Annotated in this window: 384 protein-coding genes, 3 tRNA genes, 1 other RNA gene and 11 pseudogenes (2 of these 399 only partly in view); 165 read left to right on the forward strand and 234 right to left on the reverse strand. The window is 74.0% G+C overall.

Annotated elements, in window-relative coordinates:
- Window positions 1-574: the 5' portion of a hypothetical protein gene (locus IPL61_00725; protein MBK9029863.1), read on the reverse strand. Its footprint begins 263 nt before the window's first position; only the first 574 of its 837 coding nucleotides appear in the window; the start codon lies at window positions 572-574; its stop codon lies beyond the left edge, outside the window.
- A gap of 31 nt (window positions 575-605) precedes the next feature.
- On the opposite strand from IPL61_00725, the gene rffA reads away from it, so the two are divergent.
- Window positions 606-1,730 carry a dTDP-4-amino-4,6-dideoxygalactose transaminase gene (rffA, locus tag IPL61_00730; GenBank protein ID MBK9029864.1) on the forward strand — a complete coding sequence of 375 codons (1,125 nt, stop codon included), beginning with the start codon at window positions 606-608 and terminating at the stop codon, window positions 1,728-1,730.
- On the opposite strand, the gene rfbA is transcribed toward rffA, so the two are convergent.
- On the reverse strand, window positions 1,720-2,592 hold the full coding sequence (gene rfbA, locus IPL61_00735; GenBank protein MBK9029865.1) for a glucose-1-phosphate thymidylyltransferase RfbA: 873 nt from the start codon (window positions 2,590-2,592) through the stop codon (window positions 1,720-1,722). The genes rffA and rfbA overlap by 11 nt on opposite strands.
- Complete coding sequence (gene rfbB, locus IPL61_00740) at window positions 2,589-3,674, reverse strand: dTDP-glucose 4,6-dehydratase (GenBank protein ID MBK9029866.1); 1,086 nt, start codon at window positions 3,672-3,674, stop codon at window positions 2,589-2,591. Before rfbB ends, rfbA begins: the two co-directional genes overlap by 4 nt.
- 110 nt (window positions 3,675-3,784) lie before the next feature.
- Here rfbB and IPL61_00745 point away from each other — a divergent pair, with 110 nt between their 5' ends.
- Genes IPL61_00745 through IPL61_00755 form a run of 3 tightly spaced genes read left to right on the forward strand, consistent with a single transcriptional unit; the run spans window position 3,785 to window position 7,808 of the window.
- Entirely contained in the window at window positions 3,785-5,218 is a 1,434-nt protein-coding gene (locus IPL61_00745) for a glycosyltransferase family 39 protein (GenBank protein MBK9029867.1), read from the forward strand.
- Between the two features lie 12 nt (window positions 5,219-5,230).
- Window positions 5,231-7,123 (forward strand): acyltransferase, encoded by a 1,893-nt coding sequence (locus IPL61_00750; GenBank protein MBK9029868.1) that lies wholly within the window; start codon window positions 5,231-5,233, stop codon window positions 7,121-7,123.
- A 31-nt stretch (window positions 7,124-7,154) separates the two neighbouring features.
- Window positions 7,155-7,808, forward strand: coding sequence for a class I SAM-dependent methyltransferase (locus tag IPL61_00755; GenBank protein MBK9029869.1), 654 nt, complete (start codon window positions 7,155-7,157; stop codon window positions 7,806-7,808).
- Here the strand turns inward: IPL61_00755 and IPL61_00760 are convergent.
- Both IPL61_00760 and IPL61_00765 read right to left on the reverse strand, forming a co-directional pair.
- Window positions 7,784-9,042, reverse strand: a pseudogene (locus IPL61_00760) (anion transporter). The gene IPL61_00755 and the pseudogene IPL61_00760 overlap by 25 nt on opposite strands.
- The gene (locus tag IPL61_00765; GenBank protein ID MBK9029870.1) at window positions 9,039-10,043 is read right to left on the reverse strand and encodes a metallophosphoesterase; all 1,005 of its coding nucleotides are present in this window, start codon (window positions 10,041-10,043) and stop codon (window positions 9,039-9,041) included. The pseudogene IPL61_00760 and the gene IPL61_00765 overlap by 4 nt, the downstream one beginning before the upstream one ends.
- Window positions 10,044-10,136: 93 nt before the next feature.
- Here IPL61_00765 and IPL61_00770 point away from each other — a divergent pair, with 93 nt between their 5' ends.
- The 9 genes from IPL61_00770 to IPL61_00810 all read left to right on the forward strand — a co-directional run bounded on the left by IPL61_00770 (window position 10,137) and on the right by IPL61_00810 (window position 24,567).
- On the forward strand, window positions 10,137-11,648 hold the full coding sequence (locus tag IPL61_00770; GenBank protein ID MBK9029871.1) for a protein kinase: 1,512 nt from the start codon (window positions 10,137-10,139) through the stop codon (window positions 11,646-11,648).
- A 159-nt stretch (window positions 11,649-11,807) separates the two neighbouring features.
- Window positions 11,808-15,152 (forward strand): transglutaminase family protein, encoded by a 3,345-nt coding sequence (locus IPL61_00775; protein MBK9029872.1) that lies wholly within the window; start codon window positions 11,808-11,810, stop codon window positions 15,150-15,152.
- Window positions 15,149-16,858, forward strand: a complete 1,710-nt coding sequence (locus tag IPL61_00780) for a transglutaminase family protein (protein MBK9029873.1) — start codon at window positions 15,149-15,151, stop codon at window positions 16,856-16,858. The genes IPL61_00775 and IPL61_00780 overlap by 4 nt, the downstream gene beginning before the upstream one ends.
- Window positions 16,855-18,321, forward strand: a complete 1,467-nt coding sequence (locus IPL61_00785) for a circularly permuted type 2 ATP-grasp protein (GenBank protein ID MBK9029874.1) — start codon at window positions 16,855-16,857, stop codon at window positions 18,319-18,321. The genes IPL61_00780 and IPL61_00785 overlap by 4 nt, the downstream gene beginning before the upstream one ends.
- A 37-nt stretch (window positions 18,322-18,358) precedes the next feature.
- Window positions 18,359-19,318, forward strand: a complete 960-nt coding sequence (locus IPL61_00790; protein ID MBK9029875.1) for an alpha-E domain-containing protein — start codon at window positions 18,359-18,361, stop codon at window positions 19,316-19,318.
- A complete protein-coding gene (locus IPL61_00795) occupies window positions 19,311-21,299 on the forward strand; it encodes a CocE/NonD family hydrolase (GenBank protein ID MBK9029876.1) in 1,989 nt (662 codons plus the stop codon). The genes IPL61_00790 and IPL61_00795 overlap by 8 nt, the downstream gene beginning before the upstream one ends.
- Before the next feature lie 55 nt (window positions 21,300-21,354).
- The gene (locus IPL61_00800) at window positions 21,355-23,145 is read left to right on the forward strand and encodes a class II glutamine amidotransferase (protein ID MBK9029877.1); all 1,791 of its coding nucleotides are present in this window, start codon (window positions 21,355-21,357) and stop codon (window positions 23,143-23,145) included.
- Window position 23,146: 1 nt separating this feature from the next.
- Window positions 23,147-23,806: an SAM-dependent methyltransferase gene (locus IPL61_00805; protein MBK9029878.1), complete on the forward strand. Its 660-nt coding sequence runs from the start codon at window positions 23,147-23,149 to the stop codon at window positions 23,804-23,806.
- A gap of 14 nt (window positions 23,807-23,820) precedes the next feature.
- A complete protein-coding gene (locus IPL61_00810) occupies window positions 23,821-24,567 on the forward strand; it encodes a hypothetical protein (GenBank protein MBK9029879.1) in 747 nt (248 codons plus the stop codon).
- Window positions 24,568-24,692: 125 nt separating this feature from the next.
- Here the strand turns inward: IPL61_00810 and IPL61_00815 are convergent, their stop codons facing one another.
- Complete coding sequence (locus tag IPL61_00815; GenBank protein MBK9029880.1) at window positions 24,693-25,568, reverse strand: hypothetical protein; 876 nt, start codon at window positions 25,566-25,568, stop codon at window positions 24,693-24,695.
- A gap of 184 nt (window positions 25,569-25,752) precedes the next feature.
- Between IPL61_00815 and IPL61_00820 the strand changes: the two genes are divergently transcribed.
- From IPL61_00820 to IPL61_00845, 6 genes are all read left to right on the forward strand, one after another.
- Window positions 25,753-27,489: a protein kinase gene (locus IPL61_00820; protein ID MBK9029881.1), complete on the forward strand. Its 1,737-nt coding sequence runs from the start codon at window positions 25,753-25,755 to the stop codon at window positions 27,487-27,489.
- Window positions 27,486-27,872 (forward strand): hypothetical protein, encoded by a 387-nt coding sequence (locus IPL61_00825; GenBank protein MBK9029882.1) that lies wholly within the window; start codon window positions 27,486-27,488, stop codon window positions 27,870-27,872. The genes IPL61_00820 and IPL61_00825 overlap by 4 nt, the downstream gene beginning before the upstream one ends.
- 14 nt (window positions 27,873-27,886) lie before the next feature.
- Entirely contained in the window at window positions 27,887-28,882 is a 996-nt protein-coding gene (locus IPL61_00830; GenBank protein ID MBK9029883.1) for a hypothetical protein, read from the forward strand.
- Window positions 28,846-29,280 carry a hypothetical protein gene (locus tag IPL61_00835; GenBank protein ID MBK9029884.1) on the forward strand — a complete coding sequence of 145 codons (435 nt, stop codon included), beginning with the start codon at window positions 28,846-28,848 and terminating at the stop codon, window positions 29,278-29,280. Before IPL61_00830 ends, IPL61_00835 begins: the two co-directional genes overlap by 37 nt.
- Window positions 29,258-29,331 (forward strand) — tRNA-Met (locus IPL61_00840). The genes IPL61_00835 and IPL61_00840 overlap by 23 nt, the downstream gene beginning before the upstream one ends.
- 453 nt (window positions 29,332-29,784) lie before the next feature.
- Complete coding sequence (locus IPL61_00845; GenBank protein ID MBK9029885.1) at window positions 29,785-30,492, forward strand: hypothetical protein; 708 nt, start codon at window positions 29,785-29,787, stop codon at window positions 30,490-30,492.
- 7 nt (window positions 30,493-30,499) lie between these two features.
- Here IPL61_00845 and IPL61_00850 read toward each other — a convergent pair.
- Together IPL61_00850 and IPL61_00855 are read right to left on the reverse strand one after the other, a co-directional pair.
- A pseudogene (locus tag IPL61_00850) lies at window positions 30,500-31,056 on the reverse strand (dihydrofolate reductase family protein).
- 153 nt (window positions 31,057-31,209) lie between these two features.
- On the reverse strand, window positions 31,210-32,169 hold the full coding sequence (locus IPL61_00855; protein MBK9029886.1) for a phosphotransferase: 960 nt from the start codon (window positions 32,167-32,169) through the stop codon (window positions 31,210-31,212).
- 264 nt (window positions 32,170-32,433) lie between these two features.
- On the opposite strand from IPL61_00855, the gene IPL61_00860 reads away from it, so the two are divergent.
- Window positions 32,434-33,732: an NAD-dependent epimerase/dehydratase family protein gene (locus tag IPL61_00860; GenBank protein MBK9029887.1), complete on the forward strand. Its 1,299-nt coding sequence runs from the start codon at window positions 32,434-32,436 to the stop codon at window positions 33,730-33,732.
- Window positions 33,733-33,836: 104 nt separating this feature from the next.
- On the opposite strand, the gene IPL61_00865 is transcribed toward IPL61_00860, so the two are convergent.
- Window positions 33,837-34,091 carry an addiction module protein gene (locus IPL61_00865; GenBank protein MBK9029888.1) on the reverse strand — a complete coding sequence of 85 codons (255 nt, stop codon included), beginning with the start codon at window positions 34,089-34,091 and terminating at the stop codon, window positions 33,837-33,839.
- 150 nt (window positions 34,092-34,241) lie between these two features.
- Here IPL61_00865 and IPL61_00870 point away from each other — a divergent pair, with 150 nt between their 5' ends.
- The gene (locus IPL61_00870; GenBank protein ID MBK9029889.1) at window positions 34,242-34,829 is read left to right on the forward strand and encodes a transposase; all 588 of its coding nucleotides are present in this window, start codon (window positions 34,242-34,244) and stop codon (window positions 34,827-34,829) included.
- A gap of 28 nt (window positions 34,830-34,857) precedes the next feature.
- Here the strand turns inward: IPL61_00870 and IPL61_00875 are convergent, their stop codons facing one another.
- Both IPL61_00875 and IPL61_00880 read right to left on the reverse strand, forming a co-directional pair.
- On the reverse strand, window positions 34,858-36,129 hold the full coding sequence (locus tag IPL61_00875) for a hypothetical protein (protein MBK9029890.1): 1,272 nt from the start codon (window positions 36,127-36,129) through the stop codon (window positions 34,858-34,860).
- Window positions 36,130-36,491: 362 nt separating this feature from the next.
- The gene (locus tag IPL61_00880; protein MBK9029891.1) at window positions 36,492-37,010 is read right to left on the reverse strand and encodes a hypothetical protein; all 519 of its coding nucleotides are present in this window, start codon (window positions 37,008-37,010) and stop codon (window positions 36,492-36,494) included.
- A gap of 244 nt (window positions 37,011-37,254) precedes the next feature.
- Between IPL61_00880 and IPL61_00885 the strand changes: the two genes are divergently transcribed.
- Window positions 37,255-38,013, forward strand: a complete 759-nt coding sequence (locus tag IPL61_00885; protein MBK9029892.1) for a hypothetical protein — start codon at window positions 37,255-37,257, stop codon at window positions 38,011-38,013.
- 139 nt (window positions 38,014-38,152) lie between these two features.
- Window positions 38,153-38,515, forward strand: coding sequence for a hypothetical protein (locus IPL61_00890; GenBank protein ID MBK9029893.1), 363 nt, complete (start codon window positions 38,153-38,155; stop codon window positions 38,513-38,515).
- 36 nt (window positions 38,516-38,551) lie between these two features.
- Here the strand turns inward: IPL61_00890 and IPL61_00895 are convergent, their stop codons facing one another.
- The 3 genes from IPL61_00895 to IPL61_00905 are packed head-to-tail and all read right to left on the reverse strand — an operon-like array spanning window position 38,552 to window position 42,224.
- On the reverse strand, window positions 38,552-39,841 hold the full coding sequence (locus IPL61_00895) for a thiol oxidoreductase (protein MBK9029894.1): 1,290 nt from the start codon (window positions 39,839-39,841) through the stop codon (window positions 38,552-38,554).
- Entirely contained in the window at window positions 39,838-40,902 is a 1,065-nt protein-coding gene (locus IPL61_00900) for a peptidase M75 (protein MBK9029895.1), read from the reverse strand. The genes IPL61_00895 and IPL61_00900 overlap by 4 nt, the downstream gene beginning before the upstream one ends.
- 20 nt (window positions 40,903-40,922) lie before the next feature.
- Complete coding sequence (locus tag IPL61_00905) at window positions 40,923-42,224, reverse strand: hypothetical protein (GenBank protein ID MBK9029896.1); 1,302 nt, start codon at window positions 42,222-42,224, stop codon at window positions 40,923-40,925.
- 239 nt (window positions 42,225-42,463) lie between these two features.
- On the opposite strand from IPL61_00905, the gene IPL61_00910 reads away from it, so the two are divergent.
- Window positions 42,464-42,943: a hypothetical protein gene (locus IPL61_00910; protein MBK9029897.1), complete on the forward strand. Its 480-nt coding sequence runs from the start codon at window positions 42,464-42,466 to the stop codon at window positions 42,941-42,943.
- Between the two features lie 283 nt (window positions 42,944-43,226).
- Here the strand turns inward: IPL61_00910 and IPL61_00915 are convergent, their stop codons facing one another.
- Window positions 43,227-43,913 carry an SDR family NAD(P)-dependent oxidoreductase gene (locus IPL61_00915; protein MBK9029898.1) on the reverse strand — a complete coding sequence of 229 codons (687 nt, stop codon included), beginning with the start codon at window positions 43,911-43,913 and terminating at the stop codon, window positions 43,227-43,229.
- Window positions 43,914-43,956: 43 nt separating this feature from the next.
- On the opposite strand from IPL61_00915, the gene IPL61_00920 reads away from it, so the two are divergent.
- The gene (locus IPL61_00920) at window positions 43,957-44,742 is read left to right on the forward strand and encodes a hypothetical protein (GenBank protein ID MBK9029899.1); all 786 of its coding nucleotides are present in this window, start codon (window positions 43,957-43,959) and stop codon (window positions 44,740-44,742) included.
- A gap of 60 nt (window positions 44,743-44,802) precedes the next feature.
- On the opposite strand, the gene IPL61_00925 is transcribed toward IPL61_00920, so the two are convergent.
- Complete coding sequence (locus IPL61_00925; GenBank protein MBK9029900.1) at window positions 44,803-45,609, reverse strand: OmpA family protein; 807 nt, start codon at window positions 45,607-45,609, stop codon at window positions 44,803-44,805.
- 287 nt (window positions 45,610-45,896) lie between these two features.
- Here IPL61_00925 and IPL61_00930 point away from each other — a divergent pair, with 287 nt between their 5' ends.
- From IPL61_00930 to IPL61_00950, 5 genes are all read left to right on the forward strand, one after another.
- Window positions 45,897-46,496 carry a hypothetical protein gene (locus IPL61_00930; GenBank protein ID MBK9029901.1) on the forward strand — a complete coding sequence of 200 codons (600 nt, stop codon included), beginning with the start codon at window positions 45,897-45,899 and terminating at the stop codon, window positions 46,494-46,496.
- Window positions 46,497-46,549: 53 nt separating this feature from the next.
- Window positions 46,550-47,797 (forward strand): imidazolonepropionase, encoded by a 1,248-nt coding sequence (gene hutI / locus IPL61_00935; protein MBK9029902.1) that lies wholly within the window; start codon window positions 46,550-46,552, stop codon window positions 47,795-47,797.
- The gene (locus IPL61_00940; GenBank protein MBK9029903.1) at window positions 47,797-48,585 is read left to right on the forward strand and encodes a GNAT family N-acetyltransferase; all 789 of its coding nucleotides are present in this window, start codon (window positions 47,797-47,799) and stop codon (window positions 48,583-48,585) included. The genes hutI and IPL61_00940 overlap by 1 nt, the downstream gene beginning before the upstream one ends.
- On the forward strand, window positions 48,579-49,019 hold the full coding sequence (locus tag IPL61_00945) for a hypothetical protein (protein ID MBK9029904.1): 441 nt from the start codon (window positions 48,579-48,581) through the stop codon (window positions 49,017-49,019). The genes IPL61_00940 and IPL61_00945 overlap by 7 nt, the downstream gene beginning before the upstream one ends.
- A gap of 117 nt (window positions 49,020-49,136) precedes the next feature.
- Window positions 49,137-50,723, forward strand: a complete 1,587-nt coding sequence (locus IPL61_00950) for a carboxypeptidase regulatory-like domain-containing protein (GenBank protein ID MBK9029905.1) — start codon at window positions 49,137-49,139, stop codon at window positions 50,721-50,723.
- 17 nt (window positions 50,724-50,740) lie between these two features.
- Here the strand turns inward: IPL61_00950 and IPL61_00955 are convergent, their stop codons facing one another.
- The 6 genes from IPL61_00955 to IPL61_00980 form a co-directional block, all read right to left on the reverse strand.
- Window positions 50,741-50,926: a hypothetical protein gene (locus tag IPL61_00955; protein ID MBK9029906.1), complete on the reverse strand. Its 186-nt coding sequence runs from the start codon at window positions 50,924-50,926 to the stop codon at window positions 50,741-50,743.
- Window positions 50,927-50,956: 30 nt separating this feature from the next.
- Window positions 50,957-51,583, reverse strand: a complete 627-nt coding sequence (locus tag IPL61_00960; protein MBK9029907.1) for a CoA transferase subunit B — start codon at window positions 51,581-51,583, stop codon at window positions 50,957-50,959.
- A 163-nt stretch (window positions 51,584-51,746) separates the two neighbouring features.
- Entirely contained in the window at window positions 51,747-52,463 is a 717-nt protein-coding gene (locus IPL61_00965) for a CoA transferase subunit A (GenBank protein MBK9029908.1), read from the reverse strand.
- A complete protein-coding gene (locus tag IPL61_00970; GenBank protein MBK9029909.1) occupies window positions 52,460-53,722 on the reverse strand; it encodes an aminotransferase class III-fold pyridoxal phosphate-dependent enzyme in 1,263 nt (420 codons plus the stop codon). The genes IPL61_00965 and IPL61_00970 overlap by 4 nt, the downstream gene beginning before the upstream one ends.
- Window positions 53,719-54,819 carry a hypothetical protein gene (locus IPL61_00975; GenBank protein MBK9029910.1) on the reverse strand — a complete coding sequence of 367 codons (1,101 nt, stop codon included), beginning with the start codon at window positions 54,817-54,819 and terminating at the stop codon, window positions 53,719-53,721. The genes IPL61_00970 and IPL61_00975 overlap by 4 nt, the downstream gene beginning before the upstream one ends.
- Window positions 54,820-55,037: 218 nt before the next feature.
- Window positions 55,038-59,705: an aldehyde dehydrogenase family protein gene (locus IPL61_00980; protein ID MBK9029911.1), complete on the reverse strand. Its 4,668-nt coding sequence runs from the start codon at window positions 59,703-59,705 to the stop codon at window positions 55,038-55,040.
- A gap of 182 nt (window positions 59,706-59,887) precedes the next feature.
- On the opposite strand from IPL61_00980, the gene IPL61_00985 reads away from it, so the two are divergent.
- The 4 genes from IPL61_00985 to IPL61_01000 all read left to right on the forward strand — a co-directional run bounded on the left by IPL61_00985 (window position 59,888) and on the right by IPL61_01000 (window position 63,637).
- Window positions 59,888-61,660: a SpoIIE family protein phosphatase gene (locus IPL61_00985; GenBank protein ID MBK9029912.1), complete on the forward strand. Its 1,773-nt coding sequence runs from the start codon at window positions 59,888-59,890 to the stop codon at window positions 61,658-61,660.
- A gap of 106 nt (window positions 61,661-61,766) precedes the next feature.
- Window positions 61,767-61,940, forward strand: a complete 174-nt coding sequence (gene rpmG, locus IPL61_00990) for a 50S ribosomal protein L33 (protein MBK9029913.1) — start codon at window positions 61,767-61,769, stop codon at window positions 61,938-61,940.
- Window positions 61,941-62,100: 160 nt separating this feature from the next.
- On the forward strand, window positions 62,101-62,337 hold the full coding sequence (gene rpmB / locus IPL61_00995) for a 50S ribosomal protein L28 (protein ID MBK9029914.1): 237 nt from the start codon (window positions 62,101-62,103) through the stop codon (window positions 62,335-62,337).
- 19 nt (window positions 62,338-62,356) lie between these two features.
- On the forward strand, window positions 62,357-63,637 hold the full coding sequence (locus IPL61_01000) for a hypothetical protein (protein MBK9029915.1): 1,281 nt from the start codon (window positions 62,357-62,359) through the stop codon (window positions 63,635-63,637).
- A 4-nt stretch (window positions 63,638-63,641) separates the two neighbouring features.
- Here IPL61_01000 and IPL61_01005 read toward each other — a convergent pair whose 3' ends face one another.
- The 7 genes from IPL61_01005 to IPL61_01035 all read right to left on the reverse strand — a co-directional run bounded on the left by IPL61_01005 (window position 63,642) and on the right by IPL61_01035 (window position 72,690).
- Window positions 63,642-64,271, reverse strand: coding sequence for a CHRD domain-containing protein (locus IPL61_01005; GenBank protein MBK9029916.1), 630 nt, complete (start codon window positions 64,269-64,271; stop codon window positions 63,642-63,644).
- Between the two features lie 262 nt (window positions 64,272-64,533).
- Window positions 64,534-64,788, reverse strand: coding sequence for a hypothetical protein (locus IPL61_01010; protein ID MBK9029917.1), 255 nt, complete (start codon window positions 64,786-64,788; stop codon window positions 64,534-64,536).
- Window positions 64,785-66,011 (reverse strand): 2-oxoglutarate dehydrogenase complex dihydrolipoyllysine-residue succinyltransferase, encoded by a 1,227-nt coding sequence (gene odhB, locus IPL61_01015; GenBank protein ID MBK9029918.1) that lies wholly within the window; start codon window positions 66,009-66,011, stop codon window positions 64,785-64,787. Before odhB ends, IPL61_01010 begins: the two co-directional genes overlap by 4 nt.
- A 47-nt stretch (window positions 66,012-66,058) precedes the next feature.
- Window positions 66,059-68,818, reverse strand: coding sequence for a 2-oxoglutarate dehydrogenase E1 component (locus IPL61_01020; protein ID MBK9029919.1), 2,760 nt, complete (start codon window positions 68,816-68,818; stop codon window positions 66,059-66,061).
- A gap of 88 nt (window positions 68,819-68,906) precedes the next feature.
- Window positions 68,907-70,625: a GMC family oxidoreductase gene (locus tag IPL61_01025; GenBank protein MBK9029920.1), complete on the reverse strand. Its 1,719-nt coding sequence runs from the start codon at window positions 70,623-70,625 to the stop codon at window positions 68,907-68,909.
- 311 nt (window positions 70,626-70,936) lie between these two features.
- On the reverse strand, window positions 70,937-72,031 hold the full coding sequence (locus IPL61_01030) for a hypothetical protein (protein ID MBK9029921.1): 1,095 nt from the start codon (window positions 72,029-72,031) through the stop codon (window positions 70,937-70,939).
- Between the two features lie 62 nt (window positions 72,032-72,093).
- On the reverse strand, window positions 72,094-72,690 hold the full coding sequence (locus tag IPL61_01035) for a hypothetical protein (protein ID MBK9029922.1): 597 nt from the start codon (window positions 72,688-72,690) through the stop codon (window positions 72,094-72,096).
- A gap of 170 nt (window positions 72,691-72,860) precedes the next feature.
- Here IPL61_01035 and IPL61_01040 point away from each other — a divergent pair, with 170 nt between their 5' ends.
- From IPL61_01040 to IPL61_01050, 3 genes are read left to right on the forward strand one after another with little or no spacing between them, the layout of a single operon-like run.
- Window positions 72,861-73,409, forward strand: coding sequence for a uracil-DNA glycosylase (locus IPL61_01040; protein MBK9029923.1), 549 nt, complete (start codon window positions 72,861-72,863; stop codon window positions 73,407-73,409).
- Between the two features lie 45 nt (window positions 73,410-73,454).
- Window positions 73,455-74,573, forward strand: a complete 1,119-nt coding sequence (locus IPL61_01045) for a M20/M25/M40 family metallo-hydrolase (protein MBK9029924.1) — start codon at window positions 73,455-73,457, stop codon at window positions 74,571-74,573.
- The gene (locus IPL61_01050) at window positions 74,566-75,729 is read left to right on the forward strand and encodes a hypothetical protein (GenBank protein ID MBK9029925.1); all 1,164 of its coding nucleotides are present in this window, start codon (window positions 74,566-74,568) and stop codon (window positions 75,727-75,729) included. The genes IPL61_01045 and IPL61_01050 overlap by 8 nt, the downstream gene beginning before the upstream one ends.
- A gap of 249 nt (window positions 75,730-75,978) precedes the next feature.
- On the opposite strand, the gene IPL61_01055 is transcribed toward IPL61_01050, so the two are convergent.
- The 3 genes from IPL61_01055 to IPL61_01065 all read right to left on the reverse strand — a co-directional run bounded on the left by IPL61_01055 (window position 75,979) and on the right by IPL61_01065 (window position 80,034).
- Complete coding sequence (locus tag IPL61_01055) at window positions 75,979-76,587, reverse strand: hypothetical protein (GenBank protein MBK9029926.1); 609 nt, start codon at window positions 76,585-76,587, stop codon at window positions 75,979-75,981.
- Between the two features lie 318 nt (window positions 76,588-76,905).
- Entirely contained in the window at window positions 76,906-78,840 is a 1,935-nt protein-coding gene (locus tag IPL61_01060) for an MYXO-CTERM sorting domain-containing protein (protein ID MBK9029927.1), read from the reverse strand.
- 141 nt (window positions 78,841-78,981) lie between these two features.
- Window positions 78,982-80,034 (reverse strand): hypothetical protein, encoded by a 1,053-nt coding sequence (locus tag IPL61_01065; GenBank protein ID MBK9029928.1) that lies wholly within the window; start codon window positions 80,032-80,034, stop codon window positions 78,982-78,984.
- Between the two features lie 193 nt (window positions 80,035-80,227).
- On the opposite strand from IPL61_01065, the gene IPL61_01070 reads away from it, so the two are divergent.
- The 8 genes from IPL61_01070 to IPL61_01105 all read left to right on the forward strand — a co-directional run bounded on the left by IPL61_01070 (window position 80,228) and on the right by IPL61_01105 (window position 88,456).
- A complete protein-coding gene (locus tag IPL61_01070) occupies window positions 80,228-80,728 on the forward strand; it encodes a hypothetical protein (protein MBK9029929.1) in 501 nt (166 codons plus the stop codon).
- 6 nt (window positions 80,729-80,734) lie between these two features.
- Entirely contained in the window at window positions 80,735-81,307 is a 573-nt protein-coding gene (locus tag IPL61_01075) for a hypothetical protein (GenBank protein MBK9029930.1), read from the forward strand.
- Window positions 81,308-81,339: 32 nt separating this feature from the next.
- A complete protein-coding gene (locus tag IPL61_01080) occupies window positions 81,340-83,682 on the forward strand; it encodes a glutamine--tRNA ligase/YqeY domain fusion protein (GenBank protein ID MBK9029931.1) in 2,343 nt (780 codons plus the stop codon).
- A 318-nt stretch (window positions 83,683-84,000) separates the two neighbouring features.
- Complete coding sequence (locus IPL61_01085) at window positions 84,001-84,411, forward strand: DUF393 domain-containing protein (GenBank protein MBK9029932.1); 411 nt, start codon at window positions 84,001-84,003, stop codon at window positions 84,409-84,411.
- A gap of 223 nt (window positions 84,412-84,634) precedes the next feature.
- Window positions 84,635-85,456: a hypothetical protein gene (locus IPL61_01090; protein ID MBK9029933.1), complete on the forward strand. Its 822-nt coding sequence runs from the start codon at window positions 84,635-84,637 to the stop codon at window positions 85,454-85,456.
- 66 nt (window positions 85,457-85,522) lie between these two features.
- Window positions 85,523-86,821, forward strand: coding sequence for a hypothetical protein (locus tag IPL61_01095; GenBank protein ID MBK9029934.1), 1,299 nt, complete (start codon window positions 85,523-85,525; stop codon window positions 86,819-86,821).
- A complete protein-coding gene (locus IPL61_01100; protein ID MBK9029935.1) occupies window positions 86,818-87,660 on the forward strand; it encodes a uridine kinase in 843 nt (280 codons plus the stop codon). The genes IPL61_01095 and IPL61_01100 overlap by 4 nt, the downstream gene beginning before the upstream one ends.
- 85 nt (window positions 87,661-87,745) lie before the next feature.
- The gene (locus IPL61_01105) at window positions 87,746-88,456 is read left to right on the forward strand and encodes a uridine kinase (protein MBK9029936.1); all 711 of its coding nucleotides are present in this window, start codon (window positions 87,746-87,748) and stop codon (window positions 88,454-88,456) included.
- A gap of 61 nt (window positions 88,457-88,517) precedes the next feature.
- On the opposite strand, the gene IPL61_01110 is transcribed toward IPL61_01105, so the two are convergent.
- Window positions 88,518-89,225: a hypothetical protein gene (locus IPL61_01110; protein ID MBK9029937.1), complete on the reverse strand. Its 708-nt coding sequence runs from the start codon at window positions 89,223-89,225 to the stop codon at window positions 88,518-88,520.
- A gap of 148 nt (window positions 89,226-89,373) precedes the next feature.
- On the opposite strand from IPL61_01110, the gene IPL61_01115 reads away from it, so the two are divergent.
- Window positions 89,374-89,447: transfer RNA gene (locus IPL61_01115), tRNA-Gln, on the forward strand.
- An 85-nt stretch (window positions 89,448-89,532) separates the two neighbouring features.
- Window positions 89,533-89,605: transfer RNA gene (locus IPL61_01120), tRNA-Glu, on the forward strand.
- Between the two features lie 171 nt (window positions 89,606-89,776).
- On the opposite strand, the gene IPL61_01125 is transcribed toward IPL61_01120, so the two are convergent.
- A complete protein-coding gene (locus tag IPL61_01125) occupies window positions 89,777-90,793 on the reverse strand; it encodes a hypothetical protein (protein MBK9029938.1) in 1,017 nt (338 codons plus the stop codon).
- Window positions 90,790-91,431 (reverse strand): hypothetical protein, encoded by a 642-nt coding sequence (locus tag IPL61_01130; GenBank protein ID MBK9029939.1) that lies wholly within the window; start codon window positions 91,429-91,431, stop codon window positions 90,790-90,792. Before IPL61_01130 ends, IPL61_01125 begins: the two co-directional genes overlap by 4 nt.
- Window positions 91,432-91,474: 43 nt before the next feature.
- Between IPL61_01130 and IPL61_01135 the strand changes: the two genes are divergently transcribed.
- A complete protein-coding gene (locus IPL61_01135; protein MBK9029940.1) occupies window positions 91,475-91,654 on the forward strand; it encodes a hypothetical protein in 180 nt (59 codons plus the stop codon).
- Window positions 91,655-92,901: 1,247 nt separating this feature from the next.
- Window positions 92,902-92,997, forward strand: a pseudogene (locus tag IPL61_01140) (AraC family transcriptional regulator).
- A 926-nt stretch (window positions 92,998-93,923) separates the two neighbouring features.
- Here IPL61_01140 and IPL61_01145 read toward each other — a convergent pair.
- The 3 genes from IPL61_01145 to IPL61_01155 form a co-directional block, all read right to left on the reverse strand.
- A complete protein-coding gene (locus IPL61_01145; GenBank protein MBK9029941.1) occupies window positions 93,924-95,858 on the reverse strand; it encodes a hypothetical protein in 1,935 nt (644 codons plus the stop codon).
- Window positions 95,855-97,960, reverse strand: coding sequence for a pre-peptidase C-terminal domain-containing protein (locus IPL61_01150; GenBank protein MBK9029942.1), 2,106 nt, complete (start codon window positions 97,958-97,960; stop codon window positions 95,855-95,857). Before IPL61_01150 ends, IPL61_01145 begins: the two co-directional genes overlap by 4 nt.
- Before the next feature lie 118 nt (window positions 97,961-98,078).
- Window positions 98,079-104,087 carry a hypothetical protein gene (locus IPL61_01155; protein MBK9029943.1) on the reverse strand — a complete coding sequence of 2,003 codons (6,009 nt, stop codon included), beginning with the start codon at window positions 104,085-104,087 and terminating at the stop codon, window positions 98,079-98,081.
- Window positions 104,088-104,162: 75 nt separating this feature from the next.
- Here IPL61_01155 and IPL61_01160 point away from each other — a divergent pair, with 75 nt between their 5' ends.
- Complete coding sequence (locus IPL61_01160; GenBank protein MBK9029944.1) at window positions 104,163-105,029, forward strand: pentapeptide repeat-containing protein; 867 nt, start codon at window positions 104,163-104,165, stop codon at window positions 105,027-105,029.
- A 110-nt stretch (window positions 105,030-105,139) separates the two neighbouring features.
- Here IPL61_01160 and IPL61_01165 read toward each other — a convergent pair whose 3' ends face one another.
- Window positions 105,140-110,770 carry a hypothetical protein gene (locus IPL61_01165; GenBank protein ID MBK9029945.1) on the reverse strand — a complete coding sequence of 1,877 codons (5,631 nt, stop codon included), beginning with the start codon at window positions 110,768-110,770 and terminating at the stop codon, window positions 105,140-105,142.
- 340 nt (window positions 110,771-111,110) lie between these two features.
- On the opposite strand from IPL61_01165, the pseudogene hutH reads away from it, so the two are divergent.
- Window positions 111,111-112,539: pseudogene (gene hutH / locus IPL61_01170) on the forward strand (histidine ammonia-lyase).
- A gap of 14 nt (window positions 112,540-112,553) precedes the next feature.
- Window positions 112,554-114,215: a urocanate hydratase gene (gene hutU, locus IPL61_01175; GenBank protein MBK9029946.1), complete on the forward strand. Its 1,662-nt coding sequence runs from the start codon at window positions 112,554-112,556 to the stop codon at window positions 114,213-114,215.
- Window positions 114,216-114,224: 9 nt separating this feature from the next.
- Here hutU and IPL61_01180 read toward each other — a convergent pair whose 3' ends face one another.
- A complete protein-coding gene (locus tag IPL61_01180) occupies window positions 114,225-115,124 on the reverse strand; it encodes a LysR family transcriptional regulator (protein MBK9029947.1) in 900 nt (299 codons plus the stop codon).
- 108 nt (window positions 115,125-115,232) lie between these two features.
- Between IPL61_01180 and IPL61_01185 the strand changes: the two genes are divergently transcribed.
- The 3 genes from IPL61_01185 (at window position 115,233) to IPL61_01195 (ending at window position 118,084) form a co-directional block, all read left to right on the forward strand.
- Window positions 115,233-116,339, forward strand: a complete 1,107-nt coding sequence (locus IPL61_01185) for a TerC/Alx family metal homeostasis membrane protein (GenBank protein ID MBK9029948.1) — start codon at window positions 115,233-115,235, stop codon at window positions 116,337-116,339.
- A 241-nt stretch (window positions 116,340-116,580) separates the two neighbouring features.
- Entirely contained in the window at window positions 116,581-117,279 is a 699-nt protein-coding gene (locus IPL61_01190) for a CoA transferase subunit A (GenBank protein MBK9029949.1), read from the forward strand.
- A 145-nt stretch (window positions 117,280-117,424) separates the two neighbouring features.
- The gene (locus IPL61_01195) at window positions 117,425-118,084 is read left to right on the forward strand and encodes a CoA transferase subunit B (protein ID MBK9029950.1); all 660 of its coding nucleotides are present in this window, start codon (window positions 117,425-117,427) and stop codon (window positions 118,082-118,084) included.
- Window positions 118,085-118,120: 36 nt separating this feature from the next.
- Here IPL61_01195 and IPL61_01200 read toward each other — a convergent pair whose 3' ends face one another.
- Together IPL61_01200 and IPL61_01205 are read right to left on the reverse strand one after the other, a co-directional pair.
- Window positions 118,121-118,369, reverse strand: coding sequence for a type II toxin-antitoxin system RelE/ParE family toxin (locus IPL61_01200; protein MBK9029951.1), 249 nt, complete (start codon window positions 118,367-118,369; stop codon window positions 118,121-118,123).
- Window positions 118,366-118,638, reverse strand: coding sequence for a type II toxin-antitoxin system Phd/YefM family antitoxin (locus IPL61_01205; protein MBK9029952.1), 273 nt, complete (start codon window positions 118,636-118,638; stop codon window positions 118,366-118,368). The genes IPL61_01200 and IPL61_01205 overlap by 4 nt, the downstream gene beginning before the upstream one ends.
- Before the next feature lie 169 nt (window positions 118,639-118,807).
- Between IPL61_01205 and IPL61_01210 the strand changes: the two are divergent.
- The 3 genes and pseudogenes from IPL61_01210 to IPL61_01220 all read left to right on the forward strand — a co-directional run bounded on the left by IPL61_01210 (window position 118,808) and on the right by IPL61_01220 (window position 121,576).
- Window positions 118,808-120,443, forward strand: a pseudogene (locus IPL61_01210) (methylmalonyl-CoA mutase).
- Window positions 120,443-121,087, forward strand: a complete 645-nt coding sequence (locus IPL61_01215; GenBank protein ID MBK9029953.1) for a hypothetical protein — start codon at window positions 120,443-120,445, stop codon at window positions 121,085-121,087. The pseudogene IPL61_01210 and the gene IPL61_01215 overlap by 1 nt, the downstream one beginning before the upstream one ends.
- Before the next feature lie 102 nt (window positions 121,088-121,189).
- Window positions 121,190-121,576 carry an integration host factor subunit beta gene (locus tag IPL61_01220; protein MBK9029954.1) on the forward strand — a complete coding sequence of 129 codons (387 nt, stop codon included), beginning with the start codon at window positions 121,190-121,192 and terminating at the stop codon, window positions 121,574-121,576.
- 3 nt (window positions 121,577-121,579) lie between these two features.
- Here the strand turns inward: IPL61_01220 and IPL61_01225 are convergent, their stop codons facing one another.
- The 15 genes and pseudogenes from IPL61_01225 to IPL61_01295 all read right to left on the reverse strand — a co-directional run bounded on the left by IPL61_01225 (window position 121,580) and on the right by IPL61_01295 (window position 138,998).
- On the reverse strand, window positions 121,580-122,176 hold the full coding sequence (locus tag IPL61_01225; protein ID MBK9029955.1) for a sel1 repeat family protein: 597 nt from the start codon (window positions 122,174-122,176) through the stop codon (window positions 121,580-121,582).
- A gap of 436 nt (window positions 122,177-122,612) precedes the next feature.
- Window positions 122,613-123,812 carry an NAD(P)/FAD-dependent oxidoreductase gene (locus IPL61_01230; protein ID MBK9029956.1) on the reverse strand — a complete coding sequence of 400 codons (1,200 nt, stop codon included), beginning with the start codon at window positions 123,810-123,812 and terminating at the stop codon, window positions 122,613-122,615.
- A gap of 31 nt (window positions 123,813-123,843) precedes the next feature.
- Entirely contained in the window at window positions 123,844-124,542 is a 699-nt protein-coding gene (locus IPL61_01235) for a hypothetical protein (protein ID MBK9029957.1), read from the reverse strand.
- A gap of 103 nt (window positions 124,543-124,645) precedes the next feature.
- Complete coding sequence (gene meaB, locus IPL61_01240; protein ID MBK9029958.1) at window positions 124,646-125,632, reverse strand: methylmalonyl Co-A mutase-associated GTPase MeaB; 987 nt, start codon at window positions 125,630-125,632, stop codon at window positions 124,646-124,648.
- Window positions 125,629-126,804: a cupin domain-containing protein gene (locus IPL61_01245; GenBank protein MBK9029959.1), complete on the reverse strand. Its 1,176-nt coding sequence runs from the start codon at window positions 126,802-126,804 to the stop codon at window positions 125,629-125,631. Before IPL61_01245 ends, meaB begins: the two co-directional genes overlap by 4 nt.
- On the reverse strand, window positions 126,804-127,220 hold the full coding sequence (locus IPL61_01250; GenBank protein MBK9029960.1) for a cobalamin B12-binding domain-containing protein: 417 nt from the start codon (window positions 127,218-127,220) through the stop codon (window positions 126,804-126,806). Before IPL61_01250 ends, IPL61_01245 begins: the two co-directional genes overlap by 1 nt.
- Window positions 127,221-127,229: 9 nt before the next feature.
- Window positions 127,230-128,381 carry an acyl-CoA dehydrogenase family protein gene (locus IPL61_01255; protein MBK9029961.1) on the reverse strand — a complete coding sequence of 384 codons (1,152 nt, stop codon included), beginning with the start codon at window positions 128,379-128,381 and terminating at the stop codon, window positions 127,230-127,232.
- 3 nt (window positions 128,382-128,384) lie between these two features.
- Window positions 128,385-129,158 carry an AgmX/PglI C-terminal domain-containing protein gene (locus IPL61_01260; protein MBK9029962.1) on the reverse strand — a complete coding sequence of 258 codons (774 nt, stop codon included), beginning with the start codon at window positions 129,156-129,158 and terminating at the stop codon, window positions 128,385-128,387.
- Window positions 129,158-129,589 (reverse strand): AgmX/PglI C-terminal domain-containing protein, encoded by a 432-nt coding sequence (locus IPL61_01265; GenBank protein MBK9029963.1) that lies wholly within the window; start codon window positions 129,587-129,589, stop codon window positions 129,158-129,160. The genes IPL61_01260 and IPL61_01265 overlap by 1 nt, the downstream gene beginning before the upstream one ends.
- A 58-nt stretch (window positions 129,590-129,647) precedes the next feature.
- Window positions 129,648-130,793, reverse strand: a complete 1,146-nt coding sequence (locus IPL61_01270; GenBank protein ID MBK9029964.1) for an acyl-CoA dehydrogenase — start codon at window positions 130,791-130,793, stop codon at window positions 129,648-129,650.
- A 17-nt stretch (window positions 130,794-130,810) separates the two neighbouring features.
- Complete coding sequence (locus IPL61_01275) at window positions 130,811-131,635, reverse strand: enoyl-CoA hydratase/isomerase family protein (protein MBK9029965.1); 825 nt, start codon at window positions 131,633-131,635, stop codon at window positions 130,811-130,813.
- A gap of 97 nt (window positions 131,636-131,732) precedes the next feature.
- Window positions 131,733-132,510, reverse strand: a pseudogene (locus IPL61_01280) (glucose 1-dehydrogenase).
- A gap of 31 nt (window positions 132,511-132,541) precedes the next feature.
- Complete coding sequence (locus IPL61_01285; GenBank protein ID MBK9029966.1) at window positions 132,542-133,336, reverse strand: hypothetical protein; 795 nt, start codon at window positions 133,334-133,336, stop codon at window positions 132,542-132,544.
- On the reverse strand, window positions 133,333-136,440 hold the full coding sequence (locus IPL61_01290; GenBank protein ID MBK9029967.1) for a hypothetical protein: 3,108 nt from the start codon (window positions 136,438-136,440) through the stop codon (window positions 133,333-133,335). The genes IPL61_01285 and IPL61_01290 overlap by 4 nt, the downstream gene beginning before the upstream one ends.
- 158 nt (window positions 136,441-136,598) lie before the next feature.
- Window positions 136,599-138,998 (reverse strand): hypothetical protein, encoded by a 2,400-nt coding sequence (locus tag IPL61_01295; GenBank protein ID MBK9029968.1) that lies wholly within the window; start codon window positions 138,996-138,998, stop codon window positions 136,599-136,601.
- Between the two features lie 298 nt (window positions 138,999-139,296).
- Here IPL61_01295 and IPL61_01300 point away from each other — a divergent pair, with 298 nt between their 5' ends.
- A complete protein-coding gene (locus IPL61_01300) occupies window positions 139,297-140,079 on the forward strand; it encodes a transglycosylase domain-containing protein (GenBank protein ID MBK9029969.1) in 783 nt (260 codons plus the stop codon).
- Here the strand turns inward: IPL61_01300 and IPL61_01305 are convergent.
- Window positions 140,060-140,275, reverse strand: a complete 216-nt coding sequence (locus IPL61_01305) for a hypothetical protein (GenBank protein MBK9029970.1) — start codon at window positions 140,273-140,275, stop codon at window positions 140,060-140,062. The genes IPL61_01300 and IPL61_01305 overlap by 20 nt on opposite strands.
- 68 nt (window positions 140,276-140,343) lie before the next feature.
- Here IPL61_01305 and IPL61_01310 point away from each other — a divergent pair, with 68 nt between their 5' ends.
- Together IPL61_01310 and IPL61_01315 are read left to right on the forward strand one after the other, a co-directional pair.
- On the forward strand, window positions 140,344-141,144 hold the full coding sequence (locus IPL61_01310; protein MBK9029971.1) for an enoyl-CoA hydratase/isomerase family protein: 801 nt from the start codon (window positions 140,344-140,346) through the stop codon (window positions 141,142-141,144).
- A gap of 120 nt (window positions 141,145-141,264) precedes the next feature.
- Window positions 141,265-142,365 (forward strand): YkgJ family cysteine cluster protein, encoded by a 1,101-nt coding sequence (locus IPL61_01315; GenBank protein ID MBK9029972.1) that lies wholly within the window; start codon window positions 141,265-141,267, stop codon window positions 142,363-142,365.
- Window positions 142,366-142,523: 158 nt separating this feature from the next.
- On the opposite strand, the gene IPL61_01320 is transcribed toward IPL61_01315, so the two are convergent.
- A complete protein-coding gene (locus tag IPL61_01320; protein MBK9029973.1) occupies window positions 142,524-143,057 on the reverse strand; it encodes a TlpA family protein disulfide reductase in 534 nt (177 codons plus the stop codon).
- A 73-nt stretch (window positions 143,058-143,130) separates the two neighbouring features.
- Between IPL61_01320 and IPL61_01325 the strand changes: the two genes are divergently transcribed.
- Window positions 143,131-143,991 carry a flap endonuclease gene (locus IPL61_01325; GenBank protein ID MBK9029974.1) on the forward strand — a complete coding sequence of 287 codons (861 nt, stop codon included), beginning with the start codon at window positions 143,131-143,133 and terminating at the stop codon, window positions 143,989-143,991.
- A gap of 1,244 nt (window positions 143,992-145,235) precedes the next feature.
- Entirely contained in the window at window positions 145,236-145,931 is a 696-nt protein-coding gene (locus IPL61_01330) for a carboxypeptidase regulatory-like domain-containing protein (protein ID MBK9029975.1), read from the forward strand.
- Between the two features lie 58 nt (window positions 145,932-145,989).
- Here the strand turns inward: IPL61_01330 and IPL61_01335 are convergent, their stop codons facing one another.
- Both IPL61_01335 and IPL61_01340 read right to left on the reverse strand, forming a co-directional pair.
- The gene (locus IPL61_01335) at window positions 145,990-146,997 is read right to left on the reverse strand and encodes an NAD(P)H-quinone oxidoreductase (protein MBK9029976.1); all 1,008 of its coding nucleotides are present in this window, start codon (window positions 146,995-146,997) and stop codon (window positions 145,990-145,992) included.
- Window positions 146,997-147,536, reverse strand: coding sequence for a hypothetical protein (locus IPL61_01340; GenBank protein ID MBK9029977.1), 540 nt, complete (start codon window positions 147,534-147,536; stop codon window positions 146,997-146,999). The genes IPL61_01335 and IPL61_01340 overlap by 1 nt, the downstream gene beginning before the upstream one ends.
- 55 nt (window positions 147,537-147,591) lie before the next feature.
- Here IPL61_01340 and IPL61_01345 point away from each other — a divergent pair, with 55 nt between their 5' ends.
- From IPL61_01345 to IPL61_01355, 3 genes are all read left to right on the forward strand, one after another.
- The gene (locus IPL61_01345) at window positions 147,592-149,178 is read left to right on the forward strand and encodes a hypothetical protein (protein MBK9029978.1); all 1,587 of its coding nucleotides are present in this window, start codon (window positions 147,592-147,594) and stop codon (window positions 149,176-149,178) included.
- Window positions 149,179-149,395: 217 nt separating this feature from the next.
- Window positions 149,396-149,959, forward strand: a complete 564-nt coding sequence (locus IPL61_01350) for a hypothetical protein (protein MBK9029979.1) — start codon at window positions 149,396-149,398, stop codon at window positions 149,957-149,959.
- A gap of 116 nt (window positions 149,960-150,075) precedes the next feature.
- Window positions 150,076-150,540: a FixH family protein gene (locus IPL61_01355; protein MBK9029980.1), complete on the forward strand. Its 465-nt coding sequence runs from the start codon at window positions 150,076-150,078 to the stop codon at window positions 150,538-150,540.
- Between the two features lie 7 nt (window positions 150,541-150,547).
- Here IPL61_01355 and IPL61_01360 read toward each other — a convergent pair whose 3' ends face one another.
- From IPL61_01360 to IPL61_01370, 3 genes are all read right to left on the reverse strand, one after another.
- A complete protein-coding gene (locus IPL61_01360) occupies window positions 150,548-151,906 on the reverse strand; it encodes a hypothetical protein (protein MBK9029981.1) in 1,359 nt (452 codons plus the stop codon).
- On the reverse strand, window positions 151,903-152,319 hold the full coding sequence (locus IPL61_01365; protein MBK9029982.1) for a hypothetical protein: 417 nt from the start codon (window positions 152,317-152,319) through the stop codon (window positions 151,903-151,905). Before IPL61_01365 ends, IPL61_01360 begins: the two co-directional genes overlap by 4 nt.
- 61 nt (window positions 152,320-152,380) lie before the next feature.
- Window positions 152,381-153,853 (reverse strand): succinylglutamate desuccinylase/aspartoacylase family protein, encoded by a 1,473-nt coding sequence (locus IPL61_01370; GenBank protein ID MBK9029983.1) that lies wholly within the window; start codon window positions 153,851-153,853, stop codon window positions 152,381-152,383.
- A gap of 39 nt (window positions 153,854-153,892) precedes the next feature.
- Here IPL61_01370 and IPL61_01375 point away from each other — a divergent pair, with 39 nt between their 5' ends.
- The gene (locus IPL61_01375; protein MBK9029984.1) at window positions 153,893-154,792 is read left to right on the forward strand and encodes an SUMF1/EgtB/PvdO family nonheme iron enzyme; all 900 of its coding nucleotides are present in this window, start codon (window positions 153,893-153,895) and stop codon (window positions 154,790-154,792) included.
- Window positions 154,793-154,990: 198 nt separating this feature from the next.
- Here the strand turns inward: IPL61_01375 and IPL61_01380 are convergent, their stop codons facing one another.
- Complete coding sequence (locus IPL61_01380) at window positions 154,991-156,451, reverse strand: hypothetical protein (protein MBK9029985.1); 1,461 nt, start codon at window positions 156,449-156,451, stop codon at window positions 154,991-154,993.
- 21 nt (window positions 156,452-156,472) lie between these two features.
- On the opposite strand from IPL61_01380, the gene IPL61_01385 reads away from it, so the two are divergent.
- On the forward strand, window positions 156,473-157,114 hold the full coding sequence (locus IPL61_01385; GenBank protein MBK9029986.1) for a hypothetical protein: 642 nt from the start codon (window positions 156,473-156,475) through the stop codon (window positions 157,112-157,114).
- Here the strand turns inward: IPL61_01385 and IPL61_01390 are convergent.
- From IPL61_01390 to IPL61_01405, 4 genes are read right to left on the reverse strand one after another with little or no spacing between them, the layout of a single operon-like run.
- Entirely contained in the window at window positions 157,062-158,063 is a 1,002-nt protein-coding gene (locus IPL61_01390) for a class I SAM-dependent methyltransferase (protein ID MBK9029987.1), read from the reverse strand. The two genes, IPL61_01385 and IPL61_01390, sit on opposite strands and share 53 nt — an antisense overlap.
- Window positions 158,060-159,001: a DUF4139 domain-containing protein gene (locus tag IPL61_01395; GenBank protein MBK9029988.1), complete on the reverse strand. Its 942-nt coding sequence runs from the start codon at window positions 158,999-159,001 to the stop codon at window positions 158,060-158,062. Before IPL61_01395 ends, IPL61_01390 begins: the two co-directional genes overlap by 4 nt.
- A complete protein-coding gene (locus IPL61_01400) occupies window positions 158,893-159,645 on the reverse strand; it encodes a DUF4140 domain-containing protein (GenBank protein ID MBK9029989.1) in 753 nt (250 codons plus the stop codon). The genes IPL61_01395 and IPL61_01400 overlap by 109 nt, the downstream gene beginning before the upstream one ends.
- Complete coding sequence (locus IPL61_01405) at window positions 159,642-161,726, reverse strand: DUF4139 domain-containing protein (GenBank protein MBK9029990.1); 2,085 nt, start codon at window positions 161,724-161,726, stop codon at window positions 159,642-159,644. The genes IPL61_01400 and IPL61_01405 overlap by 4 nt, the downstream gene beginning before the upstream one ends.
- Window positions 161,727-161,843: 117 nt before the next feature.
- Between IPL61_01405 and IPL61_01410 the strand changes: the two genes are divergently transcribed.
- Window positions 161,844-162,302, forward strand: a complete 459-nt coding sequence (locus tag IPL61_01410) for a hypothetical protein (protein MBK9029991.1) — start codon at window positions 161,844-161,846, stop codon at window positions 162,300-162,302.
- 141 nt (window positions 162,303-162,443) lie between these two features.
- On the opposite strand, the gene IPL61_01415 is transcribed toward IPL61_01410, so the two are convergent.
- From IPL61_01415 to IPL61_01425, 3 genes are read right to left on the reverse strand one after another with little or no spacing between them, the layout of a single operon-like run.
- Window positions 162,444-163,721, reverse strand: a complete 1,278-nt coding sequence (locus IPL61_01415) for a hypothetical protein (protein ID MBK9029992.1) — start codon at window positions 163,719-163,721, stop codon at window positions 162,444-162,446.
- Window positions 163,721-164,461, reverse strand: a complete 741-nt coding sequence (locus IPL61_01420) for a hypothetical protein (GenBank protein ID MBK9029993.1) — start codon at window positions 164,459-164,461, stop codon at window positions 163,721-163,723. The genes IPL61_01415 and IPL61_01420 overlap by 1 nt, the downstream gene beginning before the upstream one ends.
- A gap of 13 nt (window positions 164,462-164,474) precedes the next feature.
- Complete coding sequence (locus IPL61_01425; GenBank protein ID MBK9029994.1) at window positions 164,475-166,175, reverse strand: serine/threonine protein kinase; 1,701 nt, start codon at window positions 166,173-166,175, stop codon at window positions 164,475-164,477.
- A 298-nt stretch (window positions 166,176-166,473) separates the two neighbouring features.
- On the opposite strand from IPL61_01425, the gene IPL61_01430 reads away from it, so the two are divergent.
- On the forward strand, window positions 166,474-167,664 hold the full coding sequence (locus IPL61_01430; protein MBK9029995.1) for a hypothetical protein: 1,191 nt from the start codon (window positions 166,474-166,476) through the stop codon (window positions 167,662-167,664).
- Between the two features lie 16 nt (window positions 167,665-167,680).
- Here the strand turns inward: IPL61_01430 and IPL61_01435 are convergent, their stop codons facing one another.
- Window positions 167,681-168,700: a M28 family peptidase gene (locus IPL61_01435; GenBank protein MBK9029996.1), complete on the reverse strand. Its 1,020-nt coding sequence runs from the start codon at window positions 168,698-168,700 to the stop codon at window positions 167,681-167,683.
- Window positions 168,701-168,741: 41 nt separating this feature from the next.
- Here IPL61_01435 and IPL61_01440 point away from each other — a divergent pair, with 41 nt between their 5' ends.
- Both IPL61_01440 and IPL61_01445 read left to right on the forward strand, forming a co-directional pair.
- Complete coding sequence (locus tag IPL61_01440; protein MBK9029997.1) at window positions 168,742-169,305, forward strand: TetR/AcrR family transcriptional regulator C-terminal domain-containing protein; 564 nt, start codon at window positions 168,742-168,744, stop codon at window positions 169,303-169,305.
- 256 nt (window positions 169,306-169,561) lie between these two features.
- Window positions 169,562-171,235 (forward strand): acyl-CoA dehydrogenase family protein, encoded by a 1,674-nt coding sequence (locus tag IPL61_01445; GenBank protein MBK9029998.1) that lies wholly within the window; start codon window positions 169,562-169,564, stop codon window positions 171,233-171,235.
- Between the two features lie 266 nt (window positions 171,236-171,501).
- Here the strand turns inward: IPL61_01445 and IPL61_01450 are convergent, their stop codons facing one another.
- A complete protein-coding gene (locus tag IPL61_01450) occupies window positions 171,502-172,239 on the reverse strand; it encodes an RsmE family RNA methyltransferase (protein ID MBK9029999.1) in 738 nt (245 codons plus the stop codon).
- On the reverse strand, window positions 172,236-172,661 hold the full coding sequence (locus tag IPL61_01455; GenBank protein ID MBK9030000.1) for a rhodanese-like domain-containing protein: 426 nt from the start codon (window positions 172,659-172,661) through the stop codon (window positions 172,236-172,238). Before IPL61_01455 ends, IPL61_01450 begins: the two co-directional genes overlap by 4 nt.
- A gap of 121 nt (window positions 172,662-172,782) precedes the next feature.
- Here IPL61_01455 and IPL61_01460 point away from each other — a divergent pair, with 121 nt between their 5' ends.
- Complete coding sequence (locus IPL61_01460; protein MBK9030001.1) at window positions 172,783-174,318, forward strand: hypothetical protein; 1,536 nt, start codon at window positions 172,783-172,785, stop codon at window positions 174,316-174,318.
- Here the strand turns inward: IPL61_01460 and IPL61_01465 are convergent.
- A complete protein-coding gene (locus tag IPL61_01465; GenBank protein ID MBK9030002.1) occupies window positions 174,305-174,682 on the reverse strand; it encodes a hypothetical protein in 378 nt (125 codons plus the stop codon). The genes IPL61_01460 and IPL61_01465 overlap by 14 nt on opposite strands.
- Window positions 174,679-176,178, reverse strand: a complete 1,500-nt coding sequence (locus tag IPL61_01470; GenBank protein ID MBK9030003.1) for an ABC transporter substrate-binding protein — start codon at window positions 176,176-176,178, stop codon at window positions 174,679-174,681. The genes IPL61_01465 and IPL61_01470 overlap by 4 nt, the downstream gene beginning before the upstream one ends.
- A gap of 68 nt (window positions 176,179-176,246) precedes the next feature.
- Here IPL61_01470 and dacB point away from each other — a divergent pair, with 68 nt between their 5' ends.
- Both dacB and IPL61_01480 read left to right on the forward strand, forming a co-directional pair.
- On the forward strand, window positions 176,247-177,830 hold the full coding sequence (gene dacB, locus IPL61_01475) for a D-alanyl-D-alanine carboxypeptidase/D-alanyl-D-alanine-endopeptidase (GenBank protein ID MBK9030004.1): 1,584 nt from the start codon (window positions 176,247-176,249) through the stop codon (window positions 177,828-177,830).
- A gap of 115 nt (window positions 177,831-177,945) precedes the next feature.
- Complete coding sequence (locus IPL61_01480) at window positions 177,946-178,374, forward strand: rubrerythrin (protein ID MBK9030005.1); 429 nt, start codon at window positions 177,946-177,948, stop codon at window positions 178,372-178,374.
- Window positions 178,375-178,509: 135 nt separating this feature from the next.
- Here the strand turns inward: IPL61_01480 and IPL61_01485 are convergent, their stop codons facing one another.
- Window positions 178,510-179,244, reverse strand: a complete 735-nt coding sequence (locus IPL61_01485; protein MBK9030006.1) for an NTP transferase domain-containing protein — start codon at window positions 179,242-179,244, stop codon at window positions 178,510-178,512.
- An 80-nt stretch (window positions 179,245-179,324) separates the two neighbouring features.
- On the opposite strand from IPL61_01485, the gene IPL61_01490 reads away from it, so the two are divergent.
- Both IPL61_01490 and IPL61_01495 read left to right on the forward strand, forming a co-directional pair.
- A complete protein-coding gene (locus tag IPL61_01490; GenBank protein MBK9030007.1) occupies window positions 179,325-180,152 on the forward strand; it encodes a CDP-alcohol phosphatidyltransferase family protein in 828 nt (275 codons plus the stop codon).
- 104 nt (window positions 180,153-180,256) lie between these two features.
- Window positions 180,257-181,576, forward strand: a complete 1,320-nt coding sequence (locus IPL61_01495) for an inositol-3-phosphate synthase (GenBank protein ID MBK9030008.1) — start codon at window positions 180,257-180,259, stop codon at window positions 181,574-181,576.
- Here IPL61_01495 and IPL61_01500 read toward each other — a convergent pair.
- Together IPL61_01500 and IPL61_01505 are read right to left on the reverse strand one after the other, a co-directional pair.
- Window positions 181,567-183,348: an AarF/ABC1/UbiB kinase family protein gene (locus IPL61_01500; protein MBK9030009.1), complete on the reverse strand. Its 1,782-nt coding sequence runs from the start codon at window positions 183,346-183,348 to the stop codon at window positions 181,567-181,569. The two genes, IPL61_01495 and IPL61_01500, sit on opposite strands and share 10 nt — an antisense overlap.
- Window positions 183,317-183,781 (reverse strand): hypothetical protein, encoded by a 465-nt coding sequence (locus IPL61_01505; GenBank protein ID MBK9030010.1) that lies wholly within the window; start codon window positions 183,779-183,781, stop codon window positions 183,317-183,319. Before IPL61_01505 ends, IPL61_01500 begins: the two co-directional genes overlap by 32 nt.
- Before the next feature lie 79 nt (window positions 183,782-183,860).
- On the opposite strand from IPL61_01505, the gene IPL61_01510 reads away from it, so the two are divergent.
- The 4 genes from IPL61_01510 to IPL61_01525 are packed head-to-tail and all read left to right on the forward strand — an operon-like array spanning window position 183,861 to window position 186,359.
- Window positions 183,861-184,457 (forward strand): DUF3501 family protein, encoded by a 597-nt coding sequence (locus IPL61_01510; GenBank protein MBK9030011.1) that lies wholly within the window; start codon window positions 183,861-183,863, stop codon window positions 184,455-184,457.
- Window positions 184,454-184,957: a hypothetical protein gene (locus tag IPL61_01515; protein ID MBK9030012.1), complete on the forward strand. Its 504-nt coding sequence runs from the start codon at window positions 184,454-184,456 to the stop codon at window positions 184,955-184,957. Before IPL61_01510 ends, IPL61_01515 begins: the two co-directional genes overlap by 4 nt.
- Window positions 184,954-185,673 (forward strand): SDR family oxidoreductase, encoded by a 720-nt coding sequence (locus IPL61_01520; GenBank protein MBK9030013.1) that lies wholly within the window; start codon window positions 184,954-184,956, stop codon window positions 185,671-185,673. The genes IPL61_01515 and IPL61_01520 overlap by 4 nt, the downstream gene beginning before the upstream one ends.
- The gene (locus IPL61_01525) at window positions 185,670-186,359 is read left to right on the forward strand and encodes an LON peptidase substrate-binding domain-containing protein (GenBank protein MBK9030014.1); all 690 of its coding nucleotides are present in this window, start codon (window positions 185,670-185,672) and stop codon (window positions 186,357-186,359) included. The genes IPL61_01520 and IPL61_01525 overlap by 4 nt, the downstream gene beginning before the upstream one ends.
- A 97-nt stretch (window positions 186,360-186,456) precedes the next feature.
- On the opposite strand, the gene IPL61_01530 is transcribed toward IPL61_01525, so the two are convergent.
- Together IPL61_01530 and ribA are read right to left on the reverse strand one after the other, a co-directional pair.
- Complete coding sequence (locus tag IPL61_01530) at window positions 186,457-187,551, reverse strand: Mrp/NBP35 family ATP-binding protein (protein MBK9030015.1); 1,095 nt, start codon at window positions 187,549-187,551, stop codon at window positions 186,457-186,459.
- On the reverse strand, window positions 187,548-188,171 hold the full coding sequence (gene ribA, locus IPL61_01535) for a GTP cyclohydrolase II (protein ID MBK9030016.1): 624 nt from the start codon (window positions 188,169-188,171) through the stop codon (window positions 187,548-187,550). The genes IPL61_01530 and ribA overlap by 4 nt, the downstream gene beginning before the upstream one ends.
- Window positions 188,172-188,269: 98 nt before the next feature.
- Between ribA and def the strand changes: the two genes are divergently transcribed.
- From def to IPL61_01550, 3 genes are all read left to right on the forward strand, one after another.
- The gene (gene def, locus IPL61_01540; protein MBK9030017.1) at window positions 188,270-188,794 is read left to right on the forward strand and encodes a peptide deformylase; all 525 of its coding nucleotides are present in this window, start codon (window positions 188,270-188,272) and stop codon (window positions 188,792-188,794) included.
- Window positions 188,794-189,156, forward strand: a complete 363-nt coding sequence (gene folB, locus IPL61_01545) for a dihydroneopterin aldolase (protein MBK9030018.1) — start codon at window positions 188,794-188,796, stop codon at window positions 189,154-189,156. Before def ends, folB begins: the two co-directional genes overlap by 1 nt.
- Before the next feature lie 197 nt (window positions 189,157-189,353).
- Window positions 189,354-189,779: a DUF393 domain-containing protein gene (locus IPL61_01550; protein ID MBK9030019.1), complete on the forward strand. Its 426-nt coding sequence runs from the start codon at window positions 189,354-189,356 to the stop codon at window positions 189,777-189,779.
- Window positions 189,780-189,786: 7 nt separating this feature from the next.
- On the opposite strand, the gene IPL61_01555 is transcribed toward IPL61_01550, so the two are convergent.
- From IPL61_01555 to IPL61_01600, 10 genes are all read right to left on the reverse strand, one after another.
- Window positions 189,787-191,664, reverse strand: a complete 1,878-nt coding sequence (locus tag IPL61_01555; protein MBK9030020.1) for a serine/threonine protein kinase — start codon at window positions 191,662-191,664, stop codon at window positions 189,787-189,789.
- 27 nt (window positions 191,665-191,691) lie between these two features.
- Window positions 191,692-192,429, reverse strand: a complete 738-nt coding sequence (locus IPL61_01560; GenBank protein ID MBK9030021.1) for a hypothetical protein — start codon at window positions 192,427-192,429, stop codon at window positions 191,692-191,694.
- Window positions 192,430-192,441: 12 nt separating this feature from the next.
- Window positions 192,442-192,855: an acyl-CoA thioesterase gene (locus IPL61_01565; GenBank protein MBK9030022.1), complete on the reverse strand. Its 414-nt coding sequence runs from the start codon at window positions 192,853-192,855 to the stop codon at window positions 192,442-192,444.
- 165 nt (window positions 192,856-193,020) lie between these two features.
- Window positions 193,021-193,389 carry a 2Fe-2S iron-sulfur cluster binding domain-containing protein gene (locus tag IPL61_01570; GenBank protein ID MBK9030023.1) on the reverse strand — a complete coding sequence of 123 codons (369 nt, stop codon included), beginning with the start codon at window positions 193,387-193,389 and terminating at the stop codon, window positions 193,021-193,023.
- The gene (hscA, locus tag IPL61_01575; protein MBK9030024.1) at window positions 193,386-195,257 is read right to left on the reverse strand and encodes a Fe-S protein assembly chaperone HscA; all 1,872 of its coding nucleotides are present in this window, start codon (window positions 195,255-195,257) and stop codon (window positions 193,386-193,388) included. The genes IPL61_01570 and hscA overlap by 4 nt, the downstream gene beginning before the upstream one ends.
- Before the next feature lie 4 nt (window positions 195,258-195,261).
- Complete coding sequence (gene hscB, locus IPL61_01580) at window positions 195,262-195,801, reverse strand: Fe-S protein assembly co-chaperone HscB (GenBank protein ID MBK9030025.1); 540 nt, start codon at window positions 195,799-195,801, stop codon at window positions 195,262-195,264.
- 88 nt (window positions 195,802-195,889) lie between these two features.
- Window positions 195,890-196,264, reverse strand: a complete 375-nt coding sequence (locus IPL61_01585) for an iron-sulfur cluster assembly accessory protein (protein ID MBK9030026.1) — start codon at window positions 196,262-196,264, stop codon at window positions 195,890-195,892.
- 17 nt (window positions 196,265-196,281) lie between these two features.
- Window positions 196,282-196,668, reverse strand: a complete 387-nt coding sequence (gene iscU / locus IPL61_01590; protein MBK9030027.1) for a Fe-S cluster assembly scaffold IscU — start codon at window positions 196,666-196,668, stop codon at window positions 196,282-196,284.
- A gap of 126 nt (window positions 196,669-196,794) precedes the next feature.
- On the reverse strand, window positions 196,795-198,090 hold the full coding sequence (locus IPL61_01595; protein MBK9030028.1) for an IscS subfamily cysteine desulfurase: 1,296 nt from the start codon (window positions 198,088-198,090) through the stop codon (window positions 196,795-196,797).
- A gap of 10 nt (window positions 198,091-198,100) precedes the next feature.
- Window positions 198,101-198,685 carry a MerR family DNA-binding protein gene (locus IPL61_01600; protein MBK9030029.1) on the reverse strand — a complete coding sequence of 195 codons (585 nt, stop codon included), beginning with the start codon at window positions 198,683-198,685 and terminating at the stop codon, window positions 198,101-198,103.
- Window positions 198,686-198,906: 221 nt separating this feature from the next.
- On the opposite strand from IPL61_01600, the gene IPL61_01605 reads away from it, so the two are divergent.
- The gene (locus tag IPL61_01605) at window positions 198,907-199,329 is read left to right on the forward strand and encodes a hypothetical protein (protein ID MBK9030030.1); all 423 of its coding nucleotides are present in this window, start codon (window positions 198,907-198,909) and stop codon (window positions 199,327-199,329) included.
- Between the two features lie 15 nt (window positions 199,330-199,344).
- Here the strand turns inward: IPL61_01605 and IPL61_01610 are convergent, their stop codons facing one another.
- From IPL61_01610 to IPL61_01620, 3 genes are all read right to left on the reverse strand, one after another.
- Window positions 199,345-200,304, reverse strand: coding sequence for a hypothetical protein (locus tag IPL61_01610; GenBank protein ID MBK9030031.1), 960 nt, complete (start codon window positions 200,302-200,304; stop codon window positions 199,345-199,347).
- Window positions 200,305-200,414: 110 nt separating this feature from the next.
- The gene (locus IPL61_01615; GenBank protein MBK9030032.1) at window positions 200,415-201,578 is read right to left on the reverse strand and encodes an HDIG domain-containing protein; all 1,164 of its coding nucleotides are present in this window, start codon (window positions 201,576-201,578) and stop codon (window positions 200,415-200,417) included.
- Between the two features lie 741 nt (window positions 201,579-202,319).
- On the reverse strand, window positions 202,320-204,083 hold the full coding sequence (locus tag IPL61_01620) for a serine/threonine protein kinase (protein MBK9030033.1): 1,764 nt from the start codon (window positions 204,081-204,083) through the stop codon (window positions 202,320-202,322).
- Window positions 204,084-204,275: 192 nt separating this feature from the next.
- Here IPL61_01620 and IPL61_01625 point away from each other — a divergent pair, with 192 nt between their 5' ends.
- Entirely contained in the window at window positions 204,276-205,109 is an 834-nt protein-coding gene (locus tag IPL61_01625; GenBank protein MBK9030034.1) for a hypothetical protein, read from the forward strand.
- 3 nt (window positions 205,110-205,112) lie between these two features.
- Here IPL61_01625 and moeB read toward each other — a convergent pair whose 3' ends face one another.
- A complete protein-coding gene (gene moeB / locus IPL61_01630) occupies window positions 205,113-206,267 on the reverse strand; it encodes a molybdopterin-synthase adenylyltransferase MoeB (GenBank protein MBK9030035.1) in 1,155 nt (384 codons plus the stop codon).
- Between the two features lie 207 nt (window positions 206,268-206,474).
- Here moeB and IPL61_01635 point away from each other — a divergent pair.
- The 3 genes and pseudogenes from IPL61_01635 (at window position 206,475) to IPL61_01645 (ending at window position 208,860) form a co-directional block, all read left to right on the forward strand.
- Window positions 206,475-206,799 (forward strand): annotated as a pseudogene (locus tag IPL61_01635) (iron-sulfur cluster assembly accessory protein).
- A gap of 17 nt (window positions 206,800-206,816) precedes the next feature.
- Entirely contained in the window at window positions 206,817-208,247 is a 1,431-nt protein-coding gene (locus IPL61_01640; protein MBK9030036.1) for an FAD-binding protein, read from the forward strand.
- 28 nt (window positions 208,248-208,275) lie between these two features.
- On the forward strand, window positions 208,276-208,860 hold the full coding sequence (locus tag IPL61_01645) for a CoA pyrophosphatase (GenBank protein ID MBK9030037.1): 585 nt from the start codon (window positions 208,276-208,278) through the stop codon (window positions 208,858-208,860).
- Window positions 208,861-208,887: 27 nt separating this feature from the next.
- Here the strand turns inward: IPL61_01645 and IPL61_01650 are convergent, their stop codons facing one another.
- Window positions 208,888-209,814, reverse strand: coding sequence for a hypothetical protein (locus tag IPL61_01650; protein MBK9030038.1), 927 nt, complete (start codon window positions 209,812-209,814; stop codon window positions 208,888-208,890).
- Here IPL61_01650 and nth point away from each other — a divergent pair.
- The 4 genes and pseudogenes from nth (at window position 209,813) to queG (ending at window position 213,723) form a co-directional block, all read left to right on the forward strand.
- Window positions 209,813-210,823: an endonuclease III gene (gene nth, locus IPL61_01655; protein MBK9030039.1), complete on the forward strand. Its 1,011-nt coding sequence runs from the start codon at window positions 209,813-209,815 to the stop codon at window positions 210,821-210,823. The two genes, IPL61_01650 and nth, sit on opposite strands and share 2 nt — an antisense overlap.
- Window positions 210,820-211,251 (forward strand): NUDIX domain-containing protein, encoded by a 432-nt coding sequence (locus IPL61_01660; GenBank protein MBK9030040.1) that lies wholly within the window; start codon window positions 210,820-210,822, stop codon window positions 211,249-211,251. The genes nth and IPL61_01660 overlap by 4 nt, the downstream gene beginning before the upstream one ends.
- Before the next feature lie 38 nt (window positions 211,252-211,289).
- Window positions 211,290-212,453 (forward strand): annotated as a pseudogene (locus tag IPL61_01665) (KamA family radical SAM protein).
- 58 nt (window positions 212,454-212,511) lie between these two features.
- A complete protein-coding gene (queG, locus tag IPL61_01670) occupies window positions 212,512-213,723 on the forward strand; it encodes a tRNA epoxyqueuosine(34) reductase QueG (GenBank protein MBK9030041.1) in 1,212 nt (403 codons plus the stop codon).
- Here the strand turns inward: queG and IPL61_01675 are convergent.
- On the reverse strand, window positions 213,704-214,027 hold the full coding sequence (locus tag IPL61_01675; GenBank protein ID MBK9030042.1) for a c-type cytochrome: 324 nt from the start codon (window positions 214,025-214,027) through the stop codon (window positions 213,704-213,706). The two genes, queG and IPL61_01675, sit on opposite strands and share 20 nt — an antisense overlap.
- 93 nt (window positions 214,028-214,120) lie before the next feature.
- On the opposite strand from IPL61_01675, the gene IPL61_01680 reads away from it, so the two are divergent.
- The 5 genes from IPL61_01680 to IPL61_01700 all read left to right on the forward strand — a co-directional run bounded on the left by IPL61_01680 (window position 214,121) and on the right by IPL61_01700 (window position 219,743).
- Window positions 214,121-215,179 carry a hypothetical protein gene (locus IPL61_01680; protein ID MBK9030043.1) on the forward strand — a complete coding sequence of 353 codons (1,059 nt, stop codon included), beginning with the start codon at window positions 214,121-214,123 and terminating at the stop codon, window positions 215,177-215,179.
- A gap of 134 nt (window positions 215,180-215,313) precedes the next feature.
- Window positions 215,314-216,342 (forward strand): hypothetical protein, encoded by a 1,029-nt coding sequence (locus IPL61_01685; GenBank protein ID MBK9030044.1) that lies wholly within the window; start codon window positions 215,314-215,316, stop codon window positions 216,340-216,342.
- Between the two features lie 87 nt (window positions 216,343-216,429).
- Entirely contained in the window at window positions 216,430-218,016 is a 1,587-nt protein-coding gene (locus IPL61_01690) for a protein kinase (protein MBK9030045.1), read from the forward strand.
- Between the two features lie 10 nt (window positions 218,017-218,026).
- Window positions 218,027-218,845, forward strand: coding sequence for a hypothetical protein (locus tag IPL61_01695; protein MBK9030046.1), 819 nt, complete (start codon window positions 218,027-218,029; stop codon window positions 218,843-218,845).
- 91 nt (window positions 218,846-218,936) lie between these two features.
- Complete coding sequence (locus IPL61_01700) at window positions 218,937-219,743, forward strand: serine/threonine-protein phosphatase (protein MBK9030047.1); 807 nt, start codon at window positions 218,937-218,939, stop codon at window positions 219,741-219,743.
- 109 nt (window positions 219,744-219,852) lie between these two features.
- Here IPL61_01700 and IPL61_01705 read toward each other — a convergent pair whose 3' ends face one another.
- The 36 genes from IPL61_01705 to IPL61_01880 all read right to left on the reverse strand — a co-directional run bounded on the left by IPL61_01705 (window position 219,853) and on the right by IPL61_01880 (window position 264,655).
- Window positions 219,853-220,281 carry a tetratricopeptide repeat protein gene (locus IPL61_01705; GenBank protein MBK9030048.1) on the reverse strand — a complete coding sequence of 143 codons (429 nt, stop codon included), beginning with the start codon at window positions 220,279-220,281 and terminating at the stop codon, window positions 219,853-219,855.
- Window positions 220,281-220,919 carry a hypothetical protein gene (locus IPL61_01710; GenBank protein ID MBK9030049.1) on the reverse strand — a complete coding sequence of 213 codons (639 nt, stop codon included), beginning with the start codon at window positions 220,917-220,919 and terminating at the stop codon, window positions 220,281-220,283. Before IPL61_01710 ends, IPL61_01705 begins: the two co-directional genes overlap by 1 nt.
- Window positions 220,920-220,944: 25 nt before the next feature.
- Entirely contained in the window at window positions 220,945-221,625 is a 681-nt protein-coding gene (locus tag IPL61_01715; protein ID MBK9030050.1) for a pentapeptide repeat-containing protein, read from the reverse strand.
- Window positions 221,626-221,781: 156 nt separating this feature from the next.
- Complete coding sequence (locus IPL61_01720; protein MBK9030051.1) at window positions 221,782-222,429, reverse strand: DUF4157 domain-containing protein; 648 nt, start codon at window positions 222,427-222,429, stop codon at window positions 221,782-221,784.
- 75 nt (window positions 222,430-222,504) lie between these two features.
- Complete coding sequence (locus IPL61_01725) at window positions 222,505-222,720, reverse strand: DUF2997 domain-containing protein (protein MBK9030052.1); 216 nt, start codon at window positions 222,718-222,720, stop codon at window positions 222,505-222,507.
- Between the two features lie 64 nt (window positions 222,721-222,784).
- Window positions 222,785-223,192 carry a DUF1257 domain-containing protein gene (locus IPL61_01730; GenBank protein ID MBK9030053.1) on the reverse strand — a complete coding sequence of 136 codons (408 nt, stop codon included), beginning with the start codon at window positions 223,190-223,192 and terminating at the stop codon, window positions 222,785-222,787.
- A gap of 30 nt (window positions 223,193-223,222) precedes the next feature.
- Window positions 223,223-224,848, reverse strand: a complete 1,626-nt coding sequence (locus IPL61_01735) for an AAA family ATPase (protein MBK9030054.1) — start codon at window positions 224,846-224,848, stop codon at window positions 223,223-223,225.
- A 30-nt stretch (window positions 224,849-224,878) separates the two neighbouring features.
- Window positions 224,879-227,488: an FHA domain-containing protein gene (locus IPL61_01740; GenBank protein MBK9030055.1), complete on the reverse strand. Its 2,610-nt coding sequence runs from the start codon at window positions 227,486-227,488 to the stop codon at window positions 224,879-224,881.
- Between the two features lie 70 nt (window positions 227,489-227,558).
- A complete protein-coding gene (locus IPL61_01745) occupies window positions 227,559-229,205 on the reverse strand; it encodes an FHA domain-containing protein (GenBank protein MBK9030056.1) in 1,647 nt (548 codons plus the stop codon).
- 73 nt (window positions 229,206-229,278) lie between these two features.
- Window positions 229,279-229,743, reverse strand: a complete 465-nt coding sequence (locus tag IPL61_01750) for an FHA domain-containing protein (GenBank protein ID MBK9030057.1) — start codon at window positions 229,741-229,743, stop codon at window positions 229,279-229,281.
- A gap of 19 nt (window positions 229,744-229,762) precedes the next feature.
- Window positions 229,763-231,421, reverse strand: a complete 1,659-nt coding sequence (locus IPL61_01755) for an FHA domain-containing protein (protein ID MBK9030058.1) — start codon at window positions 231,419-231,421, stop codon at window positions 229,763-229,765.
- Complete coding sequence (locus IPL61_01760) at window positions 231,418-232,200, reverse strand: FHA domain-containing protein (GenBank protein ID MBK9030059.1); 783 nt, start codon at window positions 232,198-232,200, stop codon at window positions 231,418-231,420. The genes IPL61_01755 and IPL61_01760 overlap by 4 nt, the downstream gene beginning before the upstream one ends.
- 156 nt (window positions 232,201-232,356) lie before the next feature.
- The gene (locus tag IPL61_01765) at window positions 232,357-233,895 is read right to left on the reverse strand and encodes a hypothetical protein (GenBank protein MBK9030060.1); all 1,539 of its coding nucleotides are present in this window, start codon (window positions 233,893-233,895) and stop codon (window positions 232,357-232,359) included.
- 39 nt (window positions 233,896-233,934) lie between these two features.
- Window positions 233,935-234,819, reverse strand: a complete 885-nt coding sequence (locus IPL61_01770; protein MBK9030061.1) for a PASTA domain-containing protein — start codon at window positions 234,817-234,819, stop codon at window positions 233,935-233,937.
- Between the two features lie 2 nt (window positions 234,820-234,821).
- The gene (locus IPL61_01775; GenBank protein ID MBK9030062.1) at window positions 234,822-237,851 is read right to left on the reverse strand and encodes a putative baseplate assembly protein; all 3,030 of its coding nucleotides are present in this window, start codon (window positions 237,849-237,851) and stop codon (window positions 234,822-234,824) included.
- A gap of 49 nt (window positions 237,852-237,900) precedes the next feature.
- Window positions 237,901-238,314, reverse strand: a complete 414-nt coding sequence (locus tag IPL61_01780; protein MBK9030063.1) for a GPW/gp25 family protein — start codon at window positions 238,312-238,314, stop codon at window positions 237,901-237,903.
- A 97-nt stretch (window positions 238,315-238,411) separates the two neighbouring features.
- A complete protein-coding gene (locus IPL61_01785) occupies window positions 238,412-238,597 on the reverse strand; it encodes a hypothetical protein (GenBank protein ID MBK9030064.1) in 186 nt (61 codons plus the stop codon).
- Between the two features lie 236 nt (window positions 238,598-238,833).
- Window positions 238,834-239,604: a hypothetical protein gene (locus IPL61_01790; protein ID MBK9030065.1), complete on the reverse strand. Its 771-nt coding sequence runs from the start codon at window positions 239,602-239,604 to the stop codon at window positions 238,834-238,836.
- A 1,231-nt stretch (window positions 239,605-240,835) separates the two neighbouring features.
- A complete protein-coding gene (locus IPL61_01795; protein MBK9030066.1) occupies window positions 240,836-242,074 on the reverse strand; it encodes a hypothetical protein in 1,239 nt (412 codons plus the stop codon).
- 10 nt (window positions 242,075-242,084) lie between these two features.
- Entirely contained in the window at window positions 242,085-242,804 is a 720-nt protein-coding gene (locus IPL61_01800) for a hypothetical protein (GenBank protein ID MBK9030067.1), read from the reverse strand.
- A gap of 2 nt (window positions 242,805-242,806) precedes the next feature.
- A complete protein-coding gene (locus tag IPL61_01805) occupies window positions 242,807-243,916 on the reverse strand; it encodes a phage late control D family protein (GenBank protein ID MBK9030068.1) in 1,110 nt (369 codons plus the stop codon).
- Entirely contained in the window at window positions 243,913-244,422 is a 510-nt protein-coding gene (locus tag IPL61_01810; GenBank protein ID MBK9030069.1) for a hypothetical protein, read from the reverse strand. Before IPL61_01810 ends, IPL61_01805 begins: the two co-directional genes overlap by 4 nt.
- On the reverse strand, window positions 244,419-249,179 hold the full coding sequence (locus IPL61_01815; protein MBK9030070.1) for a hypothetical protein: 4,761 nt from the start codon (window positions 249,177-249,179) through the stop codon (window positions 244,419-244,421). Before IPL61_01815 ends, IPL61_01810 begins: the two co-directional genes overlap by 4 nt.
- A 27-nt stretch (window positions 249,180-249,206) precedes the next feature.
- The gene (locus tag IPL61_01820) at window positions 249,207-249,656 is read right to left on the reverse strand and encodes a phage tail protein (protein ID MBK9030071.1); all 450 of its coding nucleotides are present in this window, start codon (window positions 249,654-249,656) and stop codon (window positions 249,207-249,209) included.
- A 19-nt stretch (window positions 249,657-249,675) separates the two neighbouring features.
- Window positions 249,676-251,460, reverse strand: a complete 1,785-nt coding sequence (locus IPL61_01825; GenBank protein MBK9030072.1) for a phage tail sheath family protein — start codon at window positions 251,458-251,460, stop codon at window positions 249,676-249,678.
- Window positions 251,461-251,753: 293 nt separating this feature from the next.
- Window positions 251,754-252,155 carry a phage tail assembly protein gene (locus tag IPL61_01830; protein MBK9030073.1) on the reverse strand — a complete coding sequence of 134 codons (402 nt, stop codon included), beginning with the start codon at window positions 252,153-252,155 and terminating at the stop codon, window positions 251,754-251,756.
- Window positions 252,156-252,280: 125 nt separating this feature from the next.
- Complete coding sequence (locus IPL61_01835) at window positions 252,281-252,967, reverse strand: hypothetical protein (protein MBK9030074.1); 687 nt, start codon at window positions 252,965-252,967, stop codon at window positions 252,281-252,283.
- 3 nt (window positions 252,968-252,970) lie between these two features.
- Window positions 252,971-253,159 carry a hypothetical protein gene (locus tag IPL61_01840; protein ID MBK9030075.1) on the reverse strand — a complete coding sequence of 63 codons (189 nt, stop codon included), beginning with the start codon at window positions 253,157-253,159 and terminating at the stop codon, window positions 252,971-252,973.
- A gap of 219 nt (window positions 253,160-253,378) precedes the next feature.
- A complete protein-coding gene (locus IPL61_01845) occupies window positions 253,379-254,590 on the reverse strand; it encodes a phage tail sheath family protein (GenBank protein ID MBK9030076.1) in 1,212 nt (403 codons plus the stop codon).
- Between the two features lie 130 nt (window positions 254,591-254,720).
- Window positions 254,721-255,434 carry a DUF4255 domain-containing protein gene (locus tag IPL61_01850; protein ID MBK9030077.1) on the reverse strand — a complete coding sequence of 238 codons (714 nt, stop codon included), beginning with the start codon at window positions 255,432-255,434 and terminating at the stop codon, window positions 254,721-254,723.
- 186 nt (window positions 255,435-255,620) lie between these two features.
- A complete protein-coding gene (locus tag IPL61_01855) occupies window positions 255,621-255,836 on the reverse strand; it encodes a zinc ribbon domain-containing protein (GenBank protein ID MBK9030078.1) in 216 nt (71 codons plus the stop codon).
- A gap of 218 nt (window positions 255,837-256,054) precedes the next feature.
- A complete protein-coding gene (locus tag IPL61_01860) occupies window positions 256,055-256,975 on the reverse strand; it encodes a tetratricopeptide repeat protein (GenBank protein ID MBK9030079.1) in 921 nt (306 codons plus the stop codon).
- 496 nt (window positions 256,976-257,471) lie between these two features.
- A complete protein-coding gene (locus IPL61_01865; GenBank protein ID MBK9030080.1) occupies window positions 257,472-258,989 on the reverse strand; it encodes a protein kinase in 1,518 nt (505 codons plus the stop codon).
- 107 nt (window positions 258,990-259,096) lie between these two features.
- A complete protein-coding gene (locus tag IPL61_01870) occupies window positions 259,097-260,146 on the reverse strand; it encodes a tetratricopeptide repeat protein (GenBank protein MBK9030081.1) in 1,050 nt (349 codons plus the stop codon).
- 575 nt (window positions 260,147-260,721) lie between these two features.
- Entirely contained in the window at window positions 260,722-261,834 is a 1,113-nt protein-coding gene (locus IPL61_01875) for a serine/threonine protein kinase (protein ID MBK9030082.1), read from the reverse strand.
- Between the two features lie 52 nt (window positions 261,835-261,886).
- On the reverse strand, window positions 261,887-264,655 hold the full coding sequence (locus tag IPL61_01880; protein MBK9030083.1) for a protein kinase: 2,769 nt from the start codon (window positions 264,653-264,655) through the stop codon (window positions 261,887-261,889).
- Window positions 264,656-264,764: 109 nt separating this feature from the next.
- Between IPL61_01880 and IPL61_01885 the strand changes: the two genes are divergently transcribed.
- The 3 genes from IPL61_01885 (at window position 264,765) to IPL61_01895 (ending at window position 266,128) form a co-directional block, all read left to right on the forward strand.
- Window positions 264,765-265,091, forward strand: a complete 327-nt coding sequence (locus tag IPL61_01885) for a (2Fe-2S) ferredoxin domain-containing protein (GenBank protein MBK9030084.1) — start codon at window positions 264,765-264,767, stop codon at window positions 265,089-265,091.
- Between the two features lie 34 nt (window positions 265,092-265,125).
- The gene (locus IPL61_01890; GenBank protein ID MBK9030085.1) at window positions 265,126-265,704 is read left to right on the forward strand and encodes a Uma2 family endonuclease; all 579 of its coding nucleotides are present in this window, start codon (window positions 265,126-265,128) and stop codon (window positions 265,702-265,704) included.
- Between the two features lie 76 nt (window positions 265,705-265,780).
- Window positions 265,781-266,128, forward strand: coding sequence for a hypothetical protein (locus tag IPL61_01895; protein MBK9030086.1), 348 nt, complete (start codon window positions 265,781-265,783; stop codon window positions 266,126-266,128).
- Between the two features lie 106 nt (window positions 266,129-266,234).
- Here the strand turns inward: IPL61_01895 and IPL61_01900 are convergent, their stop codons facing one another.
- The 4 genes from IPL61_01900 to IPL61_01915 all read right to left on the reverse strand — a co-directional run bounded on the left by IPL61_01900 (window position 266,235) and on the right by IPL61_01915 (window position 272,282).
- Window positions 266,235-267,059, reverse strand: a complete 825-nt coding sequence (locus IPL61_01900; GenBank protein MBK9030087.1) for a M48 family metallopeptidase — start codon at window positions 267,057-267,059, stop codon at window positions 266,235-266,237.
- A 1,905-nt stretch (window positions 267,060-268,964) separates the two neighbouring features.
- Window positions 268,965-270,404: a hypothetical protein gene (locus IPL61_01905; protein ID MBK9030088.1), complete on the reverse strand. Its 1,440-nt coding sequence runs from the start codon at window positions 270,402-270,404 to the stop codon at window positions 268,965-268,967.
- Between the two features lie 19 nt (window positions 270,405-270,423).
- A complete protein-coding gene (locus tag IPL61_01910) occupies window positions 270,424-271,383 on the reverse strand; it encodes a trypsin-like peptidase domain-containing protein (GenBank protein MBK9030089.1) in 960 nt (319 codons plus the stop codon).
- Window positions 271,380-272,282, reverse strand: a complete 903-nt coding sequence (locus tag IPL61_01915; protein ID MBK9030090.1) for a PDZ domain-containing protein — start codon at window positions 272,280-272,282, stop codon at window positions 271,380-271,382. The genes IPL61_01910 and IPL61_01915 overlap by 4 nt, the downstream gene beginning before the upstream one ends.
- 191 nt (window positions 272,283-272,473) lie before the next feature.
- On the opposite strand from IPL61_01915, the gene IPL61_01920 reads away from it, so the two are divergent.
- Window positions 272,474-273,133 (forward strand): response regulator transcription factor, encoded by a 660-nt coding sequence (locus tag IPL61_01920; protein MBK9030091.1) that lies wholly within the window; start codon window positions 272,474-272,476, stop codon window positions 273,131-273,133.
- An 83-nt stretch (window positions 273,134-273,216) separates the two neighbouring features.
- Here IPL61_01920 and IPL61_01925 read toward each other — a convergent pair.
- Window positions 273,217-273,881, reverse strand: a pseudogene (locus IPL61_01925) (molybdenum cofactor biosynthesis protein MoaE).
- A 25-nt stretch (window positions 273,882-273,906) separates the two neighbouring features.
- Between IPL61_01925 and IPL61_01930 the strand changes: the two are divergent.
- Complete coding sequence (locus IPL61_01930) at window positions 273,907-274,284, forward strand: MGMT family protein (GenBank protein MBK9030092.1); 378 nt, start codon at window positions 273,907-273,909, stop codon at window positions 274,282-274,284.
- A 77-nt stretch (window positions 274,285-274,361) separates the two neighbouring features.
- On the opposite strand, the gene gspN is transcribed toward IPL61_01930, so the two are convergent.
- From gspN to IPL61_02010, 16 genes are all read right to left on the reverse strand, one after another.
- Window positions 274,362-275,702, reverse strand: coding sequence for a type II secretion system protein GspN (gene gspN / locus IPL61_01935; protein ID MBK9030093.1), 1,341 nt, complete (start codon window positions 275,700-275,702; stop codon window positions 274,362-274,364).
- A gap of 1 nt (window position 275,703) precedes the next feature.
- Window positions 275,704-276,309: a type II secretion system protein M gene (locus tag IPL61_01940; GenBank protein ID MBK9030094.1), complete on the reverse strand. Its 606-nt coding sequence runs from the start codon at window positions 276,307-276,309 to the stop codon at window positions 275,704-275,706.
- 2 nt (window positions 276,310-276,311) lie between these two features.
- Window positions 276,312-277,928, reverse strand: coding sequence for a pilus assembly protein PilM (pilM, locus tag IPL61_01945; protein ID MBK9030095.1), 1,617 nt, complete (start codon window positions 277,926-277,928; stop codon window positions 276,312-276,314).
- Between the two features lie 32 nt (window positions 277,929-277,960).
- Entirely contained in the window at window positions 277,961-279,199 is a 1,239-nt protein-coding gene (locus IPL61_01950) for a general secretion pathway protein GspK (protein MBK9030096.1), read from the reverse strand.
- A 98-nt stretch (window positions 279,200-279,297) separates the two neighbouring features.
- Entirely contained in the window at window positions 279,298-279,960 is a 663-nt protein-coding gene (locus IPL61_01955) for a prepilin-type N-terminal cleavage/methylation domain-containing protein (protein MBK9030097.1), read from the reverse strand.
- Window positions 279,957-280,604 (reverse strand): type II secretion system protein, encoded by a 648-nt coding sequence (locus IPL61_01960; GenBank protein ID MBK9030098.1) that lies wholly within the window; start codon window positions 280,602-280,604, stop codon window positions 279,957-279,959. The genes IPL61_01955 and IPL61_01960 overlap by 4 nt, the downstream gene beginning before the upstream one ends.
- Complete coding sequence (locus tag IPL61_01965) at window positions 280,601-281,446, reverse strand: prepilin-type N-terminal cleavage/methylation domain-containing protein (protein MBK9030099.1); 846 nt, start codon at window positions 281,444-281,446, stop codon at window positions 280,601-280,603. Before IPL61_01965 ends, IPL61_01960 begins: the two co-directional genes overlap by 4 nt.
- 25 nt (window positions 281,447-281,471) lie before the next feature.
- Window positions 281,472-281,975, reverse strand: a complete 504-nt coding sequence (locus IPL61_01970; GenBank protein MBK9030100.1) for a type II secretion system protein GspG — start codon at window positions 281,973-281,975, stop codon at window positions 281,472-281,474.
- Window positions 281,976-283,223 carry a type II secretion system inner membrane protein GspF gene (gene gspF / locus IPL61_01975; protein MBK9030101.1) on the reverse strand — a complete coding sequence of 416 codons (1,248 nt, stop codon included), beginning with the start codon at window positions 283,221-283,223 and terminating at the stop codon, window positions 281,976-281,978.
- Window positions 283,224-283,239: 16 nt separating this feature from the next.
- Entirely contained in the window at window positions 283,240-285,024 is a 1,785-nt protein-coding gene (gene tadA, locus IPL61_01980; protein MBK9030102.1) for a Flp pilus assembly complex ATPase component TadA, read from the reverse strand.
- On the reverse strand, window positions 285,021-287,345 hold the full coding sequence (gene gspD / locus IPL61_01985) for a type II secretion system secretin GspD (GenBank protein ID MBK9030103.1): 2,325 nt from the start codon (window positions 287,343-287,345) through the stop codon (window positions 285,021-285,023). The genes tadA and gspD overlap by 4 nt, the downstream gene beginning before the upstream one ends.
- Before the next feature lie 64 nt (window positions 287,346-287,409).
- Window positions 287,410-288,351: a hypothetical protein gene (locus tag IPL61_01990; protein ID MBK9030104.1), complete on the reverse strand. Its 942-nt coding sequence runs from the start codon at window positions 288,349-288,351 to the stop codon at window positions 287,410-287,412.
- A 2-nt stretch (window positions 288,352-288,353) separates the two neighbouring features.
- Complete coding sequence (locus IPL61_01995) at window positions 288,354-289,850, reverse strand: sigma-54-dependent Fis family transcriptional regulator (GenBank protein ID MBK9030105.1); 1,497 nt, start codon at window positions 289,848-289,850, stop codon at window positions 288,354-288,356.
- Between the two features lie 239 nt (window positions 289,851-290,089).
- Window positions 290,090-292,834, reverse strand: a complete 2,745-nt coding sequence (locus IPL61_02000; GenBank protein ID MBK9030106.1) for a HAMP domain-containing protein — start codon at window positions 292,832-292,834, stop codon at window positions 290,090-290,092.
- Between the two features lie 8 nt (window positions 292,835-292,842).
- A complete protein-coding gene (locus tag IPL61_02005; protein MBK9030107.1) occupies window positions 292,843-294,276 on the reverse strand; it encodes a hypothetical protein in 1,434 nt (477 codons plus the stop codon).
- A 48-nt stretch (window positions 294,277-294,324) separates the two neighbouring features.
- On the reverse strand, window positions 294,325-297,147 hold the full coding sequence (locus IPL61_02010) for a sigma 54-interacting transcriptional regulator (GenBank protein ID MBK9030108.1): 2,823 nt from the start codon (window positions 297,145-297,147) through the stop codon (window positions 294,325-294,327).
- 134 nt (window positions 297,148-297,281) lie between these two features.
- On the opposite strand from IPL61_02010, the gene IPL61_02015 reads away from it, so the two are divergent.
- Window positions 297,282-298,538, forward strand: coding sequence for a hypothetical protein (locus IPL61_02015; GenBank protein ID MBK9030109.1), 1,257 nt, complete (start codon window positions 297,282-297,284; stop codon window positions 298,536-298,538).
- 192 nt (window positions 298,539-298,730) lie between these two features.
- On the opposite strand, the gene IPL61_02020 is transcribed toward IPL61_02015, so the two are convergent.
- On the reverse strand, window positions 298,731-299,420 hold the full coding sequence (locus IPL61_02020; GenBank protein MBK9030110.1) for a peptidylprolyl isomerase: 690 nt from the start codon (window positions 299,418-299,420) through the stop codon (window positions 298,731-298,733).
- A gap of 259 nt (window positions 299,421-299,679) precedes the next feature.
- Here IPL61_02020 and IPL61_02025 point away from each other — a divergent pair, with 259 nt between their 5' ends.
- The 6 genes and pseudogenes from IPL61_02025 to IPL61_02050 all read left to right on the forward strand — a co-directional run bounded on the left by IPL61_02025 (window position 299,680) and on the right by IPL61_02050 (window position 310,320).
- Window positions 299,680-300,705, forward strand: coding sequence for a hypothetical protein (locus IPL61_02025; GenBank protein ID MBK9030111.1), 1,026 nt, complete (start codon window positions 299,680-299,682; stop codon window positions 300,703-300,705).
- Window positions 300,706-300,714: 9 nt separating this feature from the next.
- Window positions 300,715-301,002, forward strand: a pseudogene (locus IPL61_02030) (DUF4157 domain-containing protein).
- A gap of 37 nt (window positions 301,003-301,039) precedes the next feature.
- Entirely contained in the window at window positions 301,040-303,664 is a 2,625-nt protein-coding gene (locus IPL61_02035) for a hypothetical protein (protein MBK9030112.1), read from the forward strand.
- A gap of 70 nt (window positions 303,665-303,734) precedes the next feature.
- Entirely contained in the window at window positions 303,735-305,585 is a 1,851-nt protein-coding gene (locus IPL61_02040; GenBank protein MBK9030113.1) for a hypothetical protein, read from the forward strand.
- 304 nt (window positions 305,586-305,889) lie between these two features.
- Window positions 305,890-308,193, forward strand: a complete 2,304-nt coding sequence (locus tag IPL61_02045; GenBank protein ID MBK9030114.1) for a DUF4157 domain-containing protein — start codon at window positions 305,890-305,892, stop codon at window positions 308,191-308,193.
- Window positions 308,194-308,247: 54 nt separating this feature from the next.
- Complete coding sequence (locus IPL61_02050; GenBank protein ID MBK9030115.1) at window positions 308,248-310,320, forward strand: hypothetical protein; 2,073 nt, start codon at window positions 308,248-308,250, stop codon at window positions 310,318-310,320.
- A gap of 9 nt (window positions 310,321-310,329) precedes the next feature.
- Here the strand turns inward: IPL61_02050 and IPL61_02055 are convergent, their stop codons facing one another.
- The 7 genes from IPL61_02055 to IPL61_02085 all read right to left on the reverse strand — a co-directional run bounded on the left by IPL61_02055 (window position 310,330) and on the right by IPL61_02085 (window position 315,953).
- The gene (locus tag IPL61_02055; GenBank protein ID MBK9030116.1) at window positions 310,330-310,530 is read right to left on the reverse strand and encodes a hypothetical protein; all 201 of its coding nucleotides are present in this window, start codon (window positions 310,528-310,530) and stop codon (window positions 310,330-310,332) included.
- Window positions 310,517-312,406, reverse strand: a complete 1,890-nt coding sequence (locus IPL61_02060; protein MBK9030117.1) for an AAA family ATPase — start codon at window positions 312,404-312,406, stop codon at window positions 310,517-310,519. Before IPL61_02060 ends, IPL61_02055 begins: the two co-directional genes overlap by 14 nt.
- Window positions 312,407-312,554: 148 nt before the next feature.
- The gene (locus IPL61_02065; GenBank protein ID MBK9030118.1) at window positions 312,555-313,160 is read right to left on the reverse strand and encodes a BMC domain-containing protein; all 606 of its coding nucleotides are present in this window, start codon (window positions 313,158-313,160) and stop codon (window positions 312,555-312,557) included.
- Complete coding sequence (locus IPL61_02070; GenBank protein ID MBK9030119.1) at window positions 313,157-314,602, reverse strand: aldehyde dehydrogenase EutE; 1,446 nt, start codon at window positions 314,600-314,602, stop codon at window positions 313,157-313,159. Before IPL61_02070 ends, IPL61_02065 begins: the two co-directional genes overlap by 4 nt.
- A gap of 18 nt (window positions 314,603-314,620) precedes the next feature.
- Complete coding sequence (locus IPL61_02075; protein ID MBK9030120.1) at window positions 314,621-314,914, reverse strand: EutN/CcmL family microcompartment protein; 294 nt, start codon at window positions 314,912-314,914, stop codon at window positions 314,621-314,623.
- 8 nt (window positions 314,915-314,922) lie between these two features.
- Entirely contained in the window at window positions 314,923-315,216 is a 294-nt protein-coding gene (locus IPL61_02080; GenBank protein ID MBK9030121.1) for a BMC domain-containing protein, read from the reverse strand.
- A gap of 98 nt (window positions 315,217-315,314) precedes the next feature.
- On the reverse strand, window positions 315,315-315,953 hold the full coding sequence (locus IPL61_02085) for a hypothetical protein (GenBank protein ID MBK9030122.1): 639 nt from the start codon (window positions 315,951-315,953) through the stop codon (window positions 315,315-315,317).
- Between the two features lie 131 nt (window positions 315,954-316,084).
- Between IPL61_02085 and IPL61_02090 the strand changes: the two genes are divergently transcribed.
- The gene (locus tag IPL61_02090) at window positions 316,085-317,614 is read left to right on the forward strand and encodes a TolC family protein (protein ID MBK9030123.1); all 1,530 of its coding nucleotides are present in this window, start codon (window positions 316,085-316,087) and stop codon (window positions 317,612-317,614) included.
- On the opposite strand, the gene pgeF is transcribed toward IPL61_02090, so the two are convergent.
- Together pgeF and IPL61_02100 are read right to left on the reverse strand one after the other, a co-directional pair.
- The gene (pgeF, locus tag IPL61_02095; protein MBK9030124.1) at window positions 317,595-318,356 is read right to left on the reverse strand and encodes a peptidoglycan editing factor PgeF; all 762 of its coding nucleotides are present in this window, start codon (window positions 318,354-318,356) and stop codon (window positions 317,595-317,597) included. The genes IPL61_02090 and pgeF overlap by 20 nt on opposite strands.
- Before the next feature lie 58 nt (window positions 318,357-318,414).
- A complete protein-coding gene (locus IPL61_02100) occupies window positions 318,415-318,990 on the reverse strand; it encodes a hypothetical protein (GenBank protein ID MBK9030125.1) in 576 nt (191 codons plus the stop codon).
- A gap of 99 nt (window positions 318,991-319,089) precedes the next feature.
- Between IPL61_02100 and IPL61_02105 the strand changes: the two genes are divergently transcribed.
- The gene (locus IPL61_02105) at window positions 319,090-319,656 is read left to right on the forward strand and encodes a hypothetical protein (GenBank protein MBK9030126.1); all 567 of its coding nucleotides are present in this window, start codon (window positions 319,090-319,092) and stop codon (window positions 319,654-319,656) included.
- Window positions 319,656-320,639, forward strand: coding sequence for an alcohol dehydrogenase catalytic domain-containing protein (locus tag IPL61_02110; protein ID MBK9030127.1), 984 nt, complete (start codon window positions 319,656-319,658; stop codon window positions 320,637-320,639). Before IPL61_02105 ends, IPL61_02110 begins: the two co-directional genes overlap by 1 nt.
- Window positions 320,640-320,885: 246 nt before the next feature.
- Here IPL61_02110 and IPL61_02115 read toward each other — a convergent pair whose 3' ends face one another.
- Window positions 320,886-322,646, reverse strand: coding sequence for a protein kinase (locus tag IPL61_02115; protein ID MBK9030128.1), 1,761 nt, complete (start codon window positions 322,644-322,646; stop codon window positions 320,886-320,888).
- Between the two features lie 77 nt (window positions 322,647-322,723).
- Between IPL61_02115 and IPL61_02120 the strand changes: the two genes are divergently transcribed.
- Both IPL61_02120 and IPL61_02125 read left to right on the forward strand, forming a co-directional pair.
- Complete coding sequence (locus IPL61_02120; protein ID MBK9030129.1) at window positions 322,724-323,332, forward strand: PilZ domain-containing protein; 609 nt, start codon at window positions 322,724-322,726, stop codon at window positions 323,330-323,332.
- Between the two features lie 84 nt (window positions 323,333-323,416).
- On the forward strand, window positions 323,417-323,575 hold the full coding sequence (locus IPL61_02125; protein MBK9030130.1) for a hypothetical protein: 159 nt from the start codon (window positions 323,417-323,419) through the stop codon (window positions 323,573-323,575).
- A gap of 121 nt (window positions 323,576-323,696) precedes the next feature.
- Here IPL61_02125 and IPL61_02130 read toward each other — a convergent pair whose 3' ends face one another.
- From IPL61_02130 to IPL61_02150, 5 genes are all read right to left on the reverse strand, one after another.
- Window positions 323,697-324,038, reverse strand: a complete 342-nt coding sequence (locus IPL61_02130; GenBank protein ID MBK9030131.1) for a hypothetical protein — start codon at window positions 324,036-324,038, stop codon at window positions 323,697-323,699.
- Window positions 324,039-324,116: 78 nt separating this feature from the next.
- Window positions 324,117-326,270: a bifunctional (p)ppGpp synthetase/guanosine-3',5'-bis(diphosphate) 3'-pyrophosphohydrolase gene (locus IPL61_02135; GenBank protein MBK9030132.1), complete on the reverse strand. Its 2,154-nt coding sequence runs from the start codon at window positions 326,268-326,270 to the stop codon at window positions 324,117-324,119.
- A 163-nt stretch (window positions 326,271-326,433) separates the two neighbouring features.
- Window positions 326,434-327,093: a hypothetical protein gene (locus IPL61_02140; GenBank protein MBK9030133.1), complete on the reverse strand. Its 660-nt coding sequence runs from the start codon at window positions 327,091-327,093 to the stop codon at window positions 326,434-326,436.
- Between the two features lie 123 nt (window positions 327,094-327,216).
- On the reverse strand, window positions 327,217-327,909 hold the full coding sequence (gmk, locus tag IPL61_02145) for a guanylate kinase (protein MBK9030134.1): 693 nt from the start codon (window positions 327,907-327,909) through the stop codon (window positions 327,217-327,219).
- A 2-nt stretch (window positions 327,910-327,911) separates the two neighbouring features.
- Entirely contained in the window at window positions 327,912-328,763 is an 852-nt protein-coding gene (locus tag IPL61_02150; GenBank protein MBK9030135.1) for a YicC family protein, read from the reverse strand.
- 265 nt (window positions 328,764-329,028) lie between these two features.
- Between IPL61_02150 and IPL61_02155 the strand changes: the two genes are divergently transcribed.
- From IPL61_02155 to IPL61_02170, 4 genes are read left to right on the forward strand one after another with little or no spacing between them, the layout of a single operon-like run.
- The gene (locus tag IPL61_02155; protein MBK9030136.1) at window positions 329,029-329,994 is read left to right on the forward strand and encodes an extracellular solute-binding protein; all 966 of its coding nucleotides are present in this window, start codon (window positions 329,029-329,031) and stop codon (window positions 329,992-329,994) included.
- Window positions 329,991-330,689, forward strand: a complete 699-nt coding sequence (locus IPL61_02160; GenBank protein ID MBK9030137.1) for a hypothetical protein — start codon at window positions 329,991-329,993, stop codon at window positions 330,687-330,689. The genes IPL61_02155 and IPL61_02160 overlap by 4 nt, the downstream gene beginning before the upstream one ends.
- Window positions 330,593-331,750: a HAMP domain-containing histidine kinase gene (locus IPL61_02165; GenBank protein MBK9030138.1), complete on the forward strand. Its 1,158-nt coding sequence runs from the start codon at window positions 330,593-330,595 to the stop codon at window positions 331,748-331,750. The genes IPL61_02160 and IPL61_02165 overlap by 97 nt, the downstream gene beginning before the upstream one ends.
- Before the next feature lie 37 nt (window positions 331,751-331,787).
- The gene (locus tag IPL61_02170) at window positions 331,788-333,131 is read left to right on the forward strand and encodes a sigma-54-dependent Fis family transcriptional regulator (GenBank protein ID MBK9030139.1); all 1,344 of its coding nucleotides are present in this window, start codon (window positions 331,788-331,790) and stop codon (window positions 333,129-333,131) included.
- Window positions 333,132-333,538: 407 nt separating this feature from the next.
- On the opposite strand, the gene IPL61_02175 is transcribed toward IPL61_02170, so the two are convergent.
- Window positions 333,539-334,354 carry a hypothetical protein gene (locus IPL61_02175; protein ID MBK9030140.1) on the reverse strand — a complete coding sequence of 272 codons (816 nt, stop codon included), beginning with the start codon at window positions 334,352-334,354 and terminating at the stop codon, window positions 333,539-333,541.
- Entirely contained in the window at window positions 334,351-336,090 is a 1,740-nt protein-coding gene (locus IPL61_02180; GenBank protein MBK9030141.1) for a phospho-sugar mutase, read from the reverse strand. Before IPL61_02180 ends, IPL61_02175 begins: the two co-directional genes overlap by 4 nt.
- Window positions 336,091-336,519: 429 nt before the next feature.
- Here IPL61_02180 and IPL61_02185 point away from each other — a divergent pair, with 429 nt between their 5' ends.
- From IPL61_02185 to IPL61_02195, 3 genes are all read left to right on the forward strand, one after another.
- The gene (locus IPL61_02185; GenBank protein ID MBK9030142.1) at window positions 336,520-337,452 is read left to right on the forward strand and encodes a zinc metalloprotease; all 933 of its coding nucleotides are present in this window, start codon (window positions 336,520-336,522) and stop codon (window positions 337,450-337,452) included.
- Between the two features lie 114 nt (window positions 337,453-337,566).
- A complete protein-coding gene (locus IPL61_02190; GenBank protein ID MBK9030143.1) occupies window positions 337,567-337,878 on the forward strand; it encodes a hypothetical protein in 312 nt (103 codons plus the stop codon).
- A gap of 356 nt (window positions 337,879-338,234) precedes the next feature.
- Window positions 338,235-339,815 (forward strand): hypothetical protein, encoded by a 1,581-nt coding sequence (locus IPL61_02195; GenBank protein MBK9030144.1) that lies wholly within the window; start codon window positions 338,235-338,237, stop codon window positions 339,813-339,815.
- Here the strand turns inward: IPL61_02195 and IPL61_02200 are convergent.
- From IPL61_02200 to IPL61_02220, 5 genes are all read right to left on the reverse strand, one after another.
- Complete coding sequence (locus tag IPL61_02200) at window positions 339,696-340,514, reverse strand: hypothetical protein (GenBank protein ID MBK9030145.1); 819 nt, start codon at window positions 340,512-340,514, stop codon at window positions 339,696-339,698. The two genes, IPL61_02195 and IPL61_02200, sit on opposite strands and share 120 nt — an antisense overlap.
- Window positions 340,511-340,978, reverse strand: a complete 468-nt coding sequence (locus IPL61_02205; GenBank protein ID MBK9030146.1) for a hypothetical protein — start codon at window positions 340,976-340,978, stop codon at window positions 340,511-340,513. The genes IPL61_02200 and IPL61_02205 overlap by 4 nt, the downstream gene beginning before the upstream one ends.
- A gap of 81 nt (window positions 340,979-341,059) precedes the next feature.
- Entirely contained in the window at window positions 341,060-341,941 is an 882-nt protein-coding gene (locus IPL61_02210) for an esterase-like activity of phytase family protein (protein ID MBK9030147.1), read from the reverse strand.
- An 11-nt stretch (window positions 341,942-341,952) separates the two neighbouring features.
- Window positions 341,953-343,122 (reverse strand): metallophosphoesterase, encoded by a 1,170-nt coding sequence (locus tag IPL61_02215; GenBank protein ID MBK9030148.1) that lies wholly within the window; start codon window positions 343,120-343,122, stop codon window positions 341,953-341,955.
- Window positions 343,119-344,363, reverse strand: a complete 1,245-nt coding sequence (locus IPL61_02220; GenBank protein ID MBK9030149.1) for an MBL fold metallo-hydrolase — start codon at window positions 344,361-344,363, stop codon at window positions 343,119-343,121. Before IPL61_02220 ends, IPL61_02215 begins: the two co-directional genes overlap by 4 nt.
- Window positions 344,364-344,427: 64 nt before the next feature.
- Between IPL61_02220 and IPL61_02225 the strand changes: the two genes are divergently transcribed.
- The gene (locus IPL61_02225) at window positions 344,428-345,465 is read left to right on the forward strand and encodes a hypothetical protein (protein MBK9030150.1); all 1,038 of its coding nucleotides are present in this window, start codon (window positions 344,428-344,430) and stop codon (window positions 345,463-345,465) included.
- Window positions 345,466-345,669: 204 nt separating this feature from the next.
- Here the strand turns inward: IPL61_02225 and IPL61_02230 are convergent, their stop codons facing one another.
- Together IPL61_02230 and lexA are read right to left on the reverse strand one after the other, a co-directional pair.
- Entirely contained in the window at window positions 345,670-347,790 is a 2,121-nt protein-coding gene (locus tag IPL61_02230) for a hypothetical protein (protein ID MBK9030151.1), read from the reverse strand.
- 300 nt (window positions 347,791-348,090) lie between these two features.
- Window positions 348,091-348,768, reverse strand: a complete 678-nt coding sequence (lexA, locus tag IPL61_02235; GenBank protein ID MBK9030152.1) for a transcriptional repressor LexA — start codon at window positions 348,766-348,768, stop codon at window positions 348,091-348,093.
- Between the two features lie 134 nt (window positions 348,769-348,902).
- Between lexA and IPL61_02240 the strand changes: the two genes are divergently transcribed.
- Genes IPL61_02240 through IPL61_02250 form a run of 3 tightly spaced genes read left to right on the forward strand, consistent with a single transcriptional unit; the run spans window position 348,903 to window position 352,629 of the window.
- The gene (locus tag IPL61_02240; protein ID MBK9030153.1) at window positions 348,903-349,799 is read left to right on the forward strand and encodes a hypothetical protein; all 897 of its coding nucleotides are present in this window, start codon (window positions 348,903-348,905) and stop codon (window positions 349,797-349,799) included.
- A complete protein-coding gene (murJ, locus tag IPL61_02245; protein MBK9030154.1) occupies window positions 349,796-351,370 on the forward strand; it encodes a murein biosynthesis integral membrane protein MurJ in 1,575 nt (524 codons plus the stop codon). Before IPL61_02240 ends, murJ begins: the two co-directional genes overlap by 4 nt.
- A 35-nt stretch (window positions 351,371-351,405) precedes the next feature.
- Window positions 351,406-352,629: a GAF domain-containing protein gene (locus IPL61_02250; protein MBK9030155.1), complete on the forward strand. Its 1,224-nt coding sequence runs from the start codon at window positions 351,406-351,408 to the stop codon at window positions 352,627-352,629.
- Between the two features lie 24 nt (window positions 352,630-352,653).
- Here IPL61_02250 and IPL61_02255 read toward each other — a convergent pair whose 3' ends face one another.
- A complete protein-coding gene (locus tag IPL61_02255; protein MBK9030156.1) occupies window positions 352,654-353,706 on the reverse strand; it encodes a ketoacyl-ACP synthase III in 1,053 nt (350 codons plus the stop codon).
- A gap of 115 nt (window positions 353,707-353,821) precedes the next feature.
- On the opposite strand from IPL61_02255, the gene IPL61_02260 reads away from it, so the two are divergent.
- On the forward strand, window positions 353,822-355,795 hold the full coding sequence (locus IPL61_02260; protein ID MBK9030157.1) for a c-type cytochrome: 1,974 nt from the start codon (window positions 353,822-353,824) through the stop codon (window positions 355,793-355,795).
- On the opposite strand, the gene IPL61_02265 is transcribed toward IPL61_02260, so the two are convergent.
- Window positions 355,722-357,353, reverse strand: a complete 1,632-nt coding sequence (locus IPL61_02265) for an alkaline phosphatase family protein (protein ID MBK9030158.1) — start codon at window positions 357,351-357,353, stop codon at window positions 355,722-355,724. The two genes, IPL61_02260 and IPL61_02265, sit on opposite strands and share 74 nt — an antisense overlap.
- Before the next feature lie 66 nt (window positions 357,354-357,419).
- Between IPL61_02265 and IPL61_02270 the strand changes: the two genes are divergently transcribed.
- The gene (locus tag IPL61_02270) at window positions 357,420-358,712 is read left to right on the forward strand and encodes a peptidase M1 (GenBank protein MBK9030159.1); all 1,293 of its coding nucleotides are present in this window, start codon (window positions 357,420-357,422) and stop codon (window positions 358,710-358,712) included.
- A 518-nt stretch (window positions 358,713-359,230) separates the two neighbouring features.
- Here IPL61_02270 and IPL61_02275 read toward each other — a convergent pair.
- The 4 genes from IPL61_02275 to IPL61_02290 all read right to left on the reverse strand — a co-directional run bounded on the left by IPL61_02275 (window position 359,231) and on the right by IPL61_02290 (window position 363,295).
- Complete coding sequence (locus tag IPL61_02275; protein MBK9030160.1) at window positions 359,231-359,494, reverse strand: cold-shock protein; 264 nt, start codon at window positions 359,492-359,494, stop codon at window positions 359,231-359,233.
- A gap of 225 nt (window positions 359,495-359,719) precedes the next feature.
- Window positions 359,720-360,637: a hypothetical protein gene (locus tag IPL61_02280; GenBank protein ID MBK9030161.1), complete on the reverse strand. Its 918-nt coding sequence runs from the start codon at window positions 360,635-360,637 to the stop codon at window positions 359,720-359,722.
- A 120-nt stretch (window positions 360,638-360,757) separates the two neighbouring features.
- On the reverse strand, window positions 360,758-362,278 hold the full coding sequence (locus IPL61_02285; protein ID MBK9030162.1) for a DUF2254 domain-containing protein: 1,521 nt from the start codon (window positions 362,276-362,278) through the stop codon (window positions 360,758-360,760).
- 30 nt (window positions 362,279-362,308) lie between these two features.
- Window positions 362,309-363,295: a lamin tail domain-containing protein gene (locus IPL61_02290; protein ID MBK9030163.1), complete on the reverse strand. Its 987-nt coding sequence runs from the start codon at window positions 363,293-363,295 to the stop codon at window positions 362,309-362,311.
- A gap of 128 nt (window positions 363,296-363,423) precedes the next feature.
- Between IPL61_02290 and IPL61_02295 the strand changes: the two genes are divergently transcribed.
- The 7 genes from IPL61_02295 to IPL61_02325 all read left to right on the forward strand — a co-directional run bounded on the left by IPL61_02295 (window position 363,424) and on the right by IPL61_02325 (window position 372,616).
- Window positions 363,424-363,990: a hypothetical protein gene (locus tag IPL61_02295; protein MBK9030164.1), complete on the forward strand. Its 567-nt coding sequence runs from the start codon at window positions 363,424-363,426 to the stop codon at window positions 363,988-363,990.
- Window positions 363,991-363,992: 2 nt separating this feature from the next.
- Window positions 363,993-364,985: an aldo/keto reductase gene (locus tag IPL61_02300; GenBank protein MBK9030165.1), complete on the forward strand. Its 993-nt coding sequence runs from the start codon at window positions 363,993-363,995 to the stop codon at window positions 364,983-364,985.
- Window positions 364,982-365,842: a hypothetical protein gene (locus tag IPL61_02305; protein MBK9030166.1), complete on the forward strand. Its 861-nt coding sequence runs from the start codon at window positions 364,982-364,984 to the stop codon at window positions 365,840-365,842. The genes IPL61_02300 and IPL61_02305 overlap by 4 nt, the downstream gene beginning before the upstream one ends.
- A 102-nt stretch (window positions 365,843-365,944) precedes the next feature.
- Entirely contained in the window at window positions 365,945-367,144 is a 1,200-nt protein-coding gene (locus tag IPL61_02310; protein ID MBK9030167.1) for a beta-aspartyl-peptidase, read from the forward strand.
- Entirely contained in the window at window positions 367,141-367,974 is an 834-nt protein-coding gene (locus IPL61_02315; protein MBK9030168.1) for a cyanophycinase, read from the forward strand. Before IPL61_02310 ends, IPL61_02315 begins: the two co-directional genes overlap by 4 nt.
- A 149-nt stretch (window positions 367,975-368,123) precedes the next feature.
- Window positions 368,124-370,913, forward strand: a complete 2,790-nt coding sequence (gene cphA / locus IPL61_02320; GenBank protein MBK9030169.1) for a cyanophycin synthetase — start codon at window positions 368,124-368,126, stop codon at window positions 370,911-370,913.
- A gap of 5 nt (window positions 370,914-370,918) precedes the next feature.
- On the forward strand, window positions 370,919-372,616 hold the full coding sequence (locus IPL61_02325) for a Mur ligase (GenBank protein MBK9030170.1): 1,698 nt from the start codon (window positions 370,919-370,921) through the stop codon (window positions 372,614-372,616).
- Between the two features lie 129 nt (window positions 372,617-372,745).
- On the opposite strand, the gene IPL61_02330 is transcribed toward IPL61_02325, so the two are convergent.
- Window positions 372,746-374,476 carry a hypothetical protein gene (locus IPL61_02330; GenBank protein ID MBK9030171.1) on the reverse strand — a complete coding sequence of 577 codons (1,731 nt, stop codon included), beginning with the start codon at window positions 374,474-374,476 and terminating at the stop codon, window positions 372,746-372,748.
- A complete protein-coding gene (locus tag IPL61_02335) occupies window positions 374,473-375,111 on the reverse strand; it encodes a TetR/AcrR family transcriptional regulator (GenBank protein ID MBK9030172.1) in 639 nt (212 codons plus the stop codon). The genes IPL61_02330 and IPL61_02335 overlap by 4 nt, the downstream gene beginning before the upstream one ends.
- A 225-nt stretch (window positions 375,112-375,336) precedes the next feature.
- Between IPL61_02335 and IPL61_02340 the strand changes: the two genes are divergently transcribed.
- Both IPL61_02340 and acnA read left to right on the forward strand, forming a co-directional pair.
- Window positions 375,337-375,870, forward strand: a complete 534-nt coding sequence (locus IPL61_02340) for a hypothetical protein (protein ID MBK9030173.1) — start codon at window positions 375,337-375,339, stop codon at window positions 375,868-375,870.
- A 1,015-nt stretch (window positions 375,871-376,885) separates the two neighbouring features.
- Window positions 376,886-379,624 (forward strand): aconitate hydratase AcnA, encoded by a 2,739-nt coding sequence (acnA, locus tag IPL61_02345; protein ID MBK9030174.1) that lies wholly within the window; start codon window positions 376,886-376,888, stop codon window positions 379,622-379,624.
- A gap of 227 nt (window positions 379,625-379,851) precedes the next feature.
- On the opposite strand, the gene IPL61_02350 is transcribed toward acnA, so the two are convergent.
- From IPL61_02350 to IPL61_02370, 5 genes are all read right to left on the reverse strand, one after another.
- Entirely contained in the window at window positions 379,852-381,168 is a 1,317-nt protein-coding gene (locus IPL61_02350) for a sigma 54-interacting transcriptional regulator (protein ID MBK9030175.1), read from the reverse strand.
- Window positions 381,169-382,054: 886 nt separating this feature from the next.
- Window positions 382,055-383,236 (reverse strand): hypothetical protein, encoded by a 1,182-nt coding sequence (locus IPL61_02355; GenBank protein MBK9030176.1) that lies wholly within the window; start codon window positions 383,234-383,236, stop codon window positions 382,055-382,057.
- A 221-nt stretch (window positions 383,237-383,457) separates the two neighbouring features.
- Window positions 383,458-384,300, reverse strand: coding sequence for a hypothetical protein (locus IPL61_02360; GenBank protein ID MBK9030177.1), 843 nt, complete (start codon window positions 384,298-384,300; stop codon window positions 383,458-383,460).
- Window positions 384,297-385,625, reverse strand: a complete 1,329-nt coding sequence (locus IPL61_02365; protein ID MBK9030178.1) for a VCBS repeat-containing protein — start codon at window positions 385,623-385,625, stop codon at window positions 384,297-384,299. Before IPL61_02365 ends, IPL61_02360 begins: the two co-directional genes overlap by 4 nt.
- A complete protein-coding gene (locus IPL61_02370; protein ID MBK9030179.1) occupies window positions 385,594-388,479 on the reverse strand; it encodes an N-acetylmuramoyl-L-alanine amidase in 2,886 nt (961 codons plus the stop codon). The genes IPL61_02365 and IPL61_02370 overlap by 32 nt, the downstream gene beginning before the upstream one ends.
- A gap of 183 nt (window positions 388,480-388,662) precedes the next feature.
- On the opposite strand from IPL61_02370, the gene IPL61_02375 reads away from it, so the two are divergent.
- A complete protein-coding gene (locus IPL61_02375; protein MBK9030180.1) occupies window positions 388,663-390,657 on the forward strand; it encodes a serine/threonine protein kinase in 1,995 nt (664 codons plus the stop codon).
- Window positions 390,658-390,848: 191 nt separating this feature from the next.
- On the opposite strand, the gene glpX is transcribed toward IPL61_02375, so the two are convergent.
- On the reverse strand, window positions 390,849-391,841 hold the full coding sequence (gene glpX, locus IPL61_02380) for a class II fructose-bisphosphatase (GenBank protein ID MBK9030181.1): 993 nt from the start codon (window positions 391,839-391,841) through the stop codon (window positions 390,849-390,851).
- A 254-nt stretch (window positions 391,842-392,095) separates the two neighbouring features.
- Between glpX and IPL61_02385 the strand changes: the two genes are divergently transcribed.
- Entirely contained in the window at window positions 392,096-392,437 is a 342-nt protein-coding gene (locus IPL61_02385; protein ID MBK9030182.1) for a hypothetical protein, read from the forward strand.
- Between the two features lie 28 nt (window positions 392,438-392,465).
- On the opposite strand, the gene IPL61_02390 is transcribed toward IPL61_02385, so the two are convergent.
- Genes IPL61_02390 through IPL61_02400 form a run of 3 tightly spaced genes read right to left on the reverse strand, consistent with a single transcriptional unit; the run spans window position 392,466 to window position 394,662 of the window.
- Window positions 392,466-392,867 carry an acyl-CoA thioesterase gene (locus tag IPL61_02390; GenBank protein ID MBK9030183.1) on the reverse strand — a complete coding sequence of 134 codons (402 nt, stop codon included), beginning with the start codon at window positions 392,865-392,867 and terminating at the stop codon, window positions 392,466-392,468.
- Window positions 392,864-394,165: a homoserine dehydrogenase gene (locus IPL61_02395; GenBank protein MBK9030184.1), complete on the reverse strand. Its 1,302-nt coding sequence runs from the start codon at window positions 394,163-394,165 to the stop codon at window positions 392,864-392,866. Before IPL61_02395 ends, IPL61_02390 begins: the two co-directional genes overlap by 4 nt.
- An 11-nt stretch (window positions 394,166-394,176) precedes the next feature.
- Window positions 394,177-394,662: a nuclear transport factor 2 family protein gene (locus IPL61_02400; protein ID MBK9030185.1), complete on the reverse strand. Its 486-nt coding sequence runs from the start codon at window positions 394,660-394,662 to the stop codon at window positions 394,177-394,179.
- 64 nt (window positions 394,663-394,726) lie between these two features.
- Here IPL61_02400 and eno point away from each other — a divergent pair, with 64 nt between their 5' ends.
- Window positions 394,727-396,004, forward strand: a complete 1,278-nt coding sequence (gene eno / locus IPL61_02405) for a phosphopyruvate hydratase (GenBank protein MBK9030186.1) — start codon at window positions 394,727-394,729, stop codon at window positions 396,002-396,004.
- Between the two features lie 14 nt (window positions 396,005-396,018).
- On the forward strand, window positions 396,019-396,762 hold the full coding sequence (locus tag IPL61_02410) for a hypothetical protein (GenBank protein ID MBK9030187.1): 744 nt from the start codon (window positions 396,019-396,021) through the stop codon (window positions 396,760-396,762).
- On the opposite strand, the gene IPL61_02415 is transcribed toward IPL61_02410, so the two are convergent.
- Window positions 396,763-397,425: a hypothetical protein gene (locus IPL61_02415; protein ID MBK9030188.1), complete on the reverse strand. Its 663-nt coding sequence runs from the start codon at window positions 397,423-397,425 to the stop codon at window positions 396,763-396,765.
- A gap of 194 nt (window positions 397,426-397,619) precedes the next feature.
- Here IPL61_02415 and IPL61_02420 point away from each other — a divergent pair, with 194 nt between their 5' ends.
- From IPL61_02420 to queE, 3 genes are all read left to right on the forward strand, one after another.
- Entirely contained in the window at window positions 397,620-398,282 is a 663-nt protein-coding gene (locus IPL61_02420; GenBank protein MBK9030189.1) for a TetR family transcriptional regulator, read from the forward strand.
- 309 nt (window positions 398,283-398,591) lie between these two features.
- Window positions 398,592-401,489 (forward strand): InlB B-repeat-containing protein, encoded by a 2,898-nt coding sequence (locus tag IPL61_02425; protein ID MBK9030190.1) that lies wholly within the window; start codon window positions 398,592-398,594, stop codon window positions 401,487-401,489.
- A 71-nt stretch (window positions 401,490-401,560) separates the two neighbouring features.
- Window positions 401,561-402,211 carry a 7-carboxy-7-deazaguanine synthase gene (gene queE, locus IPL61_02430; protein MBK9030191.1) on the forward strand — a complete coding sequence of 217 codons (651 nt, stop codon included), beginning with the start codon at window positions 401,561-401,563 and terminating at the stop codon, window positions 402,209-402,211.
- A 19-nt stretch (window positions 402,212-402,230) separates the two neighbouring features.
- On the opposite strand, the gene IPL61_02435 is transcribed toward queE, so the two are convergent.
- Window positions 402,231-403,184: a hypothetical protein gene (locus tag IPL61_02435; protein ID MBK9030192.1), complete on the reverse strand. Its 954-nt coding sequence runs from the start codon at window positions 403,182-403,184 to the stop codon at window positions 402,231-402,233.
- Between the two features lie 121 nt (window positions 403,185-403,305).
- Between IPL61_02435 and IPL61_02440 the strand changes: the two genes are divergently transcribed.
- Window positions 403,306-404,061 carry a glutathione S-transferase family protein gene (locus tag IPL61_02440; protein ID MBK9030193.1) on the forward strand — a complete coding sequence of 252 codons (756 nt, stop codon included), beginning with the start codon at window positions 403,306-403,308 and terminating at the stop codon, window positions 404,059-404,061.
- Here IPL61_02440 and IPL61_02445 read toward each other — a convergent pair whose 3' ends face one another.
- On the reverse strand, window positions 404,062-406,056 hold the full coding sequence (locus tag IPL61_02445) for a cobalamin-dependent protein (protein ID MBK9030194.1): 1,995 nt from the start codon (window positions 406,054-406,056) through the stop codon (window positions 404,062-404,064).
- A 51-nt stretch (window positions 406,057-406,107) separates the two neighbouring features.
- Between IPL61_02445 and IPL61_02450 the strand changes: the two genes are divergently transcribed.
- Together IPL61_02450 and IPL61_02455 are read left to right on the forward strand one after the other, a co-directional pair.
- Entirely contained in the window at window positions 406,108-406,866 is a 759-nt protein-coding gene (locus IPL61_02450; GenBank protein ID MBK9030195.1) for a phytanoyl-CoA dioxygenase family protein, read from the forward strand.
- A 12-nt stretch (window positions 406,867-406,878) separates the two neighbouring features.
- The gene (locus IPL61_02455; GenBank protein ID MBK9030196.1) at window positions 406,879-408,225 is read left to right on the forward strand and encodes a B12-binding domain-containing radical SAM protein; all 1,347 of its coding nucleotides are present in this window, start codon (window positions 406,879-406,881) and stop codon (window positions 408,223-408,225) included.
- A 12-nt stretch (window positions 408,226-408,237) separates the two neighbouring features.
- On the opposite strand, the gene IPL61_02460 is transcribed toward IPL61_02455, so the two are convergent.
- The 4 genes from IPL61_02460 to IPL61_02475 all read right to left on the reverse strand — a co-directional run bounded on the left by IPL61_02460 (window position 408,238) and on the right by IPL61_02475 (window position 412,117).
- Window positions 408,238-409,323, reverse strand: a complete 1,086-nt coding sequence (locus tag IPL61_02460) for a methyltransferase domain-containing protein (protein MBK9030197.1) — start codon at window positions 409,321-409,323, stop codon at window positions 408,238-408,240.
- 16 nt (window positions 409,324-409,339) lie between these two features.
- A complete protein-coding gene (locus IPL61_02465) occupies window positions 409,340-409,726 on the reverse strand; it encodes a PAAR domain-containing protein (GenBank protein ID MBK9030198.1) in 387 nt (128 codons plus the stop codon).
- A 409-nt stretch (window positions 409,727-410,135) separates the two neighbouring features.
- Complete coding sequence (locus IPL61_02470) at window positions 410,136-410,540, reverse strand: hypothetical protein (protein ID MBK9030199.1); 405 nt, start codon at window positions 410,538-410,540, stop codon at window positions 410,136-410,138.
- A gap of 23 nt (window positions 410,541-410,563) precedes the next feature.
- Window positions 410,564-412,117, reverse strand: a complete 1,554-nt coding sequence (locus IPL61_02475; protein ID MBK9030200.1) for a hypothetical protein — start codon at window positions 412,115-412,117, stop codon at window positions 410,564-410,566.
- A gap of 48 nt (window positions 412,118-412,165) precedes the next feature.
- Here IPL61_02475 and IPL61_02480 point away from each other — a divergent pair, with 48 nt between their 5' ends.
- The 5 genes from IPL61_02480 to IPL61_02500 are packed head-to-tail and all read left to right on the forward strand — an operon-like array spanning window position 412,166 to window position 416,316.
- Window positions 412,166-412,414, forward strand: coding sequence for a hypothetical protein (locus IPL61_02480; GenBank protein MBK9030201.1), 249 nt, complete (start codon window positions 412,166-412,168; stop codon window positions 412,412-412,414).
- Between the two features lie 30 nt (window positions 412,415-412,444).
- Window positions 412,445-413,224: an NRDE family protein gene (locus tag IPL61_02485; protein ID MBK9030202.1), complete on the forward strand. Its 780-nt coding sequence runs from the start codon at window positions 412,445-412,447 to the stop codon at window positions 413,222-413,224.
- The gene (locus tag IPL61_02490) at window positions 413,221-413,775 is read left to right on the forward strand and encodes an NUDIX hydrolase (protein MBK9030203.1); all 555 of its coding nucleotides are present in this window, start codon (window positions 413,221-413,223) and stop codon (window positions 413,773-413,775) included. Before IPL61_02485 ends, IPL61_02490 begins: the two co-directional genes overlap by 4 nt.
- A gap of 33 nt (window positions 413,776-413,808) precedes the next feature.
- Window positions 413,809-414,540: a hypothetical protein gene (locus IPL61_02495; GenBank protein MBK9030204.1), complete on the forward strand. Its 732-nt coding sequence runs from the start codon at window positions 413,809-413,811 to the stop codon at window positions 414,538-414,540.
- Between the two features lie 18 nt (window positions 414,541-414,558).
- On the forward strand, window positions 414,559-416,316 hold the full coding sequence (locus IPL61_02500) for a hypothetical protein (protein ID MBK9030205.1): 1,758 nt from the start codon (window positions 414,559-414,561) through the stop codon (window positions 416,314-416,316).
- Here the strand turns inward: IPL61_02500 and IPL61_02505 are convergent.
- From IPL61_02505 to IPL61_02525, 5 genes are all read right to left on the reverse strand, one after another.
- A complete protein-coding gene (locus IPL61_02505) occupies window positions 416,303-418,042 on the reverse strand; it encodes a HAMP domain-containing protein (GenBank protein MBK9030206.1) in 1,740 nt (579 codons plus the stop codon). The genes IPL61_02500 and IPL61_02505 overlap by 14 nt on opposite strands.
- A 6-nt stretch (window positions 418,043-418,048) precedes the next feature.
- Window positions 418,049-419,542 (reverse strand): hypothetical protein, encoded by a 1,494-nt coding sequence (locus IPL61_02510; GenBank protein ID MBK9030207.1) that lies wholly within the window; start codon window positions 419,540-419,542, stop codon window positions 418,049-418,051.
- A complete protein-coding gene (locus IPL61_02515) occupies window positions 419,527-420,567 on the reverse strand; it encodes a VCBS repeat-containing protein (protein ID MBK9030208.1) in 1,041 nt (346 codons plus the stop codon). Before IPL61_02515 ends, IPL61_02510 begins: the two co-directional genes overlap by 16 nt.
- Window positions 420,564-422,993, reverse strand: coding sequence for a PBP1A family penicillin-binding protein (locus tag IPL61_02520; protein ID MBK9030209.1), 2,430 nt, complete (start codon window positions 422,991-422,993; stop codon window positions 420,564-420,566). The genes IPL61_02515 and IPL61_02520 overlap by 4 nt, the downstream gene beginning before the upstream one ends.
- A gap of 82 nt (window positions 422,994-423,075) precedes the next feature.
- Window positions 423,076-423,897, reverse strand: a complete 822-nt coding sequence (locus IPL61_02525; GenBank protein MBK9030210.1) for an RNA methyltransferase — start codon at window positions 423,895-423,897, stop codon at window positions 423,076-423,078.
- Window positions 423,898-424,001: 104 nt separating this feature from the next.
- Between IPL61_02525 and IPL61_02530 the strand changes: the two genes are divergently transcribed.
- Window positions 424,002-424,331: a hypothetical protein gene (locus IPL61_02530; GenBank protein MBK9030211.1), complete on the forward strand. Its 330-nt coding sequence runs from the start codon at window positions 424,002-424,004 to the stop codon at window positions 424,329-424,331.
- Between the two features lie 207 nt (window positions 424,332-424,538).
- Here IPL61_02530 and rnpB read toward each other — a convergent pair.
- An RNA gene (gene rnpB, locus IPL61_02535) (RNase P RNA component class A) lies at window positions 424,539-424,908 on the reverse strand.
- A 22-nt stretch (window positions 424,909-424,930) separates the two neighbouring features.
- Window positions 424,931-426,487, reverse strand: a complete 1,557-nt coding sequence (locus IPL61_02540; protein MBK9030212.1) for a hypothetical protein — start codon at window positions 426,485-426,487, stop codon at window positions 424,931-424,933.
- Between the two features lie 102 nt (window positions 426,488-426,589).
- Here IPL61_02540 and IPL61_02545 point away from each other — a divergent pair, with 102 nt between their 5' ends.
- From IPL61_02545 to IPL61_02555, 3 genes are all read left to right on the forward strand, one after another.
- Entirely contained in the window at window positions 426,590-427,162 is a 573-nt protein-coding gene (locus tag IPL61_02545; protein ID MBK9030213.1) for a hypothetical protein, read from the forward strand.
- Window positions 427,163-427,164: 2 nt separating this feature from the next.
- A complete protein-coding gene (typA, locus tag IPL61_02550; GenBank protein ID MBK9030214.1) occupies window positions 427,165-429,009 on the forward strand; it encodes a translational GTPase TypA in 1,845 nt (614 codons plus the stop codon).
- A gap of 285 nt (window positions 429,010-429,294) precedes the next feature.
- Window positions 429,295-429,573 carry a hypothetical protein gene (locus IPL61_02555; protein MBK9030215.1) on the forward strand — a complete coding sequence of 93 codons (279 nt, stop codon included), beginning with the start codon at window positions 429,295-429,297 and terminating at the stop codon, window positions 429,571-429,573.
- 6 nt (window positions 429,574-429,579) lie between these two features.
- On the opposite strand, the gene IPL61_02560 is transcribed toward IPL61_02555, so the two are convergent.
- The 8 genes from IPL61_02560 to IPL61_02595 all read right to left on the reverse strand — a co-directional run bounded on the left by IPL61_02560 (window position 429,580) and on the right by IPL61_02595 (window position 440,955).
- Complete coding sequence (locus IPL61_02560; protein ID MBK9030216.1) at window positions 429,580-431,622, reverse strand: 4-alpha-glucanotransferase; 2,043 nt, start codon at window positions 431,620-431,622, stop codon at window positions 429,580-429,582.
- A gap of 818 nt (window positions 431,623-432,440) precedes the next feature.
- On the reverse strand, window positions 432,441-433,895 hold the full coding sequence (locus IPL61_02565; GenBank protein ID MBK9030217.1) for an NADH-quinone oxidoreductase subunit N: 1,455 nt from the start codon (window positions 433,893-433,895) through the stop codon (window positions 432,441-432,443).
- Window positions 433,892-435,610, reverse strand: coding sequence for an NADH-quinone oxidoreductase subunit M (locus IPL61_02570; protein MBK9030218.1), 1,719 nt, complete (start codon window positions 435,608-435,610; stop codon window positions 433,892-433,894). Before IPL61_02570 ends, IPL61_02565 begins: the two co-directional genes overlap by 4 nt.
- Window positions 435,607-437,946: an NADH-quinone oxidoreductase subunit L gene (gene nuoL, locus IPL61_02575; protein ID MBK9030219.1), complete on the reverse strand. Its 2,340-nt coding sequence runs from the start codon at window positions 437,944-437,946 to the stop codon at window positions 435,607-435,609. The genes IPL61_02570 and nuoL overlap by 4 nt, the downstream gene beginning before the upstream one ends.
- Before the next feature lie 12 nt (window positions 437,947-437,958).
- A complete protein-coding gene (gene nuoK / locus IPL61_02580) occupies window positions 437,959-438,288 on the reverse strand; it encodes an NADH-quinone oxidoreductase subunit NuoK (GenBank protein ID MBK9030220.1) in 330 nt (109 codons plus the stop codon).
- Window positions 438,288-439,127, reverse strand: a complete 840-nt coding sequence (locus IPL61_02585) for an NADH-quinone oxidoreductase subunit J (protein ID MBK9030221.1) — start codon at window positions 439,125-439,127, stop codon at window positions 438,288-438,290. The genes nuoK and IPL61_02585 overlap by 1 nt, the downstream gene beginning before the upstream one ends.
- Complete coding sequence (nuoF, locus tag IPL61_02590; GenBank protein ID MBK9030222.1) at window positions 439,124-440,461, reverse strand: NADH-quinone oxidoreductase subunit NuoF; 1,338 nt, start codon at window positions 440,459-440,461, stop codon at window positions 439,124-439,126. Before nuoF ends, IPL61_02585 begins: the two co-directional genes overlap by 4 nt.
- Window positions 440,458-440,955 carry an NAD(P)H-dependent oxidoreductase subunit E gene (locus tag IPL61_02595; GenBank protein ID MBK9030223.1) on the reverse strand — a complete coding sequence of 166 codons (498 nt, stop codon included), beginning with the start codon at window positions 440,953-440,955 and terminating at the stop codon, window positions 440,458-440,460. Before IPL61_02595 ends, nuoF begins: the two co-directional genes overlap by 4 nt.
- 207 nt (window positions 440,956-441,162) lie before the next feature.
- Here IPL61_02595 and IPL61_02600 point away from each other — a divergent pair, with 207 nt between their 5' ends.
- Window positions 441,163-442,062 (forward strand): 1-acyl-sn-glycerol-3-phosphate acyltransferase, encoded by a 900-nt coding sequence (locus tag IPL61_02600; GenBank protein MBK9030224.1) that lies wholly within the window; start codon window positions 441,163-441,165, stop codon window positions 442,060-442,062.
- A gap of 14 nt (window positions 442,063-442,076) precedes the next feature.
- Here the strand turns inward: IPL61_02600 and IPL61_02605 are convergent, their stop codons facing one another.
- Genes IPL61_02605 through IPL61_02615 form a run of 3 tightly spaced genes read right to left on the reverse strand, consistent with a single transcriptional unit; the run spans window position 442,077 to window position 444,923 of the window.
- Window positions 442,077-442,685 carry a DUF2007 domain-containing protein gene (locus tag IPL61_02605; GenBank protein MBK9030225.1) on the reverse strand — a complete coding sequence of 203 codons (609 nt, stop codon included), beginning with the start codon at window positions 442,683-442,685 and terminating at the stop codon, window positions 442,077-442,079.
- Window positions 442,682-443,386, reverse strand: coding sequence for a response regulator transcription factor (locus IPL61_02610; GenBank protein MBK9030226.1), 705 nt, complete (start codon window positions 443,384-443,386; stop codon window positions 442,682-442,684). The genes IPL61_02605 and IPL61_02610 overlap by 4 nt, the downstream gene beginning before the upstream one ends.
- A gap of 19 nt (window positions 443,387-443,405) precedes the next feature.
- On the reverse strand, window positions 443,406-444,923 hold the full coding sequence (locus IPL61_02615; protein MBK9030227.1) for a HAMP domain-containing histidine kinase: 1,518 nt from the start codon (window positions 444,921-444,923) through the stop codon (window positions 443,406-443,408).
- Window positions 444,924-445,149: 226 nt separating this feature from the next.
- Between IPL61_02615 and IPL61_02620 the strand changes: the two genes are divergently transcribed.
- Entirely contained in the window at window positions 445,150-446,154 is a 1,005-nt protein-coding gene (locus IPL61_02620; protein MBK9030228.1) for a hypothetical protein, read from the forward strand.
- 22 nt (window positions 446,155-446,176) lie between these two features.
- Here IPL61_02620 and IPL61_02625 read toward each other — a convergent pair whose 3' ends face one another.
- Together IPL61_02625 and IPL61_02630 are read right to left on the reverse strand one after the other, a co-directional pair.
- Window positions 446,177-447,259 carry a HAMP domain-containing histidine kinase gene (locus tag IPL61_02625; GenBank protein ID MBK9030229.1) on the reverse strand — a complete coding sequence of 361 codons (1,083 nt, stop codon included), beginning with the start codon at window positions 447,257-447,259 and terminating at the stop codon, window positions 446,177-446,179.
- Window positions 447,256-448,410, reverse strand: a complete 1,155-nt coding sequence (locus IPL61_02630; GenBank protein ID MBK9030230.1) for an FIST C-terminal domain-containing protein — start codon at window positions 448,408-448,410, stop codon at window positions 447,256-447,258. The genes IPL61_02625 and IPL61_02630 overlap by 4 nt, the downstream gene beginning before the upstream one ends.
- 104 nt (window positions 448,411-448,514) lie before the next feature.
- Here IPL61_02630 and IPL61_02635 point away from each other — a divergent pair, with 104 nt between their 5' ends.
- Both IPL61_02635 and IPL61_02640 read left to right on the forward strand, forming a co-directional pair.
- Window positions 448,515-449,462, forward strand: a complete 948-nt coding sequence (locus IPL61_02635) for a ParA family protein (GenBank protein ID MBK9030231.1) — start codon at window positions 448,515-448,517, stop codon at window positions 449,460-449,462.
- Complete coding sequence (locus IPL61_02640; protein MBK9030232.1) at window positions 449,459-449,776, forward strand: hypothetical protein; 318 nt, start codon at window positions 449,459-449,461, stop codon at window positions 449,774-449,776. The genes IPL61_02635 and IPL61_02640 overlap by 4 nt, the downstream gene beginning before the upstream one ends.
- Here IPL61_02640 and IPL61_02645 read toward each other — a convergent pair.
- The 3 genes from IPL61_02645 to IPL61_02655 form a co-directional block, all read right to left on the reverse strand.
- Complete coding sequence (locus IPL61_02645; protein ID MBK9030233.1) at window positions 449,752-449,913, reverse strand: hypothetical protein; 162 nt, start codon at window positions 449,911-449,913, stop codon at window positions 449,752-449,754. The two genes, IPL61_02640 and IPL61_02645, sit on opposite strands and share 25 nt — an antisense overlap.
- A 66-nt stretch (window positions 449,914-449,979) precedes the next feature.
- A complete protein-coding gene (locus tag IPL61_02650; GenBank protein ID MBK9030234.1) occupies window positions 449,980-450,246 on the reverse strand; it encodes a hypothetical protein in 267 nt (88 codons plus the stop codon).
- A 55-nt stretch (window positions 450,247-450,301) separates the two neighbouring features.
- Window positions 450,302-451,762 carry an SH3 domain-containing protein gene (locus IPL61_02655; protein MBK9030235.1) on the reverse strand — a complete coding sequence of 487 codons (1,461 nt, stop codon included), beginning with the start codon at window positions 451,760-451,762 and terminating at the stop codon, window positions 450,302-450,304.
- A gap of 215 nt (window positions 451,763-451,977) precedes the next feature.
- On the opposite strand from IPL61_02655, the gene IPL61_02660 reads away from it, so the two are divergent.
- A complete protein-coding gene (locus IPL61_02660; protein ID MBK9030236.1) occupies window positions 451,978-452,928 on the forward strand; it encodes a hypothetical protein in 951 nt (316 codons plus the stop codon).
- Between the two features lie 164 nt (window positions 452,929-453,092).
- Here IPL61_02660 and IPL61_02665 read toward each other — a convergent pair whose 3' ends face one another.
- From IPL61_02665 to IPL61_02675, 3 genes are read right to left on the reverse strand one after another with little or no spacing between them, the layout of a single operon-like run.
- The gene (locus tag IPL61_02665) at window positions 453,093-453,476 is read right to left on the reverse strand and encodes a CrcB family protein (GenBank protein ID MBK9030237.1); all 384 of its coding nucleotides are present in this window, start codon (window positions 453,474-453,476) and stop codon (window positions 453,093-453,095) included.
- Window positions 453,473-454,144 carry a CPBP family intramembrane metalloprotease gene (locus IPL61_02670; protein ID MBK9030238.1) on the reverse strand — a complete coding sequence of 224 codons (672 nt, stop codon included), beginning with the start codon at window positions 454,142-454,144 and terminating at the stop codon, window positions 453,473-453,475. The genes IPL61_02665 and IPL61_02670 overlap by 4 nt, the downstream gene beginning before the upstream one ends.
- Window positions 454,141-456,342 carry a hypothetical protein gene (locus IPL61_02675; GenBank protein ID MBK9030239.1) on the reverse strand — a complete coding sequence of 734 codons (2,202 nt, stop codon included), beginning with the start codon at window positions 456,340-456,342 and terminating at the stop codon, window positions 454,141-454,143. Before IPL61_02675 ends, IPL61_02670 begins: the two co-directional genes overlap by 4 nt.
- A gap of 55 nt (window positions 456,343-456,397) precedes the next feature.
- Here IPL61_02675 and IPL61_02680 point away from each other — a divergent pair, with 55 nt between their 5' ends.
- Together IPL61_02680 and IPL61_02685 are read left to right on the forward strand one after the other, a co-directional pair.
- Window positions 456,398-456,883, forward strand: a complete 486-nt coding sequence (locus IPL61_02680; GenBank protein ID MBK9030240.1) for a hypothetical protein — start codon at window positions 456,398-456,400, stop codon at window positions 456,881-456,883.
- Complete coding sequence (locus tag IPL61_02685) at window positions 456,838-457,437, forward strand: GNAT family N-acetyltransferase (protein MBK9030241.1); 600 nt, start codon at window positions 456,838-456,840, stop codon at window positions 457,435-457,437. Before IPL61_02680 ends, IPL61_02685 begins: the two co-directional genes overlap by 46 nt.
- Before the next feature lie 6 nt (window positions 457,438-457,443).
- Here IPL61_02685 and IPL61_02690 read toward each other — a convergent pair whose 3' ends face one another.
- The 3 genes and pseudogenes from IPL61_02690 to IPL61_02700 all read right to left on the reverse strand — a co-directional run bounded on the left by IPL61_02690 (window position 457,444) and on the right by IPL61_02700 (window position 459,437).
- Window positions 457,444-457,944, reverse strand: coding sequence for a hypothetical protein (locus IPL61_02690; GenBank protein MBK9030242.1), 501 nt, complete (start codon window positions 457,942-457,944; stop codon window positions 457,444-457,446).
- A 340-nt stretch (window positions 457,945-458,284) separates the two neighbouring features.
- Window positions 458,285-458,854: pseudogene (locus IPL61_02695) on the reverse strand (FecR domain-containing protein).
- Window positions 458,847-459,437 carry an RNA polymerase sigma factor gene (locus tag IPL61_02700; GenBank protein ID MBK9030243.1) on the reverse strand — a complete coding sequence of 197 codons (591 nt, stop codon included), beginning with the start codon at window positions 459,435-459,437 and terminating at the stop codon, window positions 458,847-458,849. The pseudogene IPL61_02695 and the gene IPL61_02700 overlap by 8 nt, the downstream one beginning before the upstream one ends.
- A 189-nt stretch (window positions 459,438-459,626) precedes the next feature.
- Here IPL61_02700 and IPL61_02705 point away from each other — a divergent pair, with 189 nt between their 5' ends.
- Window positions 459,627-460,577, forward strand: a complete 951-nt coding sequence (locus tag IPL61_02705; protein ID MBK9030244.1) for a hypothetical protein — start codon at window positions 459,627-459,629, stop codon at window positions 460,575-460,577.
- Window positions 460,578-460,613: 36 nt separating this feature from the next.
- Here the strand turns inward: IPL61_02705 and IPL61_02710 are convergent, their stop codons facing one another.
- Window positions 460,614-461,162, reverse strand: a complete 549-nt coding sequence (locus IPL61_02710; protein ID MBK9030245.1) for a hypothetical protein — start codon at window positions 461,160-461,162, stop codon at window positions 460,614-460,616.
- On the opposite strand from IPL61_02710, the gene IPL61_02715 reads away from it, so the two are divergent.
- Window positions 461,161-461,373: the 5' portion of a hypothetical protein gene (locus tag IPL61_02715; protein ID MBK9030246.1), read on the forward strand. Its footprint extends 1,128 nt past the window's final position; 213 of the gene's 1,341 nt are visible here — the first part of the coding sequence; it begins with the start codon at window positions 461,161-461,163; its stop codon lies off the right edge, out of view. The genes IPL61_02710 and IPL61_02715 overlap by 2 nt on opposite strands.

Here is a 461,373-nt window from a genome sequence, read left to right on the forward strand (position 1 = left end):
GGAGCTGCACGCGCGGGCCGCGGCGGCGGAAGCTCATCAGCGCGGCGATCGCGCCGCGGTGGCGGTGGACCCAGACCTCGTCGCCGTTGCCGAGGCTGTCGACGATCCACCGGCGGTAGCGGCCCTGGGCCCGGCCGGGGTGGATGCGCGGGTCCTCGTGGAAGCGCGAGAAGTCGAAGGCGGTCGCCGCCAGCTCGCCCAGCTCGGGGCCGTCGGCGACGGTGGCGGGCGCGACCGCGACCGCGCGCCCGAACACCACCCGGGGGTCGCGCTCGACCAGCGCGAGCGTGAGCGCGGCCGACCGCTCGACCTCGACGTAGCCCGCGGACGCCAGGGCCGCCCGCGCGACGGCGGCGTCGGCGTCGACGCGGGTGGTCGCCAGCGCCGCGCCGACGGTCGCGGCGATCGCGTCGACCTCGGCCAGCGCCGCGGCGAGCTCGGCCGGATCGGCGCCGGCCAGCGCCACCAGCTCGAGCGTCGCGGCGACGCCCAGGCCGGCGGCGTCCCACGGCGTCGGGCGCCAGGTGATCGCGGCGCCGCCGTGGCGGAGGGTGCGCGGCTCGGACGCCGACATGGCGGACCATGCTACTCCTGGGGCGAGCTCGATGACCGCGCCGATCCCGTTCAATCGCCCGCACCGCACCGGCCGCGAGGTCCCGTACCTGACCGAGGCGATCGCCGGCGACCACTGGCGCGGCGACGGGCCGTTCACGCGGCGCGCGTCGGGCCTGCTCTCGGCCCGCCTGGCCGACCTGCCGGTGCTGCTGACGACGTCGTGCACCCACGCCCTCGAGCTGGCGGCGCTGCTGCTCGAGCTGCGCCCCGGCGACGAGGTGATCGTCCCGGCGTTCACGTTCGTGTCGACCGCCAGCGCGATCGCGCTGCGCGGCGCCCGGGTGGTGTTCGCCGACGTCGACCCGCGCACGCTCAACCTCGATCCCGCGGCCGCGGCCGCCCAGGTCGGCCCGCGCACCCGGGCGATCGCCTGCGTGCACTACGCCGGGGTCGCGTGCGACCTCGACGCGCTGACCGGGCTGGGCGTGCCGCTGATCGAGGACAACGCCCACGGCCTGTTCGGGCGCTGGCGCGACCGCCCGCTGGGCACGTTCGGCGCGCTCGCGACCCAGAGCTTCCACGACACCAAGAACCTCGGCTGCGGCGAGGGCGGCGCGCTCGTGCTCGGCGATCCGGCGTACGTCGAGCGGGCCGAGATCCTGCGCGAGAAGGGCACCAACCGGGCCCGGTTCTTCCGCGGTCAGGTCGACAAGTACACCTGGGTCGACGTCGGCTCGAGCTTCCTGCCGGCCGACCTGCTCGCCGCGGTCCTGACCGCGCAGCTCGAGGACGCCGACGTGATCCAGGCCGCGCGCCACGCGGTCTGGGCCCGCTACCACGTCGAGCTGGCGCCCTGGGCCGCGCGCCACGGCGTCCAGCAGCCGCACCTGCCCGACGGCGCCGCCCACCCGGCCCACATCTACTGGCTGCGCGTGCGCGACCTCGCGACCCGGACCCGGCTGCTCGCGCACCTGGCCGAGCGCGGCGTCGGCGCGACCTTCCACTACCAGCCGCTGCACCTGTCCGACGTCGGGCGCCGGGCCGGCGGCGCGGTCGGCGACTGCCCGGTCACGGAGCTCGCGGCCGACACGCTCGTGCGCCTGCCGCTCTACGCCGACCTGACCATGGCCGAGGTCGATCGCGTGATCGCCGCGGTGACCGGGTTCACGCCGTAGCCGCGAGCGCGCGCAGGTACTCGCCGTAGGCGTCGGGCAGCTCGGCGGCCAGGCGCTCGAGCTGCGCGCGGTCGACGTAGCCCATGCGCCAGGCGATCTCCTCGGGGCACGCGATCATCATGCCGGTCCGGTGCTGGATCGCGTGGACGAAGCTCGACGCCTCGAGCAGCGACTCGTGGGTGCCGGCGTCGAGCCACGCGGTGCCGCGGCCGAACACCTCGACCGTGAGCTGGCCGCGCTCGAGGTAGAGCCGGTTGAGATCGGTGATCTCGAGCTCGCCCCGGGGCGACGGCGTGACCTGGGCCGCGAGCGTCGTCACCTGCGCGTCGTAGAAGTACATGCCCGGCACCGCCAGGTTCGAGCGCGGCGCCGCCGGCTTCTCCTCGAGCGACAGCACCCGGCGCTCGGGCAGCGGCCCCAGCTCGACGATCCCGTAGCGGTGCGGATCGCGCACCGGGTACTCGAACACGACCGCGCCGGCCGGCGTCGCCGCGGCCCGCTGCACGGTCTCCTGCAGCCGCGAGCCGTAGAAGACGTTGTCGCCCAGCACCAGCGCGCAGCGATCGCCGGCGACGAAGTCCTTGCCGACCAGGAACGCGTCGGCCAGGCCGCGCGGCTCCGCCTGGACCGCGTACGCGAACCGCATGCCCCAGCGGTCGCCCTCGCCCAGCAGGCGCTGGTACGCCGGCAGATCCTCCGGCGTCGAGATGACCAGCACCTCGCGGATGCCGGCCAGCATGAGCACCGACAGCGGGTAGTAGATCATCGGCTTGTCGTAGACCGGCAGCAGCTGCTTCGACACCGCGCGCGTGATCGGGTACAGGCGCGTGCCGCGGCCGCCGGCCAGGATGATGCCCTTCATGGAGTCCCCCCGGCGTCGCGCGCGCCGTAGTTGAGCGTGAGCCAGCGCCGGAAGTCGTCGCGGTCGCGGATCGCCGCCAGCCACGGCCCGGCGTCGGCGTACCAGGCCACGGTCGCGGCCAGCCCGGTGGCGAGGTCGTGGCGCGGGCGCCAGCCCAGCTCGCGCTCGATCAGCCCGCACGCCAGATCGTAGCGGCGGTCGTGGCCGGGCCGGTCGGCGACGTGGGTGATCAGCTGCCGGTGCGGCACGTGGGGCGAGCCGGGGAAGCGGGCGTCGAGCAGGTCGCACAGCGCGTGGACCAGCGCGAGGTTGGTCGGCTGGTTGCCGCCGCCGACGTGGTAGGTCGCGCCCGGCCGGCCGCGCTCGACGATCGCGACGATCGCGGCGCAGTGATCCTCGACGTGCAGCCAGTCGCGGACCTGCTGGCCGTCGCCGTAGACCGGCAGCGGCTTGCCCGCGAGCGCGTTGGCGATCATCAGCGGGACGAGCTTCTCGGGGAACTGGTACGGGCCGTAGTTGTTCGAGCAGTTCGAGATCGTGACCGGCAGCCCGTAGGTCGTGGCGTAGGCCCGGACCAGGTGATCCGAGGCGGCCTTCGACGCGGCGTACGGCGAGCGCGGCGCGTAGGCCGCGCCCTCGGCTACCGGCGCCGCGTCGGGCGCGAGCGAGCCGTAGACCTCGTCGGTCGAGACGTGGTGGAAGCGCACGACCGTCGGGTCGCGGTCGCGCCAGGCCGCGCGCGCGGCCTCGAGCAGCGTGAACGTGCCGACCACGTTGGTGTGCACGAACGCGCCGGGTCCGGTGATCGAGCGATCGACGTGGGACTCGGCCGCGAAGTGGACGATCGTATCGAACCCGTGCTCGGCCAGCAGCCGATCGACCAGCGGGCGGTCGGTGATGTCGCCGTGGACCAGCGCGTGGCGCGCGGGATCGGGCAGGTCACGCAGGTTCTCGCGGCTGCCGGCGTAGGTCAGCGCGTCGAGATCGACGATCGTGACCGCGGGTCGGGCCGCGAGCAGGTGACGCACGAAGTTCGAGCCGATGAACCCGGCGCCGCCGGTGACGAGCACGCGCTGCAAGATCCAGGATTTTCACCACGCCCGGGCGCGCGGCTCAAGCGCCCTGACCACGGAGCGATCGATGGGCCGGCCCAGCGACCGGATCGCCGCGGCCCTGGGGGTAGAGTGCCGCCGTGCTCGATCGCCGGACCGCCCTCGCGATCACCGCCGCGCTGGTGGTCGGGCTCGCGCTGCGCCTGCACGGCTGGGTCGGCACGATCGCCGCCGACGACCTGACCCACACCTGGGCCGCGGCCCACGTGTGGGACCAGCCGATCGAGCCCGACATGCCGCTGCCGATGGGCTACGACGTCAACGGCCGGCGGGTCGGCGTGAACCTGCCGCTGGCGGTGGGCGCCGCGATCGGCGGCCCGACCGAGCGCAGCTTCGCGGCGGTCACGCTGGTCGAGTCGCTCGTGGGCCTGCTCCTGTGCGCGGCCTGGGCCGGCGCCCTGGGCGGCCGGCGCGCGGCGGCGCTGGCGGCCTGGCTGGCCGCGGTCGCGCCGATCGAGGTGTGGAACTCGACCTTGATCCTCCAGGACGTGCTGTTCGCTGCCGGCCTGGCCGCGGCGATGGCGGGGCTGGCGTGGGGCGCGCGCACCGGCCGGGCGCGGTGGTGGTTCGTCGCCGGGCTCGGCTTCGGCTACCTGCAGTACGTCAAGGAGAGCGCGGCGATCCTGGTCGCCGCGCTGGTCGTCGTCGGCGCCGTGCGCTCGGTCCGCGCGCGCCGGCTCGATCGCGGGACGTTGTGGCTGCTCGCCGGCGTCGCCGCGATGCAGGTCGCGGCCTGCACCTACTGGGCGGCGGTGACCGGCGACCCGCTCTACTACGTGACCAGCTGGCTCCACCGCCAGACCGCGCTCGAGACCGTGCCGGCGATGCGGCCGTTCCCGCACAACCTGCTGCGGATCGGCCTGTACGTCGGCTACCACCAGGTGTTCGGCGTCGGGCTGCTGGTGGCCGGGTTCTTCGGCGTGCGCTGGCTGCGCCGCGGCGACGCGCCGGCGCGGGTGCGCCAGGACGTGGCGCTGATCGCCGCGCTCCAGCTCGCGCTGCTGATCCACATCCTGCGCTGGGGCGCGTGGACCCAGCGCTACATGATGCAGCTGTCGCCGCTGCTGATCTCGGTCGGCGCGGTCGGGCTGGTCGCGGCCTGGGGCGAGCTGGCGCCGCGGCGCCGCCAGCTGCGGTACGCCGTCGTGGTCGCGGCCACCGCGCTCGGGCTGGTGACCGGCATCCCGCAGCACGGCCGGTTCCGCGCCGACGCGCTGCGCGCCACCTCGGCGGCGCTGGCCGCGCCCGAGCTGGCGGGGCTGCCGGTGTACGTCGTGCGCGGATCGCGCCCGGCCCGGTTCAGCGACCGCGCCCTGGCGCTCCTCGACGGCTACCGCCACGACCGCTTCCACGCGGTCGCCGATCCCAGCGCCGTGACCCGCGGCCTGGTCGTCTACAGCTTCCTCGACGGCCACCCTGCCCCGCCGGCGACGCCGCCGGGGCGCCGGGTGTTCGCGACCGCGACCCAGGGCGGCCGCCGCTGGGTCGAGGTCTACGCGGTCGGCGTCCCGTGACGCGGCGGGGCCATGCGCTACCGGGCTGACCTCGACGGGCTGCGCGCGATCGCGGTGACCGCGGTGATCCTCGACCACCTCGGCGTGCCCGGCGTCCGCGGCGGCTACGTCGGCGTCGACGTGTTCTTCGTCATCTCGGGCTACCTGATCACGTCGATGATCGCGCCGGCCGCGCGCGCGCGCCGGTTCTCGATCGTCGACTTCTACCAGCGCCGCGTCCGCCGCATCGCGCCCGCGTTCTTCGCGATGACCGTGGCCTCGTCGGTGGCCGCGTGGTTCCTGATGCCGCCGACCGATCTGGCCCGCTACGGCGCCAGCGTGACCGCGACCTCGACATTTTCCTCCAACGTCTTGTTCTGGCGTCAGGAGGGCTACTTCGACATCGCCGCGCACGGCAAGCCGATGCTCCACACTTGGTCGCTCGCGGTCGAGGAGCAGTTCTACATCGTCTACCCGCTGCTCCTGGCCGCGCTCTTCCGCTGGTGGCCGCGCCGGGTCGGCCCGTGGCTGATCGCGCTGACGGCGGCGTCGCTGGCGGCGTGCGTCTGGACCACCGCGGCCGCGCCGCGGCTGGCCTTCTACCTGATGCCGCTGCGCGGCTGGGAGCTGCTCGCCGGGGCGCTCCTCGCGCTCGACCTGGTGCCGCCCGCCACCCGCGCGTGGCAGCGGCAGCTCGCGGCGACCGCGGGCCTGGGCGCGATCGTCGGCGCGATCGTCGGCTTCTCGAGCGCGACCGCCTTCCCCGGCGTGGCGGCGCTGATCCCGGTCGCGGGCGCGGCCCTGCTGATCTACGCCCACGCCGGCGACGACGCCCCGGCGACCGCGGTCGGCCGGCTGCTGCGGGCCCGCCCGATGGTCTTCGTCGGCGCGATCTCGTACTCGCTGTACCTGTGGCACTGGCCGGCGCTGGTGTTCGCGCGCTCCTGGATCGGCGCGCTGACGCCGGCGCACCTGGCCGCGGTCGCGCTCGCGACGCTGGCGCTGGCGGTGCTGTCGTGGCGGTTCGTCGAGCAGCCGGTCCGCCGGCCGTCGACCTGGGCCACGCGCCGCGCGCTGTTCGGCGGGCTGGCGGCGGCGACCGCGATCACGATCAGCTTCGGCGTCGCGACGTCGGCGACCCACGGCTGGCCCGGCCGGGTCTCGGCCGAGGTCCGCGCGCTCGACCACGCCGCGGCCGACTACAACCACGATCGCCCGCGCTGCCACGGCTACGATCGCCGGCCGATCGCCTACGACGACAAGTGCGTCTACGGCCGGGCCGGGGTCGCGCCGTCGGTGGCGCTGTGGGGCGACTCGATGGCCGCCGAGCTCGCGGTCGCGCTCGGCCGCGAGGCCGACGCCCGCGGCCGCGGCCTCCTGTACATCAGCTACTCGTCGTGCCCGCCGGCCAAGGATCTGGCGTTCGCCGACCGCCCCGGCTGCCGCGCGCACGACCGCGAGGTCCTGGCGCGGCTGGCGGCGTCGGCGACGATCACCACGGTCGTCCTGGTGGCGCAGTACCGTCGCTACGAACGGCTGCTGGGGCCGCGGTTCGTGGCCAGCTTCGGCGAGGTCGCCACGACCCTGACCGCCGCCGGCAAGCGGGTCCTCGTCGTCTACCCGATCCCGACGCCGCCGGGCCGGGTGCCGACGCTCCTGGCCCGGGCCGCGATGCGCGGCCAGGCGCCGACGACGATCGCCATCGCGCGCGCCGCCTACGACGCCGAGAACCGGGCCACGATCGCCGCGCTCGATCAGCTGGTCGCCCAGCCCGGGATCGACGCGATCCGGATCGCCGACCGCCTGTGCGACGCGACCCGGTGCGCGGTCTACGCCGACGGCCGCGTCCTGTACTTCGACGACCGCCACCTGAGCGTGACCGGCGCGGCCTTCGTGATGCCGCTGTTCCGCGCCGCGGTTGAGTGATGGGCCCGGGCGCGGTATCACCGGCGCGCCCATGAGCCAGCGCACCACCGGCCTGCGCGCCGTGCTGTCGAGCGCGGCGGTCTACCAGGGCCTCCAGGACCTGCTCGGCGGCCGCCGGTTCCAGCACCGGCTGGTCAGCGAGTTCGTGCAGCCGCGCCCGGGCACCCGCCTGCTCGACATCGGCTGCGGCACCGCGGCGCTCCTCGAGCACCTCGCGCCCGACGTCGCGTACCACGGCTTCGATCTGAGCGAGCGCTACGTCGCGGCGGCGCGGCGCCGCTGGGGCGCGCGCGGCCAGTTCTGGCAGGCGTCGGTGGCCGACGCGCCGCGGCTGGCCGGCGGCCGGTTCGACCGCGCCACCGCGATCGGCGTGCTGCACCACCTCGACGACGCCGACGCCCGCGGCCTGGTCCGGCTGGCGGCGGCGGCGCTCACCGACGACGGCGCGCTCGTCACCTACGACCCGGCGATCACGTCGGCGACCTCGCGCGCGGCGCGGTTCCTGATCGACCGCGACCGCGGCCAGAACGTGCGCACGCCCGCGGGCTACGCCGCGATCGTCGCCGCCGGGTTCAGCGCGGTCGAGGTCGTGCCGGTCGCGCGCCACCTGCGCATCCCCTACACCGGCTGCGTGATCGTCGCGCGCGGCCCCCGCCGCGATCAGACGCCGAGCCAGCCGGCGTAGCCGACCGCCCGCTCGAGCGCGAGCATCGCGAACGCCAGCGCCAGGCTGGTGATCGTCAACACGACGCCGTAACGCGCGAACCGCCAGAACCCGATCTCGCCGCGCGGGCCGGCGGTCTCGAGCACGATCACGTTGGCCGCCGAGCCCAGGAGCGTCAGGTTGCCGGCCAGCGTCGACGTGACCGCCAGCATGACGTAGCCCCAGGTCGGGTCCGGCAGGCGCGGCACCCACTCGACGGCGATCACCACCAGCGGCACGTTCGAGACCAGGTTCGAGCCGATCGTGACCAGGCCGACGAAGGCGCCGTCGCCGAGCGCGTCGCCGCGGCCCAGCACCGGCGCCAGCGCCGCGAACGCGCGCTCGACCAGGCCGGTGGCGCGCAGCCCGGCGACGACGACGAACAGGCCGGCGAAGAACACCAGGATCGACCAGTCGACCTGGCCCAGGATCCGCCGCGGCGGCACCCGCGCGATCACGATCAGCGCCGCCGCCGCGATCATGGCCGCGCCCGCGAGCTCGTGGCCGGCCAGCGCCAGCGCGACGAACAGGGCCAGCGCCGCGAGCGCCTTGCCGGCCAGGACCCGATCGAACGGCGGCTTCGGTGGCGCGCGCTCGATCAGCGGCCCGGCCGGCAGCTGGCGCCGGAACAGCCAGGTCAGCACCAGCGCGTTGCCGGCCAGGCACGCGACGCCGATCGGCAGCATCAGCGCCAGGTACGCGCCGAAGCCGAGCTCGCCGGCGGCCGCGCGCCCGATGATCATGTTCTGCGGGTTGCCGCTCCAGCTCACGACGCCGCCGAGGTTGGCGGCCGACGCCACGGCCAGCAGGTAGGGCAGCACCGGCAGGCGCGCCGCGACCGCGGCCGCGACGAGCGGCGTGGGCGGCAGCAGGCAGACGGTGTCGTTGAGCAGCAGCGCCGACAGCCCGCCGGCGACCAGCGTCAGCCCCACAGGAGCGCCCGCGCCGAGCCGGCCCGGGTCAGGACCACGTAGGCGGTGTAGCGGAAGAAGCGGGCGTCCTCGAGGTAGGCCGCGATGATCAGCATGCCGAGCAGGAGCGTCAGCACCGGCAGATCGATCGCCGCCATCGCCTGGTCGAAGCCGAGCCCGCCCACCGCCACCATCGCGACCGCGCCGACCAGGGCGCCGGTCGGGCGATCGAGCCCGAGCACGTCGAGCTGCCGGCTGGCGATGATCACGTAGGTGAGGACGAAGACGACCAGCGCGCCGGTCATGGCGACCACGGCAGCGCGAAGCGATCGTCGGCGCGCGGCTCGGCGCGATCGAGCCACGGCGAGTAGGTCTCGACCTCGATGCGGTCGCCGAAGAAGTGGTACAGGCGCAGGTAGCCGGCGCCGCCGAGGTCGTCGCCCTGGTAGTCCTGCAGCACCTCGTGGACCGGGTGGCCGGTGCGCGCGACCGACGTCGCCCGGCCGACGCCATCGACGGCGACGTGGCCGGACAGCACCAGATCGACGTTGGCGCGGTCGGCGATCACCGTCTGCCACAGCTCCTCGCCGTCGGTCACCAGCGGCCACGGCGTGCCGACGTAGCTGTGCGGGTTCCAGGCCTGACCGCCGCCGAACTGCCCCCAGTCGTAGCGGCGATCGTCGTTGTAGAGGTAGGCGTGGGTGACGACGATGACGTGGTCGGCCGGCACCGCGTCGAGGATCTGGTTGGCCCAGTCGAGCACGACCGGGCGCGGGCCCCACTCGAGCGCGAGCACCAGCCAGGCCTGGCCGGCCAGCTCGAGCACCTGGTAGTGGTTGTCGACCGAGCCGGCCTCGAACAGCCCGCCGAAGCTCGGGCGCGCGATCAGCCGATCGACCGGCCAGGCGCTGGCGAGGCCCGACGCCCGCGGTCGCGTGACGTCGTAGTCGTGGTTGCCGGGCACGACCACGAGCGGCGCCACCGCCTCGAGCTCGTCGAACCCGACCGCGGCCCGCTGCCACTCGCCCGGCGTGTTCCACTCGGTCACGTCGCCGACGTGGACCACCAGGCGCAGGTCGAGCTCGGCGGCGTGCTCGGCCAGCCACCGGGTCTGGGCCGCCCAGATGTCGGGGTAGCGATCGAGGTAGACCTGGGTGTCGGGCAAGACCGCCATGGTCCAGGCCGCGTACGGCGGGGTGGCGCCGTCGACGCCAGCGCCCGCGTCGGCGCTCGGCTCGCGCGCCGGCGGGTCCTCGCAGCCGGCCAGGGCCAGCGCGAGCACGACCGTGAGCGCGCGCGGCACCATCGTCCCGAGCGTAGCCCGGAACCCGCGCGGCGCGCCGCCGCAACTTGCCGTGCCGATCGGCGCACCCCGGACGCCCCGGGGTAGGATCGAGGCGTGGACCTGATCGGCACCCACATCGGCAGCTACGTCGCCACCAAGAAGCTGGGCGCCGGCGGCATGGGCACGGTCTACCTGTGCCACCACACGATGATCGATCGCGACGTGGCGGTGAAGGTGCTCCACGACGAGCACGCCCTCGACGCCGAGCAGATCGAGCGCTTCTTCCAGGAGGCGCGGGCCGCCGCCGAGATCGGCCACCCCAACATCATCATCATCATCGACGCCGGCTTCTTGGCGACGGCGCACGGGCAGCGCGCCTACATGATGATGGAGGCGCTCGAGGGCGACAGCCTCGACAAGGTCGTGCGCAAGGGCGGGCTCGATCTCGCACAGATCCGCCACATCATGGAGCAGTGCGCGTCGGCGCTGACCGCCAGCCACGGCAAGGGGATCATCCACCGCGACCTCAAGCCGGCCAACATCTTCCTGTGCCACCACGCGTTCGATCCGCTGTTCGTGAAGATCCTCGACTTCGGCATCGCCAAGCTGACGACGCCCCAGCACCAGCGCGCCCACAAGACCCAGTTCGGGATCGTCCTCGGCACGCCCGCGTACATGAGCCCCGAGCAGTGCGAGGGCAAGGGCGCGATCGATCACCGCTCGGACATCTACTCGCTGGGCGTGGTCCTGTACGAGCTGCTGACCGGGACCGTGCCGTTCGAGGGTGAGATCCGCGACATCCTCCTGGCGCACCTGCAGCGCCGCCCGGACCCACCGACGCGCCGCAACCCGATGGTGCCGCCGGCCTGGGAGGCCCTGTGCTTGCGCATGCTCGAGATCCACAAGGAGGACCGGCCGCAGTCGATGCAAGAGGTCGTGCTCGCGCTCGAGGACCTCGAGCGCCACGCGGCGATCTACGCGGCCGCCCAGGCCACCCGGGCCGCCAGCGGCCACTCGGGCCACACGATGATCGCCCGGGCCGACAGCGGCGTCCCGCACCCCGTGGTCGATCCGGGGTCGCGCCCGACGGTGCGCGACCACCTCGACGAGCTGATGACGCCGCCCAGCGGCAGCCACGCCCCACCGAGCGGCGGCCACGTCCCGCCGAGCGGTAGCCACGTCCCGCCGAGCGGCGGCCACGCCCCGCCGAGCGGCGGCCACGCCCCGCCGAGCGACAGCCACCTCGCGGCGCCCGCCGGCAGTGGCCCGCACGTCGTCGTCGGTGGCCAGGGCGCGCCGGTCAACCCGGTCGGCAACACCGTCTCGACGGTCGTGCACCCGTCGGGGCCGGTCGCGGTCGACGCGATCGCGGCCCACTGCGGCGCGCTGGTCACCGAGCACCGGTTCGATCGCTTCCCTGACTTCTTGCTGCGCCAGGCCGCGGGCGAGTGGCTCGACGTCGGCGCGGTCTGTCACGCGGTCGGCGTCGAACGCCCGCCGCCGGGCGCCGACGTCCGGGTGGCGTGGCTCGAGCATCCGTACCGCGACGCGCGCCTGGCCAGCATCGTGTTCTTCTGTCCGGCGACGCTGTGGTCGGCGGTGCTGGTCCACCGGCGCCCGGGCTGAGCCGCGGATGCGCCGCGGCCGAGCCGCGGGGAGGAGCGGCTGCGCCGCGGCCGAGGCGCGGGGTGCGGCGCGGCTGAGGCGCGCTCGCCGTGCAGCGCCGGTGCATACCGTCCCGGTGGCCTTGCGTGCTCGGGCGAGCGCCGGGCACGATCAAGTACGATGCGCCTCCTGGTCCGCCATCGTAGCCGGTACCGCTACCCCGCCCCGGCCGCGCTCGGACCGCACGTCATCCGGCTGCGCCCGTGCGACCACGTCCGGGCCGGCGTCGAGACCTACCAGCTCACGATCGCCGGCCCGCACCAGCTGCACTGGCAGCGCGATCCGCACGGCAACCACGTCGCGCGCGTGACCACCAAGGTCGGCGATCGCATCGACGTGCTCGACGTGCTGGTCGAGCTGGCGATCGAGCTGCGCGCCGTCAACCCGTTCGACTTCCTGGTCGATCCGCGCTGCAAGACGATCCCGTTTGCGTACCCTGACGGCCTCGCCGGCGAGCTGGCGCCGTTCCTCGCCGCGGACGATCCGGCGCTGGCGATCGGCCCGCGCGCGCGCGCGTTCATCGCCGAGCTGCCCGCCGACGGCGACGTGATCGACGCCGTCGTCGAGATCAACCGCCGCGTCGCCGAGCGCGTGCGCTACGTCGTGCGCGAGGAGGCGGGCGTGTGGACGCCGGAGCAGACCCTGACCGAGGGGCGCGGCAGCTGCCGCGACGCCGCGGCGCTGCTGTGCGCGGCCCTGCGCGCGCGCGGCCTCGCGGCCCGGTTCGTGTCCGGCTACCTGGTCCAGATCACCGACGAGGGCATGCTGCCCGACCAGCCGCGCGGGCTCGATCGCGACGTGGTCGACCTCCACGCCTGGGCCGAGGTGTTCGTGCCCGGCGCGGGCTGGATCGGGCTCGACGCGACCTCGGGGCTGCTCGCCGGCGAGGGCCACCTCGCCCTGGCCGCGACCGCGTCGCCGGCCGCGGCCGCGCCGATCGAGGGCACGAGCGACGTGGTCGCGGGCGCGGTCGAGTTCACGACCTCGGTCACCCGCCTCGGCCACGAGCCACGCCCGACCTCGCCCTACCCCGACCTCGTCTGGACCGCGCTCCTCGACGCCGCCGACGCCGCCGACGCCGCGCTGACCGGCGCCGGGCTGACCGTCACCAGCGGCGGCGAGCCGACCTTCACCTCGCGCGAGCACCCGAGCCTGCCCGAGTGGAACGCCGGCGCCGTCGGCCCGAGCAAGTGGGCCCAGGGCCTGCGCCTCGCCGACGCGCTGACCGCGCGCCTGGCGCCGGGCGCCGCGATCGTGCACCGCCTCGGCAAGCAGTACCCCGACGAGCCGCTGCCGCGGTGGTCGCTCGACGTGTGCGCGCGCCGCGACGGCGTCGAGATCTGGCCGCACCGGGCGCTGCCGGTCGTCGTCACCGCCGCCGCCGCCGAGCGGCTGGCGCGGGCCGTGGCCGACGAGCTCGCGGCGACCGCGCCGCAGCCGGTGTTCGAAGATCCGTGGCCGCTCCTGGCCGGCGAGGCCGCGCTGCCGATCGATCGGCCGCCGCCCGCGCCGCTCGAGCTGCGCGACCTCGGCGACGCCAGCGCGCGCCGACGCCTGGCGCGGGCGCTCGATCTGGGCGCGGGCGCCCCGGCCGGCTGGGTGCTGCCGCTGACTCGCGCCGCCGGGGCCTGGGTCACCGAGGCGTGGACGACGCGCCGCGACCACCTGTTCCTCATCCCCGGCGACGCCCCCGCCGGCCTGCGCCTGCCGCTGGCCAGCCTGGCCCCGGGCGCGCCGGCGCCGACGCCGCCCGCGCTCGACCCGCTCGATCCGCGCGCGCTGCCGACCGAGGACGGCGACGACGACGCCAGCGCCGCCCGCACGCAGCTGCGCCTCGACGCCTCCGATCACGGCCGCGCGCGCCTGGGCGCGGTGCCACCGCCGCCGCCGCCCGCGGGGCCCGACGGGGTCCGGACCGCGCTGGTGGTCGAGGCCCGGGCCGGCGCGCTGTGGGTGTTCCTGCCGCCGGTCGCGCGCTTTGACGACTGGCTGGCGCTGGTGGCCGCGGTCGATCGGGCGCGGGTCGCGGTCGACGCCGCGGTCCGGCTCGAGGGCTACCCGCCGCCCAGCGATCCGGGCCTGGCCCGCTTCGCCGTCACGCCGGACCCCGGCGTGCTCGAGGTCAACCTGCCGCCCGCCGCCGGCGGCCGCGCCCACGCCGAGCTGCTGCAGGCGACGTTCGACGCCGCGCTGGCGTCGGGCCTCACCGCCGAGAAGTACCTGCTCGACGGTCGCCTGACCGGCTCTGGCGGCGGCCACCACGTCACGATCGGCGGCCCGACCCCGGCCACGTCGCCGTGGCTGGTGCGGCCCGATCTCCTCGCGTCGCTGGTCACGGCGTGCCAGCACCACCCGGCGCTGTCGTACCTGTTCACCGGCCTGTTCATCGGGCCGACCTCGCAGGCGCCCCGCGTCGACGAGTCCCGCCCGGACGTCCACGGCGATCTCGACCTGGCGCTGGCCCGGCTGGCGCGCGGGCCGACGCCGCCGTGGCTGTGCGACGCGCTCCTGCGCCACTACCTGTGCGACGTCGCCGGCTCGACCCACCGCGCCGAGCTGTCGATCGACAAGCTGTGCGATCCGGGCACGCCGTTCGGCCGCCAGGGCCTGGTCGAGCTGCGCGCGTTCGAGATGCCGCCGCACCCGCGCCTGGCCGCGGCCCAGGTGATCCTGGTGCGCGCGCTGGTCGCCGCGTTCGCGCGCGCGCCGTACCGCCGGCCGCTGGTGCGCTGGGGCGCCGCGCTCCACGACCGGTTCCTGTTGCCGTACTTCCTCGGCGCCGATCTCGAGCTGCTGCTGGCCGAGCTGGCCGAGCGCGGCGTCGCGCTGCCGAGCGCCGCCTACGCGCCGTTCGTCGAGCTGCGCTGTCCGCTGGCCGGACAGATCAGCGCGGGCGGCGTCACGCTCGAGGTCCGCAACGCGCTCGAGCCGTGGCCGGTGCTGGGTCAGGAGGTCACCGCCACCGGCACCGCGCGGTTCGTCGACAGCTCGTTCGAGCGCCTCGAGCTCCGCGCCCTGGGGCTCACGCCCGAGCGGCACGCGGTGACCGTCAACGGGGTCGAGGCGCCGCTGACCCCGGCCGCGCCCGGCGTCCACGTCGCCGGCGTGCGGTTCCGGGCCTGGTGTCCGCCGCACGCGCGCCTGCCGCACCTCGGCATCCACCACCCGCTCGCGATCGCGCTGATCGATCGCGCCGATCGGCGCGCGCTCGGCGCCGGCACCTACCACGTCTGGCACCCCGAGGGCCGCGGCTTCGAGGCGCCGCCGCTGACCCGGTTCGAGGCCACGGCCCGGCGCGCGCGCCGGTTCACGCGCGACGGCCTGCCGCCGACGCCGGCCCCGATCACGGCGCCGCCGCTCGATCGCGATCGCGCCGTCACGCTCGATCTGTGCGCGACCGAGCTCGACCGTCCGCTCGATCACGCCGGCGACTGGGCGGGCCCCTACGGCGAGGCCCCGCGGTGACCCCGCGCATCGACGCGGCGCTGGCCGCGCTCGACCAGGCCATCGCCGACGCCGGCGTCGTGGCGTGGATCGGCGCCGAGCCGACCTACACCCGGCGCGCATCGGCCGACGCGGCCTGGCTGCACAGCGCCGACGGCGACACGCCCGGCCACGATGACAAGCGCCGGGCCGCGGCGGCGATCGCGGTGGCGCTGGCGACCGGCAGCGGCGGCCGGGCCGTGCGCGCGCGCGGCCGGCAGTTCCCCGACGAGCCGACCCCGCGGTTCTGCTTCGCGGTCGAGGCCGTCGCGATCACGGCGGCGGCCGCGCCCACCGCCGACGCGATCGCCGCGCTGCTGGCCGCGCCCGCCGCCGACCCGCCGCGCGCCGACGCCCTGACCGTGACGCCCGATCCCGGCGTGGTCGAGCTCAACACCGCGCCGTGCGCGACGCTGCGCGCGTTCGCGGCCCAGGTCGTCGCGATCGATCGCGCCGCCACCGCCGCCGGGCTGGCGCCGCTGCGGTACCGCTTCAACGGCGACGAGGTCGACTCGGGCGGCGCCGGCCAGCTCACGATCGGCGGCCCGACCCCGCTCGACAGCCCGTTCGTGCGCCACCCGGCGCTCCTGCCGCGCCTGCTCCGCTACCTCCACAACCACCCGGCGCTGTCGTACTGGTTCCTCGGCGAGTGCGCCGGCTCGGCGTCGCAGGCGCCGCGCCCCGACGAGGGCGTGCGCGAGCGCGCCGACGAGCTGCCGCTGGCGTGCGCCGAGCTCGAGCACCTCGCGGCCCAGGGTCCGGTCGCGCCGGCGCTGCTGTGGCAGACCCTGGCGCCGATCCTGGTCGACGCGTCCGGCAACGCCCACCGCGCCGAGCTGAACGTCGAGAAGCTGTGGGACGAGCGCGCCGGCGCCCGCGGGTGCCTCGGCCTGGTCGAGTGGCGCGCGTTCCGCATGGCGCCGACCGCCGACGCGCTGATCGCCGCCGCCGCGCTGGTCCGCGCCATCACCGCCCGCTGCGCGATCGCGCCCTACGACGCCCCGTGGCGCGACTGGGGCACGGCCCTGCACCAGCGCTGGGCGTTGCCGAGCGAGCTCGCGGCCGATCTCGACGAGGTGCTGGCCGATCTCGCCAGCCACGGCCTCGCGCTCGACGCGCTGGCGCCCGAGCTCGCCAGCTTTCGCCCGCCGCCGATCGCCGCGGTCGCGGTCCACGCCGAGCTGCAGATCGAGGTCCGCCGCGCGCTCGAGTTCTGGCCGCTCTACGGCGACGTGGCCTCGCAGGAGCGGGCCGGCGCGCGCACCGTCGATCCGTCGACCGAGCGGCTCGAGCTGACGATCACGACCGCGCCCGCGGCGCCGCCGCCCCGGGTGGTGGTGGCCGGCCGCGGCGTGGTGCTGCCCGCGATCGCGCCCGGCGCCTACCGGGTCGGCGTGCGCCGGCGCCAGTTCGTGCCGGCCCCCGGCTTCCTGCCGACGGTGCCCGCCGACGAGCCGCTCCGGGTCCAGGTCGGCGACGACGCCGCCGCGATCGAGCTCGCGATCCACGCCTGGCGTCCCGGCGGCGGCCCCTACCCGGGCCTGCCGACCGGCCCCGCGGACGCCGCCGCGCGCCGCGCCGAGCGCGTGGTCGTCACCCGCCACGCCGCCCCGCTGGCCTGGCCCCGGCGCGTCGTGACCGCCGCTGACACCGTCGACGTCCGCGCCTGGCGCGAGGAGGGACCGTGACCGCACCGCCGCTGTTCCAGGGCTACGCGCCCCTGCCTGGCACGTTCGACGAGATCCTCGGCCCCGACGGGCCGCGCGCCTCGTTCGCCCGCGTGCTCGACGCGCTCGCGCAGATGACCGGCGATGAGCTGGCGCGCCTGCAGCAGCTCGCCGAGCAGGCCCTGATGAACCAGGGCGTCACGTTCTCGGTCTACGCCGACTCCCGCGGCACCGAGAAGATCTTCCCGTTCTGCCTGATCCCGCGCCTGGTCGCCGCCGACGACTTCGCCCACGTCGAGCGCGGCCTCGAGCAGCGCCTGCGCGCGCTGGGCGCCTTCCTCGACGACGTCTACGGCGATCAGCAGATCCTGGCCGCCGGCGTGATCCCGACCGAGCTGGTGCTGGCGGCCGCCGGCTTCCAGCCGACCCTGCGCGGCGTGCGGCCGCCCGGCGGGGTCCGGATCCACATCGCCGGCGTCGATCTCATCCGCGACCCGACCGGCACGTGGCAGGTGCTCGAGGACAACCTGCGCACGCCCTCGGGCGTGTCGTACGTGATCGAGAACCGCACGATCACCAAGCGCGTCATCCCGCGCATCCTCGACCGCGCGCGGGTCCACCGCGTCGATCACTACCCGACCCGGCTGGCCGAGACCCTGCGCGCGGTGTCGCCGCGGCCCGGCGACGACAGCACGATCGTGGTGCTGACCCCGGGGCCGTACAACTCGGCCTACTTCGAGCACAGCTTCCTGGCGCGGACGATGGGCCTCGAGCTCGTGACCGCGCCCGACCTGTTCGTCGACGGCGAGGTCGTCTACTGCAAGACCACGCGCGGCCCGCGCCGGGTCGACGTGATCTACCGGCGCACCGACGAGACCTTCCTCGACCCGGAGGTGTTCCGCCCCGACTCGCTCCTGGGCGTGCGCGGGCTGATGCGCGCGTACGCGGCCGGCACCGTCGCGCTCGCCAACGCGCCGGGCAACGGCGTCGCCGACGACAAGGCCGTCTATCCGTTCGTCCCCGACATGATCAAGTTCTACCTGGGCGAGCAGCCGATCCTGGCGCAGGTCCCGACCCTGGTGTGCGCGCGCCCCGACGATCGCCGCTACGTCGTCGACCACCTCGACCAGCTGGTGGTCAAGGCGGTCGACGAGGCCGGCGGCTACGGCATGCTGATGGGCCCCCAGGCCTCGGCCGCCGAGCGCGCCGAGTTCCGCGCGCGCATCGAGGCCACGCCGCGCCGCTACATCGCGCAGCACCGGGTCGAGCTGTCGACCTGCCCGACCTGGGTCGGCGACCGCCGCGGCCTCGCGCCGCGCCGGGTCGACCTGCGGCCGTACGTGCTCACCAGCCCCAGCGGCCCGTGGGTCTTGCCGGGCGGCCTGACCCGGGTCGCGCTCGTCGACGGCAGCTACGTCGTCAACTCGAGCCAGGGCGGCGGCTCGAAGGACACCTGGGTGCTCAAGAGCGGAGGGGCCATATGATCGCGCGCGCCGCCCGGCCGCCGCGGGGAGGTGTCCGATGATCTCGCGCGTCGCCGATCACGCGTTCTGGTTGGGCCGCTACGTCGAGCGCACCGAGTCGACCGCGCGCCTGCTGGCCACCACCCACTCGCTCGCGCTCGACGGCGAGCTCGAGCCGGCCGCGTGCTGGCGCCCGGTCGTGGTCGTCGCCGGCGAGGAGCCCCACTACGCGACCCGGGCCGCGGGCGAGCCGTCGGCCTGGGGCGACGGCGATCGGATCGAGACGTTCCTGGCGATCGATCCCGAGGTGCCCGCGTCGATCGTGCAGTCGATCGCGGCCGCCCGGGACAACGCGCGCTCGATCCGCGAGGTGGTCTCGCTCGAGGCCTGGGAGTGCCTCAACGAGCTGTACCTGTGGAGCACCAGCGACGGCGCCCGGCGCGAGTTCACCGAGCGCCGGTTCGCGTTCTACCGGCGGGTGCGCGACGCGACCCAGCTGGCCCTGGGCCTGATGCGCTCGACGATGCTCCACGACGAGCCGCTCGACTTCATCTGGCTGGGCGTGATGCTCGAGCGGGTCAGCCAGACCGCGCGCATCCTCGACGTGCAGCACCACGCGTACACGTCAACGCCGAGCCGCCACGAGGTGATCGCGACGTCGCTGTGGCTGTCGCTCTTGCGCTCGCTGTCGGGCTACGAGCCGTTCATGAAGCAGTCCCGCGGCAAGGTCGACGCCGAGGCCGTCGCCCGGTTCCTGATCCGCGAGGCCCGGTTCCCCCGCGCGATCGCGTTCTGCGTCCACGCCGCCTACCAGCGCCTGGCGGCGATCCGCCCGCCCGAGGCCGACGACCTGCCGGGCGGCGCCACGCTGACGCGCCTGCGCGCGCTCGACGAGCTGATCGCCCGAGGCCACGGCGCGCTGCGCGGCGCCGCGGTCCACGAGCTGCTCACGCTGGTCGTCGATGAGACCCACGCGATCTGCGACTCGCTGGGCAAGGAGCTCCTGGGCAATGCGTAGCGCCGTCCCCCTCGCCCTCGCCCTCGGGCTGGTCACGGCCGGCTGCCGCGACAAGCTCGGCCCGCCCCAGGCCGCCGCCCCGGCGCCGACCCTGGCCGCGCCCGCGGCCGCCCCGCCACCGACGCCGCCCGCGCCGCCGAGCACGGCTGACGTCGACGAGCGCGCCGCGTTCCTCCGCGCTCACTACCGCAAGTTCGAGTACCGCGTCCCGATGCGCGACGGCGTCCACCTGTTCACGGCGGTCTACGTCCCCGCCGACGCCAGCCCCGGCAAGCGCTACCCGTTCCTGCTGCACCGCACGCCCTACACGGTCGCGCCGTACGGCAGCGATCGCTACCCCAAGGGCCTGGGCCCGGTCGCCGCGGTCGAGCGCGCCGGCTACATCTTCGTCGAGCAGGACGTGCGCGGCAAGGGCATGTCCGAGGGCGCCTTCGTCGACATGCGCCCGCACCTCGCCAGCAAGCGCGGCGCCGAGGTCGACGAGTCGTCCGACGCCTACGACACGATCGCGTGGCTGCTCGCGCACGTGCCCGACCACAACGGCCGCGCCGGCATCTGGGGCATCTCGTACCCGGGCTTCTACGCCGCGGCCGCCGCCATCGACGCCCACCCCGCGCTGGTCGCGGTGTCGCCCGAGGCGCCGTGCCTCGACTGGTGGCAGGGCGACGACATGCACCGCCACGGCGCGTTCGCGCTGCAGGAGGCGTTCACGTTCTTCTCGCGGTTCGGCCGGCCGCACCCGGCGCCGAGCGCGGCCGAGGGCGAGGCGCTGTGGCCCAGCTATCCGTGGGGCACGCCCGACGCCTACGCGTACTTCTTGAAGCTCGGCCCGCTGGCCGGCCTCGACGCGGCCACGTTCGGCGGCGACGTCGCGATCTGGCGCGACTTCGTGGCCCACCCCGACTACGACGAGTTCTGGCGCGCGCGCAACCACGCGCAATACCTCACGGGCGTGCGCCCGGCGGTGCTCACCGTCGGCGGGTTCTACGACGCCGAGAACGCGTACGGCGCGATCAACACCTTCCGCGCGATCGAGGCTGGCCGGCCCCGCGGCGCGACCCACGTGCTGATGGGTCCGTGGCGTCACCACGGCTGGGACCGCGGGCCGTCGGCCACGCTCGGCGACGCCGAGTTCGGCTTCGACACCTCGACGATCTACCCCGACACGTTCCTGGGCTTCTTCGAGCACCACCTCAAGGGCGCGGCCGCGCCGGGCCTCGCCAAGGCCACGGTGTTCGAGAGCGGCGCCAACCGGTGGCGCCGGTTCGCGGCGTGGCCGCCGCCGGGCGCGGTCGCGCGCACGCTGTACCTGCAGCCGGCCGGCGGCCTGGCCTGGGCCGCCCCGACCGCCCCGGGCACGTTCGACGAGTTCGTGTCCGATCCCGCGCGCCCGGTGCCGTACACCCGCGACCTCGGCACCGCGTGGATGCCGCCCGGCTTCATGGCCGAGGATCAGCGCCCGTTCGCGCGCCGCCCGGACGTGCTGGTCTACCAGACCGAGCCGCTGGCCGCCGACGTCACGCTGGCCGGCCCGCTCACCGCGCAGCTGCAGGTGGCGACGACCGGCACCGACGCCGACTGGATCGTCAAGCTCATCGACGTCGCCCCCGACGTGCTGCCCGGCCACAGCCCCGAGGATCCGGGCGCGCGCGGCGGCCAGCAGACCCTGGTGCGCGCCGAGCCGATGCGCGGGCGCTACCGCGACGACCCGGCCGCGCCGACGGCGTTCGTGCCCGACCAGGTGACGCCGGTCGCGATCCCGATCACCGACGTGTGCCACACGTTCGGCCGCGGCCACCGCGTGATGATCCAGATCCAGTCGACCTGGTTCCCGTTCATCGATCGCAACCCGCAGACGTTCGTGCCCAACGTCTTCGCGGCCACCGCCGCCGACTACGTCAAGGCCACGCACCGGGTCTACACTGGCAGCGATCACCCGACCGCGCTGACGGTGACCGTGCTCCCCGCCGCCGACGAGTGACGCCGCGCCGATCCCGCCGATCGGGGGCGGCGGCGCCATGAGGTAGAGTCGGCCCGTGCCGAACCTGCTCGCCATGTCGTTCGAGGGCGAGCTGAGCCCGTCGTTCGATCTGCGGTGCCTGGCGCCGGGCCGCGCGCTGCCCGACGGCTGGGGGCTGGGCTACTACCCCGGCGGCGAGCCGTCGGCGGTCGTGCTCAAGGAGGCCGCCCCGCCCCAGGGCTCGATCCGCAGCCAGCTGGCCAAGGCCTGGGAGCACCTCGAGGCGTCGCTCCTGGTCATGCACATCCGCGCCGCCACCTGGGGCGCGATCACCGACGCCAACACCCAGCCGTTTTGCCGCAGCTGGGGCCGCCGCGACTGGATGATCTGTCACTCGGGCAGCCTGACCCGGCGCCCGCCCGACGATCGCGGCCTGTTCGAGCCGGTCGGCTCGACCGACACCGAGCAGCTGTTCTGCAACCTGCTGGGGCGGTTCGCCGAGCGCGGCTGGAAGAGCCTGGCCGACGCCGACCTCGCGCAGGTGCGCGCCTGGCTCGACCTCTTCGACGACGACGGCGGCCTGACGATCACCCTCACCGACGGCCGCGATCTGGTGGCGTACGCCGACCGCGACGTCGAGGGCACGCTGTTCCTGGGCACGATCGCGCCGCCGTACGACCGCGCGGTGTTCGGCGACGACGACGTCGTGCTCGACCTCGGCGCGCGCGGCACCAAGAGCCGCAAGGGCGTGATCGTCTCGTCGACGCCGCTGGCGGCGATCCCGGCCGAGGGCGACGACGCCGGCGAGTCGGCCGCGATCACCTGGACCCAGGTCCCGGCCGGCTCGCTCCTGGTGATCCGCCAGGGCGCGGTGGTCGCGCAGCACGATCCGCCCGCGGCCGGCGCCACGCCGCGGGCGTCGCTGGTGGCCCCGTCGATCGTGAGCCGGACCGCGCAGGGCCGCGCCACCGAGGTCCGGCCGCGGCTGTTCGACGTCCGCCACCGCACGACCTACCGCTACGCCAAGCCGATCGAGCGCTCGATCCACCTGCTGCGGCTGGCGCCCCGCGCCGATCGCCTGCAGCACGTGCTCGAGCACGCCCTGACCGTGTCGGTGCCCGGCCAGTCGATCGACTTCGACGACGTCTTCGACAACCGGGTCCGGCGCCTGCTGCTCGACACGCCCTGGACCGAGATGGTCATCGAGGCCCGGTCGCGGGTGCGCGTCATCGACGTCGCGCCGCTGGCGTTCCGGACGCTGCGGGCCCGCTCGACGATCCCGCTGGTGTGGATGCCGTGGCAGCGCCAGATCATGGCGCCGTACCTGCTCCCGCCCGAGCTGCCCGAGAGCCAGCTCCACGAGCTCACCGAGTACGCGATGAGCTTCGTCAAGCGCAACGACTTCGACCTGCTCGACACGCTGCTCGACATCAACGCGACGATCTTCAAGGAGTACACGTACCGCTCGAACTCGACGACGGTCTTCACGACCGCGTTCGAGGTCTACGCCAACCGCCGCGGCGTGTGCCAGGACTTCACCAACCTGTTCATCTGCCTCGCGCGCCTGATGGGCGTGCCGGCCCGGTACGTGTGCGGCTACGTCTACTGCGGCCCGCGCGCGGCCTCGGACGCGGCCCGGGCCAACGCGGTCCAGAGCGAGGCGTCGCACGCGTGGGTGCAGCTGTACCTGCCCGAGGTCGGCTGGAAGGGCTTCGATCCCACCAACGGCATCCTGACCCAGACCGACCACGTCCGGGTCGCGGTCGGCCGCAACTACATCGACGCCACGCCGACGTCGGGCACGATCTACGTCGGCGGCGGGCCCGAGACCCTCGAGGTCGACGTCCGCGTCGACGACGTCGAGTAGCGTGCCGGCGCGCACCGTCCACTGCGGCGACGGGGTCGCGTTCCTCGCGACCGCGCTGCCGTCCGATCACGCGATCGTGACGTCGTTGCCCGACCACTCCGAGCTGCCGGATCTCGGCGTCGACGGCTGGCGGGCGTGGTTCATCGACACCGTCGCGGCGGCCTGCCGGGCGGTCGCCGACGACGCGGTCGCGATCTTCTTCCAGACCGACGTCAAGCACGACGGGCGCTGGCTCGACAAGGGCTACCTGGTCATGCGCGGGGCCGAGGCCGCGGGCAGCGCGGTGCTGTGGCACAAGGTCGTCTGCCGCGCGCCGGCCGGCACGATCACGTTCGGCCGCCCGGCCTACGCGCACCTGATCTGCGTGAGCCGGGCGCTGCGCCTGGCGCCGGGCCAGGCCTCGGCCGACGTGCTGCCCGCGCTCGGCGCGATGCCGTGGCCGCGGGCCATGGGCGCCGCCGCCTGCGCCGCGGTCGCGCAGTTCGTGCTCGCGCACACCGCCTGCCGCACCGTCGTCGATCCGTTCTGCGGCGTCGGCACGATGCTGGCCGTCGCCAACGCCGCCGGCCTCGACGCGGTCGGGGTCGAGCGCTCGCCCCGACGGGCGGCCCGGGCCCGGGCGCTCGACGCCGCCGACCTCGCGCGGCCGCGCCGCCGCTGACGTACGCTCGGGGCATGCCGACCCCCATCCCGCCCAGCTGGGACCTGCCCGCCGAGCTCCGCGAGCGTTTCGGGACCCGCGCCGGTCGCCAGCGGACGATGTTCGCCGACGGCCACCTGGTCATCGTGCTCCACGCCGTGCCCGATCCGGCCGAGCCCGACGTCCGCCACGGCCACCTGTTCTGGCGCCGCCCGGACGGCACCTGGCAGAGCAGCGGCTCGGCCGCGACCTCGATCGCGCTCCTGCGCGCGCACGTCGAGAGCTACGACGCCGCCGCCGACGAGCTCGAGGCCCTGGTCGACCGCGCGACCTGCGCCGACGACTGGTTCGCGATCCTCGGCGCCGCGGCGCCGCTCATGCGCTCGGCCCGCAACATGAGCAAGGCGCTGCAGGCGGCGCGCGAGCTGGTCCCGGGCGATCGCGAGCTGATCGGCGTGCGCGATCAGGCCCAGGAGATCGAGCGCGCCGCCGAGCTGCTGCACGCCCACGGCCGCGACGGCCTCGACTTCACGGTCGCGCGCAACTCCGAGGAGAGCGCCCGCAACTCGCAGCACGTCATCGACGCCGGCCACCGGCTCAACCTGATCACCGCGATGTTCCTGCCGATCACCGCGCTCGGCTCGCTGCTCGGGATCAACCTGGTGCACGGCTTCGAGCGCTGGCACCAACCCTACACGTTCTGGGTGGTGGCCGCGCTGGCGTTCACCCTCGGGCTCGTGGTGCGCGGTTCGTTGCCGAAACCGCAGCGCCCGACCTCGTAGGACCCCACGGCCCCGGTTGCGCGCCCACCCGTCCCATCCACCCGTCCCATCCACCCGTCCCATCCCACCCGTCCCATCCGCCCGACGGCCCCTCTCGCGGGGCGCGCGGGCGCGGGTCGCTCAGCTCACCCCGGCCACATCGAGCAGTCTTCGACCAGGCTCGGATCGAAGCGCACCGACCACTTGAAGATGTAGCCGTTGTCGATGCCCCAGCGATCCTCGACGATGATGGTCCAGTCGCCGTTGAGCGTGCAGCCCACCAGGTTGGCCATCGGATCGCTGGTCGAGTAGTCGCCCGACGGCAGCGCCACCGAGAAGCCGGCCGGCACGAGCTGATCGGGGTGGTTGTTCGCGAACGTGATCCACGGCTCGCGGGTCGCGGTCGGCGTCCAGCAGTAGTCCCAGCCGACGCCCGGCACCGGGACCGCGCTGGAGTCGTTGTCGTTGGCCTGACCGACGTAGACCTCGCCGCCGGTGCGGCCCTGGAAGCCCGAGAGCGCGATCTGGGTGCCGCTCGGGCACTCGAGCGCGACGGTCAGATCGCGGAGCCACGAGTGCTCCATCGTCACGCACACGCCCAGCAGCTTGTCGATGCTGGGCAGCGTCTGGCCGGCGGTGAAGCCGGTGAAGTTGATCGGTCGGCGGTAGCCGGCGCAGGCGCCGGTCGCGTCGCACGCGCCATCGGGCAGCGGCAGCGGCTGGCCCTCGACGTTCTGCAGCTGGCCGCAGTTGGCGTTGGTGCAGTGGGCGTCGGCCGAGCAGTCGGCGTCGTCGCAGTCGGCGATGTTGTCGCAGTCGTCGTCGATCTGGTTGTCGCAGATCTCGGGGACCGGGTTCGAGCACGTCGCGAACGCGTCGACGTCGTTCACGCTCGCGTCGACCTTCGGGACGTCGTCGTCGTCGTCACCACCACCACCCGCCGAGGGGCCGCAGGCCCCGACCGCCACCGCAAGGATCGACGTGGACAAGAACTTCAAGAGCTGCGAACCAGTGGGCTTCACGATAGGACCTCGATAGGCTGGAGATGGGCCCTTATGTCACCACATCTCGCGGCCCTCGCCTACCCCTTTCCCCTGGCAGCCGCTGAACTCAGCGTGCGCAGCATCGGTCAAACCACCGAGAGACGACGGTGAGCCTCAGCACCTTTCCCATGTCCACCGCTGGCGTGAGTACATCGCGGGCCTCGTGGCCGCGCCCCACCCCGGGACGACCGTGCTGGTGACCAATGCCGCGTCCGGGCTCGGCCAGCTCGGGCGCCTGGACGAGCGGTTCGAGATCGGCGCCCCCATCGGCGTCGGCGGCATGGGCGAGGTCTGCGGGGCCCGGGACCGCGAGATCGCCCGCGAGGTGGCCGTCAAGCGCCTGAGCAGCCACAGCACCAGCGGCCAGCGTCGGCTCCTGATCGAGGAGGCGCGGCTCCAGGGTCGGCTCGACCATCCGGCGATCCCGCCGGTCTACGACGTCGGCCTCGACGAGGCCGGCCAGCTCGGCTTCGCGATGCGGCGGGTCACCGGGACCACGCTGGCGACGCTGATGGCCGCGCGCGATCCCGCCGCCGACGGCGCCGGCCGCGCGACCGAGCGCCTGCTGCGCGTGTTCGTCGAGGTGTGCCGGGCCATCGATCACGCCCACGCGCGCGGGGTCGTGCACTGCGATCTCAAGCCGTCCAACGTCATGGTCGACGACGACGACCGCGTCTACGTCATCGACTGGGGCGTCGCGACGACGTTCGACGACCCCAGCGCGCCGCAGCGCCGCGCGGGCGGCACGCTCGGCTACATGCCGCCCGAGCAGCTCGACGCCCACGTGCGCCTCGACGGCCGGACCGACATCTTCGCGCTGGGCGCGATCCTGTTCGAGCTGCTGGCCGGCGACCCGCTGTACCCCCGCGGCGAGGGCCTGCTCGACGCCGCGCTGGTGGGCGCCGCCGATCCTCGGCCGGCGCGGCGCGCCCCCGACGCCGAGGTCCCGGCGATGCTCGACGAGCTGTGCGCGCGCGCGCTGGCCCGCGCGCCCGACCGGCGGCCGGCCCGGGCCAGCGAGCTGGCCGATCAGGTCAGCGCCTGGCTCGATCGCGTGCGCGATCGCGCCGCGCAGATCGCGCGCCAGCGGGCGCACCTCGCCCGCGCCCAGCGCGACGCGGCCGATCCCGCCACGCGTGCGCGGGCCCTGGGCGAGGCGGGCCGGGCGCTCGCGCTCGCGCCCGACGATCCCGAGGCGGTCGCGCTGGTCCGGACCTTGCTCGACAGCGACGACGTGCCGCGCGAGGCCGCCCGTGAGCTGGCGGAGATCGCCGACGGCGACGACCGCCGGCTGGCGACGGCCGCGGCGTGGTCGTACCTGGGCTTCGTGCTGTTCCCGCTGACCCTGCTCCTCCAGCGGCACGCGGCGGCGTGGGTCCTGATCGCGTCGGTCGGCGGCTGGCTCGGGCTCGAGGCCCTGGCCCTGGCCGCGCGCCGCGGCCGCGGCCCGCGCGCGTGGCCATGGTGGAGCCTGGGGCTCCTCGCGCTGCAGGTGCTGCTGTTCTCTCGCTACCTCGGGCCGTTCGTGTCGGCGCCGGCGATCTCGGCGCTGGCCTGCGCTGGCATGCTCATGCACCCGCGGGTCGAGCGCGTGGCGCCGGTGATCGCGATCCTGGCCGCGCCGCTGGTGGTCACGGTCGCGCTCGAGGCCAGCGGCGTGTGGCCGGCGACGTTGACGATCGGCGCCGACACGCTGACGTTCGCGTCGGTGGTCAGCGACGTGCGCCCGACCTGGACCCTGGCGATGCTCGCGTTCACCGCGCTCGCGATCCAGCTCGTGGGCGCGGCGATCGGGATCCTGGTGGCAGCCCCCGCGCACCGCGCCCGGCGCCTGCGCGCGGCCCAGGCCTGGCACCTCGCGCAGCTGGTCCCGGCCCGCCGGCCCCCGGAGCAGCCGTGACCGCGCCGATCACCGAGGTGGCGGCCGCGGTCGTCGACGACGGCGCGGCGCCGATGGTCGTCGACGGCGGCCCGCGGTTCGTCGGCGAGCCGCCCCGGCCGGTCGACGGTCGCGAGCTCATCGACGCGCGCGATCGCCGGCCCGATCGCCTGGTCGTGATCACCCGCGCCGCGACCGCGCTGGCCGAGGCCGACGCCGCGCGCTTCCTCCACGGGCCCGGGTCGCCGGTCGCCTCGAGCACCCGGCCGTCCAGACGATCCTCGGGCTCGGCGTCGACGAGGTCGGGCGGCCGTACTACGTCGAGCCGCGTCGCCGCGGCGTCGACTTCGGCGCGTGGTGCCGCGGCACCGACGACGGCGCGCCCGCGCTCGGGCGCCGGCTGACCGCCTTCGTCGACGTGTGCCGCGCGGTCGGCCACGCCCACCGCCGCGGCGTCGTCCACGGGCGGCTGGCGCCGAGCGCCATCGACGTCGGCGAGGCCGGCGAGATCCGCGTCGGCCGCTGGGACGACGCCGTGGTCACCGACGGCGACGCGTCCGCCCCGAGCGCCGCCGACCACGACGTCGCCGCCGCCGCCGCCCACGCCGCCGCGTCCGCCCCGAGCGCCGCCGACCACGACGTCGCCGCCGCCGCCCACGCCGCCGCCGCCGCCCCGGACGTCGCCGCACCCCACGCCGCCGCCGCCGCGCACGACGTCGCCGCGCTCCACGCGTTGCTCGCGACCGTGCTCGCCGCCGAGCGCGACAGCGCCCCGGAGCTGGCCGAGCTGCTCGCGCCCGACGCCGCCGCGCCCGACGCCACCGCCCTCGCCCGCCGGGTCACCGACTACCTCGACGGCGAGCGCGACCAGGCGCTGCGCGCCGACCTCGCGCGCGAGCTGACCGCCGCCGCCCGGGCCGCGCTCGCCGACGCCGGCCCCGATCGCGAGCGGGCGCTGGCGCTGGCCCGGCGCGCGCTAGCCCTCGATCCCTCCCTGGACGACGCCGCCGGGATCGTCGCCCGGCTCCTCGTCGAGCTGCCCGATCCGCTGCCGCCCGCCGCCCAGGCCGCGATCGTCGCGAGCGATCAGCGCGTGCTCCGGCGCCTCGGCACCGGCTTCATCGGCGCCTTCGGGGCGTTCTTCGCCTACGTGCCGCTGATGGTGCTCCAGGGCGTGCGCGATCCCACCATGGTCATCGCCATCGCCGTGGCCTCCGGCCTGATGCTGGCCTGGGCGATCCAGTGGCGCGTGCGCGGTCCGCACGTGTTCACCTGGCCGCCCATGGTCGGGGCCGCGCTGGTGCTGACGCTCTACGCCCGGACCTACGGCCCGTTCGTCAACGCCCCGCCCAGGCCGCGCTCGCGACCATGGCTGCCGTGTTCTTCCCCCAGCGGCCGCGCCCCGCGCTGGTGATCCTGACCTTCGCCATCCCCGTGTTCGGCAACCTCGCCCTCGAGGCCATCGGCCTCGCCGCCACCACCACCTCGGTCGAGGGCGGGCACCTCGTCGTGACCAGCGCCGTCGTCGCCACCGATCCCACCGCCACCCTCGTCGGCTTCGCCTTTCGTCGCCTCGTCCTCGTCAGCGTCGCCGGCGTCATGGCCACCGTGCTGTCGACCTCCCCACCGCCACCACACCCGCGCCCTCGTCGCCCAGGCCTGGAAGATCAGGGCCCCCGCCGCGCCCCTCCCCTCCCTCAACAAACCGAGATCACTTCGCACAGCCCCCTTGACGCCCGCCAAACCGTATGGCACATACCGCCCACGTCGGAACGCCGACGCACCCTGATGCGGGGTGGAGCAGCCTGGTAGCTCGTCGGGCTCATAACCCGAAGGTCGTAGGTTCAAATCCTACCCCCGCTACGAACGACCTAACAACGCGGAATCCCTGGAGGCAACTCCGGGGATTTCTCGTTTTCGGCCGGACCGCGGAACTACGACAGATGCAGTAAGGCTACCACAGGCGTAGTCCCCAAGACCCGCGACATGTTCGTCGCTTGCGCTGGGCGACTGGCAACGTCGTCGGCGCCGACGCGGCTGCATGCCGGGCGCACCGGCGGCCAGCGAGGTGCGGCGGCTCCTCGGTCGCCGGATCGGCAACTCGACGTTCACGTCGATCGAGACCTCGACATCGCGCGCGGCGGCCACCGCGCGCATCGCGCGTCGCGCTCAGGCTCAGCCAGCCAAACCCGGCGCGACCGTCCATGGAGTACGATGGTCGTCCACGAAAACTCCCTCACCAGGGTCGCCGCTACCGGCTCGTGGCGACCCAGGTTCTACGCGAGGACATCATGATGGAACGCACTCTCGACGCTGGTGCTGTGCACCGCCCTCACGGCTTGCGCCAAGGGCGGCGCGAAGGACCGTGAGGCCGAGGCCAAGCCGCCCCCGCCGCGCCGGCTGCCGCGCCGACGCCGACCGCCCCCGCACCGGCGCCGACCGCCCCGGCCCCGCGTGGCCGCGGCCGGTCCGCTGTCGAAGCTGGATGTCACGGCGCCTGAGCTCGACGTCGCGAAGAGCTTCGCGGGCTACGCGCTCTCCAGCGAGCACGGGAGCCTGCCCGACGAGGTCTGGGACGTGCTGTGGGTCCGTGACGCGGCCGGGAAGCAGGTCGTGGCGGCGCACATGTTCACCGACGCCGCACAAACGCGCGCCGTGAACCTGGTCGCCGCGGTGGCGGGCGTGATGCCGAGCCAGGGCGACGTCGGCATGTCGCTCGACGACCTGCGCCAGAAGGTCAAGGACGTCACGTGCGTCTATCCCGACGACGGCGAGAGCCCGGTCATGCCCCACCGCACGCACACCGATCCCTCGGCAGACTGGGTCGTCTGCTACAGCCCGCGCGAGGGCGGTGACCGGAACCCGTTCGCCTACATCTTCGTCGATGATGGCCAGTGGAAGATCGATGGCGAGAACACCAAGGCATCGGCCGGCGCCAAGGTGAAGTACGTCGCGTGGGAAGATGACAAGAACGGGCCGTCGATGCTCGGGCTGCCGGCGGCGGCGGCCAAGCCGGCTCCCTGACACCGAGTCAGCGCGCGCGCCGGTAGTGCATGGCGACGACGCCGCAGCGGAGCGGCTGCGCCGAGATCAGCTCGAGCCGTCGCGTGCTGGGCAGCCCGCGCTGGTACAGGGTCGGGCCGTGGCCGGCGATCCGGGGTGGACGAGGATCTTGTACTCGTCGATCAGCTCCAGCCGGTCCAGCTCGGTCGCGAGCGCGCCGCTGCCGAGGAGCACGCCGGCCGGGGTCGCGTCCTTCAGCGACTGCACCCTCGCGCGCAGGTCACCGGCGAGGTGGTGACTGTTGGTCCACGGGAAGTCGCTCCGCGTCGACGACACCACGTACTTCGGCTTGGCCTCCAGCGCGGCCGCCCACGCGCGCAGTGCCGGCGGCGCCTCCGCGTCGCCGCGGGCGACCGCCGGCCAGTGGCGCTCCATCATCTCGTAGGTGACCCGGCCCCACAGCATCGCCCCGGCCTCGTCCATGAGGCGGGTGAACAAGGCGTGGGTCTCGTCGTCGGCGATGCCCTCCTGGTGGTCGACGCAGCCGTCCAGGGTGACGTTGATGCTGAAGGTCAAGAGTCCCATCACACGCTCCTCAGGTACGCGACGAGGCGCCCGGCTGTCTGACGCTACCCCACGCCCACGAGCTCGTGGTGGCGTCCGACCGCGGGGATGCCGGTCGCGGCGGGCTCCGCGACTCGCTGCTGAACGGTATGTACGTGCCCGGCGCGCGCGGGCCTACGCGCCCGCCGCCGCCTTCGGCTCCTCGCGATCCGTGATCGTGCGGACCAGCGCGAGCGCGAACGCCCAGGCGCCGTCGGCGGTGTTCGGGGCGAGCGCGCCGATGCCGATGAGGCCGTGGACCTCGCCCAGGGTCGGCGCCCGGTCGGCGGGGAGGTCGCCGCCCGCGTGGCCGGCTTCGCGCGCGAGCTGCAGGAAGATCGGGGCGCACAGGGCCGCGACGAACCGGCGCGCGTAGACGAACCCGGCGGGCAGCGGGGCGGCCCGGGCGGCGTCGTGGGCGGCGATCAGCGCGGACGCGGTCGGGTCGTCGAGGCGCAGGAACATCGCGGCCGCGGCCAGGTCGTGGAACGGATCGTTGGGCCCGGCCATGTCCCAGTCGAGCAGCAGGAGCCGCTCGCCGTCGAAGATCAGGTTCGACGGGTTCACGTCGTTGTGACTCGTGACCAGCGCGCGCTGTCGCGGCGGTGGCGTCTCCGCGAGCACCTGATCGATCGTGGCGCGGACGAAGCTCGGGACCGTGAACGTCGCGAGCCGCGCCCGCATCGGCGCGATCAGCTCGCGCGGATCGCGCCAGCCCGCGCCCTCGGGCAGCGGCAGCGCGTGGACCCGGCGGATCGTCTCCCCGAGCTGGCGGATCGCGGCGTCACGAGTCTGCGGATCGAACAGCCGCGGCGCGAACCCGCGGTTCACGACGTGCTCGCTCACGACCGCGCGGCGCGCCTCGTCGTGGTGGATCACGCGCGGCGCGACGCCCGCGTCCCCGGCGCGCCGCTGGATCTCGAGCGCCTGGCGCCAGGCCTCGATCGGCTCGCCCGCGCGGGCGACCTTGAGCACGTACGTGCGCGCCGCCGCCTCGACGCGGTACACCCCGGCGCCCGACAGCCCGCCCGCCATCCTCGTGATCGACGTCGCCGGGCCGCGGAGGTCATCGGGCAGACAGCCCTCGAGCACCATGCCCGCATCATAGCTGTCGCGCGGACGAGGCGCCGCCGGAGCGCGAGGCGAAGCCACCCGCAGGATCACGGCGCGGAACGCGGAGCTGCCCCGCCGAGCGGCGGGCTGCGCGGTGCGTGGCGCTTGGGGCACGATGCCGGGCAGGAGCGCGAGATGACCGACCAGGAGCTCGACGAGATCGATCGACGCTGCGCAGCGGCGCGCCCCGGCCCCTCGACGTCGTGGGTCGAGGGCCGCGACCACACCAGCGGGTCGAGCTTCATCATGGTCGGCGCGGACGACGCGCACCGCGACGACGACATCGAACTCACGGGCGCGACCGTCGCGGATCAGGACTTCATCGCGCATGCACGGCAAGACCTCCCACGCCTCCTGGCCGAGGTTCGCCGGCTGCGCGCGCAGCGGTCGTCAGCGGGGCCGTGCGGAGACGTCGGCGACGCCGGCGAGCGGCCAGCGCGCGCGCCGATCGCCCCGCGGCTGTCGCGGCGGGCCGAGGTCGTGGTACCTGGACCGCGTGCAGCCCAGCGCAGCGCCGAGCGCGCCGCCGGGGCGCCGGTCCTCGTCACCGGCGCCGCCGGGTTCATCGGCTCGCACGTCGTCGACGAGCTGCTCGCGCGCGGGCACGAGGTGGTCGCGCTCGACGACCTCTCGGGCGGCTTCCGCGACCACGTCGACCCGCGGGCGCGCTTCGTCGAGGGCTCGATCCTCGACGTCGCGCTGGTCGACCGGCTCTTCGACGCGCACCGCTTCGCGTACGTCTTCCACCTCGCGGCCTACGCCGCCGAGGGCCTGAGCCACTTCATCAAGCGGTTCAACTACCAGCACAACCTGATCGGCAGCGTGAACCTGATCAACGCGTCGGTCCGCCACGACGTGCGCGCCTTCGTGTTCGCGTCGTCGATCGCGGTCTACGGCCGCACGGCCCCGCCGGTCACCGAGGCGATGCCGACCGCGCCCGACGATCCCTACGGCGTGGCCAAGGCCGCGGTCGAGCAGGACCTGCGCATCAGCCGCGAGGTCTTCGGCCTGCGCTCGATCATCTTCCGCCCCCACAACGTCTACGGCGAGCGGCAGCACCTCGGCGACCGCTACCGCAACGTGGTCGGCATCTTCATCAGCCAGATCCTGCGCGGCGAGCCGCTGACGATCTTCGGCGACGGCACCCAGACCCGCGCGTTCAGCCACGTCGCGGACGTGGCGCCGGTGATCGCGGGGGCGATCGACGTCCCCGCCGCCTACGACCAGACCTTCAACCTCGGGGCCGACCGGGCGGTCACGGTCAACGAGCTCGGCGAGATCGTCAGCCGCGCGATGGGCGTGCCGTTTCGGCCCCGCTACCTGCCGGCGCGGCACGAGGTCGCGCACGTGCACGCGTCGCACGCGCAGGCGCGCGCCCTGCTCGGCTACGAGGAGCGCGTCAGCCTCGAGGCCGGCGTGACCGCGATGGCGGCCTGGGCCCGGCGCCACGGCCCGCGGCCGAGCCCCAGGGTCGGCGCCATCGAGGTCGAGAAGAACCTGCCGCCGTCGTGGCGCGCGCGGACGGAGAAGCCCGAGCGCCCGTGAGCCGGTCGCGGCCCGTGCGGGTCCCGCTCAGGCGCCTCGAGCCCAGCACCAGGTCACGGCGGCCTCGTACTCGGCGAGGGCCTTCGGGTGGAAGCGGTACGGCCTCACCGGCGTCGCGCGGCGAGCGAGGCGCGAACCTGCGCGAGAGCGGCGTCTCCATCGATGAGCTCGACGCGGCCCTCGCGGAGTTCACGGACCCGATCGTCGATCTCTGTCGCCCACGCGGCCTCCCACTCGCTCCCGGTCAGCTCGTCGTCGTCGTCGGGCTCGAAGGACCGAAGGAGCTGGGAGAGCAGCTCGCTACGCTCGGCGTCGGGGAGCTGGAGCGCCTGCTCGAAGACGGTGGCGACCGCGATCATGCCCACAGTCTAGCGCAGCCAGCGGCAGCGGAACGTGCCGAAAGGGCGGCCCGGCCGGCCTGCGCGGACGGGCGGTGGCCGCGAGGCCCAAACGCGGCGTGGCGGCGACCGTGTGACCGCGCCCTTCAGCTGGCGGCGCTGACCTGCTTCGTGCGCGCGGTGGTCCGCTGGCAGCGGGCCCAGGCCCGCGCCCTCGGCATCGTCGGGGCGGCGCCGGGCGCGGTGACCGCGGTCCAGCGCTTCGGCTCGGTGCTGAATCTCAACGTCCACTTCCACACCCTCGTCCCCGACGGCGTGTTCGTCCCCGGCGGCGCCGGCGGCGTGCGGTTCGTGCCGCTGCCCGCGCCGTCCGACGACGAGGTGGCCGCGATCTGCGCCCGCGTCGCCCGACGCATCCTGCGCCTGGTCGACGGCGACGACGACCGCGACGACGACGACGGCACCGGCGGGCTGCTCGCCGACGCGTCGCGCTCACCGATGGGCACGTTGCCGTTCGCGATGATGCCGCCGCCGCCGCCGGCCAAGCGGCTCACCGCCAACGTCGACGACTTCACCTTGCACGCCGACACCGCCGTCGCCGCGGACGACCGTGACGGCCTCGAGCGCCTCGCCCGTTACGGCGCGCGCCCACCGTTCGCCCAGCGCCGCCGGCGCCTGACCCCGTCGGGCCAGGTCGCCTACCGCCTGCGCCGGCCCTGGTTCACCGAGCCAGACGGAAGCTGGTGCTCGCGCCGGTGATCGCGGGCGCGATCGACGTCCCTGCCGCCTACGACCGGGCCCAGCGCTCGAGGGTGTCGCTGACGCCCTCGACCTGCCCGGGCTCGCGCACGAGCTCGTCGTAGCCCGGGACCGCGCCGACCCAGGCGCGCATGCGCGGGTTGGGCGCGGCGGTCAGGTACAAGGTCGGCACCCCCATCAACGCCGGCCCATCCATGCCCGCGGTGGTGACCCCGACCTGGCCGACCAGGCCGTGCGCCTCGCGCAGGCGCTCGAACAGCTGCAGCTGCGCGCGCCGCATGTCCTCGCCCTGGAACAGGGGCTGCTTCCAGAACAGCGTCAGGTCGACCGCGCCCGGCGGGATCGGGCCACCGCGCATCGCGTCGCCGATCAGCACCGGCGTGAGCCCGGCCGCGCCCGCGCGCGCGACGAGCTCGACCAGCTCGCGGTAGTCGGTGTTGCGGGTCGGATGGTGCACACCGTGCCGCACCCACACGAGCACCGTCGGCCCCGCCACGCCGGCGAGCGCCCGCTGGGCCCAGGCGCAGATCGCGGCCGGGGTCGGCGCGTCGCCGAGGAACGCGGCGCGCAGGCGACGCTGCGACCCGCTCGGATCGGCGCGGAACGCCTCGGCGACGATCGCCGTGAGCTGCTTGTTCGCGCGCGGGCGCGAGCGCGGGGGCTGCAGGCGCGCGGCCAGGCCGGCGTCGCGCAGGAAGCGCTCGCCCTGGGCGGTCTGCGGCTTGCCCGGCTCGAGCTGGATCGCCACGCCCGCGAGCACGGCCGCCGCCGCGAGGTACCAGCCCTCGCCGAACGAGAACCCGGGGTCGGCGTGGAACGTGTAGGCGTGGTTGCGCTCGTCGATGAGCCGGCGGGCGTCGCGCGCGTCCGCCGCCGCCGCGTGGGCCGTCTTCCAGGCCCCGCCGTCGTCGAGCTCACCGGCCAGCTGCGTCGCCGCGCGCGCGGACGCCTCGGCCACGGCGACGATCTCCTCGACCCGCTGCCAGCCGTCGTCGCACGCGTCGCGGGTCGGGGCGCGCTGCGAGCCCAGCGACAGCTGGCCGGCGCCGTGGCGGGCGTCCCGGGCGCGCGCGGCGTACGCAGTCACCAGCGTGGCCCGCGCGGCCGCGCTCGCCGCTGGGTCGCCCTCGTCCTCGGCCGCCGCGAGGGCACGGTGCGCGCCCTCGATCGCCTGCGCGAGCGCGCCGCGGTGCCGGTCGCGCGCGCCCGGCAGGTGCAGCACCTCGGCCAGCGCGTCGGCCAGCGCCGCCGCCGCCTGGCGCGCGCACGACGCTGCGGTGGCGAGGTCGGGACCGGGCACGGCCGGCCAGCCTACGCCCCGGCCCCTCGACCGGCAACGGCGTCGCCGGCGCGCCCGCCGCACGCACGATCAGCGCGGCGGCCCGCTCGGCCGCGGCGGTGGCGCGCCCGTCGAGGGTCGCCCGGGCAGCTGGGCTCAGGCCTCCTCGGCGATCACGCGGATCGCGACCGGCGCCGCGTCGTCGAGCAGAAGCTCGATCGTGTGCGCCCCGGCCGGGCTGGAGGTGCTGATCAACTACCCCTACCTGCTGGCGCCGAGGTGATCCGCGCCGACCGCAGGATGGCGCGCGTGCTCGTCGTGGGATCATCGTCCGCTGCCGTCGCGGCGGCGACGACGCGCCGTCGCGCCGCCGCAGGCCGCGCTCAGGGCAGGTCGAGCGCACCGTCGATGCAGGCGTCGACCTGATCGCACGGGTCGTCGGTGCAGGCGGTCAGCGCGGTGAGCAGCGGGTCGTTGAGCAGGATCCACACGTCGTCGCTGCTGGACTGGTTGAACGGCGTCGCGGCGCACCGGGTCTCGGCGGCGCGCATCGCCGCGAGGAAGGCCTCGGCGGTCGCGGTCGGGACGACCGCGTCGAACACGCCATCGCAGCCGCTGCCGTTGTCGAGCTCGGCGCAGGTCTTGGCCTCGAGACACTCGATCAGATCGACGAACAGGTCACCGCGGTAGATCGTTCCGAAGGGTGAGCAATCGCCGATGCACTCAGCCTCGGTCTGGGTCGGCTCGCACTCGAGGACCTTGACGCAGGCGCGGTCGCACAGGCCCGCGACCTGCGCGCTGGCGAGCGCGTCGCCGGGGCCGATGTCGTCGTCGCCGCTGCTGCTGCAGGCGACCAGCGCGACGACCGAGAGGAAGGAGAGGAGGACGGGAGCCTTGGACATGCCGGGCTCCCTCGCACGGTCCGTGCCATCGCGGGCGTGCGCGATCGCGCTCGCGGCCACGCGGGCTTGCGGCGCCGGACCGGCGGACGGTGTCGGGGTTTGACCACACCTGGCCGAGGACCTGGCAGCGACGCCGCGACGCCGTCGAGGTTTGACCACCATCAGCCCGGATCGACCGCGCCGCCCCGATCGGACGGGCGGCGTCGCGACGCCGCCGGTCGGTGTGAGACGATGGGGGAAGCCCATGTTCACGAGACTCGTCGTCGTTGGTGTCCTGCTCGGATCGACCGGCTGCTACTTCGAGGGGACGGCCGCGTATCACCCGCGGATCAGCCAGGCCGTGACCGATCCCAACACGCCGTCGACGACGGAGACCGGCGGCGGCTGGTCCGCGGGCGTGAACATCGGCTTCTACTTCGAGGCCCGGCTGAGGTCCCGCACCCTGCGCGGGTTCGGCATCGGCGCGTCGCCGAGCTCGTTCAACGGCTACGGCATCGCCCCCTCGGCGCCAACGGTGAAGGCGGCCACCAAGAGCAACACGTTCCGCGCCGACCTGGTCCTGCCCACGCAGCTCCTGTCGCCGTACATCCACGAGCGCCTGACGTTCTCGTACGCCTGGCTCCGCGATACCTCGATGACGATCGCGCCCGACACGATGGCGGCCATGAGCAAGGCCTCCGACGGGCGGATGTGGTTCCTGGGGGGCAGCCTCGGGTATCGCCTCCCGGTGCGCAACGGCGACCGGCTCGGGCACTTCGTGTTCGTCCTCAGCGCCGGGATCGAACGGTTTCGGGCGGACCTCACGACCGACGACGATCGCCGGCTGCACGTGTCGTCGACCGGGCTCGGCGTGCGGCTCATGATCGTCCCGGCGATGATCGGCAGCGCCCGGCCCGGACCGTACGAGAACCTGCCGACCCGCGGCGACCGGCCCAAGAGCAACGCCGGCTGCTACTACACGGACGACCCCACGACCGGCAAGCCGGTCTACCGCTGCATGTGACGGCGCGCAGCCCTCGACCCGGCCTTCGGCGTCGAAACGGCGCGCGCCTGACGCACGCACCACCGCCGACTAGATCGCTGGTTGACCAATTCTCGCCAATTTGGGGCGCGCGCATGTGGACCGTGTTAGCGTCGCCGCCATGAAGCTCTCTATTGCCCTCACTTTTGTACTCACCGCAACCCTCGCCGCCTGCGGTGGTGACGACGGTCCGTCGGACAGCGCCAAGATCGTCGACCTGACGCTGGCCGAGACCACCTCGCTCTGCCAGGGCTGGGCCATGGACATGCCCGAGCGCACGGTCGACTGCGGCAACGGCAACACCTCGACCGTCGGCATCGACCCCGCGAGCTGCTCGGAGCCGACCGGCCTGCCGGCGACGTGCGAGCTTACGGTCGGGCAGATGCGCGCGTGCCTGACCGATCAGTTCGCCCAGTCGGACGCCGACATCTGCGCGGGCACGCTGCCCGCGTCGTGCGCGCCGCTGTTCGCCTGCTTCGGCTGATCGCGCCGCGGCCGCGCGGCGCCCGGGTAGGCGGCGTCACAGCGCCGCGAGGAACCTGAGCAGCGCCGTGCGCTGCGCGACGGACGCCGTGCGGAAGCGCTCCCGCGCCGGCTCGGCCTCGCCGCCGTGCCACAGGATGGCCTCGGCCACGGTCCGGGCGCGGCCGTCGTGGAGGTAGCTGGCGCCCGGCAGCACGGTCGGCGCCAGGCCGAGCCCCCACAGCGGCGGCGTGCGCCACTCGCGCCCGTCCGCCGCGAACTCGGGTCGATCGTCGGCGAGGCCGGCGCCGAGATCGTGCAGCAGCAGATCGGTGTACGGCGCGAACGTCTGGTGCGCGAGCGCGGCGATGGCGTGATCGCCGCTGCGCTGGGTCGCGGTGTGGCACGCATCGCACCCGAGGGCGGCGAACAGCGCCTCGCCCGCGGCGACGTCGCCGGGCGCGCGCGCCGGCACGCCGAGGGTCGCGGTGTAGTGCGCGGCGGCGGCGATCACGTCGTCCGTCACCTCGACCTCGCCGCCGAAGCGCCGGCTGGTCACGCCCATGTCGTTGGCGTACGCGGCCGCCGCCTGCTGCACCAGCGTCGGGTTACCGGCCTTGTGCCCGAAACGGCCGATCCGGACCGCGCCGGCGTCGACGTCCCAGACCAGGTTGACCCGGCCCGAGATGCCGTCGCCGTCGCGATCGTCGGGGTCGGCGGCGGCGCGCAGGTCGTCGTCGGGGATCGCCTCGAGCAGGCCCAGGCCGAACACCGCGGGCGCCTGGCGGAACGAGCGCAGCACGTCGGCGGGGAGCAGCGCGCCATCGGGCCGACGCAAGATCAGCCGCGGCCGCCGCAGCCAGAACTCGGCGCCGTCGCCGTAGCGGCCGGGCTCGTCGATCCAGGTGAGCTCGATCGCGATCTCCGGCGGCACGCCGAACACGCCGTGGTCCTGGAGCTGGCCACCGAGGCCCGGCACCGGCACCGGCGCCCCCGGCAGCTCGGGCTCGCCGTGGGCGAGGCTGACGCGCACCAGCGCCTGCGACGCGGCGCCGCCGAACTGCGGCAGGCCGCGACCGTCGCGACCGTGGCACGCGGCGCAGGCGTTGTGGTTGTAGAGCGGCCCGAGGCCGGCGTTGACCGGGGCCGGGCCGCGCACGAACGTCGCCTCGAAGCTGGCGTCGCCGGCGAGGTGCAGCGCCAGCGCGGCGTCGTCGAGGCCGGGCGCCGGCAGCGCGTACGCGTTCGAGGTCCGATCGAAGACCGTGGTGTCACCGCCGGCCAGGACCGCGCCGGCGTCGCCGCACGCCGCGAGCCCCAGCGCGAGCGCCGCGACGCGCGCGATCATCGCACGGCCTGGGTCAGGTCGCCGTCGATCGTCGTCTGCACGGTCCGCACCGCCGCCTGCGCCGCCGCGATCGCGGGGTAGGCCGACGGCGTGGTGATCGCGTCGCGGAACGGCGGCGGGATGGCGCCGATCGCGGCGATGGCGGCGGCCAGCTCCGCGCGGAACCGGGCGTCGAGCGCGGGGTCGACCGCGCGGACCACCTCGTCGAGGCCGCGCCCGGTGGTGCCCGCCGCCGGCACGTCGCCGGTGTACGCGTGCTCGACCGAGCGCAGGTTGTCGGCGAAGTCGGCCAGCGAGTTGTACGAGAACTGGCTCTCGACCAGATCGGGATCGTGGGCGTCGTAGGGATCGGCGATCTTGCCGTTGGCGACCTCGTCGCAGATGCCGCTCATGCCGACCAGGATCTCCTGCGCGGCGGCGTCGAGCGACGGGTAGGCGGTGTTGCCGGCGGCGCCGGCGCTGACGAAGACGTCGCGGTAGGGCCGGTCGCCGGTGGTCCACGACGCGGCCAGCCCGGTCGTGATCGTCACCAGCTCGCGGCTGGTGCCGGCCAGGTACGCCAGCTCGCGGGCGGCGAGGTCGGTCGCGACCCGATCGTGCGCGGGACCGAACAGCAGGTACTCGAGCGTGTGGAAGCCCTTCTGCGTCTCCGGCAGGTTGTGGAGGTACGCCGCGGTCAGCTCGTCGGTCGACGCGATCACCGCGTCGAGGTCGTTGCGCTCGACCGGCCACGAGTCCATCGCGGGGTCGAAGCCCTGGGCCGACACCGGCCCGAACAGGAACCCCTCGCTCTGCTCCCACGGCCGCCGGGTCTCGACCCAGGCCTGCTGCGCCGCGGCGAGCGTGGTGGCGTCCGGGTCCGCGGCCAGCGCCACGACCGCGGCGTCGAGCGCGCGGGCCCGGGCGTCGAGCAACGCGTAGGTCGGGATCACGACCTGGTCCGCGAAGTCGGCGACGACCTGGCGGTCGGTGAAGCCGGGGCCGAGGGGCCCGCCGTCGTCGCAGGCGACGAGCGTGGGCAGCGCGAAGAGCGAGAGCAGGATCGGGACGGCGGTGCGCATGGGGGCCTCGGGCGTGGGGGTCAGTAGACGAACCCGGCCACGGCGTCGACCGTGGTCTCCGGGCGGAGCGCCGCGGCGCCGTAGCGGCGGTGGGCGACGTCGAGCTTGAACGTGAGGTAGCCGCCGATCGTCAGGCCGGCGCCGCCGGTCACGACCGTGCGCAGGTAGCGCGGGTTGTCGAACACGCCGGCGGCGGTGCGGAACATCGTGTCGTAGCGCTCGAGCCGGACGAACGGCTCGACGGCGTAGCGCGGGCACACCCCCAGCCACGGCGCGACGTCGACGCCGGCCTCGACCGAGACGCCGTACGCGGCCGACGCCACCGGCGAGCGCGGCGCGCCGGCCTCGTTCGACAGCCGGCGGTTGCGCTCGGTGATCGCGGCCGAGCTGCCGAGGTAGCCGCCGACGATCAGCGCCGAGCCGCGCAGCGGCGGCCGGTGGTAGTGACCGTGCACCTCGCCGATCGCCACCGGCGCCGACACGTAGCCGCAGGCCGCGACGAGGTCGGGATCGCCGTCGGCGCAGTCCTCGACCAGGTCGGCCTGCGGCCGGTTGCGGCTGGCGCCGCCGAGGTAGCCCGCGGCCCCGACCTCGACGCCGGCCGTCGCCGCGACGTCGACGCGCACCACGCCGGCGAGATCGGTGGCGCGGATGGTCTCGAACGCGCCCTGGTGGCCGGTGCCGATCCACGCCGCCGCGGAGAAGCCGGTCGAGTCGAGGCCGTTGATCAGCTGGGCGGTGACGCGGGTGCGGCCGAGGAACGCGGTGAACGACGCGCCCAGCTCGTCCCACTGGCCGGGCAGGAGCGTGGTCTCGACCTCGGACCGGGTCGCGGCCAGGTAGTCGGTCGGGCGGAACCGCGACGCCAGGTGCCCGAGGCCGACGTAGAACCGGCCGAGCTTGAGCTGGTAGCGCCCGGCCCAGGTCTTCTCCAGGTACAGCTCCTCGAGGATGACCTCGCCGCCCTGCTCGACCTCGGTCTCGTACTCGCCGAACTCGTCGTAGTCGAGCTCGCGGGCGGCGCCGGTGCCCCCGTGCTCGATCTCGAGCTCGGCCTCGAGCTCCCAGCCCGAGGGCGCGCGCGCCTGCAGCGCGACGACGAAGCGGGTCGCGTCGAGCTCGAGCCGCAGGTCGCGCTGGGCGCCGGCGGGGCGGCTGCGGTCGGCGCCGTGGTCGTGGAGCGCGGCGCCGAGCTCGCCGTAGCCGCCGACCGACAGCGTGAACGGCGTGGCCGGCAGCGGATCGGCGCTGGCCGGGGCGGCGACGAGGGCGGCGACGAGGGCGGCGACGAGGGCGGCGACGAGGGCGAGCGCGCGGGGCACGTCCGGGTGAATAATAGATTTGAAAATCAAAATCAATATCAAATATACCCGAGCCGCCGGCCGCCGACGCATCGGCCGCGCCGGGGCCGGCCGCGTCGAGCGCGCCGCCCGGCGCAGCCACGGCCCGAGGCGGACGCCGCGATCGCCACGTTCGTCGGCGCCAGGCCCTGACACCGCCCGAGCGCGGGGCCATGGGCGGGTCGTCAGATCATCGGCGCGGCCCCGGCGTTGGTAGCGCCATGCTCCGGCCTTGCCTGACCCTGCTCGCGCTCGCGACCGTCGTCGCCGCCTCCCTGACCTCGGCCGCCGCGTGCCCAGCCCCGCCCAACGACGACCCGAAATACCGCTGCACCAAGTACGACCACATGATGCAGCACGTGGCACCGCAGCCGATGCCCCAGCGCTACGTGCGCGCGCGCCCGCTGTACCTGCCCCGCCGTCTGACCGCGGCCGCGGCGATGCGGGTGCTGGTGCGGTCGCGCTGGATCGTGGAGGGCGCGGCCGGCGGGCTCCCGGCGCTGCGCCTGCTCGACGGCGCCGACGTGCCCGAGGCCCTCTCGACCACCGACGCCAACGTGATCGTCCGCGCCGTCACCTGGCAGGCCGGCCACTTCCGCGTCGAGCTCAACGGCGCGAGCTACCAGCTCGAGCGCTGCCGCGACGCCCGCCGCCGCGCGACCGCGTGCCTGACCCCGTTCCTCGTGGGACCGACGCCCTGACGCTCACCCGCACGTGACCGTGGCGGCGATGCGGCACGCCCGCCGCCGCGCGACCCCGTGCCTGACCCGGTTCCTCGTGGGACCGACGCCCTGACGCTCACCCGCGCGTGACGGTGGCGTCGGTGCGGGCCCGCCCGCCGTCGCGCGACCCCGTGCCTGACCCGGTTCCACGTGGGACCGACGCCCTGACGCTCACCCGCGCGTGACCGTGGCGGTGCGGCACGCCCGCCACCGCGCGACCGCGTGCGGGCCCCACGTCCTCGCGGGACCGACGCCCGGGCGCTCAGCCGAACGTGACGGTGGCGTCGGTGCGGGCCGCGGCCAGATCCCACAGTCGATCGGCGATCGCCGCCGGCTCGAGCGTGGCGTTGCCGTGGTCGAAGGCCGTGCCCTTGACCATGCCGGTCACGACCACCTCGCCGACGAACACGCCGTCGCCGGCGAGCTGCGCGTGCAGGAGCCCGACCGCCTTGTGCTGGGCGGCCTTGCCGATCGCCAGGCCCATCGCCCCGTACTGGGTCGCCATCGCGTCGACGGCGGGATCGTAGAACGCGAAGCCGCCGCCGGTGACCAGCACCGCGCCGTGGGTGGCCACGAGCTCCGCGCGCGCCGCGCGCACCGCGGCGATCAGGCCGTGGACGCTGACGTCGAGCACGCCGCGCAGCTCGTCGGCCTCAGCCGCGAGCAGATCGCCGGCGCCGCCGCGGTAGGCGTTCCAGTGGATCACGCCGATCGGCCCGAGCGCGCCGCTGACCTCGCCGATGAGTCGCGCGACGGCGGCGACGTCGCCGAGGTCGCACGGGAACGCGCGGGCGGTGACGCCGGCCTCGGTCAGCGCGGCGGCGGCGGCGGTCAGGCGCTCGGCCGAGCGCGCGACGATCGCGACCGGGTGCCCCTCGCGTCCGAACCGGCGCGCGACCGCGTCGGAGATGCCGGGCCCATGACCACAGACGAGGACGGTTGGCTTCATGTCGATCGAGTACCACGCCCACGCGCGCGGTACGCTCGCGCCGATGCCCATGCCCCGCCTGCACCTGTTCGAGTGGAACGACCTCGCGCGCACGCCAGCGCCGCTGCGCGAGGGCATCGTCGAGATCCTGTCGCGGACGCTGCGGTGGGGCCGGATGATGGCCGGCCTGGTCGAGCCGGTCCGCGCGTTCCTGGCCGCGGCCGGCACCGACGAGGTCCTCGACCTGTGCGCCGGCGCTGGCGGCCCGGCCGGGGTGCTGGCCGAGGAGCTGGGCGACAGCGACGCGCCGCCGCGCTTCGTCCTGACCGATCTGTTCCCGCGCACCGACGCCTGGGCCGCGCTCGCGCGCGCGCACCCCGACGTGATCAGCTACGAGGCGACGCCGGTCGACGCCACCGCGATCCCACCGGCGCTCGCGGCCGGCCGCGCGCGCATGGTCGTCAACGCGTTCCACCACTTCTCGCCGACCCTGGCCCAGGCGATCCTCGACGACGCGGTCGCCGGCTCGCGCGGCGTGTTCATCGCCGAGGCGTTCGAGCGCAACCCGCTGGCGTTCCTGTCGTTCGCGCCGGCCGGCCTGGCGGCGCTCGCGGTCAACCCGCTCCTGGCCAAGCAGGATCGCCTGGCCAAGGCGCTCCTGACCTGGGCCTCGCCGATCACGCTCGCCGCCGGCACGTTCGACGGCCTGGTCTCGACGATGCGCATCTACACCGAGGCCGACCTGCGCGCGATGGTCGCGCGGCACGGCGATCGGTTCCGGTGGGTCTACGGGAACTACCGCTATCCGTTCGGCGGCAAGGGCTACTACTTCTGGGGCGTGCCGGCCTGAGCGTCCGCGGGTTCGTCGTCGAACCCAGGCGGGTGGCGGGCACGTGAGACCTCCGGTGGCTCAGCGCGCGAGCTGGTGGTTCGGATACAGCACGATCTCGATCCGGCGGTTCTTGGCCTTGGCGCGCCCGGCCGGGCGGTACTCGCCGAACGCGACCGCCGCCAGGCGACGCGGATCGACCTGCGCGTCGGTCTGCAGGTAGTGGACGACCGTGAGCGCGCGCGCGCTCGACAGCTCCCAGTTGCTGGCGAAGCGCGGCGGCGCGCCGCGGATCGGCCGGATGGGCGTGTCGTCGGTGTGGCCCTGCACCCAGATCTGCTTGTCGGGGACGTCGTTGAGCGCAGCGCCGACCCGGGCCAGCACCGCCTGCCCGCGCGGCGTCAGCTCGGCGGCGCCGACCGGGAACAGCACCTTGTCGACCAGCTCGAGCGTGATCTCGTCGCCGCGCTGGGTGACCTGGCCCGAGCCGCCGACGACGCCCGCGAGCTTCTCCTGGACCGCCGCGGCGGCCTGGGCCTGCTCCTTGAGCGTGGCCTGTTCGGCGCGCAGCTTGTCGGCGATCTTGGTCTCGGCCGCGAGCTCGGCGCGGGCCTCGCGCAGCTCGCGCTCGAGCGATGCGCACGCCGCGGCCGGATCGACCGCCGCGGGCGCGACCGGCGCCGGCGCACCGCCGCCACCGCCGCGCAGCGACACCACCGCGCCGACGGCGCCGAGCGCGACCGCGGCGCACAGCGCGCCGACGACCACGCGCTTGCGGCGCGGGCTGGCAGCCAGGCGCGCCGGCGGGCCGCGGCGGGCGTCGTGGGTGCCGCGCGCGCCCGGGGGACGGAGGAGGATGCCGCTGGGGTCGGACGCCGAGATCGCCATGCCCTTGGCTCTAGCAAGGACGGGTCCGACCGCGCGGTGGGCCAACCCGACAGAACTGCGATGGTCCGTCGTCGCGCCACCGAGGGGGCTCGCCCCACGCTGGGGGACGCTCCCCCGCCGCGCCGATCGCTGAGCCACGCTCGCCGTGGTGGCGCCTCGAGTCACCACCCGCGGGTCAAGGCGAGGCGTCGACGTCTCGCCGAGATCGCCTCGAGCGTCGAACCACTTGATCCTCCGCTGGCCGGCGTCGGTACGCCGCGTGCATTATCGCGCCGTGGATGGTGCGCATGGGCTCGATCACTAGCGACGGACCGGTCGCGGAGCAGGACGACGATCGGACGGCCGACGGCGACGAGCGGACGCTCGACCGGCGGGGGCGGCCCTCGCTCGGCGCGGCCCTCGCGGAGCACGTGATCGCGCTCGTGCTCGAGCGCACGAACGCGCGCAGGCCGGCGTGCCAGCTCGCCGCGCGGACGCCCGCGGTGGCCGCGACCGTGACCGCCCGCCGGGTCGACCTCGGCGCCGGCGCGCTCACGATGGAGGCGCTCTACGAGGTGGCCGCGCGGGCGGTGACCGCGTTCTGTGACCACGACTGCCTCGTGGTCGTGCGCCCGGGCGACGGCCCGACGTTCCTGTTCCCGCTGCCGACGGCCCGCGACGACGACGGCACCGAGGCCGACGAGGTCGTGGCGCTGTGCCGCCAGCTCGACGACGAGCAGGCCCGGCAGCGCGCGGTGGCGATCGCCGAGCGGTTCCGCGCCGACGTGAGCCGGGCCCCGGCGCTGCGCCAGCTGCTGGTCGAGGTCCGGCTCGGCGAGGGCACGATCGTCGGCGCCCCGACCCGCGCCGGCCGCCTGCTGCCGGCCGCGGTGTGGCGCCCGACCTGAGGTCGACGGGCGCGGGCCGCGCGGACGGACGGCCCCTCGCGGTACCGTCAGGCATGGCGACGCTCTACCGCCGCGCCCACGTCCTCACCTGCGCCGGCGCCCCCGACGACCCGCTCGGCGAGGTGGCCGAGGGCGCCGTGCTCACCGACGGCGATCGGATCGCCTGGGTCGGCGCCGACGCCGACGCCGAGGCCGCGGCCGCCGCGCTCGGGCTGCGCGTCGACGACGCCACCGACCTGGGTGGCCGGCTGCTGACGCCGGGGCTGATCGACTGCCACACCCACGCGGTGTTCGCGGGCGACCGCGCCAACGAGTTCGCGCTGCGCGCCGCCGGCGCCAGCTACCTGGAGATCGCGGCCGCCGGCGGCGGCATCGTCGCGACCACCGCCCCGACCCGCGCGGCCTCGGTCGCGACCTTGACCGAGCTGACCGTGGGCCGCCTGGCGCGCGCGCGTGGTTTCGGCACCACCACCATCGAGGTCAAGAGCGGCTACGACCTCACGGTCCCCGGCGAGTTGCGCCTGCTCGACGTCATCGCCGCCGCCGCCGCGGCCACGCCGATGGCGGTGGTGCCGACGCTCCTGTGTCACCTGATCCCGGCCGAGCGCCGGGGCGATCGCGACGCGTACGTGCGCGAGCTGTGCGAGGAGCTGGTGCCGCGGGCGCGCGGCCGCGCCACGTCGGTCGACGTCTACTGCGACGACGGCGCGTTCACGCTGGCCGAGGCCCGCGCGATCCTCGGCGCCGCGCGCGCCGCCGGGCTGGCGGTGCGGGCCCACGTCGGCCAGTTCGCCGACCTCGGCGGCGCCGAGCTGGTCGCGTCCCTGGGCGGGCGATCGATCGACCACGTCGAGCAGATCTCGCCGGCGGGCATCGCCGCGGTCGCCGCCGCCGGCACGGTCGCGGTGATGCTGCCCGGCGCGTGCGTGCAGCTGCGCCTGCCGGTGCCGCCGGTCGCGGCGCTGCGCGCGGCCGGCGTGCCGCTGGCGATCGCGACCGATCTCAACCCCGGCTCGAGCATGAGCGAGAACCTGCCGCTGCAGCTGTGGCTCGCGACCACGCACTTCGCGATGACCGTGGCCGAGGCCTGGCTCGGGGTCACGCGCCACGCCGCGCGCGCGCTCGGCCTGTCCGATCGCGGGGTCCTGGCGCCGGGCGCGCGCGCCGACCTGTGCGCGTGGGACGCCGACCACCCCGGCACGCTCGCCTACCACTACGGCGCCCAGCGCCCGAGCCTGGTCGTGATCGCCGGCGATCGGGTCGACGCCGCCGCCGGCGCGGCCGTGGCATCATCGGCGTGATGCTCGGCGCCTGCGTCGGACGCTACGAGGCCCGCGACCACGGCCTGGCGCACCCGTCCACCTCGGCCCTGGTCACGCCCGACGGCCGCTGGCTCGATCTGGGCGCGCGGTCCGACGAGGAGCGCGCGGCCCTGCTCGGCCGCCAGGTCGCGGTGCACGGGCCCCGCGCCCACGACGCCATCGCCGTCACGGCGATCGAGCCTCACGGCGAGCTGGCGCTCGACGATCCGCTGCCGCTCGGGCTCACCGGCCGACGCGCCGAGGTCGAGGTGCTGATGACCTCGCTCGAGATGCGCGCGGATCGCGCCCCGCCGCTGGCGACGCTGCCGACGCCGGCCGGGACCGCGGTCGTCACCGCCGCGGCGTCGGTGCGCTACTACCGGTTCCTCTACGACGCCGTCGGCGCGCCCTGGCACTGGTGGAATCGCAAGCGCTGGAGCGACGATCAGCTCGCGGCCCACCTGGCCCGCCCCGCGATCGAGCTCCACGTCCTGCACGAGCACGGCACGCCGGTGGGCTTCGTCGAGCTCGATCGCACCGAGCCGGCGACCTGCGAGGTCGCCTACTTCGGGCTGGTGCCCGAGGCGACCGGGCGCGGCCTGGGCCGCTGGTTCCTGGCCTGGAGCGTCCACGCCGCCTGGCGCGACCCGACCCTCACCCGGTTGTGGGTCCACACGTGTACGCTCGACGGCCCGGCCGCCCTCCCCACCTACCGCCGGATCGGGTTCGTCGCCTTCCAGCACGATCGCTTCCGCCAAGTCATCGCCCTCGGAGCTCCGCCATGCTGACCCCGCACTCGTCCGATTTCGAGCAGCTCGCCGCGATCGGCGCCGTGCGCTACCTGCGCAGCGATCGACCGACCGCGCCGCCGTTCGCGGGCGGCGACGAGCCCGGGTGGGTGCGGACGATGCCGTTCCCGTGCGGCGAGTCGGCCGAGCACCGGGTCCCGGCCGAGACGCCCCGCGCGGTCCACATCTGGGTCCAGGTCGCGCCGATGAGCCTGGCCGACCTCGGGCTGGCCCGCCAGGCCCTGTGGTCGCTGCACCCGAGCATCGAGCTGGCGTGCCCGGACCCCGACGGCCGGCTCCTGCGGATCGCCCTCGCCGGCGGCACGTTCACGCCGATCCGCGACTGGATCCGGGCGATCGTGGCGTTGCCGCTGGTGGCGCTGCACGCGTCGCGGTCGATCTCGTCGGTGCTGATCGGCCTCGAGCGCGGGTGAGCCCGACGCCGACGCGGCCACACCACGGCCCGGATGTAGGTCGCAAGGGGCGTGACGCACGTCGTGCGCGCCAACAATCCTCGCGTCGGCGTCGACGACCTGGATACAATCGATCGCATGCGCGCACTCCTGCTCTCGATCGTGGTCGCGGCGGCCGCGGCCTGCGGCGGCACCTCGAACCCATCGCTGTGTGATCAGAACCCAGCGCCGGCCGAGTGCGCGGCGACCTGCGATCCGACGCCCGGCGCCGCCAACACCTGCGCCGCGGGCTTCCACTGCGGCGGCGACGGCCACTGCACCGCCGAGTGCACGCAGGGCGGCAGCGAGTGCGGCACCGGCCGACACTGCACGCCCGACGGCCGCTGCCTCGACGACGGCGCCTGCGTCGGCCTCGGGTGCGACATCGTCGACTGCGGCGCGCTGGGCATGCCGCCGACGACGATCTCGGGCCGGGTGTTCGCGCCCAACGGCACGCTGCCGCTGTACGGCGTCAACGTCTACGTGCCCAACGCCGCGCTGCCCCCGACGACCGACGGCGCCGTGTGCGATCGCTGCAACGACAACCTGCCGGGCTCGCCGGTGGTCCAGATCGCCACCGACGAGAACGGCGACTTCACGCTGACCGACGTCCCGGTCGGCACCAACATCCCGCTGGTGATCTCGATCGGCAAGTGGCGGCGCACGCTGACCATCCCGACCGTCGCGCAGTGCACCGACAACCCGCTGACCGCGGTCGAGACCCGGCTGCCGAAGAACCGCAGCGAGGGCGACCTGCCCAAGATCGCGATCTCGACCGGCAGCGCCGACGCGCTCGAGTGCCTGGTCCGCAAGCTCGGCATCGACGACGCCGAGATGGGCACCGACGGCGCCGCCGCCCGCATCCACCTCTACGCCGACAGCGGCGCCGGCGGCGGCCAGGGCGCGAACTCGTTCCGCAACGGCTTCCCGGGCGGCTCGGGCACCTTCGCCAACTCGACGACGCTGTGGAACACGGTCGACAAGCTCCGCGGCTACGACATCGTGATCCTGTCGTGCGAGGGCGGGCAGCACCCCGAGACCAAGCCGCAGGCGGCGATGGACGCGCTCAAGGCCTACGCCGACCTCGGCGGGCGCGTGTTCCTGTCGCACTGGCACAACATCTGGATCGAGGGCAGCACCCGCGGCGGCGGCACCCAGGCGCCGGCGGTGTGGTCGGGCCCCAACGGCGTCGCGACCTGGAACGACAGCGGCCCGAACTTCAACACGCCGCCCGACACGATCGACGAGGTCAACAACCCCAAGGGCAGCTCGTTCGCGACCTGGATGCTCAACGTCGGCGGCTCGCCGGCCCGGGACGTCATCCCGATCGAGGCCGGCACCGGCCGCAACACCTGCGAGGCCGTCGACAACAGCAAGGCCGAGCGCTGGGTCTACTGGGAGAACGGCGGCAACCAGTTCCCGCAGATGTTCCAGTTCACGACGCCCAACGAGGGCGCGGTCAGCGAGCGCTGCGGCAAGGTCGTGTTCTCGGACATGCACGTGTCGGGCGACTCGGACTCGCGGTCGGGCACGCCGTTCCCGAACGACTGCGCGACCTCCGACCTGACCCCGCAGGAGAAGGCGCTGGCGTTCATGTTCTTCGACATCGCCTCGTGCGTGGGCCCGCCGATCGGCAAGGCCGCCCCGGCCGCCGGCGACTCGGCGACCAGCGCCTCGAGCCTGTAGCGGCCGCGCCGCGCAGTTCAGATCAGCGGCGCGCCGCCGCCGCGGTCCAGGATCAGCCACGCGCCGCCGCCGCGGTCCAGGATCAGCCACGCGCCGCCGCCGCGGTCCAGGATCAGCCCCGCGCCGCCGCCGCGGTCCAGGATCAGCCACGCGCCGCCGCCGCGGGTCAGCTCAGGCACGTCCGCGCGGGTCCGCTCAGCCACGGCCGCCACCGCGCGGCGCCGCCGAGCGGTTCAGATCAGCGGCGCGCCGGTCAGCCGCGCGACCTCGGCTCGCTCGACGCCGGGTGCCAGCTCGATCACCTTGAAGCAGCCGTCGGCGGTCGGATCGAACACGCCCAGCTCGGTGATCACCCGGCTGACGACCTTGGTCGCGGTCAGCGGGTAGGTGCAGGTCGCGACCAGCTTGTGCTCGCCGTCCTTGGTGGCGTGCTGCATGACCGCGATGACCCGGCGACACCCGCTGGCCAGATCCATCGCGCCGCCGATGCCCATGACCTTGCCGCCCGGCACCGCCCAGTTGGCGAGATCGCCGCGGGCCGAGACCTGCATCGCGCCGAGGATCGCCAGGTCGACGTGGCCGCCGCGGATCATCGCGAACGACTGCGCCGAGTCGAAGGTCGAGCCGCCCGGCAGCACGGTCACGGTCTGCTTGCCGGCGTTGATCAGCTGCGGATCCTCCTCGCCCTCGTACGGGAACGGGCCCATGCCGAGCAGGCCGTTCTCCGAGTGCAGGAACGCGTGGCCCTCGGGCAGGTAGTCGGCGCACAGGGTCGGCAGCCCGATGCCGAGGTTGACGATCGAGCCCGCGGGGATCTCGGCGGCGGCGCGGCGCGCCATGTCAGCTTTGGAGAACGGCATGGCTAGTGCTCCGACCGGGTGGTGGTGAACCGTCCACGGAGCCGAGGCGCTCCATGGGCAAGGCGCGACGACGACGGGCTACTCTCCGTAGCTCGAGGAGTTGGAACGCAGCCCATGGAGATGGATCGGCTGCGTGGCGGCTCAACATCATCCGGTCGGAGCACTAGGCCTCCCGCGGGCGCGAGGTCTTGTACTCGAACGGGTCCTCGTGCTCGGGCACGTGCACGATCCGGTGGACGTAGAGCCCGGCCAGGTGGACGTCGTCGGGATCGATCGCGCCGACGTCGACCAGGCGATCGGCCTCGACCACGGTCGTGCGCGCGGCCGTGGCCATGATCGGCGAGAAGTTCCGCGCGGTCCGGTAGAACCGCAGGTTGCCGAACGTGTCGACGGTGCGCGCGCGGATCAGCGCGAAGTCGGCCGGCAGCGCCCGCTCGAGCAGGTAGGTCCGGCCGTCGAAGTCGCGCTGGTCCTTGCCCTCGGCGACGACGGTCCCGGCCCCGGTCGGGGTGTAGAACGCGGCGATGCCGGCGCCGGCGGCGCGCATGCGCTCGGCCAGGGTGCCCTGGGGCGTGACCTCGACCGCGATCGCGCCCGACGCCATCCGGCTGTGCAGGTCCTCGTTGGTGCCGAGGTAGCTGCAGATGACCTTCTTGACGATGTCGGCGCGGAGCCACGTGGCCAGGCCCTTGCCGAGGTTGCCGGCGTTGTTCGACACCAGGGTCAGGTCCTTGACCCCGCGCTCGACCACGCCGCGGATCAGGGCCTCGGCGTTGCCGCACAGCCCGAAGCCGCCGACCATCACCGTCATCCCCGACTCGAGACCGTCGAGCGCGGCCGCGACCGAGTCGCGGACCTTGTGGTGGTGTCGTCCGGTCACGAGGCGGTCCCTCCGAAGGCGATCACGGCGGCGTCGCCGAGGCTGCGGACGCCGCGCACCAGGTCGGCCTCGTCGATGCACAGCGGCGGCGACACGATCGCGGTGCCGCGCTTGCCGTCGACGTGCAGCGACAGCCGCCGCGCCGCCAGCTCGGCGCTGAACCGGGCCCAGGCCGCGGCCGGGGCGTCGAGGTCGAGCACGCCCAGGAGGCCGAGCCCGCGCGCGAACCCGGGCACGGCGAGGCGCGCGCGCACCGCCTGGAGCTCGGCCAGGAGCACCGGGCCCAGGCGCGCGGCGTTGGCGTACATGCCCTCGTCCTCGTAGACCTGCAGGGTCTCGAGCGCGGCGGCGCAGCCGACCGGGTGGGCGTAGTACGTCAGCCCGCACGCCAGCAGGCGCTCCTCGAAGTGCCGCGCGACGCGCTCGTGGACGATCACCGCGCCGATCGGCTGGTAGCCCGAGGCCAGGCCCTTGGCGCAGGTGATGATGTCGGGCACGACGTCCCAGTGCTGGAAGCCGAACGGCTTGCCCAGGCGCCCGAACCCGGTCAGCACCTCGTCGGCGATCAAGAGCGCGCCGTCCTCGTCGCACGCCCGCCGCATGATCGGCCAGTAGTCGTCGGGCGGCACCAGCACGCCGTTGGCGCCGGCGACCGGCTCGAGCACCAGCCCGGCGAAGCCGCCGCCCTCGAGGCGCATGGTCGCGCCGACGTTGGTCGCGCACTCGCGCTTGCAGGTCGCGAGGGTGTGGCCGAACGGGCACCGGTCGCAGTAGCAGTCGGCGACGTGGACGACGCCGGGGATGCTCGGCTCGAGCGGCGGCCGGCGCCAGTCGCCGGTCAGCGCCAGCGCGCCCATCGTCGCGCCGTGGTAGCTGCGGTAGCGCGACATCATCTTGTAGCGGCCGGTGATGAGGCGCGCGATCTTCATCGCGTTCTCGGTCGCCTCGGACCCGCCGAGGGTGAAGAAGACCTTCGTGAAGCCGGGCCCGGCCAGGGCCAGGAGCTTCTCGGCCAGCGCGGTCTTGGCCGGGAACACCGCCGACGGCGAGGCCACGCACAGGCTGTCGGCCTGGCGCTTGATCGCGTCGATGATCCGGCGGTGGCCGTGGCCGGCGTTGACCTGGTAGCTGAGCGAGCCGAGGTCGAGCCAGCGGCCGCCGTCGCCGGTCGTGAAGAACGCGCCGTCGCCGCCGGTCAGCTCGAAGCCCTTGGCGGTGGTCTGCGACGACCACGTGAAGAAGAACGGGTGCTCGCTCATGTCGATGCTCCGTCGAACTCGAACTCGGTGGGCGCGACGTTGGTGATGAACCCGGCCTGGGCCCAGACCGTGCGGGTGTCGAGGTTCATCGCGATCGCGCCGCAGGTGGCGGTGCCGTGCGGGTTCTCGGGCGTGGCCATGTTGGTGCACACGCTCTTGGGCCAGCCGTCCTGGCTGCCCATGCGCAGCCAGGCGTCGTCGAGGTCGCGGATCGGCGCGCGCAGGCTGGCGGTCAGCCAGGCGTAGCGCTCGCGCGTGGTCGAGGTCGGCGAGATCGCCGACACCGCCGCGACCTCGGGGTCGAGGCAGTGGTTGGTGTGGCAGTAGCTCGGCGCCGGCGCCTCGGGCGTCGACTCGAACAGCTGCTTGCGCAGCACGCCCGAGGTCTCGATCGCGTACGCGTCGTTCCGATCCGCCACGAAGTAGTGGTGGCCGGAGCCGATCGGCGCGCCCAGCACGTGGCGGCGCGCGGCGTCGGCCGAGCGCTGGTGCAGCGCGCGGCGGACCACGGCCGGCCAGACCGCGCCGACGGTGGCGTCCTTCGAGTACAGGTTGTTGATCCCGATCGCCACGCCGGCGCGGTTCATGCCCGCCAGGCCCAGGCACCCGGTCAGCGTCAACAACCAGGCCTCGGGGCCGGCGTCGGAGTCCGGCACGTGCAGCATCATCACGTACGGGATCGACGTGGCGTGCATGTCCCAGGTCTGCGCCAGGATGCGCCCGGTCGGGGTCTCGGCCCAGATGACCGAGCACCCGCCCTCGCCGGCCTCGGGCGCCGGCTGCCACTGCGCGCGATCGGGCGACAGGTCGCGCAGGTCGGTGTAGTGGTTGGCCACGACGATCTCGGCCGGCGTGACGTCGGCGCCCTCGGCGAGGCCGAGCAGCTCCTCGTGCAGCCCGGCGTCGTAGCGCTCGAGCACCGGCAGGTGGGCCGCGGCCGCGTCGAGCACCGCCGCGCGGTCAGCGAAGCCGCCGATCCGCGTGCACAGGAACGTCCGGATCGCGGACAAGGCCTTGACCTCGCCGCGGTACGACTCGCCGTGGATCCGGCCCCACGCGCGCGGCGTGGCGCCCGCGGGCAACTCGAGGACTCTCATGGGTGACTCCCGCGCGCCGCCGCGCTCGCGACCGACGCCGATCTCGGTCCTGTGTCCGATCCCGATCCCGTGTCCGATCCGGATCCCGATCCGGATCCCGATCCGGATCCCGATCCCGATCCCGATCCCGATCCCGATCCGGATCCCGATCCCGATCCGATCCGATCCCGATCCGGATCCCGATCCGGATCCCGATCCCGATCCCGCGTCGCCCGCGCTCACGGCTTCCACTCCGCCAGCGCCGCGCCCAGGCGCTCGGCCACCGCCGTCGCCTGATCGAGCGCGGGCACGACGCCCAGCCGCCCGGCCGGGAACCGCCGCAGCGTCAGCCCGTGGGCGGCGACGTGCGCGTGCAGGCGCTCGGCCGCGTCGCCGGCGTGCAGCACGCGGTACAGGCCCAGGCCCGCGTGCGGCACCGCGCCGGCGGCGAGCGCGCGATCGAGCGCGGCCGCGCCGGCGCCGACGTCGAGCGTGCGCGCGGCCCGGAGCTGGTGGTGGTTGCGGACCAGCGACAGCTCGTCGCCGTCCCAGGTCGACACCAGCGCGAGCGGCACGGCGTTGAACCACTTGCTCGCGACGTGGAGGTAGCCGGTCTGCCCGCCGCCCCACCACGCCAGCACGTCGGGGCGCGGGCCGGTCGGGAACGCGAACGCGCCGGCGCCCGAGCGGTACATCGCGGTGGTGTGCTCGACCGCGACCAGCGGCACGCCGGTGTCCTTGCGGATCGCCGCCAGCCCGTCGAGGAAGTCGGCGGGCAGCGCCCAGCCGGTGCGCTCCTGGACCCGCTCGAACACGATCCCGAACACGTGGTCGGGGCCGCCGGCGGCCGCGATCGCGGCGCGGATCGCGTCGAGCGCGACCGCGGTGCCGGCCTGGGTCGGGTGCGGCACCCGCGGCCACGCGAAGTGGCCGGGGCCGCCGCGGTGGACCTCGGGATCGGACAGCGAGCGACAGCTCGCGACGGTGTGGCCGAGGTAGCCGCCGGCCAGGCCGATCGCGACCGTGGCCTGCGTGCGCGCGGTGCGCAGGAGGCGCAGGGCCTTGTCGACGGTCTCGTCGCGCGACGACGTCACGTAGATGTGCGGCAGGTCCGGCGCCAGCGCGCCGATCCACTCGAGCGCGCGCACCATGCCCGGCGTCACGTAGTTCATCAGCGTGATCTTGTTGACGGCGGGGCCGTACAAGAGCCCCGCCCGCTCGGCCGCGCGCAGGCTCGCGGGCGGCGTCGCCAGGACCCGGGTCAGGCCGCTCGACGCGTCGAGGTTCGCGCCGCGATCGCCGCCCCAGCGCGCGCGCTTGTCGGCGGCGACCGCGTCCTGGTGCTCGGCCGACGGCGCGATCGCGCCCAGCGGGATCCGGTAGTAGATCGCCTGGCCCTCGGGATCTTCGTACTGCCCGGTCAGGACCGCGACCACGTGGGCGCCGAACACCCGGTTGAGGTGGGTCATGTTCGCGGTGCGCCCGACCCGGTTGCGGCCGGTGACGTGGGCGTAGCGCGGGGCGCCGTCGGCGCGGCGGCGGCCGACCGCGTCGCGCAGCTGCATCTCCTTGAGCTTGCGGCCGATGCCGCTGCCTTGATAGCCAGGCGCGACCGTGACCGACACCGAGTACATCGTGTTGTGCTTGCCGAGCATCGGGTCGCGGTCGGGCCCCTCGACGTCGTGGCTGGCCTCGAGCGGCGCGCCGATCGCGAACGCGATCAGCTGGACCGCGTCGCCGGCGGTCTTCTCGGCCACCAGGAACGAGCCCTCGGCGTCGTCGAGCGCGTCCTTGATCTCGGCCGGCGGCGTGCGCCGGGCCGGCTCGTAGACCTGGTACTCGATGTCGAGGATCGCCGGCAGGAGCGCCATCGCCTCGGCCGGCGGCACCAGCCGGAACGTCACGTCGGCGGGCAAGGTCGGCGCCACCGACTCGGCCGGCTCGGCGATGTCCTCCCACTCGGGCGGCTTCTTGCCCGGGTGCGCGTCGATCCACGACAGCGACCGCCGGACCGCGTCGAACAGGAGCTCGATCTCGCGGCCGCCGAAGGTGTCGGCGAGGCGGTAGCGCGCGGTCCGGGTGCCGGCGGCGAAGACGATCGCGCCGCGCCAGAAGCGCTGGCCGATGAACGCGTTGAGGTGGGCCGGGGTCGGCAGATCGAACGCGAACGCGTAGCCGCACACGCGCGGCGCGCTGACCAGGTGCGGGAACGCCCGGGCGATCGCCTCGAGCCGCGGCCGGACCTGCTTCTCGATGCGGGTCGCGGCGTGCGAGGTCGACATCATCTCGGCGTGGATGCGCCCGCGCACCAGCGACGCGTTGTGGGCGCTGGCCGGCTCGGGATCCTCGAACCGCGACATGACGACGCCGACCTGGGCGCGCTTGGCGAAGCAGATCGCGTCGGGGTAGTCGGGCTGGCCGCGGCTGGTCAGCAAGCGGAACCGGGTGTGCCACGCGAACGACCCGCCCAGGCCGAAGCCGCACTGGACCTCGTCGAAGATGAGCGGCGTGTCGTGGAAGCGCGTCAGCAGCCGCAGCGCCCGGAAGAAGCGCGCGGTCGCGTAGCGATCGCCGCCCTCGGACTGCATCGGCTCGACCGCGACGCAGTAGTGCTGGCCGTCGGCGAGCGCGGCGTGGACCGCGGCCAGGCTGCGGACCTCGGCCGCGAGCAGCGCGTTCTCCTTGGCGTCGCCGAACCGCTCGATCAGCTCGTCGATCGCGCCGGCCGCGCACGCCGCGTAGAACCCCGACGGCGCCTCGGGCTCGTCGCCGGGCGTCGCCCACACCGGGAACGGCGCGAACGTGGCCTCGTAGCCGGGCAGCTCGAACGGCGCGCGCTTGCTCGGGCTGTGGGTGGCGTGGATCGTCAGGAGCGCGCGGCCGTGGAAGCTGCCCTCGAACGCGAGGATCCGTCGCGCGTCGGGTCGCTTGCTGTGGATCCGGCACAGCGCCAGCGCCTTCTCGTTGGCCTCGGCGCCCGACGCGACGAACGTGACGTGCGGCAGCCCCGGCACGAGGTGGCGCAGGGTCGCGGCGTACTCGGCCGCGGCCCAGGTCTCGCCGACCGCGGTGTCCTCGTTGCTGGTCAGCGTGTCGCCGAACTCGCCCTCGACGAGGGCCTGGACCACCGGATCCTCGGCGAAGCCGCCGCACACGGTCGCGGTCTGGGCCATCGAGTCGAGCACGCTCAGCGGGTGGGCGTCGATCGACACGAACCACGGCCCGGCCGAGCGCAGGTGGTCGAACACCGCCGGCTTCTTCTCGCGCACGACCCGATCGCCGGCGTAGAGCCGGATCAGCCAGCGGTCCGAGTCGGGCATGACGCCGCCCTTGGGCCGGCGCAGGCTCATCGGCCGCGGGTCGTCGATCAGGGTGCGGGCCGCCTCGACCGCGTCCTCGGCGACGTGCTGGCGCTCGAGCCGATCGAGATCCGGCGCCGGCAGGTGATCGGCGAGCATCGGGTGCGTGGCGATCGTGCCGATGACGTTGTCCTGGACCGCGACCGGGACCACGACGTTGCGGTGCGCGGTCGAGCCGGCCGGGCGGTAGTTGCCGCTCTTGCCGGTGCCGCCGAACGGCAGGCGCGGGCTCGCCAGGTTGGTCGAGCGGTTGCGGTTGAGGATGCCCGACGTGGTCTCGCGGTAGATGCGCTCGAACCGCGCGGTGTCGTTGGTGAACACCGCGTTGGCGAACCCGTAGGGGCTGGCGTTGACCACCGCGATGGCCTCGTCGTCATCGTCGATCAGCTCGACGCCGAGATCGGGCCCGAACAGCTCGACGTCGGTGTAGCCGGGCGCGTCGTGGGCGCCGGCCGGCAGCACGTGCAGCGACGCGGTCCGGTAGAAGCCGCCGTCGCCGCGGGCGCCGGCGATGACCGGCTCGGCCCCGGCCGCGACCGCCGCCGCGAGCGCGCGCTCGAACCGATCGCGCCCGGCGGCCGTGGCGATCGGGCCGGCGAAGCTGGCGGCGTCGTCGGGGTGGCCGAAGCGCAGCGCCGGGGCGCCCTTGCGGAGCGCGTCGAGCAGCGGCGCCGCGAGCGCGCGGTGGACCAGCACGCGATCGGTGGCGGTGCAGCGCTGACCGGCCGACAGGTAGCCGCCGACCAGGATCTCGTGGGCGGCCTGGCGGACGCTGGCGTCGTCGAGGACGATCGCGGTGTTCTTGCCGCCCATCTCGAGCGCGACCAGCAGCTCGGGCCGATCGAGCGCGGCCTCCTGGATGCGCCGCCCGACGGCGTAGCTGCCGGTGAAGCACAGGCCCTTGACCCGGCGATCGGCGACCAGCGCCGCGCCGACCGCGCCGGTGCCCAGGACGAGGTTGAAGACCCCGGGCGGGAACCCGGCCGCGGCCGCGGTCTCGGCGTAGCGCTGGCCGGCCAGCGGGGTGATGTCCGACGGCTTGACCACGACGGTGTTGCCGGTCAGGAGCGCCGGCACCACGTGGGCGTGGCACAGGTGGATCGGATAGTTGTACGGGCCGATCACCGCGACCACGCCCAGCGGGTGGTAGCGGAGCTGCTCGTGCGGCGAGCCGGCGATCGGCCCCTCGCGCAGATCAGCGGTGGCGAGCGCGCGCGCCACGTCGAAGCGCGCCAGGACCGTCTGCACCTCCTGCCGGGCCTCGGAGCGGATCTTGCCCGTCTCGAGGACGATGGCCTCGACCAGCTCGTCCTGGCGCGCGGCGATCGCGTCCTTCCAGCGCCCGAGCACGACCGCCCGCTCGGCGAGGGTCAGGCCGCCCCAGGCCACCGCCGCCGCCGCCGCCGCGTCGCACGCGGCGGTGACCGCGCGCTCGTCGCCGGCGGTCTCGAACACGACCGCGCCGTCGGCGGCCGGGTTGTGCGAGCGGAGCGCGGCGCCGCTGGGTGACACGAAGACTCCGCCGATGAAGTTGCCGAGGGCGTTCACCGAGGCTTCGTACCTGGGTGATCACGGGCGGTCAAGGAGGCCCAGGGCACGCCCAGTTATCCCATTAATCTCGGAAAGATAGGAGTGACACGAGGACCCGACCACTCCCACGCCGCGGCCGGACCCGACAGATCCCCGATCGAGGTGTGCGATCCCGCGTCGGTGGTGTATCTACACGCGACGTGACGGTCCTCGTCTTCATCGCCGGCCCCAACACGGGGCGACGGTACGCGCTGGGTGAAGGTGAGTACGTCATCGGGCGGCGCTCGGACTGTCAGATCTTCGTGCCCGACATGCGCGTGTCGCGTCAGCACGCCCGGGTGCGCCCCGCCGGCCCGCGCTGGGAGGTCGAGGATCTGGGCTCGAACAACGGCACCTGGGTCAACGGCGCGCGCATCGCCGGCGCCCAGGTGCTGCGCCACGGCGACGAGATCACGATCGCCTCGAACCGCATCCGGGTCGAGGGCCCGGAGGAGACCGTGGCCACGCCGTCGTCGGGCGACGCCCGGCTGACGATCGTCGACGCCAAGGGCTCGGTGCTGCGCAGCCGCGAGGAGTCGGGCACGCACAGCCTGGTGCGCTCGACCGGTGTGCTCACCTCGTCGACCGAGCTGCGCAACCTGCGGCTGCTCGAGCGCAAGCTGACCGCGCTGACCGCGATCCTCGACGCCGCGGCCAAGACGCCCGATCCCGATCTGCTGCTCGAGAGCGTGCTCGACCCGCTGCTCGACATGTTCCCCGACGCCGACACCGTCGGCGTCCTGGTCGAGGAGGAGCGCACCGGCGAGCTCCAGGTCAAGCACCACAAGAGCCGCGTCCGGGGGTTCGCGGGCGGGCTGCGGGTGCCGGGCACGATCATCACCCACGTCGTGCAGGACCGCCGCGGCGTGCTGCTCGGCGAGTCGGCCCCGGCCGTCGGCGGGGAGGTCGCGGGCACCCGCATGGGCGCGCCGCTGTCGGCCCACTCGTTCGACTACGGCGTCATCTACGTCGAGGGCAAGGCCGCGGGGTTCCGGCAGGAGGACGTCGACCTGCTCCAGACCGTCGCGTACCAGACCGCGCTGGCCATCCACGCCGCCAAGGTCGCGGTGCAGCTGGCCCACAAGGACCGGCTCGAGCGCGACTTGCGGGTGGCGCGGCAGATCCAGCGCTCGCTCTTGCCGGCGGTGGTCCCGCAGGTGGTCGGCCTCGACTTCGCGGTCCACTACGAGCCGGCCTACCAGATCGGCGGCGACTTCTACGACTTCATCTGGCACGACGAGGGCCACCTCGGCGTCGGCATCGGCGACGTCGCCGGCAAGGCGATCTCCGCGGCGCTGTACATGGCCCGGCTCTCGAGCGAGCTGCGCAGCCGGGCGGGCCTGGCCCGGACCCCGGCGCGGCTCTTGCGCCGGGTCAACGAGGAGATGGTCAAGCTCGGCGACGACGGCATGTTCGCGACGCTGGTCTACGCGATCTACGAGCTCGAGACCCGGACCCTGGTGTTCACCAACGCCGGCCACTGCGTGCCGCTGCTCCGGCGGGGCGAGCGGGTGTTCCCGCTCCAGGCCGATCGCGCCCACATCGCGCCGATCGGCGTGGTGCCCGACCTCGAGGTCGGCGAGGCCCGGGTCCAGCTCCACGCCGGCGACATGATGGTGCTGGTGACCGATGGCATCCTCGAGGCCCGCGACGCGCGCGGCAATGAATACGGGATGATGCGACTTTCGCGCCGCCTCCGGACGGCCCGGGGATCGGCCGAGGACGTGGTCAAGGCCATCCTCCAGGACGTCGACAGCCACGTCGGCTCGGGCGGCCTGACCGACGACATCACCGTCGTGGCGATGGGCATCGACGAGCGCCGCGCCCGCCGCCGGACCTCGACGGTGCCCGGGGTGCCGGTCGAGCTCGGCCAGGACCCGACCCCGACGCGGCCGGGCGTGCCCCCGCCGCCATCCACCGGACGACCGGGCTGATCCGGCCCCGGGGGTTGAAAAGCCCCCACGGCTATGCCATAAGCGCGAGCCCGTCCGGCAGTCCCTGCCTGACGGTCTTGACTCTCACGATTGCGGAGCACCTGTCATGGCGAAGAAAGGCAAAGGCGGCCGCGAGCTCATCCGGCTCGTCTCCACCGCGGACACCGGTTACTTCTACACGACGTCGAAGAACCGCAAGCGGACGCCCGACAAGCTCGTCTTCAAGAAGTACGACCCGGTCGTGCGCAAGCACGTCGAGTTCAAAGAGTCGAAGATCTGATCGACCGGAGGGTGCTTCGCAGAGACCCTCCCCCGGCACGCGCCGGCCCCACGTTCCAGCCAGATCCTACCGTCGCAGGGTCCGGATGGCCCCGCAGCCCCCGCGCAGTCGTCCGCGCAGATCCTCGGTCCCGTTTCCTGAATCGTCTTTGGAGTTCGCCATGTCGCGCGTCTGTGAAGTCACCGGTAAGAAGCCGCTCGTCGGCCACAACGTCAGCCACTCGAACCGCCACACCAAGCGGCGCTTCGAGGTGAACCTGGTCACCAAGCGGTTCTGGCTCGAGGGCGAGAAGCGCTGGATCACGCTCAAGCTGTCGACCCGCGCGATGCGCACGATCGACAAGCGCGGCCTCGGCGCGGTGCTCGCCGACATGCGCGCCGCCGGCAAGAAGATCTGACGGGCGCGCGAGGACGCCGATGCCTTCGGCGTCCCTCGATCGTGCGCGGCTGCCACGCCTGACGGCGCTGGCGGCCGTCCTGCTTTTCGGCGCCTGCCCTCGCCCGGCGCCGACCCGCCCGGCGGCGGTCGCGCAGGTGGCCTGGGGCGTCGACGGCCGCGCCGCGCTCGCGGGCGTCGCGATCGTCGGTGACGTCGGGTACCTGGCCGGCGGCCGCACGCTGGCGCGGGTCGACGGCGGCGCCCCGACCTGGTCGATCGACCTGCCCGCCGACGGCGGCGCGGTGGCGGCGACCGACGCGCTGGTGGCCGTGGCCGTGGCCGGCACGGGCCCGCTCGACGGCCTGCCCCTGGGCCTGCGCGGCGAGCCCGGCGCGGCGATCATCGCGCGCGCGGCCCGCGACGGCGCCGCGCGCTGGCTGGTCGGCGTCGGCGCGACCGAGTGGGTCACCGTGCGCGCGCTGGTCGCCCGCGGCGACGGCTTCGCGCTGGCCGGCACCTTCGCGGGCACGCTGCGCATCGGCGACCACGTGCTGACCAGCGCCGGCAGCGCCGACGGGTTCTGGGCCGTGCTCGGCGCCGACGGCGCGGTCCGCACGGTCCACCGGATGGGCGGCGCCGGCGCCGACGCGGTCGCGGGGATCGCCGGCCTCGCCGACGGCACGCTCGCGATCGCCGGCACCTACGCCGGGCCGGCGGAGCTCGACGACGCCGCCCTGCCCGCCCTGTACGACACCGACGCCGCCGACGGGTTCGTCGCGGTGGTCACCGACGAGGGCGCGATGGTCTGGGCCCGCACCTGGGGCGGCCCCACCGGCGACGCCTGCGCCGGCGTGGTCGCCACCGCCGATGGCGTCGCCGTGGCCGGCACGGTGCGCGGCGTCGCCGACGTCGCCGGACGCCGGGTCGAGGCCCGCGGCGCCGCCGACGGCCTGGTGACCTACTTCGACGCGCGCGGGTCGGTGCGCGCGACCGTGATCGTCGGCGGCGCCGACTTCGACGGCGTCACGGCCATCGCCGGCCACGGCGACGACGTCGTCGTCGGCGGCTGGTTCTCGGGCACGCTGGCCGGGCCGGCCGCGGCGCTGGTCGCGATCGGCGGCGACGATCCGATGGTCGCGCGGGTGCGGCCCGAGGGCGTGGTCGCGCTCACCGCGCTGGCCAGCCCTGGCGCCGCCACGATCCCCGCGATCGCGGCCGACGATCGGGGCTGGCTGGTCGCGCTCACCAGCGCGACCGCGGCCCGCTTCGCCGACGCGGCGGTGCCGGCCGGGGCCTCGGCCCGCGCCAGCCGCTGGTAGCGCGTCAGCGCGCGCGCCGACGCCGCCGGCCGACCAGCGCCAGGCCCAGCGCCGCGAGCGCGAGGGAGCCCGGACCACCGCCGGTCGCGCACCCGCCGCAGCCGCTGGCGTCGAGATCGGCCCCGGCCGCGTCGGCGCCGCCGCCCGCGCCCGCGTCGCCCACCGAGGCGTCGACCGGCGGCGGGCAGGCCGAGCCGCCCTCGTCGATCTGGCCGCGCAGCTCGCCGTCGGGGTACGTCGACGAGTGGATGTCGAGGTACCACTGCCCCGCCAGGATCTGATCCTGCTGGACCTGCGTCAGCGTCAGCGAGCCGTCCTTGGGGCTGCCGGCCGGCAGCGTGAACAGCACGGGCCCGATCGCCCCGCGCGCCGCCGGCCCGTGGATGTGGGCCTCGGTCTCGGCGCCGGTGAAGCCGCTGAACGTGATGCTGTACGTCAGCGGCCCACCGGCGTAGTCCACCTGCAACCAGCCGCGGCCGCTCGCGGCGCTGGGCGTGGTCGGGACGCCCTGACAGCCCTCGAGCACCACCGCCCAGGTCCGCAGCGGCGGCGGCGACTCGGCGCGGACCGCGCCCGTCGCCGCCAGCCAGACCACCGCCACGATCCACGACGCGCGTCCACCAGAGATCTTCATGGGCTCAGTATTTCCGGGGGCGCGGCCCGACCGCAACCGGCGCGTGGGCTCGACCCGCGCGCGCGTGCGAGCGGTCACCACCGCGACGTCGGCGCCCGGGGTGTCGCGCGCGTCACAGCGATCGGCACCGCGACCGCACCGCGGCCGGCATCGCGATCGCCCGCTCGCGTCCGCGATCGCACGCGATCGGCACGACGATCGGCGCCGCGCGCCTCCGCGATCGGCACGACGATCGGCGCCGCGCGCGGCACGATCGGCCCGCTCACGGTCGCGGCGGCGGCGACGCGCAGTCGCGCCGGCACGACGCCTCGATGGCCTCGATGCTCGTCGCGACCATCTGGCGATCGCGGACGCACGCGTTCACGCACGCGCTGTCGCCAGCGTCGCGCGCGCCGGCGTCGAGCGGCGCCGCCGCGCCGCCGCGGTTGTCGACGGGCGGACGCGGCGCGGCCTCCCGCGAGCACGCGACCAGGCCCGCGAGCGCCAGCACCCGCAGCGCCCGCGCCGCCACGGTCACAGCCCCAGCAACAGGCGGTCGGGCGCCTCGAGCCGATCCTTGACGGCCACCAGGAACGACACCGCCTCGCGCCCGTCGACGACGCGGTGATCGTAGGTGACGGCGACGTACATCACCGGCCGGATCGCGATCGCGTCGCCGACGACCATCGGCCGCTTGACGATGTTGTGCATGCCGAGGATGCCGGTCTGCGGGTAGTTCAAGAGCGGCGTCGACATCATCGAGCCGTAGATGCCGCCGTTCGAGATGCTGAACGTGCCGCCGGTGAGATCGTCGATCGCCAGCTTGCCGGTGCGGGCCTTGTCGGCCAGGGCCGCGATGCCGCGCTCGACGCCGGCGAAGTCGAGCTGGTCGCACCCGCGCAGCACCGGCACGACCAGGCCCTTGGGCGTCTGGACCGCGATGCCGAAGTCGTAGCGCTTCTTGTAGATGATCTTGTCGCCGGCGAGCTCGGCGTTGAGGCCGGGGAACGCCTTGGCCGCGCTGACGCACGCGCGCACGAAGAACGACATGAACCCGAGCTTGACCCCGTGGGCCTTCTCGAACGCGTCCTTGTAGGTCGCGCGCAGGTCCATGATCGCCGTCATGTCGACCTCGTTGAAGGTCGTCAGCGACGCCGACTCGTGCTGCGCCTGGACCAGCCGCTCGGCGATGCGCTTGCGCAAGGGCGACATCGCGACGACCTCGTCGCCGGGGTGGACGACCGGCGCCGGCGCCGCGGGCCGCGCGGCCGGGGCCGCGGCGGGGGCGACCTCGGCCGGCAGCTCGCCGCGCTCGCGCGCCAGGCGGCGCTGGGACGGCGGCAGCCGCAAGAGCGCGTCCTCGTCGAGGGCGGGCGTCGGCGCGGCCGCGCGCGGCGGAGGCGTGGCGGGCACAGGCGCGGCCGTGGCGGGGGCGACCGGCGTGGACGCGGCCGCAGCGGGTCTGGGCGGGGCCGCAGCGGGCGCGGACGGCGCCGCGGCCGCCGGGGGCTGGGCGACCGCGACCGCGCCGGCGGTGACCGTGCCGACCAGATCGTCGACCCGCACGGTGGCGCCGGCCTCGACGGTCTGCTGCGCCAGCACGCCGGCGACCGGCGACGGCAGCTGCACGGTGATCTTGTCGGTCTCGAGCTCGACCACCGGCTCGCCGTCCGCCACCGCGTCGCCGGGGTTCTTGAGCCAGCGCCCGATCACCGCTTCTGTGATCGACTCGCCGAGTGGGGGGACACGCAGATCTGCCATGAGGGACTCCGTTTCGACACGCGCGCGGTGCGCGATGAGCTCGGGGTTCAGCCGAACGCCTGGGTGAGGATACGCGCCAGCTCGAGGGCGTGGGCCTTGTGCGAGCCGGTCGCGGGGCTGGCGCTGTCGTCGCGACAGACCACCCGCACCGGCCGATCGAGGGTGGCCGCGAGCCGCGGCGCGATGAACGTGGCCGCGCCCATGTTCCCGGGCTCGTCCTGGACCCACGCCACGTCGACGTCCGCGGCCAGGCCGACGACCGCGGCCTGGACGTGCTCGGCCCGCAGCGGGTAGAGCTGCTCGATCCGGATCACCGCGGTCGTGGTGTCGCCGCGCTTGCGGCGCTCCTCGATCAGCTCGTAGTAGATCTTGCCGGTGCAGAACAGCACCCGGCGCGCGGCCGTGGGCGCCACCTCGGCGTCGGCCAGCACCCGCTCGAACGTGCCGGTGGCCAGCTCGGCCAGGGTCGAGATCGCCGCCGGCAGGCGCAGCAGGCTCTTGGGCGTCATCACGATCAGCGGCTTGCGCCACGGGCGCTTCACCTGTCGCCGCAGCAGGTGGAACATCTGCGCCGGCGTGGTCGGCTGCACGACCTGGATGTTGTCCTCGGCGCACTGCTGCAGGTAGCGCTCGAGCCGCGCGCTCGAGTGCTCGGGCCCCTGGCCCTCGTAGCCGTGCGGCAAGAGCATCACCAGGCCCGAGAGCCGGTTCCACTTGTCCTCGCACGACGTGATGAACTGATCGATGATCACCTGGGCGCCGTTCGCGAAGTCCCCGAACTGCGCCTCCCACAGCACCAGCGCGTCGGGGTAGTCGAGCGAGAAGCCGAACTCGAACCCGAGCACGCCGGCCTCGGACAGCGAGCTGTCGTAGACCCGGGCCAGGCCCTGGTCGGCGTCGAGCCCGCCCAGCACGAGGTGCTCGGCGCCGGTCTTGATGTCGGTCAGCGTCGCGTGGCGGTGGCTGAACGTGCCGCGGCCGCAGTCCTGGCCGCTCAGGCGCACGTTGTGGCCCTCGACCAGGAGCGTCGCGTACCCCAGCATCTCGGCCATGCCCCAGTCGAGCGGGCGCTCGCCGCGGCCCATCTGCGCGCGCTGATCGAGCAGGCGCTGGACCTTCGGGTGCGCGGTGAAGCCGTCGGGCAGGCGCACCATGCGCTCGACGATCGCGCCCAGGCGCTCGACCGGCACGCCGGTGTCGACGTCGGGCACGTTGGCCGCGGGGCCGCCGGCGTAGCCGCGCCACAGCCCGCCCAGCGCGGCGTTGCGCGGCCGCCGGGTCGACGACCGGGCGGCGGCCAGCTCGGCGTCGAGCGCCGCGGCCCGGGCCGCGGTCAGCTCGCCGATCGTCGACGCGGTCACGACGCCGTCGGCGATCAGGCGCTGGCCGTAGGTCTCGAGCACGCTCGGGCGCTGCTGGATGCGCTGGTACATGAGCGGCTGGGTGAAGCTGGGCTCGTCGCTCTCGTTGTGGCCGTACTTGCGGTAGCAGTACAGATCGATCACGACGTCGGTCGCGAACGCGGCCCGGTACGCCATCGCCATCTCGCAGACGTCGGCGACCGCGTCGAGGTCCTCGCCGTTGACGTGCCAGATCGGGCACTGGACCATCTGCGCGACGTCGGTGGCGTACGGGGTCGAGCGCGACTCGTTGGGCGACGCGGTGAAGCCGACCTGGTTGTTGACGATCAGGTGGACCGTGCCGCCGGTGCGGTAGCCGGCGAGGTTGTAGAGCTGCAACACCTCGGTGACCAGGCCCTGCCCCGCGAACGCCGCGTCGCCGTGGATCAGGACGCCCATCACCTTGCTGCGCTCGAGGTCGCCGTGGCGCTTCTGCTTGGCGCGGACCCGGCCGACCACGACCGGATCGACCGCCTCGAGGTGGCTGGGGTTGAACGCCAGCGACAGGTGGATGTGGTTGCCGTTGGGATCGACCCGGTCGCACGAGTAGCCGAGGTGGTACTTGACGTCGCCGCCGCCCGACATCGCCTCCGGCTCGATGTCCTCGAACTCGGCGAAGATGTCCCGGGCCGCGCGCTGCATGATCTGCTCGAGCGTCGTGAGCCGGCCGCGGTGGGCCATGCCGAGCACCGCCTCGATCGCGCCGAGGCGCGCGCCGTGGGTCAGGATCAGATCGAGCGCGGGGATCAGCGCCTCGGAGCCCTCGAGCGAGAACCGCTTGGTGCCGGGGTACTTCACGTGGCAGAAGCGCTCGAAGCCCTCGGCGTTGACCAGCAGCTCGAGCGTGCGCCGCCGCGCCGCGACGTCGGCGCGCTTGAGCCGGCGGGTCTCCATGCGCTCGGCCAGCCAGGTGCGCTTGGCCGGCGAGTCGATGTGCGCGCTCTCGACGCCGATCGAGCCGCAGTAGGTCTCGCGCAGCACCTGCACCAGCTCGCGGCCGGTCGCGTGCGGCAGGCCGTGGACGCCGGTCGGCGCGACCGGGCGATCGAGCTGCGCCTCGGTGAAGCCCCAGGTCGCCGGCTCGAGCTCGGACACCTCGACCCGCTCGACCAGGCCCAGCGGATCGAGATCGGCGGCGAGGTGACCGCGGCTGCGGTAGGCGTTGACCAGCGGCCACACCGAGGTCGCGCCGGCGACCACCACCGGCGCGAGCGTGACCGCGCCGGGGCGGCCGTGGCCGTTGGTCGGGCGCGGCGTCGGCGTGTTCGCCGCCGGGGCGGGCATGGCGCCGTCGCGGAACGCCGCCGCCCAGCTGGGGTCGACCGACGCGGGATCCGCGCGGAAGCGCTCGTACATCTCGTCGACGAACGCGAGCGAGCCGGACAGGTCGAGGACATCTGCGGGCATGGCGCGCGGCATACTACCAGGGTCGGCCAGCGTGGCATCCCGGCGCGGGGCAAACGTACCCGACCGCGCCCCGATCGACGTGCGACCGCTACCGTCGGCGGCGGATCTGCAGGCTCGGGCTGCCGCTGTCGGCGGCCGCGCGCTCGATCTCGGCGAGCCGCGCGGCCTCCCAGTCCGGATCGACGGCCGGACGCAACGTCGCGCCATCCTTGACCGGAATCAGGCTCATCGCCCGCTCGGCCAGCGCGGTGATCGTGAGGCTGGGGTTGACGCCGAGGTTGGCGGGGATAGCGGCGCCGTCGACCACGTAGAGCCCCGGGTGCCCGAAGGCCTGGTGGCGGGCGTCGACCACGCCGGTCGCCGGGTCGGCGCCGATGACCGCGCCGCCCAGGACGTGCGCGGTGGTCGGCACGTCGAACAGCACCTCGAACACGCTCGACTTGGGCACGCCGTCGACCTTGCGCGCGAACGCGCGGGCCACCTCGTTGCCCAGCGGGATGTAGGTCGGGTTGGGCGGGCCGTCGCCGGCCTGGGTGTCGAGCGCCTTGCGCCACAGCCGGCGCCAGCGCCGCCGCAGGCCCAGGCCGATCGAGTTGTCGAGGCTCTGCATCACCAGCAGGTACACGCCGCGGCGCGCGGTGCCGAACGGCCACAGCCCGCGCGCGAAGTCGATCGGGTGGCGGACGACGTTGCCGAGGTAACGCAGCCACCGCGGCGTCCGGCCGCCGCCGTCGGTGAGCAAGGTCGACAACGGCGCCATCGCGTCGGCGCCGTCGGAGTAGCGCACGACCTCGACGTGGGTGGTGTCGTCGACGTGGATCGACGAGGTGATCGCGATGCCGCGATCGAAGCGCACGTCCTTGCGCCGCGACGTGACGCCGAGGATCGCCTCGCTGTTGGTGCGCACGGTCCGGCCCAGCGCCGGCGCCAGCGCCGGCAGGCTGCCACGGGCCTTGCACTCGAGCAGGAGCTGGACCGTGCCGAGCACGCCGGCCGCCAGCACGACCTGGCGCGCGCGCACGACCTGGCGATCGCGCGCGACCCAGGCGCCGCTGGCCCGGTGGGTGATCGCGTAGCCGCCGCCGGGCAGCGCGCGGACGTCGTCGACGGTGCGCAGCGGCCGGACCTCGGCGCCGAGGTGCTCGGCGAACCACAGGTAGTTCTTGTCGAGGGTGTTCTTGGCGCCGTGGCGACACCCGACCATGCAGCCGCCGCACAGCGTGCAGCCGCTGCGCGCGGGGCCGGCGCCGCCGAAGTACGGATCGTCGGCGGGCTGGCCCGGTTGGCCGAAGTACACGCCGACCGGCGTCTGCACGTAGCTGGCGCCGGTGCCGAGCTCGTCGGCGATCTCCGCGAGCACCCGATCGGGCTCCTCCTCGATCGTGTGCTGGGTGACGCCGAGCATGAACTGCGCGCGCCGGTAGCACGGCGCCAGCTCGGCCTTCCAGTCGGCGAGGTCGCGCCACGACGGCGCGGCGAAGAACCGATCGGGCGGCACGTAGAGCGTGTTGGCGTAGACCAGCGAGCCGCCGCCGACGCCCGCGCCCGACAGCACGAACACGTCGGACAGAAACGACATCCGCAGGATCCCGAAGCACTTCGCCGCCGGCATCCACAGCGCCTTGCGCAGGTTCCAGTTGGTCTTCGGGAAGTCGCGCGCGGCCCAGCGCCGGCCGCGCTCGAGCACGCACACCGAGTAACCCTTCTCGACCAGCCGCAGCGCCGCGACCGAGCCGCCGAAGCCCGAGCCGACGATCACGAAGTCGTAGTCGAACGCGTCGGTGTCGGCGTCGGCGTCGGCGGCCACGCAGTCACCATAGCCGCATTTTCCGGCTCCGGCCCCGGCTCCGGCTCCGGCTCCGGCTCCGCTCCGGCTCCGGCCCCGCCCGGCCCGGCTCCGGCCCCGGCTCCGGCTCCGGCCCGCCCGCGGCCCGGCTCCGCTCCGGCTCCGGCTCCGGCTCCGGCTCCGGCTCCGGCTCCGGCTCCGGCCCGGCCCCGGCCCGGCTCCGGCTTCCGGCTCCGGCTCCGCCCGCCGGCCCGGCTCCGGCTCCGGCTCCGGCTCCGGCTCCGGCTCCGGCTCCGTTGTCCGAAAACCGGACGATGCGCCCAGGATTCGGGTTACTGGCAGCCGCCCGGCATCGCGCTGATCCACGCGCGGATGAGCGCCACCGACTCGGCGTGGACCAGGTTGCGGCCCAGCGCCGCCATGCGGAACTCGGGATCGGACGACTCGAGGCGGAACACCAGGATCGACGCGTCGGGCTGCCCGGGCACGATGCCGTAGCGCCGCCCGCCGGCGCCGGCGCCGGCCGTGACCGGCGGCTGGCACACGCCGAGGGCCTGGGGATCGGTCTGCGCGCTCGACAGATCGAGGCCGAGGGTGCGCGCGGCGCCGGTCGGGTTGTGGCAGTGGGCGCAGTTGACGTCGAGCCAGGCCCGGGCGCGCGCGGCGAGCGGCGCGGCGGCGGCGTCGATCGCGGGATCGGCGGGCCACATCGACGGATCGACCGGCGCGCCGGTCAGGCGACCGCTGGCGATCAGCTGCGCGAGCTGGTCGCCGGCGCCGTCGAGCGCCGGGCGGTTGAGGTGCCGGGCCTTGGGCCCAAGCGGCGTCATCACCGCGCGGTGCTCGCCGTGGCAGGTCAGGCACTGGTTCGCGTCCGGCACGACGTAGGCGTTGGTGCGGGTCGCGCCGTCGTCGTCGATCCACGACGCGTCGAGCACGTCGCCCGCGGCCGCGAGGTCGGCGTCGGCGGCGCCGTCACGGTAGACGTACGTGGCCGCCTTCCACTGGCCGGTCTGGCGCAGCAGCACCCGGGTCTCGAGGAGGCGCCGCCCGGCGCCGGGGTCGCGCCGATCGTGCGGGTACGCGAAGGTCTTGACCAGCATCGCGCCGACCGGAAACTCGAGCGCGTCGGCGTCGCTCCAGGTCGCGGCCGCGCCCGGCGGCAGGTACAGCCAGCGCTGCTTGTCGGCGTAGTCCGAGAACAGCGGCACCGCGACGTCGTAGGCGTAGAGCTCGGGCGCCGCGACCTGGCCAGGCAGATCGGTGAACAGCCGGTACGTCGACAGCTGCTTGCAGACGCCGGTCGTGGGCATGACCGGGCCGGCGCCGGGCGCGACCTCGCAGTCGGGCATGGCGTCGCCGCCGCCGCACGCCGCGGCCAGCGCGACGACGGCGCAGCCCAGCAGCGAGATCGATCGGCGCGCCATCGCGGCCGAGGATCCCGCGCCGGTCCGGCGCCGTCAACCGGCGGGTGCGGACGACGGCACGCTCAGCTCAGCTCGCGCTTGACCGCGTCGATGACCTCGGCGTAGCTGGTCGAGCGCACCACCTCGGCCAGCTCGGCGGTGTAGCGCGCCACCAGATCGGCGCGCCCGCGCGCGACCGCGTCCTTGCGCGCGTGCGACAGCAGCACGAACGCGCGCTCGGCGTTGACGAAGTACTCGACGACCGCGACCACGGCCTTGGCCGCCGACGCGGTCATCGAGCGCGAGACGTCGGTGAACGTGAACCGCCGGCCGTCGCTGTTGACCACCGCGACCTCGACGGTCGCCATCGCGTCGAGGCCGGCGCGGCGGACCTTCGACTCGATCGCCGCGGCGACCGTGAAGCCGGCCAGCTGGATCGACTTGAGCGACTGGTACTCCTTGGCGTAGCGCCCGACCAGCGCGCCCCACAGCGCGTCGACCGGCCCGACGCCCTCGCCGTCGATGGTCGAGGCCGTGCCGTTCTCGGTGACCTCGACCGAGACCCGGACGGCCAGGTCGGGCACCTCCTCGACCGTCAGCCGCGCCAGGCGCAGCTCGAGGTAGCCGGTCCCGAGGATGCGCTGGATGAGCTCAACGTTGTCGGCGGGGATCGAGGTCACGGCCCCAGTGTAGCGCACGATCGGATCGCCGCCGGTCGCAGCGATCACACCGGGGCCGCGGTCACACGTCGCGCCGCGTCGGTCATAGTGTCGACGTGTCGGCCTCGGTCCGCCTCGCGGCGCTGCGCACCCACGTCACCGCGCTCCAGGGCTGCCACGCCTGCCCGCAGATGATCGGACCGGTGGTGACCGGCGCGGCGGTGCTGTCGCCGGTGCTGCTGCTGGGCCAGGCCCCCGGCGCCCGGGAAGGCACCGCCGGGCGCCCGTTCGCGTGGACCGCGGGCACGACGTTGTTCCGCTGGTTCGCCGGGCTGGGGATCGATGAGCCGGCGTTCCGTGAGCGCGTATACATGGCGGCGGTGTGCCGATGCTTCCCGGGCAAGGGCGTCAAGGGCGGCGACCGCGTGCCCGCGCCCGACGAGATCGCCCGGTGCCGGACCCACCTGGCGGCCGAGGTGGCGCTGGTCGAGCCACGCCTGGTGCTCGCGGTCGGCAAGCTGGCGATCGGCCAGGTGCTGCCCGGCACCGCGCAGCTCGCCGACGTGGTCGGCGCGATCACCCGAGTGCGGTTCCATGGCCGCGACCTCGACGTGGCGCCGCTGCCGCATCCGTCGGGCGCGTCCACCTGGCACCGCACCGAGCCGGGCAAGACCCTGCTGGCCCAGGCCCTCGCGGCGATCGGCGACCACGAGGCCTGGGCCGCCGTGCGCGATCGCTGACGCCGGCCCGCGCCAGCGCGCGACGATCGGCGGTAGAACCCGGCGATGTCCCGCGTCGTCGATCTGCTGTGCGAGCTCGTCCGCTACCCGACCCACCACGCCGCCACCGCGGAGGCGGCGGGTGACGAGCTGGCGCTGTGCCAGCACGTCGCGCCGCTCCTGCGCGCGGCCGGCGCCGACGAGGTCGAGGTGGTCGCGTGCCCGCGCACCAGCGGCCACCCCGGGGCGTACGTGTTCGCGCGCTGGGGCACGCCGCGCACCGTCGTCAACGCCCACGTCGACACCGTCCCCGCCAACAGCGGCTGGAGCCACGACCCGTGGACGCCGGTCGTGGCCGACGGCCGGCTCGGCGGCCTCGGCAGCGCCGACACCAAGGGCGCGATCGCCGCGGCGATCGTCGCGCTCGACCACCACCGGCCCCGCGACCTCGGCCTCCTGTTCTCGGGCGACGAGGAGCGGGGCACCGCGGCCGTGCGCGCGTTCCTGGCGTCGCGCCACGCCGCCGCCGTCGAGCGGGTGATCGTCTGCGAGCCGAGCGGGCGCAAGGCCGGCGTCGCCCACCGCGGCGTCCTCGCCTACCACGCCAGGGTCCGCGGCCACGGCGGCCACTCGTCGCGCGCCGATCACCACCCGGCGCCGATCGTGACGATGGCCCGGCTGGCCGTGGCGCTGTTCGAGCTCGGCGTCGCCCACCGCGATCGCGGGCCCGACGGCATGCGCGGGCTGTGCCTGAACGTGGCCGGCGTCGACGGCGGCGTCGCGTTCAACGTGATCCCGGACCAGGCCGGGCTCAGCTACTCGATCCGCCCGGCGCCCGGGTTCGACCGCGCCGGCTGGGAGCAGCTGGTGGCCGCGGCCGCCGCCGCGATCGATCCGATGATCGCGATCGCGTGCGAGGTCGATCACGAGCCGTTCGGCGGCGGCGCCGATCGCGGGCTCGCGGCGCTGATCGGGCCCCACGTCGAGGGCCTGGTCGCGCTCGACTTCTGGACCGAGGCGGCGCTGTACCAGGCCGCCGGCAAGGCCGCGATCGTGGTCGGCCCCGGCGACATCGGCTGCGCCCACGCCGCCGACGAGGCGGTCCCGATCGCCGACCTCGACTGGGCGGTCGCGATGTTCGCCGACGTCTACGCCCGCGTGGCCGCCGAGGCCGCCCGTGGCTGACGCCGAGCCGGCCGACCTGGTCCTGCGGTTCCTGACCAGCATCGGCCGCCCGGCCGAGGCCGAGCAGTACCTCGAGCTGTTCCGGGCCGAGCACCCCGAGCGGTTCGCGATCGTCCACGTCGCCGAGGCGGTCGTGCGCAACGCGGCCGACGCGCTCGTGGTCGAGCTGCGCTACCTGGCCGAGCTGGGCCTGCGCCCGGTGCTGGCGTTCGGCGCGATCGAGCCCGGCACCGCCGCCCGCGCCGCCGAGCGCATGGCCGCGGCGCTGGCCCCGGCGGTGGCCACCGCGGTGATCGCGACGCCGGATCCGCGCGCGATCGAGGCCGCGGTCGACGCCGGCGCCGTGCCGCTGTGCGTGCTCGACCGCGACGACGGCGGCGTCGATCGCCGGTTCGACGCGCTCGCCGACGTCGCGGCCGCGCTGTGCACGCGCCGGATCGTGTTCGTCACCCGCCGCAGCGGCCTGGTCCCGGCCGGTGGCCGCGCGGTGTCGCTGATCGATCTGACGACCGAGGCCGCGGGCTACCTGGCGCCGGGCGCGCTGCCGACCGATCAGCAGAAGCTGCTGCGGCAGGTGGCGCGGGTGATCGCGCGGGTCGAGGCCGCCGGCCAGCGCGGCCTGACGGTCAGCGTCACCTCGCCGCTCGACCTGCTGCGCGAGCTGTTCACGGTCAAGGGCGCCGGCACGCTGATCCGCAAGGGCAGCACCGTCGCGCGCCACCTGGGCTGGGACACCGTCGAGCCGGCGCGCCTGCGGGCGCTGGTCGAGGAGGCCTTCGGCCGCCCGCTGGTGCCCGACTTCGATCGACGGCCGCTGCTGGCGCTCTACGTCGCCGACGACTACCGCGGCGCGGCCATCGTCACGCCGGCGCCGCTGGCCCCGTACCTGTCGAAGTTCGCGGTGGGCACGGTCTCGCGCGGCGAGGGCGTCGGCCGCGACCTGTGGCGCGCGATGCAGGCCGACTGCCCGCGCCTGTTCTGGCGCAGCCGCGCCGACAACCCGATCACGTCGTGGTACCGCGAGCACTGCGACGGCATGGTCCGCATCTACCTGGGCGACACCGCGTGGTGGGTGCTGTGGCGCGGCCTGGCGCCGCTCGAGATCCCGTCGGCGATCCAGTACTGCCAGGCCGCGCCGCCCGACTTCACGGCCTGAGCGGTCGTCGGTCGGCGGCGGCAACCGCGCCCACGCCTCGGGGTGCTCGGGCGGCACCAGGTTGGCGCTGGCCATCCGGTAGCGCTACCCGCCGTGCATCACCTCGCTCGCGCTCGGGCCCTCGCGGTTCGCTTCGGTCCCTGCGGCCAGGTTCCGAGAGGACTTGCACCTCCAGGTCGATGCCCATGCTGGGCGCACAAATGCCGACGCCCCCGAGCCGGGGGCGTCGCGGACCTCGTGGTCGTCAGCTCACTGCGGGATGCGGGGCGGACCGCAGGTGCCGGCGGTCTTGTAGCCCATCGTCAGGTCGTAGAGCTGCTGCAGGGTGACGAAGGCGGCGTCGGTGCGCGCGGTGTTGAACTGCGGGTGGTCCTGGTGGGGCACCATGCGCAGGCCGACGCGCTCGAACGTGCCGAAGTTGGGGACCATCTTCGCGTTGGCCATGTCGGTGAGATCGACCGCGAAGAACGCCATCATGTAGAACTTGTTCGACGACAACGTGTTGTACATGAGCGTGTTGTCGTCGTTGGTGATCATGCCGTAGGCGCCCGACGTGTGGCACTGCTCGCAGTTGCCCTGGTTCGAGCCCTTGTTGGCCCAGCTGCCACCGAAGTTCAGGGCGACGAAGTCGGTCTCCTTGAGGCACCCCGACCACTCGCTGATGAGGCGCGCCGTGATCTGCGCCGGGCTCTCGGGGCCGGGCATCGGGCCCGGGCCGCCGTTGCGCTCGGTCACCTCGGCCGCGAGCCAGGCCTTGATCTTGGCGACCTCGTCGGTGCTGTAGGTCCGGCCCTGGTGGCCGCCGGGCACCACCTTGGTGTAGACCGGCGCGCCGGTCTCGGTGAAGTTGCCGACCACCGCGGTGAAGCCGACGATGGCCTCGTAGGCGTTGGCGGTCGCTGGCGCCGACGAACGGGGTGGCGTTGGCGGCGGTGGTCGAGTGGCACCCGGCGCACTTGGCCTGCATGATCGGGTAGACGTTGGTCAGGTAGGCTTCGCGCGCGGCGCTCGAGGTCGAGCCGTCGGGGCCGCCCGGGCCCGCGTCCGTCGCCGGCGTCGGGTCGAGCGTCCCCACGCAGCCAGCGGCAGCAGCCAAGAGCGCACTCGCGACGATGATTCGGATGGACATGGCGGGTTCTCCGAGGCGTTGGTTGTGTGGAGGGGGCTGGCGGCGGACTACTTGCGGCGGCGGCGGATGAGGGCGGCCAGGCCGAGGCCGAGCAGCATCAGGCCACCGGAGCTACCGCCACCGGTCGAGCACCCACCCGCGGCCGAGCCGGGGACGAAGGGCGCGGGCTCGTCGGGCGCCGGGTTGTCCGGGGTGTTGTCACCGGGGACGTTGTCGTTGTAGCCGCCCTGCGGGTCGGGCGCGTTGTTGGCGAAGGCGACCGGGAACAGGGTCACGAAGGCCGAGGGCTTGATGGACGACGCCGGCTGATCCGAGGCCTTGCCGGTGAGCGCGCAGGCGTTGAAGAACTGGACCATGCTGGCGGCGGTGGCGCCGGTGCCGTCGGCCACGAAGAAGGGGTTCTTGACGAGGTCGCAGCCGGCGAAGTTACGGCCCTGGTTACCGGGGTTGTTGCCCAGGTAGTTCGAGTAGAGGTGGCGGTCGTACGGGGCGTTGGCCGAGTGCTGGCCGAGGTTGACCATGGTCTTGGCGACCGGGTCGTAGCCGATGGTGCGGATGTCGCCGTTCTGCTCGAGGCCGCCGGTCTGGCTGCCCTGGAGCTGGATGAAGCCGGGCATCAGCGTGTCGCCCTTGCCGAACACGGCGCGCGCCATCGAGATGTGGGTGCCGTCGAGGCCCAGCAGCATCGGGCTGGCCAGGTTGACGCACGACAGCGGCATCTCGTAGGTGAAGCCGGTGCGGGTGGTGTCCATCACCGCGAAGCAGGCGAGGTCCGAGCGGCCGCCCTTCTTGTCGTTGTTGTTCGCGCCGCGGTTGAGCGTGTGCTGCTCGATGATGCGGAGGCTGGGCGCGAGCGAGCCGTCGGGCTGCTTCTCCATGATGCGGCCGTGCTGGGCGCGCATCGCGTAGTACTCGCGGTCCTCGCCGTTGACCTGGATGGTCTGGCGCTGCTGGATGCGCTCCTTCCAGAGCAGGCGGCTGTTGGCGTTGGGGCCGTTCTCACCGCCCTCGGACAGGTCGACCGCGGCGACCCAGACGCCGTCGCGCTGGGGCTGGGTGTTGCCCTCGGTCCAGGTGCAGACCGCGAAGGACTTGTCGGCGGCGCCGACGGTGCACGAGCCGCGCGAGCGCTCCTCGCGCTGGGCCAGCGACAGGTCGAACAGGCGCTTGACCTGGCACTCGGTCGCCGCGCCGGCGGCGTCGTTGGTGCAGTTGAACTCGATGGCGTTGGCCCAGCCGTCGTCGTTGCCGTTGCCGTTGCAGCCGGCCCACATGATGAGCTTGGTCTTGCCGGCCTGGTCGTAGTACGGCAGGCCGGTCTCGCCGTCGCCCGACTGGTGCATCGAGCAGTCGTCGTTGTTCTTCGCCATGATGGCGACTTGCTTCTGGACCTGGCCGTTGCCGTTCTTGACGATGACCGGGTTGAGATCCCAGTCGAACACCTTGGCGTAGCGGATGGTGTCGTTGTTCGGCTGGTAGTTGAAGAACAGCGCCACGTTCTTGCCGCCGTTGATCACGACGAGCTCGGGCTTGTGGGCGTTGCGGTACTCGTTGCCATCGTTGTCGGTGGCGAAGATGTCGAACTGCGCCGAGGCCGGGCGGCGGACGCCGAGGCGGCCGTCGGGCTGGACGAAGGTCTCGAGGGCGGTCAGGGCCGCCTGGACGCGAAACTGGGGCTGGGCCTCGCGGCCGGTGCCCTCGTTGATCGCGCTGGTGCGCATGTGGACCATCAGCGCCCGGGTGCCGTCGGCGCTGAACTTGATGGTCGCCTGCTCGTTGGTGTGCTCCTCGTCGGTCATCCGCAGGCGCTCGACGCCGTCGGCCCCGGTGCGAACCGGCGCGCGGTCGTTGAGCGACGCCGGCGAGATGAGGAAGGAGTCGGCCCGGCCGATGTCGTTGAGCGCCTGGGCAGAGGCCTTCCCCGGCAGCGCCGCAAGGCCAGCCAGGGCGCTCAGAAAGATCGTGGTCTTCAGCATGTTCATGGGGTGGCCCTCGAAGTGGGTTGGGTTGTTACCTGTCTGTCATCTGTGCACCCGCCGTGCCGACTCATTTCCCTCCCAACCATCTGAAATCACAAACCCGGGATCTCCTTGGATCGGGGGGGCGACTCCCTACCCCGGGGACTACAGTTCCTCAGGCTCGGGGCCGGGCACATCGGCCGGGGCCACCGGGGTCGACCTCAGGATGAGGGCGTTGGCCTTCACCTTCTGATCGCCCAGCTCGATGTGGCCCTTGGCCTGGTTGCCGGCCGCGAACCACAGACCCTCGAGCTGGGTCCGGTCGAAGCGCTCTTGCCACTTCTCGTCCCGCACGACCCAGGCCTCGACCACGCCATCGAGCGAGACGCCGCGGGACGACAGGTACCCGGCCAGGGGCCAGCGCGGCTCCCCGGACGTCGTGTTCGCCAGGTCGGCCGGCAGATCCTGACGCTTGATGTACGCGACCAGGCGATCGTCCTTATAGACGCGGACGCCGCCGCGCAGCGGGGTGCCGAAGTACGGCACACCCTCCTGGACCTCGCCGTCGAGGACGAGCCCCACGTTGCGCTCGAGCTTGGGCGGGGCCTTGTCGACGTAGATCATGACGCCCGAGATCTTGTCGGGCGTGCGCTGGTCGCCGAGGGCGGCGGGCACCACCGGGATGGCCTTGCTGCTGACGATGCCACCGAACCGGAAGTAGAACTCGTCGGCCGCAGGTGAGGCCAGCTGGGCCCCGGTGACGATGACCGACTCCGAGAAGCGCGGGCCGTAGACGTGGATCTCCTTGATCTTGGCCGGGTCGAGGCCCATCGAGGCGACGAGATCGCGGAACCGGTAGCGGCGCTCCTTGCCCCACTTCCAGCCGGTGTCCGAGGTGCCGTAGCGCTTGGGCGCCGACACCTTGACCTGGATCCAGGTGGGCTTGAGCGCGACCGGCAGCTCGGCAAACGCGAGCAGTCCCGAGAACTTGCCGTCGACGTAGATGCCGGTGTCGCGCCAGCGATCGGCGCCGGCCTTGAACTCGGCCGGGACGTACTTGTCCTTATCCTCGTCCTCGGGGACCGTGATGATGAACGCGTCGATGCCGCCGTCGCTGCCCGTCGCGACCGGGCTGGGCGTCGCCTTCTTGCTGGCGCAGGCGGCCAGGAGCAAGGCCAGGAGGCCCACACACGCCACGTCGAGAACACGCTTCCCCATGCTCCCACGATCATATGCACAGGGCCCGGCGTGGGGACAAGGGTCGCCTGGAGAGACTTGGTCCCCCATGCGGTGGGGTGGCGAGTTCCCGCGTGACGACCGTCGAGGCCCCCGGCGCGTGCTGTTATAGTGATCCACGGTGGAGCGGGTCATGGCACCTGGGTTGCTTCACAATCTGTACCGGGAGGCCTGCATGCGGATCACGACGCTACTCTTCACGACTACCTTCGCCGCGCTGATCGGAGGCTGCGATGGCTCGGTCGCGGACGACGGCGACCAGCTCATCTGCTCGGCCCAGCTCGCCCACGTCGGGACGACGGTGCTCGAGGCGCAACCGGTCGGGATCAGCGGGTGCTGGCCGGTCGGCACGTGGACCTTCACGACCACGGTGACCGCCAACGCGTGCGGCTCGACGCCGATGCCGCTGGCGCAGTACCAGATCAAGATCGAGCGCGACCTCGCCGCCGAGGAGCCCGACCACACCTTCATCTACTCGTACCTGACCGATCCGGCCGACACCACCGCCGCGGTGAGCGTCACCTCGGGCGGCGGCGGCGAGTGCGAGGGCGAGGTGCTGCTGTTCTCGCCCGATGGCCGCAAGGTGTGGAACATGCACCCGGCGCTGCAGGCCGACGGCTCGCTCACCGGCATCGGCGACTACGAGGAACACTCGACCAGCCAGATCCCGCTGTAGGGCGCGATGAAGTGGCTCGCGCTCGGCGGCGTCGTGGTGCTGATCGGGTTGCTGCTCGTGTGGCGCAGCCTGGCCGACGGTGACGCCGCGGCGACCCCAGCCGCGCGGCCGGCGCCGACGCCGGTCCCGGCCGTGGCGGCGCGCCCGGCGCCGCACCCCGACGCCCCGGCCGACGACGACCACGGCCCGACGCCCGCGATCGAGGTGCCCGAGGATCCTGACCCCGACGCCAAGATCCCGCTCGACAGCGACGACTTCTACGAGACGATCGATCGCTCGTACGGCTACCGCCTGCGCGGGCTCGCGGCCGGGTGCGAGCACGCCGGCAAGCACCGCAAGGCCAAGGTCCGGATCCTGTTCCGCTACCACATCGCCGGCGGCAAGGTCAGCGTCACCGACGCGCGCATCGACGAGAGCACGCTGGGCGATCCCAAGGCCGAGGCCTGCATGCTCAAGGCGGTGGCGACCGCGGCCTGGGACGATCCCCGGATGCCCGACTGGTCGACCCGGGTCGGCGAGGACGAGCGGCTGCTGGTGCGGATCGAGGGCCTCGCGACGTTCGATCGCCCCGAGGAGTAGCGCGCCCGAGGCCGTGGTAAGCCATGGCCGTCATGACGACCGACGCCCGCGCCAAGGACTTTCTCCGCTCCATCGTCGACGAGGACCTCGCGGCCGGCCGCCACCAGCACGTCGCCACGCGGTTCCCGCCCGAGCCCAACGGGTACCTGCACATCGGCCACGCCAAGGCGATCTGCGTCGACTTCGGCATCGCCGCCGACTACGGCGGCACCTGCAACCTGCGCTACGACGACACCAACCCGACCAAGGAGGAGGTCGAGTACGTCGAGGCGATCGAGCAGGACGTGCGGTGGCTGGGGTTCGCGCCGTCGAAGATCCTGTTCGCGTCGGACTACTTCGAGGAGATGTACCGGCTGGCCGAGGGGCTGATCGAGCGCGGCCTCGCCTACGTCGACGACCTGTCCGACGAGGAGATCAAGGACCACCGCGGCTCGCTGACCGAGCCGGGCCGGCCGTCGCCGGGCCGCGCCCGCGCGGTCGCCGAGAACCTGGCGCGGTTCCGGGCCATGCGCGCGGGCGCGCTGCCCGACGGCGCGTGCGTGCTGCGCGCCCGGATCGATCTGGCCGCGGCCAACATGAAGATGCGCGACCCGCTGCTCTACCGGATCCGCCACGCCCACCACCACCGCACCGGCGACGCCTGGTGCATCTACCCGATGTACGACTACGCGCACCCGCTGTCGGACGCGCTCGAGGGCATCTCCCACTCGATCTGCACGCTCGAGTTCGAGAACAACCGCGAGCTCTACGACTGGGTGATCGCCGCGACCGAGGTGCGGCCCCGGGCCGACCTGGTCGCGGGCCGGCCGGTCGGGGGGCCCCCGCACCAGTACGAGTTCGCGCGCCTGGTGCTCGAGTACACGATGATCAGCAAGCGCAAGCTGCTCAAGCTGGTGAGGGACGGCGTGGTCGCCGGCTGGGACGACCCGCGCATGCCGACCCTGGCCGGCATGCGGCGGCGCGGGTTCACGCCCGAGGCCATCCGCAGCTTCTGCGACCTGGTGGGCGTGGCCAAGAACAACTCGACGGTCGACGTCGGCAAGCTCGAGTACGCGGTGCGCGACGATCTCAACGGCCGGGCGCCGCGCCTGCTGGGCGTGCTGCGGCCGCTGCCGGTGACGCTGACCAACGTCGACGAGGCTTCCCTGGTCGAGGGGCCGCTCTTCCCCGAGGACGTCGACCCGACCGGCGCCCGCGGCAGCCGGGCCCTGCCCTTCGATAAGCACCTCTATATCGACCGCGACGACTGGAGCGACGAGCCGCCGGCCGGGTGGAAGCGCCTCGGCCCGGGGCGGATCGTGCGGCTGCGCCACGCCGGCCTGATCCGTTGCGACGAGGTCGTGCGCGACGCCGACGGCGAGGTCGCCGAGCTGCGCTGCAGCCTGGTCACCGAGGGCAAGCCCGCGGGCGTCGTCCACTGGGTCTCAGCCGAGCGCGGCGTGCGGTGCGAGGTGCGGCTGTACGACCGGCTGTTCACGGCGGTCAAGCCCGACGCCGCCGAGGACGTGACCACGGTGGTCAACCCGCGCTCGCTCGAGATCGTGCAGGGCGCGATCGTCGAGCCCGCGGTGGTGGCCGCGGCCGGCGCGCCGATCCAGCTCGAGCGGGTCGGCTACTTCATCGCCGACCGCGTCGACTCGCGGCCGGACGCCCTGGTGCTCAACCGGATCATCACGCTGCGGGAGGCGACCGTGGTGCAGGCGGTGGGCAGGGCCGGCGGCACGTCGACCGCGGCGGCTGAGGGCGTCGCGGTCGCGACAAAGGCCTCGCGCGCCGCGACCCGGCCGCCCCGGAAGTCCGGCGCCGAGCAGCGCGCCATCGCCCGCGAGCGCGACCCCGAGCTGGCCGCGCGCCACGCCGCGGCGGTCGACACGCTGGGCGCCGACACCGCCGATCTGGTCCACGGCGATCGCGCCACCTCGGACTTCGTCGCCGCCGTGGCGGCCGCGCCGGCGCGGGTGAAGAGCCTGGCCCGCTGGATGGTCAACGAGGTGCCGCGGGTGCTCGGCGACGACGAGCTAGCAGACACCCAGCTGGCGGCGCCGACGCTGGCCGCGCTGGTCGGGCTGGTCGACGACGGCACCATCACCGCCGCGGTCGGCAAGGAGCTCCTGGCCGAGCTGGCCGCGCACGGCGGCGATCCGGCGGCGCTGGTCGACGCCCGGGGCCTGCGGCAGACCGCCGGCGCCGACGATCTCGCGCCGATCATCGCCAAGGTCCTGGCCGACAACGCCACCAAGGTCGCCGAGTTCCGCGGCGGCCGCGCTGGCCTGCTGGGCTTCTTCGTCGGCCAGGTGATGAAGGCCTCGGGCGGCAAGGCCAGCCCGGCCACGGTGAACCAGCTGGTCGCCGCGGCGCTGGCCTCGGCGAGCTGAGCGGGCTCTCCGGTTCCGGCTCGGGCTCCGGCTCCGGTTCCGACTCCGGCTCCGGCTCCGACTCCGGTTCCGGCTCCGGTTCCGGTTCCGGTTCCGGCTCCGGTTCCGGTTCCGGTTCCGGCTCCGGTTTCGGCTCCGGCTCCGGTTTCGGTTCCTGGCTCCGGCTCCGGCCCGGTTCCGGCTCCGGTTCCGGCTCCGGTTTCGGCTCCGGCTCCGGTTCCGGTTCCGGCTCCGGCTCCGGCTCCGGCTTCGGTTTCGGTCGCGGCGCCGGTTTCCGGCTCCCTCGTCGACCCGAGCCGGGCGCGCTAGGGTCTGGTCGTGACGGCGACCGCGGACATCCCGCAGCCTCTGGTGCTCTACGACGGCGTGTGCGGTCTGTGCCACGCGTCGGTGCGGTGGCTGATGAAGCGCGATCGCGGGCGGCTGCGGTACGCGCCGCTGCAGGGCGAGACGGCCCAGGCGCTGCGGGCGCGGTTCCCGATCCCCGAGACGCTCGAGTCGGTGGTGTTCATCGACGGCGATCGCATGCACCTGCGCTCGAAGGCGTTCTTGTTCGCGGCCCGGCACCTGACCCGGCCGTGGCGCTGGGCCTTCGCGTTCCGCTGGCTGCCCGCGTTCCTGCTCGATCTCGGCTACCGGCTGATCGCGCGGGTCCGGTACCGGCTCTGGGGCAAGCACGACACCTGCACGCTGCCGACCGCCGACGAGCGGGCGCGTCAGCTGCCGTGACCTGATCGTCGGACCATCGACACGTCGTGGGTTGGTTCTCCACCGCCGCCGCCGCCAAGGTCGCGGGAACGCGTGGCCGCCGTGACCGCGCGGTCACGGCACAGCGGTTGCCTTGTGCCGCCGCATGTCCCTTCACCGCCTGACGCCCCTCCTCGCCCCCCTCCTCGCCGCCCTCCTCATCCCCGCGTGCTCCGACACGGCGGACGAGTTCTTCCCCGGTCGGGTGCCGTGCGCTAGCACGGGCGCCTGGGACGGCGGTGAGCCCTACCAGCGCACGTTCGTGTATGACGCCAGCAAGCACCTGCTGAGCGCCGAGACGCGCGACTCCTCCGGCGCGGTGATCTCGACCATCGTCAACACCTGGGACGGCGATCACATCATCACCCAGGCGCGGACGACGACCACGCTCGACACCCGGACCACGTTCACCTGGGTCGACGATCGCCTGGCCACCGCCGATCGCCAGGACCTGTTGCTCGACGACGGCGATGATGGCTACACGATCACGAACACGTACCGCGCCGGCGTCCAGCTCACGCAGCGCCTCGAGCACCACGATCCCACGCGCGGCGGCACGCTGACGACGATCACCGGCGACGACACCACGCGCGCGACCTGGCGCGAGTGCGCCGAGCCGGCCGATGGCAGCCCGTGCGCGGTCTATGTCTACGAGCAGCCCGACCGCGATCCCGACAACTGGACCCGCGCGACGGACGACTTCGACGACGACGGCGTGATCGAAGACGAGTACCTGCGGACGCTCGATGGCCACGCGCTCGATCTCACCTTCGAGTGGGCGAGCTTCATCGACGGGGCGCGCCTCGTCGCAGAGCGCGATACCCTGTTCCGCGAGGGCGACGGCACGCTCCTGTCGCGCAAGCTCGAGCTGTTCGACGCCGGGGCGCCGACCAACACCTACGTCGAGACGTACTCGTTCGGATGCGCCGCGGCGCGGGTGGCGACGACGTCGGCGGGCGGCACGCCCCGGCCCGCCCCCGAACGGCCGTGGATCGCCGCCCGGCGCGGCCTCGACCTCGACCGCTGACGCCGCCCGCCGACGGGCTCGCTGCGGGCTAGCTGTCGAGGGGCCGGTGATGGCATCCTCGGCGCGTTGACCGACGCCCCGCCCACGGTTCGGAGCTTCCCCGGCGGGCCGCGCCGACGGGTGGCGTTCCTGATCGCGGTCGCGGTCGGGGTGTTCTTCCTGCCGCGCTGGTGGTGGGTCGCGCTCGCGCTCGTCGCGATGGGCGCGGCCTGGCTCGGGCTCGGGCTCGGCCGCGAGCGCCTGGTGCGCCAGGTGCGCAAGCTCATCCCGATCTCGCTGCTGTTCATCGCCGGCTACGCGCTGTTCTCCGACGACCCGGCCCGCGACCGCTGGTGGACCCTCGACCTGCACTGGGTCACGCTCGACCTCAACGCCTACGGCGCGGAGCTGGGCCTGGCGATGGCGCTGCGGATCATCACCGTGGTCCTGGCGTCGCACGTGGCGCGGGCGGGCGATCCGCGCGCCCTGGCCCGTGGCCTGCGCAAGCTCGGCATGCCGCGCCTGGCGGCCGTGGCGATCGACGCGACGTTGATGCTGCTCGACGGCGGCATGCGCGGCGGCGGCGGGCGCGGGCGCGGACGCGGTGGCGGCGGTGGCGGCGGTGGCGGTGGTGGCGGTGGTGGCGGTGGTGGCGGCGGTGGCGGTGGCGGCGGCGGTGGCGGCGGCGGCCACGGTGATCCGGCGACCGCCAGCAGCTTCCTCGCGGGCCTCCGCCGCCTGGCCCGGGGCGACGTCGGCGCGCTGGTCGATCCGTTCCGGCGTCACCTGGGGCGGGTCGACCGTCACCTGCGCGAGCAGGATCCGGATCTGCCGCCCCACGTCGCGACCGACGCCGCGGCCATCGCCGCCGTCGCGCTGACCATGCTCGGGGTCAAGGCCCTGAAGATCTTGCCGGGCATCCCGTTCCTGCCCGGGTACAAGGGCGTGCTCTTGCTGCCGCTGTACCTGGTGGCCGCCGAGGTCACCCGCACCAAGGTCGGCGCCACGCTCACCGGGCTCACGATGGGCACGGTCGCGTTCCTCCTCGGCGACGGTCGCTACGGCGTGTTCGAGATCGCCAAGCACGTCACCCCGGGCATCATCGTCGACCTGTTCTACGGCCTCGCCCGGCGCGCGGCCGGCACGCACCGCATCCAGCGCATCATCGCGTACTCGACCCTGGGCCTGCTCGCGGCGCTGGGCCGGTTCGCGACCATCACGGTGATCGCCCTGGCGGTGCAACCGCCGGCACTTGTTTACGCGGTGTTACTTCCGGGCCTCTTGGTCCACGGTACTTTCGGCGTCCTGTCCGGGGTGGTCACCGCGCCGCTCCTGAAGGCGCTGTCGTCCCCGCCCCCGTCCGAGCCTCCTACGGAGAGTCCATGACCAACCTCGTCAGCGGCGATGGCCGCACCCACATCGAGTCGCGGCTGATGCGCGAGTCGCTCCAGGATCGGCGCGTCGTCGCCGGCACCGACAGCGACCGCGACGTCCACATCTTCCCCGAGGCCGCGCTGATCGGCATCGGCGGCCAGAGCATCTTCGATCGCGGCAAGGACGCGATCCTGCCGCTGGTCGACGAGCTCGCGGCGATCAAGCTCACCGGCAAGCACATGGTGCTCGCGGTCGGCGGCGGCACCCGGGTCCGGCACACGCTCTCGGTCGCGCTCGACCTCGGCCTGCCGGTCGGCGGCATCGCCCAGCTGATCGGCGCGATGGAGGAGTTGAACGCCATCCTGCTCAACACGCTCATGGCCAAGCACGGGTCGATGCCGATGCAGCGCGATCACTTCTGGGACCTGCCGCTCTACTTCAAGTCGGGCATCCTGCCGATCGCGATCTCGATCCCGCCCTACCACTTCTGGGAGCCGCCGCCGGCCGAGGGCGTGCTGCCGCAGCACGGCTCGGACTTCGGCCTGTTCCAGCTGGCCGAGGTGCTGTCGATGGGCCAGCTGATCTTCGTCAAGGATCAGGACGGGCTCTACGACCAGGACCCGGCGGTGCACGCCGACGCCCGCCACATCCCGCGCATCACCCTGGCCGAGCTCCTGGCCAACCCGCCGCCGACCAACATCCTCGACGAGGAGCTGTTCCGCGCCTGGGCCAGCGCCAAGAACATCAAGCGCATCCAGATCGTCAACGGCCTCAAGCCGGGCATGCTCACCGCCGCGATCGCCGGCGAGGACGTCGGCACGGTGATCGTCAAGGAGGACGCCCGTGGCTGACCGCAAGATCATCGAGTCGACGCTGGCGCGCACCAACCTGACCGACCACGACCTCGCCAACGTCGCGTACACGCCGACGGCGGTCATGCCCGACGTGCGCGTGGTCAAGATCGGCGGCCAGTCCGTCATGGACCGCGGGCGCGCGGCGCTGTTCCCGATCCTCGACGAGCTGGTCACGGCCCGCAAGGAGGGCATCCAGGTCGTGATCCTGGTCGGCGGCGGCACCCGCGCCCGCCACATCTACTCGATCGCCAGCGAGCTCGAGATGCCGGTCGGCGTGATGGCCACGCTCGGCAAGTACATCCCGATGCAGAACGCCCGCATGGTCCAGATGCTGCTCGCCAAGCACGGCGGCATCTACATGCTGCCCGACGACTTCGAGAAGCTGCCGCTGTACCTGCAGATGGGCTGCATCCCGGTGATGAGCGGCATGCCGCCGTTTGGGTACTGGGAGAAGCGGGAAGAAGGCAGCCGCATCCCGCCGCACCGGACCGACGCCGGCGTGTTCCTGTCCGCCGAGTTCCTGGGCGCGCCCCGGGCCATCTTCATCAAGGACGAGGACGGCCTGTACACCGACGACCCGAAGAAGAACCCGGACGCGGTCCACATCCCGCGGATCTCGGCGGCCGAGCTGGCCGCGCGCGACCTGCCCGACCTCGTGGTCGAGCGCGTCGTGCTCGAGTACCTGCCGCGCGCGCGCGCGTGCAAGCAGCTGCAGATCGTCAACGGCACCAAGCCCGGCCAGGTCCTGGCGGCGCTGCGCGGCGAGGACGTCGGCACGATCATCCACGCCTGATCGGCGTGGACGGGCGCGCGGCGCGATCGAGCGCCGCCGCGGCCCCCGGCCGTACCGCGGCTCACGTCGGCGGCTGCTTGACCTCCTCGCGCTCCTTGCCGTGGCCGTCGCCCTCGCCTGAGTGGTTGCTGCCGTGGTCGCCCTTGGCGCCGCCGGCGCCACCGCCGCCGCCCGAGCTATCGGTCGGCGCGCCGGGCGTGAAGCCCTTCATCTTGTCGATGCGGCCCACGACCTCCTTGGCCAGGTCGGCCGCGGTCATCGCGCCGGTGGGCGTGAGCACCACCTTGACGCCGCCGGCGATCTCCGACGAGGCGATCGTGACGTCCTTGGCCGTGACCACCGGGCAGATGCCGGCGCCGCCGCCCGTGCCCTCGCCGCTGTGCTTGATCTCGGCGTCGGGCGCGCTCTGCACCGCGACCAGGTGAGCGGTGCGCTTGCGGATCGTCTCGACCGCGGCCGGCTCGGTCGCGACGATGGTCAGGACCACGGTGTTGGGCATGGCCTTCTCGCCCGACAGCTCGGACGTGGCGCCGGCGACCGCCGACGGGCAGTTGCCGGCCTTGTTCGACATGCCGGGATCGACCCCGGTCGGCTCGGCGGCCGAGCCGGTGCCCGCAGCCGAGCCGGTGCCCGCGGCCGAGCCGGTGTCCGCGGCCGTGCCCGCGGCGGCGGTGCCGGCGGTCGGCGTCGGGGCCGGCGCGTCCTTCTTCTTCTTGCAGGCGCCCGTCGACAGGGCGGCCGCGGCGATGATGACCGTGAGCGTGCGCATGGCCGCATGCTACCCGAGCCCCGGCCCGGCTGGGACGATCGGCCGCACCGAGGCCCGGAGCCCCTCGCCGCGCAGCCCGTGCCGCGCACCCCCTTGACGCGCGGCGAACGACCGAGTAGATAACCGTCGCCCGCGCGGCGGGTGATCCTCGGGGATCGTCTAATGGCAGGACGTCAGTCTCTGGAGCTGACTATCTTGGTTCGAATCCAAGTCCCCGAACCAGGGCGCGACCTCGGCCGCGCCCTCGCTCTTGATGCGGAACGGTCTTGACGACGTGTCGTCCTTCTGCGAAAAGAGCGCTCGCAACGGCCCCATAGTCTAGCGGTCTAGGACGTCGCCCTCTCACGGCGAAAACAAGGGTTCAAGTCCCTTTGGGGTCACGACTCGACGACGGTCCACCCGGATCCGAAAAGCGCCCACCCGGGCGCTTCGTCATTTTTCGGGCTCCGGCCCCACGGCGGCGGCTGCGGGCGTCGACCGCGGGCAGAAAACCGGGCCTGCCGCCAGCGCCGCCAGCCGGCGAGTCCCCGCTCGACATGCGCGCCCGCCGCTCAGACCTCGGCGCGGCGCACCGACCAGATGAACGCGTCGTACCAGAAGTGCATGAGCGACACGACGATCGTGATCGCCCAGAGCAAGGTCCAGTCGGAGTCGAGCGCCTCGACGCCCAGGCCGTACGCGGCGACGGCGCCCAGGAACAGCGCGAGCGCGAGGCCCGGGCGCCGCGGCAACCGCGCGCGGGCGGCGATGCGTCGGCCCTCCATCGCCCAGACCAGCGCGAGGTACTGGACGCCGTGGAAGAGGTTCATGATCAGGAAGGCCTGGCCCCAGGAGTTGAAGCCCCAGGTGTAGATCGAGACGAAGCCCGTCGACGCGAGCAGCCACACCTTGAGCCAGGACGGACGCCAGCCGCGGCGTGCGAGCCGCACGTAGGCCGCGACGTACCCGATCACGAACGCGGTGCCGATCGCGAGCACGCCCCAGGTGAGCCAGGCCCGGTGGGCCTCGACCCGCGCCGGCACCGACGCGAACAGCGCGTCGCCGACGTCCTCGAAGCTCGCGAAGGAGTCGACGTGGTCCATGAGCGTCGCGCCGGCCAGGATCGGGCCGGCGTAGAGGAGCTGGTTGAGCCAGAAGTCGAGGCGGCGCCCGACCTCGGGCGCGGTGCCGTGGTTGCGCTCGTAGATGCGCGCCAGCCCGAAGGTCTGCGCGGCCGAGTGCCAGACGTCCCAGAAGGTCGCGACCACGGTCGCGGCGACCGCGATCCACGGCGACGCGACGATCGCGAGCCAGAGGACGACCGGCACCACCAGGAACCGGATCGGGTAGCGGCGCCGGATCGCCGGGTTGCCGTGGCTGCGGAACACGACCGCGACCAGGTGTGCGTGGATGACGACGCCGACCGCCAGGCCGACCAGCGTGTCCCGCTCGGCGCCGAGCGTGCGGAGGTCGGTCGCCCAGGCCGTGCCGGCCACCGAGATACCAAGGAAGAGCGCCAGCATCGGCGCCCCGAGGAAGAACGCCCAGTCGTAGATCGGGCCGACGATGTACGGGGCGCGGGCCGTCATCGCGTCGCCGCGCGGTGATCGACGAGCGCGAGGAGCACCAGGCTCGCGCCGTAGAGCTCGATCGTCTCCTCGACCCAGTCGATCAGCGCGTAGCCGAGGTTGTCGCTGCCGGCGCGGTCGGTCCACCAGCCGAGCGGCAGCTCCATGACCACCGCGCCGCCGAGGTAGACCGCGCCGGCGACGATCAGCCGGCGGCGGGTGCGCGCGGGCAGCGCGCGCACGAACGGCAAGAACGCCAGCGCGAGCGCGGCGACGATCGCGACCGCGAAGATCACCCAGTCGAAGTACAGCACGCCGCCGGTGTGGAGGTGGCCGCCCAGGTGCTCGTGGAGTTCGGCGACCTCGTCGAGCGAGGCCGCGGTCAGCACGCCGGCGACCGCCCACCAGTGCCGCCGCCAGCGCGCGCCGACCGGCTCGGCCGCGGCGATGGCCATGGCGGCGAGCCCGCACGCCAGGAGCAGGCACGACGCGAACCAGGTCGGCAGGTTGGCCTCGTAGCTGAGCGACAGCACCGGCGCCACCGCGTCGACCACCGCGCCGTCGGAGGCCGCGTCCCACAGCTCGGCGCCGAGCCCCAGGGCCGCGACGACGGCCACGGCGATCAACAGCGGTCGTCGCAAGGCCACCGCGTCGAGCACCGCGGCATTGTACCCGGCCGCGGGACCGCCTAACATCGTGGCGATGCAAGGTCGGCTCGCGCCCGTGTTGGTGATCCTCGTGCTGATCAGCTTGGTCACCGCGGCGTGCGTCGTGCGCACCCGCCCGGCGCCGCGGCGCGGGCACGCCGTCCACGTCCACGACGGCGACGACCACGCGAAGCACAAGAAGCCCAAGAAGCACAAGGACAAGCACGACGACTGAGCCGCGCGCGCGTGGTCCCGCACGGGACCTCCACGGTTGCTCACGGGGCCGTGGCCCGCCTCGGGGCGCCCCCGATGTCGGGCGTCCACGCACTTCGTGGTTGAGTGTGCCCGTAAGCTGAACTAGGGTCGCCGACCCATGCGCACCCTTGCTGCTTGCCTGTTCGCCACCACCGTCGTGGTCGCCGCCTGTAGTGGCGACGACGGCGGCAACCCGTCGGTCGACGCTGGCGTCGACGCCCTCACCATCGACGGCCCGCCGGCGGGCTCGTGCGGGTCGCCCGCGACTACGCTGTCGACCTACCCGGCCACGTTCAGCGGCTCCACCGCCGCGAGCAGCGCCGATCTGACCGTCACGATGGGCGCGTGCGCAGACGAGGCGGGCTACTTCGCGCCGGTGGGCAACGACCAGACAATCGCTCTGGCCGGGCTGACCGCCGGCCGCCACCTACGCGGTGACGCTGACCTCCGCCGCCGACCTGTCGCTCTACGTCGCGACCATGTGCAACGACACCGGCCCGACCGCCGGGAGCTGCCTGGCGTTCCGCGACGCGACCACCGCCGGCGAGACCCTGGCGTTCGCCGCGCCCCTGAGCGGCACGGCGTTCGTGATCGTCGATAGCTACGCGGCCACCGAGAGCGGCGACTACACCGTCGACGTGGTCGAGGCCCAGTGCCAGGACGCGATGGACTGCTCGGGCGCGACCCCGTTCTGCGTCGACTTCACCTGCGTCCAGTGCGGCAACTCGTTCGACTGCCCGACCACCGGCGCGCCGGTGTGCGACACGACCAACACCTGCGTCGCGGGCGCCGGCACCTGCACCGGTGACACCACCGGCGAGAACGACAACGGCCCGGCGGCGGCGCGTATGATCGGCTTCCCGACCGCGATGACCCCGGTGACCTCGGGCGCGTCGGTGTGCGGGACCGCCAACGGCGACGACTGGTACAAGTTCACCGCCCCGGGCGCAGGCTCGATCAGCATCAACGTCGCGTGGACGCTGGCGGCCGACCTCGACTTCTCGGTGCTCGACGCCACCGGCGCCGTGGTCGCGTCGGGCCTGTCGACCGTCGCCAACAGCGAGGCTCGCCTGGTCGCGATCCCGGCCGCGGGCACGTACTACCTGCAGATCCGCCAGTACGTGTCGCAGGCGTCGACCCCGACCAGCGATCCGATCGCGTACACCGTCACCCTGGCGCTGCCGGAGTGCACCAACGACTTCCAGTGCACCACCGCCGGGACGCCGATCTGCAGCGCCGCTGGCACCTGCGTCGCCGGCGTCGACATGTGCACCGGTGACGCCAGCGAGCCCGACGACGGCCCCGCCGCCGCCCGTGACCTGACCGGCGTCATCGGCGTGGCGACCTCGCTGACCGGCGCGGTCTGCAACACCCCGGCGACCGAGGCCGACTGGTACAAGGTCACGACCACCGCGCCGGGCGAGGGCCTGACGGTGAGCGCCTCGTGGACCGGCACGGCCGACATCGACGTCGCGGTGTTCGACAGCACCGGCCGGCTCGAGGGCCTGTCGTTCTGGAAGAACCCCGAGGCCGTGACGCTGACCCACCTGCCGGCCGGGGTCCACTACATCCGCCTCACGCTGTTCGCGGACCCGCCGGTGGCCGCGGCCGCCGCGTACACGGTCACCGCGACCCGGACGCTCGTGTCGGTGTGCACCACGACGGCCGACTGCGCGACCGAGTACTCGACCCAGGTCTACCGCGGCGCGTGCACCGCCGGCGCCTGCCAGTTCATCGCGCCCGGGACCCGGGCCGAGGGCACGGCGTGCGACTCGGGCGACGACTGCATGTCGGGCGCGTGCTCGTACTTCGCGTTCGAGGCCGACGCCGCCGAGAGCGTGTGCACCAAGGCCTGCACGGCCACCGCGGACTGCGCGTCGCTGGGCGCCGGCTTCACCTGCACGTCCGGCTTCAACACCAACATCTGCGTGCCGTCGTGCGGCGCCGACCTCGACTGCGGCGCCGACACCAACTCGACCCCGGCGGCCGGCGACACCTGGTCGTACTTCACCTGTACGGCCGGCGTCTGCGGCTGAGGCGCGGGTGTCGGGCGGCCCGACGCCGGGCCGCCCGTCCTCGGGCCGCGCGCCGAGGCGGTGAGCGGGCGGGAAGGGTCGGCGCCGGAGCGGGCCGCTGACGGGGTCGCCGACGGCGACGCCGGGCGCGGAGCTCGAGCGGGCGGCCGCTGACCGGGTCGCCGACGGCGACGCCGGCGCCCCCGGCGCCGGAGCCCGGTGCGGCGCCGCGGCTCAGCAGGGCGGGCGCGGCGACGGATCGGCCGGCGCCGACGACGGCAGGATCTGGCGGAGGTAGTCGTACTCGGCGTCGCAGAAGACCGCGGGCCCCTGCCCGTCGAGCACGGCGCGCTCGGGGAACGGCCGATCGCCGCCAGCGTCCATCAGCCGATCGATCTCGTCGCCGGCGTTGTGGAACCCGTCGCCGCCGGGGTTGGCGAGCCCGAGGCTGTGGCCGATCTCGTGGGCGAGCGTGCCGCCGATCAGCGCGCCCATCGACCAGACCGCGCACGCGATCCGATCGCGCCGGTCGCTGGCTGGGCACGCGCCGCCGTCGATGGTCGGGACGCCGCCGGCCAGGTCGGCGCCGACGACGACGTCGCCGCGATCGGGCCGGAGCGGATCGAAGATGGCGTCGAACATCGGATCGGCGCCGGACAGCGACATGCCCGCGGCCGGGTGCTCGGAGAAGCCCATCAGCGACTCGATGAACACCCCGCCGTAGCCGGGGTAGCCGTCCTGCTGGGTCGCCGCGTTGACGCCGCCGAGGCGGTCGTAGAGGCGCACGTTGCCGGTGTCCTTGCCGGGCGTGTTGTCGTAGCCGAACAGGCCCATGCCGTTGGGATCGGGGCCGTGGATCTCGACCAGCGAGAACAGCGCGAAGTCGGTCGGCGCCGCGGTGCGGAACTCGATGTTGACCGCCGGGTACGCGGCCCGGACCACGTCGAGCACGCGCTGGCGGATCGCGGCGTCGACCGCGCGCAGCCCGAAGGTGCGCAGGCTCTCGACGTAGCTCGGGCGGAAGTCGACGAACACCACCTGCTTGACCGGCGCGATGCCGAGCGTGACGGTCTTGCCGGGGCCGGTCACGGTGTCGCCGCCGTAGCGCACGATCGGCGTGATCGTGCCCTGGAACGCGCCGGTCACCGCGCGCAGGTCGATGGCCTGGCCGAGCGCGTCGTCGGTGTTGATCACGTAGCGGACCCGCTCGCCGGCGACGAACTCGGGGATCAGGACCAGATCGACCGGCGCGCCGCCGGGAGCGCCGGTGGGCGTGAACGTGCCCTGGAGCCGGACCTCGGTGGTGGCGCCGGCGGCGCCGCCGACGAAGCCGCCGCCGCGGATCTCGACGTACTGGCCCAGGCTCGCGGCCGCGGGCTCGATCTGGAAGATCTGCGCGGTGACGAGATCGTAGCCGACGTCGACGGCGCCGGCCGCGCGCGGCGCGCCCTCGGCCGGGCGGTTCTCGATCGTCACGGTGCCGGTGAAGGTGCCGCCGCGGATGCCGGCGATCGCCGGGACGAACCGGAACGTGCCGCGATCGCGCGCGAACGCCCCAGCCGGGACCAGCGGGACGGTCTGGGCCGCGACCGGCGCGCAGGTGGTCATGCCCTGGGGCGTGAAGCACCCGCGCACGACCGCGACGGTCTGGCCCTCGCCGCCGCCGAGCAGGAACCCGTGGCCCGCGACCTCGAGCTCGTCGTTGACGAAGATGACGCCGCTCGACTCGAGCGTGTCGATCGTCGGCGTCAAGGTCGGCGCGACCTCGAGCTGCACCGCCAGCGGCGCCGACCGGTAGGTCTCGCCGTCGACCACCGACACCACCTCCATGACCGCGTCGCCGGTGAAGGTGACCGGCCCGGCGTCGCCGCGCAGATCGACGATGACCGACTGATCGATGGCCGCGGTCATGTGGTCGTAGTCGACGAACGTGGCCGGCAAGCGCAGCTCGACCTCGGCGCCACCGGCGTCGCCGGCCAGCACCAGCGTCGAGTCGCCCCACGCGGCCTCGACGAACGAGTCGCCGTCGATCGCCAGGGTCGTGCCTGGCACGATCGTCTGCGGCGCCAGGGCCGCCAGCGCCAGGCCCTCGAGCGCCACGTCGGGCGGCGACGACGAGGCGCAGCCGCCGGCCGCGACCGCGACCGCGAGGCCCAGCGCGACCCTCACGGCGGGGCCAGGATCGAGATCGAGTAGCTGTTCTGCGACATGGCCCAGCCGTGCACGACCACGTAGTAGGTGCACAGCGACGAGCACGCCGCCGGCGCGGTGAACGTGTAGTGCTCGTTCGACGACGTGCCCTGGCCCTGGGCCGACGTGCAGGTCGACGGGTTGGCCTCGGTGCACGGCGTCAGGTCGACCCCGCTCGAGTTGTAGAAGTGGAGGTCGAGGTCGCCGGTGGCCGAGTGGGTGAAGGTCAGGTCGACCGTCACGGTCTCGGTGTCGTACAGGGCCACGCGGTACCAGTCGTCGTCCCCGGCGCAGATCTGGTCGCCGGTCGAGGTGAAGCCGCCGTAGGTGATCGTGCGCGCCTGCGTGGCGTTGTCGTCGGGCTCGTGGCTGTCGTCGGTGCACACCATCGGGCACGCACCGTTCACGCGCGCGTAGGTGAGCTGGTAGTTGTTCATGGTCCCGGCGCCCCAGGCGTAGACCCGGATGTAGTAGCGGCCGGGGGCCAGGCACGCGCTGACCGTCTCGTTCGAGGTCGGCCCGGTCGCCGACACCAGCCGGGTGCCGACGCTGTCGTAGAGCGCCAGGTCGAGGTCCGAGACGCCCTGGCCGGCCAGGGTGAACGTGACCGTCGCGGCGGCGGTCAGCGTGATCGGGAACCAGTCCTCGTCGTCGTTGGAGCCGTCGGGCAGCGGGCAGCTGGTGAAGTCGTAGGTGTCGGGATCGAGATCCGGCAGGTTGGCGTTGGCCTGGGCCCGGGTGTCGTTGTCCTCGAAGATGTCGTCGGTGCAGGTCGGCGCGGCGGTGCAGGTGCCGGCGGTCGGGATGCACTGCCGGGACGAGGCGCCGTTGACCGAGACCACCGCGGCCGCCGAGCAGGTGTAGCCGCTGGGGCACTCGCCGGCCGCGCCGGTGCAGAGCTTGAGGCAGCTGTCGGTCTGGCCGACGTGGACGCAGTGGTCCTGAGCGCCGCCGCACTGGACGTCGGCCGAGCAGCTCTCGCACAGGCCCAGGTTGCCGGCCCCGCCCGGGTTGGTGACCCGCATCTGGTAGGCGCCGGTGGCGGGCGACTGGGTCTCGTGATCGCACGTGCCGGTGGGGTCGTCGTCGTCGTTGGCGACGATCACGTAGTAGAGCGTCGCGACCGCGCCGGCCGGCATGCTCGCGACCGGGTTGGGCACGTCGGCGGCCCAGACCCCGGACTGCATCGTGCCGCTGATCAGCAGCATCGTCGCCTGGGTCATCGTCGCCAGATCGGGCGTGGCCGCCGGCGGGGTCGTCGACCAGTACAGGAGCGGCGGCTGCTTGAGCCCGAGGTCGTCGGACACGGTGGCGTCGATCGTGAGATCGACGATCGTGGTCTCGTTGGTCGGGCTGTGGGTCACGACCGGGGGCGCGCCTGGGCAGTTCATCTCGGTCGGGCGCCGCAGCACGACCAGATAGTTCTTGATCACCTTGGGGTTGTCGCCGTCGTCGGCGGCCAGCGTCAGCGTGTAGCGATCGTCGGCGTCGATCTGGGCCCGGCTCGGGCACCAGTGCCAGACCGCGGCCAGGCCGCTGACCACGTCGAGGGACGCGCCCTCGATCACCGGGTCCTCCTGCGTGATCGTGACCTCGGGCGAGTCCTGATCCTCGATCACGACGTCGAGGTCGAGGCACTGCCGGGTCGCCAGATCGAGGGTGGTGCCGGAGCCCAGCGGCTGCCGGAACACCGGCGTGGTCTGGTCGCCGACCGCGCTCTTGACCTCGATCGTGACGGTGACCGTGGTGTCGTTGTCGCCGTCGGACGCGATGAAGTCGAAGTGCCAGGTGCCGACGTCGGCGGCGAGCGGACGCCACCGGAACAGGCCGGCGCCGGCCGGCGTGGTCGTGATCGTCGCGCGGTCGCCGAGGTCCGGCACGTCGGCGTGGAACGAGTAGCTGATCGCGTCGCCGTCGGGATCGGTGGCCCGGAGCGTGAGCGTGAGCTCGGCGCCGACCGCGACGATCTGGTCATCGATCGAGTCGAGGACCGGCGCGTCGCCGCCGCCGCAGGCTACGACAGTAGCCAGCAGTGACAGCGCGATCGGGATGATGACGGCCCGCGCGGCGTAAGCCCGCATGCGATTTCCTCCAGTTGGCGATGATACCTCACCCACGGCCCGCTCCGAACGCAACGTTCGCGCCAGCGACGATGTGGCCGCGATCACGTCCGGACCGCGCGGATCCGCGGCCTGCGGCTCACGCCTGGCACAGCGCCGCCAGGGCGGCGAAGTCCTCGCTGACCGCGAACTGCACCAGCGCGGCCACCGCGGGGTCGCGGTAGCCGGCGGTCAGATCGGGCGCGCCGGCCCGGGCGGCCAGGAGCGCCAGCGGGGCCCCGGCGCCGCCCGCGGCGACCAGGCCGGCCCGGTGGGCGGCGATCTCGAGCGCGCGGTGGAGCGCGTGGTGATCGAACGACGTCGTGTCGATGCCGGCCGCGTGCGTGCGCAGCTCGGTCAGGAGCCCCGACGGGATCAGCCGCCGCAGCCGCTGGATCTGCAGGCCCACCTGGTCGTTGTCGACGGCGAGGTACGGCAGGTCGGGCTGGAACAGGCGCAGCAGCGCGACGACGAGCACCCCGAGCTCGTCCTCGGGCAGGCGCGCGAGGATCGACAGGTGGGCGGTGGCCATGCGCAGCGCGCCCGCGGCGGCGAAGCGGACCGCGGCCAGCCGGTTGCCGTCGGCGACGGCGGCGCCGATCACCAGCGACAGCGGGCTGGTCGGCTCGGCCACCATCGCGTAGGGCTGCCGGGTCGACACGTACACGTCGATCTCGCCGAGGCCGAAGCTCTCGGCGACCTCTTGCGCGGCGGCGGCCACCGGGCTGTCCTTGGCGCGCAGGCGATCGCCGCGGGTCACGCCGTAGGGCCGCAGGTCGATCCCGACGTGCTTGGCCAGGCGATCGCCGAGCAGCGTCACCATCTGGCGGAGCCCGCCGGAGATCGCCGGCGGCCACAGGAGCTCGTCGGCCTCGGGCCGCAGCAGGCCCGCGAGCTGGACCGAGCCGGCGCCGATCGCGCCCTCGGCGTCGGCCCCGAGCATGCGGGCGATGTCGACCGCGGCGCGGTGGACCGCGCCCTGCCCGGCCACGCCGGCGTCGTGGCGCGCGCGCGCGACCCGGGCCAAGACCCGGAACGCCCCCGGCTCGATGCCGCCGGCGATCCGCTGCCGCATCGCGGCGGCGACCATGCCCAGGTGGACGCGGATCGACGCCGCGTCGCCGGCGGCCTCGTAGAACTTGATCAGCTCGGCCAGCGCGACGTCGCTGTCGGGCGCCGCGTCGACGGCGAGCTGGTACGCGCGCTCGGCCTTGCGGCGATCGGCGAAGCCCTCGGCGAAGATGCGCCCGACCCGGTGCAGGTGCGCGACCTTGCGGGCCGGCACGGTCTCGTTCTTGACCAGGCGCTCACACGCGCCGAGCGCCATGCGCCACTCGCCGGTGGCGATGCCGAGGTCGGCCAGGCGCTCGAGCGCCGACTCGTCGTCGGGATCGTGCGCCAGCACCCGCTGGAACGCGCGGATCGCCGCCGGCGCGTCGGGCAGCCGATCGGCGTAGATCATGCCGAGCCGGAAGTGGATGTTGCGCAGCATCGTCGCGTCGCGCTCGAGCCGCGCCCGCGCGAGCAGCGCGTCGGCGGCGTCGCCCCACGCGCCCTGCTCCCAGGCGATGTCCGACAGCGCCGCGATGGCCCGCAGATCCGCTGGCGCGCGATCGACGATCGCGCGGTAGTGGTACTTGGCGCGCTCGCGGTCCTCGAGGAAGTTGCGCGCGAGCTCGGCGATCGCGCGGTGCAGCGCGACCCGCTCGGCGCCGTCGGTCTCGACGGTCAGGCGCTCCTCGAGCAGCGCCGCCAGCGCCTCGTGCTCGCCCTGCTCGTCGAGCAAGAGCCGCAGGCGCACGAACGCGTCGGTGTGGTGCGGATCGGCCGCCAGCGCCGCGCGCAGGGCGTCGATCGCGCGCTCCCCGGCCAGCGCGCGATCCATGAGCGCGACGCCCGCGAGGTGCCACAGGCGCGCGCGGGTGGCCGCGTCCTCGGACAGCGTGGCCTCCTTGCTGGCGGCCTCGGCGAAGTCGATCCACAGCTGGCCGCGCAGCGCGGCGTCGCGCCAGCCCTCGAGCGCGGCCGGGTAGCCGTTGCGCAGCTCGTTGGCCTCGCGGAAGTGCGCGAGGGCGTCGTCGAGCCGGCCCAGGTCCGACAGGGTCTCACCGCCGCGGGTCAGGAACGCCGAGCGCGTGCGTGGGTCGCTGGTGAAGTACGCGGCGACCGCGTCCTCGAGCGCGGCCAGCTCGGGCGAGCTGCCGCCGCGCCGGACCAGGCTCTCGAGCTGGAACAGCGCGCGCCGGGCCCGCGGCGCCTGGGTCAGGATGTCCTGGTACGCGGCGCGCAGCTCGTCCTCGGGCCGATCGAGCCGCTCGAGCAGGAGCGCGTGATCCAGCGCGAGCGCGACGCGATCGGGCCCGGGCGGCTCGGCCGCGAGCTGGCGCTCACGCAGGCCGGCGAGGTCGGCGATCCGACCGGCGCCGACGTACGCGCGCTCGAGCTCGCGGATGACCGACAGGCGCGACGGATCGGCGGCGACCGCGGCCTCGATCGAGATCAGCGCCGACGCGCGATCGTCGCGGATGCCGCCGTCGACCCGGGCCAGCGCCTCGTACGCGTCGGCCCGGGCGCGGGCGTCGCCCGCGTCCTCGGCCAGCCGCAGGTCCGACAGCGCCTGCGCGGTGATCGGGCCGGCCTCGCCCACCGCCGCCGCGACCCGCTTGAGCGGCTCGGCCGCCAGCGGATCGTGGGGCCGCAGCTCGAGCGCGCGCTCGAGCAGCGCGAGCGCGCCGACGCTGTCGCCCTGCTCGGCCAGCTGCTCGGCGTCGCGGACCAGCCGCGCGAAGCCCTCGGCGCGGTTGCCCTCGACCCGGGTGGCGCGCGGTGGGGGCGCCGCGTCACCGAGCCGCCGGCGCGCGGCGGCCAGCGCGTCGTGGACGAACGCGAGGTTCGGGTGATCGTCGGCGATCGCCGCGAGCAGCGTCGCGGCCCGCGCGGGATCGCCGCCGCGATCGAGCAGGAGGCCGGCGGCGCGGTAGCGCAGGAGCGCGGCCTCTTGCGGCGCCGTCGCGGCGACCGCGCTGGCGCGCTCCTCGAACGTGAGCGCGACGTCGGCCCAGGCGCCAGCGGCGGCGCCGAGCGCGGCGGTCGCGGCCAGGCGGCGCGGATCGGCCGCGCTGACCTCGTGGAGGATCTCGTCGGTGTCGGGCCAGTCGCCGCCGTGGGCCGCGACGATCCGCGCCCGCGCCACGGCGATCGTGGCCGCCGCCGCGGGCGACTCGGCCGCGGCCTGGGCCCGCGCCCAGGTGCTGGTGATGACGTCGGCGTCGCCGGTCGCGGCGGCCAGGACCATCGCGCGCGGGTGCGCCAGCTCGGCGTCGACGCCGAGCTCGGCGACCTGGCTCCAGGCCGCCAGCGCGCGCGTCATCGAGGACGGCTCGTCGGGGCGGGCCGCGCGGTCGAGCGCGGCGGCGGCCTTGCGCGCCCACAGCCGGGCGTCGACCCGCTCGTCGGAGCGCGCCGCGATCGACGCGAGCAGCTCGCCGCGGCGATCGGCCTGACCGCCGGCGCCGAGGACGTCGGCCCAGGCGTCGGCCGCGGCCGGGCTGTCGATGGTCTCGGCCACCGGCACCAGATCGAGCGCGCGCTCGAGCTGGCCGCTGGCGGCCAGGAGCGTCGCGGCGCGGACGCGATCGAGCTCGTCGCCGAGCCCGACGCCGATCCGCTGCAGCAGCACCTCGGCGGCGCCGGCGGCGTCGCCGCTGCCGAGGCGGCCGTTGATCACCGCGGTCGTGGCGAGCTCGTCGCCCGGCTCGACGGCGAGCACGGCGTCGTGGAGCTCGGCGACCCGCGGATCGTCGGCCGGCAGCCGCGCCGCCACCCACAGCGACGCGGCGCGCCGCAGCGCGGGGTCGGCCGCCCGCGGCGCCAGCGCGATCGCGCTGGCCGACAGGGTGCCCGTCACGAGCGCGGCGTTGAGCAGCGCCGCCTGGACCGTGGGGTCATCGGGCGCGAGCCGGGCCGCGGCCTCGAGGCCCTCGCCGACGCCACGGCGCGCGGCCTCGAGCCAGAGCCCCACCTGCGCGGTGGGCGAGCCGACCGCCCCCGCGAGGGCGGCCAGCGCCGCGCCGCCCTCGGCGACGCGGACGGCCCCGACGTGGCCCGCGAGCGCCGTGCCGTCGGCCGTGATCGCGGTCGCGAAGCTGCTGATCGCGCCGGGCCGATCGCCCTGCCGATCGCGCAGGTGACCGCGGGCCACGTCGACCGCGGCGCGCAGGGCCGGGTCGGCGATCACCGCGCCGAGGCGCTCGAGCGCCTCGTCGAGCTCGTCGGCGCGGCCGTCGAGGAACGCCAGCTCGAGCTGCGCGAGCTGCGCGCGGACGTCGCCCTTGGCCTCGTCGAGGAGCTCGCCGACCGCGACGCGGGCGAGGTCCTGCTCGGCCGCGGCCATCAACAGATCGACCCGGTGCAGCGCGAGCGCGCGGCGCTCGAGCGGCCCGGCGATCCCGAGCTCGGCGTCGAGGTGGGTCGTGGCCTCGGCCAGATCGCCGGCGCCGCGGGCGATGCGGCGCAGTCCGCGCAGAGCGGCGGTCGCGCGCGGATCGGCCAGCAGCGCGGCGTCGTAGCTGGCGCGCGCGCGGTCGGTGTCCCCGAGCCGCTCGTACAGCCGCCCGGCCTCGATCCGCAGCACCGCCTGCTGGCGGGGCTCGTCGATCAGCTCGAGCTCACCCTCGAGCCGCAGGATGCCGCGGGCCGCGGCCTCGCCGGGGTCGAAGCCGACCGCCGGGTCGGCGTGCTCGGGCAGCGCGAGCGCGTCGAGGTCGAGCGGCGGCAGCACGTCGGTGAAGATCGGGGGCGGCAGCGCGACGCCGACCGGCGACGGCGCCACCTCGGCGATGGCCGACGCGGCCACCGGGACGGGGTCGGGCACCATGACCGGCGGGGCCGTGACGGGGCGGACCGGCGCGGGCCGGACGAAGATCGGTCCGGACCGGTCGACGGCCGGCGGCGCGGCGGCGGGGCCCGAGCGATCGGCGGCGAGGGCCACCGGCGGCGGCCCGATCTTGGTCTGGCTGACACCGTCGTCCGCCCACGCCGCGGCCGAGACCGGCTCGGGCGCGACCGACGCCGGCTCGGGCGCCGGCTCCACCGACAGCTCGAACTCGTCGTCATCGGGAGCGGTCGGTGCGATCGGCGCGGGCGCCGCGCCCGGCGTCACCGCCGTGGGCGCGGGATCGAAGGACGCGAGCACGTCGTCGACCGCGGCGCCACCCTGGGCGAAGGGCTCGACCGCGCCGCCCGCGAACGCTCCGGACTCGGCGACCAGCTCGGGGATCGCCTCGGGGATCGCCTCGACCACGGCCGCGACCTCGACGGCCGGCGCGGCCGCACGTGCCTCGACCACCACCTCGTCCACCTCGATCGCCTCGACGGCCTCGACGGCCTCGACGGCCTCGACGGCCTCGACCACGTCGACGACGTCGCCCGCCTCGACGGCGTCGGCGCTCGGCGCGACCGGCTCGGGCTCGCCGACCGGCGTCACCTCGGGCGCGGCGAACTCGGCGATCGCCGCGTCGAACGCGAGATCATCGTCGAGCGCGACCGCGGCGGCCCGCGCCGCCTCGGCCTCGAGCGCGGCCGCGGCGTCGAGGGGCTCGGGCGGCCGCACCGACATCGTCGGGGTCGGGCGCGACGCCCGGCCCGGCGCGTCGACCGCGCGGCGGACGACGTTCGAGGTCACGCGCCGCGTCGACGCGGGCGTGCCGGTCACCTCCTCCTCGTCGCCGCCGATCTCGATGTCGGCGTAGAAGTCTTCCTCGGGCGCAGCCTCGGGCGGCGGCAGGTAGCCGGTGCTCGGCGTCGGCCGAGCGGCGCGCTCGTCGCCGCGGTTGCGCGCCAGCTTCTCGAGCTCGCGCAGATCGGCCACGCGGGTCGACTCGGCGCCGCCGAACCCGCCGGTCGAGGCGCGCTTGCGCTGGCCGACATCGCCGCGGCGGACGATCGCCGCCGTCCGGATCGGCTTCTTGTGCGCGCCGGCCTCCGCGAGGAGCTCGTGGTCGGGGTTCAGGATGCGCGTGCGGTTGGCGCGATCGAAGGTGTCGTCGGAGAGGTCGCGCGCAGGATCGGAGAAGTCCTCGGGCAGGACCTTGCCGGCCCCGCGGTCCATGGTCTCGTCGATCTCGAACATCTCGGCGCGGACGTCGGCGACCCGGGTCATGTCCCCGCTGGCCTGGTGCGACATCTGGCGCAGCTCGTCGAGATCGTCGGCGGACGGCGCGAACGGGTCGTCGTCGATCGGCTCGCTCGACGCCAGCGCCTGCATCGCGGCGTCCGGCCGCACCGCCGACGTCAGCACCTCGTCGTCGTCGAACGACGCGACCGCGACGTCGGGCGACACCTCCTCGATCGGCGGCAGCGGTGGCGGCTGACCCAGCAGCGACCCCAGCGCCTCGGGCGGGCCGCTGAAGCCGAGGTCCGAGAAGTCGGTCTCGTCGAACTCGCTCGCCGACGGCGGCGGCGCAGGCGCCGGCGCTGGACGCGGCGGTGCTCCGCGCGCGGGCGCGATCACCACCGGCGGCACGGTCCGGGCGCGGGGCGGCGGCGGCGGGGTCGTGCGCGCGCCGGTGCGCTGCGGCCGGGGCACCGCGGCCGCGGGCGGCGGGCCCACCGGGGCCACAGGGACCGCGGTCATCACCGTCGGTTCGTCGAACGCCGCCAGCGACGGCGCCGTCGGCGCAGCGCTCGACGTGGTCGGCTCGTCAGCGGCCTGGGCCTCAGCGGTCCGGGCCGCGGCGGCGCGGGCCTCAGCGGCGTGCGCCTCAGCGGCGTGGATCTCCGCCGCGCGAGCCTCCGCGGCCCGGAGCTCAGTGGCTCGGAGCTCCGCCGCGCGAGCCTCAGCGGCGCGACCCTCGGCGGCCCGGACCTCAGCGGCGCGCGCCTCCGCGGCCTGGGCCTCGGCGGCCGCGGCCGCAGCCTGCGCTGCAGCGATGACGGCGGGCGGATCGGCGAGCGGCGCCCGTCCTGGCGGCGTCGCCACGGAGACGGTGCGCGTGACATCGTCGTCGCCGCTCTCGAACGCCGTCGACGGCGTCGCCACGGTCGCGCCTGAGAACAGGCTCTCGTCGGCGTGCAGCGCGTCGAAGGTCTTGTCCCACTCGTCGAGCTCGGACAGGAGATCGTCATCAGCACCAGGACCAGAGCGATCCGAACCGCCGGTCGTCATCGAGCACCTCCGGGCGCCGTCGGGCGGGCCCGCTGGATATCGCGCAGCGCGGCGTGATCGGCCGACACCGACCAGCGCACCAGGTCGACGGACGCCGGGTCGAGGTGGCGTCCGCCGCGGCCGACGTCGAGCACGCCGAGCGCGATCCCGAGATCGCCGCCGAGCAAGAGGCCGGCGCGGTTGCTCGACGCCAGCTCGGCCTGACGCCAGCTCACCAGATCGCCGAGCTCGCCCATCCGTCCGGCCAGCGCGGCCACGGCCTTCTTGTCGCGCCGCGCGATGTGCTTGTCGACCAGCCGCGTGCGCTCCGCGATCGCGGCCTCGTCGCCCGCCACGCCGGCGGCCAGCGCCGCCGGCGCCGGGACCCCGGCGACCTTGAGCGCGGCCATCACGAACCACGCGACCTCGGCGTCCTTGAGCTCCGCCAGCGCGGCGGTCCGCTCGGACGCGAGCCAGGCGGCGCGGCCGAGCAGGAACCGCGCGAGCGCGGTGGCGCCGCTGGCGATGTCGGCCCCGCAGCACACCACCGGCGTGTCGCTCGACAGCACCCGAGCCTGGCCGGCGCGGGCCTCGCTGACGTAGATGTCCACGTCGCTGGCGCCGAACCCGACCAGCGTCGCCGCCAGCGCCTCGTACTTCTTGCCGAGCGCCTTCATCGCGATCCGGTCGCCGCGGACGAACCCGAGCTTGGCGGGATCGACCGCCAGCGCGGCCGTGACCGCCGGCGCGATCGCGCGCCACAGGTCGCCGGCCACGCCGCCCGCGCGCGGCGCGCGCAACGCCGCCCGCGCGGTCGCGTCGAGGAGCTGGCGCGACGGCGGCGACGGCGGCAGCTCGCGGCCCGCGGCGATCAGCGAGCGCTGGTCGGGGCCGGGCGCGCCGAGGGCCTCGAGCGCCACCAGGGCCAGCCACTGCCCGTCCCGATCGCCGGCCCAGCCGAACACCGTCGCGAGCCGATCGTAGAGCGCGACGCTGGTCGGGCTCGCGTCGATCGCGCGCCGGAAGTCGTCGACCCCGCGGGCCAGGAACTCGGCGCGGGCGCCGGGGCGATCGCTGGCCGCCAGCTCGACCTGCTCGCGCAGGAGGTCGAGGTGCAGCGGGTCGAGCCGCCGCCCGCGGTCGAACGCGGCCAGCGCCTCGCCCGGATCGCGGAGGTGGTCGCGGGCGATCCGGCCCAGCCGGAGCTCGTCGCGGGCGCGCTCGGTCGGGTTGACGCGGAGCCGCGTGATCTCGCGCAGCTCGCGGATGACCCGGGGCCACTGCTGGGCCTGCGACGCCAGCCCGACCAGGCGCTCGCGCAGCATCAGATCGTTGGGCCGCTGCGAGATCACCCGCTCGACCTGCTCGATCGCCGCGGCGACGTCGCCGAGATCCTCGGCCAGGGTCCGGGCCAGGATCAGCTCGGCGTCGGCCCGCGCCACCGGATCGGTCTCGACCTCCAGATAACGGCGCCACAGCGCGGCGGCGGCCTCGGCCTCGCCCAGCTCGCCGGCGGCCTCGGCGCGGCGCCGCAGGCCGTCGCGGTGATCGGGCGCGCGCGCGAGCAGGCGATCGAGATCGTCGGCCGCGCCGCGCATGTCCCCCAGACCCAGGAGGAGCTGCGCGCGCTCCGACAGCAGCGGCACGGCGTCGTCGCCCGCGCCGTGGCCCTCGGCCAGCCACGCCAGCCGCTCGGTGATGATCTCGATCAGCGTCCGGACGTCGCCCTTGCCGCGCGCGAGCTCGGCGAGGCGCTCGAAGATCGGCGTGCCGGGCTGATCGGCGAAGATGCGCCGGTACACCGCGACCGCCGCGACGACGTCGGCGCCGCGCCCGGTGCCGTCGAAGATCGCCGCGGCGCGCGCGTAGAGCGCGTGCTTGCTCTCGGTGCCCGCGGTCACCGCGGCCAGCGCCAGCGCCGCCCGGGCCTCGGTCGCGGGATCGCCGCCACGCGCGGCCAGGCGGATCAGCGCCTCGAGCGCACGCACGTCGCCCGCGTTGCCGCGCAGCACGGCCGCGACCGCGGCGCCGGCCTCGCGCAGGCGGCCCGCGGCCTCGAGCGCCTCGGCCCGATCCAGCTCCCAGCCATCGCGGGCCGCCGGATCGTCGGCGAGCGTCGACCGCATCGCCAGCACGTCGGCGCGCGCCAGCAGCCGATCGATCGCCGCGGCGGTGTCCTCGCCAGGCGCCGGCGGCGTCGCGGTGGCGTGCTGCTCGGCCGCGACGAGGAGGGCGCCGACGTCGTCGGGCGCGATCGCGCGCGCCGAGCTGACCCGCGCCATGGCCACGTCGAACTCGCCGGCGGCGGTGGCGATCGCCGCCGCGCGCAGGTGCAGCGCGGCCGCGGCCTCGGGCATCGCCACCTGGCCCGCGAGCCGGGTGAACGCCGCGGCCAGCGCTGGGCGATCCTGGCGGCGCGCCGCGACCAGCGCGGCGCCCAGGAGCGCGCCGACGCCCGCGCGCCCGTCGAGGTCGGCCGCGGCGAACGCCTCGGCGGCCTCGTCGAAGTCCTCGAGGACCAGCGCGTAGAGCCAGCCCAGATCCTCGTGCAGCGCCGCCGTCAGCGCCGGCTCCTCGGCCCGGGCGGCGAGGGCGCGGGTAGCGGCGACCCGCTGCATCGTGTCACCGCGGCCCGACGCCAGCACCAGCGCCGCCACCGCGGCCTGGACGCCCGCGACCGCGCCCGGCTCGCTGACGGCCTCGGCCCGCAGGTACGCCTCGCCGGCGTCGTCGAGATCGCCCGCGCGCTCGCGGGCCAGCGCCCAGGCCAGGGTCGCGGGACCGCCATCGTCGACGCTCAGCTCGAGGGTCCGCACCGCGCTGCCGAGCTCGCCGGCGGCGATCGCCGTGCGGACCGCACCGGCGCGGGCGTGGACGTCGTCGGGCGCCCGCTCGAGCAGCTGGCGGTAGACCGCGAGCGCGTCGCGCGGGCGCGCCAGCCGGTCCTCGTACAGCCACGCGGCCTCGCGCAGCGCGCGCTCGACCGAGGGGCCGTCGGCGAGCCCGTCGGCCTCGGCCCGGCGCGCGGTCGCCAGCTCGTCCCAGCGGCCGACCCGGCGCAGCGCCGCGAGCAGCGCCGCCGCGGCGAACTGATCGTCGGGCCAGTCGCCGAGGGTCTTGCGGTACAGCTCGATGGCCGCGTCGTTGTCGCCGGCGGCCTCGGCGAGGCGGGCCGCGGCCACCCGTGCGTAGCCGCGGCGCGCCGGCTCGGGCTCGCGCTCGGCCAGCGCGGTCAGGTGGGCCAGGCGCTCGCCGTCGAGCGCCAGGTACTCGAGCGCACCGTCGATGCGCCAGGCGACCGCGAGATCGTCGGGGTGGGCGGCGGCGCGCGCGCGATCGACCACGAGCGCGTCCGCGACGCGGCCGGCGCTGCGGTACAGCCGCGCGAGCCGGGCCCCGGACTCGGGCGCGTCGACGCCCCGCAGGATCTCGGCCGCCGCGTCGACGCGGCCGGCGCGCTCGTGCAGCTCGACCAGCGCCTCGATCACGATCGGATCGGTCGGCGCGAGCGCGCGGGCGGCGCCCAGGGCAAGGTCGGCCGCGGCGTCGCCGCGCTCGCCGCCGACGTCGTGGACCCAGGCGTGGGCCGCCGCGACGTACGCCGCCACCGCGGCGTCGGGATCGGGCTGGCCGCCGGGTCCGAACGCCTCGCCCAGCCGGGCGGCGTCGCCGGCGCGGCCCCAGGCCTCGGCCAGGGCGGCGCGATCGCCGACGACCAGCGCGTCGCGCTCGCGCAGCGCGACCACCGGGCCGAAGCCGGGCGCGCTGGCCTCGACGCTGGCCAGCACCGCCAGCGCCGGCTCGCGCTGCCCCGCGCGCAGGAGCGCGTCGGCGCGCCGGATCGACAGCGCCAGCGCGCGCGAGGGATCGCCCTCGACGGCTTGCCAGCTCTGCACCAGATCCGCGAGCTCGTCGTAGCGCCCCAGCTCCTCGGCGAGATCGGCCAGGTCGGCGAGCAGGATCGGCTCGCCCGGCGCCAACGCGATCGCGGCCTGGAGGTAGTCCCACGCCCGGTCGCCGGCGCCGAGGCCGCGGGCCACCTGGGCCTGCCGCCGCCGGATCGCGACGACCTGGAGCCGCAACGCCGCCGCGCGCCCAGGCGCCTGGCCCGGGGTCGCGGCCGCCACCGCCGCGTCGGGCACGCCGGCCGCCGCCGCCCGCGCGACCAGGTGGCTGGCGGTGGCGTCGAGGGCGACCAGGATCTCCTCGCGATCGCCAGCGAGCTCGGCGACGCGGAGGCGCTCGGCGTTGACCCGCTCGCGCTCGACCCCGAGCGCCGCCGCCTGGGTGAGCAGCTCACGGGCGCGATCGAGGTCGTCGCCGCGCTCGGTCCAGAACCGCGCCTGATCGAGCAAGTAGACCAGCTTGCGCTCGGGCCGCTGGCACGCGGCGGCGAGCTGGGCCCAGACCTCGACCTGTCGGGCCGGATCGTCGGCGACGCGCTCGAGCGCGATCAGCGCCGGCACCGACGTCGCCGACAGGAGCACCGCGTCCTCGAGCGCCGCGCGCGCGTCGTCGGTGTTGCCGAGCTTGTCCGCCAGGATCGCGGCCTTCTCGATCGACAGGTCGGCGCGCTCGTCGTCGTCGATCGCGAACCGCGACTCGGCGTCGATCAGCTTGATCAGGTTGGGCCACAGGCCGCGCCGGTAGAACACCCGGCGGATCGCCCACAGGTTGGCGCGCAGCGACGGATCGCTGGCCAGCGCCCGACCGAACGCCTTGACCGCGCGGGCCTCGTCGACGAGGCGGCGCTCGCACAGCTCGCCCAGCTCGTACGCGAGATCGGCGATCTGCTCGCGGTCGCTGGCGGCCTCGAGCCGGCGCGTCACCTCGGCGGCGCGCTCCTCCCACGCGGCCTCGCCGAGATCGCCGAGCGCGCGCTCGATCGCCGTCGGCGACTCGAGGCGGTGCTCGAGCGGCAGCTCGGAGACCGGCACTGGCGGCGCCTCGGGCTCCGGCGCTGGCCCCGGCTCGTCCGGCAGCGCGATCACGCCCGACACCTCGCCGATGTCCGCCACGTCGAGCGGGATGCTGACGTCGCTGACGTCGCCGACCTCGTTGACCTCGCCGACCCCCATGGGCACGTCGACGTCGACGTCGACGGCGGCCTCGGCCGGGATCGCGCCAGTCGGAAGCACGGTCGGGATCACGGTCGGCGGCACCATCACCGGCGGACGCATCGGCGGCATGACCGCTGGCGGGCGCGGGCGCAGCGACGGCACCGGCGGCAGCGGCGGCCGGGCGCCCGGCGGGCGTGGCGGGATCGCGAGCGGCGGCGGCACCCGGAGGGGGGCCGGCGCCGCGGCCTCGGCCTCGCCCGAGAGATCGGTCTCGACCGCCACGTCATCGAGCGACAGCTCCTCGGCGTCGGCCACCAGCTCGGCGCCGACCTCGACCACGGCGCCCTCGGCCGCACCATCCTCGGCCACACGCACGTCGGCGACGGCGCCCCCGCCCTCGACCACGGCGCCCTCGACCGCGACGTCCTCGACCACGACGTCCTCGACCACGACGTCCTCGACCACGCCGCCCTCGACCACGCCGCCGTCGCCCCCACCGCCGTCGTCGATGGCCTCGGGCACGGCGCTCTGGCCGCTGGGCTCGTCGTCATCGATCGACGCCATCATCGCGTCGATGCGGGACGCCATGGAGCGCGGCATCCCCTCGCCCGGATCAGCGTCAGGACCTGTTTCGTCGCCTGCTCGTGCCGTCTCGGGCGCGCCCGGATCCGTGGGGTTGGACACCGTCTTTAGATCAACATTCGAGCGCCTCGCCGTCAACGGAACCTGGCGACATTTGGGCCTTTCTCCCCGTGCGCGCGGCTGTTGTCGACGTGCGTTGACCTGACGCACCGGCGCGACTACACAGGCACCCGTGACCGCCCTCGCCCCGATCGCCCTCGGCTCCCTGCCCCTCACGCTCGAAGACATCGCCGCGGTCGCGCGCGCCGATCGCCCGGTGACGATCGCGCCGGACGCCGACGTCGCCATGGCGACCGCGCGCGCGTCGATCGATCGCGTGGTCGCCCAGGGGGATCGCGCGCCCGCGGTCTACGGCGTCAACACCGGCTTCGGCGCCCTGGCCGAGGTCCGGATCTCGGCCGACCAGGTGCGTACGCTCCAGATCAACCTGGTGCGCTCCCACGCGGCGGGCATCGGCGAGCCGCTGCCGCGCGACGCCACCCGCGCGATGATGCTGCTCCGGGCCGCGGTGCTGGCGACCGGCCGCAGCGGCGCCCGGCCCGAGATCGCCGCGCGGCTGTGCGCGATGCTCGCCGCCGGCATCCACCCGGTGATCCCGCGCCGCGGCTCGGTCGGCGCGTCGGGTGATCTCGCCCCGCTGGCGCACCTGGCGCTCGGGTTGATCGGCGAGGGCGAGGTCGAGCACGGTGGCCGGCACGTGCCCGCGGCCGAGGCCTCGCCGCCGCCGGGCTGGCGCCGATGGTGCTCGAGGCCAAGGAGGGCCTGACGCTGCTCAACGGCACCCAGCACCGACCGCCATCGGCGCGCTGACGATCCACGACGCCGAGGCCACCTGCCGGGTCGCCGATCTCGCCGGCGCGATGTCGCTCGAGGCGCTCAAGGGCACGGTGGCCGCGTTCGACGAGCGCGTGATCGCCGCGCGCCCGCACCCGGGCCAGATCGAGGTCGCGGCCGGGCTGCGCGCGCTCCTGGCCGGCTCGGCCATCGCCGCGTCGCACGCCGACTGCGGCAAGGTCCAGGATCCGTACTCGCTGCGCTGCATGCCGCAGGTCCACGGCGCCACGCGCGACGCCCTCGCCTACGGCCGCACCGTGCTCGAGCGCGAGGCCAACTCGTCCACCGACAACCCGCTCGTGGTCGCCGGCGGCGAGATGATCTCGGGCGGCAACTTCCACGGCCAGCCGGTCGCGCTGGCGCTCGACTTCGCGACGATCGCGATCGCCGAGCTCGCCAATATCAGCGAGCGCCGGGTCGAGCAGCTGGTCAACCCGCACCTGTCGAGCGGGCTGCCGCCGTTCCTGGCGCCCGACAGCGGCCTCAACTCCGGGTTCATGATCGCCCAGGTCAGCGCCGCCGCGCTGGTCAGCGAGAACAAGGTGCTGGCCCACCCGGCCTCGGTCGACTCGATCCCGTCGTCGGCCGGCCGCGAGGATCACGTGTCGATGGGCGCGCACGCCGCGCTCAAGCTGGCCCAGGTCCACGATCATGTCCGCATGGTCCTGGCGATCGAGCTCCTGTGCGCGGCCCAGGGGCTCGACCTGCGCCGGCCGCTGACCAGCACCAGGCCGCTCGAGGCGGTCCACGCGGTGATCCGTGCCAAGGTGCCGGCCATGATGGTCGACCGACCGCTCGCGCCCGACATCGTCGCGGTGCGCGGGCTCATCGACGACGGCTCGCTGCTCGCCGCGGCCCGCGGCGCCGGCGTGGCCCTGTAGCACCAGGAGAACGCATGACCACCGACGCGCCCATCGTCCGCGCGCCCCACGGCACGACCTTGACGTGCAAGGGCTGGCAGCAAGAAGCGGCCCTGCGCATGCTCATGAACAACCTCGACCCCGACGTCGCCGAGCGCCCGAGCGAGCTGATCGTCTACGGCGGGCTCGGCAAGGCGGCGCGGTCGTGGCCCGACTACCACGCGATCGTGCGCGAGCTGCGCCGGCTCGAGCACGACGAGACCTTGCTGGTGCAGTCGGGCCGCGCGGTCGGCGTCTGGAAGACCCACGACGAGGCGCCCCGGGTCTTGATCGCCAACTCCAACCTGGTGGGCCGCTGGGCCACGTGGGAGCACTTCCGCGAGCTCGATCGCAAGGGCCTGATGATGTACGGCCAGATGACCGCGGGGTCGTGGATCTACATCGGCACCCAGGGCATCCTGCAGGGCACCTACGAGACCTTCGCCGCGGCCGGCCGCACCCACTGGGGCAGCGACCTGGCCGGCAAGGTGGTGCTGACCGCCGGGCTCGGCGGCATGGGCGGCGCGCAGCCGCTGGCGGTGGTGATGGCCGGCGGCGTGTGCCTGGCGATCGAGATCGACCCGAGCCGGGTCCAGCGCCGGCTCGAGACCCGCTACCTCGACGAGGTCGCCGACTCGCTCGACGACGGCCTGCGCCGGGCCCGGGCCTGCGCGGCCCAGGGCGTGGCCCGGTCGATCGCGGTGGTCGGCAACGCCGCCGACGTCTACGCCGAGCTGGTCCGGCGCGGCGAGCTGGCCGACCTGGTCACCGATCAGACCTCGGCCCACGATCCGCTCAACGGCTACGTCCCCCAGGGCTACACGCTCGCCGAGGCCGCGGCGCTGCGCGTCCGGGATCCGGACGACTACGTGGCGCGGGCGCGGGCGTCGATGGCGGTCCAGGTCGAGGCGATGCTGGCGATGCAGGCCCAGGGCGCGCACGTGTTCGACTACGGCAACAACCTGCGGGCCGAGGCCGAGCAGGGCGGCTGCGCCGGCGCGTTCGGCTATCCCGGGTTCGTGCCGGCCTACATCCGACCGCAGTTCTGCGAGGGCCGTGGGCCGTTCCGCTGGGCCGCGCTGTCGGGCGATCCGGCCGACATCGCGGTCACCGATCAGGTCGTGCTCGACGAGATCGGCGACAGCCACGGCCTGGCGCGGTGGATGAAGATGGCCCAGGAGCGGGTCGCGTTCCAGGGCCTGCCGGCGCGCATCTGCTGGCTCGGCTACGGCGAGCGCGATCGCGTCGGCCTGCGCTTCAACGAGCTGGTCCGGACCGGCAAGGTCAAGGCGCCGATCGTGATCGGGCGCGATCACCTCGACAGCGGCTCGGTCGCCTCGCCCAACCGCGAGACCGAGGCCATGAAGGACGGCTCCGACGCGGTCGCGGACTGGGCGATCCTGAACGCGCTGGTCAACACCGCGGCCGGCGCCACCTGGGTGTCGTTCCACCACGGCGGCGGCGTCGGCATGGGCTACTCGCTCCACGCCGGCATGGTCGTCGTCGCCGACGGCACCGCCCGGGCCGACCGGTGCCTGGCGCGCGTGCTCAGGAGCGATCCCGGCATGGGCATCCTGCGCCACGCCGACGCCGGCTACGACGAGGCCATCACCGCCGCCGACGAGCGCGGCGTGCGCATCCCGCGCCGCAGCGAGTAGCGCCGCGGGTCACCCGAACAGATCGTGGCGCGCGGCGTCGCGGATCGCCACGACCGCGGGGTGGACCAGCTTGCGCTCGATCGAGATGGCGTAGAAGCGATCGCGCACGCCGTCGGCCTCGCCGATCGCGACCAGATCGTACTGGCGCGCGACCGGCGCGGCGATCACCGACGGCGCGAACACCAGGCCCATGCCGTCGGCGGCGAAGGCCTTGAGCAGCGCCGAGTCCTCGGCCTCGGCCACCACCCGCGGGGTCAGCTCGTGGCGCGCGAACCAGGCGTTGAGCGCCCGGCGCAGGGGTGAGCCCGGCAGCGGCAAGAGCATCGGCGCGTGGTCGAGGCCGCGCGGGAAGCCCTTGCGCAGCGACCGGGCCAGCGCCGGCGGCGCCAGCGCGGTCACCGCCGACTCGCCCAGCAGGTGGCTGAACGCCCGCACCGCCGCGCCCGGCGGCACCGGCGCGTCGGCGATCACCACGTCGAGCTCGTGCCCGGCCAGGTCGGCCAGCAGCCGATCGAACTGATCCTCGCGGCACACCAGCGTCGGCGCCTCGGCCAGCGCCAGCGCCGGCGCCAGCAGGTGCCGCACCAGGAGCTTGGGCACGACGTCGCTGATCCCGACCACCAGGCGCATCGGCCCGGCGCCGCGCTGGCCCCGGATCGCGTCGCGCAGCTCGCCGCCGAGGCCAAAGATCTCGCTGGCGTAGCGGTACGCGACCCGCCCGGTCTCGGTCAGCGCCAGCTTGCGGCCGCGCTTCTCGAACAGCGCCACGCCCAGCGACTCCTCGAGCTTCTTGACCTGGGCCGACAGGGTCGGGTGCGACAGCCGCAGGATCTTGCCGGCCGGCGCCAGCCCGCCCTCCCGCGCGATCACCCAGAAGTACAGCAAGTGGTGGTAGTTGAGCCATTCCATCGGCGCGCTCCAACGGTTCGAGAAAACCGAATCGATATCAGCAAACATTCTACTCGACCCGCTACCCCGGCATCGCCATCTTGTCGCCATGTCCATCGGAGATCGCGCTTGATCTGGCTCTACCTCGGCTTCGTCGGCTTCATCCTCGGGCTGCTCGCCCTGGATCTGGGGGTGTTCCATCGTCGCGACAAGCTCGACAGCGTCAAGGCGGCGCTCGGCTGGTCGGCCCTGTGGATCAGCCTCGGCCTGACGTTCTCGGCGGTGATCTACCTGGGCTACGAGCAGCACTGGCTCGGCCTCGGCACCGGCGTCGACGGCACCGCGACCGCGCGGGTCTCCGCCGACGGCACGACCTACTACAACGACGGCGGCTCGGCGATGGTGAAGTACCTGACCGGGTTCTTCGTCGAGAAGTCCCTGGCGATCGACAACATCTTCGTGATCGCGATGATCTTCGCGGCGCTCAAGGTCCCCGCGATGTACCAGCACCGCGTGCTGTTCTGGGGGATCCTCGGTGCGCTGGTGATGCGCGGCCTGATGATCGGCGCCGGCGCCGCGCTGATCACCCGGTTCGCGTGGATCATCTACGTCTTCGGCGGGTTCCTCATCCTGACCGGCGTCAAGATGCTGCTGGTCAAGGACGACAGCGCCGACCTCGCCGATGGCCGGCTGGTGCGGCTGATCCGCCGCCTCATCCCGATCACCGAGCGCTTCCACGGCCCGCGGTTCCTGGTCCGCGCCGGGACGCCAGCGGCCGAGGCCCCGGCCACGCCCGACGCCGCCGCTGCGCCCGACCGCGTGGTGGCCGCGGCGCGGCGCGGCGCGCGCCTGGCCACGCCGCTGTTCCTGGCGCTGGTCCTGGTCGAGTTCACCGACCTGATCTTCGCGGTCGACTCGATCCCCGCGATCTTCGCGATCACCACCGACCCGTTCCTGGTGTTCACGTCGAACGTGTTCGCGATGCTGGGCCTGCGCAGCCTGTACTTCGCGCTGGCCGGGATGATGGATCGGTTCCGCTACCTCAAGCCGGCGCTGGCGGCGGTGCTGGTGATCATCGGCGGCAAGATGCTGACCCACGGCCACCTCAAGGCGTGGCTCGGCGAGTCGTTCAACTTCTACGTCATCGCGGTGGTGCTGAGCGTGATCGCCACGGGCGTGCTGACGTCGCTGTTCGTGACCCGGCGCGAGGCCCTGGCGGCCCAGGCCGCGGCCTGACTCGACCCGGAGCCGGCCCCGGAGCCGGAGCCGGAGCCGGAGCCGGAGCCGGAGCCGGAGCCGGACCCGGAGCCGGAGCCGGAGCCGGAGCCGGAGCCGGAGCCGGACCCGGAGCCGGACCCGGAGCCGGAATCCTCCTCGACCGCTCCGTCCCTCCCGACACATCGGGCGCCGCAGCGGGCCGCCCCTCGGTGACCGCCCCGGTTGACTCCCGCGGCCCGCGCGCCTAACGATCCGCGCGATGAACAAGGTCTACGCCGACGCCACCGCGGCGCTCCACGACGTGACCGACGGCGCGGTCATCCTCTCCGGCGGATTCGGCCTGTCGGGCAACCCCGAGCACTGCATCCGCGAGCTGGCGCGCCGTGGGGTCAAGGACCTCACGATCGTGTCCAACAACTGCGGCACCACCGACCGTGGCCTCGGCGTGCTCCTCGCGCAGGGCCAAGTGAAGAAGATGATCTCGTCGTACGTCGGCGAGAACAAGGTGTTCGAGCAGCTGTTCCTGTCGGGGCAGCTCGAGGTCGAGCTGTGTCCGCAGGGCACGCTGGCCGAGCGCATCCGCGCCGGCGGCGCCGGCATCGAGGCGTTCTACACGCCGACCGGCTACGGCACCAAGATCGCCGAGGGCAAGGACACCCGCGAGATCAACGGCAAGCGCTGCGTGCTCGAGCACGCGATCCGTGGCGACGTCGCGATCGTCAAGGCGTGGAAGGGCGACGCCTGGGGCAACCTGGTCTTCCGCAAGACCGCGCGCAACTTCAACCCGCTCATGGCCGCGGCCGGCCGGATCACGATCGCCGAGGTCGAGGAGCTGGTGCCGGTCGGCGACCTCGACCCCAACACCATCCACACCCCGTCGATCTACGTCCAGCGCATCTTCGTCGGCACCGCCTACGACAAGCCGATCGAGCAGCGCACCGTGCGCCCGCGCCGCTGAGTTCCAGGGGGCCTGTCGCCAGGCCCGCCCCGACCCGAGACGCGAGACGCCCAGCGCGCGGACGGGTGCTCGACCGAAACAGTTCCTGACGCTGAGCTTCCGCGGCTTCGTCGCCGAACCCTCCCACCCCAGGATCGGAGCCCCCATGGCCCTCGACCGAGATCAGATCGCCCGCCGCGTCGCCGCCGAGCTCCAGGACGGCTACTACGTCAACCTCGGCATCGGCATGCCGACCCTGGTCGCCAACTTCATCCCGCCCGGCATGGACGTCGTCCTGCAGTCGGAGAACGGCATGCTCGGCATCGGCCCGTTCCCCGAGGACGGCGACGAGGACGCCGACCTCATCAACGCCGGCAAGCAGACGATCACCGCGATCCCCGGCTCGGCGTTCTTCGACTCGGCCGAGAGCTTCGCGATGATCCGCGGCGGCCACGTCGACGTGTCGATCCTCGGCGCGATGGAGGTGTCGGAGCACGGCGACCTCGCCAACTGGATGATCCCCGGCAAGATGGTCAAGGGCATGGGCGGCGCGATGGACCTCGTCGCCGGCTCCAAGCGCGTCATCGTGATGATGGAGCACACCACCAAGAAGGGCGCGCCCAAGATCCTCGCCGCCTGCACGCTGCCGCTGACCGGCGTCGCCTGCGTCCACACGATCATCACCGAGCTCGCGGTGATCGACGTCGGCCCCGCCGGCCTGACCCTGCGCGAGCGCGCCCCGGGCGTCTCGGTCGACGACATCCGCGCCGCCACCGGCGCCCCGCTCGCCACCGCCGGCGAGGTCCCCGAGATCGCGGTCGCCTGAGGCGCGGCGCTGGGGCCCGACGCCCGACCCCGGCGCTCAGGCCGGCGGCGCCCGCCGACAATGGCGGACGTAGGCGACCTCGATGACGTTCCGGGGGCGGAGTCGGTAGACGATGCGGAACATGTCGATCACCGACGATCGATAGCCCGTGAACGGCCCGGCCATCGGCGCGCCCAGCTGCGGGAACTTCTCGAGCATGCGCAGGCGCCGCAGCACGCGGCCGAGGACCGGCTCGAGGATCTCATCGAGATCGTCGCTGGCCTGCGGCAGCAGGACGACCTTCACCGCCGGGTCCGACGCTTGACGTACGCGTCGAGCGTCGTCACCTTCCCGGCGCGCGACTCGCGCTCGGCCCGCGCCAGGCGCCGCGCCCAGTCCGGGTTCGTCATCTCGTCCCGGGTCGCGAGCAAGCCCTCGTAGACATCGAAGCTGACCAGCACCGCCGCGGCCCGACCGCGCTGGGTGATCACCACCGCCTGCTCGGTGTCCCGGACCTGGTCGACGTACTTCTTCGCCTTGGTCTGGAGGTCACTGATCGGGATGATCTTGTCCATATAGAATAGTATGTGCCTGGACACATACCTGAGCAAGCCGACCGGCAGCTGGGCGCGGCGCCCAGCGGGTCCGGCGCCGGCGCCGGCGCCGGGGCTCACGGGATCGCCCGCATTCGCCCGGCCGCGGCGCGTTCCGCTGGCGGCCCGGGCGCGGTAGCCTGCGGGCGCCGTGTCCGAACCCGCCGACGGAAAGTCCGCCAAGAAGCCGCGCGCCCTGCGCAAGCCCCGCTTCGCCACCGACGCCGACCTCGAGATCAAGGGCGCGTACGGGCCGGCCGACACCGCCGGGCTCGACGTCGACCGCGATCTGGGCGCGCCCGGTCAGTTCCCCTACACCCGCGGGGTCCAGGACACGATGTACCGCGGGCAGCTGTGGACGATGCGGCAGTACGCCGGCTTCGGCACCGCGGCCGAGTCCAACCAGCGCTACAAGTACCTCCTCGCCCAGGGCGGCAAGGGCCTGTCGGTGGCGTTCGACCTGCCGACCCAGATGGGCAAGGACAGCGACCACCCGACCGCGTCCGGCGAGGTCGGCCGGGTCGGCGTGGCGATCGACTCGCTCGACGACATGCGGGTGCTGTTCGACGGCATCCCGCTGGGCGCGGTCTCGACCTCGATGACGATCAACGCCACCGCGGCGACGCTCCTGGCGCTCTACGTCGCGGTCGGCGACGAGCAGGGCGTGGCCCGGACCGCGCTGCGCGGCACGATCCAGAACGACGTGCTCAAGGAGTACATCGCGCGCGGCACGTACATCTATCCGCCGCGGCCGTCGATGCGCCTCATCACCGACACGTTCACGTACTGCAGCCCGCGAGGTGCCGCAGTGGAACACCGTGTCGATCAGCGGCTACCACATCCGCGAGGCCGGGGCCGACGCGATCCAGGAGGTCGCGTTCACGCTCGCCGACGGCATGGCCTACGTCGAGGCCGCGATCGCCGCCGGGCTCGCGGTCGACGACTTCGCCCCGCGGCTGTCGTTCTTCTTCAACGGCCACAACAACTTCCTCGAGGAGATCGCCAAGTTCCGTGCCGCCCGCCGCATGTGGGCCCGGATCATGCGCGACCAGTTCGGCGCCCAGAACCCCAAGAGCTGGCAGCTCCGGTTCCACACCCAGACCGCCGGCGTCACGCTCCAGGCCCAGCAGCCGCTGGTCAACATCGCCCGGGTCACGATCCAGGCGCTGGCGGCGGTGCTCGGCGGCACCCAGTCGCTGCACACCAACAGCTTCGACGAGGCCCTCGGCCTGCCGACCGAGGAGGCGGCGCGGATCGCGCTGCGCACGCAGCAGGTCATCGCTCACGAGAGCGGCGTCGCCGACTTCATCGACGCGCTCGGCGGCAGCTACGCGATCGAGCACCTGACCTCGGCCATCGAGGACGGCGCCCGCGCGTACCTCGACGCGATCGCCGAGCAGGGCGGCGTGATCGCCGCGATCGAGCGCGGCTACCAGGCCCGCGAGATCGAGCGCCGGGCCTACGAGCACCAGCGCGCGGTCGAGCGCAAGGACCGGATCGTCGTCGGCGTCAACGACTTCACGATCGACGACGAGGTCCCGGTCGAGGTGGCCCGGATCGATCCGGCGCTCGAGCGCGATCAGGTCGCGCGGGTCCGGGCGGTGCGCGCGCGCCGCAACGCCGATGAGCACGCCCGCGCGCTGACAGCGCTCGGCGACGCCGCCCGCGGCACCGCCGACCTGGTCGAGCCGATCGTCGGCGCGGTCAAGGCGCTGGCCACCGTCGGCGAGATCGCCGACGTCCTGCGCGACGTGTTCGGCGAGCACCACCCGACCCGGACCCTGTGATGGCCGGCAAGTCCCGGCGCCCGGCCCCGCCGCCGGTCCGCCGTCAGCTGGCGCTGCCCGTGTCGACCTCACCGCTGCGCGGGGCGATCCTGACGATCGCCGACGCCCTGTGCGACCAGGACATCCCGGTCCCGGCCCTGACCAACCGCGGGTTCGCCGAGAAGTTCGGCAGCCCCAGCCACGGCCTCGACGACGTCGCGCTGGCCCGGCTGCTGGCCGAGTACGTCGACCGCGGCATGCTCCGCTGGCGCGGCCGGGCCGAGCACCTGCTGGGCCGCCCCGACGTGATCGGCCTGACCCCGGCCGGCGGCGCCGCCTGGGAGGCCGCCCGCAGCCCCGACTGGGAGCGCTACGTCGACATCACCCTGCGCGAGACCAAGGACGACTGGCGGCTCGAGGTCCGCTCGCCGTCGAAGGACGCCGCGTTCTCGTACCTGACCGCGGGCGAGGCCGGGGCGCTGCACGTGCTCACCGGGCGGCCGCGCTGGAAGAAGGTGCCGCGGGCCGCGGTGCTGCCATGGCGCAAGATGTCGGTGTGGGTAGGACGCGTGTCGTGCCGCATCCCGGCGCTGGCGCCCGATCCCGTCCGGTTCACCAAGCAGTTCGCCGGCTGGCGGTCGGCGCGCGATCTGCGGAGCGCGTGATCCCACGGGGTTGCGTCGGCGGCATTTTCGAGCTTCCATAAGGACATCGCGAACGGGGCGCGGCCAGCGGTGTGGGCCAGCTCTCGCAACCCGGGGGGAACCATGCCGATCACCAAGAGCGAGCTGACGCTGCGCCTGTCCGAAACCCAGAAGCTGGCCAAGGGCAAGGCCGAGCAGGTCGTCAACGTCATGTTCGACGCGATGGCCGGCGCCCTCGAGCGCGGCGAGCGCATCGAGATCCGGGGCTTCGGCAGCTTCGAGGTGCGGAGCTACAAGCCCTACGAGGGCCGCAACCCGCGCACCGGCGAGACCGTGCACGTGAAGGCCAAGCGCCTGCCGTTCTTCAAGGTCGGCAAGGAGCTGCGCGAGAACATCAACGCCTCGACCGCGCCGCTCGAGGGCGCCGACCCGCACGATCCCGACGAGGCCGACGACGCCCACGACGACGCCGAGAGCGGCGAGGACGTCGGCCACGACGCGACCGACTGATCGTCAGCAGCGCGCCGCAGACTGCGCTCGAGCCGCCCAGAAGCGCGCCCAGCGCGGCGAGCGGCCGACCCCGACGCCATCGGCGTAACAGTCCGCCAGTCGCTGCATCGCCCGCGCGCAGCCGCCGCGCGCGCCTCGCCGGAAGAACTCGACCGCGCCTGGGCGATCGCGCCGACGCCCCTCCCCCTCCGCCAAGGCACGGCCGACCTCGAACGCGCAGTGGGCGTCGCCGAGCGCCGCGCCGATCGCGAACCAGTTGACCGCGTCGGCGAGATCGCGCGAGATGCCGACGCCGTCGCGGCGCATGATCCCGAGCTCGTAGGCGGCGGCCGGGAAGCCGTCGAGGGCCGCGCGCGTGAACAGCGCGGCGGCGCGGCGGGCGTCGCGGCGCACGCCGTGGCCGTCGAGGTAGAGCCGCGCCAGGTGCAGCCGCGCCCGCGCCTGCCCGCGCGCCAGCGCCCGCCGCCACAGCCGCGCGATCTCGGCCCAGGGCTCGGGCCGGGCCCGGGTCCGGCCGTGGGCGAGCCGGTGGCCGAGGCGGAACAGCGCCTCGCCGTCGCCCGCCGCCGCCCGACGCCGCAGGGTGCTCGTGGTCTCCATGCCCGACCTCGCCGCGATCGATCGCACCGACGGTGACGTCCGTCAACCGGAACCTGATCCTGATCCTGAGCCGGAGCCGGAAGCCGGAGCCGGAGCCGGAGCCGGAGCCGGAAGCCGGAGCCGGAGCCGGAGCCGGAGCCGGAACCGGAGCCGGAGCCGGAGCCGGAGCCGGAAGCCGGAGCCGAAGCCGGAGCCGGAGCCGAAGCCGAAGCCGGAAGCCGCGGCCGGAAGCCGGAGCCGGAAGGCGGGGCCGGAAGGCGGGGCCGAAGCCGGAGCAGGAGCCGGAGCCGGAAACCGGAGCCGGAAACCGGAGCCCGGAGCCGGAGCCGGAAGCCGGAGCCGGAAGCCGGAGCCGGAAGCCGGAGCCGAAGCCGGAAGCCGGAGCCGGAGGAAACCGGAGCCGGAAACCGGAAGCCGGAGCCGGACCGTCGAGGACTCAGCCGGCGGCGGCGGCGGTCAGCTCGCGCCGACGCCGCCGCGCCGCCCAGCCGTGGCGCACCAGCGCGCCCCACAGCCGCAGCTTCTGATCGGCCAGGATCTCGGTGCCGGCGACCCGGGCGGCGTACATCTCGAGCACGTCGGGATCGAACAGCACCAGGCTGAGCCACCGCTGCCAGTTCGGCCCGTGCTGGTACAGGAGCCGCGCCAGGTGACGATCGAGCGCGAGCTCGCGGCCGACCGTCGCGCGCCGCAGCGCCCGCCGGTAGCCGGCGAAGCCGACGTCGCCGTCGGCGAGCGCCCGGGCCACCGCGTCGCCGGCGACCTGGGCCTGCTCCATCGCCACCGCGATGCCCTCGCCGGTCAGGCCGTCGATGCCGGCGGCGTCGCCGACGGTCAGGAGCCGCGGCGCGCTCACCGGCGCCCGCGGATCGTAGCCCCACACCGGCCACCCGCGCGGGCCCTTGGCGGGCAGCGTCACGCCGTACGGCTCGAGGTGCCGGGCCAGCAGCTTGAGCAGCTCGGGGCCGCCGCGGCGCGACGACGGGTAGTGCATCAGGCCGACGTTGACGCGGCCGCCGGCGACCGGGAACAGCCACACGTAGCCGCGCAGCCCGTCGACCATCGGCGTGAAGTCGTAGACCATCGCGTCGTCGCCGCGCCCGCCCGGCAGCTCGGCCATGAACAGCCGGTGCGGCAGCGCCTTGGCGTTGCCGGTCAGGTGCTTGCGCACCACCGAGGCTGCGCCGTCGGCGCCGACGACGATCTTGGCCGCCAGCTCGCCGCCGTCGCCGAGCTTGAGCCGGACGTGATCGTCGGTGACGGTCAGCGCGTCGACCGCGACCTCGGTCCGCACCTCGACGCCGCGGGCGCGGACCTGCTCGACCAGGCTGGCGTCGAACTCGACCCGGCGGATGACCCGCACCGGCCGGCCCATCGTCACGGTCCGCTGGAACCCGCCGAAGCGCACGGTCGCCGCCGGCGACGCGATCGCCGGCACGGTCAGCGTCAGATCGAGCGCGGCCAGGGCCTCGTCGATGTGCCCGGTCAGCCCGCCGCCGCACGGCTTGTCGCGCGGGAACGCGTAGCGATCGAGCACGACCACGTCGCGCACGCCACGCTGGTGCAGCCGGGCCGCCACCGCGGCGCCGGCCGGGCCGGCCCCGACGACGATCACCTCATGGACGCGGGCGCTCACGGCGCAGCGTGTAGCACGACCGCGTCCGCGATCACACGCCGGCGTGGGCCTTGACGGCGACGCTGACGACCATCCGCCCCGCCGGCACCATGTCGCCCTGCTGCACCAGCAGGTTCGAGCCGACGACGATGTTGAACGGGGTCTTGAAGTCGCCCATGAACTCGGCCAGCGTGGCCTTGCCGGTCGGCGACAGCACCACCGCGGCCTCGGTCAGGGTCGTGCCGGCCGGGATCGGCGGCACCGATCCGATCTCGCGCGCCAGCGGATCGCCGGCCCGGGTCACGGTCATCGGCGCGGCGTAGACCTTCATCTCGGGCGTGTCGGTGTTGAGGCTGTTCTCGGTGACCCGGTAGGTGATCGCGTCGATCGTGACGTCGATGACCGGCTCGTCCTGGATGGTCGACAGCTCCGGCTTCTCGGTCAGCAGGTCGACGCCGGTGTAGAGCGACACGAACAGGGTCAGGTCGCAGGTCAACGACGTCGCGTTGCACTGGGCGATGCACGCGCCCATCGCGCAGGCCTGGGCCGCGGCCGCCGCGCACGGGTCGGGCGCGACCGTGCACTGGGTCGAGACCAGCTGGTCGGCGTTGTTCAGCGACCAGTCGCCGGCGTCGATCGTGAAGGTCTTCTCCGGCAGGGCCAGGTCGAAGTTGGTGATGTTGGAGTCGACCAGCCCGCACGCCGCGAGGGGCACGGCCAGGACAGCGACGAGGAAGGAGCGCAGCAGCATAGGGGTACCTCCGTAAGCGAAGGCCCCCATCGTAACACCTCCGGTCGACGCCGGCCGCGCGCGATCGCGCCGCTGTGCGCGACCACGCGTTGTGGGCGCGCGCCTACAGCGCCCCCACGACGTCCTCGGCCAGCGTCCATGGATCGGCGCGGCGCGCGGCCACCTCGACCGCCGCGTCGTGGAGCCCGCCGCGCGCGGCCAGCGCCGCCTCGACCCGATCGGCCAGGAGCGCCCGCACCAGCTCGGCGATCTGCGCGGCGGCGCGGCCGGTGGCGCGCCCGGCGCCGGCGGCCCCGGTCCAGGCCAGCTCGCGGTGGCGCTCGATCGCGACCGCCAGCTCGGCGATCCCCGAGCCGTTGCCGAGGCCGCGGTTGGCGATCGTCCGCAGGATCTCGACCTCCTTGCGCTCGCCGCTGGCCCGCAGATCGAGCATGTGCATGAGGTCGCGCTCGGTGCGATCGGCGCCCTCGCGATCGGCCTTGTTGACGACCAGCACGTCGGCGATCTCGAGGATGCCGGCCTTGATCGCCTGGATGTCGTCGCCGAGGCCCGGCACCGTGACGACGACGGTGGTGTGGGCCGCCTTCATCACCTCGACCTCGTCCTGGCCGACGCCGACCGTCTCGACCAGCATCCGCTGGTAGCCCATCGCGTCGAGCACCGCGACCACGTCGAAGGTCGAGCGCGACAGCCCGCCGAGGTGGCCGCGGGTCGCGAGCGAGCGGATGAACACGCCGTCGTCGGTGAAGTGGCGCTGCATGCGGATGCGATCGCCGAGGATCGCGCCGCCCGAGAACGGCGAGGTCGGATCGACCGCGACCACGCCGACCCGCTCGCCGGCGGCGCGGTAGTGCGCGATCAGCGCGTCGACCACGGTCGACTTGCCGGCGCCGGGGTTGCCAGTGACGCCGACGATGTAGGCCCGCCCGGTGTGGGCGTGCAGGGCCTTGAGCGCGGCGCGCGCGGCCGGGGTGCGATCGTCGACGTCGCGCATCAGCCGGGCGGCGATGCGGACGTCGCCGGCGAGGACGCGCGCGACGGTGGCGGCGGTGGCGGGCGAAACGGCGGCGGGGTCGGCGGCGGTGGTCATTTCATCGTCTTCCAGCGCTGCTCGGGGCCCGGCGGGCGGTAGAGCTGGAGCGCGCGGGTGGCGGAGGTGGCGGTGAAGCTGTGCTCGACGCCGGGCGGGATCTGGATGACCGCGTTGGCGTCGACCGCGATCGCGACCCCGCCGACGATCATCGTGCCGCCGCCGGCCTCGACGTAGATCACCTCGGTCTCCTTGGCGTGGACGTGGGTCGGGACCGCGACGCCGGCGTCGACCTCGATCACGCCGACCGACGCGGCGCCCTGCTCGATCACCAGCGTCGTGGCGCCGCCCGCGCGCACGTAGCGCCGCGCGGCGCTGGCGAGGACGACCTTGACCACGGGCGGGCGCGCCGGCACCTGGCTCGACAACAGCTCGGGCAGCGCGCCGGCCCGGGCCACGCCCATCGCGCCGCCGGGCGCCAGCGCGACGGTGGCCTCGATCGCCTGGCCGTCGCGCGCCGTCAGCTCGAGGCGCGCGCCCCGCGGCGCCAGCACCACGTCGCCGGCCGCGACCGCGGTCCGGGTCGCGTCGATCACCACGGTCGCCGGGCCGCGCAGGCGCCACAGCTCGTCGCGCTCGGGTCGGCGCGGGCCGATCCCGCGGCTGGCCTCGGCCCGCACGTCGAGCAGCGCCAGCGCCGGGTTGCCGGTGTTCCGCTCGTCGAGCAGCACCGCGACGTCGAGGCCGGCCTGCGCGTGGTGCGCGACCATGCGCCGATCGATCAGGTTCTGCATCGTCGGCGCGGTGAACCGGAACGGCAGCTCGATGGCCTGGCCGCGCAGCGGCGACGCCCACGGGTAGGCCTCGAGCACGCGGCTCAGGCACTCGGCCAGGATCGGATCGCGCGGGCCGTCCTCGACCAGCTCGATCCGGGCCCCGCCCTCGCCGATCATCACCAGCGCGCGGATCGTGCCGGCCAGGTGGAAGTCGTCGGTGGCGGCCACCGCCCAGCACTGGTTGGCCACCGGCGCCAGCTCGTTCATCGCGTGCTCGACCGCGGCGATGCGCTCCTCGGCGGGCGCCTCGTCGGGGTCGCCGCCCTCGGAGCCCAGGCCCAGCGGGTCGGCGTCGACGCCAGCGTCGGGCGCCGGCGGCGGCTGCGGCGTCGTCGGGCGACCGTCGTGACAGGCGAGGAGCGCCAGCGCCAGGCCGACCGCGCCGGCGCGCCGCATCAGGCCGCCTCGATCCGAGGGCGCACCACCGCCTCGACCCACGCGACGATCTCGGTGGTCGCGGTGCCGGGCGTGAAGATCTTGGCGACGCCGAGCTCGGCCAGCTTGACCATGTCGTCCTTGGGCACGATGCCGCCGCCGAACACCAGCACGTCGCCGGCGCCGCGCCCGCGCAGCGCGGCGAGCACCGCCGGGAACAGCGTCATGTGCGCGCCCGACATGATCGACAGACCGACCGCGTCGACCGCCTCCTGGACCGCGGCCGCCGCGATCATCTCGGGGGTCTGGTGCAGGCCGGTGTAGACGACCTCGTAGCCGGCGTCGGCCAGGGCCCGGGCGACGACCTTGGCGCCGCGATCGTGCCCGTCGAGGCCGGGCTTGGCGACGAGGATGCGGAGCTTGCGGGGGGTGGTCATGGTCGGTCCTTACTTGCTGGCGCGGCCGAGCAGGCCGCGGGCGATCACCAGGCGCTGGATCTCGCTGGTGCCCTCGTAGATGCGCGTGACCCGGACGTCGCGGTAGGCGCGCTCGACCGGGAAGTCGGTGGTGTAGCCGTAGCCGCCGTGGACCTGCAGCGCGATGTCGCAGATCTTGCCGGCCTGCTCGGTCGCGTAGAGCTTGGCCATCGCGGCGTGGTCCGAGAACGGCAGCCCGGCCTCCTTGGCCGAGGCCGCCCGCAGGATCAGCAGGTGGGCCGCGTCGAGCCAGGTCGCCGCGTCGGCCAGCATGTTGCCGATGGCCTGGTGCTTCCACAGGGTCACGCCGAACTGCTCGCGCTCGCCGGCGTAGCGGCACGCGGCCTCGAGCGCGCCCCGCGCGATGCCGACCGCCTGGCTGGCGATGCCGATGCGGCCGCCGTCGAGCGCCATCATCGCCAGCCGGAAGCCGCCGCCGACCCCGCCGAGCACGTCGGCGTCGCTGACCTCGACCCCGTCGAGCACGAGCTGCGCGGTCGACGAGCCGTGCAGGCCCATCTTGTCCTCGAGCCGCCCGACCACGAGCCCGGGCGCGCCGCCGCGGACCAGGAACGCGGTGATGCCCTTGTGGCCGGCGCTCAGGTCGGTCATCGCCCAGACCACCAGCACGCCGGCGTGATCGCCGCTGGTGATCCACTGCTTGGTGCCGCGCAGGCGGTAGCCGCCGTCGACGCGCTCGGCGACGGTGCGCATCGCCGACGGATCCGAGCCCGCCTGGGGCTCGGACAGCGCGAACGCGCCGCACACCGACGCGCCGCTGACCACGCCCGGCACGTAGGCCTGGCGCTGCGCCGGCGTGCCGACCGCGGCGATCAGCTCGGCCACCATGTTCGTGACCGACACCGCGACCGCGACCGAGGCGTCGACCCGCGCCAGCTCCTGCAGCGCCAGCACGTACGCGATCGTCCCGGCGGCGGCGCCGCCGAGCGCCTCGGGCACGTTGACCCCGAGCAGGCCGAGCTGCCCCAGCTCGCGCAGCTCGGCCAGCGGGAACGTGCCGTCGCGATCGCGCGCGGCCGCGCCCGGGGCCAGGCGCCGCTCCGCGAACTCGCGCGCGGTGCGCTGGATCAGGCGTTGCTCTTCGGTCGGCTCGAGTTGCACGGGTCAGTCCTCGCTGTCATCGGGATCGGCGATCGCGACCGGGTGGTACACGAACGCCAGCTTGGCCACCTTGCCGCGCGGATCGGTCAGCGTCCAGGCGGCGACCTTGGCGGCGGCGCAGTCGGCCCAGGCCGGGGCCAGCGGCTGCGGCGCCGCGAACCCGACCGACTCGACCTTGCCGCGGGTGCCGACGTAGACGGTCACCGCGACGTTGGCGGGATCGCCGCCGCCGGGCTTGGCGCACGCCGCCAGCTCGACCGGCTTGCCACCGACCGCGCGCACGGCCTTGTCCTCGTCCCACGCCACCGCGGTCGAGCCGCCGGCGAAGATCACCGGGAACGTGACCTCGGCCTTGCCATGGCCCTGGGGCCGGCCGAACTCGACCTGGCGCGCGACCTCGAGCAGGCACTGCTCGATCGGCCACGCCCCGAGATCGCTGTGGGTCAGGAGGACGCTCGTGAGCGTGCCGTCGGCCGCGACCGACCAGGTCAGATCGACCGCGCCGCCCAGCCAGCGCCGCCGCGCGAGGCGCTCGGTGTAGCAGGCGTTGAGCGCGGCCGCGTGGGGCGCGACCTTCGCGGCCGCGACCTCGGGATCGAACTTGCCGCGGTCGCTGACCAGCTCGAGGCCGTCGTCCTCGCCGGCGTCGTCGACGTCGTCGTGATCGATCGGGCGGGCGTCGACCGGCGGCGTCGGATCGACCGGGGCCGGCTTGCTCGAGCCGCCGCACGCGGCGGGCGCGATGAGCGCGATGAGCGCGAGGTCCTGCGCGCGCATCACATCGACTCGAACGCGAACGCGTACGACCACTCGAGCGCCTTGGGCAGCCGGCCGAAGTCGATCTCCTCGATCTTGCGCACGACGCAGGCCTCGACCTCGTCGTTGTCGAGGCTGGTCTCGGTCACGTGGGTGCCCTGGGCCTGGCCGCCGGCGCTGATCGTGAACGACACCGCGACGTGGCCGCGGGCGTTCTTGTCGGCCTTGCCCGAGTTGACCGCGTCGGCCAGGCACCGGGCCGCCGCCGTGCGCTTGCGCTCGAGGATCGCGGTGATCTCGTCCATGCGCTCGGGCGGCACCAGGTCGCCGCCCGAGTCGTCGGCGACGTCGCCCGAGTCGTCATCCCCGCCCGCGGGCGTGGTGTCGGCGGACTTGGACTTGCCGCCACAGGCGGCGAGCGCGGCGATGAGCACGACAGCGGCGATGCGCATGGATCCTCCCAGGTTCGATCGACGACGGTGGTCCGACAACGTGACAGCGACGGCGCGCTTACGCGCCCTTGGCGAGGTAGCTGGCGATGACCAGGCGCTGGATCTCGCTGGTGCCCTCGTAGATCTCGGTGATCTTGGCGTCGCGGAAGTGGCGCTCGACCGGGTACTCGGTCACGTAGCCGTTGCCGCCGAAGATCTGGATGGCGTCGCGCGCCGCCTTGTTGGCGACGTCCGACGTCATCAGCTTGGCCATGGCCGCCTCCTTGCCGAACGGCTGCTTGGCGTCCTTGAGGTAGGCGGCGCGCAGGGTCAGCAGGCGCGAGGCGTCGATCTCGGTGGCCATGTCGGCCAGCTTCCACTGGATGGCCTGGTGCTGGCCGATCGGCTTGCCGAAGGTCTTGCGGGTCTGGGCGTACGCGAGCGAGTCCTCGAGCGCGGCCCGGGCGATGCCGACCGCCTGGGCGGCGATGCCGATCCGGCCGCCGTCGAGCGTCGACATCGCGACCTTGAAGCCGCCGCCGACCTCGCCCAGCACGTGGCTGGCCGGCAGGCGGACGTCGTCGAGGAAGATCTGGCACGACTTCGAGCCGCGGATGCCGAGCTTGTCGTCGGGCGCGCCGCACCGCACGCCCTTGGTGTCCATCGGCAGGATGAACGCGGTGATGCCCTTGTGACCCGCGGCGCGGTCGTTCATCGTGAACAGCACGCACACGTCGGCGACCGGGCCGTTGGTGATCCAGTTCTTGACGCCCTCGATGACGAAGTCGTCGCCGTCGCGGGTCGCGGTGGTGCGCTGGGCCGCGGCGTCGGAGCCGGCCTCGGGCTCGGACAGCGCGAAGCAGCCGAGCAGCTTGCCGCTGGCCAGCGGCTTCAACCAGCGCTCGCGCTGCGGGTCGGTGCCGAACCGGTAGATCGGATCGCACACGAGCGAGTTGTTGACGCTCATGATCACGCCGGTGGACGCGCACGCCCGGGACACCTCCTCCATCGCCAGCACGTAGCTGACGTGGTCGAAGCCCGACCCGCCCCACTGCTCGGGGATGGCGATGCCCAGGAAGCCGAGCTCGGCCATCGCGGCGACCAGCTCCTTGGGGTGGCGGTGCTCGCGATCGATCTCGGCCGCCTTCGGCAGCACCTCGTTGGTGGCGAAGTCGCGGGCGGTCTTCTGGACGGCGAGCTGCTCTTCGGTCAGGGCGAACTGCATGACGGGCTCCTTGGCGATCAGGATCCGGTGAACTGGGCCGCGCGCTTGCCGAGGAAGGCGGTCATGCCCTCCCGCTGATCCGCGGTCGCGAACAGGGCGCCGAACTCGCGCTGCTCGAGCGCGAGCGCGTCGGGGAGCGTCATCGACTGGCCGAGGTGGATGCAGCGCTTGGCCGCGGCCACGGCCAGCGGGCCGTTGGCGGCGATGCGCCCGGCCAGGGCCCGGACCGCGGTCATCATCGCGGCGGCGGCGGGCGTCGCCACCGCGCCGTCGGCGCCCTGGGCGTCGGCGAAGACCGCGTCGACCAGGCCGATGCGCAGGGCCTCGGCGGCGTTGATCTGATCGCCGGTGACGCACAGCTCCTTGGCCTTCGCGACGCCGACCCGCCGGGCCAGGCGCTGGGTGCCGCCGAAGCCGGGGATGACGCCGAGCTTGACCTCGGGCTGGCCGAACTTGGCCCGCTCGACCGCGTAGATGAAGTCGCACGCCAGCGCCAGCTCGCAGCCGCCGCCGAGCGCGAAGCCGTTGACCGCGGCGATCCAGACCTGGGGCGCGCCCTCGATGGCCGCGCCCAGGCGGCCGCCGGCCTCGGCGAAGCCCTGGGCCTCGGCCGGCCCCAGCGCCTGCATCTCGGCGATGTCGGCGCCGGCGACGAAGGCCTTGGCGCCGGCGCCGGTGACGACGACCACGCGGACCGCGGCGTCGGCGGCCAGCGCGGCCGCGGCCGCGGTCAGCTCGCGGATGACCTGCGACGACAGCGCGTTGAGCGCGGCCTCGCGGCGGATGGTCACGATGGCCAGCGGGCCGTCGCGATCGATGGCGATGGTCTCGGACTCGGTCATGCGCGCCGGACCATACACGATCCGGTCCGCGCGGCGGCGGGCCCAGGGCCGGCCACGCGGTCGCACCGACCGACCGACCGACGCCGCGCCGGGCCGCTCAGCGCGCGGTCAGGCCGCCGTCGATGGCCAGCTCGGCGCCGGTCACGAACGCGCCCTCGTCGCTCGCGAGGTACAGGATCGCCGCGGTGACGTCGTCGACGTGGCCGAGCCGTCCCAGCGGCGCGGCCTTCGCGAGCTGGGCCTTGGCGGCGCTCGGCTCGCCCAGCGCCGCGGCCATCGCGTCGACCATCGGCGTGTCGATGAACGACGGGTGCAGCGAGTTGCAGCGGATGCCGTAGCCGGCGCGCGCCGCAGTGCAGCGCCACCGACTTGGTCAGCAGCCGGACCGCGCCCTTCGACGCGCAGTAGCCGGCGAGATCGGGCACGCCGATCAGGCCGGCCACGCTCGACAGGTTGATGATCGATCCGCCGTGGGCCTTCATCGCCCCGACCGCGGCCCGGCAGCCCAGGAACGTGCCCTCGACGTTGACCTGGTACATCAGCCGGAAGTCGGCCAGCGTCGCGGTCTCGATGTCGCCGTGGCGGCCGATGCCGGCCGAGTTGACCAGGACGTCGAGCCGACCGGCCCGGGCCAGCACCTCGGCCACGACCACCGCCCAGCGCGCCTCGTCGATCACGTCGAGGGCCGCGGCCCAGTGCGGCGCGCCCAGCGCGGCGGCCACCGCGGCGGCGCCCTCGGCGTCGCGATCGGTCACGACCACGGTCGCGCCCTCGGCGGCGAGGCGGTGGGCGGCGGCGCGGCCGATGCCCGAGGCGCCGCCGGTGATGAGCGCGACCTTGCCGGCGACGCGCCCGGCCCGTGTGCTGTCAGCCATGGCGTGTTCTACCGCGGCGGCCGCCGCGAAGTCACTCGGCCGAGCGGACCACCGCCTCGAACTCCGCGGCGTCGGGCGCGACCGAGGCGTAGAACAGGCCGAGCATGTCGTCGGTGGTCGGCTGCCACACGTAGACGCCGAGCGTGACGGCCAGGCCGTTCATGACCGCGTGGCCGCGGCACAGCGCCGCCGGATCCTCGCGCAGCGCCTGATCGGCCACGCACTCGAGATCACCGCCGAGCAACGCGGCGCTGCCCTTGACCTGATCGCTGATCTGCTGGGCCTGCCGGCGCAGCTGCTCGAGATCGACCTGGGCCAGGAACGCGCCCTCCGAGTGGACCCGGAACGCGAGCAGCAGATCGTCAGGATCCATCACGCTGGCGCCGCGGAACATCGCCTCGAACCGCACCCACTGACTGCCGCGGGTCTGGCTCCTGCGCAGCCGGCGATCGGTCTTCCAGCCGCCGCCGGGCGGCAGCGCGACGGTCATGCCGACGTACGAGCGGTACGGCGACTTGATCGCCTTGACGTTGGGGCGGTTGGCCCGCTGGTAGATGATCACCACCAGCGCGATCACGCCGACCGCGACCAGCACCATCGCGCCGTGGATCGCCCCGAACCGCGGCGCCGGGGCCACGCCCTCGCCCATCGCGGTGCCGCCGCCGAGCGGCGGGTGGCGGCTGGCGCCCGGGGTGTGGACGACCTCGACGTCCTCGGGCGGCGTGGTCAGGGGCGCCCGCCGCCGCGGCTCGATGGCCAGCTCGAGCTCGAGCGGGGGCTCCGGCGGCGGGCCGGGCGGCGGGCGGTGCGCGTCGTCGTCGCTCATCGACACAGCCCCGCGTCGAAGAAGTACGACAGCGTGTACGGGCTGCACTCGAAGCCCGGCGAGTTGGCGCCGCGGATCCGCACGTAGGACGTGTACCGGTCGGTCTGGCCCGGCCCGCACGCGCCGTCGAGGTACTGGCTCAGCGTCAGGGTCGTGCCGGCCGCGGCCTCGTAGCAGTAGCCGGCGGGCCAGCCGCACGAGTCGGTGTTCAAGCACAGCTCGTAGCTGCCAGCGCCGGCGGGCACGGTCAGCGTCACCGACACCTGGTAGTCCTCGTCGAACGAGAAGCTGCCGCAGCCGCAGCTGCCGTCGGTCTCGGTCAGCGGGATCGCGTAGTAGTCGCCGTCGCCGCTGCCGTAGATGGTCATGCTCGTGTAGGTGTTCGACTGATCGCTGCCGACGCCGCCGAGCGTGCGCACCGAGCCGCAGTCGGGGTTGGGCTCGTAGGCGTCGCTGAAGGTGCCGTTGTCGACCGTGCCGTCGCAGTTGTCGTCGATGTTGTTGCAGGTCTCGGTGGTGGGGGTGCCGGGCGTGCAGGTCGCGGGCGCGCCGTTGGTGCACTGGGGCGCGGTCCGGACGCACGCGCCGGTGCCGCAGGTCTGGGTGCCGGGGTTGACGTTGGTGCAGGCGCCGGCGACGGTGCCGGTGCAGGTCGACGCGGTCGGATCCTGGCAGGTCGCGTTGCAGGTCAAGGTCACCGGCCCGGCCGTGGTCGTGGCGCCGCACTCCTGGGCCTGGGTCCGGCACGCGCGCGCGCCGTTGCAGGCGGCGACGTTGGCGGGCACGTCGGCCTTGCGCCGGCAGCTGTCGCCCAGCCACGAGTGGAAGAAGCCGACGCACGACACCGCGCCGCACTCGTTGTCGGGATCCTGACCCGACGGCACCGCCGCGCACGTGCCGAGCGAGCCGGGCAGGTCGCAGGCCTCGCACGAGCCGGTGCAGGCGCTGGTGCAGCAGACGTTGTCGACGCACTGGAGCCCGCCGGCGCACTCGTTGGTCGCGGTGCAGAACCCGCCGGGGCCGGCGTCGGGGACGCACGTGCCGCCGGTGCAGTGGGCCGAGGCGTCGCAGCCGGCGTCGCCGGTGCACGAGGTCGAGCAGGTCGGCGGGGTCTGGGCCGGAGCGCTCGTGCACACCACCGCCGGGTACGGCCCGCAGGCGCTGGCCTCGATGCCGCCGCAGCCGCTGTCGTCGTCGCGGGTCGCGGTCGTGCACTGGTTCGCGGCGCTGCAGACGCCGTCGACGCGGGTGCCCTGGCAGGTGCTCGGCGCGCCGCACACCGACGCCTGCCCGTAGGCGCCGCAGTCGTTGTCGGCGGCGCAGCAGTCGCCGGTCGCGCAGCAGAAGCCGTTGCCGCAGTGGCCGCTCTGGCACTCGCCGGCGTCGTCGCAGGTGCCGCCGCTGGGCTGGTCGGGGACGCACTGGCCACCGGCGTTGCAGTAGGCGTTGGCGTCGCAGTCGGCGTCGCCGGTGCACGACGTCGGGCACAGCGGCGCGGTCTGGGTCGCGCTGCCGGTGCAGAACACCGGCCGGTACGGGCCGCAGTCGCTGGCCGGGGTGGTGCCGGTGCAGGCCGAGTCGTCGTCGACGCCGGCCGCGGTGCCGCAGATCGACGCGACGCAGGTCGCGACGTCGGCCTCGCCGTCGCACGCGCTGGGCGACGTGCACACCGGCGCCGAGTGGTACGCCACCGGGCAGGCGGCGGCGGCGTTGCAGCAGTCGCCGCCGGCGCAGCAGAAGCCGTTCTGACAATGGTCGCTCTTGCAGCGCCCGTCGTCGACGCCGCAGGCGAGGCCGTCGTCGAGATCCTCGCGGCAGGTCTGGCTCGCGGGGTCGCACCAGGCGTCGGCGTCGCACTGCGCGCTCGAGGTGCACGAGGTCGGGCACAGCGGCGCGGTCTGGTTGGCGGCGCCCGAGCAGCTGATCGGCAGCCAGAAGCCGCAGTCGTTGGCGACGGTCGTCGCCGAGCAGGCGCTGTCATCGGCGACGCCGTTCTGGGTCGTGCACTCGAAGTTGGTGTTGCAGACCGCGGCGCCGCGGGTGCCCTGGCAGCTCGCGGGCGTGTCGCACACCGGCATGAACGTGCCGAAGGTCGGGCAGTCCATCGCCTGCTGGCAGCAGTCGCCGTCGCCGCAGCAGAAGCCGTTCTGGCAGTGGCCGCTCTCGCAGTCGGAGCTCTCGTCGCAGACCCCGCCGCCGGGGAGATCGTCGAGGCACACCGACGCGTCGCAGTGCGCCGACGGGATGCACTTGAGATCGCCCTCGCCGTCGCACGCCGTGGCGCAGGTGGCGCCGTCCTCGCCGCCGTCGGCGCAGGTGTACAGCCCGCACAGCACCGCCGGCTGCTGCTGGCAGCCGGTGACGCCGGCGCACACGTCGCCGGCCCGCTCGAAGTAGCCCAGCGCGCCGAGCTCACACATCGGCGCGTCGCAGTCGAGCGGGTTGTCGTCGACGCCGCCGAGGCAGTCGTTGTCGCGGCCGTCGCAGGTCTCGCGCCCGCCGTTGTACGACTCGGGATCGGCGTCGTCGCAATCGGCGTCGAGGCAGCCGTCGCCGACGCCGTGGCGATCGCCGTCGGCGTCGATGCAGCACACGCCGTTGAGCGGCATGCACTGCCGGCGCGGCCGCTCATCGACCGAGGTCACCATCTGGCACGTGAACCCGGTCGCGCACACGGTCGGATCGGCGGTGCAGTCGACCGCGCAGAACTTGCCGGCGGTGAGCTGGACGCACAGATCGCCGTCGTCGCCGCAGTCCTCGTCGGTGGCGCAGGTGTCGCACAGGTTGGGCGGCGCCAGCACGCACACCCGCAGGTCGCCGCCGTCGTGCGACACGGTGTGGCAGGCGTAGCCGTCGGGGCAGTCGAAGTCGCAGGTGCGCGTGCAGGTGCGGGTGCCGGTCCCGTCGTCGTGGCAGACCCGGCTGGCGCAGTCGAGGTCGTCGACGCAGGCCTCGCCGAAGGCCGCGCCGGTCGGCCCGTCGGGGATCGCGGCGGCGTCGCTGCCGGCGTCGCCGTCGGGGGCGCTCGGGCGCGAGCTGGCGCAGGCCCCGAACCAGATCATGGCCACGGCGAGCGCGGCGCGGACGTACGACGAGTGCGGCATGGGTCCCCCGCGACCATGCTCCCGTACAGACGCGGGCTTTTCAAGCGCGGCGAGCCGGGGTCCGGAACCGGAACCGGAGCCGGAGCCGGACCGGTGCCGGAACCGGAGCCGGAACCGGTGTCGGAACCGGAGCCGGAGCCGGGACCGGGCGACCGGCCTCAGAACGCCGCTTCGACGCCGGCGCTGACGGTGACCGTGTTCGTCCCTGGACCCGCGAGCCCGGTCAAGCGCAGCGCCAGGCCGATGCCCTGGCGCCCGATCAGCAGGCCGACGTCGTAGGCCGCCGCCGCGGCGTCGCTCCAGCCCACGCCGACGCCAGCGTCGAGGCGCACCGGCAGGCGCGCGGTCGTGGTGAGGCTCACCAGCGCCGCTGCGCCGAGCGCGGTGTCGTCGACCGGCGCGCCGGTCAGCTCCAGGCGGACGCCGAGCGCGTAGAACCGCGGCAGGCGCCAGTACGAGCCCAACGACAGGTGCGCGGCCGGCACCCGCGCGTCGACGCGCACGCCGAACCCGAGGCTGGCGACGAGGAAGTGGCGGTCGAGCGCGCGGCGGAGCACCGACTCCGACGCCCCCACGTCGCTGGCGTAGGCGCGCTGCGCCTCCGGGGCCTGCGCCTCGGCCTCGTCGTCGGCGATGCCCGCGGTCGCGACCCCGCCGCCGCTGTCGCCGCCGCTGACCGTGGTCGAGTCCGAGTCGAGCGAGAGATCCGGCCGCGGTGGCGGCTGCGGCGCGGTCGCCGGGGTCGGGCGGCGCGCGTCGACCACGTCCTCGAACGTGCGCTCGCGCTGCTCCTCGCGCAGCGCGTCCCGCCGGGTGCCGGCCGGGGCCGGCACCGGGACCGCGATCACCGAGCGCACCGGCTCGTCGGCGCGGGTCGTCGAGGCGATCAACGCGGTGGTCGGCGCGACGATGCCGCGCTCGAGGGCCAGGAGCGTCGCGGCGTCGCGATCACCCGCGGCGTACAGGCGCGCGACCCGCAGGGCCGCCCACGTCGACGGCAAGATCGCGCTGGAGCCGCGCTCGAGCTTCGCGCGCAGCTTGCGCGGCCCGATCGAGATCTCGATCTCGCCCGACGGCACGCCGGCGGGATCGACCGCGACCAGGAGCGCGGCCTGGCCGGGGCCGACCCGGGTGGTGCTGGCCTCGGTGTCGACCACCGCCGGCGTGCGCCAGTCGACGGTGACCGGCGCGGCCCGGTCGCTCGCGAGGATCGTCGCGACCACCGCGGCGGCGTCGTCGAGCGAGCCGAGCACGCCCACGGTCGCGCCGGTGCGGGCGGCGATCGCCGCGAGCAGCCAGCGGTTGGGCGCGGCGCCCACGCCGATCGTGTGGATCGGCAGCCCGCCGGCGGCCGCGCGCTCGATCGCCGCGGCGTCGTCGGCGACCAGCCCGTCGGTGATGAGCACGACCTGCAGGGCCGGATCGCGCGGCAGCCGGGCCAGCGTGACCGCCAGCGCCCGGGTCAGATCGCTGGTGCCGGTCGGCAACGCGGCGAGCACGCGCCGCGCCTCGGCCCGATCGAGCGTGGCCCGCGCCGGCGCCTGGCCGAGGCCGGCGATCGCGACGGTGTCGCCGGCGGGCAGCGCGTCGATCAGGGTCCGCCCGACCGCGCGGGCGGCCGCGGCGGCGGCGCCGTCGAGCGAGCGCGAGCGATCGACGACGACGACCCAGCGCCGGGTCGCGCGCACGGGCGGTGCGGCGTCGGCGGCCGGCTCGATCAGCACCGCGACGTAGGCGCCGCCGCCGGCGGGCTCGACGAACGCGCGCACCTGCTCGGCCTGGTGGCTGCGCCAGCGCACGATCAGCTCGCGATCGCCGCGGGTGTCGTCGACGGTGACCGCGGCGCCACTGCCGGCGGCGGCGACCGCGATCGGGTGGGTCGGCGACACCACGTCGGCGGCGTCGTCGAGCGCGAGCCGCACGTGGAATGGGGTGGCGGCGCCGGCGCCGGTCGGCGGCGTGACCCGCGATCCGTCGGGCGCGCGGTCGGTGTCGACCGCGGTGCCGCTGCCGTGGGTCGGCTGACCGGTGGCCGTGCCCGGCACGAACCGCGGGCCGACCACCAGCGGGTGCGCCAGCTCCCAGATGCCGTCATGCCGGGGCAGCACCGCCTGCCAGCGCAACGTCACGACCACGTCGCCGCCGGCCGGGATGGGCGCCAGCGACTGCGTGAACATGCCCGGTCGCTCGACCTCGGTCAGGGCCGCGGCGCGGCCGGCCGCCACGGCGTCCTGGTACGCCGCCGCGGCCTCGGCCCGGCGCGCGATCACCCCGCGGACCTTGGTGCCGCCGACCGTCGCCTCCATCGCCTCGACCGCGGCGCCCGGCGGCAGCGGGAACACGTAGACCCCCTCGACCGCGACCGCGCGATCGTTGTGGAAGCGCTGGCGCACGACCCCGCGGGCCACGCCCAGGTGCACGTCGATCTCGATCGACGACTCGACCACCGGCACCGGCTGGGCCTGCACGAACAGCCCGGCGCCGGTCGCGGTCGCGCCCGCCCGCGCGGGGAACAGCGCGACCGCCAGGCACACCAGGACCGCGAGCCGCATGCCCATCCTGGGACCATATACGCACCGCCCCGCGGCCTGGTCTGGAACGCGTCACCAGCGACCACGGCCAGCGTGTCCGCGCGCCCGCGCCGCCGCGCAAGTCCCCGCCACCATGGGGGCGCGCACCTGGCATCGCCGCTGCAATTCGTCCGGGCATGCGCCGCCACCGCCCCGCCCCGCCCCGCCTCGCGCCCCGCCTGCGCCGCGCCGCCGTCGCCCTCGCCGTCACCGCCCTCGTGCTGCTGGCCCAGGCCGCCGCCGACCGCGGCCAACCGGCCGGTCCCACCACCGCGGCCCTCGCCCCATGACCTCGACCGCGCTCGCCCTGGCCGCGGCGCCGCGCCTCGGGCCCGGCCTCGGGCCCAGCCTCGGCCCCAGCCTCGGCCGGGTCTGGCGGGTCGCGCGGGTGCCGATCGCGGCGCTGTTGCTGACGCTGGTGGTCGCGCTCGAGATCACGATCGTCGCGGTGCTGGCGTGGCCGATCGATCGCGCCGAGCTGGTGCCCGCCGGCGACGACGCCCGCTGGGTGCACCTCGACGAGGTCCCGTCGATCGCCCAGGCCGCGGTGATCGAGGCCGAGGACGACGGCTTCTGTGATCACCGCTGCGTCGAGCTGCGCGGCCTGGCCCGGGCGGCCTGGCTCGACGCCCGGGCCGGGCGGGTCGCGTTCGGTGGGTCGACGCTGTCGATGCAGGTGGCGCGGCTGCGCTACACCCACACCGAGCCGCGCTCGGTCGCGCGCAAGGTGCGCGAGGCGGTGCTGGCGCTGCGGCTCGAGCGCGCGCTCGACAAGCGCGAGCTGCTCGAGCAGTGGTGGAACCGGGCCGACTTCGGCAACGGCGCGATCGGCCTGCGCGCCGCCGCGGCCACGTACTTCGGCAAGCCGGTGGCCGCGCTGACGACCGGCGAGGCGGTGATGCTGGCGTGCCTGCCACGGGCGCCGCGCGCGTACGATCCCTACGTCCACCCCGAGGCGCTGCGCCAGCGGCGCGATCGCGTGCTCGGGCTCCTGGTCGCCCGCGGCCACCTCGATCAGGGGACGGCGCAGGCCGCGGCGGCGGCGGCGCTCACGCCGGCACCGCGCTGAGCTCGTAGGCCTCGTAGATGTCGTCGTCGGTCAGCTCGCGCCGGGGCCGCGGGGCCGGCGCCGGCGGCGCCGCCGCCAGCCACGGCTCGTCGCGCCGCAGCGCCACGCGCAGCAGCTGCGCGCGCGCGGTCGCGTCCATGGCCACCCACTCCTCGGCGGTGAGGACGAAGCCGTGAAGAACGATGTCGCCCCTCATGGCTCCACCCTCGGCGGAGTCGGGCCCGGCCGCAAGTTTTCGGCCCGCGCGCGCGGTACCGTGCCGCCATGGAGCTCATCGAGCAGGCCCGCGTCGACGACATCGTCACCCTCACGCTCACCGCGCCGACGATGGCGCCGCCGTTCTTCGCCGCGTGCGAGCGCGCGTTCACGGAGGTCGCCGACGACGCCAGCGTGCGCGCCGTGGTCGTGCGCTCGACCGCGCCGTCGTTCTCGTTCGGCCTCGACCTGCCGGCGGCGATGGCGGTCTGGGGCCCGGTCATGGCCGGCGGCGGCCTGGCCGGCAACCGCACCGCGCTGCGCGCGCTGGTGCGCCAGCTCCAGCGCTCGTTCACCGCGATCGCCGCGTGCCCGATGCCGGTCATCGCGGCGATCCACGGCAAGTGCATCGGCGGCGGCGTCGATCTGATCAGCGCGTGCGACCTGCGCGTGTGCAGCGCCGACAGCGTGTTCTCGGTGCGCGAGACCCGGGTCGCGATCGTCGCCGACCTCGGCTCGCTGCAGCGCCTGCCCCACGTGATCGGCCCGGCCGCGACCCGCGAGCTGGCGCTGACCGGCAAGGACATCGACGCGGCCCGGGCCCTGGCGCTGGGCCTGGTCACCGAGGTCGCGGCCGACCGCGCCGGCGCCTGGGCCGCGGCCGACGCCGCCGCGCGCGCGATCGCCGCCAACGCGCCGCTGGTGGTCCGCGGCGTCAAGCAGGTGCTCGACTACTCGGCCGGCAAGAGCGTGGCCGACGGCCTCGAGTACGTGGCGGCGTGGAACGCGGCGTTCCTGGCGTCCGACGATCTGGGCGAGGCGATGGCGGCGTTCGCCGGCAAGCGCCCGCCGGTCTACCGCGGGCGCTGAGGTTCAGCGACAGGCCACCCGAGACCGCCCGAGGCGCACGACTCCTGCGCGGACCGCTCGACCAAGGGTGACGCGCGCTGACCGCTTGCCGGCGCGGGCCGGCTGTGGCACCTGTCGCGGGTGACGTTCACCCGCACCGTCGGCGCGCGCTACGTCGATCCGCTGGCCGAGGTGTGGCTGGCGGCCGCGACGCGCATCGGCCTGACGGTCGTGCGCCAGCCCGACGCCTACGCCGCGACCGATGGCCGCGGCACGCTGGTGATCGGCACCGACGAGACGCTCGACGCCGACGACTCGCTGGCGCAGATGATCTTCCACGAGCTGTGCCACGCGCTGGTGCAGGGCGAGGCGGCGTTCGCGCAGCCCGACTGGGGCCTCGACAACCAGACCGCGCAGCACGCGTGGCGCGAGCACGCGACCCTGCGGGTCCAGCGCACGCTCGCGGCCCGCCACGGCCTGACGCGGATGTTCGCGCCGACCACGGACTACCGCGCGTTCTGGGACGCGCTGCCGGCCGATCCGCTGGCCGACCGCGCCGACCCGACGGTCGTGGCCGCGATCGCGGCGCTGGCCCGGGTCGCGCGCGCGCCGTGGGCGCCGCACCTGGAGCGCGCGCTGGCCGCGAGCGCGGCGATCGTCGGCGCCGCGGCGCCGTACGCCGCGCCCGACTCGCTGGCGGCGGGCCAGGTCGCGCCCGCGCCCCACCCGACCGGGCTGCCGGCGGGCGCCGTCGACGACGCGCGGCGCTGCGGCGGCTGCGCGTGGCGATCGACGCGCGGGCGCTGCCTCCAGGCCGCGCGCCCCGTCGACGACGCCTGGCCCGGGTGCGAGCGCTGGGAGCCGGCGCTCGACTGCCAGACCTGCGGCGCGTGCTGCCGCGAGGCCTACCACGCGGTCGCGGTCGGCCCGCGCGATCCGGTCCGGCAGCGCGCGCCCAGCTACGTCGTCGACCGCGCGGCCGAGCCCGACGCCCCGCCGCTGGCGCCGCGCGAGCGCTACCAGCTGCGCCGGGCGCCGCACCCCGGTCCGACGCCGGAGTCGACCGTCGAGCGGTGCGCCGCGCTGGTCGGCGGCGCGCTGATCGCCGCCGGCGACGGCCTGACCACGACCCGGGTGCGGTGCGTGATCTACGACGACCGCCCGCGCACGTGCCGCGAGTTCACGCTCGGCACGGACCACTGCCTGACCGCGCGCCGGCGGGTCGGGCTCAGCCTCGGCTAGTACCTCGCCACAGGGAATCTGATCGGTTGGGGACGCCGATCCATCGCCGATCGCTGCGTTGCAACTCCTCGAGTTCCAACGAGGAGCCCGTCGTCGTTGCGCCTTGCGCTCGGCGCGCCTCGGCGCCCGCAACCAATCATCTCCCCTGTGGCGAGGTACTACGGCGTCGGGACCACCGCCTCGAGCGCGGCCAGGTCCGGCACCGCCTCGCTGCGGCGGTCGAACGCGCGCACCAGCGCGCCGGCCCGATCGAACACCAGCACCGTCGGCACCTTCGGCGGGCGGCCGACGCTGCGCCAGACCCGCTCGTCGGCCGGCACCACCCGCAGCCACGGCGCCCGCTCGGCCACGAACTGCCGCACCGCGACCGCGTCGCCGCGGCCGTCGTACTCCTCGTGCGCGCGGTAGTTGATGCCGAGGATGCGCACGTCGGGGCGACGCGCGTGCAGCTCGGCCAGCACCGGCATCTCCTCGCGGCAGTGCACGCACCACGACGCGAACACGATCGCGACGGTCGCGACCTCGGCCGCGGCCGGCGGCCCGACGACCGCGCCGTCGAGATCGAGCGCGGCCTCGACCACCGCCAGCGTCGGCCCACGCGGCCCGGGCGTCGGCGGCGGCGCCATCGCCGCGGGCCCGCACGCGGTCGCGCCCAGGCAGAGGGTCAGCGCGGCGGCGACGGCACGGATCATCGCGCGAGTGTAGCCGCGCGGCGGCGCCGCGCCAGCCCGCGCCGCCGCGGCGAGATCGTGGTACCGACGATCGGTGCAGGTCCACCTGGTCGATGGCACCTACGAGCTGTTCCGCGCGTTCTTCGGCGCGCCGTCGGCGCTGGTCGGCGGACGCGAGGTCGGCGCGGCCCGTGGCCTCCTGCGCAGCCTCGCGGCCTGGGTCCGCGCCGGCGGCGTCACCCACGTCGGCGTCGCGTTCGATCACGTGATCGAGTCGTTCCGCAATGAGCTCTTCGCCGGCTACAAGACCGGCGACGGCATCGAGCCGACGCTGTGGGCGCAGTTCCCGCTGGCCGAGCGGGTCGCGGCCGCGCTCGGCTTCGCGGTGTGGCCGATGATCGAGTTCGAGGCCGACGACGCGCTCGCGACCGCGGCCGCGGTGGCCGCCGCCGATCCGCGGGTCGAGCGGGTGGTCATCGCCAGCCCCGACAAGGACCTGTGCCAGTGCGTCGTCGGCACCCGCGTCGTCAGCTGGGATCGCCTGCGCGATCGCTGGTTCGACGAGGACGGCGTGCGCGCGCGCCTGGGCGTGGCGCCGGCGTCGGTGCCGGATCTGCTGGCGCTGGTCGGCGACGACGCCGACGGCATCCCCGGGCTGCCGCGGTGGGGCGCGCGCTCGGCGGCGGCCGTGCTGACCCGCTACCCGCACCTCGAGGACATCCCGCGCGACGGTCGCTGGGACGTGCCCGTGCGCGGCGCCGCGACCCTGGCGAGCACGCTCGCGGCCGGGTTCGAGGACGCGCTGCTCTACCGTCGGCTGGCGACCTTGCGCCGCGACGCGCCGATCGCCTGCGACCTCGACACGCTGGCCTGGCGCGGCCCGCAGCCAGCGCTCCTGGCGGCGGTGTGCGCCGAGCTCGACGTCAAGCCGCCGGCGCTGCCGCCCGCTACTTGATCGTCATCGAGACGGTGACCTTGGTCGCCGCGGGCGCGGCCCCGAAGGTCAGGCCGCGCAGCCCGCGCCGCCACGCAGGCCCTCAGCTCGGCCGAGGCCCGCGCGCCCCCGACCGCGTCGACCGTGCCCGCGGGCGTGACCGTGAACGTCAAGAGCACCGTGCCGCTGGGCTCGGGCGTGCCGCACGCCGCGAGCACCCGCGCGCGCGCGGCCAGGCGCGACTCGACCGTGGCGCGGCTGAGCGGCCCGCGCACGACCACCTTGCCGAGGGTCAGGCTCCCCCCCGACGCCGGGGGCTTGGGCGCGACCTTGGCCGCCGTGCTGGCGCCGCCGCCGGTCGCGCTCGACGTCGACTTCTTGTCGATCGTCGGATCGGGTGCGCCGTCGTCGCCGTCGCTGGTCTTCAGATCGGCGGTGGCGCTCAGGGTCGCGACCCTGACGTCGCGCTCGCCCCCGGTCACCAGCTCGTCGAGCGGCGGCGGCGGCGGCGGCTCGGGCGAGGGCGGCGGTGGCGGCGGCGCGGGTGCCCCGGCCGCGAGGTCGTCGGCCATGTCCTTGGCGGCCCCCCCGCCGCCGGCGCCGCCGCGGCTGCGCGTGTGCCCACCCGCCGCGCCCGGCACCGGCGCGGCCTCGGGCTCCGGATCGGGCGCCGGCATCGCGGGTGGCGCCACCTGTGCGAGCGGCGCCGCGGCCGCCGCGGGCACCGGCGCCGCGCGATCCTCGACCGCGGAGGTCGCGGTGTCCGCGGCCTCGCGCTCGGCGTGACGGCCGGCGGCGGCGCTGTGCTCGTCGGTGGCTGCGACCAGGTCGGCCGACGCCATCGGCGCCGACCACGCCGACGACTGCGCGACCTGCTGCTGCAGCCGCGGGCCGAGGCGCCAGACCACGTGGTTGCGATCGAGCTGGATCGCGACCCGGCCGGTGCCGGTCGCGATCACGTCGTCGTCGTGGACCCGATCGCCGACGGCGAGCGGCCGCGCCGCGCCGGCGCGGGTCGCGGTGACGGCCCCGTCGACCTCGACCACCGTGCCGGCCGGCGCGCCGGTGACCGCGACCGCGGCGGCGCCATCGCCCTTGCCGCCGCCGCAGGCGACGACCGACGACAGGGCCAGGGCCAGGGCCAGGGCCAGGGCGGTGACGGTGGCGGTGCGCATGACTAGGGATACTACGCGCGGAGGCCCCGCGCCGGTCTATGACCGATCGCGTTCGCCCTGTGCGCGTCGGAGGGTAGAGTCCCGCCACCGATGCGAACCTGGCTCGTCGCCCTCGTCGCCACCACCGCGGTCGCCTGCACTCACGGCGGCCGCGGCGCCGCGCCGGCCGAGGGCATGATCGCCGGGATCGTGCGCGACGCCCTGTCCGGCGTCGGCGTGGGCGACGCGGTGATCGTGCTGCGCCGCCCCGGCGAGATCGCCCCGCTCCAGGATCGCTCCAACGACGACGGCGCGTTCATGATCCCGGCGCTGCCGCCGGGGCAGTACCGCGTGGCCGCGTACCTGCACCAGCGCGCGATCGGCGAGCGCGACGTCGAGGTCCGCGCCGGTGAGCTGGTCGGGGTCGACTTCACCGTGCCGGCCGCCGACGTCGTCGGCCCCGATCTCAACGCGCCCGGCGCGCCGGACCTGTGGCGCTTCCACCCGCCCGGCGCGGATCCCGCCGTCGGCACGATCGAGGGCACCGTCGCGGAGGCCCTCAGCCACCAGCGCCTGCGCGGCGCGGTCGTGACGATCAGCTCGACCGGCGGCCTCGACACGGTCCCGGTCATCACCGACGAGCAGGGCCGCTACCGGGTCGCCGGTCTGGCGCCTGGCTCGTACGACGTCAGCGCCTACTACACGGTCGTCCGGCGCGGCCAGCTCGAGGTGCGGCGCAACAACGTCGACGTCGTCGGCGGCGAGACCGTGGTCGTGCCGCTGTGGCTCCAGGTCGACGATCAGTAGCGCGGCGGCGAGCTCAGCGCGCCGGGCCAGGCCGACGCTCGGCGACGTCGCGGCGAGCTCAGCGCGCGGCCGGGTCCCACGCCAGCACGACCTTGCCGACGGTCTCGTCGCGCTCGACCCGGGCGTGGGCCTCGGCGCACGCGGTCATCGGCAGCACCGCGTCGATCACTGGGACCAGCAGGCCGCGCTCGAACAGCGGCACCAGGTGCGCGGTCGCGCCCCGCGCGATCGCGATCTTCTCCTCGAGGGGCCGCGCGCGCAGGACCGTGCCGATCACGGTCGCGCGCTTGCCCAGCAACAGGCCCAGCGGCGCCGCGCCGGTGGCGCCGCCCATCAGGCCCAGGAGCACCAGCCGCCCGCGCGTCGCCAGCGCCCGGAGGTTCTCCTCGAAGTAGGCCGCGCCGACGCAGTCGAGGATGACCGCCGCGCCGGCGCCGCCGGTGCGGCCGGCGACCGCGGCCGCGAACCGCCCGGCCTCGGGCACGATCGCGTCGTCGGGCGCGAGCCCCAGCTCGACCAGCCGCGGCAGCTTCGCCGCGGTGCGCGACGTGCCCAGCGGCCGCGCGCCGATCGCCCGCGCCAGCTGCACCGCCGCGGTGCCGACGCCGCTCGCGACCGCGTGGATCAGCACGTCCTCGCCGGCCGCGAGCCGCGCCTGCCCGACCAGCGCGTCCCACGCGGTCAGGAACACCTCGGGGATCGCCGCGGCGGTGACCAGATCGAGCCCGGCCGGCACCGGCATGAGCTCGCGCTCATGGACGACGATCCGCCGGGCCATGCCGCCGCCGGCGGTGATCGCCATCACCGGTGCGCCCTCGGGCCACATCGTCGCGCCGGGGCCACGCGCGGCCACGCGCCCGGCGAACTCGAGGCCGGGCACGTCGGGCGGCGCGCCCGGCGGCGCCGGGTACAGGCCGCGGCGCTGCAGCAGATCGGCCCGGTTGACGCCGGCCGCGACCACCTCGACCACGACCTCGCCCCAGCCGGGCTCGCGGACCTCGGTCTCGCCGACCTCGATGACCTCGACGCCGCCGGCGCCGCGGAAGCGGATCGCGGGGACGCGCATCAGTTGAAGTAGAAGCGGAAGCCGACCGCCCCGTTGAGGTCCGCGCCGTAGCGATCGTCGTAGCCGACGAACAGATCGACGACCAGGGCCAGCTCGACGAAGATGTCGATCGGCGTGCGGTTGAGATCGAACGCGACGCCGATCGGCGCGCGCAGGCCGATCGCGGTGCCGTCGTGGTTGACGTCGTCGTTGAAGTCGAACAGCCGGAAGCCCACGCCCAGGTACAGCGGCATCTCGAAGTCGGCGTTCGACACCAGGCTGACCGGGTGCCACAGGTGATCGACGTGGATCTGCAGGCCGTCGCGCTGCCGGTAGTAGCGGAAGGCGCCGACGCCGAAGTCGAACGCCTTGTCGCTGGCGTAGTAGTACTTGCCGGACAGGCCGGTAGGCGCGCCGAGCATGATGCCGAGGCCGAAGCCCTTGTTGGCCTCGAAGTGCTTGGCCCGGCGCGGGCGCGGGCGCGCGGTCGCGGACTCGGCGGCGACGCCGAGCGCGAGCATCGTGGTCAGCGCGACTCCCAGGGGGCGAGCGATCATCATGGCGGCACTCTACACCGCGGGCGCGGCGCGCCGCCGGGCGTGGCATGATCGCGCGATGCGCGCGCGGCTCGCGGTGATCGCGGTGATCCCGACGGTGGCGTGCGGCGCGCCGGCGTCGAGCCCGCCGCCGCCGCTGCCGCCGGTCGCGCCGGTGCACGGCGCCGCGGCGCCCGCGCCGCCCGCCGCCGCCCCGTCCCCGCCCCCGCCGCTGGTGACCTGCGCCGCCGACGCCCGCGCGGTGCGCCTGCCCTGGCCCCAGCGCGGGCGCGCGTGCGTCGACGGTCGTGGCCGCCGCCAGGGGCCGTCGGTCGAGCTCTACCCCGACGGCGCGGTCGCCACCCGGCGCGAGTTCGTCGACGACGTCGCCGACGGTCGGTGGCAGGCGCTGGCGCCCGACGGCGCGCTCATCGCCGACGGCGCCTACCGCGCCGGGGCGCCCGACGGCACCTGGCAGCAGTGGGCCGACGGCCGCGCGCTCGGCGCCAGCGCGCTGGCCGACGGCACCGGCGCGCTCACGCGCTGGCGCGCCGACGGCACGGTGGCCGCGACCACGAGCTGGCGCGCCGGCGTCCGCGCCGGCGACGCGGTGATCTTCGAGCCCGACGGGACCGAGCTGGGCCGGGCCGGCTGGGTCGCGGGCGTCCGCGCCGGCGGCCGCGCGCTCGGCGCCCGGACCACGATCGAGCTGCGCGAGACCTGGCGCGACGGCCACCTCGTCGGCGCGCGCACCGTCTGGCGCCACGGCGGCCGCGCCCTGGTCGAGCGCTACGACGCGGCCGGCCGCCTCGACGGCGACTGGGCGGCGTACCGCGGCACCCGGGTCGCGCGCGAGGCCGGCCGCTACCGCGCCGGCGAGCGCACCGGCCCGTGGACCTGGACCGACGGCCGCGGCCGGCCCGAGCGCGCCGGCAGCTACGTCGGCGGCCGCAAGGACGGGCTGTGGACCGAGTGGCGCGACGGGGTGATCGCGTCGACCGCGCGCTACCGGCGCGGCCACCTCGACGGCGAGCTCGTGCGCTACGACGCCCGCGGCCGCGAGGTCGGCAAGGACGCGCTGCCCGGCGGCACCGGGGTCGCGCGCACGTTCCACCCCGACGGCGCCGTCGCCACCGAGACCACGCTCGTGCGCGGTCAGCCGCACGGGCCGTACCGCGCGCTCGCGCCGCGCGGCCAGGTGATCGAGTCGGGCCAGCACCGCGACGGGGCCCGCGTCGGCGCGTGGCAGCGCCGCGACCGCCATGGCGCGCTGACCGACGAGGACCACTTCCTCGCGGGCGCGCTCGACGGGGTCAGCCGCCGCTGGCGGGCCGGCGCGCTGGTGCGCGAGGCGACCTACGTCGCCGGCCGCCGCGCGGGCCCCTACCGCGAGGCCTTCGCCGACGGCACGCCGGCGCTGGCCGGCGCGTACGTCGACGACCGCAAGGACGGGGCCTGGACCACCTACCGCCGCGACGGCTCGGTGGCGCTGGTCGCCACGTTCCGCGCCGGGCTGCTCGACGGCCCCTGGCAGGAGCTCGCCCCGGACGGGACCGTGCGGGTGCGCGGGCAGCACCAGGGCGGTCACCGGGTCGGGGAGTGGACGACCCACACCAGCGCTGGCGAGGTCCGCGTCGACCACGGCGCGCCCGACCCTACGCCGTGAGCGCCGACGCCTGAAACCGGCGGTGGGACAACGTTATTCCCGCGTCGATTCGGTGCAACTCCGACGGGGCATCGAGCGTTCTACCCCACGTATGGCCCGCCACGCCCGCCTCACGCACCTCTCACCGCAGCCCGCCGATCCGAATGACGAGCCCGCTCGTAGCGTCTCCCGGGGACGCCCGGTGGCCATGTCGGGCCGCCCTCGCCGGAGCATGACCATGCGCGCATCGCTGTCCTTCCTCACGTCGACCACGATCACCGGCGACGACCGCGCCAGCGCGCCGGCGCCGCAGACCCTCGAGGTGCTCGGCTACGACCACGCCGGCCAGCGGGTGTTCGCGCGCGAGCGGATCGGCGATCGCGTGACCAGCCTGGTGGTCATCGCGACCCGGGGCGAGCACACTGGCACGCCGATGGCCCTGGCGCCCGACGCGCTGCCGCGCATGCGGGTCGAGCTGACGCCGCTGATCCCGGTCGCGTCGGCCGGCTTCGAGCTGACGACCCGGGTGATCCAGCGGCGCGGCCTGCGGATCTCCAGCGACGCGTCGCCGATCCGCAAGTTCGCGCTCGCGGTCGGCGTGCGCCAGCACGTCGGCGGCATCCCCGTCGGCGTCGGCCGCCAGGTGGTCACCGCGTACCTGCGCCCGCGCGCCACGCTGCGCCAGACCTGGGCCCTGCCCGGCGACGCCGGCGCCGTGGTGATCGTCACGTTCTGCGGCACGCCGATCGGCGTCGGCGCCGATCGCGACGCCGCGATCCTGGTCGCGCCGCCGATGCATTGAGCGACCTGAGCGGCCGGTGTGAGCGATCCGAGCGACGAGGCCGGCCCGACCGGCGCGGGCCTTGCGGTCGCGGTGCACCGGCGTAACCTGGAGCCATCGCCATGCGTAGGTTCGCCATGCTCCGCTGCCTCGGTGCCCTCCTGGCCGCGGCGCTGATCGCCGGCTGCGCCGACGACGCGCCGGCCGACGACACCACCTACAACTGCGAGGCCGACGATCGGGACGAGCCGTTCACGATCAACCTGGCCCGCACCGGGGCCGGCGGCACGCGCTTCACGATCGTCTCGGCCGAGCCGGCCCTGCCCATCCGCGGCGACAACACCTGGGTCATCGACGTCGACGTCGGCGGCGCGCCGGTGGCCGCGGCGGACGGCGAGCTCAAGCTCACGCCGTTCATGCCCGACCACCGCCACGGCACCGGGGTCAAGCCGATCTGGACCCCCGACCCGACGGTGCCCGGCCGGTTCTCGGTCGGCCCGATCAACCTGTGGATGCCCGGCGTCTGGGAGCTGACCTTCGAGGCGACGCCCACCGGCGGCACCCGCGATCCGGTCGTGTTCACGTTCTGCCTGACCGGCTGAGCCGGCGCTACTGCACGCAGTCGCTGCCGCCGAGGTTCCACTCGAGCACCGAGCTGCCGACCTCGTGGGTCGGGATCATCGGGCGGACGTCGACGGCGAGGTGGCCGCTGTCGAACAGCTCGCCGGCCAGCGCCATCGGGATCGGCCGGATCCGCACCCGCGCGGTCACCCGCGTGATCTGGGCGATCAGCCCGGGCACCGGGAACGACCGCTCGACCGCGTGGTAGAAGCGCGGGTCCGACGGGTCGGTGGTGACCGCCGGCGGCAACAGGCTGCCGGGGTGATCGATCGTCGCGATGCTCCAGAACTTCTCGGTCCGGTTGCCGGACGCGTCGCGGGCGTCGGTGTCGAGCCGCCACAGGTTGGGATCGCCGAGGTCCTCGGGGTCGAGCTGGGGCGTCGCGGCCGGCACCAGGCCGCTCGCGAACACGACCGCGCCGGCGGCGTCGTAGGCGACGATCTCGATCCAGGCCCGACGATCGGCGGTGGCCCCCGACGGGAACATGTGGCCGCCGCCGACGTTGTCGAGCCGGTAGTCGATGCGGCCGCCGTCGACCGGCAGGACGCACAGGCGCCCGACCAGGACCGCGCGCAGATCGCGATCGATCGCCGCCTGCTGCAGGGCCACGTCGGGCCACGGGGTCAGCGCCTTGTCGATGCCGGCGAAGGTGTGCTCGCGCCGCCCGAACTCGCGCAGCGGCGCGGTGAAGCCCGGGCCCTCGGCGATCACGTCGGTGGTGGCCACCATGTGGCAGGTCGCGCACGACAGCTGCTTGCGCGGATCCTCCGACGCGAAGATCGTCGTCTTCCACTCGGCGAACGTGCGCTCGAGGTGGACGCCGGCGGGCGAGACGATGTCGTGGCACGAGCCGCACAGGCTGGCCGAGGTGGCCTTGGTGGCGTCGAGCAGGTTCGAGTAGCCGGTGTGGTGGGCCGGGCTCGCGATCGCGTCGCGCAGGCCGGCGCGCATCGTCTGATCGTCGGCCAGGCGGATCGGCGCGTTGTGCTCGCCGGTGACCTCGACCGCGTTGTGACAGAAGTAGCAGGTGACGCCCTTGGCCCACTGCGGCACGTCGGGCAGGTTGGTGCCGTCGGTGGTCAGGCCCTGGGCCAGCGCCACCGGCGCGTGGCAGCGGACGCAGAAGTCGCCGAGCGCGCCGCCGGTCTCCTCCTGGCCCAGCTTGTTCATGGCCAGGAACACCGGATCGTCGGCGGCGTAGGCGTGCATGCTCGACGCCCACTCGCGGTGGTGCTTGGGGTGGCACGACGCGCATGTCGCCGGGTCCATCAGCTCGGCCACCGGCAGGACGTCGTCGCCGCCGCAGGCCACGACCAGCACGAGCACCGGGACGACGAACCGCATCATGGGGCCTCCAGCGTGGTGGTCGGCCCCGGCGCGCCGGCCGCGACCCACCGCGCCAGCGCGCAGGCCTCGGCGGTCGACAGCTGGCTGCCGCGCGGCATGCGCAGCGCCTCGGCCGTGGCGTAGATCCGCTCGACCAGCTCGCTGCAGCCGACGTCGCCGGGGATCACGTAGCTGGTCAGCGCGGCGTGGGCGGTCGCGGGGTCGTCGAGCACCAGGCCGCCCTTGGCGGCGGCGGTGGTGTGGCAGCCCGAGGCCGCGCACTTGGGCGTGACGGTGGTGCCGTAGACGTTGGCCCAGGTCGGCGCGTACAGCGGGGCGCAGGTGAGGTCGACGGTCACGCAGACCAGCTGCGGATCGTCGCCGCAGGCCGCGCCCGCGAGGGCGAGCGCGACGGCACAAGTACGGACCAGCATCGGCGTCGCAGTGTAGCCCGACCGGCGCCGCGGGGACGTCGCCGTGGCCGCCGTCACGCGCTCACCGCCGGCGCGGGCGCTTGGGCGGCGGCGTGCGCTTCACCGTCGGCGCGGCCTTGATCGCCCTGGTCGCCTTCGCGGTCTTGGTGGCCTTGGCCCGCGGCGTCGGGCTGCGCTTGGCGTGGCGATCGGGGGCCGGCGCGTCGGTGGTCGCGAGCAGCGCGCAGCTGCGCCGGCCGGTCGTGCCCTTGCACTGGGTCACGCACATGCCGTGCTCGCAGCCGCGCACCTGCCAGAGCGTGCCGTCGGCCAGCCAGCGCTGGAGCTCGCCCTCGCGCGAGCCCTCGACGAAGGTCCGCTCCTCGATGAGGCCGCCGCCGACGGCGTAGCGCTTCCACGCCCCCTCGGGCTTGCCCGCGGCGTACGCGCCGACGTCCTGGGGCTCGCCGGTGGCGTGGAACGACCGCCACGATCCGTGCTCGCGGCCGCGCTCGTAGGTGCCCTCGCGCAGGACCCCGCCGCCGGCGAAGCGGAAGGTCCACGCGCCGTGGCGCTGGCCGTCGCACACCGGCCCGGTGGCCTGGTAGCCGAGCGGGCCCGCGCCGACCGCGACGGTCGTGGTCGTGCAGCCAGCGACGGTCGGCGGCGGCGGCTCGGTCGGCCGGAGGCCGCGGGCGCCGAGCCAGTCGAGGAACAGGCGGTACGGGCGCTCCTGATCGATCAGGATCTGCTCGACGGTCTGGCTGCCGGGCTCGTTGACCGCGCCCAGCTCGACCAGGATCGCCGGCGCGCCCAGCGCGTCCTGGTACCAGTCCGAGGCCGTGCCCTCGTGCTTGTAGCTGATGACCTTGGCGACCTGGCCGCTGCAGAAGCCGACCGAGGTCGCCATCGCCGTGGTGATCGCGGCGATCGCCTTGCGGTCGGGCGGCGCCGCCGCGGGCGAGTACGCGAACGGCCACAGCATGCACTCCGCGGCCGAGTGGTAGTCGAGCACGGCGACGACCCTGCCGGTGCGGGCGTAGTCGCGCAGCGCCGCGACCAGCGGCCGCGACGCGTGATCGGGCTGGCCCGGGACCGGGAACTCGCGGTTGGCGTCGTACTGCGTGCCGTCGACGTCGACCGCCTTGCGCGACCCGTGGGCGAAGCCGTCGACGTTGATCGCGGGGATGAAGCGATAGGTCAACCCGCGCCAGCTCGGATCGTCGGGATCGACCGTCAGCTCGGCCAGGCGCAGCACCACCTCGGTCGAGATCCACTCGTTGCCGTGGATGCCGCCCTGGACCAGCAGGCTGGGCGTGGTCGCGACGAACGCGCCGGTGGGATCGACCTCGAGCGCGAGGACGTCGCCCGCGGCGACCGTGGCCACGGTCACGATCCGGGTGGTCGTCGGGTGCGCCGCCTGGAGCTGGCGCAGGCGGGCGTTGAGGCTGGCGACGTCGTGGAAGGGATCCCGGCTCGACGCGGGCTGCGCCGCCGCTGGCGCGGCGAGCGCGATCGCCCATGCGATCTGGCTGACGGCGAGGTAGAACCGCACAGTTCGAGCCTCGCACATTCCCACCGGAGGGCAAAAGATATGCACGGACTCTCGCTCACACTCCTCGGCGCCGCGGCGCTCGCGGCCGCGCTCGCGGCCCCGGCCCGGGCCGACCTGCCCGCGGCGTGCGCCCAGGCGCCCGCCGACATGAAGTGCGTCCCCGAGGGCGACTTCATCCGCGGCTCCGACGTGAGCGAGAAGGACCAGCGGCCGCAGGCGACGATCTGGGTGTCGACCTTCTACATGGACACCTACGAGGTCACCAACACCGACTACAAGAAGTGCATGAAGGCCGGCGCTTGCCGCCGCCACGCGCCGGCCTACAAGGTCGGGTTCTCGGGCCCCAACCAGCCGGTCGTGGGCGTGAAGTGGTTCGACGCGCGCGACTATTGCGCGTGGGCCGGCAAGCGGCTGCCGACCGAGGCCGAGTGGGAGAAGGCGGCGCGCGGCCCCGACGGCAACCTGTACTCCTGGGGCAACGAGAAGCCGACGTGCAAGCGCGCGATCATCATGGAGAACGGCAAGAAGGGCTGCGGCCTGGGCGGCCCGCCCAAGTGGGCCACCGCCGACGTCGGCACCCGCGACCCCGGCGCCTACGGTCTGTACGACATGGCCGGCAACTCCTGGGAGTGGGTGGCCGACTGGTACAGCAAGAGCTACGCCGCGTGCGGTGACGCCTGCACCGGCCGCGATCCCAAGGGCCCGTGCGACGGCGCCGACGAGTGCCCGGGATATCGCCACCGCAGCGTCCGGGGCGGCTCGTGGTGGTGGACCTGGGAGTACTCGGCCGGCAGCTGGCGCCGCGCCCACCTGCCCGGCAACAAGCCGTACCACCACTTCGGGTTCCGGTGCGCCGCGTCGGTGCCGACCGCGACGACGACCGCGGCCCCGACGACGCCGCCCGCGAAGCCCGTGCCGGCGCCCGCGCCCAGGCCGTGAGCTCGCGCGGTCACGGCGTGATCGATCGGCGCCAGCGCGGCGCCCGCCCCCACGCCGCGAGCTCGCGCGGTCACGGCGTGATCGATCGGCGCCCGCGCGGGGCCCGCGCCCAGGCCGCGAGCTCCCGCGATCACGACCACGTCGCAACCGCGTGATCGATCGGCGCCAGCGCGGGGCCCAGGCCGTGCGCTCGCGCGGTCACGGCCGCGCCGCGACCGCGTGATCGATCGGCGCCAGCGCGGCGCCCGCGTCGAGCACCTGGGCCCGCACCGCGCGGTAGCGGTCGACCAGCGCGGGCCGCGGGTGCCGCCAGTGATCGAGCCCCGGCGCCCGGCCGACGATCGCCAGCAGCGCGGCCTCGCCGTCGCGCGCCGCCAGGGCCAGCATCGCCGCGCCGCGCGGGCAGGCGTCCGCGTCGGCGTAGCGCGCCACCGGCGCGCCGGCGACGTCGGCGCGGATCTGGGCCCAGGTGTCGGCGCGGGCGCCGCCGCCGACCAGCGCGATCCCATCGGTGGCGACGCCGCACGCGGCCAGGCGATCGCGCACCACCGTCATCGCCACCGCGCACGCCTCGTAGATCGCGCGCGCCAGGTGACCGACGTCGTGGCCGGGCCCGAGCCCGACGAAGGCGGCCCGCGCCCGCGGATCCCAGCGCGGCACCATCGCCCCGCCGAGCGCCGGCACGAACGCCACGCCGTCGGCGCCCGGGGCGACGCCGGCGGCGGCCTCGTCGAGCGCCGCGACGTCGCGTCCGGTCAGCGACGCCAGCCACGTCATCGCGCCGCCGGCGGCCCAGCCGGGGTTCTCGACGAAGCCGCCGCCCAGCGCGTACGGGTGGGTCTCGATCAGGCGCGCGGGATCGCGGGTCGCGAGCGGGCCGCGCGCGCCGACGACCTCGGCGGTGCCGACCGCGCACAGGAGCGTGCGCTCGGCCAGCCCGACGCCGAGCGGCGTCGCGAAGTCGTCGCCGGTCCCGACCGCCACCGGCGTGCCGATCGCCAGGCCGGTCAGCGCCGCGCCGGCGGCGTGGAGCACGCCGGCCCGGGCCGCGGCCGGCGCCACCGTCGGCAGCCGCGCCAGGTCGAGCTCGAACACCGCGGCCAGCTCGGCCGACCACGCGCCGGCCGCGAGGTCGTAGAGCATCGTCGTCGACGCCTGACCGGGATCGATCACCCGCGCGCCGGTGACGCGCTCGACCAGGTACGACACCGGCGCGTGGAAGCACGCCGCGCGCGGCCCGCCGCCGTGACGATCCCAGTGGCGGGCCTTGGCCGCGAGGTGGCCAGGGTCGGCGACCTGGCCCGCGACCGCCAGCAGGCGATCGTCGTCGAGGGCCGGCAGCGCCGCCCGGCGATCGAGCCACGGCAGGCACGGCCCCAGCGGCGCCCCGTCGGCGGCGACCGCGACCAGGCCGTCGAGCTGACCGGTGACGCCGAGCGCGGTGATCGCCGACGCCGCGACGCCGCCGTCGCGCAACGCCGCCGCGATCGCCGCGCCGATCGCCGCCTCCCACGCCCGCGGATCCTGCTCGGCCCAGCCCGGCCGCGGGTAGGTCGTGACGATCGGCGCGCGACCGCCGCCGATCGCCGCCAGGGCGTCGTCGTAGACGATCGCCTTGGCGCTCTGGGTGCCGAGATCGAGCCCGACGACGTAGGCCACGGCCCATGCTACCAGTCCTCGGTGAACTTCTTCGGACACGCGGCGGTGGCGTCGTGGCACTCGGCCGAGCCCGGCGTCGCGCTCGGCGCGATGCTGCCGGACTTCGCGACCATGTGCGGCGCGCGCCTGGGCCCACAGGACGACGCCGCGATCGCCGCCGGCGTCGACCTGCACCACGCCACCGACGCCGCGTTCCATCGCGCGCCGGTGGTGGTGGGGCTGTTCCGCGAGGCCGAGGCCCGGCTGACCGCGCGCGGCGTGCGCCGCGGGCCGACCCGCGCGTGCGCCCACGTCGGCGTCGAGCTCTTGCTCGACGGCGTGCTCCTGCCCGAGCCGGCCTACCAGCGCGCGTTCCGGGCCGGGCTCGACCACGACGGCGCGGTGGCGTGGCACGACCCCGAGGGCGCGGATCGGTTCGTCGCGCTGCGCGCGCGCCTGCGCGACCACGCCCCGCCCACCGATCTCGGCAGCGGCGGCGGCGTGGCGCGACGCCTCATCCGCATCCTCGCCGGGCGGCCGCTGCTGGCGCCGACCGCCGCCGAGCACGGCCCGATCGCCCTGGCGCTCGACGAGCTGGTCGCGCGGGTGGCCGCGGCGGCGCCGACGGTGCTCACCCAGGTGCGCGCGGCGATGGCGCAGGCCCGGACGCCGGCGGCGCGCTGAACCGCCACGACCGGTGCGGGCGCGAGTAGCCGAAGTCCGGCGGCACGGTCGTGCGCGTGGTCTCGCGCGCCTCCCAGCCCGGCAGCGCGCGGTCCTCGAGCCGGAACGAGCGGTGGTTGGTCGAGAACCACAGCTCGGCGCCCGGCGCCGCGACCCGCGCCACCGACGCCAGGAGCCCGACGTGATCCCGCAGCACGTCGAACGTGCCGTGCATCTTCTTCGAGTTCGAGAACGTCGGTGGATCGCACACGATCAGGTCGAACCTGGGCCCGCGGTACGCGGCCAGCCACGCCGCCACGTCGGCGCGCTCGAGCGCGTGGTGCTGCAGGTCGACCCGGTTGCGCGCCAGGTTGTCGGCGGCCCAGTCGAGGTAGGTGTTCGACAGATCGACCGACACCGTCGCGGCGGCGCCGCCGGTGGCCGCGTAGACCGTGAACGCGCCGGTGTAGCAGAACAGGTTGAGCACCCGGCGCCCGGCCGCGGCGGCGCCGACCTGGCCGCGGCTGGCGCGGTGGTCGAGGAACAGGCCGGTGTCGAGGTAGTCGCTCAGGTTGACGTGGAACCGGCGCCCGCCCTCCCCGACCTCGCGCCACACGCCGGCGTCGGCCTGGCGCTGGTACTGCACGCCGGTCTCGCGCCGATCGGTCATGCGCCGGCGCGCGCGGGCGTGGACCTCGGCCGCGGGCGCGGCCGCGGCGATCGCCGCCAGCACCGCGTCGAACCAGGCCGGGTCGAGCACCTCGTCGGCGCCGGCCCGGCGACAGTCGGCCACGACCAGCGCGCCCTCGTACTCGTCGATCGTCACCGGCACGTCGGGGATGTCGCGGTCGTACCAGCGCCAGCAGCTCACGCCGTCGCGCTTGGCCCACTTGCTCAGGTGGCGCCGGTTCTTGGCCAGGCGGTCGCCGAGCATCTGGGCGGCGCGGGCGCCGTCGGCGAGCGCGGTCACAGCCCCTGCACCGAGCCGTGCACCTTGACCACGTACTCGTGGGCGATCGCGCGGCGCTGGCGCCCGGGCAGCTCGACCGTCCAGCTCACCATGCCGTGATCGCCGACCGTGCGCGCGGTGATCCGGGGCGTGCGATCGCGGATCGCGCCGTCGTCGTCCTCGAGCTGCCACGCGTCGGCGGCCTTGAGCACGACCTCGACCTTGTCGGGCAGCTCCGACACCGGGACGCGCTCGGTGACGGTGATCGTGCGCGCGGCCGCGCCCAGGTTCGACAGCCGGATCGCGACCCGGTGGCGGATCTGATCCCAGCTGCCGAGCAGCCCGGCCTCGTCGCGCTTCTCGCGGTGGGTGCGGTGCACGCGCAGCGCGGGATCGGCGCCCCAGCCCAGCTCGAACCGCTCGCCCGGCGCCACGTACAGGATCGTCGTGCGCCCGGTGTAGCCGCCGTCGCGGATCAGATCGACCGGCCCGGCCAGCAGCGGCGCCGCGCCGGCGTGGACCGCGCGGGTCCGCACGATCACCGCGGGCGCCAGCTCCGGGAACGCGACGTGCGCGGCCTCGACCGGGCTCGACCACGCGCCCAGCCGGATGCGGTGCGGGCGGCCGTCGGCGACGATCGTCGCCGGCGCGGGCGCCGCGAGCGCCTGGACCCGCCCGCCGTCGTCGACGCCCGGGACCTGATCGAGCGCGCGGGCCGCGCCCAGGCCGGTGGTCGCGATCGTCTCCTCGCGGACCGCCGCCACCAGCGCGCCCTTGGCCTGGACCCGCAGCAGATCGTCGACCGGCATCGGCGGGGTCGCGCCCAGCGACGGCCGCGCCGTCGAGCACGTCAGCGCGACGTCGCGCCAGTCCTCACCGGTGGCTTGCCACACGCACGCGTCGGTGGCGAGCTCGAGCGTGTCGCCGCGCCACGTGGCGACGTGGTAGGGCGCCAGCACGCGCCCGGCACGACGTACGCGAGCTCGAGCGTCGCGGCGCCGGCGGTCGCCGCCACGACGTCGATCTCGATCGTCGCGGTGTGGCGGATCGCGCCGCGCTCGAGCTCGGCCAGCTGGTGATCGAGCCGCGCCACCAGCGCCGCCGCCTCGGCCGCGGCGTGGCGGGCCTCGGCCGCGGCCCGATGGCGGGCGCGGGCCTCGGTCGTCAGCGCCGCGAGCCGGGCGTCGGCGTCGTCGGCGCGCGCGCCCCAGGCCGCCGCCGCGGCCAGCTCGAGGTGCGCCCGGGCGCTGACCGCGTCGATCGCGCCCGCGGCGTCGCGCTCGCCCTCGGCCCGGGCGGTGTGCGCGGCGCGGTCGTGCTCGGCGCGCGCGCGCGCGGCCCGCTGCGCGGTGATCGTCGCGGCCAGCGCGCGGCCGTCGTCGCCGCCCTCGCGCCACGGCGCCACCTGCCGGCGGACGCGCACGTCGACGATCTCGAGCCCGGGCCCGCGCGCGACCACGGTCTTGTCGGCCACGACCGGCGCGACGCCGGCGACGACCAGGCGGCTGGCGCCGGCCGGCAGCTCGACCGCGCCGCGCCGCTCGACCCGCGCGCGATCCTCGAGCACCAGCACCGACGTGATCGGCAGCTCGAGCGCGGTCATGCGTCCCTCCGGTTGCCGCCGACCAGCTCGTGCTTGCCGGCGATCTTGATCGCGTACGCCAGGCGCAGCGCCCGCCGCTCGCCCGAGGCCAGGCGCACGCGCCAGCGGTGGCCGCCGCGCAGCGGCGCGTGGCCCGGCGCCGGCTCGGGCCGCCACGGCTCCCAGATCGGCACGACCTCGTCGATCGCGACCTCGACGTCGTCGACGTCGGGCGCGGGGATCGGGACGCGCTCGCGCACCTCGAGCTCGATCGGCGCGCGCCCCAGGTGATCGACGTCGATCGTCACGTCGTGCAGGAGCCGCAGCGAGCCGCGCAGCACGCCCGCGGCCTCCTCGCGGTAGCGCACGTTGCGCGCGACCTTGACCTCGGCGTCGACGCCGAGCCCGATCGTGATGACGCCGCCCGGGGGCGTCTCCGCCAGGGCCGCGGTCAGGACCAGCTCGTCGCCCTCGTAGACGTCGACCGGCCCGGTCAGCAGCGGCGCCGGCAGCGGGTTGGTCACGGTCGCGACCCGGTAGACCTCGGGCGCGACCGCCGGGGTCACGACGTGCACGACCGCCGCCGGCGCGGCGTGGGCCGCGACCGCGATCGCGTGCCAGGCGCCGTCACCGCCGACGTCGACCCGCCCGCTGGTCGCGAACGCGTAGTCGTACTGGCCGGAGCTCGGCTCGCGGCAGCCCGGCGGGACCGCGCGATCGATCAGGCCACGCACCCGCTCGAGCACCCGATCGCCGGCGGCGACGGCCGCGGCCGCGGACACCTTCCACCGTCGCTCGTCGGCGACGCGCCGCAGCCGCCCGCGGTCGGCGGCCCCGGGCCCGGGCATGTACAGCGCGCCGAACTCGAGCAGATCGTCGCGCGCGGAGATCTCGCTGGCCTCCGCAGCGGCGGCCACGGGCTTGGCCGCCGGCGCCATCGCGCGGCGCTTGCGCTGGTCCTGGGCGCCGCCGCCGCCACGACCGATCATGCCACCCAGCGCCGACTTCTTGGCCAGCGGCGCCATCATCGCCGCGGGCGCCGCCGCGCCCGCCGAGGGCGGCGCGCTCACCTTGGGCGGCGCGGACGGGGCCACGTTCACGCGGTCGAGATCCATGGCGACCTCGTCGGTCGACTCCTCGAGAAACCCGCCCTCGTCGTCGGCGAACCCGTCGACCGGCGGCGGCGGCGGGGCCGGCGGAGCCGGCGGCGCGCGGTCGCTGAACCCGCGATCCCAGTCTCGGTACAGGTCCTCGACGCCGACCGGCGGCGCCCGCCAGCCCGCGCGGGCCGGGGTCGGCTGGGCGCGCCCGATCCGGATCGCCGGCAGCTCGGGCAGCTCGACCTGCCGCCCGGCGGTCGCGGTCGACAGCTCGAGCGCGACGTCGGCCCAGTCCTCGCCCGTGGCCTGGGCCACGACCGCGCGCAGCTCGAGCCGGACCTCGCCGTCGATCAGCCGCGCGACGTAGGTCGGCGCCCAGCGCGCGCCCGGCACGCGGTACGTGCACGCGATCGCACAGACGCCGCCGGCGCCGACGGGCACGACGCTCGCGACCACCGCCTTGGTGAGCGCGCCCGCGACCCGCTCGGCCGACGACCGCCTCGCCCGACGCTCCTCAGCCGCGGTCACGGCCTGCTGGGCCGCGTCGACCTGGCGCTCGAGCTCGGCGTGCTCGGCCCGCAGCGCGGCGGCCCGCGCGGCCGCCACCTGCGCGACCGCTCGCCGCGCCGCCACCACCTCGCCCCAGTCCGGCCGGGTCTCGCGCCCCCCGGCCGGCGCGACCGGCGCCAGCCCGGCCAGCGCGGCCAGGCTGGCCTTGATCGCGGTCCGCTCGCCGACCAGCGCCGCCAGGGTCGCGGCCGCGGCGCGCAGCTCGTCGTCCGCCGCCGTGCCGTCCTCGGCCGCGACCACGTCGACGGCGATCCTCACCGTGGCGGCCAAGGCGGGGCCCGCGACCGCGATCTGGACGCTGTCGTCGTCGAGCCCCCACGGCAGCCCAGCCAGCACCACCTCCCCTGGGGCGGCGACCTCGACCTCGGCCACCCGGGTGACCACCGCCCCGCCGGGGTGGACCACGACGCGATCGATACGGGTGGCGATCATCGCGGCCAGGCTCGCCCGGGGTGTGACGTCGGTCAAGCCCCTGATGGTTGCCGGCGGCGGGCACCTGTATTAGTGTCCGGGTCGACGGCCGTCACCGTCAGGGAAGGAACACGAGAGATGCTTCGCACGACTGTCCTTGGACTCCTTTGCGCGGCGCTGGTCGCCGCATGCGGCCACGCGGAGTACGTCACCCAGACCCAGACCGGCGGCATCATCCGCCTCGTCGGGGATCAGGGCAAGGCGTTCGACGATGCCCAGAAGAAGATGGCGGCCCACTGCGGGCCCAACAACTACACGATCACCCAGCGCGGCGAGGAGGTGATCGGCAAGGACACCTTCTCGAACCAGAACACGCAGTACGGCGAGGACACCGTCGCCGGGTCCGCGTCGAGCTACGACAGCAACAACTCGAACACCGTGGGCGCGTCCAGCACCCGCGGCGGCGCCAACTCCCAGGGCGTCGTGTCCGAGCGCCAGGCGGTCGAGCAGCGCGTCCGCTACATGTGCGGCCAGGTCGCGCCGACCGGCCCGGCGATCAACCCGACGGCGCCGCCGCCGGGCCAGCCGCCGATGTGAGCTGATCGTTCCTGACTGATCGTTCCTGACTGATCGTCCCAGCGTTGGAGCCGTTCGGGCTCCGCGATGCGCCGGCCGCCGCTGACACGGCGGCCGCGTCGTTTTCGGCGAGGCGAAGCGACGAGGCGATCGCGGCCGCGCTCACCAGCACGACAGCAGCACCGGCGCCACCCCGACCACCGCGTCGGACGTGGCGATCCGGCCGTCGCCCAGCTGGCCCTTGCGATCGTCGCCCCAGCACCACGCGCAGCCGTCGGCGGTGAGCGCGCAGGCGTGGGTCTCGCCGGCGGTGAGCGCGATCGCCGGCAGCGGCAGCGGCACCGGCGCCGCCGGCGCCGTGGTGTCGACCATGCCGACGCCGAGCTGCCCGCGATCGCCGGCGCCCCAGCAGCGCACCGCGCCGGCGCCGTCCCGCGCGCACGTCGACCAGTCGAGCGCCACCACCTCGACCGCGTCGACGAGCCCGACGACCTCGACCGGCGCCGGCCGGCGGGTGGTCGTGCCGTCACCGAGCTGACCACGGCTGTTGGCGCCGGCGCAGACCACGCGGCCGCCGTCGACGATCGCGCAGGTGTGCTCGCCGCCGGGCGCGACGGCGATCGCGCCCGCGAAGCCCGCGACCTCGACCGGGCGCTGGTGGCCGTCGAGATCGCCGACGCCGAGCTGGCCGTTGGTGTTCTTGCCCCAGCACCAGGCGCGGCCGGCCGAGGTGGTGCACGTGACCTGGCCGCCGGCGGCCAGCGACTCGGCGGGCGGGATGCCGTCGACCACCCGCGGGCGCTTGATCGTCGGCGCGCCCGGCGCCCCGGTCTCGCGATCGGCGTTGCCGCCCCAGCACCAGACGGTGCCGGCGACGTCGCGCGCGCACGCGTGGTGCTCGCCGAGATCGACCTCGACCATCGCGGTCAGGTCGGCGAGCGACCTCGGGTGTGGCCGATCGGCGGCCTCGCCGTCGCCGAGCTCGCCCGAGTCGCCCTGGCCCCAGCACGTCACCGCGCCGTCGGCGATCGCGCAGGTCGTGTACTCGCCGCCGTCGAGATCGGTCACGCCGGCGAGCTCGGCCACGACCTTCGGCATGGCGGTGCGGGCGACGTCGTCGCGGGCCAGCGCGCCGCGCGGGTTGTCGCCCCAGCACCACACGCGCCCGTCGTCGGCGCGCGCGCACGCGTGATCGCTGCCCGCGGCCAGCGCGGCGATCGGCCCCGAGCGGTCGCCGACACAGGTGCCCGCGACCGCGGGCTCGCCGTCGTCGCCGTAGCGCCACGCGCCGTGGCACGACCGATCGGCGAAGCTGCACGCGCCGTCGGCCTCGCAGCGGCCGGCGCCGCACTGGTCGTCGGTCGCGCACACGAACGGCTCGGTCTTGACGCAAGCGCCGAGCGCCAGCAGCGCCAGCACCACCGAGGCCGGCGCGCGCATCAGAACGTCCCCCGGACCGCGAGGCCGTAGCCGTGGCGCGCGACCGTGAGGCTGACCGGCGGCGCCGCCCGCTCGTCGCCGCGGACCAGGCGCCACGCCACCACGCCGCCCGCCACCGCCGCCGCCGACAGCGCGACCGCGCCGCCGAGCTCGAGGCTGCGCGCGCGCGCGGCCAGGGCGTGGTGGACATCGTACGACGTCGCCGCGTCGGCCTCGGCGGCGCGATCGTGGGCCATCCACACCAGCGCGACGCCGGTGCCCGCGAGCGCGATCCCAGCGCCCCCGGCGATCCACGCGATGCGATCGCGCCGCGGCGCCGGCAACGCGGCGACGTCGATCGGTCGGGGTGGTGGCGGCGGCGCGACCGCGACCGGGGCTGGCGGCGGCGGTGGCGCCGGCTCGCAGCGCGACTGCTGGGTCCGCGCGGCCTCGGCCTGGCTGGCGCTCGGCTTGGTGGCCAGGAACTCATCGAAGTACTGCGCGGCGCGCGCGCAGTCGCCGCGGCGACGGTGCGCCTGGCCCAGCGCGAACAAGAACTCGGGGCGCGGATCGAGCCGGTTGCCCTGGGTGAACGCCTCGATCGCACCGACCAGGTTGCCGTGCTCGTAGCGCTCGAGCCCCAGCCGCAGCCAGTTGTTGGCAGCCGCGTCGGGGTCCGTCGGCTGGGCGAGCGCCACCGACGCGAGCTGCGCGGTCAGCACGACGACGGACGCACGGGCGAAGCAGTGGCGGATGGGCAAGGGGTCTCCTCGATCAACGTGGGGGCAGCGCCGAGTCGGGGTTCCACACCGGCGCGGCCTTGCGCGACGTGCGGCGTGTCGACGAGCGATGGCGCGACGCGGGCGCGGTGAACGTCGCAGCGGGCGCCGAAGCCGGAGCCGGGGCCGCAGCCGCAGCCGCAGCGGGATCCGGAACCACAGCCGCAGCGGGATCCGGAACCACAGCCGCAGCGGGATCCGGAACCGCAGCCGCAGCGGGATCCGGATCCGGAACCGGAACTAGATCCGGAACCGCAGCCGCAGCCGGATCCGGATCCGGAACCGGAACCGGAGCCGGAACCGCAGCCGGAGCCGCAGCCGGAGCCGGAGCCGGAGCCGGAGCCGGAGCCGCAGCCGGAGCCGGAGCCGGAGCCGGAGCCGGAGCCGGAGCCGGAGCCGATCGCTGAGCCTGCGGACGCAACAGCAACACCAGCGCCACGGCGATCGCCGCCGACATGATCGCGGCGACCACCGCCACCCACATCAGCTGTCGCCGGCGGTGCTGGGCCATCAGCTGCGCGACCTCCGCCGACACCGCCGACACCGCCGACACCGCCGACACCGCCGGAGCGCCCTCCGAGATCGAGATCTGCATCGACCCGGTCGGCTCCGGCGCCGGCAGCGGCAGCGCGGTCTGCTCGTCGGTGCCGCGCGCCAGCACCGGCGCCCGCGGCGCGTCGAGGCCCACCGTCAGCTCGTCGACCGACTCGGCCGACCGCGCCGGCAGCAGCGCGCGCAGCGCCCGTCCCAGCCGCGCGTTCGACGTGGTGAGCCCGGCCGACGCCGCGAAGTCCTCGAGATCGAGCTGCAGCGCCAGCGCCGACGGGTACCGCCGCGTGCGATCCCGGGCCAGCGCCTTGCGCACGATCGCCTCGAGCGCCGGCGGATAGTCGGGCCGACGGCTCGACGGCGGCGGCGCGTCGCGATCGACGATCTGCCGCATCGCCGCGTACTCGTTGTCGTTCGCGAACAGGCGGGTGCCGGTCGACGCCTCGAACAGCACGATGCCCAGCGAGAACACGTCGGAGCGGCCGTCGAGCGGCTCGCCCTGACACTGCTCCGGCGACATGTACGCGATCTTGCCCTTCAGCGTGCCCGCGCGGGTCTCGGTCACGCGCCGGGTCGCCTTGGCGATCCCGAAGTCGATCAGCTTCACGCCGCCGTCGAACGCCAGGAGCAGGTTCGACGGCGTCACGTCGCGGTGGACGATCCCGAGGGGCCGCCCGTCCCTGTCCTTGCGCTCGTGGGCCGCGTGCAGCCCGGCCGCCGCGCCGATCCCGATCGTCAGCACGTGCTCGAGCGCCAGGCGCTCGTCGCGGCTCGCCAGCGTGTGCAAGACCAGCCGCAGATCGACGCCGTGGACGTACTCCATCGCGAAGTACAGCCCGTCGTCGCACTCGCCCATGTCGAACACCTGCGCGACGTTGCCGTGGCGGATCGCGGCGGTGAGCCGGGCCTCGTCGAGGAACATCCGCACGAACTCGGGGTCGCTCGCGTACTGCGGCAGGATGCGCTTGACCACGCAGATCTTCTCGAACCCGCCCGAGCCGGCGACCCGCGCCAGGTACAGCTCGGCCATGCCGCCGGCGGCGAACCGACGGAGCAGCTCGTAGCGCCCGAGCCGGGTCCCGGCCGGCACCATCTCGAGCGTCGGCTTGCGCGGCCGCACCCGCGCCGCGGTGCCCTCGACGGTCACGCCGGCCCCCCGGCCACTGTGTCCACGACGATCGCGCACCGGGAGCTGACCACGATCACCGTTGTGCGCGTTCCGGACGCAACGATCAACGGGGTCCGGATTTCGTCGGGCAGCTCACGCCCGCGGACCTGCGGGTACTGTCCGGGAAGCGGACACGTCCCGGGAGTCGGCCTACACCACCCACCGGGGAACTTCCCGAGGCTCGGCGCGCTGAACCGTGCTCGCGCCGGCCGGACGGCCCGGTCCGGCGCGCCGGGGCCGGCTTGTCGACGCCGCGCGCGTCGTGCGAGGGTCGGCCATGCTCGCTCGCTCGCTCGTCGCGGCCGCGCTCACCGGGGGCCTCGTGCTCGGCTGTGGCGGCGGCGGCGGGCCCGCGATCGATCCCGACGCCGCGGCGGTGGACAGCGGCGCCGACGGCGACGCCGTGGCGCCCGGCGACAGCGGCCGCGACGCGCCGCCCGCGGCCCCGACCTTCACGACCGTGTTCTCGCACCGCGACGCCGCCAACGGGCGCGACACCGCGATCGAGGACGCGCTGGTCGGCCTGATCGACGCCACCCCGGCCGGCGCCGAGATCCGGGTCGCGCTCTACACCTTCACCCGCTCGCCGCCGTCGGCGGCGCTGGTGCGCGCGGCGGCGCGGGGCGTCGACGTGGCGATCGTGCTCGACGGCGGCGCCGACGGGGTCGGGTCCGAGGTCGCGACGCTGATCGCGGGCCTCGGGGCCGCCAACGTCCACCTGTGCGACGCGCCTGGCACCGCGTGCGTCGGCTCGGGGATCATGCACCACAAGACCTTCCTGTTCTCGGCGCTGACCGACGGCCGCACCGACGTCGTGGCGCAGGCGTCGCACAACCTGACCACCACCCAGCTCACGATGCACAACAACGCGGTCATCGTCGCCGGCGACGCCGCGCTCTACGCGGCCTACCGCGCCACCTGGGACGACCTGTTCGCCGACGTCGAGATCCCGACCTACGACCGCCGCGCCGACGGCGACGGCCCGACCCACGTGCAGTTCTTCCCGCGGCCCACCGGCGATCCGGTGGTCGAGGCGCTGGCGGCGGTGACCTGCGACGGCAGCGCCCAGATCCGGGTCGCGATGGCCTACTTCACCGACGGCCGGCGCGCGGTCGCCGGCGAGCTGGCCGCGCGCGCGCGTGACGGCTGCGACGTGCGCGTGGTCGCCGGCGACGCCGAGATCCCGCTCGGTACGATCGCGGCGTCGACCCTGACCAACGCCGGCGTCGAGCTCACGCGCTACCCCGCGCGCAGCGGCTGGTCCCTGCACTCGAAGTACCTGCTGATCGACGCGGCGGAAGCCGGCGGCCCGGCCCACCACCGCCGGGTCTACACCGGCTCGCACAACTGGACCGACGCCGCGCGCGCGATCAACGACGAGACGCTGCTGACGATCGAGGACGACGCGGTCTTCGCCGCCTACCTCGCCGACTGGGCCCACGTCCGCGCCGCGGCCGCCACGCCCTGACCGCGCCGCGGCCGGCTCACTGCAGGCGGGCCTCGAGCATCGCGATCAACGCGCCGAGGTCGCCCTGCCGCGCGGCCGGCAGGTTGCCGTCGCGGTCACAGGTGGCCCGCAGCTGCGCGATGTGGGCCCGCGCCAGCGCGGCCTCGGGCGCGACCGCGGCCAGCGCGCCGACCAGCTCGTCGACCTCGTCGAGCGTGCCCTGGTGGAGCCGGCCGTCGACGAACCGGGGCGCGGCCCGGGTGCGGGTCGCGCGGACGAACCGGGTCAGCCAGCGCGCGGTCGCCGCGATCTTGCCGTCGTCGAGCAACGCCGGGGTGTCCTCGGGCGTGTGGTACACGCGCGACCTCCCGGCGGTCAGGAACAGGAACGGGATGCGCCGGGCCCAGAACGGCTCGTAGTCCGACAGCGGCGGCACGATCTCGGCGTCGGCCGGGCGCACGATCACGCCGGGCTCGGCGCGCTTGAGCGACGCCACCAGGTCGCAGGTGCCGACGCTGCGCTCGGCGCCCAGCGCGAACAGCGACGCCCCGACCTCGTCCGGCACCTCGGCCGGGCCGAACCGGTGCCCGACCAGATCCATGCAGACCATGAAGTCGATCACGGCGCGGTTCGCGTCCACGAACGCGCGCGAGCCCATCCCCCCGGTCAGGAAGTGCGGCGGCTCCTCGCCGTCGAACGCGGCGATGATGACGCCGCGGCCCGCGCGCTCGGTGGCCAGCGCCCGCGCGACCTCGACCAGCACCGCGACCGCGGCGGCGTTGTCGTCGGCGCCGTGGTAGACGTCGCGGCCGATCGTGCCCAGGTGGTCGAAGTGCGCGCCGACCAGCACGTAGCGATCGACGTCGCCGGGGATCGTCGCCAGCACGTTGGCGCCGCCGCAGCCTGGCACCGGCTGCTCGCCCGGATCGAGCCCGGCCGCGCGCAGGGCCGCCAGCACGATCGCCCGGGCCGCGTCGCCGCCGGGGGTGCCGGGGCGCCGCCCGGCGCAGGCGGGGCTGCACAGCTGCTCGACCAGGGCGCGCGCGCGGGCTTGCATTGGACTTACACCGTAAGCTTATGATGTAAGTCTGTCAAGCCATGCCGCGCCCGCCGCTCACCCGCGAGGCCATCCTCGACGCCGCCGTCGCGCTGCTCGACCAGGACGGCCTGCCCGGCCTGTCGATGCGCCGACTCGGCGCCGCGCTCGGGGTCGAGGCCATGTCGCTGTACCACCACGTCCCCAGCAAGGCCGCGCTGCTCGACGGCATCCACGAGCGGATCTTGCTGGCGCTGCCGCCGCCGCCGCGCGCGCGGACCTGGCAGGCCTTCGCCCGCCACCAGGCCCACGCGCTGCACGCGGCGCTGCGGGCCCATCCCCACGCGGTCCCGCTGTTCGCGACCCGCCCGGCCGCGACGCCGGCGGCGACCGCGCGCCTCGAGCGCTATCTGGCCGTGCTGGTCGAGGCCGGCTTCGCGCCGGTCGACGCCCTGTCGGTGATCCAGCTCCTGGCCCAGCTCGTGGTCGGCCACGCGATGTGGACGTCCGAGGTCGGCGTCGTCGACGTCGTCGGCCCGCCGCGCGCGCGCGCGCCGACACGCTCGAGCGCGCGATCGCGCGCTGGGATCCCGATCGCGAGCTGGCGCTCGGCGTCGACGCGTTGATCGCCGGCTGCGCGCGCCTGCTGGCGTGACCGCCGTCCGCGCGACCACCGCGTCGGCGCGCGGCGATCAGCGCGCTCATGGTGCCGCTGGGCATGAAGGGACCCGCGTCCGACGATCGGGGGAGGCCCGCCCGCCCGGGCCATCTCACGATCAGGTGAGGCCCGGCAGCCAGCCCCGGCAGCCCAGGCCCGGCAGCCGGAGCCGGAGGCAGACGATGTCGGCCGCCGGCCGCCCGGCGGTCGGGTACGTTCGGGCCATGGCGTTCATCCAGGACCCGCCGCAGCTCGGCAACACCTTCGCGAGCGATCGCATGCTCGCGTCGTTCATCGATCGCAGCTTCGAGCCGGCCGAGCGCGCCGCGGTCACCGGCCCGCTGCAGCAGCTCGGCGAGCTGGCCGGCGGTCACTTCTACCGGCTGGCCCTGGCCGATCGCACCAACGAGCCGGTGCACACGCCCTGGGACGCCTGGGGCAACCGGATCGATCACATCGAGGTGTCGCCGCTGTGGCGCGAGGCCGCGGGCCTCGCCGCCGAGCGCGGCCTCGTGGCCGCCGGGTACGACCGCGCCCGGGGCGCCCGGGCCCGGCTCGAGCAGTTCGCCCGGGTCCATGTGATCGGCCCGTCGCTCGACGTCTACAGCTGCCCCCTGGCCATGACCGACGGCGCGGCGCGCACGCTGCTCGACAGCGGCAACGCCGCGCTGATCGAGCGCGCCCTGCCCCGCCTCACCTCGACCGATCCCACGACCGCGTGGACCTCGGGCCAGTGGATGACCGAGCGCACCGGCGGCTCCGACGTCGGGCTGTCGGAGACCGTCGCGCGTCAGGACGCCGACGGCACCTGGCGCCTGACCGGCACCAAGTGGTTCACCTCGGCGACCACCGCCGAGATGGCGCTGACCCTGGGCCGCCCCGAGGGCAACCCCGCCGGCTCGGCCGGCCTCGCGCTCTACTACGTGCAGGTCAAGGACGCGGCCGGGCGCCTGGCGCCGGGCATCACGGTCAACCGGTTGAAGGACAAGCTCGGCACCCGCAAGGTGCCGACCGCCGAGCTCACGCTCGACGGCTGCGTCGCGATCCTGGTCGGCGCGCCCTCGGGCGGCGTCCGCGCGATCACGCCGATGCTGTCGTTGACCCGCACCTGGAACGCGGTGTCGTCGGTGTCGGGCATGCGCCGCGCGCTCGATCTGGCCCGCGACTTCGCGACCCGCCGGCGCGCGTTCGGCGCGCTGCTCAGCGCCAAGCCGCTCCACGTCGACACCCTGGCGGGGCTCGAGGCCGAGGCCGCGGCCGCGTTCATGCTCGCGTTCCGCGCGGTCACGGTGCTGGGCGCGTGCGAGCACGGCGGTGACGACGCCAGCCAGCAGCTGCTGCGCGCGCTGACGCCGATCGCCAAGCTCACCACCGCCAAGCAGGCCGTGGCGATCGCGTCCGAGGCGATCGAGAGCTGCGGCGGCGCCGGCTACGTCGAGGACACCGGCCTGCCGCGGCTCCTGGCCGACGCCCAGGTGCTGCCGATCTGGGAGGGCACCACCAACGTGCTGTCGCTCGACACCCTGCGCGCGCTCGGCAAGGGCGGCGCGCTCGAGACCCTGACCGGCGACGCCGCCGCCCACGCGCGCACCGTCACCGATCCCGGCCTGACGCCGGCGGTGGCGACCGCCGCGGCCGCGCTCGCGCACGCGCAGCGCTGGCTGGCCGCGACGATGGCGCGGCCCGACGCGCTCGAGGCCGGCGCCCGCCGCGTGGCCCTGACCTTGGGCCGCGCGCTCGAGCTGACCTACCTGGCCGCCCACGCGCAGTGGTGCCAGGACGCCGGCCACGCCGCCGCCGGCTTCGTCGCGGCCGCGACCCGGCGGTTCGCGCGCCACGGCGTCGATCTGATCGACGACGGCGACGATCACGCCGACGCCCGCGCGCTCACCGCGTGAGCGCGACCGTCACGCCGCCAGCCGCACCAGCCGCACGCGATCACGCCGACGCGCGTAGCGGCGGCGCGCCCGCCGCCCCCGCCGCCGGCCGCACGCGATCACGCCGACGCGCGCGCTCACCGCGTGCGCGCGGCGATGGCGTCGCCAGCCGCACGCGATCACGCCGACGCGCGCGCGCTCACCGCGTGCCCGCGACGGTCACGCCGCGAGCCGCGCCAGCCGCACGCGATCACGCCGACGCGCGCGCTCACCTCGGCGCGCGGCGGTCACGTCGCCAGCCGCGCGAGCAGCGCGAGCTGCGCCAGCGCGCCGGCGACCGCGGCCTCGACCCGCAGGACCGCGTCGCCGAGCGACACGATCGTGAAGCCGCGCGCGGCGAAGGTCTCGACCTCGCGCTCGATCCAGCCGCCCTCGGGGCCGATCGCCAGTGTGGTCGGCAGGGTCGCGGCGCCGGGCGCGCGCTCGATCACGACGCCGCCGCGCGCGTGCGCGCACAGGCCGCGGCCGCCCGAGGCGATCGGCGCCGCGCCGTCGAGGAAGCCCATCAGCCGCGGGTGCACCTGCACCGGCGGCAGGTGGGTCGAGACGCCCTGCTCGGCGCCGAGGCGCACGTGCGCGGCCAGCTCGGCCGGCGCCAGCCGCGGCGAGCCGAGGTACGCCTTGTCGACCCGCCACGCGTTGACCAGCTCGATGCGCGCGACGCCGAACGCCGCGGCGATCTCGAGCGTGCGCGCCAGCACCTTGGGCCGCGGCACCGCCAGCACCAGCGCGATCGGCGCCGGCGGCGCCGCCGGCGTCAGCGTGGTCACGTCGAGCGTCAGCTCGACCGCCGCGGCGTCGATCGTGGTCACGATCGCCACGCCGAGCCCGCCGCCGACGACCCCCGCGCGCACCGCCTGCCCCACCGTCACGCCCAGGACCGCGCGCAGGTGCGCCGCGCGCCGATCGGTCAGCCGCACCCGCCCGTCGACGAGCTCGGGCTCGTCGAGGAGCAGCAGGTTCACAGCTTCTCGACGCGCTGCCCGGCCTCGGTCCAGCCCATGATGCCGGCCGGGAGCACCTTGACGTCCTTGTAGCCCATGGCCACGGCCTTGGCCGCGGCCTCGTGCGACGCGCCGCACTGGGTGTTGGCGCAGTAGAACACCAGCGGCTCGGCCTTGTCGGCGGGCAGCTCGCTGGCGGCGTAGGTCTCGTAGTCGGTCAAGAGCACCGCGCCGGGGATGAAGCCGACGTCCTTGCGGGTCTTGGTGCCGTTGGCGTCGACCGGGCGCGCGGCCTTGGCCGCGAGCTGCTTGGCGAGGTCGTCGACCGAGACCTCGGCCGGCGCGGCCTTGGCGGCCGGCTTGGCCGAGTCCTTGGAGCAGCCCGCGGTGACGGTGGCACCGAGAGCGAGAGCGAGCGTCAGCGCGAGCGAGGAGATCCGCATGCGCGAAGCCTACCCGGGGTCGGCCGGTCCGCAAAGGCCACGACACGGCCAGCCGCGAATCGTCCCGGCCGCGCGCGCGTTGCACCCGCACGCGACGTTAGAGTCGCGCTCGGAGGCACTGGTGAACATCCGCAACAGCCTGGGAACGATCGTGCTCGCGGCCGCGCTCGCCGCGTGCGGCGGCGGCAAGAAGGACGCGCCCGGCGCCGGCACCGGCGGCAGCGCCGGCACCGCCACGCCGACGCCGACCGCGCTCGCGGCGCCGCCGCTGGGCGTCGACGCGGTCAAGCGCATGAACTACGTCTACGGCCCCGGCGCCAAGGACTACGAGAAGGTCACCGCGGCGTACAAGGCCAAGGCCCGCGACTGGGCCGCGATCAAGGCCGCGGCCGAGGCCACGCTGGCCAAGGACGCCGATCACCTCGACGCGCGCTGGGCCCTGGGCGAGGCGCTCGCCAACACCGGCGACGCCGCCGGCGCCACGCCCGCGCTCGCGGCGGCGCTCGCGGGCGACTGGCTGCGCTGGGGCCCCGGCCTGGCGCAGGATCCCGACCTCACCGGCTACCTGGCGACCCCCGAGGGCCAGGCCCTCGCCGAGCTGTCGGGCAAGCTGCGCGCCGCGGTCACGACGATCGTGACGACCCAGCCGCTGGTGCTGGCGCGGCGCTCGGGCTGGAAGTCGCCCAAGCCCGGCACCGGCTACGCCGCCACCCGCGGCGAGCTCTACGCCTACGACGTCGCGAGCAAGCGCTACCTGCGGGTCACGCACACCGATCACTCGCTCGCGGGCTACCTGCGCGCGCCGTCGGGCGAGCTGTTGCTGGCCGGCTTCAGCCAGGCCGAGGTGCCCAACCCCGCCACGGCGCCCAGGACCGCGGCGCCGCTGCTCACGCGCTCGTGGGTGAGCGCGTGGAGCCCGACCGACTTCACCGAGACCAGCGCCAAGGCCGCCGTCGGCAAGGCCCGCTTCGTCTGGGCCGGCTACGGGCCCGGCGAGCAGATCGTCGTGCGCACCGCGCCGGCCGTCGGGCGCTGGGCCCCCGGCACGATCACCACCTACGTCGTCGATCGCAGCACCGGCAAGCTCACCAAGAACCCCGGCGCCAAGCCGGCGGGCCCGGCGGTGCTGATGACCCTCGACGACGTCGTGATCGAGGACGCCGGCGGGTTCCCGCCCGAGCTGCCGCCGGCGGTGGCCGACAAGCTCGCGGCCGCGGTCGACGTCGATGAGCGCGGCAACCCGCGCCTGGCCGCGGTCGCGTGGTCGCCGGGCCGCACCCGCATCGCCTTCGCCAGCGCCACCGATCCGTGCGCCACCGGCGACAGCGCCGCCAAGCCGTCGATCTACATCGGCGACGCCGCGACCGGCGCCTACAAGCACGTGCTCACCGCCGACAGCCGGTTCCGGGCCCAGTGGCTCGACGACGATCGGCTGATCTACGAGGACGGCAGCGGCGGCCTGCGGCTCTACGACGCCGCCGCCGGCCGCGAGCTGGCCAAGCTCGGCGAGCGCGCCGGCCTGGCGCTGGCCACGCTGGCGCCGACCGCGGCGCCGCTGTGCCGGACCGAGCCGATCGTCGACGATCCCGACGCGGTCGACGAGCCGCCCCCCGACGAGCCGGCCGCCGATCCGGCCGCGCCGGTCACCCAGCCTTGACGCCGGCCAGGTGGCGCAGCGCCGCGCCGATCGTCGGCGACAGCGCCGCCAGCGGCTCGGCCCCGGGCTCGCACAGCACCAGCCAGTCGCGGGCGCCGGCGTCGACCGCGGCCCGCCAGTGCAGCCGCGCCAGCGCCCGGCCGCCGGACAGGGCCAGCCGCGGCGCCGCCGCCAGCTCGGCCGCGACCGCACGGTCGAGCGGCCGGCCGTAGCGCCGCAGCACCACGACCAGCGCCAGCTCGGTGACCCGGCCGCGCTCGACCAGGTCGATCACCAGCGCCAGCTCGCCGCCGCGCGCGGCCAGCGCGGTGCGCTCGACCGTGCTGTCGGGCCGGATGTGCTCGTCGATGACGAACGCGGTCACTGCTTGACCACCTCGGCGAACGCCGACCACCGCGCGTTGGGCAGGACGTGGTAGCCGGTGACCGCGCGGTTGACGATCGCGACGTTGTCCTCGTGCCACAGCGGCACGATCGGGAGATCGCGCGACAGCAGCGCCTGGGCCTGGGCGTACAGCTCGACGCGCCGGGCCCGATCGCCCTCCTGGCGCCCGGCCTCGAGCAGGCGGTCGACCTCGGGGTTGACGTAGCGCCAGCGGTTGGTGTCGTCGGGGTGGCCGACGTCGGGGATGCGCGACGAGTGGAAGTACGGATAGTACATGTCGGGCTCGGTGATCTCGGCGGTCTGCATCGACGCCAGCTGATAGCTGCCCTTCTTCACGTCGGCGAAGAACGTGCCGAACTCGAACGGCCGCACCTCGACCTCGACGTCGAGCTCGGCCAGCTGCGCCGCGATCACCCGCGCGATCGCGACCCGGAACTGATCGCTCGAGGTCTTGTAGACCAGCGCCAGGCGCGGCGCGCCACCGGGGCCGTCGGGATCGGGGTAGCCGGCGGCGTCGAGCAGGCGCCCGGCCTCGGCCAGATCGCGCACCAGCGGCTGCGCCGGCGCGCGGTAGGCCCAGTGATCCGGCGGCAACAGCCCGGTCGCCAGCACCGCCCGGCCCGCGAACTTGCGCGCGACGATCGTCGGCCGATCGAGCGCCAGCGCCAGCGCCCGCCGCACCCGCACGTCGGCCAGCAGCGGATCGCGGGTGTTGAACATCAGGTACGACAGCACGGTGGACGGGCCGCGCAGCTCGGCCAGGCGCGGCCGCGCCAGCACGTCGTCGATCAGATCGGGGCGGATCGCGTTCTGGACCAGGTCGGCCGAGCCGCCGGCCAGCATGACGATGCGCGCGGCGGCGTCGCGCACGACCCGGATGTCGATCTTGGGGACCGCCGGCGCCGGGCCCGCGAAGTACGGGTTGCGCGACAGCCGCACCCGATCGTTGCCGAGCGCGTCGACCCGGTACGGCCCGGCGCACAGCGCGATGCCACCGGGGAACTTGTCCTTGGCGTCGGCGCCGTGGCGGGCGGCGACGCCGAGATCGACGTCGGTCATGAACGTCGCCAGCGGCAGCCGCAGGTGGAAGCGCACGCGCCGATCATCGCGCCGCTCGAACGACACGAACCGCTCGCCCATGGTCTTCGAGCCGCCGGCGATCGTCGACTCGTAGGTCCAGGCGACGTCGTCGGCGGTCACCGGCGTGCCGTCGGAGAACCGCACGTCGGCGCGCACGGTCGCCTCCCAGGTCAGCGCGTCGATCTGCTCGATCCGCTCGGCCAGGCCCAGGCGCGGCTCCGAGTCGGGCGCGTCCATGACCACCAGCCCCGGGCACACCAGCCGCGACAGCTTCTGATCCATCGAGCTCACGGTCACGCGCGGATCCGAGGTCCGCGGCGGGCTCTCGATCAGCACGACCAGGGTGTCGTCGGGGGTGCGGTGCGTGCGCGGCGTGCACGCCGCGGCCGTCGCCAACGCGATCGCCGTGATAACCTGGACGGGTGAGTTCATCGGGCCGTCGCGGCCGTGCGGTCGTCACCGCCGTGCTCGCGCTCGTAGGCGCGAGTATCGTCACGCCCCGCGCGCGCTCGCAAGCCGCCGATCCCCCGCCGGTCGACGGCGACGCCGGGGTCGCGGCGCCGGCGCCCGAGTCCGACGAGGACGACCAGGGCGACGACGGCGGCGTGGCGCTGCCGCCCGCGCCCGCCGATCCCGCGGCCCGGCGCGCCTGGCTGACCCAGCAGCTCGACGGCGCGGTCGCCGCGGCGCCGGCCCTGGCGCGGGCCGCGATCGGCGCGGTCGTCGTCGACGTCACCACCGGCGAGGTGCTGTGGGGCCACGACGCCGACCGACCGCAGCCGCTGGCGTCGGTGCAGAAGGTCCTGACCACGACCGCGGCCCTGCGCGCGCTCGGGCCCAGCTTCCGCTGGCGCACGACCATCTACGGCGAGCAGTTCGATCCCGCGACCGGCGTCGTCGACGGTGACCTGATCGTGCGCGGCCGCGGCGATCCGACGTTCGGCAGCCGCGACCTGGCGGTGATGGCCCGCGACCTGCGCTGGCGCGGCGTCGAGACGGTCACCGGCGACCTGGTCTTCGACGGCAGCTACTTCGACGACGTCGACGAGCCGCCCCGCTACGCCGACCAGCCCAAGGAGCGGGCCGGCTACCGCGCGCCGATCGCCGCGGCCTCGCTCGAGCGCAACGCGGTCACGGTGGTCGTGGTCGCCGATCGGGTCGGGCTCGGCCTGGCCCGGGTGTCGCTCGATCCGCCCGGCGGCGATCACGTGCGCCTGATCGAGGACGGCGTCGTGACCGTGGCCACCGGGCGCACGCGCATCTCGGTCGGCACGACGGTCAAGCGCGATCACCTCGAGCTCCGGGTCAGCGGCCAGATCGCCGCGGCCGACGCGGTCTGGTTCGGCCGGCGCCGGATCGACGATCCGACGGCGCAGTTCGGCGAGGCCCTGCGGATCGCCCTGGCCGACGCCGGCATCCGCGTCCGCGGCAAGCGCCTGGTCCGGCGCGCGCTGGCGCCGACCGCCAAGGTCACGATCCTGGCCGAGCACGAGAGCGCGGCGCTGGCCGACGTGGTCCGCGCGATGGCCAAGGCCAGCGACAACTTCCTGGCCGAGACCGTGCTGAAGACGATCGGCGCCGAGGCCCGGGCGGCGGCCGGCGGCGGGCCGGCGACGTGGGCCGACGGCCTCGCGGTCGTCCACCAGCTCCTCGTCGACGCCGGCGCGCCGGCCGGCGGCTTCCGGGTCGAGAACGGCTCGGGCCTGTACGACGCGTCGAGCGTCTCGGCCAGCGCCGTGGCCAAGGTGCTGGTCGCCGGCTGGCGCGACTTCCGGGTCGGCCCCGAGCTGGCCAGCGCGCTGGCGATCGGCGGCGTCGACGGCACGCTGCGGCGCCGCTTCACCGGCCCCGAGGTGCGCGGCCGCGTCCGCGGCAAGACCGGCACGCTCGCGGCGGTGTCGAGCCTGGCCGGGCTGGCCGGCGCCGACGGGCTGCACCCGCTGGCGTTCGTCGTGCTCATCGACGCCCTCCCGGCGGGCACGCGGCCGGTCGCGCGCCAGCTCCAGGACGCGATCGCCACCGCCGCGCTCGCGTACGCGTCGCGCTGACGCTCCGGCCCGGCCCGCGGCCGATTGCCGCCGCGCCGCGGAGCGTGCTACCACGCTGGGCACACCACGATCGCGACGGCCGCTGCGCCGTCGCTGAGACCTCCAGGAGACGACCATGGCTGATCTGAAGGGCACGAAGACGCACGCCAACCTCAAGGACGCCTTCGCGGGCGAGTCGCAGGCGAACCGCCGCTACCTCTACTTCGCGAAGGTCGCCGACGTCGAGGGCCAGCCCGACATCGCGGGCCTGTTCCGCGACACCGCCGAGGGCGAGACCGGCCACGCTCACGGCCACCTCGACTACCTCAAGCGCGTCGGCGACCCGGCGACCGGCGAGCCGATCGGCTCGAGCGAGCTCAACCTCAAGGCGTCGATCGCCGGCGAGACCTACGAGTACACCCAGATGTACCCGGGCTTCGCCAAGACCGCGCGCGAGGAAGGCTTCGAGGAGATCGCCGAGTGGTTCGAGACCCTGGCCCGCGCCGAGCGCTCGCACGCCGGCCGGTTCCAGAAGGGCCTCGACTCGCTGACCAGCAAGGCCTGATCGGGCCCTGCGATCGCGCCCGCACGGTCGCCGCCGAGGCCGGATCCCAGCACGGGCTCCGGCCTCGCGCCGTTTCGGCCGCCGCGTGGCCGCCGCGTGGCCGCCGCGCGGCCGCCGCCGACCGACCGTGCGCGGTCAGCGGTCGAGGTAGCCGCGCCGGGCCAGCTCGGACGCGGCCTGCGCGAGCATCTCGGGCGTGTCGACGTCCTGCCACCAGCGGTCGCCGATGTCGAACGGCAGGAACTGGCCGCGGCCGCCGATGATCGCCATGCCCTCGGACAGGGTCGTGTCGCCCTTCTTCGCGACCACCTCGCCGAGCGCGGCGAAGATCGCCGGCGTGCACAGGAACAACCCGCAGTCGATCGCGTTGTAGCTGGGCAGCGACTTCGAGATCGCGACGATCGCGCCGTTGTCGACCACGACCTTGGTCGCGTCGTCGAGGTCGAAGATCTCGCCGATCTTGTGATCGACCGCGAGCGTGACCGAGCCGTCGGGCGGCGTCAGCGCCAGCAGGTCGGTCAGGATCGACGGGTCGAACACGTGGTCGCTCATCATCAGCGCGAACGGCTCGGCCAGGAGCTCGCGGCACGCGTAGACCGAGACCCCGTTGGACTTGGTCCAGTCGGGGTTGTGGACGGTCTCGACGTCGCCCTCGGTCAGGCGCGCGACCTCGGCCTCGACCAGCTCGTGCCGGAAGCCGGTGACGACGACGACGCGCCGGGCGCCGGCGGCGCGGCAGCAGCCGATCGTGCGCTCGAGCAGCGTCTTGCCCCCGACCGCCATCAGCGGCTTCGAGAACTGTTCGGAGGTGCCGCTGGGCGCCAGGCGGCTGCCCATCCCGGCGGCGAGGATCACGGCGGTCTCGGCCATCGCCGTGCAGTCTCGACGCGCGGCGCGTGGCTGTCAATGCGGGTCGCGGGCCGGGCGCGTTGACGTATAGTCCGCCGCCCGTGGCCGCCCATGTCCCCTTCGCCGAGCGCCTCCAGCGCGTCCGCAACTGGCAGAGCTCCGAGTTCTACGCCGCGCTGGTCGTGCGGCCGATCGCGATCGTCGTGATGCTGGTCATCGCCGACTGGCGCTGGGTCACGCCCAACCGCCTGACCGCGCTGGCCACGCTGGCCAAGCTCGGCGCGGTCGCGACGATCGTGACCGATCACTTCGTGTGGGCCGCGGCGCTCTTGCAGCTCGGCCTGCTGCTCGATCACCTCGACGGCACCCTCGCGCGCTACCGCGGCACCGGCTCGTCGTTCGGCAGCTTCTTCGACAAGGTCTCCGACCTGTACACCTGGCTGGCGATCACCACGGCGATCGGCTGGGTCATGTACGAGCGCACCGGCCGCGTCGACCTGCTGCTCATGGCGTCGCTGTCGGCGCTGGGCCAGTACGCCACCGGCTACATGAAGTGGCTCACCGCGATCGAGGAGGCCCGGCTCAAGTGGCGCCGCGCCAAGGCCGACCCCGCGGCCGCGGTGGCGCGCGAGACCAAGCCGCCGGCGCCGAGCCTGCCGCCCGAGCGCACGCCCAAGGAGTGGGCGCGGTTCATCCTGTCGCGGCTGTCGCGGATCGTGCTGTTCGAGGAGGTCGACCTGTTCTTCTGGGTCGGCCTGGCGCTGGTGCTCGACCGGCTCGAGTGGGTGATCTGGGCGCTGGCGGTGAGCCAGGGCCTGCAGGTGCTGATCTCGACCGTGTGGCGCGCCGGGCACAACCTGGCGTTCGACCGCGAGCGCGCGGCGCTCGCGGCGGCGCCGGCCCCCGAACAGATCGTCGGACCACAATAGCGCCACCAGGCGTCGTTCTGAGGTAAGACACCAGCGCACCTGATCGGGCGGGTCTTCCGTTCGCCCGGCGGATGCGCGTAGACCTCACTGCAGGAGACTCGTCCATGGCGCTCAAGAAAGGTGTCGAGATCAAGCCGGCCACCGGCAAGCTCGGCGTGCTCACCCCGGGGATGGGCGCGGTCGCGACCACGTACTTCGCCGGCAACCTCTCCATCCGCAAGGGCCTGACCCCGCCGGTCGGCTCGCTGTGCGAGCTCGGCACGATCCGCCTGGGCAAGCGCTCCGACGACAACACCCCCAAGATCCGCGACTACGTGCCGCTGGCGCAGATGTCCGATCTGGTCTTCGGCGGCTGGGATCCGTTCCCCGACAACGCCTACGAGGCCGCGCTCCGCGCCGGCGTGCTCGAGACCAAGCACCTCGATCCGATCAAGGACGAGCTGTCGGCGATCAAGCCGATGCCGGCGGTGTTCGACCAGCAGTGGGTCAAGCGCCTCGACGGGCCCAACAAGAAGACCGGCACCTCGAAGATGCACCTGGCCGAGCAGGTCATGGACGACATCAGGACGTTCCAGGCCAAGCACGGGTGCGACCGGATGGTGCTGATCTGGTGCGGCTCGACCGAGGTCTACCGCAAGCCCAGCGACGTCCACTCGTCGCTGGCCAAGTTCGAGGCGGGCCTGCGCGACAGCAGCGATGACATCGCGCCGTCGCAGATCTACGCCTACGCCGCGCTCAAGCTGGGCATCCCCTACGCCAACGGCGCGCCCAACCTGGCGGTCGACACCGAGGCGCTGATGGAGCTGGCGCGCGAGAACCACGTGCCGATCGCCGGCAAGGACTTCAAGACCGGCCAGACGCTGATGAAGACGATCCTGGCGCCGGGCTTCAAGGCCCGCATGCTCGGGCTCCAGGGCTGGTACTCGACCAACATCCTGGGCAACCGCGACGGCGAGGTCCTCGACGATCCCGAGTCGTTCAAGTCCAAGGAGGTCACCAAGCTGGGCGTGATCGACCAGATCCTCCAGCCCGAGAAGTACCCGGCGCTGTACGGGAACATCTCGCACGTGGTCCGCATCAACTACTACCCGCCCCGCGGCGACAACAAGGAGGGCTGGGACAACATCGACATCTTCGGGTGGATGGGCTACCCGATGCAGATCAAGGTGAACTTCCTGTGCCGCGACTCGATCCTCGCGGCGCCGATCGTCCACGATCTGGTGCTGTTCATGGACTTCGCCAAGCGCGCCGGCCTGCACGGCATCCAGGAGTGGCTGTCGTTCTACTGGAAGAGCCCGCAGGCCCCGACCGGCGTGTACCCGGAGCACGACCTCTTCATCCAGCTGATGAAGCTGAAGAACACGCTGCGCTACCTCAAGGGTGACGACCTGATCACCCACCTCGGCGCCGAGTACTACGACTGATCGTCGGGCGGGGGCGCGTCCCCGGCGGGTGACGCCGCGGACGCCAGCTCGGCGGACGCGGGCGCCGCGGCGGCTGGCACCGCGGACGACGGCGCCGCGGACGCGGGCGCCGGCGCGGTTGACGCCGCGGACGACGGCGCGTCGGGCGCGGGCGCGGGCGTAGGCGCGGTTGACGCCGCGGACGGCGCGACCGACGCGACGGACGAGGCTGCTGCCGCGGGCGGCGCCGGCGACGCGGGCGGCGCAGACCCTGTGACCGCCGGGACCGCTGGCACCAGCGCCGCGGCCAGGTGCGGGCCGATCACCGCGGCCAGCTCGAGCGCGGGCTTGTAGACCGCGACCAGCCCCGCCAGGGTGCCGAGCACGCGCCCGAGCAGCACGAACGAGCGCGGCACGGTGACGCCCGCGGCCTTGGCCCGGACGCTCACGTCGGCGACGAAGGCCCGGCCCTGGGCGTCCCAGTCGACGTCGGCCGCCGACACGCCCGGGTGCATCGCCGCGGTGATCGACCGCGCGATGTCCGCCAGCGCCGGGCCGTCGCCGCCGAAGCCGAGGCCGCGCAGCTCGCGCTCGGCCGCGGCGCCGTCGCCGCCGCCCAGCGCCACCAGCAGCCGCGCGTAGCCGGCCCGCTCCTCGGGCGCGAGCCGCAGCACGCAGCCCCAGTCGAGCACCGCGATCCGGCCGTCGTCGGTGACCAGGAAGTTGCCGGGGTGCGGATCGGCGTGGACCACGCCGCCGCGGAAGATCTGGCGGGCGATGCCGTCGACGAGCGCGCGCAGGATGCGGGTGCGCTCCGCGCGATCGGCGGCGTCGAGGGCCTCGGTCAGCCGGCGGCCGTCGACGCGATCGGTGGTCAGCACCCGCGGCGTCGAGTGTGACGCGATCACCGCCGGCACGAACAGCTCGGTGCCGGCCAGGATCGGCGCCACCTCGGCGCCGGCCGCGGCCTCGGCCACGTAGTCGAGCTCGCCGGTCAGCGCTCGCCCCAGCTCGCCGGCGATCGCGCCGAGGTCGCCGGGGATCAGATCGCCGAGCGCGCCCGCGAGGATCGTCAGCGCGGCCACGTCGGCCCGGACCACCTCGTCGATGCCCGGCACCTGGACCTTGACCGCGACCGCGCGGCCGTCGGCGAGGCGGGCGGCGTGGACCTGGGCCAGCGACGCGGCGGCCAGGGCGTCAGTCGCGAACCCGGCGAACCGTAGGGCGATCGGCGCGCCCAGCTCGGCCTCGACCCGCGCCGCGATCGCGGCGCCGTCGATGGCCGGCACCCGATCCTGGAGCTCGGCCAGCTCGGCCGCCCACACCGGCCCGATCAGATCGGGCCGGCACGACGCCACCTGCCCGAGCTTGAGCACGCCGCCGCGCAGCTCGATGCACGCGTCGCGGGTGCGCGCGGCCAGCGCGCGGTGATCGTCGTCGGACAGCCCGGCGCGTCCCGCCGCGGCGGCCCGCAGCCGGTACCAGCGCGCGGTGGCCGCCAGCCCGAGGCCAGCGCGCACCACGCGGGTCACCCGCGGCACGCCGCGCGACTGCGCGCGGGCCTGGGTCCAGGCCGCCTCGAACGTGTCGGCGACCTCCTGCCACTCGGCGCGCGCGGCGTCGGCGACCGCGACCGAGCCGCGGGCGACCTCGCCCAGATCCCGGGCCAGCTCGATCGACAGGCGATCGAGGTGAGCGCCGGTGCGGGCGAGCAGATCGGCGACCGCGGTCACGAACGACGGCGGCGGATTGGCGCGCGCGTCAGGGCGCGGGGACGAAGGGGTCTCGACCATGGCGGATCTCCTCGAGACAGCGCGGGCACACGATCGCTCGCGGGCCGCTGCCGTCGGTGATGGCGACGGCGCCGTCGGCGCCGCGCACGAGCACGTCGTTGCACGCGGCGCAGACCGCGTTCCTGTTCAGCACCAGCGGCTGCCAGCCCAGCACCTCGGCCGCGCGCGGCGGCGGTGGCGGCTCGGCCGCGGCGCGGCGCCCGCCGCTGGCGGAGCGCGCGACCTGGGCGCCATCGGCGACGATGTCCCCGACCAGCCCGAACGCGTGCGTCAGCACGTTGCGCACCAGATTCGAGACCGACACGCCGAGATCGGCGGCGCGCTCCTTGAGCTCGGTCTCGAGCCGCTCCGGCACGCGGGTGTGGAGCACGCGCTCCTTCTTGTCGTCGTCCTTCATCGGGTCGGGCTCGCTGGGTCGCTGGGTTCGTGTCACAACGTGATACATCATGTGTCACGACGTGTCACATGTCAAGCCGGCTCCCGCGCCTGGCGAGCGGTGCTACACGAACATCGTGACTTCGCTCAGCCTCGTGCGCCCCATCACCCGCAAGGACATCAAGGGCCCGGCGCTGTATGCGCCGATCCGCGACGACTACCGCCGCCGCGTGATGGAGTGGAAGCGCCCGCGCCGGCTGCTGGTCGGCGATCGCGTCTGCCTCGTGTTCGAGAACCGGCACACGCTGACCCTGCAGATCGAGGAGATGTGCCGGGCCGAGCAGCTGACCGCGGATCCGCAGATCGAGGCCGAGATCGAGGTCTACAACGCGCTGATGCCGACCGAGACCTCGCTGTCGGCGACCCTGTTCGTCGAGCTCCCGGCCGACGCCGACGCCCGCGCCGAGCTGGGCCGGCTGGTCGGCCTCGACGAGCACGTCGCGCTGACCATCGGCGCGCACGTCCTGCCGGCCGAGTTCGAGCCGGGCCGCGCCGACACCGATCGGATCTCGGCGGTCCAGTACCTGCGGTTCCCGCTCACGCCCGAGGCCCGGGCGGCGCTGGCGATCGGCGGCACGCCGGTGGCGCTGACGATCGATCACCCGAACTACCAGCACCGCCTGGTCGCGCCCGACGCCTTCCGCGCGTCGCTGGCCGGAGACTACGGTCTGTGAAGGCGGCGGTCGTCGGGGCGGTCGTGGTCGTCGCCGCCTGCGGCAACCCGTACAAGTCCGAGCTCGAGCGCAACCGCGCCTTCGACTGCAACGACCGCACCGCGAGCTACCTGGTCGTCGGCGGGCTGGCCGGGGCCGAGCTGGGCGTGATGATGGACTGCCGCGACGCCGGCCCGCGGGTCGTGCGCTGGACCGTCGACGAGTCCGGGACCCGCGACGAGCAGACCCACTCGCTCACGGTCACCGAGTTCGAGCGGGTCTGGGACAAGATCGACGGCTCGGGCTGGCGCTACCTGAAGGACTGCGACGGCACCGGCGCCGACGGCGATCCGATCTACAACTTCGACGTCACCGACTGGAACGGCACCGGCACCTTCGCGTGCCAGCACGGCGGCGCGCTGCCGTTCCCGTACCACATCCTCGTCGACCAGCTCGATCTGATCGCGGCCGAGCACGCCGACCGCACGACCCCCACGACCCGCGGCGACGACGACCCGTGACCGCCACGACCCTCGATCGGGGCGCGCCGCTGCGCGGCCGCCGCTGCGTGATCACCGGCGCCAGCCGCGGCATCGGCGCCGGCATCGCCCGTCGGTTCGCGGCCGCCGGCGCCCACGTCGGGCTGGTGGCCCGCACCACCGCGGACCTCGAGCGCCTGGCCGCGGAGCTGCGCCGCGCCGGCGGCGAGGTCGCGATCGCCACCGCCGACGTCGGCGTCGCCGCCGAGGTCGAGCGCGCCGCGGTCGCGCTGCGCGCCGCGCTCGGGCCGATCGACACCGTCGTCAACAACGCCGGCATCGTCCTGCGCAAGGCCACCGCCGAGATCACCGACGCCGAGTGGCGCGCGATGATGGCGGTCAACCTCGACGGGCCGTTCTACGTCGCGCGCGCCTTCGCCCGCGACCTGCGCGCCGCGCGCGGCCGGCTGATCAACATCGCGTCGATCGCCGGGCGCCAGGGCACCGCGCTCCTGGCGTCGTACTGCGCCGGCAAGCACGGGCTGGTCGGCCTGACCCGGGCCCTGGCCGAGGAGTGGCGCGGCGAGGTCGCGGTCAACGCGATCTGCCCGGGCTCGGTCGACACCGACATGCTACGCCATGGGATGCCTGGCGCCGCTCCGGCCATGACCGTCGACGACGTCGCCGCGACCGCGCTGTTCCTGGCCGCCGACGCGCCGGCGGCGATGACCGGCTCGTGCCTGGACGTGTTCGGATGAGCGCGCCCGAGCTCCACGACCTCTGCGCCGACGACGCGATCGCGCCGGGCGAGCTCGCGCGCCTGCCGATCTTCCCGCTGCCCAACGCCGTGCTCTTGCCCGGCGGGCTGATGCCGCTGCACGTGTTCGAGCCGCGCTACCGCGATCTCGTGCGCGACGCGCTCGCCGGCAGCGGGCTCCTGGCGATCGCGCGCCTGCGGCCCGGCTACCAGCGCGACTACGACGGCCGGCCGCCGGTGCTCGAGCACGCCGGGGTCGGCCGCATCATCGCGTCCGAGGAGGCCGCCGACGGCCGCTACATGATCGTCGTGCGCGGCCTGGCGCGGGTCGCGCTCGCGCGCGAGCTGCCCCCGGTCCGCGCCTACCGCGAGGTCGAGGCGCGCCTCCTGCCCGACGCGCCGGCCGGCGCCGACGTGCTCGCCCGCGCCCACGGCCAGCTGCTGGCCCTGTGCGAGCGCCTGAGCCAGGCCCTCGATCGCGGCGGCGATCAGCTGCGCGCGCTCTTGGCGTCGTGCTCGTGCCCGGGCGCGTGCGCCGACGCGATCGCCGCGGCGCTGGTGTTCGATCACGACGAGCGTCAGGCGCTGCTCGAGCGGCTCGACCCCGCCGACCGCCTCGAGCGCGTCGCCGATCACGTCGGCAAGCTGCTGTGCGAGCTGATGCCCTGCTCGTCGCACTCGAACTGAGCGCGCGCGGCGTGATGACGCGCGCGGCGTGACGACGCGCGCGGCGTGACGACGCGCCGGGCGCCGCGCTTCGCCCCGTGACCGCGCGGCCGGCGCGCTACTTGATGACGGCCAGGCGCGAGGTGCGCTTGGGCTTGGCCAGCACCGCGGCCGCGAGCTTGAGGGCCACGGTCGAGGCCAGGGTCATGAAGCCCTGGCCGATCGCCGAGTCGGGGTTGGCGATCACGATCGGCACGCCGGCGTCGCCGCCGAAGCGGATCCGCGCGTCGATCGGGATCTCGCCCAGGAACGCGGTGCCGACCTCCTGCGCCAGGCGCTTGCCGCCGCCGTGGCTGAAGATCTCGTCGCGGTGGCCGCACGCCGGGCAGGTGTAGTGGCTCATGTTCTCGACGATGCCGAGGATCGGGATCTCGACCTTCTCGAACATCGCGATGCCCTTGACCACGTCGACGATCGACACCTCCTGCGGCGTCGTCACCATCACCGAGCCGGCGATCGGGATGAGCTGCGACAGCGACAGCTGCACGTCGCCGGTCCCGGGCGGCAGATCGCACACCAGGTAGTCGAGATCGCCCCACTCGACGTCGCCGAGGAACTGCTGCAAGAGCCGGTGGACCATCGGCCCGCGCCAGACCACGGCCTCGCCCTTGTCGACGAAGAAGCCGACCGAGATGACCTTGATGCCGTGGTGGATCGCCGGGATGATCTTGTTCTCGCCGGCGGTGCCGGGCGGGCGCTCGGGCGGCCCCAGCATGGTCGGGATCGACGGGCCGAACACGTCGGCGTCGAGGAGCCCGACCTTGGCGCCGTGCCGGGCCAGGGCCAGCGCCAGGTTGGTCGCGACCGTCGACTTGCCGACGCCGCCCTTGCCGGCGGCGACCGCGATGACGTTCTTGGGCCCCTTGAGCAGGGCCTTGTCGCTGGGCGCGGCCGAGAACGCGGTCACGACCTCGGGCACGACCGTGACCCGGCGGGCGCCGGCGCCGCGCAGCGCGGTCTCGATCCGCGTCGCCAGCTCGCGCCGCTGGGCCTGCGGGTAGGCGTGCGTCGGCAGCTCGACCTTGACCAGCACGTCGGGCCCGTCGAGCTCGCAGCTGGCGTAGATCCGGTGGCTGACGATGTCGGCGTCGATCGCCGGATCGATGACGGTCGAGAGGACCTCCTTGACCTTGGCTTCGGTGAGCGTGCTCATGCGAGGTGACCCATCTTGGCTTTCTTGACGGTGAGGTAGTCGTGGCTCTCGGCGCCCGCGTCGATCCAGTGCGACTCGTGCGTGGCCGGCAGGCCGGCCGCCACCAGCCCCGCGATCTTGTCGGGGTTGTTGGTCATCAGCCGGACCGAGGTGACCCCGAGGTCGCGCAGGATCGCGGCCGCGAGATCGTAGCTGCGCAGGTCGGCGTCGAAGCCGAGCTGGAGGTTGGCCTCGACGGTGTCGGCGCCGGCGTCCTGGAGCGCGTAGGCGCGGATCTTGTTGCCGAGGCCGATGCCCCGGCCCTCCTGGACCAGGTAGACGACCACGCCGCGGCCGAGCTCGGCCACCCGCGCGAGCGCGGCGTCGAGCTGGACCCGGCAGTCGCAGCGCTGGCTGCCCAGGACCTCGCCGGTGAAGCACGACGAGTGGACCCGGGCCAGGACCGCGTCGCCCGCGACCTCGCCCATGACCATCGCCACGTGCTCCTCGGCGGCCTCACCGGAGCCGCCGCCGACCGCGGTGCCGCCGGCGCCCAACGCGGCCCCGGTCCGGTACACCACCAGGCGGAACTCGCCGTGGGGCGTCGGCAGGCGGCTCGAGGCGAAGCGGACCACGTCCATGCGGCCGGATCCTTGGCACCCGGGGCCGGCCTTGTCAACGGCGCGCCCCGACGACGACCGGGTTTGACAGCCCGCCGGGGCCCTCGTAGGGTGCGCACATGGCGCTCCGAGACGTCGTCGTCTGGCCAGATCCCCGGCTTCGACAGCCGTCGGTGCCCGTCACCGACTTCGGACCGGCCTTGCGGTCGCTGTACCAGGATCTGGTCGACACCATGTACGCCGAGCGCGGCCTGGGCATCGCCGCGCTCCAGCTCGGCGACCCGACCCGGATGTTCATCGTCGAGCCCGAGCTGGCCGGCCGGGCCAAGGACGACCCGCCGGTGGCGTTCATCAACCCCGAGGTCACCTACGAGAGCCCGGAGCAGCAGAAGTCCGACGAGGGCTGCCTGTCGTTCCCGCACATCTACGTCCAGGTCGAGCGGCCGATGCGCACCACGGTCCGGGCCCAGGACCTCGACGGCAACTGGTTCGAGGCGTCGGGCGAGGGCCTCCTGGCCCGGTGCCTCCTGCACGAGAACGATCACCTGACCGGCAAGCTCTTGGTCGACTTCGTCGGCCCGCTCAAGCGCCAGATGATCAAGCGCAAGCTGGCCAAGCGCGACGACCACGACGCCGACGTCTGATGTCGACCGACGCCGTCTTCGTCCGCGGGCTCGAGTTCGAGGGCAACCACGGCCACACCGCGGCCGAGCGCCGGGGCACCCGCCGGTTCCGGGTCGACCTGACGATCGAGCGCGACCTCGCGGCGCCGAGCCAATCGGACCGCCTGAGCGAGACCGTCGACTACGCCAAGGTCTGCGACATCGTCGTGCGCCTCGGCACCCAGTCGACGTTCAAGCTGATCGAGGCCCTGGCCGGGGCCATGGCCGACGCGATCGTCGCCGCGTACCCCGGCGCGGCGGTCACGATCACCCTCGAGAAGCTGGCCCCGCCCTGCCCCGGGGTCCCGGCGGCGTGCGGCGTGCGCCTGCACCGCGCCAGCTGAGTTCCAGAGGGCCTGTCGCCAGGTCGCCAGGCCCTCCCCCGTCGGGGGCAAGCCCCGACAGGGCCCCCACCCGACCACCCCGCAGACTCCCCGGCGCGCGGCTCGGTGCTCGACCGAAGAAGTTACAAGCTCTGAGCCGCCCGCCGGCGCGGTAACCCGGCGCGGTAACCCGCCAGCGTCGCCCGCGTCCAAGCCCCATGACGCTCCCCGCTGGCACGGAGGTCGAGGTGTTCTTCGATGGCGACTGCCCGCTGTGCGTGCGCGAGATCCGCATGCTGCGGCGCAAGGACCGCCACGGCCGCATCGCGTTCACCGACATCGCGGCGCCGGGCTTCGACCCGGCCGCGCTCGGGGTCGATCACGCCACGCTGATGGCGCGGATCCACGGGCGCCTGCCCGACGGCACCTGGATCGAGGGCGTCGAGGTGTTCCGGCGCCTGTACACCGCGATCGGGTTCGGCTGGCTGGTCGCGGTCACGCGCGTGCCCGGCGTCTCGCACCTGTGCCGGCTCGGCTACCACGTGTTCGCGCGCAACCGCCTGCGCTGGACCGGCCGGTGCGCGCCCGACGGCACCTGCCGCGTGCCGGCCGCGGCGACCGCACCGACCGCGCCGGTGAACTGATCACCCGTCAGCGCTCGATGCGCGGCACCAGCTGGCGCAGCTGCCACGAGGCCAGCTCGGCCCGGCGGGTCTGGGCCATCATGCGCGCGCGGATGCGCCCGGCCGCGACCGTCACCATGATCAAGAACAGCGCCGCGGCGCCGAGCGCGATCACCGTGGCCTGGGGCTCGTGGAAGGTCACCACCGCCGAGGTCACGTGGATCGCGCCGTCGGCGGTCGTGGTCGTGGTCGCGAGCCAGCCCGCGGCCTCGAGCACCGCCGGCGCGATCAGCGCGACGACCGAGATGAGGATCGTCGGCACCAGCCACGCGCGCCGGGCCGCGGCCGCGAACCCGACCGCGTTCATCGTGAACAGCGTCGGCGTCAGGATCATCGTGCCGAACACCCGGCTGGCGATCGCGATCGCCGTCGACGACAGCACCAGGCCCAGGAAGAACGTCGGTGCGTCGAGCCGCCCGCGCGCGCGCGCGGTCAGCATGGCCATGGCGGTGGCGACGGTGAAGCCGACCCAGCCCAGCAGCGGATCGACGTTCTTGATGCCGGTCCACGCCAGGAACAGCGCCAGGGGCAGCCACAGCACGTAGATCCACGCGCCGGCGCCGGCCAGGGTCGCGTAGGTCGCGTCCTCGGCGGCGACCAGCGCGCGCTCGACCTCGGGCGGCGTCGTCGCCGGCGGCGCCACCAGCAGCTCCATGAGCATGGCCTGGGCCCCGGCGTGGCCGGGATCGAGGACCAGCGCCTGGCCGAGCTCGCTCAGGGCCGCGGCCCGGGCGCGGGCGTCGCCGGCCAGGGCCGCGCCGTGGACCGCGCGGGCGGCGCCGGTGGCGTCCTCGGCCAGGGCCCGCCGGCGCTCGAGGTCGCGATCGCCGTCGAGGTACCGCTCGATCGCCTCGCGCATCGCGCCGACGGTGCGGAACCGGTCGACCGGGCGCAGCGCGGTGGCACGGATGCACACCTCCTCGAGCTCCGGCGCGATCGGATCGGCGGCGCGCAGCGACGCCCGGGCGTCGACCCCGGCCAGGGTCGCGGCGATCACCGCCGAGGCCGGCCCGCGCGGGATCAGCGGTCGGAAGGTCAGCAGCTCGAACAGCGTCGCCCCCAGCGCGAACACGTCGGCGCGCTCGTCGAGCGGCTCGCCCCGGGCCTGCTCCGGCGCCATGTAGCCCGGGGTGCCCAGGTACTGGCCGGCCTCGGTCAGCGCGCCGTCGAGCCCCGGCGGCAGGCTGGGCAGCGACGACGGCGCGTCGGCGGCGCCGGCGGGCTTGGCCAGGCCCCAGTCGAGCACGTAGACCTCGCCGTGATCGCCGAGCATGAAGTTCGCCGGCTTGAGATCGCGGTGGAGGACCCCGCGGGCGTGGGCCAGCTCGACCGCGTGGCAGGCGCTGACGAACGCGGTCAGGAGCCGGCGCGGCGTCGCCCGCCGCCGGACCTCGGCGTCACCGTCGGCGAGCTTGCTGCACAAGGCCGCCAGGGTCTCGCCGCGCACGCGCTTCATCGAGAAGAACGTGGTGCCGTCGTGGGACCCCAGCTCGTGGACCGGCACCACCGCCGGGTGATCGAGCTGCCCCTGGATCCGGGCCTCGCGCAGGAACCGGGCGAGCCCGTCGCTGTCGACGCCGGCGCGCGCGACCTTGACCGCGACCTCGCGGCCGACCTGGCGATCGTCGGCGAGCCAGACCTCGCCCATGCCGCCCTTGCCGATCAGCTCGCGCAGCGCGTAGCGATCGTCGGTGGTCGGGATCGGCGCCGCCGCGGCCAGCTCGATCGTCGCCGAGGTCGACCGCGGGTCGCGCAGCGTGTCGGCGGTAGGGATCGGCGCCGGGGCCGCGCCGGACAGGGTCAGCGTGGCGGCGGAGTCGTCGGGCGCGGACGGGGCGCGAGGCATGCCCCATCGTGGCACGACCGCGATCGGTCAATCCACGAGGCGGAGGTGGCTCGGGCGCCGGGCCCGCCGCGGGGGCTCGGGGTCAGGCTCGGGCTCGGGGTCGGGCGCCGCCTCCACCGACTCGGCCGGGGCGTCCTCCGGCCACACCATGCCGCGCGATTCACCATCGAGGATCAGCGCGAAGATCGCGGTCCACGGCAGCACGCACCGGAACGGCATCCCGCTGAACACGAGCGTGCCGGCGACGCCGACCTCGTCGACCTCGAGGTCCGAGATCGGCGGCGTCAGGCCGTAGCCGAACCGCAGCACCAGCTTGGCCTCGCGGGCGAAGCGATCGGGCACCGCGACCCCGGGCCGGCGCGCGTCGAGGTGGATCAGCACCGGCCCCTTGTCGAGCAGCGCCTCGGCGACCGCGCGCTTGCCCGGGCGGGGCGCCGTCACCGACGGGACGTCCTGCTCGGCCAGGCTGGGCAAGGGCTCGCGGGTCAGCTCGATCCGCTCGGCCTCCTCGATCAGCCCGGCCGCGACCGCGGCGGCGACCAGCTCGTCGGGCCGCGTCGCCGAGGTCATCGCGTCGCGCATGATGGCGTCGGCGCGCTCGACGTGCCGGACCACCGCCTCGTGGGCGGCCACGGTCTCGACCTGGCCGGCGCGCCAGCCGGCGAGTGCGTGCTCGACCTCGGCCAGCGACGCGGCGAAGCGCTGCTCGGTCAAGGCCGCGAGGAGCTCGTGGAGGCGAGCGAGCCGGGGATCAGACGAACCCATGGGCGGTTTCTATCAGGACTCGACGAGATCGGCGACCAGCGCGCGGATCTTCGGTGGAATGGGGCAGGCCCGGAACCGGTCGAGGTCGACCACGGCGCACACGACCGTGCCGGTGGCGCAGGCCACCTCGTCCCGCCGGACCCGGTAGCGGAAGGTGATCGACGACTCGCCCAGCTTGACCACCGACAGGGCGATCGTCGCCGTGTCGCCGAACCGGAGCGGGGCGTGGTAGTCGGCCTCGGCGTGGACCGCCGGGAACCCGACCCGGTCGCGATCGAGCAGCTCGACATAGGCGCGCGCGCCCAGGCGCGCGCGGAACAGCTCCTCGAACGCCAGGTGGAAGTAGTGGAAGAACCGCGGGTAGTAGACGATGCCGGCGTGGTCGACGTCGGCGAAGCGGATCGGCAATGAGCACTCGAACGCCACGCCGCACCCTACCCGCTCGCGCGGCGCCGGTCGAGGCGTCCGACCGCCGCGCCAGCGCCCTGCCCGGCCTGGGTCGACGCCCGCGGGCGTGCGCGCGGCCGCGACGGGTGCCGCGCGCCGCAGCGGTCGCCCCTGCGGCGGGCGCGCCGACCGCCGCGCCCGGGGTCACGACGCCTGCGACGCCGCGCGCAGCTCGGGGTGCTCGTCGAGCCACGACTTCAAGCTCTCGTCGCTGATGGTCACCACCAGCTCCTCGTCGGCGACGCAGGCCTGGCACGCGAGCCGCGACTCCGGCTGCACCGCCCACGCCTTGTCCATGATGTCGTTCTCCTTGTCGCTGATCTCGCCCAGCGACGCGGCGCCGCGCTCGACGTAGACGTGGCACGTCGAGCACGCCAGGTTGCCGCCGCAGGCGTGGCCGACCCGGGCGTCGCAGCCCTCGGCGACCTCGAGCAGCGAGCGGCCGGGCGTGGCCTCGACGGTGATCGCGGGGGTGCCCTTGCCGCCCGGGTTCGTGAACGTGACGCGCGTCATCGGCCCAGCTCCTCCTCGACGGTCGCCAGCGACTTGCCGGCCATCGCCGCGGTGATCGCGAGGTTCATGCGGATCTCGGCGAACGGCTTGGACGCGCGATCGAGCGCCTCGACCGCGGCCCGGATCGCCAGGTAGTCGGTGCCGGCGTGAGCGGCCTCGAGCACGACGATCGCCGCGTCGGTGGCGGCGCGCACGTCGTCGGTCAGCAGGTGGGCGTCGGTCACCATCGCCGCGCGGGTCGCCGCCAGGATGCGCTCGGCCTCGACCCGCTCGACGCGCAGGTTGCGCGCGGCGAGGTCGTCCTCGGCGTGCTCGAACGACTCGAGCAGCATGCGCTCGACCTCCTCGTCGGTCAGGCCGTACGAGGGCGTGACGTCGATCGAGGCCGAGATGCCCGAGGTCAGCTCGTGGGCCGCGACGTGGAGGATCCCGTCGGCGTCGACCTGGAACGTGATCTCGACCCGGGCGGCGCCGGCGACCATCGGCGGCACGCCGCGCAGCTGGAACCTCGCGAGCGAGCGGCAGGCCTCGACGGTCTCGCGCTCGCCCTGGACCACGTGCAGATCGAACCCGGTCTGCTGATCGGCGTAGGTCGTGAAGGTCTGGGTGGCCCCGCACGGGATCGTCGAGTTGCGGACGATCAGCTTCTCGACGACGCCGCCCATCGTCTCCAGCCCGAGCGACAGCGGCACGACGTCGAGCAGCACGACGTCGTGCTGCCCGCCGGCCAGCACGTCGGCCTGGACCGCGGCGCCCAGGGCCACGACCTGCTCGGGATCGAGCTCGCACAGCGGCTCGCGCCCGAACTGCGCCGCGACGTAGTCGCGCACGACCGGCGACCGGGTCGAGCCGCCGACCAGGACCACGCCGTCGAGCTCGGCGGCGGTGAACCCGGCGTCCTTGAGCGCGCGCCGGCAGGCCTTGCCGGTGCGCTCGAGCAGCGGCGCGGCGATCGTCGCCAGCTCGGCCCGGGTCAGGGTCCGCTCGATCCGGCGCGGGCCGAGGTCCAGCTGGACCAGCGTCGTGTCGGCGTCGGTCAGGCGCTCCTTGGCGGCGCGCGCGGCCGCGACCACCGCGCGCATGGCCGAGCGATCGTCGGCCGCGACCGGCTGGTCGCCGAGCAGCGCCGCCGCGATCGCGCGATCGAGATCGTCGCCGCCCAGGGCCGAGTCGCCGCCGGTGGCGCGGACCTCGAACACCCCGTCGACCAGGGTCAGGATCGAGATGTCGAAGGTGCCGCCGCCGAGATCGTAGATGGCGTAGGTGCCGCGGGTGCCGCGGTCGAGGCCGTAGGCCAGCGCGGCCGCGGTCGGCTCGGCCAGCAGCCGCAGCACCTCGAGCCCGGCCAGGCGGCCGGCGTCGCGGGTGGCCTGGCGCTGGGCGTCGTCGAAGTACGCCGGCACGGTGATGACCGCGCCGCCCAGGGGCCCGCCCAGGTCGGCCTCGGCCCGGCGCCGCAGCTCGCCCAGGATCGTCGCGGAGATCTGCACCGGCGACCGCTCGCGGCCGTCGCCGAACAGGAGCTTGATCGTGCGGCCGTCGTCGTCGACGAGGCGGTTGGGCGACATCGCCGCGACCGCGCCGACGTCGGCCAGGGCCCGGCCCATCAGGCGCTTGACGCTGGCCACGGTGTCGCTGGGGTGGGCGTCGCCGCGGGCGACCGCGGCGTGGCCGACCAGCGCGTCGCCGTCGCCGTAGCTGACCACCGACGGGACGATCGCGCCGTCGGGGCCGGCGATCACCACCGGCGAGCCGTCGGCGACGACGGCGACCAGCGAGTTGGTGGTGCCGAGATCGATGCCGACCACGCGCTCCTTGCACGCGGCCTTGGGCGTCGAGGCGCCCGGTTCGGAGATCTGCAGGAGCATGGGCCTACTCGTCGAGCGCCGCGTCGCACTCGTCGAGGTAGCGATCGACGTAGCGGAGCGTGATGAGGTCGCGCTTGATCGCGGCGAGGATCGCCGCGTCGTCCGCGCCACCGAGTTGTGCGAACAGCGGCACCAGGCCGTCGAGCAGCCCGCGCTGGCGGGCCCGCATCGACGCCTCGAGCCGGGTCACCGTCGGGGCGTCGTCGGCCGCGCGGGCGTCGGCCAGCTCCTCGCGCAGCTCGAGGATCTCCATCAGGAACGCCGGCGCCAGGACCTCGCGGTCGCCGATCGCGACCCCGGCCTGGGCCAGCAGCACCTCGGCCCGGCGCTGGGGCCGGCGCAGCACCTGGTAGGCGTCGTTGAGCGCGCGGGTGCGGATCAGCGCCTGGGCCCGCTCGGCCGCCGGCGCGCCGACGAACCGATCGGGGTGGATCTCGCGGCTGCGCTCGCGGAACCGATCCTCGAGGGCGCGCGGGTCCAGATCGAACCGCGGCTCGAGGCCGAGCGCGGCGAACGGATCTGGGGAGGAGGTCTGGGACTGCATGGTCGTGGCTGCGATCGGCGCCGTCGCGGGCGCGACCTCATTCGTTGCGGTTGCTCGCTCGAGGCTCTTGCTCAGACGCTCCATCGATTCAGAACTGGACGGACTCGCCGCACCCGCACGCGCCCTTGGCGTTGGGGTTCTGGAACTTGAACCCGTGGCCCATCATGCCGCGCACGAAGTCGAGGGTCATGCCGCGCAGGTAGACCAGGCTCTTGGGGTCGGTCACGACCTTGACGCCGTGGGCCTCGAACAGCTTGTCGGTCGGGCGCGGCTCCTCGGCCCACTCGAAGACGTACGTGAAGCCGGTGCAGCCGCCGCCGCGGATGCCGACCCGGATGGTGGCGTCGGGGGTGCCGCGCTTGGTGCGCTGGCGCTCGATCTCGCCCGCGGCGGCCGCGGTGATCTCGATGCCGGTCACCGGGGGTGGCGCGGGCGCAGGGCTGGGAGAGGTAGCCGTGGACATCATGGGGCGCCCTTCGCTCAGGCCTTCGCGGCCTGCTTCTTCTTGTAGTCGTCGATGGCCGCCTTGATCGCGTCCTCGGCGAGCACCGAGCAGTGGATCTTGACCGGCGGCAGGTTCAGCTCGGTCACGATCTGGGTGTTCTTGATCTCGGCCGCCTGATCGAGGGTCATGCCCTTGATCATCTCGGTCGCCAGCGACGACGACGCGATCGCCGAGCCGCAGCCGAAGGTCTTGAACCGCGCGTCCGCGATGACGCCGTCCTTGACCTTGATCTGCAGCTTCATGACGTCGCCGCACGCCGGCGCGCCCACCAGCCCCGTGCCGACGTCGTCGTCGTCCTTGCCCAGCGAGCCCACGTTGCGCGGGTTCTCGTAGTGATCGATGACCTTGTCGGAGTACGCCATGGTGGATTCCCTTCGGTGACCGCCCCTCGAGGGCGGGAAAGCAGTCTCAGCAGTCGGCGCGTCCCAGGCGCTGGCTCGGGGGGGGGCCCGGCGCGCCGGGGAGGGTTTTCGAAAAACCCTCATCGGTCAATGCCCGGTCCAGGCGATCGACTTGATGTCGATGCCGTCCTGGTGCATCTCCCACAGCGGCGACAGCTCGCGCAGCCGCTCGACCGCGGTGACGACCACGTCGATCGTGTAGTCGATCTCGGCCTCGGTGTTGAAGCGGCCGATGCCGAAGCGGATCGAGGTGTGGGCCAGCTCCTCGCCGATGCCGAGCGCGCGCAGCACGTAGCTGGGCTCGAGCGACGCCGAGGTGCAGGCCGAGCCCGACGACACCGCGATGTCCTTGAGCGCCATCAGCAGGCTCTCGCCCTCGACGAACGCGAACGAGATGTTGAGGTTGCCGGGCAGCCGGTGCTCGAGCGAGCCGTTGACGTAGCACTCGGGCAGCCGGGCCACGATGCCCTCGTGGAGGCGGGTGCGCAGGCGCAGCAGGCGCTCGGCCTCGTCGACGCGCTCGAGCCGCGCCAGCTCGGCGGCCTTGCCGAACCCGACGATCAGCGGCACCGGCAGGGTGCCCGAGCGCATGCCGCGCTCGTGGCCGCCGCCGTCGATGATCGGGTCGATGCGCACCCGCGGCTTGCGGCGCACCCACAGCGCGCCGACGCCCTTGGGGCCGTACATCTTGTGCGAGCTGAGCGACGCCAGGTCGAGCTTCATCGCCTCGACGTCGCAGTCGACCTTGCCGGCCGCCTGCACCACGTCGGAGTGGACCAGCGTCTTGGGGTTCTTGGCCTTCACCGCGCGGGTGATGTCGGCCATCGGCTGGACGACGCCGATCTCGTTGTTGGCGAGCATGATGCTCACCAGGATGGTCTGGTCGGTGACCGCCGCCGCGACCTGGGCGGGCGTGACCAGCCCGTCGGGGGCCGGGGTCAGGTAGGTGACCGTGAAGCCGTCGCGCTCGAGGCGCTTGCAGGTGTCGAGCGTCGCCTTGTGCTCGGTCTCGACGGTGATGATGTGCTTGTTGGTCTTGCCGTAGTACGAGGCGACGCCCTTGATCGCCAGGTTGATCGCCTCGGTCGCGCCCGAGGTGATGACGATCTCCTTGGCGTCGCCGCCGATCAGCGCGGCGATCTGGCCGCGGGCGGCGTCGACCGCGGCCTCGGCGGTCCAGCCGAACACGTGGTTGCGGCTCGCGGCGTTGCCGAAGTGCTCGGTGAAGAACGGCAGCATCGTCTCGAGCACGCGCGGATCGACCGGCGTCGTCGAGTGGTTGTCCATGAAGATGGGCAGCTTGACGGCGGCCGAGGGCGCGACCAGGCGGCCGAGCGAGGTCGGCGTGGGCGTTGCGGCGGGGGGCGTGACGGTCGTGGACATGTGCGGGCCTCTAGTTGCGCGGGCGATTGGGATCGCGCGCGTCGGAATCCTTGATCAGCTCGGTGGCGGCGACGTCGAACTCGCGCGCCGGGCGGCCGTGCATCGGCAGGCGCCGTCGCGACAGGCCCGCGAACAACCGCGGGGCCTTCTCGCGCTCGTGGCCGTTGTGGCCGCAGGCGCCGCACTCGTGCGGCGTGAACTCGGTCGAGCACGACGTGCACGAGTCGAGGTACGCCAGCGCCTCGTGCAGATCGTTCTCGATCACCCGCAGCTGGGTCATCTGGGCGCGGATCTGGTCGAGCTTGCCGGCGAACACCGACCGCACGCGATCGGTCGCGTCCTTGCCAGTGCCGGCGTCCCGGAAGTCGGAGACGAAGCCCTGGATCTCGGCCAGCGTGAAGCCGATCGCCTGGAGCTTGACGATCCAGTGGATGCGGTCGACCGCGGCCGGGCCGTACAGGCGGAACCCGCCCTCCGAGCGACCAGCCGGCTCCAGCAGCCCGAGCTCCTCGTACAGGTGCATCGCCCGGACGGTCTTCCCGACCACCTTGGCGAGCTCGCCGACACGTAGGAGTTTGACTGCTGGCTTTTCCATGATTGCGGTGTCTTGAGGGCGCAACAACCTGACCTTCACGTAAGGGTTTGCGCCTGTGAGCGGACTATGGCGACCTCGCCTGCCTCTGTCAAGACTCACCCTAACGTCCAGGTACGATTTGGCGCTTGGACCCACCCATCTTCGTGAGGCCGCTGGATCCGGGTGCCAGCCGCGCCCTACTCCGTTGATCTTACTCGCGCGGACCTGGCCTACACTCAGCCGTGGCGCGCCTCGGCCCGATCCGCGACCTCGCGACCGCCGCCCTGTATGGGCGCGCGCTGATGGCGGTGGTCCGGGCCGACGGCGAGTTCGGGCTCGAGGAGGGCCTGCGGCTCCACGATCGACTGACCCGCCGGATCGGTCCGCGCGTAGCGGTCGACGAGTTGATGCTGGCCGCCGCGCTCGAGCCGGCGGCGCTGGCGGCGGCGCTGGATCACGGTCCCGGGCCGTTCCGGGATCCTGGGGTGCATCCGCGCACGCTGGCGTCGATGCTGGTCGCGGATGGCCTCGCGGTCGTGCTCGCCAAGGGGCACATCACCGAGCGCCAGGCGATGACGTTGATCGCGTTCGCGACCGCGCTCGGGTGCGCGCCCGATGACGTGGCGCGGCTCGGCCCGGCGCTGCGCCCGTGGCTGTCGGCGTGAGCGCCGCGCGGCGGGTCACTCGCCCGGCAGCAGCCGGCGCGCGACGTCGCGCACCGACGCCGGGTAGATCGCCTGGGTCGCCACCAGCTTGAGCTCGGGCTTGGGCATGGCGCGCAGCACGCGACCGACCTGGTCGCCGCTGAGCCGTGGGTTGGTCAGGAGCGCGCGCCGGACCTCGGGCGTGCGCAGCCACGCCTGGTTCGCGACGATGAGCTCGAGCAGCGGCCCCGGCAACATGCCCATGCGCGCGATCGCAGCGACCTCGGGCGGCGTGATCCGCGGGTTGCGCAAGAGGCCCTCCCACGCCGCCTTGCCCAGGATCCGCTCGACCGCGATCCGGTCGTCGCGCTCGCCGGTGCGCGCCAGACGGAGCTGATCGGGCAGCGCCAGCCGCCGGACCCGCTCGAGGGCGTTCTTGGCCAGCGGCACGCTCGGCTCGGCCGCCGCGACCGCCGGCCGCGGCACCGCGACCGCCGGCGGCGGTGACGCGGGCGGGGGCACCGCCACCGCGGGGATCACCGAGGGCGCGGTCAGCTCATCGATGAACATCGGCGGCGTGCGCACGGTGTCGCCGGGGCGCGGCGCGCGCGACGGCGGGCGCAGCCGCGGGGTCGCGATGGTGCGCGCCTCGTCGCCCGCCTCGGCGCAGCACGCGTCGACCCAGGCCTCGATCTCGAGGTGGCGGGCGCGGAAGTCGGTGACCTCGTAGCCAGCGCCGGTCGGGAGCTTGTGCACCGCCCGGCCGTCGAGCTCCAGCGGCGCCCCCCGCGGACCGCGCAGGACCAGGCGCACCAGCTCGACGTCGAGATCGGGGCCGATCACCCCGCCGCGCGACAGGTGATCGCGCCAGCACCGCCCGACCTCATCGGCGGTCGTCAGCTGGATCTCGACCCGGGCCCGCCCGCGCGGCCCGCGTGTGGTCCGTCGCCCGGTCCGGACCTTGCGCTTGCCCGCTGGCTGCGGCGGCTCCCCCATTCCCCGATATTACCCCCTGTGCAGCCCGCTGCGCAGGCCGATGCGCGCGATCTCGGCGTCGCCGTCGACGCCGCCGCGCGGCCGCGACCTCGGCGCCCGGGCGCCCGAGATCAGTTCGCCGTCGCGACCGCCTCGAACGCGCGGATGACCGTGACCTTGATCTGGCCCGGGAACACCAGCTCGTCCGACACCTGGGTCGCGATCTCGCTCGACAGCTCGACGACGCCGGCGTCGTCGACGTCGCGCTCGCGCACGTAGACGCGCAGCTCGCGGCCGCCGTGGACCGCGTGGGCGTAGTCGACGCCGCGGTGGCGCACGCCGATGCGCTCGAGGTCCTCGATCTTGGTCGAGAAGCCCTCGGTCTGCTCGCGCCGCGCGCCGGGCCGGGCGCCGCTCATCGCGTCGGCGGCGGCGACCAGATAGGCGTAGACCGAGTTGGCGGGCTCGTCGGCGTGGTGCGAGCCGATCGCGTTGGCGACCAGCTCGGGCTCGCCGAGCCGCCGCGCGATGTCGGCGCCGATCACCGCGTGGCTGCCCTCGATCTTGTGGGTCAGCGCCTTGCCGATGTCGTGCATCAAGGTCGCGCGCCGCGCGAGCTTCTCGTCGAGGCCGAGCTCGGCCGCCATCATGCCGGCCAGGAACGACGCCTCGACCGCGTGCATCCACTGGTTCTGGGTGTAGCTCGTGCGCCAGTTGAGCGCGCCGACCAGCCAGACGATCTCGGGGTGCGCGCGCGGCACGCCGAGGGTCTGGAACGCCTTCTTGCCGAGCGTCTTCACCTCGCCGTCGAGCTGCTCCTTCACCTTGGTGACGAACTCGGCCGGCGTCGCCAGCGCGTCCTTGGTGGTCTCGGGGCGCTTGGCCAGCTTGGCCAGCGCGCGCCGGACGATCTCGCGGCCGAGGCTGTCCTGCCCGTCGAGCCGGACCGAGGTCTGATCCTCGGCCACCAGCACCTTGACGCCGCCGACCTCCTCGAGCGCGTTGTGGAAGATGCCGTCCTGGGCCAGGACCGTCTCCATCACCGCCGGCTCGAGCCGCAGGGTCGACAGGTTGCGCTCGGTCAGGAAGTGGTTGTGGTAGCGGCCGCTGGCGATCTCCATCACCCGCTTGGCCTCGCGGTCCGACGCCGGATCGGTCGCGGCCTCGCCGGCGGCGCGGACCTGCGCGGCGGCCTCGGCCCGGGCGGTCTCGGTCCAGGCCTCGACCAGCTCGGCGACGACCCGCTCGGCGCCGACGCCGGCCCGGCTCTCGATCAGCGCGCGGGCCTCGCGCACGCTTGGCGCTGTCGCCCTCGAGGCCGCGGGCGCGATCGCTCTTGGCGCGGCGGTCCTGCTCGTCGGCGGCCAGGACCGCCTCGCGCTGCTCGAGCTCGTCGCTGACGCCGCCGAGGTCGGCCGCGGCCCCGGCGATCGCGCCCTCGCGCGCGGCCAGGCGCTCGTGGGCGGCCTCGAGCTCGGTGTCGACGGTCTCGCGCAGCGCCAGGGCCTCGACCCGCCCCGCCGACTCGGCGGCCTGGCGCACGGTCGCGGCCTCGACCCGGGCCGAGGACACCACCGCCGCGATCTCGACGCGGGCGCGCTCGACCGCGAGCCGGGCCGCGGCGGTCTGGCGCCGGCGCGTGGCCACGAAGGTCACGGCGGCGGCGGCGACGGCGAGCGCGAGGGCGAGCAGCGGCACGAGCACGACGCCAGCGTCGCCGATCCGTCGCCCCGGCGCAACGGCGGCCGCGGCCGGGGCATCGCGACGACGACGGCGGCCGTGACGGGACCGGCGGCGCGTTCGCAGATGATGGACGACCTGCGCAGGGCGGACGCGTCGTGGCGCGCGGCCGCTGGCGCGCGGTTTGCGATGGGCCTGACCATGGCCCACCTGATCAGCTGTCGCATCGCGAGCCTGGACCGCGCCGCCGGCAGGTCCCACCGCGCGGTGGTGCGCGACGGCCAGATGCTGGGCGTCCCGACGATCGGCAGGCGCCTGATCGTGTTCCTCGGCGACCGCGACCGCCACCCGGCGGATCAGCGCAGCGTCGGCTCCATGATGTCGTTGCGCTCGCTGCCGCTGCCGCTGCCGGCCGGGTCGTTGTCGCCGGACCGCTTGTCGGGCTTGTGCCCGCTGCCACCGCCGGTGTCGACGTCGAGCAGCACCGTGACCACCATGTCGCCGGTCACCGCGATGACCTTCTCGCGCGGCTTGCGCCCGGCGCGGCGCAGCGTGAACGTGCGCGCGACGCCGTCGGCCGGCAAGGTCAGCGTCGCCGGCGTGATGCCGAGCGGGGTGCCGTCGGCGTCGTAGATCGTGGCGTCGCTGGGCTCGCTGGTGATCGTGACCTCGGCCATCGCGACCGGCGCCGGCGCCGCGTCGATCGCCGGGGCAGCGTCGGGCTCGACCACCGCGACCGCGGGCGCCGCGTCGATCGGCGCCGCGGCGGGCGAGTCACCGCCGGCGCCGTCGCCGCCACCGCCGAGGACCACGACCGCGATCACGACCGCGGCGATGACGGCAGCGGCGACGCCGAGCGCGACCCCCAGCCCGCGCCGCGGCGGGTGCCGCGAGTGCCCGGGCGGCGTCGCGATGACCAAGGTCTGGTTCTGCGGCACCGCGATCGGCACCGACGTGGACCGGCGCGGCGCGGTCGGCGGCGCGGCCGCGGCCAGCACCCCGATCAAGGTCGCCCCCTGCCCCCCGGGTTGCTCGATGATCGCGGTCGCCTGCTGGGCCTGACCGGCGCCGGTGATCCGCGGCCCAGCGGCCTGCTGCTGCGCGGCCAGGGCGGCGGCGACCGCGTCGCGGTTCCGCGACTGGGTCTCGTAGGCCGGGAAGCCGGCGGTGGCGGCGTAGCCCATCGCGGCGTTGGTCCCGACGGCGAAGCTGGTCTTGGCCTGGGCCGCCGCGCTCGGCTGCGCCGCCGGCATCGACGCCGGCGCCCCGCCCAGGTAGCGATCCGGATCGCACAGGGCCGCGTACAGCTCCTGCATCGTCTGGAACCGAGCGTCGGGGGACTTGGCCAGGCAGCGCAGGATGATCTGCTCGACCGCCGGCGGGATCATCGAGGACAGGCCCCGCGGCGCCGGCGGCGGCTGGGTGACCTGCTTGATCAGCACGCCGCCCATCGTGTCGGCGTCGAACGGCACCTGGCCGCACAGCATCTGGAACAGCAGCACGCCGAGCGCGTAGATGTCGGTGCGGTGATCGACCTTCTTGCTCTCGCACGCCTCGGGCGACATGTACTGGGGCGTGCCGAGGATGACGCCGGCGGCGGTCAGGTTCTTGAGGCCGCCCTCGGCCGCCATCTTGGCCAGCCCGAAGTCGAGCAGCTTGACGAAGTCGGGGTCGCCGCCGCGCTCGCACAGCATGACGTTGTCGGGCTTGAGATCGCGGTGGATGATGCCGGCGGTGTGCGCGGCCTGCAGCGCCTGCGCGATCTGCGCGCTGACGTGCAGGGCGCGGCCGACGTCGAGCAGGCGCTCGCGGGTCAGCACCTGGGCCAGCGTCTTGCCGTCCAGGTACTCCATGATGAAGAAGTGATCGCCCTCGGCCGACTGCCCGAAGTCGTGGACCTCGACGATGTGCTCGTTGCCGATCAGGTTGACCGCCCGCGCCTCCTGGTAGAAGCGGCCGATCACCTCGCGGTTGGCCGCGAGCTCGCGGTGGATGACCTTGAGCGCGACCTTCTTGCCGATGATCGGGTGCTCGGCCAGGTACACCACCCCCATGCCACCGACGCCGAGGCGCGAGAGCACCCGGTAGTTGCCGATGAGCTGGCCCGGAGCGATCGCCACAGGTTGGCAGTGTCCCGTGGCGCTCCGGGTGGGTCAAGTTGACCTCCCGCCGGCTGTCGAACTCTTGACAGTGTGTCGGCGCGGCCACCGCGGTCGCCCACCGGCCGTGACCTGCGGGACACGCCGCCCGGCGCAGGCCCGCGAACCCACTGGACCGACCATGTGGCCGGCCGTTTGCTCAGAGCGCCCCCTATGTCCAACTGCCCTCGCTTCCGTCGCGCCTTCATCGCCTCCACGCTCCTGGCGCTCACCGGCGTCGCGACCGCCGACGACGCCGCCGTCCCCGAGGCCGCCCCGGTCCGCTTCACCACGCTGGCGCCGGACGGGGCGCGCTCGGAGATCAACGCCGAGTTCAGCGTCACGATCCCCGACGACGACGCCGCGGACCAGAACCTGTACGGGGGCCACCTCGACGCCCAGCTCGTGGGCGCCCAGGGCGTTGGCGGCTACGCGCGGATGGGGTTCGCGTCGCTCGATGACGTCCAGGCCCTGACCAACCTCGAGCTGGGCGGCCTCTACCGCATCAAGCAACGCAGCAGCGCGGTGACGTTCCGCGGCGGCCTGATCGTCCCGACCGGCCCCGACGCGAGCGACGGGTTCGACGCGCTCGTCCCGATCATCAGCGAGCTGGCGCGGCGCCCGTCGGATCTCGCCCTGGCCGCCGTCGACTCGACGCTGCTGCGGCTGTCGGTGTCGCCGAGCTACCACGACGGCGGCTTCTACGCCCGCGCCGACGTCGGCCTCGACGTGTTCGTCGACGCGGAGGACCGCGACAACCCCGACCCGCTGTACCACGTCGACCTGGCGGCCGGCTTCCAGCAGGGCCACGGCGCCGCGACCGTCGAGCTGACCACGATCGGCACCACCGACAGCGACGACGATGACAAGTACCACGCGCTCGCGCTCGGCGGCCAGTACGACCTGGGCGGGGTCACGGCCGACGTCGCGCTGGTGCTGCCGTTCACCAGCGGCGGCGACGACATCGACGCCAAGACCCTGGTCTTCGGCCTCAGCGCCGCGCTGTGACGGTCATGGGCCGGCGCAGAACGCGGCGTAGTCGATGAGCGGGATGGTGGTGCGGTCGACGCCGTCGCCGCAGGTGGCGCAGGCCGGATCGCGGCGCAGCGCCAGGTCGCGCAGCTTGGCGCGCAAGGCGTCGTAGACCAGCAGGCGCCCAGCCACGGTCGGCAGGCCCAGCACCAGCTTGATCGCCTCGGTGGCCTGGAGCACGCCCAGCACCCCGGGCAGCACGCCCAGCACCCCGGCCTCGGCGCAGCTCGGCGCGGCGCCCGGCGGCGGCGGCGCGGGGTACAGGCACCGGTAGCAGGGCTGGCCGCCAGCGCCGAACACCGTCAGCTGGCCCTCGAACCGCCAGATCGACGCGTGCACCACCGGCACGCCCAGGCGCAGCGCCGCGTCGTTGACGAGGTAGCGGGTCGCGAAGTTGTCGGTGCCGTCGACGATCACCTGGTGGTCGGCCAGCAGCTCGAGCGCATTGGCGCTGCTGAGCCGGACCTGATGCCCGCGCACGGTCACGTCGGGGTTGAGCGCGGCGATCGTGCGCGCCGCGCTGTCGACCTTGGGCTGGCCGACCCGCTCGGTGGTGTGCAGGACCTGGCGCTGCAGGTTCGACGCGTCGACCAGGTCGTCGTCGATGATCGTCAGCGTGCCGACCCCGGCCGCGGCCAGGTACAGCGCCACCGGCGAGCCCAGGCCCCCGGCGCCGATCACCGCGACCCGCGCCGCGAGCAGCGCGCGCTGCCCGGCCTCGCCGACCTCGGGCAGGATCAGGTGCCGGGCGTAGCGGGCCCGCTGCGCCGGCGTCAGGTCGTCGGCGTCGGCCCGGGCCACCGGCAGGCCCGCCGCGCGCCACGCGCTGAAGCCGCCGGCCAGCGAGCGCACGTCGCCGTAGCCGAGCTCGCCCAGGGTCCGGGCCGCCAGGGCCGACCGGTGGCCGGCGGCGCAGTACACGACCACCGCGGTCGCGCGGTCGGGCACCTCGGCCTCGATGCGGCTCTCGAGAGAGCCCCGCGGGATCGCGCGCGCGCCCGGGATCGTCCCCTCGGCCCGCTCGTCGGCCTCGCGCACGTCGATGACCACCGGCGCGCCGGCCAGCGCCTCGGCCGGGAGGACCTCGCGGATCGCGGCCAGCGCGGCGGCCAGGAACTCGGCGTAGCTCGGCACCGGGCCAGGGTAGCGGCGTGCGATCCGGTTGCCAACCGGGCGCCGGCTAGGTACACCTGAGAATCGCCGGCGGTACGCTGGCGCGAGATCACACGTTCGCTGGCGGCCGCCGCCGGCTTGGAGACACCGATGGCCAACCTGTTTCGCGAGACTCCCACCACGGCGGCGCCGCCGCCGGCCACGGACGAGCCGGTCGGGCTCGACACCCTGGTCAAGCTGACCCCGATCGCCGCGACCAAGGTCAACGAGATCCGCAACGACGAGCAGATCGAGGCCGAGATGGGCCTGCGCCTGCGCGTCGTCGGCGGCGGCTGCGCCGGCTTCTCGTACGACCTGTACTTCGACGGCCCGACCGAGGTCGACCAGCAGTTCGATGGTCGCCGGCGTCAAGGTCGTCGTCGACGAGATGAGCCTGATGTACCTGGTCGGGACCGAGATCGACTACGTCGAGGGGCTGTCGGGCGCGGGCTTCAAGTTCAACAACCCGAACGTCAAGTCCACCTGCGGCTGCGGCTCGTCGTTCTCGGTCTGAGGCGCTAGAGTCGGGCCGTGACCGCCGGCCTGTCTCCGTCGCGCGTCGACATCGGCGCGCTCCTGGCGCGGGAGCTCGACCCCGCCACCGTCATCGTGCCCGGTGACGATCGTCTGGCCGACTACGGCCGGGACGAGAGCCACGCCGGGCCGTTCCCGGCCGACGTCGCGGTGCGGTGCCGCTCGACCGAGGAGGTCGCGATCGTGCTCCGGCTGTGCGCCGAGCACGGGGTCCCGTGCACGCCGCGCGGCGCCGGCAGCGGCCTGACCGGCGGGTGCCTGCCCGTCCGCGGCGGCGTGGTGCTGTCGGTCGAGGACATGCGCCAGATCAAGGAGATCAGCGCGGATGACATGGTCGCGGTGGTCGAGCCCGGCGTCGTCACCGGCGAGCTCCAGGCCCAGGTCGAGGCCCAGGGCCTGTTCTACCCGCCCGACCCGGCCAGCCTCGAGTACTGCTCGATCGGCGGCAACGCCGCCAACAACGCCGGCGGCCCGCGCGCGTTCCGCTACGGCGTCACCCGCGAGTACGTGCTCGGCCTCGAGGTCGGGCTCATGGGCGGCGAGGTGCTGCGGGTCGGCCGGCGTACGACCAAGGGCGTGACCGGCTACGACCTGACCGCCGGCTTCGTCGGCAGCGAGGGCACGTTCGGCGTGATCACCGAGCTGACCCTGCGCCTCTTGCCCAAGCCGCCCGCGGTCGCGACGCTGCTCGCGGTGTTCCAGGACGTCGCCGCCGCCGCCGGCGCGATCACCGCGCTGATCGGGCGCGGCGTCCGGCCCCGGGTGATCGAGTTCGCCGATCGCACGTCGATCGATCACGTGCGCGGCCGCTCGCGCTACGCGTTCCCGGCCGCGGCCGGCGCGATCGCGCTGATCGAGGTCGACGGCGACGCCGACACGCTCGACGGCCAGCTCGAGCGCCTCGGCGAGGACTGCGACGCCGCCGGCGCGCTCGACGTGTTCGCCGCCAACGATCCGGCCGAGCGCCGCGCGCTGTGGGAGGCGCGGCGCCAGATCTCGCCGTCGCTCAAGGAGGCCCACGCGATCAAGATCGGCGAGGACGTGTGCGTGCCGCGCTCGGCGATCGTCGAGATGCTGGCCCGGACCGATCGCATCGCCGCCGACGTCGGCCTGCCGATCGCGGTGTTCGGCCACGCCGGCGACGGCAACCTGCACGTCAACGTCGTGTCCGACGAGGATCCCGCCGACCCGGCCAGCTGGGCCAAGGTCGACCACGCGTGCGCGCAGATCTTCGCCGCGGCCGTCGACCTGCGCGGCACGCTGTCGGGCGAGCACGGCATCGGCCTCATCAAGCGGCCGTACATGCACCTCGAGCAGGGCGAGCGCGTGCTCGAGTGGCAGCGGCGCTGGAAGGCGATGTGGGATCCGCTCGACCTGCTCAACCCCGGCAAGCTGATCCCGGCGCGGCGACCGGCGTGCAGCGAGTGACCGCGACCGGGCATCCCAGGACCGCGCGATGACCCACGCCGAGCTGATCGCCCGCATGACCGAGGCGCTGCGCGATCGCCCGGGGCTGCGCCTCGCCGATCACGAGCTGCGGCGCTCGGCGGTGGCGGTGCTGCTGGTCGAGCGCGCCGGCGCGACCTGGGTGCCGCTGATCGAGCGCGGCGCCGACGCGCCGACCCACTCGGGCCAGATCGCCCTGCCCGGCGGCGGCCACGACCCCAGCGACCTCGACCTGATCGCCACCGCGCAGCGCGAGGCCGAGGAGGAGCTGGGCGTCCCGCGGGCCGCGCCGCGCGTGCTGGGCATGCTCGACGACGTGCCGACGCCGAGCGGCTACGCGATCACGCCGGTCGTGGCCGAGCTCGACGGCGCGCAGGCGTTCGCGCCCAACCCGCGCGAGGTGGCCAGCTGGTTCTGGGTGCCGCTGGCGCGGTTCTTCGAGCGCACCGACGTCGAGGTCCTCGGCACGCGGGCCTGGCGCGGCCGCGCCTGGACGATGCGCGCGTACCCCTACGCCGGCCACCGGATCTGGGGCGCGACCGCGCGCATCCTCGAGGCGGTGGTCGAGCTCGCCGGCGGCCCGCGCTGCGAGTAGCGCCGCGGCCGGGCGATCAGCGCGCGCTCACGGCGCGTCGCTGACGAACGCCACCAGCTTCCAGACGCCGCCGCGCTGCCCGAACCGCGCGCGGGCCGTGGCCCCGGCCGCGGCCGGGCACGCCACCTCGCTGGCGTCGGCGCCGCAGCCGGCGGTGATCGCCGCCTCGAGCGCGGTCAGCACCGTCGGGTCCGCCTGCCACATCGCCAGCGCGACGTCGACGCCCGGCGCCGCGCCGCGGCTCCACAGCACGTCGTCGGCCACGTGCGCCCGCAGCGCCGCGTAGTCGCGCTTGTGCAGCGCCCGGACCACGTCGGCCGCGACCGTCTGCGCGCCGGCCGGGATGTCGCCGGCCACGTCGATCTGCTCGATCTCGTCGGGCGGCGGCGGGGCGTCCTCGGGCATCTTGATCGCGTAGGGCTTGAGCTTGCGGTAGATCTCGACCTGCAAGGCGTCGGTGCGGCCGGCCAGCCAGTGCGGGATGGCCTCGCCCTTGAGCTCGGTCGGCAGCGCGTCGCCGGGCCGCAGCTCGGACGCGACGCCGACCACCCGCACCCGCCACGGCCGCACGCCGGCGACCGTCACGTTGAAGCGGATGAAGTACAGCCGCCGCGCGAACGACGGGTTGTAGCCCAGCGACGCGGCGTTGGGCGACGCGGCCCCGACGCCGGCGGCGCGGTCGGCGACCTGGGACGACTTGGGATCGTCGGCGCCGGGATCGGAGAACTTCACCTGGTGCCAGGCGGTCTTGATCACCCCGGTGTCGGGGTTCTCCTCGAAGGTCGGGTACAGCCGGCGCACCGACTCGACCGCCGCCGAGTAGACGTTGGCGAACTCGGTGTCGTAGACCGAGGTGCGCGCGTGCTTGACCTCGGCCGTGGACATACAGCCGCAGACGATCGCGGCCAGCGCCAGCGGGATCGCCCGGGCGATGTTACCGTGCGTGAGCTTCATGGGTCACCGACCTCGGTCTACCACGTCCCCCACGCCGGCGACGGGTCCGGACGTGCCAGCGATGCTCGCCGCGCTCGCCGCGACCTGGCCCGACGCCACCTGCGAGCTCGATCACCAGGACGCCTACCAGCTCCTGTGCGCGACCATCCTGGCGGCGCAGTCGACCGACAAGATGATCAACACGCTCACGCCGGCGCTGTTCGCAAAGTACCCCGACGCGCACGCGCTGGCCGCGGCCGAGCCGACCGAGGTCGAGCCGCTGATCTACAAGTCGGGGTTCTTCCGGGCCAAGGCCCGCAGCCTGGTCGGCATGGCCCGGGCGCTGGTCGAGCGCCACGGCGGCCAGGTCCCGGCCGATCTCGACGCGCTCGTGGCGCTGCCCGGCGTCGCGCGCAAGACCGCCAACGTGGTGCTGTCGACCGCGCTGGGCGTCACCGTCGGCGTCGTCGTCGACACCCACGTCACGCGGATCGCGCACCTGCTCGGGCTCACGCGCGAGACCGATCCGGTCAAGATCGAGCGCGACCTGATGGCAGCGCTGCCGCGGACCGCGTGGAAGACCTTCGCCGATCGCGTGATCTGGCACGGCCGCCGGGTGTGCTTCGCCCGCCGGCCGCAGTGCGAGCGCTGCGCGCTGGCGCCGCTGTGCCCGTCGGCCTCGGTGCCGGGCCGGGGCGCCGAGACCGAGGCCGCGACCGCGGCGCCGAAGCCCGCCGCGAAGGCCAGGCCCGTCAAGGCCACGCCCGCGACGCCCAGGCCCGCCGCGAAGGCCACGCCCGTCAAGGCCACACCCGCCACGACGGCCAGGCCCGCCGCCAAGGCCACGCCCGCCGCGAAGGCTGTCACCGCCGCGAAGGTCACCGCCGCGAAGGTCACCGCCGCGAAGGTCACCGCCGCGAAGGTCACCGCCGCGAAGGTCACCGCCGCGAAGGTCACCGCGTCGAGGTCGACCGCGTCGGCGCAGCCAACGCCCGCGCGGGCGAAGCCGAGGCCAGGTCGCGCGCGGTGACCGCCGCGGCGGCGCACCCGGTGGTCGCGGTCGCCGCGATCGTGTTCGACGAGAGCGGCCGGGTGCTGCTGATCGAGCGCGGCCGCCCGCCCGGGGTCGGCCTCTGGACCGTGCCCGGCGGCAAGGTCCACCACGGCGAGGCGCTGGCCGCCGCGGTCGCCCGCGAGGTCCGCGAGGAGACCGGGCTCGAGGTGCGGCCCGGCCCGCTGGTCGCGGTGATCGAGCGCGTGATCCCGGTCGACGGCGGCGCCTACCACTACGTCATCCTCGATTACCTCGCGACGCCGACCGGGGTCGGCGCGCTGGCCCCGGGCGACGACGCGCGGGCCGCCCGCTTCGTCACCGCCGCCGACCTGCTCGAGCTGCCGCTCACCGACGGGCTCGCGGGTGTGCTCGCGCAGGCCCGGGCGATGGTCGCGGCGTCATGACGGTTGCCAAGCCGCGCCACCCGCGGTAACGGACGCCGATGCTGCCGGTCGTCACCACCCCCGCGCCCCGCCTCGCGCGCCGTCGCGCCGACGTGGCCGAGCGCGACTGGCTCTCCTGGCGCTGGCAGCTCCGGAACATGATCACCAGCGCCGACGAGCTGGCCGAGGTGATCGACCTCGCGCCGGCCGAGCTCGAGGGCCTGGCCGCGTCGAGGCACCTGTTCCGGGTCGGCATCACGCCCTACTACGCCAGCCTGATGGATCCGCGCGATCCCACCTGCCCGGTGCGCATGCAGGCGATCCCGCGGGCGGCCGAGCTCGACATCCGCGCCGAGGAGCTGCGCGATCCGCTGGGCGAGGACAGCCACCACCCGGCGCCGTGCGTGATCCACAAGTACCCCGACCGCGCGCTCTTGCTGGTGGTCGATCGCTGCGCGATCTACTGCCGCCACTGCAACCGCCGGCGCCTGGTGGGCGGCGACGCGCCGCCGACGACCGACGATCTCGACGCCGGCATCGCGTACCTGGCGCGGACGCGGCGCATCCGCGACGTGCTGATCTCGGGCGGCGATCCGCTGCTCATGACCACCGAGAAGCTGGCCGGCATCGTCGGCCGGCTGCGCGCGATCCCGCACCTCGAGACCATCCGCATCGGCACGCGCATCCCGGTGGTGTGCCCGATGCGCGTCGACGACGAGCTGTGCCGGGCGCTGCGCGCGCACGCGCCGGTGTTCATCAACACCCACTTCAACCACGCCAAGGAGCTGACCCCCGAGGCCCGGGCCGCGTGCGAGCGGCTGATCGATCACGGCGTCCCGGTCGGCAACCAGGCGGTGCTCCTGCGCGGCGTCAACTCGTCGACGAAGAGCCTGCGGGCGCTGTTCCGCGGCCTCCTGCGATCGCGGGTGCGGCCGTACTACCTGTTCCAGGGCGACACGGTCATCGGCACCGATCACCTGCGCACGCCGGTCGACGCGGCGATCGAGCTGTACGGCTCGCTGCGGGGCTGGATGAGCGGCATGTGCATCCCGCACCTGGTGATCGACGCGCCCGGCGGCGGCGGCAAGCTGCCGATCGGCCCCGACTACATCGTCGAGCGGCACCCCGATCGCGTCGTCGTGCGCACCTACCGCGGCCAGCTCGTCGACTACCCCGAGCCGCGCGAGCGCGACTGCACCGTGCCCTACGACGACGTGTTCTTCGCCGGGCAGCCCGACGACGACGATCGCGAGGGCGCGGTCGAGGCGGCGCCGAGCTGCCGTGACGCTCGATCCGGCGGCGCTGCGCGACGTCGCGCTCGCCGCGTGCAAGGCCGCGGGCTTCCACCGCGTGGGCATCGTGCCGCTGGCGCCGTCGGCGCGGGCCGACGGCTACCGCGCGTGGCTGGCCGCCGGCCACCACGGCGAGATGAGCTACCTGGCCACGCCCGAGCACGTCGCCGGCCGCGCCGACGTCCGCGCGCTGCTGCCCGGCGCGCGCACCGCGATCGTCGTGGCGCTGGCCTACGGCGGCGACGCGCCGGCGCCGCCGGGCGACCTGGTGCCGGTGCGCGGGGCGATCGCGCGCTACGCCCGCGGCACCGACTACCACCTGGTCGTCCGCGACCGGCTGCGCGAGGTCGCCGCCGCGCTCGAGGCCGCGGCCGGTCCGCTGGCGTGGCGGGTGTGCGTCGACGCGGCGCCGGTGGCCGAGCGCGAGCTGGCCGAGCGCGCCGGCCTGGGCTTCACCGCCAAGAACACGATGGTCATCGCGCCCGGGCTCGGGTCGTACGTCGTGCTCGGCGAGCTGTTGCTCGCGGTCGACCTGGCCGCGACCGAGGTCGAGCCGGTCCGCACGCGCTGCGGCGCCTGCCGCGCGTGCCTCGACGCCTGCCCGACCGGCGCGTTCGTCGACGCGTTCGTGCTCGACGCCCGGCGCTGCATCTCGTACCTGACGATCGAGCACGACGGGCCGATCCCGACCGAGCTGCGGGCCGCGATCGGCACGCGCATCTTCGGCTGCGACGTCTGCCAGGAGGTGTGCCCGTGGAACGCCGCCGCGCCCGAGCGGACCAGCGCCGCCGTCGAGCTGACACCGCGCGATCTCGACCACGCCGCGCCCGACCTGGCGCGGCTCGCGACGATCGGCGCCAACCAGCTGCGGCGGTTCGTCCGGCGCACCGCGCTGCGCCGGATCGATCGGCCGCGGCTGCTGCGCAACGTCGCCGTCGCGCTCGGCAACAGCGCCGACGGCCGGGCGCTGCCGGCCCTGGTCGCGCTCCTGGCCAACCCGTCGGCGCTGGTGCGTGGCCACGCGGCGTGGGGCGCCGCGGAGCTGGCCACCGCGGTGCCGAGCGTCGCCGCGACCGCGGCCGCCGCGCTGACCGCCGCCGCGGCCGTCGAGACCGATCCCGACACGCGGGCGGAGCTCCGCGACGCCTGCGCGCGCCTGGCCGGCCCCCCGGGCGCCGGGCTCACTCGCCCAGCGTCATGACGTAGGCCGCGACCGCGACGATCTGCGCGTCGGTCAGCGCGCCGGTGAAGGCCGGCATGCGCCCGCTCGCGGCCCCGCGCCGGATCTGGGTCTCGATCAGGTCGCGGCTGCGCCGGCCGCGGAACTCGTCGGCGGTCAGATCGCGCACGCCCAGCTGATCGGTCATCTGCTGCGGCGGCTTGCCGGTGGCGCCATGACACCGCGCGCACGCGGCCGCGAACACCTTGGCGCCGTCGGTGGAGCCGCCGGCCACCTGGCGGTCACACGCGGTCGCGGCGAGGGCGAGCAGGACGATCCAGCGCATGGCGGTCGGGTACCACGATCGGGTCGCGGTCGGCAGTGCCCACGGGCCGGCTTTGGGCTCGACAACTCCGCGCCCGCATCACACCATCCGGGCATGCGCAATGGCATCTGGGTGGGCCTGGCGATCCTCGCGACGGTCGCCTGCACGAAGAACGTCCCGCAGGATCTCAAGACCGGCGAGGACGGCCGCACCAAGGGGGCGCGCGAGCTCAAGATCGAGAACAACGAGGCGCGCGCGCGCGGCATCGTGACCTACCCCGGCGGCGATCGCGTCGACTGGAAGATGATCACGCTGCCGAAGGATCAGGTCGGCACCGTCGAGTTCAAGCTGCGCTGGGTCCCGCCGCGACCGGGGCTCGACCTGTCGTTCGAGGTCTACAACGAGTACTACCGCATGCTCGACTCGGCCAAGCCGAACACCCGCAAGCGGTCGCGCAAGACCACCAAGTCGCTGTCCATCTCCAACGCCAAGGGCAAGCTGTACGTGCAGATCTACGCGTCGGACCGCGGCGACGCCGGCACGTACACGCTGACCGCCGCGTGGACCCCGAACCCGATCGATGACGACATCAGCTGGCCCGACGTGCCGATCTCCGATCCGCCCAAGCTGCCGGCGGTGCCCGAGCCCATCAAGGCCTGCGACCTGCTCGCCTTCGACAAGGCCAACCCCGACTGCACGAACAAGTGCCCGGTCGCGTACGACGAGACCTGGCCGGGCTGCGCGGGCGTGTGCCCGAACCCGCCCAAGCCCGAGATCAAGGCCTGCAAGCTGTGCAACAAGGACGCGCTCGATCCCTGCCTCGCCGATTGCCGGCAGTACTACCCCGAGTGCGATCTCGCCAAGCCCGACTACACCAACCCGAAGTGCGCGGGCGTCGAGCGGCAGCCACGCGACGGTGAGATCACCGATCTCAAGACGCTGGCCGACGGCACCCAGATCACGATCAACCTCGGCCTGGTCGATGGGCTCGACAAGACCTGGACCGGCGCGGTCCTCGACCCCAACGGCAACCCGGTCGCAAACGGCGCCTTCAAGCTGACCACGATCGGCAAGAACGCCTCGGTCGCGCGGGTCAAGGCGACCGATCTCCCGGGCGGCGCCCCCGTGCGCCTGACGCCGCCGCCCGGCGCGCGCCCGCCCACCTGCAAGTAGCGCGGCCGACAGCGTCGCCGCCGGCCGCCACCTGGTGACCCGATAGTCGTAGACGGGGCTTGCGCAAACTCGGCGTTTGGTCGCAGGATCGCGTCATGGTTCGGGATTCCAGGCGGCATCGCCTTGTCATTGCCATGGTGCTCGCGCTCCTCGTGGGCGCGGCCGGGTGCTCCAAGAACGTCCCCCAGGACTCCAAGACCGGCGAGGACGGGCGCACCAAGGGCGCCAAGGAGATGAAGATCGAGAACAACGAGGCCCGCGCCCGGGGCATCGTGACGTACCCCGGCGGCGATCGCGTCGACTGGCTGGTCCTCGACCTGCCCAAGGACAAGGTCGGCACCCTGAGCCTGCGGCTCAAGTGGACGCCGCCCCGGCCCGGACTCGATCTCTCGTTCGAGGTCTCCAACGAGTACAACCGGGTGCTCGCCTCGGCCAAGCCCAACAAGCGCAAGCGGTCGCGCAAGACCACGAAGAACCTCACCATCGAGAACGCCCACGGCAAGCTGTACATCCAGATCTACGCGTCGGAGCGCGGCGACGCCGGCAAGTACACGCTGACCGCCGAGTGGAAGGAGCTCAACGTCGAGACCTTCGACTGGCTCGCGATCGAGGTCCTCGACCCGCCCAAGCTGCCGGCGGTGCCCGAGCCCGAGAAGCCGTGCGATCCGACCACGTTCGACAAGAAGAACCCGGCGTGCCTGTCGGTCTGTCCGATCCCGATGGATCCGGCCTGGCCGGCCTGCGCAGGCCAGTGCCCGACCCCGCCGGACCCGAACATCCCCGCGTGTCTGAAGTCGATGCCGTGCCCGAACCCGCCCGAGCGCAAGTTCGCGCAGTGCAAGCCGTCGAACTGGCCCCCGTGCGATCCGACGAAGCTCGATCCGAACAACCCGAACTGCGACGGCTACAAGCCGCCCGATCGCGTCGGCGAGGTCACCGACGTCCAGACCATCAGCTCCGGCGTCCAGATCACGATCAACGTCGGCACCGACGACGGCGTCGACAAGGGCTGGAAGGGCGTGCTGCTCGACGCGAACGACAAGCCGATCCGCGGCTCGGACTTCAAGCTGTCGAAGGTCACCAAGAAGGCCTCGATCGCCAAGGTCAAGCTCGACGCGTCGAAGCTGATCCCGAACAACCCGGTGCGCCTCTCGGCGCCGTGACGTGGGCCGTCTCGACCGCCGCGCCGCGTGCCCGGACTCCGTTCTCGCGCGACCCTCACAACCCGCATACCCTGGTAGCAAACCGACGTGCATGACCCTCTAGTCGGCAAGACCTTCGACGGACGCTACGAGCTCCTGGCCCGCATCGGCGAGGGCGGGATGGGCGTCGTCTACAAGGCCCGGCAGGTCTCGATCGATCGCACCATCGCGATCAAGGTCCTGAACCCGCAGATGGCGTCGGACCCGAGCTGGGTGCAGCGCTTCTCCAACGAGGCGAAGGCCTGCTCGCGGCTGCAGCACCCCAACACCATCCGCATGTTCGACTTCGGCCAGACCTCGGACGGCCGGTTCTTCATGACGATGGAGTTCCTCGAGGGCACCGTCCTGCGCGGGGCCATCAACGGCCAGCCGATGGCGCCCAACCGGGTGATGAAGATCCTCATCCAGTGCTGCGCGTCGCTGGCCGAGGCCCACTCGATCGGGATCATCCACCGCGACATCAAGCCCGACAACGTCTTCTTGCTGAACATGGCGGGCTCGCCCGACTTCGTGAAGCTGCTCGACTTCTCGGTGGCCAAGCTGCTGCAAGAGGGCGGCGGGATGAAGACCCAGGCGGGCGTGGTGTTCGGCACGCCGCAGTACATGTCGCCGGAGCAGGGCCGCGGGCTGCCGCTCGACGCGCGCTCGGATCTCTACGCGCTCGGCATCCTCGGCTACGAGATGCTGTCGGGTCGGGTGCCGTTCAACGACGACAACCCGATGACCGTCCTGCAGATGCACCTGCGCAGCGAGGTGCCGCCGCTGCCGCAGAACATCCCGATGAACGTCCAGAACATCGTGCGCAAGGCGCTCGACAAGGAGCCCGGCCGGCGCTTCCAGTCGGCCGGCGAGATGATGCAGGCGTGCCAGCAGGCGTTCGCCGAGCTGGCGGGCGGCGTCGGCATCAACATCGGCGGTGGCGGCGCGCCCAAGACGATGATCGCGACCGGTCCGAACCTGCCCGGGATGGCGCCGCCCCCGGGCATGCCGGGCGGCCCCCAGATGCCCCAGCAGATGGCCCCGCACCAGGGTCCACCGCCGGGCGCGCCGGGCTGGAACCCGCAGGGCATGGCCCCGCCAGCGGCGCCGCCGGGTGCGCCGGGGTGGAGCCCCGCTGGGGCGGCGCAGAAGACGATGATCGCGGGGATGCCCGCCCCTGGCTATCCCGGCGGTCCCGGTGGTCCGCAGCCTGGCTACCCGGGCGCCCCGCAGCCGCCGCCCGCCGGTCCGCCGGGCGGCTACCAGCCCACCGGTCACGCCCAGAAGACCATGATCGCCGGCCTGTCGCCGGTGATGATGCCGCCGGGCGGCCAGGGCGGGATGGCGCCGCCGGGCATGGGTCCGATGGGCGCGCCGCCGGGCATGGGCCCGATGGGCGCGCCGCCGGGCATGGGCCCGATGGGGACGCAGCCCGGCGCGGCGTCTTACCCTGGCGCGCCGCCCGGCGGTGGCCCGCAGAAGACCATGATGCTCCAGAACACCGAGGGCGTGGTGTCGTTCGCTGGCGGCCCCGCCGCGGCGGCGCCGGGCGCGGCCAGCGATGGCGGCGGCGCGACGACCGGGTTCTGGATCGGCAGCATCCTCGTGGGCGCCGTCGTCGGCGCGCTCGCCTACGTGATCGTTCTGCAGCTCTGACCATCACCTCGTGACCGCCGAGTCCATGCCCCCGGACGACGACGCCGCCGCGACGCGCGCGCCGGACGCGCTGAGCGAGCCGACCGAGCCGGCGCCGGCCGGCGCGACGAGCGACCTGCGTGGGCGCGACGTGCTCGCGCGCTCGAGCGAGGAGATCGAGGCGATCGAGGCCGCGCTCGATCCGATCGCCCGCGCCGAGCTGGCGAGCTGGTTCGCCCGACCGAGCGTCGAGGTCGTCCAGGAGCGGGTCGCGGCCACGGCGTCGGTCGCGGGCCTCGAGGCTTTCGGCGGTGACATCGACGCCGTGCTCGAGGAGCAGGCGGCCCAGCGCCGCGCCCGCGTGGCGGCGCTGGCGGCGGTCATCGAGCCATGGTTCTACGATCGGCTCGAGCGCCACGACCGCTACGCCCGCACGTTCCGCGAGCTCGTGCCGCCGCCGGCCGTGCTCGACCCGTCGATCGCGCGGCTCCGGGTCCCGTCCGAGGAGGAGCTGGCGACGATCGGGGAACCGCGCGACTACGTCCGGTCCCGCGACATCGACCAGGCGCTCGACGAGTCGGCGCCCCAGGCGGTCTTGCGCGATCTGTACCGCCCGGTCAGCGAGTTCACGATCGAGTTCACGAGCGACTACCAGGACGATCAACCCACCGACGCTCACGCCGAGGTGCTGGTCGCGCTGGCGTTCCGGCCAGAGCAGCCCGAGCTGGTGTCAGTGGCCGACGTGGTCCGGGAGGCCCGCACCGCGTTCCGCGAGGCCACGGCGCCGCCGTGGGCCGAGCTGGTCGAGGAAGCGAAGGCGGTGCGCGCCGCGCAGCGGGCCGGTAAGTGAGAGTCAGCCGAACGACGCCGACCGGGGGAGATCCGGCGGCGCCGAACCGTACAATGGGGCAGCAGGCTAGCGGCGTGCCGCCGAGGCGTTCATGAGCTCCGACCCGAAGATCGTTCCCATCGAACCGTTCGTGATGCAGGGCGTCGGCCGCACCGATGTAGGTGTGCAGCGCACGCAGAACGAGGACGCGATGTACTTCGACGACTTCCTCGGGGTCTACCTCGTCTGCGACGGCATGGGCGGCCACGCCTCGGGCCAGGTCGCGTCGGATCTCGCGATCCGCACCATCGTCCACTCGCTCAAGACCAACGACCCGCGCCCGGCGCCGGGCCAGGACCCGCTGGTCGCGGCGATGAAGGCGGCCAACGCGGCGGTGTTCCAGCGGGCCCAGATCGACCCGACCTGCCACGGCATGGGCACGACCGCGGTCGGGATGCGGATCGAGGGCGCGACCGCCCACATCGCGCACTGCGGCGACTCGCGCGGCTACCTGCTGCGGCAGGGTCAGTTCCATCCGATCACCCGCGACCACTCGCTGCGCAACCTGTACCAGGATCGCCCCGATCTGGTGGGCCAGCTCGGCCCCGCGACCTCGAACGTGATCATCCGCGCCGTCGGGCTCGATGCGGCGGTCGAGATCGAGCACAACATGCTGCAGATCGAGCACGGGGACGTGTTCCTGCTGTGCTGCGACGGCCTGTCGGATCTCGTCGACGACTGGATGATCCGCGAGATCATGACCGCCGGCGATCCGCTCGAGGTGACCGCCGAGAACCTCGTGCGCGCCGCCAACAACAACGGCGGCACGGACAACATCACCGTCGTGCTGACCCAGGCGTTCTTCGACACGCTGTGGTCCGCGCCGCAGCAGCACTACGGCTACCAGCAAGCGTACTGAGCGTCGGCGAGCCGGGGGCAGCCGCGACGCCGCGCGGACCTGGGCGCGACCGGCCGCGCCGCGCGGCCAGCGCGGGCCGCGTCACCGCCGCGCCCCCGGGTGGCCGACGCTAGTTCGACGAACCGGCGGCGGCGCGGCGGAGCTGGACCACCGCGTCGGGGAACCGGCCCAGCTTGGCGTAGACCCGGGCCAGGCCCGAGGCGGCGCGCACGGCGAAGTCGGGGTGGTCGCCGGCCTGCCGCAGCGCGTCCTCGGCGCCGAGGAAGTCGCCGGACAAGGTCAGCACGTCGCCGAGCGTGGCCCACAGCGCGGCGGTCGACACCGGCGACGGCGCGCGCCCGAGCCCGGCCCGCAGCACGTTGGCGGCGCGGGGCGCGTCGCCGAACTTCGCCAGCGCCACCGCGAAGGCGATCCGCGCGTCGCCGAAGGTCGGCGCCAGATCGACCGCCGCCTGCAGCTGCTCGACCGCGACGGTCAGCTCGTTCGACGCGATCGCCTGGACGCCGCGCGCGTAGTAGCGACGAGCGACCTGCGACATCAGTCGAGCTCCAGCAGCGAGAACCGCGCCGACGCGTCGTCGCCGCTGCCGGGCGTGTCCTCCCGCCGCTCGGGCGTGGCGGCGGGCGCCGGGGTCGCGGGCGCCGGCGGCGTCGCCGGGGGCGCGTCGTTCGGGTCGCCGATCATGGCGCCGGCCGGGCGCCCGCGCAGCGACAGCCCACGGGCCGGCGGCGGCGCCGCGCGCTCGGTGACCGTGCTCGCCATCGGCGCGACCGGCGCGGCCGACGGCGCCGGACGGGTCGCGGTCTCGACCACGCGCACCCCGGCCGAGGGCCGGGGCAGCTCGGCCGCGCTCGCCGCCGCGGTCGCCGCGGCCCCGCGCGCCAGCGGCTGCATCACGCCGCCGATGCGCACCGAGACCTGCTCGCCGTCGACCGCGAACAGCCCCAGCTCCGGCAGCTCGAGCCGGGTCTGCAGCGCCACCATCAGCTGCGCGAAGCTGAGCCGCCCCAGATCGGCGATCGACTCGGTCTGGTGCATGAGCATCGGCGGCGGCCCGTCGACGACGTACTCCTTGACGACGAACGTGAGGATGTCGAGGAGCGTGTCGCGATCGCAGTCGGCGAGCGCGTCCTTGACGCCGGTGGTGATGTCGCGGAGATCGGGTCGGGTCGGCATGCGGGCTCCCTACAGCTTGCACAGATCAGATGGTGGCACCGTCGAGATCGGCGCCGGCGGTCTGGCACCCGACCAGCCGGGCCCCGCGCAGATCGGCGCTCGACAGGCCGACGCCGCGCAGGTCGCACTTGAGCAGCACGGCCTGGCGGAACACCGCCCCGTACAGGTTCGCGCGCCGGAAGTCGACCTCGCACAAGGTCGCGCCGGTCCAGTCGGTGCGCGACAGCGACACGGTCGAGCCGTCGTAGCCGTCGAAGACCACCTTGGTCAGCACCGCGCCCGAGAAGTCCGCCGAATACAGCTCCGACTGCTTGAACGTCGTGGTCAGCAGGCGCGCCTTGTGGAAGTTGGCGCGGGCCAGGCGCACCGGCCCCAGCTCGCACCGGATCAGCTGCGCGCCCTCGAAGTGGATCTCGGTGAGGTCGCACTCGGTGACGTGGACCCGGTTCCACAGCGCCCCGGTCCAGCGCGAGCGCCGCGCGTCGCACATCGTGAGCGTGGCCCGCTCGAGGCGCGCGTCGTCGCCGATCGCCTCCTGCAGGTCGAGGCGCTCGATCGTGACGCCGTCGAGATCGAGCCCGCGCAGCAGCGCGCCGCGGGCGGCGAACCCGACGATCTGGCGCCCGGCGAGCTCGTCGTCGGCGACCAGGCGTTCGAGCTGGAACCGCGACTGCACCACGCCGGCGTCGGCGGAGCTGTCGGTCAAGGCGCACCCGCGCGGCTGATGGACATCGAGGCGACGGTAGCGCGAATCGCCACCCATCGCGAGCCCCGCGGCCGCGCACCCGCCGTCGCTGTGCTGCACGGTGACGAGCGCGCCCCGCGCGCGCGCCGCCGCAACGCCCCGCGCCGCCGCAACGCCTTACGGCCGCCGCATCGGCGGCCCCGAGCGCATCCGCTCGACCCGTCCGTACTCGCCGAGCATGTCGAGGACCTTGTCCTTGATGTCCTGCTTGAGCTTCTCGCTCCGCTCTTTCTTGCCGCGGCCGCTGTCGTCCTCGTGGGCCGCGCCGCCGGACCGCTGCGACTGGGCCTCCGCGTGCTCGGCCTCCTCGGCCTCGGCCTCGTGCTCCTCGCTACCGAGGGCCGGGTCGCTGCCGTGGCCGGCGCGGTGCAGGCCCTTCTCGGCCTGCGCGACGTGGGTCAGCTCGTGGGCGAGGAGCGCGTGCCCGGACGCCCCGGCCATCGACCGGTCGGTCGAGTTGCCCATGAGGATCATGCCGGTGCCGCCGATCGTGACGGCGTCGGCGTTGCGCTGCCGGTTGAACTCCTCGGCGAAGGTGCCGCTGAACACGCGCACGTGGCCGAGGTCGACGCCGAGGCGAGCCTCGTAGCGCTGGCGCAGCGAGTGATCGAGCTGCTCGCCCTTGCCGGCGCGGGCGGCGACCAGCTTCAGCAGCCGCTCGGGATCCCAGCGCTTGGCGATGTCCCGCGCCAGCTCGTCCGAGAGCTGCTCGGGCGCGAGACCGGAGAGCTCTTCGAGTTCGGGATCGTCAGGTTCGTTGGCCACGGGGCTCCGCGCGGGTGAGGAGGATGCAGGTGCGTGCGTCCATAGTACGCCGCCGGAGGGGGCGACCTTCCCCGATCAGTCGTCCTTGCCCTCGCCCCCGGCCCAGGTGGACACGTAACCCTCTGATTGTTCGTAGTATTCGCCGGTCTTCTGCTGGTCGATCACCCCGCCCCCGAGCGCTTGCTCGAGGAACTTGGTCTCGTCCATGCAACTGGAACCCTTGATGCCCTTGGCGGTGAAGGTGACCTCGCCGGTCGGGCTGATGACGATCTCGATGTCCTGCTTCCTCATCGTCGTGCTCCTGTCGTGCGTTGGCCGAACCTGCGCGGGGGCGCCGCGGCGGCCGCGGGTGCTGCTACTCCGCGCTCCACTTGCGGACGACGAGGCGGATCGAGCCGTCCTCCTCGTTCTCCTCCTCCTCGAGCGCGTACCCCTTCTCCTCGCAGGCCATCTTGACGTTGTGGTACTGGTAGCGCTGCGACAGCTGGTTCTTGAACTCTTCCTCGGACACGCCCTTGGTGGTCTCGACGCCCCACCAGTCGGCGGTGATGTCGTAGGTGCCCTGCTCGCTGGCGACCACGCCGATGTCGTACCGGCCCATGTCGATCGACATCGCGGCCTTGAGCGTGTCGCCCCGGTAGCCGCGGACGACGACCGCCTGGCCCTGCTCGGCCTCGGTGAAGTTCAGCTTCAGATCGGCGAGGGCGGCCTTGATCGCCGCCAGGTTGGTCATCTTGAGTTCGCACTTCGTGAAGTGGGACATGGTGCCTCCTGGCGACCGGGCGGGCCCGGCCTACAACTCTAGCTTGCGATCGCCGTCGTCGCCGGTGTTCTCGCCCGGCTTGTCGCCGAGGCCGCCGCGGGCGGCGCCGTACTTGGCCATCCAGCCGCCGCCGGCCTTGGCCTGGGACCGCCCCCGCGACGACGCCAGCCGCGCGCGGGTCCGCGCCCACTCGCGCATGTTCTCGATCTGCTCGCGCATGGTGATCGCCAGGGGCACGGTCTCCTTGAGCGTGTGCATGAGCAGCTCGCTGTTGAGATCGGCGCCGGTGTCGAACGCGTCGTACAAGGACGCCACCACCGCCTGCTCGATCTCGGCGCCCGAGAAGTCGGCGGTGATGTCGACCAGGCGATCGAGATCGAACTGGCCCGGGTCCCGCTTCTTCTTGCGGATGTGGATGTCGATGATCGACCGGCGATCCTCGCGATCGGGCAGATCGCAGAAGAAGATCTCGTCGAAGCGGCCCTTGCGCAGCAGCTCGGGCGGCAGCTGGTGGACGTTGTTGGCGGTCGCGATCACGAACACCGGCGTCGTCTTCTCCTGGAGCCAGGTGATGAACGACGCGAACACGCGCGAGGTCGTGCCGCCGTCGGTCTGCCCCGAGCTGCCGGTGCCGGAGAAGCCCTTCTCGAGCTCGTCGATCCAGAGCACCGCGGGCGCGACCGCCTCGGCGGTCTTGATCACGGTGCGGATGTTCTCCTCGGAGCTGCCGACCAGGCCGCCGAAGATCTTGCCGACGTCGAGGCGGAGCAGCGGCATGCCCCACAGCGCGCCGACCGCCTTGGCGGTCAGCGACTTGCCGGTGCCGGGCACGCCGATGAGCAGGATGCCCTTGGGCAGCGGCAGGCCGAAGTCGCGGGCGCGGCTCGAGAACGCGTTGCGGCGCTTGACCAGCCAGTCCTTGAGCGTGTCCATGCCGCCGACGTCGGTGAACTCCTCGCGGTGCTCGTAGTACTCGAGCAGGCCGCTCTTGCGGATGATCTGCTTCTTCTCCTCGAGGATCGTCTCGAGGTCGAAGGTGTGGGTCCGGACCATCGCCTTGGCGAAGACGTTCTCGGCCTCGACCGCGGTCAGGCCCAGGGCCGCCTCGACCACGCGCTCGAGGTAGGTCGGATCGCTCTCGACCAGCTGCTGGGTCGCCGGCGGCGCGTTGGGCAGGAGCCGGCGCGCGATCGCCTCGACCTCCTGGCGGTTGGGCAGCTCCCAGTCGACGATCGCCGAGATCGACTTCTCGAGCTCGGGCGGGAACTTGGTCAGCGGCGACAGGACGATCAGGCTCTTCTTGGTCTTGCGCAGCTCGGTCGCGGCGTCGCGCAGGCGCCGCACCACCGCCGGCTCCTTGAGGAACGGGTGGAAGTCGCGCAGCACGTACAGCGCCCGGCCCTCGCCACGGATGACGTGGTCGATGGCCTTCATCGGGTCCTTGACGTCGCGCGTGCCCTGGCCGTTCGCGAGGACCTTGAAGCCCTCGGTGATCGACCACACCTCGAGCCGCATCTCGCGCTCGACGCACAGCTTCTTGAGCGACTCCTCGACCCGGGTCTCCTCGGGCGAGGTCACCCAGATGAGCGAGTAGCGAGCGCGGATCAGGTCCTCGATCTCGCCGCGAGAGCTTCGACGGATGGTCTCGGTGGTCATCGTGGTTCTTTCGGCGGTGGGCGTCCGACGTCAGCCGCCGGCGAGATCGCGGAGGCCTCGGAGCGAGCCCTTGGCGTCCTCGGCCTGGCCGACCAGCGTCTCGATCGTGTCGGACACGATCGACAGGCTGTCGGCGTTGGCGCCGCCGAGGTTGGGCAGCTCACCCTTCACGAGGTTGATGTTGTTGCGCAGCTCCGACAGGACGTCGTTGATCTGATCGTAGACCTCGCGCGCGGCCTGGACGATCTCGTCGGTGCCGGCGCCAGCGCTGGCCTCGGCCGCCGGCGCCTTGGCCCGCTCGGTGTCCCCCTTGGCGGCCTTGACCTCGACCCGCAGGGCGTCGAGCTCGGCCTCGAGGCCCTTGACCGCGCGCTCGGCGACCGACGCCCGGCCCTCGGCCTCGGCCAGCTTGGCGCGCCCGGTCTCGAGATCCGCCGCGAGCGCCGTCATGTCGGCCGCCGAGACCGCCGCGGCGGTCCGGGTCTCGAGCTCCCCGAGCTTCTTGCGCAGCTTGTCGAGCTCGCGCTGGGCCGCGGCGTCGCCGGTGGCCTGGGTGTCGCGCTCGCGGGCCGCGACCAGCGCCTGCTCGGCGGCCTTGTGCCGCGCGACCTCGGCCTTGGCCAGCGCGTCCTCGGCCACCGCGCGCGCGCTCTCGGCCGCCATCTTCGCGTGGCTGACCTCCTGGAGCTCGACCTCGACCTGGGCCAGGCGGCCCTCGATCCGATCGAGATCGCGCGCGGCCGAGTCGTAGCGCTCCTGCAGGCGATCGCGATCGGCCTCGACCTTGCGGTGCTCGACCCGCAGCTCCTTGAGCTCGCCGTTGAGGCGCAGCACGCTGTCGCCGCCGCCGCCGCCGCCGGCGGTCTGCTGCTCGACCATCATGCGGCCCAGGCGCCGGTTCTCCTCCTCGAGCGCCTGGCCGTGGGCCTCGCGCCGGGTCGCGTTGGTCGTCGCCTCGTCGCGCTCGGCCTTGAGGCTGGCGACCTGGCGCTGGTACTTCTCGCGCTCGGTCCGCAGCTCCTTGATGACCTCCTCTTGCGAGATCAGGCCGACGCGCCGCTCCTCGAGCATGCGCTCCTGCTCGTTGATGACCTCGCGCAGGTGCTCGATCTCGGACAGCTGATCGTTGAGCTTCTTCCAGCCCTCGTCCTTGGTCTTCGAGACGTCGATCAGCTGCTTCGAGACGTCGTCGACCTCGTCCTTGAGCTTGGTGACGTCGTCCTGGGCGCGCGTGAGCTGGCGCTCGCGCGTGGCCATCGTCTCCGCCATCTGGGTCATCTGGGCCCGGACGGTGGCCAGCTCCTCGCGCAGCTGGTTGATCTCCTCGCGCAGCTCGTCGGCCACCCGGCCGTGGGCCGCGACCTGCTCCTCGCGATCGCGGACGGTCGCGCGCAGGTTCTCGATAGCCTCGCGCAGGGTCGCGGCCTCGGCGCGCATGCGCTTGCCGTCGGCGACCTCGCGGTCGTAGCTCTGCTGGACCGCCTCGAGCTCGCCGCGGATCTTCTTCAGCTCGGCGGCGGCCTTGCCGCCGTCGTTGCCGACCCCGTCCATGTCGACGACGATCGACGGCTCACGGCCGCCGCCCGCGCCCGGCATCGCCGGCGGACCGCCGGCGCCCGGCATGCCCGGAGGACCACCGGCGCCCGGCATCCCCGGCGGACCGCCGCCAGGCATCCCAGGCGGACCGCCACCGATCGCAGGCGCGCCGCCACCGAAGATGCCCCCGGCGCCCGGCATCGCCGGCGGGCCATGAGCCGCAAATGGAGGGGCGCCACCAGCGCCGCCAGGCATCCCGGGCGCGTGGCCCATGCCGCCGCCGGGCATCCCCGGAGGACCACCCATGCCGCCGCCGGGCATCCCCGGAGGACCGCCCATGCCGCCAGGCATCCCGGGCGCGCCGCCCATGCCGCCAGGCATTCCGGGCGCGCCGCCCATGCCGCCGGGCATCCCAGGTGCGCCCATGCCGGGCGGGCCGCCCGTGCCAGGCGGGCCGCCCATGCCAGGCGGGCCGCCCACGCCGGGACGGGCCGCGCCGGCCGCGCTGCCGCCGAAACCTCCGGACGAGCCACCGAAGGTCCCGCCGGGCGGCGGGCCGTAGCCAGGAGGCCCACCGGGGGCGGGGTACCCGGGTTGACCGCCGCCGTAGCCAGGGGGACCACCGGCAGCGCCGCCGTAGCCGGGCGGGCCGCCACCACCGCCACCGCCGCCGCCGTAGCCGGGTTGGCCGCCACCAGCGCCGGGGTGGCCAGGGATATTGCCCTGATCGAGGGCCATGGTGCGGTTGGCCTTGGGCGGCGGATCGCCACCCGCGATCGGCGGCCGCGCCTGGTGCGGCGGGATCAGCGGACCGTCCTCGATGTACCGCAGCACGATCGAGCCGCACTGGACCACGTCGTTGTGGTTGAGCACGTAGCGCTGGATGCGCTGGTTGTTGATGACCGTGCCGTTTGCCGACTGCAGATCTTCGATCAGGAAGCGCCCGTTCTCCATCCGGACGGACGAGTGGCGGCGCGAGACCATGCCGTCGTCTGTCCGCACCGCGCACTCGAGGCCGCGGCCGATGAACAGGGTCACGTTCGGATCGAGATCGACGGCGCCTTCGCGACCGGACGCGTCGCGGAACAGAAGCCTTCCGCCCATGGGTGAGTGCGATCCTACCCGACCCCTGCGCCCACCGCCATCAGGCCGACGACATAGTGGTGGGGCGAGGTCAAATGGTGGCCTTGAACTTGAGCTGGGTCCGGCCGAACGTGACCACGTCGCCGTCGTAGAGCTCGTGCTTGGCCACGCGCGCGTTGTTGACGAAGGTGCCGTTGGTGGAGCTGTTGTCCTGGAGCGTGAAGCCGTCGGGCGTCGTCACCACCAGCGCGTGGTTGGTGCTCATGTAGCCGTCGTCGATGACAATGTCCGACTCCTTGCCGGTGCCGACCTTGGTGACGCCCGCCGACAGCTTGTGGGTCTTGAACTTCTGGGGCCCGTTGAGGAACACCATCCAGCCGACGATCGGGAACACGTCGTCGCCGGCGACGTTGATGAACTGGGTCTTCATCGGCTTGCCGGGCGGGGGCGCGCCCGGGCCACCCGGGCCAGCGGGGCCTGGACCGCCCGGACCGCCCGGACCACCGGGCCCCGGGGGGCCCCCAGGCCCACCGACCATGCCGGGGACCGGCGCGCCGACGCCCGGGCCCGGCGCCGCCTTGGGCTTGCGCACGACCTTCGCGATCACGAGGCCGACGGCGATGAGCCCGACCGGGATCACGAGGAAGATCCACCACGCCGTGCCGCCGCCGGGTGGGCTCCACTTCGGCGACAGCTCGACGTCGACCTTGGCGAACTCGTTGCCGTCGACGCGCAGGATCACCGTGTGGCTCTTGCCGTCCCAGGTCAGCCCGGCCTTGCTGACCTTGTCGTAGCCCGGGAACTGCAAGTAGAAGCGGTCCGCGAGCTCGCCGGCGACCCCCTCGGCCGCCATCCCGAACCCGGTCCGCGACGAGAGCTCGTTGGCGTGGTTGGCGCTGAAGAACTTGGCGTCCTCGACGGCCTGCTTGCGGGTCTGGCGCCAGGTCCGCTCGAGCAGCGCCCCGGCGTCGTCGTCGGGGACCATCTGCTTGGTCACTGGATCGAGCTTGAGCGGGCTCGCCGGCTGCCCGAACTCGGCCCCGCGCTGCTGGTAGATGATCGCCGCGGTCAGGATCTTGCGCTCGGTCAGCTGCCGGCCCAGATCGCGGATCGGCGCGGACGCCGAGGTCGAGCCCTCGCCGTCGATGAAGTCGCCGATCACCACCAGGGCCTTGCGCGCGCCCCCGACCTTGTCGAGCTCGGCGACGCCGAGCTTGAGGCCCGCGAGCAGGTTCCGCGCCGCCAGCGGCCCCTTCGGCCCCGCCGTCAGCGTCAGGGTGGCCAGGTCGGCCAGCGGCGCCGCCGACTTCAACACCGTCGCCTCGGCGGCGTAGCTGACGACGCTGACCTGCGAGCCCGGCGGCCCGGCGGCGGCCAGGCTGGCGAACGCCTGCTGCACGCCGTCGAGGATCTCGGTCTTCCCGCTGTTGTCGAGGTAGTTGCCGTCGGTGAGGACGACCACCACGAGGCCGACCGGCTCGGGGCCCTCGAGGAACGGGATGAGCTTCGACGCCTTGACGACCCGCCGGCCCTGCTGGCGGATCGTGTACGAGTTCAGCGCCTGCGGGCTGGCGCCGAAGACCGTGAGCTGCAGGGTCGGCGCCGCGTCCTTGACCGCGGGGTCGGGCTCGAGCACCGTGGCCTCGAGGCGGATGTCGGCGCGCGCGACCGCGACCGCCGCGACGAGCGCGACGATCACCGTGAGCGGGTGGCGGAACAGGGACCGTGGCAGGTGCATGCGACTCTCGTCTCGGGTGGAGCGCCGTCGGGACGGTGGGCTGGCTCGGCGACCGCCCGGCGCGACGGTGGGGCTACTGGGGACGGAACACCGCCTCGCTGTTGCCGACGCGGATCACGTCGCCGGGGGCGAGGTTCTTCTTCGGGAGGCGGTGGCCATTGACGTAGATGCCGTTGGTGGAGCCGAGGTCGGCCAGCTCGTAGGTGCCGTCGAGGCGACGGATGCCGGCGTGCTTGCGCGAGACCGCGGGGTCGGCCAGGACGATCGAGTTGCCGACCACGGAGCCGACCGTGGTCACGGCGTCGCGCAGCTCGATGACCTGACCGGTCAGCGGGCCGAGCACGAACTCGAGGCGCGCGACCGGTGCCCAGCCGCAGAACATGCAGCGGGGCCACTCGGGCCGCATCGCCCGCTGGCAGCCCGGGCACAGCCCGCCGCCGGCGGCCCCGCCGCCGCGCCCGCGCGCGAGCGCGAACACGAGCAGCCCCACGCCCAGGATCGAGCCGAAGATGACGACGAGGAGGATCGGAGTGGACACGATGGGCCAGTGCGCGCCCTCACGTGCCGAGGATCGTCTTGAACTTGCAGACGGTCTTGCCGAACATGATCATGTCGTTGTCGACCAGCTCGTGGCGCTGGATGCGGCGCTCGTTCGCGAACGTGCCGTTGGTCGAGTTGTTGTCGACCAGCGTGAACCCGGTCGGCGACATCACGATCTTCGCGTGATCGGTGCTCATGAACCCGTCGTTGAGCACGACGTGCGAGTTCGACGTGGTGCCGATGCGGGTCTCGCCGTACTGCAGCTTGAAGGTCTGGAACTGCTTCTCGCCCGTGGTCGGGACGATCCAGCCGACCACCGGCAGGCCGTCGCCGGTCGAGATGTTGACCATCATCGTCTTGGCCGGGTTGGACGGCGCGGACATCGGCGGCGGCGGCGCGACCGGCGCCGCGACCATCACCGGCGCTGGCGCGGGCTGCTTCTTGCCGCCGAGCGACGCGATGATGATGCCGAGCAGGAGCACGCCGCCGGGGATGACGATCCACAGCCACCACAGGCTCCCGCCCTTCGACTGGCCCCACTTGGGCGCCAGCACCAGCGTCGTCGGGATGTCCTCACCCTGGCTGTTGGTGTTCATGATGTCGTCGCCGTCGCCCAGCTTGAGCGTCAGCGTGTGCTCGTTGCCGTCCCAGTTGAAGCCGGCCTTGCGCTTGGTCTTGGGGTCGACGATCGAGCCCGGGAACACCAGCAGGTAGCGGCTGTTGAGCTGCTGCACGGCCGAGGTGATCGCGATCTTGAGGGCGTCCTGATCCTTGGCCTTGGCGGCGATGCCGCCGTTGGACGCGAGGATCTCCAGCTTGGTCTTGGAGCGCTTGACGGTCTCGGCGTCGTCGGGGATGAAGTCGGTCGACGACTCCAGGTAGAACGTGAAGACCTCGACCTTGTCGGCGTCGAGCTTCTTCTTGATGGCCTGGATCTCGGTGGCCTCGCCGGCGTCGAAGCCGTCGGAGAACACGAACAGCGCCTTGCGGTTGGTGCCGATCTTGTTCAGCGCCAGCTGCGCGGCGTTGAGCCCGTCGACCAGCTCGCGCGAGGTCTTGCCCTCCTGGGCCCGCTGATCGCCGAGCTTCTCGGCGGTGAGGTCCTTGAGGTCGCCCTGGAACTTCTGCTCGGTGCCAGCGCTATAGACCAGCAGCGCGCCCTTCGAGCCCGGCGGGCCGGCCCGCGAGATCGTGACCGGGATGTCGTCGCCCGAGCCGCCGGGCGCCTCGAGCGCCCCGCGGATGACCGTGTACACACCCGCGGCGGGCTTGACGATGCGGCAGGCCTGACCGCTGGTGAGCAGCGCCGGGTCCTTGCAGTCCTGCGCCTGCTTGTAGGTGTCGTTGCCGAAGTAGTACTCGTGGCCCTCGACCAGAATGACGAGGCCGAGGGTCTCGTTGGACTTGTGGTACGGGATGGCCTTCGTCGGCTTGACGCCCGGCGGCGGCTTCTTCATGTCGTCCCGGGCGTGGGCGAGCATGTATGTGCTCCACACGTCCTGAGCCGGCAGGGTGTCGCCGTACATCTTCACGCGGATCGACGGCGGCGGGTTCTTCACCTTCTCGGTGGGCTCGCCGTCGATCACCTCGGGCACCCACTTGGAGATGTCGGCGATAGCGGTCCCGGCCAGCGCGACCAGGATGAGCGACGTCAGCGCAAGCCGATGGTTCGTCATAGGCTCTTGAACTTCACCTGGAACTGGCCGAACTTGATGAAGTCGTTGTCGACCAGCTCCGCCTTGTCGACCCGCTTATCGTTGACGTAGGTGCCGTTGGTAGACCCCATGTCCTTGAGGATCCACACGCCGGCCTCGATCTTGATCTCGGCGTGCTTCGAGGGCATGAAGCTGTCCTGGAGCACCAGCGCGCACGCCGACGGGTCCGTGCGGACGAGCGTCTGCGAGCCGAGCGTGAACAGCTCACCGCGCTGAGGCCCCTGCAGCGGCACCAGCCAGCCGATCATCTGCAGCCCCGAGAACGGGTTGGCCGAGGAGCCCTGGTTGAGCGCGATGGCCTGGGTCTTCATCGCCGGCTTGGGCGCGTTGGCCGCGGCCGCCGCTTGGGCGCAGCTGGGGCAGCTGTCCCAGGTCTTGTCGAGCTGCTGCTCGCACTGGCTGCAGAACTTCTTCTTCCAGAGCCAGAAGCCAGCGGTACGGATCGGGGGGTTGGGATTCATCGGCGGCGCCGCACCGGGCGCGCCGGGTGCGCCCGGCATTCCTTGTTGCATGTACCCTTGTGCTCCTTGCACTTGCTGTTGCGCGCCGGCCGCGGCCGCCTGCCCCTGCCCCGCGAGCTTCGCGGCGTTCGCGCCGTAGCCCTTCACCTGGCTATTGAGGTTCTTGGCCCGGGACATGTCCGACTGGACCGAGCCCTTGATGCTCTTGACCCCGACCCACTTGTTCCGCATCGCGCGGAACGGGGCCAGGATCGGACCGAAGACTTTCTCGAAGAACATGGGGCGTGCGACTCCGCGCCGGGATAGGCCCCGGAATTCCCGTTGCAGATTCTAGCACCGGCGCTGGCGCTGGAAACAAGAACCGCGGGGCCGATCCCGCGATAACGACACCAGCGAGACGCCAGCGCGGGCCGAGCGGCCCTCAGGGACGACGGGTCACTTCGGCTGGTAGACCCAGATGTGGAACATGTTCACGTCGCGGCCGGCGGTGAGCGCGACCTGCTTGATGGTCAAGGTCGAGTCGGTGACGTGCTCGGCGCCGATCATCGCGGGCCAGTTGCGCCAGCGGTGGACGCGGTCGGTGCCGGTGCAGGCGACGACGCCGATGGCCTTGTTGTTGACCTGCATCTCGAGCTCGTAGTCGCCGTAGACGTAGTCCATGCGGCGCAGCACCACGACCGGGCGCCCGGCGGTGACGTTGATCTTGAACTCGGCGAAGCCGCCGACGTGGGCGCGGCCGACGCCCTCGATCACGGTCCCGTCGGGGTACTTGAGCTTCTGGCGCGACCGGTAGGAGTCCTTGGCCTCCTTGATGTTGAAGGCGTGCTTCCCCTCGGAGTCGTTGTCGAGGATCTTGATCTCGTCGACCAGCACCCAGGTCAGGCCCTCGAGGTCCATCGACTCCTTCGGGTACGGCATGACCTTCACGCCCTCCCAGTCCTTGAGGTCGGCGACCTTGGGCTTGTCCTCCTTGGGCTCCTCCTTGACCTCGACCAGGAGCTTCTCGCCGGCGATCGCCTGGTTGGCGATCTCGTTGAGCTTGCCCTGGTAGGCCAGCATGTTCTGGAAGGCGTCCATGTTGAACTTCCCCTCGGCGATCAGGCCGCGGAGGATCTCGACGTGGCGGCGGTACTCGGAGAACTCCTTCTTCTGCGCGATCGCCGGGTGGTGGGCGTCGATGTCGAGCGCCATCTCCCCCTCGCTCTCGATCAGCAGGTAGAAGATGTCGAAGATGTTGCGCAGGTCGACCATGTTCGACGCGTCGAGCATGAGCGCCGTGTTGCAGCACTGGATGACGTTGTTGGCCGAGTGGATGCCGCGGCGGCTGTACTCGAGGCCGCCCTTGCGGATCTGCCACAGCAGGTTCTGGAGGCGCAGCCGCTGGGCCGGCGGCATGAACGAGCCGGCCCGGCCGGCCTTCGGCACGAACCGCATGTCGATCTCGTTGGCGCGGGGATCGGCCGGATCGCGCGCGTCGCGGATGCGGTTGGCGCCCTTCTCCAGGTAGATGCGGCCCAGCTCGACCTCGCGGGTGATGTCGGGCTCGGTCTGGCTGACCTCGATCTTGCACGTCTCGAGGACGCGCCGGTGGCCCTTGTACTCGAGGTTCTCCTTGTAGGCGATGAAGTCGCTCATCTCCTCGTAGAAGCGCAGGACGATGTAGACCGTCTGCGGCAGCCGGAACTCCTCCGGGTTGATGTTCTTGATCGTCGCGTCGAACAGCATCAGATCGTGGCCGACGCCGTCGATGCCGTAGCCCGGCTGGACCTCGACCGACAGATCGCCCCGCGCGCGCGCGGCGACGCGCAGATCGCCGCCGTAGCCCATCGCCACGCCCGGCGAGTGGAACAGGCGGTTGTGCAGCATCCGCTTGTCGATGTGGTACTTCTCCGCGTCGTTCCAGTCCCTCTCGGTGGTGAGGAACCCCTTGAAGAAGTTGATGCGCTTGTAGCCGGTTTCTTTCTGATCGCTCATGGACGGTCTCCAGCTGGGCGTAGGCGGCGGTGGCGAGAACTAGGCGTCGGCGGCGTCGTCGTCGGGCAAGGCCTGGACGACCTCGGCGCCGATGCCGATGCCCGAGCGGGCGCCGATGACGAAGAACTCGCGGAGCTCGACGTCACCATCTTCCTCGAGGAACTTCAGGTAGTAGTGCGTGTGTGACGGCTTCTCCATCGACACGATCTGGTGGATGCGCAGCACCAGCTCCGGGGTCACCTTGTCGAACGCCACCGGCACGGTGATGACGTAGCAGTGGGCCAGGTTGACCGGCGGCAGGATCACCGAGTCGATGCCGATGCGGGCCTCGCTCTCGACCCGGAAGCCCTTGAAGGGCCAGACGTTCTCGTCGATGGTGGGCTCGTAGCCGGTGAACAGCTTGAGGAACAGCGCCAGCGCCCGCTTGGTGCCGCGGATCCGGTAGAGGTCGACCGCCCGCTTGATCAGGGCGCGCTTGCGCTCGTCGGGCCAGTCGAGGTCGACGGTGAAGGCCATCCACGACGCCAGCCAGGTCAGGAACTCCGGCGGCGTCGTGTGCGGGTCGTAGTAGAGGTGGTTGGCGTCGATCTTCTGCTCGATCGCCCCGAACATGTGCTCGAAGATGAAGCACAGGTCGCGGACGACGTTGTGCCCGACCGCGTCCGAGCGGCGGTACAGCGCCGGCAGGTGCTGCAGGTAGCCGCGGCGGGCGACCCACAGCGTCACCTCGGTGGTCTCGTAGACCATCTGGCCGCGGGCCGGACGCTGGTCGACGACCGTGTCGTGATCCTCGTAGCCCTCGCGGTAGAGGATCGCGACCTGCTTGAGGCCGGCGTCCTCGAGGATGATCTGGGCCTTGCCGAGCACGAGCCCCCCGACTTCGGGGACCCGCACGACCTTGCGATTGATGAGGTCGGTGGCCATGGCTAACGGATGTCGTCGCGGACCTTCTCCGCGATGTGGACGTTGATCAGGAACGGGAGCTCATCGTCGTCGATCCGCATGTGCTCGACGGTCACGTCCTTCAGCTCGTCGCGCATGTCGATCGAGTCGACGCCATCGACGCCGGGGATCTCCTCGATGTGGTGCACCAGATCGCTCTTGAGGATCGGCCGCCCGAACTCCCAGCCGGTGCCCTGCTTCCCGCCCATCAGCGGGTGCAGGAACTTCCGGACCTTGATCTCGATCTCGCGCCGCAGGCGATCGGAGGTCCCGACCGTGCGCCGCAGGAGCGTGATCTTCAGCGACAGGTCCTTGTAGTTGGGCTTGATCACGTTGACGACGGTGCCGACCAGGCGCCGCTCGTCGAGGTAGCGCTTGATGTAGCGCATGATCTCGTGCGAGGGCAGCAGCCGGCTGGTCATGTCGCCGCCGCGGGTCTCGGCCTTCGGGATCAGCACCAGCGTGATCTCGCCGCGGTTCGAGCGATCGGGCACGCACTTGGCGCGGGCCAGCGACGTCGACGCGCGCAGCGCCAGCATCTCGAAGTCCTCGGCGGTCACCGCGCGGTCGCGGCTCTTGATCGTGTACGGGGCCCGGGTCTTGGCCTCCTCGACGGTCTCGCGGTCGGCGCCGCCGGACGCGGGCATCGGGTTGGTGACGGTGTCGATGTACGACAGCGCGCGCACCAGCGAGGTCACGGTGCCAGCGTTGACGTTGCCGGCCGCGCCGCCGCCGATCAGGTACGAGCGGACGACGACGCCGTTGCGGCCCTCGGGCGGGGCCTGGCCGCGGCGGCCGTCGCCGAACCCGATCGTGCCGGTCAGGTAGTCGAGCGTGTAGTGGCGGCTGGTCGGGCGCGACTCGAAGAAGCTGTCGACGCGCTTCCACCGCACCCAGACCTCGTTCGAGTCGGGGTTGTCAGGCTCGACCTTGCGGGTCGGGTTCGGGCCGAGGTCGGCGAGGTCCTCCTCCTTCGGGACCTGGCGCTCGCGGACCTCGACGACCTCGCCCTCGAGCACCGGGCCGTGGAGCAGCTTGAACTGCTGCAGCGGGCTGCCGTCGCCGTTGCCCAGGATCTCGTCCTTGACGGTCTGGTGGTGGTAGGCCTCGACCACGTTCGAGAGGATGCGGCGGATGCGGGGGAACTTGACGTACCCGCCCATCTCGAGGCGCGCCCGGATCCAGTACCGCTCCTCGGTGAACTTGAGCATCTTGTTCAAGTTGTCGGGGGCGATGAACTGCACGAAGCCCGAGCCGGTGAAGCTCGAGGTGTCGTCGGTGACCGGCAGCGGCTCCCAGTTCTTGGCGCCGAAGTACTCCCAGACCACCCGCTGCTCCGACTCCCACTGCAGCTTCTTCATCGTCTCGTACTGCGTGAGCTCGGGCGTGACGACGTCGGCCTCGTCCGAGGGCAGCGAGCCGAGGCCGAGCTCCTCGTCCATCTGGAAGTACAGCCCGACCAGCTCGTTGGGCAGCTTGTCGGCGAAGCCGAGGTACAGCGCCGGCGACTCGTCGCTCTTGGGCGTGAACGGCTGGAAGATCGTGTACTCGGTGCGGGCGACCTCGGTGACGTCGGCGAACGCGAAGTCGTTGTAGGTCATCGCGAACTTCACGTCGCGATAGTCCTCGCGGTACTTGAGCGTCATCCCGCGCAGGGCCGGCGGCCGCAGCGGGCGCTCGTCCTTGGTGATCCACTTGTCGCCCTCGAGCGCGTACTCGGGCGCCTGCCCGAAGTCGCCCTTCTCGATGCGACACCGGATCCAGCGCTTGAGCTCGCCGTTCACCTCGGCGAAGTCCATGTCCTTCGGGCGCCGGAAGCTGACGGTGCCCGACTGCGACAACGCGCGGGTGTCGTCGTGGTAGCCGTACTCGTCGCCGGCGCCGGGCAGGATGCCGCGCGGGCTCGAGCGGCCCAGGAAGCGCCAGCGCTTGCCGTCCCAGAACTCCCAGGCCAGGACCAGCTGATCGCTGGGGTTGGGCCGCGGGAAGGCGCCTTGATCGGCGAGCTGCAGATCGACCGAGATGTACGCGTCGGGGGTCTGGACCAGCTCGTCGCAGCCCAGGTACAGGACGCAGTCGGGCTTGGGCTCCTTGCCGAACGGGAAGGTGTTCTTGCCGAGATCGAGCGGGATGAACGCGCCGTTGTCGAGGTTGGCGAAGGCCTTCTCGGGCAGCACGCCCTCCCCCGACACCTCGACCCGGGTCCGGATCGTGTCGACCTCGGTCTCGCCCGGGTCCTCGGGGACCTCGGCCAGGCGGCCGCGGATCCACAGCCCCTCGACGTCGTTGACCGGGACGGGGACGAACGCCAGCGGCCCGAAGAACGCGACCTCGCCGCGATCGACCTCGATCGGCGCCTGGGTCATCTCCTTCCAGCGCTCGCCGTTCCAGTACTGCCACTCGAGCATGCGCGCGAGGTCGCGGCCGCCGCGCTCGGGGCAGCCCAGGTACACCCGCAACACCGCCGACTCGCCGACTCCCGCGAACCGCGGATCGGACAGGTACAGGTAGCGGTCGATCCGCTGCGCGCCGGCGAACACCTCGAACGAGCCGTCGCCGGCTTGATCGACGTAGCGGGTGTTGTCGGCGTAGGTGTCGTCGAAGTACGAGAAGCACCGGTCGAGCGCGACCGACGTGATCACGACGTCGCTGGCGGTCTCGAACGTGACGGTCGAGTCGTCGCCCGCCTGCGGGGTCGAGACCTGCGTCGCCACCGGCACGCGCTGCAGCGCCGTGCCGTCGGTGAGCTTGAACTGGAGCAGCGCCTTGGCCGCGCGCGGCGCGCGCAGCTTGATGCCGAGCAGGTTCAAGAACGCGACGTAGTTCTTCTCGGGGACCTGGTTCAGGCGATGGATGAGCAGATCGGTCATCCACGCCGCCAGCTCGATGAGCGTGATGCCCGGATCGGCGGCGTTGTGGTTGGTCCACTCGGGCGCGTAGCGCGGGATGAGGCTCACCGCCTCATCGACGATGTCCTTGAACTTGCGGTCGTCGAGCTTGGGGCTTGGGATCATGGGACGCGCTCGCAGGGGTTCGACGGGCCGACGGCAACACCACGCGGGATCATGGCTTCGCCTCGTCGGGCTTCCGCAGATAGAACGGGTAGACCAGGTTCTTGGCGTGGGTCTGCCCGATGATCAGGTAGTTGATTCGGATGTCGAGCCGGTTGGGCTCGGCCGCGTTGGGCTCGGCCTTGACGGTCAGCTCCTCGATGCGCGGCTCGTACTTGTAGAGGGCTTCCTCGCAGAAGTACTCGGCGCGCGCCGAGGTGACGTAGTTGTTCGGCTCGAACATCAGGTCGTGGATGCGGCAGCCGAAGTCCTTGCGCTGCACGCGCTCGCCGGGCGCGGTGCCGAGGATGATGAAGATCGACTCGCGGACGTTCTCGTCGAGCGACGACGACGCGATGCCGCCGGTCAAGTTGATGGCGACCGGAAAGCGCCACCCCTTCCCGAGAAACGAGCGATCGTCGGACATCAGGTTCCCTCAGCGAGGCCAGGCCCCGGCCATGTTTGGTTGGTGAGCGAGCGTGGCCTTGCGTCCCCCGCGCGGCCGGCTCGAGGAGGATTCGGAGCTACTGGGGCGCGAAGCGGCCCTGCAAGTACTTGCCGCACTTGCTGCACGAGATCTTGGTCGTGAAGTCGATCTCCTCGACCAGGAGCGGGCGGTGGTGGCAGTACGGGCACGACAGATCGTTCGGGCGCCCAGCCACGATCATGTCGAGCACGTCCTGCCACAGGATCAGGTCTTCCTCGTCCACCGGGGTTCCTTTCACGATCCGAACAGCTCCGATCGCGAGACACATCCTATGTAGTGGCGGCGCGCACGGTCAACGCATGCGCCGGTCTTTTGCGGTCGGAACCAGGCGGAAGAACATGGCAACGGCGCTGCCACGCCCCCGCCACACCCGTGACGGGTTTGCGCGCCGCGTCATGCGCGATCGCAGCAGCACCAGCCCCCGGGCGGCGGCGGCCGAGCGAACGCGTGGGGCGCGCGTCAGCTGGGCTTGATGTCGTCGCCGAGCGCCGTCGGATCGGTGACGCTGACCTCGGCGTCGACCGTGCCCTGGACGTCGGTCGCGCCGCCAGCCCGCTCGACCGCGGCGTCGGTCGCCCGATCGGTCGCGTCCTGCTGGCTCCGGATGCCGCGCGTGGACTCGTTCGAGTCGGCGACCACCGCCGCGCCGGTCGCGGCCGGCCGCGCCTGCGCGCCCTCCGCCGCCGAGACGCCGGCGTTGACCTCGGCCTTGCCGCCCTCGACGCGGGCACGGCCGTCGTCGACGCGCGCCTGAGCGTCGTCGACCGGCTTGGCCTGCGCGCGGACGCTGGCCTCGGTATCCGCCGCCGCGGACGTCATCGGGGCGGCCTGCGCCTCGGCGTGCCCCTGGACGTCAGTGGCCGACCGGGCGGCCCCCTCGGCGCTGTCGGTCTCGGACTGGACCCGGCCGGTCGCGGCGTCGCGTGTCGCGGCGGCGTCGTCGATGCCCGTCGCGCCGCGGCCCGTGGCCTCGGCGGTCGTGCGCGCGTTCTGCGCGGCGGTCGCGTCTGGAGCACCGTCGACCGTCGACGACGCCACGCTGGCGTCGCCACTAGCGACGCGCCCAGCGGTGCCGCCGCCGGCGGCCCCGGACACATCACCCGAGGCCGCGGCCTGGGCCTGGCTGGTGTCGATCGACGAGCCGCTGCTGGCGCCCGCGGAGCCCGCGCCGCCCGCGCCCGCGGAGCCCGCGCCCGAGGCGCCCGACGACGCGCCCATGCTCCCCGACACCGAGGTCTCGCCCTTGCCGGGCTCGCGACCCGAGGCTGGGGCGCCGGCCGCAGGAGTATTCGAGGTCGATGCGCCTGCGCTACCGCCAGCCGAAGCGCCCGCGCCCGACGTCGCGGGCGACGCGCTGCCACCGGCCGTCGTCGCCGCGCCGCCGCTGCTCGTCGAGGCGCTCGCGCCACCGGCCGCACCGCCGCTCGCGCCGCCGGCCGCACCGCCGCTCGCGCCACCGGCCGCTCCGCCGCTCGCGCCACCGGCCGCTCCGCCGCTCGCGCCACCGCTCGCGCCGCCGGCCGCTCCGCCAGAAGCGCTACCGCCAGCCGATGCCGAACCGCCGGCACCGCCGCTCGCGCCACCGGCTGCGCTACCGCCGGCACCGCCGCTCGCGCCACCTGCTGCGCTACCGCCAGCCGATGCCGAACCGCCGGCACCACCGCTCGCGCTACCGCCAGCCGAACCGCCGGCACCGCCGCTCGCGCTACCGCCAGCCGAACCGCCGGCACCGCCGCTCGCGCCACCGGCTGCGCTACCGCCGGCACCGCCGCTCGCGCCACCCGCTGCGCTCCCGCCAGCAGATGCCGAACCGCCGGCACCACCGCTCGCGCTACCGCCAGCCGAACCGCCGGCACCGCCGCTCGCGCCGCCGGCTGCGCTACCGCCAGCAGATGCCGAACCGCCGGCACCGCCGCTCGCGCCACCCGCTGCGCTACCGCCAGCAGAACCGCCGGCACCGCCGCTCGCGCCACCCGCTGCGCTACCGCCAGCGGATGCCGAACCGCCGGCACCGCCGCTCGCGCTACCACCAGCAGATGCCGAACCGCCGGCACCGCCGCTCGCGCCGCCGGCTGCGCTACCGCCAGCCGATGCCGAACCGCCGGCACCGCCGCTCGCGCCACCCGCGGCGCTACCGCCAGCAGATGCCGAACCGCCGGCACCGCCGCTCGCGCCACCCGCGGCGCTACCGCCAGCAGATGCCGAACCGCCGGCACCGCCGCTCGCGCCACCCGCGGCGCTACCACCAGCAGATGCCGAACCGCCGGCACCGCCGCTCGCGCCACCCGCGGCGCTACCGCCAGCAGATGCCGAACCGCCGGCACCGCCGCTCGCGCCACCCGCGGCGCTACCGCCAGCAGATGCCGAACCGCCGGCACCGCCGCTCGCGCCGCCAGCGGCGCTACCGCCAGCCGATGCCGAACCGCCAGCGCTACCGCCTGCCGATGCCGAACCGCCAGCGCTACCGCCAGCCGATGCCGAACCGCCAGCGCCAGCCGATGCCGAACCGCCAGCCGCCAGCCGATGCCGAACCGCCAGCGCTGCCGCCAGCCGATGCCGAACCGCTACCCGATGCGCCCATCGGCTGCGACGGATCTGCGGCCTGGCTCGACGGGGTCGAGCCAGGGCCCGAGGGATTCTGCGCGGCCTGATCGCGGCCAGCCGGAGAGCCAGCCGACGCCGGCTGCGCCGTGCTGGCGTCCGTCGGTCCCGCGGTGCCAGCCGAGGGCGCCCCAGCGCTCTCGCTCGCGTCGCTGCGCTGACCAGGCGTGCCTGACGTGGCAGCGCCCGAGCCGCTGCTAGCCCCGCCGCTCTCGGGGCTGCCGCCCGCGCCGCCGCTGCCCGCGCCGCCGCTGCCGCCGGCGCCGCCCGAACCGCCGCTGCCGCCGGCGCCGCCCGAACCGCCGCTGCCGCCGGCGCCGCCCGAACCGCCGCCGCCACCGCCACCGCCCTGGCTCTTGACCTGATCCTTGGCCTGGTTGCCGCTCTGACCCGACCCCGCCGAGCCGCCGAGGCCGCCCTTCGCCGAGGCGCCGGCCATCTGCATCGTGACCTTCGAGCCGATCGTCATCGTCGCGTCGGCCTTCATGTTGATCGCGCCGCTGGTCGCGACCGTCATCACGCCCGTGGCCTCGGCTTTGATCCCGCCGGTCTTGGACGTCATCTTGACGTTCTTGCCGTGGATGACGATGTTCCCCGACGAGGACTTGATCGTGATGTCCTTGGACGACTCGATCGAGACCGTCTTCTCCTTGGTGTCGAGGACGACCTTGTTCTTCTTGGTCGAGTCGACCACCGTGACCTTCTCGGCACCCTCGGTGTCGTCGAAGATGATCCGGTGCCCCGACTTCGACTTGATGACCTTGACCTCGTTCTTGCCGTTGGCGTTGGTCTCGGGCGGGGGCTCGTTCTTGTTCCACAGCGAGCCGATCACGATCGGCCGCTCGACGTCGCCGTGCTCGAACACGATCAGGACCTGGTCGTCCTTCTCGGGCAGGAAGTACGTGCCCCGATCGGGGCCCGCCATCGGCACCGCGATCCGCGCCCAGTAGGTCTTCTCGTCGCCGGGCAGCCACGGGTACTTGACCTTGACCCGGAACGGCTGGCCGTCGTCCTTGTTGTCGACGACGACGGCGAGGTAGACGCCCCGAAGCTTGTCGGCGCGCTCGGCAGCGTTGGAGGGTCGGTCGGGCTTGATCACGGTCGCACGCTCATCCGATGTTGACGGTCGCGCCTTCGTACTTGCTGGCGCCCGACGAGGCAGACGTGACGGACGCGCCCTTCAGATCCAGGGTCGTGGCCGAGTTGATGTCGAGCTTGTCGTCGGCCGAGATCTCGACGTTGATCCCCTCGATGGTCAGCTTGCCCGAGGGACACAAGATCTTCAGGTTGCCGGTCATCGAGCCGGCCGCGACGCCCTTGTCGCCCGCCCCCTGAGGCTTGGGCATGTCGTGGCCGTTGGGGCCGCCGCCGCCCTTGGCGAAGTTGCCGACCGACAGCTGCAGCGCGTCGGTCTTGTCGCGGAACGTGACCTTGGGCTTGTCGCTGTCGTCGAGCAGCATCCGGTGGCCGCACCGGCTCTTGTAGCCGCGGAACTCGTTCTTGCCGTCGGTGACCGGCTCGGGCGGCGTGTCGGTCTTGCTCCAGATGCCGCCGAGCACGACCGGCTGGCGGACGTCGCCGGCGACGAACATCACCGCGACGACGTCGTCGACGTCGGGGATCATCCACCAGCCGAACTTGTTGCCGCACATCGGCGTCGCGATCTGGGCCCAGTGGGCCTGATCTTGATCGCCGTGATCGAGCCAGGGGAAGCGGACCTTGATGCGCCCGAGCTTGAGCTCGTCGTCCTTGTTCTGACAGACGATGCCGAAGTAGACCCCGGTCAGGGTCATGTCGCTCGCCCAGGCGCGATCGAGGCCGGCGCGCATGGCTAGCTGCCCTTCTCCGCGTCGCGCGCCAGCCGCATGATGCTCTCGTAGCCGCCCTCGCTGCCCTTGTTGTCGGCGCTGTAGCGATGGGTGACGCCGTTGACCAGGTACTTGCCGTTGAACCGATCGTCGGCCTTGTCCGCGTTGACCTTGATCTTGACGACGATGCCGGCCTTGACCTTGTTGTTGCCCATGCACACCGCCTCGGCCGTCAGGTAACTCAGCGACGCCTCCTTGAGCTTGGCCTTGGCGATGGCCTTGGCCTCCTCGACCGACGCGATCGGGTAGTCGACGCAGAAGGTGACCACCTCGCCGAAGTCGCTCAGCGACGACGCCGCGTTCTTGCTCCCGAGCGGCGAGCTGGCGGCGCTCTCCTCGCCGACGATCTCCTCCTTCTTCTCCGGGTCCCAGCCGCGCACGGTGACCTTCTTGACCACCTGGGCGTTCGACAGCCGGCCGTGGAACGACTTGAGCTTGTCGCCCTCGCCCGACTTGGGCTGTTGCTCGTGGGCGAACTCGAGCCCCGAGTCGGCGTCGAGCTTGGGCGCGTCGAAGAACATCTTCGTGTCTTCGACCCAGATCGCGAAGCCCAGGCGCGCCGCGCGCACCCGCAGGAACTCGAGGTCGGTCTGGTTGTGCTGGTAGACGTGCTTGTGCGTGATCTTCGGCGTCGAGCCGCACTGGGCCGACAGTCCGTGCTGGCCGGCGATCGCGCTGGCGATGTCCTGATCGGACTGGTCCTGGTACGTCTTGGACTTGCGGCCGCGCAGCAGCCGGTGGAGCTTGTTGAAGCCGCGGACCGAGAGCTTGGGCTCGCCGCCCTGCTTGTAGCTGGCCTCGACGCCGACGACCTCGCCCTTGAAGATCGTCGCCGGCCCGCCGTCGCCTGACCCGTCGTCGCTCCGGCGCGTGCCGCCGCCGATCTTCACCTCGATCGTGTCGCCCGGCTTGAACTTCTCGTTGAACTTGTTGGTCGGGTTCTTCAGCGTCACCAGGCACATGCTGGGCTGCCAGAGGTCGTCGTCGACGGTGATGGTCATCACGTCGGTCGCCTCGAGCTTGGTGCCGCTGATCGAGACCTCGAAGTTGACGGCGTTCGACGTGTTGGTCACGTCGCGCCCCCGGTACCACCCGCGCTCGTGCCGCCGGCGGCCTTCTTCTTGGGTGCGGTCGCGCGCGACGCCTCCTTGAACTTGACCGAGCAGGTGCACCGGCACGGCACCCCGTTGGGGAGGAACATCGTGTACTTGGTCGACACCGACTCGATCACGCCCTCGAACGCCGGCAGGCCCGCGCCCCAGATGACCTTGACCCGGGTCGGGCGGCGCCGGTCCTCAGCGCCCGTGGGCTCCATGACCTTGGCGAAGTCGAGGAGCTGCTCGACGTACTTGGTGTGGACGTTGCCGCCGGTCTCGAACTCGTCGAAGAACAGCTCGAAGGACATCGAGCGGCCCTCGGCCGAGGTGAACTGCAGCTCCGGCTGATCACCCGACGAGGTCGGCGACTTCTGCCAGGGCACCGACTTGTCGATCCCAAGTTCCTTGGGGTTGTACTGGGCCTTGACCACGCCCCCGAGGTCGAGACCGATGATCGAGAGCTTCTGGAGTGTTTGGCTCATTGGGAATCTCCGCTGCGCTGGCGAGCGATGTCGAGGAGGTGCATCACTTCGTGGAAGACCTCGAGGGCGAGCTTGTCGACGTCGGGCTTGTCGACCGCACCTTGCTTGCCGCCGGCCCCGCCGGGCGCGGCGCTGCCGCCGCTCGACGAAGCACCCCGGGTGGCGGCCGCGACCTGCTGCTGCGGCATCGCCGTGACGAGCACCATCTGCGCGAGGCTCATGCCCCCGCGATCGTCCCCGCCGCTGCTGAACATCTTCTGGGCGGCCGACTCGAACCACCCCGGGATCTCGGGCTCACCGCCGCCGTACTGGGTGAACGTGCGACCGGGACGAACGCCGGCGAAGCCAGGGGCCGGCCGCGCCGCTGGGGCCGCGGCGGTGTCGACGTAGACCGGCGCGGCCGCGGCGCCGCGGGCCGCCGCGGCGGACTCGGGCGCGGCCGGCGCGTCGCCGTGGCGCCCCACCGCCCGGACCTCGGCCATCGACGGGGACACGAACGAGCCGAGCGCCTCCCCGGCGCGCGCCGCCAGGCCGGCCAGCCCGGGCCGCGCGTCGGCGGCGAAGACGTCGCTCCCGGCGTCGCGCCCGGCGACCGGCGAGACCAGGTCGAGGTCACCGCGATAGACGTCGGGCAGCATCGACCACGTGGCCGCGGCGGCCTCGCGCGTCGACAGCCCCGCGCTCGAGCCTGCGAACAGCGACATCGCGCGCGCGGCGCGCGCGGCCGGCGACAGCGACTGCCCCTCGGCCGACCGCGCCAGCGCGATGTAGACCGACTCGAAGCGCTGACGGATCGAGGCGGGCACGGCCATGGCGGCCGACGCCTCGACGGCGTCATCAGCGACCCGCGCGGGGTCGACGCGCCCGGCGTCCCCGGTCGGAACGCCGACCGGGCTGCCGGCCTGGGTGACGAAGCTCGCGGCGCCGAGCGGCCCCTGGAGGACGTTGGTCATCGCGCCGGCGCGACCGCCCGCCATCGGCAGGGCCGCGTCGTCGTCGCGATCCGCGCCCCGCGCGGCGCCGGGGAACGCGGTGACCCAGGTGCCGAGCTCGGCCACGGCCTGCGCGGCCAGCAGCTCGAGCGCGACGACGGGGAGGCCAGCGGCGCCGTCGGGCGACAACGCCCGCAGCCCGAGGGCGGCGATCGCGCCGGGCGGCCACAGGAACGCGCCACGCGGGAGGCGCGAGGGCCCCGCAGGCATCGCCGCACCGAACGGCGCCATGGCGGCGGTCCAGGGATCGAGCGCGGCGGCGCGATCCGCCGCGGCGCGTTCCGCGGCCGTGCCCTGAGCGACGGCCGTCGGCGACGCGACGGCGGCGACATCGGGCGTCATCGCAGCCGCCGACTGGAGTTCGGGGCTGGTAGCCGGCGACGGCGCCGCGCCGGTGACGAAGGGCCCGGGCGTCCCGGGAGCCGGCGCACCCGGTTCCTGACCGACGGAGCGCTGGGCGCGCGCGGTGCCAGCGGCGCCCGCGCGCGTGGCCGCGGGGGCGGCCTGGAACGCGCGCAGGAGCGTGAGATCGAGGTGCGTCGCCATCGCCGCCATCGACGTCGGCCCCGCGGAGGCGAGGCGCATGGCCTCGGCCGCGGCGCCGGCCGACAGGCCGTAGACCTTCGCGGCCAGGATCAGCTCGGGCGTGACGAAGTCGAACGCCAGGTTGGCGGCGGTGCGCTCTTCGTTGACCGACCACGCGAGGGCGGCCTCGGCCAGGCTGCCCGGCCGACCACCCGCCGACGCGATCGACGCGCCGTGCGGCGCAGCGCCGGCAGCGGCGCCGGCCGCGTAGGTGTACGGCGCGCCGTCGGCGAAGGTCGCCGCCGAGCTGCGCGCCTGGGCGGTCGCGAACGGCGCCGGGATGCCGGTGGCCACGCCGCCGAGGGTCGCGAGCTGGCTGGGCCCGTGGGCCGGGACCGCGACGCTGCCCGAGATGAGCGGCGCGTGCGCCGCGCTGGCGAGCGGCACCGACGACGACGTCGGGGCGGCCAGCATCGCCGAGCGCAGCGCGACCAGCTCGGCCTCGAGCACGCGCGGGGACGACGCCGAACCGGCCGAGGCAGCGACCTCCGCCGACGACGTGCCAGGGGCCGACGCCGCCGTGAACGCAGCCAGCGCGGCCGCGGGGCTCGCGCCGGCGGCGATCGCCGCGACCACGTCCGCAGGCAGCGCCGCGAGCGTCGCCGGGTCGAGGGTCGCCGAGCCGAGCGGCGCTGGGGAGAGCGGCGGGTCGAGCGGCGCAGCGGCGCGGGCCGGCGAACCAGCGATCGCAGCCTGAGCCGCGACCTCGTGCCGGGCGCGACCGCGGGGCTCGAGGGAGGTGACGAACGGGGTCGACGGCGCAGCGCCAGCGAGCCGGAGCGCCTGGGGCGCGAGCGCGAGATCGCGCAGGGTCCACGACGACATGGCGGCGGAGGTCGGCGCCTCGGCGCCGGCTCGCGACAGCGCCGCGAGGCTGGGCGCCGTCGCGAGGACGCCGACGGGCGCGGCCGACCGGGCCACCAGGCCGCCGAGGTAGGCCCCCGCGAGCCCGCCGCCCTGGAGCGCGCGCGGATCGAAGATGGGGGCGGACGGCAGCGGCAGCACCGCGGCCAGCGCGGGCGCCATCGGCGACGAGGCGAGCCCCGGCGCCAGGCCGGCGTCGGGCGCGCTCGGCGCCGACACGGCGACCAGATCGGCCACCGACGCACGCCGCCCAGCGGACAGCAGCATGTCGACCGGCGCGGACACCGACGGCGACGCGAAGCTCGCCGCCGCCTGCGCGGCCGCGGCGGTCGTGCCCAGCTCGGCGGCGCGCGCCTCGGCGGCGCGGACCTCGGCGGCGCGGACCTCGGCGGCGCGAGCGCCAGCGGGCGTCGCGACATCGCGGCGCGTGGGCGTCGCGCCCGCCGCGGCGATCGCGGCGAAGATCGCGTCGGGCACGGCCTCGCCGTCGTCGATGCGCAGCGGCGCGGGGCGACCGTCAGGCCGCGTCGACGGCGCCACCGGCGCCATGGACGGCGCACGATCGGCGAGCGGCGCGAACTGCGTGGCGTGCGCGACCTGAGCGCGCTGGACCGTCGCCGCGATCGACGACGACGCGAGCTGCGGGTGGACGTAGACCACCTCGGGCGAGCCGACGGCGAGCTGCCGCAGCGTCGGGGCGCCGAACTCGGTGGCGCTCTCGAACGCCGACATCGCCAGCGGCGAGGCGCCGGAGAACCGCGCGAGCCAGCGATCGCTCCACGACAGGTGGTCGATGGCGCGCGCGGGCGAGGCCGCCACCGACGCGAGCGCGCCGACCGACGGCGACGCCCACACCGGCGTGAACGAAGGCGGCGTCATCGCGGTGGCGCCCGTGGCGCCAGGCGACGAAGCGCCCGGGACGAAGCCATGGGCCGGGTCGCGCGGCGACGCCAGCGCCGCGTCGGCGCCGCCGTCTCGAACCTGCGCCATCGGCCGCGCCACCGACTGGACGGCGGCGAGCGACTGCACCAGGCCGCCGAGGCCAGCCGGCATCGCCACCCGGGGACCAGCGATCGGCGCGAAGTTCGCGCTCGACGCGAAGGTCGCCGCGGCGGCGCCCGGCGAGGCCGAGGACTCGGTCGAGGAGCTCACGCCATCGGCGCTGGCGACCGACGGCGCGCCCACCGAGGGAGCCGTGGTGGCAGCGGCGGCCGACGACGTCGCGCGCTGGTCCTGTCGGGCCGCGAGGGCGCCGAGGAGCAGCTCGACGGTGCGCAGCGCGCTCGACGCGGCCGGCGACGAATGCGCCGCGCCCGCGAGGCGCTCCTCGCTCGTGGACAGCGACGACGCGCTCGTGGACAGCGACGACGCGCCCGTGGACTGCGACGACGCGTCGGTCGAGGCGAACGACTCCGACGAGGAGCTCGCCGGGGAGCTCGCGTCCGCGCGAGGCGCGTCCGCGCTGGCCGCGGTCGCGGTGAACGTGGCCGGGGCCCCGGCGGGGGACCCATCCGCGACCGGCGCGCGCAGATCATCGACGCGCGACTCGATGCGCGCGATCGACTGGCGCGCGGCCTCGACGGCGGTCGGGGCGACGCCCATCGCCGGCGCCATGAAGCTCGAGCGCGCGGCCGCGGCGGCGGACGGCGAGAACGCCTCGCCCGACGCCAGCCCGCGCGGCGTCACCATCGACAGCCCCGACCAGATCGGCGAGCGCTCGGCGATCCCCGGCAGCCCGGCGCTGGTGACCGACTGCATCGCGCCGGCCATGACCTCGGCGGCGGACGCCGTCGCGAAGTCCACCATCGGCGACCACGCCCGGAGGCCCACCGCAGGATCCCCGCCGCTCATCGACGGCGCGACCGCCGCCATGGCGTCGGCCGACAGGACCGGCATCGCGATCCCGGCCCAGCCGGACTCACCGGTCGGGGTGACGAACGTCCCGCGCGTGGTCATCGCGCCGCGCCGCGGCGTGGCCTCGAGCCCCTGCCGCGCGGCCGCCATCCAGTCGAGCTCGTCCTGGAACCACGGCCGCGGGAACAGCCACGATACGTGCGGGGCCGAGCGCTCGCTGGCCGTGCCTGCGTACGCCCCGAACAGGTGCGACATGCGCGGCCCGCTCGACGCCTGCATCCACGGCGAGGCGACGCGGTCGGCGAACGCCAACGACCGCATGCCGCTGGCCCGCCGGGCGCTGTCGCCCTCGGGCGCCCAGCGCTCCGCGTGCCGCTCGCTCGTGTGCAGCGCCGAGCGCGACGCGGCCCCGTCGAAGACGGGGCCCGACAGGGCGGCGGTGAGAGCGCGGGTCTCGGTCATGCGGATTCTCCGTGTACAGGCTGCGGATCAGGAAACGCGCGTGATGCCCTGGTGGGCGATCTCGATCGTCTCGATCGAGACCTCGCTCTTCGAGGCGTCGAACTCGGACATGCTCCACTTGCACGGCCAGCCGCCCGTGAACTGCCACTTGGCCATCGTCCCGCCCTTGGTGTCGAGCTGCTCGATGGTGCCGGAGACGCGCTGCTTGCTCTTCTCCCAGTTCTTGCGCCAGTCGGTGAACTCCTTGCCCGAGAACCCGCGCTTGAGCACGATGTTCTTGAACTTCGTGCCGCCGACCAGCTTGTGGGTGCGCTCGTTCTCGCCGCCCTCCTTGAAGTCGACCACCTCGGACTCGATCTCGAGGCCGCTGACGCTCTTGAACAGACCCGTCGCGGCGTCGAGGTTGGCTTCGGTGATCGTCACCTTGAAGCAGAACGCGAGCCAGGGGTCACGGCGGGGGGGGCTGTTGGTGGTCATCTGTGTCTCCTTCGCGCGCTCAGCCGCCTGCGGGGCTGTTCATGTCCTGGACGAGCGAAACCATGATGAACTCGGTCGGCGAGATGGGCGCGACGCCGATGTCGCAGATCAACCGGCCGGCGTCGATGTGGTCCTGGGAGTTCGTCTCTCCATCGCATTTTACGAAGAAGGCCTCGTCCTCCTTCCCTCCTGCGAACATCCCACGCTTGAACAGATCCCCGAGGAACAGCCGGACGGTGCGCTCGATGAACTCCCAGGTCTTGTGGTCGTTCGGCTCGAACGTAATCCAAGCAAATCCGGACTCTAGGCTGCGTCGGAGCATGATGAACAGGCGTCGGACGGTCACGTAGCGCCAGTCCGGGTCCGATGACGCAGTGCGTGCACCCCAGGGTCGCACCCCGCGCTGGATCCTGAACGTATTGACAGCATCGTGGTTGAGCAGGCCGACGTCATCCTCGGACACCCGGATCGACAGGTCCTCCGCGCCCGCCAGCTCCACGTTGGCCGCGGCCACGTGGACGCCCTGGGACGAGTCGCGCTGGCCGAGCACGCCGGTCAGGTAGCCCGACGGCGGCAGCGCCCGCGAGGTGCCGGCGTGGTTGACCCCCTTGACCCAGGGCCAGTAGTACGCGCAGTACGACGAGTCGGTGCGCCGGCGCCAGGTCCGCGCCCACTCGACGATCTGCGACGGGGGCACCTGCTTGGGTAGCGGGTGCGGGATGTCGAGCACCGCGAACCGGTCCTTCAGGTTCTCGCACAGGATCACCATCTGATCCTGGATGCGCTGGGCCTTGAGCTCGCCGGCGGGCCCGGGCTCGCGCTGGTAGAACACCATCGCGTCGGGGCACGCCATGATCGCGACCTCGTCGAGGGCGGCCAGCGCCAGCATGCCGCGGCGCTCCTCGGGGCCCATGTCGATCCCGACCATGTCCTCGGGCGTGAGCGCCTCGGTGCCGTCGTTGCCGCCGCCCAGGCGGGTCAGCGGCAGCGGCTCGGGCAGGTTGTGAGGCACCGGCGACCGCGTGAACAGATCCTCGAGCCGCACGATGCGCGAGCTCTGCTCGACCGCGCGCGGCGCGTAGTGCCGCGACAGCGGCGACATCTGCAGGTGCCGGAAGACCTCCTTGCGGTCCTTGAGCGTGACGTGCAGGTCGAACTCGAGCACCTCGAGGTGGGTCGGCGCGGCGGCGCGGTGGCGCCGGTTGACCGGCGTCTCGTTGCCCCAGCGGATGAGGCGGTCGCCGATCTCGGTGAGCACGACGTAGTCGGAGTTCTCGCGGTCGAAGAGCCGGACCAGGGCCCCGACCTCGAAGCCGCGGGTCGACTTGACGTGGGCCTCGCCGGCGCCGACGTCGAGGTCACGCGTGAGCAGCGTCGAGGCCCCGACGGTGTGCTCGCACTTGACCCAGATGTTGTTGCCCCACACGCCCTCGTTGAGCGCGCGGATCTTGAGCGACGGCTTGTTCCAGTCGTCGATCTGGATGTGGGCCGCGCAGTCGGCGTGGGTGGCGTCGCGGGTGCCATCGCGGGGCACCGCGTGGGCGGCGCGGACGATCCAGCACGGCCCGCCGCCGTTCCGGAAGTGGGCGAACACCGAGTCCGACAGGTAGAACTGCTCGGTGTAGCCGTAGACCTCCAGGAACTCGTCCCAGTTGGCGACGCGGACCGGCTCGTTGAGCGGGCCCTTCTGCGTCAGGCCGGTGAACCCGGTGACGCGCGTGTCGGCGATCGCCAGGTCGGGCCGAACCGGCTCGGCGAACGTGGCGTAGACCCCTGGGGCACGAAAGTCGGCGGCAGAACGCATGGGCTCCTCGATGCGGGTGCGGTCCCGAGGGCGACCGGGCGACCGCGGTGGCGCTACGAGCTAGAGACGACTGACGAGCGGAACGTGACGTGGGCGACGGTCTGGGAGGGCTCGCTACTGGTGCCTGGCTTCGTTGATCTCGCGGTTGATCCGCGCGATCTCCTTGAGCCAGGTGTGGCGCTCCTCGTGTTCCATGTCGAGGATGGCGTCCATGGACCAGTGGAAATGGTACGCGATGTACGCGATCTCCTGGTAGAGCTGCTCCCGGGGATAGGTGGCGACCGCCGCCCAGACTACCCCGGGGGCCGGCCCTCGCTTCCCTCGGTGATCAGCGCGCCGGTCGCCATGTCGATGTCGAACTCGTGGGCGCACTTCGCGCAGGTCACGTGGTGCTTCGGCGTCCCCTGCTCCTCGTTGATCTTGCGGTAGAACTCCTGCAGGTACGCGAGGTCCGTCGAGAACAGGTTCTCGATCGTGTCGACGTTGATGCGATCGAGGGAGCCCAGCTTGGTGACGACGCGCGACAGCAGCACGATCACCAGGTAGGCGCGGTTGGACTGGACGCGGTAGTCCTGCAGCGGGACGATCTCGTCGCGCGCGGTCGCGAGGCGCATGACGCCGTCGCGCTGCACGTTGCCGTCCTCGTCGACGAAGCCGCGCGGCAGGCGGAACTTGAACTCGGTCTGCATGGCCATGGGAAAAACCACAGGGATGAGGGACTGGGGGCATGCGCTCGCGGCCGTGTCTCGCCCCCGAAACGAACACGGCCCACCCGCGGAGGGATGGGCCGAAAGTATCACAGTCGCTCCGAGATCAGTGACTACATGGCCTTCTCAGCGATCTTCCAGAAGGACTGCTCGCAGAACATCTCCATCTCCCACTGCAGCGGCGCGTCGCCGACCTTGGCCTCGGCGCCGGTCGTGAACTTGAACGGAGCCGACTGGATGAACAGGATCTCGCCCAGGACCTTCTTGTGGCTCGGATCCTTGACGTTGACCGACCAGTCCTGGAACTCGTTCTCGGTCAGCACGCCGTCGTACATCAGCTTGATGCACAGGTCGCGCGCGGCCTCGTAGCCGTTGTGGGCGGCGCTGCCCGAGACCTTCAGGCCCTCACAGGTGTAGGCGCCCGAGGTCTTGGTCGGGAGGCGGCGCATGCTAGTGTGCTCCTCGACCATCTTCACCGTGTGCTTGGGCAGATCGATCTTGGTGATCGACTCCGCGGGGATGTTGTAGAGCCCCAGGACATCCCAGTACGAGGTCTGCCAGCTCTTGGCCTTGTTGGACAGGTTGCCCTTGATGACCGAGCCGCTGCCGTTGACGTACTTGACGTCCCCGACCGCGAACTCGCAGGTGATCTGCTGCATCGACTTGCCGTCCTTGGCGTCGAGCGACTTCGCCGAGACGGATTCCATCAAGCACTCGGTCATCTCGATCTCACGGATCGACTTGTAGTTCTGGTCGGCGATGCCGAAGACGCACTCGAACTCCTGGCAGTTCTTCTTCATGACCTACTCGATCAACTCCCAGAGCGCGTTGGCCTCGGAGATGTTGGTCACGAGCTTGCACTTGCCGAACTTCACCCGGCCGCCGGCGAACTTCTGGACGAGGTCCGGACCGAGCGAAGCCGAGATCTTCTCGACCTCGAGGCTGGGCGGGGTGAAGGACTCGAGGTAGCCACCAGCCTGGCCGTTGACCATGCAGTAGAAATTGCCGGGGGAAACGTTTTGTTGAGCGCCATGAGATCCTCGTGAGTTGGTTGGGCTCTACCTCACGGAAACTGCCGAGAGGCCTCGCGCCGAGCATTCGGCCCGAGAACTCCCGGCACCCCCCCTGTGTTCAGAGCGGTGATGCCTGGAATCGCGAACTAGTACGGAGAAGGAGGAAGAAATCTTCCCCGCTCCCCCGTGGGGATCAGATCACTCCTCGACGCCGCCGCCCGCGGCCATCTGGCCGATGCGGAAGATGACGAATTCCGCGGGCTTGACCGGGGCGAGGCCGATCTCGCAGACCAGCTGGCCGGCGTCGATGACCTCGGGCGGGTTGGTCTCGGCGTCGCACTTGACGTAGAACGCCTGCTCCGGGGCCGTGCCCATGAGCGCGCCGGTGCGCCACATCAGGGTCAGGAACGACGAGATGGTCCGCTGGACCCGCTTCCACAGGCGGTGGTCGTTGGGCTCGAACACCACCCACTGGGTGGCGCGCTCGATCGACGACTCGACCATGATGAACAGGCGGCGGACGTTGATGTAGCGCCAGCTCGGGTCGGTCGACAGCGTGCGGGCGCCCCAGATGCGGATCGCGCCGTTCATGAAGCGGATCGCGTTGATGCCCTTGGGGTTGAGCAGGTCCTGCTCGCCCTTGGACACGTTGTACTTCAGGCCGAGGGCGCCGCGGACGATCTCGTTGGCCGGGGCCTTGTGGACGCCGCGCTCCGAGTCGACGCGCGAGTAGACGCCGGCGATGTGGCCCGACGGGGGCACGAACACGTTGCCCTGCTCCGGGTCGTAGACCTGGATCCAGGGGAAGTAGTAGGCGCCGTACTTCGAGTCGCGGGGCTTGGGCAGCTTGTCGACGCCGCCCGAGATGGTCTCGGGCGAGTCGAGGATCGCGAAGCGATCCTTGCGGGTCTCGCAGTGCGACAGGACCGCGTCCTGGATCGCCGGCGAGGTCTGGCCGGGCACCGCGACGATGGCGATCTCGTCGATCTCCTCGAAGCACTTCAGGCCGGTGCGGGCGCCGGGGCCGCCGTCCTTGCCGATGAACAGGCCGTCACGGCCCCCGCCGCCGGTCGCCGCGGGCGCCGCGGTCTTGGCGTCCTTGTCGTCCTTGGCCGCCGTCTTGGACGGGGCGGCGTCGGCGGGCGCGCCGACGTTCACCACGAAGCAGCGCGAGCCGCCGTTGTTGAAGAAGCCGTAGACGCCGTGGACGAACGACTGCGAGCACTCCTTGAAGTCACCGAAGGTCTTCACGAACTGCGACCAGTTGGTGATGAGCACGGCCTCGTTGACCGGGCCCTTGGACGACTCGCCGAGGAAGCCGACGGTGTTGGTGCCCACGGCCTCGATCGGCTTGGAGCCGCGATCGACTTCTTCGACGTACACGCCTGGAGAGAGATAGCTGGTCGCCATGTTCGAAAGTCCTCCTGCTGTTTTTCTTCCGATGGCGGTCTGCCGTTAGCCCGTCCGGCAATAAGTCGAGACCCTCTCGACGCGCCTGGGGCCCTTGGACCGCTCGGTTGAACCGTTGGGATGTGCGGGGCTAGGAGCCTCCACCCTTGCGGCCACCCAGATCGAGGCGGCGCGCGAACGGGTTGGGGCTGGGCCCCTGCTCCTTGACCTGCGGGTCGTGGACGTTGCGGTACTCCAGCGAGCGCGAGCGCACCCGTTGGAACTCTTCCATCTTCTCGGGGATGATCGGGACCGCGGTCCAGAACTGGATCGCGGGGCGGATCGGCTGGTTGAGGCTGCCCCAGAACCGGGCCAGGGTGCCCTCGTCGAGGCGCGTGTTCAGGATCAGCGGCAGCCCCGTGAACTCGTAGCCGGCCATGCTCTCCTCGAAGGTCGTACCCTTGAGGCGGTCCTTCGAGATCTCGGCGTTGTCGATGATCGTGCGGAGCAAGAGCCCGCACAGGAGCTGCTCGTCCTCGGGGGTCTGGGCCCAGGCCGAGGCCAGGTAGTCGAGGCGGACCCAGGTCCGGCGCCGGCGCGAGAACTCCTTCACGGTACCGTCGGGCTGCTGGATCTCGACGATCTCGTGGACCCCTGTGTTCTCGGCGCCCTGGGGATCGAGGGCGATCTGGTACAGGTACACCGAGACCGCGGGCAGCTTGCCCTCGATGGCGTCGGGCTTGGGCGCGCCGTCGACGATGTGGACGCGCTTGTAGCCGTTGCGCTTGAACTCGTCCTGGAACAGCCGGGTCAGGGTGTCCGAGGTTTCCTTGATGACGTGGTGCTGCGGGGTGGTGTTCGACATCGGACTTGGGTCGCGAAGCGGAGCTCAGCCACGGCTCCGGAGTCGCGCTCCCTCGAGCGACTCGTCAGCCGAGGCGAATCGTGGCGAAACCCCGCACCGACCACAAGCCCCGCCGGCGTGTTTCGGGTTCGTCGCGCTGGCAAAGTCGCGCACGTCGCTCGACGCGGCGCGCCATGCGGTCGAGACCTAGAAGTTGTAGGTCTTCTTGCGCTCTTTCTTGAAGCGCGGCAGGTCGTAGGTCCCCGGCTTGAGCTGGATCGGGACGTACGCGCTGCCGATGGTCAGGAGCTTCTCGGTCTGGGTCGACCCGCACGACGGACACGCCGGGATCGGCTCGCCCGAGCGGTGCATGTCTTCCCATGCGTGCTTGCAGGTATCGCAGACGAAGTCGAAGAGCGGCATGGCGTCGTGAGAATGTCGCAGTTCGGTCGACGGCGCAACGCCCGTTCGCCAGCGGTCCGTCGCGGCCCTACGTCCATCCGAAGCTCGTGCTGAGACGCGGCTGGCCATCGATGCGGATTCGCCAGCCGCTTGTCCGCCTCGTTGACGGCCGCGTCGCCAGCCTTCGAGCCCGTGAAGGGAGCCTGGACGATGGTCGCTGGGCAGTCGAGGCGACATTATCACTCGGCCTTCGCGTCGGCGGGCTGTCGCTTGGGCGGCGCGACGACCGTCACACCATGTGCGGTCAGCCAGGTGTCGATCTCGGTCAGCACCGCCGGGTCCGTCGATTCGCTGCCGGCGAGCGCCGCTCGGGCGGCGGCCGCTTCGGCCAGACCCGCGGCCTTGTCGCGGCCGAGCTCGGCCAACGCCGCCCCGTGCCAGAAGCGCACTTGTGACAGTGTTCGCTCCGACTCCTCGTCGAATCGAGCGGCCAGCAGCTCGGTGGTGATCGCGAGCGTTCGCGCCCAGTGGCCCTGGCGGGCATGGACGACCGCGGGGCCGAGCCGCGCCATGAGCACGTACGCCGCTTGCTTGCCCACCACCGCTTCGAGCCTCGCCCGAGCGCGGCCGTATGCGTCGATCGCCTCGGGCCACCGCTTCAGGGCGGCCTCCGCGTCGCCGAGCATGAAGAGGGTCACCCCCCAGTTCAAGGTGGGCCGGGCATTCGCTTCGAAAATCGACAGCGCCTCCATGATGCGCGCGCGCCCCTCCTCGCGCCGGCCGAGACCGATCAGGACCGTCCCCGTATCGCCAAGCACCTGCGCGATGAACGGATGGTTGGCGCGAATCGTCGAGCGGGCGATGGCCAGCCCACGCTCGAGGTAGGGCAGCGCTTCTGCGAAGCGCTGGTCTCCCCCGAGCATGTTGCCGAGCCCCGCGAGCACCTGCGCGAGCAACGAAGACTGCGGCGTCCGCGCCTCGGCGATCTCCAGGGCGCGCCGCATCCGATCGATCGCAGCGCCATGATCGCCCGCGTTGTAATACGCCTGAGATGCGTTGCCGTAGTAGGACACCAGGAAGGGGTGCGCCGGCCCGTACTTCCGAACGACGAGCGAAATCGTGTCCTCGAACGCCGGGATCGCATCCGTCGATCGACGCATCTCCGACGGAGGAGTTGCGCCCGAGCGCCGACGGCCATGAACAAGCGATTCCATTCGGCCGCGCCAGGCGTTCGCGCGCCGGAGGTCTCGAGCAGCGCGATCTCCTCCTCGTAGAGCGTCAAGGCCGCGGCCTGGTCCCCTCGAGACGTCGCGATCGCCGCCCTGCTCGAGATCAGGTCGGCCTGGTAGCTGACGGGGCTCCCGGCGCGGGCGACAGCAGCCTCGGCCGCCAGGATCAGTGACTCGGCCTCGTCCGGCCGCGCCAGATCCGTGGCCAAGCCGGCGACGATCTCGGTCCACGCACGGGCCGCGATGCGATCGTCGCGGGCCGCGGCCGCGGTCGTGATCACCTCTCTGCGTAGGCGTAGCGCTTCCTCCGGTTCATCGGCGTTGCTCGCGGCCGAAGCGAGCTGATCCAGGAGTTCGGCCAGGACCACGGGATGCCTCAGCGCACGCGCACGTTCGACCGCCGCCTCAGATCGGGCGCGGTGTTCCTTCAGATTCCCGGCGATCCGGACGACGTCGATCGCCGCGACCTCGGCGCGCAGCGCCGGTACCGCGCGCGGGCGTCCGGATCCGTCGGAGGCGGAGGCTGGTCGGCGTACTTCGACGTGTCGGCGCAGGCCGCAACGTCGGGAAGCCCATCGAGCACCTTGATCGTCGCGTCGAGGACAGCCGGGCTCGTCACCGCCGCGAACGCCCGCACGCTCTCCGCGAACCCGCCGTAGGCCTGATCCAGGCATGCGATCCGGCGATCGAGCAGCTCATCCGACTGGCGCCCCTCCACCCGGGTCGCGCGACACGCCCTGACGTGCCCGGCGCTCCAGGCCTCGCCGAGCCGATCGAACGCGTCAGACACCCGCGCGCCGATGGCCGCGCCCTGCTCCGGATCCTCGCCCACCTGCGTCGCGACCAGCTGGCTTCGCCGCGCTGGGTTCCAGATCTCCGCAACCCGCGCGGTCGGCGGGCGCACGGATCCGGCGCCGCCGCCTGGCCGCGCTGGGTCAGCGAACAGGGCCGCCGTCGCCGCGAGTGCCAACGTCGCCCCGCCGCCGATCGCCACCCGCGTGCGTCGCCGCCGCCGCCGCGCGATGTGGGTCAGGAGCGCGTCGATCGACGGCCAGCGACGCTCGGGCATCGCCGCGAACCCGCGCGCCACGGCCGTGAGCAGCCACGCGGGCGCCCCGCGCTCGCGCCCATCGAGCAGCGGTCGGGCGAACGCCAGCGGGCCCTCGGTCCGGGTCTCGGCCTCGGTCGGCCGCTGTCCGCACAGGCCCTCCCAGAACGAGATGCAGTACGCGTACTGATCCGCCCGCGCGTCGAGCACCGCGCCCTGCGCTTGCTCCGGTGCCATGTACGCCGGCGTCCCGGCGATCGTCGACGTGGTCGCGGTCCCCGATGAGGTCGTGTCGCCGGGCAGCGACGCGGTCGGCGCCGCCAGGCCGAAGTCTCCGACCAGCGGCTCGCCCGCGTCGCCCAGGAACACGTTCTTGGGCTTGAAGTCCCGATGGATCAACCCGGCCGCGTGCGCGGCCACCAGCCCCTGCCCCGCCGCCACGAACCGGTCGACCACCTCGCGCCACGGCCGCTTCTGCCCGTGCAGCCAGTCGTGCAGCGTCCCCCGCTGTAGAGCGGCATCACGATGTACACCCCCGCCGCCGTCGACCCGACGTCGAACACCGGCACGATGTGCGCGTGCCGCAGCTTCGCCATCGCCCGCGCCTCGTCGAGCAGCCGGTCCTGCGCCTTGCCGCTGGTGGTCCCCGGCGTCACCACCTTGATCGCCAGCTCGCGCCCCAGCTCTGGGTCGAACGCGCGATACACCACCCCCATCCCGCCCGCCCCCAGCACGCCGCGCACCTCGTAGCGGCCGATCATCGCGCCGGCGCTCAGGCGCGCGCTCGCATCGCCGCCTTTGCCGTCGGTCGAGGTCCGGGTGTCGTCGTATGGGTCTACGGCCATGGCTACTCCTGACTTGTCGGGTCTTGCGCAGCGTCGCGTCGTGTCGCCTCAACGGACACGACGGCCACGCCGTGCGCGAAGAGCCAGGCGTCGATCTCGGCCAGCGCCGAGGGTTTGATCGTGTCGCCCTCCGCCAGCTCCCCCCGAGCAGCGCTGGCCTCAGCGAGGCCAGCACGGCGATCGCGGCCGAGTTCGACCAGCGCCGCGCCGTGCCAGAAATGCACCTGGGGGATGGTACTGGCCGCCTCTTCGTCGAACGGGTCGGCCAGCACCGCGGACGTGATCGCCAGCGTGCGCTGCCAGTGCCCCCAACGAGCGTGGACGACCGCTGGCCCAAGCCGCGCAGCGACCACGAAGGCCGCCTTCTTGCCCATCACCTCTTCCAGCATCGTGCGCGCGCGCGCGTACGCGGTGATGGCTTCGGGCCACCGTTTCGCCGCCGCCTCCACATCGCCGAGCGCCTGCAGGGTCAGGCCCCAGTTGATGCGGGCGTGCATTCTTCTCGTACATCGCCAACGATTCCACGATCAAGGCACGACCTTCCTCACGCCGACCGAGCCCAACCAGCGCGACGCCCTGGTCGCCCATGATGTCGGCGATGAAGGAATGATCCGGACGGGGGCTCGCACGCGCCAACGCGAGCGTGCGCTCGAGGTACGGCAGCGCCTGCGCGAAGCGTTGTTCCTCGACCAGTAGCGTCGCGACATTGTAGACGGGCAACGCAAGTAGTGGTGACGCTGCCATCCGTGCCTCAGCGATCGCGGCAGCTTGCTGTGCGCGCTCGATCGCCTTGGAATGGTCTCCGGCGTTGAAATACGCCTGAGATGCGTTGATGTAGTAGGACACCAGGAAGGGGTGCGCCGGCCCGTACTTCCGAACGACGAGCGAAATCGTGTCCTCGAACGCCGGGATCGCATCCGTCGATCGACGCATCTCCGACAGGAGTTGCGCCCGCTCGCCGACGGCCATGAACAAGCGATTCCATTCGGCCGCGCCAGGCGTTCGCGCGCCGGAGGTCTCGAGCAGCCCGATCTCCTCCTCGTAGAGCGTCAAGGCCGCGGCCTGGTCCCCTCGAGACGTCGCGATCGCCGCCCTGCTCGAGATCAGGTCGGCCTGGTAGATCACGGGGCTCCCGGCGCGGGCGACAGCAGCCTCGGCCGCCAGGATCAGTGACTCGGCCTCGTCCGGCCGCGCCAGATCCGTGGCCAAGCCGGCGACGATCTCGGTCCACGCACGGGCCGCGATGCGATCGTCGCGGGGCCGCGGCGGCGGCGGCGATCACCTCTCTGCGTAGGCGTAGCGCTTCCTCCGGTTCATCGGCGTTGCTCGCGGCCGAAGCGAGCTGATCCAGGAGTTCGGCCAGGACCACGGGATGCCTCAGCGCACGCGCGCGTTCGACGGCCGCCTCAGATCGGGCGCGATGTTCCTTCAGATTCCCGGCGAGCCGGACGACGTCGATCGCCGCGACCTCGGCGCGCAGCGCCGTGTACTCGCGCCGGGCGTCCGGATCGGTCGGAGGCGGAGGCTGGTCGGCGTACTTCGACGTGTCGGCGCAGGCCGCAACGTCGGGAAGCCCATCGAGCACCTTGATCGTCGCGTCGAGGACAGCCGGGCTCGTCACCGCCTCGAACGCCCGCACGCTCTCCGCGAACCCGCCGTAGGCCTGATCCAGGCAGGCCATCCGCCGATCGAGCAACTCATCCGACTGGCGCCCCTCCACCCGGGTCGCGCGACACGCCTCGACGTGCCCGGCGCTCCAGGCCTCGCCGAGCCGATCGAACGCGTCAGACACCCGCGCGCCGATGGCCGCGCCCTGCTCCGGATCCTCGCCCACCAGCGTCGCGACCAGCTGGCTTCGCCGCGCTGGGTTCCAGATCTCCGCAACCCGCGCGGTCGGCGGCGCGCACGGATCCGGCGCCGCCGCCTGGCCGCGCTGGGTCATGAACAGGGCCGCCGTCGCCGCGAGTGCCAACGTCGCCCCGCCGCCGATCGCCACCCGCGTGCGTCGCCGCCGCCGCCGCGCGATGTGGGTCAGGAGCGCGTCGATCGAGGGCCAGCGACGCTCGGGCATCGCCGCGAACCCGCGCGCCACGGCCGTGAGCAGCCAGGCGGGCGCCCCGCGCTCGCGCCCATCGAGCAGCGGTCGGGCGAACGCCAGCGGGCCCTCGGTCCGGGTCTCGGCCTCGGTCGGCCGCTGCCCGCACAGGCCCTCCCAGAACGAGATGCAGTACGCGTACTGATCGGCGCGCGCGTCGACCGCCTGCGCCCGCCGCCTGCTCCGGCGCCATGTACGCCGGCGTCCCGGCGATCGTCGAGGTGGTCGCGGTCCCCGACGTCGTCGGGTCGCCCGGCAGCGACGCGGTCGGCGCGGCCAGGCCGAAGTCCCCGACCAGCGGCTCACCCGCGTCGCCCAGGAACACGTTCTTGGGCTTGAAGTCCCGGTGGATCAACCCGGCCGCGTGCGCCGCCACCAGCCCCTGCCCCGCCGCCACGAACCGCTCGACCACCTCGCGCCACGGCCGCTTCTGCCCGTGCAGCCAGTCGTGCAGCGTCCCCCCGCTGTAGAGCGGCATCACGATGTACACCCCCGCCGCCGTCGACCCGACGTCGAACACCGGCACGATGTGCGCGTGCCGCAGCTTCGCCATCGCCCGCGCCTCGTCGAGCAGCCGGTCCTGGGCCTTGCCGCTCGTCGTCCCCGGCGTCACCACCTTGATCGCCAGCTCGCGCCCCAGCTCCGGGTCGAACGCGCGATACACCACGCCCATCCCGCCCGCGCCCAGCACCCCGCGCACCTCGTAGCGGCCGATCGTCGCGCCGGCGGTCAGGCGCGCGCTCGCATCGCCGCCTTTGCCGTCGGTCGAGGTCCGGGTGTCGTCGTACGGGTCTACGTCCATCTGCAGCTCCTGCGGTCCGCGCCGCGGCCGTGGTCATCCGGGTCACGGTCCATCATCGCTTCCAGCGCGCCAGCTCGGTCTTGACCTCCGCGACGGCCTCGTCGTCACCGAGGCGCGCGAAGCCCGCCTGGGCGTCCTCGAGCATCGCGAGCGCGCGGGCCCGCGTCGCAGGATCACGCGCCAGCAGCTTGCCCTGGGCGAGGCCGAGCTGCTCGAGCATCCCGGCCGGACAGCCTCGGTCGGTGCAGATGACCCTGGCGGCCTGATAGTGCCGGGCGGCCATGTCCGGATCGCGGGCCTCGGCACAATCGCCGAGCTGCGCGAACAGTGAGGCCAGGGTCGGATGCCGGACCGCTTCCAGCAGCGGCCGTGCGTGCTCGAGGTAGGGCATGCCGGCGGCGCAGTCTTCCATGGCCAGGAACATGCCGAAGGTCGCCTCGATGTCCGCGTACTCGACCGACGACTTGCCGCGCGCGCGTTCCATCACCTCGAGCGCACGGCGGTAGTGGACCTCGGCCTGGGACTGGTCGTCGGTGCCGTTCGAGAGGACGTTGGCGAGGTTGCGCTCGGCCTGCGCGTGCGACTCCGGCATGCCCATGTCGCGGTACACCTTGGCTGCGCGCGTCAGCAGGCTCACCGCTTCGTCGATCCGCCCCCGCACCTCCGCGATCATGCCGCCAAGCTGCAGGTAGTCACTCATGCTCGGCGAGTCGGTGTCGCCGAACGAGCCCTGGTAGATCGCACCGGCGGCGCGCCAGGCGACCTCGGCCCCGTCGACGTCGCCCATGCGGAACTTGACGTTCGCGATATCGACGTAGCTCCGCCCGACGTGCGGCTCGGACTCACCGTACGCGCGCCGCAGCTCGACCTGCGCCTGTTCGAACAGCGGCAGCGCGGCGGCAGCGTCCCGCTGCGCGCGCGCGCGCTGGCCGAGGACCTCGCCGCGCAGCGCTGGGGTCACCGCGTGCGCCTCGGCGGCGGCGATCCGCTCGGTGGCCAGGCGATCGTCGTGCGCCGCGGTCGCGCGCCAGGCCATGACCAGCTCGGCGCGAACCTTGAGGGTGTCCTCTCCGTCGGTGCGAAGGATCGCAGCGTTCAGCACCGGCTCCAGCGCGGCCGCGCGATCGAGGTTGCCGTGCAGCTGCTCCTTCGTGACCAACTCGACCAGCGCGAACAGCGCGCGGGCGTCGTCCTTCGCCTTGGCGGCCTCGACCGCCAGCTCGTCGACGACATCGTCGCTGGGGAGGAACATGAGGATGCGCGTGCGCGCGACCGCCTCGAGCGCCTCGGCATGCAGCGGGGCCCAGCCGCTGGCGCGCGCCGCGGCGCGCGCGGCCTCGAAGACCTCCAGGGCCTCCCGGTGGCGACCGCGCAGGCCCAGGTCGCGGCCATGCGCCAGCTGCCGCTGGACCGCCGCGACCGCAGAACGTTGTTCGGGCGACGGCATCGGGCGGGCGATCAACACATCGCCGCGGTCACAGGCCTCGAGGCCGGGCATCGACGCGACCGCGCCGATCGCGTCGGCGACCACCGCGCGGTCCGCCGACGCGAACGTCGCGATCAAGCCCGCGGCGTGCGCGCGCCGGCCGTCGAGGCAGACCGCCCGTCGATCGAGCAACTCGGCCGACTGGGTGTGGCTGACATGCGTCGCCCGGCACGAGTCGATCATGCGCGCCTGCCAGCCGCGCACATAGCCCCGGAGCGGAGGGACCACCCGCGCCAGCGTGTCATCCGCGGCCTGCGAGCCGGTCGCGCGGAACGCGAGCGCGATCGTCGCGCGGGTCACCGGGTTCCAGGTCAGGCCGTCGGGCGTCGGGCACGGATCGCGCGGCGCCGGGCGCATCGCCACCAGCGCGGCGGCCACCGCGGCGACGCAGCCGACGCCGGCGGCGCCGAGCGCGATCCGCCGCCGCCGTCCGAGCCCGCGCTCGAGCACGTCGAGCAGCGCCTGCATCGTCGGCCACCGCCGCTCGGGCTGGGACGCGAACCCGCGCACCAAGGCCGCGGTCAGCCACGCTGGCACCGCCCGCCGCGCCTTCGGTGCGTCCGGGGCGCGCTCGAGCGCGGGCCCCTGGGTCCGGGTGTCGGCCTCCTGCGGCCGCTGCCCGTGCAGCCCCTCCCACAAGCTCACGCAGAAGCTGTACTGGTCGGCGCGCGCGTCGACCGCCTTGCCCTCGGCCTGCTCCGGCGCCATGTACGCCGGGGTCCCGGCGACCGTCGACGTCTCGTGCGCGCCGCCGTCGCCCGAGCCCGTCGCGCTGGCCGACGCGATCCCGAAATCCGCGACCATGACCTCGCCCGCGTCGCCGATCAGCACGTTCTTCGGCTTGAAGTCGCGGTGCACCAGGCCGGCCGCGTGAGCCGCGACCAGGCCCCGCCCCGCCTCGATGAACCGCGCGAGCACCTCGCGCCACGGCCGCGCGGCCGCGTGCATCCAGTCGTGCAGCGTGCCGCCGGTGAGCAGCGCCATCGCGACGTACACGCCGCCCGCGTGCTCGCCGACGTCGAACACCGGCACCACCGCCCGGTGCTGCAGCCTCGCCATCGCCCGGGCCTCGGCCAGCAGGCGCTCGCGGCCCTGCGCGCCCATGGCGGTCGGCTGGACGACCTTGATCGCCACGTCGCGCTCGAGCTCGGCGTCGCGGGCGCGGTAGACCCAGCCCATCCCGCCGCCGGCGAGGAACTCGACGATCTGGTAGCGCCCGACCTTGCCGCCCGGCCGCAGCCGCGGCCCGGCGTCGGGCGGCGCGGCGCCTGCCTCTTCGGCGGACACGGTCCGGTCGAGCGCCGGGTCGTGCATCGGGTCCACGTCTCGGGTCATCTGCGGTCGCCTCGCTCCTACATCGAATCGGTGGAACCGATTGCTCCGGCGCATCCTACTGCGATCGGGGTTGCCGGTGGTACCGGCGGCGCTGCTACGCTGTGGCCAGATGCCGCGCGTGCACGTGTTCGTCTGTGACAACCATCGGCCCGAGGGTGGACGGCCGGCGTGCGGCGATCGCGGCGGGCGGGCGTTCGCCCAGGCGCTGACCGAGGCGGTGCTGGCCCGGGGCGCGGGTGGTCGGATCGCGATCACGCGCTGCCAGTGCCTGGGGCTGTGCTTCGACGGGCCGACCGCGGTCGAGTACCCGGCGGGGCGCTGGTGGACCGGGCTCACGCCCGAGATCGCCGGCGACCTGGTGACCGCGCTCGACGCCGGCCCCGACGCCCCCCTGCCGCCGGCGCTGGCCGAGCGCCTGGCCCTGATCGACGACTGAGGCGACCCCAGCCCGAGCTGGTAGTCTGGCGCTCATGGTGGCCCCGGCGCGCCGACGCGCGACCTACGACGACATCCTGGCCGCGCCGCGCCACCAGGTGGCCGAGATCGTCGACGGCGACCTGCACCTGCGCCCGCGCCCGGCCAAGCCGCACGCCGCGGCCGCCACCGCGCTCGTCGGCGAGCTGATGTGGCCGTTCGGGCGCGGACGCGGTGGACCTGGGGGCTGGATCATCCTGCTCGAGCCCGAGCTGCACCTGGACGCCGACGTGCTGGTCCCCGACCTCGCCGGCTGGCGCCGCGAGCGCATGCGATCGCTCGACGACGGCGCCTACTTCACCGCCGCGCCCGACTGGGCCTGCGAGGTGCTGTCGCCGTCGACGGCCCGCCTCGACCGCGTCGACAAGCTGCCGATCTACGCGCGCGCGGCGGTCGGGCACGTCTGGTTGGTCGATCCGCTGGTCCGGACCCTCGAGGTGCTCCGCCTCGACGCTGACCGCTGGAGCCTGTGTGGCACCTGGGCCGACGACGCCCGGGTCAAGGCCGAGCCGTTCGAGGCGATCGAGCTCGAGCTGGGCGCGCTGTGGCAGGACGTCGCGCTGCCGGCCCGGTGAGCCCCGGGCGACCGCGTGGTCGCGCGGGTCCGGTCGATTCTCGGGATCATCGGGCCCGCGCCGCCGACTCCCGGGCATGACGAACAAGCTGCTCATGTGTGTCCTCGCGCTGGGCCTCGCGGTCGCGCCCGCCTGCGGCAAGAAGGCCGGCGCCGGCGCCGACAAGATCGACGTGGTCGCGCTCAAGGACGGCGCGACCCAGACGGCGCGCCTGTCGTTCTGGAGCAAGAACCGCGGCCTGGCCGGCGAGGACCTGGTCGACAACGTCCATTTCGAGGACGCGTCCAAGCAATCGCTGGCGCTGCGCTACGACCCGGCGCTCGAGGCCACGATGGCCAAGCTGGTCCAGGGCAAGATCTACAAGGTGACCTTCGCGGTCAAGGACGACGGCGTGCACAAGGGCACGGTGACCGCGGTCGAGTGAGCCGGCGCGGCGCGGCGCGGGCGGTCGAGCACCGGCGCGAGGTCGGAGCCGGACGGCGGGGCTCGAGCGCCTCGGCCTGGACCGGGAGCAGCCGGCGCCCTGCCGGTCAGTAGGTCAAGAGCGCGTCGAGGTTGGCGCGCTCCCAGGCGCGAGCCTCGACGTAGCGATCGAACCGGGCCTCGGCGTCGAGGAACGCGCGCGAGTGGAACTCGCGGCGGCCGTTCCGGACCTTGATGTCGTGGACCTGGTGCAGCATCTCGTGGAACACGATCCACTCGACGAAGAACCGGGGCACGAACGCGCGGTCGAGCGACCGGTGCAGGCGGATCAGGCGCTCCTCGACCGAGTAGCTGCCCATCTTGATGCTGGCGCGGCGGCGCGGCGTGCCGGTGCGCGCGCCCCAGGTGATCGCGGCGTCGATGGCGTCGTCGAAGTAGCGCGCGTTGAGCTCGTCGTAGATCGCGCGCAGGTCGTGGTGATCGCCGGTCGTGATCAGCACCGGCGTGGCCGGGCGCCGGCGCCCCCGGACGGCGTCGGCGTTGGCGTCGATGAAGTCGCCCAGCACCCGCGAGGCGTCGCGATCGTTGTCGACGACGTACTGGGCCAGGGCCTTGACGATCACCGGATCGGCGTCGGCGAACATGCAGTGCAGGCGCACGTCGTAGCTGCGGGGGCCGTGGCCCCGCGGCGCCCGCCGCACCGAGATCATCGTGTAGCGGTTGCCGGTCAGCGTCACCTTCAGCTCGCCGCGCGCGACGTGGGCGCGGATCCGCCGGGCCAGCGCCTCCTCGGCGTCGGCCAGCACGGCCTCGGCGGGGGCGTTGCCGCGGCGCGCGCGACGCAGCGCCTCGGTCAGCCGCGCCACGGTCGCGACCGCGTCGTCGCCGGGGTCGGCGATCGCAGGTCCGTGGGAGCAGGGGGAGGTGCGCATCAGGTCGGCGGCGGAGACTTCCGGGTGAGCGACCGAGGCGAGGACCGGCCCCGAGTCTTCACAGCTGGCAAGGGAAAGTCGCAACGCAGACTCTATTATATATGCAGATAGCGATGTAGCCGGCCATGGCAGGGCGATGCCATGGAGGACCCACTACCGGTGGGGGGTCTCGGTGACCGAGCGCCCCACGGCGAGTGTCCGAAGCGGTTGGCGGTGGGCGCTGAGTGGCGATCCAGCCGACGAACAAAATGCTATCAGTCGCGATTTCACGGGATCAAGTTATCCACAGCTCCCGGGATCTGATCGATCCGATAACCCCATGCGATCACTCCAGAAAGAGGGATCTGATCGCGATGTACGATCTGATCGCACACGCGCGATCCGCACGAGCAGCCCGCGCGATCAAGTTTTTGCGAGCGCCGCGAGATCCCCGATGACGCCGCGCGATATGGTGCGCGCCGCCATGGCCCCGTTCCTCGAGCGCAACGCTCGTTCTCATACCTGCGGACAGCTCCGCGAAACCGACGCCGGCACCCGGGTCGTCCTCACCGGCTGGGTCGGCAGCTACCGCGATCACGGCGGCTGCGTCTTCATCGACCTCCGCGACCGCGAGGGCATCACCCAGATCGTCTTCGATCCGTCGGAGTCGTCCCCCGCCCTCCTCGCGCTGGCGGCCGACCTGCGCACCGAGCACTGCGTCGGCGTCGCCGGCACGGTCAAGCTGCGCGGCGGCAACACCAACCCCAACCTCGCCACCGGCGCGATCGAGGTGTGGGCCGACGATCTCGAGGTGTTCTCGACCTCGGACACGCCGCCGTTCCCGATCGAGGACAAGCTCGACACCAACGAGGCGCTGCGGCTCAAGTACCGCTACCTCGATCTGCGCCGGCCCAAGCTGCAGAAGAACCTGATCGCGCGCTCGCAGATCACCAAGACCGTCCGCGACTACCTCGGGCACGACCGCTTCCTCGAGATCGAGACGCCGTTCATGGTGAAGTACACGCCCGGCGGCGCCCGCAACTTCCTGGTGCCGTCGCGGCTCAACCCCGGCAGCTTCTACGCGCTGGCCGAGTCGCCGCAGATCTTCAAGCAGCTCCTGATGGTCGCGGGCTACGATCGCTACTTCCAGATCGTCCGGTGCTTCCGCGACGAGGATCTCCGGCTCGACCGCCAGCCCGAGTTCACGCAGATCGACATCGAGATGTCGTTCGTGACCGAGGCGATCCTGCAGACCACGATCGAGGGGATGATCGCGGCCCTGTGGAAGGACGTCCTCGGCCTCGAGGTCACGCTGCCGATGCGGCGGATGACCTACGCCGAGGCCATCGACAAGTACGGCGTCGACAAGCCCGACCTGCGGCTCGACCTGACCCTGTGCGATCTGTCGGCGGGCTGCCCCGACACCGGCTTCCGGGTGTTCGACGACACCGTCGCCAAGGGCGGCATCGTCAAGTGCCTGCGCGTGCCCGACGGCGATCGTCTGAGCCGGTCGCAGCTCGACAAGCTGACCGACTTCGCCAAGCCGTACGGGGCCAAGGGCGTCGCGTTCGTGCGCGTCGGCGACGGCGGCACCTGGGCCGGCGCGCCCGCCAAGAGCGTCACCGACGCGGCCCGCGCGCGCCTCAACGAGCTGGCCGGCGCCGGCCCCGGCGACCTGCTGCTGTTCGTCGCCGACAAGGCCAAGGTCGCCAACACCTGCATGGGCGCGATCCGCCTGCACATCGGCGAGCTGCTCGGGCTCACCCGCAAGGGCGAGTACCAGTTCATGTGGCTGACCGATCCGCCGCTGTTCGAGGTCGACGACGAGACCGGCGCGGTGGCGGCGTCGCACCACCCGTTCACGTCGCCGCGCGTGGCCGACGAGGGCCTGCTCGAGACCGCGCCCGGCCAGGTGCTGGCCCGGGCCTACGACCTCGTGCTCAACGGCGTCGAGGTCGGCGGCGGCTCGATCCGTATCCACCGCTCGGACCTGCAGGCGCGGGTGTTCAAGGCGCTGGGCATCAGCGACGACGACGCCCGGGCGAAGTTCGGGTTCCTGCTCGAGGCGTTCAAGTACGGGCCGCCGCCCCACGGCGGCATCGCGCTCGGGCTCGACCGCCTGGCGATGATCATGGCCGGCGCCGACTCGCTGCGCGACGTGATCGCGTTCCCGAAGACCCAGAAGGGCTCGGACCTGATGACCGAGTGCCCGACCGGCGTGGCGAAGAAGCAGCTCGACGAGCTGTTCATCCAGCCCGCCGCCAACCTGCCCGCGAAGAGCTGAGCGGCGGTTCGACGTCCGGCCGCCGGCTCACCCGCGCGGCGCGTCGTCGGGCGATCGCGGTGTCGTGGAGGCCTGGCCGGTAGTCGGCGGGGTCGGGCGCGATCTGGACGGCGGCCCGTCGGGGCCTGGCCCGGCCGGCGCACCCGCGCGGCGCGTCGTCCCGGCTGACGGCGGTGTCGTGGAACTGGCGGGGCGCTCGGGGGGGCGTAGTCGGGAGGTGGGTAGCGGACGCCGGCCTCGTCGTCGTCGTGGAGGACGTCGACGTAGCGCCGGTGCCACTCGATCTGGGTCCAGACGTAGGTGTGCCGCGTGTGGACCGTGGTGGCGAGCGCGTCGTCGATGCCGGTGAAGGTCACGAGCAAGGTCGCCATGCGCTCGGCCAGGAGCTTGGGCGTGGCCCCGGCCAGCGGGCTGGCGTCGTCGATCGCGTGGAACGCGGTCCAGGACAGCGCGAACATCGGCGACGTGGCCCGGCGCAGCGGCAGGTCGTAGATGCGCCGCGCCTCCTCGCCGGTCGGCAGGCGCTCGGTCCACGACAGCGCGACCTTGATCGTGGCCTCGACGATCGCCGACGAGCGGTGGTTGGCCATCCGGAACTGCAGCACCGGGACGCCGCTCTCGTAGCTGACGACCGCGACCCGGGCCCACAGCACCTTGGCGGTGGTGGTGCCGAACTTGGCGAACACCAGCCCGGTGATGACCGCGGTGATCAGGATGCCGAACAGGCTCTCGACCGTGACGATCCAGTGGGCCAGCGTGTCGCCCGGCGCCATGTAGCCGTAGCCGATCGTCGCGAGGGTCTCGACGCTGAAGTAGAAGCGATCCCAGAACGAGCCCGGGCGCGCGTTGATGATCGTCGCGTCGCCGACGTACAGGATCGCCGCGAACCCCAGGTTGATGACGAAGAACACGAGCGCGAACGCCAGGAACAGCCGCGTCCAGGTGGTCCGGCGGAGCGCGTGGTAGACGTCGGCCTGGACCGTCTCGCGCCACGACCGCGGCATGCCGCGCCGCTCGATCGCGGTGGTGCCGTCGGGGCGGAAGAAGCTCGGGCGCGGGCGCGGGGGCGCGGGTTCGGGCACGGCGCACTGTACCCGATGGTCAGCGCTCGCTCGGCGCGACCTCGACCACGGCCAGCCGGCCGCGCCGGACCAGCCGCAGCGGCACGCGGGCGCCGGCCGCGACCGCCCGCAGGCTGCGCACCAGCTCGTCGACCGAGGTGACCGCGTCGCCGCCCAGCCCGATGATCAGATCGCCGTCGCGCACGCCGGCGCGCGCGGCCGGGCTGCCGGCCTCGACGCTCATGACCTCGACCGCCGAGGTCGCGAGCACGCCGTGGGCCCGGGCCAGCCGGCGATCGAGGGGCCGGGTGGCGCCGCCGACGCCGAGGTACGCGCGCCGCACCCGACCGCGGGCCAGCAGCTCGGCCAGCACCCAGGCCGCGGTCGCCGCGCCGACCGCGAAGCCCAGGCCCTGCGAGCGCGCGATGATCGCGGTGTTGATCCCGACGATGCGCCCGCGGCTGTCGGCCAGCGGCCCGCCCGAGTTGCCCGGGTTGAGCTGCGCGGTGTGCTGGACCACGCCGTCGATCAGCCGGCCGTCCTTGCCGCGCAGGCTGCGCCCGAGCGCCGACACCACGCCGGCCGACACCGTCGACGAGAACCCCAGCGGGTTGCCGATCGCGACGACCAGCTGGCCGGGCCGCAGCGGCTCGGTCGCGAGCTGCCCGGGCGCGGGCGCCGCCAGCGCGACCGGGTCGGCGTGCAAGAGCGCCAGGTCGGTGGCCGGATCGGTGCCGACCACCCGGGCCGGCGTGAGCTCGCCGGCCGGCGCGCGCACCCGGACCGCGCGCGCGCCGTCGACGACGTGGTGGTTCGACAGCAGGTAGCCGTCGGGCGTGCACACCACCGCCGAGCCGGCGCCGTCGGCGCCGCGCAGCCGGCCGCGCTGGATCTCGACCGCGACCACCGCCGGCCCCAGGCGCTCGGCCACGCCGATCACCGCCTGCGAGTAGGCGTCGAGCGCGGCGCCGTCGTCGGCGCGCGCGGCCGCCGTCGTCACGGCCGGGCCCCGACGGTCGCGGTCAGCGCGGCGCGCACGCCGCCGCGCACCAGGTCGATCGCCACCTCGGCGTCGGGCCGATCGAACACCGCCAGCCGCAGATCGTCGGGCCCGGTCACCGGGGCGCCGTCGATCGCGATGACGACGTCGCCGACCAGGACGCCGGCGCGCGCGGCCGGGCCGTCGTCGTCGAGCGACACCACCAGCGCGCCGCGGCCGCGGCCGTCGGACACCGCCGCCGGGATCGCCGCCGGCTGGACGCCGACGCCCAGGTAGCCCCGGGCGATCCGGCCGTGGGCGCGCAGGCCCTCGACCACCCGGGCCAGGGTCGTGATCGGCACGCACAGATCGACGCCGGGGAAGAGCGTCCGGGTGTTCATGCCCAGCGCGCGTCCGGCCAGATCGACCAGCGGCCCGCCGGCGAACCCGCGCGGCAGCGCGCGGTCGGTCTCGAGGTAGCGGTCGACCCGGCCACCGGCCGGCGTGCGCACCGTCGGGCCGAGCACGCCGAGCGCGCGCATCGACGCGCGGATCGCGCGCCCGGGTCGCGCCAGCGCGAACGCGAGCTGGCCCGCGGCGACGCCGTCGAGCTCGCGCTGGGCGATCGGCGCCAGGCCGCCGCCGTCGACCGCGAGCAGCGCGACGTCGGTGCCGGGATCGCGGCCGAGCACGCGGGCCGGGCGCTCGACCACGTCGTCGCCATCGGCGATCGCGACGGTGGGCTCGTCGGGGGTGTGGAAGCTGGAGGTGACCACCAGCTCGTCGGTCCAGGCCAGGCCCGAGCCGGCGCCGCGCCGGCGCGCGACCCGGACCACGCTGGCGGCGGCGGCGGTGACCGCGCCGGTGAGGGCGCGATCGAGGGCGACGAGCGAGGCGTCGATGTCGGTGTGGTGTTGCATGACGCCATCGTGGGCCGCGCCGTCGTCGCCGCCCATCGGCCGTTGGGTCAGGCCTGCGCCTGTCATTCGGGCCGGCCCCTGCCCGATCGGTCAGGGCGATCGGCCGGCCGCGGTCGTCGGACCTGCCCTTGACGCCAGGGGTGAGGCGACCCACGTTGACCTCACGTTTTTTTTCACCTGGCGGCCCCCCGATGACGCGCAACCCCACCCTCTCGCCCTCCCAGACCTCGCACCTCGCGGCGCCGGCGGCGTTCGCCGTCCCGGTCCGGGTCGCGATCACCACCGACGACGCGCTCATGCGCGCCGGGGTCCAGCGGCTCCTGGCCACCGCGCCCGAGGTGGTCGTGGTCCCGGCCGCGGACGCCCAGGTGATGCTGCTCGATCTCGGCGCCGACCCGGCCCGGGCGCTGGCGCGCGTGCCCGAGCTGCGGCGCGCGGTGATGCCGGTGGTGGCGGTGGTGCCCGACGGCAGCTTCGTCGCGCCGGTGCTGGCCGCCGGCGCCCGCGGCGTGGTCCGCCGCGACTCGATCGGCCCCGAGTGGGGCGCGGCCCTGGCGGCGGTCGAGCGTGGCCTGACGGTGATCGACGCGCCGCTGGCCGCCAGCTTCGTGTCGAGCCGCCCGCCGACGGCCCCGCCGTCGCGCCCCGGCACCGGCCAGCTCACCGAACGCGAGCGCCAGGTCGTGGCGCTCCTGGCCGAGGGCCTGTCGAACAAGCTGGTCGCCGATCGCCTGGGCATCAGCGACCACACCGCCAAGTTCCACGTCAACGGCGTCATGGCCAAGCTCGGCGCCGGCACCCGCACCGAGGCGGTGGTCGAGGCCGTGCGCCGCGGCCTGGTCACGCTGTAGCTCGGTACCGGCATCGGCACCGAGGCGGTGGTCGAGGCGCGCGGCGGGGTCCGGTCACGCTGGAGCGAGCGCGGTCACGGCGGTCACGGCCCGAGGCCGACCCAGACCGCGCCGTCGTCGCCGAACTCCTTCTTCCAGATCGGCGCGCGGTCCTTGAGCCGATCGATCGCCGCCCGGCACGCGGTGAACGCCTCGGCCCGGTGCGGCGCCGCGGCCGCGATGACGACGGCGGCGTCGCCGATCGCCAGCGCGCCGACCCGGTGCTCGATCGCCACGCGCGCGCCCGGCACCTCGGCCTCGAGCTCGTCGACCAGCGCGCGGATCACCTTCTCGGCCATCTGGGCGTAGGCCTCGTACTCGAGCCGCTCGACCGTGACCCCGCGGCTGTGGCGCCGCACCAGGCCGGTGAACGTGCACACGCCGCCGGTCTCCGGCGTCACGACCGCGGCGACGCAGCGATCGAGCGACAGCGGCGCGTCGAGGATCGCGACGTGGATCCGATCGTTGCCGCCCGCCACCGGCGGATCAGCACCAGCTCGTCGCCGGCCACCAGCACCTGGGCGGCGTCGGTCATCGCCTGGTTGACGGCGATCCGGTAGTGGCCGCGCAGCCCGGCGATGATGGCGTGCTGGCCCTCGAGCGCCGCGATCGCGTCGCCGACGGTCGCGCCGTCGGGCAGCTCGAGCTCGTCGTCCGCGCGTCCGATCCGCTCGCGGAACACGGCGAAGTACAGCACCTGGATCCGCATGGTGGCCCTGTCGTACCGTGCCCCCATGGCGACGTCCAGCGACGAGCTGTCGGCCCACGGCCGCGCGGTCCGAGCCGCGATCCACGCGGTCGCGCGCCGGATCCCGCGCGGCAAGGTCGCCACCTACGGCCAGATCGCCGAGCTGGCCGGGTTCCCGGGCGGCGCGCGCGTGGCCGGCGCCGCGATGAAGACCTCGACGCCAGCCGATCGCCTGCCCTGGCAGCGCGTGGTCGGCAAGCGCGGAGGGCTCGGCGTCATCGCCATCCACGATCCCGTCGGCGCCGCGGTCCAGCGCGGGCTGCTCACCGACGAGGGCGTCGTCGTGAGCGAGCGCGGGACCATCGCGTTGGCGCGGTTCGGCTGGCTGCCGTCGGGCCGGGCCCCGCGCCCGCGCCGACGCTGACCTCGATCAAGGCCTGACCGCGCGGGCGCGGCTCGCCGGCCCGGCCGCGGGCCGCGCCCCGCCGACGCGCACCTCGGTCAGGGCGTATTGTCGGACGGCGGCGTGGCCTCGTTCGGCCGGGCGCTGTCGCTCGGGTACGGCGCGGTGACGCCGTCGCCCCGGGCCGGCGGCTGCGCCACGACCGGCGGGGGTGGCATCGCCGGCGGCGGCGCGACCCCGGGCCCGACGCCGCCACCCTCCTCGGGCTTCGGCGGCGGCGGCACGTCGTCGTGGATCTGCCGGCCCATCACCGGATCGAAGGTCGGCGACGGGCCGGGCGCCTCGACCTCGGGCACGGGCACGGGCACCGGCACGCCGGCGTCGATGATCCGGATCGGCTCGATCGGCGGCGCCTCGATGCGCGGCCGGTCGTTGCCGCTGCTGCCGCTGCTGCCGCTGCTGCCGGTGTCGTCGCGGGCGCCGTCGCACAGCGCGCCGATGCGGCGCACGTTCGACAGCTTGCCCATGAGCTTGATGTGGTGCATGCCCTGGGCGTCGATGATCGGGCTGCCGAAGTCGCAGGTGCTGCGGAACTTGGCCTCGCGGTCGTACAGCTCCTTGGAGCACTTGTACTTGATGCAGCCGGTGATCGTCGAGTCGGTGATCACCCGCGCCAGCTTGATCGTGACGTCGACGTCGGCCTCGCCGTCAGCCGAGGTCAGCTCGAAGGTGCGGCGCCGGGCCTCGCCCTTGACCACGTCGATCGCCAGCTTGAAGCGCCCGATCCGCAGCGCCGGGACCACGACGCCGTCCTTGGTCCAGACCTCGTCGCCGGGGCGCTTGCTGCTGGGGTAGATCTTGGCCTCGCCGTCGCCGACCGCGCAGCCGACCGTGCACGCCAGCTCGAACACGCCGTCGGCCTTGCTCCAGTCGTTCTTGACCAGCTTGAGGCGGACCTTGCCGTCGGCGTTGCCCGACATCGGCAGGCCGATCGCGTCGCTGACGCCGGGGATCATGGTCAGCGGGACCTTGCTCAGCGCGAACGCGAACGAGGTCTCGTTCTTCTGCTGCGCGATCGTGCCGGTGATCCTGCCCGTGCCGGTCGCGATGTCGAGGCCGATCTCGACCTTGCCCGACAAGAGCGGCGCGAACGCCAGATCGATCTCGACCCGCTTGAAGTACATCGTCGTGGTCGGCTGGCCGGCCACGGCCGCGCGCGACCGCAGGGTCACGGCCGTCAGGGCGAACCGCCCCGGCACCAGGCTGCGCTCGACGCCCCCGATCGTCACGTCGTACTTTGACGACAGCGCCTCGAGCGCGCGGTCGCGGATGCGGTCGTACGGGAAGGTCAGGTGCAGCGCGACCACGAAGGTGACCAGCGCCAGCGCGACGTAGCCGACGATACGGAGGATCGCGCGGGCGCGCGGTGACACGGTCATCTCAGCCCCCTGCCTTGGCCGAGCCCGAACCCGAGCCCGAGCCCGAGCCCGAGCCCGAGCCGCCCGGCGTCTCGGCGACCCGCGCGTAGGTCGAGATCTCCGCCGACAGGTCCATCTTCTCCTGGTCGCGGAAGTTGCGCTTGATCGACAGCGACGTCACCACCACCACCCGCGAGTCGGTCTCGATCGCCTGGAGGAAGTCCTTCACCTGGCTGATCGACAGGTCGCGGATCTCGACCGCGGCCGAGTGCACCACGAACTTGCCGCGCGGCGTCGGCGTGCGCGGGTTGACCCCCGGGATCGTGACGCCCGCGGTCTCGCCGGCCTTGTAGATGTAGCTCTCGAGCTTGACCGGCTCGGTCGTGATCGACGCGGCCGGGTTGTCGCCGAGCACGGGCTTGGCCGCGCCCCGGTACGCGGTCAGCCGCTGCAGCGCGGTCCGGGCCTGGGCGTTCTTGTGCTCGAGCGCGTCGAGCCCGTCCTTGATGGCCAGCGCGACGTACAGCACCATGACCACCACGAACGAGACGCCCAGCAGGAGCACCATGCGGCGCTCGCGCGGGCTGATCGACTCCCACTTGTCGCGGACCTTATCGAAGGCGGCCATGGCTACATGCACTCCGTGCGCATCGCGAACGAGAACAGCTTCTCGCCGTCCTTGCCGCTCTTCGAGGGCCCGCGCGAGATCTCCTTGATGCAGGTGATGCTCTTGAGCGCGCCCTCCAACGCGTCGATCTCCTCGGGCGTCTTGGCCGACCCCTCGAGGTTGACCTTGTTGTCCTTGATGTCGATCGACGTAACGTTCAGCGTGATCTTGTCTCGGGTCGGCAGCTTGCCGTTGATCTCGAGCAGGAGGTCGTAGGCCGACATCTTCGGCATCGGCGACTCGCCGTTGCCGCCGCTGCCGCCGGACAGCGACAACAGCGCCTTGACGGTCTTGGGCTGGCCGTCGAACACCTCGGCCGACTCGGTCGCGACCCGCTGGGTCAGCGTCTTCTCGGCCTTGCGCAGGGTCTTCATCGACGCGTAGGCCGAGCCGCCCGCGAACGCCATGACCACCAGCGCCGCGGCGCCGATCTGCATGAGCCGGGTCTTCAGGAAGGTCATGTCGACCTTGAAGGCCAGCGGGCCCTGGCGCAGATCGAAGCTGGCGCGCCCGCCGGCGACGTCGAGCGCGGTCGCCACCGCCAGCGCGCCGCCGTCGACCGCGCCGGCCTCGGCCAGGCGCGGGGTCAGGAAGGTGGCGGCGTCGGCCGCGGTGATCGTCGCGACCGGCAGCTTGAGCTCGTCGGCGATGAACCCGGTCAGGCCGCGCAGGCGGCTGCCGCCGCCGCACACGATCACGCGCCCGACCTCGACCCCGGTCTTGGCCCGGGCCGCGGCCAGGCTCTGCCGCAGCTCGCGCACCCACGGGTGCAGCTCGCTGACCAGCACCTCGTGCACGCGCTGCCAGGCCTCGCTCGGGGCCGGGTTGCCGCTCGACGCGACGAAGCCGTCGGTGTGCTTGGCGTGCTCGGCGTCGGCGACCGGCAGGCGCCAGTTCTTGACGATCGCGTCGGTGACGTGGCGCCCGCCGCGCGTGAACGTGCGCGAGCCGACCGCCCTGCCGCCGCGAGCGATCACCACGTGGGTGTGCTCGTGGCCGATGTCGACGACCGCGGTCGCGACGCCGTCGCTCGAGCGATCGAGCCGCGCCAGGGCCGCGACCGGCACCAGGCCCCGGGCCTCGGCCCCGGCGGCCTCGGTCAGCGCCACCAGCTCCCGGGCGCGGGCCAGCCGCATCGAGTAGGTCAGGACCCGCATGCCCTCGGCCGGCGCCGCGATCCGCCCGCGCACCGGCGCCCCTGGATCGATCGCCGGCCCGACGTGGGCCGGCAGCGGCTCGCACGCGTAGACCAAGTCCTCGAGATCGATCGGGACCACGCCCTCGAGCTCGGCCCCGACCGCCTTCTCGAGATCGGGCCGGCGCAGCGCCTTGAAGCCGAACTCGAGCACGTGCACGAACACCTGGGCCCCGCCGACGGCGAGGTAGCCGACGTCCTTGTCGAGCTTGTGCTCGCGCACGATCGCGGCCAGCACGCGGCCGGCGCGCTGCTCGTAGGGCTCGTCGCCCGGCGGCACGACCCGCTCGACGATCTCGCCGACGGTGGCGTGCCGGAAGCCGGGGCTGGCGATCGCGACCTTGACGCTCCAGGCGCCCAGATCGACGGCGAACACGCGGCTCATGGTTGGTTCCTCGATGATGCGACGGTCACGCGCTACTCCTCGCGCAGGTACAGCCAGGCCCCGTTGTTGCGGCCGGGCGGAAGCTTGGTGCGGACGCGGCTCTGCTGCAGGACGGTGTCCTGGTCCCAGGTGCCACGGATCGTGCGGCGGAGCGGGTTGAGCACGCCGCCGCGGGTGACCTCGCCGTAGACCTCGACGTCGTAGACCCGCAGGGTGCCGGCGGCGGCGATCTCGTCGACCCGACGCTGGTCGAGCTCGATGCCGGTCAGGCCGGGCGGCAGCTGGATCAGCGGCGGCGGCGCGGCGCCGGTGGTGCCGTCGGCGCTGTCGGCGCCGGTCATCGCCGCGACCTCGGCGGCCGGGTCCTTGACGAACCGCACGAACGACGCGGTGTCCTGGAACCCCGACCCCAGCTCCTTCATCTTCAGCGCCAAGGTGGCGATCGTCCAGACCATGTTGAGATCGCGGGCCACCGGATCGTTGTCCTTGGCCGCCAGCGTGATGATCGCGGCCAGGATCTTGGGATCGTCGACCGCGCGCAGGTTGATCTTGCAGGCGCCGGCGACCCGGAACGTCGAGCCGAACAGCGCCCAGAACCGATCGTCGACCCCCCGCACCAGCTTGAGCTCGGCGACCGAGTCGATCGGCCCGTTCTTGGCCTTGTACTGATCGCGCAGGCCCTCGTAGCCGTAGTCCTCGGCGCCGCTCCGGGCCTCGCCCCGGTCGAGGTTGGGATCGACGTAGTCGATGATGGCGTCGATCTGGGTCGCGCGGTCGCGGCGCCAGCCCTCGCCGTCCTCCTCCTCGAACACCGGGTCGAACGCGTTCGGGTACAGGAGCGCCTGCAGCGCCTTGCGCACCAGGTTCTGCTGGGCCGGCGCCTGCGCCGCCGCGCAGTTGACGTTGATCTTGCCGTCGATCGGCGTGATCCGGACCCCGAACGTGCCGATCGAGGTCCCGAGGCCCTTGGTGTCGGTCGCCGACAGGCCGATCGCGCCCTCGACCTGCTCGGCGTCGCCGCCGAACGCCGCGATGAACATGTCGGCGTAGTCGGTGATCTGGATGCCGCGCAGCTGCTCGACGCCGTCGACCCGCTTCTGCAGGCGCAGCACCAGGTCGGTCAGGTTGAGCGACGACCGGGCCAGGAAGTGGGCCCGCATCTGATCGAGGTTGTTGCGGGCCTGGAGCATGTCGATCGACGTGCGGGTCCCGAAGTCGTTGACGATCACCATGCAGATCGCGATGGCGGTGACGACCGCGAGGATCGCCATGCCGGCCTGCTCGCGCCGGGCCAGGGCGCGGCGACGCCGCCGTCGGGGCGGGCGGCCGGGCGCGGGGGTCGATGGGGGCGGCGTGGGCGCGGTCATGGTCAGTACTGGAGCTGCTCCTCGAGCAACGGCCGGGCCTGGGTGGTGATCGAGACCTCGTCGCCGCGCGAGTTCTTGTAGGTGAGCTTGATCCGGACCCGGGTCGGCAGCCGCCCGGCGACGCCGTCGGCCTTGCTCGAGTCCCAGTCGCTCTGCCACTTCTTGTCCTGCCAGTTCCAGTACTCGAGCTCGAGCTTCTCGACCCCGCGGATCAGGATGTCGAGCTCGCCGGGCTGGCGCTCCCAGTTCTCGTTCGACGGCCGCCGCAGCTCCTTGCGGTACAGGCTGTCGACGCTGGGGTCGGCGCGGTCGTCGTCGAGGTAGTAGGCGATCATGGTCTGGTCGGACTCGTTGCCGTCGGACCACAGGGTCAGGTGGCCGAAGCTCGAGAACCGGACCTCGTCGTCCTTGCCGACGAAGATCGTGCGCTTGTTGTCGAGGTTCTTGTCCTCGTTCTTCGACAGGTACGCGCTCTCGAGGTCGTTGACCAGGCGGGCCAGGCCCAGCCGGATCTCGTGGTTGCGCTCCTCGAGCGCGGTGTAGGTCGTCCGGGCGTCGGACGCCGACTTGATCGTCGTCCACGCGATCACCATCATCAGGCCCAGGATCGCGATCGCGATCATGATCTCGATGAGGGTCATGCCCCGGAGGCGGCGCGCGGTCACAGGCCCAGGCTCCCGAGGGTCTTCTGCATGCCGGCCGGATCGGTGACGTACAGGATCACGTCCATGTGCTCGTTGGCGATGCCGGTCGACCAGGTCACCGTCAGGGTGATCTTGCGGATCGAGGCCTTCAGCACCTCCTGGATGAGCGTGTACTGGGCCTGGATGAAGCCGCCGGTCTGGGCGCCCTGGGCCGAGTCGGCGCCGCCGCCGCCGCCGCCGAACATGCCCATCATGCCGCCCAGCGCGCTCGACTGGAACGTGTCGGTCGCGGCCTCGCCGTCGCCGTCGCTGCCGCTGCCGCTGCCGCCGCCGGCCCCGCTCTGCAGCGCCACCAGCTTGTCGTAGCTCGGCAGCTCGACCGGCTCGATCACCGCCTGCCAGGCGATCTTGGGCCAGCCCTCCTCGCTGAAGTCGCCCTCCTCCTCCTGCTCGGCGTCCTGGAAGCCCTCGTCGAGGATCTTCTCCTCGAGATCGTACATCTTGCCGCGGGCCAGGTCGGTCGCGACGCCCATGTAGAACGACGACGCGGCCGCCGAGACGTTGCCGGCCACGCTCTTGACCAGGATCACCAGGCCCATGCCCAGGATCGCCAGCGCGATCATGACCTCGACCAGCGTGAAGGCGGCCCGCCGGATCGCCCTCATCGCTCGTCCTCCTGCTCGCCCTTGGCGTTGCGCAGCAGGTGATCGTCGGGGTCGCGCGGCTCGCCGTCGCCGACCTCGACCCGGCCGGTCAGGCCGTAGAGGTAGATCGCGTAGGTCTCGCGGCCATCGCCGAGCGTGATGATCGCCTTCTCGGCCCAGCCGGCCGGGAAGAACGAGATGCTGACCTGGCCGCCGGTCACCGAGTCGTCGAGGTGCTGGACCCAGACCTCGCGCACCTTGACGCTGCGATCGGTGTTGAGCTTGCGCAGGAAGCCGCGCCCGACCGAGTCGAACGTGCCGAGGTTGCCGAGCTTGCCGATCAGCGCGCCGACCGCGTCGGTCCCGTCGCTGCGCTCGCCCCGGGCCGCCAGCTCGTGCAGCGGGAAGCAGGTGCGACCGCCGACGTCCTGGCCGGCCAGCGCCATCGCCAGCTGGGTCGCCTGCTCGGCGCTCTCGAGCTTGAGCTGCCCGGCCGGCAGGGTCGACAGCCGGCGCTGCGCGTCCTCGAGCCGATCGGCCACCGCCTTCTCGTCGACGGCGACCTCCTCCTTGACCCGGCGCAGCGTCGGATCCCCGGTGCAGGCCTCGACCCAGTACACCTGCTTGTCGAGATCGATCACCAGCCGGATCGGCTCGCCGCTCTCGAGCGCGAGCGCCTGCGACCGCCGCATCATCGACGCCAGATCGAGGGTGTCCTCGACCAGGGCCTGGCCGGTCAGCACCCGGAAGCCGCTGTACGCCAGGTACGACAGCATGCCGATGACCGCGAGCACGATCATGATCTCGAGCACGGTCATGCCGCGGCCGACGGCGCCGCGCGCGGCGGCTCCGTCAGCAGGCATCGACCGGACCCGAGGACCCATGGCGCTACTCCCAGCTCTTGATGTCGTCGCCGGTGCCGTCCTTGCCGTCCGGCCCCTTCGAGTAGACCGCGATCGACCCGGGCGTCACGCCGGGGGGCAGATCGCCGCCGCACTTGACGATGTACTCCTCGCCCCACGGGTCCTTGGTGTCCTTGCTGTTCATGAACTCGGCCAGGTCGGGCAAGGTCGGGCACGCGCCGCTCTTCGACGGCTTCATCGACCACTCCGAGTAGGCCTCGTAGGCGAACTTCTTGACCATGTTCTTGGCGACCTCGCCCTTCGACGAGGACAGCGCGCGGAACACGCGCGGGCCGACCAGGAGGCCCATGACCAGCGCGAGGATCGCCAGCACGATCATGATCTCGAGCAGCGTCATCGCGACCAGGCCGCGGCCGGTGATCGTGCCGGTGCGCCGGCGCTGCCGGCGCGAGAGGAGCGAGGTGAGGTTGAGCGAGCGCATGACTGTCTCCTTGCCGTTGCCGTTGCCGTTGCCGTTGCCGGGACTCATCTACTTCCCTCCGAAGGAGCCCATCGACATGATGGGCTGGAGGATCGAGAACACGATGAACGCGACCGAGCCGCCCATGGCCACGAGCATCAGCGGCTCGAGCATCGAGGTGAGGCGGCTCAGCTTGAGGTCGACCTCGTTCTCGTAGGTGGTGGCGACCCGCTCGAGCATCTGCTCGAGCTGGCCGGACCGCTCGCCGACGGCGGTCATGTGGGTCATCATGGCCGGGAACTGGCCCGAGCGCTTGAGCGTCGTCGCCAGCGACTCGCCCTCGGTCACCGCCTGCTTGGCGTCGTCGATCGCCCGCTTGAGGACGACGTTGCCGAGGATCTCCTTGGCGGTGTCGAGCGCGCGCAGCATCGGCACGCCCGCGCGCAGCATCGTCGACAGCGTGCGCGCGAACCGGGCCACGCTGATCTTGCGGGTCAGGTCGCCGACCATCGGCACCTTGAGGACGAAGCGGTGCCAGCGCGGGCGGCCGCCGGCGCTCTTGATCCAGCGCCGGAAGCCCCAGATCGCGCCGACCCAGCCGAGCACGATCAGGCCGATGTGGTTGCGCAGCGTGTCGGCGCTCCAGATCAGGAGCCGGGTGTTCCAGGGCAAGGTCTTGCCCTGGGTCTTGAACATCTTGGTGACCTCGGGGATCACGGCCACCATCAGCACGGCCATGATGATCGCGCCGACGATGAGCATGATGACCGGGTAGATCATCGCGGACTGGACCTTGCCCTTGAGCTTCTGGGCGCTGTCGAGGAAGTCGGCCAGGCGCTCGAGCACCTCGTCGAGGTTGCCGGCGACCTCGCCGGCCCGGACCATCGACACGAACAGCTCGTCGAAGATCTTGGGGTGCTTGGCCAGCGCGTCGGCGAAGGCGCTGCCCTCGTTGACCGCGGTCCGGACCTCGCCCAGCGGCACCTTGAGCCGGACGTTGTCGGTCTGCTCGAACAGCGTGTTGAGCGACTCGGCCAGCGCGATGCCGCTCTTGAGCAGGGTCGCGAGCTGGCGCGTGAACGCGGCGACGTCGGCCTTCTTGACGCCGGCGAAGATGGCGCCGAGATCGACCTCCTTCGACAGCCCCGAGCCGGCGGTGGCCGCGCCCTTGGCCCCGGTCTTGGACAGCTCGCACGAGGTGACGACGACGCCGTCCTTGCGCAGGAGCGCGCGCACCAGCTTGGGCGACTCGGCGTCCTTGACGCCGGTCACGGCCTTGCCGGTCGGGCCGATGCCCTTGTAGGCGTACATCACCATCGGGTGGCTCCGCGCATCAGCTGGCGTCCGCCGTGGCGAGGAGGACTTCCTCGGCAGTGGTCATCCCCTGCATGACCTTGCGCGCGCCCTCGGCCCGCAGCGCGACCATGCCCGACGCGACCGCGGCGTTGCGGATCGCGCCGGCGTCGGCCTTGGTCATCGCCAGGTGCCGGACCGCCTCGTTGACCACGAGCATCTCGTAGATGCCGGTGCGGCCCTTGTAGCCGATGCCGCCGCAGGTCGGGCAGCCGGCCGGCTCGAGGATGTGCCCGGTCGGCAGCGTCCGCTGGCCCTTCACGCCCGGGAGCTGGTAGGCCCCGGCGTAGAACCGATCGGGCTCGAGCCCGAGCTCGGTCAGGAGCGCCACCGACGGCCGCACCGGCCGCGCGCACTCGTAGCACGGCCGCCGCACCAGGCGCTGGGCCATCAGGCCGCACACCGACGACGCGATCAAGAACGGCTCGATGTTCATGTCGGTCAGGCGGGTGATGCCGCCGGCGGCGTCGTTGGTGTGGACGGTCGAGAAGACGAAGTGGCCGGTCAGCGACGCGGTGATCGCGATCTCGGCGGTCTCGCGATCGCGGATCTCGCCGACCATGATCACGTCGGGGTCGTGGCGCAGGAACGAGCGCAGGCCCGACGAGAACGTCAGATCGATCTTGGGGTTGACCTGGGTCTGGCTGATGCCCTCGAGCTGGTACTCGACCGGATCCTCGATCGTGAGGATGTTGACGTCCGGCGCGTTGATCTCGGACAGGCACGCGTAGAGCGTCGTGGTCTTGCCCGAGCCGGTCGGCCCGGTGACCAGGAGGATGCCGTAGGGCCGCCGGATGATCCCGCGGATCAGCTCGAGCGTGTCCTCGGCCATGCCGATGTCGGCCAGGCCCAGGAGCACCGAGCTGCGATCGAGCAGACGGGTCGTGACCCGCTCGCCGGTCGCGGTCGGCACGGTCGCGACGCGCATGTCGACGTCCTTGCCGCCGATCTTGCGGCGGATGCGGCCGTCCTGGGGCAGGCGCTTCTCGGCGATGTTGAGGCCGGCCATGATCTTCACGCGCGCCAGGATCGACGCCAGGAACTTGCGGGGCGCGCGCTTGGCCTCGCGCAGGGCGCCGTCGATGCGGAACCGCACGACCACGTCCTTCTCGCCCGGCTCGATGTGGATGTCCGAGGCCCGCTCCTTGACCGCCTGGAACATCAGCGAGTTGACCCAGCGGATGATCGGGGCCTCGTCGGCGAGGTCGAGGATGTCGACCAGCTCCTCGCCCTGCCCGAACTCGTCCTCGCCCTCGTCCTTCTTCTGGTCGTGGGCCAGCTCGGCGCCCTGGCGCAGCCGGCCGTAGGCCTTGTTGATGTGCTCGACGATCTTGGTCGGCGACGCCACCACCGGATCGACGGCGCCGCCCAGCAGCACGGCGATGTCGTCGAGCACGTCGAGCGCGAACGGATCGCAGATCGCGACCTGGACCCGGCCGGTCTCGGCGTCCTTGCCGATCGGCAGCACCCGGTTCTGCTTGACGAAGTTGATCGGCAGCGCCTCGAACAGCTCGGCCGGGATGTCCTCGGCCTTGGGCAGATCGCGCAGCGCCGGCATCTCGGCCTGGAGGCCGAGCACCGCCGCGAGCTGGTCCTCGTCGATCAGCCGCAGGTTGACGAGGATCTGCCCGAGCAGGCCCCCGTCCTCGCGCTGCTTGGCGAGGCCGCGCTCGATCGCGTCGGGCTTGACGCCGAAGTCGCGGACGAGCAGCTCGCCGATCAGCGGCGCCGGCGCGGCGTCGTAGGCGAAGCCGGGGTCGGTCACGGCGCCTTGCCTCCGCCGGCCGGCTTGGCGTCGGGGGCCGGGGTGCTCGGGGCCGGGGCGCCCACGTCGCCCTCGACCTCGAAGCCGTCGCCCGCGCCCGGCAGCACGTACTCGACCGGGCCGGTCGGCATGGCGTTGGTCTCGAACTCGAGCGCCTTGAGGACCTCGCGGTCGGCCTCGACCGTCATGATCGAGCGGTTGATCTCCTCGAGCACGCCGCGCTTGCGGCGGTAGTCGATCGAGCCCGAGTACTTGTTCTGATCGAGGTTGCCGAACGACCGGAGGAACTCGTTGCGCTCGCGGGTCTTGCGCTCGAGGATCCGCTGCAGGTCCATCTGGTCGTGGACCACGTACGGGGTCAGCAGCAGGAGCAGGTTGGTCTTCTTCTTGTCGCGCTTGGTGTACTTGAACAGGTACCCGAGGATCGGGATGTCGCCGAGCAGCGGCACCTTCGACTCGGTGTACGAGACCCGGTCCGAGATCAGGCCGCCGATCACGACGCTCTGCTGATCGCGGACGACCACGGTGGTCTTGATCTTGCGCTTGGTCCAGGTCGGCCCGAGCTGCGGATCCTTGTCGCCGACGTCCTGGATCTGCTGCTCGATCTTGAGCCGGACCATGTCGCTGGCGTTGATGATCGGCGTGATCTTCATCGACAGCTCGATGTCCTGGCGCTGGATCGACAGCTGCCCGAAGCTCGAGGCGCCGCCCGAGACCTGGCCGAAGCCGCCGAAGTTGATGCCGCCCTGGTACGGGATGTTCTGGCCGACCGAGATCTCGGCCTCCTCGTTGTTGGTGGCGAGGATGTGCGGGCTCGACAGCACGTTGACGTTCGACGACTTGGCCAGCGCCTGGAACAGGACCGCGTACGACGGGATGCTGGTGCCGAGCAGCTCCTGGGACTGCGGCAGGATCGGACCGATCAGGCCGCTGATCAGGCCGGTGGCCGAGGCCAGGCTGGTCAGGTCGAGCGACTTCAGGTCGCTCGACTGCACGCCGCCGAACAGGATGCCGTCGTCGCTGCTGCCGATCGGCAGGCCGCCGTGGAAGCTCGACCCGAGGTCGAGGCCGTTGCCGACGTTGAGCTCGAGGATCACCGCCTCGATGAAGACCTGCCGGCGCGGCACGTCGAGGTCGCGCACGACCTCCTTGAGGGCCTGGAAGTCGCGGCCGCTCGACAGCACCACCAGCGCGTTGGTCGGCTTGTCGTGGGTGATCCGGACCTGGCCCTCGAACGACGCGCCGCCGACGTTGCCGAAATCGGGCTGGGCCGGGCGCTGCGGCGCGGCGCCGCGCCGCTGCTGGGGCTGGCCGGCGCCGCTGAGCGCGGCGCTGAGCGTCTGGGCCATCTCCTCGGCGTTGGCGTTCTCGAGCCGGTAGACGTGGATCGAGCCGGCGTCGCTGCCGGCGCCAGCGGCCTCGACGTCGAGCCGCTCGACCAGGCCGCGGACCCGCAGGTACCCGGCCTCGCTCGACAGGAGGATGATCGTGTTGGTGCGCTCGTCGGACAGGATCTTCGACGGCACCGCCGCCGCGACCTCGTCCTTGTTGGTGGTGGTCTTGCCGCCGGGGCCGGCGCCCGGGGCCTGGCCGGTGCCGAGGATCTCGGAGATCTTCTGCGCCAGGGCGACCGCGTCGGCGAACTTGACCGCGATCGTGTAGATGCCCTCGCCCGTGGCCGGGCGGTCGAGCTCCTTGGTCATCGTGACCATGTCGCGGATCGCGCTCGAGTAGTCGGTGATGACCAGCACGCCGGCCCGCGGCACCGGCTGGATGATGCCGATGTTGGACTTGACCACCGCCAGGGCGTTGGACAGCTCCTCGGGCGCGATGTGCTGCGGCCGCAGGATCAGGCGCGACACGTCGTCGGAGTTGGCCGGCGTGCCGTGGCGGTAGATCGGCACCGTCTCGGACTTGGCGTTGGCCGCCTCGACGATGCGCAGCACGTTGCCCTTGGGCACGACGGTCAGGCCCATCGTCGACAGGCCCACCAGGAACAGGCGGTAGGCCTGCTGCGGCGTCATCTTGTTGGGCGCGATGACGGTCAGCTTCTTCGAGCGCTGCAGGATGCTCGACTCGTAGATGAAGTTCTTGCAGGTGAACCCCATCGCCCAGGTCAGCAGGTCCTTCAGCTCGGTCTCGGGCTTGAGCGTGACCGCGAACGACTTGGCGGCCTTGCCGCAGTTGTAGAGCTGCGCGTCCTCGCCCGGCGAGGTGTCGCCGGCCGGCTGGGCCAGCGCCGCCGGAGGCAGCGCCGTCAGCGTGGCGACGACCACCGCGAGCGCGGCAGAGACACGAGCGAGGCGGAGGGAGTGCTTCATGTTCGACTTCATGCTTGGGGCTCGGTCACGGAGGCGAGGGCGCATCGGGGGATCGGGGCGACGGTCAACGGACCGTGTAGTTGAGCGTGACCGGCTTGCCGCGGCGGGTGACCTCGACCTGGAGCGACGGGGCGTCGCGGACCTTGGCGTAGACCTCCATGGCCCGATCCATCGAGTTGAGCTGCATGCCGTTGATGACGTTGATCGTGTCGCCGTTCGAGAAGCCGAGCTTCGAGAACACCGAGTTGGGCCGGACCGCGTACATCTTGAAGCCGTTGGGCTCGCCGTTCTTCGACGACAACATCACGCGCGCGCCCTTGGACAGCGCCATCGGGTTGGCCAGCACCTTCTCGACCAGGCTCTTGTCGATCTCGTAGGTGGTGTCGTCGATCTTCTTGATGCCGGCGTCGATGGCCGCGGTGAGATCGTCGCCGTCGCTCGGGGTCGGCGCGGACGCGACCGCCACCGGCGGCGCCGGCGCCACCGGGATCTCGCCGGTCAGCGAGATGCGCTCCTTGCGGCCGCTGCCGGCGTTGGTGAAGTCGACGTACTTGTAGTGGACCTCGACCACCTTGCCGGCGCCGGGGATGTCGTTGCCGACCCAGTACGCGCCCTGCTTCTGGGTGCCGGTGTTGAGGATCGTGGCGAAGTTGGCGGGGTCGGTCGGGACCTTGGGCTCGGCGACGTGGGTGGCGATCAGCGACAGCGGCAGCGCGGTCAGGACGACCATGTTGGGATCGCTGGGCCCGGTCGCGGTCGGCGCGACCGGCGGCAGGCACGCGGCGCAGAACATGTTGCGGTCGACCAGCGGCTGGCCGACCTTGCTGCGGGCCGCGGCCGAGGCGCTGGGCGCCGGCGCCGGCGGCTTGACCTTGGGCCCGTGCTTGGGATCGGCGAGGAACTTGCCCTCGACGACGTGGTTGGTGGCCTTGGCGGCGAAGGTGGCGGCGCCGATCACCGCCAGCACCACGACCACCCAGAAGTAGCGTCGGAGCAGATCCTGCATGGTCACTCCTGTCCGATCGTCGGGGCGTCGTCGCTGGGCTCGGGCCCGTCGACGTCGGAGCTGGCGGCGCGGTCGCCGGGGTCGCTCGACTCGGCGAGCCGGCGATAGATCGTGCGGGTCGCGATCCCGAGCAGGGTCGCGGCCAGGCGCTTGTCGCCGCGGGTGTGCCGCAGCGTCTCGCGGATGACCCGCATCTCGATGTCGGCCAGCGGCGTGCCGACCGCGAACGTCAGCCCCGGGGCCCCGGCGGCGGCGGCGTGGCGGACCTCGGCCGGCAGCGCGTCCTCGTCGACCGCGCCGGCGCGGGCCAGCACGACCGCCCGCTCGATCGCGTTCTCGAGCTCGCGCACGTTGCCGGGCCAGCCGTAGTCGGCCAGGCGGGTGAGCGCGCCCGGCGTGCAGCCGGAGATGCTCTTGCCGTTCTTCTCGGCGTAGATCGCGACGAAGTGCTGGGCCAGGATCGGCACGTCCTCGCGCCGATCGCGCAGCGGCGGCACGTGCACCGGGATGACGTTCAACCGGTAGAACAGGTCCTCGCGGAACCGGCCGGCCCGGACCTCCTCGGCCAGATCGACGTTGGTCGCCGCGACCAGGCGGATGTCGATGCGCCGGGCCTTGCCGCTGCCGCCGAGGCGCTCGATCTCGCCCTCCTGCAGCACCCGCAAGAGCTTGACCTGCACGTGGCGCGAGATCTCGCCGATCTCGTCGAGGAACAGCGTGCCACCCGAGGCGGCCTCGAACCGGCCGTCGCGGGCGCTGGTGGCGCCGGTGAACGCGCCCTTCTCGTAGCCGAACAGCTCACCCTCGAGGATCGACTCGGGGATCGCGGCGCAGTTGATCGCGATGAACGGGCCCTTGGCCCGGTGCGAGTTCTCGTGCAGCGCCCGCGCCAGCAGCTCCTTGCCGGTGCCGCTCTCGCCCAGCAAGAGCACGGTGGCCTCCGACGGCGCGGCCTGGTGGACGATGTCCATGGTCCGGCGCCACGGCAGCGAGGTGCCGATGATGGCGCGCCGGCGGCGCTCGGTGAGCTGGGCCTTGAGCGCGCGGTTCTCGGTCACCAGCGACTGCTTGTCGAGGGCGTTCTTGACGACCCGCACGACGTGGGCGCGCTTGAGCGGCTTCGCGACGAAGTCGTAGGCGCCCTCCTTCATCGCGTCGACCGCGGTCTCGACCGTGCCGTACGCGGTCATGAGCACGACCTCGGTCTCGGGCGCGACCGTCTTGGCCGCGCGCAGCAGATCCATGCCCGTGGTGCCCGGCATCATCAGGTCGCTGAGCAGGACGCCGACGCGGTGCCGGCGCAGGAGCTCGAGCCCGGCCGCGCCGCTGGTCGCGGTCAGGACCGTGAAGCCCTCGCGCCGGAAGATCTTCTCGAGCGACTCGACGATCGGGACCTCGTCGTCGACGACCAGCACCACCCGCGCCGGATCCCAGCCGCTGACCCGGCCGTGATCGCCGGCGTCAGGCTCGGCGCCGGGCTCGTGGGTCCCGGCGGTCATCGCGGTCGCCCCGACCTCGCGGGCCCAGACCCCGCGGGGCACGCCGCCCGCGGGCCGCAGGGTGGTCGGCCAGGACCGCGAGTTCGCGCGAGGATGTAGCATGACGGATGGTGGATCAATTCAAGCCTGGTGCCATCTACAACTAGAGGCAACGCCTTGATATTCCACGAATGAGATCCCCGTCGCTGGCCCCTGCCCGTGCCAGCCTGTCAGGTCTGCTCAGGTGGCTTGCCAGATTGTCACGATCGAGGCGCGGGCCCCAGCCCGGCGGCGGTCACGCGCGGCGGCCGGTGGTCCTGATCGCGGGGCAAGGTGACCGTGAACTCGGTCCCGGCGCCGATCTGGGTGTCGACCTCGATCGTGCCGGAGTGGCGGGCGACCAGCTCGTGCACGATCGACAGCCCCAGCCCGGTGCCCTCGCCCACGTCCTTGGTGGTGAAGAACGGATCGAAGATGCGCGGCACGACCTCGGCCGGGATGCCGGGGCCGTTGTCGCCGACCTTGACCTCGACCTGATCGCCGATCGTGCGCGTCGAGATCGTGAGCGCGGCGTCGTCGCGGCCGGCCATGGCCTGGATCGCGTTGGTGAACAGGTTCATGAAGACCTGGCCGAGCTGGCCGGCGTGGCCCCGGATCTTGCCGACCTCGCCGTAGTGCTTGACGACCGTGACGTTGCCCTTGAGCAGGTGGCGCAGGAGCTCGAGGCTGTCGTCGAGGCTGCGGTTGAGGTCGAAGTCGACGACGGTCTCGTCGTCGGTGCGCGAGTAGTTGTGCAGCGCGGTGACGATGGCCTTGGTGCGCTGGGCGCCGCGCTGGATCACCCGGACCATGTCGCGGACGTCGTCGGCGGCCTCCTGGTGGGCGGGATCGCTGGCGAAGTCCCCGAGCGCCTCCTCGAGCGGCCCGACCGTGTTGACGATCGCGTTGACCGGGTTGTTGATCTCGTGGGCGATGCCGGCGACGAGCTGCCCGATCGAGGCCATCTTCTCGGCGCGGACCAACTGGGCCTGGGTGCGCGTGAGCTTGTCGAGCGTCTCGGCCAGCTCCTTGTTCTTCTTGGCCAGGTCGTGGGTGCGGCGCTGGACCGCGCGCTCGAGGTCGAGGTTGACCTCCTCGGTCGAGCGCAGCTTGTCGCGCAGGGCCCGGCGCATCTCCTCGAGCGCGAACGTCAGGCGCCCGACCTCGTCGCCGTCGCCGTTGGCGGTCACGGGATCGGCCAGTTCGCCGCGCGCCATCGCGTCGGCGCGCTGCTCGAGGCGCCGGATCGGCGTGACGAACTGCGACACCGTCACCAGCACGATCCCCGCGCACGCGGCGAACAGCACCAGGAAGAACACCAGCAGCTCTTGCAGCGGTCGCACCATCGACTCGCCGCGGCCGCGGTAGGTCGGGTACAGCACCGCCACGGCCCCCAGGTCGAAGTCGCGATCGTGCCAGCGCACGGTCAGGCGGGCGCCGAGCCCGGCCAGGCTCGCGGGCCCGATCGTGACCCAGGTGCTCTGGGCGCTGGCGATCGTGCCGGCCACGTACCAGGGCAGCGCCGGCGCGCCCATCGGCCCGCCCCCGACCGCGACCAGGCCCGCCGGCTGGGTGCTGTCGTCGAGGTAGTAGACGACGGCGGAGGCCTCGGGGTTGCGGGCGGTGATGTCGCGCAAGGTCGCCGCCACCAGCTCCGGCGTCGGCGGCTCGGTGCCGACCGCCGCCACGGCCTGGACCTCGGACCGGACCCAGTAGAGCCCGAGCCGGGCCTGGCGCCCGACCGCGTCGGTCGCGAGGTTCTTGTACTGGACGAAGCCCCACAGGAGCGCCATGCCGCACGCGAGCACGACGACGCCGCCGAACGACAGCAACATCTTCGAGCCGAGCGACAGCGGCGTCGCGACCGCCCGGACCGGGATCCGGTAGCGCGTCGACAGGTGCGCGAGCAGCGGCCGCAGCGTGTCGCGGTGCCCGAGCGTCTCGTAGATCGCCGCGGTCAGCGCCACGACCAGGAGCGCGACCATCCCGACGATCGTGTCGTCGAGCTCGACCGCCAGCGAGCGGCGCGCGATCAGGCCGACGACGAGCGCGATGACGATCCAGATCGTCAGCGACGCCGCGGCCAGGCGGTACGGGAGGGCCTGGGCCAGGCGGTAGACCGAGGTGGCGTTGCCGACCTCGCTGGCGTCGCCGCCGTCGCCCGACGCCGCCGCCAGGTAGCGCACCAGCGGCCGGGTCTGCCAGTGCGCGATCGCGGCCCACGCGGCCCAGCCCAGCGCGGCCGCCCCCGGCAGGTAGGTCTCGATGCCGAGGTAGTGCTCGAACGAGATCGGCACGAAGTAATAGAGGAACGCCGACTGCATGATCAGCGCGCCGGCGGCGGCGCCGATCGACACCAGCAGGAGCTGGCGGAAGTGCTCGTCGGCGAAGATCCGCACCGGCGGGGTGATCACGAACACCCGCGCCCGGACGCCGCGCAGCACCCGATCGAGCCAGGCCGCGCGGATCGCGGCGAGCGGCGCGGCGTGGAGGCCGGCCAGCGACGCCATCGCCAGCGCCCGCGGCTGCGGCCAGTCCTGGTAGCGCACCAGGAACACGCCGATGCTGCCCGCGATGACGATCCACAGCGTCGTGCGGCCGATCAGCACCCGCACCGGCGTGTTGACGCACGCGCGGTAGCCGCGCGCGGCCAGGCTCTTGCTGGCCCGCTCGCCGCGTCGGTGCGCGACCACGCACGCCCGGATCGGCACCAGCCACGCGGTCATGATGGCCAGCCACGCCAGCGCGGCGCCGACCGCGGTCGGCACGCCGATGCGGATGATCGTGCTCGAGCCCAGGCGCCCGAGATCGAACATGGCCCACAGCGGGTAGCCGACCAGCGCCAGCTCGGCCGCGGCCATGACCACGCCGACGATGAACAGGTGGCGCTTGAACGGCACCACCGTCGCCTCGCCGGCCTCGGCCGGCGACAGCCGCACGTCGCTGGTGTCGCGGACGACGGCCATCGAGCGACCTACGGCAGCTCGTCGGCGCCGCAGTCGCGGCCGCCGGCGCGGGCGTCACCGTCGATGTCGTAGCCGACGGTGGCGGCGGGGTCGGCGCGATCGATCGCCGACGCGCCGGCGACGAGGTGGAACCCGGGCGCGGTCAGGCCGGGGTCGACGTCGGTGTTGGTCGCGGCCGGCGGCGTCACGTCGATCACCGAGTAGGTGACGACGCAGTCGGAGTCGTCGCCGACCGGCACGCTGTCGGCGCGATCGTTGCCGAAGATGACGCTCGAGGTCAGCGCCACCGGCGTCGACAGGATCGCGCACGCGACCCCGGCGACGTTGTTGCCGGCGGCGCTGTTGCCGACGACGGTGTTGAACTCGAAGCGGACGCTGTGGGCCCCGGTCAGGTTCGTCAGCGACACGCCGCCGAACAGGCTGCTGGCGCTGCCGCACCGCGTGACCATCGTGTTGACCAGCGCGAACGAGCAGGCGTTGAGGTCGAGCCCGCCCTGGGGGACGCTGTCGACGTGGACCCGGAACGCGTTGAGCGTGGCGCCGGTGCAGCGGACCGCGGGCGTCGTCGGCGGTGCGCCGTTGATCAGCAGGCCCTCGAGCGTGAGCGTCGCGCCGCCGCTGACGGTGATGAACGGCGCGTCGGGCACGGCCGAGAAGTAGCGCAGCGTGGTCGCGCCGATGCCGGCGCCGTGGACGGCGATCGCGCGGGCGCCGGTGACCGACACCGTGCCGCGGTGCAGCCCCGGGCCGAGCTTGATCGTGCGCGGCCCGGCGCCGGCCACGGCCAGGGCCTCCTCGACCGTGCCGCACGGCGCGGCCTGGGTGCACGCGGCGCCGGTCGCGCCGACCTCGACGTAGAGCACCTCGGCCGCGGGCGCGCAGGTGCGGTCGTCCTGACGACAGACCGCGCTCGCGCACTCGCCGTCGGCGACGCAGCCCCGGCAGGTGTGGCTGGCGTCGTCGCACACGCCGCGATCGGCGGTCGGGCAGTCGCCGGCGTCGGCGCACTCGACGCAGCTGCCGTCCAGGCACACCGCGCCGCCGGGATCGCCGACGCAGCCGGGCGCGTCGGTGCACGGCACGCACAGGTGCGTGGTCGCGCTGCACGCCGGCGTCGGGTTGGCGCAGGCGTCGGTGGCGTCGCCGTCCTGGCACTGCACGCACCGGTTGCCGATGCAGAACGGCCGGGTCGGGTCGACGCAGTCGCCGGGCGCTTCGCAGGCCCCGCCGGTGTCGGCGATGCAGGTCCGCGGCCGGCCGACGTCGCCGTCGTCGTCGCAGACCGGCGCCGCCGGATCGGTGCAGGGGGTCACGTCGACGACGGCGCCGCTCGCGGCGCACGACAGCCCCGACGTGCAGCAGAAGTCGGGATCGCGGCGCGTGCCGCAGGCCGCGAGCGTCGTCAACACGAGCCCGACCAGGGCGAGGCGTAGGCGGGTCATCGATCGCGGCGACGATAACACAGCCACGATCGCGCGCCGCGATCGCGATCACGCCGGGTGATCGGCGCCCTCGCCCTCGGCCAGGTTGTAGCGCTTGAGCCGCCGCAAGAGCGCGCCCCGCGACATGCCCAGGGCCTTGGCGGCGCGGCTGCGGTTGCCGGCGCAGCTGCTCAGCACCTCGGCCAGGCGCCCGCGCTCGAGATCCTCGAGGGTCTCGCGCAGCCCGGCCCGGGGCGCGCCGTCGCTGACGACCGCGGCGCTGTCGAGCGCGTGCTCGGCCCGCCGGCGGAACACCTTGCCCGCGATCGGCAGATCGCGCGCGACGAGCTCGTCGCCCTCGCCGTAGACCGCGGCCGCCTCGATCGCGTGCTCGAGCTCGCGCACGTTGCCGGGCCAGTCGTGATCGAGCATCAGCGCCAGCGCGTCGGGCGCCAGCCGCTTGGGGGCCGCGCCGGTGCGCGCCGCCAGCCGCGCCAGGAAGTGATCGGCCAGGGCCGGGACGTCGGCCTTGCGCGCCCGCAGCGGCGGCACCGCGATCTCGACGACCTTGAGGCGGTAGAGCAGATCCTCGCGGAACCGCCCGGCCGCGACCTCGTGCTCGAGCTCGCGGTTGGTGCCGCACACGACCCGGACGTCGATCGCGACCGGGCCGTCGGCGCCGAGCGGCTGGACCTCGCGCTCCTGGAGCACGCGCAGGAGCTTGGGCTGCAGCTCGAGCGGCAGCTCGCCCAGCTCGTCGAGGAAGACCGTGCCGCCGTGGGCGGCGCGGAACGCCCCGGCGGCGGCCCGGACCGCGCCGGTGAACGCGCCCTTGGCGTGGCCGAACAGCGCCGACTCGACCAGGCCGGCGGCGATCGCGCCGCAGTCGACCACGACGAACGGCCCCGAGCGCCGCGGCGACGCCGCGTGGATGGCCCGCGCGATCAGCTCCTTGCCGACGCCGGTCTCGCCGCGCACCAGCACGGTGGCGTCGGCCCGCGCGACCTTGGCGACCAGCTCGAACGTGGCCGCCAGGCCGGCGCCGATCACCGGCGCCTTGCCGGTGCGCGCCGCCAGCTCGCCGATCAGCGCCCGGTTCTCCTCCTCGAGGCGCTCCTTGAGGCGCGCGATCTCCTTGCGCCGACGCTCGGCGACCTCGACCTCGCGCCGCAGCCGCTCGGTCAGCTCGCGCAGCTCGGCGTGGGCCCGGGCGTTGGCGAGCGCGATCGCCAGGCTGGCGGCCGCGGTCGACAGCAGCTCGCGCGGCTCGTCGTCGAGGCGGCCGTCGCCGCGCGGCACCACGACGACCACGACCGGGGCCCGGCCCGCGACCGGCACCGGCACCGCGGTGGCCCCGCCGGGCAGCTCGCACGCGGCCCGGGCCGCGACGGTGGCGTCGAGGGCGACCTGGCCGTCGTCGTCGGGCACGGCCGGCAGCTCGGCCGGGCCGCTGCGCGTCGCCGCGCGCCACCCGTCGGCGCCGCGCACGTACAGCGCGACGCCGCTGGCGGACAGCGCCTGGCGGACGCGCTCGACGAAGCCCTGGGTCAGGACGTCCTCGTCGAGCGTCGCCACCGCGGCCTCGGCCGCCTGGCGCAGGAGCGCCCGGGCCCGGCTGCGATCGCGCGCGAAGCGATCGTCGACGATGCGCTGGACCCGCACCCGCAGCGGCCCGAACACCACCGCGGCGGTCAAGGTCGCCGCCAGCGTGGTCTGGACGCCGCCGCCGATCCAGGTCGCGACCCCGCCGAGCAGGCCGATCACCACCAGGTAGAGCCCCGCGGCGAGGAGCGTCGCCAGCAGGTAGCCGCTCGACCGCCGCCACAGGCGATCGAGCTCGCCGAACGGCACGCGGGTCATCGCCAGCACGACGCACGCCGAGCCGCCGACCATCGCGACGGCGACGTACGGGCGGAAGCCGCCGGCGAGGAACGCGTCGGCGCCACGGACCGCGGCGATCACCCCGACGATCAGCGGCGCCACCATCACGACGCCGCCGAGGTGCAGCCAGCCCGCGGCGACCGCGTCGATGTGCGCGCGCTGGGCCCGGAGCCGGCGCCCGCGCGCGATCGCACCGATCAGCAGGTACGTCGGGGCCATCGCGCCGGCGACGCCGCCGCCCCACGTGGTGATGACGCGGCGGGCCGGGAGATCGATCGCCAGCGAGAACAGCGCGTGGTTGATCGCGAGCACCGTCGCGAGCGCGATCGGCGGGCCGTAGATCGCCGCGGTCTCGGCGCGGGTCAGGGTCTTGCGCCCGGCCGGGAACCGCAGCATGAAGTGGCACGTCGCCGGCGCCGCGAGGCACATGGCGAACATCCAGGGCACCGCCAGCGGCAGGTGCGCGACGGTGACGTCGAGCGCGAACGCGCCGGCCAGGAACACCACGTAGATCACCGTCGAGCGCAGGAACTGCTGCGGGAGGTCGTGGCCGCGGCCGCGGTCGGCGACCAGCGCCAGCGCCAGCATCACCAGCGCCAGCACGACCCCGGCCGCCGACGCCAGCGGCAGCCGGCGGGGCGCCGTGAAGGTCACCATGCCGGCACCGGACGCACGCGCGACGGTCAAGGTGACCGCCTGGCCCGGGCTGATCGCCGCGACCCGCGCGGAGCGGGTGAACACGTCGTCGGTGGCGTGGCCGTCGATCGCGGTGATCCGATCGCCGACCCGGAGGCCGGCCCGCGCGGCCGCGGAGTCGGGATCCACCACGACCACGGTCCCGCCCTGGTAGACGAAGAAGCCCCGGTCGGCGGCGCGCAGCGCCACCACCAGCAGCGCGACCGCGTAGATCAAGGCGAACGCGATCATCACGGCCATCCGCCGGCGGGTGCGCGCCAGCGCGAGCGGCGAGCGATGCCCGGGGGAGGTCTCCTCGGTCGGCGTCCACGTCACGGCGCGGACACCTGCGAAAGCCCCGCGTCGGGTTCGCGGCCACGCTGTCCGGAAGCGATCACGCGAGATCGCAGCCAACTGCCGAGAACCTGGGTGCGAGTGGGACTGGCGCGCAGCTTGAACTACCTCAGCCCATGCGCCTCGCCATCCTGTCGATCCTCTCTGTCACGCTCGGCTCGGTCGCCTGCCAGGTCGGTGACGTCGGCGGGCTCCCTGGCACGCCCCCGGGCGGCGACGACGAGCAGTACCCCGTCCCCGCGTGTGACGGCCCGTTCGGCGCGCCGCAGGATCCCGACAGCCTGCCGGCGTGCTGCACCGACTTCGTCGGCGGCGCCCACTGCCTGCCGAGCGACGCGGTGCCGGGCGTCCTGCGCGATCGCTTCGCCGCGTGCGCCGGCGGCGGCGCGTGCGTGCCCGACCCGTTCATCGCCACCGGCGGCGTGTACGAGCCCAAGGTGTGCACCTCGATCCAGGGGGCCGAGGGCGTGTGCCTGTCGGGCTGCATCCCCCAGGTCCAGGAGGTGTGGGGGATCCTGCCGCAGGACGGCTGCGATGACGACGAGCGGTGCGTGCCGTGCGTCAACCCGCTCGACGGCCAGGACAGCGGCGCCTGCCAGCTCCGCTACACCTGCGAGGGCGGCTTCGGCTCGGGCGCGTGCCCGCACACCGGCCCCGATCTGATCGACCCGTCGAGCCTGACGGCGTGCGCGCCCGACGCGCACTGCCTGTCGACGGTGCTCGTGCCCGACGAGATGCGCGGTCGCCTGGCCGACTGTCCGGGCACCGACGCCAAGTGCGTCCCCGACGACTTCATCCGCACCGGCGGCAACTACGTGCCGCCGACCTGCGCCTCGGTCGCGGGCGTCGAGGGCCGGTGCCTGTCGCGGGCGCTGCCGGAGATCGAGGGCCAGGCCGACCTGCTGGCCCAGGGGACGTGCGCCGCCAACGAGCTGTGCGCGCCGTGCTTCAACCCGCTCGATCAGAGCGACACCGGCGCGTGCCACCTGTCGTGCGACCCGGGGCCGACCGAGGGGCCGATGGGCCTGCCGGCGTGCTGCGACGGGCGCGGCACCTGCGTGCCGACCTCGGCCGCGGGCGCGAACGCCGATCGGCTGGGGCAGGACACCTGCGCCGATCCGGCGATGGTGTGCGCGCCCAACGTGTTCCTCGAGCCTGGCTTCGTCGCGGTCACGTGCGAGACCGGCCTGATCCAGGGGCTGTTCGGCGCGCAGTACGCCGAGGGCCGCTGCCTGCCCGACTGCCTGCCTGACGTCGCCAACTTCTTGATCGGCCGCGACGGCTGCGCCGAGGGCATGAAGTGCGCGCCGTGCCTGAAGCCCCCGTTCGGCACCTCCAGCGGCGCGTGCGACCCGATCGTGACCGGGCCGTGATCGGGCGCGCGACTCGCGCAGGATCCTGACGCGCGTGATCGTCACCTGGTCGGGCCTGGTCGGCCTGCAGGCGCGTGCGACGGGGATCGGGATCGGGATCGGGGATCCGGATCGGGATCGGGATCGGGATCGGGATCGGGATCGGGATCGGGATCGGGATCCGGATCGGGATCCGGATCCGGATCGGGCGCGCTACTTGCGCAGGAACGTGACGCGCGTGATCGTCACCGGCGTCGTCGGACGATCGCCAGGATCGCGCGGGACGCTGGTGATCTTCTTGACCAGGTCGGTCTCGTCGCACTTGCCGAAGATCGTGTGCTTGCCGGTGAGCCAGGGGGCGGCGGCCTCGGTGATGAAGAACTGGCTGCCGTTGGTGCCCGGGCCGGCGTTGGCCATCGCGAGCAGGCCCGGCGCGTCCATCTTCAGGTTCGGCGCGATCTCGTCGTCGAAGTTGTAGCCGGGGCCGCCGATGCCCTTGCCGAGCGGATCGCCGCCCTGGACCATGAAGCCCGGGATCACGCGGTGGAAGACGAGGCCGTTGAAGAACGGCGTGTTCGTCATCGTCGCGTCGGTCTTCGGGTTGGTCCACGGCTTCTGACCGGTGGCGAGCCCGACGAAGTTGGCGACGGTGATCGGCGCCTCCTTCTCGTAGAGCGCGCAGTGGAACGTGCCGAGCGAGGTCTCGATCACGGTCCGCAGCGTGCCCTTGCCGCGCACCGACTTCAGGTACGTGGCCAGATCCGCGGCGACCGGCGGGCGCACGGTGTCGGGCGCGCCGCCGACCGTGGCCGGGGGCGGCGCGGGCGCGGTGCTGCCGGGCGCGGTGCCGTGGGGGTCGGCGCCGTCGGCGGCGCCGTGGTCGCCGTGGGGATCGCCGGCGATCGGCGCCGGCGGCGTGACCGGCGGCGGCTCGACCGCGGTGGGCGGCGGCGGCGGCGGCAGCGGCTTGGGCGTCGAGCCCCGCTGGATCGGCGCCTCCTCGGTGGTGCCCTTGGACTTCTCGCAGGCGACGCCCGTACACAGCACGATCGCGGCCATCCACATCGTTCGCTTCATGGCGCGCATCGTGGATCGACCGCGGGGCCGCCGCAAGTCGCCGTCCGGCCCCGGTTCCCGTCGGCCCGGGCGTATAGTCCGCCGCATGCTCGACGATGCCCCGTTGACCTGGGTCGATTGTCCACCTGCGCCGCCCGCGTCCGCGGCGGTGCGGGACCTCGCCGGCGCGGCCGCGGCGGCGCTGCGCGACGGCGGCGCGGTCACGCTCGCCGGCGCCGATGGCAGCGGCCGCCGCACCGCGGCGCTCACGTTGGTGGCGGCCCTGGCCGCGCCGCGCGCCTACCTGGTGCCGGGGGTGCCGTGGCGCGCGCCCGAGGCGCTGCGGGAGATCGCCCGCCAGCTCGGCACACCGTCGCCGCCGGGTGTGCGGCCCCAGACCCTCGTCGCCCTCGCCCGCGGCGTCCTGGCCGCGGCGCCGGGCGGCGTGATCGTGGTCGACGCGCGGGTCCAGGCCGACCCGGGGCTGCTCGCGCGGATCCGCCCGCCCGACGGCTGGTCGGCGGTGCTGCTGGCGCCGCGCGAGATCGACGCCGACACGGCCTGGGGCCGGCGCCTCGACGCGCCGGCACCGGCGCCGATCGTCCCGGTCACCGATGACGACGCGACCGTGCTGGCCGCGACCGCGTACTTCGACCCGTGGGAAGGTGCGCCGCGCGCGCTCGTCCCCGCGGTCGCGCACCTGCCCGAGGACCTCGTCGCGGCGGCGCTCGATCGCCTGTTGGCCGCGGGGCGCCTGCGGCTCGCGCGGGACGCCCGGCGGGTCCTGCCGACGGTCGCAGACTTCCAGGCCAGGCCCGAGCCGACCGCGCCCGCGGCGCGCGCGATGTCGGAGCGGTTCGTGTCGGCGATCGCCACCTGGTGCGGTCGAACCAAAACAGACGCGGAGTTCCTGCTCGCCGACGACCGCGCCAACGTCATGACCGCCCTGTCGATGTGGCAGCAGACCTCGCCACCCGGACTCGTCGCAGGCTTCGCTCGCGCGCTGCCGATGCTGGTCGACGACGTCATGTGCCACGAAGCGGCGAAGATGATCATGTCAGCGGAGCGCTTCGGCGACACCGACACGCCGGGGCTCGTCGCCCAGGCGACCCGCCGGCTCGGCGACGCCTGACCAAGGAAGATCGGTCCGTCGATCCTCGTATTACGATCCGGAGGCCCCGTGTCCCACATCGCCGAAGCTCCCGCCGCCGCCCCTGCCCAGCCCACCTTCGAGAACCAGCTCGACCAGAAGCTCTCGGGCGGTGGAGGCTCCGCCCTCCCGTCTGACGTCGCCTCCCACGCGTCGGCCGCGTACGGGCAGGACCTGAGCGGGGTCAAGGTCCACACCGACGCCGAGTCGGGCGCGATGGCCGAGTCGAAGGGCTTCCAGGCGTTCTCGTACGGCGGCGACGTGTTCGGCAAGTCGAGCGCGCTCGACACCGGCACCGAGCCACGGCTCCCACGTCATGATGCACGAGCTCGCCCACGTCGCGCAGACCGGCGGCGAGCGCGCCGGCGGCGTCCACGGCAAGGTCGAGGTCGGCACCGCCACCGACGCCAGCGACGCGCTCGAGGTCGACGCCGATCGCGGCGCCGCGGCGGCGCTGTCGGGCTCGAGCTACCAGGTCCAGCGCGCGCCGCTGGCGGTGCGCGGCTTCGGCGCGACGGCCAAGAGCAAAGACGACATCGTCCACGAGAACCAGACCCGGCAGGAAGCCGAGAAGGTCGGGTTCAACAAGGACGACGCCAAGATGATCTACTCGGGCAACTGGAACCGGGACATGAACCAGCTCCTGATCCCGACGGTGCGCGAGAAGCTCGGCGCCGCGGGCGGGCCGATCGTGTTCTCGGCGATGGACCTGATGCACACGCTGCATTTCGGCTATCCGATCGGCGGGCAGGAGGGCGCCAAGCCTGGCGCGAGCCCGGGCCAGGCCGGGGTCAAGGAGTTCGGCACCTACGATCCGGTCGAGCACATCGACAACCCGGGCGGCCTCACCGGCGCCGACGTCAACGCCCAGAACAGCAGCGCCGGCGACATGCACAACGCCGGCTCGGGGACCACCGCGTACGCCGAGGTCGACTCGCGCTACAAGGCCCAGTTCGAGACGATGAAGGCCAAGATGGCCGCGGACGAGGCGGCCGGCAAGAAGAACGAGCTGGCCAACCCCGACGAGAAGATGGACGCGTTCAAGGTCGACGAGTCCGGCATCCCGGTCTACATGCAGACCAGCCGGACCCAGCTGATCAAGCACCTCGACGACGGCCTGACCCTGGCGGCCAAGCCCGGGTCGTCGACCGAGAAGTCCGCCAACTACGACCGCGCGCTGCGCTACGCCGGCGAGTCCCTGCACATCATGCAGGACTACTACGCGCACTCGAACTTCTGCGAGATCGCGATCAACATCCTGATCGACTCGAAGTTCTCGGGCAACGCGGTCACCAAGGAGGGCCAGGGCAAGTCGTTCGTCGACACCCTGCAGCTGTCGCAGCTCGAGCCGTCGCTGGCCGATCCCAAGAAGACCGCGCACCACCTCAACAGCTTCGTCCACAAGAAGAGCGGCGGCGCGACCGACCCGAACAACATGACGACCAAGGGCGGCAAGGAGGTGATGGCCACCGGCACCTTCACGCTCGAGGACACGATCCACTCGCTCAAGGAGAAGCTGGGGATCGCGCTCACCAGCCTGAACCCGTTCGAGAAGGGCGCCAGCGAAAAGGCCGAGAAGCTGGTCACCTGGCTCGAGTCGAACCCGACCTACTTCAAGTTCAAGCCGACCGAGGCCGGCGAGTGGATCGGCGGCAAGATGGCGAGCGTGCAGTCGGCCGTCGACGCGCTCGGCGGCGGGCTCAGCGCCGGCCTGTCGGTCCACGGCAAGGTCGCGTCGGTCGCCGAGAAGGGCTGGGGCCACCTCAAGGGCGCGTGGCACTCGGCCTGGGGTGACGACAAGCAGGCCGCGGCCGACGTCGCCGCCGGCGACGCCAAGTCCGCCCAGACCGAGGCCGAGTCCGCGGCCCGCAAGGCGGCGGTCGCCAACTTCACCAAGGCCTGGGGCACGACCGCGTCCGATCTGTCCCACGGCAACCTGCGCAGCCTGCTCAAGTTCGTCAACGACACCTCCGCCGGCCTCAAGCTGTCGAACCTCGCCAAGATGATCCCGATCGTCGGCGACAACGCCGCCGAGCTGGTCGAGAAGGCGGTGACGGAGGTGAAGGAGTGGCTGCGCCAGCACCTCGAGAACGCGTTCCACCAGGCGATGCTGCAGCTCACCGCCGAGATCAACGCGGCCCTGGCCAAGGCGCTGGGCTCGTCGGAGGTCCACGACGGCACTGGCGCGTCGAGCATGACCCAGCCGACCCACACCGACATCGCCAAGGACTTCGACGACGACCAGAACGGCACCGAGGACCGGTTCAGCATCATCGAGGAGGTCGGCGAGTTCTTCCACCGGGTCGGCGGCGCCAAGAAGGCCGGCCAGTCGCTGATCGACAAGGCCAAGGCCCGCTTCGACGCGGTCATGAGCAAGAAGACCGGCGTCATCGAGGGCCTGCGCGGCGCCGGCCAGGACATCGCCAACGAGGTCAACGGCCCCGAGTCGGAGGAGGGCACGCACAAGCACCAGCACCGCCACGACGGCGCGTGGATGGCGCCCCTGGCCGATCAGCTGGCGCACACCTCGTCCAACGCGATCCTGGCCGAGTACCAGACCCAGCTCGCCAGCGCCAAGAGCGGCGGCAAGCACGACATGGCGCCGATCACCAAGATCGTGATGGACTACTACCAGCACCCGGCCGACTGCACCGGGCTGTGGCAGAGCTCGTTCATGGGCGTGCTGACCGGCCAGGTCGCGGGCAAGGACCCGGCCAAGGCCCAGGAGGACGCCATGCACATCAAGAAGGAGCTGGCGCACCGGATGTCCCTGCCGCCGATGCAGCAGGCGGCCAACGACGAGCACACCACCGGCGGGACCAACCGTCACGGCGACCACGACGACGGCGACAACGCCCACGGCCAGGGCCAGGGCGGGCAGGAGTGGAACCAGAAGCACGACGACGACCACGACGACCACCACGACCACGACCACCACTGAGCGCGGCCCGCGACGTTTCTCGCGCCGCGCCCCGTGAGCGGCGGCGGCGGTGGTCGTAGTATCGAGGGCGATGTCCCTCCAGGCGGTCGCGACCTCCGATGGCCACGTCGCGGTCGTGGCCGACGGCCGGCTGACCCTGTACGCGCTCGACGGTGGCGCCCCGGTCGCGTCGACCGAGGTCGTCGGCGATGCGATCGTGTTGTGCGGGAACCACCTGCTGGTCCACGCCCACGACAACCTCGCCAGCCTGCTGACGCTGGTCTCGATGCCGGACCTGACGGCGATCTCCTGCGTCGAGCTGGCCGCCCCGACCCGCCTGCTCGGCGCGAACGCCTCGTTCGCGCTGGTCGATCGCGGCGATCAGGCGTTCGTCGTGCAGGCCACCGGCGGCAACCTGGCGGTGGTGCCGCTGCGTCCGCCGGCGGCGTTCGACGCGGCGTTCGGGCTCGACGGCGATCAGTTCCTGACCTTCGGCCGACGCGGGACCGAGACCTGGGACGCGGCCGAGCGCCGGCCCCAGGCCCGGATCGGCCTGGCCCTGCCGAGCGACGTCCGTCAGTTCGGGGTCGCGATGCGCGCCAGCGCGCTGTGGATGAGCAGCGCGGGCCCGGGCCTCAGCGTCGCCCGGCTGTCCGACGGGCGGGTCACGTCGCTCCGCCTCGACGCGCCGGCCAAGGACGTCCGCGGCCACCGCATGCTGTCGTGGCTGGTGGCCCAGATCGGCGCGGATCAGGTCGCGATCAACCTGGCGCTGCGGGTGATCGAGCCGCTCGATCACCTCGGTCGCGTGCTCACCCTGGCGCCGGTCCGCGATCGGGACGGCAGCGCCTACGCGGTGGTCCTCGACGGTGACCGGCTGATCACGCACCTGCTCGGCGGCGACGGCGGCCGAGCGTGGGCGACGCCGCCGCCCCCCGGGGCCGCGCCGGCAGGGCCCTCGCCGCGCGCCGAGCCATCCCTGCCCGCATCGCTGGCGGCCGAGGCGCCACGGGAGGCCCCGCGCGTCCAGACGGTCAGCGACCGCCTGGCGGCGCGGCGCGCGCCGACGCCCGCGCGCGCGGCGGCCGAGGGTCCGCCCGCGCCGCTGGTCGCGCCCGCGCCGCCGACGACGACAGCGCTGCCGCCGACGACGACAGCGCTGACGCCGACGCCGACGCTGACCGCGCCGACGCCGGTGCCCGCGCGACGCGCGGCCCTGCGCCCCGCCGGCGCGCCCGCGCCTCCGATGACCAGCGGACCGGCGGCCACCGACGACGACTGGCGCGACACGCTGCTGGGGTGGGCGCGGGCGCCGTCGGGGCCGATGCCCGCGTTGCGGGGCACGCCGCTGGCGCTCCTCCATGAGCGCGTCGACGGCCCCGCGACCTGGCCGATCCTCTGCACGCTGTACGCGGCCTGGCTCGACGGCGCCAGCGATCGCGGGATCGCGATCGCGGAGCTCGCGGCCCGCGCGGCGCCCGCCGACGATCGCTGGCGCGAGGCGCTGGGCGTGGGCGCGCTCGATCGCGACGGGCTGGTGGTGTGGGACCGCGGGCGCGCCCAGCTCGCCGCCGCGGTGGGCGAGTTCCTCGACGGGCGTCCGCCACGCGCCATCGAGGTCATCACCGGCGGCGCGCCGCGTCCCCCCGGGCCGGGCCTGCTCCGCCTCGACGTCGAGGTCGGCCGGACGCCGCGGATGACGGCGCTCGACCTCGCCGACCAGATCGGCGTGCTCGCGTGGTGCGAGCCCGAATCGACGCCGGCCCGCGCGGCCCGCGCGGCGCTCGAGCGCGGGCGCCTCGAGGCGTGGCTCCGCGGCTTCCCGCTGGCGACCTCGGTGGACGTCAGCGCGGTGTCCTTGCGCGCGGGCGAGTGCCTGGTGTGGCTGGCGGCGCCCGGCGCGGCCGACCACCCCGGTGCGCCGCCGCGCTGGCGCCCGTGATCCGCGCGGCGCTGTCATGACCACAACCGCGCCCGAGGTGGCGCGCGCGACGCGGCAATCGGCCACACCAGCGACGGGATCGTAGGGCGGGAGGTTTGCCACGATCCTCTCGTATGATGGGGCGTCAATCTGCGCTGGAGTCGTCGTGACTGAACTAGCTGTACCTGTTCCTGCGACCACCGCTGCCCAGGACCTCGAGGCTCCGCCTCACCGCCGCGCGCCTGTCGAGCCGCCCCCCGCCAGCGCGCCGGCGCCGAGCGAGGCGCCCGCCGGCGGCTTCCAGGCCTACTCGTACGGCGCCGCCGTGCAGCGCCAGGCGTCCGCCGCCGCCACCACCGAAGACGTCCACGCGGTCGCCGCCCACGGCGTCGCCGGCGGCGGCGGGCCGCTGCCGTTCGGCGACCAGATCGGCGCGGCGTTCGGCGCGCACGACGTGAGCGACGTGCGCGCGCACGTCGGCGGGGACGCCTCGACCGCCAGCCACGCGCTCGGCGCGCAGGCCTACGCCACCGGCCGCGACGTCGCGTTCGCGGGCACCCCCGATCTGCACACCGCCGCGCACGAGGCGGCGCACGTGGTGCAGCAGCGCGCCGGCGTGTCGCTCAAGGGCGGCGTCGGCGAGGCCGGCGATCCCTACGAGCAGCACGCCAACGCCGTCGCCGACGCGGTCGTCGCCGGTCGCTCGGCCGAGCCGATCCTCGACAGCATGGTCGGGCCCGGCGGCAGCGGCGGCACCAGCGTCCAACGCCAGGCCGTCCAGTTCTGGTCGGGGCACGAGCACCGCGCCGTCGGCAACCTCGCGGCGGTGCTGGCGACCGGCAACGCCGACTTCCGCGCTGGCGAGATCAACCGGATGCGGCAGCAGTTCCATCCGACCCGCCCGGGCGAGACCTTCGACAACCACGACTTCGCCGACGGCTCGATCGACGCGATGGGCGATCACCACTCGACCGACCCGACGCTGGTCGGGCTCGAGCGCCGAGGCCGCGGCGTCAACCGAGTCCGGACCAACGACCGGATCATCGCCGACCCCGAGGGCGGCGCGTCGGTCGCCCTGCCCCAGAGCATCTCGTTCGGCGCGGCCAACGAGTTCGGCGGCGACTTCGACAAGAACCCGGCGGCGCTGGCGCGGGAGAACCACGACGACGATCCCATCGGCCACGACTTCCTGGTGATGGTCATGGGCGCCGAGACCAACATCAACCACTTCTTCCCGCTCAACGGCAACGAGTACCGCGCGCACCACGCGTCGGCGCTGCGGGCGGCGCGGGCGAGCTTCGCCGCGGCCCAGGCCGGCAACCAGGCGCTGGCCAGCGCCAACGCCCGCCAGGCGATGCTCGAGGAGGGCTTCGCCGCCCACTTCCTGGCCGACACCTTCGCCGCAGGGCACATGGCGCCGCGCGCGCTCGACCGCATCTCCGAGAGCGGCCTCGACGAGGGCGAGCTGGGGCTCAACCGCAGCAAGCACTGGCACGACGCGCTCAACGCGGTCACCGGATCCGCGGGCCTGCCGACCACGCGCGGGCGCTTCCACGGCGACGACACGATGACCGGGCGCGAGCTGACGATCATCGGCGAGGACGCGGCCGCGTCGCTGCGCGAGGTGCTGACCACGGCCGCCGGCACCCCCGAGCCGGCGTCGTTCCAGATCGCCGCGCCCGCGGTGGCGGAGATCCTGGCGACGCCGGACTACGCCCCGATCTGGCGCGGCATGATGGGCGACTACGAGCAGGACCTGCGCGCCGCCGAGCGCCGCGGCAAGGCCGGCGAGTCGATGACGTCGGACGGCGGCACCACGACGTCCACCGCCGAGATCGCCGGCGCCATGCGCGGCAACGTCTTCGGCGGCGAGCGCGTGCGGCTGCCGCGCCTGGCCGCGTCGGAGTGGAACGGCCCGACCCTCAACTTCACGGTCACGCTCGAGGGCCGGCCGGCCCCGGCCGGGACCCAGGTGTGGGTGCAGTTCTTCGACAAGGATCTCGGCTTCGATCGCGCGGCCAGCGGCCACACCGCCGGCACGCTCGCCAGCGACGCCGGCGCTGGCCTCAACGACACCGACGAGAAGATCGGCGGCCCGCGCCTGGTGACGCTCGTCGACGGCGGCGTCGGCACGATCACCTCGCCCGAGGATGACGCCGGCGACGTCTACGCGGTGCTGTTCGCGAAGGAGTCGCGGCTGGAGCCCGACGCGACCCCGACCCGGCTCGGCACGTTCGAGCCGACCGAGGTCCCGATCGGCCGCACCGAGACCCAGGGGACCAACCGCGGCCGCGTCGAGCACGAGATCACCGTGTCGGGCCTGGGCTGGTCGGGCAAGACGCTGCGCTTCCGGGCCACCGCCGACGGTCGCCCGGTCACCGGCCGGACGCTGTACCTGCGCTTCTACGACAAGGACGCCGGCTTCGACCGCGACGAGCGCGGCAACCTGCTGTCCGACGTGATCGACTCCGACGAGGCCATCGGCGGCATCGAGCAGATCCAGGTCAGCAACGGCGAGGGCTGGATCACCGCGACCGGCGACGCCGACGACTCCGGCGACACCTACGGCGTGGTGTACCTGGACGCGGCGTGCCAGACGCCGCTGGCCCGCTCGCCCGTCATGCCGTGATCGCCGGCGGCCCGCGCGACCACCCGCGGATCGTTCCGGCGTAAGATGGCGGCGATGCTCGCCGAGGCTGTCTCGACACCCGACGGCCACCTCGTCGCCGTCGCGGGTGGTCGCCTGACCGCGTATGCCCTCGCGACCCGACGCGCGGTGGCGTCGACCGAGGTCGTCGGCGATCACCTGGTCAGCGTCGGCAGCGCCGTCCTGGTCCACGCCCGCGACAGCCTGGCCAGCCTGCTCACGCTGATGTCGGTGCCCGACCTGACCGCGCTCGCGTGCATCGAGCTGGCCGCGCCGACCCGGCTGCTCGCGGGCGCCGGCACCTACGCGCTGGTCGACCGCGGCGATCAGGCGTTCCTGGTGCAGACCGCCGGCGGCAACCTGGCGGTGCTGCCGCTGCGCCCGCCGGCCGCCTTCGCGCGCGCGTTCGGGCTCGATCCGGCCCAGCTGGTCACGTTCGGCGAGCGCGGCACCGAGATCTGGGATCCGGGGACGCGCGCGCCGCAGGCCCGCCTGGCGCTGCCCTGGCCCGACGACACCGTCGAGGCCGGCGCGACGCTGCGCAGCGCGGCGCTGTGGCTCGCCGGCGCCGCGCCGGAGTTGACCCTCGCGCGGCTGTCCGATGGCCGGTTGTCGACGGTCGCGCTCGCCCACCCGCCGCGCGACGTGCGCGGGCATCGCGCGGTGTCGTGGCTGGTGGCCACCGTCGGCGCCGAGCCGGTCGCGATCAACGCGGCGCTGCGCACCGTCGAGCCGCTCGTCAGCGCCGCCGGGCCGATCGTCGCCCTGGCGCCGGTGCCCGACCGCGAGATCTGCGCCCACGCGATCGCCATCGACGGCGATCGCCTGCACGTCCAGCTCCTCGGCGGCGACAGCGGTCGGGCCTGGTCGACGCCGCGCGCGACCCCGGACCTCGAGGAGGACGCCCCAGCGGGCCCGGGCCCGATCGCCGCCCACCGCGCCGACGACGCCCCGGCGGCGCCGTCCCCGACGCCGGCGCCGAGCGCGCCGACGAAGCCCCCGGCACCGCGCAAGTTCCAGACGGTGTCCGATCGCCTGGCCGCGCGCAACGCGATCCCGGCCGGGATGGGGACGCCGGGCCCGACCGCGGCGCCACCGTCGCCGCCGTCCGCCGCACCGTCGCCGCCGGGGCCGGCGCGCAGCGCGTCGCTCGCCGCACCGTCGACGCCGGGGCCCGCCGCGCCGTCCGCACGGCCGGCGCTCAGCCCGCCGCTCGCCGCACCGTCGACGCCGCGGCCCGCCGCGCCGTCCGCACCGCCGGCGCTCGACGCGCCGCCCGCCGGACTGTCGTCGGCGGGGCCCGCCGCGCCGTCCGCACCGGCGGCGCTCGGCCCGTCGCTCGCCGCACCGCCGACGGCGGGGCCCGCCGCACCGCCGCCTGCCCGCACGATCGCGCCAGGCGGACCGACGAGGTCGTCGCCCATCCTCGCCGCCGCGGCGCCGACCGGCCCTGGCGCCTGGCGCGACGAGCTGCTGCGGTGGGTCCGCGCGCCGGGCCAGCCGTGCCCGGCGCTGGCGTCGTCGCCGCTCCGCGACGTGCTCGCGCGGGTGCCGACCGGCCCGGCGACCTGGCCGATCGCGTGCGCCCTGTACGCGGCCTGGCTCGAGGGTGACAGCGAGCGCGGCCGCGCGAGCGCGCAGCTCGCCGCGCTGGCGGCGCCCGCCGACGACCGCTGGACCGAGGCGCTGGGCGGCGCCCTCGCCGCCAGCGGCCTGGCCTGGTGGGACCACGGGCGCGCGCACCTGGCCACCGCGGTCGGCGACTTCCTCGACGACCGCCCCCCGCAGCTGATCGAGGTGGTCGGCCGCGCCGGGCCCGCCCGCCGGCCGCCGCCGACCGGGTGCTTTCGTCATCCGATCGCGACCACGGTCCGAGACCAGGTCGTCGCCCTCGCCGACCAGCTCGGCGCGGTCGGGTTCTACCACCCGCTGCCGTCGGCGCGGCTGGCCCTGCGGCGCGCGCGGCTCGAGGCCTGGCTGCACCGCCTGCCGCTGATCACCACGGTGCCGACGTTCGGGATCAGCGTGCGCGCCGACGAGTGCCTGGTGTGGCTGGCGCCGGACGACGCCCAGGACCACCCGGCGGCGCCGCCGCCCTGGCCCGCCTGAGCCGCGCGGTCACGTCGACGCGCCGTCGAGGTAGACCCGGCCGGTGGCGGCGGCCTCCTCGGCGGCGGCGGCGGTGAGGTGGCGCATGCGGATCTCGGCGCCCTCGCGCGCGGCCGCGTAGGCCGCGCGCAGGACCGAGTTCTTGATCTCGCCGCCGGCGAGATCGAGCTTGGCCAGGCGCTCGTAGTCGATGCGCTCAGCGGTCGGCACCGACGGCGGCAGCATCAGCCGCCAGATCTGCGCGCGCTCGAGCGCCTCGGGGCGCTCGAAGTGGATCTTGAACGCGATCCGCCGCTCCGAACGCGTTGTCGAGCCCCTTCTTCAGGTTGGTCGTGAGCACGGCCGTCCCCTCGAACCGCTCGACCAGCTGCAGCAGCACGTTCACGTTCATGTTCGAGAACCGATCCGACGCGTGCTGGACCTCGGTGCGCTTGGTGAACAACGAGTCGGCCTCGTCGAACAGGAGCATCGTCGTGTCGGGGCGGGCCTGCTCGAAGATCCGGGTCAGGTTCTTCTCGGTCTCGCCGATGTACTTGTCGACGATGCTGGCGACGTTGATGCGCAAGAGCGACAGCCCCAGCTCGTGGGCGATGACCTCGGCCGACAAGGTCTTGCCGGTGCCGGGCGTGCCGTCGAACAGGCAGGTGATGCCGAGGCCGCGCTTGATCGTGCGCCGCAGGCCCCAGCGGCGCAGCACCAGGTCGCGGTTGCGCGCGGCGCTGATGATCTGCTCGAGCTGGTTGCGCGCGTCGGGGCGCAGCACCAGATCGTCGAGCGACACCGTCGACGCCTGCAGCTCGGCCAGGCTGCCGATGGTCTGGGTCAGCTGGCCGCGGGCCGCGGCGTCGACGATCGGCAAGGTCAGCGGTCGACCGGGGCCGGCGGCCGCCACCGCGGCCCGCGCCGCCGCCCGGACCTGGGCCGGCGTCAGGTTGATCGAGCGCGCGAACGCGTCGAGGTCGAGGTCGGCGTCGAGCGCGACGGTCGCGGGCAGGTTGAGCAGCCACAGGTGGGCCGCGTCGATGTGCTGGGGCCGGACCACGTGCTCGTACCGGTAGACCACCAGCTGCTCGAGCTCAGGCGCCAGCGCCGCGTCGTCGATGACCTGCAGCACCGCCACCACCGCGTGCGCGGTCAGCGCCCGGGCCACCGCCGCCGACAGCGCGGTGCCGGCGCCGTTGATCGCGGCGATCCACTCGTGGGCGTCGGTGATGACCAGGAGCTCACCGCCGGCGGCGGCCTCGGCCGCGGCCGCGTCGATCGCCTCGACGATCACCGCCGGGTTGGCGCCGCGCAGGCGAGCGGCGTCGACGACCAGGAGCCGCCGGCCGAGGTGCCCGGCGACGGCGCGCACGAGCACGCCGCGCCCCGAGCCAGCGCGGCCCTGCACCAGGACCGCGACGCCGCGCGGGTGATCGAGGCCGGTCCGATCGAAGCGAGCCTCGGGTTCGACGTCGCCGACGCCGGCCAGGAACTGCACCAGCTCGCCCGCGCGCTCCGGCAGCGGCACGTCGTCGAGCGTGATCGACGGCGTCACCAGCGTGGCCAGGCCCTCGAGCCGCGCGCCCACGGCCCGGCGCCCGCGCAGCGCCGCCGGCAGCCAGGTCGCCGGCACCAGCTCGCGCCGGCCCGGCAGCTCGATCGGCGGGATCCGCACCAGGCCGGCCCGGCGCAGCGGCGCGTCGACGGCGAGATCGGCGTAGAGCGCCTGGCGGTCGGCGCGCGACGCGGCGAGCGCCCGCCCGGCCAGCGCCATGTCGACCCAGTCGCGGGCGGTGCCGTCGAAGCGGCGCAGCACGGCCAGGAGGGTCGGGTCGAGCGCCGGCGCGGCGCACAGCCACAGCAGGTCGATCGCCGCCGGCGACAGGCCGTGGCGCCGGGCCAGCTGGGCGTCGGGCAGATCGACGCCGGCCGCGGCCGCCGCCTCGATCGCCGCCGCCAGGGCCGGCCGCGGATCGACGATGCGCGCCGCCGCGGCCGGATCGACCGCGCGCTCGAGGACGGCCTCGGCCAGCGCCAGGCGCGCGTCCAGGTACGCCGCCACCAGCGGCAGGTGATGCTCGGCGGGCAACTCGATCGCGGCCATCGCCGGCGATGATACTCGGTCGGCGGCGGCGTGCGCCCGTAGACCACCCACTCGCGCCGACGACCGGCGCCGACCGCGACCGGCGCCGACCGGCGACCGGCGCCGACGGTGACCGACCGCGGCCGGCGCCGACCGCGCGTCCCGGCGACTACCGGAACAGCCGGCCGCGCAGCTCGGGCGCCGGCTGCGCGATCCGCTCGAGATCGACCAGCCGATCGCCGGCGGCGGCGGCGGCGGCCGCGGCCGCGGCCTCGATCGAGCTCAGCGCGCCGGTGAGCGTGAAGTAGGCCTTGCCCGCCAGGTCGACCGCGAGCCGCACGTCGCGCACGGTCACGTCGGCCGCCTTGCACGCGGCGTCGGCGGCCGCGATGGCCGCGCACACGGTCGAGGTCTCGATGATCGCGAGCGCCTCGGCGTCGGCGTCGGCGGCCCAATCGACCGGCACGACCACGCCCGCGGCGGCGAGCATCGGCCAGACCTGGGCGTCGGCGTAGGCCAGCTCGACCGAGTCGCGCAGGCGCTCGCGCGCCGCGTCGCCGCCCGCGGCCATCGCCTCGTCGACCTCGGCCACGCCGCCGGCGAGCACGACCAGGTGCTTGCCGCCCGACAGCGTCCGCGACGACACCAGCACCGCCGGCGCGCGCTTGAGCGCGGCGTCGGCGACGACCACGCCCCGGGCGATCGTGGTCAGCTCGAGCAGCCCCAGCGCCGGCCCAGCCGCGACCGTGGTCGCTGCCCCGTCGGCCCTGCTCACACGAACCGGAACGCTTCCTTGAGCGTGCAGCGGCGCTCGCGGGTGAAGTGCACCGCGGTGGTCAGGCCCTCGCCGGTCGGGCTGGCGATCGTGAACGAGGTGTAGCCCTCGCCGCCGAGGCCCAGGCCCGCGTGCGACGCGTCGTTCTTGACGAAGATCGAGCAGTTGCAGACCCGCGCCATCGCCGCCATGTTGTCGATGTTGGTCGACTGCATCGTCGCGGTGTGGTGGAAGCCGTGCTCGACCCGGATCGCCATCGCGATCGCGTCGGTGGCGTCCTTGGCCCGGACCAGGCCGATCACCGGCGTCAAGAGCTCGTGCTGCACGAACGGGTGCTGCTCGTCGACCTCGGCCAGCAGGATCCGCAGCTCGGGGCCGTGGCCGCGGATGCCGGCGGCGGCCGCGATCACGCCGGCGTCCTTGCCGACCCAGTCCTTGTTGACGTGATCGCCGTCGAGCACGACCTTCTCGACGTCCTTGATCTGGCGCGGGTCGAGCACCAGCGCGCCGTGGGCGGCCAGCTGCCGCACCAGCTCCTTCGCGATCGACTCGACCGCGATGATCTCCTTCTCGGCGATGCAGACGATGTTGTTGTCGAGCGAGGCGCCGCGGACGATCGCGTCGGCGGCCTTGGCCAGGTTGGCGGTCTCGTCGACCACCGCCGGCGGGTTGCCGGGGCCGGCGGCGATGACCTTCTTGCCCGACGCCATCGCCTGCTTGACCACCGCCGGGCCGCCGGTGACGACCACCAGCCGCACCAGCGGGTGCTTCATCAGGGTCTGGGCGCTGTCGATCGTCGGCTGCTCGACCGAGGTGATCACGTCGCGCGGCCCGCCGGCGCCGACGATCGCCTCGTTGAGCAGGTGCACGAACCAGTTGCTGGTCCGGCCGGCCGACGGGTGGACGTTGAACACGACCGCGTTGCCGCCGGCGATCATGCCGATGGCGTTGCACAGGATCGTCTCGGTCGGGTTGGTCGTCGGCGTGACCGCGAGGATCACGCCGTACGGCGCGCGCTCGGTCAGCATCAGCCCGTCGTCGCCCGTGTACGCCTGCGGCCGCAGGATCTCGACGCCCGGGGTCTTCTCGGCGACCAGCCGGTTCTTGCCGAGCTTGTCGGCGTAGCGGCCCAGGCCGGTCTCCTCGACCGCGTACCGGGCCAGGAGCTCGTTGTTCGCGAGCGTCACCTGGCGCATCGCCGCGATCATCTTGGCGCGCACCTGGACCGGCAGCCGCTCGTTGGCCTCGAAGCCCCGGCGGGCGGCCTTGGCCGCGGCGTCGGCGTCGGCGTAGACGCCGAGCGTGCCGCGCGGGATGTTGGGGCCGGCCTTCTTGCTCGCCTCGGCCACGAGCGCGGGCCGCGCCGGCGCCGCGCTGGGACCGCCGCCGAGGCGCTCCACCACCCGGCGGACGATCTCCTCGATGCGGGCGTCGTCGAGCATGGTCGCCATGCGGCTACCTCACTTCACGTAGCGCCGGGCGTCGCCGACGGTGACCTCGTCGACGATCGCCATGATCGTGGCATCGACCGGTCGGTTCTGGGTGACCTGGGTCTGCCGGGCCGACGAGCCCGAGCAGTACAGGACCACCTCGCCCACCCCGGCGCCGACCGCGTCGACCGCGATCACCGTGGCGCCCTTGGGGTTGTCGTTGCCGTCGACGTCGCAGGCGCGCACGACCAGGAGCGTCACGCCCTCGAGCGTGGCCTCCTTCTTCGACGCGACCAGCGTGCCGATGACCTTGCCGAGGACCATCGCGGGGCCTACTTGGTCGGCGCGCCCGCGCGTCCGAGCGGCAGGACCGCGTCGACGTTGGCGTGCGGCCGCGGGATGACGTGGACCGAGACGACCTCGCCGACGCGCTCGGCCGCGCGCTGGCCGGCCTCGGTCGCGGCCTTCACCGCCGCGACGTCGCCGCGCACGATCGCGGTGACGTACCCGCCGCCGGTCTTCTCGTACCCGACGAGCTCGACCTTGGCGGCCTTGACCATGGCGTCGGCGGCCTCGACCATGCCGACGAAGCCTTTGACTTCGATCATTCCGAGAGCGTCAGCCATCGTTGTCTCCTGAGCGGTGCCGCGTGCGGCATCCCGACGTTGCCTGGGCGTGCTTGCGGGGGACGGCGCCGACCATGTGGTGTCGGCGCCAGTAGGTGCTAGCGGTCGACGAACTTCTCCGGCGCCTTGCCGGTGACGCTGTTGATCGCGCCGATCGCGGCCGCGGCGGCGGCGTCGATCTCGGCCTCGGGGCCGGACATGTAGAGGCGGCCGAAGGCGCCGTAGGGCGTGACGTTCACCAGCGACACCTGCGCCGCCTTCTCGGCCTCGTTGGCGGCCAGGACGACGTAGCCGGCCGGCTCGCACTCGAGGATGAACAGCGACTGGCCGGGCAAGATCATCATGCCCTGCGAGGTGCGGTTGATGATCTGGGTCTGGTAGGCCTCGACCCCGCGGATGATCTGGTTGGTCAGGACCTTGGGCTTCAAGCGATCGCCCTCGGCCACGCCGAGGTGCTTGAGGATCGTCGAGCCGGCCGAGAGCACCTCGCCCTGATCGTGGTCGTGGATCTCGAGCAGGCCGTAGGCGCGCTCGACCACCTGCACGGCGGGCTGGACCCGCGTCGCCTTGAGGGCGGCGTCGGTCACCTGGTTGATGGCGATGCCCGGCGCGATCTCGACCCAGAGGGACGCCTGGCCGGGCACGGGCAGGAATCCACGCGCGGTCTTGGCGATGAAGGTCGCCAGCTGCGGCTGGAGGGAGTCGAGGAAGCAGTACGTGCGGAGGACCGTGGCCATCGCGTCGGACGACCCTAGCACGCGGCCTCGCGGGTTTTGGCGGACCGGGCAGCCAATTTGTTCAGACCCGGACTACCTGGCGACGTGGCGCGGTTGACACCCCGCCGATGGCCCCACATGGTAGCCCCCGCATGGTCCGCCCGGCGCTCGTCGCGACGCTGTCGATGCTCGCGCTGGCTTCGAGCGCCCAGGCCGAGCCGTTGACGTTCGCGCTGCGCCTGGTCGCCGACCCCGACGGCGCCGGCGCCACGCCGGTGTCGCCGCTGATCGGCGCGCTGACCGGCCCGGCCGAGCGCGCCGACCTGCCCGCGCTGATCGATCGCGCGCTGCGCAGCGATCCCGACCTGGCCCGGGTCGACGTCGATCTGGCGATCGCCGCGGCGGCGATCGATCGCGCCCGCGCCTGGGACGACTGGGCGGTCGGCGCCGACGCCAGCGCCAGCACCCGCGTCGCCAACGACAGCCGGGTCTGGGCCGCGGGCGTCAGCGGCGATCTCACCCGGGCGCTGTCGACCGGCGGGGTCGCCGGGGTCCGGTTCGAGGGCGGCTGGGCCGACACGCCGCTGGCGCCGGGCGTCTACACCGAGAGCATCACCGCGAGCATCACCCAGCCGCTCTTGCGCGGCCGCGGCGAGGAGCTGGTCCTCGCCGCCGAGCGCGCCGCGCGGGTCGACCGCGACGCGACCGCGCTGGCCGGCGACGCCGCGGCGGTGGCCGTCGTCGAGGAGGTCGTGCTCGCGTACTTCGATCTGATCGCGGCCGAGCGCGAGCTGGCGATCCGGATCGCCAGCCTCGAGCTGGCCGGCGAGCGCCTGCGCGTGACCGAGGCCGGCATCAAGGCCGGCGGCGTGGCGGCGGCCGAGCGCATCTCGGTGCAGCAGGCGATCGCGACCCGCGAGGAGGACATCCTGGCCGGCGAGGTCACCGTGATCGAGAAGTCGCTGGCGCTGCGGCGCGCGACCGGCCTGACGATCGGTCCGGGCCAGCTGCTGCTCGAGACCGACGTCGCGCTGGCGATCCCGACCCGGACCTGGGACACCGGCGCGCTCCTGGCCGCGGCGCTGGCCTACAGCCCCGAGGCCGCGCAGCTGCGCGCGCGCGAGGCCGGCGCCACGATCGAGGTGATGGTCGGCGAGCGCGGCGTGCTGCCCGCGCTCGATCTGGCGCTGTCGCTGGGGCCGAGCGGCAGCGCCGACGATCCCGGCACCGCCGCGGTCGACATGATCACGTTCGACGAGTTCGCGGCGGCGCTGTCGCTGAGCTACCGGACCACGCTGGGCGAGGTCGCGGCCCGCGCCACCGCCCGGACCGCGCGGGCCCAGCGCGAGCGGGTGCGGATCGACGCCAGCGATCTCGAGAAGCAGATCGCGCTGGCGATCACCCGCGCGGTGATCGCGGTCAACGCCGCCGAGCGCCGCCACGCGCTGGCGGTGCGCACGATCGACCTGGCCGAGCAGGCGCTGGCCGCCGAGCAGGCCCGCCTCGCCAGCGGCAAGTCGCGCAACGTCGACGTGCTGGCCCGCCAGGACGAGCTGCGCGCCGCGCAGCTGCGGCAGATCCGCGCGATCGTCGAGTGGCACCGGGCCGCGACCACGATCGCCGGGTTGACCGGCGAGCTCCTGCCCCGCTACGGCGTCACGGTCAGCGCGCGCGGCCGATGAAGCCCATGTGGACGCCGCCGGCCCGGCCGTCGCGGCGGTACGAGTAGAAGCGCGCGGCCTCGCACCGGGTGCACGGCGGCGCCGCGTCGACGTGGGCGCGGGCGACGCCGACCCCGGTCAGCGCCGCGGTCAGCGCCACGCGCAGATCGACGTGGTCCTTGTGCGGCCCGGCGACCACCAGCCCCGGCGCGTCGCCGAACCGCTCGCGGAACGCCGTCACCACCTCGGGGCCGACCTCGAAGCAGCACGCGCCGATCGACGGCCCCAGCGCGACCCGCACGTCGGCGGCGCGCGCGCCCAGCTCGCCCATCCGCGCGATCACCTGCTCGGCGACGCCCGCGACCGTGCCGCGCCAGCCGGCGTGGGCCGAGCCGCACACCCGCGCGATCGGATCGGCGAACACGATCGGCACGCAGTCGGCGGCGAAGGTCGTGAGGATCGGCCCGAGCTGGTCGGTGACGAGGCCGTCGAACTCGGGCGGCTCGGGCAGCGGCTCGCCGACCCGCCACACCGCGGTGCCGTGGACGTGGCGCATGATCTGGAGCCGCTCGGGCGCGAACCCGACGTGGGCCGCCACGCGCGCGCGGTTCTGCTCGACCAGCGCCGGGTCGTCGCCCCAGCTCTTGCCGAGGTTGAGCGACGCGCGCGCGCCGGTCGAGACCCCGCCGGTGCGCTCGGGGAAGCCGTGGAGGAAGTCGTCGGGGATGACCGCCGATCGGTACACGCGGAGCGCCGTGGTCATGGCCGTTGGTACCGCACGCGCGCGGGGCTTGGGTAGCGCGGCCGGACGATCACCGCGCTCACCAGCCGACGCCGACCTCGAGCGAGGCGAACGGCTGCAGGCGCTCGCGCGGCAGCACCAGCTGGGGCGCGCCGTCGAGGTAGGCGCCGCCGATCGTGAACGTGGCGAGCGCCTCGACCTCGCCGGCCAGCGCCCGGGTCCACTGCGCCGAGATCGACGCCTCGGGCCCGGCCGCCGACGCGCCGGTCGCGTCGGGATCGCCGAACTGGAAGCCGAGCTGATCGGGCGCGACCGACAGCTCGGCGAAGCCGACGCCCGCGCGCAGGCCGAGCCGACCGCCGCCGGCCGCGACCCGCGCGACCTCGAACGTCGAGCGCACGTGCATCATCTCGGTGCCGCCGCGGTCGTGCCAGGCCTGGGCCCCGGTGCCGCAGCTCTCGACCCCGAGGCCGCCCCAGACCCGGACCTCGCCGCACACCGTCGGCATGCCGTTGCGATCGGTCGACGCGCCGCCGATGCGCAGGTTGAGGCGGTACGGCGGATCGGGCGCGACCGGCGGCGGGGGGCCCCCGCGATCGTCGTCGGCGAGGGCCGGGCCGGCGGACAGGACGATCAGGCAGACGACCGCGCGCATCGGCCGCGATCCTACCCCGACGCCCGCCGGTGTCGACCTCCGCGTCGCCGGGCCGGCGCGCGCCTGCCAGCGCCCGGACGCCCGTGGTACCGTCGCGCCATGATCCCGTACCCCGAGCTCGCCGCCGCGCTCGATCGCTGGCGTGTCCGCAACGGTCTGCCGATCAGCGCGTCCGCGCCGCCCCCGCCGCCGCCGACCATCGCGGCGGTGCTGGCCCCGCGCCCGGCCGAGGTGATCGCTCCGCCGCCGCCCCGGACCGCGCCACCGACGCCACCCCCGCCGGCGGCGATCGAGCCGGCCGCGGTGACGCTCGACGAGGTCGTCGACGCCGACATGCTCGAGACCGCCGACGAGTACGACAACGAGGGCAACGACTTCGCGATGTCGTTCAGCGGCCCGCCGGCCGCCGCCAGCGGCAGCATCGGGCCGAGCCTCGCCGACGACAGCGACGAGTCGACCCACATCGGCGCCGCGGCCGCGGCCGAGGATCCGTTCGGCGCGCCGACCTCCGCGGTGCCGCCGCCGGGGCAGTGGCCCGAGGCCCGCGAGTGGCCGGCCGAGGCCACCGCCGCCGCTGCCTACGGCTGGGGCCAGAGCCACCGCCCGGAGACCGACGGCACCGACGACGACTCGACGATCGTGGGCGGCGGCAAGTCGAAGCCCTGATGGCGACCGCGTGGCGCCGGGGCGCCGGGCCCTACGTCCTCGAGGAGGTCGCCCTGAGCGATACCGCGCCGGGGCCCGGCCGGGTCGCGCTCGAGGTCGAGGCGGTGGCGATCGATCCGTTCGAGGCCACGCCGGTCGGCCGCGTGCCGGGCGTGGCCGCGGTCGGGCGCGTCGTCGCGGTCGGCGTCGCCGCCGACGAGTGGCTGGGCGCGCGCGTGCTGGTGCCGACGGTGGTCGCGTGCGGTGAGTGCGAGCGCTGCCGTCGCGGCGGGGCCGCGGTGTGCGCCGACGGCGGCCGCCTGGGCGTGACCGCGCCGGGCGCGCTGGCGACGCACCTGACCGCCGCCGCGCGCTGGCTGGTCCGGCTCGACGAGCCGCTGGCGCTGCCGGGGCCGGGCGTGGCCGCGCTCGGCGGCGCGCTCGCCCACGCGTACACGCTCTACGCGCGCGCCAGCCTGGGCCCGCGCGATCCGGCGATCGTGATCGGCGGCGGCCCCCTGTGCCGGCTGGTGGTCGAGGTGTTGCTGGCCCAGGCCGCGACGCCGGTGGTCGCGACCGACGACGCGGCTACGATCGCGGCGGTGGGCGGGCGCGCGCGCGTGTGCGCGATCCACACCGCGGCCATCGAGGACGCGCTGGCCGGCGTCGGCGCGCGGCCGCGGCGGGTGATCGTCACCGACGGCGCGCACGTCGAGGCGGCGCTGCGCGTGGCCGGGCGCCGAGGCACGGTCGTGGTCGCGGCCGGCGCCCAGGCCGCGATGGCCGCCCCGCTCGAGGTCGCGATGGCCGAGGAGGTCACGATCGCCGGCGTGGTCGACGGCCACCCCGATCTGGTGCCCGAGCTGGCGGCCGTGTGCGCGCGCGGCGAGCTAGCGCTGGCCGACCTCACCGAGATCGTCAGCCTGGCGGAGCTGCCGGCGCGCCTCGCGGCCCGCGCGCGCGCGCGCCCCGCGACCGCGCTGGTCGTCGACCTCCGGCGCTGACGCCCCGCGCCCCGCGACCGCGCTGGTCGTCGACCTCAGCGCTGACGCCGCGCGCCCCGCGACCGCGCTGGTCGTCGACCGCGCGCGCTGACGCCGCCGCGCGCCCCGCGCGCCCCGTGACCGCGCTGGTCGTCGACCTCAGCGCTGACGCCGCGCGCCCCGCGACCGCGCTGGTCGTCGACCGCGCGCGCTGACGCCGCCGCGCCCCGCGACCGCGGGCGCTGACGCCCCGCGCGCCCGAGCGCGCTAGAGCGCGAACATCGCGACGATCACGCCGATCGCCACGACGGCGACGCCGATCGCCACGAACACCTTGGTGCGCCCGCCCTTCATCTCGCCGATCAGGTCGCGCTCCGACACCGACGACGACGCGCTCGGCCCGTCGCGCATGACCGGCATCGACGAGGTCTGGCCGGTGCGCAGGCTGTAGCGCTCGGCGTCGGTGCTGGTGATCGTGCCGTCGTCCTTGTAGCGGTCCTCCATCGGCAGCGAGTCGGCCTTGTCCTGGACCGTGGCGTCACCCGAGCGCGCCGCCTCCTCGGCGGCCGCCGCGTCGAGCTCGCCCTTCTTGAACCACATCGTCTCGCGGAACTGGCCCTTCTTCTTGCCGCCCTCGGCCTTGTTGCGCTTGCCGCCCTGGCCCTTGCCGCCACGATCCTTGCCGGACATCGACGCCGCCGGCGACACGACCGGCGCGACCGGCGCGGGCGCGGCCTGGGGCAGCGGCATGGTCGGGGTCTGGCTGGGCGGCGCGACCGCGGTCGCCGCGGCCGCCGCGACCGCCTGGGGCGTGACGCTCGGGCCCGGCGCCGGCGGCGCCCACGGCGACGGCGCGGCGGCGGCCGGCGCGTGCGGCTGCGACGGCGCGACGGCGATCGGCGCCGCGACCGGCGGCGCGGTCGGCGGCGCCAGCGGCACCGACGCCTCGAGCGCGACCGCCTCGCGCAGCGCCTCGGGCGGGATCTGCACGTCCATCTGCCGGGTCTTGAGCTCGCCCGCGCTCGGGTCGCCGCCGATCGGCGCGACGCCGAGCATGGTCGACGCCAGCTCTTTCGGCTTGCCGACCCGCCCGAACGGCGCGGTCGAGCCCGGCGCCAGCTCGTCACCCTTGCGCACCCGCTCGACGTCGTCGAGGAACTGCTTGAGCGTCAGGTGGCGCTTGGCCGGGTTGCGATCCATCGCGCGGCCGATGACGCTGTCGACCTCGGGCGCCAGCGGCACCCGCTGCGACGGCGGCGGCACGGTGCCGCCGAGCTGCTGCGCCGCGATGGCCGCCGGGTCCCCCGCGAACGGCGGCGCGCCGGTCAACGCGGTGTAGTAGATCGCCCCGAGGCAGTAGGTCGCCGACCGCTGATCGATCGGCTTGCCCTCGATCGCCTCGGGCGGCACGAAGCCCGGCACGCCGGCGACCTTGTCGCCCGGGATCGGCAGCGAGAAGTTGATGACCTTGACCGTGTCGCCGACGAGCAACACGTTCTTCGGCGCGAGGTCGCGATGGACGACGCCGACCTTGGCCGCGTCGAGCAGCGCGCCGCCGATCGCGGCGGTGAGCGCGGCCGCGCGATCGAGATCCATCGGCCCCGCGGCCAGGGCGTCGGCCAGCGAGACCGCGTGGTCGACCCACTCGCACGCCACCCACAGCTGCTCGCCGTGCTTGCCCGAGCCCAGCACCTTGGCCGCCGCCGGGTGCGCGACCCGCTCGAGCAGCTTGAGCTCGCGCTCGATGCGCTGGGCCGCCGCCGGCGCGGCGGTGACCGCGGGCGCGATCAGCTTGAGCGCGACCGTGGCGCCGGACTGGCGATCCTTGGCGCGGTGCACCTCACCGGTGGCGCCGCCGCCGACGCGGGCGCCGAGCTCGAAGCGTCCGCCGATCAGGTTCGCGGCCGCGGCCGGGGCCGGCGCCGCAGCGGGCGCGCTGGCGGCCATGGCGACCAAGCGCCCGGCATCGTTGGTGCAAAAGTTCGCGTCGTCGCCGTACTGCGTGCCGCACTTCGGACAAACTTTCATGGGGCCGACCTGTCTTGCAATGCAGCGGATCTTAAGGACATCCTCGGGCGAAAGCAACCGGAGCAACCATGCGCCTCGTGACCCTCGTGTTCGCCTCTGCCGAGGACTTCCTCGCCGCCTACCACCCCGCCGACGGTGGCACCCTGTCGACGCGCACGCGCACCGACGGAACCATCGGCGAGCACGTCCTGCTCGAGGTGTCGTTTCCGGGGCTGCCGAACCGCGCGCTCGTGCGCGCCGACGTCACCGGCATCGCGTTCGAGCACGGCCTGCGGTTCACGATCGCCGACGAGGACGCCACCACCCGCGACTTCATCCTCGGGATCGCCAACGGCGACGTGCAGGTCGCGGCCGCGATCCACCGCGACCACGCCCGCTTCCCGGCCGGCCTCCGCGCGACCTGGCGGGTCGGGGCCGACGACATCCCGACCACGCTCGAGGATCTCTCGGCCGGCGGGGCGTTCCTGCGCTCGGACACGCCGCCGCTCCTGGGCGCCGAGATCGGCGTGACCATCCTGCCGCCCGCCGGCGAGCCGCTGGCGCTCACCGGCCACGTCGCCTGGATCCGGCAGGGCACCAAGCCGGGCTTCGGGGTCGACTTCGTCCCGGCCCTCGGCGACACCGGCCGCCGGCTCCGGGGCCTGCTGCGGCACGCCTCCGAGACCGCCTCGGTCGACCTCGAGTAGCCTGGGCCAGCTTGGGTTCGTCTCGGATTGACACCCCGGGCTGAGCCGGCTAGAAACGCCCGCTCTCCCACAGGGACTACCGCCATGGCCTCGAACACCAAAGCCTCCGAGAACAAGCGCAAGCGCAACCACAAGAACATGGGCCGCAAGCGCAAGAACAAGCTCGCGCGCCGCTCGACCGTGTCGGCGGCGGAGCTGTTCGCCGTCCTCGGCGAGCCCGGCAAGCCCGCGCCCAAGGCGTGAGCCCCCGCGTCCGGAGCGCCGCGCGCTCGTTCGGTCGAGCCCGGGTCGCCCGGGACCGTCGGATCTTCTTCTCCTGACCGGCGCCCGCGCCAGCGCGGTGCCACCAGCGGCCGATGGCTGGCTACGGGCGTGCGCGACAGCGCGGCGCCACCAGCGTCTCGACCACGCCGCGGCTGACGCCGCCGTGACCGAAGGCGATGACCGCGACCGAGAGGCCCGCGGCGGCCGGTCTGACCAGGCAGACCGAGCCGTGCTGGCTCCGGGGCCGGCATGGCACCAGGTAGCCGCCGCTGGCGGCCGACCAGCGCCCGGGCTCGCGCATCACCGCCGGCCCGCCGCGCGGCCGCTGGGTGAACCGGGCCTCAGCGGCGACCGAGTGCTTGCCCACCGGCGTCAGGGCCAAGGTGGCGCCGGCGCCCACGTCCCAGCAGCCCAGCACCGCCTGCTGGGTCGTGTGGACCAAGCGACGCTGGGCGGGGGGACCGGACGACGCCGCGGCAGCGGCGATCCCCTGGCAGCCGGCCGCCCCCGCGATCCGGCGTCAGGCCGGCTCGGCGCTGACGCGGTCGACCGAGTACACGCCCTTGATGCGGGACAGCGACCGGATCACGGTCTTGAGCTGATCGAGATCCTTCACCGAGGCGTGGAACGTGTTGACCGCGCGGCCCTGCTCGGTGGCGCGGCAGTGGGCCTGGCTGATGTTGACGCCCTGGTCGGTGAACGACTGGCTGATGATCGCCAGGAGGCCGGGCTTGTCGGCGCACAGCACCTGGATCGCGACCTCGTGGATGACCTTGCCCTGCCCGTCCCAGGCCACGTCGATCCGGCGATCGGGATCGAGATCGAGGCCCTTCTCGCAGTCGCGGCGGTGGACCGCCACGCCCTTGCCGCGCGAGATGTAGCCGACGACCGCGTCGCCCGGCAGCGGGCTGCAGCAGCGCGCGAACCGGACCAGGATGTCGTCCTCGCCGTCGACCAGGATCCCGGTCGAGTTCTGGCGGCGCGTGACCTTGCGGATCAGCTGCCGCAGCACGCCCTCGGGCTTCTCGACCTCGGGCGGCGGCTTCTTGCCGACCTCGGTCGGCAGCTTGTCGATCACCTGCGCCACGGTGATCTTGCCGTAGCCGACCTGCAGGATCAGCTCGTCGGCGTCGCCCAGCCGCAGCTCGCGCGCGGCCGCGTCGAGCTCCTTCTCGGCCTTGGCCAGGGTCAGGCTGCGCTTGCGCAGGCCCTTGTCGAGGATGTCCCGGCCCATCGTCAGGGCCCGATCGCGCTGCTCCTTGCGCAGCAGGTAGCGGATCTTGGTGCGGGCCTTGGCGGTCTTGACCAGCGCCAGCCAGTCCTTGTTGGGCTTCTGGTTGGGGTTGGTGATGATCTCGACGGTGTCGCCGTTGCGCAGCTGGTAGCGCAGCGGGACGATCATGCCGTTGACGCGCGCGCCCGAGCAGTGGTCGCCGACGTCGGAGTGCACCGCGTAGGCCAGGTCGATCGGCGTCGAGCCCATCGGCAGCGCCTTGACGTCGCCGCGCGGCGTGAAGACGTAGACCTCGTCGCCGAACAGATCGAGCTTGACGGTCTCGAGGAACTCGGTCGGATCGACGAGGTCCTTCTGGTGCTCCATCAGCTGGCGCAGCCAGGCGAACTTCTTCTCGTCGTCCGACGGCTTGCCCTCCTTGTACTTCCAGTGCGCGGCGATGCCGTGCTCGGCCACCGCGTGCATCTCGCGGGTGCGGATCTGGATCTCGATGCGCTCGCCGCGCGGGCCGATCACCGCGGTGTGCAGCGACTGGTACAGGTTGGGCTTGGGCAGCGCGATGTAGTCCTTGAACCGGCCCGGGATCGGGGTCCAGGTCTGGTGGGCGACGCCGAGCGCCTGGTAGCACTGCATCTGGCTGTCGGTGACGACCCGGAAGCCGATCGCGTCGTGGATCTCGTCGAAGCTGCGCCCGGTCTTCTTCATCTTCTGGAAGATCGACCAGAAGTGCTTGGCCCGGCCCGAGACCTCGCACACGACGCCGTTGGCGAGCATCTCCTTGGTGATCAGCTGCTCGACGGTCGTGATGTACTCGGCGCGCTCGGCCCGGGTCTTCTGGATCTCGATCGCGAGCTGCTCGTACTCGCCGGCGTGCAGGTACTTGAACGACAGGTCCTCGAGCTCGACCTTGACCCACGAGATGCCGAGGCGGTTGGCCAGCGGCGCGTAGATCTGCATGGTCTCGGCGGCGATCCGCTCCTGCTTCTCGGGCGGCATGTGGCTGAGCGTCCGCATGTTGTCGAGGCGGTCGCACAGCTTGACCAGGATGACGCGGATGTCGCGCGCCATCGCCAGCAGCATCTTGCGGAAGTTCTCGGCCTGCTGCTCCTCCTTGGTCGACCACGGCAGCTTGCCGAGCTTGGTGACGCCGTCGACGAGGAACGCGATCTTCTTGCCGAACAGCTCCTCGAGCTGCTCGACCGTCGCCGAGGTGTCCTCGACGCAGTCGTGCAGGAGGCCGGCGCACACCGACGGCACGTCGAGCTTGAGCTCGGCGATGATGCCGGCGACCGACAGCGGGTGGGTGACGTAGGGATCGCCGGACCGGCGGGTCTGGCCCTCGTGGGCCTTGGCCGCGAAGTCGTAGGCGCGGCGAACGACGTCGAGATCGGCGTTGGGATCGTAGGCGGCGATGCTCGACAGGATCTGCTCGAAGCTCATACGGCGGCGGACACCTCGAACTCGCGAGGATACCCGGGCCCGTAGGCCGCAGCCCGCCCCCGCGGCGGCGCCCGACGCCGCCGTACAACCCGCCCCGCGATCGGTCAGCCAGGCCGGGTCGCCGCCCGGTCCGTCAGCCGCCGGTCCGTCAGCCGCCGGTCAGTCAGCCGTGTAGCGGTCGGCGAAGTTCCAGGTGAACTCGAAGGCCTGGCCGCTGCGCCGGACCACGAGCGTCAGCTTGCGCATCTCGGGCGTGAACAGATCGCGCTGGTAGAAGACGAAGTCGGCGTTGCCCCGGAACACCGACAGCGAGCCCAGCGGCGTGCGCCGGCGCCAGCCGTCCTCGTTGATCGCGACGATGTCGCCGTAGTAGTTGCGCTGGGTCGCTGCGGATCTCGTAGTCCCACATGCTGACCATGTGCTTGGTGTGGGCGTGCTCGATGCCCTCGGGCAGGTAGCGGTGGCCTTGATCGTCGACCAGGTACACCTCCCAGGTGCCGAGGTCGGCCCACTCGATCCACTTGTGATCGACCTGCACGTGGAAGCGCAGGCGGTCGCGCGAGACCACCGTGAACGACGCCTCGTTGATCAGCGGGTAGCGCTTGTGGCGCAGCACGCTGACGCGCTGCTCGGCCTCGCGCGGGAGGTTGAGCTCCATGTCGCCGGTGACGATCCGGACGATCTCCGAGTCGCGCAGCGTCTCGGTCGGCTTGACCAGCGGGTTGGGCTGCACGACCTGGGCGTGGAAGGTCCGGGTGCACGCGAGCGAGCCCAGCGCGAGCGCTGCGATCGCGACCAGCGAGAGGGTGCGACGGTTGCTCATGTGACGATCGTCGCGCTCGCCGCGCGCGCGAGTCAAGACGAATCTTCCGTCGACGAATCGTGTCGCACGCGAGGCGCGCCGGCATCGCGCGCGACGTCGCGGCCGTCGCGCCGAGGTCGCGCTTCAGGTCGACGGCCGCGCGCTGGCGATCAGGCGGCGCGCGTGGGCGGCGGGATCGGACGCGGTGTTGGTCGTGCGCACCGCCGCCAGCTCGGCCAGCGGCCAGGGCACGTCGGCCCGGTCGAGATCACCGTAGCGCCGGGTCAGGTACACGGCGACCAGGACGCGGTAGGCCGGCTCGAGCTCGGCGTTGACGATCAGCTCGTCGTACTCGTCGTAGTGGCCGAGCTCGTCGATGGCCTTGCGCAGGCGACGTTCGATCACGTCGGGCGCGTCGGTCGCGCGCGAGCGCAGCCGCGACGCCAGCGTCGCGAGGTCGGGCGGCAGGATGAACACCCGCAGCGAGTCGTGCGGCCACGCCGCCGCCAGCGCGTGCGCGCCCTGGAAGTCGACGTCGAAGATCATGTCGCGGCCGGCCGCGAGCGACGCCTCGATCGGCGCGCGCGCGGTGCCGTAGCGGTTGCCATGGACCACGAACCACTCGGCGAACTCGCCGGCCCCGACCATGCGCTCGAACGTCGCCGCGTCGACGAAGTGGTAGTCGATGCCGTCGCGCTCGCCGGGCCGCTGCGGCCGGGTCGTGAACGACACCGAGAAGTCGAGCGTGTCGTACTCGCGCAGCAGGCGGCGCGTGAGCGTGGTCTTGCCCGCCCCGGAGGGCGACGACACGATCAGGAGGAAGCCACGGCGCGTCACGGCTACTCGAGGTTCTGCACCTGCTCGCGCATCTTCTCAAGCTCTGCCTTCGCTTGGACGACGCGGGCGGAGATCGCCGCGGTGGCGGATTTCGCGCCGGTGGTGTTGATCTCGCGACCGAGCTCTTGAATGAGGAAGTCGAGCCGGCGCCCGATCGGGCCCGACGCCGCCAGCGCCGCGGCCATGGCCTCGACGTGGGCGCGGGCCCGGACCAGCTCCTCGGTGACGTCGGCGCGCTCGACCAGGAGCGCGACCTCCTGGGCCAGGCGCTCGGGCGGGATCGCGCCCGGGGCCAGGGCCCGATCGAGCCGCTCGCGCAGGCGCGCCGCGATCGCCGGCGCGGCCGCGGTCGCGTCCTCGGCGAGGCCGGCCACGAGCGCCTGCACCAGGGCCAGGCGCGCGCCGAGATCCGCCGCCAGGGCCTGGCCCTCGCCATCGCGGTGCCGACACAGCTCGTCGAGGGCTGCGGTCAGGGCCGCCGCCAGCGGCGCCGCGAGCTCGGCCGCGGCGCCGTCGTCGGTCGTGACCACGCCCGGCACCCGGACCACGTCGGCCAGGGTCGGCGGCGCCACGCCGAGCTCGGTGGCCAGCGCGCTCAGCTCGACGAACACCCGCCGCGCCAGGGCTCGATCGAGGTGGGGGCCACCGCCGGCGCCGCCGCGCTCGACCGCGACCACGACCGTCACCGCGCCGCGCTCGAGCCGCTCGCGCACCCGGGCCACGCATTGATCCTCGAGCGCCGGCGCCGGCGCGCCCCGGACCTTGACCTCGAGGAAGCGGTGGTTGACCGCGCGCAGCTCGACCGCCACCTGGCGATCGCCCGCCACGGCGACGCCGCGCCCGAACCCGGTCATGCTGCGCACGCGCCCGGTGATACCACGATGACCGCGCGCTCGCGGTAGGCTGGCGCCGTGCTCGCGCGCTCGTGGATCGCCCTGGTCGTCGTGTGCGCGGCGTGCGATCGCCCGACGCCGGCCGCGGCCCCGCCGGTGCGCTTCATGCACACCCTGGCGCCGCCCGAGGCGGCCGCGCTCGACGAGCTGGTCGCGACCCGGGCCGATCCCGTCGAGAGCACCCTCCTGCCCTTCTCCCCGGGCCGAGGCGGTGCTGGGCGCGACCTTGGCCTCGGCCGACGACTGCCCCGACCTCCTGCGGATCGACGCGACCTGGCTGCCGGCCCTGGCCGGCGCCGGTCGGCTGGCGCCGCCGCCGCCCGAGCTGATCGCCCGCGCCTGGCTGCCCGAGGCCCGGGCGCTGGCGACCTGGGACGGCGCGCTGGCGGCGGTGCCGATGTCCCTCGACGGGCTGGTGTTGATCCGGGCCGCGCGGGCGCCGGCGCCGACGCCGTGGCCGCCGGCCGATCTCGCCCAGCTCGAGGCCGCGGCCGTGACCCTGTCCGGGCCCGGGCGCCACGGCCTGGGCCTGCGCGTCGACGGCTACTGGCTGGTCCCGTTCCTGCGCGGCCACGGCGCCGACGTCGCCGACGGCGCCCACGGCACGCTCGGGATCGACGGCGACGGGGCGCTGGCGGCGCTGACCGAGCTGGCCGACCTGTTCGCGCGCGGGATCGCGGCGCCGCCGCCGGCCCCGGGCGCCGAGGCCGAGCGTGAGGCGACGCTGTTTCGCCGCGGCGCGATCGCGATCCTCGTCAGCGGGCCCTGGGCCTACCCGGCGCTGGCCACCGACGGGCCCGACGGGCTCGGCGGGCTGGCGATCGATCCGCTGCCGGGGGCGCCGCGCGGCGCGCAGCTGCTGGCGGTGCCGACCTGCGCCCGGGCGCCGGCCCGGGCCTGGGCGCTGGCGGCCGAGCTGACCGCGCCCGCGGTCCAGGCCGCGTGGTCGCGTCGCCTGGGCATGGTGCCGACGACGACCGCCGGGCTCGCCGGCGCCGGCGCGCTGGCCCGGGCCACCCACGCCGCGCTCGTCGACGCGCGCCCGCTGCCGCGCCATCGGCTGAGCGCGGCCCTGTTCGACGACCTCACGCCGGCGATGGCGGCGGTGATCGCCGGCGACGCCACCGCGGTCGAGGCCCTGGCCGGGGTCCGCCGGGCCTGGGGCCGGGCGCTGGCGCAGGAGGCCCCGTGAGGCGCGGCTCGCTGGCGGTCCGCGTGATCGGCGTGCTGACGCTGGCCGCGTTGATCCCGACGCTGGCCATCGGCGCGCTGGCGTTCGCGCGCACCCGCGCCGACCTCGAGCGCGAGGTCGTGCGCGGGCACCTGGCGCTGATCCGCGCGCTCGGCGCCGGGCTCGACGCGACGCTCCAGGACGCGCGCCGCACCGTCGAGATCGCCGCCGCCACCTGGGCCGACGCCCGGACCCAGGCCGGCGCCACCGACGACGCCGATCGCCGGGCCACCGAGCGCCTGCTGGCCCGGCTCGACCGCGACGTGCCGGTGATCGCGGGCGTGGTGATCGCCCTGCCTGGCGGCGCGCCGGTCGCCGGCGGCGCGCTGCCGCCCGGGGTCGATCTCGGCGCCCGCAGCTTCGGCGGCTACGTCGGCGACGCCGCGTTCGGCCAGGCCGGCGCCCACGTGCCGCTGGTGGTGCAGGCGCGCAGCCGCACCGGCGAGCTGGTCGCGGTGTTCGTCGCCGAGATCGATCTGGCGTTCGTGGCCGACGCGCTGCGCGGCGCCCGGCTCGCCGCGGCGCCCACGTCACGGTGGTCGACGGCCGCGGCACGACCGTGGCCAGCTCCGACGAGCGCGCGAAGGTCGGCGCGTCGCGGCGCGGCGACGTCGCGATCGATCGCGCGCTGGGCGCGGCCGCCGAGGGCCACCTGACCCGCGCCGGCGAGCTGGCGGTGTTCCGCAGCCTGTCGAGCTACCAGTCGCTGCGCGGCGTGCGCTGGGCGATCGTGCTGACCCAGCCGGAGCGCGAGGCCTACGCGGTCGCGGCGACGACCCGGCGGGTCACGCTCCTGGTCGCGGCGATCGCGCTGGCGCTCGCGCTCGCGGTCGGCGCGTTCCTGGCCGCGCGGCTGACCCGCCCGCTGACCGCGCTGGCGGCCCGCGCCGACGCGATCGCCCACGGCGACACCGCGCCCGCGCCGGCGATCCGCGGCCCCGGCGAGCTCGGCCACCTGGCGGCGCGGGTCGAGGAGATGGCCGGGCGCATCGGCGAGCGCGCCGAGCTGCAGGCGGCGCTGGCCCGCGGCGATCGACTCGCGTCGGTCGGCGTCATGGCGGCCCAGGTCGCCCACGAGATCAACAACCCGCTGACCACCGTGCTCGGCTACGCGGCGCTGCTGGCCGAGGACAAGCCGGCCGACCACGCCGACCGCCCCGGCCTCGAGCTGATCGCGGCCGAGTCGACGCGGATGAAGGCGATCGTCGCCGGGCTCCTGGGCTACGCCCGGGCCGAGTCGGCCCACGATCGCGCCGAGCCGACCGCGCCCGGGGCGATCGGCCGGCTGGTCGCGGCGCTCTTGGCGCCGGTGGTCCGCAAGGCCCGGGTCACGCTGACGGTCGCGCTCGACGACGCACCGGCGATCGCGTTCGACGGCCACGCGCTGCAGCAGGTGCTGGTCAACCTGGTCACCAACGCGGTCCACGCCGCCCCCGACGGCGCCGTGGCCGTGACCTGGAGCCCGATGCCGGGCCAGGCGGCGATCGCGATCGACGTGTGCGACGACGGCCCGGGCGTGCCCGCGGCCGAGCGCGGCCGGGTCTTCGATCCGTTCGTCACGACCAAGCCCGCCGACGCCGGCACCGGCCTGGGCCTGGCGGTGGTCCGCCACCTGGTGACCCGGGCCGGCGCGACCGTCGCCGTCGACGACGCCGCGGGCGGCGGCGCGCGCTTCCGGGTGATCGTCGCGACCGCGCCCGTGGTACCAACCGCCTGATCAACCGTCGGACCTCGCCTTGACCCCACCCACCGATCTGCGCGGCACCATCCTGGTCATCGACGACGAGCGCGGCATCCGCGCGCTGTGCGGCGACGTGCTGCGGCGCGCGGGCCACGAGGTCGAGGTGGCCGAGACCGCCGCCGCCGGCCTGGCCGCGGTCGGCCGGCGCGCGTTCGACCTGGTGCTGTGCGACATCAACCTGCCCGATCAGGACGGCGTGTCGCTCTTGCCCCGGCTGCTCGATCGCGAGCCGGCGCCGACGGTCGTGCTGATCACCGCGTACCCGTCGATCGACACCGCGGTCCGTGGCATGAAGCTCGGCGCCCGCGACTACCTGGGCAAGCCGTTCTCGCCCGACGAGCTGCGGCTGGTGGTCGGCCGCGCGCTGGCCGAGGACGCGCTGCGCCGCGACAACGCCGCGCTGCGCCGGCAGCTGGCGCTCGGCGGGCTGCTCGGCGACTCGGCGCCGATGGTCGAGCTGCGCCGCACGATCGAGAAGGTCGGCGCCAGCGACGCGACCGTGCTGGTCGCCGGCGAGAGCGGCACCGGCAAGGAGCTGGTGGCCCGCGCGCTGCACCTCGCGTCGGGCCGCGGCAGCCACGCGTTCGTGCCGGTCAACTGTGGCGCGCTGGTCGGCTCGCTGCTCGACAGCGAGCTGTTCGGCCACGTCCGCGGCGCGTTCACCGGCGCCGATCACAACAAGCGCGGGCTGGTCGTCACCGCCGATCGCGGCACGCTCCTGCTCGACGAGATCGCCGAGCTGCCGCTCGAGCTCCAGCCCAAGCTCCTGCGCACGCTCCAGGCCGGCGAGGTCAAGCCGGTCGGCGGCACCGAGACCGTCACCGTCGACGTGCGCGTGGTCGCGGCCACCAACCGCGATCTGCGGGCCGAGGTCGCGGCCGGGCGGTTCCGCGAGGATCTGTTCTACCGCCTGGCGGTGATCACGATCGAGGTGCCGCCGCTGCGCAGCCGCCGCGGCGACATCGCCCACCTGGCGCGCGCGTTCGCGGCCGCCGCCGCGCACCGGGCCCGCCGCGGCCACGTCGAGCTGTCCGACGACGCGATCGCCTGGCTCGAGGCCCAGCCGTGGCCGGGCAACGTCCGCGAGCTCGAGAACGCGATCGAGCGCGCGGTCGTCCTGGCCTCGGGCGATCGCCTCGGCGTCGACGACGTGCGCCCGCCGTCGGAGCGCGCGGTCGCGGCGCCGATCGCGGCGCTCGATCCGGCCGGCCCGGTGCTCACGCTCGACGAGCTCGAGCGCCGCCACATCCTCGCGGTGCTCGACGCGTGCGAGGGCGGCAAGACCAAGGCCGCGGCCCTGCTCGGCATCAACCGCACGACCCTGTGGAAGAAGCTGCGCCAGTACGGCCTCGAGTAGGCCGCGGCGCTCGCCGCGGGTCACCCGCTGTCGACGCGGGCCAGGGTCAGCGCCGCGGGTCACGCGCCGTCGACGCGGGCCAGCGTCAGCGCCGCGGGTCACGCGTCTGCGCCGCGGATCACGCGCCGTCGCCGCGGGTCACGCGCCGTCGCCGCGGGCCAGCGTCAGCGCCCGGGTCCGCGCCGTCGACGGGGCAGCGCCTGCGACGCGGGCCACGCGCCTCGGGGCCCCCGGGGCCACGCCGCGGATCACGCGCCGTCGCCGCGGGTCACGCGCCGTCGCCGCGGGTCACGCGCCGTCGCCGCGGGCCAGCGTCAGCGCCGCGGATCACGCGCCAGCGCCGCGGATCACGCGTCAGCGCCGCGGATCACGCGTCAGCGCCGCGGATCACGCGTCAGCGCCGCGGATCACGCGCCGTCGCCGCGGGCCAACGTCAGCGCCGCGGGCGGGCCGCACAGCGGGCAGTGGGCCGTGAACATGATCGGCGGCGCGGCCGCGTCGGGGAACCGGGTCGCGGCCATCACCGACGGCGGATCGAGGCCCTCGCCCAGGCCGCAGCGCGGGCACGGCGTGATCGTCCAGGCCGCCCGCTCGGCCAGGTAGGCCTCGGTCACCGCCAGCGGATGGCGCCCGCCCGGATCGGGCACGACGTGGATCCGCGCGCCCTGGGCCACGCTGGTCAGCGCGCGCGGCTCGCTGAGCAGCGCGCCGACGTAGATCGCCGCGCCGCGGGCGATCGGCGCGCCGTCGGCGCTCGCGCTCGGCCGCGCTGGCGCCGGCACGACCGCGTCGACGCGGACCCAGCAGCCCTCGGGCGGGCGCTGGGTCCGGCGCGGCTCGCCGTCGTGGACCAGCACCTGGAGGTCGTCGGGGAACTGCTTGTGCCAGCGCCCGGCCAGCGCCGGATCGCGGCGCCAGGGCGCGTCGGTCGGCGGCTGTGGCCCGAAGTGCTCGACCCACGGCGGCGCGGTCGGGCGCCCGCTCGCGGCCACCTCGTCGGCGGTCAGGATCCGGCTCGGCGCGCCGATCGGCAGGCGCACCGTGAGGCTGGGGGGATCGTCGGGGCGATCGGCCGGGCCGCCCTTGGCCGACATGCCGGCCTCCCAGTCCATGTAGACGAAGCCGACGAACGGCACGGCGCGCTTCCACGGCGGCTCGGGCAGCACCAGCTCGACCCAGTGCCCGAGGGCGGCGCCGTCGAGCACGTCGGGGCGCGCGGTCACGAGCCCATCGCCTGGCGCAGCAGCGCCTGGTGCGCGTCGCGCAGCCGCCCCAGATCGGCGAGGCCGCGGGCGCGCGCGTCGGCCAGCGGCTCGTCGGCGCCGACCGCCACCCGCACCTCGTAGTAGCTCTTGAGCTTGGGCTCGGTGCCCGACGGCCGCATGATCACGCGGCGGCCCTCGGCCAGCGCGAACACCAGCACGTCCGACGGCGGCAGCCCGTCAGCGCCCAGGGCCAGGTCGCGCACCTGCTCGACGGCGACGTCGCCGAGCGCGGTCGGCGGCGCGCCCCGCACCGCGGCCATGCCGCGCTTGATCGCGGCGATGCCGTCGGCGCCCGGCAGCGTGATCGAGACCTGCTCGGTCACGAACAGCCCGACCCGCCGATAGAGATCGTCGAGGTGCTCGGCGATCGTCCGCCCGCGCGCGCGGTTCCACGCCGCCAGCTCCGCGAACAGGAGCGCCGCCGAGACGCCGTCCTTGTCGCCGACCAGCTCGCCGACGCAGTAGCCGAGCGCCTCCTCGTAGCCCATCACGAACCGCCCGCCGGTGCGCGCCTGCCACGCCAGCGCCTCGTTGGCGATCCACTTGAAGCCGGTCAGCGTCTCCTTGCTGTCGGCGCCGTAGGTAGCGGCGAGGAACCGGAGCATCTGCGACGACACCAGGCTGCACGCCACCAGCCGCGGGCCGGCGCCGGCGTGGGCCAGGAGGTAGTCGGCCAGCAGCACGCCGACCTGATCGCCGGTCAACATCCGGTAACCGGTCGCCGTCGACGCGTCGGGGATCGCGACCGCCAGGCGGTCGGCGTCGGGGTCGTTGGCCAGCACCAGCGCCGCGCGCTCGCGGGCCGCCAGCGCCAGCACCCGATCCATCGCGCCCTTCTCCTCGGGGTTGGGGAAGGCCACCGTCGGGAACGCGCCGTCGGGGGCGCGCTGGCTGGGCTCGGTCGCGACCCGATCGAAGCCCGCGGCGGCGAGCACGCGCTCGACCAGGGCCGCGCCGACGCCGTGCAGCGGCGTGTACGCGATCGCCAGCGCCGCGCGCGACACCTCGGGCGCGACCTGCAGCGCCAGCACCGCCTCGACGTACGCCGACTCCATCGCCGCGCCGATCGCGCGCACCTGGCCCGCGGCCCGGGCCGCCGCCAGCTCGGCCACGGGGATCGGCGCCGCGGCGGCGCGCTCGATCGCGGCGGCGATGCCGCCGTCGATCGGCGGGATGATCTGCGCGCCGTTGCCCCAGTAGACCTTGTAGCCGTTGTACTCGGGCGGGTTGTGGCTGGCGGTCACCATGACCCCGGCGGCCGCCCGCTGCGCGCGCACCGCGTACGCGGTCACCGGCGTCGGCCACTCGGCCTCGGCCAGCCACACCGTGAACCCCGCGGCCGCCAGCACCGCCGCGGTCTCCTCCGCGAACAGCCGCGACTTGTGGCGGGCGTCGTGCCCCACGACCACCCCGCGGGCGCAGGCGTCGGGCACCTCGGCGACCAGGTAGGCCGCGACGCCGGCGGTGACCTCGCGGACCTGCAGCTGGTTCATGCGCTGCGGGCCCGCCGCCAGCACGCCCCGGATCCCGGCGGTGCCGAACTCGAGCCGGCCGCTCATCCGCTCGTCGAGCTCGTCGGCGGCGGTCCCGTCGGTCGCCGCGCGTTCGATGAGCGAGGCCAGCTCGGCGCGGGTCTCGGGGTCGGGATCTCGGGCGACCCAGGCCCGGGCGCGATCGACGGTCGACTCGTTCATGGCCGACGACTATACGCCGGCGCCGGGCCTGCGGTCGCACCTGGGCCGACACGGGCGGCGCGGTCAGGGCCACCGGGGACGCTGCGCGGCGCGTCATCACACCGTGTAGGCCGACACCGACAGATCGCACCTTGTCCGTCGAGGAATCAGCTCCGCGCGGATCCACCTACGGTATCGCCGTGGCGGAACGCTGCTACGACTAGGACAAGCTGACACATGCCCCCCCGGTGCCGGAGAGTCGGCTCACCACCGACCGATGTAGGTGACCGTCGTGCCCAGTCGGGCGTGGTGGTCTTCGCCGGGGCGCAAGTCGTTGCAATGCATGCGACGCGTGGTGCGACGTCTCCGTCGCACGGACAGATCCCCACGTTGGAACGCAATGTGCTCAGGGCCTTGGCTCCACACGATTCCAAAACGAGGGAGCCACTGATGCGCCGTCTTGCTTCTCGCGCTTCGATTCTTCTGCCCCTGGGTCTGCTCGCGCTGGGCGCCTGCGTCATGGCCGATGAGGACACCATCGACGAGAGCGGCACCCCCGTGGCCGGCGACCAGCGCCCCGGCTGGTCGGACGCGAACAACCGCCTGTGCGCGACGCCCGACGTCACCGCGGAGGAGATGACAGCGGTCGATGACGAGGCCAGCGCCTACCTCGCCGCGCACAAGAACGACGTGGTCGCCAACGCCACCGGCGGGACCATCCCCGTCTACTGGCACGTGATCAACAACGGCAGCTCGGCCTCGAGCGGCAACATCTCCGACAGCCAGATCGCCTCGCAGATCAGCGTGCTCAACGCGGCCTACGCCTCGACCGGCTGGCAGTTCAACCTGGTCAGCACCGATCGCACCACCAACGCGAGCTGGTACACGTGCGCTGGCGGCACCTGCGAGACGCAGATGAAGACCGCGCTCCGCCAGGGCTCGGCCGACGACCTCAACATCTACTCGAACAACATGGGCGGCGGCCTGCTCGGCTGGGCGACCTTCCCGTCGAGCTACGCGTCGAGCCCGAAGATGGACGGCGTGGTCATCCTGTACTCGTCGCTGCCCGGCGGCAGCGCGGCGCCGTACAACCTCGGCGACACCGCGACCCACGAGGTCGGCCACTGGATGGGCCTGTACCACACGTTCCAGGGCGGCTGCGCCCGCAAGTCGACCGGTGGTGACGGCGTCTCCGACACCCCCGCCGAGAAGAGCGCGGCGTTCGGCTGCCCGGTCGGCCGCGACACCTGCGCCAACCTCGCCGGCGCCGACCCCATCACCAACTTCATGGACTACACCGACGACTCCTGCATGGACCGCTTCAGCGCGGGCCAGGACACGCGCATGGACTCGATGTTCACGACGTATCGCTTCGGCAAGTAACACCGACGAACGTCCACGTCGCGCGACGCCCGGCCACCCGCCGGGCGTCGGCATTTTCGGGCACGTGCGTGCGAACGCTTGACGCCTCCGGGGGTGAGCGTCGACCATCGATCGATGCGAGTCTTGCTGATGTCGATGGCCGTCACCCTGTGCGCCTGCGGCGGGGGTGGCGCCAAGATCGTCGACGCCAGCCCCGGCGTCGACGCCGGTCCGGTCGACGCCGGCACGATCGACACCCCGGTCGATCCGCCCGACGCGGGGCTCGACGCGGCGATCGGTCACCCCGGTACGGGCACGGTCACGGGTGCGGTGCGGGCCGCGAGCCCCAACTACTCGCTGTACGGCACGCTACGCAGCGGCGACGGCTCGTCCGCGTCGCCGTCGTACCAGCGCCGGGGTGGCATCACCGGAGCCACGCAGCCGTGATCGCGTCGAACCTGACCCGAGGAGCATCCATGCGCACGATCATCGCCACCGCCGTCCTCGCGCTCACCGTGCTCGGCGGCGCGCAGACCGCCACCGCTGGCCAGGGTGACGTGCCGGCGCTGTTCACGCAGACCGGCCGGATGTTCGACGCCGGAGCGCAGCCGGTCGTCGGGGACGTCGCCATGGTGTTCGCGCTCTACGACGTGCCGTCGGGCGGCGCCGCGATCTGGACCGAGGCCCACACCGTGACGTTCGACGACGGATACTTCATCGTCGGCCTCGGCGGGACGACGCCGCTGCCGCTGTTCGACGGCACGCCCAAGTACCTCGGCATCCAGGTCGCCGCGGATCCGGAGATGACCCCGCGCGAGGAGCTGGTGAGCGTGCCCTACGCGCAGGTCGCCGGCGACGTGATCGGCGACATCCACCCGGGCAGCGTGTTCATCGGCACCACCCCGGTCATCGATCAGAACGGCCACTGGGTCGGCGATCCCAGCGGGCTCGTCGGGCCCCAGGGCCCGATCGGCCTCACCGGTCCCGCCGGTCCCGCCGGGGCGGCCGGACCTCAGGGACCCACCGGGCTGACCGGGCTCACTGGACTCACCGGCGCCACCGGGCCGGCCGGCGCGGCCGGCGCGGCCGGCGCCACCGGCCCCCAGGGCCCGATCGGGCTCACCGGGCTCACCGGACTCACCGGCGCCACTGGGCCGGCCGGCGCGGCCGGCGCCACCGGCCCCCAGGGCCCGATCGGGCTCACGGGACTCACCGGACTCACCGGCGCCACTGGGCCGGCCGGCGCGGCCGGCGCCACCGGCCCCCAGGGCCCGATCGGGCTCACGGGACTCACCGGACCCGCGGGCCCGCAGGGGCCGATCGGACTGACGGGTCTCACCGGCCTCACGGGATCCACTGGCCCCGCCGGCGCAACCGGCCCGCAGGGGCCGACCGGACTCACAGGGCCGACCGGACTCACAGGGCCAACCGGTCCGCAGGGGCCGATCGGTCTCACGGGCGCAACCGGTCTCACGGGTGCCACAGGGCCTGCCGGCCCGCAGGGCCTGACCGGCCTCACTGGCCCCGCCGGCGCCACCGGTCCGCAGGGGCCGATCGGTCTCACGGGCGCAACCGGTCTCACGGGTGCCACAGGGCCTGCCGGTTCGCAGGGCCCCATCGGCCTCACCGGCCCCGCCGGCGCCACCGGTTCGCAGGGCCCCATCGGCCTCACCGGCCCCGCCGGCGCCACCGGTTCGCAGGGCCCCATCGGCCTCACCGGCCCCGCCGGCGCCACCGGTTCGCAGGGCCCCATCGGCCTCACCGGCCCCGCCGGCGCCACCGGTTCGAGGGCCCCATCGGCCTCCCCGCCGCGCCACCCCCCCCTCACCGCCCGCCGGCGCCACCGGTTCGCAGGGCCCCATCGGCCTCACCGGCCCCGCCGGCGCCACCGGCGCCACCGGCGCACCGGGGCCAAGCGCGCTCGCGAACTGCCCGAGCGGCATGGTCCAGATCGAGCTGCCGCTGTCGACCCTGTGCTTCGACGTGGGCCCAGCGCTCACCTGGGACATGGCGGACGAGTACTGCTTCGGACAGCATCGCGCGTCGCTGTGCACGCTGACCCAGTACCGCATGGCAGTGTGCCGCGCCGGCGCCGGCGCGCCAGGTCGGGCCTGGACCTCGACGCCGACCGGGAGCGGCGCCTTCGCCACGGTCTCGGGCTGCACCGCCGAGATGGTCTCGGAGGGCTTCTACCAGCTTCAGTTCCAGGCCGCGTGCTGCGCCGAGTGGCCGCGCTACTGATCAGGTCGACGCCCCCCGGGCGTTCACCGCCGGGCCACCTCGTACCCGATGGTCAGCGCGAGCGGCGCGGCGTCGAGCTGATCGATCCGGACCAGCGCGGCGAGCTGGAGCCGGCCTGGCCCGAAGCGCTGCTGCGCGCCTAGCCCGACGCTGGTGCCGAGGTTGTCCTCGCTGGCGCCGGACGGGGCCAGCGCCGCGCGCGCGTGCGCGACCAGGCCGAGCGCGGTGGTCGGGGTCACGCGCCACGCCAGCGACGCGCCGAGCCAGGCGTAGGCGAACGGCCGCGGCGTGTGCGGCTCGGTGTGGAAGGTCAGCTCGCCGCCGACCTCGAGCTGGGCGATCCAGTCAGCGGTCACGCTGCGCGCGCCGCCTGCGATCCGGATCGTCGGGAACGCGTCGTGGTGCGGCTGCTGCGCGAGGTCGACGTCGAGGGCCGAGGGGGCGCGCCAGACGTCGGTCGCTTCGAGCAGCTGCAGCCGCACCACCGGCCGCCAGCGCCCGGGCCGGGGCGACCACCAGCGCGCGACGTCGACGCGCGCGCCGGCGCGGCCGGTGCCGTCGTTGATCTCGACGCCGCGGCGGGTGTCGCGCTCACGCCAGGTGACCGCGCCAAGGGAGATCGCCAGCACCCACCCGGCGCTCGCCAGCCGCACGTGCGCGGTGCCGGCGAGGGCCCGCGACGAGAACCCCGGCGTGCCCTCGACCAGCGCGGCGTCGACCACGAAGCCGACCGCCGTGGTCGGCAGCGGCGCCAGGCCCGGCGCGGTCCAGTCGTCGGCGCGGCTCGACGACGGGACCGCCAGGGCCACCATCGCGAGCACCCCCGCCGCCCGGACGGTCACGGCGCCACCGCCAGCGACCAGGACACGTCGGCGACCGGGTACCACGCGCCCTCGTCGTCGTCGTCGTCGACGACCACGACCGCCGCGCCGGCCGTCGCGGTCAGCGCGTCGGCCGGCAGCTCGAAGCGCAGGGTCAGCCCCGGCAGCTCGCGCGCGCTCATCGGGTAGACGGGACCGGTCGGCGCGCCGTCGCGCGCGGCGGCCAGGCCGAACGACCCCGCCGAGTAGATCTCGCTGCAGCCAAGGCGCAGCGTCACCGACGCGGCGGCCCCGGGCGCGAGCGCGACCGGGGTCACCTCGGTCGCGCGGCAATCCTCCACCGCCATCCGACGATCGGCGCAGGCGCCGACGCCGACGCCGACGCCGACCAACACGCTCACCACGCTCCACGCGATCCGCATGCGCGTCGATATTGCAGTCGACGTGCCGCGACGATCGGCCCGGCCACGGCGCTCGGTGTCCACTGGTCAACACCGCGGTCGCGATCGACCGTCGGGGATTCGGCAGCGTCGCGAGGTCTCCACCGGCGGCGCGGTCCGACCGCGCTACGGCGGCGAGACCAGCGGCGCGCGGAACACCAGCAGCTCGTCGGGGCCGGTGATCGTCCGGTACTGGTTGTCGACGGCGGCGACCACGCGCCCGTCGGGCAGCCGCGCCAGCCCCTCGAGGTTCAGGCTGCCGCGCAGCACCGGCGCCAGATCGAGGACCACCGTCGGCACGATCGTCGCGGCGTCGCCGCCCAGGTCGAACGCCAGGATGCGCGTGACCGCGAAGTGCCGCTCGATCGCCAGCGCGCGCACGCGCTCGCCGTCGCGCCAGCACTCGAGCGCCGACAGCTTGCCGGTCGTGGTCGTGAGCCGCAGCCGCTGGACCGCGCGGCGATCGCGCGCCCGATCGATCGTGACGATCGGCGCCCAGCGCCCGTCGCCGTCGGTGCCCGCGGTCTCGATCGCGATCGCCAGCAGGTCGCCGGCGCTGCACACGCCCTCGGCGCCGCGGTTGGCGCCGACCTCGACGCCGACCTCGTCCTGGCGCAGCTCGATCGGCGGCGCCGTCGCCACCAGCGCGTCGCCGACGCGGGTCAGCGCGAACACCCGCGCGACGCCGTGATCGCGCCCCTCGGTCCCGACCCAGAGACCGTCCGGCGCGATGGCGACCGCCTCGAGATCCTCGTCGGCCGGGACGCCGCGCACCGGCGCCCGCACCGTGGTCGCGCGCTCGCCCTCGAGCGTGATCGCGAACGCCGCCGCGCCCCGCTCGGCGACGGTCCACAGCGTGCCGTCGCCGTCGACCGCCAGGCCCGAGAGGCCGTGGACCCCGCCGGTGTCGATCGTGACCCGGGTGAACAGCGCCGCCGCGGCCTCGCGGTCGAGCCCGGGCCCGCGCGCGCCGCACGCCGCCAGCGTCAGCGCCAGCGCGAACCGCACGCGCGCGATCCTCACGCCGGGGCCCGCAGCACGATCCGCGCGATCTCGGGCGGCGCGCCGACGCGCACCGGCGGTCCCCAGTAGCCGGCGCCGCGGCACACGTACAGCGTCGTGCCGCCCTCGTGGTACAGGCCCGCGACCCGCCCGCCCTGCTGCAGCGCGACCACGTAGTGCCACGGCCACACCTGGCCGCCGTGGGTGTGCCCCGACAGCTGCAGCGCCACGCCGTGGCGGATCGCGTGGACGATCTGCTTGGGCTGGTGCGCCAGCAAGACCACCGGGTGCGCTGGATCGCGGCCGGCCAGCGCGGCGTCGTACCGCGGTGGCGCGCCGAACCGCCCGCCGCCGTGATCGTCGACGCCGGCGAGCACCAGCGCCGCGGCGCCGCGGCGGATCACGACGTGCTGGTTGCGCAGCGGCGCCAGGCCCAGGGTCGGCAGGTGCGCGCGCCACGGCTCGACCCCGGCGTAGAACTCGTGGTTGCCGGTGACGAAGTACACGCCCTCGGGCGCGCGCAGGCCGGCGAGCGGCGCGACGTCGTCGCGCAGCGCCGCCACCCGCCCGTCGACCAGATCGCCGGTCAGCGCGATCACGTCGGCGCCGATCGCGTTGGTCAGCTCGACCACCCGCGCCACGTAGGCGCGATCGATCGTCATGCCGACGTGGAGGTCGGTCACCTGCGCGATCGTGAAGCCGTCGAGCTCGCGGCCCAGGCCCGGGACGGTGACCTCGACGGTCGAGACCTCGGGATCGCCGAGCGCGGTCCGCACGCCGGCCGCGACCGTGGTCGCGCTCGCCAGCGCCGCGGCGCCACCGGTCATCCGCGCCAGCGCCAGCCGGCGGCCGTGATCGATCGGGGCCGCGCGCCGCCAGCGCCGCCAGCCGTGCGCCGCCAGCCGCCCGAGGTCGAGCGCGGCCAGCACGCCGACCGTGACCGCGACCAGCGCCATCCACGGGAAGCTGATCCAGCCCAGCGTCGGGCCCACCCATTCCTGGCCGGCGCGGTTGAGCCAGATCGTCGCCGGCACCGACAGCGCGAGCAGGGCGATCGCGACCGCCGCGGCGCGGCGCCAGCGCCCGGCCACGCCGGTGTCGCGCACGAGCCGCCGCCACAGGTACACGTGGAAGCCGAGCTGGACCGACGTGCCGATGACGATCGGCGCCAGCTGCCCCAGGGTCATCGGCCCTCGCTGGCCGCCGTGAAGATGCTCTTGGCCATCAGGCTCGGCTGCGCGGTCGCGCGCTGCTTGTACACCGCCGCGCGGATCGCGCGCACGCCGGCGTCGTCGGGCGCGGCCGCGGCCGCCCACTCGGCCAGCTGACACGCCAGCGCCAGATCGGTCGCGGCCACCGCCTCGGCCCGGGCCGCGAGCGCCGCGCCGCCGCCGGCCAGCGCCGCCACCTCGGCCGCGAGCGCGCGCTCGCGCGGCGGCAGCAGGTGGGCCGGGTTGCCGTCCCACCAGCCGCCGTAGCGGCGCCAGACGTTGCGGATGATGAACGCCGGATCGTCGTAGACCGGGCGCAGGTACGGCCGCTCGAGCAGCGCGCTCGGGATCGCGACCGACGCGACCACCTCGTCGAGGCAGAGCCCCTGGTTCATCGCGGCCACGGTCTGATCGTGGATCGTGCGCAGGAGCGTCGCGGTCTCGGCCAGGGCCTGGGCGACCCGATCGGCGCCGATGATCGGCGCGCCGTGGCCGGGCAAGAGCACCGCGGGCGCCAGCGCGCGCATCGCGTCGAGCGCGTCGGCCCACTCGCGCACGTAGCGCTGGACCTTCTGCGGGTTGCCGCAGTTGGGCGCGGCCCAGATGAACAGATCGCCGGTGCACAGCACGCGGGCGTCGGGCAGCCAGGCCCAGGTGTGATCGTCGGTCTCGCCGAGCGCGTGGTGCAGCTCGACCTTGACCTCGCCGATCGCCAGCTTCCAGTGGCCGCGGTAGGTGACGTCGGGGTAGCGGTACTCGGTCGGCCACCGGAGGCCCGGCACGCGGAACTGCCGGGTGTTGATCGCGGTGTTCCAGCCGGCGGTCAGCTTGTAGCGATCGAACCGGGCGGCGACCGCCTCGTGGGCGTAGACCCGGGGCCGCGGGCGCCCGGCCGCCACGGCCGCGTCGTCGAACGGCCCGACGCCCATCGCGTGGTCGACGTGCCCGTGGGTGTAGACCGCGGCCACCACCGGCGCGGTCCGCCAGCGCGTGACCTCGGCGAACACCCGCTGCGCGGTCATGAAGCTGCCGGTGTCGATCAGCCCGACGCCGTCGCCGCCGTCGATCGCGATCACGTTGGCGAAGTTGGCGAGGAAGGCCACGCCCGGCGCGACCTCGGTCATGGGCGTGCCCATGCCCCCGGTGATGATCGAGGTGTGGTCAGTCCGGGCCGCGCCGGTCCAGACCGACTCGGCCCACTCGAGCAAGGACGACATCGGGCCATGGTAGCGCGCGATCGCGGCGCTTGGCGGCCCGACCACGCCCCGGTACCATCGGCCGATGGTCCGTCCGTCCCTGGTCCTCGTCGTCGCCGCGGCGGCGTGCTCGTCCCCTGACGCCGGGCAGCCCGACGCGGCCGGCGCGCCGGCGCCCCTGAGCCAGCGGATCAACACGTTCGATCTGGCCGCGGGCCAGGAGTTGACCAACCAGTGCGTGAGCTGGACGCTCGACAACGACACGCCGCTGTTCATCAACGAGGTGAACCTGTCGACCGGCACCGGCTTCCACCACTCCAACTGGTTCTGGGTGCCGGAGACCTCCTACGCCGGCCCCGACGGCGCCTGGCGCTGCAGCGACCGCAACTACGACGAGGCCCTGGCGGCGGCGATGGGCGGCGTGCTGTTCGCGCAGACCACCCAGGCGGTCGACGAGACCCAGGCGTTCCCGCCCGGCGTCGCGATCGCGATCCCGCCCCACGCCAAGATCGTCGCGGGCGTGCACCTGCTCAACACCAGCGACGAGGCCCTGGTCACGCCGCTCGATCTCACGCTCACGCCGATCGCGCCGGCCGACGTCGTGACCCGCCTGGCGGCGCTGTCGCTGACCTACGAGGCGCTCGAGATCCCGCCGGGGCGCACCGCGTCGTTCACCGTCGACTGCCCCCTGGCGGCGCGGTTCGAGGAGGTGATCGGCGGCCCGCTCGACCTCAAGGTCTACTACGCGCTGCCGCACTACCACGACCTCGGCCGCAAGATCGACATCGTCGCCGGCGGCGGCCCGGCCGGCGACACGACGGTGTTCTCGACGATGAGCGCGATCGGCGAGCCGGCCGGCAAGGCGCTGACGCCCGCGTTCGATCTGACCGGCTTCCAGTCGCTGCGGTTCTCGTGCGAGTTCACCAGCGATCGCACCAACACGGTCCGCTGGGGCGTGGGCGACCAGGAGATGTGCGTGATGCTGGCGTTCATCGACGGCCAGTTCAACTGGGGCGGCGGCGTGCTGCAGCGGTCCCCGGTCGGCACGCCCGTCGACGACAACGGCGTGCTGCGCTACAGCCGGCCGTGCGAGCTGTACGCCCTGCCCGCGCACCAGTACTGAGCCGCCACGGAACGGCGGACCAGAGGGGGGGGGAACTGGCGGCGACAGGGCGGCGAGCCGAAGCCGGGGCCAGCACCGGGTCGGTCAGGCCGCACCGGGGAGCCGGAGCGGAGCCGACCCCGGGCCCGGCCGGAGGCGGCGCCGGAGCGAGCCGGGGAGCCGCGGCGCCGGAGTCGGAGCCGGAGCCAGCGCCGGCCCGTCGGCTCAGCGCACGATCGCGGTGGCGCGGTACTCGCCGGAGCGGGTCGCGGTCAGGACCACGCCGAAGCGGGCCTTGCCGGCCTCGACCAGGATCACCATCGCCGCCGGATCGGCAACGGCGATGTGGGTCTGCTGCGTGAACCTGGCCGCCGGCATCACGTCGAAGCGCTTGAGCGGGCCCGACTCGACCAGCAGGCCCTCGTAGACCTCCTTGAGCTCCTCGGGCCGCTCGGCCGCGACCGCGTCGCCGGCGTAGAACGGCGTGCCGCTGACGCGCAGCATGCGCGCGGTCGACGCCGACGAGAAGCCGGCCATCCACATGTTGGCGGCGTAGTCGACGTGCTGGTCCTTGGCCACCGGGCTCGGCGCCGGGGTGGTGTCGTCGGCCGACGGCGTCACCGGGCGCAGGCCGCGGCCGGGCTTGGCCGAGCGCGCGAGCTGGCTGTCGTCGAGCGGCTCGGCGTTGGGCACGCTCGACAGGATGTACGGCTCGACGTTGAACGTGCCGCACTGGCGCCAGTTGCGATAGAAGCCCCAGCGGAAGTACACGCGGCCGTCGGCGGAGCGGATCACCTCGGGCGTCTCCTCGAACGGCGACGCCGAGATCAGCGTGTCGATCGCGGCCACGTCGAACTCGAGCCGGCCCGAGCTGTGGGTGATCGTGGTCTTGTGGACGGTGCCGTCGGGGTTCACCGACGCCTCGATGACCGTGTACAGGTCCCAGTTGTTGAGCGGGTGGCTCGACGACTCGCCATCGAGGTGGGCCAGGAAGCCGAAGCCCCACAGCTCGTGGACGCGCCGGTGCATGCGCGCGATGTAGACCGCGAACGGCGACGCCCGGGTCTTGAGCGCGGTCTGGTTGCCGGGCTTGACGTCGGGCGTGAAGTTCTCGAGCGAGCTCTTGATCGCCTCGAGCTTGCGCTCCCAGCGGCCCTTGTGCGCCGACATCCGGGCCTTGGCCAGCACGGTCTCGCGGTCGGCCTTGTCCTTGCCGACCGCGCGCTCGTAGTCCTGATCGTCGAGCGGCAGGTTCAGGCCCGGCAGGCCCTTGGGCCCAGGCCGCTTGCCGTCGCCGCGCTTGTCGTCGAGCAGCTTGCCGCGCCCGCCGATGCCGCGCATCGCCAGCAGGCCCGGGTTGCGATCGCCGCCGTCGCCGTCCTGGCCGTCGTCGCCGGCCTCGCCGACGATCTGGCCCTTCGCGGCCTTGTCGTCGCCGCTCTTGTCGCTCTCGCGATCGCGGTCGGTGAACTCGCTCTCGGTGGTCTCGAGCGACGCGATCCGCTCGTCGGGGCCGCCGATCTCGGGGCTGGTAGTGTCGGGCGACTGCTCGCTCGGCGGGGTCGCGCCGTCGGCCTGCTTCTCGAGGTTGGTGTCCTTGGCCGCGGACTCCTCGGCCACGTCGCGGTTCTTGTCGGACAGGTGGGTCGCGTCGTCGGGCGCGTCCTTGACCTCGTTCTGATCCGGCACCTCGACCATGCGCAGGTTCGACGGCGGCGGCTGGACGGGCGGCTTGGGCGCGGCGGCCTCGGGCGGCGGCGGCGGCGGCGGGGTCGGCGGCTTGATCTCCGGCGGCGGCGGCGGCAGCGGCGCGATCGCCACCTCGAGCGGCTCGTCCTCGAGCTTCTCGGCCTCGATCGGCGGCGGCGGCGCCACCGGCCTGGGCAGCTCGGGGAGGCTGAGATCGGGCTGCGCCACCGACGGGACCCACGCCACCTCGAGCTCGCCGGCCGGCAGGCCGAAGCTGGCCAGGACCTTGCGGTCGACGAACATCATCGCGTCGCACACCAGCACGTCCTCGCCCCGCCCGACGCAGCCGTCCCAGCCCTCGAAGGTCATCTGGTCGCCGCGCACCGCGGTCAAGGTCACGTAGGTGTCGCGCGGCAGGTCGACCCGACAGGCCTTGGCGCCGGTGCAGCGCCGGAGCAGCCTGCCGCTGCCGACCTCGGTCACCAGCACCACGCCGTCGCCGTCGCCGCCGATCCCGACGGTGAGCGTCCACGGCTCCGGAGGCGGCACCGGCCGCAGCGCCTGGTAGGCCCCGGCCGCGCCCAGCTGGACCCCGGCCGAAACCAACAGCGCTGGCCCGATCAGCCAGTGCTTCCGGTACGGACGAACCCGGGCCACGGCTCAGTGTGACACGGCCGGCCCGCGGTGGGGACCAGTCGTGTTTGCAGGCGCTGGCACGGGTGCCACGCCCAGCCGCCAGGGTGTCCCACCGCTCGCCGGGTGTAGGTACTCCGCCACGCTCAGTTCGACGCCCGGGCCGGCCGCCGGGTTGCCCGCAGCGCGGCGACGACGATCGTGCGCCGCGTCGGTCGGCTGGAAGATCCTGGGCCTGAGCGCGCTGCCCAGCCTCCAGTTCTTTCCCTGACGAGACCGGGCGCGGATCGGTCCGGGCCGACGCCGCGCCGGCGGGCGCCGCGGCTACAGCTTGCGGTAGACGCCGACGACGATGCCGATGATGTCGACCGACTTGAACTCGGACTTGCGCACGATGATCGGCAGCATGTTCGTGTTCGCCGGCTGGAACCGGATGCGATCGCCCTCGGGGTAGTAGCGCTTGACCGTGGCCTCGCCCTCGATCATCGCCACGACGATGTCGCCGGTGCGCGCGGCCGCGGTCTTCTTCACGAAGACGTAGTCGCCGTCGAAGATGCCGTCGTCGATCATCGACTCGCCGACGATCCGCAGGCCGAACACCTCGCGGTGCCCGCCGAGCAGCACGCGATCGACCCGGACCGAGTCGGTGGCCTGCTCGACCGCGAGGATCGGCTGGCCCGCGGCGACCTTGCCGAGGATCGGCACCTCGGCGAGATCGTCGTCGTCGCTGATGAGGTCGACGTTGCCGACCGTGCGCCGCCGCTCGGCCAGGGACACCACGTTGGCCATCGCCACCGGGCGCATGGCCCGGGACTTCAGGTCCTCGCGGCGCAGGTGGCCCTTCTTCTCGAGGGCCTTCAGGTGGTCGTTGACGCCGTTGGTCGACTTGATGCCGAAGTGCTCGCCGATCTCGCGGAGCGTCGGCGGGAACCCCCGTCCGTTGATGGATTGTGAAATGAAATCAAGAATCTGCTGCTGGCGGTCGGTCAGAATGTCGGCCATCGGTCATCTCCCCTTCTCGTACCTGAACACAAGGACGGTACTGAACGCCCTATCACCTGTCAAATTTGCGAGCAGATATTCGTGGGCCGGGGCGCCCCGTGACACGGGCCCCGCCGCGACGGTATTGGTGGTCGATGCGCGTCGTCGTCGCCCTGGCGCTGTGCGCGTGCGCGCTCGGGCTGGCGCACGCGGCGACGCCGCGCCTGCGCGAGCTGTACCTCGCCGGCGACCTGGCGGAGCTGCGCCGCCGCGGTGAGGCCGCGCCGATCGCCGGGGTCCGCGACGACCTCGCCGCGACCGATCGCGCGACCGCGTACGCGGCGATGGCGGCGGTGGTCGGCCACGACGACGCGCCGCTGGCGTTGACCGCGCTGGCGCAGATCGCGGGCGGCTGGGATCGGGCGCGGGCGGCGCCGGCGACCACGACCGCGCGGCGGATCGTGGCGACCCTCGACGACGCCCGGGCGATCCGCGACGACCTCGACGACGATCTCCTGGCCGAGGCCGCAGCTGCGTGGCTCGCGGTGGCCGATCGCGCCGATCGATGGTCCGACGTGCGCGCCGGCGCGCTGGGGATCGCGGTGGCGCTGACCCAGGCCCGGGCCGCGACCGCGGCGACCGCACCCGACCTGCCGGCGCTGCTGGCGCCGCGCTACGTCGACGCCGACCCCGAGGTGCGCCTGGCCGCGCTCGAGAGCACGCCGGCGCCGGTGCCGGCCCCGCTGGTGGCGCCGACGATCGCGCGGCTGACCGGTGACCCCGTGGCCGCGGTGCGCCTGGTCGCGGCGCAGGTGCTGTGCGCCGTCGACGCCGAGGCGGCGATCGCCGCGATGGGCCCGGCCGGCCGGGCCGCCATGGTGGCCGCGGTCGCCGGGCCGCTCGATCGCCCGGGCGCGTTGCTCGACCTTGCCCGATGCCTGGCGGCCGACGACGATCCCGCCTCGGCCCGGGCGCTGGCGACCCTGCGGCAGCGGGCGCCGCGCGCGCTGCGGGCGCCGCTGGCGGCGCTGGCGCGACGGCCGCGCCCATGAGCGAGCGCCGGCTCGGGCGCGTCGCCGGCCTGGTGTCGCTCGCGACCTTGCTGTCGCGGGTGCTCGGGCTGGTGCGCGAGCAGGTGTTCGCGGCCATGCTCGGCGCCTCGAACCTGGCCGACGCGTACATCGCGGCGTTCCGCCTGCCCAACCTCCTGCGGGATCTGCTGGCCGAGGGCGCGCTGTCCCAGGCGTTCATCCCGTCGTTCCGGGCCGAGCTGACCCAGCGCGATCCCGCCGCCGCGTACCGGCTGGCCGCGCGCGTCGCCGGCAACGTGATCGTCGTGGTCGGCGGGCTGGTCGGGCTGGCGATGGTGTTCGCGCCCGGGCTGGTCGCCAGCATGGTCGGCGACTTCGACACCGTGCCCGGCAAGGTCGACCTGACCGTCACGCTCACGCGCGTGATGCTGCCGTTCCTCCTGCTCGCCAGCCTGACCGCGATCGCGATGGGCATGCAGCAGGCGCAGGAGCGCTACGCGGCGCCGGCGCTGTCGCCGGCGACGTTCAACCTGGTGGCGATCACCGTCGGCGTCGGCCTGCACGCGTCCGGCCTGCCCGGCCGCGGCGTCGTGATCGGCTGGGCGCTCGGCACGGTCGTGGCCGGCGTCGCGCAGCTCGCGGTGCAGCTCCCCGGCCTGTGGCGGCTGGGCTGGCGGCCGCGGCTCGGCCTCGATCTGCGCCTGCGCGATCCGGCGGTGCGGCGCGTGGTCCGGGTGCTGGCGCCGGCGATCCTGGCGGCGGCCGCGGTCCAGCTCAACGTCTTCATCAACACGATCTACGCGTCGGAGGATCCCGGCGCGGTGTCGTGGCTGGCCTACGCGTTCCGGTTCCTGCAGCTGCCGATCGGCGTGTTCGGGGTGGCGATCGCGACGGTGTCGACCACCCGCTACGTCGACGCCGCCGCGCGGCGCGACGACGCCGCGCTGGCCCGCCACGTCACCGACGGCCTGCGGCTGGTGGCGTTCCTGTGCGTGCCGGCGATGGTCGGCCTGATCGTCGACGCCGAGGCGGTGATCCGGCTGATCTACCAGCACGGTCGGTTCGCGCCGCGCGACACCGCCGCGACCTCGATCGCGCTGGATCTGTACGTGCTGGGCCTGCCGGCCGACGCCGCGGTCAAGGTCATGGCGCCGGTCTGCTACGCGGTCGACCGCACCCGCCTGGCGGTGATCGCGTCGGTCGTGGCGGTGGCCGGCAACCTGATCGCCAACGCCACGCTGCACCTGCGCTACGGCTACCGCGCGCTCGCGCTGGGCACCGCGATCGCGGCGATCGTCAACGCCGGCATCCTCTACGCCGGCATCCACCGCGCGATCGTGCGCCTGCCCGGCCGCGAGCTGGCCGCGCACCTGGCCCGGGTCAGCGCCGCCGCGCTCGGCATGGGCGCGTGCGCGTGGGTCACCGAGCGCGGGCTCGATCGCGCGATCGGTCACCACGGGCTCGGCGCGCGCGCGCTCGACGCGCTGGCGCCGGTGGTCGTGGGCGCGGCGGTCTACGCGCTCCTCGCTGCGTGGCTCGGCATCGCCGAGGTCCGCCCGCTGATCGATCGGCTGCGCCGGCGCGCGCGCTGACACCCGGGCGCCGGCCGCGGTGCTACCGTCCGGCCATGGGGGGCACCGATCGCAACCGGGTCGCGTTCGAGACCGCACGGCTGGCGCTCGCGCGGCTGCGGATCGGCGCCGACGCCGCCGACCACGAGGTCGCGCTCCTGGGCGCGCTGCAGCTGTGCGCGCACACGGTCAAGGTCGAGCGGGTCGGGTTCTGGCGCTTCGCGCACGATCGGACCGTGCTCGAGCTCGCCCTCGGCTACGCCCGGTCGTCGAGCGATCGCAGCTCGGGCGAGGTGCTGCTCGGCTCGCGCCACCCGACCTACTGGGCCGCGATCAACGAGCGCCGGCTCATCGCCGCGCACGACGCCCAGCACGACCCCGCGACCGCCGAGCTGGCCGCCCGCTACCTGATCCCGCTGGGCATCACGTCGCTCCTCGACGCGCCGGTGTTCCGCGCCGGGGAGCTGGTGGGCGTGGTGTGCTTCGAGCACGTCGGCCCGGCCCGGACCTGGACCGCCGACGAGCTGGCGTTCGCGACCACGACCGCCGACGTCGTCGCGATGGCGCTCGAGCAGGCCGACCGGCTGCTGGCCGAGGCGGCGCTGCGGGTCCAGACCGGCCGCCTGGCCGCGGCCGAGAAGCTCGACGTGATCGAGCGGCTGTGCCGCGGGCTGGCCCACGACTTCGCCAACGTCCTGCTCGCGGTCGAGCTGGTCGGCGGCCGCCTGGCCCAGCGCGGCGACGCCGAGCTGGCCGAGAGCCTGCGGGGGTGCGCCCAGGTCGGCGGCAACCTGGTCGGGCAGCTGCGCCGGTTCGCGGCCCGCGGCGAGGACGCGCCGCCGCGGCTGGCGGTGCGCGCCGTGCTCGAACGGATGGTGCCGATCGTGGTCACGCTGGTGCGCGACACCGCCGCGGTCGAGGTCGAGGTCGAGGGCCTGCCGCCCGACGCCGAGGCCGCCCTGGCGCCGACCCACCTCGAGCAGATCATCTTGAACCTGTGCCTGAACGCGCGCGACGCGATCACCGCGCCCGGCACGATCCGGCTCCGCGCCCGCGCCGACGACACGGCGGTCGTGCTCGAGGTCAGCGACGACGGCGCCGGGATCCCGCCCGAGCTGCTCGAGCGGATCTTCGAGCCGTACTTCACGACCAAGGCCAGCGGCACCGGCCTGGGCCTGGCCACGGTCAAGGCCATCGTCGACGAGGCCGACGCCGCGATCGAGGTCGGCAGCGTCGTCGGCCGCGGCACGACCTTCACGCTGACGCTGCCGCGCACGTGACGCGGGCGCGCGGCCCCGCGCGCGTCACACCGTGAAGATGGCCGAGCCCCAGGTGAAGCCCGAGCCGAACACCGTCGACAGCACCCGGTCGCCCTTCTTGACCTTGCCGGCCTTGCGCCAGTGGTCGATCGTCAGCGGCACGGTCGCGGCCGTGGTGTTGCCGTAGAACTGGATCGAGTTGAGGCACTTCTCGGCCGGCACCTGCGCCAGCTGCGCGACCTGCTCGTTGATGCGCAGGTTGGCCTGGTGCGGGACGAACCAGTCGATGTCATCCCAGGTGAGGCCGGTGTCGGCCAGCGCCCGCTGGGTCGCGAGGTTCATCTCGCGGACCGCGCGCACGTAGACGCGCTTGCCGTCCATCTGCGGGTAGATGTCCTTGTTCACCTCGAGATCGCGGGTGTCGTACGCGATGTACGGCGCCTTGGTGATGTCGAAGATCTTGATGTACAGGTTCTCGGCGCCGGTGCCGTCGGCGTGGACCTTGGTGTAGATGACGCCGCTGCGCGGGTCGTCGGTCGGGGCCGGCCCCAGGACGACCGCGCCGGCGCCGTCGCCGAACAGCACGGTCACGTCGCGGCCGCGGTCCGAGAAGTCGATCGAGTGGCTGTGGATCTCGGCGCCGACCAGGAGCACGCGCTTGTACAGGCCGGTCTTGATGAAGGCGTCGGCCATCTGCATGCCGTACAGGAACGCCGAGCACTGCTGGCGGATGTCGTAGCAGGGGCACGAGGTCTTCTCGGAGATCCCCAGCTTGCGCTGCAGGAACACGCCGACGCCGGGGAAGAAGATGTCGGGCGAGAGCGTGCCGACGATGATGCAGTCGATCTCGGCCGCGGCCACGCCGGCGTCGTCGAGCGCGCGCTTGGCGGCCTCGGCGGCCAGATCGCTGGTGGCGACGCCGGGCGCGACGTAGCGGCGCTCGCGGATGCCGGTCCGCTTCTGGATCCACGCGTCGTCGGTGGTCATGGTCTGCTCGGCCTGGCGCGTGTGGCTCCCGTCGAGGAACCGGAGCTCGTCGTTGGTGACGACGCGTTCGGGCACGAACGAACCAAGCCCGAGGATGGCGGTACGGATCATTTGGCCGTGGTACCGCGCGGCCCGCGCGACCGCCAACCAGGCGTCGTCACGAGTTGGTCACGGCGCGCTGGCGCACCGCGTCGGGATCAGGCAGCTTCCGAGGGTGCGCCCCTGGGTGACGTGTCTCACCGCGGTCGTCGTCCTCGGGCTCGCGCCCGCGGCGGCGGCGCCCCCCGACGGCCCGGCCCTGTACGACCGGCTGTGCCTGCCGTGCCACGGCGCGCGCGGCGACGGCCGCGGGCCGGCGGCGCCCTGGCTCGACCCGGCGCCGCGCGACTTCACCGCCGGCGCCTGGAAGTGGACCACCACCGGCGACGCCAGCCTGCCGGCGCGCGCGGATCTGCGCGCGACCATCCGCTGGGGCGCGCCCGGCGCCATGCCCGGCTTCGGCGCGACCCTGGCGCCGGCGGAGCTCGACGCGGTGGTCGACGTGGTGCTGGCGCTGGCGGGCCTCCCGCCGGATCCGACCGCGGACGCGGACGCCAGCGACGACGAGCGCGCCGCGGTCCTCGGACCGGGCGACGCGGCCGCTGGCGGGCGGCGCTTCGTCGAGCTCGGCTGCCCGGCCTGCCACGGCGCCGACGGCCGCGGCGACGGTCGGGCCCTGCCCAACCGGTTCGGCGAGCCGGCGCCCGCGCGCGACCTGGTCGCGGTCGGGGTCCGGCGCCCGGCGCCCGATCGAGCCGCCGCGGTGATCGCGACCCTGCGCCACGGCGTCGGCGGCACGGCGATGCCGTCGTTCCCGCTGACCGATCGCGACGCCGCCGACCTGGCCGCGTTCGTCGTCGGCCTGGCGGCGCCGCGCCCCGGCCTGCCGCCGCTCACCGCCGCGACGATCGCGCGCGACCGCGCCGCCCGCGCCACCGCCGGTGGCTATCGGCCCGGGGCCGACGACGATCCCGACGGCGCGCCGTTCGGCCACGCGCTGCCGCTGCAGGGCCCGGCGCCGGCCGCGCTGGCGCCGGCCCAGGCGTCGCTGTCGTCGCGGCAGTGCGCGCGCTGCCACGCCAAGCAGGTGCGCGAGTGGACCGGCACGATCCACGGCGCGGCGGCGTCGCCGGGCCTGCTGGCCCAGACCACGCGCATGACCGACGGCGCCGCGGTCGAGTCGTGCCTGCGCTGCCACGCGCCGCTGGCCGAGCAGCAGCCGCGCCTGCGCCCAGGCCAGCGCGTCGCCGGCGCCGCCGGGGACGACTACACCGCGAGCGCCGCGTTCGCTCCGGCGCTGCAGCAAGAGGGCCTGACCTGCGCGGCGTGCCACGTGCGCGCGTGGGAGCGCCTCGGCCCGAGCGGGCGCGCGCCGTCGCTGCTGCCGCTGCCGGGCTACCCGGTGCGCGCGCTGCCGGTCTACGAGCGCGCCGACTTCTGCATCGGCTGCCACCAGCTCCCGGCCCGGCTCGCGGTCGCCGGTCGACCGCTGCTCGACACCTACCGCGAGTGGCTGCTGGGCCCGTACATGGCGCGCGGCGTCCAGTGCCAGCACTGCCACATGCCCAACCGCGAGCACACGTGGAAGGGCGTCCACGACCCCGAGACGTTCCGGCAGGGCATCGCGGTGGTCGCGGTCGCGGCGCGCGGCCGCGACGGCGCCGTGACCGTGCGCGCGCGGATCACCAACGTCGGCGCCGGCCACTACCTCCCGACCACCCCGACGCCGGCGGCGTGGCTGTCGGTCGAGCTCGTCGACGCCACCGGCGCCCTGGTCCCGGGCGCGATCGCCGAGCGCCGGATCGGCCGGGCGATCCGCTTCGCCGGCGGCGCGTTCGTCGAGGACGAGGACACCCGCATCGCGCCCGGCGCCAGCCTCGAGCTGGCCGGCGCCTGGCGCGGCGGCGCGGTCGCGCGCGCGGTCGCGGCCCGGGTCCGGGTCCGGGTCCGGCCCGACGACTACTACGAGGGCCTGTACCGGCAGCGGCTGCGCGGCCGGCTCGCGCCCGACGTCCGGGCCATGTTCGAGGCGGCGCTGGCCCGGGCCGAGGCCAGCCCCTACGTCGCGTACCAGGACGACGTCGCGATCACCACGGCAGCGCCGGCTCGGTCGCCGACGCCGGCGCCGGGATCCCCAGCAGCGCCGCCACGGTCGCGGTGACCGCCAGCGCCGACACCGGCGCGGGCTCGGTGCGCGCGCGGGCCCCGGGCGCGTAGACGATCACCGGCACGGTCCGATCGTCGTCGGACGGCGCGTCGTGCGACGTGCCGGCCGGGAAGCTGGTGACCAGGCCGCCGTCCTCGGGCCACACCAGCAGCTCGCCCGACTCGTCGGGCACGGTCGACAGGCACGCGCGCCGCGCCCGCTCCGGCTGATCGGCGCACGCGCCCGGCACCATCGGCACGACCGCGAGGACGCCCGGCACCGCCGCGACCGCGGCCGCCATCGCCGCCAGCACCTCGGCCCGCCGCGGCGACGCCGCCAGCGCCGGGCGGACGTAGATCATCGCCGACGACACCGCCGCCACCCAGTCGCCGTCGCCGAGCAGCGCGGTCGCGGCGGCCTCGGCCGCGGCCTCGATCGTCGCCGGCGGGATCCGCGGTCCGCCGGTGCGGTCGGGCATCCGGGTCGCGCCGTGATCGCTGGTCAGCACCACCGCGTAGCGGCCGCGCCCGACCCGCACGTCGAGCACGTCGAGCAGCCGGCCGAGCTCGCGATCGAGCCGCCGCTCGAGATCGAACATCTCCCACGACTCCTGGCCCCACTGGTGGCCGACGTAGTCGTGGGCCGACAGCGACAGCGCCAGCAGATCGGGCACGTCGTCGGCGCCGAGCTGCTCGCCGGCGAGCGCCGCGATCGCCGCGTCGACCTCGATCGTGTCGAGGAACGGCGTCAGGCGCAGGGCCTTGGCCGGATCGCCCATCGCCGCGAGCCGGTGCGGGAACCGCGCGTCGGTCTCGCCGGGGCCGTCGTCCTCGACGCCGGTGGCGGCCGCGACCGCGGCGGGGTCGTCGAGCGCCCAGACGTCGTCGAGCACCGGCGCGATCGGGTGGGCCGCGCCGAGCGCGACCGCCCACGCCGGGACCTCGCCGTAGGCCACGCTGGTGGTCATCGCGACCGCGGCCGGCTCGTACCACAGCACCACGTCGGGGCGGCGCCCGGCGACGAAGCACGCGGCCCGGGCCTTGCCGCCGATCGCGACCGAGCGCCCGCGCCCGCCGGTGGCGGTCCGCAGCGCCTCGGCCAGGCCGTCGACCCGCAGCGCCGCCGACGACGCGCCGGCGACCTTGGCGAGGCGTGCGCCGTCGAGCCCGAGCACCGGGCTGGCGGGGTCGTCCTCGGCGGCGCGCTCGACCCCGGCGCCGCGCCGGTACCAGGCGTTGGCGACGACGCCGGTCACCGCCGGCGACGCGCCGGTGCCGATCGCCGCGTGGCCGGGCGCCGTGAACGTGATCGCGTACGGGTACTCGGCCCGCGCGAAGTGGACGCCGTCGGCCAGGAGCCGCGCCAGCCCGCGGGTGTACGCGCCGCGCCGGGCCGCGAGCCCCCACGCCGGCAGCTGATCGATCACCACCAGCACCACCAGCCGCGGCGCGGTCGCCGGGCCGGCGGGGGCCGGCGGCGAGGTCGTCGACACCGGCGTCGACACCGGCGTCGACGCCGGCGTGCACGCCAGCGCGGCGCAGGAGAGCGAGAGCAGGGCCGCGGGCGAGCGCACGCCCGACCCTACACCGCCCGCCGATCGCGCGTGACGCCGCGGGCGGCTTGGCATAGCGTCCCCCCGATGCGCCGCCTCGCCTTCGCCCTCGCCTGCTGTGCCACCGCCTGCGGTGGAGACGACGCCGCCAGCCCGGACGCCGGATCGCTGCCGCCGATGGCCGATCCCAGCCGCGACGTCGTCGCGACGCGGCTGGCGATCGATCTGACCGAGCTGACCGGCACGGCGACGATCGAGCTCGCCGCCGGCGCCGGCCCCGGCGCCAGCCTCGAGGTCGGCGATCTCGACGTCCGCGCGGTCCGGATCGGCGACACCCCGATCGAGTTCGCGATCGCCGACGCCCAGCTCGACCTCGGCGTCGGCGCCGACCCGGTCGCGGTCACGATCGAGTACGGCTGGCGCTACCACAACAACGCCGACGGGGTCGACCAGAGCGGCTTCACGCTGACCTGGCCGTACTACTGCGGCAACGTGTTCCCGTGCCGGTCGGAGCCCCGCGACGGCACGCGCTTCGAGCTGGCGCTGACCGGCGTGCCGGCCGGCGCGACCGCGGTCTACCCGGCCGAGATCACCGCCGACACCGCCGCGTACCAGCTGGCCTGGGTGGTGGGCCCGTACCAGCGCACGTCGCTGGGCATGACCAGCGCCGGCACCGAGGTCGTGGTCTGGCACCACGCCGGCGAGGCCGCGGCGGCCGCCGCCGGGACCAAGCACCTGCGGGCGGCGTTCGACTGGATGGAGCAGCACCTCGGCCCGTACCGGTTCGGCTCGGTGGTCGGCTCGGTCTCGGCCCACTGGGGCGGCGGCGCCTACGGCGGCATGGAGCACCACCCGCTGTGGCACGTCGCGTCCGACGCGCTCGGCGACGAGAGCGTCCACGTCCACGAGGCCGCCCACGGCTGGTTCGGCGACGGCATCCGCCTGGCGTGCTGGGAGGACTTCGTCCTGTCCGAGGGCGCCGCCACCTACTACGAGGCGCGCGTCGTCGAGGAGGTCGGCGAGCCAGGCGCCGGCGCCGCGGCCTGGGCCACGCTCGATCAGGAGCTGGTCAACATGCGCGCGGCCGGCGGCGGCGGCGTCGCGTGGCCGGCCAGCTGCGGGATGGTCGACGTGCTGACGATCTTCTCGCGCGTGCCGTACGTGAAGGGCGCGCTGTTCCTGCGCGCGGTCGAGCGCAAGATCTCGCGCGTGACCTTCGATCTGGTCATGCGCGAGTTCTACGACCGCCACGGCGGCGGCGCCGCGGGCGTGACCGATCTGGTCACCACGATCCGCGAGATCGGCGGCTACGACGCCACCGCCTGCGCCGCGAGCTGGCTCGGCGAGCGCGCGGTCCCGACCGACCTCACCTGTCCCTGACGCGCGTCACCGGCGACGCCGCGGGCGACCACCCCGCGCGCGACCTCACCGCCAGCGGCCTCACCAGAACACCGACCGGTTTGAATGCCGTCGCGAGACGCGGACGTGCGAGGCAGATCCGGGCGCACGCCCGAAGCGCAGCGAGGAGCGTCGGGACCTACGTGACGAGCGAGCATCGGACGTACGCCCGGAGGTGCCCGCAAGGTCGCGTCGCAGCAGGCACTTCAAAGCGGTCGGTGTTCTAGACACGACCTCGACGCCGACCGTCCGTGCAGAGGTACCCCGCCGCCGCCGCATCGCGCTTCGGTCGGTGTTCTAGACACGACCTCGACGCCGACCGTCCGTGCAGAGGTACCCCGCCGCCGCCGCATCGCGCTTCGGTCGGTGTTCTAGACACGACCTCGACGCCGACCGTCAGGAGCGCTGCGGATCCCCCCGGCTCCGCAGCGCTCCGTCCCCTCGCCTGGTGGCGCGCCCCCCTCGAGCGCGCCATCACACACGTCGCGCACCAGGACGCGTCAGACCGCGTCGCGCTCGCCCTGGTGCTGCTGCAGTTGTTCCTGCTGGAGCTGCTGCTGCTGCTCCTGCTCCACGCTCGACGCGAACAGGCCCTTGGGGCCCTGGTTCTCGGTGTACTGGACCGGCTGGCCCTGGATCAGGGTCCGGAAGCCGTCGCCCGAGATCGCCGAGTAGTGCACGAACACGTCTCGCCCATCCTCCGATCGCGAGATGAACCCGTAGCCCTTGGCGTCGTTGAACCACTTCACTGTTCCGTTCGCCATCGTTACTCCTCCAGGTCGTCCTCACGGCCCCAAGGACCGCCGATCTCGTTTCATCACGGGTCGGAGGACTTCTCAACGAGACGATTCGAAAACCGGCAACGGGCTGGAATAGTGTGACGGCACTAAAAAAAGTGCCGCCGACCTGCGACGCGCCGCCACGCCGCGTCGACGACGAGGCGCGCCAGGTGCCCCGTCCGCGCCCAGCGGTCGGTCAGGCGGTCGCGATCACGGCCGCGGGTCGTCGGACGCGCAGCGCCACCGCGCGGTCCCCACGCCGCCCAGCTCGATCGCGGCGCCGCAATCGATCGCGTGGGCGCGGATCGAGCGGCCGTCGAACGAGATGCCGTTGGTCGAGGCGGCGTCGATCATCCACAGCCGGCCCTCGATCTCGATCATCAGCACGTGCACGCGCGAGATCCGCTCGAGCGCCAGCGACTGCGCGCCGGCCGAGTCGCACCGGCTGTAGCGGCCGAGCAAGAGGCCGCGCCGGACCGCGTCGGCGCCCACGTCGATCATGTCGTGGCCCAGCCGCGAGGTCAGCTCGAGCGTGCCCAGCCGCGGCTCGTCGTGGTCGCGGGCGTCGATCCGCGCCCGCGCGGGGCCGCGGACCGCGGTGATCACCGACGCGTGGGCGCCGCGCGGCGGCTCGACCACGCCGGTGCCCTCGGCGAACGACGCGTCGTCCGCCCCGAGCCGGCGCCGGCGCCAGCGATCGGGCTCGGCGTCGCGATCGTCGATGTAGACCCGCTCGGGGATCGCCGCGATCGCCGCGGTCACCTCGACCGGCCACTCGTCGCCGCCGGTCGGGAAGCACAAGAGCAGGTAGCGCCCGACCGCCACGAACGCCGGGCCCAGCGCGGTCGCGGCCTCGAGCTGGCGGCCGGCCTCGTCGACGAACGCGGTGCCGGTGCGCAGATCGATCAGCCGGTAGCGGACGTCGGCGCCGCCGGGGCCGCCCCAGTCGCGGGCCGGCTCGACGATGACCACGAGGTGGCGCAGCGACAGCGCGGCGTCGCCGTCGAGGAACAGATCGCACTGGCCGTGGCGGCCGATGACGCCGCAGTTGATCGCGCCGGGCTTGGCCGCGATCCACATCGCGCCGGCGACGCGATCGCGGCCGGTGTCGACGGCGACCACCGACACGCCCGGCCCCCGCCCCGGTCTTGCCCGTCGGCAAGGTCGATCACCCGGGTCCGCATCCGTCAAGTCTACCCGGGTTCTGAACCCGGTCCAAGCGCGCGGATCTCGGCTGGCCCTGCCAGGTTACGCCGCAACATGCGGAAACCAGCCAAAGAAGGTCGTCATCTGCCGCTTCTGGGGCTCGGGCATGAACTCGAAGTTGCGCCCGCGATCGATGATCTCCCAGAAGTCCTTGGACTCGACCCGCTCGAGCTGATCGCGGATCGCGGCCAGGCGCTCGGGCGGCTCGCCGCTCATGTCGTCGGCGATGCGCCGGGCCAGCGCGTCGACGCCGCTGGCCAGGTAGAAGCACGCCAGCTTGACCTGGGCCTTGCGGATGCCGATCAGCCCACCCTCCTGGCGCTTCGCCCGCAGCGGCTGGTCGAGCTCGAGGAACTGCCCGAGCAGCTCCTCGCCGAGGCCGTGGCCGTGGGCCAGCTCGCACAGCGCGCCGACGTCGTAGGCGACGGTCTCGGTGATGAACCCGAGCTGCAGGTCGTAGCAGGTGCGGCCGTAATAGATCATGTGGCCGACGGCCTCGGCCGCGATCTCGTGCTCGCCGCGCTTGATCATCGCCTCGACCAGCTTCCGGTACTGGTTGAGCACGTTGTAGGCGGTGCGCACGGCCTTGGCGTTGATCGTCGCGCGCAGGTACGAGTTCATGAACCGGAACGTCAGCCGGACGACCTCGCGATCGCCCTTGGCCGCGGCGGCCTCGCCGACGTAGCGGGTGTCGATCGCGACCAGGTAGTTGATGTCGGGCATCGACCCCTGGGCCTCGTTGTAGATGCCGAGGTACTGGCGCAGCGCCTTCCACTCGACCCAGGTGCGCCGGGTCTCGAGATCGCGCAGCGACTCGGGGTCCATCGCGACGAAGTCGGGGTTGTCGCGGATCGTCGGACCGATCGCGAACCACCCGATCGGCGCCGAGCCCTTGTGGCCGAGGTAGCCGACGACGAAGTCCTTGAGCGCGTCGACCGCGCGGCTGGCGATGATCTTGTCCTTGCCCGAGATCGAGTTCGAGGTGATGTCGGTCAGCTCCTCCATCGCGGCGAGCACCTCGCCCTGGCTGGCGACCGCGGCCGCGGCGTCGTGGGTGGTCACCGCCGTCCGGACCGTGTCGACCGCCTGGGCCCGGATCCGGGCGACGATGCTCGACGGCTCGAGGAACCGGAACACGTACGCGAAGTACGGCAGCATCACCACCAGGCCGAGCGTCGTGAAGATCAGCATCGCCACGATCGCGACCCGCGGGACGAAGTCCGACTTGACCGCCATCGACAGCCACACGCCGCAGACGCACGCGACGACGAAGTAGGTCATGACCGCGACGTTGATCCGGTCCCGCAAGAACATCTGCGCGACGCCGGTGTAGCGCTCGCTCGAGAGCTGCACGATGATCGAGACCACCGTGATCACGATGCCGAGCACCGCCGCGATCATGGCGGCGAGCGACGGCAGCGCGTCCGTGATCTTGTCGGCCTCGAACCCGAAGTAGCCGCCGCCGCCGCCGGTGCCGGCGTCGGCCAGGTAGAACCCGGCGAACAGGGTCAGCGACACCGCGGCCAGCAGGACCACCGGCCACAGCCACAGACGACGACTCATGGGGCCGCCAGTGTTACGACCATCGCGGGGTCACGGCAAGAGCGCGGCGGGCACCGCGCCGGGCGTGGGCACCGAGTAGGCCGTCGTGTCCCAGGTCGTGTTGGTCTGCTCGCTGGTCTCGTCGTGCCCGGCCACGCCGTTGCCGCCGGTCTGGGTCTCGACCGCGGCCGACTCGAGCGCGAGCCGCTTGGTCGAGCGGCCCGAGGCCGGCGCGGTCTGGGACGGGATCGTGTTGGCGTCGGCGGCGTAGGTGCCGGTCAGGGCGTCGGCGTCGGGGCCGTCGATCGCGACGCCGCTCTTGTTGGCCAGGGCGTTCGTGGCCGTCGGCGTCCCCGCGACCATGATGTCGACGTCCGTGACCTTGTCGGAGGCGCCGTCCCAGAAGAACAGCACGATCGGCTCGCCGGCGTTGGTCAAGGTCGCGCCAGCGCCGGCGGTCAGCACGGTCATCGTGCCGCTGGCCAGCGAGTAGGTCGGCGCGATCGTCGGGTAGGCGATCGTGAAGTTGGCGGCGGTGTCGAGCGCGACGGTGATCACGCCCCCGGCCGGGATCGAGGCGCCGGCGGGGAACCGGGCCACAAAGTCGGTCGTGTCGGCCGCGACCGCGGCCACGCCCGCCGGGAGCCGGAAGTACTGGGGCGCGTCAGACAGGTGGTAGTTGCTCAGGTCGACCGCGGCCGTCGTCGGGTTGACGATCTCGACGAACTCGCCCCCGGTCGGCGCCAGCACGACCTCGGCCAGGAGCAGCGACGTGACCACCGGCGGCGGACCGTCGACGGGCGCGTCGAGGGGGATCGCGTCGATCGCGGGCGCGTCGACCAGGCGCGCGTCGACCACCGCGGCGTCGGCCGTGGCGGCGTCGGGCGGGGCCGCGTCCGGGCCGGCGGCGTCGGCCTCGGCGCCGTCGGGCTCGGCCCCGTCGTGGACCACGGCGTCGACCCGGGCCGCGTCGACCGGCTGCTCGGTCGAGCCCGAGGCACAGGCGGCCAGCACCACGACGGACAGGCGAGTGCGCATGGATCGCGAGTACCAGGGGCGCCCGCCGCTGGCAACCGCAATTCGGGGGCGTTCCGGTGACGACGCCGCCGACGCCGGTTCGGTGGCGGTGATGGTATACAGGCGCACGTTCTTCCAAGGAGCTTCCCGTGACCCGTGATTCGATGGACGAGCGCCGCAGCGCGCTCGAGGATGAGTTCTTCCACAAGCAGGACCAGCAGAAGCTGGCCGCCATGAAGGACAAGCTCGACGCGCAGGCCACCAAGGAGGAGCTGCGCAAGGTGTCGGGCATGACCGACGACGCGGTGCTCGACAAGCTGGTCGCGCTAGGCCTGACCGGCAAGACCGTGGCCGCGCTGTCGCTGGTGCCGCTCATCACGGTGGCCTGGGCCGACGGTTCGATCCAGGACAACGAGCGCGACGCGATCCTGCACGGCGCCGCGGGCAAGGGCATGGAGGACGGCACCGCCGGCCACGCGCTCCTGACCACCTGGCTGGCCAGCAAGCCCGACGACTCGCTGTTCGAGGCCTGGCAGGGCTACATCAAGAGCCTGACCGCGCAGCTCAACGACGAGCAGACCCGCCTGCTCAAGAAGCAGGTCGTCAACTTCGCCAGCCTGGTCGCGGGCTCGGCCGGCGGCTTCCTCGGCGTCGGCAAGGTGTCCGGCAGCGAGCAGAAGGCGCTGGCCCGGATCGAGGCGGCGTTCGGCGCGTGACGATCGCGACCCGGTGGCTGGGTCGCACGGGCGTGCGGGTGTCGAGCCTGGCGCTCGGGTGCATGTCGTTCGGCGGTGACGCCGACGCGGCCACCAGCGCCGCGCTGTACGCGCGCGCGCGCGACGCCGGCGTGACCCTGTTCGACACCGCCGACGTCTACAACCACGGCCGGTCCGAGGAGCTGCTCGGGCAGCTCTCGGCCGGGCACGGCGACGAGATCGTCGTCGCGACCAAGGCCTACTTCCCGACCGGCGCCGGCGGCAACGCCCGGGGCACCTCGCGCTACCACCTGGTGCGCGCGTGCGAGGCCAGCCTGCGCCGGCTCGGCCGCGATCACGTCGACCTGTTCTACCTGCACCGCTACGACGATCGCACCGACCTCGACGAGACGCTGCGCGCCCTCGACGATCTGGTGACGGCGGGCAAGGTGCTCTACCCCGCCTGCTCGAACTTCGCGGCGTGGCAGGTGGCGCGGGCGCTCGGCGCCGCCGCGCTGGCCCGGCTGCGGCCGCTGGTGGCGGTGCAGCCGATGTACAACCTGCTCAAGCGCCAGGCCGAGGTCGAGCTCCTGCCGATGGCGGCGGCGCTCGACGTCGCGGTCGTGCCCTACAGCCCGACCGCGGGCGGGCTCCTGACCGGCAAGTGGGGCGTCGGCAAGCGTCCGGATTCCGGACGGATGACGACCAACGCGATGTACCAGACCCGCTACGCCGACCCCGCCTACCTGGCCGCGGCCGACGGGCTCGGCGCGATCGCGGCCGAGCTCGGCGTGACGCCGGCGGCGCTGGCGGTGGCGTGGACCGCGGGCCACCCGGCCGTGACCTCGGTGCTGCTGGGCGCCCGCACCGTGGCGCAGCTCGACGAGCTGCTCGCCGCCGACGCGATCGCGATGACGCCCGAGCTGCGGGCCCGGATCGCGGCGCTGACGCCCGAGCCGCCACCGGCCACCGACCGCACCGAGGAGCGCAGCGCGGCCACCTACGGCGCCCGGTGATCGCGCCCGGCTACCGCGGGCTCGCCGAGGTCGGCGCGGCCACCGCCGCGCTGGGCGCGCGCCCGATCGGCGTCAGCCGCGGCGGCCGGGCGATCGAGGCGATCGCGCTCGGCGCCGACGGCCCGGCCACGCTGATCCTGGCCGGGCTGCACCCGCTCGAGTGGATCGGCGTCGAGGTGGCGCTGGCGCTGGCCGCGGGGCTGGCCGCGGCCCTGCCGCCCGGCCGCCGCGCGCTGGTGGTGCCGGTCGCCAACCCCGACGGCTACGCCGCGGTCGAGGCCGATCTGCGGGCCGGGCGTCGGCGCTGGCGCCGGACCTCGGGCCGCGACCGCGCCAGCCTCGGCGTCGATCTCAACCGCAACTTCGGCGTGGCCCACCGACCGCCGCCGCGGTGGTGGCGCGGCCTGCCCCACGGCGGCCCGGCGCCGTGGAGCGAGCCCGAGGCCGCGGCGGTGCGCGCGCTGGTCGAGGGCCCCGCCGCGCCGCCGATCGATCGCGCGGTGTCGCTGCACAGCTTCGGCCGGATGATCCTGCTGCCGTGGGCGCACCGCGGCGAGCGCCCGCCGCGCTACCGCGAGCTCGCGGCCCACGCCGAGGCGATCGCGGCGCGCATGCCCGAGCGCTACCGCGTGTTCCAGGCCGGGCGCTGGCCGCCGTTCCGCCTCGGCGGCCTCGAGCTCGACTGGCTGACCGCGCGCGGCGCGCTGACCGTGCTGGTCGAGTGCTCGGGCGGCGGCGGCCGGCTGCGCGCGCCGTCGACCTGGACCCGCCCGTTCGCCTGGTACAACCCGCCGGCCGGCGCCGCCCACGCCGCCGCGATCGCCGCCGCGATCGCGCCGTTCGCGCGCGGCGCGTGAACGCGGGTCGCGCGCACATCTTTCGACCGCGCCGGCGCGCGTCCGCGGCGCGGGCATCGGACGGGCCCGGGCGGTTTGCGGTATCAACGGGGCTTGCGGACGATGCTGACGATGCTGCGCAACGCGCTGGTCTACGCCCCGGCGCCGCTCGGACGGTGTGATCTCCTGGTCGGCGGCGGACAGCTCCTCGCGATCGGCGGACCGGCCGCGCCGCTGCCGCCGCTGCCGCCGGCGCTCGCCGACGAGCACGACCTCGCCGGCGCCCGGGTCATCCCCGGCCTGATCGACGGCCACGTCCACGTGACCGGCGGCGGCGGCGAGGCCGGCTGCGCGTCGCGCGTGCCCCCGGTCAGCCTCGGCGATCTCACCGGCGCCGGCATCACGACCGTCGTCGGCCTGCTCGGCACCGACGGCACGACCCGCACGGTCGCGGACCTGGTCGCGCGCACGCTCGGGCTGCGCGAGGAGGGGCTGTCGGCGTGGTGCTACACCGGCAGCTACCAGTGCCCGCCGCACACGCTGACCGGCTCGGTCCGCGGCGACATCGTCTTCGTCGATCCGATCGTCGGGGTCGGCGAGCTGGCGCTGAGCGACCACCGGTCATCGCAGCCGACCTTCGACGAGCTGGTGCGGGTCGCCGCCGACTGCCACGTCGCCGGCCTGACCTCGGGCAAGGCCGGCCACGTCCACCTGCACCTCGGCGACGGCGCCCGCGGCCTGGCGCTGGTGCGGCGCGCGGTCACCGAGACCGAGCTGCCGGCGCGGGTGTTCCAGCCGACCCACGTCAACCGCAACCGGCGGCTGTTCGACGAGGCGCTCGCGCTGGCGACCGCGCACGGCGTGCCGCTCGACGTCACCGCGTTCCCGGCCGACGACGACGGGCTCGACGCCGCGACCGCGATCGCGCGCTGCCTGGCGTCGTCGGCCTTCCCGGCCGAGCGCCTGACCTGCAGCTCCGACGGCGCCGGCTGCCTGCCGGTCTTCGACGCGGACGGCCAGCTGCGCGCGATGGACATCGGGCGCCCGGCGGCGCTGCTGGCGACCCTGGCCACGCTCGTCGCCGACGGTCACCCGCTCGAGCGGGTCCTGCCGGTGTTCACCGCCAACGTCGCGCGGCAGCTGCGCCTCGGCGGCAAGGGCCAGCTCACGGTCGGCGCCGACGCCGACCTGGTGGTGCTCGACGACGCCGGCCGCGCCCGCGACGTGATGGCGCGCGGCCGCTGGATGGTGCGCGCCGGCCAGCCGACGGTGGCCGGCGTGTTCGCGCCCCGGCCGGCGGCCGCGGCGGAGGCGGGCCGATGAGCCCGGCCCGGATCGAGGGGGACGCCCGCCGCGGCTGGATCGTCCCGGTCGGCGGCGCCGAGGACAAGGTCCCGCACGACGCCCGGATCTTGCGCCGCTTCGTCGCGGTCTCCGGCGGCGCCGACGCGCGCATCGCCGTGATCCCGACGGCGTCGATGCTGCCCGACACCGGCGCGCGCTACGAGGGCGTGTTCCGCGAGCTCGGGGTCGCCGACGCGACCGCCCTGCCCTACGCGACCCGCGCCGACGCCACCCGGGACGACTGGATGGCGACGCTCGAGCACGCGACCGGCGTGTTCTTGACCGGCGGCCACCAGCTGCGGCTGTCGACGATCCTCGGCGGCACGCCGGTCGCCAAGGCCCTGCGCCGGCTCAACGCCGCCGGCGTCACGATCGGCGGCACCAGCGCCGGCGCGGCGATCCTGTCGGAGCACATGATCGCGTTCGGCAAGGAGGGCGCGACCCCGCTGGCCGGCGCCGCCGCGCTCGCGCCCGGGTTCGGCCTGACCAACCGCGTGATCATCGACCAGCACTTCCGGCAGCGCGATCGGCTCGGCCGCCTGCTCAGCGCCCTGGCCTACAACCCGTTCGCGATCGGCACCGGCCTCGACGAGGACACCGCGGCGTTCATCGACCCCGACGATCGCATCGAGGTCGTCGGCTCGGGCGCGATCACGATCGTCGACGTCTCGGCGCTGACCCACTCGTCGATGGCCTCGGCCGGCCAGGGCGAGCCGATCTGCATGACCGGCGTGCGGCTCCACATCCTGACCAACGCCGCGACGTTCGACCTGCACACCCGCGCGGCGACCGCGCCGCCCCGCGAATGAGCTGCGGCGGACCGGTCGGGGACGTGCCCCGACCGGCCCCGCAACGCCCCGCCAGGACGCGCGCCGCCGGTCGCGCGGCCTGCGCTTCGACCGGCCCCGTTCCACGCTCTGACGTCCCGTCTCACCACCTCGCCCGGAGCCAGCAACCCATGAAGATCCTCGAGCGGCGCGTCTACCGCGGCCCCAGCCAGTACGCGCACTTCCCGGTCATGCGGCTCACGATGGACCTCGGCGAGCTCGAGGCGTGGCCGAGCGCGAAGATCGCCGGCTTCAACCCGGCCCTGCTCGCGGCGCTGCCCGGGCTCGATCAGCACACCTGCTCGTTCGGCGTGGCGGGCGGCTTCGTCCGGCGCCTCACCGAGGACACCGGCACCTGGCTCGGCCACGTGCTCGAGCACGTCGCGATCGAGCTGCAGCAGCTCGCCGGCGCCAAGGTGACGTTCGGGAAGACCCGCTCGGCCGGCGCGCCGGGCCAGTACTACGTGGTCTACGAGTACGAGGAGGAGCGCGTCGGCGAGGCCGCCGGCGACCTCGCGCTCGCGCTCTTGCAGCAGCTCCTGCCGATCGAGCTGCGCCCGGCCCAGCCGCCCCGCGAGCCGGCCTGGAGCTTCAAGGACGAGCTCGACGCGCTGATCACGCTGGCGCAGCGCCGCCAGCTCGGCCCCTCGACCGGGTCGCTGGTGCGGGCGGCCGAGGCCCGCGACATCCCGTGGCTGCGCCTCAACGACTACTCGCTGGTGCAGTTCGGCCACGGCAAGTACCAGAAGCGGATCCAGGCCACGGTCACCAGCGAGACCCGCCACATCGCGGTCGCGATCGCCTCGGACAAGGAGGAGACCAACCGCATCCTCGGCGACCTCGGCCTGCCGGTGCCGCAGCAGCGCCTGGCCCGGACCGCCGAGGAGGCCGCGCGCGCGGCCGAGCGCCTCGGCTACCCGGTGGTGGTCAAGCCGCTCGACGCCAACCACGGCCGCGGCGTGTCGATCAACCTCCGGACCTCGGACGAGGTCCGGCTCGCGTTCGACAAGGCCCGCGAGCACGCGCGCACGATCGTGATCGAGACCTTCCTCGAGGGCTTCGACCACCGGATGCTGGTCGTCAACGGCGCGCTGGTCGCCGTCGCCAAGCGCGTCCCCGGCCACGTCGTCGGCGACGGCGCCCACACGATCACCGAGCTGGTCGACCTGGTCAACGCCGACCCGCGCCGCGGCCTCGGCCACGAGAAGGTCTTGACCCGCCTCGAGTTCGATCACCAGGCCGAGCGCCTGATGGAGCAGCACGGGATCACGGCCGACCACGTCCTGCCCGCGGGCGAGGTGTTCTTCCTGCGCTCGACCGGCAACCTCTCGACCGGCGGCACCGCGGTCGATCTCACCGACGTGGTCCACCCCGACAACCGCGAGATGGCCGAGCGGGCGTCGCAGGCGATCGGCCTCGACGTGGCCGGCATCGACTTCATCACGCGCGACATCAGCCGCTCGTACCGCGAGGTCGGCGGCGGCATCTGCGAGGTCAACGCCGCGCCCGGCTTCCGCATGCACGTGGCGCCGACCGAGGGCAAGCCCCGCGACGTCGCCGGGCCGGTCATGGACATGCTGTTCCCGCCGGGCACGCCGGCCCGCATCCCGATCGCGGCGATCACCGGCACCAACGGCAAGACCACGACCGCGCGCATGCTCGCGCACATCCACAAGATGGACGGCCGCAAGGTCGGGCTCGCGACCACCGACGGCGTCTACGTCGACGGCGAGCGGACCGTCGTCGGCGACATGACCGGCCCGCGCGCCGCGCAGATGGTCCTGCGCGATCCCGAGGTCGACCTGGCGGTGCTCGAGACCGCCCGCGGCGGCCTGGTGCGTGCCGGCATGGGCTACCGCACGTGCGACGTCGGCGCGGTGCTCAACGTCACCGCCGATCACCTCGGCCTCAAGGGCATCGACACGCTCGAGCAGCTGGCCGAGATCAAGCGCATCGTCGTCGAGGTCGCGCGCGGCACCGCGGTGCTCAACGCCGACGACCTGCGGTGCCTGAAGATGGCCGACCACACCCAGGCGGCGCGGATCGCCTACGTCACGATGAACCCGCGCCACGAGCTGGTGCGCCAGCACATCAGCGCCGGCGGCCTCGCGGCCGTGCTCGAGGACCAGATCCGCGGCCAGATGATCACGCTCTACGATCACGGCGCGCACCTGCCGCTGGTCTGGACCCACCTGATCCCGGCGACGCTCGAGGGCGCGGCCCTGCACAACGTCCACAACGCGATGGTCGCCGCGGTCATGGCGTACGCGATGGGCGTGAAGGTCGAGAACATCCGCCAGGGCCTGCGCACCTTCGACACCACGTTCTTCCAGGCGCCGGGCCGCCTCAACGTCTACGACAAGCTGCCGTTCAAGGTGATCCTCGACTACGGCCACAACCCGGCCGCGGTCCAGGCGATGGCCGCCTTGGTCGGCCGGCTCGAGGTCGCCGGCCGCCGCATCGCCGTGGTCTCGGCGCCGGGCGATCGCCGCGACGACGATCTCACGGCGATCGCGCGGATCGCCGGCCAGGCGTTCGACCACATCATCTTCCGGCGCGACGAGGATCGGCGCGGGCGCGGCCCCGACGAGGTGCCGACGATGATGCAGGCGGCGCTCGTGGCCGACGGCTACCCCGCGGCCCAGACCCAGGTGATCGTCGACGAGCAGCAGGCGATCGCCGCGGCGCTCCGGCTGGCCCAGCCCGGCGACCTGCTGGTCATCTTCGGCGACAACATCACGCGGTCGTGGAAGCAGATCATCTACTTCAAGGGCGAGGAGCCGGCGGCCGACGCGGCCGAGCCCCCGGCGGCGCCGGTCCGCGCGGCCGCGCGCGCCGAGCAGGTCGAGGTCCCGCTCGGCGGCGGCGCGGTGATCGCCGACGAGCGCGGCGTGCGCCTCGCGCGCGAGACCGACGACTGACCCCGATGCGGCTGGTCGATTCGCGGCGCCTGACCGGGCCCAACCTCTACGCGCCCAGCCCCGGGGCGATCGCCGAGGTGGCGTGGGACGCGGCGTGGCTCGCCGGCGGCGGCGATCCGGCCCAGGCGATCGCGCGCTGGCGGGAGCAGCTCGCGCGCATGCTGGCGCCGCTGGGCCTGGCGCCGACGGTGATCACGGCGCGGCGCTTCACCGGCGGCGCGGCGCTGTTCGTCGCGGCGCCGTGGGATCTGCTGACGCCGACGACCGAGCTCAACGAGTGGGCGGTCGCCAGCGCCGCCCAGGTGCTCGCGGGCGCGGCCGAGCCGCCGCTCGAGCCGGCCCGCGCCGAGCTGGCGTTGGCCCTGACGGCGGCGCACCGGCCCCACCTGGCCGAGCTGGTGCGGGCCGCGCGCGCCCGCGGCGTCCCGGTGCTGCTCGACGACGACCGCATCACGATCGGCAGCGGCGCGGACCTGATCGGCTTCACCGCCGACGAGCCGCTGCCGGCGCCGGCCGAGCTGCCGTGGGCCGCGCTCGCGGCCATGCCGATCGCCCTGGTCACCGGCACCAACGGCAAGACCACGACCACGCGGCTGGTCGCGCGCATGGCGCGGCTGGCGGGCCGCCACCCGGGCGTCAGCTCGTCGGACGGCGTCGCGGTCGACGAGCGCTTCATCGAGCGCGGCGACTGGAGCGGCCCCGACGCCGCGCGGCGGGTGCTGCGCCACCCCGGCGTCGATCTCGCCGTGCTCGAGGTCGCGCGCGGCGGCATCTTGCGCCGCGGCCTGGCGATCGAGGCCGCCGACGCGGCGGTCATCACCAACGTCACCGCCGATCACCTCGGCGGCTACGGCGTCGACGACCTCGCGACGATGACCCAGGCCAAGGCGGTGGCGGCGCGGGCCGCGCGCACGGTCGTGCTCAACGCCGACGATCCCGAGCTGGTGGCGCTGGCGCCGACGCTGACCGCGCCGATCGTCTGGTTCGGCCGCGATCCCGACGGCGCGGTGCTCGCCGGGCACGTCGCGCGCGGCGGCGGCGCCTGGGCCGTGCGCGCCGGGCAGATCGTCCACTGGCGCGGCGGCGGCGAGGCCGCGCGCGCGGTCATCGCGGTCGACGACGTGCCGCTGACCTTCGGCGGCCGCGCCGGCTACAACGTCGACAACGCGCTCGCGGCCGCGGCGCTGGCCACCGCGCTCGGCCTGCCCGACGCCGCGGTGGTCGCCGGGCTGCGCGCGTTCACCTCGTCGCCCGACGACAACCCGGGCCGCGGCAACCTGATCGACGTCCGCGGCGTGCAGGTGCTCGTCGACTTCGGCCACAACCCGGCGGCGGTGCGGGGCGTGATCGCGCTGGCCGCGTCGCTGTGCACCGGCCGGCTGTTCGTCAGCCTCGGCATGCCCGGCGATCGCCCCGACGACGAGCTGGTCGAGGTCGCGCGCGCGATCGCGGCCGCGCGCCCGCACCAGGTCCGGGTCCACGAGCTGCCCGACCACCAGCGCGGCCGGGCCCCGACGGTCGTGCCGCGCCTGCTGACCGACGCGATGGTCGCGGCCGGCCTCGACGTGGACGCCGTGCGCGCGGCCGCCGGCGAGGTCGCCGCGGTCGCCGCGGCCCTCGGGGTCGCCGGCCCCGGCGACGTCGTGCTGGTCCTGGTCCACCTCGACGACGACGTCTACCGCCTGCTGGCCGAGCGCGCATGACGCCAGGCCTGGCCTGGATCGCGCCCGGCCGCGCTCCACCTCGCGCGCGCTCGAGGCGCGGCCGGCCGCAGCGCGGCGCCGCTCCGCGTGGCGCGGCGGCCCGGGTCAACCCAGGCAGCTGGCCGCGCGTCAGTACGCGGCCTCCATCAGCAGCAGGTTGGCGTTGGGCGCCGCGCGCGCGTGCCGGCGCGGCCGGCCCACGTCAGCGGCGGCCGCGGCGCGCAGCGGCGCGACCTCGGCGCCGGCCAGCGCCGCCAGCTCGCGGCGCCAGCGCGTGGCGGCGACCGGATCGTCGGCGGCGACCGCGGCCCGGGCGCCCCACAGCAACAGCTGGCCGCGCGGGTACGCCAGGGTCTCGTGCGCCAGCCCGGCCGCGGCGTGATCGCGGGCCTCGGCCCAGCGCCGGCGCCGCAGCGCGGTCCAGGTCATCGCCAGCCGCAGCGACGGATCCGCCGGGGCCGCGGCGATCGCCTCGGCCAGCGCCGCGGCGGTGGCGTCGACGTCGTGCGTGGTCTGCGCGATCGTGACCGCGCGCGCGACCGCGTCGGTCGCCGCGGCCCGCGGCCGCACCGGCCCGGCCGACACCGTGACGCCGGCCGCGGCCGGGATCGGGGCGTCGACCTGCCACGCGCCCGGCGTCCCGTCCCAGTCGAGGTCGAGCGTGAGCCAGGCGCCGTCGCCGACCGGCGCCGCCGCGGCGCCGAGCGTGATCCGGTTGCGGGCCGGCTCGACCACGACCGAGTGGACCTGGCACGCCTGCGCCACCACCGCGCCGAGCTGGCGCTCGACCGTCGGCGCCGCGGGATCGCGTCGGTCGGTCAGCATCGCCACCAGCGCGTCGACGTCGGCGCCGCCGGCGGCGCGCGCGTCGGCGATCAGCTCGCGCAGCCGCGCCTCGCGGCGATCGGAGTGCCGCGCCCACGCCGGCGACGCCGCGACCTCGCCGTCGACCATGCCGGGGTCGCGGTAGCGGTTGGCGACGATCAGGTGCTCGTCGCCGGCGCCGGGCCGCACGGTCGCGACCCGCGCGGCGTTGACCTCGACGACGATCGCCCGCCGCTCGCGCCACGACGACACCGCGATGCCCCAGCTCGACGCGACCGGCCGCCGCCGCGCCAGGCGCTCGACGTCGGCGAGGGTCTCGGCCTCGCTCGCCAGCTCGTGGATGAAGTCGACCACGGTCGCGCCGTCGAAGCCGACCTGCCGGTGGAAGCGGGTGTGGCTGGTGAACGTCAGCCCGGCCTGGTTCCACACCGTCACCACCGGCGTGTCGCCGCCGCGGGTGGTGATGAACGCGTAGCGCTGGCCGCCGGTCGGGTGACAGATGACCATCGCCGGCGCCGCGTCCCACACGCCGATGCCGGGGAAGTCGAAGTTGCGCGCGTGCCGGAGCGCGCCGTCAGCAGAGGCCCCGCCCCAGACGATCGCCGTCGAGCACGCCGGCTGCGCCGCGGCCAGCGCCAGGCCCCGGGCCGGCGCCCCGAACCGCCCGACCGCGAGCTTGGCCGCGACGCCGACCGCGTTCTGGAACAGATCCATCACCGCGAGGTAGCGGGACCACGCCGGCGGGTGCCCCAGCGCAGCCATGAACGCGCGGCTGCGCGCGACCAGCGCCGGCGGCCGGGCCGCCTCGAGCCGCGCCAGCAGCACCTCGGCGACCCCGCGGATCGCGAGGGCCGCGGCCGGGCGCAGGGGCGCCGGCACCTCGCCGGTCAGCAGGTGGGCCGGCAGGTCGCGGTAGTGCGCGACCGCGGCGTCGCCGCCGCCGGCAGCGGCCAGGAGCGCGCCGTGCTGGTGGCCGAGCTCGGCCTGGGTGCCGGCGATGCGCGCGATCCAGAGCGGACGGGGACTGGGGGTCATGAGGTTCCTCGGGCTGGGCGCGAGCGCGGACGCCGGCGCGGTGGCGGGGACACGATCAGCGGCGCCAGCACGCGCCGCCACAGCTCGTCGACGGTCGCGGACGCGGCGCCGGTGCGCGTGATCGACTGCACGACCGTCCCGTCGAGGACCGTCAGCACCAGATCGACGATGCGCTCGGGCTCGCACGGCGCGACCACGCCGCGCTCGACGCCGACGCGCACCCGCGCGACCAGATCGGCGCGCAGGATCTCGCCGGCGGCGCGGCTGCGGGCCAGCAGCACCTCGGGATCGGTGTCGCCGGCGGCCCACAGCTGGAACAGCAGGATCACCAGATCGCGGCGCTCGTGCTGGTACGCGACCGTGGCCCGGGCCAGCTCGCCCAGCGCCTCGATCGGGTGATCGATCGCGGTCAGGCGCGCGGCGATGTGGGTCGCGTAGCCGCGGTAGACCTCCTCGACCGCGGCCAGCAGCAGGCCCGACAGATCGCGGAAGTAGAAGTAGAGCGTCGGCCGCTTCACGCCCAGCGCCGTCGCGAGCTCGCTCATCGTCAGGCGCCCGACCCCGCGCGCGCGCATCAGCGCCAGGGTCTGTTCGACCAGGGCGGTGCGGCGGGCGGCGTCGAAGTGGCGGGGCATAACCTGACAGAGCGTCAGGCTATTCATTTTCTGACACACTGTCAAGATACGACCTCGAGGAAGATCGGCGCCGCTTCGCTCGTAAGCTGCTGTGCCAGGATTTCCCGGCCGCCCTGCCGTTGACGCGCAGCCGGTTCGTGTAACCTCGCAACGCCAATGGCCGAGACGCGGCTCCGCTCCCAGGGTGACGACGAGGTGGTCCTCCAGCGACCACAGGACTCGCGCGTGTCGATCCCGGTGTTCCACACCCAGTCGTCATGCGCGGGTGCGGTCGCGGCGTATCTGATGCGCCGGATCGCCTACCGCGCCGGCGCCTACGCGCCCGGCATCCAGGAGTACGTGTTCTTCGAGCTCTCGAACCACACGGTCTCGGGCGGCTCGATCGACGCGGTCCAGCGCTGGTTCGGCGGCCGCGTCGGCGATCTGCAGGAGCTCGGCTACCGGCTCAACGCCCGCCGCGTGATGGAGCCGACGCCGACCATCCTCGACTGGGTCAAGGAGGGGCGCGGCTTCCGCGGCGCGCTGATCCCGACCAACTTCCGCAAGCTGCACCCCACCGAGGACGACGATCCGGTCCACGCCGTCGGCGTGGCGATCGATCGCCTCGACCCCGCCGCCGACGAAGAGCTGCTGATGATCGACCCGTGGCCCGGCACCAACGGCGCCCTCGACCGCTCCAAGATCCCCGCCACCCTCGAGTCAGCCCACCGCGACTTCAAGTTCAACGCGATCATCTTCTACTGGGCCGGCTGGAGCTGAGACCTTAGAGGGTTTTTCGAAAAAACCCTCCCCCGGCATGCGCCGGGGCCCAGGCAGGTGTAGGGGCGCTCCGAGGCCGGTGGTCAGCACCGATCCACGGCGGCACGTCGAGAGGCAGGCCCGGAGCGCGGCGCGGAGCCACCGCCTCCGCCCGAGCGCCGGGCGAGCGGGCGATCGGCCGACACCCGACGGGGTTGTCAGCCGATCGGGAGGCGGCCCAGCGCCCGAGTGTCAGCCGATCGGGAGACGGCCCCAGCGCCCGGGTGGCCCCAGCGCCCGGGTGTCAGCCGATCGGAAGGCGGCTCAGCGCCCGGGTGTCAGCCGATCGGGAGCCGGCCCAGCGCCCGGGTGTCAGCCGATCGGGAGGCGGCCCAGCGCCCGGGTGTCAGCCGATCGGGAGGCGGCCCAGCGCCCGGGTGTCAGCCGATCGGGAGGCGGCCCAGCGCCCGGGTGTCAGCCGATCGGGAGGCGGCCCAGCGCCCGGGTGTCAGCCGATCGGGGGACCAGCGCCCGGGTGTCAGCCACGGCCCGGTCACGGGCCCCAGCGCCGGGTGTCAGCCGATCGGGAACGGCCCAGCGCCGGGTGTCAGCCGATCGGGAGGCGACCCAGCACCCGGGTGTCAGCCGATCGGGAGGCGGCCCAGCGCCCGGGTGTCAGCCGATCGGGCGACGGCTCAGCGCCCGGGTGTCAGCCGATCGGGAGACGGCGGCGCGCGCCGGTGTCAGCCGATCGGAGCTCCCCAGCTCACGGGTGTCAGCCGATCGGGAGGCGGCCCAGCGCCCGGGTGTCAGCCGATCGGGAGGCGGACCCAGCACCCGGGTGTCAGCCGATCGGGAGGCGGCCCAGCGCCCGGGTGTCAGCCGATCGGGCGACGGCTCAGCGCCCGGGTGTCAGCCGATCGGGAGACGGCGGCGCGCGCCGGTTCACCCGAGCCGATCGGAGCCCGAACCGGAGCTGGAGTCGCGGGCGGTCGCCGGGGACCACTTTTTCGAGCCGGTGGTAGAGTCCGCGCCCATGACCTCCGTCGACAGCTTTGGCGCCGCCGCCGACCTCCGAATCGGCACCCAGACCTATCGCATCTACCGGCTCGATGCCGTGGCCAAGGCCGGGGTCGGGGACCTCGCGACCCTGCCCTACTCGCTGCGCATCTTGCTCGAGAACCTGGTGCGCAACGAGGACGGCACGACCGTCTCGCGCGAGGACATCGTCGCGGTCGCGGCGTGGAACCCGGCCAAGCGCGAGGAGCACGAGGTCCAGCTGCGGCCGGCCCGCGTGCTGATGCAGGACTTCACCGGCGTGCCGGCGGTGTGCGACCTGGCCGCGATGCGCGACGCGTTCGCCAAGCTCGGCCTCGATCCCACCCAGATCAACCCGCTCAAGCCGGCCCACCTGGTGATCGATCACTCGGTCCAGGTCGACGTCTACGGCACGCCCCAGGCGTTCGGCAAGAACGTCGCCCGCGAGTTCGAGCGGAACACCGAGCGCTACACGTTCCTGCGCTGGGGCCAGCAGGCGTTCGCGGACATGAAGGTCGTGCCGCCCGGCACCGGCATCGTCCACCAGGTCAACATCGAGTACCTCGCCGGCGTGGTCTGGACCCAGCAGGTCGACGGCGCCACCGTCGCGTTCCCCGACTCGCTGGTCGGCACCGACTCGCACACGACCATGGTCAACGGCCTGGGCGTGATGGGCTGGGGCGTCGGCGGCATCGAGGCCGAGGCGGTCATGCTCGGCCAGCCGATGGCGATGCTCATCCCCGAGGTGGTCGGGTTCGAGCTGCGCGGCAAGCTGCCGGTCGGCGCGACCGCGACCGACCTGGTGCTGACCGTGACCCAGCAGCTGCGCAAGCGCGGCGTCGTCAACAAGTTCGTCGAGTTCTTCGGCGACGGCATCGCCGCGCTGTCGCTGCCCGACCGCGCGACGATCGCCAACATGGCGCCCGAGTACGGCGCGACGATGGGCTTCTTCCCGATCGATCAGGTCACGGTCGACTACCTGCGCTTCACCGGCCGCGACGAGCAGCAGGTGCAGCTGGTCGAGCGCTACGCCAAGGAGAACATGCTGTGGCACGACCCGTCGGCGAAGCTGCGCTTCTCCGAGACCTTCGGGCTCGATCTCGACACGGTCGTGCCGTCGATCGCCGGGCCGTCGCGCCCGCAGGATCGGGTGCCCCTGTCGACCTCGCGCGTCGCGTGGCGCAAGACCCTGGGCGCGCTCGTCGGTGACCAGGCCGGCCCCGCGGCCGACGTCCTCGCGTGGGCCGACGGCGGCGCCGCCCCGGCCCCGCTGGCCGGCACGGTCAGCGCGACCACCGATCGCGGCACCTTCGACCTCGGCCACGGCGCCGTCGTGATCGCCGCGATCACCAGCTGCACCAACACCTCGAACCCCGCCGTGATGCTGGCCGCCGGGCTGCTGGCGCAGAAGGCCCGCGCCCGCGGCCTCACCACCAAGCCCTGGGTCAAGACCAGCCTCGCGCCCGGCTCGCAGGTCGTGACCGAGTACTACAAGGCCGCGGGCCTCCTGGGCGACCTCGAGGCGCTCGGCTTCAACGTCGTCGGCTACGGCTGCACCACCTGCATCGGCAACTCGGGCCCGGTCCACGACGACATCGCCCGCGCGATCAAGGACGGCGATCTGGTCGTGACCTCGGTGCTGTCGGGCAACCGCAACTTCGAGGGCCGCGTCAACCCGGTCGTGCGCGCCAACTACCTGGCGTCGCCGCCGCTGGTGGTCGCCTACGCCCTCGCCGGCACGATGAACATCGACCTCGCGACCGAGCCGCTCGGCCACGACGCCGACGGCAAGCCGGTCATGCTGGCCGACGTCTGGCCGACCTCGGCCGAGATCGCGGCCACGGTCGCCAGCGCGGTCAAGCCGGCGCAGTTCACCGACCGCTACGGCGCGGTCGATCAGGGCCCCGAGGAGTGGCGGGCGCTGCCGGTGCCGACCGGCGCGACCTTCGCGTGGGACGACGCCTCGACCTACATCCGCAAGCCGACGTTCTTCGACGACGTCGGGCCGACCCCGCCGCCGCGCACCGACCTGCGCGCGGCCCGGTGCCTCGCGATCCTCGGCGACTCGGTCACGACCGATCACATCTCGCCGGCCGGCAACATCGCCAAGGGCAGCCCGGCCGCGCAGTACCTGGCGGCCCACGGCGTGCCGCCGGCCGAGTACAACCAGTACGGCGCCCGCCGCGGCAACCACGAGGTGATGGTCCGCGGCACCTTCGCGAACATCCGCCTCAAGAACAAGATGGTCCCCGGCGTCGAGGGCGGCGTGACCAAGCACCAGCCGTCGGGTGAGCAGCTGTCGATCTACGACGCCGCGATGCGCTACGCCGCCGAGGGCGTCCCGCTGGTGGTGCTGGCCGGCGCGGAGTACGGCACCGGCAGCTCGCGCGACTGGGCGGCCAAGGGCACGCTGCTCCTGGGCGTGAAGGTGGTGATGGCCAAGAGCTTCGAGCGCATCCACCGCTCGAACCTGATCGGCATGGGCGTCCTGCCGGTCGAGTTCGAGCAAGGCCAGGACGCCGCCAGCCTGGGCCTGACCGGCGCCGAGGTGTTCGAGGTCGACGGCATCGCCGAGGGGATGGCGCCCAAGAAGCGCCTGACCGTCCGCGCCGACGGCAAGACCTTCACGGTCGTGGCCCGCGTCGACACGCCGGCCGAGGTCGAGTACCTGGCCCACGGCGGCATCCTGCAGTACGTGCTGCGCAACGCCGCCGCCGCCGCCGCCGCCGGCGCCTGATCGACCGGTGCCGCGCGGTGCCCGCGCGATCCGTCGCGTTCACGCGCGACCCAGGCGCGACGCGATCCACGGGCGATCGCGCGCGCTTCAGGCGCGGTCGCGCGCGGCCGCGATCGACCACGGTCGGCCGCGCCGCGGCAGCTTGATGCCGAGCTTGCGCGTTCACGCGCGACCCCACGCGCGACGCGATCCACGGGCGATCGCGCGCGCTTCAGGCGCGCGATCGCTCACGGTCGTCCGCGCTGCGGCAGCTTGATGCCGAGCTTGCGCGCCCGGTCGGCGAAGGTCGACTTGGCCATCCCCAGCGCCTCGGCGGCGGCGCGGATCGAGCCGTGGCGGCTGAGCGCCTCGAGCATCGCGTCGCGCACCACGACCTCGTAGGTGGGCAGCGCCACCGGCGGCCCGTCGGGCTGCACCAGGCCGGGCCCGATCGGCGCGATCGCGGGCGCGAGCGGCTGGCGCCACGCTGTCGGGAACAGGTGCTCGGCGTCGATCACCTCGGCCGAGAACGTCACCGCGCGCACGATCGCCTGCCGCAGCTCGCGCACGTTGCCCGGCCACGCGTGCTCGCGGAGCGCGCGCCGGGCCCCGGCCGACAGCCGCCGGGGGCCGTGCGCGCGGGCCAGCTCCTCGAGGAACGCGCCGCACAGCTCGTCGAGATCGCCCGGGCGCGCGCGCAACGGCGGCAGGCGCACCACCACCGTCGCGACCCGATGATACAGGTCGACCCGCAGCGCCCCGCGCTCGCTGCCGAGCCCGCTCTCGCGGTTGGTCGCGGCGATCAGCCGGGCGTCGAACGGCTCCTCGCCGGTGCCACCGACCCGGCGGACCCGGCGGGTCTCGATCGCGCGCAGCAGGTGCGGCTGCTGCTCCATCGGCAGCTCGCCGAGCTCGTCGAGGAAGAGCGTGCCGCGATCGGCCTGGACGAACACGCCGTCGCGATCGCCGACCGCCCCGGTGAACGCGCCGCGATCGTGCCCGAACAGCTCGGAGCCGATCAGCTCGCGCGGGATCGCGCCGCAGTTGAGCGGCACGAACGGCCCGCTCGACCGCCGCGAGCGCTCGTGGATCGCCTGGGCCACGACGTCCTTGCCGGTCCCGGTCTCGCCGACGATCAGCACGCTGCACTCGGACCCGGCGGCGCGGCTGGCGATCTCGACCGCCGCCCGCAGCGACGGATCCCGGCCGATCAGGCGGTCGAACCCGGCCCGAGCCTGCCCGGGCGGCCCCAGCGCCACCAGCTGGGTGAGGCCGACGGTCAAGGTCGTGCCCGGCGTCAGCTCGGCGCACTCGATCCGGCGATCGTTGATGTACGTGCCGTTGCGGCTGCCCGAGTCGCGCACGAACAACGAGCCGCCGTGGCGCTCGAGGACGCAGTGGACGCGCGACACGCACGGATCGGGCAGGACGATGTCGCAGCTCTCGCCCTTGCCGATGACGTAGCGTCGCTCCTCGGCCAGCGGGATCTCGGTCCCGCTGCGGGCCTCGCGCAGCACGGCGACCCGCACGCTGGCGCGGCGCCCGCTGGGTCCCGCCTGCGTCACTGGACTTGATTCGCGCGGTAGGAGTGCCATCTCCCCCGCCCTATCGACCACCCGCGCCAGCGGTTGCGTGAATCGTGCCGAAGCCTGGCTCGCGCCGTCGATCACCGTCATGGGGCGATCGCTCAGCACGACCGGTGCCATCGGCAACGTCTTGAAACCGCGTGGGTCGCTGTCCGACCATGGCCGGTCCTCGCCCACGGTGGCCGAACTTCGTCCGCCGCCGGACACCGCCCGTTGTCCGACCCGCCGCGCGACCTGGCCGAGGTCCTACCGAAACGGCGAACGGGGCCGCCGCCGGCGCCGGCGTAGCTCAGGTCCGCCACGCGACCGTGCCGAACGGGGCCGCCGCCGGCGCCGGCGCAGCTCAGGTCCGCCACGCGACCGTGCCGAGACGGCGAAGAGCGCCGTCGGCCCCGTCGAAGGTCACGCCCGCCACGCGACGGGGCCGCGGCCCAGCCGGAAAGCGAACGGAGCCGTCGTCGGCCCCGTCGAAGGTCACGCCCGCCACGCGACGGGGCCGCGGCCCAGCCGAACAGCGAACGGCGCCGTCGAAGGTCACGCCCGCCGCGCGACGGGGCCGCGGCCCAGCCGAACAGCGAACGGAGCCGTCGCCGGCGCCGTCGAAGGTCACGCCCGCCACGCGACGGGGCCGCGGCCCAGCCGAACAGCGAACGGAGCCGTCGTCGGCGCCGTCGAAGGTCACGCCCGCCACGCGACGGGGCCGCGGCCCAGCCGAACAGCGAACGGAGCCGTCGTCGGCGCCGTCGAAGGTCACGCCCGCCACGCGACGTGGCGAAGGCCCGGCACAAACGGCGAACGGGGCCGTCGCCGGCCCCGTCGAGACTCGTCCGCGAGGGCTCAGCGAGCCCTCCGTCGCGTCAGTCGATCACCAGCCGCCGACGACGGTGTCGTGGAAGCCAGCCTGCTCGGCCATGTACCGCTTGGCGTGGCCGACCGCGCCCGACAGCATGGTCGGGTACGGGATGCACCAGAAGTACAGCGGGTCCGGGGTCGGCGGGTTCGAGATCGGCGGCAGCAGGTCCATGCCGATCGGCAGGTTGATGCAGCGCGGGGTCGGCATGTCGCCGGTCATGTCGTTGTTCGAGTCGTACCAGAGCAGGGTGTGCTCCCAGCAGAAGCCGAGCGTGTTCGAGAACGGCGACTCGGTGGTGAACGGCTCGCGCGCCCAGAAGAAGCGGCACGACTCACCAGCCGACAGCGAGTCGGGCGGCGCCGCGCCGAGCGAGTCGCACGTGTGGGCCGCGAGGCCGCCCTCGTCACCCTCGTTCAGGGTCTCCGACACGCCGGCCGCGTTGGGCTGGCACGACGCGCCACACTCGAAGGTGGCGGCGCCCGGCGCGGTGCGGCGCGGGGCGTGGTACGGCAGGCAGGAGTTGGCCGCGGCCTGACCCGGGATCGCCTCGCCGTGGGCCAGCGTGCCGGCGCCGACGCACACCGCGACGGTCTCGGTCTGGCTGGTCAGCGTGTAGCAGCCCTGGCCGGTCGCGCACGGCTGGCCGTTGACGTCGAGGGTCTGCGAGGTCGGGTTGCAGGTCGGGTTGCACGCGCCGGCGATCGGATCCTCGGTGCCGTTCGCGTACAGGTTGCGGTAGCGCGTGCAGGCGAAGTTCGCCGCGCACGCGGCCTGGGCCGAGCCGTCGAAGCCGCACACGTCCTGGCAGACGCCCATGCCGGTCGTCATCGAGATGCCGACGCAGATGTTGCCGGCGGCGCAGTCGTCGAAGCCCGACGTCTCACCATCCGCGCCGCGCATGCACGCCTCGCCGGTGGCGACGGGGCCGTCGGCGACGCAGCCGAGCTTGCCGATCACGGTCGGGGTCGACTGCACGCGGATCCACGTGCACTTCTCGTTGGCGGCGCAGCCCTGCATACCCGCGGGCGCGACCGGATCGCACACGAGGGCCGGGGGCCCATCGATCGAGACGGCGTCGATGCCGCCACCGCCATCCGAGCGGGCGTCCGGATTCACCTGGACGTCGTCACCACCACCGCCGCAGGCGGCGAGGAACCCGGCGAGCATCGCTCCCAAGGCAAGCTTCTTCATCATCTATAGTCTTCCTTCTCAGTTGGGTCCCAGCGGCCACGCTGGACGGCAATGTAGGCGTACGTAACCGACCTGCCCCGGCACCGTCAAGGACGATCCTTTGATCGCCCTGGCGCCCACTATGACCCGTGGGCGACCGGCACCATGCATGAGCCCCGTCACAGCCCGACCTAACAGCCGCTGAACTACCGTGATGCGCGCGCGCCGCGGTCACCGCAGCCGGGTCACGGGGTGACCGTCACCCGGCCGGGCGGGAGCGAGCCGTCGTCGACGCCGCCGGTGGCTGTCCAGACGATCGCCCCGGTCGCGCCGGCCGCCAGCACGGCGGCCCCAGCGATCACGTACCAGCGCCCGTACCAGGCCTTGTCGCGGCCGATGCCGCCCGGGGCGACCCGCAAGGACAGCGGCGCGTCGGGGCTGGCGACCCGGGCCAGCACGGCGCCGGCGGCGCCGCGAGCCTCGAGGTAATACTCGAGCACGTAGGGCGCGCGGGCGCCCGGCAGCGGGACGGCGGCGCGCCAGCGCTCATCACCAGCCGCGCGCGCGGGCTGCTCGGCGTAGGCCAGCGCGCCCAGGCGCCGGTGCAGCACCACGACCGCGCGCACCGCGTCGGCGCCGCGGGTCGCGCGCACGTCGAGCTCGAGCCGGTTGCCGGCGGTGGCGCCGCGCGGGGCCGCGTGCTCGAGGTCCACATCCCCGGCGGCGCCGGCCGGCACGACCTCGGCCCGGATCTGATCGAAGAACCGACGGATGCGCGGCGAGCCGGAGGTGTCGCGGAGCTGGAACCCGGGGTCGGCCTCGAGCAGGCGCTCGAACGCGTCGCGGGCGCCGCCCTCGTCGCCGTCGATGAACCGCGCCAGGGCGATCAGCTCCCACGCCCGCACCCGCAGCGCCCGGGGCGCGGCGCCGTCGCGGGTCACCGAGATCAGCGCCTTGATCGCGCGCGCGTACTCCTGATCGGCGAACAGGCGCTCGCCCTCGGCCAGGGCCTTGCGCGCGCGCGCGTCGGGCGCGTCGGCGTGGGCCACGACCGCGGCGCAGGCCACCAGCGCCAGCGCGGCCCTCACCGGTGCACCCAGCGCGCGCCGTCGGCGCCGATCAGCACGGCGTCGGGCGCGCCGTCGTCGTCGAGATCGGTCGCGGCCACCGCGGTGGCGTCGGCGAGGTCGGCCTCGTGCGCGAGCGCGCCGTCGGCGGTCCCGATCAGCGCCAGCGACGGCGCCCCGGCCAGGACCGCGTCGGGCCGACAGTCGCCGTCCCAGTCGCCGACCGCGGCCGCGGCGCCGACCGGCGCCGGCTGCGGCACGCGCACGAAGGTCTGATCCTCGAGCAGGCCGCCGCGGTTGATGAACACCCGCGGGCCGGCGCCGGCGATCGCGACCACCAGATCGAGATCGAGATCGCCGTCGAGATCGCCGACCGCGATCGCGGTGGCGGTGCGCGCGGTCGCGGCGAACACCCCGGGCGCGGCGGTGAGCGTGCCGGTGCCGCTGGCGTCGCCGACCAGCGCCACCAGCGGCGCGCCGGCCTGCCCGACGATCACGTCGGCGTGGCCGTCGCCGTCGAGGTCGGCGGCCGCCAGCGCGCGGATCGCGGTGATCGCGCCGCGCCCGTCGACCGCGGCGGCGTCGAGCGCGAAGCCGCCGGCGCCGTCGTTGCGCCACAAGGTCACCGCCGCGCCCGCGCCCGCGATCAGGTCGAGATCGCCGTCGCCGTCGACGTCAGCCGCGGCCAGCGCCGTCGCGGCCGTGGCCACGACCGGCCCGGCGGTGAACGTGCGCGCCCGCCGCCACCACACCTCGACCTGGCCGCCGCGCGCGATCGCCAGATCGTCGGCGCAGTCGCCGTCGAGATCGGCGGCGATGATCGCGTCGCCGCCGCCGCCGGGCAGCGCCTCGGTCACGAGCTGGCCGCCGACGACGTCGAGGATCGCGCCGCCGCCGCCGTCGAGCGCGACCACGACCGTGCCGCCGTGGCCCTGCGACGCCACGGCGATCGCGGCCGGGGCCGGGGCCGGCGCGCCGACCACCAGCGCGCCCGCGCGCGCGGCCGGACAGCGATCGAGCCGCAGCGCCACGTCGTCGGAGAAGTCGAGCCGCGCGCTGGCGCGGCTGACCGCGGTGCCGGCCCGGTAGCCGATGGCCAAGGCGCTGGCGGCCTCGGCGGCGCCGGGCTCGACCGCGAGCGTCTGCGGCAACGTGGCCAGGCGATCGACCAGCCGGTAGGTGCGCCCGAAGCTGCCGCCGCCCAGCTCGCGATCGGCCACGCCCAGGCACACGGCGTCGAGCTCGGCCGGCACCACCCGATCGCTGTCGAGCGTCAGGGTCACGCCGCCGGCGCACCCGAGGGCGGGCCCGACGCTAGCGACGACGGCGACGGCGAACCAGCGCACCAGCGGCCAGGATGACACAGAGCGACGCCGACCCGCCACCGCCGGCGGCACAGCCGCCCGACGCGTCGCCGCCGAGATCCGAGCCGGAGCCCGAGCCCGCGCCGCCGCCGCGCGGCAGCACCATCACGTCCATCGTGACCACCGGGCCGAACCAGCCGACGCCCTCCTGCACCAGCTGGAACGCCTCGTGGTACGCGGTCGGCTCGGTCACCTCGGGCGCGCGGATCGCGAACGTGAAGCGCCCGGTCGCGCCCGGCCCGTAGTTCGAGTGATCGGCGCCGGTGGCGCGGTTGGGGGCCAGCCAGTTGCCGTCGAGGAAGAACGCCGACGCCCGGTCCATCGGCTCGGCGGTGCCCAGCCGGGTCTCGTCGAGGCCCCAGGTGATCGTCGACTCGTTGACGAACTCGAAGTAGGCCACGGCCTCGTCGCCGCTGGTCATCGTCGTCGGGAACTCGGCCGCCGCGGCCGCGGCCGCGAGCGTCGGCGCGCCGCCGCCGGTCACCAGCGCCAGGTAGTGGGCCCAGTCCCAGCCCGGCCCGGGGTCGGTGTGATCGGAGCAGTCGGGCGCGTCGCCGTGCCCGTAGATGTGCATCCGGTCCTTGGGGATGCCGTACTGATCGCACAGCCACGCGGTCAGCGCCGCCGACCGCATGTACATCGCCTCGGTGTACCAGCGGCCGGGATCGGCGACGAAGCCCTCGTGCTCGATGCCGACCGACTCGGTGTTGAAGCAGGCGTCGTGGTAGGCGACGTCCTTGTCGTCGACCATCTGGGTCAGATCGCCGTCGACCGAGCGGATGACGTAGTGCGAGCTGACGCCGGCGGCGGTGTTCTGGAACCAGCTGATCGCGCCGCTGTAGCTGCCCTGCGTGGTGTGGACGACGACGAAGTTGATGTCGGCGGCGCCGCGGTTGGCGACGCGGTAGTTGCCCGCGACCGCCGGCACCCAGTGCGCGCCGGGGAACCCGCGCGCGGCGGCGCCGCCGACGACGCCGGGGACGAAGGCCTCGGGCCGCGCGGTCACGGTCAGCGCGCGGCCGGCGTCGTCGACGCCGCGCACGCCCCGGGCCAGGCCGGCCAGGACGCTGTCGGCGAAGCGCTCGCCGACCTCGCCGCCGCCGCCGAACCCGATCAGCGCCGGGCGCCAGCCCGCCAGCGTACGCGGGCGCGCGCCGGCCAGCGCGTCGAGCAGCGCCGCGGCGGCGCGGGTGGTCGCGAGCGGATCGGTCCGGACCGCCGCGGGCGCCAGCCCGGCCAGCGCGGCGGCGCGGGCCAGGGCGCGCGGGCCCTCGTGCTCGGTCAGCGCGAACAGGCCCCAGGCGGCCGGACCGTGATCGGCGTCGGGCTCGGGCGCGATCATCGCCAGCCGGGTCTCGTGGTACGCGAGCGTCGCCAGGAGCTCGGCGGGCACGCCGGCCTCGTCGGCCACCTGCGCGAACACCGCCGCCAGCTCCGAGGGGCCGCCGACCGCGCGATCGCGGGTCACGGCGACCGGGGCGTCACCGGCGACGCCGCAGCCGAGCGCGAGCACCGTCGCCAGCGCGGCCGCGCGCCGGCGCAGCGCCAGCGCCGCCACGACGACCACGACCAGCGCCAGGCCGGCGCCACCGCCACCGGCGCTGCAGCCGCCCGCGGCCCCGCCGGCGCCGGCGCGCGGGTTGACGGTGATCGTCCAGGCCACCGCCAGGTCGTCGGGCCCGAACCACGCGCCGTCGGCGGTGACCAGGCCGAAGTGCTCGACGAACGTGGTCGACTCGTCGACCTCGGGGGCGACCATCGCCCAGGTGAAGCGACCGGTGGCGCCGGGCGCGACGTCGGCCTGATCGAGGTTGGTCGGCCGGCTGGCCGTGACCCAGTTGCCGTCCTTCGCGAACGGGCTCACGCGATCGCGCGGGCCGGTGGTGCCGATCAGCACGCCGGCGCGGGTCCAGGCCACCGCGCCGTCGTTGGTGTACTCGAGGTAGACGACGATCTCGTCGCCGCTGGTGAGCGTCGCGACGTGGTCCTCGGCCGCGAGGCTGGCGGCCAGCGCCGGGCGCGGCGTGGCCAGGGTCGCGCCCGGGTAGTAGTGCGTGACGATCCAGTCCCACGACTTGCCGTCGGTGGCCCAGCGCTGCGTGCCCCACTGGCAGGTGCCGCGGCCGTGGCCGTTGACCGCGCGCCCGGTGCACAGCGGCTCGGCGACGCCGGTCGCGGTGGGATCGCCGTTCTCGGCGCTGTACTCGGCGAACACCAGCGCGTCGCCGCGGACCACGTAGACGCCGGCGGTGGCCGCGACCGCGGCGTCGCTGTCGGCGAAGAACTCGTCCTTGTAGACCTGCGACGCGGTGGTGTCGTCGAGATCGGCGCAGTCGTACTTGCCGCCGGTCGCGACCCAGGACGCCGCGTAGGTACGGATCGCGACCGCGCCGGCCTTGAGCGACTCGGGGTTCCACGAGCGGATCCACTCGTGCGGCAACACGCCGCGCACGTACTGCTCGAACGGGATGACGTCGACCCGGCCGCTGCACGACGCGGTCGAGCCGTCGAGGCCGCGCCGCCAGACCCGGATCGAGGTCGGCGGCTCGAGCGCGACGCGCTGCGGCCCGCCGGGGAGATCGTCCGTGGTCAGGACCCGGTCGGGCGCCGCGGCCGCGGCGTCCAGGATCGCGATCGCCTCGGGCCGCACGTCGCCGGAGCGATCGACGCCGAGCGCGACGCCGGTGCGCCAGCGCTCGGGCGTGGCCCCGTCAGGCGCGGCGACGGCCGGCGCGGCGGCGGCGGGCGTGGCCCCGTCAGGCGCGGCGACGGCCGGCCCGGCGGCGACGGCGGTGCCGGCGACGGCCAGTGCGAGGATCCCCCAGAGCGTGCGCATCGCCGCCAGTATTGCACCACCGGTGCCAGGTCCGGGCGATCGATGGCGCGGCGCAAGCGCGCACGGGTGTTGATGACCGCGGTCGACGGCCCGGCCCCCAGTGCAAACGGCCGTGGGCACTCGCACAGGCGCGGCGAACAGCTTGCACATCCAAGGTTGCACCCGGCATCGTTGCGGCTGGCAGTGTCCGAGCCCGCCGGCATCAAGTTTGGTCACTTCACGCTGGGCAAGCGCCTGGCGCGCGGCGGCATGGCCGAGGTGTTCCTCGCGCGCCAGCGCGGGCCCGAGGGCTTCGATCGTCGGGTCGCGGTCAAGCGCATCCTGCCGCACCTCGCCGAGACCGCCGACTTCGTGCGGATGTTCCTGTCGGAGGCGCGCCTGGCCGCGCGGCTCTCGCACCCGAACATCGTCCACATCTACGAGCTGGGCCAGGTCGACGGCGACTACTTCATCGCGATGGAGTACGTCGAGGGGATCCACGCCGGGCAGCTGATCGCGCACGCGGCGCACGAGCCGATCCCGCCGGCGCTGGTGGCGCGCCTCGGCGCCGACGCCGCCGCCGCCCTCGCCTACGCCCACCGGCTCGAGGACGCCGACGGCCAGCCGCTGCAGCTCGTCCACCGCGACGTGTCGCCGCACAACCTGATGGTGTCGTTCGACGGCGTCACCAAGCTGGTCGACTTCGGCATCGCCAAGGCGGCGATCAAGGCCGACGAGACCCGCCCGGGCGTGGTCAAGGGCAAGTACGCGTACATGTCGCCCGAGCAGACCGTGGGTCGACCGCTCGACGGGCGCTCCGACGTGTTCTCGCTCGGCGTGGTGCTGTGGGAGCTCCTGGCCGCGCGCACGATCGTCGATCGCGGCGACGTGGTCGAGGCCATGAAGGTGATCCGCGACGGCCGGTGGACGCCGATCGAGCAGGCGGCGCCGCGCACGCCGCCGGCCCTGGCTCAGGCGATCGGCTGGGCGCTGGCGCACAAGCGCGACGCCCGCGCCACCGCGGCCCAGCTCCAGGTCGCGCTCGAGGAGTTCATCAAGACCTCGCCGCAGCTCGCGACGCCGGCCCAGCTGGCCGAGTGGATCCGGCCGCGGTTCCCGCGCGCGACCGGCAGCGTGCCCGCGCTCGACGAGCACGGCCGGCCGGTGCGGCGCACGACCCCGCCGCCGACGACGATGCCGGCCGGCACCGCGGTCTCGGCGGCGCTGCCGTTGCCGTCGCGCCCGGGCACGGCGCGGGTCGCGGTGACGTCCGCGGCGCCGCCGGCGCTCGGCACCGCCGAGGTCGCGATCACCGCGTCGGCGATCGAGCTCGAGCCGCTGACGCCGCGACCGCCGCCCCGGCCCGCGCCGCGCCGGACCGGCCCGCCGCCGTTGCCGCGCTCGGTGCGCGCGCCGACCCACCTCGAGGAGGGCCCCGAGCTCGACGACGGCGTCGACGCGCCGACCCGCCAGCACGGGGCCTCGGCGATGCTGCACCAGCTGCCGCCGCCCCCGCGGCGGTGGTGGTGGCTGGCCGCGCTCGGCGCGGCGCTGACGATCGCGACCGTGGTCGCCGTGATCATCGCCAGCCGCGGCGCCGGCCCAGCGACCGCCGTCGACGCCGCCAGCGCGCTCGCGCCCGACGCCGGCCTCGACGTGATCGCCCTGCCGATGCCGGTCGACGCCGGGCTCGCGCGCGCCGACGCCGCGGGCGCGCCGCCCGACGCCGGTCCCCCGCCGCGCCCGGCGACCGCGACGCTCGAGATCATCACGCGCCCGGCCGGCGCCCGCGTGAAGATCTCCGGCCTGCCGCCGGCCACGACGCCGGCCGCGGTCACGGTCGCGCCGGGCCCGTACGTGATCGGCCTGACCCGCGACGGCTACGCGGCGCTCGAGCGCACCGTCGAGCTGGCCCCCGGCGAGCACCGCACGCTCGAGCTCACGCTCGAGCGGCGCGCCGGCGGCGGCGGCGGCGGCGCGCGCCCGGCCGTCGACGTCGGCTACCTGACGGTGCGCACCAACCCGTACTCGATCGTGACGCTCGGCAAGCGCCGGCTGGGCGAGACCCCGTTCGCGGGCATCGAGGTGCCGGCCGGCACCCACGTCCTGACCTTCACCAACCCCGACCGCGGCACGAGCAAGCGGACCGTGCTGGTGCGCCGCGGCCAGACCGTGAAGCTCAGCTTCCAGCTGCCGTGACGCCGCGGCGGCGCGGCCGCCCGGGACCGACGCCCCGGCCGCCGCGGCCGACGCCACCGCGGGACGCCGGGCCCGGGCGAGCCGCGCCGCGACGGCGACGGCGCGTGGACACCGGCGACGCCCCGGCGCGGGCGCGCGCCGCTACGGCGACGGCGCGTGGACACCAGCGACGCCCCGGCGCGGGCGCGCGGTCACTGGCCGCCGGCGGCGAAGTACGACGGCTTGGTGTCGAAGCGGTGGGTGGCGTTGATGCGGCGCACCGTGCCCGACTTCGAGCGCATGACGATCGACGCCGTGGTCGCGCCGCCGCCGGTGAAGGTGACGCCGTCGAGCAGGTAGCCCTGGGTCACGCCGGTGGCGGCGAACATGACGTTGCCCTGGGCCAGCTCGTCGGTGGTGTAGATGTGGTCCTCGGGCCGGACCCCCATCTTGGCGGCGCGGGCCCGCTCCTCGTCGTTGCGGTAGCGCAGCCGGCCCTGGAGCTCGCCGCCGGCGCAGCGCATCGCCGCGGCCGAGATCACGCCCTCGGGCGAGCCGCCGGTGCCGAACAAGACGTCGATGCCGGAGTGGGGGATCGCGGTCAGGACCGCGCCGGCGACGTCACCGTCGGTGATCAGCCGGATCCGGGCGCCGGTCCGGCGGACCTCGTCGATCAGCTCGGTGTGGCGATCGCGCTCGAGGATCACCGCGGTGACCTCGTTGATCTTCTTGCCCAGCGCCTTGGCGATGCGCTCGAGGTTCCAGGTCGGCGACTCGCGCAGATCGATCACGCCGCGGCACTCCGGGCCGACGGCGATCTTCTGCATGTACGTGTCGGGCGCGTTGAGGAACTGGCCGTCGTCGGCGATCGCGATCACGCTGATCGCGTCGGGCGCGCCGGTCGCGCACAGGTTGGTGCCCTCGAGCGGATCGACCGCGATGTCGACCTTGGGCGAGTCGGCGTCGTTGTCGAGCCAGCCGGCGCCGACCTTCTCGCCGATGAACAGCATCGGCGCCTCGTCGCGCTCGCCCTCGCCGATCACGACGGTGCCGCGGATGTCGATCGTGTCGAACGCGCGGCGCATCGCCTCGACCGCGACGTGATCGGCCAGGTTGCGATCGCCGCGCCCCATGAGGCGGGCCGACGCCAGCGCGGCGGCCTCGGTGATGCGGACGACTTCGAGGGCCAGGTTGCGGTCGTTCATCGCCGGCGACTAGACCACGGCTGCGCCGAGCCGATCAATCGCGACCGACCGCAAGGCCCACGCCCGGCGCCGATCCGCCGCGCGCGAGCTGCGCGCGCCCCGGGGCGCGCCTGGCCCGCGCCCGATCCGCACGGCCGCGTGCGCGCGCGGCGCCGCGGGTGCCGGCGGTGTCGACGCGGAGGCGACGCCGCGCCCGCGCAAGAGGTGCAGCGCCGCGGGTCAACCGAGGTGCGCCCTGGGGTAGGGTGGCGACGGTGCTGTTCATCGTCGTCGCGTGCGCGCTGGCCCTGACCGCCTGGACCTCGTGGCTGGTGCGGCGGGCCCGCCTCCCGGGCTGGCTGCACGGGCTCACGACCGCCGCCGCCGTGGCCGTGGTCGCGCTCACGCTCTACACCGTGATCCGGCTGGCCGGCGCCAGCGACCGCGCCGACCGCGCCGCCCCGGCCGAGCGCCAGCGGGCCCTCGCGCACGAGCTCGCCGCGGCCTACACCACGACCGCGGCGGCGATCGCGGTCCTCGCGGCGTGGCTCGTGGCCGTCACGCTCGCGACGATGTGGCTGCGGCAGCGGGGCCGGCTCGATCGACCGGCCCCGTGACCGCGCCGCCCGGCGCGGACGCCGACGCCTACGCCGGCGGCAGCGACCGCACCGGCAACAGCGCGCGCAGCGCGTCGGGCAGCGCCCGGGGCCGACCGGTGGCGCCGACGACCGCGTGGCGGGTGAAGCCGTCCGCGCACAGCTCGTCGCCGCGGCGGACCTGGTAGCTGAAGGTCAGCGAGGCCCCGCGCAGCTCGGTCACCTCGACCGCGATCGCCAGCAGGTCCTCGTAGTACGCCGAGCGCCGGTAGCGACAGTGGGCCTCGATCACCGGCAGCGCCACGCCGGCGGCCTCGAGATCCTTGTAGCTCCGGCCCTGGGCCCGCCAGTACTCGGCGCGGGCGCCCTCGAAGTAGCGCAGGTAGTTGGCGTAGTAGACGACGCCCATCTGGTCGGTGTCGCCGAAGATGACCCGCTGGTGCGCGATCATGCGGCGATCCGGATCAGCCGCGGCGGCGCCAGCGTCACCGGCAGCGCCGCGATCTTGGCCAGCGCCACGGCCACGTCGCCCTCGCGCGCCTCGTGGGTGACCACGAACACCTGGGCCGGCGCGGCGCCGTCGCCGGGCGCCTCCTGCACCACCTGCTCGATCGACACGTCGTGGGCGCCGAGGATCGTGGTCAGCTGGCCGAGCACGCCGGGCTTGTCGGCGACCGAGAACCGCAGGAAGTAGCGCGAGCGGATCTCGGCCATCGGCAGGAGCGGCCGCGGCGCCAGCGCGCGGTGGCGCCGGGTCGGGGCGACGCCGGTCAGCTGGGCGCGCAGGTTGCGGCTGATCTCGATCAGGTCCGACACCACCGCCATCGCGGTCGGCATCATGCCGGCGCCGGCGCCGTAGTACATCGACGGGCCCAGCGCGTAGCTCTGGACGTAGACCGCGTTCTTGGCGCCGGTGACGTCGGCCAGGAGCCAGCGGGCCGGCACCAGCGCCGGGTGGACCCGGGCCTCGACCCCGCGCGGGTGGTCGCGGCCGATCGCCAGCGGCTTGATCACGTAGCCGAACTTGGCGGCGTAGGCGAAGTCGGCCGCGTCGAGCGCGGTGATCGGATCGCAGTGGATCGCGTCGGCGTCGAGCGCGGCGCCGAAACACAGCGCGCACAGGATCGCGAGCTTGTGGGCGGCGTCGCCGCCGCCGACGTCGAGGGTCGGATCGGCCTCGGCGTAGCCCAGCCGCTGGGCCTCGGCCAGGACCTCGGCGAAGCCGCGGCCGCCGGTGGCCATCGCCGACAGGATGTAGTTCGAGGTGCCGTTGACGATGCCGACGAAGTGCTCGACCCGGTCCGAGGCCAGGCCCTCGCGCAGCACCCGGATGATCGGCACGCCGCCGCACACCGCGGCCTCGTAGTAGACGTCGACGCCGTGGCGCTCGGCGGCGGCGAAGACCTCGGTGCCGTGGCGCGCCAGCAGGAGCTTGTTGGCGGTGACGACGTGCTTGCCGGCGGCGATCGCGGCCATCACCGCGTCCTTGGCCTCGCCGTCGCCGCCGATCAGCTCGCAGACGATGTCGACGTCGGGCCGGGCGATCGCGCCGGCGATGTCCTTGGTCAGGAGCGCCGGATCGACCTCGACCAGGCGCTTCTTCTTGCCGGGCGCGCGCACCGCGATCGCCCGCACCACCAGCCGGCCGCCGAGGCGGGCGCCGATCGCGCTGGCGTTGTCCTCGAGCAGCTTGACGACGCCGGCGCCGACGTTGCCGAGGCCCAGGAGCGCGACGCCGATCTCGCGCACCGGCGGCGCGGTCACGGCCCGGTCCGGTACGAGTAGTGCTCGGCCACGATCTCCCACGCCTCGCCCGAGCGGGCGAACGTCAAGGTCAGGTAGCCGGCGTCCGACACGGTGACCGCGCCGTCGGAGATCTCCCGGGTCAGCCGGGCCGCGAACGTGGCGCCGCCGTCGCCGAGCGCCGACACCCGGCCGTCGTCGAGCGTGAGGTGGATCTCCCGGGCGCCGTCGACGGCCCGGCGCAGGTAGGTCTCGGCCTGGGGCCAGCCGATCTGCGCCTGTCCCTGGTAGACCACGATCGTGTGGTCGTCGTGGCGGTACAGCGGCGCCAGCGCGTCCATGCTGCGCACCTCCCAGCCCTGGCGCCACTGCTCGACCGCGCGGAACACCGCGGTGAACGCGTCGATCGAGCCCGGGGCCGGGGTCGTGGCCTTGCCCCCGCCACCGCCGCCGCCGCAGGCAGAGGTCGCGAGGACCAGGCAGGCCAGGGCTGCGCGCCACATCTGCGCGGCTTTTAGCACGGCCGCCGCGGTTGGTGGCGTCCGCCGCCTCGTGTAGTTTCCGCCCATGACCGACATCGTCTGGATCCACGCCCGCGAGGTCCTCGATTCGCGTGGCAACCCCACGGTCGAGGCCGAGGTCGGCCTCGACAGCGGCGCGCTCGGCCGCGCCATCGTCCCGTCCGGCGCCTCGACCGGCGAGCACGAGGCGCTCGAGCTGCGCGACGGCGACGCCGGCCGCTACCTCGGCAAGGGCGTCGGCAAGGCCGTCGCCAACATCATCGAGACGATCGCGCCCGAGCTGATCGGCGCCGACGCCGCCGACCAGGCCGCGATCGACGCCGCGATGTGCGACCTCGACGGCACCGCGGCCAAGAGCGTGCTGGGCGCCAACGCGATCCTGGCGGTGTCGATGGCCACGGCCCGGGCCGCGGCCGCGGCCCACGAGCTGCCGCTGTACCGCTACCTCGGCGGCGTCGGCGCGCTGACCCTGCCGGTGCCGCTGATGAACATCATCAACGGCGGCGCCCACGCCGACAACGCCCTCGACATCCAGGAGTTCATGATCGTGCCGGCCGGCTTCGACCGGTTCGACGAGGCGCTCCGGGCCGGGGTCGAGGTGTTCCACCACCTGAAGGCGATCCTCAAGGGTCAGGGCCTGGCCACCAACGTCGGCGACGAGGGCGGGTTCGCGCCCGCGATCGACACGGCCGATCGGGCCCTGACCACGATCCTCGAGGCGATCGACCGCGCCGGCTACAAGGCCGGCGAGCAGATCTTCCTCGCGCTCGACGTCGCCGCCTCGGAGTTCTTCGACAAGGCCGCCGGCACCTACGCCTACGAGGGCAAGCGGCGCACCTCGGCCGAGATGGTCGAGCTCTACGCCAGCTGGACCGCGAAGTACCCGCTGGTGTCGATCGAGGACGGCCTCGATCAGGACGACTGGGCCGGCTGGAAGGCGCTGACCGATCGCCTCGGCGGCTCGACCCAGCTGGTCGGCGACGATCTGTTCGTGACCCAGACCGCGCGGCTCAAGCGCGGCATCGCGGAGGGCATCGCCAACTCGATCCTGGTCAAGGTCAACCAGATCGGCACGCTGTCCGAGACCCTCGACGCGGTCCGCACCGCGCAGCACGCCCGCTACACCGCGGTCATCTCGCACCGCTCCGGCGAGACCGAGGACGCGTTCATCGCCGACCTCGCCGTCGCCACCAACGCCGGCCAGATCAAGACCGGCTCGGCGTCGCGCTCGGACCGGATCGCCAAGTACAACCAGCTCCTGCGCATCGCCGACGAGCTCGGCGACGACGCCCGCTTCGGCGGCGCGGCGCTGTTCCGGCGCTGATGCGGGCCCGGGCGGTGGCGGGACGCGGCGCGCTGGCGGCCCTGGCGGCGGCGAGCGTCACCGGGTGCGGATCCCGCCCTGCCCCGACGCGCGCGCCGCCGCCGCCCGTCGTGCCGGCGTTGTTCGCGGGGCTGTTCGCGGGCGACCGCGTCCTGACCTACGAGGTCGAGTTCAGCGAGATCAGCTCGGGCCCGGTCGGCGAGCCCGGCGCCGACGACCTCGGACGCGTGACCTACCGCGAGGCGAGCACGCGGCGGTGTGCGCGGACGGTCACCGCCGCCGGCGGGTTCTGGGTCGCGACGTTCGCGTGCGCCGAGCTCGAGCCCGAGATCGCCGACACCCCCGATCCGGACCTCGCGACCAGCGGGGACGAGCCCGAGCGGGACCGCTCGATCGTGGGCGGCCGACTCGACACGATCTTCGTCACCGACGGCCGCGCCCTGTGGCGGCTCGAGACCTCGGGACCACCGACCGTCGACGAGCTGCGCGCGCTGACCGGCACGCCGGCCCTGCTCTCGGCCACGCCGACCGAGGTCACGCGCGAGGACCCCGACCTGGGCACGGTCGAGACCCGTCAGGACCAGGGCGGGTGGTGCGTCGTGTGGGGCAACTTCGGCGAGGACGCGACCGGCGACATCGGCACCGAGCGCTGGTGCCTCGATCCCGGCGCCGGCCTGGTCGAGGTCGCGATCACCTTCGACGGTGCGGTGATGCGCGAGGACACGGCGACGCTGGTGGCGAGCGCGCCCGCGCGCTGATCAGGCCGCGGCGCGGATCGCGGTGATCGGCGCGGTGACGCCGAGCTGCGCGCGGACCTCGGCCAGCGGCACGGCCCACAGGTCGGCCCAGCGCACCGCCAGGAACGGCCGCGCGGCCTTGCCGAGCTGCCAGCCCCGGGCGATGGCGTCGGTGCGCGCGTCGCGGTCGTCGAAGGCGTACAGGAACGTGTTGAGGAAGCCGATCGCCAGGATGGCGGCCGCGAGCCGCGCCGGGAACTGCGCCAGGTAGAACGCCTGCAGGCCGAGCTCGCCGGCGACGTCGGTGTCGAAGCCGGTGACCACGTGCCACAGGTCGTGGGTCTCGTACAGGTGGGCGCGGACCCAGGCCTGGCCGTCGTCCGCGGCCCGCCGGGGCAGGTCGGCCGGGTCGAGGCCGCGGGCGTCGAGGAACCGCGCGGCCTCGCGCCCGAACGTGCCGTCGGGCAGCGCGCGCAGGCGCGGCAGGTCGAGCTCGACCCGGGCGCGCTCGGTCATCGCCGCGCGCCCGCCGGGCAGCTCCTCGACGTGGCGGACGATCGCGCCGAAGGCGGGCGTCTCGCCGAGATCGTCGGCCATCGCGATCACCTCGTCGAGGCGGTTGGGATCGCGGACGAGGCGGACGATGGCGCGACCGATGCGGAGGACCTGCAGTGGATTGACCATGACCAGCATGATGCGAGTAAATGCTCGCATTGTCAGCTCGCGTCCCGGCGCCACGCGGCCCCACCTCGACCGGTGCCGCAACCGTTCGAGATCACGCCGAGCCGAGGTCGCTCGGCGTCGTCATCGCCCCCCGACCGAGCCGCCGCGCTCGCGTTCGCCTTGACCGCGCGCCGGCTCGCGCGCACGCTGCGAGGATGCGAGCATCTACTCGTGTTCAGACGCCGCCGGCCGTCCGCAAGGCCCCGGCGCGCAAGGCCCCGGCCCGCAAGCAGCCGCAGCAGGCGCGCTCGAAGGCGATGGTCGACGCGATCGTCGACGCGGCCGCGCGGGTGCTGCGCAAGCACGGCTACGACGACACCACGACCAACCGCGTCGCCGAGGTCGCGGGCGTCAGCGTCGGCTCGCTCTACCAGTACTTCCCCAACAAGCAGGCGCTGGTCCACGCGCTGATCGAGCGCCACGACGCCCAGATGTGGGCGGTGTTCACCGACCACCTGACCGCCGCGATCGCGCGCCCCTTCGCCGAGGCCATCCCCGCGATCATCGACGCGCTGTTCGCGGCCCACCTGGTCGATCCGGCGCTGCACCGGGTGCTGCACGAGCAGATCCCGCGGGTCGGCGCGCTGACGATCCTGCACGACACCAGCGAGCGCTCGCGGGCGGTGGTCGAGGATCTGCTCCGGGCCCGCGGCGACCAGCACCGGTTCGCCGGCGACGAGGCCACCGCGGCGCTGGTGATGGTCGAGGCGGTCGAGGCCTTGATCCACGCGTCGATCGACCTGCCGCCGGCGCGGGCCGAGGCGGTGCAGCGGCACGCGTCGGTGCTGGTCCTGGGCTATCTGGGCGCGCCCGGCTGATTCCGGATCCGGCTCCGATTCCGGTTCCGGTTCCGGTTCCGGTTCCGGCTCCGGTTCCGGTTCCGGTTCCGGTTCCGGTTCCGGTTCCGGTTCCGGTTCCGGTTCCGGTTCCGGTTCCGGTTCCGGTTCCGGTTCCGGTTCCGGTTCCGGCTCCGGTTCCGGTTCCGGTTCCGGTTCCGGTTCCGGTTCCGGTTCCGGTTCCGGTTCCGATTCCGGCTCCGGTTCCGGTTCCGGCTCGGGTTCCGATTCCGGTTCCGAGGTCTGATTCGCGTGTCACATCGGGGTGGGTGGTCGCTCTATTCAGGTGACATGCGCCCGTACCTCGTCTCCCTCGTCGCCGTGCTGGCCCTGGCCGCGTGCGGTCAGGTCACTCCCCCGATCTCCGACGCGCCGATGGCGCCCGACGCGAGCGTCGACGGCATGGGCGATCCGCCCGACGGCCCGTCGCCCGACGGCGCCGAGCCGGTGCCCCTGACGGTGGCCGCGACCGGCGCCGGCACCGTCACCTCGACCCCGGCCGGCATCAGCTGCGGCGCCACCTGCAGCGCCAGCTTCCCCGCGGGCAGCCAGGTCACCCTGACCGCCACCGCCGACGCCGGCAACAACTTCGCCGGCTGGACCGGCGCCTGCACCGGCAACCAGCCGACCTGCACCCTGACCCTGGCGGCGGCCACCTCGGTGACCGCGTCCTTCGCGCCGGTCACCTTCACCGTGACCACGGCGCTGGTGGGCAACGGCGCCGGGACCGTGACCGCGAGCCCGGCCTCGCTCGGGCTCAGCTGCCCGCCCGGGTGCACCGCCACGGTCGCGTACGACACGCCGATCACCCTGACCGCGACCCCGACCGGCTCGTCGCTGTTCGTGGGCTGGAGCGGCGGCACCTGCACCGGCACCGGGCCGTGCACGTTCAACGTCCGCGCCGACGTCACGATCAACGCGGCCTTCGCGCTCAACTACACGCTGGTCGTGACCCGCACCGGCACCGGGACCGGCACCGTGACCTCGGCGCCGGCCGGCATCAGCTGCGGCGCCGACTGCGACGAGACCTACAGCGCCAACGCGATGGTCACGCTGACCGCGGCCCCGGACCCGTCGTCGACGTTCGCCGGCTGGACCGGCGGCGGCTGCACCGGCACCGGCGCGTGCACGGTGACCATGGACGCGGCCAAGACCGTGGCCGCGCAGTTCACGCTGCGGCAGTACGTGCTGACCGCCAGCGTCAGCGGCACCGGCGCCGGCACGATCACGTCGAACCCGGTCGGCATCGCGTGCGGCGCGACGTGCGCCGCCACCTACGACCACGGGACGATGGTCGCGCTCACCGCGACCGCCGGTGGCACCTCGGCGTTCACCGGCTGGACCGGCGCGTGCAGCGGCGTCGGGGCGTGCGTGGTCACGATGGACCAGGCGCGCTCGGTCGGCGCGATCTTCACGATCAACAGCCTGGCCCTGTCGGTGAGCAAGACCGGCACCGGCGCCGGCACCGTCACGTCGACGCCGGCGGGCATCGCCTGCGGCGCCACGTGTACCTCGTCGTTCAACGCTGGCCAGATGATCACGCTGACCGCGGCGCCGGCGACCGGCTCGACGTTCACCGGCTGGGCCGGCGGCGGCTGCAGCGGCGTCGGCGGGTGCACCGTCACGCTCACCAGCTCGACCACCGTGACCGCGACGTTCACGCTCGACCGCTACACCTTGACGCTGGCGCCGCTCGGCACCGGCGCCGCCTACGCCTCGATCACCTCGGCGCCGGCCGGGATCAACTGCGGCACCGACTGCGCCGAGCTCTACGACCACGGCACGACGGTCACGCTGACCGCCTCGGGCGGCGCCGGCGCGACCTTCGACGGCTGGCCGGCCACCAGCGGCTGCAGCGGCACCGGCACCTGCGTCGTGACGATCGCCGCCGCGACCACGATCAGCCCGCGGTTCACGCTGCGCCAGTACACCGTGACCGCGGCCGTGGCCGGGGCCGGGACCGGCACCGTCACCTCGAGCCCGAGCGGCATCAGCTGCCCGGGCACCTGCGCCCGCCCGACCGACTACGCCTCGACGATCACGCTCACGGCGACGCCGTCGGCCGGCGGCCACACGTTCAACGGCTGGTCGGGCGCGGGCTGCACCGGCACCGGCCCGTGCGTCATCACGGTCACCGGCGCGGTCACGGCCACCGCCACGTTCGGGCCGCCGCCGAACTTCGCGTTCGTGACCTCCACCACCCGGACCGGCAACCTCGGCGGCCTCGCCGGCGCCGACGCCATCTGCCAGGCCGCGGCCACCGCGGTCAACCTCGCTGGCACCTACCGCGCGTGGCTGTCGACCTCGACCGTCAACGCCTCGAGCCGGCTGGCGCCCGCGTCGGGCTGGGTCCGCGTCGACGGCAAGCCGTTCGTCAACACCGTCGCGGATCTGACCTCCGGACGGATCTTCTACCCGCTGGTGATCAACGAGCGCGGCGGCAACATCGTGGGCTCGACGGTGTGGACCGGGACCTCGTCGTCGGGCGTGCTCTCGGGCACGGCGTGCACCAACTGGACCGACGGGACCACCGCCGGGCTCAGCGCGTCGATCGGCTTCAACGAGTACGGCACCAGCGGCTGGACCCAGAACGGCGGCGGCGCGTGCACTGGCAGCCAGCACCTGTACTGCTTCGGCGTCGACCGGACCGCCACGGTGGCGCCGCCGCCGGCGACCGCGGTCCGGCGAGCGTTCGTGTCGAGCGCGGCGTGGCTGCCCAACGGCGGCCTGGCCGGCGCCGACGTGCTGTGCGCCAGCGAGGCGTCCGCGGCCGGCCTCACCGGCTCGTTCCGGGCGCTGCTCGCGACCACCGGCGCGTCGGCGGCGTCGCGGTTCTCGACCGCGGGCAACCCGTGGGCGCGCGTCGACGACGTCGTGCTGGCGCCCACCGCCGCTGGCTTCCTCGGCGGCGCCGCGGCCGGCCCGCCGACCTTCTGGGACGCCGCGCTCAACGTCACCGCCGCGCGCGGCTACGGCTTCGACCGCACGTGGGCCGGCGCCGCGACCGTGCAGACCGCCGGGACCGGCACCAGCTGCACCGGCTGGTCGACGGTCGCCAACACGGTGTTCGGCGCGGTCGGGCTGGCGGCGTCGACGCGCACCGCCACCGCGTTCGCGAACTACACCACCTCGGGCGGCATCACCACCTGCGACAACGCCGCCCACAAGATCATGTGCCTGCAGCAGTGATCGCGGACGCCCGGCGCGCGCCCCGGTCGCGGTCAGGTGACAGCGGCGGCGACGTCGACTACGGTGGCGCCGTGTACGCGGTCAAGGAGCTGTTCCTCACGCTGCAGGGCGAGGGCGCCCACGCCGGGCGCGCCGCGGTGTTCGTGCGCTTCACCGGGTGCAACCTGTGGTCGGGGCGGGCCGAGGATCGCGCGCGGGGCGCCGGCGGCTGCGCGGCCTGGTGCGACACCGACTTCGTCGGCACCGACGGCGGCGGCGGCGGGCGGTTCGCCACCGCCGACCAGCTCGCCGACGCGGCGGCCGCGGCCTGGGGCGATCGCGGCGCCCACGCCTTCGTCGTGTGCACCGGCGGCGAGCCGCTGCTGCAGCTCGACGCCGCGCTGATCGACGCGCTGCACGCGCGCGGGTTCGAGATCGCGATCGAGACCAACGGCACCCAGCCCATCCCCGCCGGCGTCGACTGGGTGTGCGTGAGCCCCAAGGCCGGCGCGGCGCTGGTGGTGGCCGGCGGCGACGAGCTCAAGCTGGTGTACCCGCAGCCGGGCCAGCCGGCCGAGGTCGATCCCGCGCGGCTCGTCGCCCTGCCCTTCCGCCACTACTTCCTGCAGCCGCGCGACGGCGACGAGCGCGCGGCCACGACCGCCGCCTGCGTCGCCTACTGCCGCGACCACCCGCCGTGGCGCGTGTCGCTGCAGACCCACAAGCTCCTGCGCATCCCGTGACCGCGCCAGCGCGCGGCGATCACTGGGCGCCGAGCTTCTTGAGCGCGCCGTCGTAGCCCATCGCCGTCAGGCCGCCGGCGTCGCCGGCCTTGCCCTTCTGGAGCAGCTCGATCAGCTCCGGCTTGAGCGCGTCGGGCGCCTGATCGGCGATGTCCTTGAGGAAGTTGGCGGCGTCCGAGCGGTCGTACTGATCCTTGGACTTCAGCCCGACGACGAACACGTCGAAGTGGGCGGGGTCGCCGAGCTCGATGGCCTTGGCCGCGAGCCGGTGGCGCGCCATCAGCTCCTTGGTGGTGCCGAGCAACTCGACGATCGTCGGCACGTCGGCGGCGGTGGCGCTGTCGGTGATCAGGTCGGCGTAGGACGAGAAGTGATCCTTGGCCTTGGGCAGGTTGGCCTTGACCCAGGCCACGCTCTCGGCCGGGAACGCGCGCAGGCCGCGGCGCAGCGGGATGTCGCGATCGTCGTCGAGCGAGGCGCTCGCCTTGGCGTACTCGGCGATCAGCGCGTCGAACACCGGCTGGCCGCCCGAGGCGCCGGCCGCCTCGTACAGATCGCTCTGCAGCATCGAGTCGTCGGTGATCGCGCTGGCCGCCGCGATCAGCGGGAGGCCGGCGTCGGGCGCCTTGATCTTGGTGAGCACGGTCGCGGCCAGGCCGCGCGCGTCCTTGGTCGCGGTGGCGTCGACGGCGAGGCTCAGCACCTCGGGCGCGGCCTGGGCGCCGAAGCCGACCAGCGTGTCGAGCGGCGCGCAGCCGTAGTCGCTCGAGCACTTGACCATCTCGGACACCAGCGCCTTGGCGGCCGCCGGCGAGTAGGTCGGCGCCGGCGGCGGCGTGGGCTCGGCCGCCGCGACCGGCGCCGCCGCGGGCTCGGTCGGCTTGGGCGCCGCGCCGGGCTTGTCGCCCTCCTTCTTCTTGCAGGCGACGGCGGTGGTGAGCAGCAGGGCGGACAGGAGCGCGACAGACTTCATGGCCGCGACGATGAGCAAGGCCGGGGCCAGCGCGCAAGGCCTCCAGCGAGCGATCGCGCGCCACCGCTGGGCCCGCGCCGACCCACCTGCGCCGATGCGCGGGTCTGCCGGACCCCGCCGCTTGACCGCGGCCGCCGGCCGGGCGCTGATCGCCCCGATGGCCGATCTGATCTTGCGACAGCCGCCGCGGCGAGCCTGGGGCACGCCCAACATGAGCCCGTTCTGCGGCAAGCTCGAGACCTACCTGCGCGCCACCAGCACGCCCTACCAGGTGGCGCCGGCCAACCTGCCGGGCGCGCTGTGCGGCAAGATCCCGTACGTCGAGCTCGACGGCGAGGTCCTGACCGACTCCCAGCTCATCATCGACGAGCTCGAGCGGCGCGCGGCCGCCCCGCTCGACGCCGGCCTGACCGACGGCGAGCGCGCGCTGGCGCGGGTCGCGCGGCGGACCCTCGAGGAGGGCACCTACTTCCTGAGCGTGCGCATGCGCTGGGTCGAGCCCGACGGCTGGCCGGTGGTCGCGGCCGAGATGAAGGCGGTGCTGCCGGCCCCGCTCCGGCTGGCGCTGCCGATCATCCGCCGCAAGGTCCGCAAGATGACCGTCGCCCAGGGCACCGGCCGCCGGTCCCGCGACGAGGCCGCGGCGATGATCGCCGACGACTGGGCGGCGATCGCGACGTTGCTCGGCGAGCGCCCGTTCTTGCTCGGCGACACGCTCCGCACGGTCGACTGCACGATCTACGCGTTCCTCGAGGGCATCCTCGGCTTCCCGGTCGACAGCGGCCACCGCCGCGCGGTCGCGGCCCACGCCAACCTGGTCGCGTATCGCCAGCGCGTGCGCGATCGGTGGTGGAGCGACCTCGGCCCGATCCCGTGATCAGCCGCTGGCCGGCAGCACCACCAGCCGCGGCGGCCGCGCGACCGGCGCGACCGCGGGCGTGGCCGTCGGCGCGTCGGTGATCAGCTCGCCGACCGCGAGCCGCGTGCGGAGCACGCCGAGGTGGGTCGTGACGAACGCCGCGAAGCTGGCGACGCCGACGTAGCTCGGCGGCGTGAACGTCACGACCGTCGGCGCCGGCGCCGGGGCCGCGCCCGCGGTCGCCGCCGCCAGGTACGCCGGCCACGCGTGCGCGAACGCGCGCGTGCGCGGCGCGGCGTCGCCGAAGCGCGGGGTGATCAGCCGCTGCAGCTCGACCGCCTCGGCCACGACGTCGGTCGTCGACGGCGCCAGGCCGCGCACGCGCCGCACGACCGCCTCGGTCTCGGCCAGGAACCCGTCGTAGCGCGCCAGCGCCGCGATCGCGATCGCGTCGTCGACCGGCACCGGCGCCGCGCCGGGCTCGGCGTCGGGCGACGGCAGCACGAACGGCTCGCCGGCCAGCAGCGCCGCCGCGTAGCGCTCGACGACGGCCCCGAGCTCGGCGTAGACCGACCCCGGCGCCGCGATCGTGAGCTCCTCGGCCAGCGCCGCCAGCAGCTCGCGGCGACCACCGCCGAGCCCGTCGGCCGCCGCGTACAGGACCACCCGCGCCAGCCGCAGGTTGTAGAGCGCCGCGGTCAGGAACGCGCACGCGTAGGCGCGGCGCCACTCGGCCAGCGGCAGATCCTTGGTCGCGACCACGACCTCCTGGACCTCGTCGACGATCGCGTCGACGCCGGTCGAGGTGGTCCAGCGGCAGATCCGGGTCTCGAGCCCGTGCTGCGCCCGCGACGCCGGCGAGCCCAGCTCGGCGTTGTCGATCAGCCGGCACAGGAACAAGACGAAGTCGTGGCGCGACCACGGCGGCGTGGCCTCGGCCAGGGTGTGCGTGAACGACGCGTAGGTCTGGCCCGGCAGGCCGAGGATCAGCTCGTTGAACGTCGGGATGCCGCGGGCGCCGCAGATCTCGCGCAGCGCGCGGGCCTCGCCGGTCTGGATGTTGTCGCGCTCGACCGCGGCGAGGACCCCGTCGTCGAAGTCCTGGACCGCGAGCCCGACCCAGGTGCCGATGTCGGCGCCGTGGAGGATGTCGATGGTCTCGAGGTTGCGGGCGTGATCGTTCTTGGTCAGGTAGAAGTAGAAGCTGGCCGGGCGGCCGGTGCGGCGGCGCAGGTCGGCGATCATCCGCGCGATCTGGGTGTCGCGCGGCCGGATGCCGAAGTTGGCGTCGGCCAGCATCAGGTGGGTGAGGCCGTGGGCCGCGACCCACGCCAGCTCGGCCTCGACCCGCGCCAGCGGAAACTCGACCACCTTCTTGGTCAGCGACCAGTCGCAGAACGTGCACGAGAACGGGCAGCCGCGGTTGGTCTCGAGCAGCACCATCGCGAACCGCTCGCGGTGCCGGGCCCACAGCTCGTCGAAGGTGCCGTCGAGGAACGGCGAGCCGGTCGCCGCCAGGTCGAGCACGCGCGCGGGCGGCGCCGTGACCAGGTGCGCGCCGCCGGCGGCCCGCACGACCACGCCCGGCAGGTGCGCGAGGTCGCGGCCGTGCAGGCGCGCGCGCACCAGCTCGCGGAACGTGACCTCGCCCTCGGCCAGCACCAGCACGTCGACCGCCGGGTGCGCGTCGAGGAACGCCCGGGCCTGGGCCGGCCGCCGCGGCACCGACGGTCCGCCGACGACGATCAGCGCCGCCGGGTGCGCGGCGCGCGCGGCCGCGGCCACCGCCAGCGCGTAGGTCGCGTTCCACGGGTACAGCGACAGGCCCAGCACGTCGGGGTCGGCCAGGGCCGCCACCGCCGCCGCGATCGGCTGGCGCACGACCTCGACCGCGAGCGTGGTCGCGGCCGCGAGCTCGGGGTCGGCGCGGATCGTGGCCACCAGCACGCCCGCCGCCAGCGGCAGCACCGGCGTCGCGTCGATGCCCTCGTACTGGCTCACCACGACCCGCATCGCGCGATCATGCCACAGCGCCCGCGCGGCGCGACGGTGTACGCTCGGCTCGTGCAGACCTCGCCCGCGTGGCCCGACGCCGACGGCGACCCGCGCGCCGCGTTCGCCGTCACCGGCGCCGCCGCGCTCGGGCGGGTGCTCGATGACGATCAGCTCGCGATCGCGCGCGCGGCCTTCGACGAGCTGTTGCCGATCGGCACGACCGGCCCGTACGCGACGATCGTCCACGACGGCTGGCGGCGCGCGCCGGCGCTGGCGGCGCTGGTGCCGGCGATCGCCCAGACGGCGGCCCGGGCGATCGGCGTGGCCGAGCTGGTGCTGTTCCACGAGCACCTCTTGTGGAAGCCGCCCGGCGGCGACGACATGGCCTGGCACCAGGACTACTCGTACCTGCCGCTCGATCGCCCCGACGGCTGCACGCTGTGGATCGCGCTCGACGACTGCGACCCCGCCAACGGCTGCCTGTACTACCTGCTCGGCACCCACACCGCCGGCGAGTACCGTGCGGCGTGGGGCATCTGGGAGGACGACGATCCGCGCGCGGCCTTGCCGCCGCTGGTGGTGCCCGACGACCAACCTGGCCTGCCGGCGCCGACCGCCGCCGGCCACGCGATCGCCCACCACACCCTGCTGCTGCACCGGTCACCGCGCAACACCGCGCCCCGACCGCGCCGGGCCTGGGCCCTGTCGCTGGTCACCCCCGACGCGCGCTGGGCCCCCCGCCACGCCCACCACCCACGCAGCGCCGTCGTGCCACGCGCCCCCGGCGACCCGCTCGAGGCCGACCTCCTCCGCGCCACCGTTCGCTGATAGACTGCGCCGATGCGGGTGGTCTTCGTCGAGGTCGACACCGAGCGGTCGTGGTCGGTCGCGTCGATCGGCCCCGGCTTCCTCGCGGCGTACCTGCGCCAGCACGGCCACGAGGTCGCCTTCGTCCGGGCGACGGTGGTCATGTCCGACGACGAGGTGGTCGCGGCGGTGCGCGCCGCCGGCCCCGAGCTCCTGGCGCTGTCGCTGACCACCCGGCAGTGGCTGCGCGGGGCCCACCTGGTCGGCTGCCTGCGCGCCGATCCGGACCTGGCGGCGGTGCCGGTCGTCGCGGGCGGCCTGCACCCGACCTTCGCCCCCGAGCAGGTGCTGGCCACGCCCGGCTTCGACTTCGCGTGCCTCGGCGAGGGCGAGGAGGCGCTGCTCGAGCTGGTCACCGCGCTGGCCGCCGGCAAGCCGACCTGGCGCATCGCCAACCTGTGGAAGCGCGACCGCCCGCGGCCGGGCCTGCGGCCGCCGTTCGAGCCGCTCGACGCGCTGCCGTTCGCGGCGCGCGACGTGCTCGACGAGCCGCTCGGCACGGTGCACATGTGCACGCAGCGCGGCTGCCCGTTCCCGTGCACCTACTGCGCGGCGCGCATGTACAACCAGCTCTACGACGAGGCCGGCGCCGGCGAGTACGGCCGCCGCCGCAGCCACGACAACGTCCTGGCCGAGCTGCACGCGCTGCGCGCCGCCGGCCGGCTCGGCTACGTGATCTTCCTCGACGACACCTTCACGATCAACCACGGCTGGGTGCGCGAGTTCTGCCGCCGCTACGGCGAGGAGCTGGGCGCGCCGTTCTCGCTGCACGCGCGGGTCGAGACCGTCAACGAGAAGATGCTGCACATGCTGGCCGCGGCCGGCTGCAAGATGATCACCTACGGCGTCGAGAGCGGCAGCGAGCGCGTGCGCCGCGAGATCATGGATCGCCAGGTCACCAACCAGCGCTTCCGCGACGTGTTCCAGTGGACCCGCGACGCCGGCATCATGCTGACCTGCAACTTCATGCTGGGCCTGCCGGGCGAGACCCGGGCCGATCTGCAGCAGACGCTCGACCTGGCCGAGGAGCTCGACGTCCTCGACTTCGGCTACTTCGTGTTCTACCCGTACCCCGGCACCGCGCTGTTCAAGGTGTGCAAGGACAAGGGCTACCTGCCCGACGACTACCTGACCCGGCCGGCCAACCACCGGGCGTCGATCCTGACCCTGCCCGACCTGACCAACGACGACATCGCCGAGTACTTCGATCGCTTCACCGCGCTGCGCCGGCGCATGTACCAGGCGCGCACCGGCGAGGCCCCGCCCGACGAGCAGACCGCGGCGCTGGACCACGTCGATCAGCTCGCCGCCGCGGGCTAGCGTCAGCCCGCGCTACGTCCGCGCGGTCCGCGCCAGCCGTAGCAGGTGCAGCTGGTAGTGCATCACCGAGCGGGCGTTGAGCGTCAGGTGCCACGGCACCGCCTCGAGCTCGTCGGCGATGGTCAGGCCGGTGTCGATGCCGGTCCGCAGCTCCGGCGACAGCAGGCGCCGCAGCTCGGCCTCGCTCGAGCCCTGGTGATCGCCGCGCTGCGAGTGCCCGCCGATCCAGTGCTCCATCGCGGCGGCGGTCGTGGTCCAGTCGTACGGCGTCGACAAGAGCGCGGCGCCGGCGTCGACGAGGACCCGCCCCAGCTCGATCAGGTGCACGACCGGCGACGGCACGCAGTCGAGGACGTTGAGCGACAGCGCCCCGGCGAAGGTGGCGTCGGCGAACGGCAGCGTGCCGACGTCGGCGCACACGAACGCGACCCGCTCCCGGGGCAGCTCGTCGGTCGCGGCGGTCGCGGTGTCGAACACCTGCCCGACCCGGCGCCGCGGCCAGGTGATGTGCCCGGTCCGCCGCGCCTGCTCGGCCCGGCGCAGCATCGACATGTTGAGATCGACCCCGACCACCAGCTCGGCGCCGGCGGCGGCGAGCTCGAGCGTGCCGCGCGCCACCGCGCAGCCGGTGTCGAGCCACAGGCCGGTCGGCGGCGTCGGCAAGAGCCCGGCGGCGGTCTCGAGCAGCGCGGCCAGCGAGCCCTCGCGGCCCAGCGGCTGCGCGCGGTCGAGATCGCCCCAGTGCGAGGTGCCGTAGGTCGACAGATCGTGGCGCTCGCGATCGAAGCTGCCGCCGCGGCCGGCGGCGTCGCCGAGCATGCTCTCCATGAACGGCGACAGGTCGTGGCGGCGCATGACCGCGTCGAGCTGGTGCTCGGTCCAGCTGCCGATGTTAGCGACGGCGACGACGATGCCATCGAGGATCGGGTGCTCGCGCATGCACGCCGGGCACACCAGCACGCCCTCGATCAGGTCATCACCGGCCGGGCCGGTGTCGACCTGCACGATCGTCCCGAGCTCGAGCCGCGGCGCCGGGCGGCCGTAGGCGCGGCAGCTCGGGCACACCAGGCCCAGCCGCTCGAGGTGCGTCGTCAGCACGCCAGGTGGCCAGGCCCTAGCCGCCGATGATGACGGTCGGCGCGCCCGGCGGGATGATCTTGCCGGTCGGGCTCGGGATCGGCGCGACGCACCCGGTCCAGGACACCATGTCGCCCACGCGGGCCGCCGGCAGCCCGCTCATGATCACGCTCGTGCTGCCCTTGGCCACCATGCCCGGGCCGTTGGGCACGCACGACGGCAGCGTGCACACCTTGGTGATGCTCGTGACCGTCGCCGCCTCGAGGTTGACGATCTTGATCGTCGGCTGGGTCGCCGAGATGATCGCGTGCGGGATCGGCGGATGCGGCACCGGCGTCGGCACCGGCGCCGGCGGATGGATCGGCGCGTGACAGTGCGGGCTGTCGTGGAGGACGTTGTCGGTCTTGCGGGCGGCAGGTGGCATGGGGGTCGTCCTCAGGTAGGTGCGATCAGGACGGGTCGCTGTTCATCAGTCGTCGCGCGTCGGGTCAGCGGTTGATCGAGGTCGCGGATCTCGTCGGTCAGTCGCTGAATCTGCTGCGTCTCGGAGGGGAGGTCTCGGTGGTTCGCTGAAGCGCCCGTCGCGGATCTCGTCGGCGGATCGCTGAATCTGCAGCGCTCGAGGTCGCGCGTCTCGGAAGTTCTCGTCGGTCTCGGAGGCTGGCTGAATCGGCCGTTGCGGATCTCGTCGGCGGTCCGCTGAATCTGTTGCGCTCGAGGTCACGCGTCTCGGAGGGGAGGCTCGATCCCGGCTCTGCCGGGATCGAGGGGAGGGATGGCGACAGCCCTCCCCAACGGTACAGGCTGGCGACAGCCCTCCCCAAAAATACCGTTCAGTTCAGGTAGATCATCTTGCCCTTGACGTGGACCTCGCCGTTGGCGTCGACGCGGACGTCGGCCTCGCCGGCCAGGCGGATCTCGCCGCCGGACTCGATCATGGCCGACTGCTCGGCCTTGACGGTGAACTGCTTGGTCTCGATGTCGACCGACTCGGTCGCCTTGAGCTGGAGCCGCACGCTCTCCATCTGCAGGATCGGGCCTTGCTCGGTCATCTTGATGCGGAGCTCGAGCATGCCCGACGACGCGTGGATCTCGACCAGCTCCTCGGTCGCCTGGCCCGACACCGTCAGCGTGCGGCCGTCGCGCAGGTACAGCTGCCGGGTCTCGACGCCGTCGGTGGCCTCGGTCGCGACCTCGGCGTGGGCCAGCTCTTGAGTTTCCTTGGGATCGGTGGCCATGCGTGCTCCAACGCTACCACATCCTACGTAGGCCGAGGCCGGGACCTTCCCGGCACCGGCGGCCGCGGCGGCAGCGTTGGACCGAACCGCGCGAGGGGGCACGCGCGCCCCCACAGGATCACGGCGGCGTCGGTCCGGCGCGCGGGGTCGCCCCAGCCCGCGGCCAGCGCGGCCTCGACCGCGGCCGCGCTCGTCGGCGTCTGCCCGGTCACGCCCAGCCAGGCTCGGGCCTCGCCGACGATGGCGTGCCCGATCTCGCCGAGGTACGCGCCGAGGTCATCGGTGGCGACGCGGTGGGCCGCGATCGCCGTGACCACCGCCCGTGCCAGCGGCGCGGCCACCACCTCGACCCCGACGCCGGCGATCGCGCCCGCCAGCGCCCAGGCCGGCGCGACCGATCCGCGGGCGGCGGGATCCCAGCCGGCGATGCAGGTCGCGAGCACCGGAGCCAGCGCCACCTCGGCGAAGGCCCGCGTCCACCCGGCCTCGACCGTCGCGCACGCCCCGTGGTGCATCGACACCAGGTCGGCATCGGTGCCGGTCCGGATTCCGGACAGATCCGCCAGCAGGGCCCGCGCGCCGGCCGCGCGGATCGGATCGGGCCACGCCGCGCACCGCGCCAGCACCGCCTCGGCCTCGGCCGCCACCGGCGCCGCCGCCAGGGCGGCGAGCCGCGCGCGCTCGGTCCACACCGCCAGCACGCCCTGCGGCGTCGCCGCGCCGACCGCGTCGGCGATCATCTGGCGCGCGACGCCGCGCAGCGCCGCCAGCGCCGGCGCGTCGCCCGGCAACGCGGCCAGCCCCTGGTACGGCACGACCACGTCGGCGACGGTCGGCTCGCCGCCAGCGATCGGCCCGCCGCCCGCGCTGGGCAGCGCCCCCAGGTAGCGCGCGATCGCCGCCTCGATCCGCGCCAGCGTCGCCGTCACCGGCGCGACCTCGACCGGCGCCGCGACCGTGGTCGGCAGCGCCGCCGCGAGCCGGGCGGTCAGCGCCGCGCGCCCGGCGTCGGGCCACGGCGTCACGGCGATGTAGCGTGGCTGCGCGAGGACCCGATCGAGGTCGCCGTCGACCGCCGCGGGCTCGAGCGCGACCCAGGCCGGCCCGTGGGCCGCGATCGCGGCGGCGGCCTCGGCCTGAGCGCCGCCCCGGCGATCCCACGCCGCCTGGACCACCGCCGCCACCAGGCCGCCGTACGCCGCACGCGCGGTGGCCGCGTGCCCCTGCCAGACGCTCGCGGTCGCCGAGCCGGCCCCGAGGACCGCGGTCCAGTCGGCGTGGCCCCGGGCGGCGAGCGCCGCGTCGAGCTCGATCGCCATCGCGGTCGCGGTCCACGGATCGTCGTGCGCCGCCGCGACCCGGGCGTGGGCGACCAGGCGATCGAGCCACGCCGCGCGCGCCAGCTCGAACAGCTCGCCCGAGGCGCGGCGGTAGCTCGGCGCGTCCGCGGCCGACGACGCCAGGGCGCGCTCGCGCGCGAGGGCCGCGAGCTGGCAGCGGTGGGTGACGGGCTCGGGCGCCGCCGCCGCCGCGAGCGCGGCCAGGTACCGGCGCTGGTCGACGAGCGGGCGATCCACGCCGGCATCCTACCCGTTCGCGCCCGGCGGCTGCGGTACACTGGCGCCATGGACATCAACCAAGCCGCCGAGGCGGTCGAGCGGTTCGTGGCCACCTTCGCCGACGCGGCCAAGCGCGCGCCGCGCGAGGTGCGGGTGCGGCCGTCCGGCGACGACGCCGACCACATCAAGGTCTGGGTCGATCTCGGGCCCGGCCTCGACGACGCCGCCTGCGACGCCTGGGCCGCCGCGTGCAAGACCGCCGCGGCCGCGACCGCGGGCGAGTGGAAGCTCGAGATCCGCGCCGAATCGCTGTAGCCACGGCCCGCGCCCGCGCATCTCACCCCCGTGTGCACGATCGCGATCCTCAACGGCGTGCTCGCCGACGCGCCCGTGGCGATCGCCGCCAACCGCGATGAGCTCTACGATCGTCCGGCCCGCGCCCCGGTCGAGCTCGGCCCCGGCGTCATCGGCGGCCAGGATCTGGTGCTCGGCGGCTCGTGGCTGGCGTTCACCGCCGACGGTCGGTTCGCCGCGGTCACGAACCAGCGCGAGCCGCTGGCCGCGCGGGCCCCGCGCTCGCGCGGCGCCTGGGTGCTCGAGGTGCTCGCCGCCGGCGACCGCGCGGCCATGGCGGCGTACGTCGACGCGCTCGATCCGCGCGCCTACGCCAGCGGCAACCTGGTGTTCGGCGACGCCAGCGGCGTCGAGGTCGCGTACCTGCGCCGCGACGGTGGCCACGCGCGGCACGCCCTGCCCCGCGGGATCACGGTGCTCGCCAACGATCGCCTCGACGCCCCGGGGCAGCCGAAACAAGCTCGGCTGCGGGCGCTCCTGGCCGGCGCCACCGACTGGGCCGGACTGCGGGCGCTGGCGCCAACGGCGCTGGCCGATCACGCGATCCCGTCGGCGCTCCCGCCGCTCGCGCCGGGGCTGCCGGTGCCGATCGAGGCCTGGGCCGCGCTGCAGGCGGTGTGCGTCCACAGCCCACGCTACGGCACGCGCAGCGCCACGATCGCCGCGCTGGCGCCGGGCCGGGTCGTCGGCGTGGCCTGGGCCGACGGCCCGCCGTGCACGGCCGCGTTCGCCGACGCGTCGGCGGGCCTTCGCGCTACCGTGGGGCCATGACCGACGACGAGCTGCGCTGGCGTGAGATCGAGCGCGCGCACGCCAACGACTACCGGATCTTCTCGAGCCAGCGGATCCGCGCCCGCCACCCGACCACCGGGGCCGAGCGCCAGTTCGTCGGCCTGCACGCCGCCGACTGGGTCAACGTCATCGCGCGCACCGCCGACGACGAGGTCGTGCTGATCCGCCAGTACCGCCACGGCACCGGGGCGATCCACGTCGAGATCCCGGGCGGCATGGTCGATCCGGGCGAGGATCCGCTGACCGCAGCCCAGCGCGAGCTGCGGGAGGAGACCGGCTTCGAGGCGACGCGCTGGCGCCGGCTCGGGGTGGTGTCGCCCAACCCGGCGATCATGGACAACCACCTCCACATGTACGTGGCCGACGACGCGCGCCTGGTCGCCGCCCCCGAGTTCGACGAGGGCGAGCTGGTCGTGACCTTCACGACACCGCTCGCCGACGCCTTCGCGATGATCCGATCCGGCGAGATCGACCACGCGCTGGTGGTCGCGGCGTTCGCGCACCTGGTACTCGAGGCCCCCGCCCCTTGAAGTGGTGCCGACGCGGCGGCTACGATCCCCGCGATGCACCCGCGCCCTCCGCTGTCCGCGGCCGCCCTCCTGATCGCCTCGGTGATCGCGGCGCCCGCCGCGGGCGCCGGCACCGTGGCTGGCAAGGTCGAGCTGCCGGCCGACCTGGGCGAGGCCCCGGTGCTGGGCCGCGCGTACCTGCCGCGCCTCGCCAACCCGCTGGCACCGGCGCGGCCCCTCGATCCGCTGCCGGCGATGGTGGTCGTGCTCGAGCCCGCCGGCGGCGCGCCCGCGGCCAAGCCGACCACGGTCACGTGGGACCTGCGCGGCGACTCGTTCGCGCGACCGGTGGTCGCGGCGCGGCTGGGCGACGCGATCGAGATCCGCAACCAGGGCCGCGGCGCGCCGGTGCTGGTGGCCCGCGGGGCGCCCCAGCTCCTGCCGAAGAAGCCGCTCAACCCGACCGACCGGGTCGCGTTCACGCCGACCGCCGCCGGCCTGGTCGACATCGTCGACGAGGCCACCCCGCACCTCCGCGGTCGCGCGATCGTGCTCGAGCGCGGCCTGTACGCGTACCCCGACGCGGCCGGCAAGTTCGAGCTGGCCGACGTCCCGGCCGGCGACTGGACGGTGCGCGTCTACTACGCGCCGCGCAACCTGGCCCGCGGCACCGCCGCGCCCACCCCCGCCGGCTGGATCGAGCGCGCGGACGACACGATCACCGTCGGCAGCAAGCGCACCGACGTCACCGTCAAGCTGCCGCCGGCCCTGCCGGTCAAGCCGTAGGCACGGCGAGGAGCCCCGATGTTCTGGTCGAAGATCTGGCTGTTCCTCCTGGCCGCCGCCGCGGCGGTCGCGATCACGGTCGCGCTGTTGCTGCCGCGCCCCGCCCAGCGCGCCCGCGTCGACGACGACCGTCAGCGGCTGGTGGTCGCGTGCGACGTCGTCAACATCCAGCTCAAGAGCGCGGCCCGGACCCAGGTCGACGTCGCCGGCGCGTTCGCGCGCCAGGGCGACGTGGTCGGCGCGCTCGAGCGCGCGTCCGGGGCCGAGGCGCTCGACGAGGCCCAGTCCAAGGCCGCGCGCGAGCTGGTGGCCCAGACCATCGCCGGCGTGGCCGGCACCCGCCCCGACTTCGCGATCCTGATCGACCGCCGCGGCCGCGTGCTGGCCCGGGCCGGCTCGGCCGGCGTCGACGAGAGCGAGTTCGGCGACACGATGGCCGGGCGGTTCCTGGTCGACGACGCGCTGGCCGGGTACCTGCGCGACGACCTGTGGCAGATCGGCAAGCGCCTGTACCGCGTCGCCGCGTCGCCGGTGATCAAGCGCGACCCGCCGCTGGCGTACGTCGGCGCGGTCGTCGTCGGCAACGCCGTGTCCAAGCAGTTCGCCGACGAGCTGATGCGGCCGCTGGGCGCCACCGTCGGCTTCTACGTCAAGGGCGAGCTGGCGATCTCGTCGTCGGCGACCGTGCTCGATCGCGAGGTCTTCGCCGAGTACGCCAAGCTGGCCGCGAGCCCGGCCGACCTCGACACCGACTGCAAGTCGGGTCAGCCGTTCATGGCGACCTCGGGCAAGCAGCGCCTGACCGCGCTGGTCGCGCGGCTGCCGGGCGAGGCCCGGTTCGACGACGGCTTCTTCGCGGTCTACCTCGAGCAGGCGCCGCCGGCCGGGCTCGGCCGCACGCTCGATCAGGTGCGCAAGGACGACCTGTCGTTCGCGAACTTCCCGTGGGTCCTGGTCGGGCTCGGCTTCCTGATCGCGCTCGCGGGCGGCCTGGCGCTGACGGTGCTCGAGCACGATCGGCCGGTACGGCGCCTGGCCGCCGACGCCGTCGAGCTGGCCAAGGGCAAGGGCGAGCGCCTGCCGGAGGACCGCCACGGCGGCCGGCTCGGCTCGGTCGCGCGCTCGGTCAACATCCACATCGACAAGCTGGCGCGCGAGGCCCGGGCCGCCCGCCGTGATCTCGACCAGCTGCTCGGCCCCGCCGACGGCAGCTTCGGCTCGCTCGACGCGATCGACGTGCCGGCGCCGCCGCGGCCGGCGCCGCCGCCGGCCGAGTTCCGGTTCCAGCCCGGCCCTGCGACGTCCGCGCCCGAGCTCGATCTGGCGCCGGCGCCGCGCGCGCCGCAGCCGCGCTCGAAGACCCCGGCGCCGATCGCGCCGCCGGTGCCGCGCGCGAAGACCCCGGCGCCGGTCGCGCCGCCGGTGCCGCGCTCGAAGACCCCGGCGCCGATCGCGCCGCCGCCGACGCCCACGGTCGATCAGCCGGCGCGCGGCCTCGACGACGACATCCTGGCCAGCGCGGCGGGCCGGCGGCCGCCGGCGGCCGAGCCCGCCGACGAGGACGCCTACTTCCGGTCGGTGTTCGACGACTTCGTCGCGCTCAAGACCACGTGCGGCGAGCCCACCGCCGGCCTCACGTTCGGCAAGTTCGTCGACAAGCTGCGCAAGAACCAGGACGACCTGATGAGCAAGCCTGGCACCGTCGGCGTGCGGTTCTCGGTCTACGTCAAGGACGGCAAGGCCGCGCTCAAGGCGACGCCGGTCAAGGACGCTTGACCAGCGACGCCAGGAGCGGCTGACCGACCTCGAGCGGCAGCTCGATCGTGAACCGGGCGCCGCCGCCGGGCACCTCGGCGATCACGATCCGGCCGCCGTGATCGCTGACGATCCGGTGCACGATCGCCAGGCCCAGGCCGGTGCCGCCCCGGCCGTGCTTGGTCGTGAAGTACGGCGCGAACACCTTGTCGCGCAGCTCGGCGGCCAGGCCCGGGCCGTTGTCCTCGACGATCAGCTCGATCCGATCGCCGGCGTCGCCGCGCCGGGTCGTGACGACGATCGCGCCGTCGGCCTTGCCGGCGATCGCGTCGCGGGCGTTCTCGACCAGGTTGAGCACGACCTGCGTGAGCTGCCCGCGGTCGGCCGCCACCGCCGGCAGACCGGCCGCGAGCTGGTGGGTGACCGGGGTCGCGCCCTGGTAGAGCGCCAGCGCCGCGCCCACCGCCTCCGACAGGTCGAGCGGGTGCAGGTCGGCCTTGGGCATGCGCGCGAAGTCCGAGAACTCCGAGACGATCCGGCGCAGCCGATCGGACTCCTCGAGCACGGTCGCGGTCGACTCCTCGAGGATCTCGCCGAACGACGGGTGCTGCTTGCGCCAGGTCTTGCGCAGGTTGTCCATCGCCATCTGGATCGGCGTCAGCGGGTTCTTGATCTCGTGGGCCAGGCGGCGCGCGATCTCCTGCCAGGCCGCGATCCGCTCGGCGATGACCAGGCGCTCCTCGGCGGTGCGCAGGTCCTCGAGCATCAGGTTGAACGCGCCCGCGACCTCGCCGATCTCGTCGGCCGAGGTCACCGGCACGCGGTGCTCGAGCTCGCCCTTGGCGGCGGCGTGGGCGCCCTCGACCAGGCCGTCGAGGCCGCGCGTGATGCGCCGGGCCACGACCGCGCCCAGGAGCATCGTCAGGCCCAGCGCCAGCACCGCCAGCACCGCCGCGACCAGGGTCACCTGGCGCTGCAGCCGCGCCAGATCGCGATCGCGCACCATCACCTCGATCCAGGCCGCGACCTCGGCGCCGTCGCCGGCCAGGGCGATCCGCACCCGGGTCCCGCCGCGCTGATCCCAGCCCGGCTCGGCCGGCGCCACCAGCTCGCGGCCGCCGCCGTCGACGATCCGCGTGTCGATCTGCCCAGCCCGGCGCACGCTCGCGGTGAGGCGCGCGTCGACGGCGCGGCCGACCACGACCACGACCGTGTGGGCGCCGTCCCGGGCCACGCGCGCGGTCTCGGCCACGAGCACCGCCGTGAGCGCGCTCGCGCCCATGATCTTCTCTTGCCGGAACACGACCTTGCCCGACGCCGCCAGCGCCCGCGCCTCGGGCGCGCGATCGCCGACGATGCCGCGGTTGTGGGGCGCCGCCAGGACCTTGTCGTCGGCGTCGACGATCGTCAGCACGTCGATCCCGCGGCCGGCCATGCCGGGCCCGCTCTGCTCCCGCAGCCGCCGGCGCGCGTCGACCTTGAGCTCGCCGCCGTCCTTGACCAGGTCCTGGAACAGCCCGCCGATCAGCGGATCCTCACGCCGCGCCAGCGCCGCCGCGGTGTCGATCAGCTGGGTCTCGAGCCGCTCGACCTCGCCGCGCGCGGCCCGCTCGGCCGCGCCGCGGGTGCGCTGGTACTCGTCGCGGTAGCTGCGGGCGACGACCTCGCGCGTGACCATCGCCGCGACCGCGATCGGCACCAGCGCGGCCAGGCCGAACCACAGCATGAAGCGGTTGCGCAGGCGCATCGTCGGCTACCGATCCCAGCGGAACAGATCGGCCACGCCCAGGCGCGCGCCGGTGTCGAACCAGGCGCCGCGCAGATCGCGGCGGATCTGCAGCCGCACGCCGCGATCGACCAGCGGCACGATCGGCAGGCGCTTGGCGAACGCGGCCCGGACCCGGGCCAGGTCGAGGGTGCCGCCGCCGGCCAGCTTGTCGGCGACCGCGCGCTCGCCGCCGGCGGCGTACGCGGCCGCGTACATCAGCGCCGGGGTCGTCACGGTGGTCGCGAGCTGGCCGACGTACAGGTCACAGGTGCCGGCGTCGACCCGACGCGCCAGCTCGGGCGCGGTGACCGCGGCGATCGTGCTGGCGACGCCGAGCTTGTCGAGCGCGATCACCACCCGCTCGGCGATCTCGCGATCGTCGGGGCGCGAGCTGTCGAGGAGGATCTCGAGCGAGACCCGACCGATCGCGTCGGGCGCCAGCGCCGGCACCGCGGCCGCGGCCGCCGCCAGCGCGGCCCGGGCGTCGCCCATGCGGGCGTCGCGCTGCGCGTCGGGCAGCTCGGGCCCGCCCAGATCGAGCGGCACCGGATCGCGGGTCGGCACGGTCCGCTCGCCGGCGCCGAGCCCGTCGAACCCGCCGCGGGCGAGCGCCAGGTCGATCGCGATGCGGAAGTCGCGGTTGCCGGTGATCGCGGCGTGAGCGGCGCCGAACCCGAGGTAGACCAGGATCGTGGCCGGCCCGTCGAGCTGGACGGTCGGGTGCTTGGGCGTGCCGCTCGCGAACACGGTCGCGCCGCGCAGCGACCAGTCGGCGCCGCCGGTCTCGTAGAGCCGGGCCTCGCCGTCGGCGCTGGTGAACCAGCGCAGCGTCACGCGATCGAGGTAGGCGCGCCCGGCGTGGTGCTCGGCGTAGGCCTCGAGCTCGATCCGGTCGCGCTTGATCGCGGCCACGCGGAACGGGCCCGAGCCGATCGGCGCGCCGGCGCGCGGCGCGGCCCCGCGCGGCGTGATCGCGGTGGCCGGCGCCGCCAGCAGCATCGGCAGATCCTTGCGGGTCGTGCCGAGCACGAGCGCGTCGCCGTCGACCGCGATGTCGTCGACGCCGGCCAGGAGCCAGCCGGCGCCGGCGCTGGCCTTGACCCGCGCCAGCGACGCCGCCACGTCGGCGGCGCTGACCGCGGCGCCGTTGTGGAAGTGGACCCCGCTGCGCAGCGCGATCCGGCTCTTGCCGCCGACGACCTCGGGCAGCGCCGCGGCCAGCCCGGCCGCGATCCGCCCGTCGGGGCCGACCCGGTAGAGCGTGTCGAACACCAGCGCGATCACGGTGGTGTCGGCCACCGACCGGGCCGCGATCGGATCGAACCCGGCCGGCTCGCCCAGCACGCTGCCGCTGGCGGCGCCGCCGTAGCGCGGGCGCGACTCGCCGTGGGCCGGCAGCGCCAGCGCCAGCGCCAGCGCCGCGACCAGCGCGACCGGCGCGACCCGGCCGCCCGAGGACGGGCTCAGTCGAGCAGCCACAGGTCCACCTTGCGGGCGCCGGCCAGGCGCACCGCCGCGAACGCCTCGCGATCGCCGTCGCCGTCGACGTCGCCGACCGCGAGGCCGACCACGCCGCCCAGGAACGCGCGCCGGAACCGCGGCTTCTTGGCGAAGCCCGCGGCGGTCAGCGTGTGCACGGCCACGGCGTCGGCGTCGCCCGGCGCGCCCGCGCCCGCGACCAGCACCTCGACCGCGCCGTCGCGATCGACGTCCGCGACCTCGACCGCGGTGCCGACGCCGTCGAGCGTGGCCCGGGTCTGAGCCGCGCACGGCCCGCCGCCGCGCGGGCAGCGGGTGTCGACGGTGACGGTCATCGCGCCGCCGACCGCGACCATCGCCTCGACCGCGATCGAGCGCCCGAGCCGGTCGACCTCGCCCAGCCGACAGCGCGCGGTCCAGACGTCGACGCCGTCGACGGTCGCGTAGTTGCGCCCGGCCGCAAGCTCGACCACGCGATCGGCGCACAGCGGATACCCGAGCACCGGCGCCAGCTCGACCAGCGCCCCGCCGCGCCAGCCGTAGCGCGCGGCCCGGGCGGCGCTCGACGAGCGGGCCCACAGCTCGACGCCGTCGGGGCCGGCCGCCACCGCCAGCGCGCCGATCGGATCGCGCGGCCGCAGCGCCGGCGGGTCGGCCGGCACCGCGATCCGGGCGCGCTCGCGCAGGCCCTTGCGGTGCGCCGCCAGCACGACGACGTGGCGCTCGGTCAGGACGATCAGCTCGTCGATCCGATCGCCGTCGAGATCCGCCGCCGCCAGCGCCAGCACCGGCGCGCCGAGATCGAGCGACGCGACCCGGCGGGCCTTCCACGTGACCGGCCGCGGCGTCGGCGGCACCAGCACCGGCACCCGGGCCGCGCTCGCGTCCTCGAGCGCGACCACCGCCTGCCGCCACAGCGCGCCGATCGGTCCACCGCCGGCCGGCGCGGGCGGCGGCGCGAACGGCGTCGCCCCGGCGAGCCGCGTCGAGGCGACCAGCGCGGCCACGACCAGCGCCCGCCTCACGGCGGCGCGGCCTCGGGGCTGGCCTCGTCGCCGTACTCGTCGATGACGAACGTCTGCGCGTCGATCTCGCCCGGCAGCGGCGCGACCTCGGTCGGCGCGGTGCCGTCGACGAACACCTCGGTCATGTGGGTCTTGGCCGGCGCGCCGGGCGCGGCGAGCAGCCCGGTCACCAGATCGATGTCGGCGGTGACGACGCCGGGCGGGCGCGGGAACGGCGTGTTCTTGGGGCCCATCGCCTTGAGCGTGTCGATGAACGCCGGCAGCGCGGTGACGCCGCCGGCCTCGCCCCGGCCGAGCGGGCTGTTGTCGTCGTTGCCGACCCACACGCCGATGACGACGTCGGCGGTCATGCCGACGAACCAGGTGTCCCGGGCGTCGTTCGACGTGCCGGTCTTGCCGGCGATCGTGAGGCCCAGGCTCTTGGCCTTGGTCGCGGTGCCCTGCTCGACGACCGCGCGCATCATGTCGGTGATCACGTAGGCCACCGCCGGCGACAGCACCTCGCGGGTGGCCTCGACCTGCGCCGCGCCGCCCGGCAGCTCGGTCACGAACCGCGCCGGCGCGTACTGGCCACCGGCCGCGAACGTCGCGTAGGCGTTGGTCAGCTCGAGCGGCGTGACCTCGCCCGAGCCCAGCGCCAGCGACAGCGTCCGCGGCAGCTTGCCGGTGATGCCGAGCTGCGCCGCCAGGTCGGCCGCGGCGTCGGGCCCGATCTCGTGCAGCACCTTGATCGCGACGGTGTTGATCGACTTCGCGAGCGCGTAGCGCAGCCGCACCGGGCCCTCGAACGAGCCCTTGTGGTGGTTCTCGGGCTTCCACAGGTCGTAGACCTCGGGCGAGTCGTTGACGATCGACGCCGGCGTGAACTGCTTGCTCGCCAGCGCCGCGGCGTAGACCACCGGCTTGAAGCTCGACCCGGGCTGGCGCCGCGCCGCCAGCGCGCGGTTGAGGCCCCCGGCGACCTTGCGGTAGCCGCCGACCATCGCGAGCACCTCGCGGGTCCGGGGATCGATCACGACGACCGCGCCCTCGGCGCCGGGCGCGAACACGACCACGTGGGCGCCGTGCTTGGCCTTGGGCGGCAGGTTGCCGAGCGTCGCCGCGAACGGCGTGACCTTGACGACGTCGCCGACGGCGAACCGCTCGGCCGGCTTCTTGCGCGCGCCGCCGGCGCCGACCGGGTTGAAGCGGTCGTCGTCGGGGCCGCCGAGGACCAGCGCCGCGCGCCAGCCGCCGAGGTCGACCTCGAGCTCGCCGTCGCCGTCGTGGACCGCGGTCACGACCGCCTCGTAGGGCTCGCCCTTGGCCGGGCCGCCCTTGGGCAGCTTCTTGCCGAGCCGCGCGACCTCGTCGACGACCTTGTCCGCCTTGACCTTGCGCACCGGCCGCCCGATCTTGTGGCGCGCGTCGACCGCGCGCAGCGCGCTCTGCAGCGCCGCCCGGGCCGCGTCCTGGAGCTCGGGCCGCAGCGTCGTCTGGACCACGCCGCCGACCTTGTCGTAGCCGCCCTTGCCGTGGAGCCGATCCATCTCCGCGCGCGCGACCTCGACCCACTCGGGCGAGTCGCCCAGGTGCGGGAACGGCTCGCGCACGACCTGGATCGGCGCGTCGATCCACTTGCCGGCCTCGGCCGCGGTGATCTTGCCGTGGCGCGCCAGCTCGTTGAGCACGTAGGTCTGGCGGGCCTTGGCCCGCTGGGGGTTGACCAGCGGCGAGATGTTGTTGGGCGACTGCGGCAACCCGGCCAGCAGCGCGGCCTCGCCGACGTTGATCGCGGCGACGTCCTTGCCGAAGTAGAACCGCGCCGCCTCCTGCACGCCGTAGCGGCCGTGCCCGAAGAAGATCTGGTTCATGTACAGGGTCAGGATGTCCTGCTTGGACAGCGACTTGTCGAGGCGGCGCGCCAGGATGATCTCCTGGATCTTGCGCTTGAACGTGCGCTCGGGCGTGAGCAGGAACGTCTTGACCACCTGCTGGGTGATCGTCGACGCGCCCTGCTTGGTCTTGCCGGAGCGCAGGTTGGTGAAGAACGCGCGGACCATGCCGCGGTAGTCGATGCCGTCGTGGGTCCAGAAGCTGGCGTCCTCGGCCGCGACGAACGCGTCGACCAGGATCGGCGGGACCTCGTCGAACCGCACCACCGTCCGGCGCTCGTCGTTGTACAGCTCGCCGATGCGATCGCCGTGGACGTCGGCCACGACCGTCACCTGGCGCGGGTGGTAGTCCCCCATCCGGGTGATCGACGGCAGGTTCTTCGAGTACATCCAGAACACGCCGGCGATCACCATCGCGCCCAGCGCGGTCAGGACCAGGCCGACCAGGGCCAGCCAGCCGAGGACCCGCAGGGCCTTGCGGCCGCGGGTGCGCGACGCCGGGGACGGACCCGGGCGGCGGCGAGGCTTGGCGAGCGGTGGGCTTGGTTGCATGGGTGAGGCGGGCAGCTGCAAACCCGGGACCCGGCCCGGGAGCGTGTGTCAGGAGACCCGGGACCCGGCCCGGGAGCGTGTGTCAGGTGTTATCGCGCGAATGCGGCTGTGTGGCCACACCCGGCCGTGTCTCGCCTGCCACGATCCGCTCGACCATGCCGACCGCGCCGCGGACCTTGAGGGCGAACCAGCGGGCCCGCAGGGCGTGGATCTGGTCGCCCGGCAGGTCGCCGGTGGCGCCCAGGACCGCGCGCCGGCGCCCGGCCAGCTGCGCCAGGGCCAGGGCCGCCGACACCGACAGGTTGTAGCTCTGGGTGAACCCGTGCATCGGCAGGGCGATCGTCCCGTCGCACGCGGCCACCGTCGCCGCCGGCAGCCCGGCGTGCTCGTTGCCGAAGACCACCGCGATCGGCCGGCCGACGTCGACGGTGTCGATCGTGTGGTCGGCGCCGGGCGTCGTCGCGTAGACCGCGAAGCCGCGGCCGTGGAGCGCGTCGACGCACGCGCGCGCGCTCGGCCAGCGCTCGATCGCCATCCAGCGGTGGCAGCCGCGGGTGATGCCCTTGGCGGCCTGGAACCGCAGCCCGGTCTCGATCACGTGCAGGCCGTGGAGCCCGAGGGCCTCGGACGTGCGGATCACCGCGGCGCCGTTGAACGGATCGTAGACGTCCTCGACCACGCCGACGACGCTGGCCAGGCGCGCCGCCAGCACAAGGTCGATGCGGGCCGCGCGCTCGGCCGACACCATCGGCGCGAGCGCGTCGATCACCGTCGCCGGACCGAGCCGCGCGATCATGCGATCGATCGCGTCGGGCCCCGGCGCCAGCACGGCCGCCGCGTCGTCGTCGACCCGGGGCACGTGCCGCGGACCGGGCTTGGGCTGCGGTGGCCGGAGCTTGCGCATCGCGGCTGCGGGGTGTGCCACATCCGCGGGCGGGCGTCCATCCGCGACGCCTCGCCACGCCGACGCCCATTGCTGGCCGCGTCGCGCCGCGGTACACGGTCGCGATGGCCCGCCTCGCAGCGATCGTACTCGTCCTCGGTCTGGGCGCGGCCAGCGCCAGCGCCCAGCCCGATCCCGGCGGGTTCGGCTCGTTGCCGCTGCAGCACGAGGAGATGCGCCACCCCGAGGTGCTGACCGGCCGCCCGTCGGGGTTCTGGACCTCGACCCGGCCCGCGGTCGGCGGCGCGTACCGCTGGCGGATCATGGCCGCGGGCGTGACGGTCCTGGCGATCAGCGGCTTCTTCCTCGCCCGGGCCCTGCGCCGCGCCAACGTCCACTCGATCCGCGACGGCGGCCCCGAGGACGGCTGGCGCCCGTCGAAGGCGCGGCGCTGACCGCGCGGCGACCAGCTTCGGCGGCGTGCGCGTGCGCGGTCGGCTGATCCCCACCGGCGAGCGGGCGGCCTTGCCGTCGAACACCCAGATCAGCCCGCGCTGAGCGCAGGCGGCCGCGGCGTCAGCGCGAGCCGCCGAGACCCTCGGCTGGACCGCCGCACGTCGGCTGGCCTGGATCGGCCGGGCGCGCGCGAAAAAAGTGCCCTCCGCCAGAGGGGCTCGTAAGCCGAGTTCTGTTCCGGCTCGCGCCGGCAGCGATCATTCTTCTAGGCCCACCGTTGCCGGTGGGCTCGAGCGACCAACCCGGAGTCATCGTGCGGGCCACGCGACCCCTGTCTGGTCTTGCTTCGGGTGGGGTTTGCCGTGCCTCGTCGGTCACCCGACGAGCGGTGCGCTCTTACCGCACCGTTTCACCCTTACCCGGCCTCGCGACCGGGCGGTCTGTTTTCTGTGGCACTTTCCTGCGAGTCACCTCGACTGGCCGTTAGCCAGCACCCTGCCCTGTGAAGCTCGGACTTTCCTCCCGCGCCCGCGCTCCTCACGGAGCTCGTGCGCCGGCGATCACTTGATCCTCTCTGGCGGAGAGCCCCCGAGCAGTATCAGGGCGCCGGGACCGGCGCAAGCGCGGGCGCGCCGGCGTCGGGGCCAGCGGCGTCCCCGTCGTCGTGCGGGGGCTGACCGGCGCCGGCGTCGACTGGGTCGTCGGCGAAGTCGACGTCGTCGTCCTCGGCCGCGACCACGACCGCGTCGGCGAACGGCGTCGGCGCCGCGTCGCAGCGGCGGCGGGGCCCGGGCGCGGTGGTGGTCACGCCGGCGCCGCCCGCGATCGTGGCGACGACCTTGCCGCTCGCGACGGCGACCACCTTGACCGCTGCCCCGTCGACGAACGCCACCCGGTCGGCGTCGACCCAGATCGGCGCGGTGACCTGGCCGGCCGCGAGCGCGCGCACGCGACCGGTGGCGACCTCGGCGACCACCAGGCGCCGGGCGTCGGCGTCGTCGCACGGCGGCTCGAGCGCGGTCACGAACACCAGCCGGGCGCGATCCGGCGACAGCGCCGCCGACTCGCCGTCGATGAGCCCGCCGCCGGGCTCGGTCACGACCTTGCCCGAGCGCTCGATCCGGACCGCGCTGGCGGTGCCGCCGTCATCCCAGTCGGCGGTGATCCCGGCGATCGGCAGGCGCCGGCGCACCACCGCGCTCGCGCCGATCTCGAGGCGGTCGCCGCGGATCCGCGCCGGCTTCGCGATCGGCGCGCGCCGCGCGTGGCGCCAGTCGATCGCGAACCCGCTGACCTTGCCGCGCTGGCCGGGCACCTGGACCTCGAGCGCCGGCCCGCTGGCCGAGGCGCGCCACGCCAGCACCAGCCCGCGGCCGTCGGCGATCGCCACCTCGCGGCTGGCGCGCCCGGTGGTCAGATCGACCACGCCGACCTTCAGCTCGCGCGGGCCGTCGCGGCGCCCGGCGCGGGTCGCGGTGACGTAGGCGACCAGCGGCGCGCCCGGCGCCGGCAGCGCGCCGATGACCGCGCCGCCGCTGCGGGTCAGGCGGATCCAGCGCGGCCCGGCGGGATCGACCGCGTACAGCTCCCGGCCGACCGCCGCGCCCCGCCCGGCCCGGGCCCCGACCACGATGACCGCGTCCGCGACCGTCGCCGCCAGGGCCGCGCGATAGCCCTCGGCCGCCGCCACCCAGCCGCGCCCGGCGGGGGTCCCGCGAAAGTCCGCGAGCGCGGCGAGCTCGAGCGACCGCTCGCCCCACTTGCTCCAATCACCCGCCGCCGCGATCTCGAGCGGCGCCAGCACCTCGCCTGGACGCCCCAGCCGGGCCCGCGCGATCGCCACCAGCCAGGCCGCCTCGAGGTGCCCGGGGTCGGCCGCGAGCGCCGCCGCCGCCTCGCGCTCGACCCCCGCGAGATCGCCCCCGCGCTCGGCCGCGAGCGACCGCGCGAACGCCGCGGCCCCGGGCCCGGCCCGCCAGCCGTACTCGTCGAGCGTGGCCTTGCCGAGGGGCCGCAGCGCCACGGCCACGACCGCGGGCGCGGCGTCGACCGCGACGCCGCCGTCGGACCGACGGCCACCGCCGCCGCGGCCGCCACAGCCGAGGGCCGTCGCCAGCGCGAACCACGCGAGAGCCCGGCGCGCGCGCGCGCGCACATGGCGGCCGAAAACAGTCATTGCCGACTCGGGGGCGTACCACGACGGGTCGGCGCGTGCGAGATCCCCGTGGGCCGCCCAAACGTGTTATGTGCCCGCGCCATGCCCACCACCCTGCGCGCGCTCGCCCTCGTCGGGCCGAGCTTGGCGGCGTGCCAGACCGTCGCCCCTGGGCGCGAGGTCGAGGTGGTGCTACGCGGCGAGCGTGACGGCGTGGTCCTGACCCGCACCGCCACCGGCTGCCGCGCCGACGACGTGGCCGTCGAGGTGACCGCGACCGGCGCCGCCGGCGGCGCCTGGCGCCTGGCGGTGACCGAGGCCGGCGCCGAGCTGACCCACGACGGGGCGCTGGCCGCCCGGATCGTCGACGAGGCCGGCCCGCCCCTGCGCCGCTCCTACCTGGATCCGATGGGCGTGCCCCTGGCCCGGGTCACGATCTCCGACGACGCCGCCGTCGTGGTCGGCCCCGATCGCGCGCCCCTGGGCCGGTTCGAGCCGGCCGAGCGCGAGCTGCGCTGGCTCGACGCCACCGGCCGCGCCACCGCGCGCGTCACCGGCACCACCGATCTCACCCTCGCCGCCGCGCTGGCGGCCCCGCCCGTCTTGCCCATCGGGGGCCGCGCCATCGTGGCGTGCGCTCGCCTGGCCGCCACGACCCCCTCGCCTGCGAAGTAGCCATGACCGCTCAGATGAACATCCGCAACGTCGCCATCATCGCCCACGTCGACCACGGCAAGACCACGCTGGTCGACGGGCTGCTCCGATGCGCCGGCACGTTCCGCACCGGCGAGGTCGTCGCCGAGCGCGCCATGGACTCCAACGACATCGAGCGGGAGCGCGGCATCACGATCCTCTCGAAGTGCACCTCGGTCACCTGGAAGGGGACGCGGATCAACCTCGTCGACACCCCCGGCCACGCCGACTTCGGCGGCGAGGTCGAGCGCGTGCTCGGCATGGTCGACGCGGTGCTGCTGGTGGTCGACGCCTACGAGGGCCCGATGCCGCAGACGCGGTTCGTGACCCAGAAGGCGTTCGAGATGGGCCTGTCGACCCTGGTCGTGATCAACAAGATCGATCGCGCCGGCGTCGAGCCCGAGAAGGTCATGGACCCGGTCTTCGACCTGTTCGTGTCGCTGGGCGCGACCGAGCACCAGCTCGACTTCCCGGTGATCTACGCGTCGGGCCGCGAGGGCTTCGCCATCCGCGACATCAACGACGAGCGCAAGGACCTGGCGCCCTTGCTCGACATGATCATCGAGAAGGTGCCGCCGCCCGAGGGCGACCCCGACGGGCCGCTGTGCATGCAGGTGGCCACGCTCGACTACGACGACTTCCTCGGCTACATGGCGATCGGCCGGATGCGCGCCGGCTCGGCCAAGGTCGGCGACCGCGTGTTGCTGGCCCACCGCGACGGCTCCAAGGAGGAGTTCCGGATCCAGAAGGTGCTGGGCTTCCAGGGCCTCAAGCGGTTCGAGCTGGCGGTGGCCTCGGCCGGCGACGTGTGCGCGGTCACCGGCATGAGCGAGCTCAACGTCGGCGAGACGATCACGTCGATCCAGAGCCCGACGGTCCTGCCGCTGCTCAAGATCGACGCGCCGACGATCTCGATGAACTTCCGGGTCAACGACGGCCCGTTCGCCGGCAAGGAGGGCAAGTTCGTCACCAGCCGCAACATCCGCGAGCGCCTGCACCGCGAGACCAAGAGCAACGTCGCGCTCCGGGTCGAGGACACCAAGGAGGCCAGCGTCTTCAAGGTGTCGGGCCGCGGCGAGCTGCACCTGTCGGTGCTGATCGAGACGATGCGCCGCGAGGGCTACGAGCTGTGCGTGTCGCAGCCCCAGGTCATCTCGAAGGTCGGCCCCAAGGGCGAGCTGCTCGAGCCGTACGAGCACGCGGTGATCGATCTCGACGAGCGCTACACCGGCCCGGTGATCGAGGAGCTCGGCCGCCGGCTGGGCCAGATGAAGGAGATGCGCCCGAGCGGCACCGGCCGGATCCGGCTCGAGTACCGGATCCCGTCGCGCGGCCTGATCGGCTACCGCTCGCAGTTCATGACCGACACCCGCGGCACCGGCGTGCTCTACACCCAGCTCGACGACTACGACGTCTGGGCCGGCGGCCTGCGCAGCCGGGTCAACGGCGTGCTGATCGCCAACGAGATCGGCGAGACCAACGCCTACGCGCTGTACACGCTCCAGGATCGTGGCCAGCTGTTCGTCGGCACCCAGGTCTCGGTCTACGGCGGCATGATCGTCGGCATCCACGCCCGCGACAACGACCTCGTGGTCAACCCCAACAAGGCCAAGAAGCTCACCAACATCCGGTCGGCCGGCGCCGACGAGAAGTTGATCCTGGCGCCGCCGCGGCAGGTCACGCTCGAGAGCGCGCTCGAGTTCATCAACGACGACGAGCTGGTCGAGGTCACGCCCAGCAACATCCGCCTGCGCAAGTCGATCCTCGATCACAACTTCCGCAAGCGGGCCGAGAAGACCGCCGAGGCCGGCGAGCCCGACGACGACTGATCGCTTGATCTGTGACGGCGGGATGGGTGGGGGATACGAAGGCCGGCTCCCGGCTCCGGCTCCCGCTCCGGCTCCGACTCCGGGCTCCCGGTTCCGACTCCGGATCCGGCTCCGGCTCCCGACTCCGGCTCCGGTTCCGGCTCCGGTTCCGGGGGCGATCGCCGCGGCGGTTGCTGCCCGCGGGCGACAGCCGCGCGTCGGGCCTCGCGCGCGATTCCGGACGGTTATCGACTGGCATGGGGGTCGCAACAGCGACGGGTCTCCCCTTCACCCAGGATCGTCCCCATGCCCCCCTCCGCACGTCACGCATCCCGCGCCACTGGCGCCCTGACCTCCCCGTTCGTCGGCATCGACCGCGCCGACCTCGCCGCCGTCACCGGCGGCCTGTCGTCGACGATCCGCACCCGCCGCCAGGCGCCCGAGGTGCCGTCGCCGCAGCCCAGCGGCGTCGAGCAGAAGCTCGCCGGCCTGATGGGCGCGCTCCAGGGCGCCGGTCAGCGACCGCGGCCGGCGCCGACGGCCAATCCGATGGCCGGCCTCGGCCTGCCGTTCCCGACCGCCTGAGTCGCCTCAGCGCTGCCGCGGAGCCGCGTCGGGCCCGGGCCGCGCCGCGGCCACGGCGTCGAGCGCCGCGTTGACCGCGGGATCGGCCAGCACGTCCTCGAGCGCCCGCGCCCACGGCCGCCGCCAGTTGGGGCGCTCGGTGCTGGTGCCCGGCACGTTCTGGTTGGCGCGCTCGAGCCAGAGATCCTCGACGGTGACCAGCACCAGGTGCGCGGGGCTGGCCGCCAGCGCCCGCGTGCACGCGGTCATCGCGGCCGCGGCGCCGACGTCGGACGGGTCGTCGACGCCGCCGAGCAGCGCCGCCCGGGTGGCCGCGCGCTCGGCCAGCCCCCGGGCCCGGGCCGCGTCGTCGATCAGCCCGAGGTCGCGCTGATCGTCGAGATCGCCGCCGCGCCACCAGCCGGCGAAGGTCGGCGTGTCGTGAGTGTTGAGCGAGGCGACCTGGTCGTCCGCGGGCGTGGCCATGGCCTGGCCGACCTTCCCCGGCATCGCGAACTGGCCGACGTAAAGCCGGGCGATCCCGTGGCGGCGCAGCGCCGGGCGCACCTCGGGCGGCACGATGCCCAGGTCCTCGCCGGCGAGCGCGCACTGGTGGCGGTGCGACTCGAGCGTGAAGATCGCGTAGAGCTCGTCGGCGCGGTAGCGCAGGTAGGCGCCGTCGGTGGCGGCGAACCCGCGCGGCACGCAGTACAGCCGGTACAGGCCCATGACGTGATCGATGCGCAGCATCGACGCGTGGCGCATGTGGGTCGCCACGCACGCGCGCAGGTAGCCGTAGCCAGCGGCGCGATCGTGGGCGGGGTGCAGCGGCGGCAGCCCCCAGTCCTGGCCGCCCAGGAACAGCGCGTCGGGCGGCGCGCCCGCGGCGAGCTCCTGCACGAACCGATCGCGGTGGCGCCAGACCTCGTAGGCGTCGCCGTTCACGCCGACCGGCAGGTCGAGGTACAGACCGCCGCCGCCCGCCACCTTCTTGATCTGGAGCAGCTGGTGGCTCATGTGACGCTGGGCCCAGACGTGGAACCGCACGCCGTCCAGCAGATCGGGCGCGACGTCGGTCAGCGCGGTCGGCGCCGCGAGCGCTTGCAGCTCGGGCGCCCAGCGCGACCACGGCGCCCGGGCCCGCTCGCCGAGCGCCCGGAACAGCGCGTAGTCGAGCAGCGCGCCGTGGGCCGCGCCCTCGAGCTCCACCCGCTGGACCGGATCGGCCCACGCGGCCGCCGCCACCGTCGCCAGCTGCGCACGCTTGGCGGCGTACTGCGCGCGGTAATCGACCAGCGCGCCGGGCGTGGCCGCGGGCAAGGCCGCGCCGACGTCGGCGTAGAGCTCGTTCCAGTACAGCCGGCTGGCCGGGGAGTACGGGCTCTCCTGGCACGGCTCGTCGAGGAACGCCGCCAGCAACGGCAAGGTCGCGACGTAGTGCCCGCCGCGCGCGGCGACCGCGGCCACGAGCTGGCGCAGCACCGCGAGGTCCCCGGTCTGCCCCGAGGTCGCGGTCCGGACCGCGTGCAGCGGCGCGAAGACCCCCCAGCGCGGCGGCACCGTGCCCGGCGCGCCCCACGCCGCCATCGGCGCGGCGATCACCAGGGCCTCGCCCGAGGCCTGGCCGATCTGCCAGCGCAACCGGTGGTAGCCGCACGCGCCGTCCGGGATCGCGAGGCGCAGCTCGCGGACGCAGTGGACGCGGCCGCCCATCACCGCCGGCCACGCGTGGTCGCGCGCCGGCGCCGCGAACAGGTGCCCGTCGGCCGACGCGTCGGCGCCGCCCTCGGTGGTCAGCTCGAGGCGCCACGCCGCATCGACCTCGGCCGGCACCCGCGCCGGCACCACCACGGCCACGCCGTCCCACGCCACCAGCACCGGCGGCACCACCTCGCCCCACCGCGCCCGCTCGACCGCGCGCCGGGTCTCGTCCGGATTCCGGACGTCGTGCCCCAGCGCGGCGAGCACCGCCGCCAGCGCCTCGGGGCTCGCCGACACCGGCGCCCCGCGCCAACCGACGTAGGCCGTGTCGACCCCCACCGCCGCGGCCAGCGCCGCCAGCGGGGTCACGCGCGCTCCGATCGGACAACCTCAGACGACGACGAGCAGGACATCTCGCGCCAGCTTATCAAATCCGACGGCAGCCCCCGCGACGCGCCCCACGGAACCGGAGCCAGCGCCGGCGCCACGACCGCGACCGGAACCGGAACCGGAGCCGGAGCCGGAGCCGGAGCCGGAGCCGGAGCCGGAACCGGAACCGGAACCGGAGCCGGAACCGGAGCCGGAGCCGGAGCCGGAGCCGGAGCCAGATCCGGCGGCCGCGGGGACCAGGCACGCACGGGACCCGCGCCGCCACCCGCCCGGTGCGACCACCACCGGCGTCACGCACCGGGTGCGGGATCAACCCGCGCCCGCGCCACGCCACCCCGCCCGGTCGCGACCACCGCACCCGCGCGTCACGCACCGGGTGCAGGGATCAACTCCGCGCCCGCGCCACGTCACCCCGCCCGGTCGCGACCACCGCACCCGCGCGTCACGCACCGGGTGCAGAGATCAACTCCGCTCCCGCGCCACGCCACCCCGCCCGGTCGCGACCACCGCACCCGCGCGCCACGCACCGGGTGCAGAGATCAACTCCGCGCCGCCTCCCGCGCCACGCCACCCCGCCCGGTCGCGACCACCGCACCCGCGCGCCACGCACCGGGTGCAGAGATCAACACCGCGCCTCCCGCGCCACGCCACCCCGCCCGGTCGCGACCACCGCACCCGCGCGCCCCGCACCGGGTGCAGAGATCAACACCGCGCCGCCTCCCGCGCCACGCCACCCCGCCCGGTCGAGACCACCGCACCCGCGCGTCACGCACCGGGTGCAGGGATCAACGATCGAGTCAGAACATCCAGCTGCTCGGGAACAGGCCCATCACCAGGACCGTCACCGCGCACAGCGCCATCGTGAACGTCAGGCCGGCCGACCTGGTCGGCGCGATCTCGCCGGGCGCGTCCTTGAAGTACATCGCGGTCACGATGCGCAGGTAGTAGTAGATGCTGACCGCCGAGTTGACGACGCCGACGATCGTGACCCACAGGAGCTGCTGGTCCTGGGCGTCCATCGCGCTCTTGAACACGTACCACTTGGCGAAGAACCCACCGGTGGGCGGCATGCCGCCCAGGGACAAGAGGCACACCGTCATGGCCAGCGCCGCGGCCGGGTGCTTCGACGCGAGCCCCGCCCAGTCGTCGATGCTGAGCCGCTCGTTGGTCTTGTTGCCGACGTAGCTCACGACCGCGAACGCGCCCATGGTCGTCAGCGAGTACGCGATCAGGTAGTAGACCAGCGCGCTCTGGCCGCTGCTCGAGCCCAGGCCCATCGCGCACAGCCCGACCAGCAGCACGCCGCCGTGCGAGATCGACGAGTACGCCAGCATCCGCTTGATGTTGTCCTGGCGGATCGCGGCGATGTTCCCGACGGTGATCGTGATGCCCGCGATGACGATCAGCGGGGACGCCCAGCCGACCGCGCCGTACGGCAGCTTGTCGCCGCCCATGAACTGGCCGAACACCCGGATCATCGCGGCCACCGCCGCCACCTTCACGGCCGCGGCCATGAACGCGGTCACCGGCGTCGGCGCGCCCTCGTACGCGTCCGGCGCCCACATGTGGAACGGCACCGCCGCCACCTTGAACGCGAACGCGACCACCATCAGGAACATGCCGACGGTGAGCAGCGCCAGGTTGCCCGACACCAGGTGCTCGCGCACCGCCACCAGGCTGGTCGAGCCGGTCGCGCCATAGACCAGCGCCATGCCGTAGACCAGGAACCCGGTCGCGAACGCGCCCATCAGGAAGTACTTCATCGCGGCCTCGTTGCCGCGGCGCGAGCGCCGGCGCAACGCCGTCATCACGTAGACGCCGACCGACATGGTCTCGATGCCGATGAACACCGTCGCCAGGTGGGACGCGTGCGCCAGCATGATCATGCCGCTGCCGGCCAGGAGCAGGATGCCGAAGTACTCGCCGATGGCCCAGTCGTGGGCGCGCATGTGGGCCGGCGCGACCAGGGCCGCCAGCGCGATCGTCACCGACAGCAGCGCCGACAGCACGTAGCCCAGGCGATCGGCGACCAGCATCTCGCCGTACAGGTAGCGGTGCTGGCCCGGCTCGAGGTGCCGGTACAGCACGACCGACGCGACCGCCGCGGCCACGCCGCCGGCGACCGCCATCGCGGCCAGGGCGGTCCGATCACGCCCGGTGTAGAACGCCTCGGCCAGGACCAGCAGCAGGCCGGTCAGCACCAGGATCAGGAGAGGCGCGATGTAGAGGGTATCCCCCGTCGCGAAGTTCACGGCTGACCTCCGACCTTCTGCTGGGGCGCGGCCTGAGCGCCCAGGCGCCGGGCGACGTCATCGAGCCGGTCCGCGGCGCCGTCGAGCTGCGCCTTGAGCTCGGTCGGCGACAGGTCGGCGCCGACCATCCGGGCGGGCCCGTTCGGCAGCGCCAGCTTGGCGTGGTACTCGGACAGGAACGCCTTCACCGACGGCTCCATCTTGGCGAGGAACGGCCTCGGGAAGAACCCGAGCACGACGATCAGCACGCACAGCGGGATCAACACGATCTTCTCGCGCCGGTCGAGATCGGGGAGGTCCCCGTTCTTGGCCTTGTCGAGCGGGCCGAAGAACACCTTCTGGAACATGAACAGGAGGTAGATCGCGCCGAGGATCACGCCGGTCGTGGCGATCGCCGCCAGCAGCCGCGGCGCCGGCAGGTAGTGCGGCCAGTTGCTCGGGAAGGTGTCGGCGGCGTTGAACGTCCCGAACAGCGACAGGAACTCGCCGACGAACCCCGACAGGCCCGGCAGGCCGGCCGAGCCCATGACGATCAGCAGGTACAGGCCGCTGAACAACGGCATCTGCTTCCAGATGCCGCCGTACTCCGACAGCCGCCGGGTGTGGCGGCGCTCGTACAACATGCCGATGCCGAGGAACAGGCCGCCGGTGGTGAGGCCGTGCGAGAGCATCGCGTAGATCGAGCCCTCGATGCCGGACACCGTCAGCGAGAACAGGCCCAGCGCGCAGAACCCGAGGTGCGACACCGACGAGTACGCGACCAGCTTCTTGACGTCGTCCTGCGCGAACGCGACCACCGCGCCGTAGATGATGCCGATCACCGCCAGGATCGCGATGTACGGCGCCAGCACCGCGGCCCCGTGCGGGAACAGCGGCATGGCCAGGCGGATGAACCCGTAGATGCCGAGCTTGAGCAGCACGCCGGCCAGGATCACCGAGCCGGGCGTCGGCGCCTCGACGTGGGCGTCGGGCAACCAGGTGTGCAGCGGGAACAGCGGGATCTTGATCGCGAACGCCAGCGCGAACGCGGCGAAGCACCAGACCTGCGCGTCGTGCGGCAGGACCAGCTGCCCCAGGCCGAGCTTCTGGCCGGTCGCGGTGATGTGGACCAGCTCGGTGGTGTAGATGCCGGTGACCTGGCCGTGCTGGACGTACAGGTAGAAGATCGCGACCAGCATCAAGAGCGAGCCGACCATCGTGTAGATGACGAACTTGATCGACGCGTAGAGCCGGCGCTGCCCGCCCCAGATGCCGATCATCAGGTACATCGGGATCAGCATCAGCTCCCAGAACACGTAGAACACGAACAGGTCGAGCGACACGAACGCGCCCAGCATGCCGGTCTCGAGCACCAGGAACGCGGCCACGAACTCGCGCACGTGCTTGCCGATCGACTTGGTCGCCGCCAGGAGCGTCACCGGCGTCAGGAACGTGGTCAGCAGCACCAGCCACAGCGAGATGCCGTCGATGCCGGTCTTGAAGTGGATGCCGAGGCTCGACACCCAGGTCGCGTCGGTCACCATCTGGTAGCCGCTGGCCTTGTCGTCGAAGTAGCGCAGCACCAGGAGCGACAGCAGGAACGTGACGGTCGAGACCACGAGGCCGACGCCGCGAGCGATCGCGCCCTCGCCGCGCGGGGTCAACATCACGAACAGCGCGCCGAGCAGCGGCAGCGCCAGGATCAGGGGCAGCACGAAACTCCCAGCGCTGGTCATTGGACACCTCCGGCCGGAGCCGTGGCCGGTGTCGTGGGCGCGCGCAGCGTCACCTTCCGGGTCACGCGCGCCAGGTTCTTGGGCGTGCCGTCCTTGGCCTTGTCGCCCCACACCGGGTCGACGACGAACAAGGTCACGCGGCTGCCGACGTCGCCGGGCAGCTTGACCACCACCGGCGCGGTCTCGCCCGGATCGGGCTGACCGTCGCCGTCGAAGTCCCACTGCACCGCGGCGCCGGTGCGCAGGCCGTGGCCGGGCTCGGCCCGGAACTCGATGCCGCCCGGGACCTCCCGGTAGCTGAAGCTCGGGTGGTCACCGCGCGAGGTCAGAAAGAAGATCGCCGCGGCGCCGAACACGATGCCGACCAGGTAGCGCTGGACCTGGCCGTTCTGGATCCAGCGCGCGATGCGCGAGAACGTCGACATCGCCAGGCCCACGCCGTTGACCAGGACGGTGTCGATCATGAAGCGATCGACGATCTCGAACGTGCCCCGGGCCAGCGCCCGGAACGGCTTGACCAGCGCCAGGTCGTAGAGCTCGTCGACCCAGAGCTTGTGCTTGGACGCCTCGTACAGGCCCTTGCCGGCGCCAGCCGTGAACCGCTCGACCGCCTTCGACGGGCCCTTGCCGTAGAGCGCGTAGGCCAGGCCGATGCCGGCCAGCCCGACCGCGCTCGCCGTGATCAGCAGCGCGATCGTCGTGCCCTTGGCCAGGTGCAGCTCCATCGGCCGCGTCGACAGCCCGACCCAGTTGGGCAGGAAGTGCAGGACGTCCCCGGCGGTGCCGCCGACGTGGATGATGTGCGGGATGCCGATGAAGCCCGAGATCAGCGCCAGCGCGGCCAGCACCATCAGCGGGCCGGTCATCGCCAGCGGCGACTCGTGCGGGTGCGCGACCTGCGCCTTGCCGCGGTACTCGCCCTCGAACACGAGGAAGTACAGGCGCCACATGTAGAACGCCGTGCCGAGCGCGGCCACGGTCAGGCCGCCCCAGAGCATCTTGCCGTAGAACACCGGCCAGCCGTCGTGGTGCGAGGCCCAGGCCCCAGCCAGGATCTCGTCCTTCGAGAAGAAGCCCGAGGTCAGCGGCACGCCGGCGATCGCCAGGCAGTAGATCAGGAACGTCCACCGGGTGATCGGCATGTACTTCTTGAGCCCGCCCATGATGCGGATGTCGCCCGAGCCGTCCATGCCGTGCATGACCGAGCCCGCGCCCAGGAACAGGCCGGCCTTGAAGAACGCGTGGGTCATCAGGTGGAAGATGCCGGCGCTCCAGTTGCCGGTGCCGACGCCGACGAACATGAAGCCGAGCTGGCTGACCGTCGAGTACGCCAGCACCTTCTTCAGATCGGTCTGGGCGAAGGCCATGAACGCGGCCGCGAGCGCGGTCAGCATGCCGACCGTGGCCACGACCGCCATCGCGGTGGTCGACGACGCGAACAGGAACGACATCCGCGCGACCATGTAGACGCCGGCGGTGACCATCGTCGCGGCGTGGATGAGCGCCGACACCGGCGTCGGGCCGGCCATGGCGTCGGGCAGCCACACGTACAGCGGCAGCTGCGCGCTCTTGCCGGCGGCGCCGATGAACAGCAGGATCCCGGCGGCGGCGGCGAGGCGCTCGTCGAACCAGAACTTCTGCTCGTAGATCTCGGGGTGCGCGGTCGCGACCTCGCGCAGCATCTTGAAGTCGAGGCTGGCGCCGCCGTCGACCTTGTGGGTCGCCCACCACAGGAGGAACATGCCCAGCAGGAACGCGAAGTCGCCGATGCGGTTGACGACGAAGGCCTTGCGGCCGGCGGTCGCGAACGCCTCGTTCTCGAACCAGAAGCCGATCAGCAGGAACGAGCACAGCCCGACGCCCTCCCAGCCGATGAACATGACCGGCATGTTCGCGCCCAGGACCAGGATCAGCATCGCGCCGGTGAACAGGTTCAGGTAGCCGAAGTACGCCGCGTAGCGCGGCTCGTGCTCCATGTAGCCGGTCGAGTAGATGTGGATGAGCGTCGAGCAGAACGTGACGATCAGGATCATCACGCTCGCGAGCGCGTCGAGCCGGAACGCCAGGTCGACCCGGAGGTCGCCGGCCTGGATCCAGGTCCAGAGGTGCTCGTGCAGCTCGAACACGCCGCGCTTGCCGTCGTGGGCCCAGACGCCGTAGGCCTCGCGCAGCGGGCCGGCGACCAGGTACAGCGCGGTGAAGAACGAGGCCGCGACCGAGGCCACGGCGATGAAGTGGACGGTCTGGCGCGACAGGCGCTTGCCGAGGACCAGGTTGAGGAACGCGCCCGCCAGCGGCAGGAACGGGACGACCCAGAGGAACTTGACGGTATCCATGGTCTGGGCGGCCTAGTGCTTGAGGATGTTCATGCGTTCGACGTCGATGTGACGCCGGCCGCGGAAGATCGCGACGACGATGGCCAGCCCGACCGCCACCTCGGCGGCGGCCACGGCGATCACGATCATCGCGAACGAGTGCCCACCCATGTCGCCGTGCATGCGCGCGAAGGTCAGGATGGTGAGGTTGGCGGCGTTGAGCATCAGCTCGATGCTCATCATGATGATGAGCACGTTGCGGCGGAACAGCACCCCGCCGACGCCGATGGCGAACAGCACGGCCCCGAGCACGAGGAAGTGCCCGTAGCCGACCTCGGACAGCACCTGCGACAGGTCCGGCATCAGTGGCCTCCTGCGCCCGCGGCGGGCGCGTCGGCGGCGGGCTCGTCGTCCTTGAACGGTCGCGCGATCGCGATCGCGCCGACCACGGCGATCAGCAGCAGGATCGACACCGCCTCGAACGGGAACAGGTAGTCGTTGAACAGGTTCCAGCCGACCGCGGCGGTCGAGCCCCAGTCGTCGCCGAACGCGGTCTTGGCCGGCGCCGCGTTCTGGACCGCGGTCACCCGGGACGGCACGTCGACCAGCACCGACCCGATCCGGGCGACCAGGTAGACCATGGCCAGGCCGGCCAGGGCCTTGCCGGCCCGCCCGGTGGCCGGCATGGGCTCGGCCTCGGGCTTGTTCAAGATCATGATCACGAACACGAACAGCACCATGATCGCGCCGGCGTAGACCAGCATCTGGATGATCGCCAGGAAGTGGGCGTAGAGCAGCATGTACAGCGCCGCGAGGGCGAAGAACGTGCCGACCATGCCCATCACCGCGGTGACCATGTTGCGGCGGGTGATCACGAACAGCGAGCCGAGCACGGTCAGGGCCGCGAAGCCCCAGAACGCGAACGCCATGCCGGCGCGCGTGCGCTTGCCGGCGACGTTGGTCGGCGCGCCCGCCGGCGGCGACTGGACGCTGTCGCGCTTCGAGACGGTCTTGCCCGCGGTCGTGGCCGCGCGCGGCGGCGTGAAGTCGGGCGCGGGCGTGGTCTGCGCGTCGACCGGCGCCGGCGCGCCCTGGCCGTAGGCCGGCCCGACGAACAGCATCAGCGCGACCAGGACGACCCCGGCCAGCGCCACCAGCGGCCGCGCCAGCGCCGCGAACACGGACGAGCTACGCGGGCTCATGCTGCCGCTCCGGTGCGCGCGAGCTTCGCCTCGAAGTCGGCGCGGAACTTGGTGAGGAAGCCGAGCATCGGCCAGGCCGCGGCGTCGCCGAGCGCGCAGATCGTGTTGCCGGCGATGCCGTGGGCGATCGACGCCAGCAGGTCGAGGTCGCCGGGCTTGCCCTGGCCGAACGCCACCCGGCGCGCGACCTTCTCGAGCCAGCCGGTGCCCTCGCGGCACGGCGTGCACTGGCCGCACGACTCGTGGGCGTAGAACTTCATGATCCGCCACACCGCCATCGGGATGTCGGTGGCGTCGTCCATGACGACGATGCCGCCCGAGCCGGCCATCGTCCGCAGCGCGCGACCGCCGCCCAGATCGAACTGCCGGCCAGGGGCGACCTCGACCGGCCTGATCCGCTCGTCGGTCATGAGCGCGTCGAACTCGCACGGCACGTCGAGCTCGTCGTCGCTCATCGGCGGCATCGAGCTGCCGCCGGGGATGACGGCCTTGACCTTGCGGCCCTTCCACACCCCGCCGCAGACCTCGTCGATGATCTGCCGCATCGTGATCGTCATCGGCAGCTCGTAGACGCCGGGCTTCTCGACGTGGCCCGACACGCACACGATCCGGGTGCCGCCCGAGCGGCCCGGGCCGAGCGCCGCGAACCAGGCGCCGCCCTTGTCCACGATGAACGGCACGTTCATCAGCGTCTCGACGTTGTTGACGATGGTCGGCTCGTCGAACAGGCCCTTGATCGCCGGGAACGGCGGCTTGAGCCGGGGCTGGCCGCGCTTGCCCTCGAGCGAGTTGAGCAGCGCCGTCTCCTCGCCGCAGATGTACGCGCCGGCGCCGCGGTGCACCGTCAGGTGGCACGCGAAGCCCGAGCCGAGGATGTTGTCGCCGAGGTAGCCGCGGGCGTAGGCCTCCTCGACCGCCTTGGCGAGCACCGCGTACTCGCGCATCATCTCGCCGCGGATGTAGATGTAGTTGTGCGTGGCCTTGAGCGCGTAGGCCGAGATGACCATGCCCTCGATGAGCAGGTGCGGATCCCAGTACACCAGCTCGCGGTCCTTGCAGGTGCCGGGCTCGGACTCGTCGCAGTTGCACACGAGGTGCACCGCCTGAGCGTCCTTGGGCACGAAGCCCCACTTGACGCCGGTGGCGAAGCCGGCGCCGCCGCGCCCGCGCAGGTTCGAGGCCTTGACCTCGGCCGCGATGTCCTCGGGCTTCATGCCCAGGGCCTTGCGCAGCACCTGGTAGCCGCCGAGCTTCTCGTAGCCGGCCAGGGTCTTGGCGTCGTCGTTGCCGAACCTCGCGGTGACCAGCTTGGTCACGTCGTTCCACTGGCTCATACGACCTCGCCTTCCGGCCGCGGCTTGGCGCGCAGCTCGTCGAGGATGACGTCGACGTCCTTCGGCTCGACGTCGAGGAAGTAGCGGGTGCCGCAGATCACCGCGGGCGCGTTGGCGCAGGCGGCGATGCACTCCTCCTCGACGATCGTGAAGTCGCCGGCGGTGCCGCCCTTCTTGACGCCCAGCCTCTTCTCGAAGGCGGCCAGGACGTCGTAGGCGCCGCGGAGCATGCACGAGATGTTCGTGCACACGCGCAGGATGTTCTTCCCGGCGGGCTCGCGCCGGAACATGGTGTAGAAGGTCGCCACTCCGTAGACGTGGGCGTACGGCAGGTCGAGCGTGCGCGCGACCAGCTGCAGGGCGTCGTCGGAGAGGTAGCCATGTTCCTTCTGCGCGAGGTGTAGCGCCGCCAGGACCACCGGCTTGGGGGTCGGGTAGCGCTCGCGCAGGGCGGCGATCTTCTTGTGGGCGTCGGCGGAGAATTCTAGTGACATCGGCCAGTTGCCCTCTGCCCGGGCTCGAGCGGGCGCGAACATACGGACCTGACCTACCTCAGTCAAGAGTGCCCCCCCGCCAAGTCGGTGCCACGACACGAGATCGCACTCCCGGTCGGCCCGCCGCGCCGCGGGTGCGATCGCCGCGCCACCTATTAATACGTGGCCCTGCCGTGGCCGCCGGGGGTTGTGGTACCTGAGGCCGCCATGGCTGACCACGCCACGCCCGCCGACCTGACCCGGATCGAGAAGTTTGCGATGCGCCTGGCCGCCGTCACCAACGAGCACCCGGTCGGCAAGGTCCTGCAAGATCACTTCCTGCGGGGGATCACCTACCCCTGGGTCCGGCTGGGCATGGCCCAGCGGTGCTTGTTCGAGGGCATCGACGACATCGTCAACCTCGCGCCTGACCGCGGCCTGCTCATCGCGTCGAACCACCGCAGCTTCTTCGACCAGTACTCCCTGCTGCTGGGCCTGTACCTGGCGCGCACGCCGTGGATCCGGTCGATCAACTTCCCGGTGCGCTCGAACTTCTTCTACGAGCAGCCGCTGGGCATGCTCGTCAACTGGGGCGTCGCCGCCGGCGCGATGTACCCGCCGGTGTTCCGCCAGCGCGAGCGCACGGCGGCCAACAAGGCCACGGTCGAGAAGCTGGTCGAGATGCTCGCCAACCCCGGGGCGGTGGTCGGGGTCCACCCCGAGGGCACCCGCAACAAGGGCAGCGACCCGTACGAGATGCTGCCGGCGATGCCCGGCATCGGCCAGATCGCGCTGCAGGCCAAGCCGATCGTGATCCCGGTGTGGATCGGCGGCCTCTACAACGACTTCATCAGCGAGTTCCGCACCAACTACAAGGCCGACATCCGGCGCGAGCGCCCGGTGATCGCCATCTTCGGCCGGCCCATCGACTACAGCGAGTACCTGGCGCAGAAGCCGCGGCCGGCGCTCTACAAGAAGTGCGCGGACCTGTTCCGCAACGAGATCCTGGCGCTGTCCACGCGCGAGAAGGAGCTGCGCGCGCGGTGCAAGGCCGGGGAGATCGCCGACGACGACCCCCGCTGGATCGTCAACCGCGATCACGATCGCCTGTACGCGCGCAAGGGCTGAGCCCGCGCGGGCCGTCAGCCGCGCGCGCGCGCGGCCGGCAGGGCGTCGCCGCCGACCCCGGTCGTGCGGACGATCTGCCAGAACGCGCCGACCAGATCCGCGACGATCGCGCCGACCACCAGCCCGGCCGCGAGCCTGAGGTTGCCGGCCGCGAGGTGGCGCCAGCCGACCACCTGGATCGCGGCCAGGCCCAGCCCGCGCTTCCAGGCGCGGGCCGAGAGGTGCGCGGTGCCGTGCTGGAGCGTCAGCCCGACCAGCGCCGCCAGCAGCACGCGCTTGTTGCGCCCGAGCCGGGTCAGCGTGTCGACCGGCGAGCGGACCAGCGCCCCGCCCGGCTCGACCTCGTCGGCGCGGGGCGCGGTGTCGTCGGCCGGGATCTCGTCGTCGGCCAGCGCCCCCTCGCCGCCCTCGCGCAGCTCGCGGATCAGCTCGAGCGCGTCGTCGGCGTCGTCGCGATCGACCCAGACGTCGATCGAGATCGCGGCCGCGCCCAGGCCGACCATCGCCGCGTGGTGCTCGCCGCCGATGTACACCGCGACGTCGTGGGCGGTCAGGACCGCGCGCACCAGCGCCGCCTCGGCGCTGTCGCGGCAGGTCGCGATCCGGACCCGGCGGTCGGTCACGGCACCAGCTTGTAGCCGAGGCCGTAGACGGTGAGGATGTGGCGCGGGTTCTTCTGGTCTTCCTCGAGCTTGCGCCGCAGCTTGACGATGAAGTTGTCGACGGTGCGGTTGGTCGAGGCCGCCGAGACGCCCCAGACCTTGTCGAGCAGCTCCTCGCGCGACACCGCCTCGTCGGCGCGCTCGCGCAGGAGCTTCAGCACCTCGAGCTCGTAGAAGGTCAGGCGCTTGCTCTGGCGGCCCCGGGTCAGCGTGTGCTTGCGGGCGTTGACCGTCCACGGGCCGATCGCGAACGACTCGTCGGTGGCGGCCAGGCGGCTCTGGCGCCGGAAGATGGCGTTGATCCGGGCGATCAGCTCGGCCACCGAGAACGGCTTGGTGACGTAGTCGTCGGCGCCGGCGTCGAGCCCGCGGACCTTGTCGGCCTCCTGGGCCTTGGCGGTCAGGATGATGATCGGCACGACCGGGTCGCGCGCGCGCAGCGCCTCGCACACGCGGTAGCCGTTGTCGTCGGGCAGCATCAGGTCGAGCAGCACCAGATCCGGCAGCCACTCGGCGGCCGCGATCAGCCCGTCGGCGCCGGTGCCCCGGGCCTCGACGGTGAAGCCCTCGAACGACAGCGCGTCGCGCAGGCCCCGGACGATGTCGGGCTCATCCTCGACGATGAGGATCCGCTTGCTGGCTTCGGTCACCACGCGGGCCAGTGATACCACGCCCGCGCGATCATCCGGGCGCGGCCGGGATCGTGATGGTGAAGGTGGCGCCGGCGCCCGGCGTCGAGGCGACCGCGACCCGCCCGCCGTGGGCCCGGGCGATGTGCTCGACCAGCGCCAGGCCGATGCCGGAGCCGCGGATCGGGCGCAGGCGCACCGCCCGGGCCCGGTAGAACCGCTCGAAGATGCGGACGTGCTCGTCGGCCTCGACCCCCGGGCCGAAATCGCGCACCGCGATCGCGACCTCGGCGGCACCGCCGACCGTGATCACGATGCGCTGGCCCTCGGCGGCGTACTTGATCGCGTTGTCGATCAGGTTCAGCACCGCGAGCGTCAGCGCGTTGCCGTCGATGCGCGCGCTCGGCAGCTCGGGCGCGATCTCGAGCTCGGCGGTCATGTGGGCGTTGGCCAGGCGGTGGGTCGACAGCTCGACCGCGCGGGCCACGACCTCGCCGACGTCGCCGTCCGCGAACTCGTAGACGTCGACGCCGCGCTCGATCTTCGCGAAGTCGAGGACGTTGTCGATCAGCCGGGCCAGCCGCACGCTCTCGCGCCAGATGACGTCGGCGTACTCGGTGGCCTGCTCGGGCCCGCGCACCCGGCCCAGCGCCAGCATCTCGCCGAACATGCTGATGATCGACAGCGGCGTCTTGAGCTCGTGCGACACGTTCGAGATGAACTCGCTCTTGAGCTCGTTGGCCTTGCGCTCGCGCCGCATCGCCAGCAGCAGCACGCCCAGCCCCGACGTGATGACCGCGAGGGCCAGGCCGATCAGCACGAAGTCGATCAGCTTGCGGCGGCCGCGGGCGGCCTGGGTCGGGGCGTCGCGCTGGGTCACGCGCAGGCTCCACTGTGACACCGTGTCGACGAACGGCAGCTCGACCACCGCGCTCGAGTCGCGGAACGGCACGCCGTAGACCAGCTCGCCCGCGGCGTCGACCACCTGGTACAGGCGCGGCGAGCGGACGCCGAAGAACTGCGGGAACACCGACGCCACCAGGTGGTTCAGGTCGGTCTCGACGACCACGTAGTAGACCTTGCCCTGGGCCCGGCTCCGGACGAACGAGAAGAGGTACGGGCGGGCGCCGATGATCTGGTGGACGTGCCCGCGCTGGCCCTCGGGCAGCGTCGCCAGCGGCAGCGTCGGGACCACCGTCTCCTCGAAGAACGCCAGGAACGACAGGCCCTCTTCGGCCGCCCGGCTCGAGACGTAACCGCTTGGAAGAACTTTGAGATCAGGCCCGAGCACGAACACCGACGCCACCGGCGCGGCGAACGTCCGCACGATCTGGGCGAGGTCCGGCAGCCGGTCCGGGTCGATCGTCGCGAACAGCTTCTCGTCCGCCTCGACGATCGGGCTCTCGATGCCGATGATCTTCTCCTCGGCCAGCTCGCGCATGGTGTCGGCGATCAGGGCCCGCTCCCGCGACGCCGCCTCGGCGGTGTAGCTGTAGCCGTAGTAGGCCAGCGCCGAGGCCGAGGCCAACACCGCGAAGATCAAGGCGTTGATCGCGAGGATGCGGCGCACCGGCGGCGGGTTATAGCGCGGGTGGGATCTTTTGGGGCGATCTTCTAAGTGGGTATGGTTGCTAGCAATCGCGCCGTGTGTTAGGACGCTAGCTGACTCGCCGCGGCCATCCGGAGTGGGGCACGGATGAACGCATCGGGTGAGTTTTTTCAGTAACTTAGAATCTCAAACGGCGCCGCGGCGTCCTGATAATTCGCCCCCACGTGCAAAGCCAAGGAAGGCTGGGATGGACTCCATCTTCGACGAAGACGTGGACGAGGTCGGTGGCGAGATCGAGGCGTATTGTCCATCCCCGCGCTGCAAGGCGGACACGACCCACACGATCATCAGCATGTACGAGGACGAGGTTCGTCGCGTGCAGTGCGTGGTCTGTGGCGAGGTCCACGCGTACCGCAAGCCCCGAGGCGATGCCCCGGAGGAAGGGAGCGCGGAGCCGTCAGGGCGGAAGCCCTCGACGTCGCCCCGGATCTCCTGGAAGGACGCCGTCAGCCGTGCGACCGAGGCCGATCTGGGCAACTGTCGCTCGTACTCGATCCGGGACACCTACGAGATCGGCGACGTGGTCGCGCACCCGAAGTTCGACATCGGCTTTGTGATCGAGCTCTTGCCCGACAACAAGGTCGCGATGGTGTTCCGCAACGAGGCGGACCCGCGCATCCTGGTGCACAACCGCGTCGACCTGGCCCAGCAGATGCCCGGGATCAGTGAGATCCCGGCGCCGCGGGACGTGAAGAAGAAGAAGCGGCCCAAGAAGAAGGACGACGACGCCCGGCCCGTGATCATCCGCTCCGAGAGCGACATCGAGGGCGCGCTGACGAAGGCCCGCGGGTCCGCCGCGGCGCGGACCGAGGAGGGTCAGCGCGTGGTCACGACCCGGCTGGCCGAGGAGAAGAAGAAGTCCAAGCCGGTCAAGGGCAAGGCGGTCAAGGTGGCGCCGGTCGCGAAGGCGGCGCCCACGGTGAAGGCGCCCGCGGTGAAGGCGCCCGCGGTGAAGGCGCCCGCAGCCAAGGCGGCCAAGGCGGCCAAGGCCCCCGCCAAGCCGCCCGCGAAGAAGCCGGCGCCCGCGAAGAAGCCGGCGCCCGCGAAGAAGCCGGCGCCCGCGAAGAAGCCTGCGCCTGCGAAGAAGGCGGCGCCCGCGAAGAAGCCGGCGCCTGCGAAGAAGGCGGCGCCCGCGAAGAAGGCGGCGCCCGCGAAGAAGCCGGCCGCCAAGAAGGCCGGCAAGAAGAAGTAGCGCCGGGGGGGCGGCCGCCGCGTCAGGTAGCGCGCGGCAGCAGCACGGTGAACTCGGTGAAGACCGACTCCTCGGAGTCCACCGTGATGAGCCCGCCGTGCAGCTCGACCAGGCCGCGGGCGATGAACAGCCCCAGCCCGGCCGAGTCGGGGCCGGCCGAGGTGTGGTGCTTGGCGGGCTGGACGTCGGTGAACGGCTCGAAGATCCGGTGGCGATGGGCCGCCGGGATGCCGATGCCGTTGTCGCGGACGCGCAGCCGGGCCCAGTCACCGGCGAACACCGCGACCGGCGCGTCGTCGACGGTGACCGTGATCGTGCCGCCGTCGGGGGTGTAGCGGATCGCGTTGGACACCAGGTTGACGATGATCTGGTGGATCTTGTCGGGGTCGGCCGAGATCGGGCGGATCGGCGCGAGCGAGGCGGTCACCGACTGGTGCTTGCGATCGGCCAGCGGCCGCAGCTCGGTGGTGGCGTCGGACGCGATCTCGCCGAGGTTGACCATCGCGCGGACCAGCCGCGCGCGCCCGGCCTCGAGCCGCGAGAAGTCGAGCATCTCGTCGACGAGGCGCTTGAGCCGGTGGGCGTTGCGCTTGAGCGACGCGACCGGTCGCTCCTGGGCGTCGTCGAGCGGACCGAACTTGCCCTCGACCAGGAGGTCGAGGTAGCCGACGATGCTGACCAGCGGCGTGCGCAGCTCGTGGGCGACGATCGAGATGAACTCGGCCTTGAGCTGGCTCTGGCGCTCGAGCTCGGCGTTCTTGCGCAGGAGCTGGGCCTCGGACTCGGCCAGCGCGCGCGTGCGCTGCCGGACGATCTGATCGAGGTTGCCGGTCAGGGCCTCGAGCTCGGCGCGCTTCTCCTCGAGCTCGCGGGTGCGCCGCTCGATCTGCTGCTCCATCCGCGCCGCGACCTCGAACAGCTCGGCCTGGGACGGCTCGAGCGCGCGCCGCTCGGTGCGGGCGATCAGGACCTCGACCGTGCGGCGGGCGGCGCGCAGCTCGGCCTCGAGCATCGCCACGTCGGGCTCGGCCAGCTCGGCCGGCTCGGCCGGCGGCGACGCCGGCGGATCGCCGGTGCTGGCGCGACGGCGGCCCGGGCGCTTCACGGCGCCGCCTCGGCGCCGATCGCCAGCGCCACCAGCGTGTGGTTGACCAGGAGCGGCCCGAACTGCTCGCCGAAGCTGTCGAAGCCGAACACCGGCGCGTCGGCGTAGACCCGATCGAGCGCGTCGCGGGTGCGCTTGCGCTCGGCCTCGAGGTTGCGCGCGGTGCAGGAGAACGCGAGCACCAGCTCGAGCGGCCCGACCTGGGCGTGCGCATCGGCGAGCGCGGCCGCGGTGCGGGCCACGAGATCGCTCGGCCGCATGATCCGGAGCACCGCGCCGAGATCGACCGCGGCGGCCATGACCAGCTCGTCGCCGTCGATGTCGCGGATCGAGCGGACGTAGGGCCGACCGTCGACGTACATCGCGAACGGGAACTCGGCGGCCAGCGCGGCCGTGAGCGGGCCGTCGGCGCCCTGCCCGCGCACGAGCTGGAGGTAGCGCGGGGCCGCGGGGAACCCGTCGAGCTCGGACACCCGCCGCCGGCTGGGGTCGGCGCCGGTGACCACGACCCGCTCCTGGGTCGGCACCATGTGCTCGCACAGGAGCGCCGCGAACGGGCGATCGGTCTCGAGCATGATCACCACGCCCGCGTCCTGCAGGCTGAGCCCGTCGGCGAACACCGCCGCGTGCGGCGCGCCGGCGCGATCGTCGGACGACACGCCCCCGACCATGCCGATGCGCGGCGCCGCCGCGCCGCTGCCCAGGCAGAAGCCCTCGGCCGCGGTCGAGTGGCCGTCGACCAGCGCGATCGCGACGTGGCGCTGGCTGGTCAGCTGGTCGACCGTCATGCCGAGGTCGGCCGCGGCCGCCACCACCGCCGCGCGCCCGGCGCCGAGCGGGCCGCCGGCCAGCCGCGCGGCGACGCCGACGCCGATCCGGAACGCCGGCGGGCCGAACACCAGCCCGATCGCGGTGCCCGCGACCGAGGCGCCCGCGACCTCGCGCACCGACGTGCAGCCGACCACCCGGGCCGGGGCCAGGGCCCGCGCCAGCGCCGCCGCGACCGCCACCGGATCGAGGCGGCTGGTCACGAACACCAGCACCACCTCGCCGGCGACCGGCGCCAGCCGGGCGCGCAGCTCGGCGGCGACCTGCGCCGCCGACTCGGCCGGCACGACGGCGCGGCGGATCGTAGGCGCGACGCTGGCCACGAGGTCATCACACCACAGCCGGTCGGCGCTGTCTCGCGGCGATTCGTCCGGGGTGCGCGGCCGAAAAGTTGCCCGCGGACGCTTCCCGTCGCTTCCATAAGGGCATGGAGAAGCTCTGCAGCGTCTGCGGACAGTCGTTCCGCCCCGCCTTCGTGTACCAGGTCGCCGTCACCGGGGACGGTCAGCGCGGCTACTACTGCTCGCTCGACTGTCGCAAGGGCGGCCTCGGCGACGAGGCCTTCCGGGCCCAGCGCGCGCGTCGGGTCGCGGTGCTCAACCAGAAGGGTGGCACCGGCAAGACCACGACCTCGGTCAACCTCGCCGCGGGCATCGCCGAGCGCGGCCACCGCGTGCTCCTGGTCGACACCGACGCCCAGGGCAACGTCGGCGTGTCGCTGGGCGTGGCCGGCGAGAAGTCGCTGTACCACGTGCTGGTCGAGGGCATGGATCCGACCGAGGTCGCGGTGCCGGTCCGCCAGCACCTCGACGTGATCACCAGCGACGCGACCCTGGCCGCGGCCGAGATCTGGCTGGCGCGCCAGGAGCCGGCGCAGCGGTCGCGGATCATGACCAAGCGCCTCAACCTGATGCAGGTGTCGCGCCGCTACGACTACGTGTTCATCGACTGCGGCCCGTCGCTCAACCTGCTCAACCAGAACGCCCTGTCGTACGCCGACGAGGTCGTCATCCCGGTGACCTGCGACTACCTGGCGCTGGTCGGCGTCAAGCAGGTGCTGCGCACGATCAAGGACGTCGAGCGCCACCTCGGCCACGCCGTCCGGGTGTCGGCGGTGCTGCCGACGTTCTACGACGGCCGCACCCGCCTCGCGCGCGAGGTCTACGAGACGCTGCAGGGCCACTTCAAGCAGAAGTGCCTCGAGCCGATCCGCATGAACACCAAGCTCGCCGAGGCGCCCAGCCACCGCAAGAGCATCTTCGAGTACGCGCCGCAGTCGCACGGCGCGGCCGACTACAACCGCGTCGTCGACTGGCTCCTGGCCTCGTCGGCGACGCAGCACCAGACGACCGGCGACGCCACGGTCGCCGCGTGAGGTCGCCCATGAAGGAAGACAAGCTGCTCGCGCACGATCCGCTGGCCGACGCCGAGCTGATCCTGCGCGAAGACTTCTACGGACGCGCCGCCCCGGCGGACGCGCCGCCGCGCCGCCGGCGCGCCGAGGCGACCAAGCGGCCGACCCACTACAAGGTCATCTGCATCTCGATGTACACGCGCGACATCGAGGAGCTCGACGCCAAGGTCGCCGAGCTCAAGCGCCGCGGCTGGACCAAGGCCAACAAGAGCCAGCTCATCCGGCTGGCGCTGGCGCAGCTCGATCTCGATCAGCTGCCGGTCCCGCGCCAGTAGCGGGCCGCGGGCACCGCCGCGCGGGCACCGCCGCGGGGCACCGCGGCCGCGGCCATCGCCGTCACGGCGCGGGCCCAGCGCGGGCCCAGCGGCGCGGGCCCAGCGGCGCGGGCCCAGCGCGGGCCCAGCGCGGTCACAGCGGCGCGGTCACAGCGGCGCGGTCACAGCGGCGCGGTCACAGCGGCGCGGTCACAGCGGCGCGGTCACAGCGGCGCGGTCAGCACGAGCTGCGCCGCGTGATCGCGGATCATCTTCACGACCAGATCGTTGACGGTGTCGCCGCGCTCGATCCCCTCGAGGTAGTGGCCGGCCAGGTCGAGGTACTCGCGGTAGCGGCCCGCGAACGCCGCCGCGTCGAGCTTCTGGATCAGGTGGCCCTGGTGCTTCACGAACGCGCCGACCGCGACGTCGCCGACGGCGGCGTGGAAGCGGTCGAGGTAGTCGGCGTAGTCGCGATCCGGGTCGATCATGGCGGGGCGGAGCTTACTCGATCGGACCGGCGCCGCGGGCGGGGGCCGGTCGCTGTCAGAACGTGCGGGCGAGCCCGACGGTGACGACGTGGTTCTTGTCGACCCGTTCGGCCGCGTTCGAGCCGGTGCCGCGGTTCGAGGGCCCGGTCCAGGCGGTCTTGGCGTAGCCGAACCGGTAGGCCGCCTCGAGGTTCCACGCCGGCTTCCACGCGTAGGCGCCGGTCAGCCCCGCCATCAGGCCCATGGCGCCGTCGAGGGCGCCGTCCTCGTTGCCCTGGGTCTGGCTGCGGGTGCCCGGGTACACCAGGTCGAGGGCGGCGGCGACGCCGATCGTCGGGGTCAGCCGGGGCATGGTCACGCTGGCGCCGATCGCCGGGCCGCGGAACGTCTCCGACGGGATGTTGGCGGCGTTCATCAGGTTCGACATCGACAGGATGCCGACGTGGTACCCGACCCGGCCCCAGACGACGGTGCCCCGGCGATCGCGCAGGTCGTAGCCGCCGATGACCCGCAGGTCGACGTCGTGGGTCTTGAAGCCGATGTCCTCGCTGCCGTAGCGGATGCCGGGCGTCGCGACGCACCCGAGGTACTCGACGCCGCCGCCGAGGAAGTAGTCGCGCTTGTACGCGTACGCGACCTCGACGCCGAGGTTGACGCTGATCGCCGTCGAGCCGAGCTGGTACCGCGCCAGCGGATTGGCGGCGGGGCCGTCCGACGTGAAGGTGCCGCCGAGGCTGGCGAAGCCCAGCCGCGCCTTGGTGAAGATCTGGCGCGCCACCCGCGGCGGCCGCGCGTCGGCGTCGGCGACGTCGTCGGCCCGCACGAACCCGGCGTCGTCGTCGAACTCGACCCGGACCCAGTCGGCGTCGCGCTCGAGCACGATCAGCCGGGCGCCGCGCCGCAGCGTCCGGCTCGACTTGGCCTTGCGCGACGCGCGCGGGTAGAGCTTGGTCCGGGGCGCCGTCACCACCACCATCGCGACCGCGTCGACGTCGTCGTCGCCCCGATCGCGCTCGTCGCAGTCGTCGCAGTCCTCGTCGTCGCCGCCGCCCTTGTCATCGTCGCGCCCGCGCGCCGTGCCGCCGCCGCGATCGCCCTGGTCATCGCCGGCGTCGCCGTCGTCGGGATCGGTCGCGTCGGCCCCGACCCGATCCTCGGGCGCGCCGTCGCCCCAGCCGCGCCGGGTCGAGCGGCCATCGACGAACGGGCGCCGCCGGGTGTTGCGGGGCACGTCGTCGTCATCGAGCGAGGTGACGTTGGACCGGGTGATCCAGCCGGTCCGGCCGTTGACCCGGACCTTGAGCCAGCGGCCCTCGGTCTTGAGGACCTTGAGCGTCGTGCCCTCCGCCACCTTGGTCACGACCCCCGACTGTTCCCCGGTGTTGCGGTAGACCTTGACCCGGTCGGTCGTGCGGACGCGCTCGGCGTGGGCCACCGAGCCCCCCAGCAGGGCGGCAGCGGCGACCAGGACGACGGCGGCGCCCCGGGACAGGCGGGCGAGATCGACACGCGGCATGCCGCTATTCTCCTACAACCTTCGTGCCGAGGCAGGTGGCAACCTCGATCGAAGGCGTAACTGACCAGAATCACGAAAGCGCGCCGCGAGATCCGCGCCCCGCCTGGGGGGCGGTCCCCCAGGGCTGGCGGCGCCAGCGAAGTCCGGGGAGGGGAGGATCGACGGGCGACGTCCGTACTAGGAACGCGATATCATCGGCGCAGGAGCCCGCCCGCATGTCCCAGAGCAAAGTGAATCAGAAGAGCTACGCCGTCGGCAGGTTCGGGCTACAGCTCGAAGAGGACGGCGGTTCGCCCATCGATGTGTCGTCGTACCTGAAGAACGTGGAAGGCGGCCTGCCCAAGATCGAGTCCACCAAGGAGCAGGTGGGCTCATTCAACCAGCCCCGCAACCACCTGGCGACCCGCACCGTCGAGCCGATCACGTTCGAGGTCGGCCTGTGCCAGGCCAACCCGCTGCTGAAGTTCGTCCAGAACGTCATCAACAACCGGGTGCACAAGCGCCTCAGCGGCCACATCTTCCACGCCGACGCCAACTCGAAGTCGCGCTTCGAGCAGGAGTTCGCGCGGGCGCTCGTCACCGAGATCGCGTTCCCGGCCCTCGACGCGGCGGGCAAGGACCTGGCGCTCCTCAAGGTCAAGGTCCAGCCGGAGACGGCCTCGTTCAACGTCGGCTCGGGCCAGGCCATCCCGATGGGCGTCGAGCGCGCGCAGAAGGTCTGGCAGAACAACTCGTTCCGGCTCGAGCTCGAGTCCAACGGGACCAAGTTCGACTGCACGCACGCCACCAAGATCGAGGCGCTCACGGTCACGATCGGGGCCAAGGCGGTCCAGCGCGGGCGCTTCCTGCTGCCGGAGTACATGCCGACGCAGGTCAAGATGCCGAAGCTGTCGATCCACGTGCCGCTGCACCACGCGGGCAGCCTGATCGACTGGTTCCGCAACGTCGCGAACTCCGAGGCGAGCAAGACCGACGGCGCCGGCGGCTACGAGGCCACCGGCTCGCTGACCTACCTCGACACGACCACGAGCAAGGATCTCTACCACATCACCTTCGAGGGCCTCGCGCCCGAGCAGATGACGATCGTGAAGTCCGAGGGCGGCAGCGCCACGCTCAAGACCTGCAAGTTCGACTTCTACCTGACCAACATGCTGCTGAACGTGTGAGCCGCTGGAGGTGCGGCGACGATCGTCGCCGCGCCAGCACCAGCCGTTGGGGGAGCCGATGGGGGGACAGGTGGTGGCACGCCGCGGGCGGCGCCCGCGCTGGGCCCGGTCGGGCGCCCGAGGGCGAGCCCACCGTCGTCGGCTCGACCGCCGTGCACGGCGGGTCAGCGACGCCACATGCCGCCGAGCGCGAGCCCGGCGGCGCAGGCCGCGACGCCGCAGACCACGGTGACGGTGACGTAGGCGGTGACGGCGAACCACGCGCGGCGATCGATCAGCTCGACGGTCTCGAGCGCCAGGCTCGAGAACGTCGTGAACCCGCCCAGGAAGCCGGTGGCGAGGACGACGCGCTCGCGCCCGCCGTCGGGCCGTGACGCGCACACCGCGACGACGAGCCCGATCAGCGCGGCGCCGACGAGGTTGACGACCAAGGTCCCCCACGGCCACCGGCCCGACACCGGGGCCAGCGCCGACGCCACCGCGTAGCGACCGAGCGAGCCGAGCCCGCCGGCCACCGCCACGCCGACCGCGAGCCCGGGGCTGATCATGACGCCGCGACCCACAGATCGTAGAGCACGTGGGCGTAGACCGCGTGGGCCAGCGACCGCCACCAGAACACCGCGGTGAAGCCGAGCCCCGCGACCGCGCGGAACACGAACGCCCGCGCCGCCCACGGCTCACCGCCGAGGTGATGGGCGGCCGCGAACACGAGCGCCGAGATCACCGCGGCGGCCGCGAGCGCGACCTGGGGGCGCAGGCCGGCCCGGCGCGCGAGCGCGGCGCAGCCCGCCACGCCGATCAACCGGAACACCAGCTCCTCGTGGACGCCGGCGCCGATCGCGCCGATCACGGTGTCGGCGCCGAGCCCAGGCAGGTGGGCGACGACGAACCACACCACCGTCGCCAGGGTGCAGGCGTAGATCGCCGCCTCGACCACCACCGGCGCGATCACCGCCACGCGCACGACGTCGGCGCGCCGGTGCCGGCGCAGCCACCAGAGGTAGCCGAGCGCGAGCGCCGCGTAGGCGAGCAGGTAGCGGCCGCGATCGTGCCCGCACGCCCACCACAGCCCACGGCTGGCGCCGTCGACCGCGTTCACGCGCAGGGTCATCGCGACCCCGATCCCATAGGCCAGCACCAGCGGGAACACCAGCGCCAGGCTGGTGCTCAGCTCGCCGTGGCCGGCCCAGCCCACGCGCGCGCGGCGCCGCGTCATCGGCGCCGACCTCCTCGCCCGCGCCGCGTCGGCGCCTGGCGCCGCGTGCGCACCGCCGGGGCGTCGTCGGGCGGACGCACCGTGACGACCACCGCGCGCGCGGGCACGACGACCCGCGCGATCACGCGCGCGACCGCCGCGGCGTCGACCGCGGCCAGCGCGGCGGCGCGCGGCGGCGCGCCGGTGAGCTCGGCGAGCGCCAGCTCGTCGGCGTCGCGGGCCGAGCTCGGGAGCCGGCGGGCCGCGACCACGGCCCGGGCCGCGGCCACCGCGGCGTCGCTCGGCGGCCGCGACGCCAAGGCCGCGAGCGCCGCGCGGACCTCGGCCACCAGCGCCGCGCGATCGGGTGGGTGCGCGAACACGATCGCGAGGTAGCCCGCGTCGAGCGTGTCGGCCACGGCGACCCGGGCGGTCCCGCCCGCCGACGGCAGCGCGAGCGGCCCCCCGCCCGTCGCCAGCAGCGCCGCCAGCACGTCGAGCGCGGCGCGATCGGGATCGCCCGCGGCCAGCGCATCGAAGCCGACCAGCACGGCGCTGTCGTCGGCGCGGCCGTCGATGAACAGCTCGGCGCCGCCGGGCCTCGGCGCGCGGCCGGGCGCGCGCGGCGTCGGCGCGACGCCACCGTCGCCGCCACCGTCGCCGGCCACGGCCGCGACCAGCTCGTCCAGCTCGAGCGGGCCGACCGCGGCGATCGCCGTCGGCGCGTGGGCCCGCCGCTGGCCCCACCACGCGGCGACCTCGTCGGCCGCGGCCGGCCGCGGCGCGGCGGCGCTGACGTCGTGGACCAGCGCGTGGTCGCCGTAGGTCGCGCGCGCGAACGCGGTGAGGGCGCGCCGGATCGGGCTGTCGGCGACGGCGGCCGCCAGCGCCGCCAGGCGCGCCCGATCGCGCTCGTGGCCAGCGGCGCCGAGGTCGGGCGCGCGGACGCAGGCCGCGATCGCGGCCACGCCCTCGCGCCAGGCCTCCCGGGCGAAGGTCGCGCGGACGCCGATCCGATCGCGCTCGACGACCACCTCGGCGCGACCGCCGGTGCCGTCGATCGCGTGGGCCTCGAAGCAGCGGGCGACCGCGGCGGCCGCCAGCGCGCCGAGCCGGTCGCCGTCACCGTCGATGGCCCACAGCCAGCGGAACGCGATCGCGGGCGCGTCGCGGCGCGCGACCACCAGCCGGGTCGCGCCGATCGATCGCCGCGTGGGCGCGCTCGGCGCCGGACGCGCCTGCCGCCGGGGCGCCGCGTGGCCGGCGCCGCGCACCTGCCGCTCGAGCGCGCGGGCCGCGGCGAGCACCTCGTCGAGCGGCGTGGCCGCCACGGCGGCGCGGTAGCGGTGGGGCCACCCGGCGTCGCCGACGACGTGGTGCGCCGCGGCGATCGCGCCGACCCAGCCGTCGGCGCCGGCGATCGGCAGCCGCGCCGCCGCCAGCCGCGCCGCGAGCCAGGCGTCGCGGTCGTCGGGCGCGGGCCAGCGCAGCAGCGCGCGAGCGTCGACCAGGAAGCAGCCCGACGCCAGGGTCGCGCCGACCGCGGCGGCGGCGATGGCCGCGGCCGGGGTCGCCGGATCGGTCGGCGCCGGCCCCGGCAGCACCAGCCGCGCGCGCCCGCGGACCGCGCGGCGGGTCGTCGAGCGGACCCGGGCCCGGCCAGCCCAGGGCCCGAGCCACGCCGCCACCTCCTCGGGCTGGAACCGGCCGTGGACCACGACGGTCGCGCGCTGCGCCCGCCAGGCCCGGCGCCAGTGGCGCTCGACCTCGGTCGCGGTCACCTCGCGGGTCCGGCCGGCCCCGGCCTCGGCCGCGACCGCGCGCCGTTCGTGGGCGAGCACCACCGGCTCGGCCCGCGTGGCGGTGATGGTCCGCCAGATCGGCCCCAGCGCGCCGGCGAGGTCCTGGGCCACCGCCCGGACGATCGTCGCGTCGGGCGTGACCCGGCCGTCGACGACCGCGGCGCCGGCCTGGGCGATCGCCACGTGCTCGGCGAGGTGCGCGACCGCGTCCTCGGCGCCGCCCTGCCCGCCCCCGACCCAGGCCTCGGCGACCACGCCCCGCGCGCCCGGCTCGACGTGGGTGATCACGGTCAGGCCGCCGCGGGTGACGGTGGAGATCGCTGGCTCGCGGGGCTGCATGACACAGGCCGCGATCGCCGTCACCACGACGATCGCGCCGGTCCGGCGACTGTAGGCACGAGGCGACCAGCGGGGCACGTTTCCGGCAGCATACTCCGGGCGGCGCGACCGCTGGCGGGGTTACACTGGCACCATGGCCCGCTGGTCCATCCTCGCCTGCGCCATCCTGGCCGTCGCCTGCAGCGACGCCGACCCCGCCGACGTGGCCGGCACCTACACGATCGCGCTGACCAACCGCGACAACGGCTGCGCCATCGCCAACTGGACCGTCGGGCCGGTCGCCGGCACGGTGACGCTGGTCGTCACCCAGAGCGGCAGCTCGGCCTCGGGCGACGTCCAGGGCCTGGCCGGGACCGCGCTCGACGTGCTGGTCGGCGGCCACGTCTTCACGGGCGCGGTCGACAGCGCCGGCGTCGATCTCACGATCGTCGGGACCCGCGCGAACAGCCAAGGGGCGTGCGCGTACACGATCGACGCCGAGATGACGGCGGACCTCACGATCGACAACCTCGCGGGCTCGGTGATCTACCGCGCCCGCACCAACGGCGCCGCCGACTGCGGCGCGCTGACCGGATGCCAGAGCCAGCAGGACTTCGCAGGCGCACGGCCGCCGCGCTGACGCGGCGTCTACCGAGCGCCCAGCCCGAGCTGGACACGGCGCGGCTGCGGCTGCGCGGGCTGGTCGCGGCCGATGCCAGCGCGGTCGTCACGCTCGCCAGCGACGCCGCGGTGTCCGAGTACCTGCTGCACATGCCGCACCCGTACCCGCGCGCCGCCGCGGACGACTGGGTCCGCGAGGCGATCGACGACTGGCCCAGCGGCGGCAGCCCGACCTGGGCGATCGCGCGCCGGCGCGAGCCGACGATGATGGGCGTCGTGTGGCTGCGCTGGACGGCGCGCCACGCCCGGGCCGAGCTCGGCTACTGGCTCGGTCGGCGGCACTGGGGCCACGGCTACGCGCGCGAGGCCGCCGCCGCGGCGATCACGTTCGCCTTCGACGTGCTCGAGGCCCACCGCGTCCACGCCCAGCACCTCGACGGCAACGACCGCTCCGGCGCGCTCTTGCGCGCGGTCGGCATGACCTTCGAGGGCGTGCGCCGCGGGCACGTCAAGCGCGGCGCTCAGTTCCGCGACCTGCACGGCTACGCGATCGTCCGCGGCGATCGCGCCTGAGGCCGGTCACGGCGTGCGCGCCCCGTCCTCGTCGTCACAGCCGGCGATCGTCATCCGCATCGGCCAGCCGCCGTCGTGGCGGCGGACCTGGTGTGCGCGCTCGGGGCCGATCGCGCCGCCCAACATGCGCTCGGCCTCGTTGCCGTGATCGGCCAGGGCCCGGAAGTAGCGCTCGAACGGCGACGCCTTGGACAGATCGGCCGGCGGCGCCACCAGCCCGGCCCGCTCCTGGGCCAGCCGGCGCTGCACCGCGGCGGGCTCGCCCGGGATGGCCTTGTCCTGGAGCTCGCGCCCCATCGCGTCGGCCGACAGCGCGTCGGCGCCGGCGGCGTCGCCGGTCGCCTCGATGTACCAGCCGCGCACCCGCGTCGCCCAGTCGGCGCGCAGGCGGACGAACACCGCGTTGGCGGCGATCACGTCCGCGTCCCCCAGGCCCAGGTCCTTGATCACCTCGGGCGACAGCTCCATCGCCCGCGGCGAGCTCACCGGCGGGAGATCGATCGCCACCCGACACTCCTTGGCCCACGCCAGGAGCTCGTCCTTGGTCGGATCGACCGGATCGACGTCGCGCCCGTCCCGGCCGCCGGGCCGCCGGGCCTCGAGGTCGTGGACCCGCTGGCCGAGCGCGGCGATCTGCGCGCTGCGCCCGGTGGCGCGCGACCAGCTGCTCGCGCGTCAAGGTCGCGATCGTCGGATCGTCGGCCACCGCCGCCACCCCCGGCGCGGTCGGGAGCGCCGCCGCGCTGGCCCCGCCGGTGCGCGCGATCGCGGCCGTGCCATCGCCGCCGACCGCGACCTGCTCGCCGGCCCGGACCTCGATCGGCGCGGCCCGACTCGACACCACCCGCACCTTGCCCTCGTACACGGTGACGACCGCGACGGTCGCCACCACCGCGCCGATCGCGCCGCCCATCAACATCGCTCGCCTCGACATGCTCGGAACCTCCACGCGAAAACAGGTGCCGGTGACCTCGACGGTGCCGGCCGGGGTGACCACCGTGAAGCGGCGGCCGGGTTCGACCCGGTAGAAGACCGAGCCGGCTCGCTGCTCGACCCGCGCGCGCGCGGGCGAGGCCAGGAACGAGAGCTGGGCGCCGGGCTCGAGCACCGCCACCGCGCGCGCGCCGATCGCGACCGTGGGCCGGTCGCGCCCGGCGTCGACCGACGCGGCCGCGATCGCCAGCGGCTGGATCGCGCGCGGCCACGCGGTCGCGGTCGCGGCGGCCGCGACGACGGCCAGGGCCAGCGCGCCGATCAGGCGGCGCCAGCGCCTCGGCGCCGACGTCGACGCCGCGACCGGGACGCCGATCACGCGGTCGACGAAGTCATCGGGCGGCGGCGCCGGGGACCACCGCGCGAGCGCGGCGCGCTCGGCGGCGTCGAGCTCGGGGACCTCGTCATCGGGATGCTCAGCCATGGGCCACCTCCGCCAGCGCGCGCCGCAGCGCCTGGCGCGCCCGCGCCAACCGCGAACGTACGGTGCCCAGCTCGATCGCGAGCGCGAGCGCGATCTCCTCGTAGTCGAGGCCGTGCAGCTCGCGCAGGAGAAACGCCGCGCGGTACTCGGGCGGCAGGCCGCCGACCGCACGCTCGATCGCCGCGGCCAGCTCGCGCCGCGGGATCGCCGCCGGCGCAGGATCGATCGCGAGCTCGACGGTGGCGATCGACACCGGCGCGTGGCGGCGCAGCGCGTCGATCGCGCGGCGCGAGGCGATCGTGAGGATCCAGGTCGACAGGCGCGCGGGGCCCGTCGGCGTCCAGGTCGGCAGGTGCTCGAGCACCGCGAGGAACGTGTCCTGGGCCAGATCCTCGACCAGCGACCGCCGGCCCCCGCCCACCATGCGCCCGAGCAGCGCGAACACCGGGGCCTGGTAGACCTCGACGAGCCGCCGCCACGCGGCCGGATCTCGCCGCTGCGCCCGCCGCAGGGTCACGTCGTCGAGCTCGCGCGCCCGGATCGGGGCGACCCCGGCGGACGGGTCGGCGCTGGCGGCAGCCATGGTCACGCCGTGATACTCGGACGACCGCGCCGAAAGTTCCCGGACATCGAGCGGTGCGCGGCGATGCCCGCGCCGGGTGTAGGCGGCCCCACCCGGGGTTCGGACTCCCAGCCGGCCGCGCGCAACCACACGGCCCGGTTGCGTCGCCGCCGGCGGACGACGGCACGGGCGTTGCTACGACCAGGGTCCATGCGCACTTCGACCTTCGCCTTGGCCCTCGCCGCGTCCTCACTGATCGCCTGTACCGTGGGCGACGGCACCACCGGCGACGACGACGTGCTCCCGACCAGCGGTGAGATCAGCGGCGCGATCACCGCCGACCAGGCGTGGTCCGGCACCGTGACCCTGGTGGCCGACGCCACGATCGAGGCCGGCGTCACCGTCACGGTCGCCGCCGGCACGGTGTTCCAGGCCAGGATGGGCACGACGCTGCGCGTGGCGGGCACGCTCCTGGTCGACGGCACCGCCGCGGCGCCGGTGACGATGAACCCGACCGCGGACGCGATGACCTGGGCCGGCGTGGTGGTCGACAGCGGCGGCGCCGCCACGCTCACCTACGCGCAGGGCGCCAACGTCGCCACCCTCCTCTACTGCCACGCGGGCGCCACCGCCTGCGTCCTCGACCACGTCACCTTCACCGACATGAACAAGGCGCTGCAGGCCGAGGCCGACGCGCTGATCGATCATGGGGTCCTGACGCGCGTCGGCAACGGCGGCGTCACGATCATGGCCGGCGACGTCGTCATCCGCGACACCAAGATCTTGACCTCGTCCGGGGACGTCATCGTCCAGAACGGCGGCGCGATGACGCTCGAGTACGCGGAGGTCGGCGAGGCGATGGGCAGCTACGAGCACTGCGATCTCCACATCAACAGCGCCACCGCCCTGCGGATCGTCCACTCGAACATCCGCGCCGCGGTCTACGGGATGATGATCGGCGGCACCGACGGCGCCGTCATCCAGTTCAACAACTTCGTCGAGAACGACCCGGCCAAGGACATCTCCGAGGTCGGCACCAACACCGCCGTCGACCTGCGCTTCAACTACTGGGGCAACGGCGCGCCGGTCGGGCTGGGCGGCGCGTACGACGTGTCGTCGCCGGCGGCCGCGGTCATCGCCGACGCCGGCCCCCGGCCGTGACCCGCTGACGGCGACGCCCCGCGGCGACCGCGCGCGTCACGGATCGAGCGGGACGATCTCCTCGAGGATCGCCGGGGCGGTGGGGTCGGTGGTGGTCAGCAGGTACAGGCCGATCAGCTCGCGCGAACGCTCGAACGCGACCCAGGCCTTGGTCCCCTCCGGGATGCCCTGGCGGGAGAACACGCGGTCGCGCGCGCTCGACGTCGCCGGGCCGGTGCGGCCCCTGCGCTCGAGCAACTGGTTCCACCGCGCGCTCGCGCGGTCGGCGTCGGGCCAGCGCTCGAACCGCTGCAGCCGGACCACGTGCCCGTCGCGGTAGTGGGCGACGACCCACGCGTCGCCGGTCGCGAGGCCCGGGCTGCCGCACTGCGGAAAGATCTCCCGTGCGGGCTCGCCGGTCGCGTCGGCGTCGCGCTGACGACAGAAGTCGTAGGCCCGCACCGCGGACGCGGTCTGGCTCGGCGTCAGTCCCAGGCGCACGTCGAGGGGGCCCTGCGCCCGCTGCGCGGCGCAGCCACTGGCGACCATCGCCACCACCAGTGAAACCGGGCTGACCCGCACCAGGCCATGATATAGCGCCGCCATGCTGGCCCGTACTGTACCCTCACGTTCGCTCTGGATCTGCGGGCTGATCGCGTGTTCCGCGCTGGCGGCCTGTGACGACGCGGCCATCGGCCCGCCGCGCACCGCCCCGCCGGCCCCGCCCGCGGCCGGCAACGATCCGGCGTTCGCCGTCGGGGACGTCGCCCTGTGGAACCTGGTCGGCGACGCGCTCACGCCCGGCCAGGACACGCTC

The sequence above is a fragment of the Myxococcales bacterium genome, assembly GCA_016717005.1.
Lineage (GTDB): Bacteria > Myxococcota_A > Polyangia > Haliangiales > Haliangiaceae > UBA2376.

Bases quoted from the DNA above. Each gene is read 5' to 3' on its own strand.
- IPL61_01770 (MBK9030061.1), bottom strand. From the start codon at position 234,819: ATGGCCACCGACCTCATCAATCGCAAGGTCGTGCGGGTCCCCGAAGTC.
- IPL61_01500 (MBK9030009.1), bottom strand. From the start codon at position 183,348: ATGGTCGAGACCCCTTCGTCCCCGCGCCCTGACGCGCGCGCCAATCCG.
- IPL61_02285 (MBK9030162.1), bottom strand. From the start codon at position 362,278: ATGAGTCGTCGTCTGTGGCTGTGGCCGGTGGTCCTGCTGGCCGCGGTG.
- IPL61_01310 (MBK9029971.1), top strand. From the start codon at position 140,344: ATGGAGCTCATCGAGCAGGCCCGCGTCGACGACATCGTCACCCTCACG.
- IPL61_00810 (MBK9029879.1), top strand. From the start codon at position 23,821: ATGCCGACCCCCATCCCGCCCAGCTGGGACCTGCCCGCCGAGCTCCGC.
- IPL61_02085 (MBK9030122.1), bottom strand. From the start codon at position 315,953: ATGGCCACGGTCCTCCGCACGTACTGCTTCCTCGACTCCCTCCAGCCG.
- IPL61_01220 (MBK9029954.1), top strand. From the start codon at position 121,190: ATGCCGATCACCAAGAGCGAGCTGACGCTGCGCCTGTCCGAAACCCAG.
- IPL61_02500 (MBK9030205.1), top strand. From the start codon at position 414,559: ATGTTCTGGTCGAAGATCTGGCTGTTCCTCCTGGCCGCCGCCGCGGCG.
- IPL61_01990 (MBK9030104.1), bottom strand. From the start codon at position 288,351: ATGCAGGATCTGCTCCGACGCTACTTCTGGGTGGTCGTGGTGCTGGCG.
- IPL61_02390 (MBK9030183.1), bottom strand. From the start codon at position 392,867: ATGATCGCGCACCAGCGGGTCATCTTCGGCGACACCGACCAGATGGGC.
- IPL61_00765 (MBK9029870.1), bottom strand. From the start codon at position 10,043: ATGGTGCCGCGCGCGCTCACGGTCGTGCTCGCGCTGGCCCTGGCCGGC.
- IPL61_02520 (MBK9030209.1), bottom strand. From the start codon at position 422,993: ATGCAACCAAGCCCACCGCTCGCCAAGCCTCGCCGCCGCCCGGGTCCG.
- IPL61_02150 (MBK9030135.1), bottom strand. From the start codon at position 328,763: ATGACCGGGTTCGGGCGCGGCGTCGCCGTGGCGGGCGATCGCCAGGTG.
- IPL61_02090 (MBK9030123.1), top strand. From the start codon at position 316,085: ATGGTCCGCCCGGCGCTCGTCGCGACGCTGTCGATGCTCGCGCTGGCT.
- IPL61_01455 (MBK9030000.1), bottom strand. From the start codon at position 172,661: ATGCGGATCTCCTCGCTCGCGCTGACGCTCGCTCTCGCTCTCGGTGCC.
- IPL61_01645 (MBK9030037.1), top strand. From the start codon at position 208,276: ATGACCCACGCCGAGCTGATCGCCCGCATGACCGAGGCGCTGCGCGAT.
- nuoL (MBK9030219.1), bottom strand. From the start codon at position 437,946: ATGGATACCGTCAAGTTCCTCTGGGTCGTCCCGTTCCTGCCGCTGGCG.
- IPL61_01155 (MBK9029943.1), bottom strand. From the start codon at position 104,087: ATGGACCGCGGGGCCGGCAAGGTCCTGCCCGAGGACTTCTCCGATCCT.
- IPL61_01265 (MBK9029963.1), bottom strand. From the start codon at position 129,589: ATGCGCATCGCCGCTGTCGTGCTCATCGCCGCGCTCGCCGCCTGTGGC.
- IPL61_00855 (MBK9029886.1), bottom strand. From the start codon at position 32,169: ATGGTGCTCGAGGGCTGTCTGCCCGATGACCTCCGCGGCCCGGCGACG.
- IPL61_02115 (MBK9030128.1), bottom strand. From the start codon at position 322,646: ATGAAAGTTTGTCCGAAGTGCGGCACGCAGTACGGCGACGACGCGAAC.
- IPL61_01880 (MBK9030083.1), bottom strand. From the start codon at position 264,655: ATGACCCGAGACGTGGACCCGATGCACGACCCGGCGCTCGACCGGACC.
- IPL61_01340 (MBK9029977.1), bottom strand. From the start codon at position 147,536: ATGATGATCGCTCGCCCCCTGGGAGTCGCGCTGACCACGATGCTCGCG.
- IPL61_01270 (MBK9029964.1), bottom strand. From the start codon at position 130,793: ATGCAGTTCGCCCTGACCGAAGAGCAGCTCGCCGTCCAGAAGACCGCC.
- IPL61_02635 (MBK9030231.1), top strand. From the start codon at position 448,515: ATGGAGAAGCTCTGCAGCGTCTGCGGACAGTCGTTCCGCCCCGCCTTC.
- IPL61_01970 (MBK9030100.1), bottom strand. From the start codon at position 281,975: ATGAGTCCCGGCAACGGCAACGGCAACGGCAACGGCAAGGAGACAGTC.
- IPL61_01030 (MBK9029921.1), bottom strand. From the start codon at position 72,031: ATGGCGCGCCGATCGATCTCGCTGCTGGGCTGCGCCGTCGTCGCGCTG.
- IPL61_01405 (MBK9029990.1), bottom strand. From the start codon at position 161,726: ATGATCGCCACCCGTATCGATCGCGTCGTGGTCCACCCCGGCGGGGCG.
- IPL61_01165 (MBK9029945.1), bottom strand. From the start codon at position 110,770: ATGGCGTCCCGCATCGACGCGATGATGGCGTCGATCGATGACGACGAG.
- IPL61_01740 (MBK9030055.1), bottom strand. From the start codon at position 227,488: ATGGGCGGAAGGCTTCTGTTCCGCGACGCGTCCGGTCGCGAAGGCGCC.
- IPL61_01235 (MBK9029957.1), bottom strand. From the start codon at position 124,542: ATGCTGCTGCGCTCCTTCCTCGTCGCTGTCCTGGCCGTGCCCCTCGCG.
- IPL61_02400 (MBK9030185.1), bottom strand. From the start codon at position 394,662: ATGTGGCGCGCAGCCCTGGCCTGCCTGGTCCTCGCGACCTCTGCCTGC.
- IPL61_02040 (MBK9030113.1), top strand. From the start codon at position 303,735: ATGTCCCTCCAGGCGGTCGCGACCTCCGATGGCCACGTCGCGGTCGTG.
- nuoF (MBK9030222.1), bottom strand. From the start codon at position 440,461: ATGAGCCAGTGGAACGACGTGACCAAGCTGGTCACCGCGAGGTTCGGC.
- IPL61_02255 (MBK9030156.1), bottom strand. From the start codon at position 353,706: ATGATCCGTACCGCCATCCTCGGGCTTGGTTCGTTCGTGCCCGAACGC.
- IPL61_02180 (MBK9030141.1), bottom strand. From the start codon at position 336,090: ATGAACGAGTCGACCGTCGATCGCGCCCGGGCCTGGGTCGCCCGAGAT.
- IPL61_02545 (MBK9030213.1), top strand. From the start codon at position 426,590: ATGCCCACCACCCTGCGCGCGCTCGCCCTCGTCGGGCCGAGCTTGGCG.
- hscA (MBK9030024.1), bottom strand. From the start codon at position 195,257: ATGCTCCTGCAGATCTCCGAACCGGGCGCCTCGACGCCCAAGGCCGCG.
- IPL61_01800 (MBK9030067.1), bottom strand. From the start codon at position 242,804: ATGCGCGCCGGCCTCGATCGCGCCTGGGCGAGCGACATGACCCTGACC.
- IPL61_01525 (MBK9030014.1), top strand. From the start codon at position 185,670: ATGAGCGCGCCCGAGCTCCACGACCTCTGCGCCGACGACGCGATCGCG.
- IPL61_02425 (MBK9030190.1), top strand. From the start codon at position 398,592: ATGCGCCCGTACCTCGTCTCCCTCGTCGCCGTGCTGGCCCTGGCCGCG.
- IPL61_02190 (MBK9030143.1), top strand. From the start codon at position 337,567: ATGCGAGTCTTGCTGATGTCGATGGCCGTCACCCTGTGCGCCTGCGGC.
- IPL61_02480 (MBK9030201.1), top strand. From the start codon at position 412,166: ATGGACATCAACCAAGCCGCCGAGGCGGTCGAGCGGTTCGTGGCCACC.
- eno (MBK9030186.1), top strand. From the start codon at position 394,727: ATGACCGACATCGTCTGGATCCACGCCCGCGAGGTCCTCGATTCGCGT.
- IPL61_01495 (MBK9030008.1), top strand. From the start codon at position 180,257: ATGGCGCTCAAGAAAGGTGTCGAGATCAAGCCGGCCACCGGCAAGCTC.
- IPL61_02355 (MBK9030176.1), bottom strand. From the start codon at position 383,236: ATGATGAAGAAGCTTGCCTTGGGAGCGATGCTCGCCGGGTTCCTCGCC.
- IPL61_01190 (MBK9029949.1), top strand. From the start codon at position 116,581: ATGAACAAGGTCTACGCCGACGCCACCGCGGCGCTCCACGACGTGACC.
- IPL61_01245 (MBK9029959.1), bottom strand. From the start codon at position 126,804: ATGCGGCGCGCCGGCGCGGTCGGCCTGGCGCTGGCGCTCCTCGCCTGT.
- IPL61_01485 (MBK9030006.1), bottom strand. From the start codon at position 179,244: ATGGCCGAGACCGCCGTGATCCTCGCCGCCGGGATGGGCAGCCGCCTG.
- IPL61_01705 (MBK9030048.1), bottom strand. From the start codon at position 220,281: ATGTCGCAGGTCGCTCGTCGCTACTACGCGCGCGGCGTCCAGGCGATC.
- IPL61_01585 (MBK9030026.1), bottom strand. From the start codon at position 196,264: ATGTCCACGGCTACCTCTCCCAGCCCTGCGCCCGCGCCACCCCCGGTG.
- typA (MBK9030214.1), top strand. From the start codon at position 427,165: ATGACCGCTCAGATGAACATCCGCAACGTCGCCATCATCGCCCACGTC.
- IPL61_01600 (MBK9030029.1), bottom strand. From the start codon at position 198,685: ATGGAAAAGCCAGCAGTCAAACTCCTACGTGTCGGCGAGCTCGCCAAG.
- IPL61_00910 (MBK9029897.1), top strand. From the start codon at position 42,464: ATGCTCCGGCCTTGCCTGACCCTGCTCGCGCTCGCGACCGTCGTCGCC.
- IPL61_02185 (MBK9030142.1), top strand. From the start codon at position 336,520: ATGCGCCGTCTTGCTTCTCGCGCTTCGATTCTTCTGCCCCTGGGTCTG.
- IPL61_01305 (MBK9029970.1), bottom strand. From the start codon at position 140,275: ATGAGGGGCGACATCGTTCTTCACGGCTTCGTCCTCACCGCCGAGGAG.
- IPL61_00960 (MBK9029907.1), bottom strand. From the start codon at position 51,583: ATGCCGTTCTCCAAAGCTGACATGGCGCGCCGCGCCGCCGCCGAGATC.
- IPL61_01250 (MBK9029960.1), bottom strand. From the start codon at position 127,220: ATGACCACCCCCCGCAAGCTCCGCATCCTCGTCGCCAAGCCCGGCCTC.
- IPL61_01700 (MBK9030047.1), top strand. From the start codon at position 218,937: ATGAGCTCCGACCCGAAGATCGTTCCCATCGAACCGTTCGTGATGCAG.
- IPL61_01040 (MBK9029923.1), top strand. From the start codon at position 72,861: ATGATCGGACCGGTGGTGACCGGCGCGGCGGTGCTGTCGCCGGTGCTG.
- hscB (MBK9030025.1), bottom strand. From the start codon at position 195,801: ATGCAGTCCCAGACCTCCTCCCCAGATCCGTTCGCCGCGCTCGGCCTC.
- IPL61_02005 (MBK9030107.1), bottom strand. From the start codon at position 294,276: ATGACCCGCCTACGCCTCGCCCTGGTCGGGCTCGTGTTGACGACGCTC.
- IPL61_01560 (MBK9030021.1), bottom strand. From the start codon at position 192,429: ATGGGTTCGTCTGATCCCCGGCTCGCTCGCCTCCACGAGCTCCTCGCG.
- IPL61_01595 (MBK9030028.1), bottom strand. From the start codon at position 198,090: ATGTCCACGACCGTCACGCCCCCCGCCGCAACGCCCACGCCGACCTCG.
- IPL61_02655 (MBK9030235.1), bottom strand. From the start codon at position 451,762: ATGCCGCGTGTCGATCTCGCCCGCCTGTCCCGGGGCGCCGCCGTCGTC.
- IPL61_01290 (MBK9029967.1), bottom strand. From the start codon at position 136,440: ATGCCGCACTCGTCGTACGTCCGCGCCGCGCTCGCCGTGGCCATGATC.
- IPL61_02685 (MBK9030241.1), top strand. From the start codon at position 456,838: ATGCCAGAGCCAGCAGGACTTCGCAGGCGCACGGCCGCCGCGCTGACG.
- IPL61_00750 (MBK9029868.1), top strand. From the start codon at position 5,231: ATGCGCTACCGGGCTGACCTCGACGGGCTGCGCGCGATCGCGGTGACC.
- IPL61_01685 (MBK9030044.1), top strand. From the start codon at position 215,314: ATGGTGCTCGCGCTCCTCGTGGGCGCGGCCGGGTGCTCCAAGAACGTC.
- IPL61_01965 (MBK9030099.1), bottom strand. From the start codon at position 281,446: ATGCCTGCTGACGGAGCCGCCGCGCGCGGCGCCGTCGGCCGCGGCATG.
- IPL61_01940 (MBK9030094.1), bottom strand. From the start codon at position 276,309: ATGGCCGCCTTCGATAAGGTCCGCGACAAGTGGGAGTCGATCAGCCCG.
- IPL61_02595 (MBK9030223.1), bottom strand. From the start codon at position 440,955: ATGTCACTAGAATTCTCCGCCGACGCCCACAAGAAGATCGCCGCCCTG.
- IPL61_02195 (MBK9030144.1), top strand. From the start codon at position 338,235: ATGACCCCGCGCGAGGAGCTGGTGAGCGTGCCCTACGCGCAGGTCGCC.
- IPL61_02250 (MBK9030155.1), top strand. From the start codon at position 351,406: ATGGGGGGCACCGATCGCAACCGGGTCGCGTTCGAGACCGCACGGCTG.
- IPL61_02050 (MBK9030115.1), top strand. From the start codon at position 308,248: ATGCTCGCCGAGGCTGTCTCGACACCCGACGGCCACCTCGTCGCCGTC.
- IPL61_00900 (MBK9029895.1), bottom strand. From the start codon at position 40,902: ATGCGCACCGCCGTCCCGATCCTGCTCTCGCTCTTCGCGCTGCCCACG.
- IPL61_01555 (MBK9030020.1), bottom strand. From the start codon at position 191,664: ATGCCTCGCGCCCCGTCCGCGCCCGACGACTCCGCCGCCACGCTGACC.
- IPL61_01900 (MBK9030087.1), bottom strand. From the start codon at position 267,059: ATGCGCACCTCCCCCTGCTCCCACGGACCTGCGATCGCCGACCCCGGC.
- IPL61_02370 (MBK9030179.1), bottom strand. From the start codon at position 388,479: ATGCGCACGCTCTGGGGGATCCTCGCACTGGCCGTCGCCGGCACCGCC.
- IPL61_00885 (MBK9029892.1), top strand. From the start codon at position 37,255: ATGTTCACGAGACTCGTCGTCGTTGGTGTCCTGCTCGGATCGACCGGC.
- IPL61_01285 (MBK9029966.1), bottom strand. From the start codon at position 133,336: ATGAGCGACGACGACGCGCACCGCCCGCCGCCCGGCCCGCCGCCGGAG.
- IPL61_01995 (MBK9030105.1), bottom strand. From the start codon at position 289,850: ATGACCGCCGGGACCCACGAGCCCGGCGCCGAGCCTGACGCCGGCGAT.
- pilM (MBK9030095.1), bottom strand. From the start codon at position 277,928: ATGAGCCGCGTGTTCGCCGTCGATCTGGGCGCCTGGAGCGTCAAGGTC.
- IPL61_01150 (MBK9029942.1), bottom strand. From the start codon at position 97,960: ATGCGGGCTTACGCCGCGCGGGCCGTCATCATCCCGATCGCGCTGTCA.
- gspD (MBK9030103.1), bottom strand. From the start codon at position 287,345: ATGAAGCACTCCCTCCGCCTCGCTCGTGTCTCTGCCGCGCTCGCGGTG.
- IPL61_01760 (MBK9030059.1), bottom strand. From the start codon at position 232,200: ATGTTCTTCGAGAAAGTCTTCGGTCCGATCCTGGCCCCGTTCCGCGCG.
- IPL61_01855 (MBK9030078.1), bottom strand. From the start codon at position 255,836: ATGCCGCTCTTCGACTTCGTCTGCGATACCTGCAAGCACGCATGGGAA.
- murJ (MBK9030154.1), top strand. From the start codon at position 349,796: ATGAGCGAGCGCCGGCTCGGGCGCGTCGCCGGCCTGGTGTCGCTCGCG.
- IPL61_02075 (MBK9030120.1), bottom strand. From the start codon at position 314,914: ATGGTCCTCGGCAAGGTCATCGGCACGCTGGTCGCGTCGAAGAAGGAG.
- IPL61_01080 (MBK9029931.1), top strand. From the start codon at position 81,340: ATGACGACCGACGCCCGCGCCAAGGACTTTCTCCGCTCCATCGTCGAC.
- IPL61_01365 (MBK9029982.1), bottom strand. From the start codon at position 152,319: ATGCTGGTCCGTACTTGTGCCGTCGCGCTCGCCCTCGCGGGCGCGGCC.
- IPL61_02070 (MBK9030119.1), bottom strand. From the start codon at position 314,602: ATGCTCGACGACGCCCGCATCGAGGAGATCGTCCGCCGGGTGGTGGAG.
- IPL61_02135 (MBK9030132.1), bottom strand. From the start codon at position 326,270: ATGAGCTTCGAGCAGATCCTGTCGAGCATCGCCGCCTACGATCCCAAC.
- IPL61_01860 (MBK9030079.1), bottom strand. From the start codon at position 256,975: ATGCGTCGATCGACGGATGCGATCCCGGCGTTCGAGGACACGATTTCG.
- IPL61_01065 (MBK9029928.1), bottom strand. From the start codon at position 80,034: ATGGGGAAGCGTGTTCTCGACGTGGCGTGTGTGGGCCTCCTGGCCTTG.
- IPL61_01355 (MBK9029980.1), top strand. From the start codon at position 150,076: ATGCTCCGCTGCCTCGGTGCCCTCCTGGCCGCGGCGCTGATCGCCGGC.
- IPL61_02700 (MBK9030243.1), bottom strand. From the start codon at position 459,437: ATGGCTGCCGCCAGCGCCGACCCGTCCGCCGGGGTCGCCCCGATCCGG.
- IPL61_02555 (MBK9030215.1), top strand. From the start codon at position 429,295: ATGCCCCCCTCCGCACGTCACGCATCCCGCGCCACTGGCGCCCTGACC.
- acnA (MBK9030174.1), top strand. From the start codon at position 376,886: ATGACCTCCGTCGACAGCTTTGGCGCCGCCGCCGACCTCCGAATCGGC.
- IPL61_02275 (MBK9030160.1), bottom strand. From the start codon at position 359,494: ATGGCGAACGGAACAGTGAAGTGGTTCAACGACGCCAAGGGCTACGGG.
- hutI (MBK9029902.1), top strand. From the start codon at position 46,550: ATGGCGACGCTCTACCGCCGCGCCCACGTCCTCACCTGCGCCGGCGCC.
- IPL61_02100 (MBK9030125.1), bottom strand. From the start codon at position 318,990: ATGCGCGCGGTCGTCTGCCTGATCGTCCTGTCCGCCGGCCCGGCCCTC.
- IPL61_01005 (MBK9029916.1), bottom strand. From the start codon at position 64,271: ATGAAGATCTCTGGTGGACGCGCGTCGTGGATCGTGGCGGTGGTCTGG.
- IPL61_02710 (MBK9030245.1), bottom strand. From the start codon at position 461,162: ATGGCGGCGCTATATCATGGCCTGGTGCGGGTCAGCCCGGTTTCACTG.
- IPL61_01345 (MBK9029978.1), top strand. From the start codon at position 147,592: ATGCGCGCGCGGCTCGCGGTGATCGCGGTGATCCCGACGGTGGCGTGC.
- IPL61_01550 (MBK9030019.1), top strand. From the start codon at position 189,354: ATGACGCTCCCCGCTGGCACGGAGGTCGAGGTGTTCTTCGATGGCGAC.
- IPL61_00755 (MBK9029869.1), top strand. From the start codon at position 7,155: ATGAGCCAGCGCACCACCGGCCTGCGCGCCGTGCTGTCGAGCGCGGCG.
- IPL61_02035 (MBK9030112.1), top strand. From the start codon at position 301,040: ATGATGCACGAGCTCGCCCACGTCGCGCAGACCGGCGGCGAGCGCGCC.
- IPL61_01225 (MBK9029955.1), bottom strand. From the start codon at position 122,176: ATGGAGACCACGAGCACCCTGCGGCGTCGGGCGGCGGCGGGCGACGGC.
- IPL61_01810 (MBK9030069.1), bottom strand. From the start codon at position 244,422: ATGAGCCAAACACTCCAGAAGCTCTCGATCATCGGTCTCGACCTCGGG.
- IPL61_00890 (MBK9029893.1), top strand. From the start codon at position 38,153: ATGAAGCTCTCTATTGCCCTCACTTTTGTACTCACCGCAACCCTCGCC.
- IPL61_01930 (MBK9030092.1), top strand. From the start codon at position 273,907: ATGGCGACGTCCAGCGACGAGCTGTCGGCCCACGGCCGCGCGGTCCGA.
- gspN (MBK9030093.1), bottom strand. From the start codon at position 275,702: ATGACCGTGTCACCGCGCGCCCGCGCGATCCTCCGTATCGTCGGCTAC.
- IPL61_02335 (MBK9030172.1), bottom strand. From the start codon at position 375,111: ATGCCCCGCCACTTCGACGCCGCCCGCCGCACCGCCCTGGTCGAACAG.
- IPL61_01650 (MBK9030038.1), bottom strand. From the start codon at position 209,814: ATGAAGCTCACGCACGGTAACATCGCCCGGGCGATCCCGCTGGCGCTG.
- IPL61_01375 (MBK9029984.1), top strand. From the start codon at position 153,893: ATGCACGGACTCTCGCTCACACTCCTCGGCGCCGCGGCGCTCGCGGCC.
- iscU (MBK9030027.1), bottom strand. From the start codon at position 196,668: ATGGCGTACTCCGACAAGGTCATCGATCACTACGAGAACCCGCGCAAC.
- IPL61_01430 (MBK9029995.1), top strand. From the start codon at position 166,474: ATGCTCGCTCGCTCGCTCGTCGCGGCCGCGCTCACCGGGGGCCTCGTG.
- IPL61_01610 (MBK9030031.1), bottom strand. From the start codon at position 200,304: ATGGGGGAGCCGCCGCAGCCAGCGGGCAAGCGCAAGGTCCGGACCGGG.
- IPL61_01360 (MBK9029981.1), bottom strand. From the start codon at position 151,906: ATGATGCGGTTCGTCGTCCCGGTGCTCGTGCTGGTCGTGGCCTGCGGC.
- IPL61_01415 (MBK9029992.1), bottom strand. From the start codon at position 163,721: ATGCGCGCGCCGGCCTCGGTGGTGCTGGCGCTGCTGGCGCTCGGCGCT.
- IPL61_02660 (MBK9030236.1), top strand. From the start codon at position 451,978: ATGTCCCAGAGCAAAGTGAATCAGAAGAGCTACGCCGTCGGCAGGTTC.
- IPL61_02705 (MBK9030244.1), top strand. From the start codon at position 459,627: ATGCGCACTTCGACCTTCGCCTTGGCCCTCGCCGCGTCCTCACTGATC.
- IPL61_01320 (MBK9029973.1), bottom strand. From the start codon at position 143,057: ATGATCCGTGCCGTCGCCGCCGCGCTGACCCTCTGCCTGGGCGCGACC.
- nth (MBK9030039.1), top strand. From the start codon at position 209,813: ATGGGTCACCGACCTCGGTCTACCACGTCCCCCACGCCGGCGACGGGT.
- IPL61_00795 (MBK9029876.1), top strand. From the start codon at position 19,311: ATGCGTAGCGCCGTCCCCCTCGCCCTCGCCCTCGGGCTGGTCACGGCC.
- IPL61_01725 (MBK9030052.1), bottom strand. From the start codon at position 222,720: ATGAGGAAGCAGGACATCGAGATCGTCATCAGCCCGACCGGCGAGGTC.
- IPL61_01330 (MBK9029975.1), top strand. From the start codon at position 145,236: ATGCGAACCTGGCTCGTCGCCCTCGTCGCCACCACCGCGGTCGCCTGC.
- IPL61_00945 (MBK9029904.1), top strand. From the start codon at position 48,579: ATGCTGACCCCGCACTCGTCCGATTTCGAGCAGCTCGCCGCGATCGGC.
- IPL61_02435 (MBK9030192.1), bottom strand. From the start codon at position 403,184: ATGAAGTCTGTCGCGCTCCTGTCCGCCCTGCTGCTCACCACCGCCGTC.
- IPL61_02140 (MBK9030133.1), bottom strand. From the start codon at position 327,093: ATGAGCAACCGTCGCACCCTCTCGCTGGTCGCGATCGCAGCGCTCGCG.
- gspF (MBK9030101.1), bottom strand. From the start codon at position 283,223: ATGGTGATGTACGCCTACAAGGGCATCGGCCCGACCGGCAAGGCCGTG.
- IPL61_00940 (MBK9029903.1), top strand. From the start codon at position 47,797: ATGCTCGGCGCCTGCGTCGGACGCTACGAGGCCCGCGACCACGGCCTG.
- IPL61_02110 (MBK9030127.1), top strand. From the start codon at position 319,656: ATGGCGACCGCGTGGCGCCGGGGCGCCGGGCCCTACGTCCTCGAGGAG.
- IPL61_02680 (MBK9030240.1), top strand. From the start codon at position 456,398: ATGGCCCGCTGGTCCATCCTCGCCTGCGCCATCCTGGCCGTCGCCTGC.
- IPL61_01295 (MBK9029968.1), bottom strand. From the start codon at position 138,998: ATGGGCATGCGGCTCGCGGTCCTGGTGTGCCTGGCGGTCGCGCTGTTC.
- IPL61_02315 (MBK9030168.1), top strand. From the start codon at position 367,141: ATGAGCCCGGCCCGGATCGAGGGGGACGCCCGCCGCGGCTGGATCGTC.
- IPL61_01730 (MBK9030053.1), bottom strand. From the start codon at position 223,192: ATGTCCCACTTCACGAAGTGCGAACTCAAGATGACCAACCTGGCGGCG.
- IPL61_01915 (MBK9030090.1), bottom strand. From the start codon at position 272,282: ATGCAACACCACACCGACATCGACGCCTCGCTCGTCGCCCTCGATCGC.
- IPL61_02490 (MBK9030203.1), top strand. From the start codon at position 413,221: ATGACCGACGACGAGCTGCGCTGGCGTGAGATCGAGCGCGCGCACGCC.
- IPL61_01180 (MBK9029947.1), bottom strand. From the start codon at position 115,124: ATGGAATGGCTCAACTACCACCACTTGCTGTACTTCTGGGTGATCGCG.
- IPL61_02470 (MBK9030199.1), bottom strand. From the start codon at position 410,540: ATGGCCACCGATCCCAAGGAAACTCAAGAGCTGGCCCACGCCGAGGTC.
- IPL61_00865 (MBK9029888.1), bottom strand. From the start codon at position 34,091: ATGATCGCGGTCGCCACCGTCTTCGAGCAGGCGCTCCAGCTCCCCGAC.
- IPL61_02585 (MBK9030221.1), bottom strand. From the start codon at position 439,127: ATGAGCCCGCGTAGCTCGTCCGTGTTCGCGGCGCTGGCGCGGCCGCTG.
- IPL61_01625 (MBK9030034.1), top strand. From the start codon at position 204,276: ATGTCCAACTGCCCTCGCTTCCGTCGCGCCTTCATCGCCTCCACGCTC.
- IPL61_01060 (MBK9029927.1), bottom strand. From the start codon at position 78,840: ATGAACATGCTGAAGACCACGATCTTTCTGAGCGCCCTGGCTGGCCTT.
- pgeF (MBK9030124.1), bottom strand. From the start codon at position 318,356: ATGACCACGGCGCTCCGCGTGTACCGATCGGCGGTCATCCCCGACGAC.
- IPL61_01400 (MBK9029989.1), bottom strand. From the start codon at position 159,645: ATGACCGCGCTCGAGCTGCCGATCACGTCGGTGCTGGTGCTCGAGGAT.
- IPL61_01215 (MBK9029953.1), top strand. From the start codon at position 120,443: ATGGCCGGCAAGTCCCGGCGCCCGGCCCCGCCGCCGGTCCGCCGTCAG.
- IPL61_01045 (MBK9029924.1), top strand. From the start codon at position 73,455: ATGTCCCGCGTCGTCGATCTGCTGTGCGAGCTCGTCCGCTACCCGACC.
- IPL61_00790 (MBK9029875.1), top strand. From the start codon at position 18,359: ATGATCTCGCGCGTCGCCGATCACGCGTTCTGGTTGGGCCGCTACGTC.
- IPL61_02060 (MBK9030117.1), bottom strand. From the start codon at position 312,406: ATGGCCGCGATCGAGTTGCCCGCCGAGCATCACCTGCCGCTGGTGGCG.
- rpmB (MBK9029914.1), top strand. From the start codon at position 62,101: ATGTCGCGCGTCTGTGAAGTCACCGGTAAGAAGCCGCTCGTCGGCCAC.
- IPL61_02570 (MBK9030218.1), bottom strand. From the start codon at position 435,610: ATGACCAGCGCTGGGAGTTTCGTGCTGCCCCTGATCCTGGCGCTGCCG.
- IPL61_02600 (MBK9030224.1), top strand. From the start codon at position 441,163: ATGGCTGACCACGCCACGCCCGCCGACCTGACCCGGATCGAGAAGTTT.
- IPL61_01075 (MBK9029930.1), top strand. From the start codon at position 80,735: ATGAAGTGGCTCGCGCTCGGCGGCGTCGTGGTGCTGATCGGGTTGCTG.
- IPL61_02330 (MBK9030171.1), bottom strand. From the start codon at position 374,476: ATGACCCCCAGTCCCCGTCCGCTCTGGATCGCGCGCATCGCCGGCACC.
- IPL61_01435 (MBK9029996.1), bottom strand. From the start codon at position 168,700: ATGCAAGCCCGCGCGCGCGCCCTGGTCGAGCAGCTGTGCAGCCCCGCC.
- IPL61_02215 (MBK9030148.1), bottom strand. From the start codon at position 343,122: ATGACCCTGGGGCAGCTGGCGCCGATCGTCATCGGCACGTCGGTCCAG.
- IPL61_02290 (MBK9030163.1), bottom strand. From the start codon at position 363,295: ATGCGCACTCGCCTGTCCGTCGTGGTGCTGGCCGCCTGTGCCTCGGGC.
- IPL61_02125 (MBK9030130.1), top strand. From the start codon at position 323,417: ATGGCCTCGAACACCAAAGCCTCCGAGAACAAGCGCAAGCGCAACCAC.
- IPL61_01895 (MBK9030086.1), top strand. From the start codon at position 265,781: ATGACGAACAAGCTGCTCATGTGTGTCCTCGCGCTGGGCCTCGCGGTC.
- ribA (MBK9030016.1), bottom strand. From the start codon at position 188,171: ATGGACGTGGTCCGCTTCGCCTCGAGCCGCCTGCCGACGCCCCACGGC.
- IPL61_02310 (MBK9030167.1), top strand. From the start codon at position 365,945: ATGCTGACGATGCTGCGCAACGCGCTGGTCTACGCCCCGGCGCCGCTC.
- IPL61_01570 (MBK9030023.1), bottom strand. From the start codon at position 193,389: ATGACGCGCGTCACGTTCACGAACCCGGGCGGCAAGGGCACCCCCGCG.
- IPL61_02240 (MBK9030153.1), top strand. From the start codon at position 348,903: ATGCGCGTCGTCGTCGCCCTGGCGCTGTGCGCGTGCGCGCTCGGGCTG.
- IPL61_01850 (MBK9030077.1), bottom strand. From the start codon at position 255,434: ATGTCGAACACCACCCCGCAGCACCACGTCATCAAGGAAACCTCGGAC.
- IPL61_01815 (MBK9030070.1), bottom strand. From the start codon at position 249,179: ATGACCGAGACCCGCGCTCTCACCGCCGCCCTGTCGGGCCCCGTCTTC.
- IPL61_01205 (MBK9029952.1), bottom strand. From the start codon at position 118,638: ATGGACAAGATCATCCCGATCAGTGACCTCCAGACCAAGGCGAAGAAG.
- IPL61_01070 (MBK9029929.1), top strand. From the start codon at position 80,228: ATGCGGATCACGACGCTACTCTTCACGACTACCTTCGCCGCGCTGATC.
- IPL61_01840 (MBK9030075.1), bottom strand. From the start codon at position 253,159: ATGGTCAACGGCCAGGCTGGTGGCTACCTCGAGTCCTTCACCCCGCCC.
- IPL61_01845 (MBK9030076.1), bottom strand. From the start codon at position 254,590: ATGGCGACCAGCTATCTCTCTCCAGGCGTGTACGTCGAAGAAGTCGAT.
- IPL61_00880 (MBK9029891.1), bottom strand. From the start codon at position 37,010: ATGTCCAAGGCTCCCGTCCTCCTCTCCTTCCTCTCGGTCGTCGCGCTG.
- folB (MBK9030018.1), top strand. From the start codon at position 188,794: ATGTCGACCGACGCCGTCTTCGTCCGCGGGCTCGAGTTCGAGGGCAAC.
- IPL61_01875 (MBK9030082.1), bottom strand. From the start codon at position 261,834: ATGGACGTAGACCCGTACGACGACACCCGGACCTCGACCGACGGCAAA.
- IPL61_02465 (MBK9030198.1), bottom strand. From the start codon at position 409,726: ATGCCACCTGCCGCCCGCAAGACCGACAACGTCCTCCACGACAGCCCG.
- IPL61_01835 (MBK9030074.1), bottom strand. From the start codon at position 252,967: ATGAAGAAGAACTGCCAGGAGTTCGAGTGCGTCTTCGGCATCGCCGAC.
- rffA (MBK9029864.1), top strand. From the start codon at position 606: ATGACCGCGCCGATCCCGTTCAATCGCCCGCACCGCACCGGCCGCGAG.
- IPL61_01825 (MBK9030072.1), bottom strand. From the start codon at position 251,460: ATGCGTTCTGCCGCCGACTTTCGTGCCCCAGGGGTCTACGCCACGTTC.
- IPL61_01125 (MBK9029938.1), bottom strand. From the start codon at position 90,793: ATGACGGCCCGCGCCCCGTACATCGTCGGCCCGATCTACGACTGGGCG.
- IPL61_01275 (MBK9029965.1), bottom strand. From the start codon at position 131,635: ATGACCGAGTCCGAGACCATCGCCATCGATCGCGACGGCCCGCTGGCC.
- IPL61_02325 (MBK9030170.1), top strand. From the start codon at position 370,919: ATGCGGCTGGTCGATTCGCGGCGCCTGACCGGGCCCAACCTCTACGCG.
- glpX (MBK9030181.1), bottom strand. From the start codon at position 391,841: ATGAACGACCGCAACCTGGCCCTCGAAGTCGTCCGCATCACCGAGGCC.
- nuoK (MBK9030220.1), bottom strand. From the start codon at position 438,288: ATGCCGGACCTGTCGCAGGTGCTGTCCGAGGTCGGCTACGGGCACTTC.
- IPL61_01195 (MBK9029950.1), top strand. From the start codon at position 117,425: ATGGCCCTCGACCGAGATCAGATCGCCCGCCGCGTCGCCGCCGAGCTC.
- IPL61_01020 (MBK9029919.1), bottom strand. From the start codon at position 68,818: ATGCCCGCAGATGTCCTCGACCTGTCCGGCTCGCTCGCGTTCGTCGAC.
- IPL61_02445 (MBK9030194.1), bottom strand. From the start codon at position 406,056: ATGCGGGTCGTGGTGAGCCAGTACGAGGGCATCGACGCGACGCCGGTG.
- IPL61_01820 (MBK9030071.1), bottom strand. From the start codon at position 249,656: ATGACCACCAACAGCCCCCCCCGCCGTGACCCCTGGCTCGCGTTCTGC.
- IPL61_00860 (MBK9029887.1), top strand. From the start codon at position 32,434: ATGGTCGGCGCGGACGACGCGCACCGCGACGACGACATCGAACTCACG.
- IPL61_00925 (MBK9029900.1), bottom strand. From the start codon at position 45,609: ATGGCGATCTCGGCGTCCGACCCCAGCGGCATCCTCCTCCGTCCCCCG.
- IPL61_01335 (MBK9029976.1), bottom strand. From the start codon at position 146,997: ATGCGCGTCCCCGCGATCCGCTTCCGCGGCGCCGGCGGCGTCGAGGTC.
- IPL61_01135 (MBK9029940.1), top strand. From the start codon at position 91,475: ATGCAAGGTCGGCTCGCGCCCGTGTTGGTGATCCTCGTGCTGATCAGC.
- rpmG (MBK9029913.1), top strand. From the start codon at position 61,767: ATGGCGAAGAAAGGCAAAGGCGGCCGCGAGCTCATCCGGCTCGTCTCC.
- lexA (MBK9030152.1), bottom strand. From the start codon at position 348,768: ATGGCCGACATTCTGACCGACCGCCAGCAGCAGATTCTTGATTTCATT.
- IPL61_02525 (MBK9030210.1), bottom strand. From the start codon at position 423,897: ATGCGCAAGCTCCGGCCACCGCAGCCCAAGCCCGGTCCGCGGCACGTG.
- IPL61_00975 (MBK9029910.1), bottom strand. From the start codon at position 54,819: ATGAGAGTCCTCGAGTTGCCCGCGGGCGCCACGCCGCGCGCGTGGGGC.
- IPL61_01745 (MBK9030056.1), bottom strand. From the start codon at position 229,205: ATGCACCTGCCACGGTCCCTGTTCCGCCACCCGCTCACGGTGATCGTC.
- IPL61_02225 (MBK9030150.1), top strand. From the start codon at position 344,428: ATGGTCCGTCCGTCCCTGGTCCTCGTCGTCGCCGCGGCGGCGTGCTCG.
- IPL61_00915 (MBK9029898.1), bottom strand. From the start codon at position 43,913: ATGAAGCCAACCGTCCTCGTCTGTGGTCATGGGCCCGGCATCTCCGAC.
- IPL61_02455 (MBK9030196.1), top strand. From the start codon at position 406,879: ATGCGGGTGGTCTTCGTCGAGGTCGACACCGAGCGGTCGTGGTCGGTC.
- IPL61_01445 (MBK9029998.1), top strand. From the start codon at position 169,562: ATGGCGTTCATCCAGGACCCGCCGCAGCTCGGCAACACCTTCGCGAGC.
- IPL61_01830 (MBK9030073.1), bottom strand. From the start codon at position 252,155: ATGGCCATGCAGACCGAGTTCAAGTTCCGCCTGCCGCGCGGCTTCGTC.
- IPL61_01780 (MBK9030063.1), bottom strand. From the start codon at position 238,314: ATGTCCGACGATCGCTCGTTTCTCGGGAAGGGGTGGCGCTTTCCGGTC.
- IPL61_01480 (MBK9030005.1), top strand. From the start codon at position 177,946: ATGGCTGATCTGAAGGGCACGAAGACGCACGCCAACCTCAAGGACGCC.
- IPL61_02650 (MBK9030234.1), bottom strand. From the start codon at position 450,246: ATGATCGACCCGGATCGCGACTACGCCGACTACCTCGACCGCTTCCAC.
- IPL61_01765 (MBK9030060.1), bottom strand. From the start codon at position 233,895: ATGAGCGATCAGAAAGAAACCGGCTACAAGCGCATCAACTTCTTCAAG.
- IPL61_01350 (MBK9029979.1), top strand. From the start codon at position 149,396: ATGCGCGCATCGCTGTCCTTCCTCACGTCGACCACGATCACCGGCGAC.
- IPL61_01775 (MBK9030062.1), bottom strand. From the start codon at position 237,851: ATGATCCCAAGCCCCAAGCTCGACGACCGCAAGTTCAAGGACATCGTC.
- IPL61_01410 (MBK9029991.1), top strand. From the start codon at position 161,844: ATGCTTCGCACGACTGTCCTTGGACTCCTTTGCGCGGCGCTGGTCGCC.
- IPL61_01950 (MBK9030096.1), bottom strand. From the start codon at position 279,199: ATGGCGATCCTCGCGGTCGTCACCGCCATCGCGATCTGCATGGTGATC.
- cphA (MBK9030169.1), top strand. From the start codon at position 368,124: ATGAAGATCCTCGAGCGGCGCGTCTACCGCGGCCCCAGCCAGTACGCG.
- IPL61_02000 (MBK9030106.1), bottom strand. From the start codon at position 292,834: ATGGCCGTCGTCCGCGACACCAGCGACGTGCGGCTGTCGCCGGCCGAG.
- IPL61_01675 (MBK9030042.1), bottom strand. From the start codon at position 214,027: ATGCGCTGGATCGTCCTGCTCGCCCTCGCCGCGACCGCGTGTGACCGC.
- IPL61_01680 (MBK9030043.1), top strand. From the start codon at position 214,121: ATGCGCAATGGCATCTGGGTGGGCCTGGCGATCCTCGCGACGGTCGCC.
- IPL61_01960 (MBK9030098.1), bottom strand. From the start codon at position 280,604: ATGAGGGCGATCCGGCGGGCCGCCTTCACGCTGGTCGAGGTCATGATC.
- IPL61_01440 (MBK9029997.1), top strand. From the start codon at position 168,742: ATGCCGCGCCCGCCGCTCACCCGCGAGGCCATCCTCGACGCCGCCGTC.
- IPL61_01260 (MBK9029962.1), bottom strand. From the start codon at position 129,158: ATGCGCGCGCAGGACCTCGCGCTCATCGCGCTCATCGCGCCCGCCGCG.
- IPL61_01100 (MBK9029935.1), top strand. From the start codon at position 86,818: ATGACCAACCTCGTCAGCGGCGATGGCCGCACCCACATCGAGTCGCGG.
- IPL61_00930 (MBK9029901.1), top strand. From the start codon at position 45,897: ATGGGCTCGATCACTAGCGACGGACCGGTCGCGGAGCAGGACGACGAT.
- IPL61_00895 (MBK9029894.1), bottom strand. From the start codon at position 39,841: ATGATCGCGCGCGTCGCGGCGCTCGCGCTGGGGCTCGCGGCGTGCGGC.
- meaB (MBK9029958.1), bottom strand. From the start codon at position 125,632: ATGACCACCGCCGCCGACCCCGCCGCCGTTTCGCCCGCCACCGCCGCC.
- IPL61_00950 (MBK9029905.1), top strand. From the start codon at position 49,137: ATGCGCGCACTCCTGCTCTCGATCGTGGTCGCGGCGGCCGCGGCCTGC.
- def (MBK9030017.1), top strand. From the start codon at position 188,270: ATGGCGCTCCGAGACGTCGTCGTCTGGCCAGATCCCCGGCTTCGACAG.
- IPL61_02415 (MBK9030188.1), bottom strand. From the start codon at position 397,425: ATGGTCAATCCACTGCAGGTCCTCCGCATCGGTCGCGCCATCGTCCGC.
- IPL61_02665 (MBK9030237.1), bottom strand. From the start codon at position 453,476: ATGATCAGCCCCGGGCTCGCGGTCGGCGTGGCGGTGGCCGGCGGGCTC.
- odhB (MBK9029918.1), bottom strand. From the start codon at position 66,011: ATGGCAGATCTGCGTGTCCCCCCACTCGGCGAGTCGATCACAGAAGCG.
- hutU (MBK9029946.1), top strand. From the start codon at position 112,554: ATGACCACCGACGCGCCCATCGTCCGCGCGCCCCACGGCACGACCTTG.
- IPL61_00920 (MBK9029899.1), top strand. From the start codon at position 43,957: ATGCCCATGCCCCGCCTGCACCTGTTCGAGTGGAACGACCTCGCGCGC.
- IPL61_01105 (MBK9029936.1), top strand. From the start codon at position 87,746: ATGCCCGACGTGCGCGTGGTCAAGATCGGCGGCCAGTCCGTCATGGAC.
- IPL61_02105 (MBK9030126.1), top strand. From the start codon at position 319,090: ATGATCCCGTACCCCGAGCTCGCCGCCGCGCTCGATCGCTGGCGTGTC.
- IPL61_01735 (MBK9030054.1), bottom strand. From the start codon at position 224,848: ATGACCACCGAGACCATCCGTCGAAGCTCTCGCGGCGAGATCGAGGAC.
- IPL61_02420 (MBK9030189.1), top strand. From the start codon at position 397,620: ATGCGAGCATCTACTCGTGTTCAGACGCCGCCGGCCGTCCGCAAGGCC.
- IPL61_02620 (MBK9030228.1), top strand. From the start codon at position 445,150: ATGGACTCCATCTTCGACGAAGACGTGGACGAGGTCGGTGGCGAGATC.
- IPL61_02495 (MBK9030204.1), top strand. From the start codon at position 413,809: ATGCACCCGCGCCCTCCGCTGTCCGCGGCCGCCCTCCTGATCGCCTCG.
- IPL61_02015 (MBK9030109.1), top strand. From the start codon at position 297,282: ATGCGCCTCGCCATCCTGTCGATCCTCTCTGTCACGCTCGGCTCGGTC.
- IPL61_01110 (MBK9029937.1), bottom strand. From the start codon at position 89,225: ATGCGCACGCTCACGGTCATCATCGCCGCGGCCGCCCTGTCGACGGGC.
- IPL61_01710 (MBK9030049.1), bottom strand. From the start codon at position 220,919: ATGCCGACCCGACCCGATCTCCGCGACATCACCACCGGCGTCAAGGAC.
- rfbA (MBK9029865.1), bottom strand. From the start codon at position 2,592: ATGAAGGGCATCATCCTGGCCGGCGGCCGCGGCACGCGCCTGTACCCG.
- IPL61_01530 (MBK9030015.1), bottom strand. From the start codon at position 187,551: ATGAGCACGCTCACCGAAGCCAAGGTCAAGGAGGTCCTCTCGACCGTC.
- IPL61_01920 (MBK9030091.1), top strand. From the start codon at position 272,474: ATGACGCGCAACCCCACCCTCTCGCCCTCCCAGACCTCGCACCTCGCG.
- IPL61_02530 (MBK9030211.1), top strand. From the start codon at position 424,002: ATGGCCCGCCTCGCAGCGATCGTACTCGTCCTCGGTCTGGGCGCGGCC.
- IPL61_02080 (MBK9030121.1), bottom strand. From the start codon at position 315,216: ATGGCTGACGCTCTCGGAATGATCGAAGTCAAAGGCTTCGTCGGCATG.
- IPL61_02505 (MBK9030206.1), bottom strand. From the start codon at position 418,042: ATGCGCCTGCGCAACCGCTTCATGCTGTGGTTCGGCCTGGCCGCGCTG.
- IPL61_01885 (MBK9030084.1), top strand. From the start codon at position 264,765: ATGCCGCGCGTGCACGTGTTCGTCTGTGACAACCATCGGCCCGAGGGT.
- IPL61_02025 (MBK9030111.1), top strand. From the start codon at position 299,680: ATGCTCGACGATGCCCCGTTGACCTGGGTCGATTGTCCACCTGCGCCG.
- IPL61_00970 (MBK9029909.1), bottom strand. From the start codon at position 53,722: ATGAGCGAGCACCCGTTCTTCTTCACGTGGTCGTCGCAGACCACCGCC.
- IPL61_02670 (MBK9030238.1), bottom strand. From the start codon at position 454,144: ATGACGCGGCGCCGCGCGCGCGTGGGCTGGGCCGGCCACGGCGAGCTG.
- IPL61_02220 (MBK9030149.1), bottom strand. From the start codon at position 344,363: ATGTCGTCCTTGCTCGAGTGGGCCGAGTCGGTCTGGACCGGCGCGGCC.
- IPL61_02270 (MBK9030159.1), top strand. From the start codon at position 357,420: ATGCGCCGCCTCGCCTTCGCCCTCGCCTGCTGTGCCACCGCCTGCGGT.
- IPL61_01300 (MBK9029969.1), top strand. From the start codon at position 139,297: ATGACCTCGACCGCGCTCGCCCTGGCCGCGGCGCCGCGCCTCGGGCCC.
- IPL61_01890 (MBK9030085.1), top strand. From the start codon at position 265,126: ATGGTGGCCCCGGCGCGCCGACGCGCGACCTACGACGACATCCTGGCC.
- IPL61_00775 (MBK9029872.1), top strand. From the start codon at position 11,808: ATGCGCCTCCTGGTCCGCCATCGTAGCCGGTACCGCTACCCCGCCCCG.
- IPL61_01000 (MBK9029915.1), top strand. From the start codon at position 62,357: ATGCCTTCGGCGTCCCTCGATCGTGCGCGGCTGCCACGCCTGACGGCG.
- IPL61_01755 (MBK9030058.1), bottom strand. From the start codon at position 231,421: ATGACGAACCATCGGCTTGCGCTGACGTCGCTCATCCTGGTCGCGCTG.